Annotated in this window: 452 protein-coding genes, 4 tRNA genes and 1 pseudogene (1 of these 457 only partly in view); 260 read left to right on the top strand and 197 right to left on the bottom strand. The window is 28.7% G+C overall.

Annotation, left to right across the window (positions count from 1 at the left end):
- From BTO18_RS14060 to BTO18_RS14050, 3 genes are all read left to right on the top strand, one after another.
- On the top strand, window positions 1-106 hold the final stretch of the coding sequence (locus BTO18_RS14060; protein ID WP_105016831.1) for a carbonic anhydrase family protein. The gene continues 653 nt to the left of window position 1, outside the view; the window shows 106 of its 759 coding nt (coding positions 654-759); the start codon falls outside the window, past its left edge; it ends in the stop codon at window positions 104-106.
- Window positions 107-195: 89 nt separating this feature from the next.
- Window positions 196-1,404, top strand: coding sequence for a GTPase HflX (hflX, locus tag BTO18_RS14055; protein WP_105016830.1), 1,209 nt, complete (start codon window positions 196-198; stop codon window positions 1,402-1,404).
- Window positions 1,405-1,448: 44 nt separating this feature from the next.
- The gene (locus tag BTO18_RS14050) at window positions 1,449-2,243 is read left to right on the top strand and encodes a cation efflux transmembrane domain-containing protein (protein ID WP_170063279.1); all 795 of its coding nucleotides are present in this window, start codon (window positions 1,449-1,451) and stop codon (window positions 2,241-2,243) included.
- A gap of 12 nt (window positions 2,244-2,255) precedes the next feature.
- Here BTO18_RS14050 and BTO18_RS14045 read toward each other — a convergent pair whose 3' ends face one another.
- From BTO18_RS14045 to BTO18_RS14020, 6 genes are all read right to left on the bottom strand, one after another.
- Window positions 2,256-3,368 (bottom strand): CNNM domain-containing protein, encoded by a 1,113-nt coding sequence (locus BTO18_RS14045; protein ID WP_105016828.1) that lies wholly within the window; start codon window positions 3,366-3,368, stop codon window positions 2,256-2,258.
- A gap of 86 nt (window positions 3,369-3,454) precedes the next feature.
- Window positions 3,455-4,393, bottom strand: a complete 939-nt coding sequence (locus tag BTO18_RS14040; RefSeq protein ID WP_105016827.1) for a DUF3078 domain-containing protein — start codon at window positions 4,391-4,393, stop codon at window positions 3,455-3,457.
- Between the two features lie 64 nt (window positions 4,394-4,457).
- The gene (locus tag BTO18_RS14035; RefSeq protein WP_105016826.1) at window positions 4,458-5,312 is read right to left on the bottom strand and encodes a DUF3078 domain-containing protein; all 855 of its coding nucleotides are present in this window, start codon (window positions 5,310-5,312) and stop codon (window positions 4,458-4,460) included.
- 35 nt (window positions 5,313-5,347) lie between these two features.
- Window positions 5,348-5,857, bottom strand: coding sequence for a DUF2480 family protein (locus tag BTO18_RS14030; RefSeq protein WP_105017593.1), 510 nt, complete (start codon window positions 5,855-5,857; stop codon window positions 5,348-5,350).
- Window positions 5,858-5,967: 110 nt separating this feature from the next.
- Window positions 5,968-6,288 (bottom strand): DUF59 domain-containing protein, encoded by a 321-nt coding sequence (locus BTO18_RS14025; protein WP_105016825.1) that lies wholly within the window; start codon window positions 6,286-6,288, stop codon window positions 5,968-5,970.
- Between the two features lie 11 nt (window positions 6,289-6,299).
- Complete coding sequence (locus BTO18_RS14020) at window positions 6,300-6,725, bottom strand: SufE family protein (protein WP_105016824.1); 426 nt, start codon at window positions 6,723-6,725, stop codon at window positions 6,300-6,302.
- 129 nt (window positions 6,726-6,854) lie between these two features.
- Between BTO18_RS14020 and BTO18_RS14015 the strand changes: the two genes are divergently transcribed.
- From BTO18_RS14015 to BTO18_RS13985, 7 genes are all read left to right on the top strand, one after another.
- Window positions 6,855-7,781, top strand: a complete 927-nt coding sequence (locus tag BTO18_RS14015) for a PfkB family carbohydrate kinase (protein ID WP_105016823.1) — start codon at window positions 6,855-6,857, stop codon at window positions 7,779-7,781.
- A gap of 67 nt (window positions 7,782-7,848) precedes the next feature.
- Window positions 7,849-9,747, top strand: a complete 1,899-nt coding sequence (locus BTO18_RS14010) for an amidophosphoribosyltransferase (RefSeq protein ID WP_105016822.1) — start codon at window positions 7,849-7,851, stop codon at window positions 9,745-9,747.
- Window positions 9,748-9,886: 139 nt separating this feature from the next.
- On the top strand, window positions 9,887-11,809 hold the full coding sequence (locus BTO18_RS14005; protein WP_105016821.1) for an ATP-binding protein: 1,923 nt from the start codon (window positions 9,887-9,889) through the stop codon (window positions 11,807-11,809).
- Window positions 11,810-12,463, top strand: coding sequence for a response regulator (locus tag BTO18_RS14000; protein WP_105016820.1), 654 nt, complete (start codon window positions 11,810-11,812; stop codon window positions 12,461-12,463).
- 195 nt (window positions 12,464-12,658) lie between these two features.
- Complete coding sequence (locus BTO18_RS13995; protein WP_105016819.1) at window positions 12,659-13,198, top strand: hypothetical protein; 540 nt, start codon at window positions 12,659-12,661, stop codon at window positions 13,196-13,198.
- 78 nt (window positions 13,199-13,276) lie between these two features.
- Window positions 13,277-16,099 (top strand): ELWxxDGT repeat protein, encoded by a 2,823-nt coding sequence (locus tag BTO18_RS13990; RefSeq protein WP_105016818.1) that lies wholly within the window; start codon window positions 13,277-13,279, stop codon window positions 16,097-16,099.
- 5 nt (window positions 16,100-16,104) lie between these two features.
- On the top strand, window positions 16,105-16,707 hold the full coding sequence (locus tag BTO18_RS13985) for a hypothetical protein (protein ID WP_105016817.1): 603 nt from the start codon (window positions 16,105-16,107) through the stop codon (window positions 16,705-16,707).
- A 59-nt stretch (window positions 16,708-16,766) separates the two neighbouring features.
- On the opposite strand, the gene BTO18_RS13980 is transcribed toward BTO18_RS13985, so the two are convergent.
- From BTO18_RS13980 to fbp, 3 genes are all read right to left on the bottom strand, one after another.
- A complete protein-coding gene (locus BTO18_RS13980; RefSeq protein WP_105016816.1) occupies window positions 16,767-17,375 on the bottom strand; it encodes a superoxide dismutase in 609 nt (202 codons plus the stop codon).
- Between the two features lie 110 nt (window positions 17,376-17,485).
- Window positions 17,486-18,022 carry a hypothetical protein gene (locus BTO18_RS13975; RefSeq protein ID WP_105016815.1) on the bottom strand — a complete coding sequence of 179 codons (537 nt, stop codon included), beginning with the start codon at window positions 18,020-18,022 and terminating at the stop codon, window positions 17,486-17,488.
- A gap of 3 nt (window positions 18,023-18,025) precedes the next feature.
- On the bottom strand, window positions 18,026-19,036 hold the full coding sequence (gene fbp / locus BTO18_RS13970; RefSeq protein WP_105016814.1) for a class 1 fructose-bisphosphatase: 1,011 nt from the start codon (window positions 19,034-19,036) through the stop codon (window positions 18,026-18,028).
- A gap of 193 nt (window positions 19,037-19,229) precedes the next feature.
- On the opposite strand from fbp, the gene BTO18_RS13965 reads away from it, so the two are divergent.
- The 3 genes from BTO18_RS13965 to BTO18_RS13955 all read left to right on the top strand — a co-directional run bounded on the left by BTO18_RS13965 (window position 19,230) and on the right by BTO18_RS13955 (window position 22,955).
- Window positions 19,230-19,709, top strand: coding sequence for a GNAT family N-acetyltransferase (locus BTO18_RS13965; protein ID WP_105016813.1), 480 nt, complete (start codon window positions 19,230-19,232; stop codon window positions 19,707-19,709).
- Window positions 19,710-19,828: 119 nt separating this feature from the next.
- A complete protein-coding gene (locus BTO18_RS13960) occupies window positions 19,829-21,082 on the top strand; it encodes an aspartate kinase (RefSeq protein WP_105016812.1) in 1,254 nt (417 codons plus the stop codon).
- A gap of 58 nt (window positions 21,083-21,140) precedes the next feature.
- Entirely contained in the window at window positions 21,141-22,955 is a 1,815-nt protein-coding gene (locus BTO18_RS13955) for a GNAT family N-acyltransferase (RefSeq protein WP_105016811.1), read from the top strand.
- Here BTO18_RS13955 and BTO18_RS13950 read toward each other — a convergent pair.
- Window positions 22,952-23,815, bottom strand: coding sequence for a sigma-70 family RNA polymerase sigma factor (locus tag BTO18_RS13950; protein WP_105016810.1), 864 nt, complete (start codon window positions 23,813-23,815; stop codon window positions 22,952-22,954). The two genes, BTO18_RS13955 and BTO18_RS13950, sit on opposite strands and share 4 nt — an antisense overlap.
- Before the next feature lie 499 nt (window positions 23,816-24,314).
- Between BTO18_RS13950 and BTO18_RS13945 the strand changes: the two genes are divergently transcribed.
- Window positions 24,315-24,815, top strand: coding sequence for a hypothetical protein (locus tag BTO18_RS13945; RefSeq protein ID WP_105016809.1), 501 nt, complete (start codon window positions 24,315-24,317; stop codon window positions 24,813-24,815).
- A gap of 113 nt (window positions 24,816-24,928) precedes the next feature.
- Window positions 24,929-25,423, top strand: a complete 495-nt coding sequence (locus tag BTO18_RS13940) for a hypothetical protein (protein WP_105016808.1) — start codon at window positions 24,929-24,931, stop codon at window positions 25,421-25,423.
- Window positions 25,424-25,486: 63 nt separating this feature from the next.
- On the opposite strand, the gene BTO18_RS13935 is transcribed toward BTO18_RS13940, so the two are convergent.
- Complete coding sequence (locus tag BTO18_RS13935; RefSeq protein ID WP_105016807.1) at window positions 25,487-27,841, bottom strand: TonB-dependent receptor; 2,355 nt, start codon at window positions 27,839-27,841, stop codon at window positions 25,487-25,489.
- A gap of 448 nt (window positions 27,842-28,289) precedes the next feature.
- On the opposite strand from BTO18_RS13935, the gene BTO18_RS13930 reads away from it, so the two are divergent.
- Window positions 28,290-29,471: a BamA/TamA family outer membrane protein gene (locus tag BTO18_RS13930; protein WP_105016806.1), complete on the top strand. Its 1,182-nt coding sequence runs from the start codon at window positions 28,290-28,292 to the stop codon at window positions 29,469-29,471.
- A gap of 3 nt (window positions 29,472-29,474) precedes the next feature.
- Here BTO18_RS13930 and arfB read toward each other — a convergent pair whose 3' ends face one another.
- The 5 genes from arfB to BTO18_RS13905 all read right to left on the bottom strand — a co-directional run bounded on the left by arfB (window position 29,475) and on the right by BTO18_RS13905 (window position 32,913).
- Window positions 29,475-29,879, bottom strand: coding sequence for an alternative ribosome rescue aminoacyl-tRNA hydrolase ArfB (gene arfB / locus BTO18_RS13925; RefSeq protein WP_105016805.1), 405 nt, complete (start codon window positions 29,877-29,879; stop codon window positions 29,475-29,477).
- 73 nt (window positions 29,880-29,952) lie between these two features.
- On the bottom strand, window positions 29,953-30,609 hold the full coding sequence (locus tag BTO18_RS13920) for an AAA family ATPase (protein WP_105016804.1): 657 nt from the start codon (window positions 30,607-30,609) through the stop codon (window positions 29,953-29,955).
- Complete coding sequence (pnuC, locus tag BTO18_RS13915; RefSeq protein ID WP_105016803.1) at window positions 30,570-31,202, bottom strand: nicotinamide riboside transporter PnuC; 633 nt, start codon at window positions 31,200-31,202, stop codon at window positions 30,570-30,572. Before pnuC ends, BTO18_RS13920 begins: the two co-directional genes overlap by 40 nt.
- A gap of 46 nt (window positions 31,203-31,248) precedes the next feature.
- Entirely contained in the window at window positions 31,249-32,232 is a 984-nt protein-coding gene (locus BTO18_RS13910; protein ID WP_105016802.1) for a hypothetical protein, read from the bottom strand.
- Between the two features lie 54 nt (window positions 32,233-32,286).
- A complete protein-coding gene (locus BTO18_RS13905) occupies window positions 32,287-32,913 on the bottom strand; it encodes a 4'-phosphopantetheinyl transferase family protein (RefSeq protein ID WP_105016801.1) in 627 nt (208 codons plus the stop codon).
- A 63-nt stretch (window positions 32,914-32,976) separates the two neighbouring features.
- Here BTO18_RS13905 and ahcY point away from each other — a divergent pair, with 63 nt between their 5' ends.
- Window positions 32,977-34,290 (top strand): adenosylhomocysteinase, encoded by a 1,314-nt coding sequence (gene ahcY, locus BTO18_RS13900; RefSeq protein ID WP_105016800.1) that lies wholly within the window; start codon window positions 32,977-32,979, stop codon window positions 34,288-34,290.
- Between the two features lie 150 nt (window positions 34,291-34,440).
- Window positions 34,441-34,902 (top strand): DUF1569 domain-containing protein, encoded by a 462-nt coding sequence (locus BTO18_RS13895; protein WP_105016799.1) that lies wholly within the window; start codon window positions 34,441-34,443, stop codon window positions 34,900-34,902.
- Here the strand turns inward: BTO18_RS13895 and BTO18_RS13890 are convergent, their stop codons facing one another.
- A complete protein-coding gene (locus BTO18_RS13890) occupies window positions 34,903-35,670 on the bottom strand; it encodes a hypothetical protein (protein WP_105016798.1) in 768 nt (255 codons plus the stop codon).
- 118 nt (window positions 35,671-35,788) lie between these two features.
- Between BTO18_RS13890 and BTO18_RS13885 the strand changes: the two genes are divergently transcribed.
- Entirely contained in the window at window positions 35,789-36,121 is a 333-nt protein-coding gene (locus tag BTO18_RS13885; RefSeq protein ID WP_105016797.1) for an MGMT family protein, read from the top strand.
- A gap of 92 nt (window positions 36,122-36,213) precedes the next feature.
- Here BTO18_RS13885 and BTO18_RS13880 read toward each other — a convergent pair whose 3' ends face one another.
- On the bottom strand, window positions 36,214-37,584 hold the full coding sequence (locus BTO18_RS13880) for a Fic family protein (RefSeq protein WP_105016796.1): 1,371 nt from the start codon (window positions 37,582-37,584) through the stop codon (window positions 36,214-36,216).
- Between the two features lie 286 nt (window positions 37,585-37,870).
- Here BTO18_RS13880 and BTO18_RS13875 point away from each other — a divergent pair, with 286 nt between their 5' ends.
- From BTO18_RS13875 to BTO18_RS13800, 16 genes are all read left to right on the top strand, one after another.
- Window positions 37,871-39,040 carry an Mrp/NBP35 family ATP-binding protein gene (locus BTO18_RS13875; RefSeq protein WP_105016795.1) on the top strand — a complete coding sequence of 390 codons (1,170 nt, stop codon included), beginning with the start codon at window positions 37,871-37,873 and terminating at the stop codon, window positions 39,038-39,040.
- Window positions 39,015-39,251 (top strand): NifU family protein, encoded by a 237-nt coding sequence (locus BTO18_RS13870; RefSeq protein WP_105016794.1) that lies wholly within the window; start codon window positions 39,015-39,017, stop codon window positions 39,249-39,251. Before BTO18_RS13875 ends, BTO18_RS13870 begins: the two co-directional genes overlap by 26 nt.
- Before the next feature lie 189 nt (window positions 39,252-39,440).
- Entirely contained in the window at window positions 39,441-40,496 is a 1,056-nt protein-coding gene (locus tag BTO18_RS13865) for an NAD(P)/FAD-dependent oxidoreductase (RefSeq protein ID WP_105016793.1), read from the top strand.
- Between the two features lie 77 nt (window positions 40,497-40,573).
- The gene (locus tag BTO18_RS13860) at window positions 40,574-40,891 is read left to right on the top strand and encodes a hypothetical protein (protein ID WP_105016792.1); all 318 of its coding nucleotides are present in this window, start codon (window positions 40,574-40,576) and stop codon (window positions 40,889-40,891) included.
- A 138-nt stretch (window positions 40,892-41,029) separates the two neighbouring features.
- Window positions 41,030-41,233, top strand: a complete 204-nt coding sequence (locus tag BTO18_RS13855) for a hypothetical protein (protein ID WP_226789049.1) — start codon at window positions 41,030-41,032, stop codon at window positions 41,231-41,233.
- Between the two features lie 106 nt (window positions 41,234-41,339).
- Window positions 41,340-41,846: a ferritin gene (locus BTO18_RS13850; protein WP_105016790.1), complete on the top strand. Its 507-nt coding sequence runs from the start codon at window positions 41,340-41,342 to the stop codon at window positions 41,844-41,846.
- A gap of 283 nt (window positions 41,847-42,129) precedes the next feature.
- Complete coding sequence (locus tag BTO18_RS13845; protein WP_105016789.1) at window positions 42,130-43,287, top strand: homogentisate 1,2-dioxygenase; 1,158 nt, start codon at window positions 42,130-42,132, stop codon at window positions 43,285-43,287.
- Between the two features lie 104 nt (window positions 43,288-43,391).
- Complete coding sequence (locus tag BTO18_RS13840) at window positions 43,392-43,703, top strand: four helix bundle protein (protein ID WP_105017592.1); 312 nt, start codon at window positions 43,392-43,394, stop codon at window positions 43,701-43,703.
- Window positions 43,704-43,750: 47 nt separating this feature from the next.
- On the top strand, window positions 43,751-44,914 hold the full coding sequence (gene hppD / locus BTO18_RS13835) for a 4-hydroxyphenylpyruvate dioxygenase (protein ID WP_105016788.1): 1,164 nt from the start codon (window positions 43,751-43,753) through the stop codon (window positions 44,912-44,914).
- A 172-nt stretch (window positions 44,915-45,086) separates the two neighbouring features.
- Window positions 45,087-45,860 (top strand): hypothetical protein, encoded by a 774-nt coding sequence (locus BTO18_RS13830; protein ID WP_105016787.1) that lies wholly within the window; start codon window positions 45,087-45,089, stop codon window positions 45,858-45,860.
- A 137-nt stretch (window positions 45,861-45,997) separates the two neighbouring features.
- Window positions 45,998-46,915, top strand: a complete 918-nt coding sequence (locus BTO18_RS13825; protein WP_105016786.1) for a tryptophan 2,3-dioxygenase family protein — start codon at window positions 45,998-46,000, stop codon at window positions 46,913-46,915.
- Between the two features lie 100 nt (window positions 46,916-47,015).
- Window positions 47,016-47,783, top strand: coding sequence for a DUF3108 domain-containing protein (locus tag BTO18_RS13820; RefSeq protein ID WP_105016785.1), 768 nt, complete (start codon window positions 47,016-47,018; stop codon window positions 47,781-47,783).
- A gap of 100 nt (window positions 47,784-47,883) precedes the next feature.
- Window positions 47,884-49,155: a peptidoglycan DD-metalloendopeptidase family protein gene (locus tag BTO18_RS13815; protein ID WP_105016784.1), complete on the top strand. Its 1,272-nt coding sequence runs from the start codon at window positions 47,884-47,886 to the stop codon at window positions 49,153-49,155.
- A gap of 2 nt (window positions 49,156-49,157) precedes the next feature.
- A complete protein-coding gene (gene pgi, locus BTO18_RS13810; RefSeq protein ID WP_105016783.1) occupies window positions 49,158-50,723 on the top strand; it encodes a glucose-6-phosphate isomerase in 1,566 nt (521 codons plus the stop codon).
- 220 nt (window positions 50,724-50,943) lie between these two features.
- Complete coding sequence (locus tag BTO18_RS13805) at window positions 50,944-53,508, top strand: TonB-dependent receptor (protein WP_105016782.1); 2,565 nt, start codon at window positions 50,944-50,946, stop codon at window positions 53,506-53,508.
- Window positions 53,509-53,519: 11 nt separating this feature from the next.
- The gene (locus BTO18_RS13800) at window positions 53,520-55,178 is read left to right on the top strand and encodes a hypothetical protein (RefSeq protein ID WP_105016781.1); all 1,659 of its coding nucleotides are present in this window, start codon (window positions 53,520-53,522) and stop codon (window positions 55,176-55,178) included.
- A gap of 124 nt (window positions 55,179-55,302) precedes the next feature.
- Here the strand turns inward: BTO18_RS13800 and BTO18_RS13795 are convergent.
- From BTO18_RS13795 to mutS, 3 genes are all read right to left on the bottom strand, one after another.
- Window positions 55,303-55,388 (bottom strand) — tRNA-Leu (locus BTO18_RS13795).
- Between the two features lie 23 nt (window positions 55,389-55,411).
- Window positions 55,412-55,483, bottom strand: a tRNA-Gly gene (locus tag BTO18_RS13790).
- 106 nt (window positions 55,484-55,589) lie between these two features.
- Window positions 55,590-58,163 carry a DNA mismatch repair protein MutS gene (gene mutS / locus BTO18_RS13785; RefSeq protein WP_437438440.1) on the bottom strand — a complete coding sequence of 858 codons (2,574 nt, stop codon included), beginning with the start codon at window positions 58,161-58,163 and terminating at the stop codon, window positions 55,590-55,592.
- A 148-nt stretch (window positions 58,164-58,311) separates the two neighbouring features.
- On the opposite strand from mutS, the gene BTO18_RS13780 reads away from it, so the two are divergent.
- The 3 genes from BTO18_RS13780 to BTO18_RS13770 all read left to right on the top strand — a co-directional run bounded on the left by BTO18_RS13780 (window position 58,312) and on the right by BTO18_RS13770 (window position 61,675).
- On the top strand, window positions 58,312-58,848 hold the full coding sequence (locus BTO18_RS13780; protein WP_105016779.1) for an RNA methyltransferase: 537 nt from the start codon (window positions 58,312-58,314) through the stop codon (window positions 58,846-58,848).
- 225 nt (window positions 58,849-59,073) lie between these two features.
- Window positions 59,074-61,008 (top strand): tetratricopeptide repeat-containing sensor histidine kinase, encoded by a 1,935-nt coding sequence (locus tag BTO18_RS13775; RefSeq protein WP_146106941.1) that lies wholly within the window; start codon window positions 59,074-59,076, stop codon window positions 61,006-61,008.
- Window positions 60,998-61,675 (top strand): response regulator transcription factor, encoded by a 678-nt coding sequence (locus BTO18_RS13770; protein WP_105016777.1) that lies wholly within the window; start codon window positions 60,998-61,000, stop codon window positions 61,673-61,675. The genes BTO18_RS13775 and BTO18_RS13770 overlap by 11 nt, the downstream gene beginning before the upstream one ends.
- Window positions 61,676-61,881: 206 nt before the next feature.
- Here the strand turns inward: BTO18_RS13770 and mgtE are convergent, their stop codons facing one another.
- Both mgtE and rsmA read right to left on the bottom strand, forming a co-directional pair.
- On the bottom strand, window positions 61,882-63,231 hold the full coding sequence (gene mgtE, locus BTO18_RS13765) for a magnesium transporter (RefSeq protein WP_105016776.1): 1,350 nt from the start codon (window positions 63,229-63,231) through the stop codon (window positions 61,882-61,884).
- Window positions 63,221-64,024, bottom strand: a complete 804-nt coding sequence (gene rsmA, locus BTO18_RS13760) for a 16S rRNA (adenine(1518)-N(6)/adenine(1519)-N(6))-dimethyltransferase RsmA (protein ID WP_105016775.1) — start codon at window positions 64,022-64,024, stop codon at window positions 63,221-63,223. Before rsmA ends, mgtE begins: the two co-directional genes overlap by 11 nt.
- Before the next feature lie 84 nt (window positions 64,025-64,108).
- Here rsmA and BTO18_RS13755 point away from each other — a divergent pair, with 84 nt between their 5' ends.
- Window positions 64,109-64,945: a hypothetical protein gene (locus tag BTO18_RS13755; RefSeq protein WP_146106940.1), complete on the top strand. Its 837-nt coding sequence runs from the start codon at window positions 64,109-64,111 to the stop codon at window positions 64,943-64,945.
- Here the strand turns inward: BTO18_RS13755 and BTO18_RS13750 are convergent.
- The 3 genes from BTO18_RS13750 to BTO18_RS13740 all read right to left on the bottom strand — a co-directional run bounded on the left by BTO18_RS13750 (window position 64,935) and on the right by BTO18_RS13740 (window position 67,780).
- Window positions 64,935-65,537 (bottom strand): M23 family metallopeptidase, encoded by a 603-nt coding sequence (locus BTO18_RS13750; protein ID WP_105016773.1) that lies wholly within the window; start codon window positions 65,535-65,537, stop codon window positions 64,935-64,937. The genes BTO18_RS13755 and BTO18_RS13750 overlap by 11 nt on opposite strands.
- Window positions 65,538-65,867, bottom strand: coding sequence for a DUF4286 family protein (locus BTO18_RS13745; protein WP_105016772.1), 330 nt, complete (start codon window positions 65,865-65,867; stop codon window positions 65,538-65,540).
- A gap of 95 nt (window positions 65,868-65,962) precedes the next feature.
- Entirely contained in the window at window positions 65,963-67,780 is a 1,818-nt protein-coding gene (locus tag BTO18_RS13740) for a tetratricopeptide repeat protein (RefSeq protein ID WP_105016771.1), read from the bottom strand.
- Between the two features lie 125 nt (window positions 67,781-67,905).
- Between BTO18_RS13740 and BTO18_RS17700 the strand changes: the two genes are divergently transcribed.
- Window positions 67,906-68,049, top strand: a complete 144-nt coding sequence (locus tag BTO18_RS17700) for a hypothetical protein (protein ID WP_170063278.1) — start codon at window positions 67,906-67,908, stop codon at window positions 68,047-68,049.
- A 60-nt stretch (window positions 68,050-68,109) separates the two neighbouring features.
- On the opposite strand, the gene serS is transcribed toward BTO18_RS17700, so the two are convergent.
- Window positions 68,110-69,384 (bottom strand): serine--tRNA ligase, encoded by a 1,275-nt coding sequence (gene serS, locus BTO18_RS13735; RefSeq protein WP_105016770.1) that lies wholly within the window; start codon window positions 69,382-69,384, stop codon window positions 68,110-68,112.
- A 59-nt stretch (window positions 69,385-69,443) separates the two neighbouring features.
- Window positions 69,444-70,376, bottom strand: a complete 933-nt coding sequence (locus tag BTO18_RS13730) for a bifunctional riboflavin kinase/FAD synthetase (protein WP_105016769.1) — start codon at window positions 70,374-70,376, stop codon at window positions 69,444-69,446.
- A gap of 191 nt (window positions 70,377-70,567) precedes the next feature.
- On the opposite strand from BTO18_RS13730, the gene BTO18_RS13725 reads away from it, so the two are divergent.
- A complete protein-coding gene (locus BTO18_RS13725) occupies window positions 70,568-73,300 on the top strand; it encodes a TonB-dependent receptor (RefSeq protein ID WP_105016768.1) in 2,733 nt (910 codons plus the stop codon).
- A gap of 18 nt (window positions 73,301-73,318) precedes the next feature.
- A complete protein-coding gene (locus BTO18_RS13720; protein WP_105016767.1) occupies window positions 73,319-74,824 on the top strand; it encodes an SGNH/GDSL hydrolase family protein in 1,506 nt (501 codons plus the stop codon).
- Window positions 74,825-74,892: 68 nt separating this feature from the next.
- On the opposite strand, the gene BTO18_RS13715 is transcribed toward BTO18_RS13720, so the two are convergent.
- Window positions 74,893-76,107 carry an aminotransferase class V-fold PLP-dependent enzyme gene (locus BTO18_RS13715; protein WP_105016766.1) on the bottom strand — a complete coding sequence of 405 codons (1,215 nt, stop codon included), beginning with the start codon at window positions 76,105-76,107 and terminating at the stop codon, window positions 74,893-74,895.
- 98 nt (window positions 76,108-76,205) lie between these two features.
- Here BTO18_RS13715 and BTO18_RS13710 point away from each other — a divergent pair, with 98 nt between their 5' ends.
- Together BTO18_RS13710 and BTO18_RS13705 are read left to right on the top strand one after the other, a co-directional pair.
- A complete protein-coding gene (locus BTO18_RS13710; RefSeq protein ID WP_105016765.1) occupies window positions 76,206-77,525 on the top strand; it encodes a serine hydrolase domain-containing protein in 1,320 nt (439 codons plus the stop codon).
- A 458-nt stretch (window positions 77,526-77,983) separates the two neighbouring features.
- The gene (locus BTO18_RS13705) at window positions 77,984-78,946 is read left to right on the top strand and encodes a hypothetical protein (RefSeq protein WP_146106939.1); all 963 of its coding nucleotides are present in this window, start codon (window positions 77,984-77,986) and stop codon (window positions 78,944-78,946) included.
- 1 nt (window position 78,947) lies between these two features.
- On the opposite strand, the gene BTO18_RS13700 is transcribed toward BTO18_RS13705, so the two are convergent.
- The 12 genes from BTO18_RS13700 to BTO18_RS13645 form a co-directional block, all read right to left on the bottom strand.
- Window positions 78,948-79,151, bottom strand: a complete 204-nt coding sequence (locus BTO18_RS13700) for a hypothetical protein (RefSeq protein ID WP_105016763.1) — start codon at window positions 79,149-79,151, stop codon at window positions 78,948-78,950.
- An 86-nt stretch (window positions 79,152-79,237) separates the two neighbouring features.
- A complete protein-coding gene (gene sufD, locus BTO18_RS13695; RefSeq protein WP_105016762.1) occupies window positions 79,238-80,551 on the bottom strand; it encodes a Fe-S cluster assembly protein SufD in 1,314 nt (437 codons plus the stop codon).
- Window positions 80,552-80,571: 20 nt separating this feature from the next.
- Window positions 80,572-81,753, bottom strand: coding sequence for a DNA cytosine methyltransferase (locus BTO18_RS13690; protein WP_105016761.1), 1,182 nt, complete (start codon window positions 81,751-81,753; stop codon window positions 80,572-80,574).
- Window positions 81,754-81,823: 70 nt separating this feature from the next.
- Entirely contained in the window at window positions 81,824-82,573 is a 750-nt protein-coding gene (gene sufC, locus BTO18_RS13685; protein WP_105016760.1) for a Fe-S cluster assembly ATPase SufC, read from the bottom strand.
- A gap of 20 nt (window positions 82,574-82,593) precedes the next feature.
- Window positions 82,594-83,460: an N-acyl homoserine lactonase family protein gene (locus tag BTO18_RS13680; protein WP_105016759.1), complete on the bottom strand. Its 867-nt coding sequence runs from the start codon at window positions 83,458-83,460 to the stop codon at window positions 82,594-82,596.
- Between the two features lie 54 nt (window positions 83,461-83,514).
- Window positions 83,515-84,960 (bottom strand): Fe-S cluster assembly protein SufB, encoded by a 1,446-nt coding sequence (sufB, locus tag BTO18_RS13675; protein ID WP_105016758.1) that lies wholly within the window; start codon window positions 84,958-84,960, stop codon window positions 83,515-83,517.
- Window positions 84,961-84,999: 39 nt separating this feature from the next.
- The gene (locus tag BTO18_RS13670; RefSeq protein WP_105016757.1) at window positions 85,000-85,392 is read right to left on the bottom strand and encodes a four helix bundle protein; all 393 of its coding nucleotides are present in this window, start codon (window positions 85,390-85,392) and stop codon (window positions 85,000-85,002) included.
- Between the two features lie 39 nt (window positions 85,393-85,431).
- Entirely contained in the window at window positions 85,432-85,761 is a 330-nt protein-coding gene (locus tag BTO18_RS13665) for a HesB/IscA family protein (protein ID WP_105016756.1), read from the bottom strand.
- Between the two features lie 106 nt (window positions 85,762-85,867).
- Window positions 85,868-86,926: a cytochrome-c peroxidase gene (locus BTO18_RS13660; RefSeq protein WP_211295608.1), complete on the bottom strand. Its 1,059-nt coding sequence runs from the start codon at window positions 86,924-86,926 to the stop codon at window positions 85,868-85,870.
- 44 nt (window positions 86,927-86,970) lie between these two features.
- A complete protein-coding gene (locus BTO18_RS13655; protein ID WP_105016755.1) occupies window positions 86,971-87,732 on the bottom strand; it encodes an MbnP family protein in 762 nt (253 codons plus the stop codon).
- 4 nt (window positions 87,733-87,736) lie between these two features.
- Window positions 87,737-89,059 carry a hypothetical protein gene (locus tag BTO18_RS13650; RefSeq protein WP_105017590.1) on the bottom strand — a complete coding sequence of 441 codons (1,323 nt, stop codon included), beginning with the start codon at window positions 89,057-89,059 and terminating at the stop codon, window positions 87,737-87,739.
- A gap of 7 nt (window positions 89,060-89,066) precedes the next feature.
- A complete protein-coding gene (locus BTO18_RS13645) occupies window positions 89,067-90,503 on the bottom strand; it encodes a choice-of-anchor B family protein (RefSeq protein WP_105016754.1) in 1,437 nt (478 codons plus the stop codon).
- A gap of 109 nt (window positions 90,504-90,612) precedes the next feature.
- Between BTO18_RS13645 and thiL the strand changes: the two genes are divergently transcribed.
- Entirely contained in the window at window positions 90,613-91,662 is a 1,050-nt protein-coding gene (gene thiL, locus BTO18_RS13640) for a thiamine-phosphate kinase (protein ID WP_105016753.1), read from the top strand.
- Window positions 91,663-91,668: 6 nt separating this feature from the next.
- Here thiL and BTO18_RS13635 read toward each other — a convergent pair whose 3' ends face one another.
- From BTO18_RS13635 to BTO18_RS13615, 5 genes are all read right to left on the bottom strand, one after another.
- The gene (locus tag BTO18_RS13635) at window positions 91,669-92,553 is read right to left on the bottom strand and encodes a TolB family protein (RefSeq protein WP_105016752.1); all 885 of its coding nucleotides are present in this window, start codon (window positions 92,551-92,553) and stop codon (window positions 91,669-91,671) included.
- A gap of 105 nt (window positions 92,554-92,658) precedes the next feature.
- Complete coding sequence (locus BTO18_RS13630; protein ID WP_105016751.1) at window positions 92,659-93,552, bottom strand: Vgb family protein; 894 nt, start codon at window positions 93,550-93,552, stop codon at window positions 92,659-92,661.
- A gap of 82 nt (window positions 93,553-93,634) precedes the next feature.
- Window positions 93,635-94,762: a helix-turn-helix domain-containing protein gene (locus BTO18_RS13625; protein WP_105016750.1), complete on the bottom strand. Its 1,128-nt coding sequence runs from the start codon at window positions 94,760-94,762 to the stop codon at window positions 93,635-93,637.
- A gap of 76 nt (window positions 94,763-94,838) precedes the next feature.
- Entirely contained in the window at window positions 94,839-95,540 is a 702-nt protein-coding gene (locus BTO18_RS13620; protein ID WP_226789048.1) for a LytR/AlgR family response regulator transcription factor, read from the bottom strand.
- Entirely contained in the window at window positions 95,533-96,594 is a 1,062-nt protein-coding gene (locus BTO18_RS13615; RefSeq protein ID WP_105016748.1) for a sensor histidine kinase, read from the bottom strand. The genes BTO18_RS13620 and BTO18_RS13615 overlap by 8 nt, the downstream gene beginning before the upstream one ends.
- A 215-nt stretch (window positions 96,595-96,809) precedes the next feature.
- Here BTO18_RS13615 and BTO18_RS13610 point away from each other — a divergent pair, with 215 nt between their 5' ends.
- Window positions 96,810-97,421 carry a YceI family protein gene (locus BTO18_RS13610; protein WP_105016747.1) on the top strand — a complete coding sequence of 204 codons (612 nt, stop codon included), beginning with the start codon at window positions 96,810-96,812 and terminating at the stop codon, window positions 97,419-97,421.
- Window positions 97,422-97,423: 2 nt separating this feature from the next.
- Window positions 97,424-99,778: a TonB-dependent receptor gene (locus BTO18_RS13605; RefSeq protein WP_105016746.1), complete on the top strand. Its 2,355-nt coding sequence runs from the start codon at window positions 97,424-97,426 to the stop codon at window positions 99,776-99,778.
- 78 nt (window positions 99,779-99,856) lie between these two features.
- On the opposite strand, the gene BTO18_RS13600 is transcribed toward BTO18_RS13605, so the two are convergent.
- The 7 genes from BTO18_RS13600 to BTO18_RS13570 all read right to left on the bottom strand — a co-directional run bounded on the left by BTO18_RS13600 (window position 99,857) and on the right by BTO18_RS13570 (window position 108,814).
- On the bottom strand, window positions 99,857-102,229 hold the full coding sequence (locus BTO18_RS13600; protein WP_226789047.1) for a TonB-dependent receptor: 2,373 nt from the start codon (window positions 102,227-102,229) through the stop codon (window positions 99,857-99,859).
- Window positions 102,230-102,429: 200 nt separating this feature from the next.
- Window positions 102,430-103,200 (bottom strand): hypothetical protein, encoded by a 771-nt coding sequence (locus BTO18_RS13595; RefSeq protein WP_105016745.1) that lies wholly within the window; start codon window positions 103,198-103,200, stop codon window positions 102,430-102,432.
- A 12-nt stretch (window positions 103,201-103,212) separates the two neighbouring features.
- On the bottom strand, window positions 103,213-104,325 hold the full coding sequence (locus BTO18_RS13590; protein ID WP_105016744.1) for a helix-turn-helix domain-containing protein: 1,113 nt from the start codon (window positions 104,323-104,325) through the stop codon (window positions 103,213-103,215).
- Window position 104,326: 1 nt separating this feature from the next.
- On the bottom strand, window positions 104,327-105,445 hold the full coding sequence (locus BTO18_RS13585) for a helix-turn-helix domain-containing protein (RefSeq protein WP_105016743.1): 1,119 nt from the start codon (window positions 105,443-105,445) through the stop codon (window positions 104,327-104,329).
- 302 nt (window positions 105,446-105,747) lie between these two features.
- The gene (locus BTO18_RS13580; RefSeq protein WP_211295607.1) at window positions 105,748-107,052 is read right to left on the bottom strand and encodes a type II restriction enzyme; all 1,305 of its coding nucleotides are present in this window, start codon (window positions 107,050-107,052) and stop codon (window positions 105,748-105,750) included.
- A complete protein-coding gene (locus BTO18_RS13575; RefSeq protein ID WP_105016741.1) occupies window positions 107,021-107,854 on the bottom strand; it encodes a DNA adenine methylase in 834 nt (277 codons plus the stop codon). The genes BTO18_RS13580 and BTO18_RS13575 overlap by 32 nt, the downstream gene beginning before the upstream one ends.
- 159 nt (window positions 107,855-108,013) lie before the next feature.
- Window positions 108,014-108,814: an alpha/beta fold hydrolase gene (locus BTO18_RS13570; protein WP_367889236.1), complete on the bottom strand. Its 801-nt coding sequence runs from the start codon at window positions 108,812-108,814 to the stop codon at window positions 108,014-108,016.
- 20 nt (window positions 108,815-108,834) lie between these two features.
- Here BTO18_RS13570 and brnQ point away from each other — a divergent pair, with 20 nt between their 5' ends.
- The gene (brnQ, locus tag BTO18_RS13565; RefSeq protein WP_105017588.1) at window positions 108,835-110,115 is read left to right on the top strand and encodes a branched-chain amino acid transport system II carrier protein; all 1,281 of its coding nucleotides are present in this window, start codon (window positions 108,835-108,837) and stop codon (window positions 110,113-110,115) included.
- A 196-nt stretch (window positions 110,116-110,311) separates the two neighbouring features.
- Here brnQ and BTO18_RS13560 read toward each other — a convergent pair whose 3' ends face one another.
- Window positions 110,312-110,890 (bottom strand): Crp/Fnr family transcriptional regulator, encoded by a 579-nt coding sequence (locus BTO18_RS13560; RefSeq protein WP_105016739.1) that lies wholly within the window; start codon window positions 110,888-110,890, stop codon window positions 110,312-110,314.
- A 152-nt stretch (window positions 110,891-111,042) separates the two neighbouring features.
- Here BTO18_RS13560 and BTO18_RS13555 point away from each other — a divergent pair, with 152 nt between their 5' ends.
- From BTO18_RS13555 to BTO18_RS13545, 3 genes are all read left to right on the top strand, one after another.
- Window positions 111,043-111,882: a helix-turn-helix domain-containing protein gene (locus tag BTO18_RS13555; RefSeq protein WP_105016738.1), complete on the top strand. Its 840-nt coding sequence runs from the start codon at window positions 111,043-111,045 to the stop codon at window positions 111,880-111,882.
- Between the two features lie 322 nt (window positions 111,883-112,204).
- Window positions 112,205-112,753, top strand: a complete 549-nt coding sequence (locus BTO18_RS13550; protein ID WP_105016737.1) for a carboxymuconolactone decarboxylase family protein — start codon at window positions 112,205-112,207, stop codon at window positions 112,751-112,753.
- 27 nt (window positions 112,754-112,780) lie between these two features.
- A complete protein-coding gene (locus tag BTO18_RS13545) occupies window positions 112,781-113,164 on the top strand; it encodes a plastocyanin/azurin family copper-binding protein (RefSeq protein ID WP_105016736.1) in 384 nt (127 codons plus the stop codon).
- A gap of 314 nt (window positions 113,165-113,478) precedes the next feature.
- On the opposite strand, the gene BTO18_RS13540 is transcribed toward BTO18_RS13545, so the two are convergent.
- Window positions 113,479-114,042: a YceI family protein gene (locus BTO18_RS13540; protein ID WP_146106938.1), complete on the bottom strand. Its 564-nt coding sequence runs from the start codon at window positions 114,040-114,042 to the stop codon at window positions 113,479-113,481.
- Between the two features lie 124 nt (window positions 114,043-114,166).
- On the opposite strand from BTO18_RS13540, the gene BTO18_RS13535 reads away from it, so the two are divergent.
- On the top strand, window positions 114,167-115,030 hold the full coding sequence (locus tag BTO18_RS13535) for a winged helix-turn-helix domain-containing protein (protein WP_105016734.1): 864 nt from the start codon (window positions 114,167-114,169) through the stop codon (window positions 115,028-115,030).
- A 4-nt stretch (window positions 115,031-115,034) separates the two neighbouring features.
- Here BTO18_RS13535 and BTO18_RS13530 read toward each other — a convergent pair whose 3' ends face one another.
- The 3 genes from BTO18_RS13530 to BTO18_RS13520 form a co-directional block, all read right to left on the bottom strand.
- Window positions 115,035-115,604, bottom strand: a complete 570-nt coding sequence (locus BTO18_RS13530) for a hypothetical protein (protein WP_105016733.1) — start codon at window positions 115,602-115,604, stop codon at window positions 115,035-115,037.
- A gap of 116 nt (window positions 115,605-115,720) precedes the next feature.
- Complete coding sequence (locus BTO18_RS13525; RefSeq protein WP_105016732.1) at window positions 115,721-115,915, bottom strand: hypothetical protein; 195 nt, start codon at window positions 115,913-115,915, stop codon at window positions 115,721-115,723.
- Window positions 115,916-116,096: 181 nt separating this feature from the next.
- Window positions 116,097-116,972, bottom strand: a complete 876-nt coding sequence (locus BTO18_RS13520; protein ID WP_105016731.1) for a helix-turn-helix domain-containing protein — start codon at window positions 116,970-116,972, stop codon at window positions 116,097-116,099.
- A 92-nt stretch (window positions 116,973-117,064) separates the two neighbouring features.
- Here BTO18_RS13520 and BTO18_RS13515 point away from each other — a divergent pair, with 92 nt between their 5' ends.
- Window positions 117,065-117,847 carry an alpha/beta fold hydrolase gene (locus BTO18_RS13515; protein ID WP_105016730.1) on the top strand — a complete coding sequence of 261 codons (783 nt, stop codon included), beginning with the start codon at window positions 117,065-117,067 and terminating at the stop codon, window positions 117,845-117,847.
- A 46-nt stretch (window positions 117,848-117,893) separates the two neighbouring features.
- Here BTO18_RS13515 and BTO18_RS13510 read toward each other — a convergent pair whose 3' ends face one another.
- The 6 genes from BTO18_RS13510 to BTO18_RS13490 all read right to left on the bottom strand — a co-directional run bounded on the left by BTO18_RS13510 (window position 117,894) and on the right by BTO18_RS13490 (window position 128,434).
- Window positions 117,894-119,354: a DUF4403 family protein gene (locus tag BTO18_RS13510; RefSeq protein ID WP_105016729.1), complete on the bottom strand. Its 1,461-nt coding sequence runs from the start codon at window positions 119,352-119,354 to the stop codon at window positions 117,894-117,896.
- A 78-nt stretch (window positions 119,355-119,432) separates the two neighbouring features.
- On the bottom strand, window positions 119,433-120,725 hold the full coding sequence (locus tag BTO18_RS13505; protein WP_105016728.1) for an aminopeptidase P family protein: 1,293 nt from the start codon (window positions 120,723-120,725) through the stop codon (window positions 119,433-119,435).
- A 56-nt stretch (window positions 120,726-120,781) separates the two neighbouring features.
- The gene (locus BTO18_RS13500; RefSeq protein WP_105016727.1) at window positions 120,782-122,098 is read right to left on the bottom strand and encodes a DEAD/DEAH box helicase; all 1,317 of its coding nucleotides are present in this window, start codon (window positions 122,096-122,098) and stop codon (window positions 120,782-120,784) included.
- Window positions 122,099-122,307: 209 nt separating this feature from the next.
- The gene (locus BTO18_RS17500; RefSeq protein ID WP_226789046.1) at window positions 122,308-122,445 is read right to left on the bottom strand and encodes a transposase; all 138 of its coding nucleotides are present in this window, start codon (window positions 122,443-122,445) and stop codon (window positions 122,308-122,310) included.
- Window positions 122,446-123,300: 855 nt separating this feature from the next.
- Window positions 123,301-125,520 carry a beta-helix domain-containing protein gene (locus BTO18_RS17880; RefSeq protein ID WP_211295606.1) on the bottom strand — a complete coding sequence of 740 codons (2,220 nt, stop codon included), beginning with the start codon at window positions 125,518-125,520 and terminating at the stop codon, window positions 123,301-123,303.
- Window positions 125,521-125,617: 97 nt separating this feature from the next.
- Window positions 125,618-128,434, bottom strand: coding sequence for a TonB-dependent receptor (locus BTO18_RS13490; RefSeq protein ID WP_105016726.1), 2,817 nt, complete (start codon window positions 128,432-128,434; stop codon window positions 125,618-125,620).
- Between the two features lie 239 nt (window positions 128,435-128,673).
- Between BTO18_RS13490 and BTO18_RS13485 the strand changes: the two genes are divergently transcribed.
- Window positions 128,674-130,917 carry an inorganic phosphate transporter gene (locus BTO18_RS13485; protein WP_105016725.1) on the top strand — a complete coding sequence of 748 codons (2,244 nt, stop codon included), beginning with the start codon at window positions 128,674-128,676 and terminating at the stop codon, window positions 130,915-130,917.
- A gap of 22 nt (window positions 130,918-130,939) precedes the next feature.
- On the opposite strand, the gene BTO18_RS13480 is transcribed toward BTO18_RS13485, so the two are convergent.
- The 3 genes from BTO18_RS13480 to uvrC form a co-directional block, all read right to left on the bottom strand.
- Window positions 130,940-133,141: a patatin-like phospholipase family protein gene (locus BTO18_RS13480; protein WP_105016724.1), complete on the bottom strand. Its 2,202-nt coding sequence runs from the start codon at window positions 133,139-133,141 to the stop codon at window positions 130,940-130,942.
- 4 nt (window positions 133,142-133,145) lie between these two features.
- Window positions 133,146-133,829 (bottom strand): Abi family protein, encoded by a 684-nt coding sequence (locus tag BTO18_RS13475; protein ID WP_105016723.1) that lies wholly within the window; start codon window positions 133,827-133,829, stop codon window positions 133,146-133,148.
- Window positions 133,830-133,932: 103 nt separating this feature from the next.
- On the bottom strand, window positions 133,933-135,732 hold the full coding sequence (gene uvrC, locus BTO18_RS13470) for an excinuclease ABC subunit UvrC (RefSeq protein WP_105016722.1): 1,800 nt from the start codon (window positions 135,730-135,732) through the stop codon (window positions 133,933-133,935).
- 351 nt (window positions 135,733-136,083) lie between these two features.
- Here uvrC and BTO18_RS13465 point away from each other — a divergent pair, with 351 nt between their 5' ends.
- From BTO18_RS13465 to BTO18_RS17695, 5 genes are all read left to right on the top strand, one after another.
- Complete coding sequence (locus BTO18_RS13465) at window positions 136,084-136,641, top strand: hypothetical protein (RefSeq protein WP_105016721.1); 558 nt, start codon at window positions 136,084-136,086, stop codon at window positions 136,639-136,641.
- 83 nt (window positions 136,642-136,724) lie between these two features.
- A complete protein-coding gene (locus BTO18_RS13460) occupies window positions 136,725-137,480 on the top strand; it encodes a LytR/AlgR family response regulator transcription factor (protein ID WP_170063277.1) in 756 nt (251 codons plus the stop codon).
- A gap of 347 nt (window positions 137,481-137,827) precedes the next feature.
- Entirely contained in the window at window positions 137,828-139,459 is a 1,632-nt protein-coding gene (locus BTO18_RS13455; protein ID WP_105016719.1) for a tetratricopeptide repeat protein, read from the top strand.
- A 203-nt stretch (window positions 139,460-139,662) separates the two neighbouring features.
- Window positions 139,663-142,029, top strand: a complete 2,367-nt coding sequence (locus tag BTO18_RS13450) for a T9SS type A sorting domain-containing protein (protein WP_170063276.1) — start codon at window positions 139,663-139,665, stop codon at window positions 142,027-142,029.
- A gap of 23 nt (window positions 142,030-142,052) precedes the next feature.
- Window positions 142,053-142,229 carry a hypothetical protein gene (locus tag BTO18_RS17695; protein ID WP_170063275.1) on the top strand — a complete coding sequence of 59 codons (177 nt, stop codon included), beginning with the start codon at window positions 142,053-142,055 and terminating at the stop codon, window positions 142,227-142,229.
- 36 nt (window positions 142,230-142,265) lie between these two features.
- Here BTO18_RS17695 and BTO18_RS13445 read toward each other — a convergent pair whose 3' ends face one another.
- From BTO18_RS13445 to BTO18_RS13430, 4 genes are read right to left on the bottom strand one after another with little or no spacing between them, the layout of a single operon-like run.
- Window positions 142,266-142,862: a DUF4230 domain-containing protein gene (locus BTO18_RS13445; protein WP_105016717.1), complete on the bottom strand. Its 597-nt coding sequence runs from the start codon at window positions 142,860-142,862 to the stop codon at window positions 142,266-142,268.
- A 49-nt stretch (window positions 142,863-142,911) separates the two neighbouring features.
- Window positions 142,912-143,553 carry a lipoprotein signal peptidase gene (locus BTO18_RS13440; protein ID WP_105016716.1) on the bottom strand — a complete coding sequence of 214 codons (642 nt, stop codon included), beginning with the start codon at window positions 143,551-143,553 and terminating at the stop codon, window positions 142,912-142,914.
- A gap of 46 nt (window positions 143,554-143,599) precedes the next feature.
- Window positions 143,600-144,304 (bottom strand): LytR/AlgR family response regulator transcription factor, encoded by a 705-nt coding sequence (locus BTO18_RS13435; protein WP_105016715.1) that lies wholly within the window; start codon window positions 144,302-144,304, stop codon window positions 143,600-143,602.
- On the bottom strand, window positions 144,301-145,278 hold the full coding sequence (locus tag BTO18_RS13430) for a sensor histidine kinase (protein ID WP_105016714.1): 978 nt from the start codon (window positions 145,276-145,278) through the stop codon (window positions 144,301-144,303). Before BTO18_RS13430 ends, BTO18_RS13435 begins: the two co-directional genes overlap by 4 nt.
- A gap of 215 nt (window positions 145,279-145,493) precedes the next feature.
- On the opposite strand from BTO18_RS13430, the gene BTO18_RS13425 reads away from it, so the two are divergent.
- The 3 genes from BTO18_RS13425 (at window position 145,494) to BTO18_RS13415 (ending at window position 148,047) form a co-directional block, all read left to right on the top strand.
- Entirely contained in the window at window positions 145,494-146,819 is a 1,326-nt protein-coding gene (locus tag BTO18_RS13425; protein ID WP_105016713.1) for a serine hydrolase domain-containing protein, read from the top strand.
- A gap of 263 nt (window positions 146,820-147,082) precedes the next feature.
- Complete coding sequence (locus BTO18_RS13420; RefSeq protein WP_105016712.1) at window positions 147,083-147,595, top strand: Panacea domain-containing protein; 513 nt, start codon at window positions 147,083-147,085, stop codon at window positions 147,593-147,595.
- A gap of 2 nt (window positions 147,596-147,597) precedes the next feature.
- Complete coding sequence (locus BTO18_RS13415) at window positions 147,598-148,047, top strand: hypothetical protein (protein WP_105016711.1); 450 nt, start codon at window positions 147,598-147,600, stop codon at window positions 148,045-148,047.
- 14 nt (window positions 148,048-148,061) lie between these two features.
- On the opposite strand, the gene BTO18_RS13410 is transcribed toward BTO18_RS13415, so the two are convergent.
- Both BTO18_RS13410 and BTO18_RS13405 read right to left on the bottom strand, forming a co-directional pair.
- Window positions 148,062-148,529: a hypothetical protein gene (locus BTO18_RS13410; RefSeq protein WP_105016710.1), complete on the bottom strand. Its 468-nt coding sequence runs from the start codon at window positions 148,527-148,529 to the stop codon at window positions 148,062-148,064.
- Window positions 148,529-149,986: a DUF4932 domain-containing protein gene (locus tag BTO18_RS13405; RefSeq protein ID WP_105016709.1), complete on the bottom strand. Its 1,458-nt coding sequence runs from the start codon at window positions 149,984-149,986 to the stop codon at window positions 148,529-148,531. Before BTO18_RS13405 ends, BTO18_RS13410 begins: the two co-directional genes overlap by 1 nt.
- A gap of 260 nt (window positions 149,987-150,246) precedes the next feature.
- Between BTO18_RS13405 and BTO18_RS13400 the strand changes: the two genes are divergently transcribed.
- The 16 genes from BTO18_RS13400 to BTO18_RS13330 all read left to right on the top strand — a co-directional run bounded on the left by BTO18_RS13400 (window position 150,247) and on the right by BTO18_RS13330 (window position 169,259).
- Window positions 150,247-150,630, top strand: coding sequence for a hypothetical protein (locus BTO18_RS13400; RefSeq protein ID WP_105016708.1), 384 nt, complete (start codon window positions 150,247-150,249; stop codon window positions 150,628-150,630).
- Window positions 150,631-150,634: 4 nt separating this feature from the next.
- Window positions 150,635-151,498 (top strand): ABC transporter ATP-binding protein, encoded by an 864-nt coding sequence (locus tag BTO18_RS13395; protein ID WP_105016707.1) that lies wholly within the window; start codon window positions 150,635-150,637, stop codon window positions 151,496-151,498.
- A 215-nt stretch (window positions 151,499-151,713) separates the two neighbouring features.
- Window positions 151,714-153,261, top strand: a complete 1,548-nt coding sequence (locus BTO18_RS13390) for a hypothetical protein (protein ID WP_105016706.1) — start codon at window positions 151,714-151,716, stop codon at window positions 153,259-153,261.
- A gap of 4 nt (window positions 153,262-153,265) precedes the next feature.
- Entirely contained in the window at window positions 153,266-155,029 is a 1,764-nt protein-coding gene (locus tag BTO18_RS13385; RefSeq protein WP_105016705.1) for an AraC family transcriptional regulator, read from the top strand.
- 149 nt (window positions 155,030-155,178) lie between these two features.
- On the top strand, window positions 155,179-158,190 hold the full coding sequence (locus BTO18_RS13380) for a DUF8693 domain-containing protein (protein ID WP_105016704.1): 3,012 nt from the start codon (window positions 155,179-155,181) through the stop codon (window positions 158,188-158,190).
- A 23-nt stretch (window positions 158,191-158,213) separates the two neighbouring features.
- On the top strand, window positions 158,214-158,378 hold the full coding sequence (locus BTO18_RS17690; RefSeq protein WP_170063274.1) for a hypothetical protein: 165 nt from the start codon (window positions 158,214-158,216) through the stop codon (window positions 158,376-158,378).
- 351 nt (window positions 158,379-158,729) lie between these two features.
- Window positions 158,730-160,025, top strand: coding sequence for a hypothetical protein (locus BTO18_RS13375; RefSeq protein ID WP_105016703.1), 1,296 nt, complete (start codon window positions 158,730-158,732; stop codon window positions 160,023-160,025).
- Between the two features lie 6 nt (window positions 160,026-160,031).
- On the top strand, window positions 160,032-160,901 hold the full coding sequence (locus BTO18_RS13370; RefSeq protein WP_105016702.1) for a steryl acetyl hydrolase: 870 nt from the start codon (window positions 160,032-160,034) through the stop codon (window positions 160,899-160,901).
- A gap of 1 nt (window position 160,902) precedes the next feature.
- Window positions 160,903-162,294 carry an alpha/beta hydrolase gene (locus tag BTO18_RS13365; protein WP_105016701.1) on the top strand — a complete coding sequence of 464 codons (1,392 nt, stop codon included), beginning with the start codon at window positions 160,903-160,905 and terminating at the stop codon, window positions 162,292-162,294.
- 36 nt (window positions 162,295-162,330) lie between these two features.
- Window positions 162,331-163,830: a serine hydrolase gene (locus BTO18_RS13360; RefSeq protein WP_105016700.1), complete on the top strand. Its 1,500-nt coding sequence runs from the start codon at window positions 162,331-162,333 to the stop codon at window positions 163,828-163,830.
- Window positions 163,830-164,753, top strand: a complete 924-nt coding sequence (locus tag BTO18_RS13355) for an NAD(P)-dependent alcohol dehydrogenase (RefSeq protein WP_105016699.1) — start codon at window positions 163,830-163,832, stop codon at window positions 164,751-164,753. Before BTO18_RS13360 ends, BTO18_RS13355 begins: the two co-directional genes overlap by 1 nt.
- 5 nt (window positions 164,754-164,758) lie before the next feature.
- The gene (locus BTO18_RS13350; RefSeq protein WP_105016698.1) at window positions 164,759-165,856 is read left to right on the top strand and encodes a glycoside hydrolase family 3 N-terminal domain-containing protein; all 1,098 of its coding nucleotides are present in this window, start codon (window positions 164,759-164,761) and stop codon (window positions 165,854-165,856) included.
- 6 nt (window positions 165,857-165,862) lie between these two features.
- Complete coding sequence (locus tag BTO18_RS13345; protein ID WP_105016697.1) at window positions 165,863-166,474, top strand: DUF6624 domain-containing protein; 612 nt, start codon at window positions 165,863-165,865, stop codon at window positions 166,472-166,474.
- Between the two features lie 3 nt (window positions 166,475-166,477).
- On the top strand, window positions 166,478-167,968 hold the full coding sequence (locus BTO18_RS13340; protein WP_105016696.1) for a serine hydrolase domain-containing protein: 1,491 nt from the start codon (window positions 166,478-166,480) through the stop codon (window positions 167,966-167,968).
- Window positions 167,969-167,973: 5 nt separating this feature from the next.
- Complete coding sequence (locus BTO18_RS13335) at window positions 167,974-168,729, top strand: T9SS type A sorting domain-containing protein (protein WP_105016695.1); 756 nt, start codon at window positions 167,974-167,976, stop codon at window positions 168,727-168,729.
- Window positions 168,726-169,259, top strand: a complete 534-nt coding sequence (locus tag BTO18_RS13330) for a DinB family protein (RefSeq protein ID WP_105016694.1) — start codon at window positions 168,726-168,728, stop codon at window positions 169,257-169,259. Before BTO18_RS13335 ends, BTO18_RS13330 begins: the two co-directional genes overlap by 4 nt.
- A gap of 7 nt (window positions 169,260-169,266) precedes the next feature.
- Here BTO18_RS13330 and BTO18_RS13325 read toward each other — a convergent pair whose 3' ends face one another.
- The 4 genes from BTO18_RS13325 to BTO18_RS13310 form a co-directional block, all read right to left on the bottom strand.
- A complete protein-coding gene (locus tag BTO18_RS13325) occupies window positions 169,267-169,917 on the bottom strand; it encodes a hypothetical protein (protein ID WP_105016693.1) in 651 nt (216 codons plus the stop codon).
- Window positions 169,918-169,964: 47 nt separating this feature from the next.
- Entirely contained in the window at window positions 169,965-170,342 is a 378-nt protein-coding gene (locus tag BTO18_RS13320; protein ID WP_105016692.1) for a TraR/DksA family transcriptional regulator, read from the bottom strand.
- Between the two features lie 4 nt (window positions 170,343-170,346).
- The gene (gene ileS / locus BTO18_RS13315; protein ID WP_105016691.1) at window positions 170,347-173,847 is read right to left on the bottom strand and encodes an isoleucine--tRNA ligase; all 3,501 of its coding nucleotides are present in this window, start codon (window positions 173,845-173,847) and stop codon (window positions 170,347-170,349) included.
- Between the two features lie 79 nt (window positions 173,848-173,926).
- Window positions 173,927-174,691 (bottom strand): TerB family tellurite resistance protein, encoded by a 765-nt coding sequence (locus BTO18_RS13310; protein WP_105017587.1) that lies wholly within the window; start codon window positions 174,689-174,691, stop codon window positions 173,927-173,929.
- Window positions 174,692-174,815: 124 nt separating this feature from the next.
- On the opposite strand from BTO18_RS13310, the gene BTO18_RS13305 reads away from it, so the two are divergent.
- The 4 genes from BTO18_RS13305 to BTO18_RS13285 all read left to right on the top strand — a co-directional run bounded on the left by BTO18_RS13305 (window position 174,816) and on the right by BTO18_RS13285 (window position 177,089).
- Window positions 174,816-175,190, top strand: a complete 375-nt coding sequence (locus BTO18_RS13305) for a hypothetical protein (RefSeq protein ID WP_105016690.1) — start codon at window positions 174,816-174,818, stop codon at window positions 175,188-175,190.
- Window positions 175,191-175,296: 106 nt separating this feature from the next.
- The gene (locus BTO18_RS13300; protein WP_105016689.1) at window positions 175,297-175,707 is read left to right on the top strand and encodes a BrxA/BrxB family bacilliredoxin; all 411 of its coding nucleotides are present in this window, start codon (window positions 175,297-175,299) and stop codon (window positions 175,705-175,707) included.
- An 89-nt stretch (window positions 175,708-175,796) separates the two neighbouring features.
- Complete coding sequence (locus BTO18_RS13295; RefSeq protein ID WP_105016688.1) at window positions 175,797-176,036, top strand: hypothetical protein; 240 nt, start codon at window positions 175,797-175,799, stop codon at window positions 176,034-176,036.
- A gap of 393 nt (window positions 176,037-176,429) precedes the next feature.
- Window positions 176,430-177,089, top strand: coding sequence for an HD domain-containing protein (locus tag BTO18_RS13285; protein WP_105016686.1), 660 nt, complete (start codon window positions 176,430-176,432; stop codon window positions 177,087-177,089).
- Between the two features lie 4 nt (window positions 177,090-177,093).
- Here BTO18_RS13285 and BTO18_RS17685 read toward each other — a convergent pair whose 3' ends face one another.
- Together BTO18_RS17685 and BTO18_RS13280 are read right to left on the bottom strand one after the other, a co-directional pair.
- On the bottom strand, window positions 177,094-177,267 hold the full coding sequence (locus tag BTO18_RS17685; RefSeq protein ID WP_170063273.1) for a hypothetical protein: 174 nt from the start codon (window positions 177,265-177,267) through the stop codon (window positions 177,094-177,096).
- A 2-nt stretch (window positions 177,268-177,269) separates the two neighbouring features.
- On the bottom strand, window positions 177,270-178,142 hold the full coding sequence (locus BTO18_RS13280; protein WP_105016685.1) for an AraC family transcriptional regulator: 873 nt from the start codon (window positions 178,140-178,142) through the stop codon (window positions 177,270-177,272).
- Window positions 178,143-178,321: 179 nt separating this feature from the next.
- On the opposite strand from BTO18_RS13280, the gene BTO18_RS18150 reads away from it, so the two are divergent.
- Both BTO18_RS18150 and BTO18_RS13275 read left to right on the top strand, forming a co-directional pair.
- Window positions 178,322-178,447, top strand: coding sequence for a hypothetical protein (locus tag BTO18_RS18150; RefSeq protein ID WP_262904405.1), 126 nt, complete (start codon window positions 178,322-178,324; stop codon window positions 178,445-178,447).
- Between the two features lie 11 nt (window positions 178,448-178,458).
- Window positions 178,459-179,043 carry a hypothetical protein gene (locus tag BTO18_RS13275; protein WP_105016684.1) on the top strand — a complete coding sequence of 195 codons (585 nt, stop codon included), beginning with the start codon at window positions 178,459-178,461 and terminating at the stop codon, window positions 179,041-179,043.
- A gap of 81 nt (window positions 179,044-179,124) precedes the next feature.
- Here BTO18_RS13275 and BTO18_RS13270 read toward each other — a convergent pair whose 3' ends face one another.
- From BTO18_RS13270 to BTO18_RS13255, 4 genes are read right to left on the bottom strand one after another with little or no spacing between them, the layout of a single operon-like run.
- Complete coding sequence (locus BTO18_RS13270; RefSeq protein WP_105016683.1) at window positions 179,125-179,907, bottom strand: enoyl-CoA hydratase/isomerase family protein; 783 nt, start codon at window positions 179,905-179,907, stop codon at window positions 179,125-179,127.
- 51 nt (window positions 179,908-179,958) lie between these two features.
- Complete coding sequence (locus BTO18_RS13265; protein ID WP_105016682.1) at window positions 179,959-181,368, bottom strand: ATP-binding protein; 1,410 nt, start codon at window positions 181,366-181,368, stop codon at window positions 179,959-179,961.
- A 52-nt stretch (window positions 181,369-181,420) separates the two neighbouring features.
- Window positions 181,421-181,885 carry a hypothetical protein gene (locus BTO18_RS13260; RefSeq protein WP_105016681.1) on the bottom strand — a complete coding sequence of 155 codons (465 nt, stop codon included), beginning with the start codon at window positions 181,883-181,885 and terminating at the stop codon, window positions 181,421-181,423.
- 48 nt (window positions 181,886-181,933) lie between these two features.
- Window positions 181,934-183,265, bottom strand: a complete 1,332-nt coding sequence (locus tag BTO18_RS13255) for an MATE family efflux transporter (protein WP_105016680.1) — start codon at window positions 183,263-183,265, stop codon at window positions 181,934-181,936.
- Between the two features lie 92 nt (window positions 183,266-183,357).
- Between BTO18_RS13255 and BTO18_RS13250 the strand changes: the two genes are divergently transcribed.
- The gene (locus BTO18_RS13250; protein ID WP_105016679.1) at window positions 183,358-184,149 is read left to right on the top strand and encodes a universal stress protein; all 792 of its coding nucleotides are present in this window, start codon (window positions 183,358-183,360) and stop codon (window positions 184,147-184,149) included.
- 8 nt (window positions 184,150-184,157) lie between these two features.
- Here BTO18_RS13250 and BTO18_RS13245 read toward each other — a convergent pair whose 3' ends face one another.
- Together BTO18_RS13245 and BTO18_RS13240 are read right to left on the bottom strand one after the other, a co-directional pair.
- On the bottom strand, window positions 184,158-184,388 hold the full coding sequence (locus tag BTO18_RS13245; RefSeq protein ID WP_105016678.1) for a hypothetical protein: 231 nt from the start codon (window positions 184,386-184,388) through the stop codon (window positions 184,158-184,160).
- Between the two features lie 19 nt (window positions 184,389-184,407).
- Entirely contained in the window at window positions 184,408-187,146 is a 2,739-nt protein-coding gene (locus BTO18_RS13240) for a PD-(D/E)XK nuclease family protein (protein WP_105017586.1), read from the bottom strand.
- 77 nt (window positions 187,147-187,223) lie between these two features.
- On the opposite strand from BTO18_RS13240, the gene BTO18_RS13235 reads away from it, so the two are divergent.
- Window positions 187,224-188,006 (top strand): amidohydrolase, encoded by a 783-nt coding sequence (locus tag BTO18_RS13235; RefSeq protein ID WP_105016677.1) that lies wholly within the window; start codon window positions 187,224-187,226, stop codon window positions 188,004-188,006.
- A gap of 252 nt (window positions 188,007-188,258) precedes the next feature.
- Here BTO18_RS13235 and BTO18_RS13230 read toward each other — a convergent pair whose 3' ends face one another.
- The 5 genes from BTO18_RS13230 to BTO18_RS13210 form a co-directional block, all read right to left on the bottom strand.
- Window positions 188,259-189,242, bottom strand: coding sequence for an acyl-ACP desaturase (locus BTO18_RS13230; protein WP_105016676.1), 984 nt, complete (start codon window positions 189,240-189,242; stop codon window positions 188,259-188,261).
- Window positions 189,243-189,246: 4 nt separating this feature from the next.
- On the bottom strand, window positions 189,247-189,975 hold the full coding sequence (locus tag BTO18_RS13225; RefSeq protein ID WP_105016675.1) for a lysophospholipid acyltransferase family protein: 729 nt from the start codon (window positions 189,973-189,975) through the stop codon (window positions 189,247-189,249).
- Window positions 189,975-190,400, bottom strand: coding sequence for a hypothetical protein (locus tag BTO18_RS13220; protein WP_105017585.1), 426 nt, complete (start codon window positions 190,398-190,400; stop codon window positions 189,975-189,977). The genes BTO18_RS13225 and BTO18_RS13220 overlap by 1 nt, the downstream gene beginning before the upstream one ends.
- 97 nt (window positions 190,401-190,497) lie before the next feature.
- Window positions 190,498-191,166 (bottom strand): bifunctional 4-hydroxy-2-oxoglutarate aldolase/2-dehydro-3-deoxy-phosphogluconate aldolase, encoded by a 669-nt coding sequence (locus BTO18_RS13215; RefSeq protein ID WP_105016674.1) that lies wholly within the window; start codon window positions 191,164-191,166, stop codon window positions 190,498-190,500.
- A gap of 90 nt (window positions 191,167-191,256) precedes the next feature.
- Entirely contained in the window at window positions 191,257-192,303 is a 1,047-nt protein-coding gene (locus BTO18_RS13210; protein WP_105016673.1) for a sugar kinase, read from the bottom strand.
- Window positions 192,304-192,453: 150 nt separating this feature from the next.
- On the opposite strand from BTO18_RS13210, the gene BTO18_RS13205 reads away from it, so the two are divergent.
- Window positions 192,454-193,488 (top strand): LacI family DNA-binding transcriptional regulator, encoded by a 1,035-nt coding sequence (locus BTO18_RS13205; protein WP_105016672.1) that lies wholly within the window; start codon window positions 192,454-192,456, stop codon window positions 193,486-193,488.
- A 202-nt stretch (window positions 193,489-193,690) separates the two neighbouring features.
- Here BTO18_RS13205 and BTO18_RS13200 read toward each other — a convergent pair whose 3' ends face one another.
- The 10 genes from BTO18_RS13200 to pdxA all read right to left on the bottom strand — a co-directional run bounded on the left by BTO18_RS13200 (window position 193,691) and on the right by pdxA (window position 200,716).
- On the bottom strand, window positions 193,691-194,392 hold the full coding sequence (locus BTO18_RS13200) for a LytR/AlgR family response regulator transcription factor (protein ID WP_105016671.1): 702 nt from the start codon (window positions 194,390-194,392) through the stop codon (window positions 193,691-193,693).
- Window positions 194,393-194,412: 20 nt separating this feature from the next.
- Window positions 194,413-194,724 carry a histidine kinase gene (locus BTO18_RS13195; RefSeq protein ID WP_105016670.1) on the bottom strand — a complete coding sequence of 104 codons (312 nt, stop codon included), beginning with the start codon at window positions 194,722-194,724 and terminating at the stop codon, window positions 194,413-194,415.
- A 15-nt stretch (window positions 194,725-194,739) separates the two neighbouring features.
- Window positions 194,740-195,141: a response regulator gene (locus BTO18_RS13190; protein ID WP_105016669.1), complete on the bottom strand. Its 402-nt coding sequence runs from the start codon at window positions 195,139-195,141 to the stop codon at window positions 194,740-194,742.
- A 118-nt stretch (window positions 195,142-195,259) separates the two neighbouring features.
- The gene (locus tag BTO18_RS13185; protein WP_105016668.1) at window positions 195,260-195,709 is read right to left on the bottom strand and encodes an Lrp/AsnC ligand binding domain-containing protein; all 450 of its coding nucleotides are present in this window, start codon (window positions 195,707-195,709) and stop codon (window positions 195,260-195,262) included.
- Between the two features lie 88 nt (window positions 195,710-195,797).
- Window positions 195,798-197,138, bottom strand: coding sequence for an acetyl-CoA carboxylase biotin carboxylase subunit (gene accC / locus BTO18_RS13180; RefSeq protein ID WP_105016667.1), 1,341 nt, complete (start codon window positions 197,136-197,138; stop codon window positions 195,798-195,800).
- Window positions 197,139-197,218: 80 nt separating this feature from the next.
- Window positions 197,219-197,701: an acetyl-CoA carboxylase biotin carboxyl carrier protein gene (gene accB / locus BTO18_RS13175; RefSeq protein ID WP_105016666.1), complete on the bottom strand. Its 483-nt coding sequence runs from the start codon at window positions 197,699-197,701 to the stop codon at window positions 197,219-197,221.
- Between the two features lie 25 nt (window positions 197,702-197,726).
- Window positions 197,727-198,722: a beta-ketoacyl-ACP synthase III gene (locus BTO18_RS13170; protein ID WP_105016665.1), complete on the bottom strand. Its 996-nt coding sequence runs from the start codon at window positions 198,720-198,722 to the stop codon at window positions 197,727-197,729.
- 154 nt (window positions 198,723-198,876) lie between these two features.
- Entirely contained in the window at window positions 198,877-199,071 is a 195-nt protein-coding gene (gene rpmF, locus BTO18_RS13165) for a 50S ribosomal protein L32 (protein WP_068361688.1), read from the bottom strand.
- Window position 199,072: 1 nt separating this feature from the next.
- A complete protein-coding gene (locus BTO18_RS13160) occupies window positions 199,073-199,609 on the bottom strand; it encodes a YceD family protein (RefSeq protein WP_105016664.1) in 537 nt (178 codons plus the stop codon).
- Between the two features lie 72 nt (window positions 199,610-199,681).
- The gene (gene pdxA / locus BTO18_RS13155) at window positions 199,682-200,716 is read right to left on the bottom strand and encodes a 4-hydroxythreonine-4-phosphate dehydrogenase PdxA (RefSeq protein WP_105016663.1); all 1,035 of its coding nucleotides are present in this window, start codon (window positions 200,714-200,716) and stop codon (window positions 199,682-199,684) included.
- A gap of 57 nt (window positions 200,717-200,773) precedes the next feature.
- Here pdxA and BTO18_RS13150 point away from each other — a divergent pair, with 57 nt between their 5' ends.
- Window positions 200,774-201,358, top strand: a complete 585-nt coding sequence (locus tag BTO18_RS13150; protein WP_105016662.1) for a riboflavin synthase — start codon at window positions 200,774-200,776, stop codon at window positions 201,356-201,358.
- Window positions 201,359-201,466: 108 nt separating this feature from the next.
- On the opposite strand, the gene BTO18_RS13145 is transcribed toward BTO18_RS13150, so the two are convergent.
- Window positions 201,467-202,609, bottom strand: a complete 1,143-nt coding sequence (locus tag BTO18_RS13145) for a DNA polymerase III subunit (protein ID WP_105016661.1) — start codon at window positions 202,607-202,609, stop codon at window positions 201,467-201,469.
- Between the two features lie 62 nt (window positions 202,610-202,671).
- On the opposite strand from BTO18_RS13145, the gene BTO18_RS13140 reads away from it, so the two are divergent.
- From BTO18_RS13140 to BTO18_RS13125, 4 genes are all read left to right on the top strand, one after another.
- A complete protein-coding gene (locus BTO18_RS13140) occupies window positions 202,672-203,463 on the top strand; it encodes a TspO-related membrane protein (RefSeq protein ID WP_226789044.1) in 792 nt (263 codons plus the stop codon).
- Window positions 203,464-203,550: 87 nt separating this feature from the next.
- Entirely contained in the window at window positions 203,551-204,738 is a 1,188-nt protein-coding gene (locus BTO18_RS13135) for a phosphoglycerate kinase (protein ID WP_105016659.1), read from the top strand.
- Window positions 204,739-204,849: 111 nt separating this feature from the next.
- The gene (locus BTO18_RS13130) at window positions 204,850-205,890 is read left to right on the top strand and encodes an aldo/keto reductase (protein WP_105016658.1); all 1,041 of its coding nucleotides are present in this window, start codon (window positions 204,850-204,852) and stop codon (window positions 205,888-205,890) included.
- Between the two features lie 46 nt (window positions 205,891-205,936).
- Entirely contained in the window at window positions 205,937-207,037 is a 1,101-nt protein-coding gene (locus BTO18_RS13125) for a DUF695 domain-containing protein (RefSeq protein WP_105016657.1), read from the top strand.
- Window positions 207,038-207,184: 147 nt separating this feature from the next.
- Here BTO18_RS13125 and BTO18_RS13120 read toward each other — a convergent pair whose 3' ends face one another.
- Window positions 207,185-207,766 (bottom strand): acyltransferase, encoded by a 582-nt coding sequence (locus BTO18_RS13120; RefSeq protein ID WP_105016656.1) that lies wholly within the window; start codon window positions 207,764-207,766, stop codon window positions 207,185-207,187.
- Between the two features lie 101 nt (window positions 207,767-207,867).
- Window positions 207,868-208,608, bottom strand: a complete 741-nt coding sequence (locus tag BTO18_RS13115; protein ID WP_105016655.1) for an energy transducer TonB — start codon at window positions 208,606-208,608, stop codon at window positions 207,868-207,870.
- Between the two features lie 109 nt (window positions 208,609-208,717).
- Between BTO18_RS13115 and BTO18_RS13110 the strand changes: the two genes are divergently transcribed.
- Window positions 208,718-209,191, top strand: a complete 474-nt coding sequence (locus BTO18_RS13110; RefSeq protein WP_105016654.1) for a hypothetical protein — start codon at window positions 208,718-208,720, stop codon at window positions 209,189-209,191.
- Between the two features lie 93 nt (window positions 209,192-209,284).
- Here the strand turns inward: BTO18_RS13110 and BTO18_RS13105 are convergent, their stop codons facing one another.
- The 5 genes from BTO18_RS13105 to BTO18_RS13085 all read right to left on the bottom strand — a co-directional run bounded on the left by BTO18_RS13105 (window position 209,285) and on the right by BTO18_RS13085 (window position 219,708).
- Window positions 209,285-210,004 (bottom strand): hypothetical protein, encoded by a 720-nt coding sequence (locus BTO18_RS13105; protein WP_105016653.1) that lies wholly within the window; start codon window positions 210,002-210,004, stop codon window positions 209,285-209,287.
- 8 nt (window positions 210,005-210,012) lie between these two features.
- Window positions 210,013-213,087, bottom strand: coding sequence for a T9SS type A sorting domain-containing protein (locus BTO18_RS13100; RefSeq protein WP_105016652.1), 3,075 nt, complete (start codon window positions 213,085-213,087; stop codon window positions 210,013-210,015).
- A gap of 227 nt (window positions 213,088-213,314) precedes the next feature.
- The gene (locus BTO18_RS13095; RefSeq protein ID WP_105016651.1) at window positions 213,315-215,354 is read right to left on the bottom strand and encodes a T9SS type A sorting domain-containing protein; all 2,040 of its coding nucleotides are present in this window, start codon (window positions 215,352-215,354) and stop codon (window positions 213,315-213,317) included.
- Between the two features lie 270 nt (window positions 215,355-215,624).
- Window positions 215,625-218,327, bottom strand: coding sequence for a leucine-rich repeat protein (locus tag BTO18_RS13090; protein WP_105016650.1), 2,703 nt, complete (start codon window positions 218,325-218,327; stop codon window positions 215,625-215,627).
- 10 nt (window positions 218,328-218,337) lie between these two features.
- Window positions 218,338-219,708, bottom strand: coding sequence for a hypothetical protein (locus tag BTO18_RS13085; RefSeq protein ID WP_146106936.1), 1,371 nt, complete (start codon window positions 219,706-219,708; stop codon window positions 218,338-218,340).
- 233 nt (window positions 219,709-219,941) lie between these two features.
- Here BTO18_RS13085 and BTO18_RS13080 point away from each other — a divergent pair, with 233 nt between their 5' ends.
- From BTO18_RS13080 to BTO18_RS13065, 4 genes are read left to right on the top strand one after another with little or no spacing between them, the layout of a single operon-like run.
- Window positions 219,942-220,676, top strand: coding sequence for a LytR/AlgR family response regulator transcription factor (locus tag BTO18_RS13080; protein ID WP_105016648.1), 735 nt, complete (start codon window positions 219,942-219,944; stop codon window positions 220,674-220,676).
- A 20-nt stretch (window positions 220,677-220,696) separates the two neighbouring features.
- Window positions 220,697-222,616 carry a tetratricopeptide repeat protein gene (locus tag BTO18_RS13075; RefSeq protein ID WP_105016647.1) on the top strand — a complete coding sequence of 640 codons (1,920 nt, stop codon included), beginning with the start codon at window positions 220,697-220,699 and terminating at the stop codon, window positions 222,614-222,616.
- A gap of 4 nt (window positions 222,617-222,620) precedes the next feature.
- Window positions 222,621-224,072 (top strand): sensor histidine kinase, encoded by a 1,452-nt coding sequence (locus BTO18_RS13070; RefSeq protein ID WP_105016646.1) that lies wholly within the window; start codon window positions 222,621-222,623, stop codon window positions 224,070-224,072.
- Between the two features lie 33 nt (window positions 224,073-224,105).
- A complete protein-coding gene (locus tag BTO18_RS13065; protein ID WP_105016645.1) occupies window positions 224,106-225,587 on the top strand; it encodes a histidine kinase in 1,482 nt (493 codons plus the stop codon).
- Here the strand turns inward: BTO18_RS13065 and BTO18_RS13060 are convergent.
- Window positions 225,579-226,148 (bottom strand): DUF3109 family protein, encoded by a 570-nt coding sequence (locus BTO18_RS13060; RefSeq protein ID WP_105016644.1) that lies wholly within the window; start codon window positions 226,146-226,148, stop codon window positions 225,579-225,581. The two genes, BTO18_RS13065 and BTO18_RS13060, sit on opposite strands and share 9 nt — an antisense overlap.
- A gap of 90 nt (window positions 226,149-226,238) precedes the next feature.
- Between BTO18_RS13060 and BTO18_RS13055 the strand changes: the two genes are divergently transcribed.
- Entirely contained in the window at window positions 226,239-226,823 is a 585-nt protein-coding gene (locus tag BTO18_RS13055; RefSeq protein WP_105016643.1) for a MarC family protein, read from the top strand.
- A gap of 1 nt (window position 226,824) precedes the next feature.
- Window positions 226,825-227,430, top strand: coding sequence for an FAD-dependent oxidoreductase (locus BTO18_RS13050; protein ID WP_105017584.1), 606 nt, complete (start codon window positions 226,825-226,827; stop codon window positions 227,428-227,430).
- A 61-nt stretch (window positions 227,431-227,491) separates the two neighbouring features.
- Here the strand turns inward: BTO18_RS13050 and glmS are convergent, their stop codons facing one another.
- Genes glmS through BTO18_RS13035 form a run of 3 tightly spaced genes read right to left on the bottom strand, consistent with a single transcriptional unit; the run spans window position 227,492 to window position 231,767 of the window.
- Window positions 227,492-229,348: a glutamine--fructose-6-phosphate transaminase (isomerizing) gene (gene glmS / locus BTO18_RS13045; protein WP_105016642.1), complete on the bottom strand. Its 1,857-nt coding sequence runs from the start codon at window positions 229,346-229,348 to the stop codon at window positions 227,492-227,494.
- A 21-nt stretch (window positions 229,349-229,369) separates the two neighbouring features.
- Window positions 229,370-230,947 carry a DUF4270 domain-containing protein gene (locus BTO18_RS13040; protein WP_226789042.1) on the bottom strand — a complete coding sequence of 526 codons (1,578 nt, stop codon included), beginning with the start codon at window positions 230,945-230,947 and terminating at the stop codon, window positions 229,370-229,372.
- Window positions 230,948-230,957: 10 nt separating this feature from the next.
- The gene (locus BTO18_RS13035; protein WP_105016641.1) at window positions 230,958-231,767 is read right to left on the bottom strand and encodes a glycogen/starch synthase; all 810 of its coding nucleotides are present in this window, start codon (window positions 231,765-231,767) and stop codon (window positions 230,958-230,960) included.
- A 98-nt stretch (window positions 231,768-231,865) separates the two neighbouring features.
- On the opposite strand from BTO18_RS13035, the gene panC reads away from it, so the two are divergent.
- The 4 genes from panC to radA all read left to right on the top strand — a co-directional run bounded on the left by panC (window position 231,866) and on the right by radA (window position 235,605).
- Window positions 231,866-232,717: a pantoate--beta-alanine ligase gene (panC, locus tag BTO18_RS13030; RefSeq protein ID WP_105016640.1), complete on the top strand. Its 852-nt coding sequence runs from the start codon at window positions 231,866-231,868 to the stop codon at window positions 232,715-232,717.
- A gap of 24 nt (window positions 232,718-232,741) precedes the next feature.
- Window positions 232,742-233,092, top strand: coding sequence for an aspartate 1-decarboxylase (panD, locus tag BTO18_RS13025; RefSeq protein ID WP_105016639.1), 351 nt, complete (start codon window positions 232,742-232,744; stop codon window positions 233,090-233,092).
- 2 nt (window positions 233,093-233,094) lie between these two features.
- A complete protein-coding gene (locus tag BTO18_RS13020) occupies window positions 233,095-234,039 on the top strand; it encodes a lysylphosphatidylglycerol synthase transmembrane domain-containing protein (protein WP_105016638.1) in 945 nt (314 codons plus the stop codon).
- Between the two features lie 204 nt (window positions 234,040-234,243).
- Complete coding sequence (gene radA, locus BTO18_RS13015; RefSeq protein ID WP_105016637.1) at window positions 234,244-235,605, top strand: DNA repair protein RadA; 1,362 nt, start codon at window positions 234,244-234,246, stop codon at window positions 235,603-235,605.
- On the opposite strand, the gene BTO18_RS13010 is transcribed toward radA, so the two are convergent.
- From BTO18_RS13010 to BTO18_RS18190, 3 genes are all read right to left on the bottom strand, one after another.
- Complete coding sequence (locus BTO18_RS13010) at window positions 235,602-236,096, bottom strand: DUF4145 domain-containing protein (RefSeq protein ID WP_105016636.1); 495 nt, start codon at window positions 236,094-236,096, stop codon at window positions 235,602-235,604. The two genes, radA and BTO18_RS13010, sit on opposite strands and share 4 nt — an antisense overlap.
- Window positions 236,097-236,252: 156 nt before the next feature.
- Window positions 236,253-236,999, bottom strand: coding sequence for a uroporphyrinogen-III synthase (locus BTO18_RS13005; protein WP_105016635.1), 747 nt, complete (start codon window positions 236,997-236,999; stop codon window positions 236,253-236,255).
- Between the two features lie 16 nt (window positions 237,000-237,015).
- Window positions 237,016-237,681, bottom strand: coding sequence for a DUF4271 domain-containing protein (locus BTO18_RS18190; RefSeq protein WP_170063272.1), 666 nt, complete (start codon window positions 237,679-237,681; stop codon window positions 237,016-237,018).
- 54 nt (window positions 237,682-237,735) lie between these two features.
- On the opposite strand from BTO18_RS18190, the gene BTO18_RS12995 reads away from it, so the two are divergent.
- The 3 genes from BTO18_RS12995 to BTO18_RS12985 are packed head-to-tail and all read left to right on the top strand — an operon-like array spanning window position 237,736 to window position 240,271.
- On the top strand, window positions 237,736-238,458 hold the full coding sequence (locus BTO18_RS12995; protein ID WP_105016633.1) for a polyprenol monophosphomannose synthase: 723 nt from the start codon (window positions 237,736-237,738) through the stop codon (window positions 238,456-238,458).
- 6 nt (window positions 238,459-238,464) lie between these two features.
- A complete protein-coding gene (locus tag BTO18_RS12990; RefSeq protein WP_211295635.1) occupies window positions 238,465-239,802 on the top strand; it encodes a dihydroorotase in 1,338 nt (445 codons plus the stop codon).
- A gap of 1 nt (window position 239,803) precedes the next feature.
- Window positions 239,804-240,271, top strand: coding sequence for a DUF4296 domain-containing protein (locus tag BTO18_RS12985; protein ID WP_105016631.1), 468 nt, complete (start codon window positions 239,804-239,806; stop codon window positions 240,269-240,271).
- Here the strand turns inward: BTO18_RS12985 and BTO18_RS12980 are convergent.
- A complete protein-coding gene (locus tag BTO18_RS12980) occupies window positions 240,261-241,265 on the bottom strand; it encodes an NAD-dependent epimerase/dehydratase family protein (protein ID WP_105016630.1) in 1,005 nt (334 codons plus the stop codon). The two genes, BTO18_RS12985 and BTO18_RS12980, sit on opposite strands and share 11 nt — an antisense overlap.
- 180 nt (window positions 241,266-241,445) lie before the next feature.
- Between BTO18_RS12980 and tyrS the strand changes: the two genes are divergently transcribed.
- Both tyrS and BTO18_RS12970 read left to right on the top strand, forming a co-directional pair.
- Window positions 241,446-242,738 carry a tyrosine--tRNA ligase gene (gene tyrS, locus BTO18_RS12975; protein ID WP_105016629.1) on the top strand — a complete coding sequence of 431 codons (1,293 nt, stop codon included), beginning with the start codon at window positions 241,446-241,448 and terminating at the stop codon, window positions 242,736-242,738.
- Between the two features lie 21 nt (window positions 242,739-242,759).
- A complete protein-coding gene (locus tag BTO18_RS12970; RefSeq protein WP_105016628.1) occupies window positions 242,760-243,422 on the top strand; it encodes a hypothetical protein in 663 nt (220 codons plus the stop codon).
- Window positions 243,423-243,430: 8 nt separating this feature from the next.
- Here the strand turns inward: BTO18_RS12970 and BTO18_RS12965 are convergent, their stop codons facing one another.
- The 4 genes from BTO18_RS12965 to BTO18_RS12950 form a co-directional block, all read right to left on the bottom strand.
- A complete protein-coding gene (locus tag BTO18_RS12965; RefSeq protein WP_105016627.1) occupies window positions 243,431-243,841 on the bottom strand; it encodes a DUF3052 domain-containing protein in 411 nt (136 codons plus the stop codon).
- Window positions 243,842-243,962: 121 nt separating this feature from the next.
- Complete coding sequence (locus BTO18_RS12960; protein ID WP_105016626.1) at window positions 243,963-244,400, bottom strand: YHS domain-containing (seleno)protein; 438 nt, start codon at window positions 244,398-244,400, stop codon at window positions 243,963-243,965.
- A 51-nt stretch (window positions 244,401-244,451) separates the two neighbouring features.
- A complete protein-coding gene (gene mscL / locus BTO18_RS12955) occupies window positions 244,452-244,907 on the bottom strand; it encodes a large conductance mechanosensitive channel protein MscL (RefSeq protein ID WP_105016625.1) in 456 nt (151 codons plus the stop codon).
- Between the two features lie 52 nt (window positions 244,908-244,959).
- On the bottom strand, window positions 244,960-245,934 hold the full coding sequence (locus BTO18_RS12950; RefSeq protein WP_105016624.1) for a LuxE/PaaK family acyltransferase: 975 nt from the start codon (window positions 245,932-245,934) through the stop codon (window positions 244,960-244,962).
- Between the two features lie 77 nt (window positions 245,935-246,011).
- Between BTO18_RS12950 and BTO18_RS12945 the strand changes: the two genes are divergently transcribed.
- The 8 genes from BTO18_RS12945 to BTO18_RS12910 all read left to right on the top strand — a co-directional run bounded on the left by BTO18_RS12945 (window position 246,012) and on the right by BTO18_RS12910 (window position 250,567).
- Window positions 246,012-246,371, top strand: coding sequence for a DUF6970 domain-containing protein (locus BTO18_RS12945; protein ID WP_105016623.1), 360 nt, complete (start codon window positions 246,012-246,014; stop codon window positions 246,369-246,371).
- Window positions 246,359-246,790, top strand: coding sequence for a hypothetical protein (locus BTO18_RS12940; RefSeq protein WP_105016622.1), 432 nt, complete (start codon window positions 246,359-246,361; stop codon window positions 246,788-246,790). Before BTO18_RS12945 ends, BTO18_RS12940 begins: the two co-directional genes overlap by 13 nt.
- A 2-nt stretch (window positions 246,791-246,792) precedes the next feature.
- On the top strand, window positions 246,793-247,137 hold the full coding sequence (locus BTO18_RS12935; RefSeq protein ID WP_105016621.1) for a DUF4377 domain-containing protein: 345 nt from the start codon (window positions 246,793-246,795) through the stop codon (window positions 247,135-247,137).
- 13 nt (window positions 247,138-247,150) lie between these two features.
- A complete protein-coding gene (locus BTO18_RS12930; RefSeq protein WP_105016620.1) occupies window positions 247,151-247,840 on the top strand; it encodes a hypothetical protein in 690 nt (229 codons plus the stop codon).
- 4 nt (window positions 247,841-247,844) lie between these two features.
- On the top strand, window positions 247,845-248,249 hold the full coding sequence (locus BTO18_RS12925; RefSeq protein WP_226789041.1) for a hypothetical protein: 405 nt from the start codon (window positions 247,845-247,847) through the stop codon (window positions 248,247-248,249).
- Window positions 248,245-248,790, top strand: coding sequence for an RNA polymerase sigma factor (locus BTO18_RS12920; RefSeq protein WP_317197602.1), 546 nt, complete (start codon window positions 248,245-248,247; stop codon window positions 248,788-248,790). The genes BTO18_RS12925 and BTO18_RS12920 overlap by 5 nt, the downstream gene beginning before the upstream one ends.
- A complete protein-coding gene (locus BTO18_RS12915) occupies window positions 248,790-250,076 on the top strand; it encodes an outer membrane beta-barrel protein (protein WP_105016617.1) in 1,287 nt (428 codons plus the stop codon). Before BTO18_RS12920 ends, BTO18_RS12915 begins: the two co-directional genes overlap by 1 nt.
- Before the next feature lie 143 nt (window positions 250,077-250,219).
- Complete coding sequence (locus BTO18_RS12910) at window positions 250,220-250,567, top strand: hypothetical protein (protein ID WP_226789040.1); 348 nt, start codon at window positions 250,220-250,222, stop codon at window positions 250,565-250,567.
- Here BTO18_RS12910 and BTO18_RS12905 read toward each other — a convergent pair.
- A complete protein-coding gene (locus BTO18_RS12905; protein ID WP_105016616.1) occupies window positions 250,555-251,622 on the bottom strand; it encodes an isoaspartyl peptidase/L-asparaginase family protein in 1,068 nt (355 codons plus the stop codon). The genes BTO18_RS12910 and BTO18_RS12905 overlap by 13 nt on opposite strands.
- A 109-nt stretch (window positions 251,623-251,731) precedes the next feature.
- On the opposite strand from BTO18_RS12905, the gene amaB reads away from it, so the two are divergent.
- The 3 genes from amaB to BTO18_RS12890 all read left to right on the top strand — a co-directional run bounded on the left by amaB (window position 251,732) and on the right by BTO18_RS12890 (window position 256,121).
- Complete coding sequence (amaB, locus tag BTO18_RS12900; RefSeq protein WP_105016615.1) at window positions 251,732-253,273, top strand: L-piperidine-6-carboxylate dehydrogenase; 1,542 nt, start codon at window positions 251,732-251,734, stop codon at window positions 253,271-253,273.
- 166 nt (window positions 253,274-253,439) lie between these two features.
- Complete coding sequence (locus BTO18_RS12895) at window positions 253,440-253,901, top strand: (2Fe-2S)-binding protein (protein ID WP_105016614.1); 462 nt, start codon at window positions 253,440-253,442, stop codon at window positions 253,899-253,901.
- 18 nt (window positions 253,902-253,919) lie between these two features.
- The gene (locus tag BTO18_RS12890) at window positions 253,920-256,121 is read left to right on the top strand and encodes a xanthine dehydrogenase family protein molybdopterin-binding subunit (RefSeq protein WP_105016613.1); all 2,202 of its coding nucleotides are present in this window, start codon (window positions 253,920-253,922) and stop codon (window positions 256,119-256,121) included.
- A gap of 2 nt (window positions 256,122-256,123) precedes the next feature.
- On the opposite strand, the gene BTO18_RS12885 is transcribed toward BTO18_RS12890, so the two are convergent.
- From BTO18_RS12885 to BTO18_RS12855, 7 genes are read right to left on the bottom strand one after another with little or no spacing between them, the layout of a single operon-like run.
- Window positions 256,124-257,263 carry a cytochrome-c peroxidase gene (locus tag BTO18_RS12885; RefSeq protein ID WP_105016612.1) on the bottom strand — a complete coding sequence of 380 codons (1,140 nt, stop codon included), beginning with the start codon at window positions 257,261-257,263 and terminating at the stop codon, window positions 256,124-256,126.
- Window positions 257,264-257,293: 30 nt separating this feature from the next.
- Window positions 257,294-257,935, bottom strand: a complete 642-nt coding sequence (locus BTO18_RS12880; protein WP_105016611.1) for a hypothetical protein — start codon at window positions 257,933-257,935, stop codon at window positions 257,294-257,296.
- A 2-nt stretch (window positions 257,936-257,937) separates the two neighbouring features.
- Window positions 257,938-259,407, bottom strand: coding sequence for a hypothetical protein (locus tag BTO18_RS12875; protein WP_105016610.1), 1,470 nt, complete (start codon window positions 259,405-259,407; stop codon window positions 257,938-257,940).
- Window positions 259,394-260,851, bottom strand: a complete 1,458-nt coding sequence (locus BTO18_RS12870; RefSeq protein ID WP_170063271.1) for a RagB/SusD family nutrient uptake outer membrane protein — start codon at window positions 260,849-260,851, stop codon at window positions 259,394-259,396. Before BTO18_RS12870 ends, BTO18_RS12875 begins: the two co-directional genes overlap by 14 nt.
- A 4-nt stretch (window positions 260,852-260,855) precedes the next feature.
- Entirely contained in the window at window positions 260,856-263,864 is a 3,009-nt protein-coding gene (locus BTO18_RS12865; protein WP_105016608.1) for a SusC/RagA family TonB-linked outer membrane protein, read from the bottom strand.
- 27 nt (window positions 263,865-263,891) lie between these two features.
- Window positions 263,892-264,503, bottom strand: a complete 612-nt coding sequence (locus tag BTO18_RS12860) for a hypothetical protein (protein ID WP_105016607.1) — start codon at window positions 264,501-264,503, stop codon at window positions 263,892-263,894.
- Window positions 264,504-264,544: 41 nt separating this feature from the next.
- The gene (locus BTO18_RS12855; protein WP_105016606.1) at window positions 264,545-266,047 is read right to left on the bottom strand and encodes a T9SS type A sorting domain-containing protein; all 1,503 of its coding nucleotides are present in this window, start codon (window positions 266,045-266,047) and stop codon (window positions 264,545-264,547) included.
- 125 nt (window positions 266,048-266,172) lie between these two features.
- On the opposite strand from BTO18_RS12855, the gene BTO18_RS12850 reads away from it, so the two are divergent.
- The 9 genes from BTO18_RS12850 (at window position 266,173) to BTO18_RS12810 (ending at window position 273,386) form a co-directional block, all read left to right on the top strand.
- On the top strand, window positions 266,173-267,360 hold the full coding sequence (locus BTO18_RS12850; protein WP_105016605.1) for a helix-turn-helix domain-containing protein: 1,188 nt from the start codon (window positions 266,173-266,175) through the stop codon (window positions 267,358-267,360).
- A gap of 106 nt (window positions 267,361-267,466) precedes the next feature.
- Complete coding sequence (locus tag BTO18_RS12845) at window positions 267,467-267,967, top strand: DoxX family protein (RefSeq protein WP_105016604.1); 501 nt, start codon at window positions 267,467-267,469, stop codon at window positions 267,965-267,967.
- A 10-nt stretch (window positions 267,968-267,977) separates the two neighbouring features.
- Window positions 267,978-268,466 carry a hypothetical protein gene (locus BTO18_RS12840; RefSeq protein WP_146106935.1) on the top strand — a complete coding sequence of 163 codons (489 nt, stop codon included), beginning with the start codon at window positions 267,978-267,980 and terminating at the stop codon, window positions 268,464-268,466.
- Window positions 268,467-268,476: 10 nt separating this feature from the next.
- Window positions 268,477-268,860, top strand: coding sequence for a hypothetical protein (locus BTO18_RS12835; protein WP_146106934.1), 384 nt, complete (start codon window positions 268,477-268,479; stop codon window positions 268,858-268,860).
- Between the two features lie 6 nt (window positions 268,861-268,866).
- Window positions 268,867-269,745 carry a GIN domain-containing protein gene (locus tag BTO18_RS12830; RefSeq protein WP_105016601.1) on the top strand — a complete coding sequence of 293 codons (879 nt, stop codon included), beginning with the start codon at window positions 268,867-268,869 and terminating at the stop codon, window positions 269,743-269,745.
- Window positions 269,746-269,772: 27 nt separating this feature from the next.
- Complete coding sequence (locus tag BTO18_RS12825; protein WP_105016600.1) at window positions 269,773-270,333, top strand: hypothetical protein; 561 nt, start codon at window positions 269,773-269,775, stop codon at window positions 270,331-270,333.
- A 30-nt stretch (window positions 270,334-270,363) separates the two neighbouring features.
- Window positions 270,364-271,149, top strand: a complete 786-nt coding sequence (locus BTO18_RS12820; protein ID WP_105016599.1) for a LytTR family DNA-binding domain-containing protein — start codon at window positions 270,364-270,366, stop codon at window positions 271,147-271,149.
- A gap of 93 nt (window positions 271,150-271,242) precedes the next feature.
- The gene (locus tag BTO18_RS12815; RefSeq protein WP_105016598.1) at window positions 271,243-271,935 is read left to right on the top strand and encodes a hypothetical protein; all 693 of its coding nucleotides are present in this window, start codon (window positions 271,243-271,245) and stop codon (window positions 271,933-271,935) included.
- Window positions 271,932-273,386 carry a serine hydrolase domain-containing protein gene (locus BTO18_RS12810; protein ID WP_105016597.1) on the top strand — a complete coding sequence of 485 codons (1,455 nt, stop codon included), beginning with the start codon at window positions 271,932-271,934 and terminating at the stop codon, window positions 273,384-273,386. Before BTO18_RS12815 ends, BTO18_RS12810 begins: the two co-directional genes overlap by 4 nt.
- 26 nt (window positions 273,387-273,412) lie before the next feature.
- Here the strand turns inward: BTO18_RS12810 and dinB are convergent, their stop codons facing one another.
- From dinB to gdhA, 5 genes are all read right to left on the bottom strand, one after another.
- A complete protein-coding gene (gene dinB, locus BTO18_RS12805) occupies window positions 273,413-274,495 on the bottom strand; it encodes a DNA polymerase IV (protein ID WP_105016596.1) in 1,083 nt (360 codons plus the stop codon).
- Between the two features lie 103 nt (window positions 274,496-274,598).
- Complete coding sequence (locus BTO18_RS12800) at window positions 274,599-275,438, bottom strand: alpha/beta hydrolase family protein (protein ID WP_105016595.1); 840 nt, start codon at window positions 275,436-275,438, stop codon at window positions 274,599-274,601.
- Between the two features lie 9 nt (window positions 275,439-275,447).
- The gene (locus BTO18_RS12795) at window positions 275,448-275,813 is read right to left on the bottom strand and encodes a LysE family transporter (protein ID WP_244905151.1); all 366 of its coding nucleotides are present in this window, start codon (window positions 275,811-275,813) and stop codon (window positions 275,448-275,450) included.
- 288 nt (window positions 275,814-276,101) lie between these two features.
- Entirely contained in the window at window positions 276,102-276,725 is a 624-nt protein-coding gene (locus BTO18_RS12790) for a LysE family translocator (RefSeq protein WP_105016593.1), read from the bottom strand.
- Window positions 276,726-276,810: 85 nt separating this feature from the next.
- Entirely contained in the window at window positions 276,811-278,166 is a 1,356-nt protein-coding gene (gene gdhA / locus BTO18_RS12785) for an NADP-specific glutamate dehydrogenase (RefSeq protein ID WP_262904404.1), read from the bottom strand.
- 196 nt (window positions 278,167-278,362) lie between these two features.
- On the opposite strand from gdhA, the gene pheS reads away from it, so the two are divergent.
- Genes pheS through BTO18_RS12770 form a run of 3 tightly spaced genes read left to right on the top strand, consistent with a single transcriptional unit; the run spans window position 278,363 to window position 280,557 of the window.
- Window positions 278,363-279,382 carry a phenylalanine--tRNA ligase subunit alpha gene (gene pheS, locus BTO18_RS12780; protein WP_105016592.1) on the top strand — a complete coding sequence of 340 codons (1,020 nt, stop codon included), beginning with the start codon at window positions 278,363-278,365 and terminating at the stop codon, window positions 279,380-279,382.
- Between the two features lie 57 nt (window positions 279,383-279,439).
- Window positions 279,440-280,150, top strand: a complete 711-nt coding sequence (locus BTO18_RS12775; protein WP_146106933.1) for a L,D-transpeptidase family protein — start codon at window positions 279,440-279,442, stop codon at window positions 280,148-280,150.
- 11 nt (window positions 280,151-280,161) lie between these two features.
- Complete coding sequence (locus BTO18_RS12770) at window positions 280,162-280,557, top strand: hypothetical protein (RefSeq protein ID WP_105017579.1); 396 nt, start codon at window positions 280,162-280,164, stop codon at window positions 280,555-280,557.
- A 95-nt stretch (window positions 280,558-280,652) separates the two neighbouring features.
- On the opposite strand, the gene BTO18_RS12765 is transcribed toward BTO18_RS12770, so the two are convergent.
- From BTO18_RS12765 to BTO18_RS12755, 3 genes are all read right to left on the bottom strand, one after another.
- Complete coding sequence (locus BTO18_RS12765) at window positions 280,653-282,866, bottom strand: DUF5916 domain-containing protein (protein ID WP_105016591.1); 2,214 nt, start codon at window positions 282,864-282,866, stop codon at window positions 280,653-280,655.
- Window positions 282,867-283,014: 148 nt separating this feature from the next.
- On the bottom strand, window positions 283,015-283,317 hold the full coding sequence (locus BTO18_RS12760) for a hypothetical protein (protein ID WP_146106932.1): 303 nt from the start codon (window positions 283,315-283,317) through the stop codon (window positions 283,015-283,017).
- A 56-nt stretch (window positions 283,318-283,373) separates the two neighbouring features.
- Window positions 283,374-284,849, bottom strand: coding sequence for a Na+/H+ antiporter NhaC family protein (locus BTO18_RS12755; protein WP_105016589.1), 1,476 nt, complete (start codon window positions 284,847-284,849; stop codon window positions 283,374-283,376).
- 100 nt (window positions 284,850-284,949) lie between these two features.
- Between BTO18_RS12755 and BTO18_RS12750 the strand changes: the two genes are divergently transcribed.
- The 4 genes from BTO18_RS12750 to BTO18_RS12735 are packed head-to-tail and all read left to right on the top strand — an operon-like array spanning window position 284,950 to window position 288,806.
- A complete protein-coding gene (locus tag BTO18_RS12750) occupies window positions 284,950-286,161 on the top strand; it encodes a carboxypeptidase-like regulatory domain-containing protein (RefSeq protein ID WP_105016588.1) in 1,212 nt (403 codons plus the stop codon).
- Window positions 286,162-286,215: 54 nt separating this feature from the next.
- Window positions 286,216-286,758 (top strand): pyridoxamine 5'-phosphate oxidase family protein, encoded by a 543-nt coding sequence (locus BTO18_RS12745; RefSeq protein WP_105016587.1) that lies wholly within the window; start codon window positions 286,216-286,218, stop codon window positions 286,756-286,758.
- A gap of 4 nt (window positions 286,759-286,762) precedes the next feature.
- On the top strand, window positions 286,763-287,158 hold the full coding sequence (locus BTO18_RS12740) for a VOC family protein (protein WP_105016586.1): 396 nt from the start codon (window positions 286,763-286,765) through the stop codon (window positions 287,156-287,158).
- 1 nt (window position 287,159) lies between these two features.
- Window positions 287,160-288,806: a glycerol-3-phosphate dehydrogenase/oxidase gene (locus BTO18_RS12735; protein ID WP_105016585.1), complete on the top strand. Its 1,647-nt coding sequence runs from the start codon at window positions 287,160-287,162 to the stop codon at window positions 288,804-288,806.
- Between the two features lie 386 nt (window positions 288,807-289,192).
- Here the strand turns inward: BTO18_RS12735 and BTO18_RS12730 are convergent, their stop codons facing one another.
- Both BTO18_RS12730 and BTO18_RS12725 read right to left on the bottom strand, forming a co-directional pair.
- Window positions 289,193-289,834, bottom strand: a complete 642-nt coding sequence (locus BTO18_RS12730; RefSeq protein WP_105016584.1) for a CPBP family intramembrane glutamic endopeptidase — start codon at window positions 289,832-289,834, stop codon at window positions 289,193-289,195.
- 8 nt (window positions 289,835-289,842) lie between these two features.
- Window positions 289,843-290,547 (bottom strand): TIGR04283 family arsenosugar biosynthesis glycosyltransferase, encoded by a 705-nt coding sequence (locus BTO18_RS12725; RefSeq protein ID WP_105016583.1) that lies wholly within the window; start codon window positions 290,545-290,547, stop codon window positions 289,843-289,845.
- A gap of 22 nt (window positions 290,548-290,569) precedes the next feature.
- Here BTO18_RS12725 and BTO18_RS12720 point away from each other — a divergent pair, with 22 nt between their 5' ends.
- Window positions 290,570-291,334: a DUF547 domain-containing protein gene (locus BTO18_RS12720; RefSeq protein WP_105016582.1), complete on the top strand. Its 765-nt coding sequence runs from the start codon at window positions 290,570-290,572 to the stop codon at window positions 291,332-291,334.
- A 49-nt stretch (window positions 291,335-291,383) separates the two neighbouring features.
- Here BTO18_RS12720 and BTO18_RS12715 read toward each other — a convergent pair whose 3' ends face one another.
- From BTO18_RS12715 to BTO18_RS12700, 4 genes are read right to left on the bottom strand one after another with little or no spacing between them, the layout of a single operon-like run.
- The gene (locus BTO18_RS12715; protein WP_105017578.1) at window positions 291,384-292,658 is read right to left on the bottom strand and encodes an MFS transporter; all 1,275 of its coding nucleotides are present in this window, start codon (window positions 292,656-292,658) and stop codon (window positions 291,384-291,386) included.
- A 4-nt stretch (window positions 292,659-292,662) separates the two neighbouring features.
- Entirely contained in the window at window positions 292,663-293,502 is an 840-nt protein-coding gene (locus tag BTO18_RS12710) for an alpha/beta hydrolase (RefSeq protein ID WP_226789038.1), read from the bottom strand.
- Between the two features lie 27 nt (window positions 293,503-293,529).
- Window positions 293,530-294,189, bottom strand: coding sequence for a hypothetical protein (locus BTO18_RS12705; protein ID WP_105016580.1), 660 nt, complete (start codon window positions 294,187-294,189; stop codon window positions 293,530-293,532).
- A gap of 43 nt (window positions 294,190-294,232) precedes the next feature.
- Window positions 294,233-295,225, bottom strand: a complete 993-nt coding sequence (locus BTO18_RS12700; RefSeq protein WP_105016579.1) for an NAD(P)H-dependent glycerol-3-phosphate dehydrogenase — start codon at window positions 295,223-295,225, stop codon at window positions 294,233-294,235.
- A gap of 103 nt (window positions 295,226-295,328) precedes the next feature.
- Between BTO18_RS12700 and dut the strand changes: the two genes are divergently transcribed.
- Complete coding sequence (dut, locus tag BTO18_RS12695; protein WP_105016578.1) at window positions 295,329-295,760, top strand: dUTP diphosphatase; 432 nt, start codon at window positions 295,329-295,331, stop codon at window positions 295,758-295,760.
- A 17-nt stretch (window positions 295,761-295,777) separates the two neighbouring features.
- Window positions 295,778-295,930 carry a PspC domain-containing protein gene (locus tag BTO18_RS12690; RefSeq protein ID WP_105016577.1) on the top strand — a complete coding sequence of 51 codons (153 nt, stop codon included), beginning with the start codon at window positions 295,778-295,780 and terminating at the stop codon, window positions 295,928-295,930.
- 60 nt (window positions 295,931-295,990) lie between these two features.
- Here BTO18_RS12690 and recA read toward each other — a convergent pair whose 3' ends face one another.
- Window positions 295,991-296,998 (bottom strand): recombinase RecA, encoded by a 1,008-nt coding sequence (recA, locus tag BTO18_RS12685; protein WP_105016576.1) that lies wholly within the window; start codon window positions 296,996-296,998, stop codon window positions 295,991-295,993.
- A gap of 106 nt (window positions 296,999-297,104) precedes the next feature.
- On the opposite strand from recA, the gene BTO18_RS12680 reads away from it, so the two are divergent.
- From BTO18_RS12680 to BTO18_RS12670, 3 genes are read left to right on the top strand one after another with little or no spacing between them, the layout of a single operon-like run.
- The gene (locus tag BTO18_RS12680) at window positions 297,105-297,896 is read left to right on the top strand and encodes an aldose 1-epimerase (protein WP_105016575.1); all 792 of its coding nucleotides are present in this window, start codon (window positions 297,105-297,107) and stop codon (window positions 297,894-297,896) included.
- A 16-nt stretch (window positions 297,897-297,912) separates the two neighbouring features.
- Window positions 297,913-298,680 carry a serine aminopeptidase domain-containing protein gene (locus BTO18_RS12675; protein WP_105016574.1) on the top strand — a complete coding sequence of 256 codons (768 nt, stop codon included), beginning with the start codon at window positions 297,913-297,915 and terminating at the stop codon, window positions 298,678-298,680.
- A gap of 15 nt (window positions 298,681-298,695) precedes the next feature.
- Entirely contained in the window at window positions 298,696-299,265 is a 570-nt protein-coding gene (locus BTO18_RS12670) for a pseudouridine synthase (protein ID WP_437438439.1), read from the top strand.
- Here BTO18_RS12670 and BTO18_RS12665 read toward each other — a convergent pair.
- The 4 genes from BTO18_RS12665 to BTO18_RS12650 all read right to left on the bottom strand — a co-directional run bounded on the left by BTO18_RS12665 (window position 299,262) and on the right by BTO18_RS12650 (window position 302,080).
- The gene (locus tag BTO18_RS12665) at window positions 299,262-299,702 is read right to left on the bottom strand and encodes a GNAT family N-acetyltransferase (protein WP_105016573.1); all 441 of its coding nucleotides are present in this window, start codon (window positions 299,700-299,702) and stop codon (window positions 299,262-299,264) included. The two genes, BTO18_RS12670 and BTO18_RS12665, sit on opposite strands and share 4 nt — an antisense overlap.
- Window positions 299,703-299,794: 92 nt before the next feature.
- Complete coding sequence (gene rpiB / locus BTO18_RS12660; RefSeq protein ID WP_105016572.1) at window positions 299,795-300,223, bottom strand: ribose 5-phosphate isomerase B; 429 nt, start codon at window positions 300,221-300,223, stop codon at window positions 299,795-299,797.
- Window positions 300,224-300,920: 697 nt separating this feature from the next.
- On the bottom strand, window positions 300,921-301,100 hold the full coding sequence (locus BTO18_RS12655) for a hypothetical protein (protein WP_105016571.1): 180 nt from the start codon (window positions 301,098-301,100) through the stop codon (window positions 300,921-300,923).
- Between the two features lie 71 nt (window positions 301,101-301,171).
- A complete protein-coding gene (locus BTO18_RS12650; protein WP_105016570.1) occupies window positions 301,172-302,080 on the bottom strand; it encodes a diacylglycerol/lipid kinase family protein in 909 nt (302 codons plus the stop codon).
- Window positions 302,081-302,194: 114 nt separating this feature from the next.
- Here BTO18_RS12650 and BTO18_RS12645 point away from each other — a divergent pair, with 114 nt between their 5' ends.
- From BTO18_RS12645 to tatA, 4 genes are all read left to right on the top strand, one after another.
- Window positions 302,195-304,477 carry a ribonuclease R family protein gene (locus BTO18_RS12645; protein ID WP_105016569.1) on the top strand — a complete coding sequence of 761 codons (2,283 nt, stop codon included), beginning with the start codon at window positions 302,195-302,197 and terminating at the stop codon, window positions 304,475-304,477.
- Window positions 304,478-304,572: 95 nt separating this feature from the next.
- Window positions 304,573-304,905, top strand: coding sequence for a YbjQ family protein (locus BTO18_RS12640; protein WP_105016568.1), 333 nt, complete (start codon window positions 304,573-304,575; stop codon window positions 304,903-304,905).
- 105 nt (window positions 304,906-305,010) lie between these two features.
- Entirely contained in the window at window positions 305,011-305,700 is a 690-nt protein-coding gene (locus BTO18_RS12635; RefSeq protein WP_105016567.1) for a head GIN domain-containing protein, read from the top strand.
- A 40-nt stretch (window positions 305,701-305,740) separates the two neighbouring features.
- A complete protein-coding gene (gene tatA, locus BTO18_RS12630; RefSeq protein WP_105016566.1) occupies window positions 305,741-305,929 on the top strand; it encodes a twin-arginine translocase TatA/TatE family subunit in 189 nt (62 codons plus the stop codon).
- Window positions 305,930-306,176: 247 nt separating this feature from the next.
- On the opposite strand, the gene BTO18_RS12625 is transcribed toward tatA, so the two are convergent.
- The 5 genes from BTO18_RS12625 to BTO18_RS12605 form a co-directional block, all read right to left on the bottom strand.
- Window positions 306,177-307,064: a LytTR family DNA-binding domain-containing protein gene (locus tag BTO18_RS12625; protein ID WP_105016565.1), complete on the bottom strand. Its 888-nt coding sequence runs from the start codon at window positions 307,062-307,064 to the stop codon at window positions 306,177-306,179.
- A gap of 49 nt (window positions 307,065-307,113) precedes the next feature.
- The gene (locus BTO18_RS12620; protein WP_105016564.1) at window positions 307,114-308,040 is read right to left on the bottom strand and encodes an SPFH domain-containing protein; all 927 of its coding nucleotides are present in this window, start codon (window positions 308,038-308,040) and stop codon (window positions 307,114-307,116) included.
- 137 nt (window positions 308,041-308,177) lie between these two features.
- The gene (locus BTO18_RS12615) at window positions 308,178-308,723 is read right to left on the bottom strand and encodes a hypothetical protein (protein WP_105016563.1); all 546 of its coding nucleotides are present in this window, start codon (window positions 308,721-308,723) and stop codon (window positions 308,178-308,180) included.
- 2 nt (window positions 308,724-308,725) lie between these two features.
- Window positions 308,726-310,273: a glutamate--tRNA ligase gene (gltX, locus tag BTO18_RS12610; RefSeq protein ID WP_105016562.1), complete on the bottom strand. Its 1,548-nt coding sequence runs from the start codon at window positions 310,271-310,273 to the stop codon at window positions 308,726-308,728.
- A gap of 100 nt (window positions 310,274-310,373) precedes the next feature.
- Window positions 310,374-311,216 carry a hypothetical protein gene (locus BTO18_RS12605; RefSeq protein WP_105016561.1) on the bottom strand — a complete coding sequence of 281 codons (843 nt, stop codon included), beginning with the start codon at window positions 311,214-311,216 and terminating at the stop codon, window positions 310,374-310,376.
- A 112-nt stretch (window positions 311,217-311,328) separates the two neighbouring features.
- Between BTO18_RS12605 and BTO18_RS12600 the strand changes: the two genes are divergently transcribed.
- From BTO18_RS12600 to BTO18_RS12585, 4 genes are read left to right on the top strand one after another with little or no spacing between them, the layout of a single operon-like run.
- Entirely contained in the window at window positions 311,329-314,715 is a 3,387-nt protein-coding gene (locus tag BTO18_RS12600; protein ID WP_105016560.1) for a DUF4175 family protein, read from the top strand.
- Between the two features lie 3 nt (window positions 314,716-314,718).
- A complete protein-coding gene (gene ybeY, locus BTO18_RS12595) occupies window positions 314,719-315,132 on the top strand; it encodes an rRNA maturation RNase YbeY (RefSeq protein WP_105016559.1) in 414 nt (137 codons plus the stop codon).
- Window positions 315,133-315,177: 45 nt separating this feature from the next.
- Complete coding sequence (mnmG, locus tag BTO18_RS12590) at window positions 315,178-317,055, top strand: tRNA uridine-5-carboxymethylaminomethyl(34) synthesis enzyme MnmG (RefSeq protein WP_105016558.1); 1,878 nt, start codon at window positions 315,178-315,180, stop codon at window positions 317,053-317,055.
- Between the two features lie 35 nt (window positions 317,056-317,090).
- Window positions 317,091-317,948 (top strand): class I SAM-dependent methyltransferase, encoded by an 858-nt coding sequence (locus tag BTO18_RS12585; RefSeq protein WP_105016557.1) that lies wholly within the window; start codon window positions 317,091-317,093, stop codon window positions 317,946-317,948.
- Between the two features lie 144 nt (window positions 317,949-318,092).
- On the opposite strand, the gene BTO18_RS12580 is transcribed toward BTO18_RS12585, so the two are convergent.
- The 8 genes from BTO18_RS12580 to panB form a co-directional block, all read right to left on the bottom strand.
- Window positions 318,093-318,491, bottom strand: coding sequence for a DoxX family protein (locus tag BTO18_RS12580; RefSeq protein ID WP_105016556.1), 399 nt, complete (start codon window positions 318,489-318,491; stop codon window positions 318,093-318,095).
- 387 nt (window positions 318,492-318,878) lie between these two features.
- A complete protein-coding gene (locus BTO18_RS12575) occupies window positions 318,879-319,265 on the bottom strand; it encodes a VOC family protein (RefSeq protein WP_105016555.1) in 387 nt (128 codons plus the stop codon).
- A gap of 1 nt (window position 319,266) precedes the next feature.
- The gene (locus BTO18_RS12570) at window positions 319,267-319,725 is read right to left on the bottom strand and encodes a DUF1801 domain-containing protein (protein ID WP_105016554.1); all 459 of its coding nucleotides are present in this window, start codon (window positions 319,723-319,725) and stop codon (window positions 319,267-319,269) included.
- Between the two features lie 5 nt (window positions 319,726-319,730).
- Window positions 319,731-320,195 (bottom strand): DUF4199 domain-containing protein, encoded by a 465-nt coding sequence (locus BTO18_RS12565; RefSeq protein ID WP_105016553.1) that lies wholly within the window; start codon window positions 320,193-320,195, stop codon window positions 319,731-319,733.
- Between the two features lie 104 nt (window positions 320,196-320,299).
- The gene (locus tag BTO18_RS18145; protein ID WP_105016552.1) at window positions 320,300-320,710 is read right to left on the bottom strand and encodes a response regulator transcription factor; all 411 of its coding nucleotides are present in this window, start codon (window positions 320,708-320,710) and stop codon (window positions 320,300-320,302) included.
- 9 nt (window positions 320,711-320,719) lie between these two features.
- Complete coding sequence (locus BTO18_RS12555) at window positions 320,720-321,658, bottom strand: 2-hydroxyacid dehydrogenase (protein ID WP_105016551.1); 939 nt, start codon at window positions 321,656-321,658, stop codon at window positions 320,720-320,722.
- A 9-nt stretch (window positions 321,659-321,667) separates the two neighbouring features.
- Window positions 321,668-322,021 carry a four helix bundle protein gene (locus BTO18_RS12550; protein WP_105016550.1) on the bottom strand — a complete coding sequence of 118 codons (354 nt, stop codon included), beginning with the start codon at window positions 322,019-322,021 and terminating at the stop codon, window positions 321,668-321,670.
- A gap of 40 nt (window positions 322,022-322,061) precedes the next feature.
- Entirely contained in the window at window positions 322,062-322,880 is an 819-nt protein-coding gene (panB, locus tag BTO18_RS12545; protein WP_105016549.1) for a 3-methyl-2-oxobutanoate hydroxymethyltransferase, read from the bottom strand.
- Window positions 322,881-323,017: 137 nt separating this feature from the next.
- Between panB and BTO18_RS12540 the strand changes: the two genes are divergently transcribed.
- The 4 genes from BTO18_RS12540 to BTO18_RS12525 all read left to right on the top strand — a co-directional run bounded on the left by BTO18_RS12540 (window position 323,018) and on the right by BTO18_RS12525 (window position 325,131).
- Window positions 323,018-323,497, top strand: coding sequence for a nuclear transport factor 2 family protein (locus BTO18_RS12540; RefSeq protein WP_105016548.1), 480 nt, complete (start codon window positions 323,018-323,020; stop codon window positions 323,495-323,497).
- A gap of 28 nt (window positions 323,498-323,525) precedes the next feature.
- Entirely contained in the window at window positions 323,526-324,092 is a 567-nt protein-coding gene (locus BTO18_RS12535) for a sigma-70 family RNA polymerase sigma factor (RefSeq protein WP_105016547.1), read from the top strand.
- 3 nt (window positions 324,093-324,095) lie between these two features.
- Window positions 324,096-324,359 (top strand): hypothetical protein, encoded by a 264-nt coding sequence (locus tag BTO18_RS12530; protein WP_105016546.1) that lies wholly within the window; start codon window positions 324,096-324,098, stop codon window positions 324,357-324,359.
- Between the two features lie 127 nt (window positions 324,360-324,486).
- Window positions 324,487-325,131 carry an O-methyltransferase gene (locus tag BTO18_RS12525; protein ID WP_105016545.1) on the top strand — a complete coding sequence of 215 codons (645 nt, stop codon included), beginning with the start codon at window positions 324,487-324,489 and terminating at the stop codon, window positions 325,129-325,131.
- Window position 325,132: 1 nt separating this feature from the next.
- Here BTO18_RS12525 and BTO18_RS12520 read toward each other — a convergent pair whose 3' ends face one another.
- Complete coding sequence (locus BTO18_RS12520) at window positions 325,133-325,420, bottom strand: Sec-independent protein translocase subunit TatA/TatB (protein ID WP_105016544.1); 288 nt, start codon at window positions 325,418-325,420, stop codon at window positions 325,133-325,135.
- A 274-nt stretch (window positions 325,421-325,694) separates the two neighbouring features.
- On the opposite strand from BTO18_RS12520, the gene BTO18_RS12515 reads away from it, so the two are divergent.
- A complete protein-coding gene (locus BTO18_RS12515; RefSeq protein WP_105016543.1) occupies window positions 325,695-326,189 on the top strand; it encodes a hypothetical protein in 495 nt (164 codons plus the stop codon).
- Between the two features lie 80 nt (window positions 326,190-326,269).
- Here BTO18_RS12515 and trmB read toward each other — a convergent pair whose 3' ends face one another.
- A complete protein-coding gene (gene trmB / locus BTO18_RS12510) occupies window positions 326,270-326,944 on the bottom strand; it encodes a tRNA (guanosine(46)-N7)-methyltransferase TrmB (RefSeq protein ID WP_105016542.1) in 675 nt (224 codons plus the stop codon).
- A gap of 14 nt (window positions 326,945-326,958) precedes the next feature.
- Window positions 326,959-327,180, bottom strand: coding sequence for a DUF6341 family protein (locus tag BTO18_RS12505; protein WP_105016541.1), 222 nt, complete (start codon window positions 327,178-327,180; stop codon window positions 326,959-326,961).
- Between the two features lie 41 nt (window positions 327,181-327,221).
- Here BTO18_RS12505 and BTO18_RS12500 point away from each other — a divergent pair, with 41 nt between their 5' ends.
- Entirely contained in the window at window positions 327,222-328,151 is a 930-nt protein-coding gene (locus BTO18_RS12500) for a DUF6427 family protein (protein WP_105016540.1), read from the top strand.
- Here BTO18_RS12500 and upp read toward each other — a convergent pair.
- The gene (gene upp, locus BTO18_RS12495; protein WP_105016539.1) at window positions 328,146-328,799 is read right to left on the bottom strand and encodes a uracil phosphoribosyltransferase; all 654 of its coding nucleotides are present in this window, start codon (window positions 328,797-328,799) and stop codon (window positions 328,146-328,148) included. The two genes, BTO18_RS12500 and upp, sit on opposite strands and share 6 nt — an antisense overlap.
- 200 nt (window positions 328,800-328,999) lie before the next feature.
- On the opposite strand from upp, the gene BTO18_RS12490 reads away from it, so the two are divergent.
- The 8 genes from BTO18_RS12490 (at window position 329,000) to BTO18_RS12455 (ending at window position 335,075) form a co-directional block, all read left to right on the top strand.
- Window positions 329,000-329,347 carry an EamA family transporter gene (locus BTO18_RS12490; RefSeq protein ID WP_105016538.1) on the top strand — a complete coding sequence of 116 codons (348 nt, stop codon included), beginning with the start codon at window positions 329,000-329,002 and terminating at the stop codon, window positions 329,345-329,347.
- A 34-nt stretch (window positions 329,348-329,381) separates the two neighbouring features.
- A complete protein-coding gene (locus tag BTO18_RS12485; protein ID WP_226789036.1) occupies window positions 329,382-330,248 on the top strand; it encodes a YicC/YloC family endoribonuclease in 867 nt (288 codons plus the stop codon).
- The gene (gene gmk, locus BTO18_RS12480) at window positions 330,249-330,851 is read left to right on the top strand and encodes a guanylate kinase (protein WP_105016536.1); all 603 of its coding nucleotides are present in this window, start codon (window positions 330,249-330,251) and stop codon (window positions 330,849-330,851) included. It abuts the gene before it with no gap.
- Between the two features lie 80 nt (window positions 330,852-330,931).
- Complete coding sequence (nadD, locus tag BTO18_RS12475) at window positions 330,932-331,516, top strand: nicotinate (nicotinamide) nucleotide adenylyltransferase (RefSeq protein WP_105016535.1); 585 nt, start codon at window positions 330,932-330,934, stop codon at window positions 331,514-331,516.
- A gap of 44 nt (window positions 331,517-331,560) precedes the next feature.
- On the top strand, window positions 331,561-332,427 hold the full coding sequence (locus BTO18_RS12470; protein WP_105016534.1) for a M23 family metallopeptidase: 867 nt from the start codon (window positions 331,561-331,563) through the stop codon (window positions 332,425-332,427).
- The gene (locus tag BTO18_RS12465) at window positions 332,427-333,923 is read left to right on the top strand and encodes a GH3 auxin-responsive promoter family protein (RefSeq protein WP_105016533.1); all 1,497 of its coding nucleotides are present in this window, start codon (window positions 332,427-332,429) and stop codon (window positions 333,921-333,923) included. Before BTO18_RS12470 ends, BTO18_RS12465 begins: the two co-directional genes overlap by 1 nt.
- Window positions 333,924-334,015: 92 nt before the next feature.
- Window positions 334,016-334,465, top strand: coding sequence for a 6-pyruvoyl trahydropterin synthase family protein (locus tag BTO18_RS12460; RefSeq protein WP_105016532.1), 450 nt, complete (start codon window positions 334,016-334,018; stop codon window positions 334,463-334,465).
- 76 nt (window positions 334,466-334,541) lie between these two features.
- Complete coding sequence (locus BTO18_RS12455) at window positions 334,542-335,075, top strand: hypothetical protein (protein ID WP_105016531.1); 534 nt, start codon at window positions 334,542-334,544, stop codon at window positions 335,073-335,075.
- Window positions 335,076-335,085: 10 nt separating this feature from the next.
- Here BTO18_RS12455 and pth read toward each other — a convergent pair whose 3' ends face one another.
- The 3 genes from pth to BTO18_RS12440 form a co-directional block, all read right to left on the bottom strand.
- A complete protein-coding gene (gene pth, locus BTO18_RS12450) occupies window positions 335,086-335,652 on the bottom strand; it encodes an aminoacyl-tRNA hydrolase (protein WP_211295605.1) in 567 nt (188 codons plus the stop codon).
- Window positions 335,653-335,836: 184 nt separating this feature from the next.
- The gene (locus BTO18_RS12445) at window positions 335,837-336,430 is read right to left on the bottom strand and encodes a 50S ribosomal protein L25/general stress protein Ctc (RefSeq protein WP_105016529.1); all 594 of its coding nucleotides are present in this window, start codon (window positions 336,428-336,430) and stop codon (window positions 335,837-335,839) included.
- Window positions 336,431-336,448: 18 nt separating this feature from the next.
- Window positions 336,449-337,390, bottom strand: coding sequence for a ribose-phosphate pyrophosphokinase (locus BTO18_RS12440; protein ID WP_105016528.1), 942 nt, complete (start codon window positions 337,388-337,390; stop codon window positions 336,449-336,451).
- Between the two features lie 126 nt (window positions 337,391-337,516).
- Here BTO18_RS12440 and BTO18_RS12435 point away from each other — a divergent pair.
- The 16 genes from BTO18_RS12435 (at window position 337,517) to BTO18_RS12360 (ending at window position 352,330) form a co-directional block, all read left to right on the top strand.
- Window positions 337,517-337,598, top strand: a tRNA-Leu gene (locus BTO18_RS12435).
- Between the two features lie 51 nt (window positions 337,599-337,649).
- Entirely contained in the window at window positions 337,650-338,231 is a 582-nt protein-coding gene (locus BTO18_RS12430; protein ID WP_105016527.1) for a HupE/UreJ family protein, read from the top strand.
- 46 nt (window positions 338,232-338,277) lie between these two features.
- Complete coding sequence (locus tag BTO18_RS12425; protein WP_105016526.1) at window positions 338,278-338,706, top strand: deoxycytidylate deaminase; 429 nt, start codon at window positions 338,278-338,280, stop codon at window positions 338,704-338,706.
- On the top strand, window positions 338,699-340,270 hold the full coding sequence (locus BTO18_RS12420; RefSeq protein ID WP_105017576.1) for a S41 family peptidase: 1,572 nt from the start codon (window positions 338,699-338,701) through the stop codon (window positions 340,268-340,270). Before BTO18_RS12425 ends, BTO18_RS12420 begins: the two co-directional genes overlap by 8 nt.
- A gap of 15 nt (window positions 340,271-340,285) precedes the next feature.
- Window positions 340,286-341,065 (top strand): UDP-2,3-diacylglucosamine diphosphatase, encoded by a 780-nt coding sequence (locus BTO18_RS12415; protein WP_105016525.1) that lies wholly within the window; start codon window positions 340,286-340,288, stop codon window positions 341,063-341,065.
- Window positions 341,066-341,167: 102 nt separating this feature from the next.
- A complete protein-coding gene (locus tag BTO18_RS12410; protein WP_105016524.1) occupies window positions 341,168-342,157 on the top strand; it encodes an AAA family ATPase in 990 nt (329 codons plus the stop codon).
- A gap of 62 nt (window positions 342,158-342,219) precedes the next feature.
- Window positions 342,220-343,089, top strand: coding sequence for a DUF58 domain-containing protein (locus tag BTO18_RS12405; RefSeq protein WP_105016523.1), 870 nt, complete (start codon window positions 342,220-342,222; stop codon window positions 343,087-343,089).
- A 79-nt stretch (window positions 343,090-343,168) separates the two neighbouring features.
- Window positions 343,169-344,167 carry a hypothetical protein gene (locus BTO18_RS12400; protein WP_211295604.1) on the top strand — a complete coding sequence of 333 codons (999 nt, stop codon included), beginning with the start codon at window positions 343,169-343,171 and terminating at the stop codon, window positions 344,165-344,167.
- Window positions 344,154-345,161, top strand: coding sequence for a vWA domain-containing protein (locus BTO18_RS12395; RefSeq protein WP_105017574.1), 1,008 nt, complete (start codon window positions 344,154-344,156; stop codon window positions 345,159-345,161). Before BTO18_RS12400 ends, BTO18_RS12395 begins: the two co-directional genes overlap by 14 nt.
- Before the next feature lie 36 nt (window positions 345,162-345,197).
- Window positions 345,198-346,244 carry a vWA domain-containing protein gene (locus tag BTO18_RS12390; RefSeq protein ID WP_146106931.1) on the top strand — a complete coding sequence of 349 codons (1,047 nt, stop codon included), beginning with the start codon at window positions 345,198-345,200 and terminating at the stop codon, window positions 346,242-346,244.
- A gap of 5 nt (window positions 346,245-346,249) precedes the next feature.
- The gene (locus tag BTO18_RS12385; RefSeq protein WP_105016522.1) at window positions 346,250-347,089 is read left to right on the top strand and encodes a tetratricopeptide repeat protein; all 840 of its coding nucleotides are present in this window, start codon (window positions 346,250-346,252) and stop codon (window positions 347,087-347,089) included.
- Between the two features lie 25 nt (window positions 347,090-347,114).
- The gene (locus tag BTO18_RS12380) at window positions 347,115-348,884 is read left to right on the top strand and encodes a BatD family protein (RefSeq protein ID WP_105016521.1); all 1,770 of its coding nucleotides are present in this window, start codon (window positions 347,115-347,117) and stop codon (window positions 348,882-348,884) included.
- A gap of 1 nt (window position 348,885) precedes the next feature.
- On the top strand, window positions 348,886-349,644 hold the full coding sequence (locus BTO18_RS12375) for a tetratricopeptide repeat protein (RefSeq protein WP_105016520.1): 759 nt from the start codon (window positions 348,886-348,888) through the stop codon (window positions 349,642-349,644).
- A gap of 64 nt (window positions 349,645-349,708) precedes the next feature.
- Window positions 349,709-350,011, top strand: a complete 303-nt coding sequence (locus BTO18_RS12370; protein ID WP_105016519.1) for a hypothetical protein — start codon at window positions 349,709-349,711, stop codon at window positions 350,009-350,011.
- 87 nt (window positions 350,012-350,098) lie between these two features.
- Window positions 350,099-351,676 carry a SulP family inorganic anion transporter gene (locus tag BTO18_RS12365; RefSeq protein WP_105016518.1) on the top strand — a complete coding sequence of 526 codons (1,578 nt, stop codon included), beginning with the start codon at window positions 350,099-350,101 and terminating at the stop codon, window positions 351,674-351,676.
- A 24-nt stretch (window positions 351,677-351,700) separates the two neighbouring features.
- Window positions 351,701-352,330, top strand: coding sequence for a carbonic anhydrase family protein (locus BTO18_RS12360; protein ID WP_105016517.1), 630 nt, complete (start codon window positions 351,701-351,703; stop codon window positions 352,328-352,330).
- A 30-nt stretch (window positions 352,331-352,360) separates the two neighbouring features.
- On the opposite strand, the gene BTO18_RS12355 is transcribed toward BTO18_RS12360, so the two are convergent.
- The gene (locus tag BTO18_RS12355) at window positions 352,361-352,891 is read right to left on the bottom strand and encodes a CvpA family protein (protein ID WP_105016516.1); all 531 of its coding nucleotides are present in this window, start codon (window positions 352,889-352,891) and stop codon (window positions 352,361-352,363) included.
- 84 nt (window positions 352,892-352,975) lie between these two features.
- Between BTO18_RS12355 and BTO18_RS12350 the strand changes: the two genes are divergently transcribed.
- From BTO18_RS12350 to BTO18_RS12335, 4 genes are all read left to right on the top strand, one after another.
- Window positions 352,976-353,332, top strand: a complete 357-nt coding sequence (locus BTO18_RS12350; protein WP_105016515.1) for a hypothetical protein — start codon at window positions 352,976-352,978, stop codon at window positions 353,330-353,332.
- A 72-nt stretch (window positions 353,333-353,404) separates the two neighbouring features.
- On the top strand, window positions 353,405-353,725 hold the full coding sequence (locus BTO18_RS12345) for a helix-turn-helix domain-containing protein (protein WP_105016514.1): 321 nt from the start codon (window positions 353,405-353,407) through the stop codon (window positions 353,723-353,725).
- A 5-nt stretch (window positions 353,726-353,730) separates the two neighbouring features.
- Window positions 353,731-354,774, top strand: coding sequence for a DNA cytosine methyltransferase (locus BTO18_RS12340; RefSeq protein WP_105017572.1), 1,044 nt, complete (start codon window positions 353,731-353,733; stop codon window positions 354,772-354,774).
- A 3-nt stretch (window positions 354,775-354,777) separates the two neighbouring features.
- Entirely contained in the window at window positions 354,778-355,740 is a 963-nt protein-coding gene (locus tag BTO18_RS12335; RefSeq protein WP_105016513.1) for a HaeIII family restriction endonuclease, read from the top strand.
- Between the two features lie 82 nt (window positions 355,741-355,822).
- Here BTO18_RS12335 and BTO18_RS12330 read toward each other — a convergent pair whose 3' ends face one another.
- Complete coding sequence (locus tag BTO18_RS12330; protein ID WP_105016512.1) at window positions 355,823-356,617, bottom strand: SDR family oxidoreductase; 795 nt, start codon at window positions 356,615-356,617, stop codon at window positions 355,823-355,825.
- A gap of 102 nt (window positions 356,618-356,719) precedes the next feature.
- On the opposite strand from BTO18_RS12330, the gene BTO18_RS12325 reads away from it, so the two are divergent.
- Together BTO18_RS12325 and BTO18_RS12320 are read left to right on the top strand one after the other, a co-directional pair.
- On the top strand, window positions 356,720-358,090 hold the full coding sequence (locus BTO18_RS12325) for a TlpA family protein disulfide reductase (RefSeq protein ID WP_105016511.1): 1,371 nt from the start codon (window positions 356,720-356,722) through the stop codon (window positions 358,088-358,090).
- Window positions 358,091-358,113: 23 nt separating this feature from the next.
- The gene (locus BTO18_RS12320; protein WP_146106930.1) at window positions 358,114-358,716 is read left to right on the top strand and encodes a hypothetical protein; all 603 of its coding nucleotides are present in this window, start codon (window positions 358,114-358,116) and stop codon (window positions 358,714-358,716) included.
- Window positions 358,717-358,744: 28 nt separating this feature from the next.
- Here BTO18_RS12320 and BTO18_RS12315 read toward each other — a convergent pair whose 3' ends face one another.
- Window positions 358,745-359,104, bottom strand: a complete 360-nt coding sequence (locus BTO18_RS12315) for a YraN family protein (RefSeq protein ID WP_105017571.1) — start codon at window positions 359,102-359,104, stop codon at window positions 358,745-358,747.
- A gap of 74 nt (window positions 359,105-359,178) precedes the next feature.
- On the opposite strand from BTO18_RS12315, the gene BTO18_RS12310 reads away from it, so the two are divergent.
- The 6 genes from BTO18_RS12310 to BTO18_RS12285 all read left to right on the top strand — a co-directional run bounded on the left by BTO18_RS12310 (window position 359,179) and on the right by BTO18_RS12285 (window position 367,124).
- Window positions 359,179-359,829, top strand: a complete 651-nt coding sequence (locus BTO18_RS12310; RefSeq protein ID WP_105016509.1) for a hypothetical protein — start codon at window positions 359,179-359,181, stop codon at window positions 359,827-359,829.
- 100 nt (window positions 359,830-359,929) lie between these two features.
- The gene (locus tag BTO18_RS12305; protein ID WP_226789035.1) at window positions 359,930-360,280 is read left to right on the top strand and encodes a hypothetical protein; all 351 of its coding nucleotides are present in this window, start codon (window positions 359,930-359,932) and stop codon (window positions 360,278-360,280) included.
- 95 nt (window positions 360,281-360,375) lie between these two features.
- Window positions 360,376-364,098, top strand: a complete 3,723-nt coding sequence (locus BTO18_RS12300) for a glycosyl hydrolase (protein ID WP_105016508.1) — start codon at window positions 360,376-360,378, stop codon at window positions 364,096-364,098.
- Between the two features lie 67 nt (window positions 364,099-364,165).
- Window positions 364,166-365,278 (top strand): helix-turn-helix domain-containing protein, encoded by a 1,113-nt coding sequence (locus BTO18_RS12295; RefSeq protein WP_105016507.1) that lies wholly within the window; start codon window positions 364,166-364,168, stop codon window positions 365,276-365,278.
- A 95-nt stretch (window positions 365,279-365,373) separates the two neighbouring features.
- A complete protein-coding gene (locus BTO18_RS12290; protein ID WP_105016506.1) occupies window positions 365,374-366,744 on the top strand; it encodes a serine hydrolase domain-containing protein in 1,371 nt (456 codons plus the stop codon).
- A 26-nt stretch (window positions 366,745-366,770) separates the two neighbouring features.
- On the top strand, window positions 366,771-367,124 hold the full coding sequence (locus BTO18_RS12285) for a hypothetical protein (protein ID WP_105016505.1): 354 nt from the start codon (window positions 366,771-366,773) through the stop codon (window positions 367,122-367,124).
- Here BTO18_RS12285 and BTO18_RS12280 read toward each other — a convergent pair.
- Window positions 367,114-368,109, bottom strand: coding sequence for a S66 peptidase family protein (locus tag BTO18_RS12280; protein WP_226789034.1), 996 nt, complete (start codon window positions 368,107-368,109; stop codon window positions 367,114-367,116). The genes BTO18_RS12285 and BTO18_RS12280 overlap by 11 nt on opposite strands.
- A 3-nt stretch (window positions 368,110-368,112) precedes the next feature.
- Window positions 368,113-368,727: a hypothetical protein gene (locus BTO18_RS12275; protein WP_105017570.1), complete on the bottom strand. Its 615-nt coding sequence runs from the start codon at window positions 368,725-368,727 to the stop codon at window positions 368,113-368,115.
- Between the two features lie 101 nt (window positions 368,728-368,828).
- On the opposite strand from BTO18_RS12275, the gene metG reads away from it, so the two are divergent.
- The 17 genes from metG (at window position 368,829) to BTO18_RS12190 (ending at window position 384,298) form a co-directional block, all read left to right on the top strand.
- Window positions 368,829-370,904: a methionine--tRNA ligase gene (metG, locus tag BTO18_RS12270; RefSeq protein WP_105016503.1), complete on the top strand. Its 2,076-nt coding sequence runs from the start codon at window positions 368,829-368,831 to the stop codon at window positions 370,902-370,904.
- Window positions 370,905-370,917: 13 nt separating this feature from the next.
- Entirely contained in the window at window positions 370,918-372,339 is a 1,422-nt protein-coding gene (locus tag BTO18_RS12265; RefSeq protein ID WP_105016502.1) for a hypothetical protein, read from the top strand.
- Window positions 372,340-373,242: a histone deacetylase family protein gene (locus BTO18_RS12260; RefSeq protein ID WP_105016501.1), complete on the top strand. Its 903-nt coding sequence runs from the start codon at window positions 372,340-372,342 to the stop codon at window positions 373,240-373,242. It abuts the gene before it with no gap.
- Between the two features lie 477 nt (window positions 373,243-373,719).
- Complete coding sequence (locus BTO18_RS12255; protein WP_105016500.1) at window positions 373,720-374,178, top strand: lipocalin family protein; 459 nt, start codon at window positions 373,720-373,722, stop codon at window positions 374,176-374,178.
- A 6-nt stretch (window positions 374,179-374,184) separates the two neighbouring features.
- Window positions 374,185-374,889: a YiaD family glycine zipper/OmpA-like lipoprotein gene (locus BTO18_RS12250; RefSeq protein ID WP_105016499.1), complete on the top strand. Its 705-nt coding sequence runs from the start codon at window positions 374,185-374,187 to the stop codon at window positions 374,887-374,889.
- A 201-nt stretch (window positions 374,890-375,090) separates the two neighbouring features.
- Window positions 375,091-375,540 (top strand): GNAT family N-acetyltransferase, encoded by a 450-nt coding sequence (locus BTO18_RS12245; RefSeq protein WP_211295603.1) that lies wholly within the window; start codon window positions 375,091-375,093, stop codon window positions 375,538-375,540.
- Window positions 375,541-376,650 (top strand): NAD(P)/FAD-dependent oxidoreductase, encoded by a 1,110-nt coding sequence (locus BTO18_RS12240; RefSeq protein ID WP_105016497.1) that lies wholly within the window; start codon window positions 375,541-375,543, stop codon window positions 376,648-376,650. It begins immediately after the preceding gene.
- Window positions 376,650-377,780 (top strand): NAD(P)/FAD-dependent oxidoreductase, encoded by a 1,131-nt coding sequence (locus BTO18_RS12235; protein ID WP_105016496.1) that lies wholly within the window; start codon window positions 376,650-376,652, stop codon window positions 377,778-377,780. Before BTO18_RS12240 ends, BTO18_RS12235 begins: the two co-directional genes overlap by 1 nt.
- Entirely contained in the window at window positions 377,780-378,490 is a 711-nt protein-coding gene (locus BTO18_RS12230; RefSeq protein ID WP_105016495.1) for a methyltransferase domain-containing protein, read from the top strand. The genes BTO18_RS12235 and BTO18_RS12230 overlap by 1 nt, the downstream gene beginning before the upstream one ends.
- Window positions 378,491-379,543, top strand: a complete 1,053-nt coding sequence (locus BTO18_RS12225; protein WP_105016494.1) for a type III polyketide synthase — start codon at window positions 378,491-378,493, stop codon at window positions 379,541-379,543.
- A 77-nt stretch (window positions 379,544-379,620) separates the two neighbouring features.
- The gene (locus BTO18_RS12220; RefSeq protein WP_105016493.1) at window positions 379,621-380,322 is read left to right on the top strand and encodes a hypothetical protein; all 702 of its coding nucleotides are present in this window, start codon (window positions 379,621-379,623) and stop codon (window positions 380,320-380,322) included.
- 83 nt (window positions 380,323-380,405) lie between these two features.
- Complete coding sequence (locus BTO18_RS12215) at window positions 380,406-380,855, top strand: 3-hydroxyacyl-ACP dehydratase FabZ family protein (RefSeq protein WP_105016492.1); 450 nt, start codon at window positions 380,406-380,408, stop codon at window positions 380,853-380,855.
- On the top strand, window positions 380,848-382,122 hold the full coding sequence (locus BTO18_RS12210) for a beta-ketoacyl-[acyl-carrier-protein] synthase family protein (protein ID WP_105016491.1): 1,275 nt from the start codon (window positions 380,848-380,850) through the stop codon (window positions 382,120-382,122). Before BTO18_RS12215 ends, BTO18_RS12210 begins: the two co-directional genes overlap by 8 nt.
- Complete coding sequence (locus BTO18_RS12205; protein WP_105016490.1) at window positions 382,123-382,374, top strand: acyl carrier protein; 252 nt, start codon at window positions 382,123-382,125, stop codon at window positions 382,372-382,374.
- The gene (locus tag BTO18_RS12200) at window positions 382,367-382,948 is read left to right on the top strand and encodes a 4'-phosphopantetheinyl transferase family protein (RefSeq protein WP_105016489.1); all 582 of its coding nucleotides are present in this window, start codon (window positions 382,367-382,369) and stop codon (window positions 382,946-382,948) included. The genes BTO18_RS12205 and BTO18_RS12200 overlap by 8 nt, the downstream gene beginning before the upstream one ends.
- On the top strand, window positions 382,938-383,387 hold the full coding sequence (locus BTO18_RS12195) for a 3-oxoacyl-ACP synthase (protein ID WP_105016488.1): 450 nt from the start codon (window positions 382,938-382,940) through the stop codon (window positions 383,385-383,387). The genes BTO18_RS12200 and BTO18_RS12195 overlap by 11 nt, the downstream gene beginning before the upstream one ends.
- A 35-nt stretch (window positions 383,388-383,422) precedes the next feature.
- Window positions 383,423-384,298, top strand: coding sequence for an AraC family transcriptional regulator (locus BTO18_RS12190; RefSeq protein ID WP_105016487.1), 876 nt, complete (start codon window positions 383,423-383,425; stop codon window positions 384,296-384,298).
- A 161-nt stretch (window positions 384,299-384,459) separates the two neighbouring features.
- Here the strand turns inward: BTO18_RS12190 and BTO18_RS12185 are convergent, their stop codons facing one another.
- The 4 genes from BTO18_RS12185 to BTO18_RS12170 form a co-directional block, all read right to left on the bottom strand.
- The gene (locus tag BTO18_RS12185) at window positions 384,460-385,413 is read right to left on the bottom strand and encodes an ABC transporter ATP-binding protein (RefSeq protein WP_105017569.1); all 954 of its coding nucleotides are present in this window, start codon (window positions 385,411-385,413) and stop codon (window positions 384,460-384,462) included.
- A 5-nt stretch (window positions 385,414-385,418) separates the two neighbouring features.
- Window positions 385,419-385,901 (bottom strand): ABC transporter ATPase, encoded by a 483-nt coding sequence (locus tag BTO18_RS12180; RefSeq protein WP_105016486.1) that lies wholly within the window; start codon window positions 385,899-385,901, stop codon window positions 385,419-385,421.
- A gap of 92 nt (window positions 385,902-385,993) precedes the next feature.
- The gene (locus BTO18_RS12175) at window positions 385,994-386,605 is read right to left on the bottom strand and encodes a thioredoxin family protein (protein ID WP_105016485.1); all 612 of its coding nucleotides are present in this window, start codon (window positions 386,603-386,605) and stop codon (window positions 385,994-385,996) included.
- Window positions 386,606-386,653: 48 nt separating this feature from the next.
- Window positions 386,654-387,613 (bottom strand): NAD-dependent epimerase/dehydratase family protein, encoded by a 960-nt coding sequence (locus BTO18_RS12170; RefSeq protein WP_105016484.1) that lies wholly within the window; start codon window positions 387,611-387,613, stop codon window positions 386,654-386,656.
- Between the two features lie 173 nt (window positions 387,614-387,786).
- Here BTO18_RS12170 and BTO18_RS12165 point away from each other — a divergent pair, with 173 nt between their 5' ends.
- On the top strand, window positions 387,787-388,437 hold the full coding sequence (locus BTO18_RS12165) for a hypothetical protein (RefSeq protein WP_146106929.1): 651 nt from the start codon (window positions 387,787-387,789) through the stop codon (window positions 388,435-388,437).
- Window positions 388,434-388,952: a nuclear transport factor 2 family protein gene (locus tag BTO18_RS12160; protein WP_105016482.1), complete on the top strand. Its 519-nt coding sequence runs from the start codon at window positions 388,434-388,436 to the stop codon at window positions 388,950-388,952. The genes BTO18_RS12165 and BTO18_RS12160 overlap by 4 nt, the downstream gene beginning before the upstream one ends.
- Here the strand turns inward: BTO18_RS12160 and BTO18_RS12155 are convergent.
- From BTO18_RS12155 to BTO18_RS12120, 8 genes are all read right to left on the bottom strand, one after another.
- On the bottom strand, window positions 388,949-389,419 hold the full coding sequence (locus tag BTO18_RS12155; protein WP_105016481.1) for a regulatory protein RecX: 471 nt from the start codon (window positions 389,417-389,419) through the stop codon (window positions 388,949-388,951). The two genes, BTO18_RS12160 and BTO18_RS12155, sit on opposite strands and share 4 nt — an antisense overlap.
- A 27-nt stretch (window positions 389,420-389,446) precedes the next feature.
- The gene (locus BTO18_RS12150) at window positions 389,447-389,941 is read right to left on the bottom strand and encodes a hypothetical protein (protein WP_105016480.1); all 495 of its coding nucleotides are present in this window, start codon (window positions 389,939-389,941) and stop codon (window positions 389,447-389,449) included.
- A gap of 4 nt (window positions 389,942-389,945) precedes the next feature.
- On the bottom strand, window positions 389,946-390,245 hold the full coding sequence (locus tag BTO18_RS12145; protein ID WP_105016479.1) for a type II toxin-antitoxin system RelE/ParE family toxin: 300 nt from the start codon (window positions 390,243-390,245) through the stop codon (window positions 389,946-389,948).
- Window positions 390,238-390,489, bottom strand: coding sequence for a type II toxin-antitoxin system ParD family antitoxin (locus tag BTO18_RS12140; protein WP_105016478.1), 252 nt, complete (start codon window positions 390,487-390,489; stop codon window positions 390,238-390,240). The genes BTO18_RS12145 and BTO18_RS12140 overlap by 8 nt, the downstream gene beginning before the upstream one ends.
- 136 nt (window positions 390,490-390,625) lie before the next feature.
- Window positions 390,626-394,123 (bottom strand): efflux RND transporter permease subunit, encoded by a 3,498-nt coding sequence (locus BTO18_RS12135; protein ID WP_105016477.1) that lies wholly within the window; start codon window positions 394,121-394,123, stop codon window positions 390,626-390,628.
- 4 nt (window positions 394,124-394,127) lie between these two features.
- A complete protein-coding gene (locus BTO18_RS12130; protein ID WP_105016476.1) occupies window positions 394,128-395,297 on the bottom strand; it encodes an efflux RND transporter periplasmic adaptor subunit in 1,170 nt (389 codons plus the stop codon).
- Window positions 395,298-395,308: 11 nt separating this feature from the next.
- The gene (locus tag BTO18_RS12125; protein ID WP_105016475.1) at window positions 395,309-396,640 is read right to left on the bottom strand and encodes a TolC family protein; all 1,332 of its coding nucleotides are present in this window, start codon (window positions 396,638-396,640) and stop codon (window positions 395,309-395,311) included.
- A 3-nt stretch (window positions 396,641-396,643) separates the two neighbouring features.
- Window positions 396,644-397,246 (bottom strand): TetR/AcrR family transcriptional regulator, encoded by a 603-nt coding sequence (locus BTO18_RS12120; RefSeq protein ID WP_105016474.1) that lies wholly within the window; start codon window positions 397,244-397,246, stop codon window positions 396,644-396,646.
- Window positions 397,247-397,374: 128 nt separating this feature from the next.
- On the opposite strand from BTO18_RS12120, the gene BTO18_RS12115 reads away from it, so the two are divergent.
- The gene (locus BTO18_RS12115) at window positions 397,375-398,346 is read left to right on the top strand and encodes a polyprenyl synthetase family protein (RefSeq protein ID WP_105017568.1); all 972 of its coding nucleotides are present in this window, start codon (window positions 397,375-397,377) and stop codon (window positions 398,344-398,346) included.
- A gap of 60 nt (window positions 398,347-398,406) precedes the next feature.
- Window positions 398,407-398,480, top strand: a tRNA-Ile gene (locus BTO18_RS12110).
- 782 nt (window positions 398,481-399,262) lie between these two features.
- On the opposite strand, the gene BTO18_RS12105 is transcribed toward BTO18_RS12110, so the two are convergent.
- The 6 genes from BTO18_RS12105 to BTO18_RS17680 form a co-directional block, all read right to left on the bottom strand.
- Window positions 399,263-402,190 (bottom strand): M16 family metallopeptidase, encoded by a 2,928-nt coding sequence (locus tag BTO18_RS12105; RefSeq protein WP_170063270.1) that lies wholly within the window; start codon window positions 402,188-402,190, stop codon window positions 399,263-399,265.
- Window positions 402,191-402,286: 96 nt separating this feature from the next.
- Window positions 402,287-403,990: a gluzincin family metallopeptidase gene (locus tag BTO18_RS12100; protein ID WP_146106928.1), complete on the bottom strand. Its 1,704-nt coding sequence runs from the start codon at window positions 403,988-403,990 to the stop codon at window positions 402,287-402,289.
- Window positions 403,991-404,003: 13 nt separating this feature from the next.
- A complete protein-coding gene (locus tag BTO18_RS12095; protein ID WP_105016471.1) occupies window positions 404,004-404,981 on the bottom strand; it encodes a WD40 repeat domain-containing protein in 978 nt (325 codons plus the stop codon).
- Window positions 404,968-405,462, bottom strand: a complete 495-nt coding sequence (locus tag BTO18_RS12090) for a hypothetical protein (protein WP_105016470.1) — start codon at window positions 405,460-405,462, stop codon at window positions 404,968-404,970. The genes BTO18_RS12095 and BTO18_RS12090 overlap by 14 nt, the downstream gene beginning before the upstream one ends.
- A gap of 13 nt (window positions 405,463-405,475) precedes the next feature.
- Window positions 405,476-405,829 (bottom strand): LytTR family transcriptional regulator DNA-binding domain-containing protein, encoded by a 354-nt coding sequence (locus BTO18_RS12085; protein WP_105016469.1) that lies wholly within the window; start codon window positions 405,827-405,829, stop codon window positions 405,476-405,478.
- Between the two features lie 176 nt (window positions 405,830-406,005).
- Window positions 406,006-406,431 (bottom strand): helix-turn-helix domain-containing protein, encoded by a 426-nt coding sequence (locus tag BTO18_RS17680; RefSeq protein ID WP_211295602.1) that lies wholly within the window; start codon window positions 406,429-406,431, stop codon window positions 406,006-406,008.
- 1,242 nt (window positions 406,432-407,673) lie between these two features.
- Between BTO18_RS17680 and BTO18_RS12075 the strand changes: the two genes are divergently transcribed.
- From BTO18_RS12075 to BTO18_RS12055, 5 genes are all read left to right on the top strand, one after another.
- Window positions 407,674-408,300: a hypothetical protein gene (locus tag BTO18_RS12075; protein WP_105016467.1), complete on the top strand. Its 627-nt coding sequence runs from the start codon at window positions 407,674-407,676 to the stop codon at window positions 408,298-408,300.
- Between the two features lie 134 nt (window positions 408,301-408,434).
- On the top strand, window positions 408,435-409,409 hold the full coding sequence (locus BTO18_RS12070) for a DUF5694 domain-containing protein (protein WP_146106926.1): 975 nt from the start codon (window positions 408,435-408,437) through the stop codon (window positions 409,407-409,409).
- A gap of 41 nt (window positions 409,410-409,450) precedes the next feature.
- Window positions 409,451-410,752: an amidohydrolase family protein gene (locus BTO18_RS12065; protein WP_105016465.1), complete on the top strand. Its 1,302-nt coding sequence runs from the start codon at window positions 409,451-409,453 to the stop codon at window positions 410,750-410,752.
- A gap of 17 nt (window positions 410,753-410,769) precedes the next feature.
- Window positions 410,770-411,867: an alpha/beta fold hydrolase gene (locus BTO18_RS12060; protein WP_105016464.1), complete on the top strand. Its 1,098-nt coding sequence runs from the start codon at window positions 410,770-410,772 to the stop codon at window positions 411,865-411,867.
- A gap of 1 nt (window position 411,868) precedes the next feature.
- Window positions 411,869-412,870 carry a hypothetical protein gene (locus BTO18_RS12055; RefSeq protein WP_105016463.1) on the top strand — a complete coding sequence of 334 codons (1,002 nt, stop codon included), beginning with the start codon at window positions 411,869-411,871 and terminating at the stop codon, window positions 412,868-412,870.
- A gap of 21 nt (window positions 412,871-412,891) precedes the next feature.
- On the opposite strand, the gene BTO18_RS12050 is transcribed toward BTO18_RS12055, so the two are convergent.
- On the bottom strand, window positions 412,892-413,260 hold the full coding sequence (locus tag BTO18_RS12050) for a DUF1801 domain-containing protein (protein WP_105016462.1): 369 nt from the start codon (window positions 413,258-413,260) through the stop codon (window positions 412,892-412,894).
- A gap of 167 nt (window positions 413,261-413,427) precedes the next feature.
- Here BTO18_RS12050 and BTO18_RS12045 point away from each other — a divergent pair, with 167 nt between their 5' ends.
- The 7 genes and pseudogenes from BTO18_RS12045 to BTO18_RS18185 all read left to right on the top strand — a co-directional run.
- Window positions 413,428-414,570: a TlpA family protein disulfide reductase gene (locus tag BTO18_RS12045; protein ID WP_105016461.1), complete on the top strand. Its 1,143-nt coding sequence runs from the start codon at window positions 413,428-413,430 to the stop codon at window positions 414,568-414,570.
- A gap of 51 nt (window positions 414,571-414,621) precedes the next feature.
- Entirely contained in the window at window positions 414,622-416,607 is a 1,986-nt protein-coding gene (locus BTO18_RS12040) for a protein-disulfide reductase DsbD family protein (RefSeq protein ID WP_105016460.1), read from the top strand.
- Window positions 416,608-416,927: 320 nt separating this feature from the next.
- Entirely contained in the window at window positions 416,928-417,278 is a 351-nt protein-coding gene (locus BTO18_RS17875; RefSeq protein ID WP_105016459.1) for a hypothetical protein, read from the top strand.
- 105 nt (window positions 417,279-417,383) lie between these two features.
- Window positions 417,384-418,133 carry an aspartate/glutamate racemase family protein gene (locus BTO18_RS12030; protein WP_105016458.1) on the top strand — a complete coding sequence of 250 codons (750 nt, stop codon included), beginning with the start codon at window positions 417,384-417,386 and terminating at the stop codon, window positions 418,131-418,133.
- Between the two features lie 46 nt (window positions 418,134-418,179).
- On the top strand, window positions 418,180-419,268 hold the full coding sequence (locus tag BTO18_RS12025) for a sensor histidine kinase (RefSeq protein ID WP_105016457.1): 1,089 nt from the start codon (window positions 418,180-418,182) through the stop codon (window positions 419,266-419,268).
- Complete coding sequence (locus BTO18_RS12020; protein WP_105016456.1) at window positions 419,261-419,989, top strand: LytR/AlgR family response regulator transcription factor; 729 nt, start codon at window positions 419,261-419,263, stop codon at window positions 419,987-419,989. The genes BTO18_RS12025 and BTO18_RS12020 overlap by 8 nt, the downstream gene beginning before the upstream one ends.
- 101 nt (window positions 419,990-420,090) lie before the next feature.
- Window positions 420,091-420,237, top strand: a pseudogene (locus BTO18_RS18185) (IS1 family transposase); the annotation flags it as partial.
- 435 nt (window positions 420,238-420,672) lie between these two features.
- On the opposite strand, the gene BTO18_RS12010 reads toward BTO18_RS18185, so the two are convergent.
- Both BTO18_RS12010 and BTO18_RS12005 read right to left on the bottom strand, forming a co-directional pair.
- A complete protein-coding gene (locus BTO18_RS12010) occupies window positions 420,673-422,748 on the bottom strand; it encodes a M13 family metallopeptidase (protein ID WP_105016455.1) in 2,076 nt (691 codons plus the stop codon).
- 65 nt (window positions 422,749-422,813) lie between these two features.
- Window positions 422,814-424,973, bottom strand: a complete 2,160-nt coding sequence (locus BTO18_RS12005; protein ID WP_105016454.1) for a prolyl oligopeptidase family serine peptidase — start codon at window positions 424,971-424,973, stop codon at window positions 422,814-422,816.
- A gap of 110 nt (window positions 424,974-425,083) precedes the next feature.
- Between BTO18_RS12005 and trxA the strand changes: the two genes are divergently transcribed.
- The 26 genes from trxA to BTO18_RS11885 all read left to right on the top strand — a co-directional run bounded on the left by trxA (window position 425,084) and on the right by BTO18_RS11885 (window position 444,732).
- Window positions 425,084-425,506: a thioredoxin gene (gene trxA, locus BTO18_RS12000; protein WP_317197601.1), complete on the top strand. Its 423-nt coding sequence runs from the start codon at window positions 425,084-425,086 to the stop codon at window positions 425,504-425,506.
- A 206-nt stretch (window positions 425,507-425,712) separates the two neighbouring features.
- The gene (locus BTO18_RS11995; protein WP_105016452.1) at window positions 425,713-426,051 is read left to right on the top strand and encodes a PadR family transcriptional regulator; all 339 of its coding nucleotides are present in this window, start codon (window positions 425,713-425,715) and stop codon (window positions 426,049-426,051) included.
- A gap of 1 nt (window position 426,052) precedes the next feature.
- Complete coding sequence (locus tag BTO18_RS11990; RefSeq protein WP_105016451.1) at window positions 426,053-426,709, top strand: hypothetical protein; 657 nt, start codon at window positions 426,053-426,055, stop codon at window positions 426,707-426,709.
- 4 nt (window positions 426,710-426,713) lie between these two features.
- Window positions 426,714-426,875, top strand: coding sequence for a hypothetical protein (locus tag BTO18_RS17675; protein ID WP_170063268.1), 162 nt, complete (start codon window positions 426,714-426,716; stop codon window positions 426,873-426,875).
- A gap of 23 nt (window positions 426,876-426,898) precedes the next feature.
- Window positions 426,899-427,360 carry a hypothetical protein gene (locus BTO18_RS11985; RefSeq protein WP_105016450.1) on the top strand — a complete coding sequence of 154 codons (462 nt, stop codon included), beginning with the start codon at window positions 426,899-426,901 and terminating at the stop codon, window positions 427,358-427,360.
- Window positions 427,361-427,362: 2 nt separating this feature from the next.
- Entirely contained in the window at window positions 427,363-428,037 is a 675-nt protein-coding gene (locus tag BTO18_RS11980; RefSeq protein ID WP_105016449.1) for a hypothetical protein, read from the top strand.
- A complete protein-coding gene (locus BTO18_RS11975; protein ID WP_226789031.1) occupies window positions 428,034-428,498 on the top strand; it encodes a hypothetical protein in 465 nt (154 codons plus the stop codon). Before BTO18_RS11980 ends, BTO18_RS11975 begins: the two co-directional genes overlap by 4 nt.
- 5 nt (window positions 428,499-428,503) lie before the next feature.
- Window positions 428,504-428,740 carry a hypothetical protein gene (locus BTO18_RS18050; protein WP_226789030.1) on the top strand — a complete coding sequence of 79 codons (237 nt, stop codon included), beginning with the start codon at window positions 428,504-428,506 and terminating at the stop codon, window positions 428,738-428,740.
- Between the two features lie 47 nt (window positions 428,741-428,787).
- The gene (locus BTO18_RS11970) at window positions 428,788-430,254 is read left to right on the top strand and encodes a DUF5687 family protein (RefSeq protein WP_105016448.1); all 1,467 of its coding nucleotides are present in this window, start codon (window positions 428,788-428,790) and stop codon (window positions 430,252-430,254) included.
- Between the two features lie 7 nt (window positions 430,255-430,261).
- Window positions 430,262-430,957, top strand: a complete 696-nt coding sequence (locus tag BTO18_RS11965; RefSeq protein ID WP_105016447.1) for an ABC transporter ATP-binding protein — start codon at window positions 430,262-430,264, stop codon at window positions 430,955-430,957.
- Between the two features lie 121 nt (window positions 430,958-431,078).
- Window positions 431,079-433,298 (top strand): type IX secretion system periplasmic lipoprotein PorW/SprE, encoded by a 2,220-nt coding sequence (gene porW, locus BTO18_RS11960; protein ID WP_105016446.1) that lies wholly within the window; start codon window positions 431,079-431,081, stop codon window positions 433,296-433,298.
- A 34-nt stretch (window positions 433,299-433,332) separates the two neighbouring features.
- Complete coding sequence (locus BTO18_RS11955; RefSeq protein WP_105016445.1) at window positions 433,333-433,743, top strand: bactofilin family protein; 411 nt, start codon at window positions 433,333-433,335, stop codon at window positions 433,741-433,743.
- Window positions 433,670-433,924 (top strand): AtpZ/AtpI family protein, encoded by a 255-nt coding sequence (locus BTO18_RS11950; protein WP_105016444.1) that lies wholly within the window; start codon window positions 433,670-433,672, stop codon window positions 433,922-433,924. The genes BTO18_RS11955 and BTO18_RS11950 overlap by 74 nt, the downstream gene beginning before the upstream one ends.
- Window positions 433,917-434,306, top strand: a complete 390-nt coding sequence (locus tag BTO18_RS18045; protein WP_105016443.1) for a DUF6168 family protein — start codon at window positions 433,917-433,919, stop codon at window positions 434,304-434,306. The genes BTO18_RS11950 and BTO18_RS18045 overlap by 8 nt, the downstream gene beginning before the upstream one ends.
- A gap of 80 nt (window positions 434,307-434,386) precedes the next feature.
- Window positions 434,387-435,520 carry a F0F1 ATP synthase subunit A gene (atpB, locus tag BTO18_RS11940; RefSeq protein ID WP_105016442.1) on the top strand — a complete coding sequence of 378 codons (1,134 nt, stop codon included), beginning with the start codon at window positions 434,387-434,389 and terminating at the stop codon, window positions 435,518-435,520.
- Between the two features lie 35 nt (window positions 435,521-435,555).
- Window positions 435,556-435,747 (top strand): ATP synthase F0 subunit C, encoded by a 192-nt coding sequence (gene atpE, locus BTO18_RS11935; protein ID WP_105016441.1) that lies wholly within the window; start codon window positions 435,556-435,558, stop codon window positions 435,745-435,747.
- A gap of 98 nt (window positions 435,748-435,845) precedes the next feature.
- The gene (locus BTO18_RS11930) at window positions 435,846-436,346 is read left to right on the top strand and encodes a F0F1 ATP synthase subunit B (RefSeq protein ID WP_105016440.1); all 501 of its coding nucleotides are present in this window, start codon (window positions 435,846-435,848) and stop codon (window positions 436,344-436,346) included.
- Window positions 436,347-436,351: 5 nt separating this feature from the next.
- Window positions 436,352-436,909, top strand: coding sequence for an ATP synthase F1 subunit delta (gene atpH / locus BTO18_RS11925; RefSeq protein WP_105016439.1), 558 nt, complete (start codon window positions 436,352-436,354; stop codon window positions 436,907-436,909).
- Window positions 436,910-437,008: 99 nt separating this feature from the next.
- Window positions 437,009-438,586, top strand: a complete 1,578-nt coding sequence (gene atpA, locus BTO18_RS11920; RefSeq protein ID WP_105016438.1) for a F0F1 ATP synthase subunit alpha — start codon at window positions 437,009-437,011, stop codon at window positions 438,584-438,586.
- A 67-nt stretch (window positions 438,587-438,653) separates the two neighbouring features.
- The gene (atpG, locus tag BTO18_RS11915; protein WP_105016437.1) at window positions 438,654-439,520 is read left to right on the top strand and encodes an ATP synthase F1 subunit gamma; all 867 of its coding nucleotides are present in this window, start codon (window positions 438,654-438,656) and stop codon (window positions 439,518-439,520) included.
- A gap of 144 nt (window positions 439,521-439,664) precedes the next feature.
- The gene (locus tag BTO18_RS11910) at window positions 439,665-440,120 is read left to right on the top strand and encodes a hypothetical protein (protein WP_146106925.1); all 456 of its coding nucleotides are present in this window, start codon (window positions 439,665-439,667) and stop codon (window positions 440,118-440,120) included.
- Between the two features lie 111 nt (window positions 440,121-440,231).
- Complete coding sequence (locus BTO18_RS11905; RefSeq protein WP_105016435.1) at window positions 440,232-441,164, top strand: hypothetical protein; 933 nt, start codon at window positions 440,232-440,234, stop codon at window positions 441,162-441,164.
- 171 nt (window positions 441,165-441,335) lie between these two features.
- Entirely contained in the window at window positions 441,336-442,088 is a 753-nt protein-coding gene (locus tag BTO18_RS11900; RefSeq protein WP_105016434.1) for an SDR family NAD(P)-dependent oxidoreductase, read from the top strand.
- Window positions 442,088-442,951, top strand: coding sequence for an aldo/keto reductase (locus BTO18_RS11895; protein WP_105016433.1), 864 nt, complete (start codon window positions 442,088-442,090; stop codon window positions 442,949-442,951). The genes BTO18_RS11900 and BTO18_RS11895 overlap by 1 nt, the downstream gene beginning before the upstream one ends.
- A 1-nt stretch (window position 442,952) precedes the next feature.
- Window positions 442,953-443,588: an HD domain-containing protein gene (locus BTO18_RS11890; protein WP_226789029.1), complete on the top strand. Its 636-nt coding sequence runs from the start codon at window positions 442,953-442,955 to the stop codon at window positions 443,586-443,588.
- Between the two features lies 1 nt (window position 443,589).
- Window positions 443,590-444,732 (top strand): ATP-binding protein, encoded by a 1,143-nt coding sequence (locus tag BTO18_RS11885; protein ID WP_105016432.1) that lies wholly within the window; start codon window positions 443,590-443,592, stop codon window positions 444,730-444,732.
- Here the strand turns inward: BTO18_RS11885 and BTO18_RS11880 are convergent.
- Together BTO18_RS11880 and BTO18_RS11875 are read right to left on the bottom strand one after the other, a co-directional pair.
- Window positions 444,729-444,998 (bottom strand): hypothetical protein, encoded by a 270-nt coding sequence (locus BTO18_RS11880; RefSeq protein WP_105016431.1) that lies wholly within the window; start codon window positions 444,996-444,998, stop codon window positions 444,729-444,731. The genes BTO18_RS11885 and BTO18_RS11880 overlap by 4 nt on opposite strands.
- Window positions 444,995-445,768, bottom strand: a complete 774-nt coding sequence (locus tag BTO18_RS11875) for a DUF1295 domain-containing protein (protein ID WP_105016430.1) — start codon at window positions 445,766-445,768, stop codon at window positions 444,995-444,997. The genes BTO18_RS11880 and BTO18_RS11875 overlap by 4 nt, the downstream gene beginning before the upstream one ends.
- 160 nt (window positions 445,769-445,928) lie before the next feature.
- Here BTO18_RS11875 and BTO18_RS11870 point away from each other — a divergent pair, with 160 nt between their 5' ends.
- Genes BTO18_RS11870 through BTO18_RS11860 form a run of 3 tightly spaced genes read left to right on the top strand, consistent with a single transcriptional unit; the run spans window position 445,929 to window position 448,099 of the window.
- Window positions 445,929-446,471 carry an RNA polymerase sigma factor gene (locus BTO18_RS11870; protein WP_105016429.1) on the top strand — a complete coding sequence of 181 codons (543 nt, stop codon included), beginning with the start codon at window positions 445,929-445,931 and terminating at the stop codon, window positions 446,469-446,471.
- Window positions 446,461-446,985, top strand: a complete 525-nt coding sequence (locus tag BTO18_RS11865; protein WP_105016428.1) for a hypothetical protein — start codon at window positions 446,461-446,463, stop codon at window positions 446,983-446,985. The genes BTO18_RS11870 and BTO18_RS11865 overlap by 11 nt, the downstream gene beginning before the upstream one ends.
- The gene (locus BTO18_RS11860) at window positions 446,966-448,099 is read left to right on the top strand and encodes a hypothetical protein (protein WP_105016427.1); all 1,134 of its coding nucleotides are present in this window, start codon (window positions 446,966-446,968) and stop codon (window positions 448,097-448,099) included. Before BTO18_RS11865 ends, BTO18_RS11860 begins: the two co-directional genes overlap by 20 nt.
- A 291-nt stretch (window positions 448,100-448,390) precedes the next feature.
- Here BTO18_RS11860 and BTO18_RS11855 read toward each other — a convergent pair whose 3' ends face one another.
- A complete protein-coding gene (locus BTO18_RS11855; RefSeq protein WP_105016426.1) occupies window positions 448,391-449,092 on the bottom strand; it encodes a LytR/AlgR family response regulator transcription factor in 702 nt (233 codons plus the stop codon).
- On the bottom strand, window positions 449,089-450,024 hold the full coding sequence (locus BTO18_RS11850; protein ID WP_105016425.1) for a sensor histidine kinase: 936 nt from the start codon (window positions 450,022-450,024) through the stop codon (window positions 449,089-449,091). The genes BTO18_RS11855 and BTO18_RS11850 overlap by 4 nt, the downstream gene beginning before the upstream one ends.
- Before the next feature lie 209 nt (window positions 450,025-450,233).
- Between BTO18_RS11850 and BTO18_RS11845 the strand changes: the two genes are divergently transcribed.
- From BTO18_RS11845 to BTO18_RS11815, 7 genes are all read left to right on the top strand, one after another.
- Window positions 450,234-451,127: an ABC transporter ATP-binding protein gene (locus BTO18_RS11845; RefSeq protein ID WP_105016424.1), complete on the top strand. Its 894-nt coding sequence runs from the start codon at window positions 450,234-450,236 to the stop codon at window positions 451,125-451,127.
- Entirely contained in the window at window positions 451,117-454,686 is a 3,570-nt protein-coding gene (locus tag BTO18_RS11840) for a M1 family aminopeptidase (protein WP_105016423.1), read from the top strand. Before BTO18_RS11845 ends, BTO18_RS11840 begins: the two co-directional genes overlap by 11 nt.
- A 148-nt stretch (window positions 454,687-454,834) precedes the next feature.
- Complete coding sequence (locus tag BTO18_RS11835) at window positions 454,835-456,601, top strand: AraC family transcriptional regulator (RefSeq protein ID WP_170063267.1); 1,767 nt, start codon at window positions 454,835-454,837, stop codon at window positions 456,599-456,601.
- A 104-nt stretch (window positions 456,602-456,705) separates the two neighbouring features.
- Window positions 456,706-458,250, top strand: a complete 1,545-nt coding sequence (locus BTO18_RS11830) for an amidohydrolase family protein (RefSeq protein WP_105016421.1) — start codon at window positions 456,706-456,708, stop codon at window positions 458,248-458,250.
- A gap of 49 nt (window positions 458,251-458,299) precedes the next feature.
- Entirely contained in the window at window positions 458,300-459,298 is a 999-nt protein-coding gene (locus tag BTO18_RS11825; RefSeq protein WP_105016420.1) for a hypothetical protein, read from the top strand.
- 194 nt (window positions 459,299-459,492) lie between these two features.
- The gene (locus tag BTO18_RS11820) at window positions 459,493-460,143 is read left to right on the top strand and encodes a DUF6090 family protein (RefSeq protein WP_105016419.1); all 651 of its coding nucleotides are present in this window, start codon (window positions 459,493-459,495) and stop codon (window positions 460,141-460,143) included.
- A 159-nt stretch (window positions 460,144-460,302) separates the two neighbouring features.
- The gene (locus BTO18_RS11815; RefSeq protein ID WP_105016418.1) at window positions 460,303-461,340 is read left to right on the top strand and encodes a hypothetical protein; all 1,038 of its coding nucleotides are present in this window, start codon (window positions 460,303-460,305) and stop codon (window positions 461,338-461,340) included.
- Window positions 461,341-461,373 lie beyond the last annotated feature (33 nt).

Raw genomic sequence — 461,373 nt, 5'->3', positions numbered from 1 at the left:
CATTAGAAAAAGATCACCAAAAATGGCAAGTTTAGAAGACGATGGAAAAATAAAAATTGTAGCTGCAGTGTATAATATGGCTACAGGAAAAGTAGAATTTATATAATATTATTATTTGAATTAGTTTGGTTGATTGATTTAGTTGGCATCAAAAGATTGTTTTTGGTGTCAACTTTCTTTTTACCTTTGTTACTTATGATAGATGCAAAAGAAGCCATTTCAGAAAAAGTTGTGTTGATAGGTATTATTACCCAACAACAAGATGAAACAAAATCTGAAGAATATTTAGACGAACTCGATTTTTTAACCAAAACAGCAGGTGGAGTTCCTGTAAAACGTTTTGTTCAAAAATTAGAAAGACCAAATCCTAAAACTTTTTTAGGAGCAGGTAAGTTAGATGAAGTTAAAGATTATATACACTCTAATAAAGTAGGCACAGCTATTTTTGATGATGAATTATCTCCTGCACAATTACGAAATATAGAGAAAATTCTAGATTGTAAAATTTTAGATAGAACTAATCTAATCCTTGATATTTTTGCACAAAGAGCGCAAACCAGTTCTGCAAAAACGCAAGTAGAACTAGCTCAAAGTGAATATTTATTACCACGTTTAACGCGTCTTTGGACACACCTTGATAAGCAAAAAGGAGGAATTGGAATGCGTGGACCAGGAGAAACTGAAATAGAAACAGACAGACGTATTATTCGCGATAAAATAGCAGTTCTCAAAAAACGATTGAAAACCATTGATAAACAAATGGCAGTTCAAAGAAAGAATCGTGGTAAAATGGTAAGAGTAGCTTTGGTTGGTTACACCAATGTTGGAAAATCTACCTTAATGAACGTAATTAGTAAAAGTGATGTTTTTGCAGAAAATAAATTGTTTGCAACTTTAGATACTACAGTACGTAAAGTGGTAATTAAGAACATACCTTTTTTAATGACAGATACTGTTGGTTTTATTCGAAAATTACCAACACAATTAGTAGAATCTTTTAAATCTACTTTAGATGAAGTTCGTGAAGCAGATTTATTATTGCATGTTGTTGATATTTCTCATCCTAATTTTGAAGACCATATCACATCTGTAAATTCTATTTTAGATGATATTAATTGTGTAGATAAACCTACTGTAATGGTTTTTAATAAGATTGATGCTTACGAATACGAAACTATAGATGATGATGATTTAGTTACTGAAAAAGGGAAAGAACATTATACATTACAAGATTGGAAAAAAACTTGGATGAGTAATAATGACGTTGAATCGATTTTTATATCAGCATTAAATAAGGAAAATTTAGAAGAATTTAAGGACAAAACTTACGAAGAAGTTAAGAAAATACATATTCAACGTTTTCCTTATAATGACTTTTTGTATTATGAATATAAGGAGGAGTAAATTTTAAGAATATTTAGTTTTAATACAGAAAACTATATAACAGAGTGAACAAGACAATTTTTGAAATTACGAAAATGGATTGTCCTTCAGAGGAAAATCTTATCCGATTAAAATTGGATGGAATTTCAAACATTGCAAATTTAGACTTTGATATTCCAAATAGAAAATTGACTATTTTTCATAAAGGAGAAATTGCCCAAATTGAAAATTCGATTGTCGAACTAAATTTAGGAAGTAAGAAAATCTCAACTGAAAAAACCAACCAGACTAATTTTAAAGAAAATAATAATCAGAAAAAAATACTTTGGACAGTTCTTGTAATTAATTTTGCTTTTTTTATTATCGAAATAACAACAGGTTTTATTTCAAAATCTATGGGTCTTGTTGCAGATAGTTTGGATATGCTTGCAGATAGTTTTGTTTATGGAATTAGTTTGTTTGCTGTTGGTGGAACTTTAATTAAGAAAAAACGTATAGCAAAAATTGCTGGGTATTTTCAAATCGTACTTGCAATTATTGGATTTATAGAAGTTTTAAGACGTTTTTTCGGAGACGAAAAACTTCCTGATTTTTCAACAATGATTATCATTTCAATTTTTGCACTTATCGCAAATGGAATTTGTCTTTATATTTTGCAAAAGTCAAAAAGTAAAGAAGAGGCACACATAAAGGCAAGTATGATTTTTACCTCAAATGACGTAATTATCAATTTAGGAGTAATAATTGCAGGAATTTTAGTAAATTATTTAAGTTCTAATAAACCAGATTTAATTATTGGAACAATAGTTTTTATGCTAGTAATTCAAGGAGCATTTCGAATATTAAATTTGAGTAAATAGAAGGTTTAATAACTATTCATTCCCATCCTCAATAATTCCCATTTTTTTTGCACGAGTTTCCCAAGATTTTCTAGCTAATGCTTGTAGGTCTGCAACATTATCAGTCTCATCCATAATTTCTAAACCTAATAAAGTTTCAATTACATCTTCTTGAGATACTAAACCACTTACAGAACCATATTCATCTACAACTAAAGCTATGTGTTCTTTTTCTTTGATTAATTTATCAAACAAATCTGGTATCGATAATTCTCTATTCGTAATTAAAATATCTCTTCTAATAGAAGCCAAAGTTTCTTTACCTTTTCCATTGATAATAGCTTCTAATAAATTATCTTTTAAAAAATAACCCGTAATTTCATCAGGATTTTCTTTAAAAACAGGAATTCTAGAAAAACGTAATTTTTTATGACCATCATAAAAAGATTGAATGGTTTGACTTTCGTCTGCAGTTTCTAAAACCGTTCTTGGTGTCATTACATCATTAACTTTTATCTCTTTAAAACCCAATAAATTTCTAATAACTTTACTTTCATTTTTCTTAAAAACACCTTCTTTTTCAGCCATATCTGCCATCACTAAAAACCCTTCTCTACTTAAAACACTTCCATGACCTTTACCTCCAATTAGTTTCGTCGTTAATTGTAAAATCCATAAAATACCTGTGTATTTTAATGGAAAAATCATCACTTTTAAGGCTTTTGCTGTAAAATTTGCTAATCCTTTCCAGTATGTAGCACCAATTGTTTTAGGTATAATTTCTGAAGCTACTAAAATCAAAATTGTCATAATTGTAGAAACAACTCCAACCATAACATCTTCTGTAAACTCAATACCAAAAACGCTTCTGGTAGTAGATCCATATAACTCTGCATAAGCTACTTTTGCTTGTACACCCACTAAAATTGCACCTACAGTATGTGCAATTGTATTGATAGTTAAAATAGCAATTAAAGGTTTATCTACATCCTTTTTTAGTGTTTCTAATTCTGCTGCATAGCTTTCTCCATCACTCTTTTTTAAATTGATAAAAGTTGGGGTAATACTTAAAAGCACTGCTTCTAAAATAGAGCAAAGAAATGAAAAGAAAATTGAAATAGTTGCGTATATAATTAGTAATGTCATCCAAAGGAATTTAGAATACAAAAGTAACTAAAATATAAAACCTCAAGAAGTTCTTGAGGTTTTATAAATATGATTTTTAAAATTATTTAGAAAGCATAGCTTAAACCAAATAACCAATACGTTTGCAGTTTGTTATCTATACTATCAAATGTTGGAGTTGTTAATGGAACTGGTAAAGCAGAATTTACGAGAATTGCATTATTTAAAGCTTCTTGTCTATTATTACGTAAACCAAACTCAAACCCTAAACCAATTCCTTTCCATAACGTATAGCCAAAAGAGTTGGTCCATGTCCAGTTAGATAAGTTAGAACTTTCATAACTTTGAAATAATGACAAATTAGATTTTACACTTAATTTATTGTATTTTTTAGTATAATCTGCTACAACTTTTGCTCCAAGAGAAGAATCAAAAACAGTATTACCACTACTAAATACAAAGTTATAGTTTCCTGGATGTATTACAACTACTAAGTTGTTTGTAGGTGTCCAAGTTAAACCTGCACCTAAATCTAAATAACCAGGATCATTAAAATTATCTATAAAAGTAGTTCTATATTCTAGTAAACCAGACACAGCCCATTTTTTATTTAATCTTCTACCATATAAAGAGCTAATATTAAATACATCTGTAGCTGTATCAAAGCCTTCATCTCCAGTTACATTTTTATCATCTAGCTTAACCCAACCAAGATTAATGTTCATAGAGTTTCTCCAGAAAAATTTATCTTCTATTAAATTAGCAAAAGCATTTACTGTAATTCCAATGTTTCCTGCATTTGCATCTGGAGCATTTCTTGCATACCAGTTATTAAAACCTGATAGACTCATACCTACTGTACCAAAAGCACCTTTTCTCCAACCAGGAAGTGCGTCTATTTTACCTTGTATAGCATTTGCTTTAGCCTGTAATTTAGAAATTGAATCTTTTTTAGAAGCCAATTCTTTTTTTAATTCTTCTGCAGTCTGTCCATTTACAGAAAAGTTAATCCCTACCAATAAAAGTAAGATTGTTAATTTTTTCATTTTTAATTGATTTTTTTATTTCGACGTGCAAAAATACACTTTTATTGTTTAGACCAAAAAAAGATTAATAAGTCACTTTTTCATGAAAGGTATAATTTACTCCCAATCCAAAAAGTTGTCTAAATTGTATTCTTGACGAGGAATTATCATCTATAATAGTATGAAACGTGGTGTGCATTTTTATATACTTGTTTACTTTAAAGCGAATATTGGTTTGGTAATCTACATCAATATTACCAAGATTAGCTAAATAATCAGTATATAGATTTAAAATATTTTCCATTTCAATATTCTCCATCAAATTAAATTTGTAGTACCCAGAAAAGTTGAATCCAATACCAAAAGCGGTGTTTCTACCTTCTTCTACACCAAATTTACCTGAAAAAAAATCATTTACAAAAGTATATCTAGCATTTGCAGGTGCAATATTAAAATTTAAGTTGTCAGATTTTTTCCAAAGCATACCAGGACCAAAAGTTAAATATGCAGGTGATAAAAATTCGGATACTAAAACTCTTGGCTCTACTTTGTAATTATATCCTTTTGTGTATTGGGTTCTGAAATTTACAATAAATGATAAAAACCAATATTTAGTGGTTTTATAACCTAATAGAGAATTAATTTCAAGTCTATCATCTGTTTTTCTATATCCTTTATCTTCTATATAACTTAAACCGTAACTTGTAATTAATCTTGTATCCCAGTTAACATTGTTTTTTTTATAATTAAAATCATAATTAATATTAATGTTACCAGCAACAGTGTTTTCACCACCAGAAGCCCAATTAGAAAATGATGATTGATTAAAAATAAAAGCAAATCTTCCATTTATTTTCCATTTTGGAAGTGGTTCTTTCTTTTTCTGTGATTGTAAGCTAATTGCAAATAGAATGAAAAAGATGTAAAAAATTCTTTTCATAACAAAACTCTATTTATAATATATATCTAATAACATTATTTTTTTGACTTGTATAATGGTACAGTTGAGCAGGCCTCACCAAACATGATACTTTTAACAATAGGCTGTAATTTTTCTATTAAAAAAGCAAAAGCAGAGTTTGGGATAGGTTTATCTGCACAACCTTTTAAAATAACTGGCTTGTTGGTAAAGTCTTTAAAATCTAAAAATGAAATCAACTCTTGGTAAATTACAGTTTCTAATAATTCTAAATTACCAATAACAACTTTATTTGCGTAAGGTGTTAATTCTGATGCAACTAACATAAATGCCCAAGAAGGTATAATAGCATCAACAGAACAAGTTACTGCCACAAAATTATCTTTGTATTGAGACCAATCATGGTTTTTTACATGATTTCTAAAGTCAGTTTCTTTTAAAATCAATTCTTGAAACAACCAATCTTTAATATCAAATAAAACACGTTTTCCTTCAGGATATATTTCTTCTAAATCAAAGGTTTTTAGTTTGCTGTTTGCTACTCTGTTTATAATTTCTTCTGCCATTTTTTTATTTAGTATCAAAGTTGAGATTTCTCAATCGCTTAAAAAAGCTCATTTCGAAATGACAGTTGTTATTTTTTACTGAAAACAGCAACTGCCAACTGAAAACTTTTTTAAAGCATCCCTAATTCTAGTTTTGCTTCTTCACTCATCATATCTTGTGTCCAAGTTGGGTCAAAAGTAATTTCTACTTCACAATCATTTATTTGCTTTAGTGTTTTTACTTTGTCTTCAACTTCTACAGGTAACGTTTCTGCTACTGGACAGTTTGGAGAAGTTAAGGTCATTAATATTTTTGCATTGTTTTCATCAGAAACAAAAACATCATAAATTAAACCCAATTCGTAGATATCTACAGGAATTTCTGGATCATAGATGGTTTTTAAAACTCTTATAATTTTATCTCCAATCTCTTCTAATTCTTTATCTGTCATTTTTAAATGTCTTAATTTGTCATTCGAGTTTGCTGTGCAATTGCATACATTTTTATCTGTTTAACCATAGAAACTAATCCATTTGCTCTTGTTGGAGATAAATGTTCTTTTAACCCAATTTTATCTATAAAATTAGTTTCAGCAGTTAAAATATCTGCTGGTTTTTGATTTGAATATACACGCAATAAAAGAGCAACTATTCCCTTTGTTAAAATAGCATCACTGTCTGCTGTATAACTTATTTTATCTTCATTTAATTCTGAAAACAACCACACTTTAGATTGGCATCCTTTAATTAAATTTTCTTCTAGTTTATATTGCTCATCTATCATTGGCAAAGATTTACCCAATTCTATGATGTATTCATAACGTTCCATCCAATCATCAAACATAGAAAACTCGTCAATAATTTCTTCTTGTATTTCTTTGATAGTCATTTTTTAAACTTATTTTTGTGGCTTTGTATAAAACACCATTTTAACAAGTGGCAAAAATACGATAAAAGCAAGTAAATAGAGTTAATTAACTAACAAATTCCTTCCTTTTAGGAAGGTTAGAATAGTAAAATGAGTAAATTATTAGCAGTTGGTACAGTAGCTTTTGATGCAATTGAAACTCCTTTTGGAAAAACCGATAAAATTCTTGGTGGTTCTGGAACTTTTGTGGGTTTAGCAGCAAGTCAATTTGGAATAGATACAGGAGTTGTTTCTGTTGTTGGTGGAGATTTTCCTCAAGACTATTTAAATATGATGAACACCAAAGGCATCAACACAGATGGTATTGAAATTATTAAAGAAGGAAAAACTTTTTTCTGGAGTGGTAAATATCATAATGATATGAACTCTAGAGATACCTTAATTACTGAGTTGAATGTATTAGAAAATTTTAAGCCAGTTGTGCCAGAAGCTTTTAAAAATGCAGGTATTGTAATGTTAGGAAACTTACATCCTTTAGTGCAAGCATCTGTTTTAGATCAAATGACAGAAAGACCAAAGTTGGTAGTTTTAGACACAATGAATTTCTGGATGGATATTTCTCTAAACGAGTTGCATGATGTTTTAAAAAGAGTAGATGTAATTACGATTAATGATGAAGAAGCTCGTCAGCTTTCTGGTGAATATTCTTTGGTAAATGCTGCCAAAAAAATCCATACTATGGGACCCAAATATGTTGTAATTAAAAAAGGAGAACATGGAGCATTGTTATTTAATGATGGTAAAATGTTTTTTGCCCCAGCTTTACCTTTAGCAGAGGTTTTTGATCCAACAGGTGCAGGAGATACTTTTGCTGGAGGTTTCTGTGGCTATTTGGCAAAAACAGAAGATATCTCTTTTGAGAATATGAAAAATGCAATTATTTATGGTTCTAATTTAGCATCCTTTTGTGTAGAGAAATTTGGAACAGAACGAATGCAAGAGCTTACAAGTGATGAAGTGAAAAATCGCTTGCAAGCATTTAAAGAATTAACACAATTCGATATTGAATTATCATAACTAAAAATCCGCGCCTAAAAACGCGGATTTTTTTATACATTTTAAAAACAAAAACGATTATATACAAATGAGTGATGCTATTAAACACGAATGTGGAATTGCACTTGTTCGCTTAAAAAAACCACTACAATTTTATAAAGACAAATACGGTTCTGCTTTTTATGGAATAAATAAAATGTACTTGTTGATGGAAAAACAACACAATCGAGGACAAGATGGTGCTGGTTTTGCAAGTGTAAAGTTTAATGTTGAACCTGGCACACGTTATGTAAGTAGAATTCGTTCAAACCAATCGCAACCTATACAAGATATTTTTGCTCAAATTAATGAAAGAATAAATGGTGTTTTTGAGGTAAAACCAGAAAAAAAAGAAGATGTAAAATGGCAAGAAGAAAATATGCCCTACATTGGAAACTTATTTCTTGGGCATGTACGTTATGGAACTTTTGGGAAAAATAGTATAGAAAGTGTGCATCCTTTTTTGCGACAAAGTAACTGGAAACACAAAAATCTTATTGTAGCTGGTAATTTTAATATGACTAATTCTAACCAAATGCTACAAGAATTAGTTGAGCTAGGTCAGCATCCAAAAGAGTTTACAGATACTGTAACTGTAATGGAAAAAATTGGTCATTTTTTAGAAGATGAAGTTGCAAAACTCTACCAACAAGCCAAGAAAAAAGGATTCAATAAAAGAGATGCATCACCCTTTATTGAAGAAAATTTAAGCTTAAAAAAAATACTAAAAAGATCATCTAAAAATTGGGATGGTGGCTATGCAATGGCTGGTTTAGTAGGTCATGGAGATGCTTTTGTGTTAAGAGATCCTAATGGAATTAGACCTACATTTTTTTACGAAGATGACGAAGTTGTAGTTGTAGCTTCAGAAAGACCTGTAATTCAAACTGTATTTAATGTTACCATAGATAAAGTTAAAGAATTAAAAAGAGGGCATGCTCTAATCATTAAAAAAAGTGGAGCTGTTTCAATAAAAAAAGTAAATGAACCTCAAGAAAAAAAAGCATGCTCTTTTGAGCGTATTTATTTTTCTAGAGGAAGTGATGCTAGTATTTATGAAGAACGTAAAAATTTAGGGAAATATGTATTTCCTAAAATTTTAAAATCTATAAATTCTGATGTTTCAAATACTGTTTTTTCCTTTATTCCAAACACAGCTGAAACCTCTTTTTATGGAATGACAGAAGCTGCTGAAGATTTATTAAATCAACAAAAAACAGCAAAAATCCTTGCTGGAGGCACAAAATTATCAGCACAAAGAGTTACAGAAATTTTATCAGAAAGACCACGTTTTGAAAAAATAGCCATAAAAGATGCAAAATTAAGAACTTTTATAGCTGATGATAATTCACGAGACGATTTAGTAGAACACGTTTACGATATTACATATGGTGTTGTAAAACCTACAGATAATCTGGTAATTATAGATGATAGTATTGTACGCGGAACCACACTTAAAAAGAGTATAATCAGGATTTTAGATAGATTAAACCCTAAAAAAATAGTAGTAGTTTCTTCTGCCCCACAAATTAGATATCCAGATTGTTATGGAATTGATATGGCTAGAATTGAAGCTTTTATCGCTTTTAAAGCTGCTTTAGAATTATTAAAAGAAACAAATCAATATTATATTGTAGATGAGGTTTATAAAAAATGTAAAGCACAACAAACCAAAGATGATACTGAAATTGTAAACTACGTTAAAGACATTTACAGTCCGTTTACAGCAGAACAAATTTCTACTAAAATTGCGCAAATGTTAAAAACTGAAGATATAAAAGCTGATGTTGAAGTAATTTATCAATCTATAGAAGGTTTGCACAAAGCTTGCCCAGATAATTTAGGCGATTGGTATTTTACAGGAAACTATCCTACTCCTGGAGGAATGCGTGTGGTAAATAAAGCTTTTATCAATTTTTATGAAGGCAATAACGAAAGAGCATATTAATTTAAAAAACTAACATTTACTTTAAAAATAGACTTTTATATAAAAGTCTATTTTTTTATTGATTACTGATTATGAATTTATTAGCTTAAAATTTTTATAAAAAACTATTTTTTTTCATATTTGTTAAAACTACCTAACTATGAAAAAATTATTCTTCTTACTCTTATTTTTATTTGTAATTTCTACTAGCTTTTCTCAAAATAATAAAGAAAAGATATTAAATTTAAAAAGTCAATTACTTAAAACTGACGATGATTCTTTAAAAGCAAAAATTTATGGAGATTTAACCTGGTATTATAAAGAGTTTTCAATCGATTCTTCTCTAAAGTACGGAAATAAAGGACTAGACTTACTAAAAATAATAGATTTAAAACCACTGTTAGCTCAACAGTATAGTGATTTAGCTGGTGTTTATTTGATAAAAGGAGATACCAAGTTAAGTGAAGAGTACTATAAGAAAGCTTCTTCAATTCGTAAAGATTTGAAAGACACTTTAGGTGTGGCTAAAATTAATGCCAATTTAATGGCATTCTATATTAAATTTAATCAACCAGATTCTGCAATGATTTATGGGTTAAATGCTGTTAAAATTTTTGAACAAAAAGGAATTCTAAATTACTCAAACATCATTAAAAGTAATCTTGCTTCTTTAAACAAAGACTTAAGAAATTATCAAAAAGCATTAAACTATAATTTTGAAATATTAGATTATGCTTTAGAAATAAAAGATGAAAAACTTACTGGAAATCTATATAATAATATAGCTTCTATATATAGGTTACAAAAAAAATTTAAAAAATCTATACAATATTACAAACGTGCAATTGAGCTTACCAAAAAAAATGAAAACTTCAGAACATTAAGCATTGCTTTAAATGGTTTGGCTAGAATTTATTTTAAAAATAATGAGGTAAATAAAGCTATAGAAACTTCAAATGAAGCATTGAAATATAAATCATTTTTAAACTCTGAAGTAGAAATTGCAGGTCTAAATTATTTATTAGGAGAGCAGTATTTTGAACTATCTCAATTAAAAAAATCGAAGGCATATTTATTACGTGCACTACCCTATTTTGAGAAAAATATAGATAAACAAAAAGTAGCTGAAATTTACTATTTTTTATCAATCATTTACGGTGTACAAGGAAATAAGAAAAAAGCTATACAATATAAAGTTAAGAAAGATAGTCTGTCAGACTCCTATTTTAATGAAAAAAATAGTAAAGAATTGGTAGAGTTAGAAGTAAAATATCAAACAGAAAAAAAGGAAAATCAGCTATTACAAACCAGAACAGAAAAAGCAGAAACAGAGCTTTCTCTAGCAAAAACAAAGATTTGGGCTTATATTTTATTTGGAGGATTAGCAATATCAATAGTACTATTTTTCGCAATTTCTCAACGAAGAAAACGAAAAAACCAAGAAGCAATAGTTGCTGAAAAAGAGAAAGGTTTTAAAGCGATTATTGATGCCCAAGAAGAAGAACGTAATAAAATAGCTAGAGAATTACATGATGGAGTTGTACAACAAATTGGTAGTGTAATCTTAAAGTCGAGAAATTTATTTTCTAAACAAAATTTAACTGAAAATGAAGATACAAAAGAAGTTTTAGAAAGTTTAGAAAACTCGAACAAAGATTTAAGAAATATTTCGCATCAAATGATGCCAAGAGCATTAAAAGAGTTGGGTATTATACCTGCTTTAAATGATTTACTTGAAGGTAGTTTAAAGTTATCTAACATTACATACAGTTTAGAGCATTATAATATTGATGAACGCCTACCAGAAAAAATTGAAGTAACCATATATAGAATTACTCAAGAACTTATCAATAATATAATAAAACATAGCAAAGCAAGTGAAGTTAGTGTGCAATTATTTAATTCAAATAATACTGCCATTTTAATCGTAGAAGATAATGGTGTTGGTTTTTCATCCAAAGAGGATAAAAAAGGAATTGGCTTACTCAACATAACTAGTAGATTAGACATGGTAAATGGTAATGTTAATTTTGAACCAAGCCCTAAAAGTGGTACTTTAGTAACTATTAAAATTCCACTATAAATGCCTATTAAAATACTTATTGCTGATGACCATCCTTTAATAGCAGAAGGTATAAAAAATACTTTTCAAAATCAGATAGATTTTAAAGTGGTTGCAATTGTCGAAAACGGAAAAGCAGTTTTAGAATATTTAGAACAACATTCAGTAGATGTTGTTTTACTTGATATTAACATGCCAATTATGGATGGTATAGAATGTGCAACACACATTACAAGAAATTATAATGACGTAAACGTTGCAATGTTATCTATGCATCAAGAATCGTCAATTATTAAAAAATTAATAGAAATCGGTGTAAAAGGCTATATGCTAAAAACCATACCTTCAGATGAGTTGCTACTTGCTGTAAAAAAAATAAATAGCGGTAAAGAGTATTTTAATGCAGATGTTACAAAAGCTTTACTTTCTGATGATAAACCAAATACTTTACGTCAGTTCTCGAAAAAATCACCTTTATTAGATGATTTAACTACAAGAGAAAAAGAAATTATAAAATACCTTTCTCAAGGGTTTACCAATACTCAAATAGGAGAAAAACTATTCATTAGTCCAAGAACTGTTGATACTCATAGAACAAATATTATGCGTAAAATTGATGTTCATAATGTAGCTTCTTTAATACGTTTTGCTTTTCAAAACGGACTTACTTCTTAAAATTACGGTAAAACCCGTAGTTGATTACGTAAATTACTCTATTTACATTGCCTCTTTTCAAAACTACTTTTGGAGTGTTAATTCATCACATCCTAAAAAAATAGAAAATATTTTACAAACAGTATCTCTTTCACATTTGTTTTTAGGATGAATTAACAAAAGAAAGGATACTGTTTTTTTATAAAAATAACAACCATGAAAAAAGTAGTTCTAGTAATGCTATTAGTAGCTCCAATGTTAGCTGTAGCACAAATTAAAGGTAAAAACTCTAAAGATCCTTACACTTCTAAAAAAGGAAAAGAGTATAAAAAAGGAGATGTCATAAAATTAGCAACTCCTAGTAATGATGAAAAATATGCTTTTGTATATAAATTCAAATCTAGTTTGTCTTTTGGTAATATAATGAAGACAGTTAAAAATGTAAACGACGTTGCTAACTTAAATGTAAAAAGTACAGAAGGCATAAAAAATGCCATTAATACAACAAAAAATTTAGCCAATAATGAATTGATTGACAGTTCAATTGCCTCACTTCAAAACAAAGTAGTATCAGAAAAATACATCACTGAAAATGCATTTGATAAAAAATATTCTGGTAAAGGATATACAATTAAAAATTTCAAAATTTTTGAAGATAAAGAAACAGGTACAAAAATAGTACATGCAATTGCAAAAGGTAAAGGTGGGAAAATTGCCATATTAATAGATGCAGCTGAAGAAAAAGGCGAAATCTAAAATCAATCTCTTGATTTGGTTTTGAAGTGTAAAAGCTTCAGAATCAAATCTTTTTAATTCATCCTAAAAATAGAAATTATGAAAAAATTATTACTAATTCTATCTATAATTACATCTTTAAATAATTATGCACAAGCAACTCTTGTAAAAGATATTAATCTTGGAAACGGCTCTAGTAACCCAAGTGCAAAAATTGTTTTTAAAAATGAAGTTTACTTTGCTGCAAATAATGGCATAAATGGCACAGAGCTTTGGAAAACAGATGGTACTGAAGCAGGTACTGTTCTTGTAAAAGATATATATGCAGGTATAGAAACAGGTATAAAAAACTTTAAAGCTTTAGCCACTACAGATTTTCTATACTTTTTTGCAGTAGAAGACAGCAAACAATACTTATACAAAACTGATGGTACAGCAACAGGAACTGAAAAGGTAAAAGAATTTTCATCGGTCAATGAAATGTATGATGAAATAAATGGTAAAATCATTTTTTCTGCTGAAAATTCACTCTGGGCTTCAGATGGTACAGCAGCAGGAACTGAAAAAATAGCAACATATACCATATTTGGTGCAGATAGATTTGTTAAAAACGGAAATGAAATTTATTTTTCTGCAGAAGCTTCATCTTCGATAGGAAAAGAATTATACAAAACTGATGGCACAGTAGCTGGAACAGTTTTGGTGAAAAATATTAGATCTGGTTCATCAGATTCATTCCCAAATCAATTTACTGTATTAAATGGAGTAGTATATTTTTCTGCTAATAATGGTTCTTCTGGTACAGAATTATGGACAACAGATGGTACTAGTTCAGGTACAATAATGGTAAAAGATATTAACCCTGGTTCTGGTAGTACTTTTGCTTACAACAGTAGTTTAAAAAATTTGAATAACGAGCTTTTTTTTATCTACGATAATGGTTTATGGAAATCTGATGGTACAGATGCTGGAACATTAGCTGTAAAAGGAGATTTAGGAATTATAAAAACACTTTTTATTGTAAATAATAGTGTTTTAGTTATCGCTTATAATGCTACAACACAAAAACAAGTTATTTGGGTTTCTGATGGCACAGAAGCAGGTACCACAAATTTTAACCCAAATTATAGAGAATTTGCTCATAATAGTGAATACGGAATAGTTGGTAATAACTTGTATTTTCAAGGAAATACAGTTACAGAAGGTTATGAACTATGGAAAACAGATGGTACAGAGGCTGGCACATTTTTGGTAAAAGATGTTCATCCACAAGGTGATGATAACAATATAGAAAACATTGTAGATTTAAATGGAAAAGCTGTTTTTACAGGTTCTGATGGTAATTGGTTAGGCAAAGAACTTTGGATTTCTGATGGTACAGAAACTGGCACGTATATGCTAAAAGACATCAACAAACTTGGTAATAATTCATCTTCTCCTTCTAATCATTTTCAGTTTGGAACCAAAATTTTATTTTCTGCAGATAATGGAGAATATGGAAGAGAACCTTGGGTTTTAGAAAATGGAACTGCAACACTTTTAAAAGACATCAATGTTGGTGCACTATATAGCAACCCATCTAACTTTATAGAACTTAATGGGCTAGTATATTTTTATGCAACATCAGCAGAAAAAGGAAAAGAATTATGGAAAACAGATGGTACTGAAGCAGGAACTGTTTTGGTAAAAGATATTAATCCAAATGCTGGGAGTGGAATATCTTCAAACTATTTAATTACCTTAAATGGTAAATTATATTTCTATGCTTATGATGCTGTAAATGGTTCTGAATTGTGGGAGAGTGATGGTACAGAAACAGGTACAGTTTTAGTAAAAGATATAAATACTGGAGCTGCAAGTAGTATAAGAAGTGGAGAGTTATATGTTTTTAAAAGTAAAATTTATTTTAATGCTACAGACAGTAGTAATGATTATGAATTATGGTCTTCTGATGGAACTGAAGCTGGTACAAGTTTGTTTTATGAAGCCAATTCCTCTTCTAGTGGAAGCCCAGATAATTTTATTGAATTTAAAGATGGTTTACACTTTAGAGCAAATTCTTCATCAGGAAGTAGAATGTTTAGAACTGATGGAACTAATACCTTTTCTGTAACAGATAAAGGATATAACAATATGACTGTATCAGGTGAGTATCTATATTTTGTATCTACTTATAGCAATGGAGGAGAACTTTGGGCAACCCAAAGTGGAGTTTCACCTTACCAAGTAAAAGATATTAGACCAGGTTCTGGAGGAAGTAAAGGAAGTTTTCCTTCACTTTTAACAGATCATAAAGGAGTGCTGTATTTTGTTGCAAATGATGGTACAAATGGAACAGAACTTTGGAAATCTGATGGAACAAATTCTGGAACTGTTTTAGTAAAAAATATTGGTTCTGGAAGTGATAGTGCCTACATGACACAACTTATAAGTTTTGGAGATAAATTAGTTTTCGGTTCTGGAGAGTCTAGTAGTTCTCAAGAGGTTTGGGTATCTGATGGCACAGAGAATGGTACAAAAATTCTACAAGAAATAAATCCATCTACAGAACAATTTAACAGTGGTAGCAGACCTCAAAGCTTTTTCGTAAGCAATAATATTTTATACTTTTCTGCAAATAACGGTACAGTTGGTAATGAATTATTTATGCTAGAAGAAGCTGCATTATCAACAAATAATCAAACTTTAAGTGAATTGGTAGAAGTTATTATTTATCCGAATCCAACATTAGATATCTTAAATATTAAAGTTGATAATAAACAAATACAAGCAATAAGTATATTTAATTTATTAGGCAAAGAAGTTTTAAAATTAAAAAATATAGATAAAGAAATTAATATCTCACAACTTTCTAAAGGAATGTATATTCTTCAAATAAAAACAGATAAGAACACTTTTATTAAAAAAATCATTAAAAATTAATCATTATGAAAAATTTAAAATTTTTACCATTTATTACTTTGATAACCCTATTATTAATTTCTTGTGAAAGTAATAATTCAACAGAAGAAATGATGGATGATCCATCAAATATAATTGCCAAGAATAGTTTATCAACAGATACAAGCTCAGGCAATTTAAACTATTATTCATTTACATCATACTCGCTTTCTAATGGTATTGTTTATGACTTTGTTATCGCAGAAAAAAAACCAACTGCACAGAGTACAAATTTAGGAACTTATGTAAGATTGTTTATTAAAGAATTGCCAACACAAAACAAATCATTTGTGCATAGACCGGATGCAGATTTTAATATAGAAAATGATGAATATTTTTTCAACAATGCAAGAATAGGAGATTCAGGCAGTCAAGAATGGTATAGCCCATTTATAAATTCTAGACCAACTTCAGATTTAAAAGTTACTATTGAAAACGGAGTTGCTACTTTTACAAGTGTAGATGCTGAATTGTCAGATAATTTTGTTAGTCCTATAAGCTCAACTAAAAAGTTTACTGTAAGTTTTTCTATAAATTTAAGTGAATTAACAGGAGCATCTGTAACTACTTTTACTGATTTAGCTAATTAAAACAATAATAAAAAAAGCATCCAGTAGGATGCTTTTTTTATTATTCAGTTTACAAAAACTTATTTTGCTTCAGCATAACGTCTTTCAACTTCATTCCAGTTAATTACTTTAAAGAAAGCATCGATATAATCTGGTCTTCTATTTTGGTAGTTTAAATAATATGCATGTTCCCAAACATCTAATCCTAAAATAGGTGTACCTCCACAAGTAACACCTGGCATTAATGGATTATCTTGGTTTGGTGTAGAACAAACCTCTACTTTACCTCCTGGATGAACACATAACCAAGCCCAACCTGAACCAAATTGAGTTGCAGCAGCTTTAGAAAAAGCATCAATAAAAGCATCTTTAGAACCAAATTCAGCTTCGATAGCATCTTTTAAATCACCTGATAAATAACCTCTGTCATTTGGGTTCATCACTGTCCAAAATAAAGAGTGATTGTAAAAACCACCACCATTATTTCTTACAGCACCATTGCTCATATCTAAATTAGCTAAAATATCTTCAATAGATTTTCCTTCTAAATCAGTACCTGCAATTGCAGCATTTAATTTTGTGGTATATCCATTATGATGTTTTCCATGGTGTATTTCCATAGTTTTAGCATCAATATGTGGCACTAAAGCATCGTGTGCATATCCTAATTCTGGTAATTCAAAAGCCATAATTTTATTTTTTAAAGTTTACATTAATTTTTGTTTAACAAATTTAAAGATTAATTAAGCGTTTTACAACATATTAGCGTTTTGTTAACTTATGAAACCATAGGCAAAAATTATCTATCGATTTTTAAATATTCTTTAAAAAAGGTAACATACCATTTTAAGTCATTTTTTAGATATTGTTCAGTATCTTCTATCTGAAAAATTAAATGATTTTTATTTTTATTATCCAAAATAAATAATCTGCCTTCATATTCATCTTTTTCCTCAAAAATATCAAAGTATATCTGTTCAATGTTTTGATTACTCAAGGTAATTTTATCAATTTTTAATTGATGATTATGTAAGATTTTTGTTTTTCGATTAGATTTATTTCTAACAACCATTTTCTTTAAATGAAATAACGCAGTTCCTAGAAAGAAAAGAATTCCAAAAATTATTTTAATAAAATTATTTCGAACCAGATTAACATCTAAAAGCAACATATAAACTAAAACAAGCCCACCAAATACTGGTAGAAGAATTAGTCCAAAAAAAGTTACAAAGTCAAATTTAGATTTACCAATTATAGTTTTTTGTCCTTCTTTAGAAAAAGAAATTTTATTTCTTTTAAGTTTTGCAAATAGTAATCTTAAAGTTTTTTCTTCCAAAATTTATTCCCCAAAAGTTTGCATAAACTCTGTTACTTTTTTTACCATATTTTTACTTCCACAAACAAAAGGTACACGTTCATGCAATTCAGTTGGCTCAATTTCCATAATTCTTTTAGTTCCATCTGTAGCCAAACCACCAGCTTGTTCTGCTAAAAAAGCCATTGGACTACATTCATAAAGCAAACGTAATTTTCCTTTCGGATTTTTAGACCCTTTAGGATACATATAAATGCCACCTTTAATCATATTTCTATGGAAGTCAGAAACTAAAGAACCTATATATCTACTTGTATATGGTCTGTCTCCTTCTTCTGCTTGGCAGTATTTTATATACATTTTAATTCCTGCAGGGAAATCTAAATAATTCCCTTCATTTACAGAGTAAATATTTCCATTCTCTGGAAATTTCATATTTGGATGCGATAAATACCAACTACCTAAAGCTGGGTTCATCGTAAAACCATTTACACCATTTCCTGTTGTATAAACCAACATTGTAGATGTCCCGTAAACAATATAACCAGCAGCTACTTGCTTATCTCCAGATTGTAAAAAATCTTTCAATTCTACTGGAGTTCCCACAGGTGTAACTCTCCTAAAAATAGAAAAAATTGTACCAACAGAAACATTTACATCAATATTAGAAGAACCATCTAAAGGATCCATTAATATTACATATTTATTCTGATGTTTATTGTCTTGACTATTAATAATAATAAAATCGTCCTCTTCTTCACTTGCAATACCGCAAACAATATTTCTGTTGGTTATGGTTTTAATAAATACATCGTTGGCATAAACATCAAGTTTTTGTTGGTCTTCTCCTTGTATGTTCGTGTCTCCAGCAGCTCCTGTAATATCAACTAAACCAGCTTTATTTACTTCGTGATTTACAACTTTACCTGCTAATCTAATAGAGTTTAATAATCTTGATAATTCTCCAGAAGAATATTTAAAATCATTTTGGTTTTCGATAATAAATTCGCCTAGAGTTTGATTTTTTCCTGCCATTTTTTAGGTTGATTAATATTTATGGCAACAAATATCTAATTTTTTTAACAAATCATTATCCTTTAATATCGGTTTTATAACAACTAATCGTAAAATTTGTTTTAATTTTTAAACAAATCAAAAATAAGTGTTGAAAATATCCAAATATTTCTAGTCGATTACGAATCAACTATCTTTGAAAAAAATTAAAAACATGAGTTTTACAATTCGAAAAGGTAAAAAAGCAGACATGCAAGCTGTATTAAATTTAATTACAGAATTGGCAGTTTTTGAAAAAGAACCAGATGCAGTAGAAATTACTGTTAATGATTTGCTAAATGATGGTTTTTCTGAACATCCAAAATTCAAAATATTTGTAGCTGAAGAAGATGAGAAAATAATCGGAATTGCTCTTTTTTATGAAAGATATTCTACTTGGAAAGGTAGAACAATTCATTTAGAAGATTTAATTGTAACTAAAAATCGACAAAAAATTGGTGCAGGAAAAGCACTATATTCTGCAGTTTTACAATATGCTCACAATAATAATTTTAATAGAGTTGCTTGGGAAGTTATAGATTGGAACAAAAATGCAATCGATTTTTATAAAAGTACAGGAGCTACATACTTAAATGACTGGTCTGTAGTACAAATGAATAAAGAAAATTTAGCAAAATTTATAGAAAACAATTAATCTCATTGTCATTTCGAGTGAATTTTGATGAAAGGAAAAAATTATATCGAGAAATCTCAAAAATAATCAATATGTATTTTATAGGTTTTGATACCTTACAAGATGAAAATTAAAAAAAAATGAAGATTTTTAAATTTGGAGGAGCATCTGTAAAAGATGCAGAAAGTATAAAAAATGTAGCTTCTATTATTAAAAATGAAGGAGCAAAAGATACGCTTGTAGTAATTTCTGCAATGGGTAAAATGACGAATGCTTTTGAAGATGTAGTTGATGCCTACTATAACAAAGAAGATAGTTTACCAGAAAAATTAAATTTTATAGAAGAATATCATAAAAATATTTTGAGTTCTCTATTTGATAAAAGTGATGAAATCTATGAAAAAGTAAATGTTCTTTTTGGTGAGTTGGGATGGTTTTTGGCAAGAAATACATCCAAAAGATATAACTATGTTTATGACCAAATTATTTGTTTTGGAGAATTATTATCAACAAAAATTGTAAGTGCATATTTAGAAAAAATTGGGCAAGAAAATGTTTGGTTTGATGCCAGAAATCATATAAAAACAGATAGTAATTATAGAGATGCAAAAGTAGATTGGAAATTAACTCAAGAGTTGATTACAGAAAAAATTGATACTAGTAAAATTAATATTACTCAAGGTTTTATTGCTGCAAATGATACAGAAAATACGACAACATTAGGTAGAGAAGGTTCAGATTATACAGCAGGTATTTTTGCATATTGTTTAGATGCAGAAAGTGTAACTATTTGGAAAGATGTAGATGGGGTTTTAAACGCAGACCCAAGAGCTTTTAAAGACACTACTTTACTAGAGCAAATCTCATACGAAGAAGCTATAGAAATGGCTTTTTATGGAGCATCTGTAATACATCCAAAAACACTACAACCTCTTGAAAGAAAAGAAATTCCACTTTTGGTTCGATCTTTTGTGAATCCTAAAGAAACAGGCACAAAAGTTACTAAAGGAACAAGATTGGTGCCTTATATTCCTTGTTTTATTGTGAAGAAAAATCAGATATTGGTGTCAATTTCTGCATTGGATTTTTCTTTTATGGTAGAAAATAATATCAGTTTTATTTTTCAAAAACTTCATGATTATCAGTTAAAAGTTAATCTAATTCAAAATTCTGCAATTAGTTTTTCTGTTTGTATTGATAATAAATTTAATAAGTTTGATGCCTTTTATGACGAGTTAAAAACTCAATTTAAAATTGATGTACAGAAACAGGTTGACTTATACACTATTCGCCATTTTGATGATAATGCAATAAATCTCATCAATCAAAAAGGAGAATCCTTACTAACACAGGTAAATAAAGAGACCTCACAAATTGTTGTTAATCCTAATTAACCTAAAAAGTTTGTTTTATTTTTTTTACTATGTTTGCAGTTATCACTTACGATAATTTATGGCATTAGTAACATCAAAAGAAATTTCACAAGTACTTGGTTTAGAGAAACTTGGGTTTCTTGGAACATTTATTGGATGGCTTCTTATTAAAGTTTTACGAATTTCTGCACTAAACAGAATTTACAATAGAAACAAAAAAAAGTCTGATGTAGATTTTTTAAATGGTGTTTTAAACGATTGTAATATTAAGTTTGAAATACCAGAAGAAGATCTTAAAAGAATTCCTAAAACAGGTTCATTTATTACTGTTTCTAATCATCCTTTAGGTGGTGTAGATGGGATTTTATTGTTAAAATTATTGCTAGAGAAAAGAACAGATTACAAAATTATTGCTAACTTTTTGCTGCACAGAATAGAGCCTCTAAAGCCCTATGTAATGCCTGTAAATCCTTTTGAATCTAGAAAAGATGCAAAATCTAGTGTAGCTGGTATAAAAAATGCGTTACTTCATTTAAAAGAAGGAAAACCTTTAGGTATTTTTCCTGCTGGGGAAGTCTCTACATACAAAGATGGTAAACTTAAAGTAGATAAACCTTGGGAAGAAGGTGCTGTTCGTTTAATTAAAAAAGCTGAAGTACCTGTAATTCCTATTTATTTTCATGCAAAAAATAGTCGTTTATTCTATCTGTTATCTAAAATCAGTGATACATTAAGAACTGCTAAATTACCATCAGAAGTAATTTCTCAAGAAGGAAAAGTCATAAAGGTAAGAATTGGAAAACCTATTTCTGTAAAAGATCAAAAAGAGTATAAAGAAGTGCCTTCTTTCTATGAATTTATTAGGAAGAAAACTTATATGCTAGCTAATCCTTTTGAGAAAACGAGTAAGATTTTATCAACAGAAAAAATAAAAATAAAAAAACCTGCTAAAAAAATTACAGCTCAAAGAAGCCTAGATTCTTTTATAAAAGAGGTAGATGCTTTAAGAGATAATAAAGGTAGGTTATTAGAAAGTAAAAATTATGAAGTCTTTTTTGCCAATGCAAAACAGATTCCTAATTTGTTACATGAAATTGGTAGATTACGTGAAATTACATTTAGAGATGTAGGTGAAGGCACAAATAAATCAATAGATTTAGATAAATATGATAAGTACTATTATCATATGTTTTTATGGGATAGAGAAGCTAATTGTTTGGCTGGTGCTTACAGAATGGGATTAGGAAAAGAGATTTATAAAAAGTATGGTATTAATGGTTTTTATGTACAAACACTATTTAGAATAGAGCCAGAGTTACATCAAATGATGGAAAACACCATAGAAATGGGACGTGCTTTTATTATTGGTGAATATCAACAAAAACCTATGCCATTATTCTTACTCTGGAAAGGAATTGTGCATGTAACTTTACGTTATCCAGAGCATAAATATTTAATGGGTGGTGTATCTATAAGTAATCAGTTTTCAGAGTTTTCAAAATCTTTAATGATAGAGTTTATGAAATCTCATTATTACGATCCTTATATAGCACAATACATTCAACCCAAAAAAGAGTTTAAGGTAAAGTTAAAAGATGCTGACAAAGATTTTGTTTTTGATGCTACAAAAGCAGATATGCAAAAGTTTGATAAAATTATTGATGAAATTGAACCAGGAGCATTGAGAATTCCTGTCCTTATCAAAAAATATGTAAAACAAAATGCAAGATTAGTAGCTTTTAACGTTGACCCAAAATTTAACAATGCTGTAGATGGTTTAATGTATATTAAAGTATCTGATATTCCTGAAAGTACTGTAAAACCAGTAATGGAAGAATATTTGGCAGAGTTTGAACGTAAAGCTACTGAAGCACAAAAAACACAAAGTAACTAGCCTAAATAATAACGTAATACTTGAGTTCTAGATTTAGATTTTAATCTCTTAATGGCTCTTTGTTTTACTTGTCTTACACGTTCTCTTGTTAAATCGAAAGTTTTACCTATTTCAGCCAAATTAGAAGGTGAATGTTGCCCCAAACCAAAAAACATTTTAATGACTTTAGCCTCTTTATGAGAAAGTGTATCTAAAGCCCTATCAATTTCTGTGGTTAAAGATTGTTGTATTAAGTTTCTATCTGGTTTTGGAGATTCATCAGCTTGTAAAACGTTGTATAAATTAGAATCTTTACCTTCTCTAAAAGGAGCATCCATAGATAAATGCCTGCCAGAATTTTTCATTGATTGAGCTACATCTCTAACTGTAGTATCTAATTCGTTTGCTATTTCTACATAAGTAGGTATTCTTTCATTCTTTTGTTCTAACCTAGAATATACTTTGTTAATTTTACTAATACTACCAATTTTATTCAAAGGTAAGCGTACAATTCTAGATTGTTCTGCCAGAGCTTGTAATATTGATTGACGAATCCACCAAACAGCATAAGAAATAAACTTAAAACCTCTGGTTTCATCAAAGCGTTTAGCAGCTTTTACTAAACCCAAATTACCTTCATTAATTAAATCTGATAATTTTAATCCTTGATTTTGATATTGTTTAGCAACAGAAACAACAAAACGCAAATTCGCTTTTACCAATTTATCTAAAGCTCTTTGGCTACCTTCTTTAATTTTTACAGCAAGTTCAACTTCTTCATCTGCAGTAATTAAATCAATTTTACTAACCTCTTGAAAATATTTTTCGAGTGACTTTGTATCTCTATTGGTAACTTGTTTTGTTATTTTAAGTTGTCTCATGTAGTTTCTTTTTAATTAAATAAATTGTATTTTTTCTTAATTTTTAAATATTACTTTCATTATATTTCACAATATTTGTGTTTGGTTTTGTTTGTTACAAATAAGAAACATACTTTTGATTTGCATCAATATTTTAAATACATAAAACAGCTGTGCGTTTTTATGTTTTATATTTGCGATTTAGAATAAATGAAAATTTAGCAGTAAGCTAGAAAACGAGAAAATTAGATGACTGTGTTATATTTGTATAAGAGTAAAATACTTTTGAAGATATAATTTGATAAACAGTCGAAATTTTCATGTGATGCTAAATTACGAAAAATTAGTCAATTCTGCTAAAAAACAAACGTTTTTATGCTTTTTTTAATTAAAAATGATAAAAAAAGAGCATTTTTTGTAATTTTAGGAATTGACAATTCAACGATTAATATTAAAAAAGTTTTACATTTCTTTTACTTTTGATAATTGGAAATAGAAGAAATAAAAACAGAAAAAAAATATGAAATTAACAAAAAAAATGACTACACTTTTTATGGTGATAGCTCTATTGTTAAGTTCATGTGGTTCTAAAAGTGAACGAAAAAAGAAAGTTTTTCAAAACAATCCTAACCTTTTTTTAATTTCTTATGATAATGGAAAAGAGGAAATTTTAAGAAAAGATAGTAAAGGTACTTATTCGTTTGATAATTGGAACGCTTTTAATGTATTAAATACAGAGTTGTATCAAATTGAAGATTTAAAATTTAAAACTTCAAAAACACGTATCAATAATTTAGAAAGATTTGTTAATAATTTGCGTACAACTATGCCTAATTGGTTAAGTAACATTAATGTTATTCAAGATATTGAAGATGTTCAAGAAAAATATCAGAAACTCTTAACTGAAAAGAACAATTCAACAAAAGAAGTAAGAGATAATTGGCAGGCACTAATTGCTGAATTTATCCAACTTCGTCAAAGTATAGAAACAGTTGTTCAGACCTATACTCAAGGTCAATAATTTCTTTATAAAACCTGATTCATCATTTACTCCAAAAGAGCAAAGAATCAAATTGTATGCGTTAAAAAGAACGCTACAATGCTTTTATCTTTGTATCGTAAAGTAAAACAATTATGAAATATATAAAGAATATAAAATTAGTATTAATATCATTTTTTTTAATGTTAGGTGCTTGTAATTCTAAAGAGGAAAAGAAACAAGCCTATGCTCAAAATCCTAATATCTATATGGTTGAGTTAGAAGATGGAGAAACAATAATGCTTAAAAAAGATTATTATGATACGTTTTCTTTCGAAAACTGGAATAATTTTAATGTAGCCAATACAAGATTATTACAAATAGAAGAAAATGATTACAAGACTTCTATAAATCGTTTGGTAAACTTAAAACCTTTTATTAGAAATTTATCAGAAACAGCACCTGAATGGTTAAAAACAGAAGAAGTACTTGAAGATATAAATGATGTTGAAAAAGAATACAAAGAACTATTGAAAGAAATTGATGGTTCTACTAAAGAAGTGAGGGAAAATTGTAAAGAGTTAAATGAAGAATTCGATGAATTAAGAGAAAACATCAATGAAATCGTAGAAGATTATACTAATAGTTAATATAAAAAAATGATTTAGAAAAGAAAAACGCTGTTCCAAAATATTGAAACAGCGTTTTTTACATTAAAATCGTAAAGTTGCACCAATTAAAAAGTTTCTTGTGGCTTGTGGATAAAAACCAGCATAATCACCAGTTGTAGTTCCTCCATTTCCATTAGAAAAATCGAAAGTTCCATAATAACCTCTATCTACATATTCTTCGCTAAAAATGTTATTTACTAATGCTGTTAAAGTAATAGATTTGAATATTTTTTTCGGATTTATTTGATAAACTACATTCAAATCACTTGTAAAAAAACCTTCTAGAACATCAGCTTCTGAAACAGCACTGTCTAAATTACTCATAAATTGTTCGCCTACATATTTAGATAAAAATGAGATTTGAATATTTTCTTTAGGCTGATAAGTAAAAATGTTACCAGCTACAATATTTGGAGAAAAAGACAGATTTGTAGTGCCTAAATTTTGTACACTTCCATTTAAAGACCTTGTAAAATTTCTATTTTTATTAGTACTCAAAGCAAGGTTTGGCCTTACAGAAAACTTTTCAGATAATGTAATATCTGCATCTATTTCAATTCCAAGTCTATAACTATCTTTAGAGTTTATTCTAATTGGTGCTCCTACATCATCTAAATCACCTCTTAAAACCAATTGATTGTCATAACTCATATAATAAATATTGGTGTTTAGTTTTACATTTTCAGATTTTAGTCTCCAACCAAACTCATAATCAAAAAGTGTTTCATGAGCAACAGGATTTTTAGTTACATTACTACTTTCAAAATCGTTTCTATTAGGTTCTCTGTTTGCTACTGCAAAAGAGGCATATAAATTATTATTTTGATTGATAGCATAAGTTAATCCTAGTTTAGGATTAAAAAAATCAAAATTTGTATCCACATCAATCGCATCTCTATCAGAAGTAATTCCTTTTGTTTGATAAGATACAAAACGACCTTGTAAATCTACATATCCAGATAGTTTTTCAGAAATATCGAAGTTAGCTTTTGCAAAAATTGAGAAGTCATTTTTAGTAGCATCAGAAAAATAATAACGATCTCTAATGTTTACATTAGGTGCTAAATCTTCTCCCCAAATTACTTCTCCAAAATGATCTCCTGTATAATTAGAATACGAGATTCCAGTAATCAAATTGATTTTATCCGTTTTGTAATTTGCATTAAAATTAAATACATAAAAATCGTTGTCTAACCAACGTCTTACAATTACATCTGTACCATCAACAATTAAATTATTAAAATCTGCAGCAGTTTCATTTTCTTTAAATTGTTCAAAAAAACCTGCTCCTTTTGTATAGTTTAAACCAAGATTTGTAGACCAATTGTCTGTCCATTTTTCATTCCAGTGTAACTGATAGTGATCTTGTTTGTAATCATCCACTTCATTTTCATACGTGTATGGATTTTGTCTTCTATCTTGTTCTAATTCAGTAGCTGTAAGCCCAAACCAAGATTGGTATGTTCTTTCTGTTCCACCAAAAGTAATGGCTTTTATCAGTGTGTTTTCATCAGTATAAGTTCCTTGTAGAAAGTACGATTTTAAATCTGCAAACGCTCTATCTACATAACCATCAGAATAAATATTAGACAAACGTCCTGCAATTTCAAAATGCTCATTCAATTTTCCAGTACTAAATTTTACAGTATGTTTTCTTGTACCAAAAGAACCAAAAGAATTAGCTATTTCTCCAAATGCTTCTTCTGAAACAGCATCTGTTAAAATGTTTAAACTTGCCCCAAAAGCTCCAGAACCATTGGTTGATGTTCCAACTCCTCTTTGTAACTGCAGATTTTCTGTTGATGATGCAAAATCACCTAAATTTACCCAAAAAGTTCCTTGGCTTTCTGCATCATTATAAGGAATTCCGTTTATAGTTACATTAATTCTCTCGCTATTAGAACCACGCACATTCATGTAGGTGTACCCCACTCCTGCTCCTGCATCTGATGAAGAAACCACGTTTGGCAAGTAATTCATAAGAATAGGAATGTCTTGCCCTAAATTACGTTTTGCTATTTCTTTTTTTGATAAATTAGAAAACGTAACAGGAATATCTGCATTTACTCGAACTGCAGAAACTAAAACCTCATCTAAAATAGTTTGATTTGGTTTTAAAACAACTGTAATTTCTTCATTATTATTTAATGAAATTACTTTCGTTTCATTTTTGTAACCTAAAAAAGAAAACTGAACTGTATAAGTTCCTTTTTTTAGATTGATGCTAAATTCGCCATCAAAATTAGTAGAAGTTCCTCTTCTAGTTTCTTTAACTAAAATACTTGCACTTGGCAAAGGTTCATTGTTTTCATCTACTACTTTTCCTGAAAGTGTAAATTGTTGGGCGTTTACAAGCATGCTTGCAAACAAGAATAAAAAAATGGATATTTTTTTCATTTTAAAAAATTTTAAAACGAATAAAAAGAGGTAATTATTCTTGTAATTAATATTGAATAATTATTGATGTCATTACGAGTGTAAACGAAGTAATCTCTATATTTAAAGAGATTGCCACAGTAATTTTTCAAATTACTTCGCAATGACATTAAAATCCCTAAACAGCATTACCTGTTCTAGGTTCATTGGGTATGATCTCAGCCGAATTTCAGTTGGCAGTTTACAGTTGGCAGTTTACAGTGAAACACTGAATACTGAATACTGAATACTGAATACTGATAACAGCACCCCTTTATGAGAACAGCACAAAATTAAGTTGGTTTTTTTTACTGTGAAATAGAAAAGTGATTTTTTTTATAAAATCTACTTATTACAATTAACCAAAATTTGATATGAGTTAATTTTTAGACCAAATACCTAATATATTTACAAAAATATAATACCAATCATGAAAAATTATACTTTAATAACTTCAATCTGTTCTGCTTTTATCTTGTTATTTTCTATTTCTACTAACTCACAAGAAAAAGAAAATGAAAGTGGTTTAGATAAATTTGTTGAGTTTTTTACCTTTTATCCTAATAAAAAGAAAGCAGCAAAAGATTCAACTTTATATGAATCTAAAATTATTACTGCACCAATAATTAGTTATTCTCCAGAAACAAACTTTGGTTTTGGAGTAGGAGCAAAATATTTATTTAAATTTAAAGGAAGTGGAGAAGAAACAAGAACCTCTAACATGCCAGTTTCTTTACTTTATACTTTAAATAACCAATTTTTTGTGTATTCTGGTTTTGAGATTTTTACAAATCAAGAGAAATGGGTAATTTCTGGGAATATCAGATTTCAAAACTACCCAAGATATTATTATGGAATAGGAAGAAATACCCCAGAAACAAACGAAGAAATTTATGATTCATTTCAATTTTTAATTGAACCCATTCTTATGAAAAGAATGTTTGCAAGATACTTATTTATTGGAGGTGGTTTTAGATATAATAAAATTTATGACACAACTGTAAAGCCAAATGGTTTATTAGATACAAACAGACCAACTGGTTTCGATGGCTCTACTTCTACAGGTTTAGAATTTGCTTTATTGTATGATAGTAGAGATAATATTTTAAATGCATCTAAAGGTTGGTATTTTGAATTTACAAGAGGTTTTTACAACACATCTTTAGGTGGTACACATGATTTTGATTTAACAAGATTTGATTTACGCCATTATTTAAGCATATCAGAAAACAATAATGACGTTATAGCATTCCAAGCAATTGGGCATTTTGCTAATGGAGATGTTCCATTATCTGAATTAGCACTTTTTGGAAATGAACAAATGATGCGTGGTTATATAGAAGGTAGATATATTGAAGAGAATTTACTAGCAACTCAAGTAGAATACAGAAAAACATTTAAAGACAGTCGTTTTGGAATGGTAGCTTTTGTTGGTACAGGAGATGTTTTTAACAAAACTACAGATCTTAAATTAAGCGATTTAAAATTAAATTTTGGAGTAGGTCTTCGATTTATGTTAGATAAGAAAGAAAAGTTGAATTTAAGAGTAGATTATGGAGCTGGAAACGAATCTGATGGAAACTTCTACGTAAATATTGCTGAAGCTTTTTAAAAATTATTCAAGTTTTGGTCTTTTTCTTAAGGCTTTTTTAACAGAAGTTCTCTGTTTATTTTCGAGCCTTTTTTTAATTGCTGCTTTAGATGGTTTTGTTTTTTTTCTTTTTTTAGGTCTAATTAGATTTGTTTTAATCAGCTCTAAAAAACGTTTTATTGCAATGTCTTTATTTCTATGTTGAGAACGAGTTTCATCACAAAAAATGATTAATAAATTATCATTTGTCAATTTTGATGCTAATTTAGATTTTAAAAGTTCTTTTTCTCTTTTTGAAAGAGATTGGGAATTTGCTAAATCAAAAGTTAATTCTATTTTAGAGGAAACTTTATTTACATGTTGACCTCCAGCACCAGAACTTCTAATGGCTTTAAAATGTAATTCTTTTAAGATATTTTCTGTATTCATTTTGCTTAAAAATAAAGAGTAGATAAAAAAATGAATAGATGAGCGTCTTTTGTTTATCCTCTTTTTTTATTTATCAATAATCATAAGAATGCCCAAAATCTCCATTTTGATGTAAAAAATGCATATCTAAATCTATTAAACTATCTGAAAATGAATGAAGATTTTCTTTATCCTCAATAATCTTATCTATAGCTTCTGTGGCTTTTTGCAAACGGGTTTCTTTGTCTCCTTTTAATAAAAGATATGGTTTGTTATTTTCTTTTAGAGCTTTTTCGAAAGCGTTAAACATTTCTAAACGTTGTTTAGGTCTGTCTCTTAAATCATCAGCTTCCCAAGGAGTATCTATGTAGGTTAATAAATACAAATCGTACTGATTTTTTTTAGCAGCTTCATTTAACTGTGGTTCTACAAAACCACCATAAAATTCTTCTGAATACACTTTGGTTTCTAATAAATCTGTATCACAAATTAAAACTTTATCTGCTTTTTGGGCAAGTTTATTTTCTAGATTCATTTGCCCAAAAGCAATAGGTAAAATATCTTTTTGCTCACAAGTTTTACGCTCATTATTCCACTTTTCTTGTAAATACTCACGTGCAAATTCTGGAGCCCAAACTGTGTTGTAATGATTGGCTAATTGACGAGAAAGTGTTGTTTTACCAGTAGATTCTGGACCAAACAAAACGATTTTTACAATGTTAATGGGTTCTTGTATAAGTGTTTTTTCCATGCTAAATAACCAAAAATGGCAATAAAAGTGAATCCTAGATATTGAAAACTTGTGAATGTAAATCCTTTATAGAAGTATAAAGGTACAGAAATGATGTTTCCTAAAATCCAAAACAACCAATTTTCTATTTTTCGTTTTGCCATCAACCACATACCAACAAAGAAAACAGCTGTAGTAAAAGTATCTGCATAAGCAACCCAAGAAGTCCATTTATCAAAATAATTGTAAACTAAATAAACAAAAATTAAAGTTGCAATAAATATAAAAACAGATGTCTTTTTTTCTTTTTCTGATGTTCTAGAAATTGGTGTTACATGCGTTTCATCTACTTTACGTGTCCAAATATACCAACCATAAATGCTCATTATAAAATAATATCCATTTATCATCATATCTCCTAAAAGTTCCCATTTAAAGAGTAAATACACAAAAATAGAAGTACTAATCATACCTGTAGGGAACACCCAGATTTTATTTTGTTTAGAAAACCAAACAGAGAGAAAACCAAAAACTACTGCAATGATTTCTAAAGTGATGTGTAAAGTAGAGTAGTCTTTGTATTGTCCAAAAAGGAAATCAAAAATTTCTGACATTTAATAATGTAATTATTTTTAAATGTCAAAAGTAAGAAGTAAAAAGTTAGTTGATTAATAATTCTTGTAACTTTTTGTTGGTGGTTTTCTTCATTTTTAAAATTATATCAGAATTATTCAACTTTTTATTGAGTGGAATTTTATCATAAAAAATGCCTCCTCCTTTTTCTCCAATAACAGTTATCCATGTTTTACCACTAATAGGTATTTCTTCAAATTTTAAATTATTTTTTAAACGAGAATTATAAATAAATGACTTCAATTCTTTATAAGTAATGTAAAAATTAAAGCCTAAAAATTGATTTCTTATATCTATTAGATTAAAGTTTAATGTAGTATCTACATCAACTATTTTATCAATATTAATCCATCCAAAATCACTATTCCTTAACAGAAAATATTTAGGATATTTAGATTTAATAAAAGAATTGTAATTCTTAAATTTTGACAATTTTTCATTTAATTTACTATAAAACTCTATAGAATCTTTTTTTATAAAAGTTGACATCCAAATACCACCACCTTTGTATATCGGAAAAATAGTATCTACCTCTTTCAACATTTCCCACTTTATAAATTCAGTAGAAGTTTTTTGAGTTTTAAAAACATTATTGTTTTTTAATTTACCTTTAGGTGGATAAACAGATAAAACTTTATCTTTTTTTAAATTAATTTCTTCCTCATTAGATTTAAAAGAAATATATAAAACACCATTAGTTTCTAAAAGCTCATTTTTAGTAGTAACAGTATTTATATTTCTATATAAGATTTCTTTAAAATCATATAATTCAATTAATTCTAAAGTAATTTTGTCATTTTTAGAAATATCGAAATCTTCTCTATTGAAATTAATTTTTGTTCCATTTTTCCCTTCAATTAATTTAAATGACAATGTATCTAAATCAAAAATTTGGGTTTTTTCAAATTGAAATTCTTTGAAATGATTTTTTGAAATAAAGATAGATTTTTCATCTTTTTGGCAACTAGAAATTATTATTAGAGTTATTAATAGTAAGTAAATGTTTTTCATAGTTGATATATTTTAGTATGACAAAAAATACATTATCAATTAACATACCAAAAGCTAGTATGCAAATACACAAGTAAACCCTTCAAACTCTAAAAATTCGATGTTGTAAAAAGTTGTTTCTCCATTAAATCGAATTTCGCCAGTCGTTTTTTTATCAGCAAAGCGAAAATCATTAATATAAATATGATGCAAGAACAAAAGTTTTTTCTTTCCGTAGATTTTATACAAACTCTCTTTTGCTGCCCAAACAATGGTGAGTTTGCTAATTTTTGCATCAACATTAGCAATCGTATTGTATTCTTGAATTGGCGTGAATTTATGTGCAATTTTCAAAATCTTCTCACGCTGCTTTTCAATATCAATTCCAACAGGCAAATCATCAGAAATTATAATTGCGGTAAACGTAAAAGAATGTGTAATAGAAATGAATTTACCATCCTCTAAATGCGGTTTTCCAAATTCATCATAAATCAAATCAAAATCTGAATAGTCAGCTATTTTTAGCAAATGCCTTATACTTAAAAATCCTTTTTGATGAATTTCAGACTTCATCGAATTTAATCGAGTTTCACTCTTTTCAGAAAGCAAAATTCCAGATTTTAATTTATCAATAGTTTCTTCAATCTTCCAAATCAATACTTTAGTAGTAGAACTAACAGTTAAAGTTTTATAAAGTGCCATAGGTTTTCAAAAAGGATGTTGTATCTTTGCCATCGCAAAATTTAGACAATAAATATACATAATATGAGCACAAAAACAGCTTACGTACCATTTAAAGTTAAAGATATTTCTTTAGCAGATTGGGGAAGAAAAGAAATTGAATTGGCAGAAGCAGAAATGCCAGGATTAATGGCATTAAGAGAAGAATATGGAGAGTCTCAACCATTAAAAGGTGCAAGAATTGCAGGATGTTTGCATATGACAATCCAAACTGCAGTTTTAATAGAAACTTTACAAGCTTTAGGTGCAGAAGTTACTTGGAGTTCTTGTAATATTTTCTCAACACAAGATCAAGCTGCTGCTGCAATTGCTGCTGCAGGAACTCCAGTTTATGCTTGGAAAGGAATGAACGAAGAAGAATTTGATTGGTGTATAGAGCAAACTTTATTTTTTGGTGAAGATAGAAAACCATTAAACATGATTTTAGATGATGGTGGAGATTTAACCAATATGGTGTTAGATCAATATCCAGAATTAGCTGAAGGTATCAATGGGTTATCAGAAGAAACTACAACTGGAGTGCATAGATTATATGAGCGTGTTAAAAATGGAACTTTACCAATGCCAGCAATCAATATTAATGATTCTGTTACAAAATCAAAATTTGATAACAAATATGGTTGTAAAGAATCTGCTGTTGATGCAATTCGTAGAGCAACTGATATTATGTTAGCAGGTAAAAGAGTTGTGGTTTGTGGTTATGGAGATGTTGGTAAAGGTACAGCTGCCTCTTTTAAAGGTGCAGGTTCTATTGTAACTGTTACAGAAATCGACCCTATTTGTGCGTTACAAGCAGCTATGGATGGTTTTGAAGTGAAAAAACTAGAAACTGTTATGGGTAATGCAGATATCATTATTACAACTACAGGAAATAAAGATATTGTAAAAGCGGAGCATTTTAAAGGTGTAAAAGACAAAACGATTATCTGTAATATTGGACATTTTGACAACGAATTAGACATTGCTTGGTTGAACGAAAATTATGGCAATACTAAAGTAGAAATCAAACCTCAAGTAGATAAATATACAATTGATGGTAAAGATATTATCATTCTTGCTGAAGGTCGTTTGGTAAACTTGGGTTGTGCAACTGGGCATCCTAGTTTTGTAATGAGTAACTCATTTACAAACCAAACTTTAGCTCAAATTGAGCTTTGGAATAATGCAGATGCTTATGAAAACAAAGTATATATGTTACCTAAACATTTAGATGAAAAAGTAGCAAAATTACACTTGGCCAAAATTGGTGTAGAGTTGACAGAATTGCGTCAAGACCAAGCTGAATATATTGGTGTTACTCAAGAAGGTCCTTATAAACCTGAGCACTATAGATACTAAAAACAGTTTTTAGTTGTTTGTTGTTAGTTATTAATAGCAACTTAAATTTAAAAGCTAAATGTCATTTCGACCTTGTGGAGAAATCTCATAAAACTCTAAAATCCTTACATTAATTTGTAGGGATTTTTATATATTAGAAAAAATTAAAGGATGAATATTGTTTCTTTAGAACACAAATTAAACGAGATAGAAAGTTACATTACTCAATTTGAAAAATCAAAACTAAAAATATCAAAAGCAACAGTTGGCTGGCACTTAGACCATAGTTTAAAAGTAATTAATGGTGTAATTACTACTATGAAAACTTCTGATGTTGGCTCTTATAAAGATAATTTTAGTTTTCTTGGAAAAGTATTTTTTACAATAGGTCACTTCCCAAAAGGAAAAGCAAAAGCACCAAAAAGAGTACTACCTCCAAAGATTATTTTAAAAGAAGATATTATAAATCAACTTGTAATAGCTAAAAAGAATATACAAGATATATCTAGTTTGAATGAAAACGCTTACTTTAAACATCCTATATTTGGTAATATAAATAAAGTAAGAGTTGTTCGGTTTTTAGAAACTCATACCAATCATCATTTAAAAATTATTAAGAGTATTTTAAAATAGTTATTTATCAACTTTAAAACCGGTTACTAATAATCTTTTAGCACCTTTTAAACCACATTTTTGGTAATTATTATAGGCTTTTGCAGCTCGTTCTCTAATTTGTAAGTCAGTCTCGTTTTTAATCCAACCATCAATTGCCCATTTTAAGGTATAGGCTTCAGGAGCCATTAACCCAGTTGTCCAAACTAAAGGGTTTGCCTTTGTTTTTTTAATATAAGGTTTAAAATAGTTTTTACTAATACAAGCTAAAATAATGACATCTCTTCTAGTAGTATTTTTAGGTATAAAATTTCCTTTTACAGAAAACTCCATTAATCCATCATGACCAACATAACTTAACAATTTTACATCACCACCAAACTTTAGAGTTATATTATCATGTTTTATAGTTTCAGAATTGTGCCCAGCAGAAGCTTCTAAAAAATCAATTGTTGTATTCTTTATATATTTTCCATCATAAGCATCAGCCAAAAGATAAATATTAGAAGTTTTATGTTTAAACAAAACTCTTTCTAAAATTTTAGGATTTTTACTTTTAATTTTTTTAATAAAAGTCCAATCATTACTTCTTTTAAAGTGGGTTTTCACTCCATATAAAGCACCCCAATATAAATTTGTTTTTGGGTTTTGTCCATTGCCTAACTTTTTTGGCACTGGTACAATACCTTGATTGATATTATCACATAAAGCTACAAAAACATGAATGGTTTTTTGCGAATAAAGAGTTAAACCCAGTATTAAAAAAATAAATACAATAAGTTTTTTCATAAAAATAAAACACATAAAAAGAAACTTTATTTTTTTGGAGTTTAATTTTTTTAATGAAGTGATTAAAAAAAGATTAATTTTACTTAAGTAAGGATTAATAATTTATATCTACTTTTTTATGACTAAAAACGATAATTTTTTTGATAAAGTATATGATGTTGCTCGTCAAATTCCTTTTGGTAGAGTAACCAGCTATGGAGCAATTGCTACGTATTTAGGTTCAGCAAGATCTGCAAGAATGGTAGGTTGGGCCATGAACAATTCAGGTAATCAACAACCAGAAGTTCCTGCACACAGAGTGGTAAATAAAAAAGGCCTACTTACTGGCAAACATCATTTTGATGGAACCAACTTAATGCAACAATTATTAGAGAGTGAGGGTATAAAAGTCATTGACAATCAAATTCAAGATTTAGATACTGTTTTTTGGAATCCTATGAATGAGTTATAACTTGTCATTCTGAATGAAATGAAGAATCTTTAACGTATTCTGTTTGTCACCTTGAGCGCAGTCGAAAGGTCTTTTCAGTATCTCATCAATCTTTACAAAAAAGTTTCATCAAATGTATCTCCTTTCCAATAATTATAACTTTTTTTATTGATCGCAACTTTCTTTAAAAAACCTCTTTCTACCAATTCTTCAATATCAGTTCTTGCAGTTTGATTGGTTACAGCGTACGTATTTTCAATCTCTTTTACTGTAAAAGATTTTGTAGCGTTTTTTTCTAATTTGTACAATATTTCTGCCTGTCTCTCATTAATTTCTGGCTGTTGCAAAAATTTTAAAAGTTTTACCTCTTCTTTTTTCTTTTTTGCAACATATTTCTTTAAGTCTTCAAAAGCTTTTAATAATACTTTTACTTGATAATGAATAAAATAAGTAACATCCATATCATCAATTTCAGTATAGATGTAAGCTTTTTCATATTGTACTTTTGTTTGCATAATTACTCTAGAAATGGATAAATATTCCGTTAACCAATACCCATTTTTTAATAAATACCAATAAAAAATAGCTCTTGCAGTTCGTCCATTTCCATCTACAAAAGGATGAATATAGCCAATCAAAAAATGTAAAATACTTGCTTTTACTATAGGATGAATAAAATCTTCTTTTGGATTATTATTAAAAAACTCTACAAAAGAATCCATTAAACCTTCAAGTTCTTCAAAATTTGGAGGAGTGTGTACTATTTCTCCTGTAATTTCATTGACAACGTTAATTTCATTGTTAGTTCTAAAACCACCTACAAATTCATTTTCTAAAGTATTTTCGGTAACTAGTTTATGTAGTTCAAATAATTTTTCAGTTGAAATATCTTCGTCTTTCTGTTCACTAATAAATTGAATCGTTTTATAATTATTCAATATCATCTGTTCAGAATGCGTTTTGGGCTTTTTATTTTTACGCAACATTTCTTTCGCTTTTATACGTGTTGTTGTTGCACCTTCAATTTTTGATGAAAAAAAAGCTTCTTCCATCAACGCATTCTTTAAATATTGTTGTTTTTCTAATTCTGATAAAAGTTGTTCTTTTTGTAAACCTGCTCCAAAGTTAAAATCTAAATAATGAAGTTTTTGTCGTAGATAATTATTTTCATTGTAGTAGTATCTTATATAATTTTGATTTGAACTAAATAAATATTTCCTTATTCTAGTGAATTTTCTGGATGCTTTAGTGGCTATCCAAAGTAATTCGTTATTCATAAATTTGTCAAGAATTTTACTCTTTACTGCTCTTTTGAAATCATCTATATTTTTATGATTAAGGTATTTTATTTTATCCCAATAAAGATATTCTTCTTCTATTTTTGTGATTACTTCCTGCCCTGTATATAAAATATCATTCAAATAAGCATAATCTAAACCTACAAACTCTCTTTCGATATCAATTTCTGGCGCTTTCTCAATCATAATTCAAAATATTTCCTAATTTTTGAAAAATTTACAAATAATTACAAATATACAATTTATTCAATTATTTCCTAATTTTTGAAAAATTTACAAATAATCACACATTTTACCTTCAAGAATATCATTTTTTCAACTATAATACTGAACTATCAAACCATAAACAAACACAATTTTTTAGGTTTATTTTATAACTTGTAAGCTGTATCTTTGCAATGTAGATTAAATAAAAATAAGGTTTAGAGATTTAGTAATCTAACGTCTAAAATCTAGAGTTTAAAGACTAAATATGAGTTTTAAAAAACAAGATATATACCAAGCATTAGAAACAATTACTGCACCAGGAGAAGGCAAAAGTTTAATTGAAAATAATAATGTTAAAAATGTAGTCATTTTTGGCAACGAAGTTAATGTAGACGTTACTATTAGTAACCCAACATTACAAGCCAAAAAGAAAATTGAAGCAGAAATTACCAAAGCCATCAAGACCAATGTTGATGAAAATATTGAGGTAAAAATCAACTTAAAAGTAGAGAAACCTGCTCCAAAAGAAGATCCGAACTTAATTCGCGGTAAAGAAATTCCGAATATTAAAAATATTATTGCAGTAGCTTCTGGTAAAGGTGGTGTAGGTAAATCTACAGTAACCTCTAACTTGGCGGTTTCTTTGGCAAAAATGGGCTTTAGTGTAGGTGTTTTAGATGCCGATATTTATGGGCCATCGCAACATATTATGTTTGATGTTGCAAAAGAAAAACCACTTTCTGTAAATGTAGATGGGCGTTCTAAAATGAAACCAATCGAAAATTATGGTGTAAAATTATTGTCTTTAGGTTTTTTCACAAACCCAGATCAAGCTGTAATTTGGCGTGGACCAATGGCTAGTAAAGCTTTAAAACAGTTAATTTTTGACGGAGCTTGGGGAGAATTAGATTTCCTATTAATAGATTTACCTCCAGGTACTGGAGATGTGCATTTATCAATAGTACAAGCATTACCAATTAATGGTGCAGTTGTAGTTTCAACTCCTCAAAACATTGCATTGGCAGATGCCAAAAAAGGAGTAGCAATGTTTCAACAAGACAGCATAAAAGTGCCAGTTTTAGGAATAGTTGAAAATATGGCGTACTTTACACCAGAAGAATTGCCAAATAATAAATATTATATTTTTGGACAAGATGGTGCTAAAAATTTAGCACAAGATATCGATACCAAATTTTTAGGAGAAATACCATTAGTACAAAGCATTCGTGAAGCAGGAGATGTTGGGCATCCAGTAGCTTTACAAAATGGAACTGTTTTGGAGAAAGCTTTTGAAGATATTACCAAAGAAATGGTAGCCCAATTATTAAAAAGAAATGCAAACTTACCACCTACTGAAGTTGTTAGAATTACAACAATGAGTGGATGTAGTGCAGTAAAAAAAGTAAATTATGACAACAGAAGAAACTTTAAATAATGTTGAAAAAGCTTTAGACGAAATTCGTCCTTTTTTAATGAGCGATGGTGGTAACATCAAATTACTTTCTATCGAAAATGATATTGTAAAAGTGCAATTAGAAGGTGCGTGTACGGGTTGTTCTGTAAACCAAATGACCTTAAAAAATGGAGTAGAAGCTACCATTAAAAAGTACGCACCGCAAATAGAGGAGGTTATTAATGTTGCTTAAATAAACACTATTTTGGGCGTTACTTTATGCAGCAAGCAAGCTGCATTAAAGTCAGGCTTTCAGCACTCGCTTTTTTTACTTGAAAAAAGTAAAAAAGAGCTCAAACAAATGCTTCAATCCTTAACGCACTCATCAACATAAAAAAACCTCACAAGCATAAAAACTTGTGAGGTTTTAAAAAATATAAAAATGATTACTACAGACATCTTAATTATTGGTGCAGGACCAACAGGATTATTTACCGTTTTTGAGGCAGGTTTATTAAAATTACGTTGTCATTTAATAGATGCCTTACCACAAGCAGGTGGCCAATGTTCTGAAATTTATCCAAAGAAACCGATTTACGATATTCCTGCCTATCCAGAAATTTTAGCTGGCGATTTAACAGATAAACTGATGGAACAAATTAAACAATTTGAACCTGGTTTTACCTTGGGAGAAAGAGCTGATACTATAGAAAAACAGGAGGATGGAACATTCATTGTTACAACCAATAAAGGCACAAAGCATCAAGCTCCAATTGTGGCTATTGCAGGAGGTTTAGGTTCTTTTGAACCAAGAAAACCACCAATTACAAACATTGCCAATTTTGAAGACAAAGGTGTAGAATATATTATTCGCAATCCAGAATTTTACAGGAATAAAAAAGTTGTCATTTCTGGTGGTGGAGATTCTGCTTTAGATTGGTCTATTTTCTTAACAGATATAGCGTCATCTGTAACCTTAATTCATAGAAGAAACGAATTTAGAGGCGCTTTAGATTCTGTTGATAAAGTTCAGGAATTAAAAGATGCTGAAAAAATAACTTTAATCACTCCAGCAGAAGTAAAAGGAATTATAGGTACTGATAAAGTAGAAGGTGTTTCAGTAGTAAAAAAAGGTGAAGACCCTTTTACAATTAAAACAGATCATTTTATTCCACTTTTTGGTTTATCACCTAAACTAGGGCCAATTGCAAACTGGGGATTAGAGATTGAAAAAAATGCGATTAAAGTAAACAACGCTTTAGATTATCAAACCAACATTCCAGGAATTTATGCTATTGGTGATGTAAACACCTATCCAGGAAAATTAAAACTAATTTTATGTGGTTTTCACGAAGCAACTTTAATGTGCCAAAGTGCTTACAAACGCATTCATCCTGATAAAAAATATGTGATGAAATATACTACAGTTGGTGGTGTAGAAGGTTTTGATGGAACAAAAAAAGAAGCACCAAAAGCGGTTATTAAAAAGATTGAGTAACTTACATATGTCATTGCGAGTTTACGAAGCAATCCATTCATCAAAATAATTTATGTATTTTAGATAAAAATTAAACTATGATACCACAAAATATTCTTCCACATTATCCTTTTTTTGACAGATCCTTATCTGCTTATGATTTATTAATGTTTGGTTTAGGTTCATTTGTAATAATCTCAATTCTACTTTTTTACTACAACAGAATCCTAAAAAGTAATCAACTAAAAAGCGAATTACAAAATCCAATTTACCAATCAAGAGATATTTTATTACAATCAAATTCACAATCAATAAACTTTGTAATCCCAGAAAAAACAACGTCAACTTGGGTAAAAGTATTTGTTTTCATTTTGATATTTATTTTTACATTCACACCATTTAGCGATTTTTTATAAAATCAAATATTTTATTTTTATTTATTCTAAATAAATACTTACTTTTGCAACGTGAGTGTTTTTGCAGACATACAATTTAATATTCAATTACAAAAAGTTACATTTTGTAATTATCAATTAACTATTGATGACAAAAAAATGAAACTCTCTTTTCCTCAATTATTACAATTACGAAATAAAATAAATGAGCTTACTACTGCAGAAAATTTAGAAAATATTATTCAAAATGAAAATTTTGTGTTGTTATTCATTGCAGATAGAAAAGATCTTGTGTTTCTAGAAGTTCCAAAATTACTAGACTTAAAAGAAGAAATTTCACTTTGCTTTTATAGTTATCTCTAATAGTACTATAACGAATCCTCTTTTATTTAGATTATCTTTAAATTTCTTTTCAGCCATAGATATAACCTTTAATTGATGTATTTTTGTATAATATATATTTATAATTATGAAAACAGCAATAAGAAGACAAATGACAATTCATCCAGAAGTTATGGATGTTTTAAATGAACAAATAGCATTAGAAATGCATGCGTCTGCCTCTTATTTAGCAATGGCTTCTTGGTGTGATCAAAGAGAGTTACTAAATAGCAAAGCTTTTTTTTACAAACAAGCTGAAGAAGAAAGAGAGCATGGAATGAAGATTTTCAACTTTGTAAATGATGCAGGTGGAGCAGCAATTTCTCCAGCAATTCCAGAAGTAAATAACGATTTTGAAGGTTTAAGAGAAATCTATGAAAAATCTTTAGACCAAGAAATTCACGTTACACAATCTATTTATAAATGCTTTAAGCAAGCAAGAAATGTTGATGATTTTGCATCGGAAGTTTTTTTACAATGGTTTGTAAACGAGCAAGTTGAGGAAGAAGATACTGTAAGAAGTATTTTGGATGTTTTTGAATTAATGGGAGATATGCCATTAAAAATGATAGACGAAAGATTACCAACAGAATAATTCAGATTCTCATTAAAACTATAAAACCGAAACAAAATTGTTTCGGTTTTTTCATGCTTTAAAATCAAATTAATAAATCTCCTGCTCTTTTTGTATCTTTGTGTAAACTACGAAATCGATTGAAATGTTTTTAGACTTACTTTCGCATCTTAAATTTCTAATAAAGCGTAATCCAGAATGAGGCTTCGTTCTGTCATTCCTGCGTAGGCAGGAGTCTCAATTTAGAAAAGAACAATTATTAACAAGATTTCTGTTTTTACAGAATTGACAAATTAATAAAATTATGCCTTTTTATCATAAATTAGGAGAAATTCCACCAAAAAGACACACACAATTTCGTAAAAAAGATGGCAGTTTGTATTACGAACAATTATTTGGTACTATTGGTTTCGACGGAATGTCTACCAACAGTTATCACGAGCACAGACCAACTATGGTCAAAAAAATTGGGAAACAATATTCAGTAAAACCAAAAATTGCCAAAGCTAATAATATTCAATCTTATCGTTTCAAAGGTTTTCAAGTAAAACCAGAAAATGATTATTTACAAAGTAGAAAAATAGTACTAACAAATTCTGACTGTAATATCATTTTAGCAGCACCAAAACAATCTACAAAAGAATACTTTTATAAAAACACAGATGCAGATGAAGTAATTTTTATCCACAAAGGAACAGGGAAATTAAGAACGCATTTAGGAAACATCGATTTTAAATACGGAGATTATTTAGTAATTCCACGTGGAATTATTTACAAATTAGATTTTGATGATGACAATAACAGATTGTTTATTGTAGAATCGTATTCGCCTGTTTATACACCAAAACGTTATAGAAATTGGTTTGGTCAATTATTAGAACATTCACCATTTTGTGAACGAGATTTAAGAAGACCACAAGAATTAGAAACTTATAATGAGTTGGGAGATTTTTTAATCAAAGTAAAAAAGCAAGGAGAAATTATTGAAATGACATACGCTTCACATCCTTTTGATGTGGTAGGTTATGATGGATACAATTTTCCGTATGCATTTTCCATTCATGATTTCGAACCCATTACAGGTCGTATTCATCAACCACCACCTGTGCATCAAACTTTCGAAACCAATGCCTTTGTAATTTGCAGTTTTGTGCCTCGTTTGTACGATTATCATCCGAATTCAATTCCTGCACCATACAATCACAGTAATATTGATTCTGATGAGGTTTTGTATTACGTAGATGGCGATTTTATGAGCAGAAACGATATAGACCAAGGGCATATTTCTTTGCATCCAGCAGGAATTCCTCATGGGCCACATCCAGGAGCAACAGAGAGAAGTATTGGGCACACAAAAACTGAAGAGTTAGCAGTTATGGTAGATACTTTTAAGCCTTTACAAGTTACAGAAGAAGCAATGAAAATTGCCGATGAAGAATATTATAAATCGTGGCTTGAGTAGACAGAAAAAAGAATCAAGAAGCAAGAAAAGAGAGAAAATAAGACATAATAAAGAGATTGGAGAAGAGAAAAAGACATAACTACAAGAATTTGAAAATTTGACAAATTGGAATTGAAATTGTAGATGATGTTTATTCTTTAATTGAAAAGTTTCCAAAAGATGAAAGATTTGGATTAATTTCTCAAATTAGTAGATGTTCTGTTTCTATTCCAAGTAACATAGCAGAAGGTTCATCTAGGTCAGATAAATCTTTTTCTCATTTTATTGATATTGCTTTAGGTTCTTCTTTCGAACTCGAAACACAATTAACTATTGCATTTAAAAGAAATTATATAAATAAAGAACAATTAACAAAGATTGAATTTAAGATTCAAGAATTTCAAAAGATGACAATGGGCTTTCAAAACAAGCTATAAAAAGTCTTTATTCTTGACTCTCTTTTCTTTCTTCTATATAGCAAGAAATGAGTAAAAAAGAAATAAAATCAGTAAATTACGGTTTAGAAAAAATATTTGAAGGAGCACAAGATTTCCTTCCATTATTAGGTACAGATTATGTAGAATTTTATGTAGGTAATGCAAAACAAGCAGCCCATTTCTACAAAACAGCTTTCGGATTTCAATCGCACGCATATCGTGGATTAGAAACTGGTGCAAAAGATTCAGTAAGTTATGTGTTAACACAAGACAAAATTAAGTTGATGTTAACCACTCCATTAAACAGTAAATCACCAATAAATGATCATATTGTTAAACATGGAGATGGTGTAAAAGTTATTGCACTTTGGGTAGAAGATGCAAGAAAAGCGTATAAAGAAACAACCTCAAGAGGAGCAAAATCTTATATGGAACCAACAGTAGAAAAAGACGAGTTTGGTGAAGTGGTTAGAGCAGGAATCTATACTTATGGAGAAACTGTACATATGTTTGTAGAGCGTAAAAACTACAATGGTGCTTTTTTACCAGGATTTCAAAAATGGGAGTCAGATTATAATCCGCCAACAGCAGGATTAAAATATATAGATCATATGGTGGGTAATGTAGGTTGGAATCAAATGGATATTTGGGTAAAATGGTATGAGGATGTTATGGGTTTTGAAAACTTTTTATCTTTTGATGATAAACAAATTCATACAGAATATTCAGCATTAATGAGTAAAGTAATGTCTAATGGAAATGGACGAATCAAATTCCCAATAAACGAACCTGCAGAAGGAAAAAAGCGTTCACAAATTGAAGAATATTTAGATTTTTACGAAGGTGCAGGAGTGCAACATATTGCAGTAGCTACAGACGATATTATAAAAACAGTTTCTCAATTGCGTTCTAATGGAGTAGAATTTTTATCAATTCCACCAGAAGAATATTACAGAGCAGTTCCAGGAAGATTAGAAGAACATAGCCACGAATTAAAAGAAGATATCGAAAAATTAAAAGCACTAGGAATTATGATAGATGCTGATGAAGAAGGATATTTACTGCAAATTTTTACAAAACCAGTAGAAGACAGACCAACTTTGTTTTTTGAAATCATTCAAAGAATGGGAGCAAAAGGTTTTGGAGCAGGCAACTTTAAAGCATTATTTGAATCTATAGAAAGAGAACAAGCGAAAAGAGGAACGTTGTAAAAAGTTGGCAGTTTTTTAGTAGCAGTTAGCAGTATATTCTTCAAGGCTTTTAAAAACTTGCAGGTATCTATCAAATATTGAACAAACCTTTCAGTTTTTTTAAAGACTGAAAGGTTTTATCTATTCAGCAAAACTGTTTTATCTTTGTATATTCATTGTTACTTACCATTAGATGAAATCCATAATTAAATTAACATTCATACTGATTTTGATTTTTAATTGTACCAAAGAGAATAAAACTAAACCTAAAATTGATTTGACAAAAAAAGTCAAATACGGAGCTATAATTTCTGAATATCTTGAATCTAAAAAGTATGAACCAACTCTGATTTTTAATAATCCATATAACACGAATAAAAAATCTACTATTAAACTCGCTGATAATGAAATCAATTGGTCGGAGAAAGATAACGCGCTCGAAATTATAATTAATGGAACTGAAATAAATACGTCAAAAAAAGTTACTCTGAATTATAATTGGGGGAAAAGTGTTGACAGCGTCAATTTTGCAAATAACGTAAGACAAATCAAATATTACGAATCTGATTCTCTTCTGGGTTTTGTACTTACCAATGAACCTTGTACTGGATTAGGTTGCAGTTCAAATTATCAATTGATTTATGACTTGAAAACAAAAAGGGAAAGTTATTTTGGAAGATTTCGAACGGGTTTTGAATTTGAATTGTATGATTTCAATCAAGATTCAAAAATTGATTTTTTAAGTAAAACTTTTTATGGTAGAAATGAACAGATGATTGATACTACAGAATTTATAATGTATAGTCAAACTAAAAATGGTAATTTCCAAGAATTTAGAACTGAAGAACAAAATAGATTTACTTTCAAACATATTTATCCGCAGATTTACCCTGAACGAGATAAAGACTCACTAAAAGAGGAATTTGTAGAAAATTGGATTGAAAAAATAAATAATAACGGTAGGTAAAAATGTATAACCGCAATTACGGCGGATTCGACTATATCCAAATTCACTTTGAATTGCGAGCGTCAGTACTTAATCAAAAAACAGTAACTTTAAACCCGTAACTGACGGTTACACGAAACTGATACATCAACCAAAAAATGAAAAGAGAAGAAATTCTAAAAGCCATAGAAGAAAAGTACGAAAAACTAGGTGTTCCAGTAGATGCGATGCTAGAGGGTTTGTTGCATAGCACACCAATCACGTATTGGGATTATATTCAAACTGATGCACTTTTAGGTTTGCAAACACCAAGAACAACACAACCAGATGAAATGGTATTTATCATGTATCATCAAGTAAACGAATTGTTGTTTAAAATGATTTTATGGGAAATAGATCAAGTAGCAAAATCTACAGAAATCTCTGCTGATAAGTTTTCAATGCATTTGGGCAGAATAAGCAGATATTTTGATATGCTTTGCAGTTCGTTTTCAGTAATGGCAGATGGTATGGAAAAAAAACAATATTTAAAATTTAGAAACACCTTAACACCTGCAAGTGGTTTTCAGTCAGCACAGTATCGAAAAATTGAGTTTGCCTCCACAGAATTAATCAATTTAATAGATGCACGTTATAGAGAAACTATTGATAGAAATTCTTCATTTAAAAATGCCTATAATCATTTGTATTGGCAAGCAGCAGGAAAAAATTACACGACAGGTCAGAAATCTACCTTATTAAATCTTTTCGAGAAAAAATATATGGGAGATTTTATCGATTTTATGGAAGATTATAATGATATCAACCTTTCTTTAAAATTTAAACAATTACCAAAAGAAGTACAAGAAAATCCAGAATTAATAAAAGCAATGCGTCATTATGATTATACTGTAAATGTAAAATGGGTTATGGCTCATTATAATGCTGCAGCTAAATATATTGGAGGAGATGATTCTGACTTAAAAGCAACAGGAGGTAGTAATTGGCGAAAATATATGCATCCAAAATACCAACGACGAATCTTTTATCCTTATCTATGGACTGAAGAAGAGTTAAAAAACTGGGGAACTTTTTAACATTAAAAAAGTTAAAAAATTACCAATAAAAATTTAGTTTATCGCTTTTTTTACTTTTGGAACAGTAATTGTCATTCGTTTTTCATAAGTTTGATTTTTTATGAAAAAGTATCTCTTCTATTTATTAATAATATTCTCATCTTCATTAATTTGTCAAGAGAAAAAACCTGCATTTCAAAACGGAGAATGGTTAAGGTATAAAATGAGTTACAGTGGTTTTTTAAGGGCTGGTTCAGCAATATTAGAAGTTCACGAAAAAGAATATCAAGGTAAAAAAGTTTTTTATACCAAAGGAACAGGTTGGACATCTGGTATGATAAAATGGTTTTTTGAAGTTGACGATTTGTACGAGTCTTTCTTTGATAAAGAAACTCTAAAACCTTATTTATTCAAAAGAAAAATAAATGAAGGTGGTTATAAAAAACACAGAATAACTAGTTTTAATCATAAATATAAAACAGCTTACGTTCAAGATTTTACTCAACAAAAAGATACCTCAATTACTATTGGTAATATACAAGACATGCTTTCTTCATTTTACTATTTAAGAAACCAAGATGTTTCAAAATTAAAAAAAGGAGATGAAATAAAACTAGACATGTTTATTGATGCTCAAACATACCCTTTTAAACTTCGTTTTTTAGGCAAAGAAACTTTAAAAACTAAATTTGGTAAAGTAAGAACGTTATTATTTAGACCTATAGTTCAATCTGGTAGAGTTTTTAAAGCTCAAGAAAGCGTTACTATTTGGATTACAGATGATGCAAATAAAATACCTATAAAGATGAAAGCTTCATTAGCAGTTGGTTCTTTACGAGCTGAATTAGAAGCTTATAAAGGGCTAGCAAATACTTTTCAGAAACTTTAGATAATTTTAACGAAACCGTTTTATTAACTTCTGTTTTTAGGGTTAAAATAAATCAATTTTATTTGTACTTTTGAGATTGATTCAAATTAGCATAACTTCATTGAAAAAAGCACTAATTTTATTGGTATTAATTCTATCATTTTCTTCATGTAAAAAGGAAAATAAAAACCAATCTTTACCACAAAAAATAGAAGAAAAAAAGCCAGAAATTAGATTTGGATATAATTTAGACAATTACAAAATAATTCAAGATACTATTAAAAGTGGAGAAAGTTTTGGTGTAATTTTAGACAGACATCATGTTATGTATCCTAAAATTAATCAAATTGCTTCTATTGTAAAAGATACTTTTGATGTTAGAAGAGTTAGAGCTGGTAAGCCATATACAATTTTAGCCAGTAAAGATTCTATTGAAAAAGCACAAGTTTTTATTTATAAACATGATAAAATTAATGCCACAATTTTAGATTTTAAAGATTCTATAATAAAGGCAAAACGCTATAAAAAACCTATTAAAATTATCGAAAAAAAAGTAGAAGGTATTGTAAATACAAACTTCACTTTTTCTATGGATAGTTTAGGGTTAAAACCAAACTTAACTTTTAATGTTGCTGATATTTATGCATGGACATTAGATTTTTACAAACTTCAAAAAGGAGATTCTTTTAAATTAATATATGAAGAAAAATATATAGACGATAGTACTTTTGCAGGTTATGGAAAAATTAAATCAGCCGTATTTAAACATAAAGGAAAGAATCTATATGCTTTCAGATATGTAGCAGATTCAATTTTAAATATTCCTGAATATTATGATGAAGAAGCAAATATGCTTCGTAGTCAATTTTTAAAATCGCCCATAAAATTTCAATATAGAATATCTTCGAGATATAATTTAAGAAGAAGAATTGCTTTCTATGGCAATAGAATAAGACCCCATAAAGGTACTGATTTTGCTGCCAGAGTTGGTACTCCTATTATTGCTACTGCAAGTGGAACAGTTACTGAATCTAAAAGAAGAGGAGGCAATGGAAACTATGTGAAAATTAAACATAATAACACATATTCTACACAATACTTGCACATGAAAAGGCGAAAAGTAAAACGAGGAGATTATGTGAAACAAGGAGATATAATAGGTACTGTTGGAATGACTGGTAATACAAGTGGACCCCATGTTTGCTATCGTTTCTGGAAATATGGAAAGCAAGTAGATCCATTAAGAGAAAAGTTACCAGCAGCAAAACCGATGAAAAAAAGTGTTAAACCCAAATATTTTGAATTTATAAAAACTCTAAAATATCAATTAGATTATAATCAAATACCCATAGAAGAACCAGAAGAAATTTCTGAAACTATTGCAAAAAATTAACAATGGCTTTACAAAACATCAACCCTACTACTACTAAATCTTGGCAAGAACTATCAAATCATTTTAATGAAATTAAAGATATTAACATTAAAGATTTGTGTAAAGAATCTAAAAGAAAAGAAGATTTTTCGATTCAGTTTAATGATTTATTAGTTGATTTTTCTAAACATAGAATTACCAAAGAAACAATCAGTTTATTAGTAAACTTGGCCAAAGAAGTAGGACTAAAAGAGGCTATTGAAAGTCAATTTTCAGGAGAAATAATTAATGTTACTGAAGGCAGAGCTGTGCTTCATACAGCATTGAGAAGTTCTACTGATGATTCTATTTTAATTGATGGTAAGGATATAAAACCAAAGATTCAAAAAGCATTAAGAAAAATAAAAAGCTTTAGTAATAAAGTTATCTCTGGTAAATGGAAAGGCTATACAGGAAAATCGATTACTGACGTCGTAAATATTGGAATTGGAGGTTCAGATCTTGGCCCTGATATGGTTGTAGAATCTTTAAAATTCTATAAAAATCAACTAAATACACATTTCGTTTCTAATGTTGATGGTGATCATGTTTCTGAAGTCATCAGAAACTTAAATCCAGAAACTACATTATTTGTAATCGTTTCAAAAACATTCACTACTCAAGAAACCATTTCTAATGCAGAAACTATTAAAAATTGGTTTTTAAAATCGGCAACTATTTTTGATATTCCAAAACATTTTGTTGCAGTTTCTACAAATTTAGAAGCAGTAGATAGTTTTGGTATTGATAAAAACAATGTTTTCCCAATGTGGAATTGGGTTGGTGGTCGTTTTTCTTTATGGTCTGCAGTTGGTTTATCAATTTCTCTATCTGTTGGGTTTGACAACTACAAAGCACTATTAGAAGGTGCTGAAGAAATGGACATTCATTTTAGAAATGAAGATTTCGAAAATAATATTCCTGTAGTTTTAGCTTTAATTAGCATTTGGTATAATAATTTTTACCAAGCAGAAACAGAAGCAGTTTTACCTTATTCCCAATACCTGTCTAAACTTCCTTCTTATTTACAACAAGCAATTATGGAAAGTAATGGGAAAGGTGTAGATAGAAATGGGCATAAAATAGATTATCAAACAGGCACAATCGTTTGGGGTAGTACAGGTACAAATATGCAACACGCTTTTATGCAATTAGTACATCAAGGAACTAAATTAATTCCAGCAGATTTTATTGGGTATAAAGAATCCCTTCATGGTTTAACAGATCACCATAAAAAATTAATGGCAAATTATTATGGGCAAATGGATGCTTTGGCCTTTGGTAAAACAAAAGAAGAAGTTCATCTAGAATTAAAAGTTTCTGGTAATCAAGATAAAATAAACCAATTACTACCTTTTAAAGTTTTTGAAGGAAACAGACCAAGCAATGCTATTCTTTTTGATAAACTCACACCAAATTCATTAGGTAAATTAATTGCTCTTTACGAACATAAAATCTTTACTCAAGGCATTTTATGGAATATCTATAGTTATGATCAATTTGGAGTTGAATTAGGTAAAGAACTAGCTAAAAAACTTTTAAATAAATAAAAGATAAACTTCTTTTTTAAAAACACATCAAAATCTTAACAAAAAACTCTTGTTTTGTTAACAACTTTGTTGATATATAAGCACTTGATATTCAGTAAAAAATTCATTTTTTTTTACATTTGTTTATCTTAATTTTTTGTTAAACCTTAACCTTAAATTAACATACCAAACAGGTAAAAGCAAGATTTTTGCCAAACATTAAATAACTTAAAATTAAACAATGAAAAATTTTAAAAACTTATTATTTGTAGCTTTATTTTTTATGACAGCTACAGTTTTAGGACAAACTAAAATTACTGGAACAATAGTTGATGATGCCAATCAACCTTTACCTGGAGCTAGTATTTTAGAAAAAGGAACCACTAATGGAATTGATACAGATTTTAATGGTAAGTTTACTTTAAATACTAAATCTGATTCAGGTGTTTTAGTGATTTCTTTTATTGGTTTTAAAACGAAAGAGATTGCTTTTTCATCTACAAAAACTAATTTAGGTAATATTAGATTGGAAGAAGATGCGGTTTTAGATGAAGTTCTAATTATAGCTTCTGTAGCAATAGATAGAAAAACACCTGTTGCTGTATCTAATGTTAAAAAAGCAGATATCCAATTAAAATTAGGTAATCAAGAATTTCCAGAAATACTAAAATCTACACCAGGTGTTTTTGTAACTAGAAATGGTGGTGGTTTTGGTGATGGTGAAATTACAATGCGTGGTTTTAATTCAGAAAACGTTGCTGTAATGATTAACGGTATCCCTGTTAACGATATGGAAAATGGTAGAGTATTTTGGTCTAACTGGGCTGGTTTAGGAAGCGTAACTTCGCTTGTACAAACACAAAGAGGTTTAGGAGCTGCTAAAATTGCAGTACCTTCTATTGGTGGTACTATAAATACAATAACAGAATCAACAGACGCACAAAAAGGAGGTTTTTTTGGTTTTGATGTTGGTAATGACGGTTATACTAGGTATGGAGCTAAAGTATCAACTGGTTTATTAGATAATGGGTTTGCAGCTACAGTTTATGCAGATACAACTACTGGAGATGCAACTTATGCTGATGGTACAAATTTTACAGCTATATCTTATTTTTTAAATTTGTCTTACAGAATAAACGATATGCATAAATTATCCTTTAATGTTTTTGGAGCAAAACAACGTCATGGACAACGCCAAAACAGGTCTTTATTAAGTGAGTATAGATTAAGTGAAAGAGGAAGTCGTTACAACCCAGATTGGGGATACAAGAATGGACAAATTACCAATATAGAAGATAACTTCTACCATAAACCATTAGCGTCATTAAATCATTACTGGCAAATAGATGATGTAAGCTCTCTTTCAACCTCTATTTATGGCTCTACTGGAACTGGTGGTGGTGGTGGAACAGCTGGTGCTGAACAAAGTAAATTTACAGACAACAGCTATAGAATAGGTAATTTTGGCCCTGTAGATTTAGATAGAATAGTTGATGAAAATATTGCAAGCGGTACTAATGGTGCTACAGCAATATTAAGAGCTAGTAGAAACGATCATGTATGGGTTGGCGCTTTGAGTGTATATAACACAGAATTAACAGAAGATATTGATTTAAATGTCGGTTTGGATTATCGTTGGTATGTAGGAGAACACTTTCAAGAAGTTACAGATTTATTAGGAGGACAATATTTTTTAGACGTTAGAAATGGTGCTCCAGCAAACGTTAACAGGTCTTTAAGTGAAAGTGAAACTCAAGTTGGTGATAAAATTAATTATCATGATAAAGGATACCATCAATGGATTGGAGGTTTTGCACAAGCTGAATATGATAAAGATGATATTTCTGCTTTTGTAGCAATAAACTACAATAATAGTAGATACAAAAGAGAAGATTTTTTTAATAAGCTAGATAGTGATCCAGAACAATTAACTGATGCTCAAAGTTATAATGGTTTTGGTGGTAAGTTAGGTGCCAATTATCGTATAGACGATGTACAAAATGTATTTTTTAACGTTGGGTATTTTGAAAGAGTGCCTTTTTTAGATGATGTTTGGTTGAACTTTAGTAATGACGATTTAAACGTTGGTTTAGAAAATCAAAAAATAACTAGTTTTGAATTAGGTTATGGATTACGTTCAGAAAAATTTTCAGCGAATTTTAATTTATATCACACTATTTGGAAAAACAGAACTGAAACTGCAAGTCAAGGAAGAGGGGTAGATCTAATAACTGCTAATATTAATGGTTTAGAAGCCCTTCACCAAGGGTTAGAATTTGATTTTGAATATCGTCCATTTGATTACTTAAGAGTAACTGGTATGGTTTCTGTAGGAGATTGGAGATGGAATAATAATGTAACTGATGTTCCTTTCTTTGACATTGACAGAAATCCTACTGGAAGAACAACTGATATTTATTTAAAGGGTATCCCTACTGGTCGTTCTGCACAAACTACTAGTGCACTTGGTGTTCGATTTGATTTATCTAGTGAAACATCATTAAGTTTTGATGTAAACTATTATGATAGATACTTTGCTGATTTTAATTTACAAGCTAGAGATGAAGAATCTTCATTAAATGTAAAACCATGGGAAGTACCAAGCTATTTCTTATCTGATATTGTTTTTAGACACGGTTTTAAAATAGGCGATTTAGATGCTTCAATAACTGGTAGGGTAAATAACTTGTTTAATGAGGAATTTATAAACAGAGCAGACGATGGTATAGATAGTAATGCTTCCACAGCACAAGTATTTTTAGGTCAAGGAAGAACATTTAGTATAAGTACAAGAATTAACTTTTAAATATAAATAAAATGAAAAAAATAATTTATTTACTAATAATTACTGCTTCAGTATTTATTTCATGTAATTCTTTAGATGAGGTTAATGCTGAAATAGATGCAATAATAGATGCAGAAACAATTAATGATGGTGATGTAGAAGATTTAGTGATAACACTAACTGAAGATAACTACTCATCAATAGGATTAAGTAATTTTTACTTCTCAACAGAAGATGAAGCTAAAGAAAAAATACCAGCCTTTTTAACAGCTACTTACCCAAGATTGGGTGTAGATTTTGATGCAAATGGTGTTATTGTATCTGCTTCATCAGCAGTAGTTACATATAATCTTTATAACCCTATAAGTAATATTGAGAGAAAATCTTATACTTTAACAGATGCAGACTATACAGCTATAAACCTAACAGCTTTAAATGGTAATAACGATATCAATACTTTTTTTAATGCTAAATTCCCAAATGAAGTTAAAGGAACTATTTATGATTTAACATATTTGTCAGATCCTATTGTTACAGAATATACACTAACTAATGATGATTATGATTTTGTTGGTAATGGCCGTTTCAATAATTTTGATATTAGAACAGGAAGAGCTGAAGAAACTATTGAAGCTAGGAGATTAAAAATTCAAACAATTTTATTGAATAATTTTCCTGATGCAAACATTGATGATAAATATAAGGTAGCATACAAAGCTTTTAATGATAATTTTCAAACTGTAGATTTAGAAATGTTCGTTCAATTAGAAGAAAACCCTACTGATGCATCTAAAACAACCGAATATACTTTGCAAGATGCAGATTATGCTCTTATTGGTAACGGAACTTTCAATAATTTTGATATTAGAGATGGCAGTGCTGAAGCAGATGTAGAAGTTAGAAGAGGAAAAATTGAGACAATTTTACTTAATAATTATCCAAATGCAGCCAGTGGAGATTTCTTCATAATTACATATGATACATTTGCTGGTGGTAGTTCAAGACCAGTTTTAAAAATGATTCTTCAGTTTGATGGTACTAATTATAATATTTTTGATGTAAAAGTATTTGCGTTGTACACATTTGCTCCAGAACCAATAACAAATAAATTTGTATTAACTGATGAATGGGCAGCTCCTATTACATTTACAGCAGAAGAATATGGTATAATGGGTGGTAGTAGTCGTTTTGCTAATTTTAGTGGATCTGTTGAAGATGCTGAACGTAGAATTAAAATTTACTTCAAAACAACTTTATTCCCTTTTGCAGCAGAAGGAGATTTCAAAGCAGTTCAATATAATAATTTTAATGGAGGAGTTTCTACTATTAATACAAACTTTATGTTTGATGGTAGTGATTGGAATTCGATTTCTGAAAGTAATGAAATTTCACTACAATTTGGGCATGATGGAACAACTTGGGTACCAGATAATACTATTAAATATACTTTAACTAATGCAGATTTTGAATTAGTTGGTAATGGACGATTTAATAATTTTGATGTTAGAGCAGGTGCAGATGAAGAAACTATTGAAGCTCGTTTAGCTAAAATAAATACTATTTTATTAAATAATTTTCCACAGTACGGATTAGATCAAAAGTTCTCTGTTTCTTATGCTGTTTGGGAACCAGGTGATAATGTTTATACAATGAATGTTATTAATGATGGTACTAAATATATTTTACAATAAATAATTTAATTATTTATTACAATAAAAAGGGTAACAATTATTATAGTTGTTGCCCTTTTTTGTTAAGATTAAATCAGTAAAGTTACTTCACAAAAAAACCGTAACAACTAAATTACGGTTTTTGTACTGAAGATGGGACTTGAACCCATACGAGCATTACTGCTCACTGGATTTTAAGTCCAGCGTGTCTACCAATTCCACCACTTCAGCATTGGTATGTTTTATGGAAATAGAGCGAAAGACGGGATTTGAACCCGCGACCCTCACCTTGGCAAGGTGATGCTCTACCCCTGAGCTACTTTCGCAGTCTTTTTAAAGAACTTTCTCAAAAGTGATTTTGAGAGGTGCAAATATAATAAGTTTTGTGTACTTGACAAATACTTTTAAATAATTAATCCTAAAAATTTAAAATTAATTTTTAATCAGCATTCGTTTAATTTCATTCAATTTCATTAAAGCTTCGATTGGGGTAAGTGTATCAATATTTGTAGCTAAAATTTCTTCACGAATATTTTCTAACAAAGGGTCATCCAATTTAAAAAAACTTAATTGTAAATCTTCATGTTGTGTCTGTTTTAAAACATCTTTTACTTCATAATCTTTATTGTTTTCTTCTAGTTTTTTTAGAATTTTATTTGCTCTATGAATCACCATGTTTGGCATTCCTGCTAATTTTGCAACGTGAATTCCAAAACTGTGGTTAGAGCCACCAGAAACCAATTTACGCAAGAAAATAATATTGTCTTCCAGTTCTTTTACAGACACATTAAAGTTTTTAATGCGCTCAAAAGTGGTTGTCATTTCATTGAGTTCGTGATAATGTGTGGCAAACAACGTTTTTGCTTTAGATGGATGTTCGTGCAAAAATTCAGAGATTGCCCAAGCAATCGAAATTCCATCATAAGTTGAAGTTCCACGTCCAATTTCATCTAACAGCACCAAACTACGTTCAGAAATATTATTTAAAATAGAAGCTGTTTCGTTCATTTCTACCATAAAAGTAGATTCGCCCATAGAAATATTATCACTTGCACCAACTCTTGTAAAAATCTTATCTACTATACCTATTTTAGCGTTTTGTGCTGGTACATAACTTCCCATTTGCGCTAACAAAACTATAAGCGCAGTTTGTCTTAAAATGGCAGATTTACCAGACATATTGGGTCCAGTAATCATAATAATTTGTTGCTGATTTCTGTTTAAAACAACATCATTTGCAATATAGGTTTGATCTATAGGAAGTTGTTTTTCAATAACAGGATGACGTCCGTTTTTGATGTCTAAATCTGTGCTTTCATCCATAATTGGACACACATAATTATTATCAACAGCTATAACAGAAAATGATAGTAAACAATCAATTTTTGCAATAATTTGTGCATTTTCTTGAACAATATCAACAAACTGAATGATATATTGCAATAATTTAGAAAAAATTTCTTGTTCTAATTTGGCAATTTTTTCTTCAGCTCCAAGAATTTTGGTTTCGTATTCTTTCAGTTCTTCAGTAATGTATCTTTCAGCAGAAACCAAGGTTTGTTTTCTGATCCATTGTTCAGGAACTTTATCTTTATGTGTATTTCTAACTTCAATATAATACCCAAAAACGTTATTGAAAGCGATTTTTAGACTTGTAATTCCTGTGGCTTCAGTTTCGCGAGCCAACATATCATCTAAATACTGTTTTCCAGAGTTAGAAATCGCACGCAAATCATCTAATTCTTGATGTACATTATTGGCAATTGCATTTCCTTTGTTGATGTTTACTGGAGCATTATCAAATAAAGTTTCAGAAATTTTATCAATTAAAACCTCACAAGAATGGAGTTGTTTTCCTAAATTTTGAACAGCTTTATTTTTACTTTTTTCTGATGCTGATTTTATAGGTAAAATAGCTTTTAAAGAATCTTTTAACAACACAATTTCTCTAGGTGAAGCTTTACCTGTTGCTACTTTAGAAATGAGTCTTTCTAAATCTGAAATTTGTTTAAGTTGATAAGTTACAGTTTTAGAAAAATCATTAGAATTGATAAAAAATTTAACTAGTTCGTGACGATTTTTTATCTCCTCAATATTCTTTAAAGGTAATGCCAACCAACGTTTTAAAAGTCTTCCACCCATAGGTGAAATGGTTTTATCAATAACATCTAAAAGCGTTACTGCATTTACAGAATTCGGATTGTACAACTCTAAATTTCGGACTGTAAACCTGTCCATCCAAACATAATTGTCTTCTGCAATTCTGCTAATTTGCTGAATGTGTTTTAGCTGATTGTGCTGCGTTTCTGATAAATAATACAACACTGTTCCAGCAGCAATAATTCCGTTTTTTACATCTTGAATTCCAAAACCTTTTAAGCTTTTAACCTCAAAATGATTGTGTAAAGTTTCGTTTGCATATTCTTTTTGAAAAACCCAATCATCTAAATAAAAAGTATAATATCTGTTTTCAAAAAGCTCTAAAAATTGTTGCTTGTTTTGTTTCTGAACCAAAACTTCACTCGGATTAAAATTTTGCAACAATTTGTCTATGTATTCTGCATTTCCTTGTGCAACCAAATACTCGCCTGTAGAAACATCTAAAAATGAAATTCCGAGTTGTTTTTTATCAAAATGAACAGCAGCTAAAAAGTTGTTGGTTTTGCTTTGTAAAACTTCGTCATTTAAAGAAACTCCTGGTGTAACCAATTCTGTAACACCTCGTTTTACAATGGTTTTGGTCATTTTTGGGTCTTCTAACTGATCGCAAATTGCTACACGCATTCCAGCTTTTACCAATTTTGGTAAATAGGTGTTTAAAGAATGATGTGGAAAACCAGCCAAGGCTGTTTCCGAGTCTGAACCTGCACCTCTTTTTGTTAATGTAATTCCTAAAACTTGTGCTGCTTTTTTAGCGTCTTCCCCAAAAGTTTCGTAGAAATCTCCCACACGAAAAAGCAACATTGCATCAGGATATTTAGTCTTGATGGCATTGTATTGTTTCATTAAAGGAGTTACCTTTTTCGCCTTTGATTTTGCCAAGTTTTTAGAAATTTTCAGTTAGTTTTGCGAAGTTACAAAAAGTAGGCAGTATTCAGTATTCAGTATTCAGTTTTTTACTGCTAACTGCATACTGCTAACTGAAAACTGAATTATGAGAAAACTTAAAAATAACGAGCTAGGTAGAATTTCGGTTGATGAATTTAAAGCCACAAAAAAAACACCTATAATTGTAGTTTTAGACAACATTAGAAGCTTGAATAATATTGGTTCTGTTTTTAGAACTAGTGATGCTTTTTTGATAGAAAAAATCTACTTGTGTGGCATTTCTGCAACTCCACCAAATAAAGATATTCATAAAACAGCTTTGGGTGCAACAGAATCTGTGGAGTGGGAATATGCTGAAGATACTTTGACTTTAGTTGAAAAACTAAAAACAGAAAATGTAAAAGTTTTAGCTATTGAGCAAGCAGAAAATTCTACTAAACTTGATATTTTTTATCCAGAGAAAAACACAAAATATGCAATTGTGATGGGAAATGAAGTAAAAGGCGTACAACAAGAAGTTGTTAATGTTTCTGATTTGTGTATTGAAATTCCGCAATTGGGTACCAAACATTCTTTAAATATTTCTGTGACTACAGGTGTTGTTATTTGGGATTTGTTTCAAAAAATGCATCAAAATGATTGATTTTTCATTATAAATCATTATTTTTAAAATATTAACCATTAAAAATTAAAAAAATGAAAGAAGAAATTTATTTAGATGAGTATGCTAAAAGTTTAAATCCTGGAGATGGAGAGCTTGATGGTGGTGGAGAAGATGAAGGTGGAGATGGAGAAGATGTGGATTAGTAAAGAGTCAATTGCATCAAAATAACAACTTAACGCCTTGGTAAATCAAGGTGTTTTTTATATGAAAAAAATAATTTTTATTTTACTATTTATTATTAACCAAAGCTTTTCTTTTGGACAAGATGACAGTATACCTAATTTATTAAAGGCATATAAACAAACTAAAGATTCTACACTTATTCAAAAAGCTCTACGAATAGCTAATAAAAAAAAGAATGATTCATTAATACGAGAGGTAAATATTGTCTACGGTATAGAAAGTTATCGTAAAAATGATTTAAAAAATCTTAAAAAAAGTGAAATTAACTTATTAAGAAATTATAAAAGGTTTTATGATTCTTTATCTCTTGCCAAATATTATCATTATAAAGCATTAAATTTTAGAAAAAGATATGTAACAGATAGTTGTTTTTATTATTATCATAAATCTAAAAATATTTCAATTCTTTTAAAAGACTCTTTAGCTGTTGGTAGAAGATTATTATCTATGGCTAGAATTCAAGAGCGTGAGAAAGATTATCTTGGGAGTGAAATTACTTCTATTAAAGCTCTACGTTATTTAGAACCTATAAAACCTAATCGTTATGTTTCATATTGCTATAATAATTTAGGTTTAATTCTTTCTAAAATGGGTAGATATAATAACGCAAGGCAAAACTATCTAAAATCATACAAAATAGGATACTTAAATAATGATTTAAAATTATTAAATGTTTATATTGATTACCATAATAATACTGCTTCAACCTATCAGCTAGAAAAATTTTATGAGAAATCTAATGAATATTATTTAAAAATAATTAAAGATAGTATAAAGAAAAAAAGTCCTACTAGATTTTATAATGGAATAGAAAATATAGCTTATAATAACTTTAAAATAGGTAAATATAATGAAGCTCTAAAAGGATTTTTAAAAACATATAATTATAGAAAAAGTATTAATGATACAAGAAGATTAACAACATCTTATTCTATTCTTGCTGAATATTATTTGAGTCAAAAAAACTACAAAAAAGCAAAGAATTATGCATTAATGGGAGTAAGAACTGCAAAAAAAACCAACTATACAAAACGAATTTTAGAAAACTACAACTATCTCTCAAAAATTGAAAAAGGAGAAAAAGGGAAATCTTACTTAAGAAAAATTATTAAGCTAAACGATAGTATACTAACAAGTGAAAGAAACTTAAAAGATCAATTTGCAAAAATTATCTATGAAACTGAAAAAAAGGAATTAGAAAATAATTCTTTAAAAGCCGAGAATGAAAAAAAAGAGTTACAATTAGAAAAAGAACAGCAACAAAAAGTTATAGGTTGGCTAGTAGCCTCTGGGTTTTTATTGATATTAGCATTTGGATATGTAATTGTAACTAATAGAAGAAAAAAATTATTGTTTGAATCTAAATTAAAACAAGTGGAAGCTCGCGAAAAAGAACGTCAACAAATTGCTAAATCTTTACATGATGAAGTTGCTGGAGATATTAGGGTTTTGCATAAAAAGTTAGCTCAAAATAACTTGATTGAAGAATCTAAAGAATTAGATAGAGTAAAAGAAAATGTAAGAAATTTATCTCACCAATTAAGTAGTGTTTCTTTTGATGAAGTTTCGTTTAAAGATCAAATTGTTAATTTAATGTCAGACTATTTTGATGCTAATTTTAGTATCAAAGTTCATGGAATTAATACTGTAAACTGGGCAACCATTAATAAATCTATCAAAAGAACTTTATTTTTATCGATTAGAGAGAGTATCCAAAATGCTGAAAAATATGCAAATGCTAAAATTGTTATTTTAGATTTTACAGAGACTAAAAAAGAAATCATATTAAAAATTAAAGATGATGGAATTGGTTTTGACCTAAAAAAACAAAAAAGTGGTATAGGGTTAAAAAACATGAAAGAGAGAATTGAAGATATAAGTGGTATTTTTATGATTGAAAGCGAAGAAAATAAAGGAACAACATTAATAATTAGAATTCCCAAAAATGGAAAGTAAAGTAAGAATTTTAGTAGTTGATGATCATCAGTTGGTAATTCAAGGAATTTTATGCTCTTTGAAAGAAGTTGGTGATTTTGATATAGTTACTGCAAATGATTGTGATAAAGCTTTTCAACTTATAAAAAACAGTCTAAAAACAAACCCTTTTCAGCTTTTATTTACAGATTTAAGCTTTGATAATACCACTGAAGATTCTTTAATTGATGGTGGAGAAGAACTGATTAAAGCCATTAAAAATAATGAATTTAATCTTAAAATTGCTGTGATTACTGGGCATACAGAAACAAATAGAGTATATAATGTTATCAGTAATTTAAACCCTAATGCGTATCTATTAAAGAGTAAGTGCGATGCTACTGAAATTGGATTTGCAGTAAAAAAAATGTTGGCAAATGAATTTTATTATACGCATGAAATTCATCAAAAAATAATGCGTAGAAATATCATTCAAATTCAAATGGATGACGTTGCTATTCAAATTTTGAAAGAACTACCCAATCATGCAAAAATTTCTAATCTTGTAGGAGTCATTAAAAAAACAGATGGAACTTTACTAAAGTTACGTTCCATAGAAGCTAAATTAAGTAATTTAAGAGCAGATTTAAATGCGAATAATAACACAGATTTGGTTTTAAAAGCTAAAGAATTAGGTATTATCGATTAGTTTTTATCTTTTTGCGGAAATCCACATTTTATCTTTCGGTTTTTTACATTATTAAACCTAGAACAGTCTTTACTTTTGATATATAATTTTTCTGAAAAAGAAGAAGTAAGAAGAAAAAGTAGGGAAAAATTGCTATGAAAAGAATTTGATGTCCCCCACACAATTATATGAAGAGACCTTTTTGATAAAAAATCAGAAAGGTTTTTTTATATCCCTAAAATCATTTTAGCGATTAAGAAGTAAATCAAAATTCCAAAAATATCATTAGAAGTTGTAATAAAAGGTCCAGTTGCTATTGCAGGATCAATACCTCTTTTGTTTAGAAATAAAGGTACAAAAGTGCCTATTAAACCAGCTACAATAATTACTGCTACAAGCGAAGTAGAAATTGCTAATGCTGTATCAATTTTACCTTCATAAGCCCAGACAAAGAAAAAAAGGAATAGAGCTAAAATAATTCCATTTAAAGCTGCCAAAAGCATTTCTTTTAACAACCTGCTATTAATACTCCCTTTTACATCATCATTTGCTAAACCTTGCACTATAATAGCTGAAGATTGAACACCTACGTTACCTGCCATTGCTGCAATTAGAGGTGTAAAAAAGAATAATGATGCATATTTAGTAAAAACACCTTGAAAGCCTTCCATAATAATAAATGCTCCTATACCACCAACTAAACCCAGAAAAAGCCATGGTAAACGAGCTCTGGTTAATTGTAAAATACTATCATCAGAATCTACATCTTGTGTTAAACCTGCTGCTAATTGATAATCTCTTTCAGCTTCATCTTTTAATACGTCAACGATGTCATCAATAGTAATTCTACCTAAAAGCACTTTATTATCATCTACAACTGGTATAGCTTCTAAATCATATTTCGCCATAATTTTCGCAACTTCTTCATCATCTTCATTTACATTTACAGAATCTACTTTCGATTTTAAAATATCTGCAATCTGTTGATCTGATTTTGCAATGATTAAATCTTTTAAAGACAACCTACCAACTAACTTATCTTCTTTGTCAACCACGTAAATAGAATGTACTCTTGTAACGTCTTTTGCCTGACCTCTAATTCTTCGCATGCAACCAGCTACTGTCCAAGTTTCATAAACTTTTACCAATTCTTTTGCCATTAATGCACCAGCAGTATTTTCATCATAAGATAAAAGCTCTTTGATATCAGCAGCTAGCTCATCATCTTCTAATGCATTAATTACACGTTTTTGACGTTCATCAGAAAGTTCACCAATAATGTCTGCAGCATCATCAGTATCCATTTCTTCAATTTCTTCTGCAATTTCTTTAGCTGATAAATTTTCAAGAATTTTTTCACGAATATCAACTTCTAACTCTGTAAGAATTTCTGATGTTTTTTCACTATCTAAAAGCTTAATGATGTAAATGGCTTCCTCGAAATTTACTTCGTCTAAAACCTCTGCAACATCTGCAAAGTGTACTTCTTTAAACAATGTAGTAATGGCACTTTCATTGTTAGTACTAATAAGCTCGGTAAGATTTTCTAGAAATTCATTTGTGATTTCAAATGCCATGTTTTATGAGTTTTTGCGTGAGTGAAATAAACTCCAAAACCGATAATTGTTCTGGTCTTTTCGCAAAGATAGGGTCTTCTTTTAAAGTATCCGAAAGTTTGAATGATTTTAAACTAGAACGCAACATTTTTCTACGTTGATTAAATGCTGTTTTTACAACTCTAAAAAATATCTTTTCGTCTACAGGAAGTGTATAATTTTCTTTTCTGATACATCTTATTACTCCTGAATCTACTTTTGGTGGTGGACTAAAAACATTTGGTGGCACAGTAAAAAGATACTCAACATCGTAAAAAGCTTGTGTTAATACTGATAAAATTCCATAGACTTTAGAACCTTTTTTTTCAGCAATTCTCATGGCTACTTCTTTTTGGAACATTCCTGAAAGTTCTGGTACAACTCCCCTATTCTCAATGGCCTTAAATACAATTTGACTAGAAATGTTATAAGGAAAATTACCAATAATAGCTACCTGTTCTTTTTTAAAAAGTGATGTTATATCTTGTTTTAAAAAATCACCCTCAATAATTTCAAATTTTTCTGATGAAGTATTAATGCTGATTTGCTCTTTTTTAAAGTTATCATTCAAATACATAACAGACTCTACATCTAACTCTAAAACTGTAACTTTTAATTTCTTTTTAAGCAAATATTTGGTTAAAACACCCATTCCTGGACCAATCTCCAAAACATTATTGTATCCTTTTTCAGTTAAAGTATCTGCAATTTTTTTTGCTATGCTTTCATCATTTAAAAAATGCTGACCTAGGTATTTTTTTGCTTTTACAGACACTGCTCTAATTTTATACTATTTTAACAAATATACAGTTAAAATCGGCATAATTATTGGTGATTACAGAAATTTAAATCAACCAAAATGTATAAAAATTTACTAATTTTTAGTGTATGTATTGTTATGCTTTCTTTTCAAGGGTTTTCTCAAAATGGAAAATTGAATAACGCAAAAGAAAGTCTAAAAACCACCTCTTCTACAACTAATTCTTCTTCTAGCAAAAGAAGTTCTAAAAGTTCATCTAATGACGATGATTCTTTTTTTGGTTCTCTTATAGCTGAACTATTTATAAAATTATTCTCTTACACAGCTTATGGAGTAGCTATTGAATCTCCCTTTGAATATGATAGTAGTATGCATTCTGCAGAGATTGCCAATTATCCTTATGAAACCAAAGATTATGGAAATTTTATTTATACAGATTCTACAAATTATAAGATAATTAGGCTAGATATTTATAATCGTTTTTTGCTAGAAAACAAAGATTTGTTTGGCAATAATTTAGGGTTAGATTTTCGTTTTCTAAAACGATTCTCTTTAAACGCTGATTTTACAAGTTTTTCTGAAAATGTAAGTGGTAAAAGAGATAATTTTACCATGTATTCTGCAATTTTAAAGTATCATAGAATTAGAACACAACGTTTTGATGCTTGGTTTGGTTTAGGAGCTACTCATGTAGCAAATAGTGTTAATGAAACTGGTTTTACTTTTGGTGTTGGAGGCGAATGGTTTATAAAAAAACCAATAAGCTTATTATTTTCTCATCAAACAACTAGCATAAATGCTGAAAGAGTTAATAACACTAAATTGCTTTTAAAATACCATATAAAGCATTACAGAATTTCTACTGGATATGAGCATTATAGACTAGGAGTGTCTAAAATTAATACTTTTTCTTTAGGGATTGAGGTTAGTTTTTAAGAGTTCTATGTTCTTTAATAAACTTTGTTGGGTCTAGATAACCATCAAATTCTTTAGAATATCCAGCACCTAAAGGTAAATCAACTTTATCTCGTATTTCTAGATGAAGATGAGCATAGTACAGACCATTTACATTACCTATTGTTCCTATTTTTTCTCCTTTTTTAACCCATACTTTATTTTTGACTAAAATAGTGTCACAATGAGCATACAAAGATTCAACAGTTTTTTTATTAGATAGATAATGTACTATTCTTATCACGTTTCCCCAACCACCTTTATAGTTTTTAGTTTGAGAAACGTATCCATTAGCTATTGCATAAATTGGGTCTCCTAAATCAGAATTACCACCTTTTACTGAATTCCAATCGTCTCCTAAATGATAATTTTCTTGAAATTTTTGAGCATTGTAATATCCTTTACCATTGGGTTTTCCTACAGGGAAATCAAAAGATTTCGCTATATAATTTTCATTTATTTTAAATGTATCTTTAGATACTATTGTAGTAGGTTTAAATTCTTTTTTAACTTGCTTTTGGCTTGAGTTTTTACATCCAAAGATTATCAAAAAAAGAATAAAGGCTCTGTGCATTTAATTACTCACATTTGTAGGATAAAACTCTTTTATTAATCGTAATTCTGTTCTAAAAGCTAGCATTTTATCTCCGAATTTTTTTACACCTTTAATACGTAGTTTATCTGCATCTTCTTTATAATACAACTCAATATCTTCTCTAGTGTTTGCAGTGTATTGTACAGAATAGGTCTTACCTCCCATTTCTTCATTCACCAAAACTTCTGTAAATTTTGCTGATAAAAATTTACCTGTATTTAAAACATCTAGAATATGTGTTTCCATCCAAGTTAGCCATTCATTATGAATAGTTTCATCTACATTTATTGTTACGTTGTATATGTACATTCTTTTTTGTTTTTGGTTGATGTTTTTTAGTTGCTGGTAAGTATTCGTTTTTGATCTTCGTTAAGAACCATAAACCAATAAATACAAACTAGAAACTAAATAGTATCTCCTCTTAATTTTCTATACTTTTTTCGAGCATCAACCAAATAAATACTTGAAGGATGTTCAAAAACAATTTTTTGATAGTACTCTTTGGCTTTTTCAATATCATTTAGATGAATATTGTAGGTTTCTGCAATTAAATAATATACATCATCTGTTAAAAAACCTTGATTATCTGCAGCAATAATCTTTTCTAAACTACTAATCGCTTCTAAATATTTTGCTTGTTTTATGAAAAGTTTTGCTTGCAAATACAAAACATCATCATAAATAACCTCACCAGGTTTTGCTCCGTTAAAAAATTCATTTTTACTTTGATTTTTTGGAGATAATAAGTTTTCTAACTCTTGTAAAGCTGTTGCGTTTTTATTTTGATAAGCTAATAATTCTGCTTTTGCAAATTGTTTAAGACCTGATGGAATTGAATCTACAGGCTCATTATCAGTGATTTTTAAGAATAAATTTACTGCATCATTTGCAATTAATTGTGTTGTAGAACCTTTTAATACTTTAGCTTGTGCTTTTGCCCAATCAAAATCACCTTTAAAATAACTAGTTTGTGCTACTTTAAAACGTGCTTCTTGTGCCAATTCAGAGCCTTTTAATTGTGTTTGAATTTGAGAAAAATAAATCAGAGCCTTGTTAAATTTACCTCTAAAAACTAAAACATCTCCTAATTTTAGCTTGATTCTTCCTTTATCAAATTTTGATGTCGTAAAACTCAAAGCTTCTTCTAAAACTGTAGTTGCTTTTTGAGGTTCATTTTTGGTAAATGTTAAAAAATCTGCATATTCAACTTGAAGTTTAATAGTCTGTTTATTTTTACCAAACTCCTTAAAAAGAGTATTAAAAATAACTTCTGTTTCAGGATTTCTGGTAGCTACAGCAATTTTTGCTAAATACCAATTTGCATCAATTTTTTCATCTTTTAAAATTGATTCTTTATCAATAAAATCGAAACAAGATTTAGACGTTTCATAATCTTTATTATCGAAAGCATTTTTGCCCAAACTAAAAATATCAGATAAACCTGTAGGATTTCTTTGGTACAAAGCTTTCTCTTGTATCAACGCTTTTTTATAATCTTTTTGTTGTGCAAATAACCAACTTAATAAGATATTCCATTCGTTTTTTGGATTGCTTATCGACTTTCTTAATAAGGTTTTTCTAAATAAAATATTAGTTTCATTTTCTGCATCATCTGTAATGTATTTGCTAGCATATCGTTGAATTAGATTTAAATATTGAGCATTTTTATCAATCAAATTAATGTACGATTCAAACATCAATTTAAAATCTCCTTTTTCACCATAAATCTGTGCTATTTGAAAATTATAATTAGAACTTTCATTTAGCTGCATTGTTTTTTCATAAGCATTTATAGCATAATCTAGTAAACTGTAATTTTTAAATAAACGCCCAATTAAGCCTCCATAAGCAGCATTGTTTTCTAAAGAGTTTAATGCTTTATCATAATTTATTTTTGCTAATTCTTTGAGTTGTTGTTTATCAAAATTATGCCCTAGAAGCACATACAAAAATCCTTGTGTTGGGTTTTTCTTTATTTTTTCTTTTAATAAATTTTCGGCAACCAAAAATTTATCTGTTTCTTGATAACAAGTAATTAACCTTGTTAAATATGTGGTATTAAAGTTACTTTTACCATACAACTTCTTATATATTTGAGTTGCTTTTTCATATTCACCTTGCCTAAAATAGGTTTCTGCCAAAAAAAAATCATTTTGATCTTTTTGCTGCCCGTAAGAAAAACTGTTAGCAACGATTAAAAAAAGGAGTACTATTTGCTTCATACCAATTCAAAGATAATCAACATAAATGTTAAAATTCTATTAAACCCATCTTATTTTTAGATGCTTTTTGTAACGTTTTGGCACGAAACTTGTCTATAGTATAAATAACCAATCAAAACGAGATTATGAAAGATCTAACTAACAAATACGAAAATGCAAAACAAAACTCGATTGAGTTTATGCAAAATGGTCAAATAAGTGCTTATTTAAATTCACTTTTAGAGATGAATAAATATAAAAGATTAATGGTTGCTGTTGTAGCAAATTAAATTAGTTTACAGTCAGTTTTTGACTGAATACTGCCAACTGCATTACTGCCACTATAAAATCTAATTAATCACATCAAAACCAGTATAAGGAATCAAGACTTCCGGAACTTGAATTCCATCTTCAGTTTGATAATTCTCTAAAATTCCAGCCAAAACACGTGGTAAAGCCAAAGAGCTTCCATTAAGCGTGTGTGCCAATTCACTTTTACCTTCCTTATTTTTAAATCGTAGTTTTAACCTATTTGCTTGAAACGTTTCAAAGTTTGATGCAGAACTAATTTCTAACCACCTATCTTGAGCAGTTGAAAACAACTCAAAATCAAAAGTTAAAGCTGCTGTAAAACCAGTATCTCCACCACACAAACGTAGAATTCTGTAAGGTAACTTCAGCTCTCTTAATATATTTTTGATGTGTTCAACCATGCCATCTAAAGCTTGGTAAGAATTATCTGGGTGTTCTATTCTAACAATTTCTACTTTATCAAATTGATGCAATCTGTTTAAACCTCTAACATGTGCACCATAAGAACCAGCTTCTCTTCTAAAGCAAGGTGTATAGCCAGTTACACAAATAGGAAACTCTGTTTCTTGCATTAAATTACCACGAAACATATTTGTAATAGGTACTTCTGCAGTTGGTATTAAATACAAATCGTCTTCTGTAACATAATACATTTGCCCTTCTTTATCTGGTAATTGCCCAGTACCAAAACCAGAAGCTTCGTTTACTAAATGTGGTACTTGTACTTCTTGGTAGCCTGCAGCAGTATTTTTATCTAAAAAATAATTGATTAAAGCACGTTGTAATCTCGCTCCTTTTCCTTTATATACAGGAAAACCAGCACCAGAAATTTTTGCACCTAAATCAAAATCGATGATGTCGTATTTTTTTGCTAATTCCCAATGAGGAAGTGCATTTTTGCCTAAATCAGGAATTTTTCCTTCTTTAAAAACCTCTTCATTATCTTCTTCTGATGTACCAGCTTTTACAGATGTATGAGGCACATTCGGAATTTGATATAACAAATCTTGTAACTCATTAGCAAAATCATTTAGTTTTTCTGATAGTTCTTTAGAACTTTCTTTTAGCTGCTTTGTTTTTTCTTTCAACAAAGTTGCTTTTTGTGCTTGCCCACTTTTATATAAAACTCCAATCTCTTTAGATAACTTATTAGATTCTGCTAAAGTATTATCAAGCTCAACTTGCGTTGCTCTTCTGTTTTCGTCAGCAGTTAAAACTTGTTTAATAATGGTCTCAGCATTTGCAAAATTACGTTTTGCTAAACCCTCTAAAACAGCTGTAGTGTTTTCTCTAATATAGTGTACTTGTAACATTTTTTGGATGTTTTATAAGGCACAAAGATACACGAAGATATAGAAACTAACAATCTAGTTTAAGGATTGTTTTTAATATAATCTCTAGCAATTTTTTCATCATTTTTTAGTTGATGAATTAGCTCTTCAATTGAAGCAAATTTTTGTTCATCTCGTAAAAAATACATAAGCTCAATCGTTAAGTTTTGATTGTATAAATCTTGATTAAAGTCAAAAAAATGTACCTCTATTGTTTGATGATTTCCATCAACAGTAGGTCTGTTACCTATATTCATCATTCCAAAAACATTAATATTATCAATTTTAGATTGAACTACATATACTCCAGTTTTTGGAATTAACTTATAGCTTTCTTTTACATCAATATTAGCTGTTGGGTATCCTATTTTACCACCTAGTTTTTTTCCATTTACAACAGCTCCATTCAACATAAAATAATATCCTAAATAATCGTTTGCTGTTTTTAGATTCCCTGTATGTAAAGCTCTCCTGATTTTTGTTGAGCTTACAGATACATCATCTATATCTTGAGCAGGAATTTCCTCGACAGTAAAATCATATAAGTGGCTATATTCTGTAAGTTGTGTAATATTTCCTTCTCTGTTTTTACCAAAATGATGATCGTAACCAATAATTAATTTTGAAATATTAAGCTGATTTACTAAAATATCTCTAACAAATTCTAGAGCAGTAGTTCTCGAAAATTCTTTACTAAAAGGATGAATTATCAAATAATCTAATCCTATTTTTTCTAATAAATTAGCACGTTCTCCAATAGTATTGATTAACTCTAAAGAAGCATCCTTTTGCAATACCATTCTTGGGTGAGGAAAAAATGTCAATAAAACAGATTTTTTATTGGCTTTTTGGGCTTCTAATACCAATTTTTCTATAATTTTTTGATGTCCAAAATGAACGCCATCAAAAGTACCAATAGTAACAAAAGTTTTCTCTTTTGAAGAAAATTTAGAAATGTTATTTACAATATCCAAAGGTTAAATATAATTGAATTACAAATGTACAATAAGTAGGTTGTAAAATATAATCTATTACACCTGTTTTAATATGATTATAACACAATTAAATTCCTCTTTTTTTGCCAAAATGATAAATTAACAAATCAATTATTCAGAAATTCAAAAAAAATTGTATTTTGCGTATTAGTTAACAAATAATTCAAATTATGATAAAAAAAATTTTACTTGTTGCATTTATAGCTTTCGGTAGTTTAGCAATGGTGGCACAAACCACTGTTACTGGTACAGTTAAAGATGCAAAAACAGGAGATTTACTCCCTGGAGCAAACATTAAGATTTCCAACAAAGCAGTGGGAACTAACACTGATTTTGATGGAAACTTTGTTCTTAAAGTTGAGGATAATCCGCCTTTTACACTAGAAATCTCGATGTTAGGATTTCAAACAGAAAAAGTTCAGATTATAAAAAACAATCAAAAAATTGAAGTTTCTTTAAAAGAGAATGAAACTTCTTTAGATGAAATTGTAGTATCTGCTTCTAGAACTCCAGAACGTATAATGGAGTCACCAGTTACAGTTGAAAGAATGGACACGAGAGCCATCAAAAACACTTCTTCACCTTCTTTTTATGACGGTTTAGAAAATCTGAAAGGTGTAGACATAAATACGAGTAGTTTAACATTTAAATCGGTTAACACTCGTGGTTTCGCAACATTTGCAAACACACGTTTTATGCAATTGGTAGATGGTATGGATAACTCTTCACCAGCATTAAACTTTGCTTTAGGAAACTTACTTGGTATGTCTGAATTAGATGTAAAAACAGTTGAACTATTACCAGGTGCATCTTCTGCGTTATATGGTGCAAATGCCTTTAATGGTATTATGTTTATGACTAGTAAAAGCCCTTTTGATCACCAAGGAATTAGTGTTGCATTAAAAGGAGGTATTACAAGCCAAGAAGCTGCTGGAAATAATGAATTTACTAATTTTAATATTAGAATGGCACATGCTTTTTCTGACAAATTTGCTGCAAAAGCTACTTTAGAATATTTAAAAGGTACTGAATGGTTTGCTACAGATTACAGAAGTGTTGATGATGATGGAAACTATATTCCAGGGGAAAGAGACCCTGATAATCCAAGACCAACTGATGACCCAAACTATAATGGTGTTAATGTACATGGAGATATTGCTTCTCTTAATTTAGGAGGTTCTATCGGAACTGTAAGTAGAACAGGTTATAATGAGGTTGATTTAATGGATTATGATGCAAAAAGTGTAAAATTTGGAGCATCCTTAAATTATAGACCTTTTGGAGATGATCGTTTAGAAATTATTTGGAATTCTAAATTTGGAACTGGTAACACAATTTATCAAGGAGGGCAAAGATATAGCATCAAAAACTTTTTTATGGAACAACATAAATTAGAAATTAGAGGTAAAAATTTCTTTGTTAGGGGTTATACAACTGCTGAAGACGCAGGGGATTCTTACAATTCTTTATTTGCTGCTTTAAATATCAATAGAACTTGGAGTTCAGATGCAAATTGGTTTGGTGAATATGCTGCAGCTTATTTGGGAGGTGTTCCTGGAGTTACAGCTAGTAATCATGTAGCTGCAAGAACATTTGCTGATAGGAATAGGTTAAATCCTGGTACTCCAGAATTTCAGAAAGCTTTTAATGATGTTATTATAAATCCTGACTTAAAAACTGGGGCAAAGTTTAGAGATCAAACAAAATTATATCATGTAGATGCAAATTATAACTTACGAGACCATATAGACTTTGCTGAAATACAAATAGGAGGTTCTTATAGATTGTATTCTTTAAATTCTTTTGGAAATATATTCACAGATGCTGATGGACCAATTGATTATAATGAATATGGTGTTTACACACAACTACAGAAAAAATTTTTAGATGATCGTTTAAAGTTAACTGCATCTGCTAGATATGATAAAGCTCAAAATTTTAATGGTAATGTTTCTCCAAGAGTATCTTTAGCCTATGCAGCTGGTGAAGATAAAAATCAAAATTTTAGAGCTTCTTTTCAAACTGGTTTTAGAAACCCTACAACACAAGATCAATATATTGGTTTAGATGTAGGATCTTCAATTCTTGTTGGTTCAGCCCCAGATAATCTAGATAGGTTTTCAACAGTAGTTACTGGTGGAAATGGTATTGATTACACAATTACAGGTAGAGATGCCTATGAAAGATCTTATTCTGAATTTTCAATCAAAAATGGTAACCCAACTAGAGCAATTGCAACACTTGTACAACCTGAAAAAGTTACTGCTTATGAAGTTGGGTATAGAGGTTTACAAACTATTGGTGACTCAAGGTTTACCATTGATTTAAGTGTATACTATAACTCTTATGAAGATTTTATTTCTAATAAAAACGTAAGAGTTGCATTAGATAAAAACCTAACAGGTACTGCCCTAGAAACAGCTTTAAAAACTAGAGGTAGTTATGCAGATTTACAGATATATACCAATTCACCTTCTGATATAAGTTCTTATGGAGCTACTTTAGGAGTGAATACAAAGATTTTTGAAAATTATAGTTTAGGTGTTAATTATACTTATGCTAAATTCGATTTTGACAATACTACAGATCCAGATTTTGAGGCGGGTTTCAACACTCCAGAACATAAAATAAAAGTGCAATTTGGGAATCCAAATGTATTCAAAAACTTTGGGTTTAATGTTAACTTTAGATGGCAAACTGAATTTGAATGGGAATCATCTTTTGTTGATGGTGTAATTGACGAAAGAACTGTCATAGATGCACAAGTAAACTACAGAGTACCTTCAATTAAATCTGTATTTAAATTAGGTGGTTCTAACTTAACAGGACAAGAGTATTTGAGTGCTCCTGGAGTTGGTGCAATTGGTTCTCAATATTACCTTTCTTGGACAATTAATAACTAATAAAAAATTAAATAATTTATGAAAAATTATAAATATATAGCCTTGTTTCTTTTATCAATAGGAGGTTTTATGTCTTGTGATGTAAACAACGAATTAGACCCTATTACAGAAGAGGCTGAACCTGTGGTTCAATTAAATACTAACGGATTAGATTTCTCTAAATATGTAGCTATTGGGGCATCATTTACATCTGGTTTTACTGATGGTGCTTTATTTATTAAAGCTCAAGAAAATTCATTCCCAAGCATATTAGCTTCAAAGTTTGGAACTAGTTTTGCATCTCCATTAATGAATGATAATATTGGTGGTTTTGTTTTAGGAAGCACTGTTGTGCAACCACCTAGGTTTTATTTTAATGGTGCTGGTCCTGCTAGGCTAAATGCTGTACCTACTACACAAGTTACTGCAAGAGCTTCTGGAACTTCATTTAACAATTACGGTATTCCTGGAGCTAAAAGTTTCCACCTAACGTTTCCTGGCTACGCAACTTTAAACCCATATTTTGGCAGAATGGCTTCTGCACCTAATGCAACAGTTATGGGAGATGCTTTAACCCAAGCACCAACATTCTTTACTTTATCAGAGATTGGTGGGAATGATGTTTTAGGTTTTGCACTTTCTGGAGGAGCAGGTGTTGATCAAACAGGAAATTTAAACCCTGCTACTTATGGTTCTAATGATATTACTGACCCTAATGTTTTTGCTCAAGTTTTTTCTGGAATGGTTACAGCATTAACAACTAATGGAGCAAAAGGAGTTGTAGCTAATGTACCTTACATTACTTCTTTGGCTAACTTTACAACTGTTCCTTTTAATTCAATTCCAATGGATGCTGCTACTGCTGCTCAAGTAAATGCTGGTTATGCACCATATAATGGTGGTTTACAACAAGCTTTAGCTGCTTTAGCTGGTACAGGTTTATTAACACAAGCAGAAGTTGATAGGAGAACAATAAACTTTACTGCTGGGCAAAATGCAGTTGTAATTATAGATGAAGATTTAACTGATTTAGGAGCAATTAATCCTGCTTTTGCAGCTTTACCAAAATACAGACAAGCTACTGCTGATGATTTACTTTTATTAGCTAGTTCAAGTTTTTTAGGTACAACTGTTGGTGGTAATCCTGCATTAATAAATGGTGTTTCTGTTCCACTTGCAGACATGTGGGTTTTAACACCAGAAGAGCAAACAGCTATTAAAACAGCTACAGATGCGTATAATACCACTATTCAACAAGTTGCTTCTGCTAACCCAAATATAACTATGGTAGATTTTAAAACTGTTTTACAAACTGCTTCTACAACAGGTATTATGTTTGATGGTAATTTAATGACTACTGGATTAGTAACTGGAGGTTTAATAAGTTTAGATGGTGTACATTTAACTGGTAGAGGTTATGCACTAATGGCTAATGAAATTTTAGGTGCTATTGATACTGAATTTGGTTCAAACTTCTCTGTAGCTACTGATGGTTTAGCTAAAGCAGAAAACTATCCTACAAATTATAATCCTTCTTTAAGATAAGGAATTTTAAATTTCAAACAAAAAAGGTTGAGAATAATTCTCAACCTTTTTTGTTTGAAAATGTATTCTTAAGAAAGCATCATTTGCGCCCTTTTAACTCCTTTTACTAAAACATCAATTTCTTCTTTGGTATTATAAAATGAAAAAGAAGCTCTTATGGTTCCTGGAATTTGATAAAAGTCCATAATTGGTTGTGCACAATGATGACCCGTTCTAACAGCTACACCTAATTTATCTAAAATAGCACCAATATCATAAGGATGTATATTTCCTACATTAAAAGAGATTACTGCAGTTTTATCTTTAGAAGTTCCAAATATTTTTAAATCCTCTATTTTAAGTAATTCTTGAGTTCCATATTCTAAAAGCTCATTCTCGTAATCGGCTATAGTATCAAAGCCAATAGAATTCATATAATCAATGGCAGCTCCAAATGCAATTCCTCCACAAATATTAGGAGTTCCTGCTTCAAATTTATGGGGCAAACCTGCATAAGTTGTTTTTTCAAAGGAAACAGTAGCAATCATTTCTCCTCCACCTTGATATGGAGGTAATTTTTCTAACCATTCTTGCTTACCATACAACATTCCTTGTCCTGTTGGGCCACATAATTTATGTGCAGAAGCCACATAAAAATCAACATTTAAAGCTTGTACATCTGGTTTAATATGAGGCGTAGCTTGTGCACCATCAATTAAAACAGCAGCATTTACTTTATGAGCTGCATCAATAATTTCTTCTATTGGGTTTATAGTTCCTAAAGCATTAGAAACATGATTACAGAACACTAATTTTGTATTTTCATTTAAAAGTTGATGGTAAGTATCCATATCTAATGTTCCATCCAATTGCATTGGAATTACCTTTAAAACGGCGTTTGTTTTTTCGCACAACATTTGCCAAGGCACAATATTAGAATGATGTTCTAAAGCAGAAACAATAATTTCATCTCCTTCTTGCAAAAGTGATGCAAAACCTGAAGCAACCATATTAATACTATGTGTTGTGCCAGAAGTAAATATAATTTCGTAAGCTTCTTTTGCGTTAAAATGTTGTTGAATTTTAATACGAGCTTCTTCGTATTTATCTGTAGCTTCTTGACTTAAAGTATGTACACCTCTGTGAATATTAGCATTGTAATTCGTGTAATAATCAACAATAGCATCAATAACCACTTGTGGTGTTTGGGAGGTAGCTGCATTATCAAAATAAACCAAAGATTTTCCGTGAACATTTCTCTTCAGAATTGGGAAATCTTTGCGAATTTTATCAACATTAAACATAGAAATCGATTTAAAACACAAAGATAAACCTTGATTTTTGAAACTGATAAAAAAGACAATATGATTTTCTTATTTTTACATAACTAAACTATTTCGAAATGAAAATTTTTAAAAGAGTCCTCATATTACTGCTGATTGTAATTACAGTTATTATGATCGTAAATTATCCAAAATTGAACATTCTTTCTGGATATTCTGCAAAAAATACGGCATCCTCCGTTTTTGTAGCCAATAGATCTTTAGCGTTTACAGATAAAACTGACAATAATTTTGCTCCTGTTAATTTAGCTGATGATGAGGTAAATCTAAATACAAAAACAGCAACTTCATCTGCATTTGGATTATTAACTAGAAAAGCTATTTATAGAAAGGGTTTAGGTACGGTTTTAACACTTTCAAAAGAGGATGAAAATGCAAAGTATTTGGTACCTGATAGAGTGTTAGCTCCTAATAACATTACTCCTTATCCTTATGGAAATGGAAAACAAAAAGATACCCTTTTTACTAATATTGAATACACCAAATTAAATAAAACTGTTGCTTCTGTATTTGGGAGAAACCAATCTAGAGCAGTTTTGGTTATATATAAAGATAAAATTATAGCTGAAAAATATGCCAAAGGATTTAATAAGCATTCTAAAATATTAGGATGGTCTATGACCAAAAGTGTATTAAGTACTGTTTTTGGTATAATGGAATATCAAGGAAAATTGAAAGTAACTGATAAAGCACCAATTACTTCTTGGCAGAAAGATGAACGTAAAAACATTACCATTCATAATTTATTACAAATGAATTCTGGTTTAGAATGGGATGAAAACTACGATGAAATTTCTGATGCAACTACAATGTTATTTTTAGAAAGAGATATGACCAAAATACAAGAAAATAAACCATTAGTAGGCAAAATAAACAGTTCTTGGAATTACTCTTCTGGAACTTCTAATTTATTATCAGGGATCGTAAGAAGTCAGTTTTCTACTCATCAACAATATTTAGATTATTGGTATTCTGATTTAATTGATAGAATTGGGATGAACTCTATGATTTTAGAAGCAGATTTGGCAGGTAATTATGTGGCTTCTTCTTATGCTTGGGCTACTCCAAGAGATTGGGGCAAATTTGGTTTGTTATACCTACATAAAGGTAATTGGAATGGTGATCAAATTTTTGCTAAAGATTGGGTTGATTATGTTACAAAACCTGCACCTTCTTCTGAAAATAGTTATGGTGCACAATTTTGGTTAAATGCAAATGGGCGACTAAAAGATGTTCCAAAAAACATGTACTTTGCTGATGGTTATCAAGGTCAACGTGTATATATTTTACCAGACCAAGACTTGGTAGTTGTAAGAATGGGCTTATCTTGGATGGATGAAAATACTTTTTTGAGTGGTATTATTTCATCAATTGAATAAAATAACCAATTCTTCCTGTAACAAATAAGGTATTTTTCTTTCTAATATAGAAATCTGCTATCAGTTTCAAGAAAATGGTTTCTAAAAAAATCCTATATAAAAACAGACGGAATACAATGAAAATTTCAAAAAAGGAATTATTTATTGGAAGCCTCATGGGTTTATTTACGACAATAATTTTTTACTCTTTTATAAAATTAATTGGTAAATCTTTACTTGTTTTTGATGCTATACTTCATAAATATGAATTAATAATCTTAAATGAAAATGAGCAATTCTATTATAATTTTTTTATTGCTTTCATTTCATTGAATTTTTCTTTTTCAATTATTTTTGAATTTTTAATTAATAAACCTAAAAGATTTCTAAGCAAATACAATTATAAAAAGAAGAATATTTTAAACCTTCAAAGAGTTTCAAACTGGTTTTTTATAAATTGGTTTTTTAGAATTTCATTTATGTTTGGAATTTTAGCATTAAGTTTTGATACAAAAGATTTTTTCCCAGAAATAACATATATATTTTATTTAATTATAATTGTTTTTTTAGGGCAAATGTGGATGTCTTTTAAGTCTTTTTTATCAAAAAATAAATTAAAAAGTTTTATATTATTTATAACACTTACTCTATTATTTGCTTTTACTATTTCTAAAATTGAAGTTATTAATAATGAATCTATAGATAAATCTATTTTATCTAAAAATTTCTTATATAAGTATAATATACAAAGAGTAACTTCAAATTCTTTTACAAAAATACCTGATTATAAACCTTTTTTCTTTGATATTTACGTTACAAAAAATAAACTAATTACTAATAGTGATGTCAGAGATTCAATTATAAAGACAAGGTCACTAAAAGAGCAGATATTAGATTTTCAATCTAATTTTTCTAGCCTTTACCATCCATATTTATCTTATATTCTACATATTGATAAAAATACCAGTATGCTAGATGTTAAAAACCTACATAATAATTTAAAAGAATTAAAAGCTAGAAAAATTTATTATTCTTTAAAAGACAAGAATATTCCTTTTTATTTCTCTACAAATAAAGCTTTCGGTTTTATTCTAAAAAATTCTATAATTGGCAATACAAATCGTAAACTTATTAAAATCAAAATCTTAAACAAGATAAAAGTTCGTTTTGAGAATAACACTATATCTATGAGAAAGCTAAAAGAATTAATTGAACAAAAAATACTCAATGAGGGTATTTCTCCCTTCGTTCTTTTATTTAATGAGCATACTAGCTTTGAAAGCTATTTTAAAGTTTTATCACTTACAAGAGATATTGTTAATAAATTTCGAAATGATTATGCAGAAAAAAGTTATAATACCTCTTACCAATCTTTATCAAAAGAACTTAAAACCTCTGTTAGGGATAAATATTATTGGAAATTTGTTAATATAATGAATTAAATTATTCTTTACCTTTTATCAAACTTAAAACAACAGCTACAATTCCTAAACCAATTGTTATATATGCATTTGTGTTATCTTGAGCTTCTATCAAATCTAAATCTCCAATAGAGACTTGAGTCTCTGGGATTACCAATATATAAATTCCGTAAGCTAAAAGGATAATTCCTACTATTAACAGTACTATTTTTATTGTTTTATTCATAATAAGCTGATTTAAAATTTAACACAAAACTATAGTATAATAAAATTTATGTTTAACGCAATCAAAATATACTTTAACTGATATACTTATAAATCAAAACCAATATTAACACCCAATTTTTGAGCAATTAATTTTGTAATTCTAGACTTTACTTCAGGAATTTTTACACTCTCTAAAACTGTATTTGCAAAAGCAAACATTAATAAAGCTTTTCCTTCTTTTTGAGGAATTCCTCGTTGTTGCATATAAAATAAAGCATCATCATCTAACTGACCAATAGTACAACCATGAGAACATTTTACATCATCAGCGAAAATTTCTAGTTGAGGTTTGGCATTAACAGTAGCTTTATCACTCACCAAAACGTTATTATTTTGTTGATAAGCATTTGTTTTTTGAGCTTCTTTATTTACAATTACTTTTCCGTTGAAAACTCCTGTAGAACGCTCATCATAAATTCCTTTATAATCTTGATGCGATTCACAATTTGGCTCTATATGATGCACCAAAGTATGATGATCTACATGTTGTTTTCCTTCTAAAATGGTAATTCCTTTTAAAATAGAATCCATATGTTCTCCATTTTGATAGAAATTTAAATTGTTTCTAGTAATATTTCCACCAAAAGAAAATGTATGTACAGAAACAACGCTGTTCGATTTTTGATCTATATACGTATTATCAACCAAAGAAGCATTTAAATTATCATTTTGAATTTTATAACAATCTACAGTCGAGCTTTTTGCAGCAAAAATTTCTGTAACTGCATTGGTTAACACAGCGTTAGATGTTAAACTTTGATGACGTTCTGTAATCTGAACATGCGAATTTTCTTCAACCACAATTAAGTTTCTTGGCTGAATCATTGTTGCAGCTTCAGAACCTGTAGTAAAATTGATGATTTGAATCGGCTTTTGAACTTCAATATTTTTCGGAATATGAATGTAAGCACCTTCTGCAGCAAAAGCCGTATTTAGACTTGTTAAATTGTCTTGTTTAGCAACTTTATTAAAATAGTTTTCAATTACAGCTTTGTACTTTGGCTTATTTAAAGCGGATGACATTAAGCAAACATCAAAATTTTCGTGTGTAGTTGCCGATAAAAAAGAACTGTATTTTCCATCGATAAAAACTACTTTATACGTATCAATATCATGTATAAAATACTTTTTTACATCTGCTAATTCTACTGCTTTTTCACGATCTGGAAAAATGCTAAAATCATTTTTTAAAATACTATTTAAAGAAGTGTATTTCCAAGCTTCTAACTTTTTGGTTGGGAAACCTAGCTTTTCAAAATTCTCAAAAGCTTTGGTTCTTATGTCGTGAATATCAGAATTGGTGTCCACTTTATCTTCAAAAGCTACATAAGATGATACTATTTTATCTTTCATTTCCATGATAGAACTATTTTTTAATTTTAAATGATTTCTGGTTGATGAAAAACGTCAGCATTTATTGCTTTACTTTCATCAACAACATTCCCTTTCTCTAAAACTCTTTTTAATGTTAATGCAATTTCGTAAGCCAATAAAGGCGGAACTGCATTCCCTATTTGTTGGTATTGGCTTAATCCTTTTTCCCAACTCATTTTAGTTCGCATTCCTTTGAACTCAAAATCATCTGGAAAAGACTGCAATCTTGCACCTTCTCTTGCTGTAAAATTTCTATCCAATTTTGGATGAATAAAATTACTTTGAAACGATGCTGCAATGGTTGGTGCAGGCTTATCTCCATGCAAACGTTGGTTATTCTGGCTAAATTTTACCGTTGATTTTTTTCCAGGATTGCCTCTTTGCACAGCTCCATGAGTTTCCCAAACATCTAACAAACCTTGCCCATTTTTTATGGCTTTAAAACGATTTATTAAACGCTGTGTGTGTCTCATTGCAACATGATTCTTTACATTATTAGAGTTTTTTCGCATAAACTCTTGGTATCCATTTTTTACTTTTTTTGTGTATTGCTGTATTGGTTTTCCTTCTGATGCATGAATGGTTGGCAAATCAGAAATCGCTTCATTTACAGTAATTTCTTTTTCGTATTTCTTTTTTGGGAATTCAGGCAAAACTTTCAAATCTTTACGAATTCCTATAACAATTACTCTTTGTCTAGCTTGTGGAACTCCAAAATCTGAAGCTTTTAAAACTTCGTATTTTACTTCGTATCCATATTCTCCTGCATTTTCAAATTCAGCTATAATTTGTTTTATTACTTGCCCAGATTTCATAGAAAGTAATCCTTTTACGTTTTCCATCACAAACGATTTTGGATTGTACCAATCAATTACTTTTACAAACTCATAAAACAATTTATTTCTAGGATCATCTGCAACTTTATTTCTTTTTTTATTAGCTAAACTAAAACCTTGGCAAGGTGGTCCACCAATAACAACATCTATTTCTTTGTTGATGTGCTTATCAAAATCTTCTTTTTTGATGTCTGATAAATCTCCACAAATAAATGGCGTTTCAGGAAAATTAGCAGTGAATGTTTTCTCGCAATTCTCATCAATATCTGATGCTAAAACCGCATTGAAACCAGCCCATTTAAAACCTAATGAAACACCTCCACAACCAGAAAAAAGATCTATTGTATTCAATTTTTCAGTTTTCAGAATGCAGTTACCAGTTTACAGTTTTGAAAACTGAATACTGTGACTGCAAACTAATTTATACAAGTTCTTGCTTAATCCAATCGTAACCCTTTGCTTCTAATTCTAAAGCCAAAGAAGCATCACCAGTTTTTACAATTTTTCCATCGTGTAAAACGTGTACAAAATCAGGAACAATATAATCTAACAAACGTTGATAATGTGTAATTACAATTACTGCGTTATCTTTTGATTTTAATTTATTTACTCCGTTTGCAACAATACGCAACGCATCAATATCTAAACCAGAATCTGTTTCATCTAAAATGGCTAATTTTGGCTCTAACATTGCCATTTGAAAGATTTCATTACGTTTCTTTTCTCCTCCAGAAAAACCTTCGTTTAGAGAACGAGATAAAAACTTTCTGTCAATCTCCAACAATTCAGATTTCTCACGAATTTTCTTCAACATATCTTTTGCAGGCATATCTTCTAAACCTTTTGCCTTACGAGTTTCGTTGATTGCTGTCTTGATAAAATTGGTTACAGAAACTCCTGGTATTTCCACTGGATATTGAAATGATAAGAAAACACCATTATGAGCTCTTTCTTCAGGAGCTAATTCGCTTATATCTTCTCCATTTAATTCTATAGTTCCGTCAGTTACTTCATATTCTTCCTTGCCAGCAACTATATTTGCCAACGTACTTTTTCCAGCACCATTTGGTCCCATAATTGCGTGAACTTCACCTGCATTTACTTCTAAATTCAACCCTTTAATGATTGATTTTTCATCGATTGTAGCGTGTAAATTGTTAATTTTTAACATCGTTTTTTAAGCTATTTGCTTTAAGCTTTTGGCTTTAAGCTGTTTAATAATTTTTCTAATTTTTGATAATCTAATGGAGAGTGCTGTATGATAACTGTTGCATTCTTCTCTTTTGCAAAGGCTTCAAACTTATCCATACTTTCTAGAGTTTGTTTTACATCATAATTAAATGAGGGTACACCTTTATTTTCTCTATTTTCTTCAAAGTGATATAAATCTCCTGTTAACAAAACTGGTTTTTCTAGCCCAGCAACTTCAACATATAACACTTGATGCCCTATTGTGTGACCTGGCATGTATTTGATAACTACAGTTCCATCTCCAAAAACATCATAATCGCCATTTATTTTTTGAACTTTAGTCAGCATTGCAACAGCTGGGTTCTTTACTTTTACTGAATCTCCAGCAACAGCATTATATTCATTTTCTTGAATTAATAAAGTGGCATCTTTCATATAATTTGCATGTCCTGTGTGATCAAAATGAGAATGAGACATTGCAAAATATTTAAAATCTTCAATTTTAAAATCAATCGATTTTAATTGATTTACTAAAGAATCTGGTCTTTGAATAGTATAAACTCCACTTGGATCTGTATAAGGTTTAGGAATTACCATTTGTTCTGGTAAACCTGCATCCCACATTAAATTTCCTTTAGGATGAGAAATTACATAATATGCATCTGTAAATTGCTTTGATTGCCCAGTGTAAGTAGTATCTTGAGAAAAAACCTCTAATTTATTTACTAAAATAGAACCACCAACCAATTGATATAATTTTACATTTGATTTTTCAATTTTATTCTGAACTAAGTTTTTTACTCTTTCTCTATGATGTTTACAGCTTATAACGCTAATCGCGAGAAATAAAAATAGTATTTTTTTCATTTGATTGTTTAAAATCCTGCAAGGTCTTTTTTTGACCTTGTAGGTATTACATGTTTATCCTACAGAACCTTCCAAACTAATTTCCAATAATTTTTGTGCTTCTACAGCAAATTCCATTGGAAGCTTGTTCAAAACCTCTTTACTAAATCCATTTACAATTAAAGCAATTGCTTTTTCAGTATCAATTCCACGTTGATTACAGTAAAACAATTGGTCTTCTCCTATTTTACTTGTGGTTGCTTCATGTTCTATTTGTGCGGATTTGTTTTTGGTTTCTATGTATGGAAACGTATGTGCTCCACATGCATTACCCATCAATAAAGAATCACATTGAGAGAAATTTCGTGCATTTTCTGCTCGAGAATTAATCTGTACTAATCCTCTATAAGAATTTTGAGATTGCCCTGCAGAAATTCCTTTAGAAATGATGGTTGATTTGGTGTTTTTACCCAAATGTATCATTTTTGTTCCTGTATCTGCTTGCTGGAAATGATTGGTTACTGCAATTGAATAAAATTCACCAACAGAATTATTTCCTTTTAAAATACAAGAAGGATATTTCCAAGTTACAGCAGAACCTGTTTCTACTTGCGTCCAAGAAATTTTGGCATTGGTTTCGCATAAACCTCTTTTGGTTACAAAGTTGAAAACACCACCTTTGCCTTCTGCATCTCCAGGAAACCAGTTTTGTACAGTAGAATATTTGATTTCTGCATCATCCATAGCAATTAACTCTACAACAGCTGCATGCAATTGATTTTCATCTCTTTGTGGAGCTGTACAACCTTCTAAATAAGAAACATAACTACCTTTGTCTGCAACAACTAATGTTCTTTCAAACTGACCAGTTCCTCCTTCATTAATTCTAAAATAGGTTGATAATTCCATTGGACATCTTACTCCTTTTGGAATGTAACAGAAAGATCCATCAGAAAAAACAGCCGAATTTAATGCTGCATAAAAATTATCTGAAGTAGGTACAACTGTACCTAAATACTTTTTTACCAGTTCTGGATGTTCTTGAATTGCCTCTGAAATTGGCATAAAAATAATGCCTTTTTCAGCTAACGTTTTTTTAAATGTTGTGGCAACAGAAACAGAATCCATTACAATATCTACAGCAACGTTTGCAAGTTTCTTTTGCTCATCTATAGAAATTCCTAATTTTTTAAACGTTTCTAATAAATCTGGATCTACCTCATCTAAAGAATTTAATTTTGGTTTCTTTTTTGGTGCAGAATAATACGCAATTTCTTGAAAATCTGGTTTAGGATACGTTACATTTGCCCATTCTGGCTCTTCCATTTGTTGCCAAACACGAAAAGCTTCCAAACGCCATTCAGTCATCCATTCTGGTTCGTTTTTCTTTTTAGAAATTGCACGAACAACATCTTCATTTAGTCCTTTTGCAAAGGTTTCACTTTCTATATCTGTATAAAAACCATATTCGTATTCTTTGGTTTTTAATTCCTCTTCTAATTGTTCTTCTGTATACTTCATAAATTCAAAGTTCTTTGTTTAAAATTCAAAGTTGGCTTGCTAACTTTTGTATTTGCTTCCTTTGAAATCACTTTTTTTCAAATAATTAATAAAACCACCAATCATTTTACTTAAAACAAGTGCTTGTTCTTTTAATTTAATAAATTCATTTTCATTCACATAGTTCCTATCTAAAACTCGATATAATTGAGATCTTGTTTCACCACAAGATGCTTTTGCTATTGATAAAAATTGAATGAATTCTTTGTTTCCATTTCTTTCAAATCCTTCTGCAATATTATCCATTACTGAACCAGAAGAACCATCTATTTGACTATATAATTTGTAATCTTTTCTTAATTCTGAATTATTGGCTAATGTATTAATGTCATTACAAAGAATTCTAGAAAGTTTCCAAATTTCTAAATCTTCGAATTTTGTAACGGTTGCCATAACTTTAAATCTTAAACTTTTAAATTTTGAATTCTTTTTCTATAAAGAAAAAGACTCTCCACACCCACAAGTTCTATTGGCATTAGGATTGTTAAACACAAAACCTTTTCCATTTAAACCTCCTGAATATTCTAAAGTTGTCCCTACTAAATATAAAAAGCTTTTTTTATCTACGATAAGCTTTACATCATTTTCTTCAAAAATTTTATCGTTTTCTTGTTGGGTTTTATCAAAAGTTAAATCATAAGATAAACCTGAACAACCACCACTTTTTACACCAACTCTCACATAGTCTTTAGCCGCGTCAAAGCCATCTTCAGTCATTAACTCAATGACTTTTTTCTTTGCTGTGTCTGATACTTTTATCATAATTTTAAATAGATTAAATCTAAAGTGTTGGCAAAGATACTATTTAAGTTAAACAAAAGAGATAAATTTTCATTAACAAGTGCTATGAAATCATTAGTTTTATTGATTATTCTTGAAAATCAGGATTGTTCACAAAATCATCATCAGAAAGCGTTAAAAGAAAGGCTTTTAAGTCTGCTTTATCTTTTGCAGATAAACCTACTCCACCTTGATTTACTTTTTTCATTAATGGATCAATAGTTGATGAAGGTTTTAAACCTTCTGAATAATGATTGATAACCTCTTCTATTGTTACAAAACGACCATCATGCATATAAGGTGCTGTAAATTTTAAATTTCTTATGGATGGTGATTTGAATTTTCCATTATCTGCAGGATCTCCAGTAACTGCTCCCAAACCTAAATCAGAAAAAGAGGCATCTAACCCATTGTTATGAAATTGATTGTCTGTCCAAAGTGGATTATTATCACTTCCATGACAATGAAAACAATCTCCTCTTGCTTCATCCATAAAAATATTAAAACCATTTTGTTCTTCTGGTGTTAAAGTGGCTTCTCCTAATAAGTATTGATCAAATTTTGAGTTTCCAGAAATTAAGGTACGTTCAAATTGTGCTAATGCTTTTGTAACTAAAGTTGAATCTATATTTGAAGTGCCAAATGCTTGTAAAAATAAAGTTGGATATTCAGAGTGATTTTGTAACTTTTTAGCAACATTTTTCCAGTCAGAGTGAAGCTCAATAGGATTTAAAACTGGTTCTAAAGCTTGATTTTCTAGACTGAAATCTTTTCCATCCCAGGCGAATTTTTCATCAAAATTCCAAGCCAAATTAAAGAGTGGCATTGCATTTCTAATACCTTGTTTTCCATCAATTCCTGAACTGAATTGTAAATTATCTGTAAATGCTTTTTGCGGATTGTGGCAACTAGCACAAGATTGAGTTCCATCACCAGAAAGTATTTTATCAAAAAATAATTTTTTACCTAGTGCAACCCCTTCTTGTGTAAGCGGATTATTTGCAGGTACAATTTGATTAATTAATTTTTCTTTAAAAAGCTGTGGTATTTTTAGTTCATAGACAACAGGCGTGTAATTTTCTTCTTCTTTGGATGTGCAATTCATCAAAAGAAAAAAAGAGAAAGTATAAAGCCAAGCTTGTTTCATTTTTGAGGTTTCTCCATAAAGTTAAGATGAAAACACGAATTTTATTAATTAATATCACCTAAAGAAAAAACTGTCTTCCCATTTGCACTCATTAGTTTTTGTGCTTCAAAATTGGGCATTAGCACAGTATTTAGTTGATTTAAATCCCATGTATGAGGATTTCTAAACCATTCAGCAATATTTACTTTTACAGTTATTTCTGAATTACTAATAAAACTTAATGTACCTAAATCAACTTCAAAAGATGTGTCTTCGTAAACCAAGTTATTAGGGTCTGACCTGTCTACAGCTCTAATTGCATGGTAATTAAAGTTTGCATCTTGATTGTTATTGTCTTTATACTTGCCATCAAACTGCATATAATGATATCCACCACCCAACATTGATGGTACATTAAAATTAACTGTATTCAAATCTTGATAAGCTCCATCAATATTATCATCATCTTTAAAACCGAAACGAAATTTTAATTGATAGCTGCCAGGTACTATTTTTTCTGAAAGTTGTAAAGTAAAATTATCGTCTTTTTCTAAATCTATTAAGGTATAGTCGCTAAACGTAAAAGTTTCATTATCGTTTATTAAATATATATTAGAAAGTAAATAACGTAAACGTTCAATTTTTAAAAAATCTCCATTTTTAGTTTCAAATTTAAAAGTATCTAAATCTGATGCAGTTAAGGGTGAGGCAAGCCAAAAGTGTTCAAATTGTAATGAAACTGATATTTTTTCTACTTCAACATCATCAGTTGAGTTACATTCTATAAGCAAGAATGATAAGCAAATTAGTAGTAGTATTTTTTTCATTTTTCTATTTTAATTTTATAAGTAAGGCATCTGAAAAACCCTTGTTTACATTTATTTCTTGATCTGAACTCCAAGATTCTCCTACAATAATTGCTCCATTCTGAAACTCAACTATGCTATTAGCCTCTTCTAATTCACTGCCTCCAATACTTTTTTGCCATTCTAAAGTACCCTCGTTATTTATTTTAATGACCCAAACATCTTTATTGCCTTTATTTTCTGTTACATCTGTATCTGCACTTCTTGAGCTACCTACTATTAAAAAACCTCCATTAGAAAAAGGAATTATTTTTTTAGCACCTTCAAAAGAAGACCCCCCAAAATTCTTCTCCCACAATAATTTACCATCAACATCAATTTTAATAACCCAAATATCTGATGAGCCATTATTTTTACTAATGTCTTTATCTAAACTTCTTGAGTTACCGACTATCAAAAACGCATCTTCAGGTGTTTTACTTATTGCATAAGCTTCATCAATTTCAGAACCCCCAAAGTTCTTTTCCCAAAGCAAGGTGCCAGAGTTATCTACTTTAACAACCCAGTAATCGTAAGTGCCTAAATTATTAGAAATGTTTGTATCTGCACTATCACTAAAACCTGTTAATATATAATTTCCATTATCAGTTTCAGCAATGTCTAATAGGGTATCTGTAAACAATCCCCCATAATATTTAGACCATAGTTTATTACCATTTATGTCTATTTTTATTAACCAATAATCGCCACCTGCATGTTTATTAGCTACTTTAGAATTACCTTGCCCTCCAGAAGCTGTTACATCTAAAGAGCCTCCTAAAAGAATAGAATTATCTGAAACTTGTTTTATAACAAAGGCTTGGTCTGAACCAGAAAACCCAAAGTTTTTTTCCCAGATTAAATTGCCATTTTCATCGATTTTTACAACCCAAAAATCATAATTGCCTTCGTTATTTGTAACATCAACATCATTACTTCTGCTAAAACCTGATATTATAAAAGAACCATCATTGAGTTCAATAATATCTCTAGCTCTATCGTCATTTGAGCCTCCAAACGTTTTGTTCCAAACTAAATTATTACTATTATCAAACTTTAGTACCCAATAATCATAACTATCATTAGTTTTTTCTTTGATATCAAAATCTGAACTTTGAGAATGACCAACTGCAATATAACCACCATCAAAAGTACTTTTTACAGAAAGGAATGCATCATTCTTTGAACCTCCAAAAGTTTTGATAGTTTCAATTTGAAGCGTTTTATTATATGTATTTTGATATACACTTTCTTTTGAGCAAGAACTTGCAACAAATACTAAAATAATGTAAATAATGCTATTTTTCAAAAGATTACTACTGTTTTTTGAGTATAAATAAGCCTTTTTCAATATCACTAATTACAATTTTACCACTATTAAAAAATGGATATACATTCCAAACTCCATTAAAAGCAGGGTTATCATCTTCTGGATACGTATCAAAATAACCTGTTTCTGTCATTGTTTTAGAAGCAATATTAGAAATATCGTGAAAACGGACTCCTGCTCTATAATTAGCTAAATAAAAAGTGTTCCCTTTTACATAACCATTATGGTCTATAGCTTCTGTGGGGCCAGAATATTCAAATAATAGTTGTGGGTTGTCTAAATCTTGTAAATCAAAAATTAAAATTCTCGTTTTAGCCACTTTACCATCAGTTTCATCTAGCTCATCACCTACTATAAAGTAACGCTGATTTTCTGTGAACCAACCTTGGTGTGTATAACTATCATTTGCATAAGTAATTTTTGCAATACTTGTAGGGTTTGATTTATTTGTTACATTAGATATAACAACTTCATTTGCTCCAAAACGCTCACCATTACTACCTATCAATATTTCTTGACCAGAGTAATCAGTATCTGGGCCATTATACATTACCACTTGTGCATCATGAGAATAACCACCAGCTGCATATCCACCAGCTGCAATTGGGTTTTTAGGATCTCTAATATCAATAAAAAATGGACCCCCACTAAATTGATTTGAGCCGACAACATATGCAAAACCAGAATCTTCATTAATTACGATATTATGAGCATTACCAAAAGCGGTAAAGTCTTTATCTGATGCAAATGTTTCTGGTGGATTAGCCACATTTCTTAATTGTGTTAAATCAAAAACTTGCATGCCATGGTTTGAAGCTTCACTCACAATAAAAGCATGATTTTTATATACTTTTACATCTCTCCAATCACTATCTACTGTTCTTGTGGGCAGTTTTCCTAAATATACTGGATTATCAGTGTCAGAAATATCGACAAAAACAGTACCGTCTTTTACACACATCACCACGTATTCTTTATTAGTGGTTGGGTCTGTCCAACCCCAAGAATCGTTTGCTTCTTCAGAGGCAAAAGTTGACATTGGTAAATGAAGTAACAAATCGTAATCTTTACAAGGAAACTGACCTGCAAAACCTTCATTACAAACTACTTTGTTTGAAAGTGTAGTATCACAAATATCTCCAACTCCATCACCATCAGTATCTTTTTGATCTGGATTTGCAGTTTGTGGGCAATTATCTACATTATCTGCAACACCATCATTATCTGAATCTATAAAATCATCACAGGCATCACCAACTCCATCATTATCAACATCTTCTTGATTTGGATTTGCAGTTTCTGGGCAGTTATCTACTGAATTCTCAATTCCATCATTATCTATATCTGTATTTACTTCTTCTTTAGAGCAACCAAAAACAAGTAGTGCAAAAATAAAAACAAAAGTAAAATGTGTAAACTTCATCTGATTTGAATTTAGTTTACTAAATTACTGAATAAATTGTAACTATTTTTGTTAAAACCAACTTTGTAAATTATATTGTTATAACTATCGAAGTCTTTATCTTTGCAGTATGTTAGAAGATAAAAACCAAAGTAAAACATCATTAGCAGAACTTGGCGAGTTTGGCTTAATAAATCATATTACAAAATATTTTAAGGTTGAACACAAATCAACAGTTAAAGCAGTTGGAGATGATGCTGCAGTTTTAGATGCTTCTGAACTGCAAACTCTAGTTACAACAGATTTATTGATAGAAGGCGTTCATTTTGACTTGAGCTATATGCCTTTGAAACATTTAGGGTACAAAGCTGTTATGGTAAATTTATCTGATGTGTATGCAATGAACGGAAAAGCTGAACAAATTACAGTTTCTATAGCTGTTTCTAACAGATTTCCATTAGAAGCTATTGAAGAATTGTATGCTGGTATTCAATTGGCTTGTGATACTTATAAAGTAGATTTAGTTGGTGGAGATACTACTTCTTCTACCAAAGGAATGTTGATTTCTGTAACTGCCATTGGTAAAGCTGATAAAGAAGATATTGTATATAGAAGTGGAGCAAAAGAAACAGATTTAATTGTGGTTTCTGGAGATTTAGGTGCTGCTTATCTAGGATTACAAGTTTTAGAAAGAGAAAAACAAGTTTTTAAAGTTGATCCAAATAATCAACCTGATTTAGACAATTACACCTATTTAATTGAACGCCAGTTAAAACCAGAAGCACGTAAAGATATTTCTGGTTTGTTAAAAGAGTTGGAAGTAAAACCAACCTCTATGATTGATATTTCTGATGGATTATCTTCAGAGCTTTTTCACATTTGTACACAAAGTAAAGTGGGTTGTAAAATTTATGAGGATAAATTACCTTTAGATCCGCAAGTAATTTCTACTTGCGAGGAATTCGAGTTAGATTCTACAATGGTTGCTTTAAGTGGAGGAGAAGATTACGAATTGTTGTTTACAGTTCCTATTTCTGATTTTGATAAAGTAAAAGCTAATCCGAATTTTTCTATTATTGGACATATTACAGCAGAAAACCAAGGTTTACAATTAATTACAAGAGCAAACCAAGAAATTGAATTGAAGGCTCAAGGTTGGAATGGTTTGAAAAATAATTAACAGACGCTATTTTAAAATTTTTGAACTTACCCATTTCAGTTTTCCATTATTTGAATAAAACAAGAATTTTCCATCTGCAGATAATGATGGCGCAAAATCTTGATTTGTGATATTAATTTTAGTTCCTAAACTTTTAGGTCTTGTCCAGTTATTGTTTTTATCTTTTTTACTAAAATATAAACTACTATTGCCTTTTTTATTTATTGAAAAAATGATAACACTTTCATCAGGAAAAATGTAAGGATCAAATTCGTACTTGTCTGTACTAATTGGGTTACCTACGTTTTTGGGTTTAGAGAATTTATTTTTACCCAAAATTTTAGCAGTATAAATATCAAAAGAACCATTTCCACCTTTTCTGTTTGAAGAGAAAAAAACATTTCCTTTGTCTGAAATGGAAAAGAAATATTCGTTAGAATCATCAGAATTTATTGGTTGTGGAAGAGGTTTTGGTTCTAACCAATCATTATTTTTACGGTCACTAACCCAAATATTCCAATCTAATTTTTTGTCATTTTTATGGGTAGGTCTTTTTGAAATAAAATATATGCTATTTCTATCTTTGGTTAAAAATGGATCTGCATCACTATACTTCAGACTTGAAAAAGAAGCAATTTTTGGCTTACTCCATTTGTTATTTTCCTTTTTTGAAAAGTAAATATTTTCTTTATTATTAATTGTTGTGAAATAAATTTCATCACAACTTTTTATTTCAACGTTAAATTTAAAACTTCCGTTTAAATCTAATATTTTTGGGTTAAAAGTCTGTGGAGTAAAATCGGGTTTTGGTAAGTTAAAATAATTACACTTACTTTTTTGAGCGTTAATTTGAAAACAGAATAAAATAATTATTGAGATAAAAACAAGGTTTTTATAAGAATGTAATTTCATTTTAAATTAGTAGATTTTATTAGTATTAACACTTGGTCTTTGGTCTTTAAACACATTAAATACAATTTGTAGTATTAATCTGCTTTTTATTTGAACTCATTTTAGCTACAACTGAATTTTTCGAATGCCTCCTTTTGCTCCATATTCAGAAATGTAGAGAATTTTGTTCTTTTTATCACTTGTAATTCCATTTGGGTAATTAAATGATGCTTCTTTTAGCAAACCACCTTTTGTTTCTGGTTTTCCATTTCCTGCAAATACTTCTACTTTTCCATCCAAAGAAATTTTAAAGATTTTACTTACTGCAATTCCTGTTGCATAAATAGTATCATCAAGCACAGTTAAATGTCCAATTCCCCAACCTTGAATTACAATATCTTTTAATTCAGCTATTTTGCTAATGGTTCCTTTTGGGTTTATAGAGAATATTTTTGCTGTTGCAAAATTGGCTACAATTAAATTTCCTTTCGAATCAAAATCGATTCCAGCAGTTCCTATCAATTCATCATCTTTTACAAAAACACTAACTTTTCCTTTTTTATCAATGGTATAAATTTCTGGAGAGTTGTAATTTGTTAAATAGATAATGCCATTTTTATCGGTTTTCATTCCAATTGGCCAGCCTTTAACTTCTGCAAATTTGGTTTGATTTCCTTTTTTATCAACCTTTAAAATAATGCTTCGTTTTGTGTTATTATCATTGTTGATGTATAAATTTCCATCTGCATCTTTTACAGTTCCTATTGGTCCAGAAAGATTGGTAATGGAATCTAATAACTTGCCATTTGGAGCTACTTTATAAAGTCGTTTTCCACTTCCTCCAGTCTTTGCAAAAACTCCATATTCAGAAATATAGAGGCTACCATCTTTATCTACGTTTAGAAAACCATTTGCAGGAAAATCAGATAATAATGTTTCTACTTTGGGTTGATTATTTTGTGAAAATGTGTAATTTGATATGAATAATATCAATATAATACTCTGTATAATTTTTCTCATTTTAGATTGATTTGATTCTGAAATCGAAATATAAAATGAATAATTTCTACAAGAGTTCGTTTGTATCAATTGAAACAAAAAACTAACCTTTTAGCTTCAGTTTTTTGATATAATTAACAGGAGTTGTATTTGTAATCAACTTAAATGCTTTGTAAAATGTAGATTTAGAATTGAAACCAACATCTAAAGAAATGGCTGAAATTGTGTGTTTTTCTGCATCACCTTTTTTAATTCTTTCTATAAATTCATCAACTCTATAACTATTTATAAATTCATAAAAATTAGTGTTGTAACTGTTGTTAATGAGCCAAGACAAATCGTTATTAGAAATTTCTAATTCGTTTGCCAAATCACCCAAAGATAAATTAGTTTTATGATAAATTTTATCCTTTTTAAGTAATTTTTCTATTTCGTTTTTTAATGCTAGAATTCTTTCTTCTGTAAGTCTTTTTTGTGGTACTTTTTTAATTTCAGATTTTATAGCAACCTTAAAAATTTCTGGTTGTGATAACACATAAAAACCTATGATATAAATAAAAATAGGTATAGAAATCCAAACCATATCATAATTGAATATTTTGGAATAATAACCTAATATATAAGCAGAAATAAATCCGAGAATCCAAGCCAATATGCTAAACACATAAGCTCCTAAAAAATATTTAGAAAACGAAACAATATTTTGATTAAATGAGATTTCTTTTGATGCTGACAAACGATATTTCTTTAAAATAGAATAGCTTTTATAAACAAAAAAACTGTTGGTAATAATACCTAACAATTCAATAAAAAAGTAGAATTTATTGAATTTACCTGTAGTAACTTTTTCATAATAAACATCATTATTCATACTAAATGTATAAAATGCATAAATACAATAAATAATTGCTGGTATAAAATACCAAATCTTCATTTTCGGTTTTTTATCATCTCTAAATAAAAGTGATTTTAAAAAAAGCAACACTAATGGTCCAAAAATAAAAACAGTTCCATCTACACTAGTTCCAATTCTAAAGAGTAAAATATCTTTGTAGAATCGCAAGAAAAACAAGCGTCCTAAAAGCATTACTACTGCTAATATTAGTATAAACGCAAGAGTTCTATTCGCCTTATTATTCTGTTTTTTTACAAATAATAGTGTAGTAGAAATAAACAATCCAATACTGATACCAAATAGTAAAACAAAGTCTAAAACACTCTCAAAAATCATTATTTAAATTTAAAGACAAATCTACTTTAAAGGTAAGAATTATAAGTTTGAATCTGTACAAGTGTACTTTTTTTAATTAAATAGCATTTAAAAAAGGAATCATATTTTCTTTGTAACTGTTTCCAATAGGAATTTCAATATTACCAACTTCAATATCATTTTTAGTAAACGCAGTTATTTTTTCGCTATTTACAATATAAGATCTGTGAATTCTGATAAAGCGTTTGTCAATTTTTTTCTCGAAAGAAGAAATACTTTCTTTTATCATTAAAGTATCTTCTTTAAAATGAATTTTTATATAATCTTTAAAACTCTCTAAATAAATAATTTTATCAAAATCTACTTTAATTTGTTTTTTAGCTTTATTTACAAAAACGTAATTGTTTTTTTTAATGTTTTTTATATTTGAGAAGTTACAATCAGTATTTTTAGTTTTTAAGAATTTTTGAATCGCAGCAAAAAAGCGTTCAAAGAAAATAGGTTTTAGTAAATAGTCTAAAGCATCTAATTCGTAACTATCTAATGCATAATCTCTATAAGCTGTTGTAAATATTACTTTAGGTTTATTTGCTAAATTTTTTATAAAAGTGGTCCCTTTTAAAACAGGCATTTCTATATCTAAAAAAAGTAAATCTACTTTTTCTGTAGTTAAAATAGTGCCTGCTTCAATTGCATTAGCGCAAGAAGCTATCAATTTAAAATTGGGTAGTTTTTCAAGATAACTTTCTATAAGTTCTCTTGCTAAAGGTTCATCATCTACAATTACACAGTTATACATTATCTAGTTTTAAATTGGCAGAAAACCAGTTGGTATTATTTTCTATAATTAAATTATAAGCTCTAGGATATAATAATTCTAACTGTTTTTTAATATTTTCTAATCCTATAGATTCTTTATTTGATACTATATTTATATTTGTTGGCTTGCTGTTTTCTATTGAAAAAACAAGGTGTGTTTTTTCTTTTGTTATTCTGATATTTATTTTTGCTTTATCAATCTCATTAACAACACCATGTTTAAAGGCGTTTTCTACAAATGTCAACAACAATAAAGGAGCAACTTTTTCTTCTCCAGTAATATTCTTTTCAAAGGTGATGTTTACCCGATTTGTATATCTTATTTTTTCTAAAGAAAGGTAATTTTCTATCAGCTCAATTTCTTTTTTTAAAGGAACAAAATCATCATTACATCTATATAAAATATAATCTAATATTTCTGAAAGTTTTTGAATAACTTTTGGTGCATCATCAGATTTTTTTAAAGCTAAAACATACAAATTGTTTAAAGTATTGAATAAAAAATGAGGATTTAATTGATTTTTTAAAGCAGTTAATTCAGCTATTTTTTTCTGCTCATTTAAATGTAATACGTTTTGTTTTTCTACCAACAATTTAAAAATCAACAATAATAATGTTGGATATAAAAGATATAAACTTTTTACAATAAACTCGCTATAATTAGTTAGCCTTCCAAAAAAAGAAGTATCATTAAAACGTTTTATATAATTCTGATACGTTTTGGGAAAAGTTGGTTCGAAATAATTCATATAAATTAAAGTACAAACCACATAGAACATCAATAAAACTCCAACAAAGGATATTATAAAAGCATTTTTTTTCTTTTGATATAAGAGATTCGGAATTAAGAATTCTAAAATAATAAAAGCCATTGTAATTTGCAAACCAGATCTTATTACATAAGTAATTATCAATTCTTCTGAAGTTGTATAGTACCAGCTAGAAGTTGATGCAGAAAACAGAAAAATTAATATCCAGAATATAAGATATTTAAGTTTTGAATTTTTTAAAAATGTTCGGATATTTTGCACCATTTTTTTGTAAAAAATAAAGATACGATTCTAAAAGGGGTATTTATAAAATAAAGTATAAATACTAATAAAGTGATGTCTAACAAGCATTAAACGACTACAAAACAACTCATCAACTACTTTCTTCTGTTTGGCATTGGGTAATTTACATCTGTCTGCATCACATAAAACAAGTAAAAACGATATCTACTTTGGCTAAATAATTTAAAAAACAAAAGATGATATCAATTAAAAAACAAACAATTATTTTTAATAAAACTACAATATTAGTTTTGTTATTCGCTTTACACTCATTGCTAATCGTTTCTCAAAAATCGAATTGGAAAATAGATACTAATCATACAAAAATTGGCTTTGAAATAACCTATTTTAAAATTGGAAATATTAAAGGTGTTTTTGATAAATATTCGGGTTCTTTTATACAAGAAGATGGTAAAATTTCTTCTGTAACTATTACTATTGAAACAAATTCTATAAATACAAATCAATCCAATAGAGATAAGCACTTAATATCAAAAGATTTTTTTGATGCAACCCAACACCCAAACATAACATTTGTAAGTACTAATATTCGTAAAACAGGAGAAAAAGAGTATGAAATAGAAGGCAATTTTACAATGACAGGCATAACAAAAAGTATTGTTTTAAAGGCGATTGATAAAGGTACATTTATACACCCAAGATTTAAAAATAATAACAAATTTCTTACAATTACTGGTGTAATTAAAAGAGAAGAATTTAATGTTGGCACAAATTATCCACCAGCAAAATTTGCTTTAGGACAAGATGTAAAACTTACTGCAGAAGTAAATTTAGTTGAAGAAAAATAAATATGAAAAACACTTTAATTTTATTAATTCTAATTGTTTTTTCTTCTTCTTTAATTGCACAGAAAGGAACTGTATCAGGTAAAATTTTAGATAAAGAAACCAAAGAAGCAATATCATATGCAAACATCATTATAAAATCTTCTGACAAAATAGTTTCTGGCGGAATTACTGATAATAATGGAAGGTTCAAAATTTCAAAAATTGAATTAAATACGTATACTCTTGAGGTTCAATTTATAGGTTTTAAAACATTTTCTAAAACAATAGCGTTTACTAAAAATAAAACCAAAATTGATTTAGGAACTATTCTTTTAGAAGAAGATGCTACTTCTCTAGATGCTGTGGCAATTACAGTAGAACGTTCTACAATTATGCAAAAAGTTGATAGAAAAGTTATAACTATTGGTAAAGATTTAACCACAGTTGGTGCTTCTGCAAGTGATATTATGACAAATATACCTTCTGTAAGTATTAATCAAGATGGAGATATTTCTTTACGAGGAAATGAAAATGTTAGAATTCTTATTGATGGAAAACCAACCAATTTATCATCAAGAGAATTGTTACAACAAATACCAGCAACTTCTTTAAAAACGATTGAGTTAATCACAAATCCGTCAGCAAAGTACAATCCTGAAGGAATGAGTGGAATTATAAATTTTATCTTAAAAAAAGATGCGAATTTAGGTTTTAACGGTTCGTTTAATACTGGTTTTACTTACGGAGAAAGAGCGAGATACAACAACTCCATCAACCTAAATTATAGAAGAGGTAAAATAAATTTTTATGGAAATTATGGGAATAATTTTGGCAAAAGTCTATCTTTTGGAAAAGTTACTAGAACAATTGAAAAAACTTCACAAACCACAGATAATGTTAACGATAATACTTCTCATTTAGTAAAACTAGGATTTGATTATTTTATCAACGATAAAAATACATTCTCTTTTTACACCAATCAAAATTTTGTAAATAATAATATTGATGGTAATAGAGGTATTCTCTTTTTTAACAATCCTGCTGATAATTTTAATCAAATTGATATTACCAATACAGAAAATACCAATGCTAGTTACAATTTTGATTTTAAACACGATTTTAATAAAGAAAAACACAGTATTGAGCTAGAGGTAGATTACAACACTTTAGATAGTGAAAATACTTATGATTTTATTTTTTCAGGGAATAGACCTTCTATAGATTATACAGAATTAATTGCCAACAAGAGAACAAACACAACTATTAATTTAGACTATACAAATCCAATTTCAGACAATACAACTCTAGAATTAGGTTTAGAAACTAGAATTAGAAAAACCGATAATATTTATGAAACTGGAAACCCAAATTTTAACAACTCTGCATTTTCTTATGATAGAGAAATCTATTCTTTTTATGCAACTATAAGTCAGTTTTGGCATAAATGGCAATACAATTTTGGTGTACGATTAGAAGATTATAATGTGGCTGCAAATTTTTTTGAAAACGGAGAAGCTCCTTTTTTCTTCACAGATAAATTGTTTAACATATTTCCTTCAGGATTTTTAAAATATGTGCCCAGTGAAACTAGTAAAAACTCATATCAATTTAGTTTTAGTAGAAGAATAGACAGACCTTCTTTAAACCAAATAAACCCAATTAGACTTTTAAACACCCCTCAAATTATTATCACTGGTAATCCAAGTTTAGTGCCTCAATTTACAAACTCGATAGAATTAAATTATACCAGAAAAATTAATAAAGGCAATATTACTTTTGGTGGTTTTTACAGACAAATTTCTGATGAAATTAATAGAAGAGGATTTTTTGACACCAATAATCCTAATTTATTAATCATTGATTATGATAATTTTGATGATAATAATGCTTACGGTTTAGAACTTTCTGCTTCCTACAAACCCTTAAATTGGTGGACAATTAACAGTAGTTTTGATGTGTATTCTAGAGAACAAAAGGGTGTTATAGAAAACGAAAGTGTGTCTGTAAATAATACTTTATTAAATGCAAAAATTAACCAAAGTTTTAAAGCGAGTAAAAACTTAACCTTTCAATTGTTTGCTTTATATACTGGAAAACAAAAAGTTTTACAATATGAATTGAAAGAAAACTACTTTGTAAATGCAGGAGCTAGATATAATTTTGCTAAAGGAAAAGGAACATTAAGTGTTAATTTTAACGATATTTTTAGAACGCAACGTTTTGCTTTTGAGGCATACAGAACCATTATACAAACAGGAGAATTTCGAAGAGATTCTAGATCTGTTTTTGTAGGACTTTCTTATTTATTTGGCGGAAAAAACAAAAATTTAAAACGCAAAAAAAGAGATACAAACGTAAAAGCAGATAAGTTTTTATAATAATTATTTGAATAATAAAGAATCTGCCATAAACCCTTTAAAATGAATTTAAAGGGTTTTTGTTTTAGGAAGTCGCAATTAATTACTCCTTCTTTGCTCATCATCATTACTAAAACCTCTATTTTTTACGTTTACTTTTTTGTTACCAAAATCGTAAGAAAGTGAAATTCTAAAGTTTCTAGAACTTTCATTCTGACTGTAATTTTGCGGAATTCCATTTACGCTAGAAACGTAATCCCTTAAACTTGCTGTATTTAAAACATCATTAAATGATAAAGACATTTTTATGTTGTTTTTAAATTGATGCTGTAATGCGAAAGATAAATCTACCATTTCTCCCATACTAAATAAACCTCTGTTGTGTTGAGAACTATACCAAGAATTTACTTGTAGTTTCGTGTTTTCACTCAAAGAAAATGTATTGTTTGATGTTACATACAACTGCAATCCGTTTTTTGGATTTGTACCAATATCTTTGGTGAATTTTGTAACATAACCTAACAAATTAACGCTATTTTGACTTTTAAACCAAGAAACTTTGTTGTAAGAAAAGCTTTCTGTAAACGTATATCTATATGTTTTAAAATAGTTTTCTCTTGTAACTATTTGATCTTGATTTTGTGCATCTGTATTAAAAACAACACTATAACCATCATTCGTAATGTTTAAAGAAAAACTGGTGCTTAAATTATTTTTATATAAGTGAGAAACTTCAAAATTATCTGAAAAAGAAGGCTGTAAAAACGGATTTCCAACACTATAACTATTATCATTTATATAAAAACGAAACGGATTTAAATCTCTAAAATTAGGTCTGTTAATTCTCTTACCATAAGCAAAATTAAAGTTATTATTGTCATTTTTTGCGTAAGAAAAATATAAACTAGGGAATAATTTGCTGTAATTATTCTTGTTTTCTGTATTTATTTCTGCATTAATCCCTGTGGTTTTGGTATCTTCAAAACGCAAGCCAAATTGCATCGTTAATTTATCATTTAGTTTTGTGTTTCCAGAAAAATAAGCTGCCAAAACGTTTTCTTTATATTCAAAAGCGTTTGATCTGTTTGGGTCTAAAATAGGATTTCCAGAAAGTGTATCAAAATACAAAACATCACTTACAGAGTTTGTAAAACTAGCCTTAACACCATAAGAAAGATTTACTTTTTCTATTGGATAATCTAAATCTATCTGCGTACTAAAGTTGTCAATTTTTTGATTTGCAATATTTAAAGCTGCAGAGCTAATACCTTGTGATACTCCAGAATTATTAAATTGTTCTGTATTAAAATCTAAAGTATTATTAGAGTTGAACGTAAAATAATCTGCATCAAAAGAAATATTTTTACCTGAATCATCTAATTTAGAAATAATGTGAAAATTTACTGAATGATTTTGGCTATCTCTATGATTATCTGCTTCATTTTGCAAACTTCTTTCCAAATTATTATTGCTGTCAAAAATAGTTGAAGTTGTCATAGAATTGATATTTGGGTTGGTTTGGTTTCCTAAATATTGTACACCGAAAGTAGTTTTATCAGAAATTGCATAGTCTATTAAAAAACGTCCTGAAAATTGATCTCTACCCATTTTACCAATCAAATCTATTTCCCAAAAATTATTAGGATACTCAATTGCTATTCCTTCTAAATTTTCTAATGCTCCTTTTGTTGCATTTATACTTGTTGATAAAGAAAATTTGCCTTTATTGTAGAAAAAATTATTGTTTAAAGTGGTAAAATTATATCGATTTTGATTGTAAGAAACAGTAGTAGCATTTCTCCAAGAATCTTGAATTCCTTTCTTTAAAATAATGTTAATCAATCCTCCATTTCCTGCAGCATCGTATTTTGCTGGCGGATTTGTAATTACTTCAATTTTTATGATATCACTTGCAGAAAATCCACTTAAAAAACTCATTAATTCGTCACCTGCTAAAGGAGATAATCTACCATTTATCATTACTTGTGTTGCTCCTTTTCCCAAAATAGACAAAGTATTATTCTGCATTTGAATACCTGGAGCAACTCTTAAAACATCAACTCCATTTCCGCCAACTGCAGCAATACTTTTTGCTACATTAAAAACAAATCGATCTATTTTTCTTTCAATAACTCTTTTTTCTGTTTTTACTACAATTTCATCTAAAGCTTGTGCATTTTCTTTGAGAATTAGTATTCCTAAATTGATGTTTTTATCAACAATAATTGTTTTTGATAACATTTGATATCCTAAAAAACTAATTTCTAAAGTATATGTTCCTTTTACTGTTTTTAGCTCAAAAGTTCCTTCATCTGTTGTGGTAGTTCCTGCAACTATTTTTTGAGTTCCATCTTTTAAAATCACATTTGCAAAAGGGATAACATCTATGTTGTCTGATACTTTTCCTGTTATGGTTTGTGCAGCTAAAATTCCTGAAAATAAGAGTGCAATTAAAATTTGTAAAGTTTTCATTTTTGTATTCATTTTTTTTGTTTTTACCATTTTAAGAATGTTTTAAAACGGTTGTTTTGTTTTGATGATACAAATGTGCAATTGAAAACCATTTTGTGCGACCGAAAGCACAAAGTCGAACCATTTTCTAAAAAAGAAATCAGTTCGACTTTGTTTTACAAACGTTCGACTTTACGTTAAATGATTGATTTTAAGTTATTTTAATTGTTTAAAACAACTTCTAACAAATATATTAAATTGGTAATATCACTTTTAAAAGATGGATATTCTTTTTTGTGAAGTTGTGTTGCTACACCAAGATATTGAATGAGTATGTTTTCAAACTGTCTAGATTTTAGTAAATTTTTATTACTTGTAACAGTCTTGGAATTCTTAATTTCTAGATAACTTTCAGACAGGTTTATATTATCAAAAATAGTTTTTAAAGAACCGTTAACTTCTATAAAATTGTTAGCTTTATCTAAAGATTCATGCACAACATTTTCTTGAAACTTAAACGTCTCTAATTTTCTATTCCAAGCACGTAATAAGCTTCTTAAACTATCATTTTTTACATTTTTTAAACTACTTGAAGAAGTAAATTCAGCAAAAGCTGCATTTTCATAATTTACTTCAATAGCTCTAGTAATTGGTAAGAAAAGTAATTCAGATAAATAGGTTTCATTAAACTCTTTTTCTAACGTGTTTGAGTTAGACAGATTTATTAAATCTCTAATATTTTCTATAAGTTCTCCAAGTGTCTCTTGTTCTTTTTCAAGAATCTCTAAATTATTTTGTAATTCTTCTTTTAGTACTTTAAAATGATTCTTCTGTATTTCTATACGATCAGAAATATCTTTTTTATTATTAATATATAGTGCAATTAAAATACCAATTACTACTAATAAGATTTCTCCAAAAGCATATAATACATATTTACTAAAACCACTTTTAGTAATTGTACGAAATCTAATTTTTCTAAAAATTTTCATTTTTATATCTTTTTAAGCTGTTTTTCTATATTGAGTTGGCGTTAAACCTGTGTGCTTTTTAAAAGCTGTATTAAAAGAAGATTTTGAATTAAATCCAACATCATATAAAATTTCAAGAACTGTAAATTCTTTTTTCTCTGGGTTTTTTAGGATTTTTTTGGCTTCTTCTATTCTAAATTCGTTTATAAAATCAAAAAAATGTTTCTCTAAATGTTGATTAATTAAAACTGATAAATCTCTTGGATTCATTTTAATTTTTTCTGCTAAATTTCTAATAGTTAATGATGGATTTAAATATGGCTTTTCTGTTTTCATAAATAAAATAATAGCATCAATTTCTTCTCTATTGATATTGTTTTTAGCAGCTACATTTAAATCTGTAATCAATTTTATATTAGAATTTACGCCGCTAAATAAATTAGGATTTCTCAATGCCTTTAAAACATACCAACATGCAAAACTTAAAACAGCAATACTCATTCCGATTTGTGCAATTTGAAAATTGTTTTGCTTTCCAAAGAACTTTAAACTATTCTTAATAATGGCAACACCATATAGAAAACTCATAAATAACAACAATTGAAACAGCCATTTGTAAGTTTTAATATTATTATTAGAATAATTTTCCAAAAATATTTTTTTTGCTCTTTTCAAAACAATAAATCCAAGAACAATGTAAATAATGGATTGTAAATGCAATGAAATATGAATGTAAATAATTTCATAAAGCGAATTAAAATTTTTGTAAAGTGCTATTTTTTCATCTGTACTACTCAAATAAAATCTTGGAATCATCACAAAATTGGCAGCAAAAAAAGGGATTGTATGCCATAAATGTTTTTTTTGTATTCTAAAATCAGAATAGCAAACAGATAAAATATATAAGAAAAATGTAGGAAGCGTTAAGTGTGTAAATTGATCTTTAGCAACTAAAAAATTATTTGGTTTTTCAAAGAAAATTTGAAGAAAAAAACCACTAAATTCAAATGCATTTAATATTAAAAAAATAGCAAAAAGAATATTACTTATTTTGTTTTTTGAGCTAACGCTTAATATAAATATAGCCAAAAGCACAGTTACAAAAGTGGATAACAAGCCAATAATTACATATATATTAAAATCCATTTTAAGCTTTTTTTCTAAATTGAGTTGGTGTTAAACCTGTGTGCTTTTTAAAAGCAGTATTAAAAGAAGATTTAGAATTAAAACCAACTTCATATAAAATTTCGAGAATCGTAAATGCCTTTTTCTTTGGATTCTTTAATATTGATTTTGCTTCTTCAATTCTATATTCATTTACAAAATCAAAAAAATGTTGATTTAAATGCTGATTTATTAAAACAGACAAGTCTCTAGAATTCATTTCAATTGCTGAAGCTAATTTTCTAATGGTTAAACTTGGATTTAAGAAAGGTTTTTCATCATTCATAAATTGTTCTAAAACTATTAATTGAGAACTATGTTCTAAATTTTCTTTTGATCTTTTTATTTCTTTTGATGTTTTTAAATCAACACGTATTCCTTTAAATAGTTTTGGTGAATTCACCGCTTTTAAAAATATCCAACAAATTAAACCAATTCCAAAAATTAAGACGATTGTTCTTAAACTATTGGTAGTTTCTAAACTCAAATGCAAACGAGCATAATTTTTAATCCAAGTTAATGCTTGACCAATAAATAATAAAATTGCTAATTGTTTTAGCCAAACATAATTTTTAAAAGCACTTTTTTCTGTAAAATTTTCTAGCAATAGTTTTTTATACCTTCTTATGTAGTAGATTTCTGCAATTAAATACCCAAGGGATAGTGCATCTCCAAGATAATCTAAAAACTTAATTTCTAAATGCGAATTGTAATTTTCATAAAATAATTTCTTTGCTTCTTCATCTACAAAAAAGAAATTTGGCATTAAAATAAGTATGGTAATTATCCATGGTAATAAATGGATTAAATGTTTCCATTTTAGTTTAAAATCCGTATAAATTATAGAAAGAATATATAAAAATAATAGTGGGTTTTTAAATGCAGAAACACTATTTCTTAACATGTCAAAACCTAAAGGTAATGTTATAAATTCAGTGTAAAAAAATACACTAATATCTATAGCAGTAATAATCAAAAAAGCTGCTAAAAGTTGATTTGGCAGTTTTTTTTCTCTTTTAACCGTTAATAAAAAACTAGAAAAAAGTAAAAATAAAATTACAATCAGTAACGCTAAAAAAGGAATTATAGACTCGTAATTCATAAATCGAAGATACTTAAAAATTACTTTAGCAAGATTTTATAAATTCTTCTATTCTTAATTTATTTTAAGGGATATAAGAGTTACAAATAATTACAAAAGCCAACCAAGAAATTGAATTAAAATCCCAAGGCTAGAATTCTTTAAAGAAGTAATTTAGAAGTTTCGTTTAACGGTATTGTATATGAAAAGTAGCGGATTTTATGCACGGACTTTTCGGTTTATAACATACTTTTAATTAATTGACTATTTTTGTGTTAAGCACTAAAACCGCTATTTTTTATATATGTTGTTAGGGCACGTTTTTATTCCTCAATCTGGTCGATAATCCAATTTATCCAACTCGAAATTGTAGATGCTCTTCTGTGAAATGTAACGTCAGAATTGATATTATACAAGTCAGATGTTTTCATTATTTCGACAATTGCGTTTATGCTTGGTTGTTCAGAATTTTCAAAATATGATTTAATTACTCGATTAAAAACTCGATGAGATAGAATAAGTTTAAAAAACTCTATTTGTCTGTCTGTAATGTTTAAACTAAAAATACGTTTGCCTAAATCCGTTAAAAAGTAATTTACTTCTCCGTTTTCTCTTGATTTATCGATCAGTCCTAAATATCTTCCTGCGTCTGTATAATAATTAGTTTGTCTAACGTCAAAATCATAGTTTACAGTTAAATATTCACGTGTTAAAGAACCATTTTCGTTTAGCAATTCACAAAGGTTAATTACTCTATCAAACGAGTCAGCTTGTGGAAAAGGAACTTCTAATTCCGCTGTTATTGGTGTTTCGTTTGCAATTTTTTGAATTAATTCCAAGTTTATTGCTCCATCACGAATTACATATCTTTTCTCACTTTTTAATTTTAGCGAATTATAATGATTTGGATCTTCAAAAACGTATTCTCGAAAGTGGAAAATACCATTAGAATAAGTTAGAAAAATTGGTTTTATTTCTTTGGCTATTTTGTTATTCCACAATTTGTATGGATAATACATTTGCCTAATCAAAAAGTCTTTTGAAATTGAGTTTTTTGCCTCAATTAAACTTAATGAATTAACTCCTTCATAACCACCATCTATTTCTATCTGACTGTTATTTACAACAATGTTTAAATTAGATTTTAGTGTTTTGATATTAAAATCAAAACTTGATGAACTCATTCGACCACTGACAGTTGGTTTTATTTCTTCATCTTGCACAAAATCTTCTATAATTCCCGTAACAAAAGCACAGTTTAAAGCTGTCGATTCGCTTGTAATATTATCGTGTTTAATACTTTCTAAATAATTTGGAAAGTCAATTTTAATTGGTGTTGGATCTTTGCTCTCAAAATCTTTGAAAGTCTCAAAGTCTGAAATTACATAGCTACCTCTTGAAATTGGTAATATTGAAAGTTCATTTTCTGCAAAAATTTCTGGTAGTTGTGATCGGAAATCAAATTTTGTCATTAAACGAGCTTCTCGAAACTCATTAATTTGTGTAGAATTAATTTCGAAAGCACCATTTTTTAAAACATTTTCCGAGATTTTATATTTTGCAAATAGCTTATTCCAAGCAATGTCGTTTTTTGTATCACTCATAATTTCTAATAAGTACTTCGTCAACTTCTCCACGTTTTGAAGCGTCTGAATTAATTGCTCTGTTTGCTTTTACAAATGTTATGTCGTATTTACAATAAAGATCTAAAATTAGTTGAGTTGCGGAATTTGAAACTAAAAATTTAACTCCTTGTTTGTCGAGTTTATCACACAAATCTCTTAATCTAACTTGGTCGAACATATTAAAACCGCCCTGAACGTAACCTGTAAAGTTTGAACTTTTTGAAACTGGGTCATAAGGTGGATCAAAATATACAAATGCTCCTTTTCTAATATTTTTTACTGCATTTTCAAAGTCACCATTAATAATCGTAATGTCGTTTGCATTAAAATATTTACTAACTGCTCTAATTGTTACGTCATTGACAATATTTGGATTTTTATATTTTCCAAATGGCGAGTTAAATTCTCCCGAATTATTAACTCTGTATAAACCATTGTAACAAGTTTTGTTTAAGAAAATAACTCTTGAAGCTTTTTTTACATCTGAAAGTTCGTCAAAACCTTCTCGACGATCTAATGCTCTGATACTGTAAAAATATTCAGATTCGTTAACGTGAGTTTTTAAATCTTCAATTAATTCTTCTGGTTGATTTTTTATAACATTGTAGGTATTTACAAGTTCAGAATTGAAGTCATTTACAATTGCTTTCTTTGGCTGAATTTCAAATAATACTGCTCCTCCGCCAACAAAAGGCTCGTAATAAGTCGAATATTTTTTTGGCAATAACTCATTAATAGCTGGCATTAATTGTCTTTTTCCGCCAACCCATTTTAGGAATGGTGCTATTAATTTATTTTTTTTCATTCGGTTGTTTTGTCGAGATCTACAAAGTAACGAAATTGAACGGACTTTTTTTAAGAAGAACGGACTTTTTTCAAATGTGCCCTAATATGTTTTGGATATGCAACGTTTTAATGTTTTATATCCAAAGTTAAACGAAGTTCGTGTTTTAAAGTTTATAATCTATAAAAAACCTTTTATTGTATATATAAGTTCTTCCCTATTCTCTATATGGCTCATATGGCCATTATGAAAAAGTGTAATCTCTGAACTTGTTTTTTCAGCTTCTTTAATTAAGTCTTTATAACCTAAGACAGGATCTTTTTTACCAGCAATAATTAGTTTTTTAAAATTGTTGTCTGCTAATATATGATTTCTATTTGGACGAATTCTCATACCTTCTTGTGCAGCAATATAACCTTGTAAAGAAGTTTGCAAAGCTTCATTTAAGGCAAATTGTATTTCCTCTTTAAAAAAGGTTCTACTTTGCTTACCAAACAAATTGATAAAAGACATTCTTACCATATTTGTAAAATTATTTTGAACCATTTTATTAGCTCTTTCTCGTCTATATTTTAGTTCATCATCATCAGCATTAGAAGTAGAATTCATCAAACACAATCCTTTTATTTTCAGTGGATTTTTTTCAGCAAAAGCCAAAGCTACATAACCACCTAAAGAATGCCCAACCAAAATACATTTTCTAATTTTTAAATACTTTAAAACAGCTTCTATTGTTTCTGCAAATAATTCCATAGAATGCACATAACCTAAACAATCTGATTTTCCATGTCCTAATAAATCAATTGTGATTATTCTATTTTTTTTAGAAAGTTCAGGAGTAATTTTATCCCACATTGTAGAGTTTTCTAAAAACCCATGAACTAATACAATTGTAGCTCCTTTTCCAACATCTGAAAAAGATACTTTTGCATTTTTAAAAGTGATTGAGTTTAGCATCACACAAAAATATGTATATTTCAAGAATAAAAATCTACCAAAAGATGAACAAAACAAAAGAAATTTGGATAGGAGGTTTTGCTCTATTCTCGCTCTTTTTTGGAGCAGGGAACTTAATTTTACCTCCAACTTTAGGTGCAAAAGCAGGTTTAGATTGGTGGATTGTAGTGTTCGGTTTTGTACTAACTGCAGTTACTATACCCATATTAGCAATTTTTGCACATGCTAAATTGCAGGGTACTTTATACGATTTTGGTAAAAAAGTATCTCCAACATTTAGTACTATCTATTGTTTTCTAATTTATATCATCGCTATCGCAATTCCATCACCTAGAACAGCTGCTGTAACTCATGAAATGACAGTGCAACCTTTTTTTGAAACTACTACACTTTTAACCAGTATTATATATTTTGTTTTGGTGTTCATTTTTGTAATTAATAGATCTAGAGTTATAGGTTTAATTGGTAAATTTTTAACTCCAATTATCGTTTTTATCTTACTAATAATTATTGGTATTGCTATTTTTAATGCTCCAGAGACTATTAACACTACAACTTTTATTACCCCATTTGTAGATGGTATTTTAGAAGGATACCAAACCTTTGATGCTATTGGAGGTGTAGTTGTAGGTGCAGTAATTATTATTTCTTTAAATTATAGTAGTCATACTACTTTCGAAGAAAGAAGAAACCTAATTAGAAAAGCAGGTTTAATTGCAGGTACAGGATTATTATTAATTTATGGAGGTCTAATTTTAAGTGGTACTTTATTTTCATCAACTTTTGCAAAAGATGCATCTAGAACAGAAGTTTTAACGGAATTAAGTGTACAAACTTTAGGGAATTTAGGTACTACTTTTTTAAGTGTTTTGGTTGCTTTAGCTTGTTTTACAACAGCTGTAGGTATTGTAACTGGTACAGCAGATTATATTAAAGGTGTATGTAAAAATTCACAAAAAGCATACATTGTTACTGCTGCATTAGCTTCTATAATCGGAATTATAGTTGGGAGTTATCAAGTAGATTTTATCATTACATTAGCTGTACCTTCTTTAATGTTTTTGTACCCAATAACTATTGTATTAATTTTACTAAATATTGTTTCTGATAAATTTGCATCAAAACTAGTATTTAGAGCTGTTGTTTTGGTAACTTTTATTTTTAGTATTCCAGATTTTTTAGGGTTTGTTATTCCCAGAGAAAGTTTAACTGGTATTAAAAGTATTATTCCACTTGCAGAATATAGTTTAGGTTGGGTGTTACCAGCTTTATTGGTTTTTGGTATTTTGAATTTTAATCAGTTTATAAAGGATACTAAAAATTAAGTTATATAATTTTAAAATAACAAAAAAGCGTAAACCTATGCTTACGCTTTAATGCACATTATATATGCTTAAAAAATTGGGGGTATATATAAATTATAGCAAAGATTAATTATAAGTAATAGTTAATCAAAATGTTAAAACAAATTTAACATTATTAACTACAAATAAAATTGACCTATGATAATAAATTGGTCTTTTAGGAAGTTGATTTACGAATTCTACTCAAACTTTCATTTGTAATACCTAAATAAGATGCAATATGGTAATTCTTTATACGTTGTTCTATTTCTGGATAGTTAGTTATAAATTTCACATACCTTTCCTTTGCTGACAACGATAAATAATTAATAATTCTTTTTTGAAAATGCGCGAAAGCTTTTTCTAATTTACTTCTAAAAAAGTTCTCTACAGATATCATTGTAGAACATAAAATTTCCATATCATTTCTAGAGAGTTTATAAATAACAGCATCTTGCAAGCACTCAATGCTCATTACTGATTTTTCGGAAGTAAAGAATGATGTATAGTCACTAATCCACCAATCTTTTATAGCAAATTGAGTAGTGTTATCTTTTCCTTTACTATTTATAAAATAAGATCTTAAACAACCACTTAAAACATAAAATTGATTATCTACATATATGTTCGGGTTTAAAAGAATATCTCCCTTTTTTAATTCAATTCTTTCAAATTTATCATTCGCAAATTGAATCTCTTTTTTTGATAGAGAATAGTTTTTAAAGATTATAGACGCAATTGAAACTTCGTTTTTCATTTAACCAGTTTAACCAATAAATTAGGTAAGTAACTCGTTATAAATATACTAAAAAAGAAATGATTAATTTTTAAAGCTATTTTTTTTGATAGAAATTAGAGATTGTATAATTTTAAAAATAAACTCGACCAAACATAAAATAAAACAAAAAAATGGCAGTTCAAGATATTATAAAATACACTTATAAAGATATTTTTTCTGTAAGTACAGTTCAGTTTAAAAAAGCTTGTAAAATTGATCATTCTGTACAACAAAATGCCTATTCTATTTATTGGATAAAGGAAGGAAAAGGAATCTACAATATTGATTTTGAACAATATAATTTTGAGGATAATATTTTATTTTTTTTATCGCCAGGACAAGTTTTTACAGTAGATTCTGAAGAAATAAAAACTGCTTATAAAATTACTTTTGTAAGAGATTTCTACTGTATTCAAACACATGATAAGGAAGTGGCTTGTAATGGAATTTTATTCAACAATATTTATGAAACTCCGTTTGTAAAACCTTGTGAGAAAGACACTAAAAAACTTAATTTTATTTTAGAAAGTTTAATTGATGAGTTTCAACAAGAAGAAACTGCACAGTATGATATGCTACAATCTTATCTAAAACAATTTATGATTTTTGCTGTGCGTGTACAAAAAGAAAACCATATAATTAAAGAAAATACAGAAACACGTTTATTTAAAGATTTTAGCACATTAGTTGAGCAGAATTTTAGAAAAATGCATGCTGTAACAGATTATGCAAACAGATTAGGAGTTTCGCCAAAATCTATCAGTAAACATTTTCAAAAACTGGGTACTAAAACTCCATCAGATTTTATAAAAAATAGAATTTTATTAGAAGCCAAACGTTTATTAATTTACACAGATAAAACTGTAAAAGAAATCGCGTTTGAACTTGGTTTTAATGATCCTGCATATTTTACACGCTTCTTTACAAAAGGCATTTCAAAATCACCTCTTCAATTTAAAAAAGAGTTTTAAAAGATTACAAAATCAATATAAAACCTCAATTACTTAATTGTTTTTGAGGTTTTTTTATGCACTTTTTTATGTAATCCAAACCAAAGGAACTTTTGTCCATTTTTAAAGGTTGATGTTGGTTGCATCTTTGTACCAGAATTAAAAAACAATCAGAAATTATGAAAACAATAGAACAAACACATTGCCCAAACTGCTGGGGATTTCAAACGTATGAATACCAAACAGAAGAACAAGAAGTTTGCGAAAGCAATCAAATATAGAAAATAAGTAAAATTAATAATAACAAAAACAGATGTTGAACTAAATTCAACACAAAGTAATTATGAGCACATTTAATGTACCCACAAAAAACGAAGTATCAGAAAACAATCAAGCAATTTTTAATCAACTAGAAAAAGGTTTAGGTTTTGTACCTAACTTATATGCCTCTTTTGCACATAGTAAAACTGCATTAGGTAACTTTTTAGCTTTTGGCAACTCAAAGACAAGTTTTTCTGCAAAAGAAAAAGAGGTCATAAATTTAGCAGTAAGTCAAGTAAATGAGTGTATATACTGTTTGTCTGCACACACTGCAATAGGAAAAATGAATGGTTTTTCTGAAGATCAAATTTTAGAATTAAGAACTGGCAATGCTCCTTTTAATGAAAAGTTAGATGCTTTAGCAAAATTTGCAAGAAGTGTAGCTATAAATAGAGGTGCTGCAACTGAAGAAGTAATCGAAGATTTCTATAGTGTGGGCTATACAAAAGGAAGTTTAGCTGACGCTATTTTATTAATTGGTGAAATTACCATCACAAATTATTTTCACAGAACAACAGAAGTTCCTGTAGATTTTCCAGTAGCACAACCATTAGTATTAACAACAATTTAAATAATAATAAAATTAAAGACAGAAATCATGAAAAAAATAATCGCAATTTTAGTAGTAGTAATAGGTTTCGCATTTAACACAAATGCACAAGACAAAATGATGAAAAAAGAAAATGTAAAAACAGTTTCTTTAGAACAAACAAAAGGTGAGTTTACACAAAAGCAAATTACTTTATCTGAAGGAACCTATATTTTTGAAATCTCAAATAATAATGTTGGTAAAAACGTGGGTTTCGTATTGCAACCAAAAGGTAAAAATGGTCAAGAAAACCATATTAAAGAAGCTTATGTAAAAGCTTTGGTAAAAAATAATACAAAGCAAATTTCAAATGAAGTTACACTAAAAAAAGGGACTTATACCTATTTCTGTCCTTTAAATAAAACACCAGAATACACATTAATAGTAGAATAAATTAAGGTTTTTAAGGTTTAAAAAGCGAGCAAATGCTCGCTTTTTTTATTTACAATTGGTTTTTTTCTTTCTATTTCCCATACATAAGTATATGTCCAGAAAAAAGAATGTTCTGGATTACTTCAACCTTTTGGAGGAAATCTAACTTCTGCTATTCCTTTATAATTAATTTTTTTTGCAAATCTTATAGGGAAAGTAAATACTTCTTTCCCTTAAATGCTATCTAATTTTATTAAATTTTTAGGTTCAGTTTCTTATCCGAAACAAACAATTGAGCAAAATAAAAATAATAGGATTATTGCTTTTTTCATCAATTAAATTTTTACAGAAACTTCAAAACCAATCCCATCAGAAATGGCACCATCTTTAAATTTACTTGTATAATTTACATTCCATTCTCTCCTATTAATTTTAAATCTAGTTTTCATTTTTTTATTTTTATAGTCAAATTCTGCATAAAAATTAATGGGTTTAGTAATTCCTTTTAAGGTTAAATTTGCTTCAATTCTGGCATTATTAGAATTAGAATACTCAACCTTTGTAAAGATTAATTTAGCTAAAGGATATTTAGAAACATCAAAAAAATCGGGATCTTTTAAATGATCTATTAAGTTGTCTTTTCCTTCTTGTTCCTTAATATCTGAATTTGTCATAGAATTCATATCTATTACAAATTCGCCACCAGTAATAGACTGTCCTGTTTTTATTAAGTATCCTTCTTTAAAATTGATATATCCATCATGTCCACCAAAAAAGAAAGTGAGTTCTCCAATCCATTTTATAGTGCTTTTTTGAATATTAATATTTAATTTTTCTTGTGATGAAATGGTAATGTTTGCTAGCAAAACTGTAATAATACATAAGACGATTTTTTTCATGTTTTTAGTTTTAAATGAATTTTCTATAAAACTATTTTGAGTACTTGAAAAAAGTGTCAAAAAAATGTAAAAGAAGTGTCAACAGTTGTAAAATCTAATAAAATTGTTAGTTATTTGTATCAATATGAATAAAAAAGAAGTTTTTTTTGGAATTGTATTATTGTTTTTCGCTTTTACTTTATGGAGTTTTTATCCTCAAAAAAATGATACAAACGATTTTTCTGAAAGAGTAAAAATAGCTTTAAGAGAAGTAGGTAATCAATTATTGTTAAGTGAAGGCGATTCTACTTCTTTAATTCTTCCTGTAAAAAGAATATTAGAAAATAAATTTGAAATTTCTTTTGAAAACAAACTTGGTTTTGAACCTGACCAATTAGTGAATTTTTTAAAAGTTTCTGTGAACAAATCATCACTTTCTAAAAATTATAGAGTTGAAGTTTTGCAGTGCTTTGATAACGAAGTTGCATATAGTTATGAAATAAATATTGATGAGGAAAAGACATTAATACCTTGCTCAGGAAGATTTTTACCAAAAAAATGTTATTTAATTCAAGTTCATTTTTTAGATAGTAGAGCTTTAAAAAACAAGACACTCTATTATATTTTTATCCCTTTAATTTTAGTTTTTTTTTACTGGCAATCTTTTATAAAGAAAAAGAAAAAATATCTAGAAAATAAGAATTTACAGAAACATAAAACTTTAGGAAGTTTTATGTTTTATCCAGAACAGAATAAACTGGTAAAAAAAGCTAAAGAAATTGCATTATCTAAAAAAGAATGTGAGTTACTAGAAATTTTTATTACAAATGCAAACAAAGTTGTAAAAAGAGAGGAGCTTACCAAAAGAGTTTGGGAAAATAATGGTGTAATTGTAGGCAGAAGTTTAGATACTTATATTTCTAAATTACGAAAGAAACTTAAAGAAGACAGCTCAATTAAGCTGATAAATATTCATGGTGTAGGTTATAAATTAGAAATAAAAGAATAGGTTATTATTTTCTAATAGTTATCATTTTAATTTTTGTTGATGGATTAATTTTAGATTCATCAATTTGGTAAGAATTAAAAAAAACACCTTCTAATAAAAAGTGATAATCGCCTGCCATTAAAGTAGTTCTACCTTCAATTTCACTACCATGAGTTTCACTGTTTGGGTAGTTTTCTTTCACTTCTTCAAAAGTACTTCCAACTCCTATGCCTTTGTCAGTTTTGTATTTTGGCGATGTTATTTCTATTTTATTAATTGATTTTTTATCAAAAGAATTTATATAAACAAAACCAATTTTTTCGTCATCTTTATTAAGTAAATTAAACCTTTTAAAAATTTCTTTTCCGTTTTTGTTGTCAATTTTTTCTAATCTTTTTGAGTGAGATTTATAAGAATCGCCAACTTTAACGCCATCAACTTCTACTTCTGTAATTAGATATTTGGCATCAATTTCGAAATCAACATAAGAAGTGTTATCATAATTACTTGCTAATTGATTTGATGTTTTCTTTTGGTTTTTACAAGATGTAAAACTTGCTAGGGTTAATAGCATAATTAAAATCCAATTCCTCATAATCTCTTCATTTTTAATTTAATACATATCAAAATTAAAGAACTAAAAAGAAAAATCTCTTAAATATGTGTTAATGCAGTATGTATTTAACTTACCTTTATATACAACTCTTAATATCATGTTAAAAAAGAAGAACAAACATCCGTTTTAGTAGGTAAATTAGCTCGTTCTCCAAAACCTGGTAATCCATCAGCTACTCCTAAATTATGCTGTATGTATTTACCTGTATTAATATAGGCTATTGGCTCTTTTTCTCCAGTTTCAATGCTCTTTAGTAATTCCTTTACTTTCTGTTTATTAGAAATTTCCATTTTCTCTATTTTATTTATTCTATTACTTGTTTTATTTACAGTTTTACAGCTTTGTAAAAAATGATTGTAAACACAATTAAAATTATGATTCTTTTCATTTAATAATGATTTAATTCGTGATGCAAAGCTGCAAGAATATATGGTTATGAAAAAGGTAATAAACGGAAAAAAGATGATACTTTTACTCCTTATTATGTTTTTCTCTAAACGCTAATGGAGTAGTGTTTAAGTTTTTTTTAAAGAACTTAATAAAATTTGTAGGTTCCTGAAAACCTAGTGAATATGAAATTTCCTTACTATTATTAGTAGTGTGTACAAGTAATCTTTTTGCCTCTAAAATAATTCTATCATTAATGATTCTTTTAGGACTTCTCCCTAATATTGTAGAAGTCGAAGCATTTAATTTTTTAGGAGTAATATGCAATTGACTACAATAAAAATCAACTTTTTTGTGAGTAATAAAATTAGCTTCTAACAACTCTTTAAATTGCATTGTATACTCTAGGTTTTGATTTTTATCAAACTCATTAAAATTTAAACTTTTCTTTACTCTTTCTGCTTGTAATAAGAAATTATATAAGTAGTTTTTTAAAATAGTATTTTGAATATTATCTTTAGATATAGATAATTCTGATTTGATCTGGTTAAAAATCTGCAGAAAAGTATATTTAGATTCTTCAATCTCTACTTTAGAAATCGATTGTAAATCATTAAAAAGAATATTTGTTTTTAAGTATTTAGTGTCTTGTTGAGTTTTACAAAAAAAATCATCAGTAAATAAAATAGCTTTACCTTTAACATACTTCTTTTTATCAAAACGCTGTACACTATTTTTAGGAACAAAAAGTAATGTATTATCTTTCTCTATCTCAATGAGTTTAAAATCAATCCAATGTGTTGTTCCTCCTTTTTGGAACCATAAAACATGATAAAATTCTGCTCTATGAGGTTTTATCATATCATTATAAAAATTTCTATAAAAATAACTGAAATCGAGAATTTCTAACTCTTGAGGCAGTCCTTCTTTAAAATCATATTTTTTAATAATTTCAGTCACTAATGTATAGTATGCTTTTACAGTTTTGAAATATACTTAAATCATTCTCAAAATAAAAGCTGTATTTTTGCGTTTTTAATATTTTGTAGAGCTTGTTAAATTACTATAAATATCCTAATAATACTTCAAAAGAATGGGTAACCTTTGTACATGGTGCAGGAGGCAGCAGTTCTATATGGTACAAGCAAATTCGCGATTTTAAAAAACATTTCAACGTCCTTATTTTAGATTTACGAGGTCATGGAAACAGCAAGCCAAAGTTAAAAGATACTTTTAACCCCAAATATACTTTTGACTCAATTACTAACGATATAGTTGAAGTAGTTGAACATCTAAAAATCAAAAAATCACATTTTATTGGCATTTCTTTAGGTACAATTTTAATTAGAAATTTAGCTGAAAAACGCCCAGAATTAGTACAAAGTATGATTATGGGTGGTGCAATTATTAAACTTAATTTTCGCTCTCAAGTATTAATGAGGTTAGGTGTTATTTTTAAATCTGTTGTACCTTATATGTTATTATACAAGTTTTTTGCTTTTATAATTATGCCAAGAAAAAACCATAAAAAATCGAGACTACTTTTTGTAAATGAAGCTAAAAAATTGTATCAAAAAGAATTTTTAAGATGGTTTAAGCTTACATCAGAAATTAATCCATTATTACGTTTTTTTAGAGCAAAAGATATTAAAATTCCTACGCTTTATATTATGGGAGCTGAAGACCATTTGTTTTTACCTTCTATAAAAAGCATTGTTGCCAAACATATAACTTCTTCCTTATATATAGTTGATAATTGTGGGCATGTGGTAAATGTTGAACAACCAGAAGCCTTTAATAATCAAACGATTGGATTTATTCATTCTTTAGTATAAAATAACACGCAAAAACACATAGTTTTTACGTGCTATTAATATGTAGCTATTCTATTTTAATAGGAGATGTTTTAAGAATACCATCCGCAGTAATTAATAAAATCATTTTTTCTTTACCAATATTAAAACCTTCAAAATTAAGTGACTTTAGAGCTCCTTTTATAGTTAATTTATCGAGAATTATTTCTTTTATTTCTTCATTTATAAGTTTTTTGTAGTTCTCTAAATCACCTGCAATTTCTACTTTAGATTCATCCAATATTTTTTCCATATAAAATTTATCTGCTAACCAAGGAACAGCTTTATCAATTAAAATGCTGTTGGTATTCGATGTAAACTTTAAATCTTTTAGACGAACAACTTTTGTAATCGAGTCATATTCTGGAAATAAATTAAACCATAACTCACCTTTTACCCTTTTTTTGAATAATCCCTTGATTTTGCCTTTAAAATCAATTCCTATAGCTATAGTTTGGGCATCTACATTTTTACTTCCATAAATAAATATTTTATTAACTTTTACTTTATGTTTTTTATTTTTAGAAAAATAGGTCTTACCAGCAATCTTTTCGTTGATTTCTTTTTCAAGTTTATCAAAAGATATTGAAGTTGGGAGATAAATATTAAAATTCCCATCTTTTAATTGATCTACAGTTAGGTTTGGTTGTGGATCTTTATAGATTTTTGGTGCGTCTTTGTATGCTAACTTTAATTTAGATGAAAGCCCCACTTTAATATTAAAAGAATTACTATTAGAACTAATGTTATTAAAATAAAGCCCTGTAGGTTTTGTTTCTAACCAAGCATTTTCTTGAAGATTAATAGGTTTGCCTAATTTGGTCCAATATTTTTCTACTTCTTTTTTAATATTTACTTTGTTTACTTCAGCTTTTAAGAGATTATTTAGATTAGGAATTGCCTTATTAATAGCCTTTTTTAGTTCAGGTTTTACTAGACTTTTTACGCTAATAGTTATTTTAGGGTTTCCAAATATTGGTCCAACAATGTTTCCTAATAAAGGTATTTTTATTACTGCTTGGTGTAAAGATGCATTTAAATCTGTAGCTACATCAAAACTGTAATCTGGTTTAAGTTTTAAATCTACGTCTAAATATACAGTTGCTCTAGCTGTACCTCTACCTGTTTTGGTTACGTAGGCAAAGAAAATTTTTTTTCTTTTAGCACCATAAACATCTACTTTGATAGGTATTGCAAAACGCAATTTACTTCCTGAAACAGTAAATGATATTGGGCTATTTCTGTATAAACGAACATCACTTCTATAAAAACCTCCAATACCATTTTTTTGATGATAAACTAATCCTTTTGGGATTTTAGTATTTAAAAGATTTTGTATTTCTTTGATTGAGAAATTAAAGGGAAGAGTAATAAAAGAGTTTTTATACTCAACTTTTTTAATTGTTCCTTTACTTGGTTTTTCAGGGTAAATCTTTTTTGCACAACTAGTAAGCAATACAATAGTTAGAATTAAGATAATTTTCTTCATAATTAAAAGTTTTAGAACTCAAAATTATTTGAAAAAAACACTAATAAATATCCCTACAAATAGTGATATTTATTATAATCATGAATTCATCAACTCCTCTATTTCTTCAGCTTCTATAGGTATATTTTGCATTAAATTAAAAGGCTCTCCTTTTTCTTTGATAACCACATCATCCTCTAAACGAATGCCAAAACCTTCATCAGGTATATAAATCCCTGGCTCAACTGTAAACACCATATTTGCTTGCATAGGCTCATGTAATAAACCATAATCATGAGTATCTAAACCAATATGATGACTTGTACCATGCATAAAATATTTTTTGTAAGCTGGCCATTTAGGGTCTTCATTTTGCACATCAGCCTTGTCTAATAAACCTAGTTTTAGCAATTCAGAAGTCATAATTTTACCAACTTCTACATGATATTCTTTCCATAAGGTACCTGGAACTAATAATTTTGTTGCTTCTTTTTTTACATGGTTTACAGCATTGTAAACAGCTTTTTGTCTATCAGTGAACTTTCCATTTACAGGAATTGTTCTACTCAAATCACTTTTATAATTTGCATATTCTGCAGCAATATCAAACAAAATTAAATCACCATCTTTACATTGTTGATTATTTTCTATATAATGCAATACGTTTGCATTATTACCGCTTGCAATAATTGGAGTATAAGCAAATCCTTTAGATCTGTTTCTTAAAAATTCATGCATTAATTCTGCTTCAATTTCATACTCCCAAACATTGGGTTTTACAAAGTCTAAAATTCTTCTAAAACCTTTTTCTGTAATATTACATGCATGTTGCATTAAATCCAATTCAATTTGCTCTTTTACAGAACGTAGACGTTGCAAAATAGGATTACTTTTAGCCACATTATGTGCAGGATATTTTGCCAATAACCATTTTGTAAATCGACCTTCACGTGTTTCTGTTTCTACTGAAGCCCTATAATGTTCATTAGTATTGATGTAAAAAGTATCTGCATAAGTAATCATTTCAAACAATACTTTTTCTAAATCTTGTAACCAATAAATTGTTTTTACACCACTTGTTTTTGTAGCAGCTTTTTTGGTTAGTTTTTCACCCTCCCAAACTGCTATATGCTCATTAGTTTCTCTAACAAAAAGCACTTCACGTAATTCCTCATTTGGGCAATCAGGAAACAATAGTAAAACACTTTCTTCTTGATCTACACCAGATAAATAAAAGATATCTCTATGTTGCTCAAAAGACATAGTACTATCTGCGCTAATAGGATAAATATCGTTAGAATTGAAAACGGCAATACTTTTCGGCTTCATTTGAGCCATAAAGTTTTTACGATTTTTGATAAAAAGTTTAGAATCTATTGGATGATATTTCATGCTAAAAATAATTTTAAAATCAAAGGTAGCAATAATATTATCAACAAAAAAGAGGCTTAAAAACGCTTCTTTTTAGCAGTACCTCTTCTTTGTTTCCCAGAAGTATTATTTTGATTATTTCCTTTAAAATGAGGCTTCCTTTTAGGTTTTTTCTTTTTTGAATCACTAGAATTTGCTGGTTTTTTCTTTTTACCAAAAGATCCCTTACTTTGGGTAGCTGCTCTTTTTGCAGAAGCAGTATCTGTAGGTTCAAATCCTTTTACAATTGTAGATTCTAATTTCTCATTCAGTAATTTTTCAATTTCTTTTTGATATTCAGTCTCTTCACTACACACTAAAGAGATTGCTTCTCCTTCAGCTCCTGCTCTTCCTGTTCTACCAATTCTATGCACATAATCTTCAGGTACATTTGGCAATTCGTAATTGATAACATGAGGTAATAAAGGAATATCTAAACCACGTGCAGCAATATCTGTAGCTACCAAAATTCTAATGGTGTTTTCCTTAAAATTTTTTAACGCTTTTGTTCTTGCACCTTGACTTTTATTTCCATGAATTGCAGCAGCTGAAATTTTTGATTTTATCAACTTATCAGTTAATCTATTTGCACCATGTTTGGTTCTTGTAAAGATTAAAACTTGATTCCAATTGTTATCTTTTATCAATTGAATGGTAAACTCTGTTTTTCTTTTTTTATCAACCTTAAAAACTTTATGAGTTACTTTTTTAGCAGTGGAATTTTGAGGAGCAGTTTCTACAGATATAGGATTTCTCAAAATACCAGAAGCTAACTTTTTAATATCATTAGAAAAAGTTGCCGAAAACATCAAATTTTGACGTTTAACAGGCATAAAACTAATAATTTTGTTAATGTCTCTAACAAAACCCATATCTAACATTCGATCAGCTTCATCTAAAATAAAAACATCAATCCTTTTAAAAGAAACTGCTTTTTGTTCATGTAAATCTAATAATCTACCTGGAGTTGCTACTAAAAAATCTACACCTTTTCTTAATGTTGCTATTTGTGATGCTGGTTTTACACCACCAAAAATTACTGCAGATTTTATATTTACATACTTACTATATTCTCTTACGTTTTCATGTACTTGAGCCGCTAATTCTCTAGTTGGTGTTAAGACTAAAGCTCTTAAAGGTCTATATTTTGGATGCTTGGTTTCTGATAAATATTGTAAAATAGGTAAGGTAAAACCTGCTGTTTTTCCTGTTCCTGTTTGTGCAGAAGCTAAAATATCTTTCCCTTTTAAAATATGTGGAATTGCTTTTTTTTGAATTGGAGAAGGTTCAGTATATCCTTTTTCTGCAATAGCTTTTAAGAAAGGATCTGATAAACCTAGGTCTTTAAATGACATGTGTTTGTTTTAAGAAAAAACAGAAGTATGTTTTTAGATAAGTACAAATGTACATTCTTTAATTTAAGAAAAATGTAAATTTGATATGAATAAAAAAAGATTGTCTAAAAAGTAATTTTTAGGCGATTTCCTTTTTCATTTTTTTAGTTTGTTGTTTTGATTGTGATTTTTTTGTTAAAAAGTCCAATTTTAAGAAAGTAAAAGCGATTTTATATCGCTAAACTGAACTTATTCAAGTTGTATACCATTGCAATTTGTCCTATTTCTACATTTACTTTATCAATTCCTCTTAAAATAAAGTTTTTAAAGTTCATATTGTGTTTTATACATCCAAAGACAGCTACCACGTCCCAGCAACGTTATTTTCTTTTAGCAATACCTTGCTCACTGATTAATAGTGTTCTATGATGCAATCGTTTTTATTTATTACAATGACTTATCAACGGGCATCCCTTGCAATTTTTAGCTTGATATCAATGAATTTCTTTTTCAAAATCATTTTTTGTTTTCTTTTTATAAACACTAATGTTAGTCATCGCTTATCAGATAAAACAGTAATAAGTGTCTGTTTCTTTTATGATAGTATAACTGATCTAGACGAAATAGGTTCATTTTTCCCTTCTTCTTATCTAATTGTTCTTTATGGAAGTAATTACATTTTACAAAAGCAGTAATATTTTTATTCTCAAAATCAGTATAGTTTTCTATATGATTATCAACGTAGTCTTTTAGTTTGGGGGTTATCAGCTATTATTTGCGCTAGTATGTAATTGGTTAGATATTGATTGATCGTAGAAGCTTGTATATTATAGGTGGGTTTTAGTTGTCTATTCTGCACATAATCCTCCTTCATTTACATAAAAGTAGCATAATATCTATTTTACGTGAAGAATACAGATTACATAAATAAGCATAAATGATAATTTTGAGCAACATTCAAGGATGATAACTGAAGTCCCTCCTCTTTTGTAGCTTTGCTCTAGACTACTTATATCTAAATAATCTACAATCGTGTTTACAATACGAACTGGATGATTAACAGAAGTTAAATCATCATAACTGGGTGGTAAAAGACTTAACTAATTTTGCTAATAGACCTTAAAGACTACTTTTTTGCTCATTCTCTAAATCTAAAGTAAGAATTAAAAAAAACAAAAAAAGACTGCCTTTTTAGACAGCCTTTTTACTATATATTTTCTTATCTATAAACCTCTTGTCCAACCAGTAGCCCAAGATGGAGCAGCAGCACCATTCCCTGCACCAGTTGCAGTTGCTTCAGTAACAAATGTAGATCCTTTAGCACCTGTGTAATTAGTTATTTGAAAACCAGAAGCTTTACTAGCAAACTCAACAGTAGTCATTGTTAAATCTCCAGCTTCTATTCTTACAGCTGCTTCAGCATCTGTAGATTTTACATTAATACCTAAATCAACATTACTTGTGTAAAAGTTATCAATGGTAAATGCACCACCACCTTCTTTGTAATATAACGCTCCTTCAGTTACTGGTCCTACAACCGTAATATTTTTTAAAGTAGCGTTCGTTACAGGAGTTGCATTACCATTATCGCCATTGTTAGAACCTTCTATACCTGCTTTAGCACCACCAGAAATATACCAGAATTCTCCTGTACCTGCCCATCCATCAGCAAAATCGATAGAATCATCACCAGAATTAGTAGAAACTAACCATTTACCATTTACAGTTCCTCCAAAAAATTCAATACCATCATCTCCTCCTTCAAAAGATTGAACATACTCGAAAGTAGTACCAGAACCAACACCAAATAAAGAAACTCCATTAAACTCTTTAGAGCTATTAAAAGTAGCACCTGTGTATTCAACTCTTAAATAACGAATAGAACCTGAATTATCATTAGAAACTGAACCTCCATAAGTTAAATCTGCAACTTCGGAAGTAGCAACTGAACCAACATTTGTTGGTGCTTTACCACAAATTACTAAACCACCCCAATCTGAAGCAGCAGGGTTTGTAGCACCAGAAGTCATAACTACTGGGTTATTAGCCTCACCTTCTACAAAAATTTGACCACCTTGTGCAACAGCAATGTAAGATGCTGTTCCACCAGTAGCTTTAATAGTTGTACCAGCAGGAATTGTTAATTTACCACCATCTTTTACTACAAAAGAACTAGTTAATAAATACTCAATATCTTTGTTTAAAGTGATGTCTCCTGTAACTTCACCAGCTAAGTTTTCTGTAGTTACTCCAGAATTACTTAAACCTCTTGTCCAACCAGCAGCCCAATCAGGAGCAGCAGCACCTTTACCAGCTCCAGTTGCAATACCTTGTATTAAAAATGATTGGTTTAAGCCTGCATAATTTGTTACTGAAAAACCAGAAATGTTATTAGCAAACTGAACATTTGTCATCGTTAAATCTCCAGCTTCTATTCTAGCAGCTGCTTCAGCATCTGTATCTTTTACAAATACACCTAAATCTGTACCTGCAATGTAAAAGTTATCGATATTAACTGTACCACCACCTTCTTTGTAATATAAAGCACCTTCTGTTACAGGTCCTACAACAGTTATGTTTTTTAAAGTAGCCTTTGTAACTGGAGTAGCGTTTCCATTGTCTCCATTGTTAGAACCCTCTATACCAGCTTTAGCTCCACCAGAAATATACCAATATTCTCCTGTACCAGCCCAACCATCTGCATAATCAACTGAATCGTCACCAGAATTTGTTGAAACTAAATATTTACCATTAACAGTACCACCAAAAAATTCGATGCCATCATCTCCACCTTCATACGACTGAACATATTCTACTGTTGTGCCAGAACCAACACCAAATAAAGAAAGTCCGTTAAATTCTTTAGAACTGTTGAATGTAGCTCCTGTATATTCTAACCTTAAGTAACGAATAGAACCAGAATTATCATTAGAAACTGAACCTCCGTAAGTTAAATCAGCAACTTCAGAAGTTGCAGTTGCACCAACGTTAGTTGGAGCTTTACCACAAATTACTAATCCACCCCAATCAGCAGGAGCAGGGTTTGCAGAAGCAGACGTCATTACTACTGGATTGTCTTTATTACCATCAATAAAAATTTTACCTCCTTGAGCAACTGCAATGTATGATGCAGTACCCCCAGAAGCTTCTATTTTTGTACCAGCTGGTATTCTTAAAACACCACCATCTCTTACTACGTAAGCAGCAGTTAAATCATAAGTAATTGAAGCATCTAAAGTAACATCTGTAGTGATATCTCCAGATAATTTATTGTTAGCTGTACAAGGTTGACATGAAGAACCTCCACAATCTACTCCTGTTTCATCTCCATTTTGAATTCCATCTGAACATGATGCAGTTATAACAGGATCATCACTACCACATGATACTACAAACGTGAAACTAGTTAATACTATTAAAATTGATAAAATTTGTTTTTTCATTTTTGTTTTAATTTATTTTTTCAACTCCTCAAAATTAGGTTTGATTGCGTTAATTAAACGTTTCTGTAAACTTATGCTTAAGTTACCCTTGTGTTAACTAAAAGTTATAGCTTAACGATAAATTAAAGTCTACACCTAAATTAAATGAAGTAACCAGAACATCTTGAACTTCTTGAGTTCTTTTTACTGTTGGATTTAGAATATTGTTTACTTTTAAGCCTAAACCAATATTTTTATTTGCATTATATTTAAAAATAAAGTCTAATGTTGGGATACCAGAATCTACAATATCACCTCTACCTAATTCTGTAGCTAAAGCAAATATTCTATCAGAAAAATAATTGAAAGCTACTGTTGACTGTATACTTTTATCTTTCTTAAATTCTTTTAAAAATGAAATATCTGCATTTAATAATAAATCTGATGCTCCTGTTAAAGAACTTTCAGCAAAAGAAAAATCAACACTTAAAGGAAAACCTGCAGCTGTAGTTTCGGTAAATACTTTATTAGCATCTAAATCTTGGTTGGTTTGCAAGTATGAAATGTTTAAACCTACAGAGAGTTTTGTTTTTAAAGTATTTTCTTCTGTTTCAACTTCACTTTCAATAATGTTTTTTCTAGCTTCTAATTCTATACCATATGCTGTAGCCAAATCACCAGAATTTACCCAACTCACATCATTTGAAGCGGAGTTAATTGTGATTTTATTGATTGGATCATTAATAAATCTGCCAAATAACCCTACTGATATTATTTCATCAGATTTAGGAAAGAAATCCCATTTAAAATCTAAATTATAATTGGTGGAAGTATATAGAGCTGGGTTACCAAGTGTTGTTAATGTAGGTGTTTCATCGTATTGAAATGGAGCTCTTTCTTTAAATTGTGGTAAGGTATAGGTTTTACTGGCAGCAAATTTTAAATTATTTTTTTCATCAAGTTCGTACTTTAATGATATTGATGGTAGTATTTCTAATTGATCTAATTCGCTTGAACCTTGCTGTAATGAAGTGTCAAAACTTAAAGATTGATTAATCTGTTCGAATCTAATACCAACTACAGCTGTAAATTTTTCAGAAAATTTATATTCTCCATTAACAAAACCAGCATGGATTGTTTGGTCACCCCCATAAGATTGTGGTCTTAATACATCTATACTAGTCCCTAAACCACCTCTAAACGTTCTAATATCAAATAAACCAGCATTAAAATTAGCTTGATTAAAGTAACTATCTAAATTGTAAATATCATTAATTAGAGGTTGAGGAACTGCACTTGAACCTCTATTACGTATGGCAAAATTAAATTGTGTAGCATTAAAATCTACGTTTTTAAATCTTCCATTGTAGCCTAAAGTTACTTTTCCTAAATAGTCTTCATCTTCGTTTTTATCAAATTTATAAGAAACTGAAGCATTTGCTGCTAATTCTTCTTCTTCTAAATCTTGAAAAAATCTATGATTATCTGATTGATTTAAAGTTTCTTTAAAAGATTTTGGTCCATTAGGCACATTCCAATCATCTGGAGTTAAGATTACTTGACGTCTGTTAGGAATATCATTTGCTACAAAATTGTATGCTCCACCCCAGTTTACTTCTATATTCTCATTAATTTTATGATCTCCTAAAAGTTGATGAACAAACAAGGATGTTCTTTCAAATAATGCTCTTTGAACAAATGCACCTCCATTTGGAGCATAATCAAATATATCTACACTACCAAAATACTCTTCTTGGGTTTGATTTGTAGTATTAATCATCAAGGCATTGTATCTAAATTCATTGGATTTGTGCTTTAATAAAATATTACCCATAGCAGTAAAATTTGTTTGATAGATGTAAGATGTGTAATCATAATCTCTTCTAGCAACTGCACCTGTATTAACACTACCTCTATTTACCCCTTCTCTAAAGTTATAATCATTATTAAAAGAAGCTACTCCAAAAAAGCTCAATTTAGTGTCTTCTCCTAGCTCATAAGAATCTCCACCTTTAATAGATAAACTCAAATTTATTGGTGTATTAGCTTCTTCTCTATCCCAACTTGTACCAAAATTATAATTGTTTAATGGAAAGTTTGGAATACCTACATCATAAAAACCAGTGTAATTAGGACCATCATTTAAGTAAAAAGTGTTTTGACTTATAGCTTCTGAATTTACTGCTGAACCAAAACCTATTTCTAAAAAGCCTTGACCTTTATACTTTTTTGATGATATATCTATATTAGCTCCACTAAAATCTCCATAATTTTTAGTATTAAATGTTTTATCTATCGATATAAATTCAATAATATCAGTAGAGAAAATACCTAAATCAATATTTTTATTGGTAGGGTTATTAGATGGTAATGGTAACCCATTTAAAGTAGTTGTGTTATACCTGTCTCCTAAACCTCTTACAAAGACACTACCTGAACCTTGTTGTTTGGAAATACCTGTAGTTTTAGTTAAAGCAGTTGCAGCATCACTTACTCCTTTTTTTATCAATTCTTGTTGACCTATTTTTTGATCTATGGTTACCGCTTTTTTTTGTTGCAGTAATAAAGCAGATTCTTTTTCTCTACTAGTAGTAGTTTTCACAACAACTTGATCTAAAGCAACACCTTCTTCAGCAGACATTAATTGATTTATAGTAATTGTTTCACCTGCCTTAATTGCAAATGGTTTTTCAATTGATTTATATCCTAAAAAACTAAAAACGATAACATGGCTCCCAGCAGGAACTTTTAATGAATATTTACCATCAAAATCGGTTGTAGATCCTATAGTAGTTCCTTTAATAATTACATTTGCGAATGGTAATGGCTCATTCCCTGCTTCTTTATCAGTTAAAATACCTTTAACTGTTGCATTGTTTTGAGCTATTGAAATTTGACCTAAAGCCAAAAATAAAATAAATAGAATTTTCTTCATTTCTATGACATTAATTATTTTGCAAAAGTCTATTACTTTTGTAAAGTCTTTGTTAGTTAAGAATTATACTTGTGTTAATAACCTGTTAAGTTAATGTTACCTGATTTGAGTAAATCTAATTTATATTTGAATCTCTTTGGAAAACTATCTGTGAGATTAATGTTTTATATCATAACATTTAGATAACATTATCAATTTATGGAGTAATTAAATTTGTTTCTTTGTAAAAAATTTAAAAAATGGGAGATCCTTATGTGTTAATGCTTGTTGCATTAGCTGTTCTAGCCATAGTAGATTTAGTAGTTGGTGTTAGTAATGATGCTGTAAACTTTTTAAATTCTGCAATAGGTTCTAAAGCAATTTCTGTAAGAAACATTATGATTATTGCTAGTGTTGGTGTTTTCTTTGGTGCTGTTTCTTCTAGTGGAATGATGGAAGTTGCCAGAAAAGGAATCTTTAATCCTAGTATGTTTATGTTTCAAGATGTTATGTTCATATTCATGGCAGTAATGATAACAGATATATTGCTTTTAGATGTTTTTAACTCATTAGGAATGCCTACTTCTACAACAGTTTCTATTGTTTTTGAGTTATTAGGTTCTGCTGTAGTTATTGCATTGATAAAAATCTCTCAAAATGATAACGAGACATTTTCTGCAATTTGGAACTACATTAACTACAATACTGCTTCAGATATAATATTAGGTATTTTACTCTCTGTTGTTGTAGCCTTTACTGTGGGTGCTATTGTACAATATTTTTCAAGATTAATTTATTCATTCAACTTTGAATCTAGGCCTGCTTATATCAACTCTTTATTTGGGGGTTTTGCTATAACTGCAATAACCTATTTTATTATTATTAAAGGTTTGAAAGGAACTCAATTTTATGGAAGTATAGAAGATTATTTAGAAGGAAATACATTAGAAATTGTAGCTTTTAGTTTTGTTATCTGGACTTTAATTTCTCATTTTTTAACAAAAGTATTGAAACTTGATATTTTAGTTATTATAATTGGGGTTGGTACTTTCTCTTTAGCCATGGCTTTTGCTGGTAATGATTTAGTAAACTTTATTGGTGTGCCAATTGCAGCACTAAATTCTTATGAAGCTTGGAGTATATCTAATATTGCTCCTGATGCTTTTTCTATGGGTAGTTTAGCTAAAAAAGTACCTTCAAATATTTGGTTACTTTTATTGGCTGGTGCAATTATGGTAATTACTTTATGGACATCTTCTAAAGCAAAGTCTGTAATCGAAACAGGTATTAACTTATCTAGACAAGGAGAGGGTCATGAGAAATTTCAACCAAATAATGTATCTAGAATTGTAGTTCGTTTTTCGATGTTTTTAAATGCTGGAATTAATTATATTATCCCTAAAAACACGCAGACTTATATCAATTCAAAATTTGAAAAACCCGTTGTAAAATTACCAAAAGACAAAACATTTGAAATGCCTGCTTTTGATCTTGTTAGAGCTTCTGTTAACTTAATTATGGCTAGTGTTTTAATTTCTATTGCTACTTCAATGAAATTACCTTTGTCAACTACTTATGTAACATTTATGGTGGCTATGGGTACTTCTTTAGCTGATAGAGCTTGGGGACGTGAAAGTGCTGTATATAGAGTTGCAGGAGTATTAAACGTAATTGGTGGTTGGTTTTTAACAGCAATTATTGCTTTTGTAGCTGCTGGTATTGTAGCGTATTTAATTAGTTGGCATATTGCTATGATTCCTGTTTTATTAGTAGTAGTTGCCTTTCTAATTACTAGAAACTCAATTGCTCATAGAAAGAAAACAAATGAAATTAAAAGAAAAACGTACATTGAAAGATCTGAATCTATCACTATAAATGGTGTAATTGAAGAAAGTGCAGATCATATTTCTGGTGTTGCAAGTAGAATTAATAAATTATACACGAATGTTGTTAATGATTTAGCAAATCATGATTTAAATAAGCTGCGTAAAACAGATAAACATGTTGCAAAATTAAATGATGAAATAGACGATTTAAAAGATAATGTTTTCTATTTTATTAAATCTTTAGATGAAACTTCTGTACAAGCCAGTAAGTTTTATATTTTAGTATTAGGTTATTTACAAGATTCTGCACAATCTATAAGTTATATTTCTAGAGCAAGTTTTAAGCACGTAAACAACAATCATAAAAATTTAAAAAAGGGACAGCTTAAAGATTTAAAGGAAATTAATAATCAACTTAATGAAATTCTAGAAAATATCAGTGCTATTTTTAAATCGAGAAATTTTGAAGATTTAAATTCTATTTTAATGCAAAAAAGAGATTTATTAACCAAAGTAACAGCTTCTATAGAAAAGCAAGTAGCTAGAATTAGAACTGATGAAAGTAGCCCAAAAAATACTACTTTATACTTTAGTATTCTTTTGGAAAGTAAAGATTTATTGAAAGCACTAACTAGTCTTTTAGAAACATACGAAGAGTTTTATTTGAGTACTAAATAGTAAACTGAAAAAAGATTCTGTATTAGAACCAAAAACCTAAATTAAATAACCAATAACTTCTTTTTGTATCTGGAGACCAACTATATTTTAATTCAATTGGCCCTAAAAAAGAATCGTAACTGTACCCTAAAGCATAACCAGAACGTATATCTTTAAACAATTCTATATCTTTAAATACATTATTGTCTATACGTGCATAATTGGCAATAAAACTTGCATAATTTTTTTCGGTAATAGCATATCTTAAAGTTAATTCTGATTTTATAAACGATTTAGCAGACAAATCAGAAAATTCATATCCATATAAAGAAATAAATGTATTAATATAGTTTTGGTTATAACCTCCTAAATAATAATCAAAAACTGTTGAGTTAGGGTTATCTAATGTAAAACCTGCTTGATTTGTATTTTGAAATGTTAATTTATCCCAAAAAGTAGTTGCAAAGCCCAAAGTACCTGTTGCTTGAGAAAATCTTCTAAAGTTATTTTGATAATCTGATGAAGACAAGTACCATTTAAAACTTAAATCTGCGAAATAACCTTTCGTTACAAAGTATTTTTTATCATAAGTATCTAGTTTTAAATACCCAAAAAGGCTATAATAATTACTTCTATCAATAATTGTTTTTTCATTGTTGCTAGTAACAACAGTTTCTGTAGAAATATTAAGGTGTTTATGTTCTGCTCCTAAACCCAATGCAAATTTTCTGTTAAACGTTGTCTGTATAAAAAATTGATTGGTAATGTCTGTATAATTCAAGTTGATACTACTAATATTTGGTAACTGAAAAGTTGCTAAACTAAACTTTGCATTATCTCTAAAGTGATTATACCTAGACCTAAAACCATAACTGATATAAAAACCATTATCAACAAAATAGTTGAGATTATATCTTAAATTATCACCTAAAATAATATCTAGAGAAAGTAAGTCGTTTTCAATAAGTAAGTGTTTATGACTATAATTTGCTAATATGCCAGATTTATACAAAAAATCGTAATGAGCTCCTAAACTTATTGATGCATTTTCTTTAGATTCTGTTAATGAAAAACTTAATTCATAACCATCATCTTTATTCTTTTTTAATTTATAATCTATTCTATCATAATTCTTTGTGGCTGATAGTAAATTTATTTTTTTTGATATCTCATACCTGCTAACACTATCTCCTTCTTTAATATTTAATTTACCTAATACAAAAGCCCTAGTATAGAAGTTAGAACCTTTTAAATCAATTTTAGAAATATATCTTTTAGAAGTATTTATTTTTAATGATTTTCTTTTCTTTTTTGAATGTTGTTTTTTTGATATCTCTTCAAAAATTTTGGTGTATTTTTTTGCTTCTATCTCTCCTTTTTCTAAAATTTTATCTTTTTTATCAAAATCAACTACATTAAATTCGAAGATATCTGGATGCACATAAACATCTAGTTTCTCTTTTTCTTTTTCACTTTTATTGTACATTTGATAACTCACAATCTGATTTAATATAGCTATTGCAGAAGTTAACTTTTCCTTTTCAAACAATCTACCTTCTACATCAACTCCAATTATAATATCCACACCTTTAGATTTCATTATACTTACAGGGAAATTATTAGCTACACCACCATCAACTAAAAGTTTACCATCACAAAAAACAGGATTTAAAAGTGTTGGGAATGAACTACTTGCTCTTAAGGCTATAGGTAAAAAGCCTTTTTCTAGTAATACTTCTCCCCCAGTTTCTACATCTGTAGCTATACAAAAAAATGGAATTGGTAATTTGGAAAAATCATCGATATCTTCTGTTGAATCTAATAATTCGCAAAGTAAATTTAAGACGCTTTGCCCTCTAGAGATACCTTTTGGTAACCCCACCTTTCCTTTACTTACAGGGAGTGCAATCTTCGTCTTTTCTCCATGTTCTTTTTCAAAAAATGTTGATGTACTTCTTGGTAGTTGGTCTCTTAAAATTTTTATAAAATCTGTTTCTTTTACAATTTTCTCTATTTTTAAGCCTGAATAACCTGCAGCATATAAACCGCCAATTATGGCTCCCATACTTGTACCACCAATATAATCTAACTGAATACCAGCTTTATCTATCTCTTTTAAAATAGCTATATGTGCAAATCCTTTTGCACCACCTCCACTTAAAACCAAACCAATTTTTGGTTGTTTTTGTTGTGAAAAACTAACCATAGAAATTAAGAATATAAAAAAAAGTAATTTGTTTTTCATTCTCTTAAAGATTATCTAACCTATCACAAACTTTATTAATATGGTCTAATCCATATAAAAAGTCAGATTCATCTATATTCATCCATTGAAATAATTGAAGAATTATAGTGTAATGTTGTCTAGCATAAAGTGAGCTTTTAATTGGCTGAGTTTGATTAAAACAGATTGGCTCATGATGAGCAATTCTATTTCTAAAATTATTAATTTTTTTCAATTCATTAAAAACATAGTTCTGATTATATTGGGTTGTTGGAGTACTTATTGGTTTTGAAGGGAATATTCTTAACATTATTCTGTGAGTTGCATTGAATTGATATCTAGCAAACATAAACCTCCAAAAACCAAAACCTAACTCTGCAACTAATTTATTATGTGTATAAGAATTTCCTAGCTTTGCAATAGCATCGTCAATACTCTTTTTTGTTTGCCAACAATTTCCGTTATCAAAAATTCCATTTAACTGGACTCCATCTTTTAACCAATTAGTTCCTAAATGTGATATACATTGCTTATCAATTTTATTTCTCAATGCAATCTCAAAACAACTAATTATTGTAAAAAACTCTTGAGATAATTTTAGGTTAAGACGATACAAAGTCATCGCTTTCTTAGTATTGTTATTACAAGCAAGAAAATATCTATTCATTCTAGCTGAAGATAATATTTCCTTAAACTTATTATATTGCATTTATTAGTTATTTTGTCAAAATAAATATAATCATTACTTTTGTGTTATCTTATTCCCAATAGTCCCTGATTTTTCAAACTGTTGGGTTCCGTTTTTTATAATATTACTTTTCTTTTTTCGGATGATAAAACTGATACACTTTCATAGCTCTTGCATTACCAATAACTTCTTTTAAACTGTCTAAAGAAGCTTCTTTAACACGTTTTGCGGATTTAAATTTACGCAATAAATTGGTAATGGTTTTATCACCAATATCAGGTATCAATTCCAACTCACTTTGTATAGCACTTTTACTACGTTTGTTTCTATGAAAGGTAATTCCAAATCTATGAGCTTCGTTTCTTAAAAACTGTGTAATTTTTAAAGTTTCCGATTTTTTATCTAAATATAAAGGTATTGGATCATCTGGATAATAAATTTCTTCCAAACGTTTTGCAATACCAATTATTGCTATTCTACCTCTTAAACCTAAAGTTTCTAAAGCTTTTACACCTGATGATAATTGTCCTTTTCCTCCATCAACAATAATTAGTTGTGGCAAAGATTCGCCTTCTGCTAGCAAACGTTTGTATCTTCTAAAAACAACTTCTTCCATAGATGCAAAATCATCTGGACCTTCAACCGTTTTTATATTGTAATGTCTGTATTCCTTTTTACTAGGTTTTCCATTTCTAAAAACTACACAGGCAGCCACAGGGTTTGTACCTTGAATATTAGAATTATCAAAACATTCTATGTGTCTTGGTTCCTCTTTTAGACGCAAATCTACTTTCATTTGTGCCATTATTCTGTTTACGTGTCTGTCTGGATCAACAATTTTTATCTGTTTGAATTGCTCCATTCTGTAATATTTTGCATTACGTTCAGAAAGCTCTACAATACGTTTTTTATCACCCAGTTTTGGGATGGTAACTTTTATATTTTCGCCAACATCAACAGAAAAAGGAACATAAATTTCTGGCGATTGTGAGTTAAAACGTTGTCTAATTTCTACAATAAACAATTCTAATAGTTCTTGATTTGTTTCATCTAACTTTTTCTTTATTTCTGTGGTATGCGATTGAATTATTAATCCGTTAGAAAGCTTTAAAAAATTTGCATATCCATGAGTGTTATCACTTATAATAGAAAAAACATCAACATTATTTATAGATGGGTTAACCACTGTACTTTTTGCTTGGTAATTACTTAATCTATCAAGTTTTTCTTTTATTTTTTGAGCCTTTTCAAACTCCATTTTAGAAGCAAAATCTAGCATTAAAGTATTTAATCTCTCTAAACTTTCTTTAAAATTTCCTTTAATAATGTTTTTAATTTCCTTGATAGAATTATTATAATGAGTTTCAGTTTCTAAACCTTCACAGGGTCCTAAACAATTGCCTAAATGATATTCTAAACACACTTTGTATTTACCTGCGTTTATTTTTTCTTGACTTAAATCGTACTTACATGTTCTAATAGTATATAGCTCTTTGATTAAATCTAATAAAATTTTTACTGTTTTTACAGAGGTAAAAGGACCAAAATACTCAGAACCATCTTTAATAACTCTACGTGTTAAAAATACTCTTGGAAAACGTTCTTTTTTAATACACAGCCAGGGATAACTTTTATCGTCTTTTAGCAATACATTGTACTTGGGCTTGTATTTTTTAATGAGATTATTTTCTAATAAAAGTGCATCTGTTTCTGTCTTAACAACAATATGTTTAATGCTAATAATATTTTTAACAAGCACTCGTGTTTTACCACTATCGTGTGTTTTTGTGAAGTAAGAACTGACTCTTTTCTTTAAATTTTTAGCTTTACCAACATAAATTATTTTGTCTTCAGCATCAAAATATTGATAAACTCCAGGTGAATTTGGCAAGGTTTTTATTTGAAGTTCTAAAGATGGAGTCATGCTCAAAAATACATCTTTTTACGAGCTTCTTGAAGAAAACACTTCAAATAAAATTTTCTGTCTAAATAAAGAACTCAAACAAAATTCTAAATTGGCTTATTCTTAAAATTAGCATCAATAATTAAATTTCTAAATCAACTAAATGAAATATTTAAGGTTAAAAATTTCAAAGATTTTATCAGTTTACAAATTCTTGAAAAATTATGTATTTATGATGGGGCTAATTGATGTAATAATACACCACAAAAAATATGAATTAACCACAAAAACATAGGTTTATTTGTTTTTAGCAAGCAAGTTCTAACTTTGAAATTTATATTGTAATACTTTAGAAAAATAAAATGTTTTAATATGAAAATCTACAAACAAAAAGTTGCTTTTATTAAGTACATAACTATATTAATTATTGCTACTTTTCTAACATTTTTCTTTCATGAAATGAGTCATTGGATAGCTTATGAATTATTAGGGTATGATGCTAGTTTTACCTTAAATGGAGCTGGTGTAAAAGATGCTTCAAAAAAATTATCAAAAACTGAACAGATAATAACAAGTGCTTCTGGGCCAATATTTACCATTATCCAAGCTATAGTATTTTATTTAATTCTTAAAAAAAGAAATAACATTTTATTATATCCATTTCTATTTTTACCCTTTGTTATGAGACTTGGTGCAGCTTGGGCTAATCAATTTCAGCCAAATGATGAAGGTAGAATTAGCTTAAATTTAAATCTAAACTTATATACTATTTCTTCAATTGTAGTGATTTTTCTTTTCTTTTTAATTTTTAAAATTTCGAAATACAATAAGTTTTCACTATTTTTAAATGTTATTACATTTGTAATTTCATGTATTCTAATGCTAGGTATTGCCTATTTTGATGCTAAATATAAACTTCGATTTATATAAAATAAATCTACGTGTTTTTAAAAAATTCATTTTCCTATACTCGCACTCTAAAATTTCATCTTCTTATAGGAGTCTTACTGGGTTTGTTTGTCTTATTTATTATTTTCTTTTTAAAACCTTTTGATACTGGTACTTCTACTCTTGCATTTAAAGAATTTTATTTTCTAGTTTATGGAGTTATCACTTTTTTTAGTTATTTAATTTTTCACTTTGTTTCTTCTTTCTATTACAGTAAAGTAAAAATTTGGAGAATTTTTGAGGAAATTATACTTTGCTTATTATTTGTTATTGCATCCATTATAATTTCTTTCTACTACACTGAAATTTTTATCAATAATAAACCTGAAAGAGTAACCAATACAAACTATTTTTTCAATTGGTTTAAAATTGTTTTTTTAGGTTTTGGTTTTTTATTATTCTTTTCTGCTGTTTTTTTAAGGAGAGCAATTATTAGACCGAAAGTTGACAATAATATACCCAAAATTACAATTAATGACCATGTGAAAAAAGTTAGAATCTTTGGAAGTTTAAAAAAGAGTTCTTTTTTAATTGATTTATCAAATCTTGCATACATAAAATCTGAAAATAACTATGTTACTATTTTCTATTTTGAGGAAGATATTCTTAAAGAAAAACTATTCAGATGTACGCTTACAAACATAAAAAAACAACTTCCTTATTTTTTAAAAGTACATCGTTCTTATATAATAAACCCTGCGTTTATCATCTCTTTAAAGGGTAATAAACAAAATGCGAGATTATATTTAAAAAATGTAGCGTTTGTAATACCAGTTTCAGCTCCTTTTTTTGAAGTTGTCTATAAAAAATTGAAAATATAACTATAGATTTGATTTAAGTTATAGTAATTGTAAAACTACTATAACACCAAAAAGTAAGTTTTTATATAGAGTATATTTATATCTAAAAAGTATTTTTAGTAGATAATGTTTTAAAAAAGTTAGCTTTTGTATTATCTACAACTTCTCAACCATACAAGGCAGATAATTGGTAAATTTTAGAAATCTCTTTATTATATTTCACGAAGAGTTGATTTTCTATACGATGCTTTGCAAGGATTCTATAAAAAATTTAAGAATATTTTATAGATCTCATTAAATCATTTCGATTAAATAAATATATTCCAGAATATTTATTTAATTTTAAAATCAAAATTTATATAAAAATTATGTTACAGTTTTTTAAACTTAACAAGTTTGTTCTTCTAATCTTCTTATTACTTACATCTTCTTTTCACGCTCAAAACGAAATAGATAGCCTTAAAAGTCTTTTACCCAAATCTAAAGGAATTCAAAAAATAGATGTATTAAATAGCCTTGCAAGTTATTTATTAACTGTAAAACCCAATGAGTCAAAAGAACTATTAAACCAGTCATCTATTTTATCTAAAAGTTTACAATACCCAAAAGGAGATGTTAATAGAATGTTGGTTTATGCCACTTACTATTCTAAAAAAAACAAATTGCACAAAACAGATAGTCTTCTTAAAATGGCTATAAAGATTTCTGAGAAAAATAATTTTCAAAAGGAATTGGCAAATATTCAGCTCGCCTATGGGGTAATGAAATTAAGAGAAGGGAGATATGCAGAAGCTATTGAAATACACTTTGAAGGACTTTCTTATGCTAAAAAATTAGATAATAAAGATTTAATAATTAATCATATACAAAATATTGGATTAATTAAACAAAGAATGGGTGAACTAAAGGAAGCTAATAAATATTTTATAGAAGCGTTACAAATAGCCAAACAAAATAAGCTTGCATATAGATCTGGTCAAATATACCTTAACCTTGGTGTTTTAGAATACAAAAAAAACAATCTTGGCCTTTCCATAGATTTTAATAAAAAGGCATACAATATTTTACAATCTACAGGAGATCTTACAGAAACAGCTAGAGCGTTGAACAATCTTGGCTTTGCTTATAATCTTATTGGTAAATCTGATAAAGCAATAAGTTACTACAATAAATCATTAAAGTTGAGAATGATTTCAGGAGATAGTTTAGGACAAGCAAGGGTTTTGCTAAATCAATCTAAAATATTTAAAAAGAAAAATCAACTCCAAGAGGCAATAGGATTAGCAAATCAATCAATAGAAATATTAAAAAATCTCGATAATTTAATCATACTGAAAGATGCATATACACTTGTATACAAACTCTATGAAGAGGTTAAGCTGTATGACAAAGCTTTAATTTCCTACAGAAATTATGTTGCAATAAAAGACACATTAAATTTTAGAGCTAATGTTAACAAAATAAAAGAATTAACTTCTAAATATGAGTTTTCTGAGCTAAAAAAAAGAAATCAATTAAATAGACAAAAGCTAAAAAAAAGAAATCAAGATTTAATTATAGCTCTATTGATTTTAATACTAATCACTTTTGTTTTTCTCATTAATAGATATCAATTTAAAAAGAAGTTAAAGATTAGTCAAAATGAATTAAAAAAAGCATTAAATAATGATACTGCTGACTCAAAGAAAAATATGAATGAGATTATAGAAAACCTCAAAAATGTCATTATTGATAAAAAAGATTGGTTATCGTTCATCTTTTATTTTGATATACTGTACCCAAATTTTTTTAAAAATCTATCTAATAATTATAAGGACTTAAATTTTACAATTAATGAACAAAGACTTATCTCTCTTATAAAGATAAAACTTACTACAAAAGAAATTGCTAGTATTCTTTCGATCTCTCCTGCTAGTGTTTTAAAATCCAAAACAAGACTAAAGGATAAGCTTGATTTTGATTCTATCAAAACCATGGACAAGTTCATAAGAAATTTATAAGAAGATATAATTGATTCTAACGTGAGTTAATAATTATAAAAAAGACTCATGTCATGGTTTTGTCTACTTTTTGTCAGGGTATTGTAGCTATGAAATAGTTTTTTTAAATCTCATTCTTCTATAGTTTTACAGAATATATTTAAACTAATTTATTTTTAATAACTAAATACATCAAGTTTATGATTATTTTAAAGCTTAAAAGATTGAAAATCTTAATTACACTATTTTTATACTTTATATCCCATTGGTCGTCAGGACAGAGTACTTATTCTACTAATTTTGAAGATGGTAGTAAAACAGGTACATACACTACTGGTAATGACGTCTTAAGTGGTATTACTTGGACACTACAAGAATCTCTAATAGGTACTGATGCAGCCAATGATCGATTCAACGGACTGAAGTCATTGCGCTTGAGATATAGAACAAATGGTACTCCAGGGATAGCTACTATGAATTCGGATGTGACTGGTATTGAGACGATATCATTTAAATATGCTCGTTTTGGAACTGATACAGATCCACCTGTAATTAAAGTAGAGTACAGTACAAATTCAGGATCCACCTGGATACAGGCTGGATCTGACATCGATACAGATGGTGTTACTACACTTACAGATTGGAGTCATACGATAAACGTTGTGGGTAGTGTAAGAATTAGGCTAAGAACTGTTAATGGCACCAATGGTCGTAGAGCTAACATTGATGATTTGGCATTTACATCGACAGCAGATACAACACCACCAGTATTTGAAAACAGCACACCATCTTCATCTTCTCTAACTCATACAAGCTTTACTTTAGGCACAGATATAGACGAAGCAGGAACAATTTATTATGTACTTTTAGCTGATGGCGCTACTGCTCCTTCATCTGCTCAAGTAAAGGCAGGAACTGATGGTAATGATGCTTCAGGAATAACTTCAGCAAGTCAACTTGTTAACTCTGGTGGATTTACGCATGATTTTAATATTTCTAGTCTTTCAGCAGGTTCTTCTTACGATATTTATGTCGTTGCAGAAGATGATGAAGGAAGTCCAAACTTACAAGCCTCCCCTACACTGTTAGAAGTCACAACCACTTCTACACTTACTTGGGATGGTAGTTCTAGTAATGATTGGGCAACAGCTGCCAATTGGACACCAGCAACCATTCCTGGCTCTGGAACTGATGTTACCATTCCTTCAGGTTTAACAAACTATCCTACTGCATCTGGTGCTGTAACAGTAAATACTGTAACCATGGCATCTGGTACTTCTTTAATTGCTAACTCTACATTTGCTGGAGCTGTAACTTATAATAGAACTGTTCAGTTTGTTTCTGGTAATTTAAAAGGATGGTATTTAATGGCTTCTCCTGTTTCTGGTGAAACCTATGACAATGATTACGTAACTGCCAATAATATCGCTGCTAATGGAACAAATAGAGGTATTGCTTCTTATAACACAAGTGGTGACTCTTGGTTGTATTTGCAACAAAATAGTTCTGGAACTTTTAATAATGGTCAAGGGTATTCTATCAAAAGAACTAGTAATGGAGATGTTGGTTTTACAGGAACTTTAAATACAAATAATGCTGGAGTAGATGTGGTATTATCTAATAGTTTAAATCGTTTTAACTTATTAGGAAATCCTTATACTTCTTACATTAGTAGTGCTACTTTCTTAAATAACGAAAGTGCTATTTCTGAAACCAAAACACTTTGGGTTTTTAATCAAACATTAGGGGTTAATGGAGAATATGAAGTGAAAGATATTAGTGATGCTATGATAATTGCTCCTGCTCAAGGGTTTTTTGTAAGAGCAAATACTGCTGGTGGTACTTTTAACTTTGCTGAAGCCAATCAATCTCACAACAGTTCTGATACGTTTCAAAAAAGTGTAAGTAATTTGGTAATAAAATTATGGATCAATGACGGTACTATTAAAAACTACGCTAGAGTTAAATACTTACCTAATGCCTCAAAAGGTTTTGATGTTGGTTTTGATGGGGAATTATTTAGTGGTGCTGCAAATACTTTTGCTGTTTATTCTCATCTACTTGAAAATAATCAAGAGAAAAAATATCAACTACAATCTTTACCTAACTCAAATTATGAAAACATGGTAATCCCTATAGGGGTTATAGCTAATTCTGGTAAAGAAATTACTTTTTCTACTGAAACTTTAAATTTACCTGCGGGTTTAAAAGTGTATATAGAAGATAGAGAAACGAATACATTTACTCGTTTAGATGAAGCTAATAGTAACTATAAAATTACTTTAAATACTACCTTGAGTGGTATTGGTCGTTTCTACTTACATACTAGAAGCTCTGCTTTAAGTACAAATGATATTACTTTAGAAGGAGTTAGTATTTATTCTAATAATAATACACTGCGTATTACTGGAATGAATAGTGAGAATGCCAAAGTTAAAATCTATTCTGTTTTGGGAAAAAAAGTTTTAGAGAGTTCTTTTTCTTCAAAAGGGGTTTCTGACATTAATTTACCAAAGTTAAATACTGGGGTTTATATTGTTCAGTTAACTTCTGAAAAAGGAAAAATAAACAAAAAAATAGTACTAGAATAATAGCTTTAAAATACAGATATATCATGAAAAATAATAATAAAAAACAAGATACTCATCAAAATATTACTCGTAAAGAAGCTATTAATAAAATAGGAAACTATGGTAAATATGCAGCATTAACTGCTCTTGGAACTTACATAATTCTAAACCCTAAAAAAGCTCAAGCTCAAAGCCCTGAAGCGCCTGGAACTGGGTTTTAATAAAAAACAAAAAAAGCGAGGCTAAACCTCGCTTTTTTATTCTATAAAATTATTTAAAAATTGAGTTTCTGTAGCATCTACAACTTCCCAACCATAAAGAGCCGATAATTGGTAAATTTTAGAAATCTCCTCAAAAAAACGAGTCTTAGCTTCTTTTTTTAGATTGATAACTGCTGTAGTTTCTTTAATTTTCTGAATACTTTTTTGTTGTATTTGATTCAAATCTTCTTTAGAAAATGAGTTAAACTGACTTTGTTGTAAATCGAAGTATTTTACATCTGGAGCGATAGAAACTTCTTCATCTGGAATATTGTTGATGTAAATTTTCTTTTCTAAAGAGTCTACTTGAATTTCTAACTTTGATAAATCGTACCCTACTTCAACTTTTGCATTTACAGTTACAATTGCTTTTTTATCAAAAGAAACCACATCATAAAAGTATTTTTTTGAGTCTTTATAATTGTAAACTTCAGAAAAACTAGCACTAGAAACTACCAATTTACTCAAATTATCTACTGCATTTAAAACAACTTGAGTTTCTTCTTTTTTAACAATGTTATTTTCTTTTTGATACCAAAATTTGGCAATAAAGAAACCCAGTAAAAAAACAAGAATATATCTAGATACTCGCATAATATTAAGTCTATAAAATAGAAGACTTTAGAAAGTTAGTGAAAATTCTCTAAACTTCTTCTGAAATTGCAGTTTCTTGTTCTTTTTTCTTTTCTTCTTTTGGGAAAGCTTGATTGCTGAAAAAGAATAATAGTACTACACCAATTGAAATAAAAGAATCTGCTGGATTAAAGATATATTGAAAAAATGTAAACGGATCTCCACCAACAAAAGGAATCCAATTTGGTAAGTTTCCACTCCAAATAGGGAAATAAAACATATCTACTACTTTACCAAAAAACAACTTACCTGTTGTAGTTTCTGGGAAAATAGTGGCAACACTATGAGCAGGATGATTAAAAATAACTCCATAAAAAACAGAGTCTATAATATTACCTACTGCTCCTGAAAATATCAATGAAATAGCAATAATAACAGCATTGTGAACTTTACGTTTAATGGTACCAGCTAACCAATAAACTATAGCTATTACAGCAACTATTCTAAATAAAGTTAAAAAAAGTTTACCAGCATTACCCCCAAATTCAATACCCATTGCCATTCCATTATTTTCGGTAAAATGAATTCTAAACCAATCGAAAACTACAACTTCTTCGCCCAATACAAAGTGAGTTTTCACATAGATTTTTATAACTTGGTCTAAAATTAATGCGATTATAATAGTAAGAATTGCAATATTCTTTTTTGACATATTTTTAATTTATTCGTGCAAAAATAAGAATATTATTAAGAATAGATTAACTATTATCTAATCTGTCTAAAAGTTCCTTTTTGTAAGATTTTCCTACAGGGATTTTTGTGTCATTATTGAGAATAACTTGGTTTCCATCAATCATTTTTAAATGATTAAAATTAATGAGATATGATTTGTGAATTCTGATAAAATCTTTGGATAATTTCTTTAAAAAATCAGATAAAGTTTGTGGAGTGAGTATCATTTTATCAGCAAAAATCTTTACATAATTTCCATAAGCTTCTGCATGATAAATTTCATCAAAATTTAGTTTAATAATTTTTTTATCACTCTTAACAAAAATACTTTTTACAGTTTCTTCTTGTTTATTGATAACTACTGTTTCTGAAACCATGTTTTTTGATACTTTTTGAACGGCCTGCATAAAACGTTCTAAAGAAAATGGTTTTACCAAATAATCAGTTACTGCCAATTCAAAACCTTCTAAAGCAAACTCTGGATATGCAGTTGTGATAATTACATTAGGGCTTTTTTGCAAAGTTTTTAATAAACTTAAGCCTGAAAGTTTTGGCATATTAATGTCTAGAAACAAAATATCGACTTGTTTTTCTTGGAGAACTTCTAAAACTTCAAATGCGTTTTTACAAGAAGCTACTAAATTCAAATATGGAAATGCATCAATATAATTTTCTAAAATTTGACGTGCAATTGGCTCATCATCAGCAATAATACATTTTAGGTTTTTCATACTTCTAGAGTTAAATTTACACAATATAAATCATCTGTTTTATCAATTTTTAACTGATATTTATCAGTATATAATAACTCTAACCTTTTTTTTGCATTTACCAAACCAATGCCACTTTTTCCTTTTTCTAAATTGTGATGTTGTTCATCTATTATATCAATTGTATTTTTACAAGTAAATTTAATTTTGTCATTTTCTTCTGATATGTTTACGAGAACTTTACTCTGTTCATTTTCTAAATTCCCTAGGTGTTTAAATGCATTTTCCACAAAAACTATAAATAACATTGGTGCTATTTTTAAGTTTGAAAAATTACCAGAAGCTTTAAAATTGATATCGGTTTTATCTTCTAACCTAATTTTTTCTAAAGAAATATAGTTTTTTAAATACGTGATTTCTTTTTCCATAGGTACTAAAACTGCTGCAGTTTCATATAAACTATAACGTAATAAATCTGATAATTTTAACATTAAATCAGGTAATTTATCCGACTTAATTACAGACAAGCCATACAAATTATTCAACGTGTTGAATAAAAAGTGCGGATTTAATTGTGCTTTCAATAACTTTAATTCTGCTTCCTTTTCTTGTTGTCTTCTTACAAAACTATCTTTTGCCAATTTTGTCGCTGTTCCAAAAACGAGCGTTAAAATTACTCCTCCAAAAATGTTGGGTAGCATTCTTAATTCAAACCTTTCAAAAAAATCACTCAAAAAAAAGACACCTAAAAAGGTAAAAAAACTAATATTTAATAGGCTTAAAAAAACACCAAATTGTATTTTCTTTTTAAAAAAATATGGTAAAATTTTAAGATTTTGAATATACGTTAAAGGCATTATAAAAGCGATAAAAAATAAGGCCACAATTAACCTATTTTCTGCCTGAATGATAATCATAAAAATGAGTAAAATAAAAATCCATACAAATAAGTTTTGTACTATCTTATTATCTATCCATTTATCTAGTTTCGACATTTTTCTCGTTTTAAAAGATGTTTCAAAAATACAGTTTCATACTCAAAACTTATTTTTTTAGTGATAACTGCTCCTCTTTTTGGTCTAAACATTCGTTTTTTAATGATAATAGTATTTCTGTAAGCTTATCATTAAAGTAAAAGTGTTCATCATTCTTTTTTTTACAAGCTTAAAATCATCTCCACTTTTGTGGTATAAATTTTAAAATAATAAAAATGAAAACTTTACAACAACTTATGCTACTTGCTTTTTTTCTAATTCAAACAGTATTAGGATTTAGCCAAAATAACAATTTAGAAATTTTATCAAAAAAATACGATACTTCTATAAAAGAGCAAAATAAAGGTATTGCAATTCTGATTAAAAAAGATAATCAAATTAGTAATTTGAGTTTAGGAAAATTCAATCTAAATGAAAATAGTGTCTTTAATATAGGAAGTGCATCAAAAACAATGACTGCTATATTGGTTTTACAAGAACTTGAAAAAGGAAAAATTGGCTTAAATGATAGTATTGGGAAATTTTTAAGTCCTATTAAAAATGTAGCCAATTCTCTTACAATATCTCAATTATTAGCTCACGAAAGTGGTTTGGATGAAGTAATTGGCAAAAATATTGTTGATTTATTTTATGCAAAAAATGATTCGATATATAATGTTAATTTACTAAATCAAGTTGAAAAAAATAATCCTGAGCAAATAGGTAAATTCAATTATTGCAACACCAATTATTTTTTATTGGGAAAAATTCTTGAAAAAATAACAGACCAAAGTTATTTTGATTTGGTTAGAGAACGTGTAATTGAGCCACTTCATTTAAAAAATACCTATGCTTATGTTCATAAAAACTTACCAAATTTAGCTACTCCATATCATAATAATAAAGACGTTTCTAAACATTTAAATTATAAGTTCTTTGCAAATATTGCTTATGCTGCAGGTAGTGTTGCCTCTACTCTATCTGATATGGAAGTATTTTACACATCACTTTTTGAAACAGAAAAACTACTTCAAAAAGAAACTTTGGAGTTAATGTTATCTTCTGGAAATGAAACTTATGGTTTAGGCATTTTTAAGTTCGATAAAGAAAACCAAACTTCTTTTGGCCATGGAGAAAACAATATTGGTTATGCTTTTAGAAATCAATATAATCCTGAAACAAAAAACTTGTTTTTAGTGTTTTCTAACAATATTTCTATTCCTTCAAGAAATTCCTTGACAAAAGATTTATTAAATTATTTAGACAATAAACCTATAAACGATTTTGAAAAAGTTGATTTTGAAAAGTTTAAAAAATATACTGGAACCTACTTACTAAAGGAGGCTAATTTACAATTAAAAATTGTTGCTGAAGGTACTAAAATGTTTATTGTAGTTGATGCCCAAGGCATAAAAAGTGAACTTGCGCAAAAAAATGAAAACTCACTTTCTGATAAAGTTGTTGGTGTTATTTTATCAAAAATTGATGGAACTACTGAACGTCTAAAATTCAAGCAAAATGGATTTGAAACTACCATTAGTAAAATTGAAATCAATAGATAAAAAACTAGTTGAGTTTTATATCTATTGCTTTTAATTCAAGTAATGGATATTTTTTTTAATCATTCTAATTTAAATTAGAAATATTTATATATGAAAAGAAAGTAACTACATATATTCTCTTTTGATTAAAGCTATTTTATTGTGTAAACTAACAAATAAATTTTGGCATAAATTTAGCTGTTTTTTACACACTTTGTTGGCTGTAGTTATTTTTTTGTAACTTTGTGCAGTTCATTTACTTAAATGGATACCTTTAAATACATATGAGAGACTTTAATTTACATAGAGAAAAAGCTGTTAATAGCCTTTTGTTTGTAATAAACAATCTTGAAAAAGCAGATACTCACAAAACTTATAAAATTCTTTATTTCGCTGACCAGAAACACTTATTAAAGTATGGAAGACCTATTTTTGGAGATACTTACGTTAAAATGGAATTTGGTCCAGTTCCTTCATTTGTCAAAAATGTTGTCGATGAGAATATCCAAGGATTAGAAGAGGTTGTAGCAAAGTACAATAGGTATTTTGTTAAATCTTTGGTTGAGCCTAATTTAGAATGTTTATCTGAAAGTGATATTGAGTGTTTAAGCGAATCAATTCAAGAAAATAAAGATTTAGATTTTAAAGCTCTAACAAAGAAATCTCATGACTATGCATATAATAAAGCTATATGGAATATTAATTATATAGATATGGCAAAAGCTTTAGGTGCAGACGAAAGTCTGCTCAAATTTATTAGTATGCAAAAAGCTAATGATAATTTAGAGTTGATTTAACAATGAGTTTAGGGGATTTCTTTCCAGATGATTTAAAAAATCAATTTGCTAAAAGAAATATAGATTTAGGTAGTGCAATTTTAATTCAGATTCCTAATTTCACAGTTAATTATGACAAATACATTATTGTAGTTTCAAAGAATAATTCAGATGATTTTTTAGCTTATGTTGTCATTAATTCTGAAACAAATACAAATGTTGCATATAATTCTTATTTGAAGTCACTACACGTAAAAATTGATAAAGAAAATCATTCTTTTCTTGACAGAGATAGTTTCGTAGATTGTTCTAAATTAAGAGAGTTTCTAATTAAAGATGTCATAGATTTTTTGGCAGAAAATCCAGAGAGAGCTATCGGTAATGTAAGTCCTGATGTTTTAAGATTAATTCATATTACTCTCTCTACAGCTACAACTATAGAACCTTTTATGAAGAGGAAGTTTGGTTTTTAATCACAACCAACTATTCATTCTTTTGCTATCTTATAAATCAAATTCTTATATTTTTTAATATCCTGTTTAAATTTCTTTTGAATAATTATCCATAATAGAATACCAATTAACAAAAGTATACCTCCAAAAATAATTTTAGATTGATTATTGCTTACTTCAGATACAATACTAATTATAACAAAAGCACCTAAAACTATATGAGCGTATAATATAAGTTTTATTAAAAAATGCTGTGCAAAAACAATTTTAATCTTTGTATTACTATTATCTTTCGATTTTATCAGTTTCCCTTTTACCACAGTCCAATTATGGTAAGCAATATACCAACCATATTTAACTCGTTTACGGATTTTAAAAGTGATTTGTTCATCATTTTCAATACTAGTTTTTAAAACAAACCCTTTTAAAGAATCAAAATTTGAATGAAATTTATTATTAATTTCTGCGGTACTTTTTTCTGAAATAAAATTCCATTTTTCCATTATTTTTCGGGGTTTTCATTAGTAATCTTAAAATATTTAGCACTTTTTATCAATACGCCTTTTTTACTTATAAGTGGATGTTTAGTTCCCCACCAATTAAACTGCAAATAATAAGGCACAAGTTTGTTATTCAAACTCATTTCAAATTCTACTGATGTTCCGTTTGTTGACCATTTCAAATTATTATCAATAGCGTTTAAATCAATAAAAGCTTTAGAAAACTTTCTATCTTGCAGTTTCACTGTTATTGTATCTGATTTTTTCATAGGTTCAGAAAATGAAATATTAATTTTTGTTTTTTCTGATAAGTTTGTTATTAGAACATCTTTTGGTGAAATTATTTCTGGTTTTGATAAATTCTTTTGAACTTCAGAAGTCCATTCTAACATTTTAGGATATAAATCTTTTATAGTTTCATCTTCCTTCTTTGTGTTGTAGAACATTAAAAGTTGTTGTGTAAATAAACGAGAATATTCAAAACCTCTACTATCATTTTGAAAACTCCAATATAACCCTACTTCATCAGCAAGATTTGGAAAATGCTTTTGTAAAAAAATATCATAAATTCCCCAAGTCATATATTCATTAAACACTCCAAAACCACCATTTTCATTATAACCACTTTTATTATCCCATAATTTAGCATCAAAATTTTTGTTTACTAATTCTTTAAATTTATCAGTAGTTGGGTTCACATAACCATGATCCATTTCAGTAAAAAGACTGTGTATAGAAGTTGCAATATTTTGTTTATTTATTGAAATTGTATCAGACAAAACATAATCAGGAATTGTTATAAAATCAGCAACAGTAAGTGAATCAATATTTCTATGGCAATTCATTCTATACACAAAAGGAGAAAGAACAACATTGTATTTATTATCTATGGAATATTGCTCACCAAACTCCTCAATCAAGAATTCTCTCATTTCATTCAAGTATTGTGTTTTCTCATACTTATCAGAAACAGCAGTATAATAAGCTTTATTTTGTTTAAAAAAATCTCTGAACTTCGATTTTTTTACAAAATCATTTATTAGATCTAAATGATTATCAAAAGGTTGAAATCCTTTATTGGTATAAAAATTAATCTTTCTTTTTAGTTGATTATTTTCGTCAAATTCAAACGCATAAGAATCTGTTCTAAAACTTAAATAATCTTCCCATTTTTTTCTAGAATAGTTTACAGAATCTAATAAAGAGTGATTCATTACAGGTTTAAAGTACTTCATAACTTTATTATAGTAATCAAAGTCTTTTCTAACTTCTCCCACATCAATTTTTCCATATTGAGTGAGTGCCAAAATAATATTAGCGAGTTCATAAGTTTCTGGGTATTGAACACTTATTATTTTATCTGACGCTATACTTTCTTGTTCTGAGCTTTTGCAGGAAGAAATAAAAAATATTAGCAAAAAAGAATAGATAACAATTTTAAAAGATTGATTTAATTTCATTTTGATAATGTATTTATTAACGATTTATCTATCTAATAACTTCTATAAACGATCGTAAATTCTATATAAAAGTAAGTTTTAAGTGAGAAAAGTCCATCTTTTAATGATAAAAGGCATTCTAATGCTTGTAAACAACTTCATTTTTATGATAACCTTGTTTTTGAAGGTACATCATCAAAGTAACTTCATTTATCATTCTTTTTTTTTTAAACATTATTTCTATAAGACTTTTGGGGTATAAACTTTAAAACAATAACATTATGAAAACTTTAAAATCACTTACAATTTTAGCTTTATTATTAGTTCAAACAGTAGTTTTTGGACAAACTAAAAACACAGAAACTATTCAAAAAAAGGAGAGTAAATCAAAAAAAATTAATACTAAAAATCTAAAAAAGTTTATAGGTACTTATGAGTTAACAGAAGCCAACTTTACATTAGATATTATTCAAGAAGAAGGAAAAATGTATATCGTTACTGAATTCTCTAAAGACGAACTTTTATTAAAAGACGAAAATACCTTACACGAATTTACAAGAGGCGTTGATTTGCAATTGATTGAGGGTAATAAAAATGCTTTAAAATTTACTCAAAATGGTTATGAAACTACCATAGAAAGAGTAAAACCAAAAGCTAAAAAATAATAGTATGCATTTAGAGATTCAAAATGTATCTAAAAAATACAGCAAAGATAAATATGGATTGAAAAATTTTTCAATCCATATTGAAAAAGGAATTCTAGGCTTGTTAGGTGCAAATGGTGCAGGAAAATCTACACTTTTAAAAATGATTGCTACTGTAAGTAAACCAAGTTTAGGAAACATCACTTTAAACAAAAATAACATTGTAAAAGATGCCAATTATATGCGACAGCAATTGGGTTTTTTACCTCAAGATTTTGGAGTGTATCCTAATTTGAATGCTTACGAATTTTTAGAATATATGGCTGCAATGAAAGGAATTGGAGGTAAAAATTTAAGAGCCAAAATACAGCAACTTTTAGAAGGTTTAAACTTAATTGAAAATGCAAAAAAACCTATTGGCACGTATTCTGGAGGAATGAAACAAAGAGTTGGTATTGCACAAACATTGTTAAACAACCCAAAAATTGTGTTGTTTGATGAACCTACAGTGGGTTTAGACCCAGAAGAAAGAGTACGTTTTAGAAACTTAATTTCAGATTTGGCTAACGATTGTATTGTTATTTTATCATCGCACATTGTGTCTGATATTGATACTATTGCTGACAAAGTTGCCATAATGAAAAGTGGAAAATTGATTGAATATGGCAATCAGAATCATATTATAAATCAAGTTGCTGATACCGTTTTTGAAACTATAATTGATTCCAATCAAATTTCAAATTTTAAAGAAAAGCACCTTGTGGTTAGCACATCAAGAATTAATGGGAAACTAAAAATTAGATATGTTTCTCAAAATCCTGTTCAAAATTCTATAACACAAAAAGCAACTTTAGAAGATGCTTATTTGTATCTCAATTCAATAATCTAAACTTTAGATTTCTCAATTTTGCTTTGCTTCATTCGAAATGACAGAGAACTTATAAATAAATCAAAATAATACAAATTAAACTCATAATCAAAATGAAAAAATCCACACGAAATTTACTAATCGCTGCTTCAATTTCTATGTTAATTCTACTAACAATTGCTATATTTTTTGCTGATAAAATCCAAATAGGAATCACACATTTTTAAACCTTACTTATGAAATCATTTTTAACAATCATAAAACTAGATTATTTACAACGTACTAGAAATTACAATTTTCTAATTACATTATGTGCTAGTTTGGCAATTGCCTATACGTTTGTTCCTGAACCTAATGCAAATTACTCCACAATTAGAATTAGCGATTATATTGGATTTTACAATTCAGCCTGGTTTGGTTATGTAACTGCGATTATGAGTAGTATTTTTCTATCATTAATTGGGTTTTATTTGGTAAATAGTGGCGTTAAAAATGATATTGAAACCAAAGTTGGACAGATGATTGCATCTACCCAAACTACTAACTTTGCCTATTTAATTTCAAAAACGATTGGCAATTTTTTATTGCTACTCACAATTGTATGCATCATTTTTATAATGAGTATTGTACTCTTCTTTTTATATAATGATGGTTACCCTTTTCAAATAGTCGATTTTATAAAACCTTATCTCATTATTACAGTGCCAGCAATGTTTTTCGTGGCAAGTTTGGCTGTTTTTTTTGAAGTTATTCTGGCTAAATATCAAGTATTACAAAATGTAGTCTTCTTCTTTTTATTCTGTGCTTTAATAGCCTTTACACCAAAAAATAAAGATGAATTTGCTTTCGATGCTTTTGGAAGTAAAATTGTAATGTATCAATTAGAAGACACAGTTAGAACGCTTACCAATACTGATAAAACAACAAGTATGAGTATTGGTTATGTTTTAGGAAATACCAAAAAAGCGAACAAGTTTGAGTTTAATGGAGTTCAATTTTCATCACTATTTTTAATCAGTAGATTTTTTTGGATTCTAATCAGTTTTGGTTTGGTTTTTTTGTCCTCAAAAGTATTTCATCGCTTTTCTATAAACAAGAAAGTAAAATCAATAAAAAAACTAAAAATTATAGATTCTAAAATAGGATTTAAGGAGATTAATTTATCAACTTTAATAGAAGCAAAAACGAATTATTCTATTTTTTCATTAATAAAAACCGAGTTTTTGTTATTAGTTAGAAAAGGTAAAAAATGGTTGTGGTTTGTAAATATTTCTGGAATGATTTTATTAGGGTTTCTATCTTTAGAGATGGCTCACAAAATTGTATTACCTATTTTATGGTTTTTGCAAGTACACAGAATTTCTGACATCGCTACAAAAGAAAAAAGTTATAATATGCATCTTTTTGCGTCATCATCTTACAAGCCTATTCAGCGAATTTTTGCATCAAAAATAATCGCATCTCTTTTATTGATGTTTATAATTTCATTACCCTTAATTTTGAAATATAGTATTAATTTTGAAATTTTAAATGCTGGATTTATTGTACTTGGTTTTGTATTTTTAACTTTTTCATCAATCTTATTGGGGCAAATAACCAAGGGCAAAAAACTATTTGAAGTTACTTTCTTTTTGGTGACTTATGCAAATATTAATGAGATTCCGTTCTTTGATTATTTTGGTGCTATTAAAAATGATTTAGGGAATATTTATACTATTTTAATAATTATTCTGTTACTTTTGGGGACAACAATTTTCCTGAAAAGGAAGTCTGTACAGAAGTAAACGAATGAAAAAAATCTTTTTAGCTTTAGTATTATTGCTGGCTGTTAGTAGCACTTTTTCTCAAATCAATTTAGAAAAGTTTACAGATTCTGTAAAAAAAATACCCGTAGATAAATTTATAACATTATCTACTAGTTATCTTTTTAAAACAGAATATGAATCCCAAATGAAAATTCTTTCTGATGTGATTTTAAAAAAAATAGCGGATAAAAAACTTAATGAAAATCAGCTTATTTATGCCTACAGAGTTTTGTATTTAAATTATTATCATAATAATGAATTTGAAGAAACGATTAAATATGGCAAATTATCAGAAATAGCCAGTAAAAAGTTGAATTCTCATCACTTTGAATGCCTAGCCAATATTATTTTAGGACAGTCTTATTTTGAGCTAGGAGATTATGATGTATCCATAAACTATCACATAAAAGCGCTTAAAATTGCTACAGCACAAAATATTATAAATTTAAAAATTGCAACCAAAGCAAATATTGGTAAATTTAAATTAGCTTGTAATGATTTTAATGGTGCTATTGAAATTTTAGAAAAAAGTATAGAAGAAACTGAAGACAACAAAACTGCTTATTTAAAAGGTTTTTACCCTGAAACGTATAGTGATTTAACATTGGCTTATGTTAAAACTAACAATCTAAAAAAGGCTAAAGAGTGTAATATAATAGGTAAAAAGTATGCTAAAAAGTTCAACTATTATTTAAATGTGAATTTAATGAATGAGGCAATTATAGAAATGCATAAAAAAAACTATGATAAGGCTCTTAAAATAATTGACAGCACAAATAGTATAGTAGAAAGAACTCACGATAAGTTTAATTTTGTAGCGACTCAACATTTGAATAAAGGAAAAATTTATTTTTATAAAAAAGAGTATACAAATGCACTTAAAGAATTATTAACTCTTGAAAAATTAGAGAATACAAAAAGAATTAATAATTTAAATTTCCAAGAAGGTTTCTCGCTTATTGCTAAAACATATGCTGCTTTAAATAAGAATGATTTTGCTTTAAAATATTATAAAAAAGCATTAGCTACTTTTACTGAAACTCAAAAAAAGAAAGTGGAACTAATTTCTAAAATCACTGATAAATATGATGAAAATCAGATAAATCAAATTTTGAAAAATAAGAATTTATTAGCAACAGAATTTATTCATAAAAAACACTCGATAATTGAAAAGGAGATACAAAAATTAAATTCAGAAAAACAAGAAAAAAATATTTTTATATTGATTATAGTTGCCGTTTTTCTTCTTCTAATAACCACCTTTGGATTTGTAACTTTTAAATCAAGAAAAAAAAATAAACAAAAAGTAGAACAACTTCTAGCTAGAATTTCAGAAAAAGAGACAACTTTCAAAAAAAATGTAAAAACCAATACAGAATTAAACTTAAAAGATTCAGAAATTGAACGAATTCTCAACAATTTAAAAGATCTTGAAAAAAACCAATTTTATTTAAATACAAATTGTACAGCTGCTAATCTTTCTAAAAAATTAAAGACAAATACAACCTATTTATCAAAAATTATCAATCATCATTATCAAAAAAGTTTTACGAATTACATAAATGATTTGAGAATAGATTATGTTTTAAACCGCTTAAAGAAAGATAAACTTTTTAGACGTTATTCTATCCAATCTATAGCTAATGAAATCGGTTTTAAAAGCAGAGAATCTTTTAACAAGGTATTTAAAAAAGAAACTGGTATTCTTCCTTCTTATTTTATAAAAGAACTCAATAAAAATTCCTAATTCTACCAATAAATAGATTCTTTTTTTTGCAAAGCATCTATGCCTAATTTTATAAAATTAGGCATAGATGCTTTATAAATATAGGCATTAACACTTTTCTAGAATAACATAATTATTGGTTATTTACGTAGATCAATAATTTTTTGTAGATGAAAAAAAAATACATTATTCAATTAGCTGCCTTACTTATTTTTAATATTTCTTTTGCTCAAGTAGGAACCAGTTTTTCTGAACCTACTGGTACATCAGTTAGTTGGACTGACTCTAACAAAAGTACTCATCAGTTATCAAACGACCCATCAAGACCAGCAGTAGAATATACATTTGGTTCTAATGGAATGTCTGAATTAGGATTTACTTCAAAATTCATTTCTACTAGACAACCAGGTTCTAGTTCTGCAAATGCAGGTATTTCAAATGATAATATTGGTGTCGTGACTGGATCGTTTTTTTCTTCTGAAACTGGATTTACTATAGGTTCAGGGAATGTTTATACAATTGAAGATCCTGATGGAACAATTCAAATTGAATTTGACGAGGTTGATCTTTCAGGCACTAGCGCTCCAGTTTTATCCTTTAAGTATGGTTTTAGAGGTGCAACTTATGAACAATCTACTTCAGGAAATGATCGTTTTTTTGTAGGTATAAGAGTGAATGGAAGTTCATCAATAATTACTCTTTTAGACACTGATGGAGGAGGAACTTTAGGTGGAGGCAATTTAACTGGAAATGACTTAAATGATGGTGCTAATAAAGTAATTGTTGGTTCAGAGCAAACATTTAGTGTAAACTTATCTGCATATATAGGCAATAGAGTAACACTGGTTATAGAACTGGACACAGATGCTGATTCAGAAGATTTTGCTTTTGATGATATACAATTTTCTCAAGGCTCAAGAGTACTTCCCAATCAGGCTCCAACAATTACTACTTCAGCTGCTAGTTCAATAACTTCTTTATCAGCAAATCTTGCTGGTAATGTAACTAATGATGGTGGACAATCTGTAACTGAAAGAGGTATTGTATATGCTCTAACTACTACTAACAATAATCCAGAAATTAATGGAACTGGAGTTACTAAAGTAGTAATAGGAACTGGCACTGGTGTTTTTAACCAAACTATTAACGGTTTAGCTAATAGTTCTACATATTCTTTTAAAGCTTATGCTATAAATTCTGTAGGTACGAGTTATGGAAATGTTCAATCCTTTACAACCTTAAATATAGCTCCAACTATTAGTACTTCAGCTGCTAGTTCTGTTACTGGTTCATCAGCAAATCTTGCTGGTAATGTAACTAATAATGGTGGAGAATCTGTAACTGAAAGAGGTGTTGTATATGCTTTAACAGCTACTAACAATAACCCAGAAATAAATGGAACTGGAGTCTTTAAAGTTGTCAATGGTTCCGGAACAGGTATCTTTAATCAATCTGTTACAGGATTAACACTTAACTCACAATACTCTTTTAAAGCGTATGCTACCAATACTGTTGGAACAGGTTATGGGGCTACAGAAACATTTACTACTTTGGCAAATGATACGAATACTTTGACAACAAATGGTAATTGGTCTACAGCCAGCAATTGGTCTTTAAATAGAATACCCATAAGCACAGATAATATTCAGATAAATACAGGTAGCACAGTAAACCTTGATGTTTCAGCTTCTGTAAATAATATTAATATAAATATGGGTGGTACTCTAAATATTTTATCAGCAAACGCTCTAACATTAAATGGAGACCTTACTCAAAATGGAATCTTTAATATTTTATCTAGTGCAACAAATAACGGTTCGTTAATTATAAATGGAACGTCTTCTGGTAATGTTAATTATTTAAGATATGTTACTACGAATTGGCATTTAATTAGCTCACCAGTAGTTGGCCAAGTGGTTAGTGGATTTGTTGGGCAAGTAAACACAAGTGGCAATAAATATGCTATTGCACCTTACCTTAACAATACAACCTCTTTGTTACGTTGGAATTACTTTACAGATAATACTGGATTAAATAATGTAAATACTGCAGGTAATTTTACCACAGCAAAAGGTTATACTGTTCAAAAAAGCACGATTAGTGGTACTCTTACCTTCTCTGGAGCTTTACATCTTACCAATCAACCTATTGCCATTACAGATGGTGGAGATGACCCAAATGGAAATCGATGGAACCTAATTGGAAATCCTTATACATCTAGTATCAATGGAAATAATGCAGCAAATGCTATGCATAATTTTTTAAAAGTCAATATTGATTCTGGTAGTTTAGACCCATCTAGATCTGGCTTATATTTATGGAATGGATCTGCTCCTTACGAAATTAAATCTATAGACGATGCTGCTTTTTACATAGCTCCTGGCCAAGCATTTTTTGTTCATGCACCTAATAATGGAGGAACTTCTGCTTCATTTACAAGAGCTATGCAAACGCATCAAACAGGAAATATTTTCTTGAAAAGTTCTTCTAATTACCCAGAATTGATACTAAAACTTTCTGACAGTAAAAATACAGCAACTGCTAAAGTTAGATACATTCAAAACAAAACTACAGGTCTAGATGTAGGTTCTGATATTGGAACGTTTACTGGAGAAAATTCTCAATTTAATATTTTTACCCATTTAGTAAAGGATAGTAAAGGTATCGACTTTGCAATACAAGCATTACCAAACACCAACTACGAAAATATGATAGTACCTATAGGTATTAACGCTGAATATGGAAAAGAGATTCAATTTTCAATACATACCACAAATTTGCCCACTAATTTAAAAGTATATTTAGAAGACAAAAAAAATAACACCTTTACTAGGTTAGATCAGGAAAATACATTTTATCAAATTAATTTAGAACAAAATGAAAAAGGAATTGGAAGATTTTATTTGCACACAAATCATAGTTCGTTAAATATTGAAAATGAGGTAAACTTTAAAAATATAGTTATACATAAATTAAATGCATCTACTGTACGAATTTCAGGATTATCAAACCAAAAAATAGACGTATCTATTTACAATACAATTGGTAAGCTAGTGCATACAACTTATTTTATCTTAAAAAACTTAAAAGATATTAACCTCCCAAATATATCAAAAGGAGTCTATATTATTAAACTAGAAGCTAAACTTGGTAGTATCAGCAAAAAAATAATAATTGAGTAGTTCCTAACCTTAAGAAAACAAAAATGAAAAGTAACCATAACACAAATAAAATTACTCGTAAACAAGCTTTGAAAAAAGTAGGCAACTATAGTAAGTTTGTTACGCTTACTGCACTTGGTACATATATGATTTTAAACCCTCAAAAAGCTCAAGCTTCTAGTCCAGAAGCTCCAGGATCTGGTTTTTAAAAAATATTAACATACCTTAAAGAAATAAAAATACCATTTGAAAGAACTGCTATGCTTTGATAAATTCTAATTTTTTAATGTACTAAAAAAGCCAACTTATACATCTAAAAAAGGTGTAGAGAAATTACTAATAGCATATTTAAAAAGGAAATTAATATTGTTTCAGCCTATCCACAAAAAAAATTAAGTGCAGTATTAACGCTAACGCCCAAATTTATTTTGTAATTACTATTCTTATTTGTCTTTTTGAAATATTAAAGAGTTCGATTGTGTCCAAATTTATAAATTTTAGCATACTATTCTTTCTAGAACAACTTATTTATTGGTAATTGGATATTGAATTCAATATGTATGGAAACTACGAAAATAAAAGCGCCAAAAAAGATCTGGAGTCCTTTAAAAAAAATATCATTTAGATTCTTTTTCAGCTACTTCTCACTCTTTATTATATTTCAAAATAACACAACATATCCATTTTACAAACATGTAGAAGAATTATTTAACAAAGTACTTTACAAAATAATTCCTACAATTGGAGAAACTATTTTAGGGATAAGCTACACCATTAGAACTGGTCCAAATGGAAGTGGAGATACCACCTATGACTATGTTTTACTGTTTACCATCTTTATCATTTCTATTTTAGCTTGTATCATTTGGTCTTTACTAGATAGAAAAAGGAAACATTACAAAAAAATGTATTATTGGCTCACTGTTGCTATTCGTTTCTACATTGGTTTGATGTTGATTAATTACGGAATGTGGAAGCTTATTAAACTGCAGTTTGGTTATCCAAGTATGCAAACGCTAACACAGACTTTTGGAGAATCAAGCCCAATGCGTTTGGCATGGACATTTTTAGGTTTTTCTAAAGGATATAATATTTTTATGGGGCTTGCAGAAGTTGCAGCAGTATTTTTATTATTTAGAAGAACACTAGCATTTGGTTTAATTATTACTCTAGCAACTACTGCAAATGTAATGGCTGTAAATTATTTTTATGATGTTCCTGTAAAAATAACATCCACCCATTTAGTAATGATGACATTATTTTTGCTAGCCTATAATTTCAAAGAATTATGTGATTTTTTCTTTTTCAAAAAGCCAGTAAAATTAAGTATTATAGCAAAACCTAAAGTCGCAAAAATTCCTAAAATAATATTCTTGGTCTTAAAAATTTTGATTATTGTAAATATTGGATTTGGTTTTTATTCTACAAAACAATACCAAGACAGGTCTTTAGAAGGCGTAAATGATACAAGGATAAAAGGGTTTTATGAAGTAAAATCTTTTGTAGTAAATAAAGACACTATTTCTAGAGAAAGTAGAAGCGGAATTAAAAAATGGAAATATTTATTCTTAAAGTATAAAAGATTTGCTATGGTAAAAGACTATAATAACAAAGGTAAATGGTATAAATTAAAAGTAGATAGTTTACAAAATAAATTCACATTAGAAGATTATAGAGATTCTTTAAAAAAATATGATTTAAGATTTGAAAAAAAAGATAGTATTTTTCATATAAGAGGTAACTTTCAAAAAGATACACTATCTATTAAGCTTATTAGAACTGAAGAATTTAGAAAGAAGTTTTTATTAACTAATAGAGGTTTTCATTGGATAAACGAACGACCTCTAAATAGATAAAATATTATGTATCGTTTTTTATCTATTTTATTTATTTTTCTTTTAACATGTCAAAAACCCAAAACAAATACAGACAATTTTGAACTCTTTAAAGTCAAAAATTCCGAAGGACTTCTGATTGTATTTCCAGGTGGAGGAAGCACATCAAAAGAAACCAAAATAGAATTTAAAATTCTTAAAAAAGCAATACAAAATAAAGTTTCTGTGTTGTTAATGGATTTCAATCGTCATTTATGGATTGATGAAAATGATGCTAAAAAACTGGAGAAAAGTATAAATAAAATTGTAGAAGAAAGTAATTTAAATGTTGATAATATTTTTATTGGAGGCATGTCTATTGGAGGTACAGTTGCGCTTTCGTTATCAAATTATTTAGCAAAAACAAACTCAAAACTAGATCCAAAAGGAGTTTTTGTTGTAGATTCTCCTATTGATTTGTATGGGTTGTATCAAAGCTCAAAAAAAGATCTTTTAAGAAAAGATTTTTCTGAAGAAAGGTTAGCAGAACCTAAATGGATTATCAATTATTTTGAAGAAGAATTCAGCAAAGATTCTTTGTTAATCAATATTCAAAAATATGCCCCCATTACTTTAGAAACCAAAAACACTACAAATATTGATGCGCTAAAATTTAAAAAAATTCGCTTTTACACAGAACCTGACACCTTATGGTACAAAACCAATAGGCAAACTGATTTTGAGAGTACAAATGCCTATTTGCTTCAAAAAACAGTAGCTCTTTTAGAATCAAAAGGCTGGAAAAAAGCCACCTTAATTCAAACTAAAAACAGAGGTTTTAGAGCAAATGGAGAAAGAAATCCACACAGTTGGTCCATTGTAAATGTTGATGAATTAATTAAATGGATGTTAAACTAATATGAAATATAAAATAGCACTATTTGCACTGTTAATTAGTCAAATCAACTTTGGTCAAATTACAAAAACAGAAACACAAAAGATTAGAAAATTTTCAATTATAAAAATGAAATCTTCTTCTTTTGGTAATCAAGAAAGAACCTTAAAAATAGCTTTACCAGAAAATTACGATGCCAAAAAAAAGTATCCTGTAATTTATACTTTAGATGGGTATTCTCTTTTTGAACCTACATTAAATTATGTAGACGTTTTGAGTAAAACAAATGATAAAGATGTAGAAAATTCTGGAGAAAACGTAATCCCTCAGTGCATCATTGTAAGTATTATTCATACAAATAGAGGTTTTGAAACTGAACCCAATTTTAATGGAATGGAGTATTTGGAGGGTCCAGAAAAGCTGAAAAATTTTTTAATTTCTGAAGTCTATCCTTATATAAATTCTACTTACAATACTTCTGGTTTTAATGCTATTATTGGTCATTCTAACACTTCACATTTTGTGACTTCTTTATTATTTCAAGAGAAAAATCCGTTTAAAAATATTATTGCATTATCATTGGTGGAAAGTGTTCCAAATTACAATGAAATTATAATAAAAAAATTAAAATCTGCTTTTAATGTCAGTTATTTTTTAGGTTATGGAGTAAGAGATAACCAGTTTAGTAAAATGGCCAAACAAATACAATCTAGTGTATCTAAAGATAATATTGAAGTTAAAAAATACAATGCCAATCATGCAGATTTACCCACTACAGCCTTGTTAGATGGTATAAAATTTCTTTTTAGAGCATATAAAAAATTTGATGATTTTACTGAAATTTCAAAACAAGAAAACTTCAGTCCAACATCTTATTTTAATAATTATCAGCAAAAAATGAAACAGATTTATGGCATCAATACCACCATAAATGCTGATGATTTTGATTACTTACTTGTTGAAACCATAAATAGTAAAAACAAAAAAGCCTTTGAAAAGCTTGTGAAATTTGATGAAAAAAGAAATAATTTAACTTACATGCCAATTGTGATGTTTCATGACAGAAAAGATTTGGGTGATGTAATAGAAGCAAAAAAAATAGCCTATGAGATGTTGGAGAGTAAAGACTTTCAGGTATACCGTTTTTTATTAGGACAATTAGATAATTTTAGTAACTTTTTTATCAATGATTTAGAATCTGCAGAAGAAGCCATTTCTTTTTTAGAGCAAGGAAAAAAGAACTTCAAAAAATATCGATTAGAATTTAGTTATTTTATTGCAAAAACTGCAATAGAAACTAACACTACTTTAAAAAAGGGAATAAAAAACTTAAAATATTGTGTCAAAAATTACAAAAAAAATAGATATTTTTCTCAAAAAGAATTGGAGCTTTTATCAAAAAAAATAAAAAGTTAGTTCTAGTTTTTATTTAATAAAATAAACATATAAATAATGAAGTCTATAACTCAATGCTTTACAATTTACCTGCTTTTCATTTCGTTTTTTAGCTGTAAAAAAAATGAAATACAGTCTACTAATTCTAAAGTTGAAAAATACAAGGATTTTGTAGCTAAAATGCATCAAAAAGGTTTTACAACTGGCAACATTTTAGTTTACGAAAACGAGAAAATTATTTTTCAAAGTGCAAATGGTTTACGTTCTATAGACCCTGTAGATTCTTTAACATTAGATTCTCAATTTAGATTGGCTTCAATCAGTAAACAGTTTACAGGCATTTCTATAGCAAAACTGAAAATTGCTGGTAAAATAACCTACAACCAGAAAGTAAACACCATATTAAAAGATTTTCTATACGATAATATTACCATTAAACATCTACTCCATCATACTTCTGGTTTAGCTGATTATGAAGCAATTATTGAAGAAAATTTTGAACCCAAAGATTCTGAAAAAAGATACATTTTAGGAAATAACGAAATCTTGGAGGTATATTATAAAGTGAATCCAAAACTAAATTTTGAACCAGGTGAACAATGGGAATATTCCAATACAGGTTATATGGTTTTAGCTTCAATTGTAGAAAAAGTTTCTGGTAAACATTTCAGTATTTTTTTAAAGGAAAACATCTTTGACCCTTTAGAAATGAATAATTCTACACTCTATAATTATCAGGAAAAAAGAGACCCAAATATGCCAAATCGTGTTTTTGGGTATAGTACAGCTTTCAATCAAAAGGACTTATATTTATATGATTATGATATAGTAAATGATGTAAGAGGTGATGGAGGTATCTATTCTACTTTACACGATTTATACAAATGGAATTTAGCAATATCAAACTATAAAGTACTTCCAAAAAAAGAACTAAAAGAAGCTTGGTCTTGGGGTTCTTTAAATGATGGAACCAAAACTAGATATGGTTTTGGTTTTAAATTTTTAAAAGACAAAAAAATGCCTAAAACTGTTTTTCACGCTGGTGAGTGGGTTGCTTTTGGTACTTTTTTACTCAATGAATACGAAACAAAAAGCGGTTACATTGTACTTACCAACAACAACACCCCAAATCATATTGCAATTACAGATGCCATTGATAGTATTAGAGCAGACAAGCCTTACAGTTTACCTAAAAAATCAATTGCAGAGAGTTTTGCTGGTTTAATGTATTCAGAAAATTTAGCAAAAGCAATGCAATTTTTAGATAACAATAAAAATGATAGCGAACATTATTTTATTGATGAAAATCATTTGAATTATTTAGGAAGTGTATTAGCAAGAAATAAAAATATAGATGAAGCTTTAACAGTTTTTAAATTAAATATCGAACGATTTCCAAATTCTGCAAATGTTTATGATAGTTATGGAGAAGCTCTACTGATAAAAGGAGACTCTTTATCAGCATTAAAATACTTTAAAACTGCCTATAAAATGGATAAAAGTTTTGAAAATACAAGAAGGACAATCTTAAAAATAGAAAAAGCACTAAAAAACTAATGAAAGCTGTTATATATGAAAAATATGGTAAGCCAAATGTTTTAAAATTAACTAATATAAAAAAACCAATACCAAAAGATAATGAAGTATTAGTTAAAGTTGTAGCAACATCTGTAACAGCTGCAGATGTTAGATTAAGAGCTTCAGACTTCCCAGCTTTATTTTGGTTACCAGCAAGAATTATTTTTGGATTATTTAAACCTAACAAGAAAATTTTAGGACACGAATTCTCTGGAATTATAGAAGAAAAAGGCAAAAACGTAACAAAATTTAATATTGATGATGCCGTTTTTGGAACAACAACTATGCTTAAATCTGGAGCTTATGCTGAATACCTTTGTGTGCCAGAAACTTGGAAACATGGAGTAATGGCTTTAAAACCAAAAAGCATATCTTTTAAACATGCTACATGCTTACCAATTGGAGGAATGACAGCTCTTTTTTTATTAGAAAAAGCAACTATTTCTAAAAATAAAAAAATACTTATTTATGGTGCATCAGGTAGTGTAGGTAGTTATGCTGTGCAACTTGCTAAACATTTTGAAACATCTGCAACAGGCGTTTGCAGTTCAAAAAATATGGAAATGGTTAAAAACCTTGGTGCAGATAACCTTTTAGATTATAATCAACAAGATTATGCTACTTTGGATGAAAAATATGACATTGTTTTTGATGCTGTTGGAAAAACTACGAAATCAAAAGCTAAAAAAGTGCTAAAGAAAGCTGGTGTTTTTGTATCTGTAAAAATGATGACAAAAGAAAAAAATGAATATCTTTTAAAACTCGCTGATTTGACAAAAAATGGAAAATTAATTCCGTTTATAGACAAAGTTTATCCTCTTGAGAATATCGTAAAAGCTCACAAATATGTTGATACAGGAAGAAAAAGAGGAAATGTAATCATCGAAATAAACAAAAAATAAACATATTGAATTCAAGAAATAAAGTACTTATAATTTTACTCTTATTATTATCTATCAGTAATTTTAGTCAACAATTAAAGCTAACAGATTTCTACAAATACAATCCAGCTTTAGAACATAAAGTAGATAAAATATTTAACAGCTTAAATGATACTGAAAAAGTTGCACAAATGATTGTAACTTCTGCTGGAGAATTAGGAAAACCTGAAAGTATAGTTTTCAAACTTGCACAAGAAAATAAAATAGGTGGTGTTGTTTTTCTCAAAGGAACTTCTGAAAACCACGAAAAAATGATTGATAGCTTAAATACCATTAGCAAATCTAAAAATCAACTGCCATTATTATTTTCTATTGATGCAGAACCTAGTTTGTATAATGGTAGATTGCAAGGCACAAAACCTCTAATGAATACTATTGATATCAAAACTGAAAAACAATCAGATTCAATTGCAATAATTATCAATAATAAACTTTTAGAAATTGGTTTTCATCAAAATTTTGCGCCTGTTGTAGACATCAGTCCAGAAAATGAAGCGATTAAAGACAGAAGCTTTGGCAGTGATAAAAATAAAGTTATCCAATTAAGTAATCAATTTATAAAAACTACTCAAAATCAAGGAATTGTTGCTACAGCAAAACATTTTCCAGGTCATGGTTTGGTAAAAGGAGATACGCATAAAAAATCGGTTTATATAGATGGAGCATTGCAGGAATTAGAGATGTATCCTCCTTTAATTAATGACGGAGTTTTATCGATTATGATTGCACACATTACCATACAGAATAATGAAAAATATGGCACAAATGGTTTGCCTGCAAGTTGTTCAAGAAAAATAGTTACTACTCTTTTAAAAGAAGAATTGGGTTTTAAAGGATTAATTATTACTGATGCTTTAAATATTATGAAAGCAGTAACAATTATTAAAAACGCACCACTTTTAGCCTCTAAAGCAGGAAATGATATGTTGTTAATGCCTATTGATGAAAGCGAAACGATTACTTCTATTCTTGATGAAATGGAAAAAGATTCAGCTTATAAAACTCAAGTTTATGAGTCTGTGAAAAAAATTATTCGATTTAAAATTTTATTAAACCTAATTTAATTCTTTATGAAAAAAATATTTTTCCTCTTTACAGTTTTAATAACTAATTATGGATTTTCACAAGCTAAAAACATTGATTCTTTACAAATAGAAAACTTAAAAAAAGAACTTCATCAAATTAAAATTGAAGATCAAACCTTACGATTTTTATTACCAGATGTAACCAAAAGATTTGGTAATAAGTCTGATGAATCAAAATATATTTGGTCTTTAATTCACAAACAAGATAGTATTTGTGAAGCAAAAGTTATATCAATTTTAAAAAAACATGGTTGGTTAGGCAAGAGCATAATTGGTGAGGATGCGAATCAAACTTTATGGTTGGTTGTTCAACATGCGCAACTAAAAAATCAAGAAAAATACATATCACTTTTAAAAAAATCTGTTGACAAAGGCGAATCTAAACCTTGGCATTATGCTTTTTTAAAAGACAGGATTTTAATGAGAAATGGCAAAAAACAAATTTACGGAACACAAGCTTTCTGGGATAAAAAACTAGGTAAAATGAAAATTTATCCAATTAAAAATCCTAAAAATGTAAATGAAAAAAGAAAAAAGTTAGGTTTAGGAACTGTTGAAGAACATGCTAAACAGAATGGATATATTTTAAATGACTAAAAAATGAAAAAAATAGTACTTATTTTAATACTAATTATTAGCTGTAAGTCAAAAAAAGAAGCTGAAATAAAGCCTTTTCAACAATTGTCTTCTTTAGTAGATAATTATGCTGAAAACACTTTACAAAAAGAAAATATCAACTCAATTGCATTAGCTATTTATAGAAATGGAGAAGTATATTATAATTTTTATGGCGAACTTGATAAAGGAAAGAAAAATACACCTAACAATAATACTTTGTATGAAATAGCATCCATAACCAAAGTGTTTACAGGTTCTTTAGCAGCAAAAGCTGTTTTAGAAAATAAGATTCGTTTAGAGGATGATATTAGAAAATATTTAGAAGGTGATTACTCTAATTTAGAGTTTGAAAACATACCAATTACTATTAGCAACCTGTTGACACACTCACTTGGTTTTAAAACAAAACACCCTAAAAGATTTTCTGATATTAATGATAAAATTGCTGAAGGCTACTATAAAGATAAAGAAATAGACTATAATTTTAATGACTTTTTAGATGATTTAAAATTGATGAAATTAGATAAAAAACCTGGTACTTATTTTGAGTATAATAATGTAGGTTCTGAATTGATGGCTTATATTTTGCAAAAAGTATATCAAAAAAAATACAAGGAAATTGTGTACTCTTTTCTGAAAGAATTGGAGATGAACAACACTTATTTAATAGATTTTGACAAACACAAGCATTTTTTAGCAAACGGGTATGATGAACAAAATAAATTGGCTCCTTATTACAAAAATCCTTTATTAGGTGGTGCAGGTGGAATGATTAGTACATTACCAGATTTAATAAAGTTGCTAAAATTTCAACTAGAAAGTAAAAACCCTTTAATAAAAGAAGCCACGAGAGTTTTGTTTAAAGATGAAGAAGGCACACAAATGGGGTATTTATGGCAAGATTTAGGTACAGCCAAAGAAGAAGGTTTTTATTATTCTAAAACTGGAAATTCAATCGGAATTCATAGTGGAATTTTAATTTGTCCAGACAGTAATTATGGACAAATTATGATTGTCAATAATAATTCTGATGCTGCTAGTAATGATTATTTTAATTTATTTTACACCATAGAAACTGATTTGATAAAATTCCCAAAAATCAATTTAAAATCTTATATAAAACCAAAACTTTTGGTTGATAAAAAGGCAGCTAAAAAAGAGTTCAATCAGTTAAAAATTAATGAAAACAAATACTTTAATACCAATTTTATCTTTAATTTAAATGCAATAGGTTATGAGCTTTTAAAAGAAAATAAAATTAAAAAAGCCATTGAAGTTTTTCAATTTGCTATTTCAGAAAATCCAAAAAATGCAAACTTGCATGATAGTTTAGGGCAAGCCTATTTTGAAAATAAAGACTTTGAAAAATCTAAAAAAAGTTATTTAAAGTCTTTAAAATTGAATCCTAAAAATGAAAATGCAGAAAAGTATTTGAAGAAAATAAATCATATTTTAAATGTTAATTCTAAATAAAATTTATGAAAAATAAAATCATCTTTTTACTATTTATTTTAAGTTATACTGTTTACTCTCAAAATTGTAATATAGGAAATGAGACTGCAACAGGACAATTTACTACTGCAAGTATTAGTAGTAATGTATTAGTTGGCATAAAGGTTAATCTAACAGAAGAAGGTACATTAAGGTCTTTAAATGTAATAGGTAATATTGCTGGTTCAGGAATTAAAATGGCACTTTATGATGATAATTCTGGTGTACCAAATGACTTAATAACTTCAACTAGTGCAAATACTCTTAAAAATGGTATAAATTCTTTTGTAGTAACTCCAAAACTCTTGCCTGCAGGAGATTATTGGATTATGGCTATCTATGAAACTAAAGGAAATAACACCAAAGTTAATTTTTCTGCAAGTGGAAATACTGCTTATTTTAAAAATATAGATTATAATGATGATTTACCAAACAATGCTTCTGACTTTAGTTCGTTTACTGGGCAAGATTATTTATATTATTTAGGAGTTGATTGTGGAAATACCTTATCTAATCAAAATTTTAAATTTAAAAAAGTTGTATTATATCCAAATCCAAGTAATGAATATATTCAGGTTTTGAATTTAGATAAAAAAGCTAATTTTTCTATTATAAATTTGAAAGGACAAGAAATATTAAAGGGAAATATTAAAGATGAAAAGATAAGTATAAAAAACTTGAAACCTGGATTATATTTTATCAAAATTGACAATAAAAAAAACTTGAAATTTATAAAAACATGAAATATTTAATTGCTCTTTTTATGTTTGTATTATTTGCTTCAAACCTAACCGCTCAAAAAAATCCTTTTATCAAAGAGTATTTGGAGAGATTAGAAAATTCAAGAAAATATACATTACTAGTAGCAAAAAAAATGCCTAAAGAAAAATATAATTTTAAAGCTTCAGAAGGGTCATTAAGTTTTGCTCAAAATTTATTACATATTGGGTATGCTATGGATTGGCATAGCCAATCACTTTTAGGAGATAGAAAAGCTAGAACTTGGCAAACAGATACAGTTTTTAAAGTAGCTAATAAATCTAAAAAACAGATGATTACTCTAATAGATGAAACTTTTAATGAAGCTATCAAACTAATTTCAAAATTTGAAATAAAAAAACTAGATGAAAGATTAGATTACTTTGGTTTAAGTAGAACTAAAAGACAAATTTTAATGTTACTTGCAGATCATATTACACATCATAGAGGTCAAATGTTAGTGTATTTAAGATTGAATGATATTGTACCTCCTAGATATGTTTTATTTCAATAAGAACTATTTATTTATAAGAATTTTTCAAAATAACATTCCCTTTTACAGTTGTAACTTCTAATTTATTAAATGTTTTTTTTGGTGTTTTTTTATATTTTCTTTTATAGAGAACACCATTAACTTCAATCTTACCTTGGTTAGAATTTACATCTATTTTTATGTTATTGATATTTGCATAAACATTACCTGAATAAAGTTTAACTATTATTTTGTGTTGTATTTTATTTAGTTTAATAATTCCGTTATCTATGTAAACTGATAATTTATTATTTATACTTTTTGAGGTAACATCAACATTTTCTCCAAAAATATTTATGCTTATTCCTTTTGGTACTTTTATAACTGCATCAGCTCTTTGCAACCTTTTGGTAATAAATTTTCTAAATATAACTTCTCTTGTTTCTGTTCCAGATAGCTCAAATTTTATAGTTACCTGTCTATTTACGGTATCAACTTTTATCAATTGGTCATCATAGTTTTCTGCATATAAAATAACCTCAACAAATTCGTTATTTGAATTTTCAATACTCAAGTGATCTAAACCAGAAGTATCAATGGTAACCACATTAAGTTTTGACTGAAACTGTTTCAGGATTTTTTTCTGTGAAACACAGAAAAAAGTAGTGAATAAAAAAAATATGTAGATAGTTTGTTTCATAAAAAAAGCTTCTGTAAAAGAAGCTTTAATTTGTGTTAGTTATAAATTTATTGTTTACGTTTAGCTTCAATGCTTAAAGTTGCATGAGGTACTAATTTTAATCGCTCTTTCTGAATCAATTTACCAGTAACTCTACAAACGCCATAAGTGCCATTTTCTATACGCAATAGAGCGTTTTTTAAATCTCTAATAAATTTTTCTTGACGAATTGCCAACTGAACATTTTTCTCTTTATTCATTACTTCAGAACCTTCGTCAAAAGATTTAAAAGATGGTGATGTATCATCTGTACCATTATTTGCATCATTTTTATAAGCACTTCTTAATAAAGCTAAATCTTCTTCAGCTCTAGCTATTTTCTTATCAATAATTTCCTTGAATTCTTGTAAGTCTTCTTCTGTGTATTTTACTTTTACATCTGACATTTTCCTACATTTTTTCTATTAATATTCTACTTTTTATGGCATCAAATTCAATTTCTGTCCCATTATTTAATTCATCCACAAAAACCAATTCTTTGGTTAATGTTTCACTCATAATGTAGTCTTTATTATCAGTGATAGATTGTTGTAGGTTTTGATAGTTTAAGACCGTTAATTTAATTTTATCTGTTACCTCTAAACCACTGTCTTTACGAGTATTTTGAATTCTGTTTACCAACTCTCTAGCAACACCTTCTTTACGTAAATCGTCTGTTAAAGTAACATCTAAAGCTACAGTTAATCCGCCTTCATTTGCAACCAACCAACCTTCTATATCTTTTGATGATATTTCTACATCTTCGAGCCCTAAATTAATATTTTTTCCATTAATTTCAACAGCAATGTTTTTATCTTTTTCTATTTTGTTGATATCTTCTTGCGTAAAATTTTTAATTTCTGATGCTACAAAACGCATATCTTTCCCAAATTTTGGACCTAAAGCTTTAAAATTAGGTTTAATTTGCTTGATTAAAATATCTGAAGCATCATCTAAAATTTGAATTTCTTTGATATTTACTTCGTGCTTTATCAAATCTGCAACTGCTAAAATCTCTTCCTTTTGCTGATTGCTATCAACAGGGATCATAATTTTCTGTAATGGCTGACGTACTTTAATTTTTTCTTTGGCTCTTAACGATAATACTAAAGAAGAAATTGTCTGTGCATTTTCCATTTTACGCTCTAAAGATTTATCTACAAAACTATCATCAAAAACAGGAAAATCTGATAAATGAATACTTTCTGAAGTTTCTTTGTGGGTTACAGAATTTAAATCTTGATACAATCTGTCCATAAAAAATGGTGCAATCGGACTTGCCAATTTTGCAATCGTTGTCATACAAGTGTATAACGTTTGGTATGCAGAAATTTTATCGGTTTCATAAGTGCCTTTCCAAAAACGTCTTCTACTTAAACGCACATACCAATTACTTAAATAATCTTGTGTAAAATCGGATATTGCTCTTGCAGCTCTGGTTGGCTCATATTCAGCATAGAATTTATCAACTTTATTGATTAACGTATGTAATTCTGATAAAATCCATCTGTCTAATTCTGGTCTTTCATTTTGAGGAATATCTGCTTCTGCATAGGCAAAACCATCAATATTTGTGTATAAAGAAAAGAACGAATACGTGTTATAAAGTGTTCCAAAAAACTTACGTTTTACCTCTTCAATTCCTTCTAAATCGAACTTTAAATTGTCCCAAGGATTTGCGTTAGAAATCATATACCAACGTGTGGCATCTGCTCCATATTTACCTAAAGTTTCAAAAGGATCTGCTGCATTTCCTAAACGTTTAGACATTTTCTGTCCGTTTTTGTCTAAAACTAATCCGTTAGAAACTACGTTTTTATAGGCTACAGAATCGAAAACCATAGTTGCAATTGCATGTAAAGTATAGAACCAACCACGAGTTTGATCTACGCCTTCAGCAATAAAATCTGCTGGAAAAGATTCGTTTCCATCAACTTTGTTTTTATTTTCAAACGGATAATGCCATTGTGCGTAAGGCATAGAACCTGAATCGAACCAAACATCAATTAAATCTGACTCACGTTTCATTGGTTTTCCTGATGCTGAAACTAAAGTAATTTCATCAACAATATTTTTATGTAAATCTATTTTGGCATAGTTTTCATCTGACATATTTCCAACTTCAAAATCAGCAAAAATATCTGCTTCTAAAACTCCAGCTTCCACAGCTTTTGCCATTTCTTCTTTTAACTCTGCAACAGAACCAATACAAATTTCTTCTTTACCATCTTCTGTTCTCCAAATTGGTAATGGAATTCCCCAATAACGAGAACGCGATAAATTCCAATCGTTTGCATTTGCCAACCAATTTCCAAAACGTCCAGTTCCTGTAGATTCTGGTTTCCAGTTGATGGTTTTATTTAGCTCATGCATTCTGTCTTTTACATCGGTTACTTTGATGAACCAAGAATCTAATGGATAATATAAAATTGGTTTATCTGTTCGCCAACAATTTGGGTAACTGTGCTTGTATTTCTCAACTTTAAAAGCTTTATTTTCATTTTTTAATTTCAGTCCTAGTCTTTCATCAACAGATAAATATTTATCTTGATTTTTAAGAACGTCAACCATTTTTTCTTGTTGATTTTTTAATTCAACTTCAAAATCTTCTTCATTTAAATATTCTGATTTTACATATTCGCCTGCAAAACCATAGACTTCATCTTTAATTTCTTTTCTAAATTTACCTTGTAAATCTACTAAAGGCACTAAATTATCGTTTTCGTCTTTTACTAATAATGGTGGAATTTCTGGGCTTGCTTGTTTGGCAACCAAAGCATCATCTGCTCCAAAAGTGGGTGCAGTATGTACAATTCCTGTACCATCTTCTGTAGTTACAAAATCGCCAGCAATTACTCTAAAAGCATCTTGTTTATTCTCAAAATCTAAATTGAAGTCTAATAATTGTTCGTATTTGATACCTACTAAATCTGCTCCTTTAAATTCATTAATAATTAGCCACTCTTTGGGTTTTGAACCTTTAAAAAGTATATCTGAATCCTTATGCTCTTTTAAAGTCACTTTTCTGCCCACTTCAACTTTTCCATTGTATGGGTCTACAAAATGTTTATGAAATAAATCTTTTGCAAGAATAACCTTATTAACAATAAGTTTATAAGGATTCATTGCTTCAACTAATATATAATCTATTTTTGAGCCAACAGTTAATGCTGTATTACTTGGCAAGGTCCAAGGAGTAGTTGTCCACGCTAAAAAATAAATATCACCTAAATCTTGTAAAAAATCTGGCAACGTTTTATTTATCGCTTTAAACTGTGCAACAACTGTTGTATCTGTTACGTCTTGATAGGTTCCTGGTTGATTTAATTCGTGAGAACTTAAACCTGTACCTGCTTTTGGTGAATATGGCTGAATTGTATAGCCTTTGTAAATTAATTCTTTGTTATAAATCTGCTTTAGTAACCACCAAACAGATTCCATATATTTTGGTTCGTAGGTAATGTATGGATCATCCATATCTACCCAATATCCCATTTTTTCGGTTAAATCGTTCCAAATGTCTGTGTAACGCATCACAGCTTTTCTACATGCTGCATTGTAATCTTCTACCGAAATTTTCTTACCAATGTCTTCTTTTGTAATCCCTAATTCTTTCTCAACACCTAATTCTATTGGCAAACCATGCGTATCCCAACCCGCTTTTCGCTTTACTTGATACCCTTTCATGGTTTTATATCTAGGAAAAATATCTTTAATAGCTCTAGCTAAAACGTGGTGCACTCCTGGAAGTCCGTTTGCAGAAGGTGGCCCTTCAAAAAACACATAAGGTTCTGCACCTTCTCTTGTAGAAACACTTTTTTCAAAAATGCTATTTTCTTGCCAATAATTAAGAATTTCTTCTGCTACTTTTGGTAAGTCAAGTCCTTTATATTCAGGAAATTTCGCTTTCATTTTATCTCTTTTCTGATAAGGATGCGAATTTATGAATTTTCTTTAAATTAATACATATAGGTTGTGAGTAATATACACTTTACAATCCTCTTTCATTCTTAATCTTCTCATAAGCATCTTGAATGCTTTGAAACTTTTCTTTTGCTCCTTTTAGATGTTCATCTCCCAAATCTCTTAATTTATCTGGATGGTATTTTTTAACCATTTTTCTATATGCCGTTTTTACTTCATCATTAGATACAGATTTGTCTATTTCTAAAATCTTATATGCATTCCCAGATTCATCATAAAACATAGCTTTTATAGATTCAAAATCATATTGGTTAATGTATAAATAGCCAGCTATTTTTTTTATCTCATCAACTTCATTTTTTGACACAAATTCATCAGCTTTTGCAATTCCAAATAAAAAATGTAACAATTGTAAACGAGATGCATGAGACATATGCTCTCTAATTTGAATACATACTTGACGTGCAGAAACCTCTTTTTTTACTATTGCTTTAAAAAGTTTAAAAGCATTATTCGCTCTTTCTTTTCCATACATACTCAAAAATTGAGAACGTACAAAATTAAGCTCTCGCTGATCTACTTTACCATCAGATTTAATTACAATAGAAGCCAAAACTAGCAAACTCATTTCAAAATCTCCTGATTGTGTATTAGAGTGTGTTTTAGTTGTTCTCCTTGGTTTACCTCTATCATAGTCTATTTGTTCTTGCTTAAAACCTTCAATTTCAAACTTATCAACAAAACTACCTAATGCAAAGCCAATTGCTGCTCCTATTGGTCCTCCTAAAGTAAAACCCAAACCTGCTCCTAACCACTTGGTAAAACTTCCCATAAAATTTATAAATTTATCTCCAAATATAAACAATCATTAAGTTGTGTTGATTTTTTAGTTCGAAAAAATATTTTCTTACGCAACCATATCTGTAGAATATCATCTACTAAAAAAGATAACATTTATGAAATCAAAAAAACTTATTGCACTTTTTACGTATTTAATAGTTTTTATTGGCTGTAAAGAACAAAACAATGATATTATCTGTACTCTTGAATTTGTATATGGTTTAAACATTACTTTAATTGATGCTGAAACTTCTAAACCCATAGAAGGAAATGTAAAGGTTGTTATTAAAGATGGTAATTATGAAGAGGTTTTACAAGGTGTTGAGTCTGGTATTCCATTTTTTGGTGCTGGAGAAAGATCTGGAACGTATACCATAACAATAACATCGAATAACTACAAAACTTTTGTAAGCAACCCAATAGTTGTAACTGCTAATGAATGCCACGTAATAACAGTAACCAAAACATTTAATTTAGAGCGTAAAATTTAGAATTATTATTCTTTATAGTACTATCTAAATTGTTGTTGATTTGTTATTTATAGTTAGCTGTAATTTAATTAAATTTGCAATATTAAAAATCTAAATATTTAGAATTATGTATCCAGAAGAATTAGTAAAACCGATGCGTAACCAGTTAATTGACGCTGGTTTTGATGCATTATATACCGCAAATGATGTTGATAAGGCTTTAGCCAAAGAAGGAACAACTTTAGTAATGGTAAATTCTGTTTGTGGTTGTGCAGCAGGTACTGCAAGACCTGGTGCTATAGCATCTTTAGGTGCAGATAAAACACCTGATAATTTAACAACAGTTTTTGCTGGTGTAGAAAGAGAATCTACGCAAAAAGCTCGTGAATATATGATTCCTTTTCCACCTTCATCACCTGCAATTGCACTGTTTAAAGATGGTAATTTGGTACACATGCTAGAGCGTCATCATATAGAAGGTAGATCTGCACAAATGATAGCACAGAATTTAGCTGCTGCTTACGAAGAGCATTGCTAAAGAAAAGATATAAGAATTTTTAAATTCAAGAAACAAGATAAAAACCATACAAATTGTGTGGTTTTTGTATTTTTATAAAAACTATAATTATGCCTTCAATATTATCAACTTATACCAAAGAAGAACTTTTAAAGAAACTAAAAAAGCAAAAGAAAATGACTTTTGTACAAGGTTTTTTGGTATTTTTAATGATTATCGTTGCTATTTTTTCTACTATTGAAGAGGGAGTCTCTTATTTAACCTTTTTACCTCTATTTTTTATACCTATGCTTTTTGTGATGTTAAATGAGGTGAAAAAAATAAAAAAAGAATTAGATTCAAGAAGATAATATGTTGAAAAATATATCTATCAAAACTATTTTTTTAATTGATGCAGTTGGTGCTTTATTATCAACCTTTATTTTAGGATTAGTTTTGGTAAAGTTCAACAACTTCTTTAAATTACCAAACAATATTCTCCTTACTTTTTTTTGTATAGCATTTATGCTAGGGGTTTATTCATTTACTTGCTTTTTTACCATCACTAAAAATCATAATTTTTTTCTTAAAATTATTGCATATTTAAATATCAGTTATTGTTTGTTTACTCTTGTTTTATGTTTAATTTATTTTGATAAGCTTACATTCTTTGAAAAAATCTATTTCTTTGTAGAAATCATTGTTATTTTAATACTAGCTTTATGGGAATTGAGAATTGCAAAAAAATTTAATTTATACCAAAAATGAATCAAGAAAAACTAATAACAAATACTATCGAATTTGTAAAAGAAGAGCTTAAAGATGCAGAAGGTGGACACGATTGGTTTCATGTAGAGCGTGTTTTTAGAAATTCTTTAGCAATTGCCAAAGAAGAAAATGTAAATATTCTTGTAGTTTCATTGGCGGCTTTACTACATGATATTGCTGATCCTAAATTTTATAATGGAAATGAAAAAATTGGTCCAAAAAAAGCTAAAAAATTTCTAATTAAACAAAAAGTACCTAAAGAAATTGGGAAACATGTAGTGAAAATCATCAAGCATATTTCTTTTAAAAATACCTTTCAAAAAAATAAAAAACAATTTTCTTCTATAGAATTAAAAGTTGTACAAGATGCTGATAGATTAGACGCTATTGGAGCTATTGGTATTGCTCGTTGTTTTAATTATGGTGGATTTAAAAATAGACCCTTGTATGACCCTGAAATTAAACCAAATCTAAATATGACTAAAGAAGAATATAAATCTTCTACTGCACCAACAATTAATCATTTTTACGAAAAATTATTACTTCTAAAAGAGAGAATGAATACTGAAACAGGGCAACGAATCGCTACTGATAGACATTTATTTATGGAAAATTACCTTAATCAATTTTACGATGAGTGGAATGGTGTTTTGTAAATTTTTAATTTTCCATAGCTACTTCTAGAGCAGTAATTTTATACTCTAAAATAGATAATTCCTCACCTTTTTCTATAATTTGTTCTATCGTTAAATTATTACTTGTGTTGATGTGATCGACTATTTCTTTACTCTTAAAATTATAGTATTCTAGTGCTTTATTAATTTTATCATCCATAATTATTGTATTAAATCTTTAATTTCATTTCTATATTTTGATGCACTTTTACCTACAAATTCCTTGAATAGCTTATTGAAATGAGAAAAATTATTAAACCCACACTCAAAGCTTACATCTGTAATACTCATATTACTTTCAGATAATAATTTAGTGGCATGTACAACTCTATACTCATTTACTAATTTTGTAAATGTTTTGCCAGTTGATTTTTTAAAATATCTACAAAAAGCTGGCACTGTCATACTTACCAAATTAGCTACTTCATCTAAACTAATGTGTTCTTTAAAATTCTCATTAATATGCTTATAAATAACTTCTATTTTATCACTATCTTGATGTATCGCTTCGAAGGCATAACCATCAGCATTTAATAGAGTATAGTCATCTGTTTCTGCTAAATCGTTTAATATTTGTACAAAAGATGTTATTCTTTCTACACCTTCAAGTTCTATTAATCTCTGAATTTTAGCTCCAATCCTCTTTTTTATTTCAATATTAAATCTTATCCCTTTTTTTGCTCGCTCAAAAAGTGCATTAATAGCAGTCATTTCAGGAATCTTAAAAAACTCTTTTCCTAAAAAATCTGGTTTAAACTGAATTAAGGTTTCAGAACCATTGGTAGTTAAACGATCTAAATAACCCACATGTGGTAAATTTGAGCCTATTAATACTAATTGACTATTGTTAAAATAGCTTATATGATTTCCAATATGTCTTTTCCCTTTTCCTTTATTTACATATACAATTTCTATCTCTGGATGAAAGTGCCAAAAAGGTGTATTCGTTTTTAAAAACTCTTTGTGGTTTTTTACTAATAAGGAAGTACCAAAGTTTGGAGTAATTTTTTCTAACGTTGGTTTTTTATTCATCATGTCACAAAAGTACAACTCAAAAGATTCAAATTCTACATAGAATTAACAATATTGTATTCTATTTTAACTTTACATTAAATTAACAATCGTAAAGTTGTTAATTTAGTATACAAACATACCAATTTTGTTGTTTTCGACTAGCTTCTTCAGTAATAACTTTGCAGTATAAATTTAAAACTATGGTAAATAGAGAAAACATTTTATTAATAATAGTAATTATAGCTTTTGCAATTTTAGCTATTGCACAAATTGCCGCAATTATTTATTTGTTGGCAACCAATAAGAAAGAAGAATATATTAATTAAACCTAAATATTATGAAAACAATGAAAAGAAAAATATTAATAGTAGTTTTTATGCTGACAGCAATGTTTAACTACGCAAACAGATTAAATGAAACTTTATCAAACTTGAATATAGAAAAAGTAAGGGTCGAATTCAAAAATGTAAAAAAGGGAGATTTTTTAACCATAAAGAATGAAGATGGTATAACACTTCATTCGGAAACTATTTCTAAAGAAGGAGTTATAAACAAAGTATTTGATTTTTCTAATTTAACAGAAGGCAACTATGTTTTTGAGCTTGAAAAAGATTTTGAAATTAAAATAAAATCTTTTAAAGTAGAGGATGGTAAAGTAATATTTAACAAAGATTCAGAACAAGTAATTTTTAAACCAGTAGTAAGAAGCAAAAGTGAGTTATTACTTATATCTAAAATTTCTTTTGATAAAAAACCGCTACAAATCGTATTATTCTTTGAGGGGGAAAAAATTTATTCTGAAACTGCAAAAAGTACCACTATTTTAAACAGAGTTTATAAGCTAGATGCAGATAAAAAAGGAAATTACAAGGTAATTATTTACAATAATGGTAGAAGTTATACCAAAAGATTCAAAATTTAAAAAATTGTTTATTAGTTAATTGTTGAGTTTATATAAATTAAACTCAAAGAAAACGAGCCAAAATTGGCTCGTTTTCAGTTTTTAATTATTTGGAAAATTAGGTTTTCTTTTTTCTAAAAAAGCAGTTGTACCCTCTTTAAAATCTTCTGTGCCAAAACAATTACCAAATTCTTCAATTTCAATATCAAAACCATTTATTCCGTCTTCAAAATTTGCATTTACTGCTGTAATAGCTGCTGTAATAGCAACTAAAGAATTTCTCATAATTTTACTGGCAATTTTTTCGGCTAATGGTATTAATTCTTCTTGAGAAGTAACATGATTTACCAAACCCCAATCTTTAGCTTCATCTGCAGAAATCATGCCTGCTGTCATAATCATTTCCATAGCTTTTCCTTTACCCACCAATTGTGGTAAACGTTGTGTGCCTCCATAACCAGGAATTACACCTAAAGAAACTTCTGGTAAACCCATTTTTGCATTATCAGATGCAACTCTAAAATGACAAGCCATTGCCAATTCTAAACCTCCACCCAAAGCAAAACCGTTCACGGCTGCAATAACTGGAGTTGATAAATTCTCAACTAAATTGAATAACATCTCTTGTCCTTTTCTAGCTAAACTACCACCTTCATTTACAGAAAAATGAGCAAATTCAGAAATATCTGCACCAGCTACAAAGGCTTTTTCTCCTGCACCTGTTAAAATGATTACTTTTATATTACTATCTTCTTCTAAAGTTTGAAATACATTTGATAAATCCTCAATAGTTTCCTTATTTAAGGCATTTAATTTTTTAGGTCTGTTTATAGTAATACTTGCAAGACCTTTATTTTGAGAAACTAAAATATTGTTGAATTTCATTTTTATTGATATTAATACCTTTCGATTATTCTAAAGGTAATGGTTATTATATTATTCTTTAGGCAAAATTACAGTAAAAATTGTGCCTTCACCAACTCTTGAACTAAATGAAATAGTACCATCATAAGCTTCAATTATATTTTTTATCATAGGTAAACCTAATCCCATTCCACTTGATTTTGTCGTAAATTTAGGTTCAAAAATTAAATCTTTTACTTCATCAGAAATCCCTTTTCCATTATCAGAAACCATAATTTTAATATTTTTAGTATCTGATAAAACTTTTACTTCTATTTGTGGTTTCTCTTCTTTTTCTGATGCTTGTAAAGCATTTTTTACCAAATTCGTTACAATTCTAACTAATTGTGTTTTGTCTAGGTTGGCGAATAACTCTTCTTCTTGGGGTTTATATGTAATAAAATCTTCATAGAAAATATCTAATGCTAATTTTACAACACTAATCACCTCAATTTTTTCTCTTTTTTGTGATGGCATTTTAGCAAAATCTGAAAAAGCGGATGCAATAGAACTCATTACATCTATTTGTTGAATTAAGGTTTGGCTATATTCTGCTAATTTCTCTTTGATATTCTCATCTTCTGGGTTAAACTTTCGTTCAAAACTTTGTACAGACAAACGCATTGGTGTTAACGGATTTTTAATTTCATGCGCCACTTGTTTTGCCATTTCTCTCCAAGCTTGTTCTCGCTCACTTTTTGCTAGTTTCACAGCACTTTCTTCAAGCTGATCTATCATGTTATTATAGGCATCAACCAATACTTCTATCTCTGAGCTTGCAGAACCTAAAATAATTTTTTCATTACGCTCATTTAGCTTCGTTTGTTGCATTCTATCTGAAATAGTTTTGATAGATTTTGTAATATAACTTGATAAAAAATAGGCAAAAATAATAGCGATAATAAACATGATAATGTAAACTAAGCTTAATCTATAAATAAACTCTTCTAGTTCGTCTTCGATCTCTGTATTATCTTGAGTAAACTGAAGTTCTAAAATACCAATTCGTTTAAATTTAGGATCGTTTATATACGTATAAGAAATTTGATAACCCATACCATCTTTCACGATAGGAATTAATATTCTATGACTAGAACTTTGTGCAAGTTCATTGAGAATTTCATAACTTAAAGGCGGTATATTTTTATCTTCAAAAGCATTAACTTTAGAAGATGCTAATAAATTACCATGCAAATCGAAAATAGAAATATTTAACTTGTTTATTGATGAAATTTCATAAATTCGTTCTTGAAATATTTTTGTTAAATTTTCTGTATTAACAGGATATGTTGTTTTGTTGGTTAGTTCAAGTTCAATGGTTTTTATAGTGGTTGCTTCTTTTCTTTCAAAACGTTGAATATTATAATCTTTAGTTTGCTCATCATATTGATAAATTGTAACCACCAGTATTAAAATTGATGCCAATAACACCAACAGTGTCATTGATAAAAAGATGCGTATTCGTAAAGAAATTTTCTTATAATTAAACAATTTGCTAGTCTATTTTTATACGTTTTGTTTTCATGGTTAAAAAGTCATCAAACTTACCATCATTATCCCAATCAAATTTACTTTCTCCTAAAAAACCTTCTTGAGTTTTGGTAATGTGATAACCAACTTTCATATTTCTATTATTATAAAAAAACTCAACAAAAAGAGAATCGTTTTTTACAGACCAAGTACCATCAGAATCAGAAATTTTTTCGCCTTTTCTATTTACAAACCAAGCATTAAACGTACCATCTTTGTTGTATTTAGATTGTGCTATAAGTTCTGGATTATTATCAAATTTGTCTTCATAAACATTTAAAGAATCTGTGTTCTCATAAGTTGGCATTTCTAATTTTAAATAAATGGTTTGCCAAGAGTCTGCCATATATTCTTTGAGTGATTTTTCTTTAGAACAACCAACAATAAGCATTCCAAAACAGCAATACATAAAAATATTTTTGAGTTTCATAAATTGTCTTTAGTAAAAATTTACATCACAATATAATTAATATTCTTGTTAAGAATTTATTAAAGGTAAAAACTTACTTCTAAACTTAAAAATTAATGGTAAGCCTCTTGCTAAAATCCAAAGAGTAAAAGCTATCCAAATGGCTACCAATTTATAGTCTAAATAATCGAATACTAACAATGTTGGGATAAAAACAAATGCTGTAGAAAGGATTAATAAGTTTCGTAAATACTTCATAAAACCCATTCCTTTAAACATTCCATCAAAAATAAATGTTAATGCACTTATTGGCTGTGTGAGTAAAACTATCCAAAAAACATGATTAAACGCTACTAAAACATTTTTTTCTTGGGTAAAAATCTCTCCTATGTAATTATAAAATAGAAAACCAAAACTCGCAATTAAAACTCCAGTTACAATCCCATATTTTGTTAGTTTATTGCTTAATTTAAGTAAGGTTTTATAATCTTTTGCTCCTAGTAATTTTCCTGCTAAAATATTACCTGCACTAGAGTAGCCATCAATCATAAAAGCACCTAACAACCAAATATTAATACCAATTGTATAAGCTGCAATGTATTCCTTTCCATAATCTGTAGCGTAAGCTGTTGCAAAATATAAAGCTGTATTTAATGCAATAGTTCTGATAAATAAATTACCAATCATACCCAATAATTTTGGAATTTCTGAATGAAAAGGCAAACTAATTTTTAACGAAATACTTGTCTTTTTAATCAATAAAATCAAAGAAATTACAGCCATAGATATCTGTGCAAAAACACTTGCATAAGCAGCACCTTCAATATTCATTGCAGGGATAAAGCCTTCAATACCATAAACTAAAATAATATCTAAAACAATGTTTAACAAAGCTCCAACAATAGCAATAATCATTGGGTAAAACGTGTTTTGCAAACCTCTAAAAACCCCAAAAACTGCAAATACGAAAAGTGAAAATGGAAAGCCGAAAATTCTGATTTCAAAATAAGATATACAATAGTTTAAAACTTCTCCAGATGCATTGTAAAATTGAAATATTTCTTTGGCAAAAGGGTAAGAAATAGCCAAAACGAATAAGCTACCTAAAACTACAATTGTAATAGCTTGTATGGGTAATCCTTTTATTTCATCAATTTTATTAGCTCCTAAATATTGAGAAACTATAGATGATATTGCACTTCTAATTTGTCCAAAAACCCAAATTAGCATAGATATAAATGCACCAACAATACCTACAGCAGCAAGGCTTTCTGTTGCATTATTATCTATATTACCAATAATTGCAGTATCTGTAATAGATAATAAAGGTTCTGCAATACCTGCTATTAATGCAGGTATTGCTAATTTGTTAATTCTTTTAAAACTTATATCTGTCTTCAAGAAAAAATTTTTGCAAAGGTACATATCTAAAAATGAGTTTTCTCTTTTACTGTTTGAAAAATGAGTAACTTTGCAACATTAAATTTTAAGTTATGCAACACATTTTAGTACCTATAGGATCTACAGAAAACGCTAAAAATACATTACAATATGCTATTGATTTTGCTGCTGAAGTAAACGCAAAAGTATTTGTTTTTAGGGCATATAGTTCTCAATCGAAAGCAGGGACTATGATTAATATTGATGCCATTATTGAACGTGAAACTAATTTGTATTTACGAACAATGGTAAATGCAGTTGATAGAAAAAACGTTGAGGTAAAACTAATTTCTGCCAAAGGTTCTGCTGTTGACAGTGTACTTGCTGTAGATGAAGAATTAGGTATAGATTTGATTATTGTAGGTGCTAAAAGCAACTCGATAAAAGAAGAAATTTTTCTAGGAAGAACAGCAGGTAGTTTAGTAAAACAAACAGATTTACCTGTATTAACTGTACCAGAAGAATATCAGTTTTCTAAAATAAATAGTATTTTAATGGCATTTAAGTCTGGAATGATAAAAAGTAAAACTGCTTTAAAACCACTACAACATCTTGTTAAGAAATTTAATTCTAATGTAAATTTGTTGCTGGTAAAAACACCAGAATATACTGAAGAAGATTTAATTATTCACGAAAACTTGAAAACACTACAAACTACTTTAACTGTTACAGAAAACAGAACTACTTTTCAAGGGGTTTTAGAACATTTTCAAACTCATAATCCTGATATGCTTTGTGTTTTTAGACGTAAAAGAGGCTTCTTTCAAAAAATTTGGGAGAAAAACACAATTCTAAAAGAAGAATTTCATACTACAGTTCCTTTATTAATTTTAAAAGGGGAATAATTTAGTTTTTATTTTTGAGGTGTAAATGATAAAACTTCAAGAGAAAAATCTAAACCGCTTACACAAAAAACTTGTTCAGAATAATATGATATTGAATTATAGTTAAAATCAGTAACTATTTCTGCTAAAGGAACAAATACAAAAATCAAAATAAGGAAAATAGACATTAATTTAACGCTGTTAGACTCCTTATCAGTTTCTGAATAATGTATTATAAGTTGATCAAAGTTATTTTCCATTAATCAAAGGTAATTAAAATTAATACTTCAAATCAGCAGGTTCTATAAAAGGAATATTTATATCAAAAATTTCAGTGATATAAATCTTTACTTTTTCTATAAACTCTTCTAATTTCTCTTCTGTAATGTCTAATTCTTTTTTTCTATAATTTGATGAAAAATTAACCCCTAAAAACCTACTATTCAGATTTTTAAATGAATAAATTCCTGCTTGAATAGGTTTGGAAAAATCAAATTTTTTGTCTTTTGTATAACAATAAACATACAGTAAAACTTGAATTGCTTTTAAGTGTTTTTCATCACGTAAATTCTCAAAATCTGGTACTCTTAAATTACCACTAGTTACTGTACCAGTTTTGTAATCTATAATTCGTAAAACACCATTCAATTCATCAACTCTATCTACTTGCCCATGCAACTTTATAGGGAAACCTAAACCATTAACTATAATTTCTGTAGTTAACGTTTCTTCTGTTGCTATTATCTTTAATTGATTATTTTTATCAGCAACCAATTCTCTTTCCTTATTTAAAAAATTAATTACAAATCTATTGGCTACTTCAAAAATTAAACGATTTTTTCCTGTAGAAATATCTCCATTTTTAAATTCTTCTTTAAAATATTTAATTACTAATTTTTTAGTCTGTTTTTTCATCTCATCAATATGAGCTACAGTCAAAAATTTGTTAATAATAGGTGTGTACAATTCATCTAATGTTTCATGAACTACAGTTCCTAGAGTATTGTATGCAACTGTTTCTTCTACATCATCAAATTCTTTTAATTTTAAAACTTTTTGTTTGTAAAAAGCAATAGGATTATGAAGATAATTAGTTAAAGCTGATGGTGAGATCCCTTTTTTTGCTAGTATTTTTAAAGCGTCTAAAGTAGAATTGTCTTTTTCAATTTCTTTTAACTCTATTTTTTCTGTCACTACTTTTGGAGAAACAATTTTATGTACAATATCATCTCTCATCATTTCTAGTTGGCTCACAAATCTGCTTTTTTCTCCACTTCCAAAAGCATCATGTTCAGTATTATATACAATAAAAACGTTTTTAGCTCTTTGTAGTAATCTAAAAAAGTGATAAGAAAAAATAGCATCTTTTTCTCTATAAGTGGGTAACCCAAATTCGACTTTAACATCAAAAGGAATAAATGAATTTTGTTGTGAATTTGCAGGTAAAATACCTTCGTTAGTAGAAACCAAAATAATGGTTTCAAAATCTAGAACTCTTGTTTCTAGCATTCCCATTAATTGTAAACCTTTTAAAGGTTCTCCTTGAAAAGATAGATTTTCAGAGGCAACCAACTGTTTAAAAAACAAGGCTAATGTTTTTAAATCAGGAAAATATTGATACCTTTCTTCAAAAGATTTTAGCTGATTAAAAATTTTATAAAATCGGAACAAATGTTCTTTTTCTAAAGCATCTACATTATCTTTTAAAAGATTAATAATATTTAAAATTCTTTCAATAAAATTACCTACAGTTTTTAACGGATTAAATAAAGTTATAAAAACCTCTTTTACTGAATTTTCAGTAGTTTCAAATAATTTTTTAATATTATTATTATTAATAAATGTTTGATTTTTTGCTGCAATTTCTTTTGAAAATCTTGAAATATTTGGCACCAAACTTAATATAGATTGATGTTTTAAAAAACGGATAATATCTTTATAGTAAAACTCATTTTTAGCTACTTTTTGTAATTTTTCCTGTGAATTGAATAGCTGAAAAATAGCTAATAGTAGGTTTGTAATTGGTACGTCTTTTAAAGGATAACCCATAGTTACATTTACAGCACTACAGTTTTTAGGTAAGGAGTTTAATGTGATTGGCAACAAGGCTTCATCTGCTAAAATTAAAGCTGTATCTCTAAAATTGGTTACCTTTTCTAAAACTTCTGCAACATATTTTACTTGCGTTACATTTTTTGAAGCTCCTATAACTTCGATATTTTTAGATTCTGAAAAAGAATTTGAAATTGTTTTTAAAGGTTTTTTCTCGTAATATTTCCAGTCTTTTTGATATTTTCTGATAAATTTACCTGCTTGATGATTGCTCTTAAAAAAAACTGTATCAATATCCCAATAAACTTCACTATTCCCTAATTCTAGTACTTTTTGGAACAAAAATTCTTCTGCCTTATTCAGTGCATTAAAACCAATAAAAAAGAATTTTTTATGACTATTTTTATCTAAAAAATCATCTATTTTTTTGCATGACTGTCTATATAACAATCCTTGATAACCTGTATTTTTATCTACTAAAAATTTGTAAAAAGCATTGTAATATTCATTCATTTTTTCTAAAAAATCATAATGATTTTTCATTAATTCAGTTTCTTTAAACTCGCCTTTTACAGACCATTTTCGCAAACGTTGAATATCTCTCAAATACACAAAAATATCTTTTGTATTTACCAAATGTTGGTCAATTTCATTGAAATCTTGTAGTACAGTTATTGCCCAAGAGCTAAAAACATCAAAAGTAACAGGGCTTTTTTCTATGCTTTTATAAACTCCATAAAAATGAAATAATAATTGAAGATTGTCAGCTTTATGGAAACCAGAAACTTGATGAATAAACTCCTCAATATTTAAAATTTCTGGTAAAAAGCCAACATCAATCTTGTCTTTACAGGTTTGCTTTACAAAGACTTTTGCTCTTTGCGATGGTAAAATAAAAACTACATCTTTGAAAGAAGTTGTGTTTTTTAGAATATCATCTACTGTTTCAGAAATAAAAGATTGTATCAATTTTTTTATTTGAATTTGGTTTTCTAAATTACAAAAACTTACTTTTATAGTGCCATAATTTTATATTTTTTTAGATGAAAAATGAATTGAACGTAGTTGGTATTCAGGCTGATTTGTTTTGGGAAAATCCGAAGAAAAATTTAGTGTTTTTTGAAAATGAAATTGCAAAATTATCTAGTGAAACTGATCTAGTCGTTTTGCCAGAAATGTTTACTACTGGTTTTACTATGAGTCCAAAAAATATAGCAGAATCATTAGATGGAGCTTCAGTAAAGTGGATGAAAACTATTGCTAAAAAATACGATTTGGCAATCACAGGAAGTTTAATCATCAAACATAAAAATAATTATCATAATCGCTTACTTTTTGTACATCCTTCAGGAGAAATAGAAACTTATGATAAAAGGCATTCTTTTACGTTAGCTGGAGAAAATAAAGTGTATACTTCTGGAAAAGAAAAATTAATTGTAGATTTTAAAGGCTGGAAAATTTGCCCACTAATTTGTTATGATTTACGTTTTCCTGTTTGGGCGAGAAATACTGAAGATTACGATCTTTTAATTTATATGGCAAATTGGCCTGTAGCTAGAGTTAAAGCTTGGGATACACTTTTAAAAGCACGTGCCATTGAAAACATGAGCTATGTAATTGGAGTAAATAGAACAGGCAGTGATGCTAATAACTATAAATATTCTGGTAATTCTTTAATTATAGATTATTTAGGTAATGAAATCTCTAATTTACCGAAAAATCAAGTTGGAATTATATCCGCTTTTATTAATAGAGAAAAGCAGGACAACATTCGTGAAAAACTAGGTTTTTTGAATGATAGAGATTCTTTTTCAATTGATTTTTAGTAAAAAACCCTCAAAGCCTATATAAACTTACGAGGATTATTTATTAACTAACTTGAATTCGACTTAAAAAATATTGTTAATTAGTTAGATAAGAATTTTGTTATATGAGATTGTTGTCATTTCGACTGAAATGGAGAAATCTTATACTAAATTTGAGATTTCTCAACTCCATTATGTTTCGTTCGAAATGACAATAATCTAATTGTCAATTAAATAATCTATAATAATTAGAAAAGTTATATCGAACTCACGTTAACTAGGTTGTAACATCCATTTGAACTTAAATTCAGTATCTGGTATTTTTATTCTTTCAGTAATTCTATACATTCTATCTGGAAGATTCATTAAAAAATCTCGTGCTTTTTCAGCTTCTGGTGTTAAATTTAATATCTTATCAATCTCCCACATTGAGTTCATTTTCTTTAAAATATCAACATAATCAAAACCTGTGTAAACACCTATTCTTTGTGCTACTGTAGAAAAATCGTCAAATAAACTTCCTTTTGCACCAAAAGATTCTCTTAAATGCATGGCAGGCATTACAATTTTATGTTTCATCATGTGTTGAAAAGCCAACATCATTTCACTTGCATCAATCTTAAAAATTTCTTTTACAAAATGTGCATACGCTTGGTGATGACGCATTTCATCACCAGCGATAATTTTAGACATTTTTGCCAAAGCTTTATGTCCCTTTTTTCGAGCAATTTTAGCTACATTGTTGTGAGAAATATAGGTTGCCAATTCCTGAAACGTAGTATATACAAAGTTTTTGTATGGATCTGTTGAAGTACCAATATCAAAACCATCTGCGATTAAATGTTGTGTAGAAATCTCAACTTCACGCATATTAACTCTACCTGATAAATACAAGTATTTGTTTAATACATCTCCATGCCTGTTTTCTTCTGCTGTCCAAGTTCTTACCCATTTTGCCCAACTATTGTCTGGATCTTGAGAAACACCATCTAAATCTAAAAGCCAAGATTCATAGGTTGGTAAAGCTTCTTCTGTAATGGTATCGCCTACTAAAACTACCCAAAAATCATCATGTAAATCTTTAGATAATTCTCTAATTTCTTCTACTTCTGAAATGAATGAGTTTTCTTGAGAGTTTGGCAAAAAATCTGTAGGTTGCCATATTTTTTCAGCTGGTATTAAATATCTATTTACGAAGTCTTGCATACTTTTTTCTAAAGTTAACATCACTTCTTTTCTTACATTTTTTATCGACATAAATTTATTTGATATGCTCCTTAATTATTGATTCTGTTTTTTCTAATAATTCATCAAAAGGCATAGAATCAATTTTTAAAGGTTTGTGAGTAGTAATTGTAATAGGACTACCTATTCCTAGTGGAAATTTTCCATATTTAAATACTTTCCAAGAATTATTAATGGTTAAAGGTACTACATAACCATCTTTATTATATTTAGTAATAACTTTTAAGCCATTAGTGGCAAATTTTTTTGGTGCTCCTGTTCTACTTCTTGTACCTTCAGGAAAAATAATGGCTCCCCATTTATTTTTATTGATTCTTTTTGAAAAATCAACAAGTGCACTAATTGCTTGTTTTGGGTCTTTTCTATTAATGAGTGCTGCACCTCCATGTCTTAAATTGTAAGAAACACTTGGAATCCCTTTCCCTAATTCAATTTTTGCAACAAATTTTGGATGATGTTTTCTAAAAAACCAACCAATTGGTGGAATATCAAAAGTACTTTGATGATTAGAAACAAAAATTAAAGAAGTGTTTTCTGGTAAATCATATTCATTTTTACAGTAGATAGGAACACCTATAAATAACATAGATTTTACCAAGAAGAAATTTAAAATCGCTACAACTTTTGCATGTGCTTTATACCCAAATAGATTTAAACTTAACCATTGTAATGGATGAAAGATAACTAATAGTAAAATAAATACTACTGCAAAAATTGGAGATAATATATAACTAATAATTTTCATTAACTAAACCAATTGTTCCATGGAATTCTAGAAAGAATAAGAAATAAACCTAAACCATAAAAAATAACAAACATTTTAAACTTACCAGCATCTGTAGTTTTCTTTTTATGTTTAGACCAACCAATAGTAATTAATACGATAGCAAAAATCATTGTTATTGGATGCTCAACTGCTAATAGTCGAGTTGCTTTATCTGCCATAACTTCTGATGCATTACTTTTTAAACCTTTATACCAAGGAGACATAAAATACCATGCTAAACCTATAAGTAGTTGAATGTGAGTAACAATTAACGTAAATAATCCGATTCTTAAATCTTTATTAGTAAATTGTTTTTTTTGAGTAAGCCCTATTATTGCATTTACAACTGCAAAAATTAGTATTAACAATACTAAATACGCCCAATATGAATGAATTTCTTTCATGAAGTTTGTTTTATTTAATGGTAAAGTTACAATAATATCTAAAAAAAACTCCAACATTTCTGATGGAGTTTCTCCGTTTTAAATAATCAAATAATAACTAGCTCTTTAAATTTTTAATGATGTTTAAAGCTTCTCTAGTTTTACTTTCAATTTTATCATAGTCAAAATTTCCATCAGCATCTTTTGCCATTAATTTTGAGCCCATTCCAACACAAGTTACACCTGCATTAAACCAACCTGTTAAATTTTCTTTTGTTGGTGCAACACCACCTGTTGGCATTATACTTGTCCAAGGTTGAGGCCCTTTAACACCTTTTACAAATTGAGGACCATAAATATCGCCAGGAAATAACTTTACAATTTCACATCCTAATTCTTCTGCTCTTGCTATTTCTGTTAAAGTTCCACAACCAGGAGACCATAAAACTTTTCTTCTGTTACAAGCAATTGCAATATCTTCTCTTAAAACTGGAGTTACAATAAAGTTTGCACCTAAAGCCATGAATAATGAAGCTGCTGCTGCATCAGTTACAGAACCTACACCCATTACCATTCCTGGTAATTCTTTGATTGCATATTTTGTTAATTCTCCAAAAATTTCATGAGCAAAATCACCTCTAGCTGTAAACTCTAATAAACGAGCTCCACCATCATAACATGCTTTTAAAACTTTTTTACTTACTTCTATATCACTATGAAAAAATAAAGGAACCATTCCTGTATCTTTCATTACTTGTGCTACTTCTATTCTTGAATATTGTGCCATCTTAAAAAATATGTATTTATTTGATTGTGTATTTGTTTATCTGTAAAATTGAATAAAACAACTTAACAGATAAACGAATAAACACTTGTATTATCTAGCTACTCTACCAGAAGCATCACCTCCCATTAATTTTTCTACTTCAGATACAGTTACCAAGTTGGCATCACCTTTAATTGTATGTTTTAAACAAGATGCAGCAACTGCAAAGTCTAATGCGTTTTGATCATCTTCTGGATATTTTAACAATCCATAGATTAATCCTCCCATAAAAGAATCTCCACCACCAACTCTATCTACAATATCAGTAATCTGATATTGGCGAGTTTCGTACATTTTTTCTCCATCATATAAAACTCCTGCCCATGTATTGTGAGAAGCAGAAATAGAACCTCTTAATGTTGTAATTACTTTTTTAGCTCTTGGAAATTTTTCCATCATTTGCTTACAAACAGATAAGAATGCTTCAGCTTTTACATCATGACCATGTTTGTGCACATCTAATCCTTCTGGATGAATTCCAAAATGTTTTTCTGCATCTTCTTCATTTCCTAAAACTACATCACAGTAAGATGTTAATTCTGTCATTACTTTTTCTCTGTGAGCATCATCACAATATTTCCAAAGTTTAGCTCTATAATTTAAATCTGTAGAAATAGTAACGCCTTTGGAACTTGCAGCTTTTACAGCTTCTAAACATACATCTGCAGCTCCTTGAGAAATTGCTGGAGTGATACCTGTCCAATGAAACCATTCTACACCATCAAAAACAGCATCCCAATCAATCATTCCAGACTCGATTTCTGCAATTGCAGAATGTGCTCTATCATAAACTACTTTAGAGCCTCTAGATACTGCACCTGTTTCTAAAAAATAAATTCCTAACCTGTCTCCACCCCAAACTATTTTGTTAACATTAACACCTCTTTTACGCATTTCCATCATTGCACACTGCCCAATATCATTCTTTGGTAAACGCGTTACAAAATCTACATCAACTCCATAATTAGCTAAAGAAACTGCTACATTAGATTCTCCACCACCATAAATTACATCAAAATTATTTGCTTGCGAAAACCTTAAAAATCCTTGAGGAGCTAATCTTAACATGATTTCTCCGAAAGTTACTACTTTACCCATTTTTACTCTAAATTTTAAGTTTATAATTAATTGGTTAAACGTTTAACCAATGTTTCAAAATAAAATCAAAACCTATATTCAACTATTTGTTTTGATTATTCTAATTCAAACTGTATCTTTGTTTAAACGATTAAGCAAAGATATAAAAATTTGGCAAAAAAAAACAAAACTACTATAAAAGATATTGCAAATGTGCTAAATATATCTGGTGCTGCTGTTTCTAAAGCGTTGCATAACGACTCTAGGATTAGTGAAAAAACTAAAAAAGCAGTAAGACAAGTTGCTAAAAACTTAAATTATCAACCAAACCATTTGGCAAGTGCTTTAAGAAGTGGTAAAAGTAAATTGGTTGGGGTTATTGTACCTAGAACCAATAGTAATTTTTTTGCAGCTACCATTCATAATATAGAAGAGGTTTTAAATGAAGAAGGCTATAACATCATCATTACACAATCTAACGAATCTTATAAAAAAGAATGTGCCAATATTGATACACTTTTGTTTACTCAAGTTGATGGAATTATAGCATCAATGGCAAATGAAACTGTAGATCTAAATCATTTTGAAAAAATTAAAGCGGCTGGTATTCCATTAATCACTTTTGATAGAGGTGAGAATGATTTGAATGTAGATTATATTGGTATTGATGATTACGATAGCAGTCATGTAATTGTGAATCATCTTGTAGAACAAGGATGTAAAAGAATTGCACATATTAGTGGTTTTAAACGAACTAGAATTTATAATAATAGAATTAGAGGATATATTGACGCTTTACAAAAACATAATTTACCTTTAGAAAATGAGCTTCTACTTGAAAGTGATTTATCAACAGAAGATGGTAGAAAAAAAATGCAACAATTATTAAATTTAAAAAACAGACCAGATGCTGTTTATGTTGCTGGAGATTATGCTGCTCTTGGAGCTTTACAGATTTTAAATGAAAAGAAAATTAAAGTACCTCAAGAAATTGCATTAGTTGGTTTTGGTGATGAACCTTTTGCAAATATGGTAACTCCAAAAATAACAAGTGTAAATCAACATTCTTATAAGATTGGTAGAATTGCTGCTGAAACTTTTTTAGGGTATTCTAAAAAAACTAAAATTGAGCAGTCTTTGAATAAAATAATTTTAGATGCAAAACTAATTGTAAGAGAATCTTCTTTAAAAAATTATAATTTATAAAAATCTGATATTGTGATTTTTAAACAAAAAAAGAGCTGATTAAAATCAGCTCTATGTTTTTACAATTTATAAATCCCCCAACTTATAATTGATATCTACACAAATATAAAAATCAATTTACAAAACTTTAACAATCTTCGGTAATTGGGTTTTTTCTGTGGTTGAATGGTAGAAAAGTATCGTTTAATAGAATTAAATAATGTTAAAGTAAATTTAATTTCTTCATTAACTCTCCTTTATTAGATCTACTAACTGGTACAACATCTTTATTAACTAGCACAGTATTATCTTCTATATCAATAATTTCTGAAGTATTAATAATAAAAGATCTGTGTACTTTAAAAAATAAATGTGTTGGTAGTTTATCTTGAATTTTCTTTAACGTAGAATGAACTATATAGTTCTTTTCTTTAGTTTTTATATTGATATAATCACCTTTTGCTTCAATTAAAAATATACTTGGTATGTGTACTTTTACTAGTCTTCTATCAACATTTACATAAATATGTTCTGGTGTCTCTTTTTTTTCTATAATAGATTCTTCAACATTATTAGAAATAGAAAAGAGCTTATCTAGTGATTTATCAAATCTTTCTTTGTTGATTGGTTTTACAAGGTAATCTACTACACTTTTATACTCAAATGCCTCTAATGCTAAATTCTTATCAGAAGTTGTTAATACAATTTTAGGTGGATTCTTTAGTGTTTTGATAAAATCAAAGCCAGAAAATGTGGGCATGTGTATATCTAAATATACCATATCTACTGTATTGCTATTCAAGAATTTAATAGCTTCAATTGCTGAAGAAAATTCATCAATAACATTTATTTTTCCTGAATTTAAACATAACTGTCTTGTAATCAGCCTAGCAGTTGCGTCATCATCAATTATAATACAATCCATTCTACAAATAAAAAAAATTACTAGTATAAATATACATGAATTTTGTTTAAAATTTTAATAAAATCATCATGTAATTCAGTATTTCCTTTTCTTAATTGTTTTTCGAAGTTTGTAGCTAATTTTAATCCTTCTTTAAGACCTAGTAAACTTATTTTATGTTTAATTTTATGAACATCTTTGGATGCTTCTTTGTAATTTTTATTTGAGAAATTTAATGTAAAATCTTCAACTTCTTTAGGATATTCTTTTCTCATAATATCTAAAATACTGTTCTGAAAAGATTCATCTTCACCAGCAATTTCTTTAATAAAGGATAAATTTGGTTCTTCCATGATATTATAATTCTATTAGGTAACTATTGTATTTCTCCAAGTTTCTAATACAGTAATTAAATTTTTTGCATAATCTTTATAACTTGTAGGTTTACCATAAAAACCAAACGCTCCTAATTTTAAAATCTGCTTAAAATCTTTTGCTCTTTTAGATGTTGACATTATTATAAATGGAATATTTTTGAACTTTATATTACTTTTTAATTCAGATAAAAATTGAATTCCGTTCATCTTTGGCATATTTAAATCTGAAACTATCAAGTCAAATGTATTTTCAGAATTAAGGATTTTTAATGCATTTTCACCATTATCAGCTTCAAATATTATGCTTTTAAGTTTAATTTCTTTACAAACTTTCTTAAACTTTATTCTTTGCAATTCATCATCATCTACTAGCAAAATTGATAGAGGTTTCATAATTGAGGTTTTATTCCACCTTAAAACTCTTAAAAAAATGCTGTCTAATTTTATTTATTTGATAAATTGTTTACAAATATCCTTAAAAGGTAATTTTTAGTAGTTAAGTTGTTTTTAATTAAATAGTTATCTGTCTATCAATTTGTTGATCTAATGAAATAAAAGTTTCTGTTCTCGAAACTCCCTTTATATTTTGTATGTCTTTATTTAATAAATACATTAAATCTTCATTATTTTTACAAAGTATCTTTATAAAAATCGCATAATTACCAGTTGTGTAATGGCTTTCTATGACTTCTGGTATCTCTTTTAATCTTTTAATTGCAGATGAATATTGACTAGAAGAATCTAAAAAAACACCTACATAGGCAGTAGTTGTATAGCCCAAAGCTTTAGGGTTAATTACCATTTTGTAACCATCTATGAGTTTCGATTTTTCTAATTTTCGTAATCTTTGGTGTATTGCAGCTCCAGAAATACCAACTTCTCTTGCAATACTCAATACAGGTGTTCTTGCATCTTTTACTAATCTTCTAATTATAATTTTATCAATTCCGTCAATTTTCATTTTAAAAATTTAGTATAAATATAAAAAAATAGAGAATACAAAACATGTATTCTCTATTTATATTCAAGATTATAATTACTATTGCAATTTATGCTTTCATTTCAAAATCTTCCATAAATTTTGTTGTGTAATTACCTGATATATAATCTGGATGATCCATCAATTGTCTATGGAAAGGAATTGTGGTTTTAATACCTTCTATTACAAATTCATCTAAAGCACGTCTCATTTTATTGATTGCTTCTTCTCTAGTTTGAGCAGTAACAATTAATTTGGCTATCATAGAATCGTAATTTGGCGGAATCATATAACCAGCGTAAACGTGTGTGTCCATCCTTACTCCATGACCTCCAGGAGAATGGAAAGTAGTCACTTTACCAGGTGCAGGTCTAAAATTATTATGAGGATCTTCTGCATTAATTCTACACTCTATAGAATGTAATTGTGGATAATAATTTTTCCCAGAAATTGGCACACCTGCAGCAACTAAAATTTGCTCACGAATTAAATCATAATTAACTACTTCTTCTGTAATAGGATGCTCTACTTGAATACGAGTATTCATTTCCATAAAATAGAAATTTCTGTGTTTATCTACCAAAAATTCTACAGTACCTGCACCTTCATATTTTATAAATTCTGCTGCTTTTACTGCAGCATTACCCATATTTTCTCTCAACTCATCTGTCATAAAAGGAGAAGGTGTTTCTTCTGTTAACTTTTGATGACGTCTTTGCACTGAACAATCTCTCTCTGATAAATGACAAGCTTTCCCAAAAGAATCACCTACAATTTGAATTTCGATATGTCTTGGCTCTTCTATAAGTTTTTCCATATACATATCATCATTACCAAAAGCGGCTTTAGATTCTTGTCTTGCAGAATCCCAAGCTTCTTTTAAATCTTCTGGTTTCCAAACAGCACGCATTCCTTTACCTCCACCACCTGCAGAAGCTTTTAGCATTACAGGATATCCTGTTTCTATAGCTAGTTTTTTACACTCCTCAAAATCTTCAATAACACCTTCTGAACCTGGTACACAAGGTACACCTGCAGCTTTCATTGTAGCTTTGGCATTTGCCTTATCTCCCATTTGGTCTATCATTTTACCAGTGGCTCCAATAAACTTGATATTGTGCTCTTCACATAAATTAGAGAATTTAGCGTTTTCAGATAAAAATCCATATCCTGGATGAATAGCATCTGCATTTGTAATTTCTGCTGCTGCAATAATATTAGACATTTTTAAATAAGACTCACTACTTGGAGCTGGTCCTATACAAACGGCTTCATCTGCAAAGCGAACATGTAAGCTTTCTTCATCTGCTTTAGAGTAAACTGCTACTGTTTTGATACCCATTTCTTTACAGGTTCTAATAACACGTAAAGCAATTTCACCTCTGTTGGCTATTAATATTTTTTTAAACATAAGTAAGAGTTTTGGGTTATGTGTTTTAGACTATTTAAGACAGGAACTAATCCTTAATTTAAATAGAGCTTAAACTCTTTTTAAGATGGATCAACTAAAAATAAAGGTTGATCAAATTCAACTGGAGAAGAATCATCTACTAAAACTTTAACGATTGTACCAGAAACTTCAGACTCAATTTCATTAAACAACTTCATTGCTTCAATAACACAAACAGTATCACCAGCACTAATACTTGTACCAACTTCTACAAAGTTTGGTTTATCTGGAGCTGGTTTTCTATAAAAAGTACCAATAATTGGAGATTTTACTGTGACGTAATTAGATTCATCACTAGCTTCAGATTTTACTGGTTCAGTAGTTTCTGTTATTGGTTGTGCTGCTACTGGAGCAGGAGCAGTTTGAGGCATACTCGCCATTGGTGCTGCTTGTACAATTGTGGTTTCTGTTTTAGCAGAACCTGTTCTAATGGTAATTTTTACATCTTCCATTTCTAACTTTACCTCGCTTGCGCCAGATTTAGCTACAAATTTTATAAGATTTTGAATCTCTTTAATATCCATACTTCTTATTGTTTAGTTATTAATTTTATGAATTATATGCCCATTTTAAGTAAATAGCTCCCCAAGTGAAACCACCACCAAAAGCAGCAAAAATTAAGTTATCTCCTTTCTTTAATTGATTTTCATAGTCTGCTAATAGAAGTGGTAATGTAGCTGATGTTGTATTACCATATTTATGAATATTCATCATAACCTTTTCTGGGCCTACACCAACTCTATTCGCAGTTGCTTCTATTATCCTTTTGTTAGCTTGATGTGGCACTAACCATTGAATATCTTCTTCTTTCAGATTATTTCTAGTTAGCATTTTTTCTGAAACATCTGCCATGTTTGAAACTGCATATTTAAATACAGTTCTACCTTCTTGATATACATAATGTTTATTAGCTTTTACAGTTTCTAGTGAAGGTGGCATTATCGAACCACCAGCTTCAATTCTTAAGAAATCTCTTCCTACTCCATCACTTCTTAAAAACTCATCTTGTAGACCAAAACCTTCTGTATTAGGCTCAAATAAAGCAGCTCCTGCTCCATCTCCAAAAATAATACAAGTAGCTCTGTCATTGTAATCAATAATAGAAGACATTTTATCAGCACCTATTAGTAAAACTTTTTTATATCTCCCAGACTCAATATAGCTTGAAGCTGTTGACATTCCATATAAAAAACTAGAACATGCAGCCTGTAAATCGTAAGAGAAAGCATTTATAGCTCCAATTTGAGAAGCAACATATGCAGCTGTTGCTGCAACTGGCAAATCTGGTGTTGCAGTTGCAACAATTACCATATCAATTTCTTCTGGACTAATATTGCTTTTCTGAATTAAATCTTCAGCAGCTTTTATGGCCATAAACGAAGTACCTAGTCCTTCTCCTTTTAAAATTCTTCTTTCTTTTATCCCTGTTCTTGAAGTAATCCACTCATCATTAGTATCAACATAAGATTCTAACTCTTTATTAGTAAGAACATAGTCAGGAACATATTTTCCAACTGCTGAAATTGCTGCAGTAATTTTTGTCATAATTATGATTTATTTCTAAACATTAGAATGTTCAAAAGTAGTGAAAATTATTTCACTTATTCCCCAAAAAAACACCAAAAGGACACTATTTTAACCTAAAAACGCAGAAAAACCCTCAAAAATGAGGGTTTTTCACTATTTATTTAATGAATTTTTACGCTTCTGCTGCTGCAGATTCTAAAACAACTTGACCTCTGTAATATAATTTACCTTCATGCCAATGTGCTCTATGATATAAATGAGCTTCTCCTGTTGTTGGGTCTGTAGCTATTTGTTGCGCAGACGCTTTATAATGCGTTCTCCTTTTATCTCTTCTAGTTTTAGATATTTTTCTTTTAGGATGTGCCATTTTATGTCTTTTTTTCTGTTATTAAATTCTTTAATTTATCCCATCTAGGATCTGTAGTTGCTACAGTTTTTTCTTTTTTTATTTCTAATTCTTTTAACTTGTTTAAGGCTTCAGATTCCATTGTACCATCCAAAACTTTTGGATGCACTCTTTTGTTAGGAACTGCCAAAACAATCATTTCGTAAATAAATTGTGCTACATTAAATTCATAAGCTTCATGAGGTAAAATTAAAATCTCCTCATTATCATCGTTAAATTCTGGTCCAAACTTTACCACCAATGACATTTCTGAATCCATTTCTTGATGATATAACTCATTACTTACATCACAAGGTACTTCTACTGTACCTTCTGTGATAAAATTAAGCTCGAATAATGTGCTTTTTTTTACAAAATGTAAAGAAACTTTAATTGATGAACTCGTAAATTCATCGTAATTAAATGCTTCAAAGAACTTATTATCAATTGTATAATCAAACTGGTGTTTTCCTTCTTTTAATCCTACAAATTGGATATTGTAATCTTTCAATTCTCTCATAATCAAACATCATTTGAGCGTGCAAAGATACAAAAAAATGTATTTCTGCAATATTTTTATCAAAAAAAGTAATTATTTAACAACCAGTGGTTTTTCTGTTAGTCCCTTGTATTCACTTCTTGATTTAAAAACTTGAAGTGCTGTAAACAAAGCCTCCTTAAATGATGATGGATTTGCCACATTTTTACCTGCAATATCATAACCTGTTCCATGATCTGGAGAAGTTCTAATATGTCCTAGTCCTGCTGTAAAATTGACACCTTTACCAAAAGATAATGCTTTAAAAGGTGCTAAACCTTGATCGTGATAAGTTGCTAAAACGCCATCAAACTGTTTGTAGGTTTCTGAACCAAAAAAGCCATCTGCTGCATAAGGTCCAAAAACTAGTTTTCCTGTTTCCTTGATTTCATTTATTGTAGGTTTTATGATTGCATCATCCTCTTTGCCAATAACACCATTATCTCCACAATGTGGATTCAATCCTAAAACTGCAATCTTTGGTTTATTAATTCCAAAATCTTGTTTTAAAGATTTATGCATTGTATCTACCTTACTTTTTATCAATTCTGGAGTAATGGAATTCGCAACATCAGCAATAGGAATATGACCCGTAATTAAGCCAATTCGAAATTCATCTGTCATTAAAATCATTAAACTTTTTCCTTCCAAATTGGCTTCTAAATACTCTGTATGGCCTGGAAATTTAAAATCTTCAGATTGAATGTTTTCTTTGTTGATTGGTGCAGTCAACAAGACATCAACTTTATTTTCTTTTAAATGTTTTACTGCAGATGCTAACGACTTTGCTGCGTAATTTCCAGATTCTTTAGTCGCTTTTCCTAGCTCTATCTTTACATCTTCTTTCCAAATGTTTAAAACATTTATTTTATTAGGATTCACTTGATTTATAGAAGTAATTCCATGGACAGGAGTTTCTATTTTTAATGCTTTTTTATGATAAGAAATCGCTTTTGTAGCGCCAAATAACACTGATGTACAAAAATCTAACATTCTCTTATCTTGGAATGTTTTTAAAATTACTTCAATACCAATTCCATTTAAATCTCCAATTGAAATTCCAACAATTATTTTATCCGTTTTCTCCATCCTTATCTTGTATTATCCGTATTTTTGTGATAACAAAAGTAACTAATTTTTAACGATATGTTTACAGGAATTATAGAAACACTTGGAGTGGTCACTAAAGTAGAAAAAGAGCAAGAAAATGTTCATTTAACTATTAAAAGTGATATTACAAACGAACTTAAAATAGACCAAAGTGTGGCTCATAATGGCGTTTGTTTAACTGTTGTGGCTATCAATAAAGATGAATATACTGTTACTGCCATTAAAGAAACTTTAGATAAAACCAATATTGGAAAACTAAAAAAAGATACGCTTGTTAATTTGGAACGTGCTATGAAACTAGGTGACAGATTGGATGGACATATTGTACAAGGTCATGTAGATGAAACTGGAGTTTGTAAAAACATTGAAGACGAAAATGGAAGTACAGTCTATACTTTTGAATACAATTCTGACAAAAACAATGTTACCATAGAAAAAGGTTCTATTACTATAAATGGAGTAAGTTTAACCGTTATTAATTCTACAAAAAGTGGGTTTTCTGTGGCTATTATTCCTTATACTTGGGAGAACACTACTTTTAAAACTTTACAACTTGATGATACTGTGAATCTTGAATTTGATGTGATTGGGAAATATGTGGCTCGTTTGACGAATTTGTAGTTTTTACTTTACAAGTATAACCATACAGTTTGTCTTGCTGATAGCATCTCACGCAATTATTCTCAAGGATTCTTTCAGAATGACAAATATTGTGGAGAAAATTAAGTGTTAAACCTTCGCTTCTTTCTTATGCAAAAATCGCGTCAATTTCATAGAAAGATCTAATAAAATGATTTTTGCATTTCCATTTCTTTCAATATGATACATTGCTTCACTAATTTCTTTTTCGATTTCTAGGATATTTCCTGAATGTACAAAAGGTGCGAATTTAGCAATATTAAAACCGGATTTTGTTTTCATAAAAACCAACTGATCAGACTTGTAGTTTAATAAAAGTGCTTGCCTAAAAAACTGCAAACAGTAGTTTAAAAATCGTTTTTGAGTTTCACGACCAGTTTTTGCAATCGCTTCAGACCATCCAATTAATTCTTGCACAACAGCTGCATTTCCTTTGGCTCTAAACGCAGTTCTAACCCAAGTTACAAACCATTCTTCAAAAACCAAATCATTACCATCGTTTTGTAATAAATGAATAGCCTTGTTAAAATTACCTTCAGCTTGTTGCGAAATTTTGGAAGCTTCATTATCATCAACTTGATGATTTACAACCAAAGTATTAGCAATGTCTTGTTCTGATAAAGCTGGAAAATGCAACGCTTGACAACGAGATTTAATCGTGTTTATAATTTGTTCTTCATTTTCTGTTATCAGCAGAAAAACAGTTTTTTGAGGAGGTTCTTCTATCAATTTTAATAATTTATTAGCTGCAGCAATATTCATTTTTTCTGCCATCCAAATTATCATCACTTTAAAGCCACCTTCGTAACTTTTTAGTTTCAATTTTTTTACGATGTCTTCTGCTTCATCAACCCCAATTAAACCTTGTTTATTTTCAACGCCAATATGTTGTAGCCAATTGAACAAACTTCCATAAGGTTGCGTTGCTATAAATTCACGCCAATCTTCTAAAAATAAATTGCTTACAGCATGTTTTTTTACAGAATCGTTTGTAGTTACAGGAAATGCAAAATGCAAATCTGGATGCTGTAACTTGTTACACTTTAGGTTACAAGCATCTACATTATCGGAAAAATTACACAACAAAAACTGTGCATACGCAATTGCCATTGGCAAAGTTCCACAACCCTCTTTACCTACAAATAATTGCGCGTGCGGAATTCTGCCATTTTCAGCAGATTTTATCAAATGTTTTTTGATATGTTCTTGACCTATAATTTGGTTGAAAAGCATAAGCAAATATATGATTTTAGAACCTTTTTACTTTATATTTTGTATTTTTAATGAATCCATAAATGAAGAAATCAAATATGAAAAAAGCACTTCAAATTTTAAACGGAATTGCATTCGTATCAACTGTTTTTATCAATTACTTATCCAATACAGGAGCTATGAATAACAGAACTATTGGTAGTTTGTCAGATTCAATTCGTTCACTTTTTACACCAGCAGGTTATGCATTTTCTATTTGGGGATTAATTTATCTGTTCCTTTTCGGGTTTGTAATTTACCAAGGAAGAAGCTTATTTTTAAAGGTTAAAAATGATGATTTCGTAGAAAAAGTTGGTTTTTGGTTTATTATTTCTTGTGTTGCAAATAGTGCTTGGGTTTTTGCTTGGATTTATGAATATACAGGTATTTCTTGCATTTTTATATTTCTATTACTTGCTTCAATTTTAAAAATTATTATCAATAATAAAATGCAAATTCAAGCTGTGAAAACATCAAAATTATTACTTATAAGTCTACCTTTTGTAATTTATGGAGGTTGGGTTACTGTGGCTAGTGTTGCAAATGTTTCTTCTTATTTGGTTAAAATAAATTGGGAGGGATTTGGAGTTTCAGCAGAAATCTGGACAATTATTATGATTGTAATCGCAACTTTAATTAATTTAATGATGCTATCTAAACGCAAATTGTACGCCTTTGCTTTGGCTGGTGCTTGGGCTTTAACTGCAATTGGCGTTGCAAATAAAGAGAATTATTCCACTGTTTCTACTGTTGCATTAGGAGCTGCTGTCTTGTTGGTTTTAGCCACTTTAATTATCAAAATAAAAAATTCAACCTCAAAAAATACATCAACATAAAACTATCGAAAACGATAACTTAACTTTTCAATTTTCAATTATAAAAACCGTAAATAAAAAAGTATTTTTGTTGAAAATACAATCAAAATGAAAACATTAAACGATTTTAATTTCGAAAATAAAAAAGCAATAATTCGTGTAGATTTTAACGTGCCTTTAAACGATAAATTTGAAGTTACTGATACTACCAGAATTCAGGCTGCAAAATCAACTATTATTAAGGTTTTAGAAGATGGAGGAAGTTGCGTATTAATGTCTCATTTAGGTCGTCCAAAAGGAAAACAAGATGAATTTTCTTTACGTCATATTGTAAAATCTGTTATCGATATTATAGGTTGTAATGTAAAATTTATTGATGATTGTGTAGGTACTAAAGTAGAAGAAGCTGTTGCGAATTTAGATGCTGGAGAAATTTTATTATTAGAAAACCTTCGTTTTTATGATGAAGAGAAAAAAGGGGACATTGCCTTTGCTGAAAAACTATCAAAATTAGGAGATATTTACGTAAACGATGCATTTGGAACTGCTCACAGAGCTCACGCATCAACCACCATTATTGCCCAATTTTTTGAAAATAACAAATGTTTTGGTAATTTATTAGCTAGAGAAATTGAAAGTATTGATAAAGTTTTAAACAACTCTGAAAAACCAGTTTTAGCCATTTTAGGTGGTGCAAAAGTATCTTCAAAAATTACGGTAATTGAAAATATTTTAGACAAAGTAGATCATTTAATTATTGGTGGTGGAATGACATTTACATTTGTAAAAGCACAAGGAGGTTCTGTTGGAGATTCAATTTGTGAAGATGATAAAATGGAATTGGCTCTAGATATTTTAAAACAAGCAAAGGAAAAAGGAGTGGAAGTTCATATTCCTGTTGATGTTATTGCTGCTGATGATTTTAGCAATGATGCAAATACTAAAGTTTTAGATGTAACCCAAATTCCTGATGGATGGCAAGGTTTAGATGCTGGTCCAAAATCTTTAGCAATTTTTGATGAAGTGGTTAACAAATCTAAAACTATTTTATGGAATGGTCCTTTAGGTGTTTTTGAAATGGAATCTTTTGCAAAAGGAACCATTGCTCTTGGGCATTCTATTGATAACGCAACCAAAAACGGAGCATTTTCTTTAGTTGGTGGTGGAGATTCTGTTGCTGCTGTAAAGCAATTTGGTTTTGCAGATAAAGTAAGTTATGTTTCTACTGGTGGTGGAGCCATGTTAGAAATGCTAGAAGGAAAAGCTTTACCAGGAATTGAAGCGATTTTAAAGTAAGATTTCTTAAAAAATATGTTAAAAAAGTTCTCAAAATTTGAGAACTTTTTTTGTGCTTCAAAATAAAACTTAAATAAGCCCTATTTTTGCAACTCTTTTAATTTATTTTTAATGAAATACACAACTTTACCAAATACAGATAACAAAGTTTCTAAAATATGTTTAGGAACTATGACTTGGGGAAATCAAAATACAGAAGCTGATGGCCACGAACAAATGGACTATGCATTAGAGGCTGGTGTAAACTTTTTTGATACAGCTGAATTGTATTCAGTACCTGCAACTCCTGAAACTTATGGAGCTACAGAAAAAATTATAGGAACTTGGTTCAAAAAAACTGGAAACAGAGATAAAGTAGTTTTAGCTTCTAAAATTGCTGGTGGTGGAGACTATACAGCCCATATTAGAAAAGGTGGTTTAAATAAAGAAAATATAATTGATGCCATTCATAAAAGCTTAAAACGTTTGCAAACAGATTATATTGATTTATATCAATTGCACTGGCCTAATAGAGGTGTAAATGTTTTTGGAGTTCGAGATTTTCCAACTCAAACAGCAGATCAAGAAGCAGAAAATCATTTTGAAATTCTAGAAACTTTACAAGATTTTATAAAACAAGGAAAAATAAAACACATTGGCTTATCTAACGAAACTCCTTGGGGAACTATGAAATATATGCAAACTGCAGAAGCTCATAATTTACCAAAGCCTGTTACCATTCAAAATTCGTATTCTATAATTCATAGAGGTTATGAAATTGGAATGAGTGAAGTTTCTATGCGTGAAAACATAGGTTTATTAGCATATTCTCCTTTAGCACAAGGTGTTTTATCTGGTAAATATTTAAATGGAAATTCGCCTGAAGGTTCTAGAGGAAACCTTTTCCCAAGATTTATTGCACGTTATATGGGAGATGGTTCTTTAGAAGCTGTAAAAAGATATGAAGCAATCGCAAAAAAAAACGGAATTACATTAACTGAAATGTCTTTGGCATTTGTAAATCAATTACCTTTTGTAACTAGTAATATTATTGGAGCTACAAAAATGAGTCAGTTAAAAGAAAATATAAATTCTATAAATGTGGATTTATCTGATGAGATTTTAAAAGAAATTGAAGGGGTACATACTGCTATTCCTAATCCTGCTCCATAAAGATGCCACTTTAATTCCCAAAAGGGGAAAATAACACTCTTAAATTATGAATATTTTTAAATCATTTTTCAATAAAAAAGAAGAAAAACCAATTCTATCATATCAAGATTTTTGGGATTGGTTTCTAATCAATGAAAAACAATTTTATAAAATTGTAAACAAGAATGATAGTAATTATATCTCCAAGAATTTCTTTGATAAAATTGCTCCAAAACTAAATCAATTAAAAGAAGGAATATGGTATTTAACAGGAATGTTAGATGATAATACTGCTGATTTAATTTTAACTGCGAATGGGAATATTCAAATTTTTTACATTATTGAAGAATTAATTGCTACTGCTCCAAAAATTAAAGGTTGGAAATTTAGAGCTCATAAACCAGAACACAACATCGAAAATATCGGGATTAACATGGCTGGATATTCTTTTACTAGTAAAAACATCTTTTTCTATTCTAATGATTTACAAGATTATCCTGATGAAATTGATATTACAATAGTTCACGAAGATTATAATGAAGAAAATAAATCTGATATTATAAATGGTTGTTATTTATTTATAGACCATTATTTAGGAGAGTTAAACTCTTTAACACTTATAGACAATATAGATTTCAAAAATAAGAGTGATGCTGATAAAGAATTGATTCCTATTGAAAAATTAAAGCCTTTTATTATTTGGAGAGAAAAGGAATTCGTTGAAAAATATGAAGGTGCAAGAAGAGAAACTGAAAGTGATTCTTATGCTAGTTTGGAAGCAACACTCCAAAGTGGAAATAAGTTAATAGCAGTTATTAATACTGATTTACTTGAATGGGATGCAAAAGCTTCTCATCCTTGGGTTTTAAGGTTTGAAATAAAATATAATGGAGAAAATAATAATGGTTTTCCTGATGAAGAAACTTATCAACTTTTAAATAAAATTGAAGATGAGATCAATAGTGAGTTAAAAGATTTTGAAGGTTATTTAAATATTGGTAGAGAAACTGCTAACGGTTTAAGAGAAGTCTATATTACTTGTAAAGAATTTAGAAAACCTTGTAAAATTGCTGATAAAATAATCACTAAATATTCGGGAAAAATTGAAATTGGATATGAAATCTTTAAGGACAAATATTGGCGCTTTTTTGATAAGTTTAGAAGTTAAAAATAACTTTTATTTTAATAATTCAAAACCTCATCTTTACAGATAATTTTATTTCTATAAACTTATTCCATTAAAATAGTAATCCTAAATTTTCTTTTACTTCTAAAGTTAAGTTTTTTCTGAGTATTTTTTCTTTTAAAAACTCATTTATTGATTTATTCTTCGCTGTTCCACTTTACCGTTTTTCAACTCATATCTATCCCCACTTTCTTTACAAGTAGCTAAACCATTTTCATCAAAATGCAAACGATGTCCATATTCTGAAACCCAACCAATTTGTTTTGACGGATTGCCTACAACCAAAGCATAAGCAGGAATTTCTTTCGTAACAACTGCACCTGCTCCAATAAAAGCATATTCGCCAATATCATTACCACAAACAATAGTTGCATTTGCACCTATACTTGCCCCTTTCTTAACAATTGTTTTTAAATATTCATTTTTTCTATTTACTGCACTTCTAGGGTTTATAACATTCGTAAACACCATAGATGGCCCTAAAAAAACATCATCTTCGCAAACTACACCTGTGTAAATAGAAACATTGTTTTGAACTTTTACATTATTGCCTAAAACAACATCTGGAGAAACTACTACATTCTGACCAAGATTACATCTTTCGCCTATTTTACAATTAGACATAACATGACTAAAATGCCAGATTTTTGTTCCTTTATAAATTTTACAATTATCGTCTATTACTGCAGTTTCATGAGCAAAATAATCCATTTTAGTATTTATTTTAAATGTTGATTCTATTGTGACAAATGTAATAAATAAAAAGCCCAACTTAAAAGTTAGGCTTTGATTTTAAAGATTGGGAATAGTAATTAATCAACCCTAAAAGTTATGGGTAGAGTATATCTAACTTTTACAGGTTTGTTTCTTTGTTTACCTGGTGTAAAATGAGGTAATTTATTTATCATTTTATCTGTTTCTTTCTTTAACTTTGGATGAGGAGCTCTAATTTTAACATCAACAACATTTCCTTTGGCATCAATAATAAATTCAGTACTAATTCTATATTTCCCGGAATTTAACCCTAATTCATTTGCTAGATTTAAATCAAAATTACGCTGTACAAAACGTTTCATTTTTTTATCAAAACATATTTTATTTTCTTCTTTTGATAAACCTTCACATCCTTTAAAGACAGGTGCATTTTCTATTCTGATAAAGTCAACCTCATCTTCTGGTTTTATATCATACCCTTCGTCTACTTCAATAATATCTTCTGGATCTATTTCTACGATATCTTCACTTGGGTCATCAATAACTGTTTCAATAATATCATTATCTCCTTTTACAACTTCATCAGGAATAAAAGGCTGCTGTTGAGGTACTTCTGGTGTTGGCTCATTTTTAGGTTCTTTAATCACAATTACATCTTGATCTGGTTCAATAAATATCCTTTCTGGAATATCTTCATCTAAAATTGCTAATTGTTTTTGTAATGTTTCGTGCTCTAGAGTGATGTAAACGATAAAGAGTACTAATACAAGTCCTAACTGGGTAAAAATGGTTGAGAACTTTTCTAATTGTTTGGTTGGTAGTTTTTTTGAATTGTTCATAATTAGAAAGTTTTAAATTGTTAAAACTTTGTTAAACCAAAGAACGTGCCAAAACTTACATTCTAAATTATTTAACTATTTTTGATAAAAAGTGATATTAGATCTGTTTATGAGAAAAATTGCTAGAATTATTGCTATAGTTATATCTATACTACTTTTTATAAGTGCAACTTTTTCTGTAAGCTCTCTTTATGATTTGTATTCTAGAAATGTTATTAATCAATTAAATATAGAAAGCTCTATCCTCTTTGGTTTTTTAGTATTGTGTAGCCTGTTGTTTAACTTGAGTAAAGTTATTTCAACAAAATATTACAATAAATTTATGCATAATTTTTTGAGATATACAGATTTAGCTTTTGTATTATTATCTATTATTTTCATTCTTTATGGTATTTCAAAATTTATTAAAAGAGTTATTGAAAATACTGCAAAATCTAAAGATTACCTAATTTTTTTAGTGGTTCTTGTAATAATTGCTTTCTGCGTTTATATGTTATTAGATAATTTTAAATATCAAAAAGAAGTAACAAAAAGAAAGTTTATTAAAAGGCAATCTGCCATTAATGAAATTGGTAAGAACTAAAAACAGCATCAAAAAAATTGATGCTGTTATACAATTAGAATTATTAACCTAAAAATCTAATTATTGTGTTTTTTCTTTTTCAAAAATTTTTAATTACCAAGTATATGTTTGATTAGTATTATAATCTGTATATGAACCTGAACCACTAGCAGTCCACTCATATAAGGCTGCTAAAAATGTACCTTCATAAACTTTCATTGTGCCAGAATTATCTGTATTAGATTCCATTACTAACCTGTAACCATCAGTACTCATTTCAATTTTTACTGAATTTGATTTAACCCACCATTTAATTGTAGATATAATTTGACCACCATCAAATAAATTCATTTCTGCATAGCTACCATCTTTTAATTGATAACCATCTATATATTTACCAGTAAAATTGCTAGAAACTATACTATATTCAAAGGTATATCTATATGAAGTCTCTGAAATTATATATGTAACACTTACTCTGTTTGCAGACCAAGTATATGTTTTTGTATTTAAAAAATTAGATTTTGCAGAAACTTTTATGTTTGACCTTGATGATACTGCATTTGCTGGTACAGTAAATAGAGCTGCAAATGAACTTCCCAATGTTTTTAAAGATTGAAACTGTAAATTAGCTTCTTGTGCATATTGATTGTTCGAACTTGATAAACCTGATGGTACAGATAATTTTTGAATGTCTTTTACAAAATCTTGCATTACTACTTCAGACAATTCTAGTCCTTCATCAATATCTTCATTATTGTTACTACAAGATGATAATGATATTGTAATAACTAATACTACTAAAGTTAAAAATTTTACTGTTCTTGTTTTCATAATTTAATTTATTTAATAATTAATTTTTTAGAAGCTACTGTATCACTAATTTTTGTTTTAATAATGTAAATTCCTGTTGAGAATCTAGATACATCAACCGTTAATTTTTGTTTATTTTCTGTATTGATTGTTGCTACTTTTTTTCCTAAAAGATTAAATATTTCTAACTTCTGAATAGTGTTTTCACTAGATATTGTTACTAAACTTGAAGTGGGGTTTGGGTATGCATTAAAACCTACTTCTAATTCTGAAATAGCTTCTTTATTAATGTTTAAAACAGCATTTTCTAATTTAAATAATTCCCTACCAAAACTTGCAGAACTTGCAGCAAAATACAATGTGTTTCCTAAAACTGTTAAGCTAGATGGGTCTGCTCCATATTTAAATCCGAAAGCATCTTCTCCTAGATAAAAATCTTCTACCATTTCTGTACCAGCAACAGTACCATTAGATTTCCATAATTCTGTTCCATTAATACTATCATCTAAAGAGAGATATACAATATCACCTGCTGCTACCATTTCTTTAATAAATGAAATGTTAGATAATAGTTCTTCAGTACCAGCTTCAGAACCATCAGTTATCCATAAAGAGGTTGCATTGTTTTTATTTACAGAAAAGTAATACTTACCATTTACAACTTCTGTAGCATTATTTATTGCTGCAAAACCACCAAAATTACCTGCTTGAAAGTCTTTAAATTCTGATGCAGTTGTACCATCATAAACCCATAATTTTCTGGCTTCATTTGTATTTTGTGTTGAGAAAAACATCTTATTATCTATAATAAAAGGGTTTCTTACAAAGTTGTTAGAACTAAATGCAAATTTAGTATTTGCTTGTGTACCATCTGTAGTCCAAAAATAAACACCTGCCAAAGAAGAATCATAAGCTGTAAAGTACAGTTTGCTGTTATATACTGTAAAATATGCAGGGTGATTAAAGTTTGTAAAAGAAAACTCTTTTAACATAACTGTACCCGCTTCTGTACCATCTGTTTTCCAAAGTGTTTTTTTATACTGTCTATTTATAAAACCTTGTTCTAAAACAGTCATAAAATATACTTCGTTATTAAATTCAAAAAAATCTTGAGGAGTACTGTTTCCTGAACCAGTATTTATATCTTTAACCAGTTTAGTAGTCGATTCAGAACCTTTAGAAACCCACAATTCTTTTCCATTTGTACCATCATTAGCAGCAAAAAACAGAGCTCCTAAATTTTCAGCATGAAAAAAGTCTGTTATGCCAGAATTATTACCATCATTTGGATTAATCTTCTTCACAAATTCAATTGCATCTCCACTTGCAGTAGTATAAAAAATACCATAATCTTTACTAAAATCTGATGAAGAAAAATAGAGTTTCCCATTAAATTCTGTCATTGCTGTTGGGTTAATTACAGATTTATTACCTTCTACAACTTTAGTTGTACTTGCTGCAGTACCATCTGTAACAAATAGTCTTGAATTAGAAAAAGAAGTACTATCTGCTTTAAAAAACAACTTACCTAAACCAACAGATAATTCTAGTGGTGTACTACTACTTGGAGCATCTTCTATGTTTTTTACTTGTGAAGTCCCTAGTGCTGTTCCATCTGTTTTCCAGATTTCGAAACCGTTGTTTCCATTGCTTCCGTTAAATAATAAATTCCCATTTATTACAACAGCATCATCTAAATATGCTCCCCAACCAATACCTGGGTTATTGTCATTTAAAATAGTTGTTCCTGCTGATGAACCATCAGTTATCCAAAGTTCTCTGTTGGTATTCGTGTTAAAAGCCTCAAAAATTATTTTGTTGTTCAGTAATACTAAACCACCAAATAAGCCTTTTCCATTTTCAATAGAATTATTAGTATTAACATTTTTAACCATTATTGTACCAGCTTCTGTACCATTAGATTTCCATAATTCTACACCATCTGTACCATTATTTGCTTCAAAATAAATTTCATTATTTAAAATTACTGGTTCAACATTAGAAAATTGACTAAAACTTGAATCTGCTCCTGAATTTATATCTTTTACCAAAACTGAACCTGCTTCTGTACCATCTGTTTTCCATAATTCGTGACCTAATGCTGGTGTACTCAAAATCATAACTGTTGTTGTAGCATCTAAATTTTTGAATCCAACAAAATCTGTAGAATTCATATCTCCAGAAAAATCTTTAACTAAAACTGTACCTGCATTTGTGCCATCAGATTTCCATAATTCAGTTCCATTTATACCATCATCTGCAGTAAATAATAAGTTATTATTATTTATAGTGAGATTATTAATACCTGAACCTAAATTACCTGTTTTAATATCTTTAATTAATACAGTCCCAGAATCTGTACCATCTGTTTTCCATAACTCTTCTCCTTCTGCATCTGTTGTTGCTAAAAAGAAAATCTCATTGTTAAAAAGCATAAAATTTCTTGGAGAACTCCCTGTTGCTCCATTAATTATTTTAACAGAAGTTGTACCAGAATCTGTACCATCTGTTTTCCATAATTGATCTCCATTTACATTATCTGTTGCAGTAAAAAACAACTCGTTTTTATAAATGATAAAATCTCTAGCAAAATTAACTTTTGAGGTTACTTTAATAGTACCTGCTTCTGTACCATCTGTCTTCCAAATTTGAGAACCATTAATACCATCGTCTGCAGTAAAATAAAGTTCATTTTTATAAATAATAAAATTTTCTGGAGTTGACCCAAAGCTATTATTAATATCTTTAAGAATTGATGTACCTGCTAAAGTGCCATCTGTTTTATATAACTCTGCTCCTGTATCTGCATTTTCAATAACAAAATATAAATTGTTTTTAAATACTATTGAAGTGTCAAAAACATTAAAAATTTCATTAATGTTTGTTCCAATATTTACTGTATTTGCCCCTGTACCATCAGTAGCCCAAACTTCTTGAGTGTTATTAGTATTAGCAATAAAAACTGCAAAACTACCTCCGTCTAGAAAATTATAAGGATAGGAATCACTGTCTGTTGTGAGTAAATCTTTTACTAAAGTTATTTGAGCATTTGTTGTTATAACAGCAAATAATAAACATAAAATTGATAGCGTAATTTTTTTCATTTCTTTTTTTATTTTTTTTATTAATAGTTTTCTTGAACTTTTATCTTTCTAAAGAAGATAGACTAGTTCTTTTTACAAATATTGAATAAAAGGAAGGTTTAATGATACAGGTTTGTATGGATGGTAATCATTTTTGTGTATTTGGTTTTTTTAGTAATATTTCTAAATAAGTACAGCTGTTTTTTATAAAAACAGCTGTACTTAAATATTAGTTTATCCTAAAAAGCTTATTTGATAATCAATTTTTTTGAGACAATTTTATCTTCAATTTTTACTTTTAAGATATATATACCTTGTGACATTTGAGTAGTGCTTAATGTAGTTTTTGTGGTATTTTTCACTTTTTCTGATAATACTTTTTTACCTAAAAGATTATAAACTTCTACAGAATTTATTACATCATTATTAAGGGTAATAATGTTTACATGAGATGATGTTGGGTTGGGGAAAAGTTTTAATTTTGGTTCTAAAATAGTTGTATTTTGTACAGATAACACACTGCTTTCACTTGCTTTTATTGTAAAAATTCCTGAATTTAGATTTTGTGTGCTCTTTCCTGATGCCTCTTCTACCCAAATTTTAAGATAAAATGTTTCGCCTACTAAAAGGTTCTTTAAAGAAATACTGCTACCACAAGTTAGTGGAGCATTTGCTTGACAAGATGAATAGACTGCAAATTTTAAATTGCCAATTGGAGTTGTACCTTCTATACTAAACTCGCCTGTTTCTGGTACAACAACTGTATACCAAACATCTGCAATTACATTACCTACTGCACAAAATGGTGTATTGTTTGCAGATCCACTATTTACATCTCCTGAAGTGGGTTGGTTATAAATTAAAGGAATTGCTTTAGCACAATCATCATTTGCAGGAGCACAATCTAAATTATATATAGCTGATGCATCCTTTTGTGTCCAATTGGTATTACTAAAGTTTACATCATCAACTTCTACACATTCTAAATTTGGATTTCCTGCTATACTAAATTGAGTAATTTTGGTGTTATTTCCATTTTTTAGCATTAAATCTTCCAATAAATTATCATCAGCATCAAACCAAAAAAGCGCAGTATTTTCTCTGACATCTAAATATTTCAATTGATTATCATTGGCAATAAATGCTTGTAATTTTTTATTCGATTGTAAATTGATATCAGTCAACTGATTTTTATAGAGAGATAATGTTTCTAAATCTTTTAACTCACTTACATTAATGAAGCTCAAATTATTTTCTCCTGCATCTATATTTTTCAATTTTAAATTATTTCCTAAATTTAGATTTGATAGTTGATTATTTGCGATAAACAAAATTTCTAAATCTGTATTCTTACTTAAATCTATTTGTGAGATTGTATTATTTTTTGCATTCAGTTCTACTAGTGCTGCAAAATCTTGAATTCCTGTAATATCAGCTATGTTTTTAGATTCTATATTTAGTTCTGTAAGCGTTTCTATTTTGTTTGTTAATACCAAACCATCATCTGCAACTCCATTTCCAAGATTTATAGACTCTAAATACGCCTCGAAATTGGCATCTGGAATTGCTGTAGTTTCTGGACAATCAACATAAAAATTGGTTTGAGCATCTATAGAAAATGATTTGGATGTAAAGTAAGCTACATTCAATACTTCTATACACGTTAAATTAGGATTGTTCGTTGTATTTAATGTTGATATTATTGGGTTTGCAGTGTTTTTAATATCTAATGATTGTAGAGCGTTATTATTTCCTTCAAAAATTAATAATTGGGGTTGATTGCTAAAATCCAATTCTTTTATTTGGTTATCTTTTACATCTATTACTGCTAATTTTGTATTTGAATTAGTATTCAATTCTGTTAATTGATTGTCTTCTAATTCCAATCTTTCTAAATCTACAAGTAAACTTATATCCAAACTTGCTAGCTTGTTATTTCTAGCTTCAAAGGTTTTAAGTTTTGTGTTTTTTGAAAGGTTTATAGTTGTAAATTGATTAAAATCTACAATTAAAGTTTCTAATAACTCATTTTTACTCAGATCAATATCACTTAATCCATTGTCTGTAATACTTAAAAAAGTTAAACTTGTAAAATACTCTAAACCAGAAGTATTTGTTATGTTTTTTGAATCAATATTTAATGAAGTTGCCACTTCTAGTAATTTTCGATCTACATAAGTATCTCCAACTATTCCATTTCCTAGATTTAAAGACTCTAAATGAGCTTCGAAATTGGCATCAGGAATAACCACTAAATCAGGACAACTTGTTTTAAATTCAGATTGCATGTCTCTTTGTCCCCAATTATTATTACTATACGTTTCGTTATCAACTTGAATACAAGTTAAATTTGGATTTGCAAATGCTGAAAAATCTGAATTTCGGATATTGATATTGTTTCCATTTTTAACATCTAATACAATTAAAGCATTATCATTACATACTATTCTAGATAATACTTCATTTTTGGATAAATCTAAATTGGTAATCGAGTTTTGTTCACAAACTAAAGTTGTTAATGCAGTGTTTTTATCAACATTAAGTGCTGTTAATTGATTTCAACTGCAAAGCAACTGTTGTAAAGCAATATTGTTATCTACATTTAAAACTGTTATTTGATTATGACTACAATCTAATGATGTGAGTTTAGCATTATTAGAAACATCTATTTCAGAGATTTGATTGTCAAAACACCATAATATTTCCAAGTCTGGCAACATAGAAACATCTAAACTTTGGAGTTCACTATTATCTATATATAGTTCCTTTAATTTAATATTTGTTCTGAAATCAATAGTGGAGATTGTATTGTTCCTAAAATTTATAGATTCTAGATTTATATTTTTACTAAAATTTAAACTTGTAATTTGATTATCTCCAAGATTGATACTTTTTAAATTGATGTTTTTAGAAATATCTACTGTTGTTAACGTATTTTGACTGATAAGTAATGATTCTAAAACTGTGTTGTTCTCTAAATTTATTTCTGAAATAGAATTGTTGGTAGCATTTAATGTTTTTAATGATAAAAATGCTTCAATACCTGTTAAATCACTAATATTTTTACTTCTAATGTCTAAAATTGGTTCATCTATAATATCTTTTCTAAACACTTGTCCATTTAGTGTATTGTCAGTATCTATCCCTTCATCTATTAAATGTTGTTCAAAATTTGCATCTGGTATATCAACAACATCTAAACCTTCATTTCTAAAAATTACATTATCTATATAACCATCATTATTTGAACCATTAACTCGTATCGAAAATAATTTTATTCTTATTTTTCTTGTTCCAACAGGTGCAACTCTGGTATCTTCAAACTGAAACCAAGTTGTATTTTCAGAACGTCCTGTATCATAAGTAACTAAAACATTGTCCTGATTATCTCTATACTCTACAACTGCTTGAGATTTATCAAAAGGAGAGCTATTAAATGATTTTAGATGAACACTAAAATAAAATTTTTGAATCCCTGAATCTATATTTCCACTAAAAGAAGATACATCTATGTCTTGATATAATTCTGCTGATGCATTTGCACCTGCAAAAAAGATAGCATCTCCATCTTGTGCAGTTGTAGTACTCAAACCTGTCCAGTTTCCTGAAACTTGTGTCCAACCATTGTCTAAAATTGGTGTAATTTCTGCACTACCATTTATCACTAAATTATCATTTGGCACAAAAGTATCTTCTGTTATTGTTTCAAAATCCATCCAAACTGGAGCAGCACTATACAAAGAGGTAGTATTATTTGGAACATTTAACGCTACTTTATCAATTTCTACGTCTTCAAAAATATTTGCATTTACACTCAATGGATTTGCCCATTTTACAGAAACACTTTCCAAATTTTCACAACCTTTAAATGTAAAATTACCCAAGTTTGTAATGTTTCCTTCTAAATGAACATTTCTCAAATTTGTACAACCTTCAAATACAGAATTGCTAAAATTTGCTACATTTAATGGTAATGAAATAGTTCTTAAACTAGTGCAGTTTCTAAAAACTTGACCTTGAAATGTTACCAAATTTTCAGGGAAAGAAATTCTTTTAAGATTTGTACAACCATCAAAAGCATTATTGTTTATTGATGTTATGTTGTCTGGTAATACAATGTCTTCTAATGATGTACAGCTACCAAATAAAAATGATGGAATTCGAGTAACTCCATCTGGAATATTTACATCTTTTAAACTGCTACAATATCTAAATGTACTACTTCCAATGCTTGTTAAAGAGCTTGGTAGCTGTATGCTTTGTAAACTTGTACATGCTTCAAAAGCCCCATTTGTAATAGCTGTATAATGATCTGGAATAGTAACACTTCTTAAATTAGAACAACCTTTTAAAAAAGTTTGAGGGACTACAGATAGATGATCTGGAAACGTAAAACTAGTTAAATTTTTACAATTTTGTAAGACTCCAGAGTTAATGGTAGTTATATGTTCTGGAATAGTAAAACTGGTAAAACCTGTATTTCTAAACACTCCAGTAGTTAAAAAAGTAACTTTTGTTGGAATGTTAATACTTGCTAGTTTTGTACAGTTTTCAAAAGAACTTACTCCAATAGAACTTACTGATTCTGGCAATACAATAGATGTTAATTCTGAACAACCTAAAAAAGCATAATTGTCAATTCTTGTTAAAGATTCTGGAAGTACTATATTTTTTATAGCAGTACCTTCAAACGTATTACTACCTGTTCTTATTATACCATTTGGTAAAGTAATATTTGTAAGAGATGAACAATATTGAAATGTATTATTGCCTATACTAGTTACAGAATTTGGTATTACAATCCTTTTTAAATTAGTAGCTTCTTTAAATGCAAGGCTTCCAATATTGTTTAGAGTATTTGGTAAATTTAAAGTTTCAATTTTTGTCTCTGAAAAAGCTAGAACACCTATATCTTGTAAAGTGTTAGAAAGGGTAACCATTGCTAAATTTGAACAATCTGTAAAAGCACTTTCTTCTATAGAAACAATTGTATTTGGCATAACAATTGAAGTTAAACTTGAACATCTTAAAAAAGCAGATTTGGCAAGTTTGGTGAGCGTATATTCTAAATTATCATTTGGATTAATTATTTTTTCAGAAAGAGTTAAATCTCCAGAAAAACAATTATTTGCAGCTACCTCTACTTCTAAATTTTCAGTATCTGTAATAGTATAAGTAATGTTATTGACAGTAAAATTTTGTGCTTTTATATTCCCCACAGAAATTATAAAAGCGAATAATAGTAGTAATTTTGTTTTCATAGTATTTTTTTTAAAATCCCATTTTTCTGTATTCTGATGTATTTATGGTCATGCTCTTATCAGAAACTTTGGTTACTTTTATTGTATAGTTTTCACCTTGATGTGTAGAATTTAGTTCTAAAACAAAACCAGAAAAATAGGGGTTGTTCATTTTCATACCCAACATTGGGAGTTGTTTATTTTGAATAGGGAAATCTTTAGAAACCCAAAAAATAGAGTTCCCTTTTGAGTTTGAGTAGTTGTAGTCTACTCTATATTCATGGCATATGTAACCTAAAATATTTTTAGTATTTCCTGTTTTCTTGTAGTCAAAATCTCCATCTTGTGGTAATTTATCTGTCATATTAAACTGACTCCCCATTTGTTCTAATGAAGAAGATCTTTTCATTTTCATGCCAGCAACATCCATAAAAGCTGTAGAAGATTTTGGTGTCATTACCATTACAACCTTACCTTCTGCTCCCATTTCTTTTGATGCAACTGAAATACCATATATATCTGGATATTTACCTAGTAAAAACTCCATTGGAAAAGTTTCTCCTCTATTGTCTGTAAATTCTAGCTCAATACTTTTATTAAAAGTAAATGAGCTAGGAATATTTATAGTTGGGGAGAGTTTACTTTTTATATATGTTTTATCTGCTTCTGTTAAATCATTATTCTGTTCTTTCCTCTCTATTTGTTTAAATTCTTTGGTAATAGTATATTTTGGAGATGTTGTAGTAATCATTCCATTTATGGTAGCAGGTGTATCATTTTCTGCTAATTCGCTTTTATTGTAATCGCTTAATTTTACATTGGCAGAAAAATTTACAGAAACATTTTGGTCTTTATTAAAAGTTACTGTGGCTGTTCCGCTTTTTACTTGAATATCTTGTGGAGCATGAACTTGCCCTCTTCTATATTCATATTTGCCTTTTACTAAAGCATTGTAAGAAAGTTTTAAAGTGGCTTCTTCAGGAATTTTAAAGGTTTTGTTTTGAAGTGCATTTATGTCATCAACATTTTTTATTTTTAAAATATAACCATCAAAAACATCAGCATCAGAAGTTCTCCAAAAACCAGTTATAGATACTTTATCGCCTTGTTTTTCAACACCTGTTTGCCCTAAATCATTAACACTAAACATACCATAAAGAGCAGAATGACTTATAGATGCTGAACCATAAGATTTTAATCGATTGTCTTTTTTTACTTTTTTCTTTTTACCATTCAAAGTACTATCAATTACTTTGTCAGTTTCTTTATCTATTTTTTCTTCGACTTTTTGCTCTACTTTCTTTTCTAGTTTCTTTTTTAGTTTTTTCCAAAATTGAGCATTGGTTGAGTTACTTAAACCTATAAGGCATACACACAATAAAAAAGGTTTTACTAGCTTCATAATATTTTTTTTGGGTTCTTCAATCACAAATATTTGAGAAAAAAGACATCAAAAAAACAAAGAGTGTATAGTTGGTGTAGTTTATTGTACAATCAGTTTGGCTAATTTTTATTGTTGCTGTTTACCAATTATGTAGTAATCTTTGCCATTTTTCTTAAAAAACCATCAATTTGCACAACAAAATCAATCAATTAGAAATTATATGTTAATTTTGATAAAATTGACTAGAACTTATGATTAAAGCTGTAATTATAGATGATGAACCAAAAGCCATTCAAGGGCTAACTTGGGAATTATCTAATTTTGAAGATGAATTAGAAGTAGTTGCTAAATTTACAGAACCAGAAAAAGCCATTCCTTATTTAAAATCATCTAAAATAGATTGTCTTTTTTTAGATATAGAAATGCCAACTATGGATGGCTTTCAATTTTTAGAGAAACTAGAACATAAAGATTTTGCTGTTGTTATTACAACAGCTTATAACGAATATGCTATTACAGCTCTAAAAAAAGAGGCTATAGATTATTTATTAAAACCTATAGATACTGATGATTTGGCAGATACTATTGCTAAAATTAAAAAACATAGTGCAAAAGGTTTTACTACAGAAAAATTTGAGGATATATTATTGAAATTTAATAATAAACTAAATCATAAAAAAATTACTATAAATACTGATGGTAAATTGGTTTTTTTAGAGCCAAAAGATATTTTTTATGTTGAATCTGATGGTAATTACTCTACACTTTATTTATCTGACAAGAAGAAAATTGTAGTAACAAAAAAGTTAAAAGATATTAATGAGTTATTGCCTAAAGATCATTTCTTTAGAATACACAATTCATATATCATTAACCTAAATAAAATTAAAGAGTTTTTAAAATCTGATGGCTATGTAGTACTTGAAAATAATGCTAAAATTCCTGTTTCAAGACAAAGAAAGTCAGAGTTTTTAGAAAAATTATAATTACAAAATACCATATTAAAATGAGGTTTTTTATTCTTTTACTCGCCTTTTCTATGCCATTTTTAGCAAGTGCTCAAAAGAAAAAACCTGATTTTAATACCCAAATAGACAGTATTTTAAAAACAAAACCTAAAAACTACAAAGGCATAAATTCATATTTAAGACCCTTTAGAAGAGATACTTCTAAACTTAAAATTTTAGCAAAAAGATTTGAAGAAAAAAAATATTTAGATGGCAAAGCTTATGTAGAAAACCTGCTTGGTATTCAATATAGAAACTATTCTATGTACCAAAAAGCTATTGCCACTCATAAATTTGCTTTAGAAACTGCAAAAAGAGCTAAAAGTATTGAGTTTGAAGTTTTTGCTCTAAACATGCTTGGTGTAGATTATAGAAAAACAGACGCTAATAGAACAGCATTAGATTACAATCAAGAAGCTTTAGCTTTAGCAGATAGTGTAGAAAAGCCTGGTCTAGGTTTATTAAGAAGTACAGCTGTTTCTTTAAACAGTATGGGTAATATATACCTTCTCTTAAAACAATACGATTTAGCTATTGAACGTTTTAAAAAATCGCAAGAGATTGAAAGAAGTATCAATAATGAATTAGGGTTAGCTATTAACTATCAAAATATTGGTTATGCAAAAGATGCACAAGGTAAAACTAAAGAAGCTTTAAGTTATTTTCAAAAATCTATTACTATTAACAACAAAATTAATAATACGTATGGTAAAATAATTTGTAACAGTAGTATTGCCAATATTTACGTAAAACAAAATAAACCAGAAGAAGCTATTAAACTTTTAAATGCTAATTATAATGATGTAATAAAGGTTGGAAATCGAGAATTTTTATCTTATCACTTTTTAAATTTAGGTTGGGCGCAATCTAAACTTAAGCATTTTACAGAAGCAGAAAAAAACTTAAAAAAAGGACTCGAAATCGCAAAAAAATACGAGTTTGCTTCTTCTCTATCTTATGCCTATAGCCACTTATCAGAATTATATCAAAATAAAAAAGATTTTAAAAAAGCCTATGAATATTATAAATTATCAGATGAGTTTGATAATAAAGTTTCTAATGAGAGAAATATTCAATATGTAAATGATTTAATCATTAAATACGATAGCGAGCGACAAAATAATCAAATTAAAAGTTTAGCAAAACAAAATAAAATAGCTCAACTACAGCTTACAGAAAATAGAAATATTTGGATAATAATTGTGGTTTCATTTCTGCTGTTAATTGCTATTTTATACTTTTTGTACAGACAACGTTTATTAGAGAAACAGAAGCGAATTTTAACATTAGAACAAGATGTTTTACGTACACAAATGAACCCTCATTTTATCTTTAATGCATTAAACTCTATTAAACATTATATTATAAATAATGAGCAGAAAAATGCAGTTCATTATTTAAATAAATTCTCAAAATTAGTTCGTAAAATCCTTGAATCTTCAACTTTAAAAGAAGTTTCTTTAGAAGAAGAATTAGAAACTATGGACTTATATATGAATATTGAAAATATTCGTTTTTCTAATGAAATTAAGTACTCTATTAATGTTGATGAAAGCCTTGATTTAAAGAATATAAAAGTACCTCCATTGGTATTACAACCTTTTTTAGAAAATGCGTTATGGCATGGTTTATCTTCTAAAAAAGGAGATAAGAAAATTGAACTTTCTGTTTTTAAACCCTCTTCTAGCTTTATCCAGATTGATATTGAAGATAATGGAATTGGTCGTAAAGCATCTGCAAAGATTAAATCTAATAAAGTTATTAATAGAAAATCTATTGGAATTGAACTTACTAAAGAACGATTAAATAATTTTATAAAAGACTTCCAAAACCCATTTAGCTTAATTTTTGATGATTTATTTGATGACGATAAAAAACCAAAAGGAACCAAAGTAGCTTTACGAATTCCTATAACATAAGTCTATGGAGCTGTTTTTTCAAGATTTTTCTTCTTGGCTTCAAGGCATGCTTTTTATCTTAATTGCCTATCATACAATTTCATATTTTTTTACAAAAGATAAAAGTTTTGTAATTTATGCATCGTACTTGTTTTTAGTAACTGTTTATTTGATTCCTCGAACATCGAACGAAAGTTCGAATTATATTTCTCAAGAACTTGATAGTTTATTTATCGATTTCAACTGGATTATTCAAATCTGGTATTGGATGTTGTATTCTTGGTTTTCGATACATTTTTTAAATTTAACCACAAAAAATAAAAAACTAGCAAAACAAATAGAACTTTATATTTTATTTACCACTTTAATAAGTTCTATCTTCTTTTTAGTTGATTTATTTCTTTTTGAAGGGGTTTATATGCCTAAATTTTTCACATTAATTTTTACTCCTGTTTCATTAATCATCATTTCATTTTTCTTAAAGGTTATTTATCAATTTAAAGACAAGGTAAATAAATTTTTTGTTGTTGGTTTAGTTTTCTTTTTAGGTTTCTCTATACTTTCTTTAGGACTTTCTATTGCTAAAAAATTCACTTTTGGTTTTATTAGACCAATAGACTTTTTTATGATTGGGGTAATGCTAGAAGCCATTACAATATCAATTGGGTTAGGTTATAAGTATCACGTTTACAGACAAGAAAGAAATAATTATAACAAATTATTAATTGATGAACTTCAGAAAAATGATGTTTTAAAAGATCAATTGAACGAAAAACTTTCAGAAAAAATAGAAAGTCATAGAATTGCTGAATTGGAAGCTTTGTATGAAAAGCAAATTAACGAGTTACAATTAACAAGTTTGTTGAGTCAAATGAATCCTCATTTTATCTTTAATGCACTAAACTCTATAAAGCTATATGTAATAAATAATGACTCTAAAATTGCTGCTTATTATTTGAATAAGTTTTCTAAACTTATTAGAAAAATTTTAGAAGCATCTACAACTAAAAACATCTCTCTACAAGAAGAATTAGAAACTATGGATTTATACATGACCATAGAAAATATACGTTTTTCTAATGAAATTGATTTTAGTATCGAGGTTGATGAAAACCTAGATTTAGATTCAATTTTTGTACCTCCTTTAATTTTACAACCTTTTTTAGAAAATGCGATTTGGCATGGTTTATCCTCTAAAAAACAGGATAAAAAAATTATAATTTCAATAAATAAAACTAATGTTAACTACTTACAAATCTTAATAGAGGATAATGGAATTGGTAGAAAAGCTGCTGCAAAAATAAAATCAGAAAAAGTAATTTATCGAAAATCGTTAGGAATCCAACTAACCAAAGATAGATTATCTAACTTCGTTAAAAATTATCAAAACAATTACGAAATAAAATATGTAGATTTAGAAAATAAAGATGATAACTCTTTAGGAACACAAGTAATTATAAAAATACCTTTACAGTAAACTATACTATAAATCTTTGAGAAAAAGATAAAAATGAAAACACTATTTATAAATACAATCTCTAAAGTGCTTTCTAACTCACCTCATGAAAATGGAATACTATTATTTGTTTTAGGCATAATTTTTATATTAACTATTTATCACTTTCTACTATATTTTCAGCATAAAAGTAAAACTTATATTTATTATGCTACGTATACATTTTTGCTTTTTATAGCTTATTTTACTTTTACTAAAAATGATTATCTAGATTTTATTACTTTACCAGTTAAAAGTTTTTTCTCTCTTACTCACGAATTTTGGGTTTGGCTCTATAATATTGCCTACTACTTCTTTGTTTTTCGCTTTTTAAATTTTGATACGCATCATATAAAACAAACTAAATATGTAAAATACACTTTATATTTCTTATTAGCTTTGGGTTTAGTAAGTTTTATCTCAACATTAATAACTGGTGATAAATCCACTTTAGAAAATTTATACCTAACTATATATGTACCTTTAATTACTGGGTTAACTTTATACTGTTTTTACCTTGTTTATAAAACTCCAGAAAAAACCAAAAACTATATTTTAATTGGTTCTTTTGTTCTCTTTTCTTCTTCAATTTTAACAATATTAATCATAGAATTTCAGCTTTTAACAAACAATAGTGAAATAGGGTTTCTAATATTTTATCTAGGAATAGTTTTAGAAAACATCTTCTTTTCGTTGGGAGTAGGTTTGCGACAAAAAGAAATTATTTCTGAAAGGAATGATGCACAAAACAAGTTAATACTAAAGTTCAAAGAAACAGAAACCTTAAAAGAAGAAGTAAATCTACAACTGAAAGAAAAAATTAATGCTTTAAGTGAAAAAATTGCACTTAAAGAAGAGGTTGAAGATTTAAAATTAACGGCATTAAGAAGTCAAATGAATCCTCATTTTATCTTTAATGCACTCAACTCAATAAAGCTCTATATTATAAATAATGAAAAGAAAAATGCCACTTATTACTTAAACAAATTCTCTAAATTGATGCGTAAAATCTTGGAAGCATCATCGTCTAAAGAAACTTCTTTAAACGATGAGTTAGAAACTATGGATCTGTATATGACCATAGAAAATATTCGCTTTTCAAATTTGATTGAGTATGAAGTTTTATGTAATCTTGAAGATTTAAATAACATAAAAATTCCTCCATTAATTTTACAACCTTTTCTAGAAAATTCCCTTTGGCATGGGTTATCATCCAAAAAAGGAAGTAAAAAAATTAGCGTTTTAGTACAAAAAATAGATAAACGTTTTGTTGAAATAAGTATTACAGATAATGGAATAGGTAGAAAAGCTGCAGCTAAAATTAAAGCTGAAAAATCTATCAACAGAAAATCTGTTGGAATTAATTTAACAAGTGAAAGATTAAGAAATTTTGTAAAAAACTATAAAAATAATTATTCAATTGATTATGAAGATTTGCTAGATGAGCATTATCAAATTATTGGTACCAAAGTATCTTTAAAAATACCTCTATTTTGAATAGTTTTCAGCTACTTTTTCTAATTCACTATACCAATTTTCTCCAAATTTTCTTATTAAAGCCTGCTTTACAAATTTATAAATTGGTACTTGCAATTCCTTACCTAATGTGCAAGCATCATCACAAATCTCCCATTTATGATAATTTACAGCAGCAAACTCACTATACTCTTTTACTCTTATTGGGTATAAGTGACAAGATATGGGCTTTTTCCAGCTAATTTCTCCTTGATTATATGCTTCTTCAATTCCACAAAGTGCAGTTTTTTTATCATCAAAAATAACGTAAGCACAATCTTTACCATTTATTAAAGGTGTCTCTAATTCGTCCCATTCACTTTTTGTCCAAGTGCCTACTTTTTCAATAACTTCAATGCCTTCCTTTCTTAAAAAAGGTTTTACTTTAGGATAAATTTCTTCAAGAATTTTGGTTCCCTCTTTATCTAAAGGAGCACCTGCTTCACCATCTACACAACAAGCACCTTTGCAAGCGGAGAGATTGCAAATAAAGTCTTTTTCTATAATATCTTCAGAGACTATGGTTTTTCCTAATTGAAACATTTGGCAAAAATAACACTATTTTTTTCTGGTTTTTTTGAAAATGATAAAATTAGTTGACTAATTTTGCAGAAAATTTAATCAATCAAAAAAATGGATTTTAACTTTAAAGAAATTCTAACAGCTTTTATGGTTTTATTTGCTGTTATCGATATTATAGGTAACATTCCCATCATTATAGATTTACGCAAAAAAGTAGGACATATTCAATCAGAAAAAGCTTCTTTGATTGCTGGTCTAATCATGATTTTATTCCTTTTTGTTGGGCAGAGCTTATTAAGTTTAATAGGTATAGATGTAAATTCTTTTGCGGTTGCTGGGGCATTTGTACTATTTTTTATTGCTTTAGAAATGGTATTGGGTATCACTTTGTATAAAGATGATAGCAGTAACGCTTCTCTAACAGCAGCTGTTTTTCCATTAGCATTCCCACTAATAGCTGGTCCTGGAAGTTTAACAACCTTACTTTCTTTAAGGGCAGAATTTGCCATTGAAAATATTATTATAGCTGTAGTGTTGAATGTAATTTTCCTATATATTGTATTAAAAACCTCTACAAAAATAGAGCGTTTATTAGGTGCAGGAGGTATTCAAATAGTTCGTAAAGTTTTTGGAGTAATTTTATTAGCAATTTCTGTAAAGCTATTTGCTCAAAATATTAAAATGTTATTTATTTAAAATGGTTTTTGATGCTTTAATTATTGGTGGTGGTGTTTCTGGGATGCAATGTGCTTTAGTATTAGGTTCAGCTAAAAACAAACCTTTTGCGATGCATAAAAATATTGGAATCATACTACATCAAAGAGCTTCTCACCTAGAAAATGCATTGTTTAACAATGTACTAGGTTTATCTCCCAAAACACTTGGAAAAGATATTCTAAATGAAGGGAAAAATCAGTTAAATGAGTTATACCCTCATGTAAATCAAATAGAAAAAGAAAAAGTTTTACAGGTAAAAGAGGCAGAAAACTTTTTTATTGTTGAAACGAATAAAAATACTTACAATGCAAAAAACGTGATTTTAGCTTTAAATTATGCAAAATCTTTTACAATTAAAGGTCTTGAAAATTACTTAATTCCTCATAAGAAATCGAATCCTAAAAAAGATAGAATTCAAATCCAAAATAAAGATCATTATATAAAAAAAGGATTGTATTGTTGTGGAACAATTGCTGGTCATCGAAGTCAGTTTGCAATAGCTGCTGGCAGTGGAGCCTCTGTAGCTACAGATATTCTTACACTTTGGAATCGTGGAGAACATGCTAAAGTACATGACAAAATATAAAATAAAACCAGCTAATCGCTGGTTTTATGTTTTTATTATAAAAAGTAAATAAAAGTAAATGCTACTCTACAGTTACTGATTTTGCTAAATTTCTAGGTTGATCTACATTCTTATTTAACATTACAGCTATATGATAAGATAATAGTTGAAATGGTATAGTTGTTAATAAAGGTGTTAAAGCTTCTTCAGTATCTGGAATTTCTATTACATGGTCTGCAATTTCTTTAACAGTGGTATCACCTTCAGTTACTACTGCTATAATTTTACCTGCTCTAGATTTTATTTCTTGAATATTGCTTACTACCTTTTCATAATGACCTCTGTTGGTTGCTATTACGAAAATTGGCATATTCTCATCAATTAATGCAATAGGACCATGTTTCATTTCTGCTGCTGGGTAACCTTCTGCATGAATATATGATATCTCCTTAAGCTTTAAAGCTCCTTCTAAAGCTACTGGAAAATTAAAACCTCTACCTAGATACAAACAGTTTTTTGCATCTTTATAAACAGCTGAAATTTGCTTAACGTGTTCATCAATATTAAGCAATTCTTCAACCTGTTTAGGTATTAGTTGCATTTTCTTTAAGTAGTTTTTAAAAGTATGATCCGCTAAAGAACCATTTGCTTTACCAAGTTTAAGAGCTATTAAGGTTAATACCGTAATTTGAGTGGTAAATGCTTTCGTAGAAGCTACGCCAATTTCTGGACCAGCATGTGTGTAAGCACCTGCATGTGTTTCTCTTGCAATAGAAGATCCAACAACATTACAAATACCATAAACAAAAGCTCCTTTAGATTTTGCTAGTTTAATTGCTGCTAAAGTATCAGCGGTTTCACCAGATTGAGAAATAGCAATAACAATATCTTTATTAGTTATTATAGGGTTTCTATATCTAAATTCTGAAGCATATTCAACCTCTACAGGTATCCTAGCCATGTCTTCAAAAAGATATTCACCCACTAAACCTGCATGCCAAGATGTACCACAAGCAACTATAATTATTCTATTTGCATTTAGAAACTTATCTAAATTTAACTCTATACTAGACATTTTAATAATGTTATCTTCTGCTAGCATTCTTCCTCTAAACGTATCAGTTATTGCTTTTGGTTGCTCATGAATTTCTTTTAACATAAAATGTTCATAACCTCCTTTTTCAATTTGGTCTAAACTCATTTGTAGTTTTTGTATAATGGGGTCTACAAGAGAATCATCATGTATTTTGCGAACTTTTACTCCTTTTCCTATCTTTATAATAGCCATTTCTTCATCTTCTAAATAAATAGCATCTTTAGTGAACTCAACAAAAGGCGAAGCATCAGAAGCTACAAAAAACTCTTTCTCATCTTTACCAACACCTATTGCAATTGGACTACCTAAACGTGCAACTATTATTTCATTAGGTTTTGTTTTATCAAAAACAGCAATAGCATAAGCTCCAACAACATTTGTTAAGGCTAATTGTACAGCTTTACCAAGCTTACATCCTTCAGTTTTTTTAACCTCTTCTATTAGGTTAATTAAAACTTCAGTATCAGTATCACTTTTAAGAGAATATCCTCGAGAAATCAACTCCTTTTTTATAGTATCATAGTTTTCAATAATACCATTATGTACAATAACTAAATCTCCTGATTGAGAATAATGAGGATGAGAATTCACATCATTAGGAACACCATGGGTAGCCCATCTTGTATGACCCATTCCAATATTACCTACTTTTCTTTCTTCTTCTTTATTAGTTATAGCCTCTAAATCTGAAACTTTACCTTTAGTTTTAGTCAGTTGAATATTGCTACCATCATAAATCATTATTCCTGCACTATCATAGCCTCTATATTCGAGTCTCTTTAAACCATTTACTACTATAGGATAAGCTTCTCTAGGTCCTATATATGCTGATATTCCACACATAACGATTAATTTTAGGTTAGTTTATTTTTTTTTTGAATATGATATCTTTAAAACTGCTTTTTTATTCACATCAGATGTAGAATTATTGAACAGTGTTATAGCTTTTGGGTTCCAACTAAAGTTTCTAAAAATTGTATCACTAGCAAAAGCAGGAACGTCAGTTGAATTAAATACTTTTAGTTTTAAATCTGGTGAAAAATTAGAATTACTATTTAATAAATCAGAAATATAATCAGTAATATTAAATGTATATTTTTCAACTTTTCCATTATTTCTTTCAAGTAAGCCACCTATTCCTCCAGATGAAGCTTCACTTACTGCATCCTTAATTTGACTATTTATTGTTTTCTGATTTTCTTGATAACTTTTATACAAATACAATCTTTCTGGAACATGAGTAGTATCTTTGGTATCATTAATATATAGTGTTAAAGTGGCATCATTAATAAGCCAGTTTTTAGTTCTAATTTCTTCAATTTTATCTGCTATTCCATTTGCATTTAAATCAGCTCCAAAAAGATTTATTTTTGCTTCACTACCTGCTGTACCTTGAACAATAATTTGATCATCTGTGGGATAAGTTTTATCATCCATATTAAAGGTATTTACACGAAAACCAGATAAAGGAAAGCTATCATTTTTATAGATGGTATCTAAAACAATAGAACCAGATTTTAAAACAGTGTTTGTATAATAAATTTCTAAAGATGGATTTAGAGTAGTTAGTGAATTATTAAAGTTGAAAGAGATTAAAGAACCTTGATTACCTGTAGCTTCTAGAATAAGCCCTCTAAAATAATTATTAAAAGATGCTTGTGATGAAAACTCACTTGATTCATATTTGTCAAGAAATAATTCTTTAATTTTTTCTTCATTCAAAGGTATTCTTGCAAACGGAACAGATATATTACTATTGTTAATAGTTATTTTTAAAGTATCTTTTGTAGCTATTCTATCATCAAAAAGTCTCCTCTTTATTTCTAAAATAGTATCATTCCTATTTGGTATGAACTGAAAATTTTGAGAACTATTAAGTGCATTGCCATCTTTTTGAAATACATGATTAGAGAAGAAACTGTTGATTTTTGTAGGGTCTGAAGGGTTAAAATTATTAATGAAAGTATTTGATCTGAATATATTAAGATTAAACGCTTTTGTAGCATCTCCAAAAACTGAATCAATTTTAAACTCTGTATCAGTAGAATTTTCTAATGACACTTGGTAAGGTATTTTAATGAAAACAGTATCTATTTTAGTAACCACAGTAGTATCAGAACCAAAACTTTCATCTATAACTTTAAGACCTGTGGTAATTGCTAATTGAGAAACGATTGATGCTTCTAATTTCTCATACTCTGATGGGTTGTAAACTCCCAATAAATACTGCCCTAAAGCTCTGGAGATATTATCTGATTGAACTTTTTCTAACGGACTATTTTCAACAAGTATATCAACAGAAATGGAATTAGTATCAAATTTGGTATTACTGATTACTTCAGACCCTATGTTGGTAAAATCTTCTTCACAAGATAGTACCATTGTTGTTAATATGATAGCAAAAACAACGTAAGCAAATTTATTATATATGTTTTTTTTCACTTTACAAAAATTATTCTTCTGATAATAAATCAGCGTAGAAGTTTAAATAAGAATCTCTTAAATTTTCAATTTGATGCTCTAAAAATGGTGTTTCATTCTCCTGAATAAATGAAGTTATTTCTTCTGAAAGAGATTCACTTCCATAAATTACTGCATCAGAATTTTCTATTGCACTTTTTAAGATATTTGTATAGTTTGGTGTTTGTAATGTTGATAATTTTTGTGATTTTCCTAAATCAAATTTAATTTTCTCTGTTAAATCAGTATTAAGTTCACCTTCAAAACCATTTTCATAGATAGAAGTTACTATTTTACTGTCTGTAAACAATGGTTCTTCTTTGTAGAACTCTCTCAAATATAGAGGCAATAAAGACGCCATCCATCCATGAATATGTATAATATCTGGAGCCCAGTTTAACTTTTTTACAGTTTCTATAACGCCTTTTGCAAAGAAGATTGCTCTCTCATCATTATCTGAAAATAACTGATCATCTTCATCTGTAAATACTGCTTTTCTTTTAAAATATTCTTCATTATCAATAAAATAAACTTGCATTCTTTCTTTTGGAATGGAGGCTACTTTAATAATTAAAGGCATATCAACATCATTTACAACTAAATTCATTCCTGATAAACGAATTACTTCATGCAGTTGATGTCTCCTTTCATTAATTACACCAAATCTTGGCATAAATATTCTTGTTTGTACCCCTTTAGAATGAGCGTTTTTGGCTGAATTAAATGCCGTAGAAGAAAGTTCTGTTTCTGGTAAATAAGGAACAACTTCAGACGACACAAATAATATTCTCTTGTCCTTCATTAAATCAAACTCTTTTTATGAGATTGGCAAAACTACAAATTTTTATGCTAATATCCTGTTAAAATGGTAAGTTTGCAAACATTTTACATTAATCTAACATGGAAATTTTCACCAAAAAACAACCTTTAAAAGTAACTTTATCTAAACTTAAAGCTCAAAATAAAACCATTGGTTTTGTTCCTACTATGGGTGCTTTGCATAAAGGTCACCTATCATTAATAAAAAAAGCGAGTCAAAAAAATGATATAGTTGTCACTAGTATTTTTGTAAATCCTACTCAATTTGACAAAAAAGAAGACCTTATCAATTACCCGAAAACATTAGAGAATGACATTAATTTATTAAAAAATATAAATTGTGATATCCTTTTTAACCCTACTGTTGATGAAATTTATACTGATGCCATTATTTCAGAAAAGTTCGATTTTGATGGTTTAGAACATCAAATGGAAGGGAAATTTAGAGAAGGGCATTTTAATGGAGTTGGTACTATCGTAAAAATGCTTTTTAAAATAATTGAACCTGATAAGGCTTATTTTGGTGAGAAAGATTTTCAGCAGTTACAAATCATCAAAAAATTGGTAAAAAAACAGCATTTAAATGTTAAAATTAAAGGACGACCTATTTTCAGAGAAGATGATGGTTTGGCTATGAGTTCTAGAAATGTAAGATTAACATCAGAACACAGAGAAGCCTCTCCATTTATTTATAAAACTTTAAAAAAAGCTCAAAAAAAATTTAGAAAAGAAAATGCTTCAAATGTTATAAAATGGGTAGAAAATCAGTTTAAAAAACAAACTTTATTAGAGCTAGAGTATTTTACTATTGCTGATGAAAAAACATTAAAAGCCATAGAAAACAAAGAATCTAGCAAAAAATATCGTGCTTTCATAGCAGTTTTTGCAGGAAAAATCAGATTAATTGATAACATTTCATTAAAAATTTCATAATCAAAAAAATAGTATTTTTGCTAAATGTTAGTACAAGTTGTAAAATCTAAAATCCATCGTGTAAAAGTTACAGGTGCTGATTTAAATTATATAGGAAGCATAACCATAGATGAAGATTTAATGGATGCAGCAGGAATTATTGAAGGCGAACGTGTTCAAATTGTGAATAACAATAATGGTCATCGTTTAGAAACGTACGCAATTCCTGGTCCAAGAGGAAGTGGAGAAGTTACCTTAAATGGTGCAGCTTCTAGATTAGTTGCTGTTGGTGATGTTTTAATATTGATTGTTTATGCATTTATGGAATTAGAAGAGGCTAAAAAGTTCAAACCACAATTGGTTTTCCCTAACGAAAAAGACAATACACTTACCTAATTTTGGATATTAAAAAAGTTTTGAAAACGATTCTTCCTTTTGCTTTAGGAGGATTTTTAGTTTGGTATTCTTTATCTGATATAGATATCCCAAATTTATTAAATCAATTTAAATCTGCTAATTATTGGTGGATAACTTTAAGTCTTTTTTTTGGTATTTTAAGTCATATTTCTAGAGCTTACAGATGGAGTTTTATGTTAGAGCCTTTAGGATATAAACCTAAATTAGTAAATAATATTCTAGCTGTTTTAGTTGGTTATTTAGTAAACTACACTATTCCTAGAGCTGGAGAAGCATCTAGAGCATTAGTTTTAAAAAATTATGAAAACGTCCCTTTCGAAAAGGGTTTTGGGAGCATAGTTGCAGAAAGAATTGCTGATGTAATTATGCTTCTGTTAATACTTACTGTTACACTTTTCCTTCAATTCGATTTTATATATGAATTGCTCACAAAACTAGTAGACCCTTCAAAAATTATCTATGTATTATTTGGTTTACTTGCTTTTTTTATTTTTTTTACTCTATACATAAAAAAGGCAAAATCTGGTTTTGCTCTTAAAATTAAAACTTTTTTGATTGGGCTATTGGAGGGTGTTTCAAGCATTTTAAAAATGGAAAAGAAATGGGCATTTATCTTCCATACTTTTTTTATTTGGATAATGTACATTTTAATGTTTTGGGTAGTTACATTTGCAATTGAAGGTTTAAATGTGCCTTTAGGCGCAATTTTAGTAGGTTTTATTGCAGGTGCATTTAGCATTGCGATTGTACCTGGAGGTATTGGTTCTTATCCACTTGCAGTTGCAAAAGCCTTTGTTTTATTTGGTATTGCAGAAGCACCTAGCGAAGCTTTTGGTTGGATTATGTGGACAGCACAAACAGCAATGATTATCGTTTTTGGAGGACTTGCTTTTTTACTGCTTCCTGTTGTAAATAAAAATAAATAGTTTTTGGCGTTACTTTTTCCTAAAAGCATTCAAGACCAAGTTTCGCTTTCATTACTCGCTTTTTTTGTGAAAAATAAAGAATAGCTCAAAAACATCATTCAATCACTAACGCAATTATTTGCGAACTTTTAGATTGATTTATTGTAAAGTTTCGTTTATAAACTTTGTAACTTTACAACTTTCAAACCTTGTACATAAATAAAAATGGGGAAGACCAAAACAACTTTTTTCTGTCAAAATTGTGGAACACAACATGCAAAATGGGTTGGGCAATGTGGTGCTTGTAAAGAATGGAATACCATTGTAGAAGAAGTAATTCAAAAAGAAGAAAAACGCATTTGGAAACAAAGTACAACTGCAAAACAAACTGTAAATAAGCCTTTAAAAATTGCTGATATTGTTCTAAACCCAGAAGAAAGAGTTGTTACTAATAATAACGAATTAGACACTGTTTTAGGTGGTGGTTTGGTAAAAGGTTCTGTAACACTTTTGGGTGGTGAACCAGGAATTGGAAAATCAACACTATTATTACAGGTTGCTTTAAATATCAGCCAAAAAGTGTTGTATGTTTCTGGTGAAGAAAGCCAATCTCAAATAAAAATGAGAGCAGAACGTTTGGAAGCAAACAATTCTAATTGCTTAATTTTAACAGAAACTAGCACACAACAAATCTTTAAAAATATAGAAGAAACAGAACCCGAAGTTTTGGTAATAGATTCCATACAGACTTTACACACTAATTCTATAGAGGCTTCTCCAGGAAGTATTTCTCAAATTAGAGAAACTAGTGCAGAATTGATAAAATTTGCGAAAGAAACTGCAACTCCAGTTTTGTTAATAGGGCACATCAACAAAGAAGGAAATATTGCTGGACCAAAAATTCTAGAACATATGGTTGATGTTGTTCTACAATTTGAAGGCGATAGAAATCATACCTACAGAATTTTACGAAGTCAGAAAAACAGATTTGGTTCTACATCAGAATTGGGTATTTATGAAATGTTATCAAATGGTTTGAGAGAAATATCAAATCCGTCAGAAATTTTAATTTCTAAAAAAGATGCAGATTTAAGTGGAACAGCAATTGCATCAACTTTAGAAGGCATAAGACCTTTAATGATAGAAATTCAAGCCTTGGTTTCTACAGCAGTTTATGGAACTCCACAACGTTCTACAACAGGTTATAACCTAAAAAGACTAAATATGATTTTAGCAGTTCTCGAAAAAAGAGCAGGTTTTAAATTGGGTGCAAAAGATGTTTTTTTAAACATTACTGGAGGCATAAATGTAGATGATCCAGCAATTGATTTAACTGTGGTTGCTGCCATTTTATCAAGCAATCAAGATATAGCAATCAATCCAAATGTATGTTTTGCTGCAGAAGTGGGTTTGGCTGGAGAAATAAGACCTGTTTCTAAAATAGACCAACGCATTTTGGAAGCAGAAAAGTTAGGTTATAAAAGTTTTGTCGCTTCAAAATATAATAAGATTTCCTCAAAAAATCATTCAATTAAGCTCATTTTAGTTGGTAAAATTGAAGAAGCTTTTGCTACTTTGTTTGCTTAATTATTCTCATCTCGTTTCTTTATATTATTAGCAATAATTTTTATTTTAGAGATTATGCCAATACCAATCATAAAAGACGAAGCTGTAAGATAACCATCAACTTTAACATTAATCTCATGACCTTCTTTATTTCTAATCTCTCTAATACCGTGAATAAAATGATAATCTTCTGTACTAATTATTTTTTCATCTTTAGCTTTCTCAATAAGCTTATAAAAATTTAATTTGCCCTTATAAATTTTCTTTAACAAATTTTCAATAATTTTAGCTAACGAAAATAATGCTTTTGGTTTTTCGTCTATCTCAATAAGGGAAGAAATACTGATTAATTCTTCTGCGATATCGTTATCAAATTTGTCAAAATCAGAAATCAATTTATTTAAATCATCTTTTATATCTTTTGGTAAGTCTTCTTTAGACTCTACAGTTCTTTTTAATTCAGAATTTAAGGTATTTAGTTTATTATTTTGTTGTTTTGTTACATTTAACAATGCAATATTTTGATTAATTAGATTATTATTCTGATTATTTAATCCTAAAATTTTATTATTATCTTTTATTTTAGATAAACATTAAAATCAAAAAAACCAAGCAGAAATGCTTGGTTTTTTTGATTTTATAAAACTCTGAACCGAATTCAAAATGAATTACTTCTTATTAACCTCTTTAATATATCTCTCTAAAGCCATTGTCATAGAAGGTGTTTCTGGTGCTGGTGCTTTAATATCGCACTTTAAACCTGCTTCTGTAACAGCTTTTATGGTAGAGTTCCCAAAAGCTGCAATTCTTGTGTTTTTTTGTTTAAAGTTTGGGAAGTTTTTAAATAAAGATTCAATTCCTGAAGGACTAAAGAAAACCAATACGTCATAAAAAACATTTTCTAAATCAGACAAATCGCTTACCACTGTTCTATACAAATCTGCTCTTGTCCAAGTAACACCTAACTTGTTTAATTCAGTAGGAATTAATGGCTTTAGTTTATCAGAAGATGGTAATAAAAACTTTTCAGTTTTATGCTTCTTAATCAATTTTGTTAATTCAGGAAATGTTCTGTTACCAACATAAATTTTACGCTTTCTATACACCACGTATTTCTGCAAATAGTAAGCTACAGCTTCTGATTGACAGAAATATTTCATAGAATCTGGTACTTTAAAACGCATTTCTTCAGCAACTCTAAAAAAATGATCTACAGCATTTCTACTTGTTAAAATGATTGCTGTAAAGTTGGATAAATCAATTTTTTGAGCTCTAACTTCTTTTACAGGAATACCTTCTACATGTATAAATGATCTAAAATCAATTTTCACTTTCTGTTTATCAGATAAATCAAAATACGGAGAAGTTTCTGTTTTAGGAGCTGGTTGAGAAACCAATATTGTCTTCACTTTCATACGCTTTGTTTTGTATTTAAAACATCAATTTAAACAATAATAATAGCGGTGCTATTTCAAGGGTGCAAATGTATAAAATAAAATAAAACAACTCGCTAAAAATCAGGTTTTTATTTTTAGTAACAATAAACACAAAACGAAACAATAAGAAAAACAAAGTAAAATAAAGTAAGTAATATTCACTTAAATTACCATATTCATAAAATATATAGAATATATAAAGGATTAAAGAGAGTGTGTAAAAAGATTCTAACTTGGTTACTAAAAAAAAAGCAACTTTATTTTGTATCGAAAAAACAGCAGCAATAACTCTTTCAAAGATTATTTTTAATACTAAAAAAAGAAAAATAACCAAAAAAGAAGAGGAAAAACCTTGAAGCGAACTATTAAAAGAGTTCATTTTAAACATTAAATTATATCCAATTAAAGAAAAAACAGCTACAGAAAAGATAAAAATTAGAACATGAAAACTGTTCATTGAATTTAACTTAATAGTATCTGTTTCTTCAATGCTACTCCAGTTAGAAAATCCATAAAAAACACGTTTTATTTTTTTTGCATTAATTATTTTTAGTAAAAAAATTATTGCAAAAAGAGCAAATAGTATTAAGGTAACCCAATCATTAAAATATGTTATTTTTTCTACTGCTTGCAACTCGAATTCATTTATTAAGATTAACACAAAATTAGTAATTAAAAAATGTATATTTGTTTTCTTTCTACTGAAAATTAATTTATGTCAGACGCTTTAGTAATTATCCCCACTTACAATGAAAAAGAGAATATTGAAGCTATTATTAGAGCTGTTTTTAATCAAAAAAAAGCGTTTCACATTTTAATAGTTGATGATAATTCTCCTGATGGAACTGCTACTATTGTAGAAGAATTAATGAGCGAATTTCCCAATTACCTTTTTATTGAAAAGCGAAAAGGTAAAAACGGTTTAGGCACTGCATATATTCATGGATTTAAATGGGCTTTGGCTAGGAAATACGAGTATATTATTGAAATGGATGCTGATTTTTCTCACAATCCCAAAGATTTAATTCGTTTATATAAAGCTTGTAATTCTGGTGAAGGTGATGTTTCTGTAGGCTCAAGATATGTAAATAATCAAGTAAATGTAGTAAATTGGGACATTAAGCGATTATTACTTTCTTATTTTGCCTCTAGATATGTACGTTTTGTTACCAACATTCCTGTTTTTGATACTACAGCAGGTTTTGTTTGCTGGAAAAGTAAAGTACTCGAAACCATTAATCTAGATAAAATTAAATTTGTAGGCTATGCGTTTCAAATAGAAATGAAATTTAAAGCTTGGAAACATAAATTTAAAATAAAAGAAGTCTCTGTTGTTTTTACTGATAGAGATTTAGGAGCTTCTAAAATGAGTGGAAATATAGTTTCTGAAGCACTTTTTGGAGTGATAAAAATGCGTTTAAAAGGATTGCCAAAATAAAGAATGATGAAATCTTATTTGATAAAAGGAGCTACAATTGTAAACGAGAATATAACCTTTACAGGTGATGTTTTGATAGAAAATGAAATTATAAAAGAAGTTTCATCAAAAATAAATATCGCTAATCATGTTGAGGTAATTGATGCTAAAGGCAAATATTTAATTCCTGGTTTTATAGACGATCAAGTACACTTTAGAGAACCAGGTTTAACGCACAAAGCAAATATTGCTACTGAAAGTAGAGCAGCTGTTGCTGGTGGAATTACTACTTTTATTGAGCAACCTAATACAGTACCACAAGCTACTACTCAAAAATTATTGGAAGATAAGTTTGAAATTGCTTCCAAAACATCTTACGTAAATTATTCTTTTATGTTTGGTGGTACAAATACCAATTTAGATGAACTGCTAAAAACAAATCCAAAAAAAGTAGCAGGTATCAAATTGTTTTTAGGTTCTTCAACTGGTAATATGTTAGTAGATGATGTTGAGGTTTTAGAAAAGATTTTTTCATCAACAAAAATGATAATTTCTGTACATTGTGAAGATGAAGCTACTATAAGAAAAAACACTTCAGAATTTAAAGAAAAGTTTGGTGATGATATTCCAATAAAATATCATCCAATAATTAGAAGTGAAGAAGCTTGTTATATTTCTTCATCAAAAGCTATTGAATTAGCAAAAAAAACAGGAGCTCGGTTGCATATTTTCCATGTTTCTACAGCTAAAGAAACAGAACTTTTTAGAAATGATATTCCTCTTGAAGAAAAACAAATTACTGCTGAAGTTTGTGTTCATCATTTATGGTTTAATGAAAATGATTATGAGGAAAAAGGAACTTTTATTAAATGGAATCCTGCAGTAAAAACTGAAAAAGACAGATTAGGTTTATGGGAAGCTTTATTAGATGATAGAATTGATGTGTTAGCCACAGACCATGCACCACACACTTTAGAAGAAAAAAGCAATGTCTATACAAAAGCACCAAGTGGTGGCCCATTAGTACAACATGCAGTTATTGCAATTTTAGAAAAAGTGAAAGAAGGTATTATTCCTATAGAAAAGGCAGTTGAAAAAATGAGTCATAACCCTGCAAAATTGTTTCAAATAGAAAAAAGAGGATTTGTTAAAGAGGGTTATTATGCTGATTTAGTGTTAATTGATACTGATAAACCACAAACAGTAACTAGAGATAATGTACTTTATAAATGTGGATGGTCTCCTTTTGAAGGTACTACTTTCTCATCTACAATAACCCATACTTTTGTAAATGGTAACTTAATTTATAATAATGGTGTTTTTAATGATGATATAAAAGGAAAACGTTTAACTTTTAACCGTTAAAATGAAAAAAGGATTTTACTTTTTAAGCATTCTATTAATCTGCTCTTGTACCAGTAACACAATTCTAAAAGCTCCTGAAGATTTAATACCAAAAGATACGATGCGTATTTTATTACAAGATATGCAAATTGCTACTTCTAGTCAATTTTTTAAAAATAACAATCTAGAGAAAAATGTAAATTACATGGCTTTTGTGTTCGATAAATACAAAATAGATAGCGTTCGTTTTAAAGCCAGCAATTTGTACTATATGTCTAGAATAGATGAATACAAAGAAATTCTTGAAAATTCTAAAAAAGGGCTAGAAACCCTAAAAAAATATTATGAAGACATTAGAAACAAACAAGATTCATTACGAAGAGATTCTATTAAAAAATTAAAGAGTAAAAAACTTAATATAGACAGTCTTCATAAAATTATAGATAAAAACCTTAAAACATTAGATACTGTTGCAAAACCTAATCTTTAGGGTAGTTTTTACAGACTCTCTCAATTGATTTTTCGATAGATTCAAACCCGTATTTTAATTCTTTTTGAATTTTCTTTGAAGAATATTTAGAAACAGTATGTGCACTTCTAGCAGAATATTTGCTTAATAATGGTGCTTTCCTCGTTATTTTTGATAAAAGCCAAGCAATTCTCCAAAAAATAGCAGTTTGCCAAGATTTTATTTTTTTTGACGGTCTTTTTTTACCAAAAGCATCCGCAATTAAAAAGAAAATATCTTTGAATGATTTATTTTCTGAAACCAAAATAAAACGTTCATTTTTAATTTCAGATTGCATCAATTCAATCATTGGTTTTACAACATCTTGCACAGCAACAAAACCAGTAATTCCTTCTGTATAATATTTAAAACCAGTATAGACTTGACTGAATAATCTTCCAGAACCAGAATTCCAAAAACCACTCCCTAAAATTACCCCAGGATTCACAATAATAACATTTACTCCTTCTTGGCTGGCTCTCCAAACTTCCATTTCTGCACCAAATTTTGTGATAGAATAACCACTATTATCTAACTCTTTATTCCATTCGCAATCTTCATCAATTATTTCACTACCAACTTTAGCATCACCAACAGCAGCAATTGAACTTACAAAACAAAGTTTCTCAATTTTAGCATCAATAGCTAGGTTGACAACTATTGCTGTTCCATGAATATTAACTTTTCGCATTTCTATGTAATCTTTTGAATTAAAAGAAATAAATGCAGCACAATGATATACATATTTTACCCCTTCAAAAGCAGGAATCATAGCAGGGACTTGAGTAATGTCAGCCAAAAACCACTCAATTTTATCAAATAAAGTAGCATCAGAAGTATAAAAAGAAAAAACTTGTTTTACCTTGTCTAAAGAAGATTGTATTCTATAAATAGCTCTAATTTTATCATTCTGTAAGGTTAAATGATACAATAAATGAGAACCTACTAAACCAGTACCTCCAGTAACTAAAATCATACTGCTAATTTATGATTTTTTGGTTGATAAGTTTATCTTTGTTGCTTTTTAAAACTAATTTATTTTTTGAAAATATCTTGTCATTTCGACTGAAATGGAGAAATCTATAAAGTATTTGAGATTTTTCGACTCCGCTCAAAATGACATTTATAATTTATATAATCTTATCGAGTTTATACAATGAAGAATTTTATTGAAGAATTACAATGGAGAGGAATGCTACATGACAGCATGCCAGGAACTGAAGAACATCTTTTAGAAGAAATGCGAAGTGCTTATGTTGGTTTTGACCCAACTGCAGATTCTTTACATATTGGTAATTTAGTGCCAATTATGTTATTAGCTCATTATCAAAGATGTGGACACAGACCCATTGCTTTAGTTGGTGGTGCAACTGGTATGATTGGTGATCCTTCAGGTAAATCTTCTGAACGTAATCTATTGGATGAAAAAACTTTACGTCATAATCAAAAATGTGTTAAAGCCCAATTAGGTCATTTTTTAGACTTCACTTCAGATGCTGATAATGCTGCAATTTTAGTAAATAATTACGATTGGATGAAAGATATTTCTTTCCTAGAATTTATTAGAGATGTTGGTAAACACATTACCGTAAATTACATGATGGCTAAAGATTCTGTAAAAAACAGAATTGGGGCTGAATCTAAAGAAGGTATGTCTTTTACAGAGTTTACCTATCAAATGGTGCAAGGTTATGATTTTTTACATTTATTTAGAGAAAATGCAACCACAATTCAAATGGGTGGTTCTGATCAATGGGGAAATATTACAACTGGTACTGAATTAATTAGAAGAATTGGTGGTGGAAAAGGATATGCCATTACTTGCCCATTAATTACAAAATCTGATGGATCAAAATTTGGGAAATCTGAAGGAGGCAATGTTTGGTTAGATGCTAAAAGAACCTCTGCTTACAAGTTTTACCAATATTGGTTAAATACGTCTGATGAAGATGCAGAAAAGTATATCAAAATATTTACTTTTTTAGATAGAGAAACTATTGATGCTTTGGTTGTTGAACACAAAGAGGCACCACATACACGAATTTTACAAAAACGTTTAGGAGAAGAAGTAACTGTTTTGGTTCATGGAAAAGAAGAATACGAAAAAGCAATTGCAGCTTCTAATATTTTGTTTGGAAAATCTACTGCTGACGATTTAAAATCGTTAGATGAACAAACATTTTTAGATGTTTTTGACGGAGTTCCTCAAGCTACAATTTCTACTGATGAATTTTCTGAAGGATTAGATATGATTGGAGCATTATCTGCAAAAACAAACTTTCTAAAATCAAATGGAGACGCACGTAGAGCCTTAAAAGAAAACGCTATTTCTGTAAACAAAGAAAAAGTAAAAGATGATTTTGTAATTACTGATGATGATTTAATCGCCAATAAATACGTGCTTTTACAACGTGGTAAAAAGAGTTATTTTTTGTTGATTGTTGAGTAAATTTTATAAGATAAGCATTCTATGAAATTAAAAAACATACACATAGAAGATATTGAAGATGTAATTGTAAAAATTGAAAAATCATTTCAGATTCAATTTGAAAATAATGAACTAAAAGAGGTTAAAACTTTTGGAGATTTATGTTATGCTTTTAAAATGAAAATCGATTTAAAAAATAGTGATGACTGTACATCTCAACAAGCTTTTTATAAACTTCGAAAAGCTATTTCTGAAACAACAATAATAAATAAAGATCAAATTAATCAAGATATAAATCTAGAAACTTTATTCCCAAAAAAAAGAAGAAGAAGGAATATAAAAAAACTAGAAAAAAATTTAGGTTTTCAATTATCTATTCTTTCTCCAAAACAATCTACAATTAATGGAATTTCCTGTTTATTTTTTGTGTTTTTCATTACACTTTTCTTTTCTTGGAAGATTGGAGTTTTAGGAATTATAATAGCTTTATTTTCATTTGTATTTGCTTATAAAACTGCAAATACTTTAAACGTGAAAACTATAAAGGATTTAATTTATAAAACTAAAAAAGAAAATTACTTAAACGCGAGAAGAAATAAAAAAACATTTAACAAAAAAGAAATTGACACAATAATAATTGATTTATTTTCTGATTATTTAGATTTAGATAAAAAGCTACTCACAAAAGATGCAGAGTTATATTAATTTGATATTTACCTATCCTCAATTCTATACACAAATTTGTGTGCACTCCAATCATCATCTATAGCCGAGACTTTTACATCCACTAAATCATTACTTAAGCCATAGTTTCTAACAAACTCTTTATCTATTTCTGATGATAGTTTTGAAGATTTTTTTGGCCAACTAATCCATAAAATTCCATTCTTTTTTAATGTTGGTTTTGATTTTTTAAAAGCCTTTGTTACTTCATCTTCAGTAGTACCAAAAATATGAATAAAGTCTAACGTTTCTTTTGGCTGATTATCATCAGAAATAATGACACCATTAGGAAAATCTAGAAAGAAAGCTAAATAGTTTTTTGGCAAATTATATACTTGAATTAAAAAGTTTTCTTTAATACCCAGTTTTTTTGATAATGGTGTTTTTGAATATCGAGCCATAAAAAGTACTATTACGAATTCTTAAATATAAGATTTTATAAAAAAGAAACTGCCTGAAAAAATAACATTTCTTTTCAGACAGTTCTCCTTGTTGTCCCCCAACAACAATAATCAATAAAAGCTATTGATGTATTTTAATCCAATTTTTATCAGCTTCGTTTTTTAATTTTTCTGCTCCTTCTTTCGTCCATAACTCTAACGTATTTGTTCCCCAAGAATTGTAAAACAAATACAATTTTCCTTCTCTAATCTCGAAAGTTTTAGGGTCTATAGAAACTTTTTTGCCTTTTTTGCCAATGGCATAAGCACAATAACCTCCATATTGTGGAATATATTTTTTAGGATTTTTAGTAAAAGTTTCTAGGTTTTCTTGAGATGTAAATTTGTATTTAACTCCTTCAAATTCAGTTTTAAATTTCTTATCTCCTTTTAGTGCTTTATTGCTAAAATAAGCTACAACATCATAGCCTTCTGCTATGTATCCTTTTTTTGTATTATAATCTTGAGCGTAAAAAGTAGTAGTTACTATTACTAATAAAATTGTTATAAATTTTTTCATCGATTTTGTTTTTACTTTGGTCGATGAAATTCTTAAATATTACAGAAGCGACTACTTTTTTGAGAGAAGTTTCTCTAAATATTCATTTTGTTTTTCTAAAAGCTCATTGGTTTTATTCATCAACTCAATATTTTTTGGTGTAGAAACCGTATTGTTTTTAGGGTCTTCAGCTTTTTTCTTCATAGAATTCATCACTTTTACCACCAAGAAAACTGTAAAAGCAATTACTAAAAAATCAACTCCTGCTTCAATTAATTTACCATAACCAATGGCTATTTCTTCAACTTTAGGCTTTCCATCTGCAGAAATAGCTTCTTGGAGAATAATTTTTTTATTTTCCCAATTTGATCCACTTGTCATTATAGATAAAGGTGGCATTAAAATCTCTTTCACTAATATATTTACAACTTTGTTAAAAGCTGTACCTACAATTACACCAATAGCAATATCAATCATATTGCCTTTTACAGCAAAATCTTTAAATTCTTGTAATAATTTAAATTTCATCTTCAAATCTTTTTTTAGTCTTTGTTCTATTTTCTTTATTCTCTCTTCTAATCTACAAAACCATCAGATTACAACCTCTTATATCAGAATTGTCAAAACGTCCAATAATCTCAAAAGTATTATTTTTATGCACTTTTCCTAAATCTTGTGTAGCAATGAAGCTACAAGAATTATAATTTGCTAAATCAATTACATTAATTCCACCATTTTTTTCTTTTGGTAAAATAGTTAAAGCATCTTCTGTATCTCTGGTTAGAATTTTCATCCAAGGTGGAGTTTCAAAAACACCATTTCCTTTTGAATAGGCTTGACTTAACAATTCTGTCATACCATATTCTGAATGAATTTGATTGACTCCAAATCCGTTTTGTAAAATTTTATGCAACTCTTCTCTAACCAACTCTTTTCTTCTGCCTTTCATTCCTCCTGTTTCCATAACTATGGTGTTTTTTAGGTTAAATTGTTGTTTTTCAACTAAATCCAACAACGCAAAAGAAACTCCTATGAGTAATACTTTTTGGTTTTCATGCTCTAGTTTTACAAGTTTTTCAGCAAGTTCATCCAAATTATTCAAATAAAATCCGCTATCAGAATTATTCGTTTTTTGGATGAGATCATCCACCATAAAAACCAAAGAAGATCCTTTTCTCTCTAAGTAATTGGGCAACAAAGCCAATACTACATAGTCTTGTATATTGCCATAAAAATGAGAAAATCCTTTTAAATAACTATCTTTATAAAGGTTGATATCTGTAACAAAGTGTTTGCTAGTAGTGCTTCCTGTTGTACCAGAACTTGTAAAAACTTCGTCAACCTCATCTATTGAAGAAACAATTTTTCTACTTTTAAAAAACTGAATTGGTAAAAACGGAATATCTTCAATAGTAGAAATATCTGATGGATGTTTGTACAATAAATCACAAAAAGAACGATAAACACGATTTCTTTTAAACTGATAATCAAATACTTGTAGAGCTGTTTTTGTGAAGTCAGTATTAGATTCTATGTTAAAAATTTGTTTTCTCATAAATTTTAACAAAAATACTATTATTAAACGCAACCTTTTTAGAATTTTTACATCTTAAAAATAAAAAGTGATAACTTATGAAGACATTTTTGATGTTTTTTTCTGTTATTTTTCTAACATCTTGTCCTGCAAATACGGCTTTCATAGAATCAGATTGTAATGTGGAAGTACCTATTGAAGATTTGGCTTGGTTAAAAGAAATAAAAACTAGTTTTGAACAAAGTACATCTGTTTCAAAAAAGAAAATTATTCAGTATGACTATAAGAATGAAACTGTTTTTTTAATAAACAGTTGTGATGATTGTTCGGATAATTTAGTAACAGTTTATAACTGTGATAAAGAAGTTATATGTGAATTTGGTGGAATAGCAGGGTTAAATACTTGTTCTGATTTTGAAAAAGAAGCTATAAACGAAAAAATATTATGGGAAAATTGAACTTGAAAAATCTTTTAATTCTGATAGCATCCGTTTTTTTATTCATTTCTTGTGATGAGAAAGACGATGCTATTATTTCAGAAGATGAATCAGTTATTATAAATAATGACCTTTATAAAGAAACCTTAACAAACAATTATACAATTACAGATGTAAAATTAAATGAAAACACACTTACTATTAAAATAAGCAGTAGTGGTTGTGATGGAAACTCTTGGAAAGCTCTTTTAGTTGACGCAAATGAGATTTTAGAATCAAATCCTGTTCAAAGAAATATAAAGTTATCTTTTAATAACAAAGAAGCTTGTTTAGCTGTATTTGAAAAAGAATTTACGTTTGATATATCAATTTTAAAAAAGGGTTTTTCTGAAGTCAATTTGAATTTAGAAGGTTGGAATTCTCAAATAAATTATAAATAAAGATGAAGAAATTATTTACTGTTTTTTTAATTTGCCTTACAACAATGTCTTGTGATGATGATAACACTTTGGCATCACAAAAAACAATAACTGTAGCATCAAAAACAGTAGATTGTATAGGTTTTGTTTCTCAAAAATGTTTATTAATAAAAGATAAGAATCAACAAGATTGGAACTATTTTTATGATACTATTACTGGGTTTACTTATGAAGAAGGTTTTGAATATGAAATAATAATAGCTCAAAGAGAAATTGAAAACCCTCCACAAGATGCATCTTCAATTGAAACAACCTTGGTCTCTATTACCTCAAAAATTAAAAAAACATCAGAAAATTTACCCAACTAAACATCAGAAAACTATGAAATTTAAAATTCACTTACTTTTAGCTCTTGTTCTTCTTATATCATCTTGCGAAAATAATGATGTAAGCATAGATCAAGATAATTTATTACTTGGTAATTGGGTAGCACCTATTTATGATGGAGAAACTACAACTTTTGAAAGAAGTGGTTCTCTACCAGATGAAGCCTATGGAATCTCATTTAAGCAAGATGGTTCTTTTTTAGAAAGAACATCTGGCTTCTGTGGTACGCCTCCTTTAACTTTTTTTAATGTTGAAGGTAATTTTGAACTAAATGAAAGTCTAGTTCAAATTAGTACAAATTCTTACCCTAGTTTTTTTCAATGGAGAATTGTAGAACTTTCTGAAAAAAAACTAATTGTAAAAAGAGAACTTTCTGAACAAGAAAAAGAACACAGAGCTTTAATGGATTTATTTAGTGAAATAGAAAATATGGCATACATAACTTGCAATAATAGTAATGATTGGGCTTTTACTGCTTATGGATCAAAAGCCTGTGGAGGTCCTCAAGGCTATATTCCATATTCTAAAAATATAAACACAACCTTGTTTTTCGAAAAAATTGAAGCTTATACAAAAGCGGAAAAAGAATTTAATATTAAATGGGGGATTATATCTAATTGTGCTATTGTAAATCCTCCTAAAAGTGTAACTTGTAACAATAGATTTCCTATCTTAAATTATTAAAATTATGAAAAAAGTATTATTATTTATTTTTGGTTTACTCTTATTTTATGCATGTTCAGTAGATAATGATCAACCTAACTTCAGATACGAACTTTTAACCGTAGACGACTATATAGTGCCTACTTCTTTTACTTTTGGACAGCAAGATACCATTAAGGTAAAGTACTCATTAACAAATGGTTGCTATTCTTTTGATAATATTTATTACCAATATCAAGATACTGCAAGAATAGTTGCTGTTAGAGCATTTGTTATGTTAGATGAGACTTGTACAGATGTGGTTACTGAAGGTATATTTGACTTAATAGTTACTCCAATTCAAAGACAAGATTATCTGTTTAAATTTTGGAAAGGAACAGATAGTAATGGAGAAAATATTTTTGAAGAAGTTGTAGTGCCAGTAAATTAAAAACATCAAGCATAAAGAACTTATACAAAAATGTTGTGAGCAAAATTTAGAAGCTCAATCTAAAGTTTATCAACTTTTTGCTGATAAGCTTTTTGCTGTTTGTTTAAAATATTCTAGAAATTATCAAGATGCAGAAGATAATTTACAAGATAGTTTTTTAATAATTTTCAGTAAAATTCAACAATATAAATTCAAGGGTTCTTTTGAAGGATGGTTAAAGCGGATAACAATACATACTACTATTCAAAAATATAGAAATAAAATGCCTTTAGAGTTAGTTGGTGAGGTTCCTAATAATGCAGATGAAGATATAAATATCGATGATTTCTCTTTTAGTATAGATGTGTTGTTAGAGTGTATTCAAAAATTACCTGACAGATATCGTTTGGTTTTCAACTTATATGTTTTAGATGAGTATTCTCATAAAGAAATTGCTGAATTATTAAATATTTCTGAAGGTACATCAAAATCTAACTTATCTAGAGCTAGAAAAATAGTTAGACAAAAATTAGAAAATTATAAAGAAAGAAATAGCAATTAATGGATAGTAAAAAAATAGATAAATTATTTCAACAACTCAATAATTTGGAGGTTACTCCAAATGAGAAAGTATGGAACAATATCGAAGGAAACCTAAAAAAGAAGAAACGTAAAGTTTTCCCTTTTTGGTGGTTTTCGGGTTCAGTTGCTGCTATCTTGATTCTTAGTTTATTATTTTTTCCTTCTAGTGATAGTGAGGTTATTACAAATAAAAACACCAATGAACTTATCATAACAAAAACACCTGAAAAAGAAAAGATTAATAATAATTTGATTGATGGTAAAAACGAGCATATTAATTCTCAACGAAAAGAAAAAAATAATATCCTTATTTCAAAAAAAGAGGAAAATAGTGTAGAGAAAGAAAATTTACCAATTGTTAAAGAGCAAAATAGTATTAATTTTTCTAAAAAAAATTATGCTAACTATATAATGCTAAATCAAATTGATTTTCAAATACATGCTAAATCATTAAAAAGTGATGAATTACTATTGTTTCCTAAATTATTAGCTCAAAAAACCGATAATAATAATATTGATTTTAATTCAGTTATTGAAAAAAAGGAAGATAGTAAACCAAAAAATAATAAAAATTGGTCAATTGCACCTGTTTTTGCAGTATTACAGTCTAATTCTTTTACAGAATCTTCTCCTATTGACACCAATTTAGCAAATTCTACAAAAGGAGAAAACAGTTATTCTTATGGTGTTCAAATAGCGTATCAAATTAATGAAAAATGGACGATTCAATCTGGAGTACATTTACAAGAGATGAGGTACTCAAATAATGGTGTAGCTGTATTTATATCAAATCGAAACTCATCAAGTACTGTTAATTTTACAGATGGAAACTCTACTTCTTTTGATGAGACCTTTATACAAAACTTAAGCCTAGATTCAAACTCTATAAGTAATGCTATTGGCTCTGGAAGTACTTTAACTCAAAATTTTGGTTATATAGAGATTCCTCTTGAAGTAAAATATAATTTTTTTAATAAAAAAAGATTTTCTTCTCATTTAGTAACTGGTTTTAGCTCACTTTTTTTGAATGCAAATGATATAAATCTTACTTCTCAAAGCCTTAATAGAAAAGGGGAATCTAACAATCTTAATACTATTAATTTTAGTGGTAATTTAGGTTTAGATTTCAATTACCTATTTAATCAAAACTGGTCTTTACATTTAAACCCTATGCTTAAAGTACAGTTAAACACATTTGATGCTAATTCTAATGGTTTTGCTCCTTATAATATTGGCGTTTATACTGGCATTAGATATCAATTTTAAGAATCCTTTTAACGATTATAGCATACCATTTACCGAAATTAATATAGCATAACTTAAAAACAATCTTACCTTCGTATAACTTTTTTGATTTTTGTTTATAGTTTCCTTGATAATTGCTTGAAAAATTAAATTTTATGAGTTACATGATGAAACTTTTTGAAACTACATACAGGACTTTTAGTGGAACAAAAACCATATTAGAAATTCCTAAAAGAAAATCTTCTCAATACATTGTTTACGAAGATAATCTGCCTAAATATTATGTAGATTTATATGATTTGTCTATTGAATCAAATTCGATGATGAATAGTTTAGTTTTATGTGCAAAAAGGTCTATGACTGAAACATTAAAACTAATCAATAAAAAGAATAATATCAATCTTTCTGTAATCAAGATTTCTAAATTAGGTCTTTACAAAAAAAAGAAATCTAAAAAAGTAGAAGTAGATTTAAAGCCTCTTCCAGAAAAATGGCTTTCTTATTCTTTATAAATTTTTACATCTAATTCACCCTTATCATTCATAGAAGCTCTGTACATTCCAGCTGTATTAAACTCGTAAGATATATTGCCATTTTTATCTAGAGCAACTACACCTCCTGTTCCTCCAAGTTTAGTAAGCTTGTTTTGTATTACATCTTTAGTGGCTTCTTTTAAGGTTTTTTGTTGATATTCCATTTGTGCAGAAATATCATAAGCAACTTGGCTTCTTATAAAATACTCACCCCAACCTGTAGAAGAAACTCCACAAGTTTTGTTATTGGCATACGTTCCTGAACCAATAATTGGTGCATCACCAATTCTTCCCCATCTTTTATTTGTCATTCCTCCTGTTGATGTTCCTGCAGCAATATTTCCATGTTTATCTAAAGCTACACAACCTACTGTGCCAAATTTTGCATTTTTAATGTCAGCATCATAAAAAGCAGCTTTTTTATCATCATGATCTAGCTCTGTTTTAGCTCTATCTTTAATTCTTTGTAAGGATTTAAAACGTCTTTCTGTATAAAAATAACTAGGATCAACAATCTCCAATCCTTTTTCTTTCGCAAAGGTTGATGCACCTTCACCAGAAAGCATCACATGATCAGAATCTGTCATCACTTTTATAGCCAATTCTATGGGGCTTTTTACATTCTTTACGCCTGCAACTGCTCCCGCATTTAATGTTTTTCCATCCATAAAAGAAGCATCTAATTCATTGGTTTCTTCATGAGTAAAAACGGCACCTTTACCTGCATTAAATAATGGAGATTCTTCCATAACTTGAATCGTTTTCATTACAGCTTCTTGGCTTGTACCTCCATTTTTAAGAATAGTATGTCCAACTTTTATAGCTTCACTTAATTTTGCTTCATAAGCAGCCTCTTTTTCTGGAGTCATATTTTTCTTTAAAATAGTACCTGCTCCTCCATGGATAATAATTGCAAAATCATTTACTTTTTTGTTTTGTAGTTTGGTAATATTTGTATCAGAATTTTGATTTGAGTTTGTGTTACAACCAAAAAAAAGTAAAGATGATACTAATGCAATCGCTAAATTTTTCATTTTTTGTTTAATTTTAAACAATAAACATTGTTTTTGTTAATTTTATATATGTCTTAATTTATTTGTAAATTCGTTCTTCGAATGTAAACAACAAAAACTAGACTACAAAATGACCGATTTTGGAATAGGTAAAGCATTAAAAGAATTAGGCTTACAAGAAACAAACGAAGGAACATCTACTGGAAATCAAAATTTTTCTTCTGGAAAAATAATTGAAAGCTATTCTCCTGTTGATGGTAAGTTAATTGGTAAAGTTAAAACAACAACAAAAGCAGATTATGAAAAAGTGATGCAAGCTGCAACAGAAGCTTTTAAAACTTGGAGAACAAAACCTGCTCCATTAAGAGGCGAGATTGTACGTCAGTTTGGAGAAAAATTACGTGAGAAAAAAGAAGCGTTGGGAAAATTGGTTTCTTATGAAATGGGAAAAAGCTATCAAGAAGGATTAGGAGAAGTGCAAGAAATGATAGATATCTGTGACTTTGCTGTGGGTTTATCTCGTCAATTACATGGGTTAACCATGCATAGTGAAAGACCAAGACATAGAATGTATGAGCAATACCATCCTTTAGGAATTGTAGGTATTATTTCTGCATTTAACTTTCCAGTTGCTGTATGGTCTTGGAACACAGCTTTGGCTTGGATTTGTGGTGATGTTTGTGTTTGGAAACCTAGTGAAAAAACACCTATGTGTGGTGTGGCTTGTCAAAATATTATCGCAGAAGTTTTAGCAGAAAATAATTTGCCTGAAGGTATTTCTTGTTTAATCAATGGAGATTATAAAGTTGGTGAATTTATGACCAAAGACACAAGAATTCCATTAGTATCAGCAACAGGCTCTACAAGAATGGGTAAAATTGTTGCTAAAGAAGTTGCTGGCAGGTTAGGAAAATCTTTATTAGAATTGGGTGGAAATAATGCAATTATTGTTACTCAAGATTCTGATTTAAAAATGACAGTAATCGGTGCTGTTTTTGGAGCAGTAGGTACTTGTGGACAAAGATGTACTTCTACAAGAAGATTAATTATACACGAATCTATTTATGACAAAGTTAAAAATGCTATTGTAGACGCTTATAAACAATTACGAATCGGAAATCCTTTAGATGAAAACAATCATGTTGGTCCATTAATTGATACAGATGCAGTTGCTATGTATAATAAAGCTCTTGAAAAAGTAGTTGCAGAAGGTGGAAAAATAATTGTTGAAGGTGGAGTCTTATCAGGTGATGGTTATGAATCTGGTTGTTATGTAAAACCAGCAATAGCGGAAGCTAACAACAATTTTGAAATTGTGCAACATGAAACGTTTGCACCTGTTTTATACTTATTAAAATATTCTGGTGATGTTACGAATGCTATTGAAATTCAGAATAACGTTGCTCAAGGTTTATCATCAGCAATTATGACCAATAATTTAAGAGAAGCAGAAGCTTTCTTGTCTGTTGCTGGTTCTGATTGTGGAATTGCCAATGTGAATATTGGTACTTCTGGTGCAGAAATTGGTGGTGCTTTTGGAGGTGAAAAAGAAACTGGTGGTGGTCGTGAATCTGGCTCTGATGCTTGGAAAATTTACATGCGTAGGCAAACCAATACCATAAACTATACAACAGATTTACCTTTAGCACAAGGTATCAAATTTGATTTGTAGACACGTATCCAAATTATAAGAAAAGCTAACTTAAAATAAGTTAGCTTTTTCTCTTTACAGCATAGTTATTAACTTAATTACTGTTAAAATAAACTCAATTTTTACTATCAATTTTATCCAATAAGTATTTTTTGTAACTTACAAGTTCAATTCAAAAACTACTTCAATGCCAAACTACACACTACACATTAACGGACAAGAAAAATCTGTTACAGCAGATGCAGACACTCCATTATTATGGATTTTAAGAGATGAATTAAATATGGTAGGTACAAAGTTTGGTTGTGGAATTGCACAATGTGGAGCTTGTACAGTACATATTGATGGAGTAGCTACAAAAAGTTGCCAAATGCAAGTTTCTATTTTAGATGATGTAAAAATAACCACTATAGAAGGTTTGTCTGATGATGGTAAACATCCTGTACAAGAAGCATGGAAAGAAATTGATGTTCCACAATGTGGATATTGTCAATCAGGACAAATAATGACGGCATCAGCTTTTCTAGCAGAAAATAAAAATCCTACAACAGAGGAAATTAGAGAAGCTATGCATGGTAATATTTGCAGATGTGCCTCTTACAACAGAATTGAAAAAGCAGTGAAAATAGCAGCCGAAAAATTATCATAATCCATAAAAACTGTAAAAATGAAATCTCAAATAAACACGAATTTTAGTAGAAGAAATTTCTTAAAAACATCAGTTTTAGCAAGTGGTGGAATGTTAATAGGCTTCAATTTTTTAACAGCTTGTAAAGCTGAAGCAAAAATGCCAGTAGATATTGCTAGCTTAAACTTCAACGATTTTAATGCATTTATTAAAATTTCTGATGAAGGGTATGTTACTATTTTTTCTCCAAACCCAGAAATTGGTCAAGGTGTAAAAACATCAATGCCAATGATTATTGCTGAAGAATTAGATGTTGAATGGGATAAAGTGAATGTAGCACAAGCCCCATTAGATACCAAAAAATACTCAAGACAAGTAGCAGGAGGTAGCCAATCTATTCGTCAAGGATGGGAAGCATTAAGACAAACAGGAGCCACAGCAAAACAAATGCTAATTAACGCTGCTGCTGTTAAATGGAATGTAGATGCATCTACATGTACAGCTTCAAAAGGAGTAATAACAAATGTAAATGGAGATACATTGGGTTATGGAGATGTGGTTAAAGAAGCAGCTGGTTTAGAAGTGCCAGAAAACGTAAAATTAAAAGATGTAAAAGATTTTACAATAATTGGTAAGGACGTAATTAATGTAGATATAGATAAAATCATCACAGGTAAACCTTTGTTTGGTTTAGATTATAAATCTGAAGGGATGGTTTATGCTTCTGTTGTAAGACCTCCATCATTTGGTAAAAAACTAAAATCATTTGATGCCACTAAAGCAAAACAAGTTAATGGAGTCCTAGACGTAATTCGTTTTGGAGAAAAACTTAAAGCAATAGAAAAACAAGCTAGCGGTTTTACAAGAATTACAGATAAAGTTGCAGTAATAGCCACAAATACTTGGGCTGCAATGAAAGGTAAAAAAGCTTTAATTATTGAATGGGAAGATGAGAAATTAGAATCTACACAAGATCATGATAAAAATTTAACTGATATTTTAGATGGTAAAAATTTTAATACGAGAAGAGAAGATGGTAATGTAAAAAAAGCTTTTGCCTCTGCAGATAAAGTAATAGAAAGAACCTATCATTCACCTTTTTTACCTCATAATTGTATGGAACCTATGAATTTTTATGCTGATGTTACTGCAGATAAAATTCATTTAGTAGGACCAACACAAACTCCACAATGGGCAGCTGGTTTAATAGCTGCAGCTTACAAGGTTAAACCAGAACAGATAAATATAGAAATGACCAGAATGGGTGGTGGTTTTGGTAGAAGATTGTATAATGATTTTTTACTAGAAGCTACAGAAGTTTCTAGCGTTATAAAAAAACCTGTAAAGGTGGTTTTTTCTAGAGAAGATGATATGACTGCTGGTACGTATAGACCAGCAATAAAATATAGAATTAAAGCTGCTTTAAAGGATGGAAAAGTAACAGGTTATCATCTAAAAGAAGCTGCTATTAATAGTAATATGTATGGATTAATACCAAACTTTTTCCCTGCAGGATGTATTCCTAATTATAAAGTAGATACAGGTAATTACAAAAGTAATATTACAACAGGTGCTTGGAGAGCTCCTTATACCAATTTTTTAGCTTTTGCAGAACAAAGCTTTTTTAGTGAACTTGCTCAAGAATTGAATATAGATCATACTGATTTGATATTAGAACTGCTACAAAACGTAAAAGGAACTTCTGATAAAAGAATTCAGTATTCTGGACAACGAATGGAAGATACTATTAAATTAGTAAAGCAAAAAGCAAATTGGGGTAACGCTTCTAATGGAGTTTATCAGGGTTTTGCTGCTTACTACAGTCACAATACACATGTTGCAGAAGTTGCAGAAGTAGTTTTAAAAGATGGGTATCCAATTATTAAAAAAGTAACTGCTGTTGTAGACTGTGGAATTTTAGTAAACCCAACAGGTGCAAAAAATCAAGTTGAAGGTGGAGTTTTAGATGGAATTGGACACGCAATGTATTCTGATTTTTCTTTTAAAGATGGAAAACCAGATTTTAAAAACTTTGATAAATATCGCTTAATAAGAATGCAAGAAACTCCAAAAGTAGATGTTCATTTTGTACAAAATGATAAAAAACCAACAGGTTTAGGAGAGCCAGGTTTACCACCAGCAGGTGGTGCTATAGCTAATGCTATACATGCAGCTCTAGGAAAACGCCTCTATAGCCAACCTTTTGTTAATGAGTTAAAGAAAAGTTCTGTTTTAGGTTAGGGTTATTCTTTAGGTATTACCTTTAAATTAACTCTTTGTGTTCTTGTAGATAGTGTTTCTAAAAATGCTATTACTGCTTTAATTTCTGGTCTTGTAAGATTTAGTTTTTGTAATAATGGAGAAGTTGTAGGAATTAAAGAATCTCTACCTATACCCAAATATTTCTTTTGAATAGGAGAAGGATTTCCTAGATTGTAAAATTCGACAACATCCAAAAGTGATGGAAAATGTCCATGATGCATCCAAGGTCCAGTTTTAGAAATCTCTCTTAATGTTGATGTTTTAAATCTTCCTAAATCTTCTTTTACGCCTGTAACATTATAGCGTCCAAAATCCTCATCTTTTGTACCAAATAAAGTTTGTCCATCATTATGAAATTGATTATCAGAAAAATAAGGTGTGTTATGACAATTAATGCATCTTGCTTTTGTTCTAAATAAATGTAAGCCTAAAACCTCTTGATCTGTAAATACTTCTTTTTTTCCTTTTATAAAGCGATCAAATTTACTACCTCTACTTACTATTGTTCTTTCGTAAGTTGCAATAGCTTTTAAAATTCTATCTAAATTTATTTCATTATCTCCAAATGCTTTTTCAAACATTGGTTTATAGCCTTTTACTTTGCTTATTCTTTCTACAGCTATATTTTTATCAGTATTCATTTCTTTAGGATCTGATATTGGAAATGAAGCTTGATGCTCTAAACTATTTGCTCTTCCATCCCAAAAAAGCGTATGTGCAAAAGCCACATTTTTAATGGTCATAGAATTTCGTCCATTATTTTGTCTATTATGCCCTAAACTTCTAGTTATGTTATCTGTCCAAGCCAATTCTGGATTATGACAACTTGCACAAGCAATTTGTCCTGTTTTTGATAAACGTCCATCAAAAAATAATGCTTTACCCAAGTTTTTTTTAGCTGCAGAAAATGGATTACTTTCTGGATATTTTACTTTGGGTAAAATGCCAATATCTTGAAAAGTACTTTTATCAACCAAAGAATCTAGTTCTGGAGCAGGCCATTTAGAAGTGTCTGTTTGCGCATAAACCTCTCTTAAATAAGAAATATCTGTGTACTTATTTTCTTGTTTTTTGCAAGAAAAAATGACACCTAGTAATATTAAAAGATATTTTAATTTCATTTTTTTAATTAATTTAACTTTACAAAAGAATTAATGCTTTTTATGTTTTTTTTTAAATGCTTTTTTACGAATAGGGTTTTCAAGTAAGGCAAAATTTAAAAGCTTATTTGTATTTGGAAAAGTATCTAATTGGTAGCTGTTTTCTTTTTTCATTCGTTTTTTTAAATCATCAATAAAATTTAGTCTTCTTTTTTCTTTATTTGTGTCATCAACTAAAAATTCTTTAAATCTGTAAGGATGTGTAAATCCAAAATTTCTACCAATTTTCTCACATTCTTTTTCTGATAACCAAATGTGATATGCAAAACGTAACCAAGTGTATCCAATTCTTATTTTGGCAATTCTTGATGCATCTTCATCATCAAGTTCATAAGCTAAAACAACACTTAGAGAATCTCTATATTTTCTTATTCTAGGTCTTATAAATTTATATTTTTCAACTGCTGTATCAAAGAGTTCTTTAGAAATTGAAATATTAAAATTACTATCTAAATGCTTATAGTTTCTACTTAAAAAATCAATTTTAGATAAGCTATCAATTTTTAATTTCTTTCGTTCCCAAAAAAAAGCTAACTCTTCTTTGGACATTTTTTGTAAATCTTGATGATTTTTGTTTTGAGCAAACCCATAAATAGATATGAATAGAGCTAAAATGAACACTTTATTTTTCATCTTTAAAGTTCTATAGGCTTTTTACAATTTTGAGTAATTGGATCTGGATCTGGATGAATTCTTTGGTTATATATCTTATATCTGTCTGTTCTTGTACCTCCAAATAAAGCTGTATTAAATGATTTGAATTCTAGATTTATTTCAATTAATCCAGCAGATATTTCTTTATATGTTCCATTTCCAGAAATTGAAATAATATAGCTATTACCATTTCTACCCTGAATTTGTAAATCATTTTCTATTACTTTTACAAAACCTTCAGTTTTGCTTGTTCCATTTAAAGGGAAAAATTCTAATGCTTCTGGAATGTTAAATCCAGGAGAGTTTGCGCTATCTGTAGATTCATTTGTAAACCATCTTTTTAAATTAAAAGGATTTGTTGTTCTTCCAGCGTTAGGCGAATCAAATCCAATTCTAAATGCATGATGATAAATGTCGTCTGTAGGATCAGATGTTCCTTTATCATCAAATAAAACCGCATTTGGATGGTTCTCGTTTACTATAACAGGGAAGGTAAAAGCAAAAAAGGAACCCCAATCACAACTATCGTCAGCATTAGCATCAAACCAATGTTCTGCATAAGTTCTATAAAAAGGATCTGAAAGATTGTAAAAATTAGACGCTGTAAACACTGTATTATCTCTATCAACAACAATTCCTTTTTTGATGTTCGTTGTTTTCAGACCATTTACAGTATAATTATTTAAGCTATTTAATTCTAATTTTGTTTGAAATTCAAGTTCATCTATTTTAATATTTTCGTCTACGATAAATTCATAACTGATTTGATTACTGCTCGTTATCGGTAGTTTATTTAAAATATACCTAAAATCGCTAGATGTTTCTGAAAGTAAATCTACATTTATAATTTCAGATTGAATAAATCCTTGAGGAAAATCAATATTAATTGTAACTTTTTCATTTAGGTTTCCAATAATCTCAAAATTATTTGGAGGAGCTATTTTATAGTTTAAGTTTAATTCTTCGAAATTAATAGTCAATTTATTATTTGGCAGAATCGTATTTGGCATCCCAATATTAACATCTGTGTCTGATGTTTTGGTAAGTTCAAAAATCATTTCAGGATTTTTACTCATATCCCATCTTTCAGTAAATTTTACAAAAATGGTATCTACCTTTTTATTTTTACTAAAAGTTAATTTATTTTGTGGTGTAATTTCTACACCTGTAATGTTTGAAATTGTAGTTGAGAAATCTACTTCTACTATATTTTCTTTAAGAGAGGTGAGTACTACTGGTATTTTAAGGGTTTTAATATTGTTTTTTGTATACCTCTCTCTTGGCACAATAGCACCATCTATTTCTGGGAATTCCAAAATATCATTATTAATATTTACCAAAAGAAAAAAACGTACAAAACTACCATTTTCATTTGTAAAAATTTTAGATTCTTCTTCTGAACAAGCCAAAAGAAGCATTATTATAAAAAATAAGAATTTAGTAGCCTTCATTTTGCTTGATATTTTGATTTAACTGAATGCTATTAAAAGGTATAGGTAATATGAAAAAATCTGAAGGGTAACTTAAATTGCATGTCACAGAAACACATCCTAAATTACGCTCTACATCTTTTTTATAACGAATGATATCAAACAACAAATGCCCTTCAAAAGCCAATTCTCTTCTGCGTTCCAAAAATATTTCTTCTAACAGGTTATTTGTGTTTTGTAAAGCAGGTAAATTTGCTCTTTCTTTTATAATATTCAAATCTGATAATGCTAAAGCTGTATTATTTAATCTAGCATTTGCCTCTGATCGTATTAAATACATTTCTGATAACCTTATAAATAACGTACCTGCATCATCTTGAAACTTCTTTGTAAAATAATAATTTTGTGGACTTATTATGCCGTTAATATTGGTAGAAATTGCTTCTTCTAAAAACATATTTCTTCTAATATCTTGATTGTTATAAAGGCTTAATAAATCTCCTGAAGCTACATTTCTCGCAAACAAATTGGTAGTTGTACTTGCACCAACAAAAATAAAGTAAGCAGAAATAGATGAGCTTACAGATCCATCAGAATTTCTTGGTGCCGTAAATTCAAAAATGGTTTCACTTACAGGGTCAATAGGTTTTTCCCATTCAGAAATATAGTTAGTGGTATTTAATAACGTTACTCCTGAACTTGTGATTACTTCACTAGCAAGTGCTTTGGATTTCTCCCAATCATTCATCTGCAGTGCAATTCTAGCATATAACGCTTTTGTAGAGATAGAAGAAAAATAGGATGTTTTAACAGCTGGCAGTAATTGTTGATTTTCATATAAAGATAGTGCTTCATCTAAATCTGCCTTAATTAGATTATAGGTATTAGCCATTGTTTCTCTGGCTGGAAAATCTACACCAGCTAATAAAGTTGAAGTGTTATAAATTACTCCTAAATGAGAAGCATCTGCAGTAAAATTATAATTTTGAGCAAAAACAATACTTACTTGATAATGAGCTAAAGCTCTAATCGTTAATAATTCTGCTCTTAACTGATTTAATTCAGACGACGTTAAAAAATCAAAACCTGTCATTCTTTCTATGATAATATTGGTCTCATTAATTATTTTGTACCAATCGTCATAATAACTTTCAAAGTTTAAATCTTGTTCATTAGCATTGAAGTTATACGTTCTATCAATAATAGAAGGTATTTGAACTGTTAACTCGTTTCCAAATGGTGTAAATGTAATATTACCTCCAAGTGCATCTGCATAGGTAGAAAAAGGCCCTGAAAAAACACCTTCTATATCTCTATAAATACCATTATAAGCTTCTAAAACTCCGTTTTTAGTAGATAGTTGTTGGTCTATAGATACTTGTCTATTTGGTTCTTGTTCTAAAAAATCGTCACATGAAATTAGAAGTACTAAAAGTGTTATGATATGTAAATATTCTTTTTTCAATTTTCTAAAAATTTGCATTTACTCCCAGAGAAATTGTTCGCATTTCTGGGTAAGGACTTCTAAATTCTGCTACACCATTTTTACCTTCAGGACTTTTACTCATAAACCAATAATGTAAGTTTGTTCCATTTAAAAATAAACTTAATGATTTTATTTTTGATTTTGTGTTTTCTAATGGTAATTTATAACTCAAATTAATAGCTCTCAATTTGATATGAGAAGCATCAAATAAGTATTTAGTTGAGTTAGAAATAATTCTGTTATTTTTAGAAATAGTAGGATTTACAGCATTATCGCCAATATTTTGCCAAGCATCTGTAAATACATTTACACTTATATTTCTATTAAACAAAACATTATAGTTGTCGAATAGATTTCTATCTACTAGCATATCTTGCCCAAAAGCATAAGATAACATAATATTCATTGTAAAATTTTTATAAGTAATTGAATTTCGTAACCCTCCAAAGAAGTCAGGTTGCGAATCGCCTATAGGTACCCAATCTGAATTATCTAAATTTGCTGCTACATAAGAAGCGTCAAAAGTGTTTCCTTCTACATTGAATAACTCTCTACCTGTTGCAGGGTCTATCCCAATAAAATTAAAACCCCAAATAGCAGACGTAGGAAAACCAATTCTTTGTGCTCTTGCATTTTCTGCTGATGAAAATTCTGAACCTAGGCCTACTAAATTTGTGACTTTATTTCTAATTTTTGAATAATTAAAATTAGTTGACCAACTAAAATCTTTATTAGTAAGCCATTTCGCACTTAAAGAAATCTCAATGCCTTGATTGTACATTTCTGCTCCATTAATCTGTACTGAATTAAAACCAAGTTCTGGAATTACATCTCTAGAGGTAATAATATCTTTTATATTGTCTCTAAAAAACTCTATAGTTGTAGAAAATTTATTCAAGAAGCTAAAATCTATACCTACATTAAATTTTATGTTTCTTTCCCAACTTAAATTTGGGTTTGGAGGAGTTGTAGGGTTTGCAAAATTATAACCATTATATCCATTTTGATTAACATCAATATTGTATAAACCCAAAGCTCTGTAAGAACCAATTCTAGAGTTCCCTGTAGAGCCAAAACTTGAACGCAATTTAAGTAGATTAATATTTTCTGATTTAAAGAAGGATTCATTATTAATTACCCAAGCTGCACCTAAACCTCCATTTAAAGCAGTATTTTTATCGCTTCCAAAAGCAGAACTTTGGTCTATTCTAAAATTGGCTAACAGATAATATTTCTTTTTAAAATTGTAATTAACTTGAGAAAAAATAGATCTACCTGTATTGATGTCGCTATCTGCTTGGTAATCTTGATCTGAAGCTGATGTAATAGGTTGTGGAATACTAAAATTCACAAAACCATCTCCTTTTGCATACTCAAACTCTGTTTTTTGTTTTCTTAATTCTATTCCTAAAAGTGCATCAAATGTATGGTTTTTATTAAATTGTTTGTCATAACTTACTGTACTACTCCAGTTCCATCTATTACTTTTACGTTCTCTCAACATTCTTCTACCAAACTCTCCACTATTGAAAATACCAGAACCATTATCTCCAGAAAAAAAACGATCTTCATTTTTATCTGAAAAATCAATCCCAAAGAGAGTACTAAATTTTAGGTCTTTATTAAGCTCATAATTTAGAGAGATACTACTTACGAAAGATCTTGTTTCAGCTTCGTTTTTATTTTGATTAGCAACAGCTAAAGGGTTTCCATACGTAGCAAAAAAAGTATAATCTCCATTAGCGTCAAAAACAGGAATTGTTGGGTCTAAAGCAAAGTTGTATAAAGTATTTGGACTATTTTTTGTTACAATTGATGGAGAAAAACGAATTCGAGCATAGAATTTATCTTTTCTGTAATCTAGACCTAAACTTCCATTTAAACGTTTGAAATCATTATTTACTTGTGCTTCATTATTTACTTGATAACCTATATTTGCTCTATATTTCCAGTTTTTATTTCCACCAGAAATTCCAAAATTATAATTGGTATAAGTGCCAACTCCATTTAACAATTCTTGCCAATTTGTATTTACGCCATTCCAAGCTTGCACGTTGTTAAAATCACCGTTATTAAAGTTAAAAATATTCTTTACAGTATTGTATTGCTCTCCATTTAAATATTTGAATTGATTAATTGGACTACTGATACCTGTCTGTACTGAAGCATTGTATTGTAGTTTTCCGTTTTTACCAGATTTGGTTGTGATAATAATTACACCATTTGCAGCATCAGCTCCATATAACCCTACAGCAGCAGCATCTTTTAAAATATTGAAGCTTTCAATATCTTGTATGCCAATTTTAGCAAGTGGATTTAAGATGTTTTCTGATAAATTTCCAGAACCTACATCAAAAAAATTATTACCATCTAAACCGGTTTCTTCAGATAAAATAACTCCATCAACAATAATTAAAGGTTGTGTAGATGTACCAACAAGGCTATTATTTAAAGGTGTTAACGAACCCTGACCTCTAATATTGATTTTAATTTCTTCTCCTAATTGATTGTTAGATTCTATGTAAACACCTGCAACCTGACCTTCAAGCAGTTGATCAAAAGAGGTAGCTACTTGTTCAGGCACAATATCTTTTGTTTTAATGTTTTCTATACTCCCAACAATATCTTGTTTTAGTTTTTTGGTACCATAAGAAGAGGTAACAATAATTTCGTCTAAATTTGCAACATCTTCTTCTAATTTAATAACAAAGTAAGATGTAGTACCTAGTTTTATTTCTTTTGATTTAAAACCAATAAAATTAACCACTAAAATTATATCTTCAATTTTAGTTTTTGTTTTGATTTTATAAGAGAATTTTCCATTAAAATTGGTAACAGCTCCTTTTCTTGTTCCTTTTATTAAGATTGATGCATTGGGTAAGGGTTCGTTTGTTTTTGCATCTAATACAATACCAGTAATATTTCTTTCTTCTTGGGCAAAAGAAAAAAAGTGAATTGAAATAATGATAAGAAATAATAATTGTTTCTTCACGAGTTTATAAGCTAATCTTGTACTTTGCTAATGCTTGTGTTTATTTTTTGCTTTTCTGTAATTTTTAAAATCTTGTATTCTTTGAGGGCTTGTTTTAAAAGTGAATTTTAAAAATCTTTTATTTGGAAAAATGTCAATAGTATCTTTAACAGCCAGAGGTAATTTATTTTTTAGTGTAGTTAAAATAGCTCGTTTTTTTGCATCTCTTTTAGCATCATCTATCAAAAATTCATAAAAACGATAAGGTTTTGTAAAACCTAATTCGTTTCCCAGTTTTTTTGCTGTTAACTCATTTTCCCAAATATAATACCCTATTTTTTTCCATTGATAGGTAATTCTACTGCCAGCAATTCTAGATCCATGAAAACTTTTTAACTCATACGTTAAAATAACAGAAAGAGAGTCTCTGTACGTTTTAATTCTTTTTGGGTAATAATTGTATTTTTTTACAGCCTTATTAAAAGTTGTGCTATCTATTTTGATTTTAAAGTTACTATCTAAATATTGATATTTCTTTTTTAGAAAATCAATCTTAACAAAGCTGTCTATTTCTTTTTTACTCTTTGCTCTCGCTTTTAGTAGGTCAGCTCTATTTTTTTTTGTTTGCGAAAATGACACTGCAAAAACCTGCAGTGCCATTATAAATATTAATAGTTTTGTTTTTTTGATAATCATAAAAATTATTCGACAACTATTTTTTGAGTTTTAGTTATAGTTTCACTAGACAACTTTAGTAAATACACACCAGAATTTAAGGAATGTTTAATTGTATTGTCTACTAAATCTCCTTTTAATACTGAACGTCCACTCAAATCTGAAATATCAAAAGCTATTTTAGAGCTTAAATTGTGTGAGATGTTTATCGTGTTTTTTGAAGGGTTTGGGTAAATAGAAACTCCATCAAAATTTACTTTTTCTATAGATAATGTTGCTGGGTCTAAAGTGTATAATTCATTTCCTGTGGTTCCATCATCACCTTCAAAATATAATTTATTGTTATAAACTACCACTTCATCTATATCTTTAATTGTATTGGTAATCAATTGGGTAGTTACACCATCAGTTCTATATAAGTGTCCTGAAGTTGTAGTAGCTTCTTCTCCTCTATAATATACATAACCATCATATATTGCATAATCTGATGGATCGTGGTTTTGAGAGTTTCCTGTAAAATTTGTAATATTTGTAAGTGCATCTGTAGTTGGGTTATACACAAATAAATTATCTCCTCCACTATCACCATTCGAATCATCTGCAACATCTCCTTCAAATAATATTTTACCATCAAAAGCAAATAATTCTCTAGTACCTTTAAGAATATCTGCTGCTGCAATTGCTACTGTTCCATTTTCGGTTCCATCAGTTTTCCAGAGTTTATCCATAGCTTCAAAATACAATTCATTTCCTATTACAGTAAAATTGCTTATACCTGAATTATTTGGGTCATAATCAGTAGGGTTTGATCCAGATTCTAAAGTTGCACCTGGGTTTATATCTTTTATTAATTGAAAATTACCTGTACCAGGATCAAAGCTATAAAGCTCAAGACCAACATTGTTTTGAGCAGCAGTTTGATCTGTTAAGGAGTTTGTATTGTCAGAAGTTAATGACATGTATAAATAGAACTTTCCATTAAAAAGTGTATAATTTGCACCTAAAATGTTTTCTGCTCCAGTACCTGCAACTCTCATAGCTGTTGTTCCATCAAATTGATATAAACCATTAGAATCTGAAGTGTTGATGTAATAAATAATATCATTAAATAAAATAGAATTAAATATAAATCCATCACCTGTTGCAGTTGTGTTAGCTGCTGTACCATCAGAAGAGAATAAAACGTTACCTGCACCAGTTTCATTAGCAGAAAAATACATTTTTCCTTTATATTCAAAGAAAAATGCAGGAGAAGAACTACTAGAACCAGTTCTTAAATCTTTTAATAAAACAGTTCCATTTTCTGTACCATCAGTAACCCAAAGTTCTTTTCCTAAATCTGCATTTCCTGGCGAGTTAGAACCGCTAGAATCGTCTGCAGCAAAATATAATTTCCCATCAAAAACAAAAAGGTTTGCTGGGCTAGAACTTGAAGTTCCTGAATCGTTAATTTCTTTTAGCTTAGTTACTTGAGCAGTTAGAGAAAATGATAGGAATAATATTCCTGTTAAAAGTAGTTTTTTTATCATAATAAGAGTTTTTTGCGTTCATGGTGCAATATAAAAAAAAGAAGTTTTAGGATGTGTGTGTTATGTGATTTTTATAGATTATTGATTTTTATTGTTAATATTTCAATAATTTCTATATTTGACTTATGTTTTTTTTATTTTCCTCTTTCCCAGATTTTAACATATACGGTACACCTTTATTAATTTTAGTAGTTCAGGGACTAATTTTTGTAGGATTGTTGTTTGGGAGATACATCAAAAAAAAGAATATTTCTGATTTATTATTAGCTATAATTTTATTGATTGTTTGCTACCAACAAACTTGCTATACTGTTGGTTTTATGGGATGGTATAATGTATTTCGAAACACAAAAATCAATTATTTCTTAATACCAATGGGATTAGCAATTGCCCCATTAATTTACTTTTATGTAAAAGCAATTACGACTTCTAATTATACATTTATTAAAAAAGATTGGTTACATTTTATTCCTGCAATTTCTCTTATTTTATTTCGATTCAGTATTTATTTTTATGACAGTTTGCAACCCGGTTTTCATGATACTCAAAATGGAATTCTAAAACTTTCTGTTGATGAGCCAATTGTGCAACCACTTTTAGTTTTTGTAAGTTTTGCACAAATGCTATTGTATTTAGCATTTACTTTTCAACTTTTTTATAATTATAGAAAACGTATTAAAGAATATTTTTCGAATACTTATAAGTTAGAATTAAATTGGATTTTGAGTTTTCTTATCGCTTTTACAGCTTTATTTTTGTACAGTTCTTTGCAAGATATTATTGGAAGTTTAATTATAGATTTGAATTATACTCAACGTTGGTGGTTAAATATTTTTATGGCGCTTGTGGTTTTGTTTGTTGGGATAAAAGGCTATTTTACAGATACAACAAAACTAAATAAAATCTCTTTTAGCTTTTCTCCTAATCCAGAAAGTATTCCAGAAATACAGAAGGATAAAAAAGAAAAAGTTGCAAATACTGATATTAAAAAGGTTGCAAATTTTATGAAATCTGAAAAACCATATCTAAATCCTGACCTAAATTTATCAGATTTAGCAAAAGATTTGAAAATGAGTCGTGCTGAATTAAGTCAAATCATAAATTCTGGTTTCAACAAAAATTTTAATGATTTTATTAATGAATATCGGGTAAACACCTTTAAAGACAAATTAGAAGCTGGTGAACATAAACAACTATCTTTGCTAGGTATAGCTTACGATTGTGGTTTTAATAGCAAAGCTACTTTTAATCGTGTTTTTAAGAAAATTACGCATTCTTCTCCATCAGAATTTTTGAACTCTCAAGCAAAATAAGACGTCTCAAATCGTATGTAAGACCTTATAATACATTGTAAGTCGTGTAAAATTGAGATTTGTTCCAACTTTGTCTCATCAAATTAACAGAACAAATATCTCATTTATGAAAACTCGTATTATAAACATTTCTAAATTCATTATTACTCCTGTAACTCAAAAAAGTTGGTTTGCAGATCTACTATTTACTATACCAAGGTTTGTATGTGGAATGTTATTAACGGTAAGTTTTGGATCAGACAAATTTGGATTGCCTTGGTCTTCTACTGCTAATTTAGGCTTCTTTGAAGTTGCAGCTTGGTTTCCAAAAGATGTGGCTGAATATGGTGGAATTTTTGCGTTATTCCCATTTTTCTTTGCTTGGTCTGGTGCTTTTGCTGAAGCTGTTGGAGGCTTATTGTTAGCCATAGGTTTTAAAACAAGAATTGCATCTTTCTTAATTATGTGTACAATGTTAGTAGCTATTTTTCTGCAAAAATGGAACCAAGGAATGTGGTCTATGTTACCAGCAATGGGCTTTTTATGGGTATCAATTTATCATTTGTATTTAGGTTCTGGACGCTTTGGAATCGATTATCTCATCTCAAAAAAAATCAATAAACAATAAATCAAAAATTATGAAAACAATTATAACACTACTAATAAGTCTTTCTGTTTTATTAAACTTAAAGGCACAGGATACCATAACAATTTCTGATTTTGAAGTGCTAAACAATTCAAATTGGAAAGGAACTTTAATGTATAAAAATTATAGTGATGAAAAGGAAGTTACTTTAGAAACCACGATGAAAATCACGTTAAAAAGTAATAAAGTTATTAATGAAATTAAATTTCCTAAAGAACCGAAAGCAAACTCTAAAAGCAGCATAAAAATCAGAAAAAATGGAACTTATTTTGGTAATGAAAAGATTATATCAAAAGAAATATTAGCAGATGGTTTTACAAAAATAATCACTTATTATAAAGGAAAAGACAATAACAAAAAAGCAAAAATGTACAAAACTTACCTATTTAATAGTAATTCATTTTCGATTACAAAACTGGTTGAATATTTAGATTCTGGAGAAAAAATCATCAGAAACAAACAAACTTATAAACGCATTTAATACTAGAACCATGAAAAAATTAATACTATTATTTACACTAATACTTGTACTCTTTACAAGCTGTGTGCAAGAAGAATTTGAAAAGAAAGTAACTTTTATAGTAGACACAAATGGTATTGAAAATATTACTTCTTTAGGAATTAGAGGAAACTTTTTACCAAATCAATGGCGAGAAACTGTGCCTTTAAAAGATGATGATAATGATGGTGTTTATGAAATCACTTTTAATGAAAAAACAGCTGTGTATGGCATTAGCTTTAAGTTTGTACAGAATGGATTTGACTATGAACTAAAAAATGAAGAAAACAGGCAAATTGTATTTGAATACAAACCAGAAACCATTGTTTATAAAACAAAATTTAATAACTCAAAATCAGAAATCACAAGAAAATAACACATTATGAAAAAAATCATCATTATTGCTTTATTGGTAAGCTCATCAATAATTGCACAAACAAAAGGAAATGAAACCATTGAAACTAGAAGTTTTTCAATTGATAATCTTACTAATTTACACATCAGTTTGTATGCAAAAATTACAATTGATCAATCTTTAAAAGAAGGAATGACAATTACTACTGATGCAAATTTATTTGATAAAATTGAAACGTCTGTTGAAGATGGAAAATTAGATTTAAATCAAAAAGAATGGATTCAACCTTCCAAAAAAATGGTTATTACTATTAGTGCACCAAATTTAAAACGTATTGAAAAAGGAACGCACGAAACCTTAATTCTTAAAAACTTAAATGCTGAATATCTAAACTTAATGGCTCATTTAGGAAAAATTGTAGCTTCTGGTAACGTAGAACAATTGAATTTAGGTATCGAAAACGGAACAATTGATGCCTCTAAAACCATTGCAGAAAATGTACGAGTTAACATTTGGGGTTATGGAAAAGCAAAAGTATTTGCAGAGAATGAAATTTATTCTATTATTAAAAATGATGGGAGATTAGAATTGGTAAACACACCTGAAAGTTTAAAAGGTGACACTAAAAAAGCTCTTAAAAAAAATAAAAAACTAGCAAAAAATAATATCAGTTGGATTAGCTTTAAAATCAAGAATAATTCTTGGAATAGAAATAACTTTTTTGTGGTTGGTCCCAAGCAAAATGGCAGTAAATTCAGTTATGGGTTTCCTATGATGCCTGGTGCAAAAAGAAATGAAAAATGGAGTATTGGTTCAAAAATATACAAGGTAAATAAGCTAGGTTTAAGAAAATTATTGGTAGAAATTAAAGCAGAAGACGAAGGAAAAGTAGTTGATTTATTCTAATATAACTTTAAAAATAAAATATAAATAATGAAAAAAATAGTTACACTTATTAAAAAAATCAACACCAATTTGCTAGTTGCCTCTAGTGCTGTTTTCATCAGTTTTTGTGCACTTTTTATCTCTGTACAAGAAATGAAAATTATGAGAGTGCAACAAAAAGCAAGTATGTATCCTTATTTAACTTTAGGTTGGGTGTATAATAGCGAGGGTTTTGGTGTTGAACTTAAAAATAGTGGAAATGGTTTGGCCAAAATAAACTCTTATAAAGTGTTTAATGATAGTGTATATTTTAAAGAGTGGTTGCAAGTAATTAAAACCTATATGCCAGAATCTAATGAAATTGGTTACGGAAATATTACAACTGCTGGGAATATCAGAAATTTAATGATTAGCCCTAATGAAACCAAAAAACTGATTTTTATCAATTGGAATGATGAAACAAGAATGTTGCACTCTCGTTTAGAAAATTTAGAAATAAGTGTTTCTTACGAATCTTTATTAGACGAACATTGGATTATTAAGGATGGTATTCCTGTTGAAATTGAATCAAAAAATAAAATTAAGATAGTTGAAGAATTTGGAATTTAGTTTCATAATTTTTAAAAAAATCAGCTTTAGATGTTAAATCAGCCATATCCAGTTCATAAGAACTTAAAAGTTCATTTTTTAATTGCTGTGTTTTTATCCTTTTGGATATTTATCTTTTTATTTTTTGCAGAACCTTTTAAAATTGATCGTTTTTCAACTATTAAAAAGTTGTGGGCGTTGCCAATTTATGGACTTATACAATGCATATGCTATTGCATACCTTTATGGTATCAGAAAAAAGTTTTGAAAAATAATTCTTATTGGAAATTAAAAAACGAAATCTTTTTCTTTCTTTTAGTGAGTGGTTTGGCTATTGTACTCAATTATATATTTTATCGTTTTTTTGTTACAGCACATGTAAATACATATTCTTTTTTTGAGCAAGTAACTATACAACTTTTACCTGCATTATCTTTTGTTTTACCTATTCTTATATTGAGTAGATGTGTTTTAGGAAAATTATCTGAAAATCAAGATAAAACACCAAAATTTATACTTAAAGGTAAGGCTAAAAATGATTTTTTGAAACTAAACTTTCAAGAGCTTCTCTTTATAAAGTCTTCTGACAATTATGTTGAAGTTTATTATTTAGATTTTCAAGAGCCTAGCAAAAAAATAATAAGAGTAAAACTATCTGATATAGAAAAACAATATCCAATTCTTTTAAAAACACACAGATCTTATTTGATAAACCCTATTTATTTTAAAAGTTTCGAAAATAAAAACAACAAACTTTTTATTATGTTAAACAAAGGTTTTTCTATTCCAGTTTCAAGAAGTAGGGTTAGCAAGGTAAAACAAGAACTTACTTTTTAAACATTTACAGTTTACCACATATTTAGACCTTTTACCACATTTTTATTTTTTAATTGCTAGTAATAAAGAGAACTATTATTTTTCGAATAAAAAATGAAATTAAAAATTACTTGGCAATATAGTCTTGCTTTTTTAAGTCTGCTTTTTTTATTGCACGAAGCTCATGAAATTATTCACACATCTATTGGAAGAATTATATGTGGTTGTTGGGGAATAAGAGACTTTAATCTTTGGGCTTTATGTACTGGTTGTGCTTCAGATAATCCAATATCAATTTTTTCTACAATAGCAGGCCCTTTTTTTACTTATATAGTTTTATGGTATGGGACTAAATTATTAATAAAAGAAGATTTGGATAAAAAAACACTTGGATTTACATTAATCTTTGCTTCTATGCCATTTGCGAGAATTTTAACAGCTACACTTAATTCAGGAGATGAGGTTAATGCATTGACTAAACTAACTAATCAACCAATATTAAGTTGGGTTATTTCATTAATAATAATTTTGCTTATATGTTATATTCCATTGAAAAAAGCATATGAATTTATCAATAATAAATACAAACTCCTATGGTTCTTAAGCTTTCTGGTTTTACCTGTCATTTTTGATATACTTGTGGTTTTGGTTATAATGAATGGTTTATTAAAAAACGGAATTCTAAATGAATATTGGATTTTGGGCTCACCAAAACTCGTCTCTTTTTGGACATTATCAATTCTAATTTTAACAATACTCACTTATAAATATATCAATCAATTAACTAATCAAAACACCAAAAAATGAATCGAATTTTCTTAAAAATATTAATTATTTGTACCTCCCTTGTCATAGCTTCTTGTTCAAAAGATTTGACAAAAAATGAAAAACATAATGAATTTGAGAACCATTTAATCCCATCAATTCAAGTAAAAAATGAACTTCGTTTTTATAATATAAATAATAGAATGCAGTATTATGATGTTCCTGGTTTAGCTATTGCAATTATAAAAAAAGGAGAAATTATCTTTTCTAAAGGGTATGGTTTTGCTCAATTAAAAGATAGTGTAAAAGTAAATAATAACACTGTTTTTCAGGCTGGTTCTCTTTCAAAATCAATAACAGCAGTTACAGTAATGAGGTTAGTAGAAAAAGGGATTTTAGATTTAGATACCAATATTGATGAATATTTAAAAACTTGGAAATTTCCTAAAAGTAAATATAGAAATGAAAAACCAATTACCTTAAGAAACCTATTAAGCCACACAGCTGGTGTAAAAAATAATAATCATTTTGGTTTTGCAGAAAATGAAAAATTTCCAACTATAAATGAACTTTTAAACGGCTATAAAAACTACAAAAGAATAAGTATGGATACAATTCCTGGAGCTAGATATAAATATTCTAATACGGGTTATGCTGTTCTAGAAAAAATTATTGAAGATGTTACCAAAAAATCGTTTCAACAAGTTGTAAGTGAAAAGGTTTTTATTCCTTTTGGGATGACAAATAGTAGTGGAGTAACAAGAACTTTTGATAAGGAAGATAAACAAACGAGTTATGCATTTAACAATGAAGGAAAACGATATAAAGAATATTGGTTTAACGCAGCCAACAAAGCAAGTGGTGGAATTTGGACTTCTGCTGAAGATTTGGCTAGATTTATAATTAAATTTCAAAAAATCTTAAAAGGTAAAAATAGTTTTATTTCTAGTGAACTGGCAAATAAAATGTTGGTTCCTGTTAAGGCAAAATATGGATTAGGTTTTGATATAAAGCTAGTAAAAGATTCTACCATTTTTTACCATACAGGGAAAAACAGAGGCTTTACAAATATTATGATGGGCATGCAAGATACCAGCAATGGAATTGTAGTTTTAACAAATGCTGATAATGGAGGGTATCTTTTTATGGAAATTGTAAGAGGAGTTTCTGAATTAAATAACTGGAACTTTTCCAAACCAAAAGTGCTCGAAACCATAACAGTTTCAAAAGAAACTTTAGAAACTTATAAGGGTGTTTATAAAGCTACAATTGATGGAGATATTTATTCTTTAGAAATAGAATTGGAAGGAAAACATTTAAAATTGATAGATTTAGATCAAGAAGATGTTACTTATCCTTTAAGAGCAGTAACCAAAACAAAATTTAGAGATATTAATGATGGAGAAAAAGTAGATTTTATTACGAATGATAAAGGAGAAATTATGCTTTTATGGGATGAAACTTTCAAGTTTGAAAAACAAAATGTAAACTAAAGAAAACTATAAAATTGTTTAAATCATCAAAAATCAAACTTCAGTTGCACCCAAACAGGTTCTTTTTTTATGGTATTTAAATTTCCAAAAGAAATTCCGAGCAAACGTACAGAGTTCTTAAGTTTTTTTTGATATAAAAGTTCTTTTACAATTGGAAAAAAATCTTGCTTTTTAAAAATAAATCTGCTTATTGTCTTGCTTCTTGTTTGCTGTGTAAAATCAGAATATTTAATTTTTAAAGTAATCGTTTTCCCTTTTGTCTTTGATTTTTCCATACGTCTTTCAATTTCATCAGCAATATCATTAAGTTTATCTAACATAAAAACTTCCGAAGAAATATTTTCTCTAAACGTTCTTTCTGCACCTACAGATTTTCGAATTCTATTTGGTTTTACAGCACTATTATGAATTCCACGAACAATATTATAATAATGTGTTCCTGATTTTCCAAATAAAGAAACCAACTCTTCTAATGATTTTTGCTTTAAATCATTCCCCACAAAAATGCCTAAATTGTACATTTTAGCAGCAGTTACTTTTCCCACACCATAAAATTTGTTTACTGGTAGTTCTTCCAAAAATTGAATAACCTCATCTGGATGAACGGTTTTTTGTCCATTAGGCTTATTGATATCAGAAGCTACTTTTGCAATAAATTTGTTGATGGAAATACCTGCAGAAGCTCTCAAACCTGTTTCATCATAAATGCGTTGTCTTATTTCTTTTGCAATATCATTTGCAGACGGATTTCCTTTTTTGTTTTCAGTAACATCTAAATAAGCTTCATCCAAAGAAAGAGGTTCAACTAAATCTGTATACTCAAAGAAAATATCTCTAATCTTTGAGGAAAGTTCTTTGTATCGTGCAAAATCAGATTTCACAAAAATAATATGAGGACATTTTTGTTTCGCCAACACATTACTCATTGCCGATTTTACTCCGTATTTTCGAGCTTCATAACTTGCTGCAGAAACAACCCCTCTATCTCCTCCACTTCCTACTGCAATGGCTTTACCTCGCAATTCAGGATTGTCTAATTGTGCTACAGAAGCATAATATGCATCCATATCTACATGAATAATTTTACGAAAAGGAGGCTGGAGTTCCATTTTTCGAATTTACGAAAAGTTGTTATTTGTCTTTGCAAGTTTACGAAGCAATCTCGTTTAAAAAATACAGATTACTTCAATCGTTTCTCATTCGTAATGACATTTATCCCAAAAAATCAACACAAGTTACAACAACCTCATCCATTTCTTTTGATAACATTTCTTGCTGCCAAGGATGAGAAACATTAAAAACATGATTCGCATTTTTAATAATTTTATATTCGCTTTCAGGATTCCATTTTTTAAGATTTTCAGCTTCATTGATGAATACTGAAGTATCATCATCTCCGTGAATTATTAAATGTGGAATTTCTAAATTCTCTGTAGCTTTTTGAATATTTAAACGTTCTTTATTTTGTTTAAAATCTTCATAAAATTGAATAAAATGAGGCATATTTTGTTTGGTTCGTCCATTTGCTACATACTTAACCCCGTTTTTTTTCCATTGTTCTAAATCGCCAATAGTTGATGATCTTTTACCAAAATCACAAACTCCAGCTAACGTAATTACTTTTTTTACTCTTATATCTTCATTCGATTTTAACAATACAATTCCTCCTGCTCTACTGTGTCCTATTAAAAAGATTTTATTAGTATTAGCCTCATTTTTAAAATCAGAGTTTGTAGAAATCCAATTCATAACAGACTCCAGATCATCTAATTCTTTAGTGTAATTGTTATTTCCAAAAGCTTCTAAATCCGGAAAATCTATAGGTTGCTCAACTGTACCCCCATTATGAGAAAAGTTGAATTTGATGAAGAAAAAATCAGCATTTGCAAATGCTTTTGCCATTAAATTCCAAGCACCCCAATCTTTAAAGCCTTTGTATCCGTGACAAAAAATAACCACTTTTTTAGGTTGATGATTTTCTTTGTAAAAGACATCAGTTATAATTGGTTTTTGATGTTTTCCATCAACTATTATATTTTTAAGAATTTTCATTTATAGAATTTATACTACAAATTTAAGGAAAGTAAATAAAGCAAAACCAGCTGTAATAAAACATAAAATTAGATTGATATTTTGGGTCATATTTCCTGTTTTCTGTTGGATTTTTACTGCATATTTTCCATATAAATATAGAATATAAAATGTGCCAAGTACTGCACCAATAACAAAAAGTAAAATTGAAGTGGTTTCGAAGTTCATCAACTTAAAACCCATTAAAAAAGCTGTTACCCCACAGAAAAATGGAATTGCAAACATATTAAAGGTAGATAATATGATTCCTGTAAAAAAAGCATTCTTTGTCTTTTTTGTGAATTTTAGTTGTTTCTTTTCTTTGGTGTTTTTTTGAAAAAAATAGATTGATAATATTAATAAAACTACTATCCCTAGTTTTTCTAAAAATGATAGAAATTCAGGGTTTCTACTAATGTAATCTGTTAGGTAAATAGATAGCTTACTTGAATTAAAACAATCAATGAAACACCTAAACTAAATTTTGTAAACTCTCTTCTATTAGTATCCAATCGTATTTTTAACGCTGTCATGTTCAACACGCTTGGTGGCGTATATCCTAAAAAGGCAAAAAGAAATCCAAAGAAAAAAAGTGAAAACATTCTATTATCTTATAACAATTCTGTCGTAAAATTTTTAAAATGATTACTTATAAAACAAATGAATTAAGTTTCCAATAGCTACAACTCCTGTTAAGCAACCTAAAATAAAATCCATTTTAGAAGCGATATATGTAAGTTTATGTTCAATTCTTTTAGCAACAATTGCATAGATAGCATATAATGTAAATGATCCCATTGTAGAACCAATAGAAAAGTAAAGGGCGTTTATATACGAATATTCAAAATATTCCATTCCTATTAAAATAGAGATAAATGTAAAATAAAAGGGAATAGCCATCATATTTAATAATGACATTGTAATTCCGTGTAAATAAGCTTTCGATTTTGGAATTTCTACATCTTTTTTTTGCTCTTTTGATGAAAAATGTAATCTAAAAAAGTTTATAGAAAGTAAGAGAAGAATTGCTGTACCAATTTTCTGAATTAAAGTAATATATTCTGAATTTTCCATCAAAATACTAGCTAAATATGCTCCAATATTTGCTTGAAAAAACAATATTGTTGCATAACCACCAATTAAATAGTAAGCCGGTTTTTTTCCGTTTCTTAAACTAAACTTTACAACTGTTAAGTTTAAAAAACTAGGAGTTATGCTTCCTAAAGAAGCGATGATAAAACCTGAAAATAGACAAATTAAAAAGTTCATAATATTATTATTCTTGGCAAAGAAACAAAGAAACGCGTCAATTTCTTGACGCGTTCCCTTTTAATACTATAACTATTGATTTTTTTTAAATAATTCCTTGAGCTAACATAGCATCAGCAACTTTAACAAAACCTGCAATATTTGCACCCCTTACGTAATCTATCGAACCATCTTCTTGTTTTCCATACTCAACACAAGAATCGTGAATATCTTCCATGATATCTTTTAACCTTCTATCTACTTCTTCTCTAGACCAAGAAATTCTTAATGAATTTTGCGACATTTCTAGGCCAGAAGTTGCAACACCACCTGCATTACTTGCTTTTCCTGGCGCAAATAAAATTTTTGCATTTTGAAAAGCGTGCATTGCATCTGGCGTAGATGGCATATTTGCTCCTTCAGAAACACACATACAACCATTATCTATTAATGTTTTTGCTTCTTCTCCATTCAACTCATTTTGAGTAGCACAAGGCAAAGCAATGTCACATTTTACAGACCAAGGTCTTTCTCCTTTAAAGTATTTACCTGATGGATATTTATCTACATACTCACTAATTCTACCTCTTCTATTATTCTTCAAATCCATTACGAATTCAAGTTTTTCGGTATCAATACCCTCTTCATCATAAATATAACCTCCAGAATCTGATAGAGTTAATACTTTTGCACCTAATTCAATAGCTTTTTCAGCAGCAAATTGTGCTACATTTCCAGATCCAGAAATTACTACAGTTTTCCCTTCAAAAGAATCGTCTTTAGTTTTTAGCATATTTTCAGCAAAATACACTGTTCCATAACCTGTTGCTTCAGGTCTAATTAAAGAACCTCCCCAAGATTGCCCTTTTCCTGTTAGTACACCAGTAAAAGTGTTTTGTAGTTTTTTGTACATTCCAAACATAAAGCCAATTTCTCTTGCACCAACACCAATATCTCCAGCAGGTACATCTGTATTATGACCAATATGTCTAAACAACTCAGTCATAAAAGCATGGCAAAAACGCATAATCTCATTGTCTGATTTTCCTTTTGGGTCAAAATCAGAACCTCCTTTTCCACCACCCATAGGCAATGTTGTTAAAGAGTTTTTAAAGACTTGTTCAAAAGCTAAAAACTTTAAAATACTTGCATTTACAGATTTATGAAAACGCAAACCTCCTTTGTATGGTCCAATTGCAGAATTCATTTGAACTCTATAGCCTCTATTTACTTGAATTTCTCCATCGTCATCAACCCAAGAAACACGAAAAGAAATTAATCTTTCTGGCTCTACCATCCTTAAAAGGATATTTTTTCCATGATAAATATCATTTTGAATGATATAAGGGATTACATTTTCTGCTACTTCTTGTACAGCCTGTAAAAATTCTGGTTCATGTCCATTTCTTTGTTTAACCAAGTCCATAAAACCATCAATTTTTGATTTGATATTTTCCTCCATAATTTTTTATGAGATTAATAAAATTTTAACGCAACAAAGATAGTTAATTTTCAATATGATAAAATAAAAAAGTTTTCTTAAAAATTATTCAATGTATTGATTTCAATCGATTTCGCTTCCTATTGTTGTTTTCTTATAAAATACAATCTAAAACTCTTTAAAAAAGTTTAAATTTGTACTCTAATTTTATTTTAAAATGTTAGATAAAGTAAAGGAATTGATTGGTGAAGTAGATGCTTTTAAAGCCACAACAAAAGATGAGGTTGAAGCATTCAGAATTAAATATTTAGGTAGCAAAGGCTTACTAAAAGACTTATTTTCTGAATTTAAAAATGTTGATGCTGAATTACGTAAAGATTTTGGGCAAGCACTAAACAATTTAAAAAAATCTGCTGAAGAAAAAGTTACTGTATTAAATGATGCTTTAGAAAACGCTGTTGAAGAAAAAGGAGTTTATGGCGATTTAACTAGGCCTTCTGAACCCATAGAATTAGGTTCACGTCATCCAATTTCATTGGTAAAAAATCAAATTATTGAAGTTTTTAATAGAATTGGTTTTACGGTTTCTGATGGGCCTGAAATTGAAGACGATTGGCATAATTTTACTGCTTTAAATTTACCTGAATATCATCCTGCAAGAGACATGCAAGACACGTTCTTTATTGAGCAAAATCCAGATATTCTATTACGTACACACACTTCTTCTGTGCAAGTACGTTATATGGAAAAAAATGAGCCGCCAATAAGAACAATTTCTCCAGGAAGAGTTTTTAGAAACGAAGATATTTCTGCTAGAGCACATTGTATTTTTCATCAAGTCGAAGGTTTATATATAGATACTGACGTTTCTTTTGCAGATTTAAAACAAACCCTTTTATACTTTACAAAAGAGATGTTTGGGAAGTCTAAAATTCGTTTACGCCCTTCTTATTTCCCATTTACAGAACCAAGTGCAGAAGTAGATATTTACTGGGGATTAGAAACTGAAACCGATTATAGAATTACAAAAGGTACTGGTTGGTTAGAGATTATGGGTTGTGGTATGGTAGATCCTAATGTTTTGAAAAACTGTAATATAGACCCTACAAAATATTCTGGTTACGCTTTTGGAATGGGTATAGAGCGTATTGCAATGTTGTTATATCAAATTCCTGATATCAGAATGTTTTATGAGAATGACAAACGATTTTTAGAGCAGTTTAAATCTGTTATTTAAAAAATCCATCCTAACCTTTCAAAAGGGAAGGAATTCCAATCTTTGTGGTAAAAGAGTATGAACAAGAAATTTGTTTTTTTTGGAATAATATTATTAATTTTAATATTCTGTTTCCTTAAATATGGGCGTAAAATTTATTCCCCTATTGTAACAAAAATAAAAGGTAAAGAGACTGTAAACTCGATTGTAAAAAAATACAATTCTTCAGTTAATGAAAGAATAATGCCTTATTTGTCAAGAGTTGGATTAGATACTTATCCTGAAAAAATAGTTTTATTAATTTTTAAAGAAGAGCAAAAATTAGAACTTTTGGGACAAAAAAATGATATTTTTCAAAAAGTTAAAACGTACGGTTTTACTAGTTTTAGTGGAACTATTGGACCAAAATTAAAAGAAGGGGATAAACAAATTCCTGAAGGCATTTATAAAATCGAATTTCTAAACCCAAATAGCTCTTATCACCTTTCTTTAAAAGTAAATTACCCAAACAAGTTTGATAAAAAGAAAGCTAAAGAAACTGGAAGAACAAATTTAGGTAGTGATATTTTTATTCACGGAAAAAAAGTAACTGTTGGCTGTATTCCTGTTGGAGATGAAGCTATTGAAGAAATTTTTATTCTTTCAAAATTTGCTTTCAATCAAGAAATAAAAGTAATTATCGCTCCAAGAGATTTTAGAAAAAATAATGTTTTCCCAAATATTAAAAACATTTCTTGGGAGAAAGAGTTATATCAAAATATATTCGAAGAATTAAAGAAGTATCAATAAATTCAGCAAAAGTGAAAAAAGACATCAAAATACCAGAAGTTACAAACGTAGAAATGGCTGTAGTTTATGAGTATAATGCTATTTATAAAACTGATGATTGGAATGTTTATATCATCAACAATAAAGAGATAGGTTTAGAAATGATGGTCATTGTTTCACAAGGTTTTTCTAAAACAAAAACCACTTCTTTACTGCGTAAAAAATTAGAAAAACTACCTGCCAATTCATTTGCTAAAATTGAATTGATTCAACCTGAATTATTCAAATTAAACAACCGTTTTCAAGTTACTTTTTTTACAGGAAACACCTTGTTTGAAAAAACATTTATTTTTGAAGCAAATTCTGTTAAAGAAGGTGCTTTGCGAATGATTCCTGAAATTAAAAAACGTGGGGTTTTGGCAAAATAACATAATTTTCAAATTGTAATTTCATAATTGTCTTCTACAATTTCAACCTTATGGACAAATCTTCTTTTATTTATTCTCAAATACACTCTACTTTGTTAAAATTGTTTTAAAAAGGTAATTTTACTAATAAATTGTCTATTCTGAATTCTTGGGTTAAACTGATCTTCATCTATATCATTAAACACCAAATAAATAAAAGACAAAGGTTGATATTCCCAGCTCAATCTTAAATTCAAACGTCCTTGCTTATCAAAACTATTAAATTGATAAAAACTATTGAATTGTAATCTAGGATTTAATGCCAATCTTAAATTAGCTGAATATAAATCTGTCTTTAAATCTTCTTTTTGAATACCAAGACTTTTAATATTATTATGTTCGTAATTTGCTGATAAAGATATATTTGGTAATGGTGCATATCGTAAATTACCTGTAAAAGTATTTCGATTTCCGTTATAAAAACTACCAAAATCAAACCTTGTTCCTCCTGAAAGTTTTTTAGATTGATCTGTATTGTATCGTAATAAATAGCGTGTATAACTGTAATTATCTTCTTCTATATTTATCCCTAAAGGAGAAAAATTAAAATTGATATTTTGCCAAGTTGGAGTAAATGAGGCTTCAAAAAAACTATTGTCCTTAAACCACATAAAAATTGGAAAAATATACAAATTTGCTTGTTGAAAGTTTCCAAAATCTTTTAAATCGTGATAATAATTTAAGAAAACTCCTGGATCCCATCTTCTAATAAAAGGTAGTTTTTTTGGTCTTAAGATAGCATAACCTCCTGGACTGTGATACATCACATCTTTCTGAAATACAAACCCCATATCTGGAGCATAAGTATCACTTACAAAAGAATTTACATAACCCATATAATAATCATTGGTACGTTTGCCTGTAAAAATTCGTCCTGAATATCCTAATCCATTAGTCTCACTATCTATTGATGTTGATAATAAATACGAAACTGAAACTTCTGGTGTTGGTCTTATAAAACCATCAACAGTAATGGTTGTATTATTTTTATTTTTGATGTTTAATGGATTAAAACTATCATCTATTCTATGCGTAATCATAGCTCCAAAATTATTTTCTTTACCATAGTTTTGCGTATATCTTGCCACTCCAAAAGTGCTTCCTCCAGCTTCGTCTGTAGCTCCTTGCCTTACTGCTAGAGCACCAATAGTTCTGTTTTCATCTCTTTGTGTATATCTTGTACCAAAATCTAAAGGTGCAGGTTGTGCATTAAAGCTATTGTCTAAACCAATAGTTCTGCTAAAAAAAGGCTTTATTTGAAAGTTGGAGCTTCCTGCCCAAATTCCTGAATTTTCCAGAAAAAACTGTCTTCTTTCTGGGAAGAAAATATTAAATCGTTCTAAATTATTAACAGCTCTGTCTACATCTGCTTGTGCAAAATCTGTATTAATGGTAACATCTACTACTGTTTTAGGGTTGATGACCCATTTTACATCTCCCCCTATTTTTGGTTCACTAATTTTATTTGTAGTGCTATTTCCAACTTTTGTATCATCATATTGATACAAAGCATAAGGTTCTACTCTAATATTTGCTGATGGAGGAGGCAATTCTAAACCTGTTAATTTTGCAGCATACACCATTCTGTTTTGAGAAAATGATTGCGGAATTGCAGGAAAAACTGTTTTTTCAAAGTCTTTTCTTGCCAACCTGTAAAATGTAATTCCCCAAGAAATTGGTTTACCTTTTTGAGGTTTATCATAACGTATGGATTTGAACGGAATTGCAAATTCTGCATAATAGCCTTGATTAGTTCTTGTAGTTCTTACATTCCAAAGAGCATTCCAATTGGTATCTCTATTTCTATCATTAAAACTCTGTAAATCTAATTGATTTCCAAAGGGAGTTGTTTGAAAAGAAACAGCATATTGCTTGGTGTTTTGTGCATCAATTTGAATACCAAAAACATCGTTTTCTGTTGTACTGAAATCTCTCCTTAAATCTTGAATTCGAACTCCTTTTTTACCTAAAGAGTCTTTTGCAAAAACCCCAATATAAAGGTTTTTATCATCAAACAGAATACGTACTTCTGTTGGGTTTTTAATATTTCCTCCTTGTACTGGTTCAACTCTAAAAAATTGTGTAATTACTTTTGCATTTTGCCAATCAGATTCGTCTAATTTTCCATCAATTATAATTTTATTATTGGTTTTAGTTGCTTGTATTTCAACTGGATTTTCTGGTGGAGGAAAATTATCAGTTTCTTTTTTTTGTGCATAAATGCATATTGAAAAAGAAAAAAACAATATTTGAATATATTTTTTCTTCATTTTATAAACTTTAAAAAATAATTTTTGAGTGTATTTTTTTATAAGATTTTAAAGTTTATCAAATAAAAAAATAACGAAAGTTTATCTGTTAATTAAACAGATACTTTACTTTGTATTGAACCTTATCTAGATTTATACTCGAAAAAAACTATAAAGTAGGTGGTGGTTTATTAAAAAAGAAAAAAAGGTGATTTTTTCTTACAAAAGGATTTTTGTAACTTAAAGTAATTGTTTTTGAAGTATAAAACTCTTTTGCTGGTTCATTATTATAAGAACTTTTTGCGTAGTCAAAAGTTTGTGTTTTATTAGCATCAACAATTAAAATACATTGCTCACAATTGTCTAAATTATCGTGAGAAAATGAATGAGAAAGAGAATGAGCAACTCCTATCTTAAAAAAAAGAAAGATAAATAAAAGGAAAACACTTTTTATTTTGGTCAACTGACTCACAAATCAAATCTATAAAAAAGATTCTTAATGTTATGTTAACTTTTTAGTTAAGGTTTTTAACCTAAAAACCCAATAACCAAATACAAAATCACAGTAATTACACCTCCAAACAAAGCATAAGGCAATTGTGTCTTCACATGATCTATATGATCACTTGCAGAAGCCATAGAAGAAATAATAGATGTATCTGAAATTGGCGAACAATGATCGCCGAAAATTCCACCACCTAAAGTTGCAGCAACCACTATAGTAATATCTGCTCCATGAATATTTGCCATAGGTACAGAAATTGCCAACATAATTGCAAAGGTTCCCCAAGAAGTTCCTGTAGAAAACGCAATAAAAGAACTGATAATAAAAACAACTGCTGGTAACAATTCTGGAGACAACCACTCTTTAGTAGCATTTGCCACATACACACCCGTTTCTAATTCTTTACAAGCATCGCCAATAGCAAAAGCTAACAACATTAATAAAGCCAAAGGCATTAGCTCACTTATTCCTTTTAAAGTTAAATTTACGGCTTCTTTTGGTTTTAAAATTCCTTGGACGAAATACATAGTTATTGCCACTAAAATTGCTGTAAGTACTGCATATAAAACAGATGATGAACCAGAACCTTCTCCAATAGCTTGTTGCATATGATCTAAAGTAGATGTTGATGTTTTTACAGCATTCCAACCTGTATATATTAAATTGATTGGCATCATTAAAACCATTACCAAAAGTGGCACAATCATATTATAGGCTTTTGCTTGTATACCTTCTTTTGGTGGAAAGGAAGTTACGGCATCAGAAACCATTGGCTTTGAACCCTCATTCATTAAAGCACCTGTTTCTTTGGTTCTAATTTCTGCTTTTTTCATCAAGCCAAAATCTTTTTTTGATAAGATGATAAAGAACAAAATTCCAATAGCCAATAAAGGGTAAAAATTGTATTTGATAGATGCTATCATCACAGAAAATGGCTTATCAATTCCTTGTGTTAACAATAATCCCATTATAAACGCTCCCCAAGCATTAAAAGGAATTAATATGGATGATGGAGCAGAACTAGAATCTGCGATGTAAGCCAGCTTTTCTCTTGGAATTTTTAATTTATCAAAAATTGGTCTGTATAAAGTACCCACAGTTAAAGAAGAAATACTAGTTTCCACAAACAATAAAAGACCAGTAAAAGTGGCTAAAAGTTGCACCATTACTCTACTGTATCCTGTTTTTTTATCTTCTAGTTTTACCAACCTTTTATTGATGATATTGATAAAACCTTCAACTCCCTTTGAATATTGAATGAAAATCAACAAAGCACCCACTAATGCACTAAACATTATGGTTCTTGTATTCCCTTTCGATTGAAAAACATTAACCATTCCTTCTATCATTGCTAATGTGCCTTCCAATGGATTCCAGCCTTTGATAATCAACCAAGAAAACCAAATTCCAAATAACAAAGCAATATACACTTGCTTGGTTCTTAACGCTAAAATGATGGCAATAATTGGTGGTATTACTGATAGAAATCCGTATTCCATAAAAAAGATTTTTATTTGGGTTAAAGGTAATAATTAGTGTTTGTTAAAAAAACATCTAAAAGATTAAGTAACATTATATTTGTTGAATCGTTTAAAAATTATGGATAATTTTATTAAAAAGTACATCACACTTATTTTTATATTGGTTTCAATTGTAAACTTTTCTCAAAATAAAACTAAAATTTCTGGTCGTGTTTTAGACCTTGAAACTTCTAAACCAATTTCTTATGCTTCCATTTATTTAACATCAGAATCTATAGGTACAACAACAAATAATGATGGTTTTTTCACTTTTTATATCCCAAATAAGAAGCAAAAAAATAGCATAACTATTTCTATGATTGGGTATTTATCAATCAGTAAAAAAGTTAATTCTTTTGCTAAAAATGAAACCATATACCTTTCTTCAAAAACAACAGATTTAGAAGAAGTTGTAATAAGAGCTACCAAAAAGAAACAACTTACAGCAAAAGAAATTGTTAGAAAAGCGTACAAGGAGATATATAATAATTACCCTACAAAACCTTATATTTTAGAAGGTTATGTTAGAGATTTACAAAAAGAAGAAGATAAATATGTTGAGTATTTAGAATGTGCCACTAAATTTCTATACCAAGGATATAAAACCAAAAGAGAGCCATTAGTAGAAATATTAGGTGTAAAAACAAATTATTTAGGAGATAAACATCCTTGGAATAAAAATTCTGAACGTAAAAATTCGATTATAGATTTGGTGGAAGACGATTTAATTCGTTTTGATTATGGACCAATTAAAGGGAAAAACGGATGGAAATACATACTCGAAAATATATTACCCTATAAAAATAGACTTGTATATAAAATAACAGGAATTGACAAACCTTTTCAAACCAGCACACTTTTTATTGATACAAAAACTTTTGCTTTTGTAAGAATAGAATTGATAAGAAAAGCGAAAAAAAACAGGTCTTGGAAAAGAAGGTTCTCTAATCGAGCGTTGCAAGTATATTATAATTTAGTTATTGAGTATCAAGAAATAGATGATAAAATGTATCTAAAATATCAGAAAGAAGAAGATACTTGGAGAATTTTTAAAGGTTTAGAATCCAATAAAGTTTTATTTACAAAATATCCTAAAAAAGAGCTTTTTATTAATAAAGTAGTTATTGATAATGTAGAAAACTATCCCTTTAAAAGAAATATGGATATTAGCTCTAGTATTGAAAATCAAGCTGAAAAATTTAATCCTGATTTTTGGGAATCTTACAATATCCCTAAACAAACAGAAAGTGAAAGTAAAATAATTTCTGAATTAAGAAGTAGGGCAAAATAATAGTTAATATAAAATGATATTTTGTAAATTGTGAATTCTATTATTTTACTCTAAATGTCAAAATTTTATACAAAAATCACCTCAAGACTTCAAAAATTTATTGAAGCGCAAAAAATATTCTTTGTAGCAACTGCTCCTAATTCTGGTCGTATAAATTTATCACCAAAAGGAATGGATTCTTTTAAAGTGATGAGTGAAAACCGTGTTTTATGGTTAAACGTTACAGGGAGTGGAAACGAAACTGCTGCACATTTGTTAGAAAATAAACGCATTACCATTATGTTTTGTTCCTTTGAGAAAGTGCCAAATATTTTGCGTTTGTATGGCACAGGAAAAGAAATAAAACCAAATGACGGAGATTGGAATGAAGTAATTTCTTTGTTTCCAGAAACACCTGGAACGCGTCAAATATTTGATATTATTGTTGAATCTGCACAAACTTCTTGTGGAATGTCTATTCCTTTTTTTGAATACAAAGGAGAACGAAATGACTTAAATGATTGGGCAACAAAACAAGGAAAAGTAGGTATTGAAAATTACTGGGAAACTAGAAATCAACAAAGTATTGACGGTTTGCCAACAGACATTTTAAAATAAAAAAATGAAATTTGCATACACTATTTTATATGTAGAAAATGTTTCTAAAACAATTGAGTTTTATGAAAAAGCATTCGGCTTTTCCAAAAAATTTATAACTCCAGAGAATGATTATGGTGAGTTACTGTCTGGAGAAACAACTATCGCTTTTGCTTCTATTAAACTTGGTAAATCAAACTTTAAAAAAGGTTTTAAAAAATCATCAATAATTAAAAAACCTTTTGGTGTAGAATTAGCATTTACATCAGAAAATATTGAAGCTGATTTTCAAAAAGCAATCCAAAATGGAGCAACTGAATTTGAACCTTTAACTGAAAAACCTTGGGGACAAAAAGTAGGTTATGTAAGAGATCTTAACGGTTTTTTAATCGAAATTTGTACACCAATCAAAACTGTATAAGATGAATAATTTTTCATATTTAAATAGAAAAAATATTACCAAAGAATTAAAAGAAACTGAATTCGATTTGCTTATTATTGGTGGAGGAATTACAGGCGCAGGAATTGCTTTAGATGCAGCATCAAGAGGAATGAAAGTAGCTTTAATCGAAAAAAATGATTTTGCATCTGGTACTTCTAGTAAATCAACAAAGCTAATTCATGGAGGCTTACGATACTTAAAACAATTCGATTTTTGGTTGGTAAAAGAAGTAGGTACAGAACGTGCAATTGTACACAAGTTAGCACCACATTTAGTAGTTCCAGAAAAAATGATTTTACCTCTTATTGAAGGTGGAACCTATGGTTCTTGGTTAACCTCAATTGGCTTAAAAGTTTATGATATTTTAGCTTCTGTAGAAGGAGAAGATAAACGAAAAATGCTAAATAAAGAAGAAGCTTTACAGAAAGAACCTTTATTACCAGAAAGTATTTTAAATGGTGCTGGATATTATGCAGAATATAGAACTGATGATGCTCGTTTAACTATTGAAGTTTTAAAAACAGCTTTAGCTTATGATGCTAATATTCTAAATTATACAGAAGGTACAGAATTTATTTACGAAAAAAATAGAGTTGTTGGCGCAAAAGTGAAGGACACTATTTCTAATGATGAATTTGCTATAAAAGCAAAATATGTTGTGAATGCTTGTGGCCCTTGGGTAGATGAATTACGTCAAATTAATCACTCTAAAATTGGCAAGCGATTGCATTTAACTAAAGGTGTGCATTTAGTTGTTGCTCACGAAAAATTACCCGTAAAACAATCGGTTTATTTTGATATTCCAGATGGAAGAATGATGTTTGCCATTCCTCGTGGAAGAGTTACTTATTTTGGCACCACAGACACCAATTATCAACAAGATAAAGACAATGTAAATACGAATTTGGTTGATGCAACGTATTTAATATCAGCAGTTAATAATATGTTTCCTGATATTACCATTTCTTTAGATGATGTACAATCATCTTGGGCTGGTTTGCGACCTTTAATTCACGAAGAAGGAAAATCTGCAAGTGAATTATCTCGTAAAGATGAAATTTTTGTATCAGATACAGAATTGATTTCTATTGCTGGTGGTAAATTAACTGGCTACAGAAAAATGGCTGAACGCATCGTAGATTTGGTAGGTAAAAAATACGAACGTAGATTTAATAAATCTTTTAAAGAAATTAAAACCAAAGAAATTGTACTTTCTGGTGGAACTTTTACAAATTATTCAGAAGTAAAAAGTTATACAGATGCCATTCAAAATAGAATTGCAGAAGTAGATTTTGATAAAAGAGATGCTGAATATTTAGTACATAATTATGGAAAACAAACAGACATTATCTTGCAAAAATTTGACGATTTAATGCATGACAATATGCAAGAAAAAATGATAAAAGCAGAAGTTTGGTTTGCCATAAATTATGAAATGGCTTGCAACCCAACTGACTTTTTTATGCGCAGAACAGGACGCCTTTTCTTTGATGCAAACAGCGTAACTAAATTTGAAAAATTTGTATTAAATGAATTTCAAACTGCTTTTTCTTGGGATGATGCTACTGCTAAAAAACAGCAAGAAGAATTAGCATATCATTTAAAAATGGCGACAACTTTTGAGTAATAAAAGTGTCACGAATTCATGAACTATATTTTATTATCTCATTTCCTGCAAGGTCTTTTTTTGACCTTGTAAGTATCTATTAACGTAAGTTCGATATAACTTTTTTATTTATAAATGTTATTTTATTGAAAATTAACCGACTGTCATTTCAAACATTGCTTAAATCAAAATATATTTTAATTGAAAGTATCTTACAAAATAAGAGTGTAGTTGAGAAATCTCATATCTATATTAAGATTTCTCCATAAAGTCAAATGATATTTGTATTAAATAATAAAAATTATAACTTACTAATAAACAATAGATATTAAGTTGAGCTAACTATATTATTAATTATACTGGCAAATACCTACAAGGTTTTTGAAAACTTGAAGAATAAGAAATCTTTAAACAGGAAACATAAATAGTTCTCCATAACCAACTGTGTACAACCAAACTCCATATAAAGAATGTTCAAGAATGATTAACAAAGTAGATTTCGATTTTAAATAGGTAGTTGTAAACAACAAACTACCAATAAATGTAAACGAAAGCACAATCCAACTTTGAAACCAAATATGTGCAAAAGAGAATAAAATTGCGTTTATTAAAATAAATACATTTTTATTTTTTATCAATTCTTGATAGCGTTTTACAAAAAAATTTCTATAAATTAACTCTTGTGGAATTACAGAAAAAAGAATATAAACTCCGCTAAATTTTAGCCATAAAATGGGCTTATTTAGCATTACATCAAACAAAGCTTCCTTATCTTGAATATATAAAACTAAAGTGGTTAAAAGTGCAATAATCAGAAAACGGATACTTATATGTTTTAGGGCATTTTTATATCGTTTTTTATCAACTTTAATTTTAGAAAATTTTCCTACAAATATGGATATTAAAACGATATACAGAACTCCTAATAAAAGATAAATCACTTTATAAAGTATTGGAATTTCTATTAATAAAACAATTGGAGTTACAATAAATAGTAGCCCTATTTCTAGTAGTTTTATGTTTCTATTATGCTGTAAAACTCCCTTCATTCTATTAATTATAAAGATTCTCTTAACAGTGATTTATACGTTTTTCTCAATTTTTTTGGATGCACTCCTAACTTATATTTCAAAAATACATAGCCATTAATCAAATTGACTTTTAACCAAGAATTATTATCGTATTTTCTGGCACTTACAGTTGCTTTAGATTGTATTATTTTAAACGGAATATTTTGTTTCCTGATTCTATCCATCATTTCAAAATCTTCCATAATGCAGAATTCTTCGTTAAAACCATTAAATTTTGTAAAAGTTTCTTTTGTAAAAAAATGACACTGATCTCCACCTCCTGCAAATAAGCCGTCTTTAGTAGTAAACTGACTATTAAAATTTAATAATGTTGATTTTTTATCAAATTGATATGCAAAAAACCCAAACTGATTGCCTTCTGAAATCGCTTTTAAAACTTGATTATAAAAATCATTTGGTAAAATTACATCTGCGTGTAAAAATAAAAATATATCTCCTTTTGCTTTACTCGCTCCGAAATTCATTTGTGATGCTCTTCCTTTTTTATCACTTATAAAAATGGTAACTTTATCAAAATTCTTACAAACCTCTGGGCTTTTATCAGAACTTTCAGGAGAAATAGAAACGATAACTTCTATGGGATATTTGTTAGTTTGTTCGCATAAAAACGACAACCTTTTTGTAAGGTTTTCTTGCTCATTATAAACAGGAATAATAATACTTAATAGCATACTTAAATTTACGTAATTTTATATGAAACAGTTTTTAATCGCATTATTTTTCTTATCAACATTACAAATTAGTTCACAAAATAAGATAATTTATAGTGATGTTGCACAAGATTTACTGCAAAATATTATAGACAAAAAATCTTATGATAAAGAAGTACAAATTTTATCAGAAAGTACCTTAACTGATTTGGTTGATGAACTACAAACCGATCAACAAAAAATAGCATTTTGGGTAAATATTTACAATGCTTTTATTCAAATTTCATTGACAGAAAACCCAAGTGAATACAAAAATAGAGGTGCTTTTTTTGGACAAGAACGTGTTAAAATTGCTGGTGAATTGTTGTCTTTTGATGATATTGAGCATGGAATTATTAGAAAATCTCGCATGAAAATTAGTTTAGGCTATTTAAGAAAGTGGTTCAGGCCAAAATGGGAGCGTAAATTACGAATTGATGGTAAAATTGATTGGAGAATTCATTTTGCGTTGAATTGTGGTGCAAAAAGCTGTCCTCCAGTAGCTGTATATTCTGCTGAAAACTTGGATAAGGAATTCGATTTTATGACAACTGAATATTTAAAAGAGCAAACTACATTTGATACAGCAACAAAAACTGCAAAAACGGTTGCTTTAATGTCTTGGTTTCGTGGAGATTTTGGAGGAAAATCTGGTGCTTGTAAGATTTTAAAAAAGTATAGAATTGTACCTAAAGAACCCAAAAAATTAAATTTTAAATCTTATGACTGGACATTATTACTGGGTAATTTTAGAACGATTCCTGATTAAAAAAATGAGATATCTCGACTTTACTTGAAATGACAGTTAAATTCAATTTTTAGCTAATTACGTCTTTTTCATTCTCTTCAATATCTTCAGTTAAATCTAAATTTCTAATAGTTGGGCTTACAATTGCTGTAGTTGCTACTGTTAAAATCGTCATTGTTCCTCCAAAAACCACAGCTGCAACAGGGCCAACTAATTTTGCTGCTAGTCCACTTTCAAAAGCACCTAATTCGTTAGAAGAACCTACAAACATTGAGTTTACAGAAGATACTCTTCCACGCATATCATCTGGTGTTTTTAACTGTAAAATGGTTTGTCTTATCACCATAGATATTCCGTCTGCAGCTCCACTTACAAACAAAGCTAATAAACTTACCCAGAAAATAGATGAAAGTCCGAAAGCGATAATGCTTAACCCAAAAATAAAAACAGAAATCAACATTTTTTTACCTGTATTTCTGTTGATAGGAATGTAAGTTGTCAATAACATTGTTACAATACTTCCAATAGAAATAGATGCATTTAATAGCCCAAAACCTTCTGGTCCAACTTTTAAAATATCTTGTGCAAAAACAGATAAAATAGCCACAGTTCCTCCAAACAAAACTGCAATCATATCTAGAGTTAAAGCTCCTAAAATGGCTTTATTTTGAAAAACAAATTTTACACCAGCTTTTAAACTTTCAGTAACAGGTTCTCCTATTTTTTTGTTTAAAATTGGTTTCTTTTTGATGAAAAAAGTAAAGATTAAAGATAATATCACTAAAACAAAAACAAGTAATAGAGTATTATCTACGTCTATCCAACTGATAAAGAAACCTCCACAAAGTGCACCAGAAACAGATGCGGTTTTCCAAGTACTTGTACTCCAGGTTGCAGCATTATGATATATTTTTTTAGGAACTAAAAGTGCTACTAAAGAGAAAATTGTTGGTCCAAAAAAAGAGCGTAAAAATCCCCCAAAAAAGACCAAAGCGTAAATTCCGTATAAAACTGAATTTGTTTGCCAATTATCAACAATAAAATCTGTTGTTAAAAAATAGAGTCCTAAACTAATCAAAGAAAATGCTGCTGTGCATAAAGCTAATAAATTTCTTTTCTCTTTTTGATCTACAATGTGTCCTGCAAAAAGTGCCATAGAAAAAGCAGGAATAATTTCCATCAAACCAATAATTCCTAAAGAAAGTGGATCTTTTGTTATGGAATATACTTGCCATTCAATTACAATAAATTGCATAGACCAACCAAAAACCAATAAAAAACGAACAAATAAAAAAATATTGAATTCTCTTATTCGTAAAGCTGCATAAGGATCGATCTTTACCATAAATTTATTCAATTTCTATTATTGGATTTTTATTTAAAAACCCAATAGACTGCAAAAAACTGTCTGATTTTGAAAGTGTTTCTTTATAATATTTAAAAAATCTGTAATTGAAGAAACCGTGTTTTTGATCCTTAAATAAATGTAAATCGCATCTACTTTTTACTTTATCCATTACCAATTTGTAATATTTAACAGTTTCCACAGGAATTAAAGCATCATTAGTTCCTAAAAATAAAATAGTTGGTGGTGCACCTTTCTTGATATTATGCAATGGAGAAAAGTTTTTGTACTCATTTTTAATTCGTTGGTAACCATAACCTCCTGGTCCATTGTCTATCACAGGATTAAAAAGTACGAGTGCATTGGGTTTACAACTTATTTCTAGATTATCTTGTTTTTCATTATAAGCATCAATTAATGCTGTTGCTGCAGCTAAATGTCCTCCTGCAGAACCACCTGCACCAACAATTTTTGTAGGGTCAATATTAAATTTTTGTGCATTTTTTCTAACAAATCGAATAGCAGATTTTGCATCTTTTAAAGATTCAAAAGGAGTTGTTTTCTGTCTTTTTTCAACTCTATAATCTACCAGAAAACAAACCATTCCTCTTTTTACAAAATAATCTGCTTGTGGTTTAAAATGATATACAGAACCTCCATTCCACCCTCCACCAAAAAAAAATACAATTGCTGGGTATTTAGTTGAAGTGTTCATGTTTTTTGGTTTATGAACTTCCATATACAGTTTTATAGAGTCTATTTGTTTGTATAGTATTTTCTCTTGAGCATAAGAAAAGGTGCTTGTAAGAATAAACAACAGTAAAGCGTATTTTTTAAGTTTCATAAACATATTTTTAGTATTGTTGTGATGTTAACTCAATTTCATATCCATTAAAATAGCAAAAGTTTCATTGATATCTTTTTCTTTAACTACAATTGTCATTTCGTTTGTAGTAGAAATAATTTCTTGTAAAGGAATATCTGCCCAAGCTAATTGTTTTAATATAAAATAATAAATACCAGATTGTTCTAAATTCTCTTCAGGCAGTTTTATGGTAATTGAGGCCAACTCTAACATACTGTGCGTTAGCGTTTCTTGTTCAAAAATATCTTCAACAAAAGGTCTTAAGTTTTTACTAGTAACAATATTGGTTTCGAAAATACCTTGAGAAACTGTTAAAAAATAATCAGAATTTTCAGATGATTTTGTCAATACTTTTGCAATTTCTCTTAATAATGATGGTGTGTTTTTAAAAGTAAAATCGCATAAGTCTGACCTTACAATAACATCGCCTAAATCTAATGCAAGCTTTTTTATATTTTTTCGAATTCGTAGTTCGCTTGCAGGTGAGAGTCTGTTTATGGCCATCATTACAGCACCAACTTTAACTTCTTTTTTTAAAACTGAAGATACTTCTGGTAAAATTATTCGAGCTAGAGAAGAAACATTTATTAATTTTTCGTGTAAAGCTTCTTCTATGAAAGGTGTTTTTCTGATAGTACTTTCTACAACTTGTTGTATTGTTTTCATTATAAAAGTTTAAAATTATAATTAATTGTTCAAAATTAAACAATTAATCTAACTTATCTGTCAACTTTTTAAATTCTTTTTTAGGGTTTCTATTTTCATATAAAATAGTGTATACAGTATCAATAATTGGGGTTTTACCACCTTTATCCTGTCTAATTTTAAACGCGCTTTTAGTAGCATAATATCCTTCAGCAATCATACTCATTTCATGTTGTGCTGATTTTACAGTGTAGCCCTTACCAATCATATTGCCAAACATTCTATTTCTACTAAAAGTTGAATACCCTGTAACAAGTAAATCACCCAAATAAGCTGAGTTATTGATGTTACGCTTCATTTTATGCACTTTCTTTATAAAACGTTTCATTTCTCGAATGGCATTGCTCATTAATACTGATTGAAAATTATCTCCATAACCTAAACCGTGTGCTATTCCTGCAGCAACAGCATAAATATTCTTTAACATTGCTGCATATTCTGTACCAATAATGTCATCAGAAATCTTAACTTTTATATACCAACTTTTTAAAGCATCAGCCATATTTTTTGCTTTTTCTTCATCTTTACAAGCAATTGTTAAATACGATAGACGTTCCATTGCAACCTCTTCTGCATGACATGGTCCTGTTATTACACCAATATTTTCAAGAGAAATATTATACTCTTTGTTAAAATGTTCACCAATAATCAATCCTGTTTCTGGTACAATTCCTTTAATTGCAGAAAAAATAGTTTTGTCTTTTAAAGAGGTGTTTAACTTTGCTAATTCTGCTGTTAAAAATGCTGATGGTATTGCAAAGATTAAAACATCGTAATTATTAATAATATCATTAAGGTTTGATGATAAATCTAGTTTTTTTGAGTCTAATTCTGCCGAACTTAAGTATTTTGGGTTTTGATTATTTTGTTTAATATGCTCTATTACATATTCGTTTCTCATATACCAGCCAACTGTATCTAAATTTTCAAGTAACATTTTTACAATAGCTGTTGCCCAACTTCCACCACCAAAAACTGCAATTTTCTGTTTCTCCATTGTATTTTATTATTTAAACTTCAAAAGTAAGAAAAGTATTAACTATTGATAAAAACTTGCTTGATTTATTATATTTGTTCTGTTTGAAAATTTAGATAAGATAATGAACGTACAAATCATTAATAAATCGAAACACGCTACCCCTAGTTACGAAACTGAAGGTGCAGCAGGAATGGATTTAAGAGCAAATATTGAATCAGCAGTCATTTTAAAACCTCTAGAAAGAGCTATTGTAAAAACAGGTTTATTTATAGCTTTACCTGTTGGTTTTGAAGCTCAAGTAAGACCAAGAAGTGGTTTGGCTGCTAAAAAAGGAATAACTGTTTTAAACAGTCCTGGAACTGTAGATGCAGATTATCGTGGAGAAATTGGTGTTATTTTAGTCAATTTATCAAACGAAGATTTTATAATTAATGATGGTGAACGTATTGCACAATTAGTTATTGCAAAACACGAACGTGTTAATTGGAAAGAAGTTGAAGTTTTAAGTGAAACAGAACGTGGTTCTGGAGGTTTTGGAAGTACTGGTGTTTAATCAAAAATTAAAAAATTATGCTATTAGGTGTTTGTGAATGGTTAGCAACTAAAACAAGTTTTACTGCTAAAAATATTAGAATTTTCTTTGTATTATTGGTTTTATTAGCAGGTACAGGGGTTGCACTTTATTTAATTCTGTGGTTGGTAAAAGTTTTTTCTGGAGAATAAAAAACTGCTACAGATTGATTACTTCTGTAGCAGTTTAATAATAGTTAGAACTTTTAATACTTAATCTTGGTTTTCAATAGCCTCTTTTATTTTATTTTCTAACTCATCCATTAATTCTGGATTATCTTTTATTAATCCTTTTACAGAATCTCTACCTTGGCCTAATTTTGTTTCTCCATAACTAAACCAAGAACCACTTTTCTTGATAATGCCTAGTTCTACACCAATATCTAAAACTTCTCCAACTTTAGAAATTCCTTGCCCATACATAATATCAAATTCTGCAATTTGAAATGGTGGTGCTACTTTATTTTTTACAACTTTAACTTTGGTGCTGTTTCCAATAACTCTATCTCCGTCTTTAATTTGCGTTCTTCTTCTAATATCTAAACGAACAGAAGCATAAAATTTTAAAGCATTACCTCCTGTCGTTGTTTCTGGATTGCCAAACATTACTCCAATTTTTTCACGTAATTGGTTAATAAAAATTACTGTACAATTCGTTTTAGAAATTGTACCTGTTAATTTACGTAACGCTTGAGACATTAAACGTGCATGAAGACCCATTTTAGAATCTCCCATTTCACCTTCAATTTCTGATTTTGGTGTTAATGCAGCAACAGAATCAATCACAACAATATCAATTGCACCAGATCTAATTAAATTATCAGCAATTTCTAACGCTTGCTCTCCATGATCTGGTTGAGAAATGATTAAATTATCAACATCTACACCTAAATTCTCTGCATAAAACTTATCAAAAGCGTGCTCTGCATCAATAAAAGCTGCAATACCACCTGCTTTTTGAGCTTCTGCAATTGCATGGATGGTTAAGGTTGTTTTACCAGAAGATTCTGGACCATAAATTTCGATAACTCTACCTCTTGGATAACCACCAACTCCTAAAGCTAAATCTAAACCTAAAGACCCAGAAGAAATAGCATCTACATCTTCAGTAACTACGTCTCCTAATTTCATCACAGAACCTTTACCATACGTTTTATCTAACTTATCTAGAGTAAGTTGTAAAGCTTTTAGTTTTGCTGCTTTCTCTTTATCTGCTGCCATAAATCTTTCTAAATCTTTTTTTTATTCGGTTGCACAAGTTACGAAAAACTACTATTATATTCCTAATATTTTAGTTTCATTTTTATAGTATTTTTACAAAAAAATTATGAGTTATAAAACTACTTTAAAAAATAAGAAATCTACTATTTCTATTAAAAATGGAGAGTTAACAAGCTTTACTCATAATAATTTAGAATATATTCATCAAAAAGGAAATAAAGGATGGCGAAAATCTGATGATGAGATGTTTCCTGTTATTGGTCCTACTTCTAAAAATAACTTTAGAGTACACACTAAAAATGGAGATGCTGTTCAAGATCAACATGGTTTATTGCGCGAATTGGATTATGATTTGATTTCTTACAATAAAATCAGTGCAAACTATATCAAAAGTTATAAAAAGAATACTCTTATTAAAAACAGTAAGTTTCCTGAAAAATCTTCTGAAGAATTTTTACATTGGCCTTTTAATTTTTCTTTCGAAAAGAAATTTTTATTACAAGAAAATATTTTAAAAATTGATTTTATTATTAATTCTGAAGAAAATATGCCTTTTATGTTAGGTTATCATCCTGCTTTTTTATTGTCTAATACTGGTAAAGAAACCTTTACTGCAAATAATAAAACATACAGCTTAATTGATGTTTATAAGGCTGGTTCTAATGCATTTCCTATTTTAGATTCTGATAAAATCATATTAAAAAATATTGATAAAAATAATTTAGAAATCTCTACTGAAGGCTTTAATAATTTTATGCTTTGGACAGAGGTAGATAATATGGTTTGTATAGAGCCAATTACGCAATATACTTCTTACACAAACCAGAAATTCTCTGAAGAAAATATGAGTATATCAAAAGGAAAAAATACATTTTCTATTACTATAAAAATACGATAAACCAAAATTATATAAGATGACAAAATACACTCTAATTTTTAGCTTATTAATACTATTTTCTTGTAAAAATAAACCTGCTGATAAACCGAATTTGGCTGTAGAAAATCAAATTTCAAAAAAGAAAACAATCACTTTTCCTTCTAAAGATGGTTTACCAATTACTGCAGATATTTATAATTCTAAAAATACATTTATTAGTATTTTACTGTGCCATCAAGCTGGTTACAGTAAAGGAGAATACATAGATACTGCTGTTCAATTAACAAAATTAGGATATTCTGTAATGGCAATTGATCAACGTTCTGGAAACGCAGTTAATAATATAAAAAATAGAACGAAACTAGCTGCTAGTAAAAAAGGGTTAGGAGTTACTTATTTAGATGCAAAGCAAGATATTGAAGCTGCTATAGATTATATCTACAAACAAAATGAAGGTAGAAAAATTTTATTAGTTGGTAGTTCTTACTCTGCTTCTTTAGCACTTTTAATTGGCGTAAATAATTCAAAAATTAAAGCAGTTGCTGCATTTAGTCCTGGTGAATATTTTAAAGGTATTGATATTAATAAAAGTATCAGTACTTATAAAAAACCTGTTTTTGTAACTTCTTCTTTAAATGAAAGTGAAAGTGTTAAAACTTTAATTGATAAAATAGATTCTAATTTTTCAACTCATTTTATACCAAAAGTAAAAGGAATTCACGGTTCTAGAGCACTTTGGAAAACTACAGAAGGTTATGAAACCTATTGGTCTTCTTTTAATAGTTTTTTAACTTCTGTAAAATAAAAATGTTTTAATTTGATTGATAAACATAAACATTTTATACTTCATAAACCTTGGGGATATTTATCGCAATTTATTAATAATCAAACCAAAAGAAAGAAAAAACTACTAGGAGAATTGTATAATTTTCCTGAAGGAACTATGGCAATTGGGCGTTTAGATTATGCTTCTGAAGGCTTATTATTTTTAACTACTGATGGTAAAGTTTCTGAAGAAGTTAGAAGTAATAAATATGAGAAAGAATATTATGTTCAAGTAGATGGAATTATTACCCATGAAGCTATAGAAAAACTAAAAAAAGGTGTTGAAATTGGTTTTGAAGGTAAAAAATACATTACTAAACCCTGTAAAGCTTTTCTAATTGATGATCCTAACTTTCCATTAAGAAGTCAAAAAATTCGTGATGATAGACATGGCCCAACAAGTTGGATTTCTATCATAATTAAAGAAGGTAAATTTAGACAAGTACGAAAAATGACAGCAGGTGTTGGTTTTCCTACTTTGCGTTTAATTCGTGTTCGTATTGGAGAAATTAAGTTAAATAGTTTAAAAGTTGGTGAAGTTCTTAAGGTTGATGGTTTTAATTAACCTTTATCCATTCTAATATGAGGAATTCCATCTTCTAGATACTCCTCTCCTACTTTATTAAATCCAAGAGAATTGTAAAATTTTGTCAAATATACTTGTGCTGAAATTGTAATCTTTTCTGTTTTAAACTCATTTTCAACTGCTTTTATTGAAGCTTCCATTAAATCTACTCCATAACCAGAGCTTCGCTCATTTTTTGCAACCACTACTCTACCAATACTAGCATTTTTAAAATAATCTCCTGATTTAAAAATTCTGGTATAAGCCACAATTTTATCATCTTTAATACCAAATACATGCAATGCTTTTTGATCTTTAAAATCTAAATCTTGATACACGCAATCTTGCTCTACCACAAAAACTTCAGAACGTAATTGAAGTATTTGATACAATTCTGTGGTGTTTAATTCTTGGAAAGATTTCGTTATAAATTCCATAAAAAATAATAGATAATCGTCATTACAAACAAAGTGAAGTAATCTTTTAATTTATAAAGAGATTGCTTCGTAAACTTGCAATGACTTAATGATTAACAAGAAATTTTATCAATTCTATTTTGATGCCTACCACCTTCAAATTCTGTAGTTAAAAAAACATCTACGAAACCAATTGCTTGTTGTAAAGACACAAAACGTGCAGGAATTGTAAGTACGTTAGCATTATTATGTTGTCTTGTTAATTCAACCAATTCTTTATTCCAACATAAAGCTGCCCTAATTCCTTGGTGTTTGTTTGCTGTCATTTGTGCTCCATTTCCTGATCCACACAAAATAATTCCGAGTGCTGCTTTGCCAGACTCTACAGCATCTGCTGTTGGATGAATAGCATCAGGATAATCCATAGAATCATTTGTATCTGTTCCAAAATTTAGGACTTTGAAACCTTTATTTTCTAAATGTTTTATAATTTTGAACTTATATTCAGTTCCTGCGTGATCATTACCTATGGCAATTGTCATAATTTTATAATTTTATATACTGTCTTTACTAGGAAGAATTGTGAAGTAATCTTTTTTATAAACGAGCAGATTGCTTCATTTCATTCGCAATGACATAGTTACAGCAACAAAAATATAGAAAATACCAGTTATCAACAGTTATAAACAATCAAAATTTATCAATTTTTAATAACTAGTTATTAGTAAAGCTTTTAGGTGTTTTAAGCTAATGTTAAGAACTTATCATTAAAAACTCGAAACTTTTTTTGGTGATTCTAATAATTATTACAATACAATGAGTTCTATGAGATATGCAAATTTTATTATACCTTTTTGATAAAAGTTTATCAACATAAAATTTACAATTTGTTTACATGAATTGATTGGTTAATTATCAATAAAAATAAGTGAATAGCTGTTTATAACTTTTGTTAATAATTCAAAAATATAATTGATTTTTAAGGTTTTAAAAATTGATAAGTTGTGAATGGTTTTTAATAAGTGATATTTAAAAATAAAAAATAAAAAATTTACTGTAGCTATTCACATACTATTATAAACATCATTGTTTTTTAAAATTTTATAAAAGAAAAATAATTATAATATAGAATGTTGATAAGTGTATTAACGAAAAAAAAATAGGATTGAATTTTAGTTTGATTAATTCAATTTATATAAAATTAATATGTGATAAGAATTTTTAAATAAGTAAGATTTTTTAGACTGTCTTTGTTTTCTTTTCAGCTCTTAACAAATAAGTAGTATCTTTTTGAACCTCAACAGTTTCTTTAGGAATATCAGTTTTATTCAAAGAAGTATTTACCGTTTTTACTGTTAAATAAATTCCGATAATGAAGATAAATGCGAATAAAGCGATAATTTTACGTAGATTTTTCATCCTAAAAAGTTGATTCTCTTATTATAAAGACGTAGTATTTAAGAAAACGTTACATTTTTTTTAAGAAAATTTTAAGAAATTACAAATTGAAGTGCTTTTTCAATAATATTTACAGTTATTTTTCCTGATCCAATCAATTCTCCATCTGCTTGAATAAAAGGTTTTGAGTTTTGCGGAATTACAGTTATTTCTTTTGTTTTATAAGTTGCTACTTTTTTATGATGTACTATTTTACCAGTATATAATTTTGGTAAATTATAGATTACTTCTAAAAATCTTAAATTTTTAATGATTGTAATATCAAAAAATCCATCAGAAGGGTTAATATCTTTTGTAAACTGCATTCCACCTCCAGAAAATTTACAGATTCCAATAATTGTCATTAAACATTTTTCTTCTATTTTTTTATCATCAAAAATAATTTTAAAAATTGTTTTTTTATAGAATAACAAACCATAAATTCCTGCTATTAAATAAGAAATAGCTCCAAACCTTTTAAGTGAATGTAATTTCTTAACAACATAACCATCATAACCTAAACCAGCCACATTATTAAAATATGTAGTTTTGTTATCATTAGTTTTTAAAACACCAATATCTTGTAAAATTGTTTTTTTTCTATAGATGATTTCAATAGCTTTTTCAATAGAATTAGGAATATTATACATTTTTATCCAATCATTTCCAGTACCTAAAGGAATTACTCCTATAGTTATATCCGAAGTTTTTACGTATATTTGCATCATTATTCCGTTAACTACATTGTGTAGTGTACCATCTCCACCAACAGAAATAATATTTCTAAAACCTTGTTGAATTGCAGCTTGTACCAACTCAATTTCATGTTTAGAAAACTGTGTAACAGTAAAAGAATAGTCTATATTCTTAAGTTTTAAGTATTGCTGAATTTCCTTCCATTGTTTAGAAAAATTCCGATTTCCAGAAGTAGGGTTAGCAATAATAAACCAAGAATTAGACATAAATAAAAATTAATAAAAAAAGCCAATTTACAATAATCAATTGATAACCATTTTTTAATAACATTCAAATGAAATAATTGTACTTTGGTAGTATATAAATAGAAGTAAAAATACATGACAAGAAAGAAAAAAAAGATATTTAAAAAGAAAGGAAAAATAGTAAAAGATTTAACGAGAAATATTTTTAAAATATTAAATGAAGACAGTAGTAAACATTATAATTATAAACAAATTGCTGGAAAAATGGGAATTTCTGATACTGATGGAAAAACCCAAATCTTAAAAAAATTAGCAGAATTGACTGCAAATAAAAAAATTAAAGAAATAGACAGAGGAAAATTTCAAATAAATGAAGATCGTAAATATTCTGTAGGTACTTTAGATATTACCTCTAATGGAAATGGATATTTTATTTCTAATGATTATGAAGATGATATTTTTATACCAAATGTAAATCTTGGTAAAGGTTTGCATGGAGATATGGTTAAAGCTTATGTGTATAAAAAAAGACGTTCCAATAAATTAGAAGCTGATGTTGTAGAAGTTTTAGAACGTGCAAAAACTGAATTTGTTGGTGTACTCCAAAAAAATAAAAATTTTGGCTTTGTATTACCAGACTCTAATAAAATGTATGCAGATATCTTTATATCAGAAAATAAGATGAATGGTGCAGAACATGGAGATAAAGTACAGGCAACAATTATAGATTGGCCAGAGAAATCTAAAAATCCTTTTGGTAAAATAACCAAAGTTTTAGGTAAACCAGGAGATCATAACACAGAAATGCATTCCATTTTATTAGAGTATGATTTGCCTTATGAATTTCCTGCAGAAGTAGAAAAAGAAGCAGAAAGTTTACCAATTGAAATTACAAAAGAAGAAATTGCCAAGCGTAGAGATATGAGAGGCGATTTAACCTTTACTATAGATCCAAAAGATGCAAAAGATTTTGATGATGCATTATCCTATAAAAAATTAGAAAATGGGAATTATGAAATAGGAATTCATATTGCAGATGTTTCTCATTATTTAGAAAAAGATACCATTTTAGATGCAGAAGCTTATGACAGAGCAACCTCTGTGTATTTGGTAGACAGAGTTGTGCCAATGCTACCAGAAATGCTTTCAAATGGAGTATGTTCTTTACGTCCAAATGAAGAGAAATTAACGTTTTCTGCAGTTTTTGAAATAAATAAAAAAGCACAAATTATAAACCAATGGTTTGGTAGAACAGTTACCTATTCAGACCAACGTTTTGCCTATGAAGAAGCACAGTTTCTTATAGAAGCGAATCAAGAATCAAGAGACAAGAATCAAGATAAAAACAAATCTAAATCTTTCATTTCTAGTGAAGTAGAGAAATCTCAATCTCTAAAATGTACAGTTCCTGCTGATGTTTCTATTACAGACAAATCTTATAAAGTTACTCCAGAAATTGTAGAAGCTACCTTGCAATTAGATAAACTCGCAAAAATTCTTCGTAAAAAACGAATGAAACAAGGTGCCATTTCTTTTGATAGAGTAGAAGTGAAGTTCAATTTAGATGAGGAAGCAAATCCTATTGGTGTTTTCTTCAAAACTTCTAAAGATGCCAATAAATTGATTGAAGAATTTATGTTATTAGCCAATAGAAAAGTGGCTGAATTTATTGGAAAAGCAAAAGGAGGGAAGCCATCCAACAAAACCTTTATTTATAGAGTGCATGATGAGCCAGATGTAGAAAAATTGGCTTCTTTAGAGAATATTATTGGTAAATTTGGGTATAAAATTGATACAAGAACCAAAGAAACTACTTCAGATTCTTTAAATCAATTGTTAAGTGATGTACATGGTAAAGCAGAATCTAATATGATTGAGACTTTAACCATTAGAACCATGTCTAAAGCTGTATATACAACACATAATATTGGTCATTATGGATTAGCTTTTGATTATTACAGCCATTTTACAAGCCCAATTAGACGTTATCCAGATGTAATGACCCATAGATTACTCCAACACTATTTAGATGGTGGAAATAGCGCAAAACAAGAAGTTTTTGAAGAAAAATGTAAACATTCTTCTAAACGTGAAGAATTAGCCAGTAAAGCAGAACGTGATTCAATCAAATATATGCAGGTTAAATATATGCAAGATCACAAAGATGAAGTTTTTGAAGGTGTAATTACAGGTGTTACAGAATGGGGAATTTATGTAGAAATTACCAAAAATAAATGTGAAGGAATGGTTAGAATTAGAGATATAAAAAGCGATTATTATATTTTTGATGAAGAGCAATATGCAGTTGTTGGGCAATCTACCAAACAAATGTATCAGTTAGGAGATGATGTACAAGTGCAAGTAAAAAAGACAGATTTAGAACGCAAACATTTAGATTTTAATTTAATTGAAGAGTAAATGTCATTACGAATGAGGAACGAATGAAGTAATCTGTTTATTTATAAAGAGATTACTTCGTAAACTCGTAATGACTAAACTAAAAGAATTAAACAATGATTTTAACAACCACAAACAACATCGAAAACTTTAAAATAGCAGATTATTTAGGAATTGTAACTGGTACAGCTTACGACTCTAGTTATTCTTCAAATGGAAAAAAAATGTCATTTACAGATATGTTTAGTATGGCTAAATACTATGAAAAATATACTTTAGCATTAGAAACTATTAAAGAAAAGGCATTTCAAAATTTAAAAGATAATGCTATTAAATTAGGTGCTAATGCTGTGGTAGGCATTCAGTTAGATGTAGAACCTTTAGCTAATTCTGCTACACTTTTAGTCTCTATAACTGGAACAGCTGTAAAAGTTGGTGAAATATCATAGTAATTTTTATAAATTAGTTTTACATATTTGCCACAATAAAAAACAAAAAAAGTCTTTATAATGGTATACTTATTGATTTTAGGTTATTAATCAAACTATAAAATAATGAAAAAATTACTAAATATATTTTTATTTCTAATAGTAGTTTCTTGCTTTTCTCAAACAAAAATTACTAAAAATTTAGGAGATTTCTCCATTTTAAAAGTTTATAATGGCATAGAAGTAGAACTCATAAAAGCAGATGAACAGAAACTTGAAATTACTGGAAAGAAGTCTGAAAAAGTAAAAATAAAAAATGTAAATAATACGTTGAAAATTTCCTTACCTTTTTCTCTAAAACCAGATAATAATTCAGCAAATGGCGAAATAATTATTAAATTATATTACAAAAATAACATAGCTGTTATTGATGCTAATGAAGGTTCACTAATAACTGGTGAAGAGATAAAACAAGATAAATTAGAAGTAAATGCTCAAGAAAGAGCTTTTATAAATTTAATTGTAAAGACAAAACATTTAAAAGTAAGAACTTCTTCTGGTGGTACTATAAAGTTGGCAGGTTCAACAAAAAATCAGAATGTAGATGTAGATTTGTATGGAACTTATAATGGCTTTGATTTAAAAGCTACTACCAACTCTACTGTTAAAGCTGGTACAGGAGCAAAAGCAGAAGTTTTTGCGGGTGAAACCCTAAAAGCTAAAGTAAGTTTTGGAGGTTCAATATTTTATAAAGGAAGTCCAGAAATAATAAAAGATAAAAAAGTAATAGGAGGTATTATTCAAAAAAGAGATTAATAAATTCCTTTTTGTATCTTTGTATTATAAATAAACAAAAATGATTAGTCAGCATATATATTTAGCAGTTCCAGGAGGTTATTCAATAATTTTAATTGTAGTAGTTGTATTATTATTATTTGGAGGTAAAAAAATACCTGAATTAATGAGAGGTTTAGGTGGTGGAATTAAAGAATTTAAAAAAGCATCAAAAGATGAATCTAATGATAAGATAGAAGAAAAAAGCTAACTTCTATTTTATTTTATAAATAATAAAAACTCTATTTCAATTTGAAATAGAGTTTTTTTGTTAAAAATAAAATTCCCCAACTTTATTCTGGGTAAATATACAATCGAAAAAATTTCAAATAAAAATTAAGTTACGAAAAGGAAGGTTTTAAAGCCTTTTGTTACGAAAAGGAAGGTAATTTTTGTTTTAATGACAAATTTGTATAGGTTTTGTTGTGTATTTAAACCTTTTTAATCTAAAAATACTCTTATTGCTTTAATAAATCTGTGATTGAAGTTTTACTAAAACTTCTAGATACAGGAATATTAAATGATATTAAATCTGATTGTAACAAGTACCCTCTTGCATTACCACTTACTTTAGTTATATAGTTAGTATTAATAATATAAGATTTATGACATCTAACAATATTACTGTATTTTTTTAAGTGTTCTACAGTCTTATTAAGTGTTATTCTTAACACTTTTTCTTCTAGCTCATTATTATTATTTTTTATAAAAAAACTAGTATAATTTCCTTGTGAAGTAATATAAATTAAGTCATTAATTATGAACTCAAGTTCTTCATTCTTATTTTTAGATTTTATATGAACAGTTTCATTAATTTCTACAATTTCAATTTTTTTATTGACACTATTTTTTTGAGCATTAATTTCTTTTGCTTTATACTCTCTTTTTTCTCGTAATATTTTTTCATTCAAATAAAGACCAAATAAAATAGGAAAAGTACCTACCAAAAAAGAATAGTATATAAAAGTTAGGTAACTAATGTGTGGTATCCCTTTATTTAATTTAAATAAATAACCATTATACCATAAAATAGATCCTAAAGATAGAATAACAATAAATATTAAAACAATATTCCTTCCAATTGTCCAATTATCTTCGTTAAAATAGTTTTTAAATAAAAGAGGAAGAACATTAAGAATAGTAAAATTACCAACAAATGTGATGATGCCTATACTTAAAGTATATACAAAAATATAATTTTTAAATGTTGATAACGTAAAGGGTTGAAAAAGATAAAGGAATAAGAAAACAAGAAACCCAAAAACTAAACTTAATTTAAATTTAAATTTAATTGATGGGTTAAAATAGTAAGGTTTTTGTAACCAATTATTTAGTGACTTTAGCATGCAAAATATTTTTTTACGTAAAATAAAAAAATCATTTTTAACAGACTAATTATTTTTCATTCTTATTTTTTTTAGATTGTTTCATAGCTTCACCAATTTGATTACTAGCAGTAAAACTTGCTACCATATCATTTAGCATTTGACTACCAGCTTGTGGTGAATTAGGTAGTAAAATTAAGTTACTATTTGTTTCTTGTCCTATAGATTGTAAAGTATCATAATGCTGTGTTACCACAATTAGAGCTGAAGCTTCTTGGCTATTAATACCAACTTTATTTAATACTTCTACAGATTCTTCTAAACCACGCGCAATTTCACGTCTTTGATCTGCGATACCTTGTCCTTGTAAACGCTTGCTTTCTGCTTCTGCTTTTGCACGTTCTACAATTAAAATACGCTGAGCATCTCCTTCAAATTGTGCAGCTGTTTTTTCTCTATCAGCAGCATTAATTCTATTCATTGCCGCTTTTACTTGTGCATCAGGATCGATATCTGTTACTAACGTTTTAATAATATCATAACCATAATCTGTCATATATTCTTGAAGTTCTCTTTTTACAGCGATTGCAATATCATCCTTTTTTACAAAAACATCATCCAACTTCATTTTTGGTACTTCTGCTCTTACTACATCAAATACAAACGATGTAATTTGATCATGTGGATAATCTAATTTGTAAAAAGCATCATACACCTTTTCTCTGATTACTTTATACTGAACAGAAACTTTTAATTTAACAAAAACATCATCTAAAGTCTTCGTTTCAATAATTACATCTAATTGTTGAATTTTTAAAGTGAGTTTACCTGCAATTCTATCTACCAAAGGTATTTTCATCTGCAAACCTGAATGGCGAATGCTTTGAAATTTTCCAAAACGTTCAATTACAGCTGCTGTTTGTTGTTTTACAACAAAAAATGCAGCAAATAAAATAACAACAGATATAACAATAATCAAAATATAAAAAGGTGGCATAATAATATTTTTTAAAGTGAATAAAAGTTTTATGTAAATATACAGAAAACAACAATTATAAATATGACGCTTTTTATTGAGAATGTTACGTTTTTAACGAAAAAAATCCTGATACTAAATGTATCAGGATTCATTTTTTATTTTTCTACTTCTTCTTTAGGGAAAACTTTATACAATTTTCTATTGTATTTAATCCATTTTTTATATTGTTTTTCTGATAGTAATCCCTTTAATTTTTTGTCCAATTTTAAATCTTCAATTTTTAAACTTTCAGATATTGGCTTCAAATTTTTTGTCATAGTTTCATTTACTCTTTTTTGATCTGATAAATCACCAGTTTTTCTAGCATTTCTCTGAAAATTTTCAACCATTTCTTTGGTGGTTTTTAGAGTAAAACTGTTAATCCTTCTCAAATCTTTTATCTTTTTATTATACACAGTAAGTGTTTTAGAAAAAGCTTTACCAACATCAGAAGACAATTTTATTTTTGATTTTTTTGCTGCTTTTTCTATATCATAAACAACAATACCAAGATATTTTTCTACTTCATAATTAGGTTCTGGTGGTTTTTGTTGAGTTTGAGGCATTTGTCTTTGACGTTGACCTCTCATTCCTTGATTACCAAACTGGCTTTGTGCTATAAAGCTTGTAAAAACAAAAAGTAAAAAGATATATTTTTTCATAATTAGATTTTTTCAATTGCGTTTTCGATTCTTTTTATAGTTTCTTCTTTGCCAATCATTGCAATAATATCAAACAAATGAGGCCCAGCTAATTTACCAACCAAACTTAAACGTAAAGGTTGCATTACTTTACCAAAACCAATTTCCTTGCCAGAAATCCATTTTTTGATAATTTTTTCTGTATTTATTGATGAAAAATCCTCAATTTCTGAAATTACAACAATTAACTCTTGCATTAATTCAGGAGTTCCTTCTTTCCAGTTTTTCTTTGTATTTTTTGCATCATATTCAGTTGGGGCTTCAAAAAAGAAAGATGACAATTCCCATAAATCTTCAACAAAAACAGCTCTTTCTTTTACAGATGCAACTACTTTTTGTACATAAGATTTATCAGAAACAGATTGCTTCATTTCATTCGTAATGACAATTCCTTTTTCATTTAAAATTGGGATAAACAATTCAGTCAAAACTTCATCAGATTTTGTCTGCATATACTGTTGTTGAAACCACTTTGTTTTATCTGGATTAAATTTTGCACCAGATTTAGAAACACGTTTCAAATCAAACTCTTTAATCAATTCATCCAAAGAAAATAGTTCTTGTTCAGTACCAGGATTCCAACCTAAAAAAGCCAACATATTTATAAAAGCATCAGCAAAATAACCATCCTCTCTGTATCCACGTGAAACCTCATCTGTTTTTTCATTAGTATAGGCTAAAGGAAATACTGGGAAACCTAATTTATCTCCATCTCTTTTGCTTAACTTTCCTTTACCAAAAGGTTTTAAAATTAAGGGTAAATGAGCAAATTTTGGAGCTTTCCAATCAAAAGCTCTGTATAATAAAGAATGCAGTGGAAGTGAAGGCAACCATTCTTCTCCACGAATTACATGGCTAATTTCCATTAAATGATCATCTACAATATTTGCTAAATGATAGGTTGGCATTCCATCACTTTTAAATAAAATTTTATCATCTAAAGTGTTGGTCTCAATTTTTATTGTTCCACGAATTTCATCCTTTAAAATTAAAGTTTCATCTTGTGGTGTTTTAAAACGGATTACATAGTTTTCTCCAGCATTAATTCTATTGTGAACTTCATCATCAGTTAAAACTAAAGAATTTACCAAACGTCCTTTTTCACGATTGTGCCAATTATAGATAAAGGTTTTTCCTTCAGCTTCGTGTTGTTTTCTATGTGCATCAAGTTGTTCAGAAGTATCAAATGCATAATATGCCCATCCTTTATCTAAAAGGATATTTGCATATTTTTGATACAAATCTTTACGTTCAGATTGTCTGTAAGGTCCAAAACCACCATCTTTTTCTGGACCTTCATCAAAAGGAATAGTACACCAATTAAGAGCATCTATAATATATTGTTCTGCATTGGCCACATAACGTGTTTGGTCTGTGTCTTCTATTCTTAAAATAAAAGTACCCTTGTGTTTTTTAGCAAATAAATAATTATATAAAGCTGTTCTAACACCTCCAATATGCAAAGGTCCTGTAGGACTTGGTGCAAAACGAACACGAACATTAGATTCCATTTTTCTATTGATTTTTAGAAATGCAAAGATACTTTACTATAATCATAAAAAAAAGCCTTTAAAAAAGGCTTTTACAATAGCATTAATATGTTAGATAAAATTAAAACTTACGATAAACCCCAAATGTTAAAGCTGCTTGCTTAGCGACATTATTCCCAAAAAAAGCACCACCAAAACCAGCTGTAATTCCAAAATTATCTGTAAATTCTCCTATTCCTTTAAAACCAAAAGAACCATATTCTTGATCGTTTACGTATAAACTTGTTATGTTTTGTTGAACAGGTAAAGCCACATTACCATTTTCAAGAGATTTTGAAATATCTAAAAAACCTATTAACCAGATTTTTTTACCAAGTTTTCTACCAATTTCACCACCAATTTTAAAGTTAGAGCTGTAATCATTGGTTCTAATATCTGCACCAACAAAACCTTGAATATATGTTTTTCCAAATCCTCTACCAGCTAAAAAAAGTGGCGTAAAAGACCAAGCATCATAACCCGTTCTAATTCCTGAAACTGCATCTAAAGAACTTGTATTTGCTTCTATAGAAAACTGCCCAGAAAGCACCCAGTTTTTATTGTAAAAATTGTGCTTTAAGCCTAAAGAGATATTTCCCAAAGCATTTGTATTATAATCTTTTCCACAATCTCCTGAACAATCAATTCTAGGGTCTTCAAAATCGCTAACAGAAATTAATTTTAAAGGAAGGTTTACCAATAAAGAAGTTTTATCAGACAAACCATATTCACCAAAAATTTGTAGGGTATTATCGGAATAAGTTCCAAAAAGATTTTGATCTGTATCACTAAAAATTGCATCGTAATTAGGAATAGTTGTAAACGAAAGCTGTGTATATGCTTTCCCTTTTTTTTGTGTCCAAGGGCTTTGAGAAAATACACTTATTGATAGTGATAAAAATAGAAGTTTGGTAAAATTTTTCATTTTTTTGATATTTATAAAACGTTAGTAGTTGTATTTTATAAATACTTACAAATCGATTTAACAATTATTTTATTGATGATATTCTCAAAAGCTGTATTTTTATTTGTTGATTATGAGCGAGTTTAAAAACATAGAGCAAAAATTACATCAGTTTACAAGAAAATATTATACAAATGAGCTTATAAAAGGTACCATTTTATTCTTTTCATTAGGGTTTCTGTATTTCTTTTTTACCTTATTTTTAGAGTATTTTTTATGGTTGAAACCTACTGCAAGAACTATTTTATTTTGGTTATTTATTGCTGTTGAGGTTTTTCTGTTGATAAAATTCATAGCAATCCCTATTTTTAAGTTGATAGGATTCAGAAAAGGAATTTCACTAGAAGAGTCATCAAAAATTATAGGAAATCATTTTCCAGAAGTAGAAGATAAACTCTTGAATGTTTTGCAACTAAAAGAAAATGCAAGCCAATCTGATTTAATTTTGGCAAGTATCAACCAAAAATCAGCAGCATTACAACCCATTCCTTTTGTAAAAGCAATAGATTTTAAACAAAACAAGAAGTACTTAAAATATGCAATTGTGCCTATTTTAATTTATGTAATTAGTTTATTTACAGTTAGTAATGGCTCACTTACTCAAAGTTTAGAACGTGTTGTAAATCATAGAACTGCTTATAATCCTCCTGCACCTTTTGCATTTTCTTTAGAGAATACAAGTTTACAAGTTATTCAAGGAAAACCAATTACAATTACATTAAAAACAGTTGGAGAAGTGATTCCAAATGAAGCTAAAATCATTTTTGACAACCAACAATATTATCTTCAAAATAATGGAAATGCTTCTTTTTCATACACATTTTCTGATGTTCAAAAACCAATCAATTTTTATGTAGAAGCAAATGGTGTTCAGTCTCAAGATTATCAAATTGATGTAATTGGCACACCAACTATCAATAACATTTCTTTGGAGTTAAAATATCCAAGATATTTAAGAAGAAAGAATGAGAAGATTCAGAATTCTGGAAATTTAACAGTTCCTGAAGGCACAAATATTACTTGGAATGTAAAAACTACTCAAACTGATACTGTTTCATTTATCAATACCAATAAAAGAGAAAATTTTACAAATATTGATACTAATACTTTTGAATATAAAAAACGAATTAGAAAAGCATTGAATTATCAGATTTCGTCATCAAATGAAAATCTACAAGATTATGAGAATTTACAGTTTTCTGTGGATGTTGTAAAAGATGAATATCCATTAATTTCTGTGAGTTCAAATATTGATAGCATTTCACGTGGAACAGCACAATTTGCAGGTCAAATTTCTGATGATTATGGATTACGAAAGTTACAATTGGTATATTATGATGAAGATCAGCCAGAACAAAAGCAACGTTTTGATATTCAAATAAGTAAGCAAAATATTCAAACCTTTTTCTATCAATTTCCTGATGGATTGAATCTAAAAAAAGGAACTAATTACGAAATATATTTTCAAGTATTTGATAATGATGGAGTTAATGGAAATAAAAGTGCAAAAAGTAAAGTTTTTAATTACAGACAAAAAACTGAAGATGAAGTAGAAGAGGAGTTACTAAAAGAACAAAGAAATACAATTAATGATTTAGAAAATTCCATCCAAAAACAAAAAAAGCAACAAGAGCAGTTAGAGAATATTCAGCAAGATTTACAGAATAAGAAGAGCATCAATTGGAATGATAAAAAGAAGGTAGAAAGTTTTATAAAGCGTCAAGAACAATACAAAAAAATGATGCAAAGACAAACTGATAAATTGCAAGAAAATTTAGATGAAAAAGAAGAGAAAGACAAATCACTTCAAGAGAAAAAAGAAGATTTAAAAGAACGCATTAAGGAGCTTAAAAAGTTAGAAAAACAGCAAAAATTGTTGGATGAAATCCAGAAAATGGCAGATAAACTAAACAAAGAAGATTTAGTGAAAAAAGCCAAAGAATTAGCACAACAAAACAAACAGCAACAGCGTAGTTTAGAGAAAACTTTAGAAATGGTAAAACGTTTTTATGTAGAGCAAAAAACGATGCAAATTGCCAATAAAATTGATGAATTATCAAAAAAACAAGCAGATTTAGAAAAGAGTGAAGAAAATACTTTAGAAGCGCAAAAAGAAATTAAAAAGGAGTTTGATGACATCAAAAAAGAGTTAGAAGAACTAGATAAAGATAATGAGCAGTTAAAAGAACCAATGGAATTGCCAGATGTTGAAGATGAAAAAGAAGATATAGATAAAGAACTAAACAAATCAGAAGAAAGTTTAGAAAATCAAAACCAAAAAGAAGCAAAAAACAGTCAACAAAAATCATCAAAAAAGATGAAAGAAATGAGTGCGAAAATGCAAAAATCGATGATGGATATGCAAGGAGAGTCTATGGAAGAAAATATGGAAGACTTGCGTAAAATTCTCGAAAACTTGGTTATTTTCTCTTTCCAACAAGAACAGTTGATGAATAAATTCTCTGAAACATCAACCACACATCCAGATTTTGGAAAGGACTTAAAAAAGCAAAATCAGATTAAAACCTACTTTGAACACATAGATGATAGTTTGTATGTTTTGGCAATGCGTGTTCCAAAAATATCATCAAAAATTCAAGATGATTTATCTACTGCTCATTATAATTTAGATCAATCTTTATATAATTTTTCTGAAAATAGATTTAATAACGGAATTTCGAATCAACGTTATGTAATGACTGCAACCAACAATTTAGCAGATTATTTGAGTAATATTTTAAACAATATGAAAAATAGTATGTCTATGAGTATGGGAAAAGGAAAGAAAGGAAAAAGCCAAGGTTTTAGTTTACCAGATTTGATTAAAAAGCAGGAAGGTTTATCTAAAAAGATGAAAGATGGTATGAAGAAAGGTCAAAAACCAGGACAAGGAAAAGAAGGGAACAAACCAGATTCACAAGGAAAATCAGGAGAAAAAGGAGAGAAAGGAAACAGTGGTAAAGATGGCAAAGGAAGTAAATCTGGAGAAAATGGCAAAAATAATGGAGAAGGAGAAGGGAACTCTAATGATGATTTAGATGGCGAATTGTATGAAATTTTCAAACAACAAAGTCAATTAAGGCAACAGTTACAAAATGCCATAAAAGAAAGTGAAAACGGAAAACCTGGAGGAAATGGAAATGCTAAAAAAGCATTAAAAACAATGGAAGAGTTAGAGAATGAAATTCTTGAAAAAGGGTTTAATGGAGCTACATTTCAAAAAATGCAAAACTTAAATTACGAATTATTAAAGTTAGAAAAAGCTGCTTTAGAACAAGGAAAGGATAAAAAACGAAAGTCAACCTCTAATCAAAAAGAACAACAACGTAATAAAGCAAAAGCAATACAATTCAAAAAGCAGTTTTACAATCAAATAGAGATATTAAACAGACAATCCTTACCTTTGCAGCAAAATTATAAAAAGAAGGTCAGAGCGTACTTTTCTGATCAAAAGAAATAATCAATGATAACGTTTAATTACGAAACTGAATTTGCTCTAAAAGAAGAAAAATCTTCAGAGATTTGGATTGAAAAAGTAGCAACAAAAAAAGGTTTTGAAGTTGGAGAAATCAATTATATTTTTTGTGATGACGCCTATTTACATAAATTAAATGTTGAATTTTTACAACATGATACATTAACTGATATTATCAGTTTTGATAATTCTCTGGGAAAATTATTAAATGGAGATATTTTTATTTCTGTGGAAAGAGTAGGAGACAATGCTAAAGATTTTAAGGTTTCTTTTGAAGAAGAGTTGCATAGAGTAATGATTCATGGAGTTTTACATTATATGGGTTTAAAAGATAAAACTGATGATGAAAAACTAGCAATGAGAAATGCGGAAAACGAAGCTTTATTAATTTTAACTAATTGATAATTAAATAAATAAGATAAAAGTTTCACGTGGAACTATAATATAATGAGTTTATTTTCAACAACATATGATGTAATTGTAGTAGGTGGAGGTCATGCAGGAAGTGAGGCAGCAGCAGCAGCAGCAAATATGGGTGTACACACTTTATTGATTACAATGAATTTGCAAAACATTGCACAAATGAGTTGTAATCCTGCAATGGGTGGAATTGCAAAAGGACAAATAATAAGAGAAATTGATGCATTAGGAGGTTATAGTGGAATTGTAACTGATAAGACAGCAATTCAGTTTAAAATGCTGAACAAATCTAAAGGGCCTGCAATGTGGAGTCCAAGAGCACAGTCTGACAGAATGCAATTTGCTGAATGTTGGAGAATAATGTTAGAGCAAACTGAAAATTTAGATTTTTATCAAGATTCTGTTACTGGTTTATTGTTTGATGAAAATAAAATTATTGGTGTAAAAACAGCTCTAGGTTTATCTGTAAAAGCAAAAACTGTTGTAATCACAGCTGGTACTTTTTTAAATGGACTGATTCATATAGGTGATAAAAGTTTTGGAGGTGGTAGAGCAGGTGAAGGAGCTTCCAAAGGAATTACTGAAGATTTAGTTGCGAAAGGTTTTGAGGCTGGAAGAATGAAAACAGGAACACCTCCAAGAGTGGATGGAAGATCTTTGGATTATTCTAAAATGACAGAACAACCAGGAGATGAAAACACAGAGAAATTCTCTTATTTACCTATTACAAAAAACTTAACAAAACAACGTTCTTGTTGGTTGACGTATACAAATCAAAAAGTACATAATTTGCTACGTGAAGGTTTTGATAGGTCTCCAATGTTTAATGGTAGAATTAAATCTACAGGACCAAGATATTGCCCATCAGTAGAAGACAAAGTTGATCGTTTTGCAACCAAAGAAAGACATCAAATTTTTGTTGAACCAGAAGGTTGGACAACTTGTGAAATGTATGTAAATGGGTTTTCTACATCGCTTCCAGAAGATATTCAAGATAAAGCCATAAGAGCTATAGAAGGTTTTGAAAACGTAAAGTTTTTTAGATATGGTTATGCAATCGAGTACGATTATTTTCCACCAACACAATTGACACATTCTTTAGAAACAAAGTTGATAGAAAACTTGTTTTTTGCAGGTCAAATTAATGGAACAACAGGATATGAAGAAGCAGGAGCTCAAGGTTTAATGGCTGGTGTAAATGCTGCTTTAAAAGTTCAAGAAAAAGAACCTTTTATTTTAAAAAGAAATGAAGCTTATATAGGTGTTTTAATAGATGATTTAATCACAAAAGGTACAGAAGAACCTTATAGAATGTTTACCTCTAGAGCAGAATACAGAACTTTATTAAGGCAAGATAATGCAGATTTAAGGTTAACTGAAAAAGCTTTTAAACTTGGTTTGGCTTCTCAAGAAAGAATGGATTGTGTTTTAGAAAAGCAAAGAAAAACAGATTTGTTGATTCAGTTTTTAGAAAAAACTAGTGTTAAACAAGATGAGATAAATCCTGTTTTAGAAGGGAAGAATTTGGCTTTGGTAAATCAATCTATGAAGCTGTTTAAAATTGCTGCAAGACCACAATTAAGTTTTGAAGATTTTGCAACCATTAAAAAATTAAGTGAATTTATTGAGGAAAATAATATCGATAAAGAGATTATTGAACAAGCAGAAATACACCTTAAATATTCGGGTTATATAGCTAAAGAAAAGAGTAATGCTGATAAGTTAAACAGATTGGAAAATGTAAAAATTCCATCAGCTTTTAATTATCAAAAAGTAAAATCTTTATCTTATGAAGCAAGAGAAAAGTTAAGTAAAATTCAACCAACTTCAATTTCACAAGCCAGTAGAATTAGTGGTGTTTCTCCAAGTGATATTTCTGTTTTGTTGGTTTATATGGGTAGATAAACTTATGATGTTCCTCGTGGAACAATTTAATATTTATGTCAAAAAAAATCGGCTTTTATAAAAATTTAGAACCTTATTTAAAGTGTAAAGATTATACAGTTTCAGGTGAAGAGTATCAAGTGATGTTTAATAATGAATTTGATATGTTGGTAACAGTTCCAGTTCCAAAAAATTTAGCTGATTATTATAAAAGTTCAGCTTATATTTCACATACAGATTCTAAAAAATCATTGTTTGATAAAGTATATCAAACTGTAAAAAACATCACTTTAAAAAGAAAATTAAAACTAATCAATTCTTTTAACACCGATTCAAAAAACATTTTAGATGTTGGAGCAGGAACAGGAGATTTTTTAAAAGTATGTAAAAACAATTCTTGGAATGTTTTTGGAACAGAACCAGATGCTGGAGCAAGAAATATTGCAGCAAGAAAAGGAATTATTTTGCAAGAAGATTTATCAAAAATTGCAAATCAAAAATTTGACGTCATTACACTTTGGCACGTTTTAGAACACGTAGAAAACTTACAAGAATACATACCAACTTTAAATAATTTACTATCTGATACTGGAAAATTAATTATTGCTGTACCTAATTATAAAAGTGATGATGCAATTTATTATGGTAAGTTTTGGGCAGCTTTTGATGTGCCAAGACATTTGTGGCATTTTTCTCAAACTTCAATTTCTAAATTATTTGCAGAAGTAAATATGAATGTTGAAAAAACACTCCCAATGAAATTTGATGCTTATTATGTTTCTTTATTAAGTGAGAAGTATAAATCAGGAAAAATGAAACCTCTTGCTGCTTTTTTTAGAGGTTTTCAATCCAATATGAATGCAAAATCAACAAAGGAGTATTCTTCTTTAATTTATGTGCTTCAAAAGACATAAAAAACGATTTTAGAAAGTGTATTTTTAGTTTTTATCATGTCAATATAGAAATACATTATCAAAAAAAGAAAAGAGCTTAAAAAGCAAATTTTAGACCTTTTAACTATAAGTATTAGTTATTAAAAACTAAAAATATGATAGTTTTTAGCTATTTAGTAAGTAAACGCCCCAAAGCGTAATTATAAAATAGACAGCTAAACTCATTGCTCCTGCATAATCTTTTGCCAAACGTTGTCCGATTAATAAAAAAATTAAAACAACTGCACAAAGCTCTGTTCCTAATAAAGCTATTTCCTTTACTCCAGATGTGTATAATTGATAAACACCAAACAACATTAAAAACCCAGCAACAATCTCTAAAACTAAAATGATGCCGAGTAAAAGAGGTACACTATTTTTTAAAGGAGAGTTTTTAAAATGATCAGAGATAAACGATACATTTCCTTTCCAGTCTATCAGTTTGTCAATTCCAGATTGTAAGAATGTTACAATTAAAAAAAGGAGTACTAAAACTTCTGTAGGGTAATTAGATAATAATTTCATTTTTTAGTAATTATTTATTAAACAAACGTTGAAAAAAACTTTTAGACTTTTCTTTAACTTCCTTAATTTCATGTTTTGCATTTTCTGCTAAATCAGCAAGATGTTCTGCAGTTTCACTAGCAAATTCGCTGGCATTTTCTTTTACTTCATCAAAAGTACTTTTGGCTTCAGTGGTAAATTCATTTGCTTTTTCTTTAGCTTTATTAGAAAACTCCTCCGTTTTCTGTTTTACTCTTTCTAGATTTTCATCGGAAAGTGCCTCATCAACCTTTTCTTTACAAAATCTAAAGCATCTTTTGTATCATCAACAAATTCAGTAGTTTTTTCTTTTACACTATCGATAATATCTTTTTTCCTTTTTTATTATTTCTGTTTTCCATAATTGTATTATTTAAAGGCACTATCTATTGGCTCCCATAATTCAATTTTATTACCTTCATTGTCTAAAATCCAGCCAAATTTACCATATTCAAACTCTTGCATTTCACCAACAATAGTAACTCCTTCTTTTTTTAATTCTGTTAACAATTCAACTAGGTTTTCAACTCTATAATTAAACATAAAGTCTTTTTTAGAAGGCTCAAAATAATCTGTTTTTTTTGCAAAAGGACTCCATTGTGTAGAGCAATCATTTCCGTCTTTGTCTTTCCACCAAAAAGTACATCCCCAATCATCAGTATTAAAGCCTAAATGTTTTTTATACCAGTCTTTTGATGCTTTTGGGTCATCACTCTTAAAAAACAAACCACCAATTCCTGTAACTCTTTTTTTCATTTTATTTCTTTTTTAAGACTGTTTCATAAGTGTTAATCCATTCATTTACAGACACTTTTCTAACTAATTCAGCAATTAATTCGTAAGGTATTTCTTCTAGTTTTTTAAAACGGATACAGCTTTTACCCATATCTAGTTTTCGTTTACAGTATTTTGGATATTCAGAAACAAACCAATTGTGTAGCTCTTGGTTTGCGTAAATACCTGAATGATAAAAGTTTACAGAATTTTTTTGCGAAGCAAAACTCATAAAAGGCAAAGGTTCTTTAGGGTTACAATGATAACCATCTGGATAAACAGAATGAGGCACAAAATAGCTAATAAAGCTGTATTGCATTCCTTCTTCAAAGCCTTCTGGTAAATTATCTTTGATGGTTTTTCTTAACTTATTTAGGGTTTCCTTACGTTCTTCAGGAACTTGATTTATGTATTCTTCAGGCGAATTAGCTTTGTACTGCATAAATTTTATTTTTTACGTTGTAAGATGATTCCAGAAATTAAAGAAATTATAAACCCTAGTATTGTTACTAAAACTAGCATAAATAATGCTGCTGTTGTGCTTGTCATTTTTACAATTTCATGCTCTTTACCTTGGTCTATTAATTTTTGTTCATAATTTACAAAAAAAGAGGGATTTATAAATTTTGTATAAACAAAATCTGCAACTGCAATTCCTAGCCCAACTAAAACTGCAATTAAAAGCCCTATTTGAATTGCTTTTCCAAATGATATAAAACCATTATTTTCTTTATCTCTATAATGTTTTATCCCAAAGAAAATAAAAGAGAGTGATAGAAATATAGAAACATAACCTAATATTTCATTGGTTGAGTAATCTAAATTATCTATTCCAAAAAACAGATGAATAGAAAATATAACAAACCCAACAATTAAACCATAAGAACCAAATTTTAAAACTGTACTTTTCATTTCTGTAAAAATTTAAATTATTTCATCGAAATTAGAAAATGGGTAAAAAACATCAGTCATACTAAAGTACCAAAATGGATATTTAATACTTAAATGTACTAATTTTAAATGATTTGGAAAGATTTTGCAATCTGAACAGCTTCTGTTCTTCTTTTTGCATTCAATTTTACGAGAAGATTAGAAACGTGTGTTTTTATGGTACTTTCAGACAAAAACAAGGTATCAGCAATTTCTCTGTTAGACAAACCTTCTGCTATTTTTTGTAAAACTTCATACTCTCTTTTGCTAATTTCAAGTGATTCAATTTTTTTGTAATCTATTTCAATTGGCAATAAACCTGGCTTTTGTAGACTCTTTTTATGGATGAAAATCCCCACAAAAAAGAAAACAATCGCTATTACAGCAATAACAATTTCTGTCTGTAAATTATTAGAAACTAAAGCATACTTACTCAACTGAAAAAGCAATAAAATTGCTAGAATTAGTAAACTAAAAACAAGAACTGTTTTTTTCATTGCAGCAATTTAGCAAAATTTTTCTTTGATTTTGTTTACAATAGTTTGTGCTAACTTTTCTTTACTTTCTATAGTCCAACCAGCAACATGAGGTGATAAAATAACATTTTCTGCATCAATTAAATACTGGAAAGCTTTAGGCATTTTGCCATCAGAAAAAAGATTTTCAAAAGATGATTTTTCATATTCTAAAACATCTAAACCAGCACCTAAAATTTTACCTGTTTTTAGGGAATCAACTAAATCTTTAGTTACAATTGATGTTCCACGTGCAGTATTTATCAACCAAAAACTCTTTTTGAAGTTATTGATAAAATCAGCATTTATCATTTTTTTTGTAAGTTCAGTTTGTGGTGTATGTAAACTCAAAACGTCTGCTTTTTCCTGCAATTCTTGCAGAGAAACTTGTTTGCAATTTTCATCTCCGACACTAGATTTTATATCATAACATAGAACGTCAACATCAAAACCTCGTAGTTTTTTTGCGAAAGATTTTCCCATATTTCCATAACCAATTAAACCGACTGTTTTTCCATCGAGTTCAATTCCTCTGTTTTCTTCACGCAACCATTTTCCATTGCTAACTTCTTTATCAGCTTTGTTCAGTTTGTTGAAAAGCGATAACAACATTCCTAAAGAATGCTCACCAACAGCATTTCTATTGCCTTCAGGAGCTGCAATTAATTCGATATTTTTTGATGCTGCATACTCACAATCTATATTTTCTAAACCAGCACCAACTCTTCCAATAAATTTAAGGTTTGTAGCTTTGTCTAAAAAATGTTTATCAATTTTAAAACGACTTCTAATGATAAAACCATCATACAAATGAATTTTAGCTTCGACCTGTTCTTTTGATGAGCTATAATCTTCGTCATTTTGGAAACCTAAATCGTTAAGTTGATTAATAAGTAATTCGTGATTTGTATTTAGGTGGAGTATTTTCAAAATAGATTGTTAGATTGTTAGAGAGGAGCTGAATCTTGACATCATTTTAATAATTTGATGTAGAGTGTTATTTAGTTTTTCTAACTCTAGTTTATTAATTAACTCTAAATCAAAAGAAAGTAACAATTGGGTTTCAATTTCATAGCAAGAACCAAGAGAAATCATTAAAAAACGATTAAAATCTTTGTTAGATTTTCTTGAAGCTCCTTCAGCTATATTTGAAGGAATAGATACACTTGCTCTTCTTAATTGAGATACTAATCCAAATTTTTCAGATTCAGGAAATTTATTCGTTATCTTATAAACATCCTTGCAAAATGTTCTACTTAATTGCCAAAATTTTAAATCTTTAAATCTATGCATAATTTAATTGTCTAAAAATCCAATAATCAAGAAATCTGAACTAATACTGCTCTTTATCACTAGGGAAATCTCCAGACTTTACATCATCAACATAACTTTTAAAAGCACCAGTCATATCTGCATATAAATCTAAATATCTACGTAAAAAACGAGGGTGAAATTCATGCGTCATTCCAACCATATCATGGGTAACTAAAACTTGTCCATCAACACCATTTCCTGCTCCAATTCCGATGATAGGAATTGTTAATGCTTCTGCTACTTTTTGAGCTAATTTAGCAGGTACTTTTTCTAAAACAATAGCAAAACAACCAATTCTTTCTAACATTAAAGCGTCTTCCATTAACTTTTCAGCTTCTTCCTCTTCTTTGGCTCTAACTGTATATGTACCGAATTTATAAATGGATTGTGGAGTTAATCCTAAATGACCCATTACAGGAATTCCTGCATTTAAAATTCGTTTGATAGACTCTTTAACTTCTTTTCCACCTTCTAATTTTATAGAATGTCCTCCACTCTCTTTCATAATTCTTATGGCAGAACGCAATGCTTCTTTTGGGTCAGATTGATAACTACCAAAAGGCAAATCTACTACAACCAAACAACGCTCAATTGCTCTAACTACAGAACTTGCATGATAAATCATCTGATCTAAAGTAATAGGCAAAGTAGTTTCATGACCAGCCATTACATTCGATGCTGAATCACCAACAAGCAGAACATCTAAACCAGCACTGTCTAATATTTTAGCCATAGTATAATCGTAAGCAGTTAACATGGAAATTTTTTCTCCATTTGCTTTCATTTCTACTAAAGATTTTACGGTAATTCTTTTGTACTGTTTTTTTGCTACAGACATATTTTTGATTTTTAGACTTTGGTAAAAGTAAGAAATAAAAGCAAATCAAAAACGAGTTAATATTTCGTTAATCTTAAAAGATAGATAAGATTAGTTTTATTTTTTAGTTAGTTTTATCATCATAAAATCAATCAATTATGCCAAAAATAATCTTATTTATAACTGCCTGTGTCTTCTCTTTAGGTATTGTTGGGCAAGAAAAAAATGAAGAAAAAGCAATAAAAAAAGTTATAGAAGTATTTTTTGAAGGACTCCACAAAGGAGATAGCACATTAATGAAAAGTACCTTGCACAATAATATTAAAATACAAACAACATACACCAATAAAAAAGGAGAAAAATATTTAAAAACCAATACCAAAAGTAAATTATTAACAGGAGTAGCTACTAAAAAACCTGAAAATATGTATCAGGAAAAATTACTTTCTTATGATATTAAAGTTGATGGTAATTTAGCGTCAGTTTGGACGCCTTATGAATTCTATTTGAATGGTAATTTTAGTCATTGTGGAGCAAACTCATTTCAGTTATTTAATAATAATGGAAAATGGGAAATCATTTATTTAGTTGATATGAGAAGAAGAGAAAATTGCGATGCTTTAAAAAAGAAAAATTAGCATTATATTTGATTTTTCGTAAGTAAAAATGACTCAAAATAAAACTTTGTTAAACCCAGATAAATGGATTGATAGTTATGCAGATTATCTTTTTAATTATGCTGTAGCTAGAGTTAATAATAGTGATTTAGCAAAAGATTTAGTACAAGAAACTTTTTTTGCAGGTTTAAAATCAGCAAAAAACTTTCAAGGCAAATCTACAGAGAGAACTTGGTTAATATCTATTTTAAAAAGAAAAGTTATAGATCATTATAGAAAAATAAACTCTAAAAAAGGGCAAGCTGAAGTTAGAATGAATTTTTATACAGATGGTGAAAACGAAGGAAATTGGCTTGAAGAAAGAGTGCCTCAAAGTTGGGACAATGCTTCTGAAAAAAATATAGAAAACGAAGAATTAAGAAGTCAAATAGAAATATGTATTGACAATTTGCCAGAAAAATATGCTATGGTTTTTCGAATGAAAACCATTCAAGAATTTGAAACTGAAGAAATTTGTAAGGAGTTAGATATTACATCGTCAAATTTATGGGTTATTATCCACAGAGCTAGAACACAATTAAGAAAGTGTATGGAAGATAACTGGTTTAACAATTAGAAGATGTTTAAAAAATTAAAAATAACATGTGATGAAGCTACTACTATATGTGATAAAAATCAATATGGAGAAGCTACCTTACTAGAAAAGATAAAATTAAATATTCATTTTATACGTTGCAAGATTTGTTTTAAATATACCAAGCAAAACATGACCTTAACAAAGATTTACAAAGGGCATGCAAAAAGCTGTAAAGAATTAAAACACTGTTTATCAGATACTGATAAAGAAGTATTAAAAGAAAAACTAAATAGTTTTAAAGTATAAAAGTTTTGTGGTGTAAAAGTCACAATTTTTGATTTTTTGTTAGATTGAAACGGGATTTATAGAAATATAGATTCCGTTTTTTGTATTTTTGGCATCAATCTATACATATAAAAAATAAAGATTTACTATGGATTTTTTGCCAGAAAACATTGATAATTATGTACTAGAACATTCTCAAAAAGAGCCCAGAATATTACAAGAGTTGAGTAAAGAAACTTGGCAAAAGGTTTTAAACCCAAGAATGTTGAGTGGTGCATATCAAGGTAGAGTTTTATCTATGATTTCGAAATTACATCAACCAAAAAAAATTTTAGAAATAGGTACTTATACAGGGTATTCTGCTTTAAGCCTCGCAGAAGGGCTTCATACAGAAGGACAAATCATCACAATTGATAAAAATGAAGAACTAGAAACATTGCAAAATAAGTATTTTGAAAAATCAGGTTATAGAGAGAGAATAATTCAGTTAGTAGGTGATGCAACCAAAATAATACCAACATTAACAAGTAAATTTGATTTGGTTTTTATAGATGCAGATAAATCAAATTATATTAATTATTTTCATTTAATTATTCATAAAATGAATCTTGGAGGAATTATTTTATCTGACAATGTATTATGGAGTGGTAAAGTTGTTGAAAAACTAAACTCTAAAGATGAGGATACTAAAGTGTTGATAGAATACAACAGGTTATTAAATTCAGATGATAGGGTTGAAACAGTTTTACTTCCCATAAGAGATGGATTAACAATTAGTAGAGTTGTAAAGTAGTTTAGAATTGTCTTTTGATGGGACCAGTAAAATCATCTATATCATCTTTTACTTTGTTTAATTCTTTTTTAATGTCTTTAGATACCTCGTTGTCTAAATTATTTTCTTTAGCACTTTCATTAATCTCTTTCTTAATATCGTTAGTAGCGTCTTTAATTTGACGCATTCCTTTTCCTAAACCACGAGCAACATCTGGTATTTTATCAGCACCAAAAACCATAACTACTATAATTAGTATTACCAAAATTTCTGGAGCACCAATATTAAAAAGTAAAAAGTGTGATAACATATTAGTACAAATATAACTTTAAAATTAGAGATTTATCACAAAATTGAAGCTAAAAAATTCTTTTTTGATCTCTAAAAATTAGGCTAAAATTACTTTTTTAGATAAAAATGAAAAGTTTTTAAAAGAAATCAACAAAATATAAAACATTGAAAAACAGGTTTTTATATTGTAATTGTATTAATTAAAAGTTAATTTTTTACATATAAACTTGACTTGTAGTATAAAATGCTCTACATTTGTTGCATAATATTAACCCTAAAATATTACCCCTAGTATGAAACCCCTTAAAAACTTTACAGCATTAGCTGTAATCCTCATTGGTATTTTCTCATTTTCAAAAGTAGAAAATAAAAAAACAAACACAACTTTAGATTTAAGCAAAGTAAATGTAACTGAATCACTTTCAAAATTACAATTTGATAGTAGGTCTTCGGATTATCTTTTTTATGTAGATACAGATATCATAAAGAAAATAAGAGGAGCTAGTACAATTAATGCAAAGGTCTATATTGTAGAAAAAGCTTCAGGCAAAAAAAACCTATTAGCTAGTGAAAATTTACAGGTATTAAATTATTCAGGTGCAGTATCTGTTTACGAACATGATAATATAGATAACTATAAGTCTATTGTATTATCTAATGGAGACGAGTTCTTAAAAACAAATACAAAAGCTCCTTTTAGTTTAAGCAACCTATTAAAGTACGAATCTATATACAGAAGTTATATAAGTTCTACTAACGATTTATTAGATTTAGAGAGATCTATCTAATACTATTAGTTTTTTACCCCTAAAAAACCTAAATGCAATTTTGCTTTAGGTTTTTTCTACTGTCTAGTAAGTTATATAAACTACTTTGTATTTAGCTTAAACTTAATATAAGTTATAGGTTTATTTTTTTGCAGATATTGTTTTTCATAGAAAGTTTGAATACTCGTTACTTCTTCTGAAGCACCATGGTTATGATATACATTATGATTGGCATAGAGTATTTCATGGCCTTCACCATGCAGTAAACCCAAAGTGTAACCATGCATAAATTCTGAATCAGTTTTTAGATTTACAACGCCATTATCACATAAGATAGATGCATATTTTTTAAGAAAATGAGTATTCGTCATTCTATGTTTGGTGCGTTTGTATTTTATTTGAGGATCTGGAAAGGTTATCCAAATTTGAGATACTTCTTTCGAAGCAAAAATAAAATCTACTAACTCTATTTGTGTTCTTATAAAAGCAACATTAGTTAGGTTTTCTTCTGTAGCAGTTTTAGCACCTCTCCAAAAACGAGCTCCTTTAATATCAATACCTATATAATTTCTATTAGGATTTTTTTGTGCTAAAGCAACTGTATATTCTCCTTTTCCACAACCAAGCTCAACAATAATTGGGTTGGTATTACCAAAAAAAGAATGCCATTTTCCTTTGTAAGAAAAGTTGTTTACAACTTCATCTCTTGTAGGCTGAATGACATTTGCAAACGTTTCATTTTCCTGAAAACGTTTTAATTTATTTTTACTTCCCAATTCAGTAAGGGTTATTAAGCTCTATCTTCTGTACCTTCGTCTAAAAACTTTTTAGATTCTTTCATCCAATATGCAAATAAAACTAAAAGTACTACTAAAAATAACCAATTTACAATATTCGAAGTCCACCACCCAAAATCTGCGGTTGCAATTTGTAAGCGTAACCATTTAAAAGGTAAGAATAAAACATCAGTAAATAAACTACCTATCCATCTAAAAATATTGCTTGCTATCATAACTTAATTATCTTTACACTACAAAAATAATAAAAGAAATAATGTTAGCCAATTTTTTAGATAAATCTAAACCTATAATTTTTATTGGACTTCTCATTTTCTTTGGTATTAATTTTTGTATTGTTACTTATTTTACCTTTTTTAAAGAAATATTTGTAGTTTCTGCATTCACAGAAGTTCTTCTTTTTTTACTTCTACTTTTGAGTTCCTTTTTCTTTTATAATTTTATTAGAACTAAAAATAAATTAACATTAGATAATTCTTATGGCTATTTTGTTTTTACACTCTTCGTTATTTGCCTTTTAAGAGATTTATTCGATGTAAAAAAACTGTCAATTTTTTTAATTTATATACTTTTTTTAAGAAAAATATATAGTTTAAGAAGTCAAAAGAATGTTTTGCAAAAACTTTTTGATTGTGGATTTTGGTTTGGTATTCTTTTTATTTTGGAGCCAGAAACAATTATTTTTTTACCACTAATATATTTAGGTATTTATCTTCATCAAAAAATTACATTTCATACACTTTTTGCACCTATCATAGGTTTTTTAACACCTGTCATTATTTATTTTACGTATTTGTTTTGGTTTGATAATACTGAAACCTTATTAAATAAAATGGTTTTTTCAGTCCATTTAGATGCTCCGTTTTTTTTACAAGAAAAATACAATTGGTTCTTTAATTTTATTTTAGCTATTAGTCTTTTAGCTATATCTATAAAATCTATAAAAACGTTCACAATTAATAACACTTTTAGAAAAAACTGGATTTTAATAATCACAAATTTTGTATTAGCAATACTAATTTTATTATTCACAGATAATAAAACAGGCTATTTTATGATTTTTATATTATTTCCAGCTTCAATTATTATAGCAAACGGTATGGAAATGATTAAAAAAAAACTATTAAGAAATATTATTTTATACTTGTTTTTAGTAGTGAGTATTTATTTTAGTTTTTTTCTATAATTTTTCACCAAAAGCCAAATCACCAGCATCACCTAAACCAGGCACTATATAACCCTTTTTATTTAAAGTATTATCTATAGCAGCAATCCATAAATGTGTGTTTTTAGGAAATTTATCTTTAATAAAATCAATACCATCTTTTGCACCAATTACAGCAATAATATGTATTTCTTTTGGGTTGCCATATTTTTTAATAGCTTCATAAACTGCAACTAAAGATTGCCCAGTAGCTAGCATTGGATCTGCTAGCAGTAATGTTTTATTTTTAATTTCTGGTGCTGCAAAATATTCTACCACAATTTCAAAAGTTTCATCATTATTTGGGTGATGTCTGTATGCAGAGATAAATGCATTTTCTGCATCATCAAAATAATTTAATAAACCTTGATGTAGAGGTAAGCCAGCTCTTAAGATAGAACACAAAACAACATCATTGTAAGATAAGTTTACTTTCTTTTTACCAAGAGGAGTTTCTACATAAACAGAAGAGTAAGATAGTTTTTTACTCAATTCATAACCTAAAACTTCTCCTATCCTTTCAATATTTCTACGAAATCGCATGGAGTCTTTCTGAATTTTCGCATCTCTTATTTCTGAAATAAATTTATTTAAAATAGAGTTTTCTTCTCCTAGATGATGTACTTGCATTGTAAAATTTTGTCATAAATGTAATCAATACTGTAAAATTTGTATATTTAAAAATTAAAAATTTTAATTGATAAGCTTAATTAGAGTAAATCAACTAAAAGTCAATCAACCAAAATAAGAGAGTTTCAAATATTTTTTTGAAACTCTTTTTTGTGCTTATTTCTAAAAAACACCAACTTTCCCCTTTTCTTAAAGATAGTATGAAAACAAGAACTTTAGCTTTAATTGCTTTATTTTTTATTTTGCCTTTTGGTATTTTTGAGTTTAATGAGATTAACTGGACTTCAATGCCCACTAATATTTATTTAAAAGTAGGGTTTGTAATCGTATTTACCACTTGTGTTACCTACCTTTTTAATTTATTTGGACTATCAAAATTAAAGCCAACAACAGTAGGAGTTTTTATATATCTACAACCAGTAATAGCCTCTATTTATGCATTAATTACAGGTAGCGATTCTTTAAATTCAATTAAAATTTTTGCTACAATAATCATCTTTTTAGGAGTGTATTTAGTTACTAAACAGGTTGATAAATCAATCAAATAAAACTTATCTTTGTGGCTCATTTAAAAAAGTTTGTATGATTCAATCCATGACTGGTTATGGAAAATCTGTTCTACAATTACCAACTAAAAAGGTAACCATAGAAATAAAGTCTTTAAACAGTAAAAATTTAGATCTAAATGTTCGTATTCCTTCTTATTACAAAGAAAAAGAACTATCTGTTAGAAAAAAACTCGCAAAATCCTTGGTAAGAGGCAAGGTAGATTTTTCTATTTATATAGAAATGACTGCTGATGAAACCTCTACAACTGTAAATAAAACAGTAGTTAAAAACTATGTAGAACAATTAAGAAATACTCTTTTTATAGGTTCAGAAGATGATGTTGAATTACTAAAAATGGCGGTTACTATGCCAGATGCTCTTAAAACTGAACGTGAAGAACTAGATGAAGAAGAGTGGAATACAATTGATGCATCTATAGATATTGCTATACAAGAAATCGTTGCTTATAGAACAGACGAAGCAAAATCGCTAGAAGTTGATTTTAAAGAGCGAATCAAAAACATTAAAAAGTTTTTAGAAGAGGTAATATCTTTAGATTCTGATAGAATAGAACACGTTAAATTACGTTTGCAAAAAGCTATTGCTGATTTGCAAGTAGATGTTGATGAAAACCGTTTTGAACAAGAATTGATTTACTATCTAGAAAAATTAGATATTAACGAAGAAAAAGTACGTTTAGAAAATCATTTAGAGTACTTTTTAGAAACATTAGCTACTCCAGATTCGAATGGTAAAAAACTAGGGTTTATTGTGCAAGAAATGGGTAGAGAAATTAATACCACAGGTTCTAAAGCAAATTTTACACCCATTCAAAAAGCAGTAATTCAAATGAAAAATGAATTAGAACAAATTAAAGAACAAATTTTAAACGTTTTATAAATGTCTGATTTCAAAGGAAAACTATTTGTATTTTCTGCTCCATCAGGATCAGGTAAAACAACCATTGTACGTCATTTACTAAATCAAGAAAAACTTAATTTAGCATTTTCAATTTCTGCTACTTCCAGAGCTCCAAGAGGTAAAGAAAAAGATGGTGAAGACTATTATTTTATTTCTCTAAAAGAATTTAAAAATAATATTAAAGGTGATAAGTTTTTGGAGTGGGAAGAAGTATATAGAGATAATTTTTACGGTACTTTAAAAACTGAAGTTGAGCGTATTTGGGCACAAAAAAAGCATGTGATTTTTGATATTGATGTTGTTGGTGGTCTTCGAATAAAAAAGAAATTTCCAGAAGAGACATTAGCTGTTTTTGTAAAACCACCAAGTGTTGATGAGCTAAAAATAAGACTAAAAAAACGTTCTACTGAAAATGAAGATAAGATTAATATGCGTATTGCAAAAGCATCTGTAGAATTAGCAACTGCACCTCAATTTGATAAAATTATTAAAAATTACGATTTAGAGGTTGCTTTAAAAGAAGCTGAAGAATTGGTAAGTGATTTTTTGGAGTTAAAAGAAAGAAGAAAGAAAATAAAATAGAGAGAAAAGAAGAAAGAAAAAATAGAGATGAGAAAGAAGTCTCTTTTCTTTACTCTTTTTTTCTAATATCTTTTTAAAAGATGAGTAAAATCGGTTTATATTTTGGCACATTCAACCCAGTTCACGTTGGGCATTTAATCATAGCAAATTATATGGTTGAAAATTCAGATTTAGATGAAATTTGGATGGTGGTAACCCCTCATAACCCCTTTAAAAAGAAAAGTTCATTATTAGAAAACCATCATCGTTTTGAATTGGTTTACAGAGCTACTGAAAATTACCCCAAAATTAAACCATCAGACATTGAGTTTAAGTTACCTCAACCCAATTATACAGTACATACTTTAGCTCATATTTCAGATAAATATTCAGATAAAGAGTTTTGTTTAATTATGGGAGAAGACAATTTAAAAAGCTTTCATAAATGGAAAAATTATGAAACAATTTTAGAGCATCATCACATTTATGTATATCCAAGAATTGCTGAAGGAGTTGTAGAACATCAATTTAAAAACAACCCAAAAATTCACAAAGTTGATGCTCCTATTGTGCAAATTTCATCAACCTCGATCAGAAAAGGAATAAGAGAAGGTAAAAACATACAGCCCATGCTTACTAAAGAAGTTTGGCAATATATAGATGAAATGAATTTCTATAAAAAATAGTTTCTTTATTTTTACGTTATAATTAAGGCATAAAATAGGTTTTTTTGGAAGACAACAAAAAAGAAAAAAGAAAGTTAAAACAAAAACTAACAGATAAATACAGGTTGGTTGTTCTAAATGAAGATACTTTTGAGGAACGATTTTCTTTAAAACTATCTCGTTTAAACGTGTTTGTTTTAGGTGGCGTACTTTCCTTTTTGTTGATTTTAATAACTACTTTTATCATCACTTTTACACCAATAAAAGAATATATTCCAGGTTATTCTTCTACTAATCTTAAAATAAAAGCTGCAAAACTTGCTTTTCAAACAGACTCATTAAAAAGAAAGTTAGATATTTTACACAATTTTACAAAAGGGTTACAGCCCATTTTAACAGGAGAAATTGAGCCAGATAGAATAGATTCTCTAGAATTAGAAGCTGGTAAAATTGTAATAAATGATAGTTTACTAAACGCAACAAAAGCAGATTCACTATTTAGAGAAAAAATTGAAAGTGAAGATCGTTTCCCTATTATTAGTAATGCAGAAAGTAAAATTAAAATAGTATTTTTTGCACCTTTAAAAGGTACTATTTCTCAAGAGTTTGATCCAAGAAGTAAACATTTAGCTGTTGATATTGTTACTAAAAAGAACGAGCCTGTAAAAGCAGCAGCAGATGGTACTGTAATTTTTTCTGGTTGGACATCAGAAACAGGTTATGTTATTATTTTAAAACATGCGTATAACTATGTAACTGTTTATAAGCATAATGGTAGTTTATTAAAACAACAAGGAGATTTGGTGAAATCTGGAGAAGTTATTGCTACAGTTGGTTCTACAGGAGAGTTAACTACGGGTCCGCATTTACATTTTGAACTTTGGAGTGATGGTTATGCAGTAAACCCAACAAATTTGATTGATTTTAAATAATGAGCCTAAAATCATTTTTTGCAATTCCGTTTGCCAAAATCGCCACAAAAAAGGTGTACAAATGGGCAAATAAACCATATAAAACTCAAGATAAAGTTTTTAAAAATCTTATAAAAAAAGCAAAAAATACAGCTTTTGGTAAAGACCATAATTTTGAAAATATCAATAATTATGATGATTTTAAAAAACACGTTAAAGTTTCAGACTATGAAGGTTTACGACCTTATGTAGATAGAATTGTAGCAGGCGAATCTGATGTTTTATGGACAGGAAAACCGCTCTATTTTGCAAAAACTTCTGGGACTACTTCTGGTGCTAAATATATTCCTATTACAAAAGAATCTATGCCAACACATATAAAAGCAGCCAGAAATGCATTGCTGTTTTACATAGTTGAAAAAAACGATGCTAGTTTTGTGGATGGTAAAATGATTTTTTTACAAGGAAGCCCAATTTTGAGTGATAAAAATGGAGTAAAATTAGGACGATTAAGTGGTATTGTTGCACATTACGTTCCTCAATATTTACTAAAAAATAGACTCCCAAGTTGGGAAACCAACTGTATTGAAGATTGGGATACTAAAGTAAATGCAATTGTTGAGGAAACCATTAATGAAGATATGACTGTAATTAGCGGAATCCCTTCTTGGGTGCAAATGTATTTTGAAAAACTTATTGAAAAAACAGGTAAAACCATTTCAGAATTGTTTCCTAAATTTAACTTCTTTATTTATGGTGGTGTAAATTTTGAACCTTATAAAAATAAATTTGAAAGCTTAATTGGTAAAAAAATTGATTATATAGAACTGTATCCTGCTTCAGAAGGCTTTATCGCTTATCAAGATTCACAAACAGAAAAAGGAATGCTTTTGCAGCTTAACTCTGGTATTTTCTATGAATTTATTCCTGCCATTGAATTTTTTAATGAAAACCCTACAAGAATATCAATAAAAGATGTAAAAATTGGGGTCAATTATGTCATCATTTTAAACACAACTGCTGGTTTGTGGGGTTATAATATTGGTGATACTGTAGAATTTACATCAACAAAACCCTATAGAATTAAAGTTACTGGTAGAATTAAACATTTTATATCCGCCTTTGGCGAACACGTTATTGGTAAAGAAGTAGAAAAGGCTTTAAATGATGCTATACAAGGCACAAACATTAATATTAGTGAGTTTACTGTGGCTCCACAAGTAAATCCAAAAAGTGGTTTACCTTATCATGAATGGTTTATAGAATTTGAAAACGAACCTAAAAACCTAGCAGATTTTGAAGAAAAAGTTGATGCTTCTATGCAGTCTCAAAACATTTATTATTTCGATTTAATTGAAGGGAAAGTGTTACGTTCGTTAATCATCAGAAAAGTAAAAAAAGGAGGTTTTCATGAATACATGAAATCTATAGGAAAATTTGGTGGGCAAAATAAAATTCCTCAATTGTCTGATAACAGAAAAATTGCAAATGTATTAGAGAATTACTTAATAGATTAAAAGGATAAAATAGGTTGTGATTATTTGTTTTTATTATTAGCAATAATTTTAGTAATAGTCTATTTTTACAACAAATTTAGAAACAGACATTAATGAGTACAATTAGAATAACAAAGCAGTTTACTTTTGAAGCAGGGCATGCATTATATGGTTATGATGGTAAATGTAAAAATTTACATGGTCATTCTTATAAATTATTTGTAACTGTTTCTGGAGTACCAATTTCAGATGAAAAAAATGTAAAATATGGAATGGTCATAGATTTTGGTGACTTAAAAAAAATTGTTAATGAGGAGATTGTAGATATTTTTGACCACGCAACTGTGTTTAACAAAAATACACCACATTTAGAATTAGCACAAGAATTAATAGATAGAGAGCATCACGTGCTATTGGTAGATTATCAACCGACAACTGAAATGATGGTTATAGATTTTGCTAAAAAAATTAAAACTCGTTTACCAGAGAATATAAAACTTCAGGCAATAAAGCTTCAAGAAACTGAAACTAGTTTTGCAGAATGGTATGCAAGTGAAAACTAGAGTTTTCACAGAAAACTAACAGATTAAAGCAATAAAATAGCCTTTTAAGAGTTATATTTGTCAAAAATTTATTCTTATGAAATTCTCAAAAATTTTACTTATTGCAATTTTTACTATTTCTTTAATTGGTTGTGGTAGTGATAATAGTGAACCACCTTTTTTGTTATCTAATGCTAATTTAGCAGGTACATATAATATTGGTTCATTAACTGCTCAAGAAAAGGAAGATGCTAAAGCACAGTCAGGCTCTGTTGTTAATTTAAGCACAACTAATGTAGTAGGTGATATATTTCAATTAGATTTTGTTTTAAATGCTAATGGAAATTATACTGCTAAAGGATCATATTCGATAACATCAACAATAAATGATGCTAATGGAGGTTCTACTGAAGAAAAGGAAATTATAAATGTAGATGCTTCTGGAAGTTACCAATTAAATACCACATCTAATACGATTAGTTTTAACCCAACTACTGGAGATTTTATTGAAGGCTCTTTTACAATAACAACCTTTAATGAAACTAGTATTACTTTAACTCAAGATGAAATAGATGATGATGGTAGTTTTATCTACACAACAAAAGTGACTGTAATGTTTACTAGAAATTAAATAAATTCTTTTACTTACCATTAAAAGTATTCATAGTATTCGCTAAACCAGCTGTACCAAAAGAAGTTATAACTTTAGATGAAGTAGGTAAACGCTCAATAAGTTTACCTTCTTCTTCTTTATTCCATTCTCCTAAAACATAATCTACTTGCCTTCCTTTAGAGTAATTACTCCCTACTCCAAATCGAAATCGAGGATATTTAGTAGTACCTAATTTTTCTTGAATATCTTTTAAGCCATTATGGCCACCATCACTTCCTTTTGCTTTAACTCTTATTGTTCCAAAATCGATGTTTAAATCATCTGTAACAACCAAAATGTTATCAATAAGTACATTTTCTTTTTGCATCCAATATTTAACCGCTTTTCCACTTAAATTCATAAATGTATTTGGTTTTAAGAGGATAAAAGTTCTTCCTTTAAAACGAAAACTAGCAATATCTCCAAGCTTTTCAGTTTCAAAAGAAGTATTGTGTTCAGACGCTACTTCATCAAGAATCTTAAAACCGATATTATGACGTGTATTTTCGTATTTATCACCAATATTTCCTAAACCAACAATTAAAAACTTTTTCATTAGATTTTCTTTTGCTTCTACTTTTATGTTAAATAATTTATAAAATAGATTTTTGAGTATCATAGCTCAAAAATAATAAGAAATATATTATATAATTTTTAATACACATTTAAATAGATTCAGATTAAATAAAAAAGCGTTACAAAAAAATTTGTAACGCTTTTTTAAAGTATATTTTCAAAACTTATTCTGCAGCAGCTTCTGTTGCTTCTTCCTCTTCAACTTCAGCAGTTGCGTTACGAGATGTTCTTACTTGAACAACAACAGTATTATCTGGGTGCATAAATGTATAATCATCATTTTTTAATGACGTTACAAATAATTTATTACCTATTTTTAATTTAGAAATATCAGCAGTTACAAAATCAGGTAAATTTGCAGGTACTGCTTTTATTTTTAATTTACGATTAGTAAAACGTAAAGACCCACCATTTAATACACCAGGTGAAGTACCTGTTAATTTTACAGGAATATTCATTGTAACTTCTTTATCGTCAAATAGTTGATAAAAGTCTACGTGTAAAATTTTATCAGTTACTGGGTGAAACTGAATATCTTGCAAAATAGCTGGTACTTTTTGCCCATCAACATCAATAGATGCAGTATATACGTTTGGAGTATATACCAAGTTTTTAAACGCTTTTTCTTCTGCTGAAAAGTGTATTGGCTTGTCTCCTCCGTATATAACGCAAGGAACCATTCCAGCATTACGTAAGGCTTTAGTAGCTACTTTGCCTACGCTTTCTCTTTTTGATCCTTTAATTGTAATTGATTTCATTACTTTTTATTTAATTATTTACATTAAAAATTGTCCACTAATTGAGGTATTGTCTTGCACTTTATGCATAACATCCGCAAATAAGGGCGCGCAAGATACTACTTTTATTTTAGAAGTCTCTTTTTTTAACGGAATAGTATCTGAAACAATTAATTCTGTTAATGCAGATTCTTCTATTTTCTCATAAGCACCACCAGATAAAATAGGATGTGTACAAATTGCACGTACACTTAAGGCTCCTCTTTCTTTCATTAAATTTGCTGCATGAGCTAGTGTTCCTCCAGTATCAATCATATCATCAACGAGTACTACATTTTTTCCTTTTACATCTCCAATCAGTTCCATGTGTCCAATTACATTTGCTTTTTTTCGTTGTTTATAGCAAATTACTACATCAGAAAGCAAATGTTTAGAGTAAGCATAAGCTCTTTTAGAACCTCCCATATCTGGAGAAGCAATAGTTAAATTGTCTAGATTTAAACTTTTAATATAGGGTAGAAAGATAGTTGAAGCAAATAAATGATCTACAGGTTTTTCGAAAAAACCTTGAATTTGATCTGCATGCAAATCCATTGTCATAATTCTTGTAGCACCAGCAGATTCTAATAGTTTCGCTACCAGTTTAGCTCCAATAGCTACTCTAGGTTTATCTTTTCTATCTTGTCTAGCCCATCCAAAATAGGGCATAACTGCTGTAATGTGTCTTGCTGATGCTCTTTTTGCGGCATCACACATTAGCAACATTTCCATCAAATTGTCTGCATTCGGAAATGTAGATCCTATAATAAAAACACGTCTTCCTCTAACAGATTCTTCGAATGCAGGTTGAAATTCGCCATCACTAAAATAAGTGGTAATTACGTTTCCTAATTCTGTGTTGTATTCTTTTGCAATATTCTCGGCTAAAACTGTACTCTGTCTGCAACCAAAAAGTTTTGGTGCAAGTTGACTAGTTGTCATGAAATAATGTTTTTGTTGTGTTGTTGTATATCTACAAAAGTAGAAATTAATTATCGAGTTTGAAATTAATTTTTTCACTTTAAAACTAAAAATATTTAGTAAGTTTGCAATCCAAAATATTGTCAAGCTCAAGTGGCGGAATTGGTAGACGCGCTGGATTCAAAATCCAGTTTCTTCGGAAGTGTGGGTTCGATTCCCACCTTGAGTACAAAACCGGAACAATATGTTTCGGTTTTTTAATTTAAATTCAACCTTTCAAATGAACGATTTTAAATTATATTTTAAAATGGGTTTACACCATGTTTTAGATTTTTCAGCTTACGATCATATAATTTTTTTAGTAGTATTAGCAGTTGTATTTAGTGTAAAACAATGGAAAAAAGTATTATGGCTAGTTACTCTTTTTACACTTGGGCATTCATTAACACTGGCCTTGTCTGCTTATGGAGTCTTAAAAATAAGAGTTGATATTATTGAGTTTTTAATTCCTGTAACTATTTTTATTACAGGTGTAATTAACATTATTAATACAAAAAACAATAGCGAACAAAAAGATAGTGTTAATTTAGTTTTTGCCTTGTTTTTTGGTTTAATTCATGGTCTTGGCTTTTCGAATTACTTTAGAATGATGATTGGTCAAGAAGAAGATAAACTTTTACCTTTAGTTGAATTTGCTATTGGTATAGAAGTTGCTCAAATAATTATTGTACTTGGTATTTTAGCATTGGGTTATGTTTTGCAAGAGCTTGTAAAAGTTAAGAAAAATAGCTGGGTTATCGTCTGTTCATCAATTGTAATTTTAATATCACTTAAAATGATGTTTGAAAGAGTTTTTTGGTAAATAATTAACTTCTATTTTAGCGGAATCTTTTTACATTCGTTTTTCGATGACAGAAAAAAAACAATTAAAATACGATAAAGCTTATCTAAAAATGGCTCGTGAATGGGGTAAACTATCACATTGTAAAAGAAAGCAAGTAGGTGCTTTAATTGTAAAAGATAGAATGATAATTTCTGATGGTTTTAATGGCACACCAACAGGGTTTGATAATTGTTGCGAGAATGAAGATGGAGCTACAAAATGGGAAGTTTTGCATGCTGAAGCCAATGCAATTTTAAAAGTGGCAGCTTCTACACAATCTTGCAAAGATGCAACGTTATATATTACGTTATCACCTTGTACAGATTGCAGTAAATTAATTCATCAATCTGGTATTAAAAGAGTGGTGTACGCAAACCCCTATAAAGATTTATCTGGTCTAAACTTTTTAGAAAAAGCCGGTGTAGAAATAAATTATTTACCTTATGATGAATAAAAACAATCTTCCTATATATTTCTCTTTAGCTGTAGTGCTTGGTATTTTAATAGGTACTTTTTTTAGTGGTGGCTCTTCAGAAATATTATCATTAAATCAAAACTCATCACAAGAGAAGAAAATAAAAAAACTTATCAATTTTATTGAGAGAGATTATGTAGATGATGTTAATACAGATCAACTTTTAGATGGAGCTATCAAAGAAATGTTAGGCAAATTAGACCCACATTCAGTATATATTCCAAAAGAAAACTTACAAGCAGTAACAGAAAGTATGCAGGGTAATTTTGTTGGCATTGGGGTTCAATTTAGAATGATAAATGACTCAATTACAGTAATTCAACCTATAAAGGGAGGACCAAGTATAAAAGCAGGTATAAAGGCAGGTGATAGAATTTTAGTTGCTGATAAAGACACTTTACATGGTAAAGAGATGTATAGTGGTAAAGTACCAAAATACCTTAAAGGAAAACCAAATACGAAAGTAAACCTTCAAGTCTATAGAAAAAGTAATGACTCACTTTTTACGGTCAATTTAACTAGAGGAAAAGTAAACATAAAAAGTGTTGATTTAGCTTATATGATTAATGATTCTATAGGGTATATTAAATTAGACAGGTTTGCAAGAAACACCTATAGAGAATTTAAAAAATCGCTTACAGATTTAAAAGAAAAAGGAATGACAAACCTTGTGTTAGATTTAAGAGGAAATGGTGGAGGTTTTGTAGATATTGCAAATAGAATAATGGATGAATTTTTAGAGAAAGATAAACTTATGGTCTTTACTAAAAGTAATGATGATGAAATTCAAGAATATTTTTCAACATCTATTGGCAGTTTTGAAGAAGGAGATTTATATGTTTTAATTGATGAAAATTCAGCTTCAGCTTCAGAGATTGTTGCAGGTGCAATGCAAGATAATGACAAGGGTACAATCGTTGGTCGTAGATCTTTTGGTAAAGGTTTGGTACAAGAAGAAATGGATTTAGGTGATGGTTCTGCTGTACGTTTAACAACAGCTCGTTATTATACACCTTCAGGTCGTTCAATACAGAAGCCATATTCCAAAAACGGCAAAAAGAGCTATTATAAAGATTATCAGAAGAGAGTTTCTAGTGGAGAATTATTGAATAAAGATAGTATTAGAGTAAATGATTCTCTAAAATTCACAACTCCAAAAGGAAAAGTCGTTTACGGAGGTGGAGGTATTATTCCTGATGTTTTTGTAGCAATAGACACTACTTCTTTTATGACAAATTTCTACTTTAATACCATTAATAACTATGCGTTTGATTATGTAGATGCAAATAGGAAAAAACTAGAAAAATGGACAATTGATACCTTTATTGACGATTTTGATACAGATGATAAAATTTTTGAGGCCTATTTATCTAAAATAAAAGATAGAGCTAAACCATCGTTCAAAACTAGAAAAAGTGTAAAACGTTATTTAAAAGCATCTATTGCCAATGTTCTTTTTGGCGATGTTGGTTTTTACAGAATTATTCATCAAGAAGACAAAATGCTACAAAAAGTGTTAGAGTTGGAAAGTAAAGAGGAATAGCTTTTCTTTGCAACAATGATTTCTATTATAACTTCAGAAAACAAAAAAGTTTATTTTGCATCAGATCAGCATTTAGGAGCACCAACTCCAAAAGCTAGCTTACCTCGTGAAAAAAAGTTCGTAGCTTGGTTAGATGAAGTGAAAAAAGATGCAGAAGCCATTTTTTTATTAGGTGATTTATTTGATTTTTGGTTTGAGTATAAAACAGTTGTACCAAAAGGATTTGTTCGTGTTTTAGGAAAGTTAGCAGAAATCAAAGATTCAGGTATTCCTATCTATTTTTTTGTAGGCAACCACGATTTATGGATGACAGATTATTTTAAAAAAGAACTAAACATACCTGTTTATCACAAACCACAAGAATTTCTTATCAACAATAAAAAATTTTTTATAGGTCATGGAGATGGTTTAGGGCCTGGAGATAAAGGCTATAAACGCATGAAAAAAGTATTTACTTTTCCTTTATTCAAATGGCTTTTTAAATGGTTGCATCCAGATTTAGGAGTAAAATTAGGGCAGTATATGTCTGTAAAGAACAAATTAATTTCTGGTGATGAAGATGCAAAGTTTCTAGGCGAAGAAAACGAATGGTTAGTGCAGTATTGCAAAAAGAAACTCGCTCAAAAACACTACGATTATTTCGTTTTTGGTCACAGACACTTACCTTTAGAAATAGACTTACCACAAAAGAGCAAATATATTAATCTAGGAGATTGGATACAGTATTTTACTTACGGTGTTTTTGATGTTGACAATTTACAATTGTTAAAATACGAGAAAAACCTTATTAAATAAGGAGAAAAACACAAAAACCTTTAACCTTGTTTTAACAAAATAATTTTGTTAAAATTGTAGCTTTGTTTTTACTAAAAATTAAACACATAATTATTAAATATAATGGATGTAGATGTTAGAGCTATTAATGAGAAAATAGAAAGAGAAAGTGCTTTTATAGATATTCTTACTCTAGAAATGAATAAGGTTATTGTTGGTCAAAAACAAATGATAGAAAGCCTTTTGATTGGTTTATTAGGCAATGGCCATATTTTACTAGAAGGTGTACCTGGTTTAGCGAAAACTTTAGCTATTAACACTTTATCAAAAGCAGTACAAGGTAGTTTTAGTAGAGTGCAGTTTACTCCAGATTTATTACCAGCAGATGTTGTTGGAACCATGATTTACAACATGCAAAAAAATAGTTTTGAGATTAAAAAAGGACCAATTTTTGCCAATTTCGTTTTAGCTGATGAAATTAATAGAGCACCAGCTAAAGTACAGTCTGCTTTATTAGAAGCAATGCAAGAGCGTCAAATTACCATTGGTGATACCACTTTTAAATTAGATGAACCATTTTTAGTAATGGCAACTCAAAACCCTGTAGAACAAGAAGGTACATACCCATTGCCAGAAGCACAAGTAGATCGTTTTATGTTAAAAGTAGTGATAGATTATCCACGGTTACAAGATGAGCAGGTTATTATGCGTCAAAATTTATCTGGTGGTTTTTCTAAAGTAAATCCAGTTATTTCTGTGGCACAAATTATTCAAGCAAGAGAATCTGTTAATGAAGTGTATATGGATGAAAAGATAGAAAAATATATTCTTGATATCATATTTGCTACACGTTATCCAGAAAAATATAACTTACCAAACTTAAAAGATTTAATTAGCTTTGGAGCTTCTCCAAGAGGAAGTATCAATTTGGCAAAAGCTGCTAAATGCTATGCTTTTATTAAAAGAAGAGGCTATGTAATTCCAGAAGATGTAAGAGCAGTTGTTACAGATGTTTTACGTCACAGAATAGGAATTACCTACGAAGCTGAAGCAGAAAATGTAACTTCTGTTGACATTATCAACTCAATTATTAATGAAGTAGAAGTACCTTAAAATAGCTCTAAGCATTTAGCAATTAGCCAACAGCGAAAAGCAAAAAGCCAACAGCTTAAACAATGGATACCAAAGAAATACTCAAAAAAGTTCGTAAAATAGAGATTAAGACAAGACGTTTGTCTGATCATATTTTTGGAGGTGAATATCATTCATCATTCAAAGGACGAGGTATGACTTTTTCTGAAGTTCGTCAGTATCAATTTGGAGACGATGTTAGAGCCATAGATTGGAATGTTACAGCACGTTATAACGAACCTTATGTTAAGGTTTTTGAAGAAGAACGTGAGTTAACCATGATGTTAATGGTAGATGTTTCTGGTTCAGAATTTTTTGGAACATCTAATCAATTTAAAAAAGATACCATTACAGAAATTTCAGCAACATTAGCCTTTTCTGCAACCCAAAACAACGATAAAGTTGGTCTTATTTTATTTTCTGATGATGTAGAGTTATTTATTCCTCCTAAAAAAGGGAAAAGCCATGTTTTAAGAATTATTAGAGAACTCATTGAGTTTACTCCAAAAAGTAAAAAAACCAATATTTCTGAAGCACTTAAATTTTTGTCGAGTGTAATGAAAAAAAGAGCAATTGTATTTCTATTATCCGATTTTATGGATGATAACTATGAAAAAACATTAAAAATTGCAGGTAAAAAGCATGATTTAACAGGTATAAGAGTTTATGACAAGCATGATGAAGAAATACCAAATTTAGGAATGGTGCCAATGTTAGATTCAGAAACAGGAGCTGTACAGTTGGTAAATACATCATCAAAAAAAGTAAGACATAATTATAGAAAAAATGCTCATAGACTTTCAGATTATTACTTGAATATGTTTAAAAGAAGTGGTTCAGGTACAATAAACACTAGAGTTGATGAAAGCTACGTAAAAAAATTATTAGGTTATTTTAAACATAAAGGAAGATAGAAATAAAGCCAACTAAATTTTCCAAAAGCTAAAAAATACTCATACTTAAAATTAATTGTGTGTAAACAAATTTAAAGAATTGAAAAAAGGTAATATACATAGAAAGTTAGAAGAAAATTTCAAAGAAGCACAGGCTAAATGCTCTCTTTCCTTTGTAAAAGGAGTTAGAGAGATAGGCTTTTTCTGTTTTTTCTTTTTATCTTTTTCTGTTTTTTCACAAAACCCTGTGGTTAAAGCTCAAATTGAAACTTCTCAAATTAGAATAGGAGAACAAATTGAGTTAAAAATTTCTGTAAAAGAAACTAAAAATGTTATCATTCCTAAACTAAAATTAAAAGGTTTAGAAGTTGTTGACTCTCTAAAGTTAGATACGTTAAGAACAGGGTTAGTTCAAAAATATATTATCACTGGTTTTGATAGTGGTTCTTATTACATTCCACAACAACAAATCTTTGTTAGAAATCAAGCGTATTTAACAGATTCTTTATTGGTCAATGTAGCTACAGTAGCTGTAGATACTACTAAAATCAAAAAATTCCCTATAAAATCTATTAAAAAAGAACCATTAGTTTTCGACGATTATAAAATCTACATTTATTTGGCATTGGTAATTTTAGTTATCATCGGTTTTTGGATTTACTACTTTGTCATTAGAAAAAGAAAGCATAAAGAAGACGAACCAACATATAGAGTTTTACCTCCTTATGAAGAAGCAATGTATAAGTTGAATGAGTTAGATGAAAAGAAACTCTGGCAAAATAACAAGGTAAAAGAATATTATAGTGAACTTACAGATATTATAAGAGGCTACATAGAACGTGAGTTAAAAATACCAGCATTAGAAAAAACTACGGATGAAATTTTAGAGGTAATTAAAGATTGTCATACAGCAAATACAATTACTACAGATAAACAAACCATTCAAAAGCTAAAAGCATTGTTACAAGAAGCAGATTTAGTAAAATTTGCAAAATCGAAACCTTTAGCCCCAGAAATAGAAGAGGATAGAAAAGATTCTGAAGAAGTGATTCATAATTTAAAACCAAAACCTGTTAGTAAAGATGATGAACTGGAGTAATGTTGAATTTCAAAATCCTGAATTCTTTTGGTTACTTATAGTAATTCCATTGTTGGCACTTTGGTTTTTCTTTAAAAGGAAAAAAGATGCAGCTGTTTTAACTGTGCCTAGCATTAAGGGGTTTACCACAAAATCGTCTTTCGTATCAAAATTAAAACCACTTTTATATTTGTTAAGGCTATTAGCTTTAGCAGCAGTTATTGTTGCTTTAGCAAGACCCAGAAATGTATCTGTAAGCAAAAGAACTAAAACCAATAGAGGTATAGATATTGTTATGGCAATTGATGTTTCTGCAAGTATGTTGGCTAGAGATTTAAGACCTAATAGATTAGAAGCCCTAAAAAAAGTGGCTGTAAATTTTGTAAATAGAAGACCTAATGATAGAATAGGTATTGTAGTTTATGCAGGTGAGAGTTTTACAAAAACTCCAATAACTAGTGATAAGTTGATTGTAAAAAGATCAATATCAGAATTGCAATGGGGTCAATTAAAAGGTGGCACTGCAATTGGTATGGGTTTAGGCTCTGGTGTTAATAGACTAAAAGAAAGTAAAGCCAAAAGCAAAGTAATTATTTTATTAACAGATGGTGTAAATAATTCAGGGAATATTGACCCAAGAACAGCCACAGAACTAGCAAAAGAACTTGGCATTAAAGTATACACAATTGGTATTGGAACAAACGGAATGGCTGATTTTCCATGGAGTAAAGACCCAAGAACTGGGCAATTGAACTTTAGAAAGCAACAGGTTGAGATTGATGAAAAGTTATTGAAAGAAATAGCATCAGAAACCAATGGTCGTTATTTTAGAGCAACTGATAATGAAAAATTAAAAGCTATTTATGATGAAATAGATAAGCTAGAAAAAACGAAAATAGAAGATTTTAAATACTATAATTATAAAGAAATGTATAGACCTTTAGTGTTTTTAGCTTTAGGGTTATTAATATTTGAGTTTTTATTACGTAACACAATATTTAAAAGTTTTATTTAAAAATCCCTTCTCTTTTGGGAAGGTTAGAATGGGCTTATGTATAAATTAGAAGAACCAACATATTTTATTTTACTTGCAATTGTTCCAGCAATGATTGTTGTTTTCTTGTTGGTTTTATGGTGGAAAAAAAGAACTCAACGCAAATTTGCCAATCAAGAATTACTACAAAAATTAGCACCAAATACATCAACTTTTAAATCTACGTTAAAGTTGATAATGTTACTATTAGCAGTTTCTTTTTTAGTTATTTCTCTGGTAAATCCTAAAATGGGATCGAAATTAAAAACAGTAAAAAGAGAAGGTGTAGATATTGTTTTTGCTTTGGATGTTTCCAGAAGTATGTTAGCAGAAGATATTGCTCCAAATAGATTAGAAAAAGGGAAACAAATCATATCAAAAATTATTGATAAGTTGGGTTCAGATAGAGTTGGAGTTATCATTTACGCAGGTAATTCATATCCTCTTTTACCAATAACAACAGATCATGCAGCAGCAAACATGTTTTTGCAAAATGCAGGACCAGATATGGTTTCTAGCCAAGGTACAGCAATTAATGAAGCGTTAGAATTAGCAAAAAGATATTATAATAATGATGAACAAACCAATCGTTTCTTAATCATCATTTCAGATGGTGAAGATCATCAAGAAGAAACCAAACAAGTGGCACAAAATTTGTCTAATGATGGTATAAAAGTTTATACTATTGGTGTTGGTACAGAAAAAGGAGGACCAATACCCATGCGTTTAAATGGTTCTATGATTGGTTACAAAAAAGACAGAAAAGGAGAAACTGTCATTACTAAAAGGAATCCAGAAGTATTACAAAATATTGCAGATATTGCAAATGGTAAATATATAGATGGTAATTTTACTGAAAATCCAGTAAAAGAGGTAGCTGAAATTATTGCAAATGCACAAAAAAGTGAATTTGAAACAAAACAATTTTCAGATTATAAAGATCAATTTCAGTGGTTTTTAGGAATTGGAATATTCTTTTTATTATTAGATGTTTTCTTCTTTGAAAAGAAAACTAAATGGTTAAGAAAAGTTGATTTATTTAACGAAGAAAAAACAAAAAAATAAGATTTATGAAAAATTTAAAATATATAATACTGCTTTTTGCTGTTGTTTTTTCATCTAAAGAAATAGTAGCACAAAAAGACTCGATCGCCTTACAACGTAAAGCCAGAAAAATGGTGAGACAAGGTAATCAGTTATATGAACAAAAACAATTTACAGATGCGTCTGTGGCTTACCAAAAGGCGTTGAGTAATAACTCAGCTTACGATAAGGCAAGTTATAATTTAGGGAATGCATTATATCAAAACCAAAATTTTAAAGAGGCAATACCATCTTACGAATTAACAGCAAAAACTGCTACAGATAAGTTTACCAAAGCAGAAGCATATCATAACCTTGGTAATGCAATGATGGAAACCAAAAACTATCAAGGTGCAGTAGATGCTTATAAAAGTTCATTAAGAAACAATCCTACAGACGATGAAACTCGTTATAATTTGGCAGTAGCACAAAAGATGCTAGACAAACAAAACAAACAGAATAAAGACAACAAGGATAATAAAGACAAGAAAGACGATAAGAATAAGAAAGATAAAAAAGATAAAGACGACAAAAATAAAGACAAGGATAAGAAGAAAGATGGTGATGACAAGGATAAAAAAGATGATAAAAAGGACGAGAAAGATAAAGATGGTAAAGGAGACAAAGACCAGAAAAAGAATCAAGATCCTAAAAAAGACGATAAAAAAGATAAAAAACAAAAGTCTAAACCACGACAAGGACAAATGTCTCCTCAACAAATTAAGCAGTTGTTAGAAAGTTTAAATAACGAGGAAAAGAAAACACAGAAGAAAATGAATGCCAAAAAAGCAAAAGGCAGAAAAGTAAAACAAGAAAAAGACTGGTAATCCTTAAATTTAGGATAAGAAGAAGATGAAGTTAAAAATTTTCATATCGTTATTTGTTAGTTTACTATCACTAACTCTTTTAGCACAAGATACAGAGTTAAAAGTTAAAGTAAGTAAAAATAAGTTGGGGTTAAATCAACGATTGCGAATAGAATTTTCTATCAATAAACAAGGTGCAGATGATTTTACCCCTCCAAAATTTAAAGACTTTAGAGTTATTGCTGGGCCAAGTCAATCAGTAAGTCAATCTTGGATAAATGGAAAAGTTAGTTTTTCAAAATCCTACTCATTTATCTTAAAACCTAAAAGAAAAGGAGAGTTAATTATTGGTGCAGCTAGCATAGAATTAAATGGTGCAACAATTAATTCTAGAATGACTAAAATTAGAGTTTTAGACCCAGTTGAAGTTCCACAAAACCCCAATGATCCAGACTATATTGCCCAACAAAATATTCATTTAGTAGCAGAGGTTTCAAAATCTAGACCCTATGTTGGTGAAGGTATTTATGTAGAATATAGATTATATGTTAGCGAAAATGTTAGTGTTTACGATACTTCTGTTACAGAAGCACCACAATATAATGGCTTTTGGAATCAAGAGATTAAAATCAATGGTTTTCCTGTAAAAATGGGAAAATATAATGGTGAAGATTATAGATATATTGTATTACAAAAAGCATTGCTAATCCCTACAAAAACAGGTAAGTTAGAAATTGATCCCATGAAAATGGACATTGTAATTGGTGTACCTACAGGAAGAGCAGATTTCTTTGGAAATGTGATTACAAAAAATGTTAGAAAAGAATTTTCATCAGCCAAAAAGGTAATAAGACCAAAAGACCTTCCTTTAGAAGGCAAGCCAGAGAGCTTTACAGGTGCAGTTGGTGATTTTAACTTTGCAGTTTCTTTAAGCAAAGATATTTTAAGATCTAATGAGTCATCACAAATAAAAGTTGCAGTAACTGGAAAAGGGAATTTAAAATTATTTGAGTTACCAGTAGTAGAAACACCTGCTGAATTAGAAAAATATCAACCAGAAAGAAAAGAAAGAGTTAGAGTTACTACTAGGGGTTTGTCTGGTTCAGTTTCAGATTTATATACTGTAGTACCACAATATAAAGGCAAGTATAAAATACCAAGCGTTTCTTTTTCTTATTTTAACCCAAAAACAAAAACATATAATACGCTTAATTCTGAAGATTTTTATGTTGATGTTATTGAAGGGAAAGAGTTGATAAAAAACAATACTGCCAACAATACTTCAGTAAATAAAAAGGATGTTGTAGTTACAGGTAAAAACTTTAGGTACATTCAAACCAAAAGCATTTTTGCTAAAGCAGAAACAAGTACATTTTTTAAATCAAATTTATTTTATTTACTACTATTATTACCATTATTATTAATACCTATAGGCATTTTAATAGCTAAAAGTAACGAGAAAAGAAATAGTGATGTAGTTGGTATCAGATTACGAAAAGCAGAGAAATTGGCTAAAAAATATTTATCTGAAGCCCAAAAGCAATTAGGTAAAAAAGAAGCTTTTTACGAAGCTCTAGAACGTGCTTTACATAATTATTTAAAAGCTAAATTAGGCATAGAAACTTCTGATATTAGTAAGGAAAAAATTACTCAAATTTTAGAACAGAAAAATGTTGAACAGCAAAATATAACTCAATTTATTGATGTACTAAAAGCATCAGATTTTGCACGTTATACGCCTATAACAGATACAGAGATGAAGCAAGAGTTTGAGAGAGCTAAAAAAGTTATTGTTCAATTAGATAAGCAGTTGTAAGATGAAAAATATTCTATTTTTATTGTTGATTCTTGCCAATACTATTGTAGCACAAACTACAGAAGAATTATTTTCTTCAGCTAATGAGTTGTACAAAACAGAAAAGTTTGAAGAGGCAATAAAGACTTATAAGCAAATAGAAAAACAAGGTAACATTTCTTCAGAATTATTCTACAATTTAGGCAATGCTTATTACAAGATAAACAAAGTTGGTCCCTCTATTTATTATTATGAAAAATCTTTAAAACTAGATCCTCTAAATGAAGATGCTAAAAACAATTTAGTATTTGCAAAAAGATTGGCATTAGATAATATTGAAGAATTACCAAAAAGTGTTTTTCAAAAATTGAACGTAAACTTTCTGCAAAAAATCTCTTATAATCAATGGGCAATAGTTGTTGTTGGGTTTTCTATATTAGGCAGTTTATTGTTTTTACTATTTTATTTTTCATTATCACCATCTAAAAAACGTTTTTATTTTGTAACAAGTATCTTAAGTTTTTTACTCTTAATAGTTTCATTTATAATTACCTATAATCAATACAATTTCCATCAGAATAATAAAGAAGCTATAGTATTTGCAGAAGAAACAGAAATTAGAAATGCACCAACACTAAATTCTGAAAAAGTGTTTACGTTACATGAAGGCACAAAAGTTATTGTTCTAGACAATGTTGATGATTGGAGAAAGATAAAAATAGCAGATGGAAAAGTGGGTTGGATTGTAGCTAACGAAATAAAACTGTTAAATGATTTTTAATCTTAAATAATAATAATTTAAATTCTGTTTTATTATATTGCGATTTCCTAAATAAACAGAACCTTTGAGAGTAAAAATCGCAATTTTCTTTTCTTTATTATTTGTAAACTTAATAATTGCTCCTGCCATTGTTTCTTTAGTAGACAAAAATCAAGAGATTAGTATTCTTTTTGACGCTAGCGAAGAAGAGGAAAAAAAAGGTGAAGAATCCGCAAAAGATTTAGAGATTAAATTACAATCATCAGATGTAGCAAGTTCTGTTATTAAACAAGAAATGTTTAGAAAGAAGAATGTAAGATTTCAGTCTAAAAAATACAACTCTACGTATTCTAAAATAAATACACCTCCACCAGAATTGAAACTCTAAATCAATTCAAACTTTTTAACCAAATCAATTTATCAATCAATTAAAAATCAATCTAAAAAACTTTTTTTAGATACAATAAATTTATACATGTTTAAATATATTAAAAACGACTTACCTGCAAGTATTGTGGTGTTTTTTGTGGCTTTACCTTTGTGTTTAGGTATAGCACTTGCAAGTGGAGCACCTTTATTTTCTGGCTTAATTGCTGGTATTATTGGTGGTATTGTAGTAGGAGCCTTGTCTGGCTCTAAAATAGGCGTTAGTGGGCCAGCAGCAGGTTTAGCTGCTATAGTTTTAACAGCAATCGGAACTCTTGGAGGTTATGAAAACTTTTTAGTTGCTGTTGTTTTAGGTGGTGTTATCCAACTTATTTTTGGTTTTTTAAAAGCAGGAATTATTGGATATTATTTTCCATCATCAGTAATAAAAGGGATGTTAACTGGTATTGGAATCATTATTATTCTAAAACAAATCCCACACTTTTTTGGCTATGATGCTGATCCTGAAGGAGATTTTGCCTTCTTTCAAGTTGATGGAGAAAATACTTTTTCAGAGTTATTAAATACTGTAAATAATATCAGTTTAGGCTCAACTATTGTAGGTATTGTAGGTTTAGGAATTTTAATCTTATGGAACAATGTACTTTCCAAAAAAGGAAGAATATTCCAATTAATTCAAGGACCATTAGTTGCAGTTGTTTTTGGAATTGTGTATTTTTTTATTGCTGGTTCAGATTCAAAATACGGTATAAGTTCAGAACATTTAGTGAGTGTTCCTGTGCCAGAAAATATGAGTTCTTTTCTGGCTCAATTTAGTTTTCCAAATTTTGCGGCTATTACCAATCCAGAAATTTGGGTAGTTGGGTTTACAATTGCTTTAGTAGCCAGTTTAGAAACCTTATTATGTGTTGAAGCCACAGATAAGTTAGATCCTCATAAAAATGTAACTCCTACAAATAGGGAATTATTAGCACAAGGAACAGGAAATATTTTATCGGGTTTAATAGGTGGTTTGCCAGTAACACAAGTTATTGTAAGAAGTTCTGCAAACATTCAATCTGGAGGTAGAACAAAAATGTCTGCGATTATTCATGGCTTTTTTTTACTGATATCTGTAATTTTGATACCTACATTGTTAAATAAAATACCTTTATCTGTTTTGGCTGCAATACTTTTAGTTGTAGGATATAAACTAGCAAAACCAGCATTATTTAAAAAGATGTATAACTTGGGGTGGAAACAATTTTTACCTTTTACTGTTGCTGTTGTAGGTATTGTATTTACAGATTTATTAGTAGGTATAGGTTTAGGTTTAGCAGTTGGTATCGTTGTTATTTTAATTAAGAGTTTCCAAAACTCTCACTTTTTACACAAAGAGGGTGAAGATGTAGATGATGGAAAAATAAAAATGACTTTGGCAGAAGAGGTAACATTCTTTAACAAAGGTGCAATTTTAAAAGAGTTAGACAACTTACCTAAAGATAGTTTTCTTGAATTAGATGTTAGAAAAACGACTTATTTAGATAACGATATTATAGAAATATTAGATGATTTTGCCTTTAAAGCAAAAGAAAGAAATATCAATATAAAACTTGTTTCAGAAAGAGGAATTATTGAAAATCCAGATAGTTTTACAGAATTTTTTAAATTAAAAAAAGCAAATTAAATCAATCAATAAAAAATATAGAGAATGAGAAATAAAGCAATAGACAAAGAAGCTCAAGATCAATTATCTCCTAATGATGTTTTAAACGATTTGTTAGCAGGTAACGAACGTTTTACGAATAATAATTTAGCAGAAGTTGCTCATTTAGATTTAGTAGCAGAAACTACAACTGGGCAATACCCAAAAGCTGTAATTTTATCATGTATAGATTCTAGAGTGCCAGTTGAGCAAGTTTTTGACCAAGCAATAGGCGATATTTTTGTTGCTAGAGTAGCTGGTAATTTTGAAAATACTGACATTTTAGGAAGTTTAGAATACTCATGTGCTGTAGCAGGTAGTAAACTAGTTTTAGTATTAGGTCATGAAAGTTGTGGTGCTGTAAAAGCAGCTTGTGATGGTGTAGAATTAGGAAACATTACAGAAATGTTGTCTAAAATAATGCCAGCTGTAAAAAAATCATCTGGAGAAGTTGAAGGTGAAAAGAACTCAACAAATAAAAATTTTGTTGCCAAAACTGTTGCCAATAATGTATTATTAACTATGGATAGAATACGTGAACGAAGCCCGATTTTAGCTGACCTAGAAGATCTAGGAGATATTAAAATTGTTGGTGGAGTTTATTCCTTAAGTTCTGGAAAAGTGAATATGTTGTAAAAAATTAAGCCGAGATTTATTCTCGGTTTTTTATTTATACTTACCAGGAATAGTAATTTCTTGAGTACCATCTTTCCCTTTTTTTACCATTGCTGGAAATATTGTAGGTGCAATTTCTTTAACAGGTGTATATAGCATAGACTCTTTAAACGTTTCCTTTTTTATTAAAGGCACAGTATTATTAAACTTCTCAAAAAGAATAAAAACAACACTTAAAATAAGAGCCGTTTTTAAAGCACCAAAAAGACCACCTAAAAATTTATTAATTAAACCTAGTGAAGTAATATCAGCAATTTTAGTCATTACTTTTCCTAGTACAACAATTAAAATTACAACAATTAAAAAAGTAAAAGCAAAGCCAACAATTTGATTGGTTTGGTGAGACCAATCTGCAGGTGATTGATTTAAAAACTCTACAAGATGATAAGAGTAATTTACAGCAACATAAACTCCTACAACAATAGCTATAAGACCTGCAATTTCTGCAAAGAGCCCTTTCATTATTCCTCTAACAAAAGATAAAATTAAGAGTATTGCTATAATAATATCCAGATAATTCATCAATCTTAAATTTATATCAAAACTACATCTTTTTTTAGAAATTGAAAATTTGGGATTGTATCTTTACTTTTTATTATGATAAATATGACAAAAACAGATAATTTAAAAGAAAAGTGGTTGTTTTTAGTTGATAAACTTACCAAAGATTTTTCTGACGGAGATGAGTTAAATGTAGATGGAATTATCTATTTAATTGGCGTACAAGAATTAGGGCAAGGACATCGTAAATTCAAAAAAGACGAGAAAGTAAACTTAATGCATATAGCTATTTGTAAGTTGCTAGAACCTTATGGATATTATGAATTCGACTTTTTTGATGATGATGGTTGGCCACATTACAAAGTAGTTACAGAATTACCAAACTTAAAAGGTGGTGAGCAAACTGTTTTAATGAAAGAAGCTATTGTTACTTATTTTGAAGCGTTAGATTATTTTGAATAATCATAACTTTAAAAATAAAAAAACTTTTTTTACAAATAAAATAATTAAATTTGTCGAAAATTGACAAGTCTAATGAAAACTACTTTTGGAGAATATATTCGTTTATTAAGACATAATAAGGAATTGACTTTAACTCAACTTGCAGCCAAACTGAATCTAGATTCAGCTAATTTGAGCAAGATAGAGAATGGAAAACGAGATTTTGATGAAAAACGTTTACCAAAACTTGCAAAAATATTCAAACTTAATCTTATTGAATTGAGAAATGAATATGTTACTGATCAATTGGCAAAACATATTTATGAAACAAACTGTACCAAACAACTTTTACAAGTTGCTGAAGAAAAAGCAGCATATAGAAGAAAATTAAACAAATCATTTCAAACTAAATGAAAAACATGAATGTAGTATCATTTTTTGCAGGAGCAGGTGGATTGGATTTAGGATTTGAAAAAGCAGGATTTAATATTCTTTGGGCAAACGAATATGATAAAGATATTTGGGAAACTTATGAGAAAAATCATAAAAAAACTATACTAGACAGACGAAGTATTGTAAATATAAAATCTGATGAAGTTCCAGATTGTGATGGAATTATTGGGGGTCCACCTTGCCAAAGTTGGAGTGAAGCAGGTTCATTACGTGGAATAAACGATAAAAGAGGACAATTATTCTATGATTTTATACGAATATTGGATGCTAAAAGACCGAAATTCTTTCTTGCTGAAAATGTAAGTGGAATGTTATTGGAAAGACACAAAGAAGCTTTAAAAAATATTAAAATAATGTTTAAAAATGCTGGATATAAATTGTCTTTTAAATTATTAAATGCGTCAGATTTTAATGTTCCACAAGATAGGAAACGAGTATTTTTTGTTGGTATACGAGAAGATTTAGATTTTGAATTTCAGTTTCCAAAACCATTTAACCAAAAAGTTACACTTGAACAAGCAATAGCAGATTTAAAAAATAATGTAGTTTCTGCAAAAGATGGAAATAAGACAAACAAAGAAAATTGTAAAATTCCAAATCACGAATATATGATCGGCGGTTTCTCATCGATGTTTATGTCAAGAAATAGAGTAAGAAGTTGGGATGAACAATCTTTTACAATTCAAGCAGGAGGAAGACATGCACCTCTTCATCCGCAAGCACCAAAGATGAAATTCATTGATCAAAATGTTCGTGTTTTTGTTCCGGGTAAAGAAGATTTATATCGCAGATTAAGTGTTAGAGAATGCGCAAGAATTCAGACATTTCCAAATGACTTTACATTTCATTATAATAATATTTCAGCTGGATATAAAATGATTGGAAATGCAGTTCCTGTGAATCTTGCAAAACATATTGCCATAAGTATTAAGTCTCAAATTGAGAATGCAGAAAATGAACCAAAACAAGTTACAAAGAAAAAATTGGAATTAGAAAATACACTTTCATAATTTATGGCAAGTCAAACGATTAACGGCAAGGCATTTGAATATGCATTGCTATTCGAATTTTATGAACGTTTAAAGACAATAACTAGCGTTTCTATAACTGAAAACGAACCTTATAAAACAGCTAAAGGCTTTTTCGATGGTTTTAGTGAGCCAGAGCAAGACACTTTTAGAATTACAGCAAGTGCCTCAATAAATTTTCTAATTGACATTGAACCGAGATTATCGAATGGAATTAGCAAAGACGATATTTTAGTTTTGGAATTGGTTAGTGATCAAGCTGGACAAACCGGAGATGTTCGTGATGTTTTGATAATTCGTTCTCTACAAAAATGGGAAATTGGAGTTTCAGCAAAGAATAATCATCGAGCAGTTAAACATTCAAGATTATCAAATAAAATCAATTTTGGAGAAAAATGGTTAGGTGTTTCTTGTTCAGACAATTACTTTAAGGAAGTTAACCAGATTTTTAAGATGCTTGCAGATTTGAGAGAAAAGGACAAAACCACCAAGTGGACTTCGATTGAAAATATGCACCAAGTAGTTTATATTCCTATTTTAAACGCTTTTCGTAAAGAATTGCTTCGTTTGGATAAAAACAATCCAAACATTGTAGCAGAAAATTTGGTACAATATTTAATTGGAAATAAAGATTTTTACAAAGTAATTAAAGGTAAAAAGAAAGTAGAGATTCAGGCTTACAATTTACACGGAACTTTAAATTTGCCATTTGAAAAAGTGAAACCAAAAGCTAAAATTCCAAAATTAAAATTCCCATCAAGATTAATTGAAGTCGTGTATCAAAAAAACTCGACTACTACATTATTGGTTGCTTTAAATGAAGGCTGGCAAATTTCTTTTAGAATTCATAATGCAAGTTCAAGAGTTGAACCTTCTTTAAAATTTGATATAAATTTAGTAAGTGCACCACATACTTTATTTACAAACCACATATTTGTGAATAGATAAAGTTATAAGTATTTAAAATATGTTTTTACTAACATATTTATAAAAGTTGCTAGAGAATGTATTTTTAAATACAATTAGCTAGTTAAGTAACACTCAACTTGCGAATCATTATAGATAAAATTTTAGGAAAAAATCGTTTCATAAAAACAGCTAATTTCTCTTTAGCACCAGCAATATAAACCTCTTCTCTCTTCTTTTTAATGGCTTTTACCATCAATATTGCAAAACGTTCTGGCTGAATTCCGTTTTCTGTAGCTACATCCATTTTTTGTTGTGGAGTTCCATCACCAGTCAATGCATTTTTAGAAACGTTTGTATTTACAAAACCTGGACAAACCAATGTAACAGAAATATTGTTTTGATGATTTTCTGCTCGTAAACTATCAAAAAAACCATATAAAGCGTGTTTACTTGCTGCATAACTAGATCGCAGAGGAGTACCAATTTTACCAACAATACTTGTGGTGGTTACAAAATGACCACTTTTATTTTTGATAAAATGAGGTAGAATAGCTTTGGTTAAGGCAACTGTACCTAAATAATTAATATCCATAATTCGCTTATCAACAGTAATAGTAGTATCTTTTACTAAAGAACGTTGACTAATTCCACCATTATTTACAAGTATATGAACCTTACCAAACGCAGCAATAGCTTCAGCAACTTTAGACTCTAAATTGTTGTAATCTTCTAAATCTAGAGCAATAATTTTAACCAAATCAGGGTTTTTACACTCCTGTTTTACAAGTTTTAAAGTTTCTTCTTTTCTTGAGGATAAAATCAAGCTAGCATTTTGATGAGAAAGTTCAATTGCAAGTGCTTTTCCTATTCCAGAAGAAGCACCAGTTATCCAAATTATTTTATTAGAAAAAGGCATTCATACATATTTTAACGTTACAATATACCTATTTTACTACAGAAAAAGTATATTTGGTACACTTCTTGAAAACTATTTGTACAAGTAAAAACTGAATTTATCATGGTAAAAAAACTATTTATATTTTTCTTTTTTATAGCTTCAATATCGTATGCACAACATACTGTTAGTGGAGTTATGAGCCCTAAAATAGATACTGACTGGTTAATTCTGTATAAAATTGAAGGTACAAAGCAGGTGTTTATAAACAACACTTCACTAAAAAAAGATTCTGTTTTTATAGGTAAAGAAAAACAAGCAGTAAGTTCTTTTAATATTCAATTGCCAGCTTCAGCAAAACCAGGAACTTATAGAGCTACCTATAGGTTAGAGGGTTCTGGTTTTGTAGATTTTTATTACAATAATGAAGACGTGTCTTTTGTTTTTAATCCTGATTATCCACAACAATCTATAGCATTTTCAGAATCATCAGAGAATAAATTGTATAGCAACTATATTTCTGAAATATCTAAAGCCCAACAACAATTAGATTCCATTCAGGTAGCTGTTTTACAAACTCCAAATTTAGACTTAAAAGAGAAATACAAAAAGGCATACAACAACGTAAATAACATACAGAGCAAGTATGAGGAAGCATCAAAAAATAAATACGTAGCTCCTTTTATAAAAGCAAGTTTACGATCAAATCCACCAGAAATACTAACTTCTGTTGAAACTTATTTATCAAAAATGAAGAATACTTTTTTTGATAAAATTGATTTTTCAAACAAAACATTAATTAACTCATCATTTATCACAAACAGAATTTTAGATTATGTATTATATATTAATTATTCTGATGATAAAATACAGCAAGACAAGTTGCACAAAGAAGCAATTGATACAGTGTTATCAAAAATAAAAAGTCAGCCTTATAAGAGAGATATTATACAATTTTTGATTGAACAATTTGAAAGCTCTAAAAACTTAACAATTATCGATTATTTGTTTGAAGAACATTATAACAGACTTCCTTTTTCTTTACAAGACAGTAAGTTTAAATCTGAAAAACAAGCGTTATTTGCTACAGAAATAGGTAGAATAGCTCCTGATTTTTCATGGCAAGAAAATGGTAGAAATTTTAAATTATCAACGTTAAATGATGCAAACACCTATGTTTTGGTATTTTGGAGTACAAGTTGCTCTCATTGTTTGCGAGAAATTCCACAGTTGCATACTTATATGAAAACTAAACCTAACATGAAAGTAATTGCTTTCTCTTTAGAAAAAGAAGCTTTTGTTTGGGAAACGTATAAAAAGAATAATTTATATGGATGGCATAATGTATTGGGTTTAAATAAGTGGGAAAATAAAACTGCAAGAACTTATCAAGTGTATTTTACACCTACATATTTGGTTTTAGATAGCAACAAAAAAATTATTGGAAAACCTAATGAATTTAAAGATGTAAAAGCATTTTTAGATAAGATTTAAAATCTATTAATCATTAAATATAAGTGAAAACAAGTCTAAAAATATTTAAGAAACCAACAGTGTTTTCAGTTTTAGGATTTCTACTCATTTTGATTGGACTACCAGTTGGAATAAATGGATTAACTTTAAAAGGAGGAGGTAGTTTAGGTGGTGCAATTATTTTATTTGGAGTTTTTATTGTTTTTTTAGTTGTTATTTTAGATAGGATAATTGCAAAAAAAGTAAGCTTAAAAAAAATAAATAGAATAGAGATTATAATGTTAATTTTAGGAATAACCTTTTATTCATTTAACGGAAGAGAAATAATCATTGACCTTACTGAAAAGAAAACAAACTATTTTATTCTAATTGAAAATAATGGTAAATTAAATAATTCGGAAATGAGTTTTTCATTTCCTTTTGATAAAAAAATTAAGTATCAGAATAATATTGCTGTTATAAACTCAATCTCTGAAAATTATCAAAGAATTGATTTAGAAAGTCCCGATTATTGGAATTCTCAACGAATGCAACCTTGGGAAATGAGTGGTTTTAAAGTAAGGTTTTATTCTAATGGAGATAATCGCTTAAGTGAAAAAGAAATCGATTCTATAATAGAAAAAGAGTTGAAAGTTTTAAATAATTGAATTATTATGATTGATATAGTTTAGCTTATCAAAAATGTAAAAAAGCATCTTTTAAATGCTCAATTTTAGTCCCTTTTTTATTGATAATAATAGCAATGATATCAAAACGAACCTCTACATCTAAATCTCTTTCCACTACATAATTATCAATTGCAGAAATCAATAATTTTATTTTTTTAGGATTTACAAATTCTTCAGGATTTCCAAAATAGTCAGAAGTTCTTGTTTTTACTTCAACAGCAGCTAAAATATCATCTTTTAGAGCAATAATATCTACTTCAGCTTTTAAATATCGGTAGTTTTTTTCAAGAATTTTATAACCATTTTTTATTAAAAAATCGATGGCTAATTGTTCTCCTTTTTTACCAAGTTCGTTGTGTGTTGCCATTTTAAGTGCAATTTTAGGCAACTAAATTAGATAGTTTTAATTGATTTTGTAACTTTATAAAGAAAAAACAGATTATGTCTAATAGAAAAACACGTTTTAAAACCTATTTAATTGAAATTTCTGTTGTAGTTTTTGGTATTTTAATGGCTTTTCAATTAAATGAATGCAGTTCTGATAATAAACAGCAAAAACTAATACAATCACATTTAGATTATTTAAAGGAAGAAACACAAATAAATCAAATAAACTTAAAATATGCTTTAATAAGTGCTGAAAAGAATCTAAAAAAAATCGATACAATTTTTACCTTATTAGATGGGAAAACAGATTTAAAAAACATTAACAGGTTATCTTTTGAAATACTGAATGCTGGGTATTTATATGTTAGAAAAAATGCTTATAACTCTTTAATTAATTCAGGGGATATTCGTTTTATAGGTTCTTTTGATAGAAAAAAAGATATCATAAATATGTATGAATATTATTCTTGGACGCAATCTATGGATGATGGGAATAGAAACTCTTTTTTAACTGATTTCTTTCCATATGTAAAAAAGAATTTTGATTTGGTTGGTGGGAGTATCCAAGATGAGAAAGTTTATTTTTCAAAAGAATTTAGCAATTATTTATCAACTTATAGACATACGCTTAAATTAAAAATTGATAAGTTTAAACAATGTAAAAAAGAAATAGGAAAATTCTTAAAAACCTTTGAATCTAAATAGTATAATTAATGAATTTCCCTTTTAACTTTAATGAAAAAAGCGGTTTACTTTTAATTTTCTTTTTCCACGGAGTTGTGTTCTCTATCGTTTTATTTAGACGTTGGATAATAGTTGGGACAAAGCCAGTTCAATTTTGGCTACCAAAGATGGCTATTTAATTATTGGATCTACAAGTTCTTATGGAAAAGGGAATTACGATATGTATATTATTAAGACCAATAAAAAAGGAAAGAAAATTTGGCAAAATACCTATGGTAATTTTTACAATGAGTATGGTTATTCCGCAAAAATCACCAAACAGGGTTACCTAATAAAAGGCACGAAGCAAGATTGTCCAAACAATACAGATATTAATAGAAAATGTACTTCTAATGTTTGGTTTGTTTCTATTGATAAAAACGGCAAAGAAATTTCCAATCGCTTGTTAGAACAAGTAAATAGCAAATCTTAAATTCTGTTAAACTTTGTTTTGTTGTGTTTGTGTATTGTTACTAAATTCTTTACAAATGTTTTAATGATGTAATTTTACATAATTAAATATTTAGCATGATTATTACACCAAAAACTCTTTTAAAGTTTGTTTTTTTTCTAACGGTTGCAATGACTTCTTTTTCTGTAGATGCTCAAATTGCTGTTGGTAATGGTAGCTATACCAATACTTTTCCTGGAGTTGATGCTGCAAACAGAAATAACTTTCCTTCTGGCACACCACAAGTGTCTGGAGTAGCAGCAACTAAACCAGTACCTACAAACGATTGGTGGTCAAAACTAATTAAAGACAATCATGCAGATAATTTATTCAATTATCCATTAACAATGAATACCAACAATAATGGTTTAATAATGACTTATATACCTTGGGGTGTTATTGGCGATTTATATTCAATTGAAGTTGGATTAACAGGATTAACAACAAATAAAACTACAGTTTCAGATTTTTCGGATTGGACAGTTACTATGAATTGGAATGATGGTAATAATGAATTCGAAGCTACTTCTGGTATAGGTATGCCCTTTGTATATTTTACTAAAAATAGTTCTTCATCAGCATCTATAAAAGTATTAGCTGGTACAGCTACTATTTCTAATGAAATGTTAATTGTGGAAAATGCAAAAAATGGTAGTGATTATGTTGCTTATGCACCATCTGGAAGTACATGGATTCAAAATGGAAATATTTATACATCAACTTTAAATGGTAAAGATTATTGGTCAGTAGCTATGTTACCTCAAAGCACTACTAACGTAAGTACTGTTGCCAATCAATATAAAAAATATGCTTACGTTTTTCCAAAAAACACAGAAGCTAATTGGTCTTTTAATGAAACTACGTCAAAAGTAACCACTGTTTTTACAGTTACCACTGACGCAAAAGAAGGCACAGAAACCAACATATTACAAGGGTTGTTACCTCATCAATGGGCAAATTTAGCATCTGGTTCTACAACACCAAATGGCACAAGTTATAGCAATGTTAGAGGTGAAATAAAAATGTTAGATGGTAACACCTTTGCTGTAGAACACACATTTAAAGGTATTTTACCAACCTTACCAAATTTACCTCATTATAGTAATTCTTTTAAGCCCAATGAATTAAATGATAAAATTCAGTTAATAGAAGGTGATGGTTTAGCAACTTGGACAGATTCGTATAACGAAGGACAAGTAATGAATCGATTAATACAAACTGCACGAATTGCAGACCAAACAGGAAATATTGTTGCCAGAGACAAAATGATTGCCACTATTAAAGAACGTTTAGAAGATTGGTTGTCTTACGAAAATGGTGAAGTTGCTTTTCTTTTTTATTACAATAACGATTGGACAACCACTATTGGTTATCCTGCTGGTCATGGACAAGATAGCAATATAAACGATCATCATTTTCATTGGGGATACTTTATACATGCAGCTGCTTTTATGGAGCAATTTGATCCTGGTTGGGCTACAAAATGGGCACCAATGGTAAATTTATTAATTAGAGATGCAGCATCACCAAATAGAAATGACTATATGTTTCCATATTTACGAAATTTCAGTCCTTATGCAGGGCATAGTTGGGCTAATGGTTTTGCCTCTTTTCCTCAAGGAAATGACCAAGAATCTACCTCTGAAAGTATGCAGTTTGCATCGTCTTTAATTCATTGGGGAACTATTACCAATAATAACGAAATTAGAGATTTAGGGATTTATATTTACACCACAGAACAATCTGCTATCGAAGAATATTGGTTTGATATGTATGATAGAAATTTCCAAGCAAATCAACAATACAGTTTGGTTTCTCGTGTTTGGGGAAATTCTTATGATAATGGAACGTTTTGGACTTCAGATATTACAGCTTCTTATGTCATAGAATTATATCCTATGCATGGAGGTTCTCTGTATTTAGGACAGAATACTAATTATGTGCAAACCATTTGGAATGAGCTAAAACAGAACACAGGAATTCTAAATCCAAATGATACCAATCCTAATTTGTGGCATGATACTATTTGGAAATACCTATCATTACTAGATCCAGATGAAGCTATTAATCTGTATAATGGAAACCCTGATAGAAATCTAAAGTTTGGTATTTCTGATGCGCAAACCTATCATTGGTTGCATGCTATGAAAGCTTTAGGAAAGTTAGATGCTACAATTACTGCAGATTATCCTATTGCAGCTGTTTTTAATGATAATGGTACTAAAACTTATGTAGCACACAACTATACAAATACGCAAAAGATAGTTACATTTTCTGATGGTTATCAACTCACAGTTCCTGCAAATCAAATGGCTACAAGTAGAGATATTGCTATTACTGGAACTTTAGCATCAGATAAAAGTGAATATCAACAGAATGCTACAGCAAACTTAACTTTGAACACAACTGGTTCTGGAATTACAAAAGCGGAATTTTATAGCAATGGAACTTTGTTAGGTGAAGATACAACTGCACCTTATAATTATGACGTAACAAATTTACAATTTGGTATTTATGGTTTGCATGCCAAAATGTATACAGCTTCTGGAAGTGTAATTTCTAACGTGATTAACATCCAAGTTGGAGAACAAAGACCTTATAATGATGTTGTTCATGCAATTCCAGGGACAATTGAAGCTGGTCATTATGATGAGTTTCAAGGAGGTGTAGGCCAGAATATTTCTTATTTTGATACTTCTGTAAATAACGAAGGAGATTTTAGAACTAGCGAATATGTAGATGCAGTAACTGTGAACAATGAAGGTGCAACTGTAGGTTGGATTGCTGGTGGTGAGTGGTTAGAGTATACCATTGATGTACAAAATTCTGGTTGTTACGAATTATCTATGAGATATGCTTCAGGTAATACTGCTGGAGGTGGCCCAATCAGTTTTGAGATTGATGGAACAAAAGTTACTGAAAATATTGTTTTCTCATCAACAGGTGGTTGGAATACTTGGCAAACCAAAACAGCAAATATTAATCTAACACAAGGCACTCATGTGCTTAAATTAACAGCTGATAATGGCGAAGTTAATCTAGGGAAAATGCAATTTACTTTTAGTGGTGCAACTTGTCCAGTAGCACAACAAATGAGTTTACCTTTCGATTTTGAAACCTCTCCAATAACATCAGATTTTAATAATTTTGATGGTGGAACAGCAACAGTTATAAATGCCAATAATGGAAACACAAGCTCAAAAATGGCAAAAATTATAAGAGATGGAGGACAACCTTGGGCTGGTTCTTATATTAATTTATCTAACCCTTTAGATTTTTCTAGCAATAAATACATCACCTTAAAAGTATGGACTGAAGCTCCTGTTGGCACCTCAATGCAAATAAAATTAGAAAGGCAAAATAGTGGAGGTTCTTTTGAGTTGGCAACACCAACTACAGTTTCAGGTGCTTGGGAAACTTTACACTGGGATTTCTCTCAAGTTGGGGCATCTACCTTCGATAAACTAATTTTTATGCTCGATATTGGTAATGTTGGTAATGGCTCTAACACTTCAACTTTTTATTTTGATGATGTGCAACTATCCAATACATTAAGTAGTCTTGTTTTTTCGATTGATGATGCTCGTATTTTTCCAAATCCTGTGAAAAACAGATTGTCAATTCAGTCTGATAAAAATGAAATCCAAAAAGTCGAAATTTATTCTGTTTTAGGAAAAAAACTGAAAGAAATACATCAAGATTTTTTAACTATAAATGTTGATGATTTATCTAGTGGATTTTATCTGCTAAAGGTTTATGCAGATAATGAGAGTTTTACTACAAAAATTTTAAAAGAGTAAATAAACTTTTTTTAATTAAATTTTTGATTGTAATTTTACTTGCAGCCTTTGGATACGCTAATAGTTAATGCTTTCATTTAAACAATTTCTAAACATTATAATTCTATTAGGAGCCATTCAAGGTTTTATCACCTCTTTTTTATTATTTCGAATAAAATTGAACACTAAAGCCAATACATTATTGGCTTGGATAATTCTTTTTATTTCATTGGCGTGTTTTAATCTGTATTTTATAGAAGCAATAACCTTAAACACTACTTTTTGGGTAATTATTGGTGCTGTTTTACCATTGGTAATTATTATGCCAATAGGACCGTTAATTTATTTTTATGTAAAAGCCACATTAAATACAAATACTGCAGTAAACAAAGGAAATAGAAAACATTTTTATTCAGTTATTTTAGACCTATTTCCATATATACTTTCTCTTTTCCTAATAATTTGTAGCATTTTAGGACTTTTAGAATCCAATACGTTTGATTGGAATAATTTTATTTATCAATACAACAAGTATGTTGATATTCCTAGATGGATTTCCTTAACAGCATATATTATTATCACTTTAAAAATGATAGCCAGATTTAAAGTTCAAAATAGAAATAAGGAAGTTTACAATTGGGTAAGACAATTTACAATGGGATTTCTAATTTTTTCCATCATTTGGTTGCTGCATTTAATTCCTTATATAATTCCATATTTTTCAAATAAATTATTGGGTGCTGTTGGATGGTATCCTGTATATATGCCATTAATTGTTTTAATTTATTGGTTGGGTATTAACGGATATATCATCAGTTTTAAACATTTTAAAACAGCTAAAAAAGATAAAAACTTATCCAACAAAATTATAGTTGATACTTCTAAAGCTTTAGAAAATGCAATGCTAATTGATGAACTATTTCTAAACCCAAATCTTAAATTAAATGATGTTGTAAAACACACCAAAATTTCTCAAAAAATTATTTCAGAAGTACTCAATCAGCATTTAGGAAAATCTTTTAATGAATATGTAAATGGTTTTAGAGTCGAAGCTTTTAAAAAAAGATTATTAGAAAATAAAGACAAAAATTTAACCATAACAGGTATAGCTTTTGAATGTGGTTTTAACTCTCAGGCTACTTTTCAAAGAACATTTAAATCGATGACAAATATGACTCCAAAAGAGTTTCAGCAACAATAGATTTTAGATTTAAATAACACTCAAATCTAGATTTGAATAGATTTAAGTATTTGTATTTAGTTTATTTGCCATTGTTAAACAATAATAGTTACACAATGAAAAAAATAGGCTTCATAATATTTCTTACTTTTTTTAGCTCACAATCCATTTTAGGTCAACAAACAAACAGCTTAAATAAGATTGATGATTTTCTAAAAGAAGAATATCCAAAGAATGAACCTGGAGCAGTTGTTTTAGTTGCTAAAAAAGGTGAAATTATTTTCAATAAAGCTTATGGTTTAGCGTCTATAAAGCCAAAAAGAAAATTGAAAACAAATATGGTTTTTCAATTGGCTTCTATGAGTAAACAGTTTGTTTCTGCTGCTATTTTACAATTAGTAGAACAAGGTAAAATGAAATTGTCAGATTCTATTCAAAAATTTGTGCCTTATTATCCTTCTAAAAAACATATAATTACAATTCATCATTTGTTATCACAAACCTCTGGAATTCCTAATTATTTTGATGTAGATGATAACGAATTTTATTTGTTAGCCAAAGAACATACACCAAAAGAATTGATTAATTATTATAAAGACAGACCATTATTATTTAAACCAGGTTCAAAATGGGCATATAGCAATTCTAATTATCCGTTATTGGGTGCAGCTTTAGAAAAAGTAACAGGTTTATCCTTAAAGGAATATTTAAAAACCTACATTTTTGAGCCTTTACAAATGCATTCTACAGGACTTTGGTATACAAGTAATACAAAAAAGAAAAATATTGTTACAGGGTATAATAGTAAAAGAGGAATTTTATTTCCTGCACCAAAAATGGTGGGTTCAGCTTTATACGCTCCTGGAGGAATTGTAGCTACCACAAAAGATTTATTTCTATGGAATGAAGCACTAAAAAGGAAAACAATTATTAGTAAATATGTTGTTGAACAATTAATTACAGAGAAAAAAACAGACGATGGAAAAGGAACTGGCTATGGTTATGGCTTCTTTTCAAGGAATTTACAAGGCAGTAAAACCATTCAACATGGAGGTAATTTATTTGGTTTTACAACTAATGGAATGTATTTGCCAAATGAAGATATTTATGTGTGTATTTTAGCGAATACCAAGTTTGATAGAGTCAATAAAATTTCTGATTATATAGCAAGTACTTTGATGAATAATCCAATTGAAATTTTCACAAAAAAGGAAATTTCAGCAGAAAAATTAAGAGAATATATAGGTATTTACGAACTCCAAGGAGAGCTAGAAAGAGTTTTTGAAATAAAATTATTTGATAATCGTTTGGTGTTGAGTGACCCTAAAAATCCTGAAGCAGACGCTTTTTTAACACCTTCAGAAAAAGATGTTTTTATATTTAAAGCAGTAAGTGTGGCTTTCAAGTTTTTTAGAAATGATAAAAATGAAATTATAGGATATACCGTAAAACAAGGAGAAAATTATACGTTTAAAAAAGTGAAATAGTTATTTTTTGGTTATTTTTAAAGCAAATGGAAAAAGATACTTTATTAAAATATTTAAAGTTTTTAAAAACTGAATGTTTAAGACATCAAAAAGATAAAATTATTACTGATGATGAAATAAATCAATTAAAAATTGAAGTACAAAATTTTATAAATAGAATAGATAAAAGTTCATTTTCTAAAGAAATTAAGCTTGAAATTTCTAAAATTGATTTTAATTTAAATGAAGAAAATCATAATCATTCAAAATTCAAAGTTTTTAAAGTTATAGGTGGCTTTCAGGGTAAAGAATTCAAAGAACAAGAAAATCGAAAACAACGATTTTTAAAACTTTATAACGATTTAGATACCTCTTTATTCAAAATCAAAACTATTCTTTAAAAACAACTTTTAACTGCTCACTGCTACTGTCTACTGCCAACTCAACTCTTCTTCCAAAAATTATTGCTCGATTATCAGCCTCATGACCTGCTGGAAAATTAAAAAAAACAGGAATACCTTGTGGAATGGCATCTAAAATGAGTTGCTCTATAGAACTACCCCATTTTGTAGAATTCTTTTTGATTAAGCTCATATCACCTACAACAACTCCTTTTACTTTGGTAAAATAACCAGCCCTTTTTAAGCTTTGTAGCATTCTGTCTATGGAATACTTATACTCGCCAATTTCTTCAATAAATAGTATTTTATTCTCTGTGTTTAATTGACTTTCAGAACCCAACATCGAAGCCAAAATTGCTAAATTTCCTCCAATCAATTGCCCTTCAATTTTGTTAGTATCAAAAGTTCTATTATATGTTGATGAAGGAATAGTATAACTCAAATTTTCACCAAAAAGCGCTTTCTTAAATGACGAAATTGTTTCTTCTATTTCCTCTGGCTTTTCTTCTAAACTAGTAGCCATCATAGCATGTAAAGTCTCAAAACCTAAATTATGAATGTGATTATGAAACGAAGTAATATCAGAATAGCCAATAATCCACTTTGGGTTTTGTTGAAATTTTGAAAAATCAAGTTTATCTAAAATTCTAACTGAACCATAACCACCTCTTGCTGCCCAAATGGCTTTGATATTTTTGTTGTCTAATGCTCTTTGAAAATCTTCATAACGTTCGTCATCAGAACCCGCAAAATGATTCCCATTATTAAACATATTTTTACCTAAAACTACTTGTAATCCCCAACTTTCTGCTAATTGTTTAGCTTGCAGAATAACTGCTTTTCTACTTGGTTTTAGAATTCCTGCTGGTGCAAGAATTGCAATAGTATCTCCAGCTTTTAAATAAGCAGGAGTTATTAATTTTTCTTGTGCTTTTATTGATGAGAAAATCATCAAGAATAAAACTGTAACTATTATATACTTCATTATTTAATACTTTTTATGCCAACCTAAACCAATCGTAATACCTAAACCAATATAAGATCTTTTAGCAAGATTTACATATAGTTTTAATCCTTGTGCACGTCCAAAACTTGTGGGTTTCCCAACAGGAATTAAGCCAAATAAAACTCTATATCTTTCTTTTTTTGAATGAAACCAATGAATTCCAAATTCTAATGGAAAACCAACAAAGTTATATTCTGTAACTACAACATCTTGTTTTGTTTTCTTATAATTGCTGTAAGAAATTCCACCTGCAAAATGGTAAGCTAAATCATTTTTAATAAATCTTTTTCCATAAAGTAAAGAATACTCTCTTGTTAATTTTTGATCTATATTCGTAGGAATAATTCCGAAAATTACATCCACATTTTCAATGCGAGAGGTTTCAAAAAACCTAAATTTAAGTAGATTTTTCTTTACTTGATAATTTAAACTTAAACCTCCTGACAATCCATTAGTAACTCCAAAAGAATATCTAACATTTAAGTCTATAAAAACAATAGTATTTGTTTTTACCTTTAAAGAATCTTGTTTTTCTTGAGCTTTTATTGATGAAAAAAACATCAGTAAAAAGAAAAAAAGGAGTTTGTTTTTTAGCATTCTTTTTTTCTTAAAAGTAAGTATTTTCAATTACTACACAAAATTCCTTTTTTGTACTTTTGCACTTTCAAAAACGATACCAAAAAATACGAGAAAAGCTTATGAGTGCTCCAAAAAGATATACAATTACAGCAGCTTTGCCATACACAAATGGACCAATTCATATTGGGCATTTAGCAGGTGTTTATGTTCCAGCAGATATTTATGCACGTTATTTAAGAGGAATTGGTAAAGATGTGGCGTACATCTGTGGTTCTGATGAGCATGGAGTGGCTATACCAATGAGAGCAAAAAAAGAAGGAGTTTCTCCACAAGATATTATTGATAAGTATCATACTATTATTAAAAATTCTTTTTCAGAATTTGGAATTTCGTTTGATAATTATTCTAGAACTTCAGCTAAAATTCATCACGAAACAGCATCAGAATTTTTTACAAAATTGTATAATGATGGTGAGTTTATAGAAGAAGTGACTGCACAGTTATATGATGCAGAAGCCAATCAGTTTTTAGCAGACAGGTTTGTGGTTGGAACGTGCCCAAAATGCGGTTTTGAAGAAAGTTATGGTGATCAATGTGAAAACTGTGGAACAAGTCATAATGCTACAGATTTAATCAACCCAAAATCTGCAATTACAGGAAATATACCCACTGTAAAAGAAACCAAACACTGGTTTTTACCTTTAGATAAGCATGAAGTTTTTTTACGAGAATGGATTTTAGAAGGGCATAAAAAAGACTGGAAACCCAATGTTTACGGACAAGTAAAAAGTTGGGTAGAAGATGGTCTGCGTCCAAGAGCTGTAACCAGAGATTTAGATTGGGGGATTCCTTTACCAGTTGAAGGTGCAGAAGGAAAAGTATTATATGTTTGGTTTGATGCGCCTATTGGCTATATTTCATCGACTAAAGAATGGGCAGCAAGAGAAGGTAAAAATTGGGAAGATTACTGGAAAAAAGACGATACTAAACTAGTTCATTTTATAGGGAAAGACAATATTGTTTTTCACTGTATTATTTTTCCAAGTATGTTAAAAGCACATGGCAATTATATTTTACCAGAAAATGTACCAGCCAATGAGTTTTTAAATTTAGAAGGCAACAAATTATCAACGTCCAAAAATTGGGCAGTTTGGTTGCACGAATATTTAGAGGAGTTTCCAAATCAGCAAGATGTTTTGCGTTATACACTAACTGCAAATGCACCAGAAAGTAAAGACAACGATTTTACTTGGAAAGATTTTCAAACAAAAAACAACAGTGAATTGGTTGCTATTTTTGGGAACTTTATCAATAGAGTTGTGGTCTTAACTAATAAATATTATGCAGGGCAAGTACCACTTGCAGGAGATTATTCAGAAGTAGATGAAGACGTTTTAGCTGCTGTAAAAGAATTTCCAAATAGTATTGGAAAATCTATAGAAAGGTATAGATTTAGAGAAGCTTCTCAAGAATTGATGAATTTAGCAAGATTGGGTAACAAGTATTTGGCAGATGAAGAACCTTGGAAAGTAATTAAAGTAGATGAAGAACGTACAAAAACAATTATGTATGTTGCCTTACAAATTGCAACTGCATTAGCTGTAGTTTCTGAACCATTTTTGCCTTTTACTTCAACTAAATTAAGTAATATTTTAAATCTAAATGTCATTCCGAGTGAAACGAAGGAATCTCTAACATGGAAAGATGTAACTCAAAAAGATATTTTAATTCCAACAAATCATCAAATTAATAAAGCAGAACTATTATTTTCTAAAATTGAAGACAAAACTATTGAGGCTCAATTGCAAAAATTAGAAGCAACAAAATTAGCTAATGAGCAAGAAAACAAAGTGGTAGAACCTCAAAAAGAAACTATAAAGTTTGATGATTTTACAAAACTAGACATCAGAATAGGAACTATTTTAGAAGCAGAAAAAGTGGCAAAAACAAAGAAGCTTTTAAAACTAAAGGTTGATGTTGGTATTGATGTAAGAACCATAGTTTCTGGAATTACAGAAAGTTTTGCTCCAGAAGAGATAATTGGGCAACAAGTTTCTGTTTTGGTAAATCTAGCACCAAGAAAAATTAGAGGAGTAGAAAGCCAAGGAATGATTTTAATGACTGACACTCCTGATGGGAAGTTGGCTTTTGTTGAGCCTGAAAAGAAAGTTAAAAATGGGCAAGCTGTTAGTTAATAAATAAAAAAATATGAAAAAGATATTCGGAACATTAATTATACTTTTCTTTAGTATACAGGTTTTTTCTCAACAAACATTATTATCATTTAAAAATGATTTAAAAACAACGTCTTCTAATATAAAAGATGTTATACCTATTGTAAATGAAAAAAATGGGGAAATTGTTTATATTTTGGCTGATGCAAAGAATGTTTATGCTTACAAAATAAATTCAAAATTTGAAGTTGTAGATAGATTAACTTCTGAAGAAAAAAGTAGAAAATTTAAAATTTTAATTGGGTATGATATTGATGTAAATGACGATTACACTATTTTTCTTACAAACAAGAAGAAAGAAAAATTTTTAATTGTTAGATTTTCTTTCGAAAGTAAACAAGTAATATCAAAGGAGTTTGATATTGAGAATACAGAATCTTTTGTACAAACTACAACAATCAATAATCAATTTTATTTACTCTGTTCATCCAAGCAAAAGAATGAATTATATGCTTATACCTTTAAAGACTTTAATAAAAAAAAGAATATTATTAGTACAGATAAATTGGTTTTTTTAGATAAATTAAAGAAAAGAAAAACAGCCAATAAAATGCTTATTTTTTCTGGCGAAATAAGAAAATTTGAAGAAAATATACCTAATACAATTGAAATAACTTCGAGTAAATATAAAATGTATGAGAGGGGACATGAAGTAGTTTTTTCTTTTAATACAGATGATTCTTTTACACAGCTTTTAATTATTGATTTAATAAACTTTAAAGCTTCAACAAAATATTTTAAAAACCCATTAAATAAAATAAAAAATACTTCCAAAAAAGGAAATTCCTACTTAAATGGTGATAATCTTTTTACTTTTTCTGTATCTAAAAAAGAATTTTCATTAAAAATATTTAATTTTTCTTCAGAAGAAGAAATTAAAACTTATTCTGCTGTAAAAGAAGGTGTAATTTCTTTTAAAAATACTCCAATTATTCAAGAAGGTGGGATATATAATAATTATAGAGAGCTAGAGAAAACCAAAAAGTTTCTACGTAAAATTTATGCAGGAAATATTGGTGTATCTGTAAAAAAATACAATAAATTTTACCATGTTACTCTTGGAGGATATGTCGTACAAAGATCTAATGCAGGGATGATGATGCCTTTTGGAGGATTACCAATAGCTTCTATTGGTAGTGCTACCATTTTTTTCAACCCTGCTCAAATAGCATTTAATTCATTTGGTAATAATAAAGCAACCCGAATCGAGTGTTTATTTGATGAAGAATTTAATCACAAAAAAGGAGAAATACCAGAAAATGCATTTGATAAAATGCAAGATTTTGTATCCGATAGTGATAAAGGAGGTACAGTTTTTAAATATAAAGATTTTTATATCAAAACTGAATATCGATCATTTTCTAAAGATTTGGTATTTAAGAAGTTTAAAGATTAAATGCTCAAAATAGCACATCATCCAATCTACAATCATCCGTTAAAATCTGGGCATCGTTTTCCAATGATTAAATACGATTTGTTACCTCAACAATTGTTATATGAAGGAACTTGTTCTGTAGAAAACTTTTTTGAGCCTGAAATACCAAATAATAAACACTTTTTTACGGTTCACGAACCAGACTATTTTTTTGATTTACTTAATATTACTTTAAACCAAAAAACAGCAAGAAAAATTGGGTTTCCATTATCAGAACGTTTAATTGAACGTGAAATGATTATTGCAGATGGTACCATGAAAGCATCAGAATTTGCTTTAAAAAATGGAATTGCTATGAACATAGCTGGTGGAACTCATCATGCATTTTCTGATAGAGGAGAAGCTTTTTGCATGTTAAATGACCAAGCAATTGGTGCAAAATATTTACAAAACAAGAATCTTGTTAATAAAGTTTTAATAGTAGATTTAGACGTACATCAAGGCAATGGAACTGCAGAAATTTTTCAAAATGATAACTCTGTATTTACATTTTCGATGCATGGAAAAAGCAATTATCCGTTTGTAAAAGAAAAATCAGATTTAGATATTGCATTAGAAGACAATACAAAAAATGATGCATATTTATCCATTTTAAAAGAAACTTTACCCAAACTCATTCATCAAGAAAAACCAGATTTTATTTATTATTTATGTGGAGTTGATGTAATTGAAACTGATAAATTAGGTAAACTTTCTTTAACTATTGAAGGTTGTAAAGAAAGAGATCGTTATATTTTACAAACCTGTTTTGACCAGAAAATTCCAATAATGTGTTCTATGGGAGGTGGCTACTCTAAAGATGTCAATATTGTTGTAGATGCACATGCAAATACGTTTAGATTAGCTCAAGAGATTTATTTTTAAACAATAACAAAAAAATTAAAGACTACCAATTTTTAAAATATGCCTGTTATAGAATCTTATTCTTTTGGAGACTATAATGATATAAATAGCTTCTCAAATTAAACAATACAGAAGTTTTAGATGGATTATCTATCAATAAAATTGACTATAAACTTGTTTATTGAAGATTTTACTGCTAACGGAAATTTTTATCCTTAAAAGAAAGAACAATCAAACTTAAGTAATCTATTTTAGATTTAACTATAAAATTTAAGAGTTTATAGGTTTTATAAAACCATTTATCGAAAAGATAAAAGGTAAATTTATTTAAAATTTATCTTTACAAATCTAACAAAAAATCATTAGTACCCCCAAACTATTTTTACCTGATTTGCCAAAACCATACTATTTGATTTTGGCAAATTTTTATAGTATTATTTTAACCCTATAAGTTGGTTTTTCTTTTCATAAATTCCTTTCTTTGTATAAAATAAAATCATGAAAAAAATACTATTTTTACTCATATCAATAACAATGCTCTCTTGTGGAGTGTCAAAAAACATTAAAACTAAAGAAAAAGTAATTAAAGGAAATTGGACTCTAAATAAAATTACGTACAGCAAAACAGGATCGTATAATGTTACTTTGTTTAAAGATCAAAAAGCAGGATGTTTTGTTGGTAGTAGTTGGAAATTTGTTCCTAATAACAATTCAGGAACTTATGTATTTAAAGAAGCAAACTGTTCAGCAGATGAAAGAGAGTTTATATTTGTAATTCAAGAAGTTGATGAAATTTCTGGCTATTATGATTTTCTTCTTAAGCCAAAAAAGAACGAAAGTAATATTGGTTTTAGGGTAAAACTTAAGAATCTTTCTGAAGATAGAATGCTTTGGCAACAAACCATTAGAGTAGATGGAGAACCCTTTATAATAAATATGAATTTTATAAAACAATAAATAATTATGAAAAGTAAAAACTTAAGTATCGTATTAATCTTTACAATTCTTGTATCTCTAACTTCTTGTGAAGCGACTAAAAACGCCAATAATAAACAAAAAGGAGCAGTAATTGGAGCTGCTGGTGGTGCTATTATTGGAGCTATTATAGGTAACAATGTTGGTAATGGAAAGAACAGTGAGTTAGGAGCAGTAATTGGTGGTGTTTTAGGTGGTACAGCTGGTGTTTTAATTGGTAAGAGAATGGATGAGCAAGCTAAAAAAATTGAGGAAGAAATACCTGGAGCTGAAGTAGAAAGAGTAGATAATGGTATTGTTGTTACTTTTGATGAAAATAGTGGTGTATATTTTGATACAAATAAGGCAAATATCAATAATAAATCAAAGCAAACTTTAGACAAATTAGCTAAAGTTTTTATAGAGTTTTCAGATACTAAAATTCTAGTTGTTGGGCATACAGATAATACAGGAAAAGAGGCTTATAATCTAGCATTATCTGAAAAAAGAGCAAAATCGGTTAAAAATTATTTAGTGAGTGATGGTATTGCAAGCTCTCGTTTCGAAACACTTTGGTATGGAGAGACACAACCAAAATATGATAATACAACTGCTGAAGGAAGAGCAAAAAATAGACGTGTAAATGTTGCTATTGTTCCTGATGAAAAAATGAAAGAGGAAGCAAAAAAACAAGCAAATCAAGTTAAAGGATAAGAAATTAACCTTTTAGATATAAGAAAAACACCTGTAAAACTTTACTTTTCAGGTGTTTTTATTTTTCAATATGTTTGATATATTACTTTTTTACAAATCAATTAAGTTCTAAATTCATATAAAAATTTCAGAACCAATAGCTGTATATTTATATTGTCTAACATTTTTTATATTTACTAATTAACGATTCAATTATTCATTGTGACCCATATTGTAAGAACAAATTCAGACAATCAAGATTTCATTAAATTGGTAAAACAATTGGATGCATATCTCAAAATAACGGATGGTGATGAACACGATTTTTACAATCAGTTTAATAATATTGACGTGTTAAATCATGTTATTGTAATTTACCAAAATCATATAGCAGTAGGTTGTGGTGCTATTAAAAAATTTGATGATTCTGCTATGGAAGTAAAAAGGATGTTCGTAGCAGAAAGCTATAGAAATAAAGGAATTGCCCAGTATATTTTGAAAGAATTAGAAGTTTGGACAAAAGAGTTAGAATATAAAAAATGTGTTTTAGAAACAGGAAAAAAACAAATAGAAGCTGTAAATTTTTACAAAAAATGTCAGTATAAAATCATCCCAAATTATGGGCAATATGTTGGAATGGAGAACAGTATTTGTTTTGAAAAAATAGTATAAATGAACTATAGTTATTGGGAATTAAAAGAATGGTTTTCAAAAATTGATTTTACAATTATTGGTAGTGGAATTGTAGGCTTAAGTTGTGCAATAACATTAAAAGAGACATATCCAAAAGCTAAAATTATTGTTTTGGAAAAAGGAATGTTACCTCAAGGAGCATCAACAAAAAATGCAGGTTTTGCTTGTTTTGGAAGTTTATCTGAAATCATTTACGATTTACAATCCCATACAGAAGAAGAGGTTTACACTTTAGTAAAAAAGCGTTGGGAGGGTTTACAATTATTACGAAAAAATTTAGGAGACAAAGACATAGATTTTCAAGAAAATAGAGGTTTTGAATTATGTGAATCGAAAAGTTTTTATGAGAAATGTATCACAAAGAAAGATACTATAAATCTTTTACTAAAACCAATCTTTAAAGCAAATATTTTTTCTGAAACAGATAATATTTTTAATTTCAAAAAAGTATATTCAAAATACATTACAAATAATTTTGAAGGGCAAATAGATACTGGGAAAATGACTACTCAATTATTGAGGAAAACTCAAAAATTAGGAATTAAAATCATTAACAATATTAAGTTAGAGAGTTATCAAGATAATAACACTAAAATTCATTTAAAAACCAATAGATTAGATTTTTATACAAATAAATTGTTAATTACTACAAATGGTTTTTCTAGAGAACTTCTTATAGAAAAAGTAACACCTGCAAGAGCTCAAGTATTAATTACAAAACCTATAAAAAATTTAGAAATTAAAGGAACTTTTCATTTGGATAAAGGCTATTACTATTTTAGAAATATAGACAATAGAATTTTGTTTGGTGGAGGCAGAAATTTAGACTTTAAGACAGAAGAAACTACTGAATTTGGACAAACAGAAATCATTCAAAATGAGTTAGAGAGAATATTGAAAGAAATTATTTTACCCAACCAACAATTTGAAATTGAACATAGATGGAGTGGAATTATGGGTGTAGGAAATCAGAAGAAAGCTATTATAAAACAAATTTCTAATAATGTATTTTGTGGAGTTCGTTTAGGAGGAATGGGAATAGCAATTGGATATTTAGTAGGGAAAGAATTAGCAGAATTACTAGATTAATGAAAACAAAAACCCCAAATTTTGATGTTATTATTATTGGAGGTGGTTTAGCAGGTTTGTGCAATGCTATTCATCTATCAAAATTTGGCAAAAAAGTATTGTTGGTAGAAAAAAACAGCTATCCAAAACACAAAGTTTGTGGAGAATATATTTCTAATGAAGTGATTCCTTATTTAAAATATTTAGACTTTAACCCTTTTGATTTTGGTGCAGTACAGATTAAAAATTTTCAACTTTCTACTACAAATAGTAAACTCTTTTCGTCAAAATTACCTTTAGGAGGTTTTGGAATATCTAGGCACACTTTAGATTACCAACTCTCAAAAAAGGCAATAGCCAATGGAGTTGCTATACTTAAAGATGCTGTAATAAACATCAATTTTAAAATTGATGTTTTTACAATTATAACAAAACAGAATAAGGTTTTTACCTCTAAAATAGCAATTGGCTCATTTGGAAAAAGGTCAACTCTAGATGTTGAGCTTAATCGAAAATTTATCAAAAAAAAATCACCTTATTTAGGTGTAAAAATTCATGTAAAAGGTACTTTTCCAAAAGATTTAGTAGCACTTCATAACTTTAAAGGTGGATATTGTGGTGTTTCTAAAGTAGAAAATGATGCTATTAATTTATGTTATATCACAAATTATTTATCATTTAAAAAATATAAAAGTATAGAAGATTTTCAAAAGAGTATTGTTTTTAAGAATAAGTTTTTAAATGAGATTTTTAAAAACTCAAAACCAATTTGGGATAAACCTCTATCTATAAGCCAAATTTCTTTTGATACTAAAGAGCTGGTTAATAATCATATTATTTTTTCTGGTGATGCAGCAGGTATGATTCATCCACTGTGTGGAAATGGAATGAGTATGGCTATTCAATCTGCACAAATAGTAGCACCATTAATTATTGATTTTTTAGAGAAAAAAATCGACAGAAATCAATTAGAAAAAAGCTATATTTCAAAATGGAATAAACAATTTAAATGGAGGTTAAAAGTAGGGCATTTTATTGCAGCTTTGTTTAGAAAGGATTGGATCTCAAACCTGTTATTGAATGTAGTTCAAAAACTTCCTTTTTTATTGCCAATTGTCATCAAACAAACCCATGGAAAACCCATAGATTAATGAATTTTATAGTTAGCACAAAACAAAGAACAGACAAAGAAGAAATCATGGACGATTTTTCTATTGGTGGTGATTTATTGCGTGATACTTTAGATAAATTAGAAAATATAAATCGCTGGTTAGGAGGTAATAGAGTAACTTTAAAAGGCTTAAAATCGATTCTTAAAAACCACCCCAAAGAACAAGAAGTTACCATTATTGACATTGGCTGTGGGCATGGAGATATTTTAAGAGATATTGCCAAATTTGGCAGAAAAAACAACTATACATTTAAGTTGATTGGAGTAGATGCAAACCCAACAGCAATTCAGTATGCAAATGAATTGTCTGTAGATTATACTGAATTGAGTTTTAAAACGGAAGATATTTTTTCTGATGAATTTCAAAAACGCGAATTTGATGTTGTTTTGGCCACGTTGTTTTTACATCATTTTAAAGAACCAGAATTGATTTCTTTTTTAAGAAATACGATAAAGAAAGCTAAAATAGGAGTGGTTGTTAACGATTTACATAGACATAAATTAGCTTATTATCTGTTTATGTTATTGTCAATTTTTATAAAAAATAAGATGATTATTGAAGATGGTTTAACATCAGTTTTAAGAGGATTTAAACGACAAGATTTAGAGAGAATTTCAAATAAAATTAATAAAAAATCACAAATATCATGGAAATGGGCATTCCGTTTTTTATGGATAATTAAAAAATAAATGGCAGTAAAAATAATATCAGTAGCCAAGCAATTACCAAAATACTATAGAGAAACAAAAGACATTATTCCTTTTGTAAAACTTTGGATGCAAGATCAAGAATCTCGTTTTCAAAGAAAAGTTGTTAAACTTTTTGAAGGTGCAGGAGTAGATAAACGCTATTCTATAATGAATCCAGAAGAGGTGTTTACAGCAACTTCATTTGAAGATAAAAACAATATTTATAAGAGAGAAATAGTGCAATTGGCTGAACAATCACTATTAAAATCTCTAGAAAAAGCCAATTTAAACCCCAAAGATTTAGACTATATTATTACTGTGAGTTGTACAGGTATAATGATTCCTTCTGTAGATGCGTATTTAATTAATTCATTAGGCATGAAACAAGATATTGTTCGCTTGCCAGTTACAGAAATGGGTTGTGCAGCTGGTGTTTCAGGAATAATTTATGCGAAGAATTTTTTAAAAGCGAATCCAAATAAAAGAGCAGCAGTAGTTGCAGTAGAAGCCCCAACAGCAACTTTTCAATTAAATGATTTTTCTATGACAAACATAGTAAGTGCTGCGATTTTTGGTGATGGTGCTTCTAGTGTAATTCTATCTTCTTTTAAGGATGATGAAGGGCCAACAATTATAGATGAAGAAATGTATCACTTTTTTGATGCCACACACATGATGGGTTTCAATTTAGTAAATACTGGATTACAAATGATATTAGACAAAGAAGTACCTAAAAAAATTTCTGATCATTTTCCAAATATTATTCACCCATTTTTAGAAAAAAATAATTTAAGAATAGAAGATATAGATCATTTAATTTTTCATCCTGGAGGTAAAAAAATTGTACAAACAGTAGAAGATTTATTTGGTAAATTAGGCAAAAATATAAATGATACTAAAGAAGTTTTAAGATTGTTTGGAAACATGTCAAGTGCAACAGTTTTATATGTTTTAGAACGATTTATGGATAGAAACCCACAAAAAGGAGAACGTGGAATTATGTTAAGTTTTGGACCAGGTTTTTCAGCACAAAGAATTTTGTTAGAATGGTGACAGTTTATTATAATTACTAAAGTTTTTTTAGCATTTCAATGAAAAAAACACAAATAAAAGTTTAAGAAAAGTTAAAAATGAAATCAAAATTACCATTAATCAACCTTACCCTTTTACTAGGTATTATAGCTTATCTCGTTTTTACAAGTACAAAAAAGGATATTGTAAAGTTCAAAGAAATTGAAGCTCAAAGATTAAGTATTGTTGGTTCAGATAACAACTTATATATGTCTATAAGTAATCCTGAACAACAAGCTCTAGCCACAACCCATGGAGTTCCACATTATCCAGACACAAAAAGAGATTTACCAGGAATTATCTTTTTTAATAGAGTTGGAGATGAAGTTGGAGGTATTTATTATGATGGTACAGATAAAGAAAACTTTGCAGGAATAACTTTTGATCAGCAGAAAAACGATCAAATAATGGCAATTATGAAAGATGAGTATCTTGAAAAAGGAGAATGGAAACGTTGGTATGGTATGTTTTTTAGAGAACGTTCAGATTCTATAAGGGTAGAAAAATTAGTTGAAGCTTTCCAAGCTAAAACAAAAGAATACTCAAAAACTCAAAAAGATTCTGCCTATTTAAGTTTCAAAAAATATATAGACTCTGAAATAAATGTGTACAGAATGTTTTTAGGAAGAGAAGAAAATAAAAAGACTGGGCTCTTTTTATATGATTCTAAAGGGAGAGAAAGAATTAAGATTTATATAGATGAGTTTGATAATGCAAGATTTGAAATTTTAGATAAAAAAGGTAAAATCTTAAAACCTTAAAATGAAAGAATTTCGACATAAAAACGAATGGATATTTGTTTTGGAGGTTCAAGAGGTTTAGTTCAAAAGGAAAATTTAAGCTAATGAAAACAAAAAAAATCATATCACTTTTACCCTATCAAAAACCATTTTTGTTTGTTGATAAAATTTCTGAAATCTCTGAAAATGGTGTTTCAGGGATTTATACATATCAGAAAGATGCCTATTTTTATAAAGGACACTTTAAAGGAAACCCAATTACTCCAGGTGTAATTCTTACAGAAACTATGGCACAAATTGGGGTTGTTTGTTTTGGGATTTACTTATTAAAAGAAAAAATTTCATCAGAAAATAAACTACAAATTGCATTAACTTCTCATCAAGTAGATTTTTTTTTACCTGTCTTACCTAATGAAAAAGTTACTGTAGTTTCAGAAAAAGTCTATTTTAGATTTAACAAATTAAAATGTAAAGTCAAAATGATGAATTTGAAAAACGAATTGGTTTGTAGAGGCGAAATTTCAGGAATGATAATCACTAAAGATAATGAATAGAGTTGTTATTACAGGTCTAGGAGTTGTAGCACCAAATGGAGTAGGTTTGCAAGAATTTACAGATGCTATACAGAAAGGTAAATCAGGTATTACATTCCATCAAGAATTAAAAGAAAAAGGGTTTTCTTGTTGTATAGGTGGAATTCCAAAAATTTCTGAAGAAAAAATTGCCCAATATTTAACACCTTTACAATTAAGAGGCTTTAACAGTACTTCTATTTTATACGGTTGTATCTCAGGAGTTGATGCTTGGAAAGATGCAGGTTTTTCTGTTGACGAAAACTCTATTTTAGATTATGATGCAGGTATTATTTTTGGAACTGGAACCTCTGGAATCGAAAAATTTAGAGAATCAATTTATAAAATTGATGATAATAAAGTAAGACGTTTAGGAAGTACTTCTGTAGTGCAAACTATGGCTAGTGGAATATCTGCATATTTAGGAGGAATTTTAGGTGTTGGCAATCAAATAACAACGAATTCTTCAGCCTGTACAACTGGTACAGAAGCTTTGCTTTTAGGGTTTGAAAGAATTAAAACTGGCAAAGCAAAACGAATGTTAGTAGGTAGTTCTAGTGATAGCAGTTTGTATTCTTGGGGAGGTTTTGATGCGATGCGAGTGATGACTTATAAGCACAATGAATCTCCAGAAAAAGGCTCAAGACCAATGAGTGCGTCTGCTTCTGGCTTTGTACCAGGAAGTGGAGCAGCAGCTTTGGTTTTAGAATCTCTAGAAAGTGCTTTAGAAAGAAAAGCAACGATTTATGCAGAAGTTTTAGGAGGTAATATAAATTCTGGAGGGCAAAGAAATGGAGGTTCCTTAACAGCTCCAAATGCAGAAGCTGTTCAAAGATGTATAAAAGATGCTTTGGTAGATGCAAAGATTTCTGCTGATAAAATTGATGCTATTAATGGCCATTTAACAGCCACATCTAAAGATGCTTTAGAGATTAGAAATTGGACAATAGCATTGAATAGAAAAGGAGAAAACTTCCCTTTAATTAATTCTTTGAAATCGCAAATTGGACATTGTTTAGCAGCTTCTGGAGCAATTGAATCTGTTGCTACTGTTTTGCAAATTAAAGATCAACTTGTATTCCCAAATATTAATTGCGATGATATTCATCCAGAAATATCAGAACTCATTCATAAAGATAAGATTCCACAAAAATTAATAAAAAAAGAAATCAACTTTCTTGCAAAAGCTAGTTTTGGTTTTGGAGATGTGAATGCTTGTGTTATATTTAAAAAATATTTAGATAATTAAATGACAAAAGAACAACTTTTAGAAAAACTAACTGCAATTGTAAAACCTTATGTTCAAAACGAAGAAGGTTTTAAAAATCTTAACGAAGAAACAGATTTTATAAATGATTTAGAAATAAATTCTGCAAATTTAGTAGATATTATTTTAGATGTTGAAGATGAGTTTGATATAGAAATTGATAACGATTCTATGGAAAATATGTTAACAGTAAAAGCCACTATACAGATTATTCAAAATAAAATGAATGCTTAATATTGGAAATGATATTATAGACCTACAATTAGCAAAAACAGAAAGTGATTGGCAAAGGATTGGCTTTCTAGAAAAACAGTTTACTGAAAAAGAACAGAAAGAAATTTATAATTCAGAAAATCCTTTTTTAAAGGTTTGGTTATTTTGGTCTATGAAAGAAGCTGCATATAAATGCTACACTCAAAAAGTAAAAAAGCGTTTTTTTGCTCCACAAAAGTTTGAATGTTTACTTACCAAAGAAGATGAAGGTGTTGTAACTTTTCAAAACACAAACTTCTATACAACTACTTTTTTTGATGCATCTTATATACACACAATTGCAGAAGATAAATTAATTAAAGGAGGTCATAAAATTCGCGTTTTTTTAGGAGTTGGATCTCCAAATAACCTCGATAAAGACATAACAAAACGATTACAAGAAAATACAGGGATTTTATCATCAGAAATTGAAAAAAGGAAAATCCAAATTGGAGTACCACAATTTTATCATCATCATAAATTTCTAACAAATTCTTGTTCTATTTCGCATCATGGAAATTATGGAGCATATGCATTTATTATAAATGGAAATTAAAAAAGAATTACTACATAAATGCAAAGAGTTTGTAGATAACCGTTTAAAAACTGTTCAAGAGACAATTTCATCCCATCAAAAAGCATTACAATCAGAAACCAAAAGTTCTGCTGGAGACAAGCATGAAACTGGACGAGCTATGTTACAATTAGAGATGGAAAAAGCCAGTCAGCAGCTTTCTAACATTTATCAAATGAAAGAAACACTAGCAAAAATTAATGTTTCAAAAACTTCTAATATTGCACATTTAGGAAGTATAATAGAAACCAATGTTGCCAACTATTTTCTCTCAATTTCTGCTGGGCAACTTGTAGTTGCAAAGAAGATGTATTTTGCTGTTTCTGTTTCATCTCCTATTGGAAAGTTATTGCTTGGGAAAAGAGAAAATGCTAAGATTTTCTTTAATCAAAAAGCAGTTGTGATAAATTCTATTAATTAATTTGTATTTTAGCGTAGATGTAATTCCCCCAAAAAATGCTAAATGTTTCTTTAAGTAGTGCTTATGAAATAAATTCTCAAGGATTAAACTTTAAAATTACTAGACTTGAAGATTTATTAAAATTAAAAGAAAAAGATGTAATAAATTCTAATCATTCTATAGATTATTATACATTAATTTTTATTACTGCAGATATAGGAAGACATTCTATAGATTACAATGATTACTATTATTCAAGAGGTACGATTCTATCTATTAGAAAAAATCAAATTCAAAAATTTTACAATAATAAGAATGCAAGAGGATTTTCACTTTTTTTCAGAGAAGAGTTTCTGAATAGTTATCTTAATGAAACTGAAATTAGAAAAACCATTCAGGCATTTAATGAAATGCTAACATCACCAAAAACGCAATTAAACGATGAACAATTTTCTAATATCTTACTTTTAATAACTAAAATAGAAGAAGAAGTTTTAACTATTTCAGATGATTACAGTAATAAAATTATTAGAAGTTTAGTACATGTTTTAATTACTGCTATTTATAGAATAAAATCTGAAGGACATAATAAAGTTCAGTTAAGTAAGTATCTGAAAGAGTTTATTAAATTTCAAAACCTATTAGAAAATAACTATACTACCACTAAAAAAGTAGGTGATTACTCCAAAAAGCTCGGATTTTCCTCAAAAAAATTAAATACTGTAGTACAATTTGTTACTCACAAATCTGCAAAAAAGTTTATAGATGAGGTAATAATTATTAAAGTAAAAAAGAATCTTTTACACACAAGTTTATCTATAAAAGAAATAGCTTTTAAGCTTGGGTTTCGAGATCCTGCTAATCTTTATAAGTATTTTAAAAAGCATACAAATTATACTCCAGAAGCTTATAGAAAAAGATTTAAGACTTAAATATTTCCCATTTTTACAGTTTAAAATCGAATATTTTCCTTTTTTGAAGTCTTTTACGTATTAAATTTGTAGAAAACGCTTTTAGTTTTTAAAGATTAAAAAATTATACTCCCCCAGCTTTCTCTATTTAAATATAGGGGTTTTAAGAGAAAGTTTATAATTTAATCACCTTGATTTTTACAATCTAGGTGATTTTTTATTGCTATAGAAACCATGGTCTTTTGTGCGATTAAACTATAATGATTAAAAAAAATCTTTTGCCCTTCAAAATTCCCTTCAACCAACCAATAAGACCCTTTAAAGAAAGAATTGGTAACGAAAACTTCTAAACTTGAAGCTTTTACCACCTCTATTTGATGAGGATATACTAATAAATTTTCTCCATCAATACTAATTTCATTAACATCATCAAATAATGCAGCTACATATTTTTCTTTAGGTTTACTGTAAATTGTTTTAGGATTATCATTTATTAAAATATGATTCTCTTTAATAACCATTAACTTATCAGCAAAAGATAGGGCATCATTTTTATCGTGTGTAGCCACAATACAAGCAATATTTTTTTCTTTTAAATAGCTAAATATATTACGTCGTAAGCTATTTTTTTTAAAATTATCTATTTGACTAAAAGGCTCATCTAGTAGAATAAGCTCGGGTTTTTTAGCTAGTGCTCTAGCTATTGCGACTCTTTGTTTTTGACCACCACTTAAGTTTTTAACCTTTACATTAGCAAAAGATTTCATTTCTATCACTTGCAATAATTCTTGAGTGCGTTGTTCGCTCTCTTCTGGATAAAAACGAGATAAAAACTTTTTTATATTTTCTGATACAGAAATATAGGGCATCAAATCAAAATGTTGTGCTACATATTTAAATTTTTCAAAACCAGGAACTAAATTAAATTCAGGCCCTAAAACTTGATGCTTATCCCAAAAAATTTCACCTTTTTGTAAATCTAACAAACCGTAAATTGCTTTTAATAAAGTTGATTTTCCACAGCCACTTTCACCCATTACACATAAGTGTTCTCCTTTTTTTAATGAAAAATCAAAATCATTTAATACAATGTTATTTTTAGAATACCCAAAAGTGATGTTATTTACTAGAAGCATAAAAGTTATAAAAAACGATTGTACCAACTCTCTTCAATTGGTGTTTCCCAAAAATTTTTAAAGTCGTAATTATTAGAAATTAAATTATCGAAAATGATTGTTTTACCAGTAACAGCTTTGCTTTTTAATAATTTTTTAAAATCTTTTAATTCTTTGTATTGAACATACTCACCTTGTTTAAAGCAAACATTCATTTTATCTAAAAGAGCTATATTATATTTTTCTTGAAGCGTTAAAATAAAAGAAACAGAAGTATCGATATCAGAATTTATTAATGCTGATGTTGAATCATCAGCCACTAAAACAATAAATCGATTATATAACAGTTGGTATGATGCTTTAAAGTTTTCATCATCATTTTTCCAATTTTCAACAAATTCTTTGATACTTTGTTCTAGCTCTTCAATTTCTGTTGTATAAAATTTTCTACTTGAAGGATAAACCCAAACTTTAGCTTCATCAGAAATTGAGGAATAATCAACGTACATTATACTTAATATTTTTGCAAAGATACGCAAACAAAAAATCGCAAACTAGAACTCTAATTTGCGATTTTTTAAAAGAATAGTATCTTTACTTTTTAGGCCTTTTGTAACTGTGTTTTATGTATCATTTCTACAAAATCACTTTGTACACTTTGCCCTTTGTCTTTATTATACCAAACCTGTAAATCTTGTTTAAATTGAGCATCTAAAGTACCGTTTTCTTTTTTATACTCTAACACCATTTTTGCAGCAGTTTTTGGTCTTGGTCCCCAAATAAATAACACTTCATTATCTTTATTTAATGCAATTAATTTTGGGATAGATCTACCTCCATTAGTTAAAAATAAATCCATCAATTCTAAATGCTCATCTCGTAAAACCAATTTTAAATTGATATTTTTATTTAGTTCAGTCATTTTGTGAATAACAGGTAAGTTTTGTGCTGCATCTCCACACCAACCTTCTGTTAAAACCAACCATGTTTGTGGCTCATCAATTAGGTTAAATGCATTAGTAGTTTCATCAGAAATTTTGATGGTTTTGTCTAAACGCTTCATTCTTCTATCATTTAACAAACTATAATTTGTTAATTCTTCAGATTGATTTGAACCTGTAGATTTATCTTCTGCCAATAAATTTTTTACTAGTTCTTTATATTCAAAATAACTATATGCGTTTTCTAAACTTTTTTCGATAATCGCTTTCATAATTGATGGTTTTCAATTTAGTGTTTTAGACGAAAAATAATTGATAACTTACAGAGATTTACTGTACTGCTTTTCAAGATTCTTAATAATATCTGCTGTCATTGATTTTAAATCAAACTGATGTTGCCAATTCCAATCTTCTCTTGCTTGAGAATCATCAATAGATTGTGGCCAACTATCTGCAATTTGTTGTCTAAAATCGGGCTTGTAGGTAATTTTAAAATCTGGAATATGTTTTTGAATTTCTAAAGCAATTTCTTTTGGAGTAAAATCGATTGCTGATAAATTGTAGCTATTTCTAATTTTAATATCTTTTGGTTTTACTTGCATTAATTGTATGGTTGCATTAACAGCATCATCCATATACATCATTGGTAAACGAGTGTTTTCGCTTAAAAAACATTCGTATTTCTTATCTTCTAATGCTTTAAAATAAATGTCGACAGCATAATCTGTAGTGCCTCCTCCAGGTTTTGTTTTCCAAGAAATAATACCTGGGTAACGTAAACTTCTTACATCAACTCCAAATTTTTGATGATAGTAATCACACCAAAATTCTCCAGCAACCTTACTAATTCCGTAAACTGTAGAAGGTTCCATTACCGTTTTTTGAGGTGTATTTTCTTTTGGTGTAGTTGGTCCAAAAACAGCAATAGAACTTGGCCAATAAATTTGATTTATGTGTTTTTCTTTTGCTAAATCTAACACTGCTAGCAAAGAATTCATATTTAAATTCCATGCTTTTTGAGGATGATTTTCTGCAGTCGCAGATAGCATAGCAGCTAATAAATATATTTGAGTGATGCTGTATTTTTGTACAATAGCTAAAATTTGCTTTTTATTAGTAGCATCAACAATTTCAAAAGGACCAGAAGCCATCATCTCTTTATTTCCTTCTCTTATATCTGAAGCAATAACATGTTCATTTCCATAAACTGAACGTAATTTTTGAGTAAGTTCAGTGCCAATTTGTCCACTTGCTCCTAAAACTAAAATTTGTGTACTCATTGAATCAAATTGAATATTTATCAATAACAAAGGTACTTAATTTAAGTATTCTCAATATAAATAATTTTAATTATTTATTTGATATTTTAACATCGTTTTATCACTAAAAAATTAACAAATATGAAATACAACCCTTTCTACAAAATATGTACTTTTACTTAAAATTTATTTTTGTGAAACGTATTCTTACTTTTTTTCTTTTTCTTTTACTATTTTCTTGTAATAAAAAACAACAGAATAGTGTTGTTTTAAGTGAAGAAAAACCAGAAATGAGTATTATAGTAAATCATAACTTTTCTGTAAAAGTTAAACCCATATTTGAGCAAGAAATAGCTACTTGGAAAGAATTAAAAATCCTCGATTCTTTTTTAGAAAGGTTTACAAAAGCATCTCCTAATGAGGCATTAAGTAATGCCATTGAACTAGAAAATTTGATAAAAAATGTAAAAGATTCTGTAAAACCAAAACTATTTGATACGCCTTCTTTTAAGGCTAGAGTTAATATTTTACATAACGAAAGCTTACGATTATCAGACATGATTAATATACCCTCAATAAAAGCTAAAGAGGTAAACGAACAAACAGGTAAAATAGTAAAAGCCTATGATGCTTTAATCTCTAAAATAAACAGTGTTTTATCTAAAAAAGCTTTTGAAGATGCCATAGTAATTGACGCTGTTTTTATTGGGTTAGACTCTACAAAAATTGATAGTATTTCTAAAAAAACAATAGAGTTAAACAGAAAGGAAAAGTATGATGAAAAATTTGTTAAAAAGAATGTAAGAAGCACATTGCCAAAAAAATCAAAACTTAAAAATCAATGAGAAATTTTCTAATCTTTTTTTTGTTTTTATTTGTGATAATCTCTTGTAATACTCGAGAGGTTATTTCAATTGAAAAACAAGAAACCATAAAACAAAATGTAAACAGCTTTATGGATGATTGGCATTTGGCAGCAACAGAAGCCAATTATGGTGATTATTTTGGAAAAATGGATAGTATCTCTGTATTTATTGGAACTGATGCTACAGAAAATTGGACAAAAAAAGCGTTTTCAAATTTTAGCAAACCTTATTTTGATAAAGGAAAAGCATGGGATTTTAAAGTATTAGAACGTAATATTTATGTAAATAATTTAGGTAATTTTGTTTGGTTTGATGAACTTTTAACTACTTGGATGGGAACTTGCAGAGGTTCTGGAGTTTTACAAAAAAATGATAATACTTGGAAAATAAAGCACTATGTACTCTCTGTATCTATACCAAATGATGATATAAAAATGGTTATAAAAGCAAAAAGAAAAAGTGATTCTATCTTTTTAAAGAATTTCTATAATTAAACAACGATTTCATTTACTGTTTTGTAAATAAGGTCACTCTCAAAACCTTTACGCATTAAAAAGCCAATTAGTTTTTGTTTTCTTTTATAAATATTTGATTCAGAAATTACAGCATTTCTATTTTCGGTAATTCTATAAATAGTTTCTAAATATTCTTTTTCTTCTATTTCTTTGAGAGCAGTTTTAATGTTGTAAGTAGAGATTTCCTTGAATTTTAATTCTCTAATAATTCGTTGTTTCCCCCAGTTTTTTATTCTGAATTTTCCTCTAGCAAAGCTTTTAGCAAAGCGTTCTTCATTTAAGAAATTATTTTTTAGTAAGCTTAATAAAATTTGTTCTTTAGCTTCAGGAATTAGATTGTATTCTCTCATTTTTTGCTCTACTTCTTTATGACATCTATCTTGATATACGCAATATTGCTCTATTTTGCGTTTGATTTCATCAACTGTGTAAACTTTGTTTTGCATTTAGTGGGTTTATGAGAATATTGCTATTTAACACCCACAATAAAGTTCTATTTGAGTTTTCTTTTCTTTTTCGATGATTTTATAATAACAACCTGGAATTTGTTCTTTAGGTTCAAATTTTGAATTATTTTCTTTCCAAATATATTGTTCTTCTTCAGCTTTATCTACTTCATAGATGTTTTCAATCCATTTCATTAATTCAACTCGTTTTATTTTTGGAATTTCTAGATTAATCATAATTCCACCAGATTCTTTACATTTAGATACAGCATATTGAATTCCGTTTTTAAACTTTTGCGAATAAGCACAAATTTTAGATTTATCCCATTCATAATATTTTATGTCATATTTTTTAGAAGTTGTTTTATAATTATTTGTCAAATAATGATAAATAATTTCACTTTCTACTTCTGTTGAATTTTGCTTTTTTAACTTTAAAATATTTGGTTGAGTAAGTTTAAAATTTTGGCTAAAAGTTAAACTAGATATTAACAGTACAATGAGTAAAAGTTGTTGTCTCATAATTTTATTTATTCAGTCTATTCTTTAAATTCATTCTTTCGTGAAGAACTCTTGTGATTTCAATATAATTTTGATTCGTAATTCTGTAAAATATAATGTGTTTTTGGACTTTTAACCCAAAAAGTTGTTTAGTGACACCAACATAATTTTTTCCTAAATTAGGTTTATCCGCTATTTTTTGACAGCTTGAAATTAACATTTCATAGTATTTTGTGGCTTGTTTTTCTGACCAAACATCAAATGTATATTCCCAAATTTTTGATAAATCTTCAACAGCCTTATTGGTTAGTTTGTATCTAGCCATTCAATCTTTTATTTGCTTTCAAAGACTGAAGATGTTTTACAGGATCAAAATCATGAGCAATATCACTGTCAATTCCTTCCTGAATCGCTTTTTTCAAAGCAACTACTTTATTTTCCTCTTCTTCCAGAAGTCGTAAACCTGCACGAATTACTTCACTCACATTTTTAAAACGCCCTTTTTGTATACTTTCTTGAACAAATTCGTCAAAATAGTTCCCAAGTGATATTGATGTATTTTTATTCATAATTTTATACAGTTTTATCAAATATACCAATAATTGGTAAAGTATTCAAAAATGAAGCCTTTTGGTAAGTTTTAAAATACAAAAAAGGCTGAAATCATTACAATTACAACCTTTTTCTAGTTAACAAATATTGTTTTTAAGCAGCTATTTCTTGAATGCTATTTTTACCTTTCAATTTCATTTTAAAACGAGTAACCAAGTAGAATAAAATAGGCACAACAATTAAGGTTAAGAATGTTGCTATAATTAAACCATAAATAACAGTTTTTGCTAAAGGTCCCCAGAAAATTACATTATCTCCACCAATATAAATATTAGCATTAAAATCGCTTAAAAGAGTAAAAAAGTTTATATTGAAACCTATTGCTAAAGGAATTAGTCCTAAAATGGTTGTAATTGCTGTTAATAAAACAGGACGTAGACGTGCTTTACCACCTTTAATAATTGCGTTTTTTAAAGATTGTGTATCCACATATTTATCTTCATCAACATTATTTTCTTCCTTTTTTCTATCAATTAATAATTGGGTATAATCGAGTAAAACCACACCATTATTTACTACAATTCCTGCAAGTGCAATAATACCCATCATTGTCATCATAATCACAAAAGGAGCACCTGTTGCAACTAATCCTCCAAAAACACCAATCAAACTTAAAAAGATAGCTATCATTATAATACCAGGTTTAGAAACCGAGTTAAATTGGAAAATTAAAATGAAGAAAATTAATGCCAAACCAATAAAGAAAGCACTCATTAAAAATGCCATTTGCTTGTTTTGCTCTTCAATTTGGCCTGTATAATCAATTTTAACCCCTTTAGGTAATGCTGTAAAAGATTCCATTTCTTTCTGAACTTGTGTTACTATTGCAGCTGCATCAGTAAAACCAGGAGCCAAAGCAGAATATACTGTAACTACTCTTTTTACATCTTTGTGCTTAATAGCACTAAAACCAGAGGTATTTGTTTTTGAAGCCACTGCAGAAACAGGAATGTTTCTAACTTGCCCTGAAGCTTGATCTCTAAATGTCATTTTTTGATTAAAAATAGCATTAGAATTATATCTATTTTCTTCATTAAAACGAACGTAAATATCGTAATCTTCTCCATCGTTTTTATAAATACCAGCTTTTGCACCAAACACAGCATTTCGTAATTGTTGCCCAACTTGCCCAGTAGAAACCCCTAGTTCTCCAGCTTTTTTACGATCAACTTTTACCAACATAGAAGGTTTAGATTTGTTCACATCAATCTTTAATTGATCAATACCACCTATACTTTTTGTATTGATATAATCTCGCATTTTTTCTGCGGTTTCTATCAACTCTGCATAATCATTTCCTTCTAGTTCTATATTTATTGGATAACCTTGTGGAGGTCCATTTGCATCTTTTTCTACAGAGATAGAAACTCCAGGGTAAATACCTTGTAAAGCTTCTTGTACTTTCTTTTGCAGGTCTTTAGATTCTGCTCCTCTTCTATATTTATACTCACGCATAGAGGCTGTAATTTTACCTCTGTGTGGCATATCTGCAGCAGAACCACCATCAGTTTGTGGGTTACCTGCACCTGCACCAACTTGAGAAACTGCACTTTCTACCAAGAAGTTATAGCCATCATCAACATATTCTGGAGCATTTAAAATTTTATACACTCTGTTTTCTATATCTAGAGTAATAGCATTGGTTTTTTCAATAGCAGTTCCTTGTGGGTATTCTATATAAACAATAATTTGATTGGGTTCATTATCAGGAAAAAACTCAATTTTTGTTCTTTGACTTGCTACTGAAGCTCCAAAACCACCAAATGCTAGAAATAACAAAACAAATGTTGAAATGGTGATTACTATTGGTCTCCAACCTCTTAAAGCAATCGTCAATAATCTTTCATAAAAACGTTCCCATTTTGGTAAAATAACGTTTTGAAATCCGTTAGCCATTGGTCGTAAAGCATATCTGTATAACCAAAAACTAATTGCCGAAAATATCATTAATGTGCCTAATGCTCTAAAAGAACCACCAAAAATTAATACTAAAATTCCAACAACTGCAAGTATAGATGTAATTGTGATAATTCTTTTTAAAGGCATATTTTTATCTTCAATACTCATAAATTGAGATACCATTACAGAGTTGAAGAAAATTGCCACAAAAAGTGACGAACCTAAAACCACTGAAAGCGTTATTGGAAAATATTTCATAAACTGCCCCATAACTCCAGGCCATAATCCTAAAGGAACAAAGGCTGCAACTGTTGTTAAAGTAGAGATGATAATTGGGAAAGCAATTTCACCAATTCCTTTTTTGGTTGCAGCAATGCTATTTAAGCCTTCTTCTTCCATTAATCTGTAGGCATTTTCTACAACAACAATTCCATTATCAACCAACATTCCTAGACCCATAATTAGTCCAAAAAGAATCATTGTGTTCATAGTATATCCAAATAAACTTAAAATCATTAAAGACATAAACATTGACATGGGTATAGCAAAACCAACAAATAATGCGTTTTTAAATCCAAGGAAAAACATTAAAACAATAACCACTAATATTACACCAAAAATGATGTTGTTTACTAAATCATCTACTTGCCCAATAGTTTTTGAAGACTGATCGTTAGCAATCGTAACTTTTAGGTTTGCAGGAAATATATTTTCTCTAGCATCTTTAACAATTTCTTGAATTTTATCGGCAGCAATTACCATGTTTTTGCCTGAACGTTTTTTAACATCGAGCATTACAACAGCCTCTCCTTTTTTTGTTTCAGCACTAAATTCTCTTGCATAAGTGGTCTTTTCTTTGTCCTTAAAAGTTACATCAGCAATATCTTTTAAGTAAATTGAATTCCCTTTTTCTGATTTTACAACAAAATCTTCCAGTTGGTTTGGTTTATCTATTTCACCTACTATTCTAATTGTTCTTCTTTGTCCGCTAGCTTTTAAATTACCAGCAGAAAGCGTCATATTTCCATTACTTATAGAGGTGATAATGTCGTTAAAACTTACTTGAGCTGCCATCATTTTATAAATGTCAACAGCAACTTCTACTTCTTTCTCTTGAGCACCTCTAATGTCTACTTTTTTGATTTGAGATAAATCTTCAATTTCATCTTGTAAATACTCTCCATATTCTTTTAATTTATCTACTGTGTAATCTCCAGAAATATTGATATTTAAAATGGGCATCTCTTCAGACATGCTCAAATCAAAGATATTAGGTTCTACTTTTGCACCATTAAAAGTTGGCCAATCTTCGCTAGAGGATTCAGTATCAACCTGATCTTTTACTTTTTGTTTGGCAGCATCAACAGTCATACCTTCATCAAACTCAACAATAATCATTGAGTAATCTTCTTGAGAAGTTGAGGTAATTTCTACAACACCACTTACAGTTTTTAGTTTATCTTCTAAAGGATCTGTAATTAGTTTTTCTACATCTTCTCCTGTATTTCCTGGATAAATAGTACTAATGTAAATTTTAGTTTCCTTAATTTCAGGAAAATTTTCTCTAGGCATATTAAAAAATGCAGAGATACCTAATGCTAAAATCAATAGCATTAATACGTACATTGTTGTTTTATTGTTTATTGCCCAAGAAGAGAGTATAAAATCTTTATCTACTTTTTTATTAGCCATTAGTTTAGATTTTAGAAGTTAAAATTTCTACTTCTTGTTTATCTTTTACACTTCTTGCACCTTCTTTTACTACTTCTAATCCTTTAGATAAACCTGATAAAACCTCAATAACATCTCCTTGTGTTTTACCAGTTTTAATGAATGCTTTCTCTGCTGTTCCTATTTTATTGTTGATGTTCTTTACCACAAAAACATATTGTTCTCCTTTTGCATTCTCTGATATAATGCTTTGTGGAATTAAGATTGCAGATTCGTTTGAATAATCGTTAATTTTTAGTTTAGCAGTTAAGTTTGGTTTTATATTACCATCTTTATTTGGTACTAAAACTTCAATCTTAAAAGTTCTATTTGCTGGGTTGATAAAATTACCTGCTTGCCTAATTGTAGATTGCATCTTCTTACCCAAAATAGGAAATTCAACTTCTACATTTTTTCCTTTATTTACTGATGTAATATAGCTTTCTGGTACATCAGTTTCTATATACATGTTACCTAAATTCACAATTCTAAAAACACCCATACCTGGAGAAACAAGATTACCTTGTTCTATAATGATATCATCTATAACACCAGAAAAAGGTGCAGTAATATTTGTTTTTGCTAGTGTTTTTTCTAATTGAGTAACTGCATTTTTCTGTGCTTCATAATTTGCTTTAGCTTGTAAAAATTGAATTTCAGAACCTATTTTTTGATCCCAAACTCTTTTTTGACGTTCATACGTAGTTTTTGCTAATTCAGCTTGTACTTTTAGTTGTGCTAATTGATTAGATAGACCATTATCATCTATTTTTGCCAAAGCTTGCCCTTTTCTAACTGATTGCCCCTCTTTTACGTAAATGGCAGTTAAAATACCATTCATTTCTGGAGAAATTATAACATTTTTCTTAGTTTGTACATTTCCTTGTAATTCTAAATAGTGGTTAAAATTTTCTTCTTTAACACTAAAAGTAGAAACTTGAGGCACTTTTTTATTGGTGTCTAATTTGGCAATCTCATCATTCAGTTTTTTAATTTGATTTGAGATTTCAGTTTGCTTTGCATTTAATTCATCTTTTTTTGCTCGTATTTGTGATAAATCTTGTGTAGCGATAACAGCATCTAAAGATTGTTGTTTTTTATCTCCACAAGAAGATAAAATTAAGGTTCCTAGTAATAATATATATATATTTCTCATTGCTGATTTGGTTATTTTATTGGAATATTTAATGCGTTTTCTAATGTTGCTTTTTTAGCAATGATGTTTAACATTGCTTGTATGTAGCTATTTTGTTGTGTGTATAATTGATTTTGTGCTTGAAGCAAATCGAAACTTGTAGTAATTCCTTCGTCGAATTTTATTTGCTGTTTTTTTTCAATTCTTTCAGCAAGATTTAGATTTTTTTGAGCAGTTTCGTAATTATCTATACTTAATTGATAATCACTTTTTGCACTTTGAGCAGCTAAACTTAATTTTTGTTTTGTTTCTTCTAAACGAATATCAGCAGTTTCTAAATCAATTTTTGTTTGAGCTATTTTAGCTTTTCTACCAAAACTGCTAAAAATAGGTACATTTAAACTTACGCCCAATAATGATGATTGAAACCATCTTTGATTACTATCAAAAAAAGAGAAATTATTTGAAAAAGCTTGTGTTCCATAATTAATAAAAGCACTTAAACTTGGTAAATTTTTACTCTTTTCAAGTTGCATCATCAAGCGTTTTGTTTCTCTATCATTTTCAGCAATTTTAAAATCGATATGATTATCGAGATTAAAATCTATTACTAATAAATCTAAATCGGTATTGGCTAGCACTAAAGACTCTAAAGTATCAGATAATATTAATTTAGTATCAATAGGGTTACCTAAAGCAATATTTAGCATTTTGTAAGCAATTACTTTTAATCTTTCAGTAGCTCTTATGTTACTCTCAATGTTTCCTTTAATAATCTCAAATTGTTCTACGTCTTCTTGCTCTGCTAATCCATTTTCATAACCAACTCTAGCACCTTTAAGAATTCTATCATTAACAGTATTATTTCTTTTTAAAATTTCGATACTTTTTTCAGCAACCAAAATATTACCATAAGCATTAATAACTGCTTCTCTAGTTAGTAATTCTGTTTTTTCTTTAGCTTGTTCAGATATCTTTAAAAAAGTTTTAGAAGCTTGTAAACCAACTAAATAAGAGCCATCAAAAAGTAATTGAGACAATGTAAAAGATGCATTTATATTTTGTTTAGTGCCAAAAATAAACTCTTCATCTACTCCATCACCATTAATATCTGCAACACTTATGGGTTGTTTTAAAAAGTTTTGATAATCTACAGCTCCATTAATTTGAGGTAACCCAATTGTGGTAGTTTCCCAAACTGTTTCTTTGGCTACTTTAATATCATTTTGAGCAGCTTTTGTATTATAACTATTCTCTAGTGCATATTTTATAGCATCATTTAAAGAAAGTTCTATCGTTTTTTCTTGTGCTTTTAATGATATTGTAAAAGCTAAAAAAGAAATGATGTAAATATATTTCTTCATTTATTATTGGTTATTATTTAATTGTTTTTCTAGTTGTTGTATGCCTTTTTCTGTACAAATACCTCTTAAATGATACTCATAATAATAATTCATTAAAGTTTTCATTGAGTAATTTTTAAGTGGAAACATGTCTTTATCTTTAATGCCTATAAGACCATTAAAATAAATACGCGAAATGAACTCAACATCTATATTATCTCTATAAATGCTTAACTCAATTCCGTATTTTAGGTTTTCTATAACACAATCTTGCATTACTTCAAATTGTTTTTGTTTAAGTGATGCATAAATTTTTGGATAGTATTTCTGTAGCTGATATTGAGGAGAAGATTTTTCATCTTTTAAGTGCGTCATAACAAATTGTTTGATGTCAAAAAGCTCATCAATAGGGTTTTCTTTTAGAGCACATATTTTATCAATTCCATTTGAAATAATATTGAAAGTATAATCGGTTACTGCGTCTACTAAATCAGTCTTATTCTTAAAATACTTATAAATTGTTTTTTTAGAAACACCTAAAGAATTGGCAATTTCATCCATAGTTACGCTCTTAAACCCAAGGTTTAAAAACAATTCATTTGATTTTTCAATAATTTTTTCTCTCATAAATATTGTACAAAAATACAATAGGAAACTTTAGAAACAAAAATAGTTTCCAAAGTTTTAATGATTTTTTAACATTTCATTTAAAAAGTAAAATTTCTTTACATTATTTTTACATAAAATTTAGAGATTTGGATATTTTACATTATCAACAAGAGTTTTTACAATACTTAACGTCTAAAAACTGGATTCAAGAACCAAAAAATCTTTACGAACCCGTAGATTATATTTTACAAATAGGAGGAAAGAGGATTAGACCTGTATTAACGTTAATGGCAGCAGATATTTTTTCGAATGATTTTAAAAAAGCCCTACCAGCTGCATTATCAATAGAAGTATTTCATAATTTTACTTTGGTGCATGATGATATTATGGATGATGCTCCTTTACGAAGAGGTAAAGCAACAGTTCATGAAAAGTGGGATATTAATACAGGAATACTTTCTGGTGATGCTATGTTGATTTTAGCTTATCAATATTTTGAGAATTATGAGGCAAAAATATTTCAGAAATTAGCAAAACTATTCAGTAAAACAGCTTTAGAAGTTTGTGATGGGCAACAATTAGATGTTGATTTTGAAACCAGAAATGATGTTACTATTGAAGAATATATTAATATGATTTGTTTAAAAACATCAGTATTAGTTGCAGCAGCTCTTAAAATGGGAGCTATTGTAGCAGAAACTAATGAAGAAAATGCAAACCTGATTTATGATTTCGGATTAAATTTAGGTCTTGCATTTCAATTACAAGATGATTATTTAGACACTTTTGGTGATTCAGAAACTTTTGGAAAACAAATTGGAGGCGATATCATAGAGAATAAAAAAACCTTTTTGTATTTAAAAACTCTTAAAGTGGCAGATACTGAAACCGTTAATAAGCTTAAGTATTATTATAGAAAAAAATTAAAAGAGAATACACTTAAAATCATAGATGTAACTCGAATTTTTAAGATGAATAATATTCCTTTTTTAATTACAAAAGAAATTGAAGATTATACTCAAAAAGCCTTTGATACATTATCAAAAATGGATATTTCTAATGAGAATAAACAGAAACTGAAAGCTTTTGGTATGTGGTTAATGAAACGAACTGTATAATTATTAAAAAAAGTTTGCATTTAAGTTAAAATTAATCTTAAATTTGCACCCACTTTTATGGGTCCTATAGCTCAGTTGGTTAGAGCACCTGACTCATAATCAGGTGGTCCATGGTTCGAGTCCATGTGGGACCACTTTTAAAACTCCATAAATCCTTGAATATCATATAGATACTCAAGGATTTTTTAGTTTGAGCTCAAGTATATGCTCAATGTGATTTTGTAAAGCCTTACCACCAATGACTTTGCGGGATTTTAAGTATTTTCAAAAATAAATTTAAAATGATTTTGTGATTTAGCTCAACTAAAGGTTGGTCAGCTTCATTTAATTAGCAACCCTTTTATCTAAAGAGCTTGACAAAGTTTCCATTTTCGTCAAACTTAAGTTTTGTCTATATTTGGTTGCAAAGAAACTTTTAGTAGTCTCACAGTAGTCCAATTTATGAGGATTAGAGTAAATTATCTTTTTAAATTGTTATGAATTCATTTGTTAATTCGTCTAAATAAGTTAGTTTAATTTTTAAAGATTTAACAAAATCAATCTCTTTAGCTTTAGGCTTTGTACCAATTACAATTTCTAAGGTAGCGTCTTCATTGTTAAAATATTTATACTCTAATAATTGCCCAATAGCTATTCTAATGGAGTATTTTGTCCCTATAGTACTATTTTTGGTTTTTTAGTGACATGAGCTTATGACAAATAGAAATGCTAATAAATAAAAGTGCTTCATAAATTTTAGTTGATATATGTACTAACGAAAGTAACATTTTACAATTTTCAGAAACTACTTTAATAAAAAAACTAGTCTCAAATTGACTTTTTGCGACTAAATAGACTTATTGCTTTTGAGTATTAATTAAGAAAGTAAAACTACCTAATAAGAGAAAATCCACTAATAAATATAATATCAAATCTTTTAGTATCTAAAAATTTCACTGGTAGTTAATTCTACTACTTTTCCAAATTTTGAAAGTTCATTTATATCTATTTTATTTTTATCAGCTACAATTAGAATGGATTTTGGATTATTTCTTAATGTATTGTAATACTCTATCAAATCTTTTAGTGTAATGGATTTAATTGTATTATACTTGTATTCATTTATATCGTTAGTAATTTCTTTTTCCTTGAGGTCTAAATATGTCCAGAATATACTTGGCCCGTTAGTTCTTGAGGCTTCAAATCGTTTAAGTAAATCTACTTTTGTAATATTAAAATCTGCTTCATTGAATGGTAAGTTGTTTAAATATTCAAAAATAGCATTAAGGGTATTTGGCAGTTTTTCTACTTGAGTTGCAGCAATAGCGGCTACATGATCGTAGTCCTTTTTTGATGTTGCTTCATCAATGTATGCATAACCACTATAAAATAGCGCTCTTTTTTCCCTAATTTCTTTCTCAAATGTATTAGATAAATACCAATTTAAGAGGTTATTTAAAGGTAAATTCTCTTTTTTGAATTTATTGGTTCTGGATACAAAGGAAATATTTGCTTGTTTTAAGCCGTCTTTATGAACTAGGTAAACCAAGTTTTTGGTTGGGACCTTTACTTTATCATCTTTATTGATCTTTATATTCTTTGAAGAAGTAAAATTGTCTAAATCTTTTTTCAGCAAAGACTCTAATGCTGTTATATTATCTCCATAATAAAATACGTCAAGTTTGTAGCCTACTATATCTTTAAAAGTTTTTATGAGCTCCTCCTCCTCTAAATTTAATATATCATCACTTTTTAAGGTTTTATATTCTAAATATTTTTTAGAATATAGAGCATAATTCCTTAAATTATAATTAATAAATCTTAAATCATTTTTATTTTGAATTCTTTGTTTGTTTGTACCTTGGATGAATTCCTTGAATACGTTTTTGTCAGATTTAATACCTAAAAGAATGTGGCTGGCTAATTCTATACCTTTAGATAAATTTTCTTCTATTCCAGATATTGAAATATAAACTTTCTTAGCATTTACTGAAAAGTTAATTTTTAAACCATTTTTAAATAGTTCATTACTTAGGGTAGTTTTTGAAAATTCTTTAGTACCTAATTTTTTAATATAATCAATAGCTAATGGAAGTTTTCTTATATTTTTAGAACCTACATTATATATAAAATGCAACTCAAAGTTTGAGTTTTTCTTGTTTTCAACGTGAAATAAATCTATGTCATTTTTTAAGTTCTTTTTTGTGATATATTTATTAAAATCTAAAAATTCAGGCACAATTTTTTCAGCCTGTATGGCTTCTATATTGTTTGCAAAGTCAGATTTTTTGTCACCGTTTTCAAATAAAGGTGTAATGGTTTGTTTTTCAACTTTTGCTGCAGGTTTTGATTTTCCTTTATGTTTGTACAACACAACATAGTTGTTATAAAATTTATTGGCAAAATCAATAATATCATGTTTTGTGATTTTTTGTATTTCTGTTATATATGATATCCGATCTTCCCACTTTCTATCTTGAATGTAGTCTGTAAAAATGACACTTGCTAATGATCTTGAAGTTGCAATGTCCTTATTCGCATCTATTTTCATTCGATTTACGATTGCATCTAATAACCAATCTTCAAAATCACCATTTTTAATTTTATCTATTTGGTCAATTAATAAATTCTCAACTTCTTTTAATGTTTGGTTTTGTTTTGGATAGCCGTCTAAAAGATGAATTCCGTAATCTCTATTTTTAATAATGTACGATTTAGCATCTTTTACACGTTGTTTAGATTTTAATTCAGTATCAAAAAAACCAGCACTTCCATTTGCTAACATTAAATCGATGATTGTTACATATTTTTCATCAATAGAATTTGCATCCTTGTATCTAAATGCTATATAAACTGAGGCATCATTTTCATCCGTAAATTCTAGCTTTCTAATATCATTTATATCATCTTCTATTGGAAGCTTTGGTCTTTCAAGTTTTTTAGGTTTTAATTGCCCTAAAGTTTTATCAATCAATAGTATGGTGTTGTCAAAGTCTAGATCACCTACTAAAGTAATAGACATGTTGTTTGGTACATAGTACTTGTTGAAATATTCCTTAATAGCTTTAATAGAGGGATTTCTTAAATGTTCTGATGTACCTATAACTCTCTGCTGACCATAAGGATGCTTTTCAAATATCTTTTCCGTAATCGCATAATATTTTTTTTCCCAAATGTCATCCATCTCCTTATTGAATTCCTCGTATACTATTTGTAATTCACTATTGAATGACCTTGGCACCATATGGCTAAACCTTTCTGCTTCAAGATTTAGAAATTTCTCCATAGCTGTAGCAGGTACTAAACTGGTATATATTGTATGATCAACATTAGTAATTCCATTTGGTATTACTACACCTAATTGTTTTAATAAATTTCTATACTCTAACCCTGATGAAATTTTTGATGCTTCGAATGAAAGACTATCAATTTTTTTATAAATACTTTTTTTCTCGGAAGAATTTTTAGCAAGTTTTTTCTGTTCGAATAACTCTTCTATTTGCTTTAGTATTTTACTCTCATTTTCCCAATCAAGAGCACCTATTTTACTATTTCCATTAAACATGATATGTTCTAAGTAATGCGCTAAACCAGTATTGTCAGCAGGCTCAAAAGCTGAACCAGCTTTAACAGATATGATGGAATACACTCGAGGTTCATCAAAATTTTGAGCCAAATACACTTTAAGTCCGTTGTTGAGGGTATAATGACGTGTACTAGTCGGATCATTTGTTACTATTTCATACTGATAACCATTTTTATCTGTTTTTTTTACAGTTCTATACTTCTCATTTTCTTGCGCATAGTTCATAAATGACATTAACATAAAAATGACAATTAAGACTTTTGTAAATCGATTTTTCATGTTTACAGGTTTTAACTTGTTAATTATTTTTTTTGAGAAAGTGATAAATCTTTTTTGAAGAGTAATCATAGTCATTAGTTTATATTGCTTTGTTAATTAGTCTATAATTCTTTTTGCCCTTTTACTCTTGGGATATTTTTTCAAGTAAGACATAGCGAGCTCGTTAGCAACTTGCGTATGTCCAGCTCTTTTTAAAGCACGTATGTAATTAAGCTGAATGGCTGGATGAGAACTATTCCACATAGGAACAGCACCTTTTGGATCTAAATTAAAAGAAAGAGGTTCAGAATTGCTTATACCTTTAACTATTTCTTTTTTACTATTACCTTGGGTTTTATGCAGATAGACATTACCACTTTTGTCTTCAACTTCAATTTCAATAGGATAATCAACACTTCCTCGTTTTACAATACTAAATGAATATTCCCATCCATTGTTTTTATTAAGTTTTTTGATATTTTTTAGTTCATATTCAATAATAGCATTATCATTATTCCATTGTTTCATAAAGTGTTTTACAAAAGGGTGTCCATTTTGTGTACAGTAATCGATAAAATTTTGTGTAGATAGTTGTTTGCCTTGATACTTTTTTAAGATGTCTTTTTGAATATTTAGAAAATTCTTAAAACCTATTTCCCTTGATATTAAGTACATGCCAACAGAAGCCTTTCCATGAGAAATATTACTATTGTAATCAAAATTTAGTTTTTTATACTGTTCTGCTGGTAAACCTACTTGCTGTTCAACATTAGAAAGATACGTTTCTAAATACCTCTCCATCATACCTGCTCTATAGGCTCCAGAATTCCAAGTGTCTTCTAATGATAATTTATATGCTTCAGATAAATAAAGATGATCTATCCAGATACCGCTAGACAACATTAATGGACTTAACCCATCTGATTTTACATGATACCCCCAATAATAGTGCCCTAATTCATGAGACGTGATCCATTGTAAAAAAGAAGTATCTAAATTTCCTTGATGTATGTAAAACACATTTTCTGTAGGAAAGCCTCCTTGCCATTTTTTGTGCCCTATTACTATACCTACATGCTTTAATGGGAAAAAACCATATACAGACTCATACCATGCTATAATATTACTTGCAGTTTGTGCAACATTTGAAAAAACATCTGTTAAGTCTTTTGGGCAGAAATAAAAAATTTCAGTTTTATTTGTTTTAATAGAATTTACTACGAAATCCCACCCTGCATTTAATGCAAAATAGCGAATATCTTCTACTTTAAAAGCAGATGTTTTTTGTGATTTTTTACGGACAGTATTTGTTTTATATCCTGAAGTAAGAATAGCAAGTTTTTTAGGATAAGTGAGTTTAACTTCAAAATTTTTGTAATAATTTCTATCACCATTTATATAAATATCAGGATACCAGGAATTGTCAGAAGAAGAAGAGGGAAAAAGAATATATCCAAATGATTTTCTCCAATCGAATATATCATTTAAATTGAATTCATAAGTAATGGTAATATTATCGTTATTACGAACGTTATAAAGTTCTATTTTAGAATTTTTAACTTTCTTACTAGTATTTACAGCATTGACTTTTATACTCGAAATCTTAATGATTGGATTTCCTAAACTATCTTTACCGCCAGAAAAAGGAAATACGTAAAGTGAATCACTTTCTATACCTTTAGCTATAAAACTCATTTCTGCCTTTAGATACAAATTGTCATCTATTAATCCTTTAATCTTAATGACCGAGTTTTGTCCGAAAGAATATAGTGTAAATATTAAGTTTAGAATTAAGATTAAGTAAATTTTCTTCTTTGACATTGTATGCTTAGTATTAATCTAGATTCCAAAATTTAATTTTACCCTTTAAATCAACCGAAACCATTTGTTTTTGGTTATCTGCGATGTCTAAAGCACTTATTGTTCCATTATGTGTGTACCATTCGTCTATTAGTCTGCCGTCTGTTTTATTCCAAACTCTTATGGATTGATCTAAACTAGAAGTGTAAATTTTACTTTTACCAAATAGTGCATCTGTAAGTTTTAGATGGTATGGGTCGTGTAATGTATCTCCATTTTGAAATTTATAGATGTAGTAAGGATGCTTTCTCTTATAAATAATTGAATCGCTTTCTAAACCAAATATTTGAAACTCATTAAAATTTAGTAATAATAAATCTCCATTGTCATCAATATCTGTGAGTTTACCATCCACACTGTATTCTTTTTCTATTTTTCTATTATTTATATTCCATTTGACATATTTATTCGATTTTTGAAAATATAATGCCCCAAACTTATCTGAATGTCGAATGTAGCTTTTAGCTAGCGCCTTAGTTAAATCAAGCTTTTGATAACCGTTATTTAAATCCCAGATATAGTTATTGCCTTTAGTATCAAATCCTAATAAATAGGAATCATCATTAGATAATTTTATTGAGTTTATCCAAGCATTTTTATTAGTTTTTAACTGTTTACTAATTAAACCAGAAGAGACATCTATAATTAATACACCTGAATTTAATGTACTTGCAATCACAGCATTCTTACTCTTTAAAAATTGAAGGCTATAAACTTCATCATTGAGTTGTATAACTAACTTCTCATCATCCTGATTTTTTATTCTTTTAGAAATTCTTCCTGAATAGGTTGATACTAAAACAGTATCTTTTTCAGAATAAAAAACAACATCTGTATAAGAGAGCGTATTGATCCCCGTAAGATTTTGATCACTTAAGTTATGATTATCATTGCAACCTAATAGAACAACAAATAATATAACAAATAGTAGTGTTATTCTATTCTTTTTCATCTGTCCTAATTTTTAATGCTTTGTTATTCTTAATAAAGTCCATGTAGATATCTTCATCCCCCACTGCGAGACTAATTTTATTACCATTTCTTCCCCATATTTGCATAGCACCACCTCCTAGAGGGTCTGCTATAAATAGCGCATTTTGTTGTGTTTTAGAATCAAGTGTCAAAAAAACGTTTCCATAACTATTGTCAGTTACGTATCCACCTCTCTCTTGTCCTTCAGAATCGTATAACATAATTCCAGAAATAGATGCATTTTCACCACGAGAAATTCTATAACCATGAATTGTTGGGTCTGGTAATGGTGAACCAATAATAACTCTTTCAACACCAGAAGAGCCAACTACAACTAGGCCTCTTACTTTAATAATTTCATTAGAAAAATCTGGTTTAGTTAGTTTATTATTAAGTAAAGCAAAACACAAGCCTAATGTTATTAGTAGGTTTAATGCCAAAAGTATTCGAGATAATTTCATATTAGTTTATTTATTATTCATTCAAAAATTCTCTTAAGCATTTTGAGCGCTCATGACTTAAATAGATAGGTTTATGAAATTCTGGAATTAATTGAATTTCTAATTGCCCGGGTTTGTATGGAGTGAGCTTTGAAATCGAGTCCGCATTTAGTAAAAGTTGTCTGTTTACTCTTACAAAATCGTTTGGATTAATTTGCTTTTGGAGTTCATTTAAAGACTCATCTAAAGGATAAGAATTGCCATCTATAGTTCTAGCGAAAACAATTTCATCCCTAAAAAAATAGGCGATATTTTCAATTTTTATAGGTATTAGACTTTTACCAAATCTAAATAAAAATCGGGTTTTGTATTCCTTTAATTTAAACATTTTTTAAATGATTTATTAATAACGTTTTACTTAAAAAAACAACCTTTTGCATTTTTAAGTAATAATGTTGAAATGTACAGAGAAGAATGCTTAAATGATAGCTATAGCCAACAAAGTTTGTCTCACTTTTCAAAAATGAAACAAGGTAATTTTCACATAGTACGTATAGTTACTATTTAAATAGATTTCTTGATTTTTTCGAGATATTCTGTTGGTGTCATACCAACTTCTCTTTTAAAATTTCTATAAAAAGCAGCTTTAGATTGAAAACCAGATTCTAGTGCTATACCAATTATATCAAAATTTTTGGCTTCTTTGGACAATAATTTACTTTTAAATTCTTTTACTTTTAAAGAATTCAAAAATTGTTTAAACCCAGTACAGTTGTACTCTCTTTTTAAGAATAAATTCAACGTATGATACTTTAAATTTTCATTAATAAGTGTTTCTTTTATATCGTAATCAGCTTCAAGAAATTTCTTTTGACTTATTAAGTCTCTGATTATTTCTTGCATTTTCCTATCATCTGCAATGGAATATAATTCATTTTTAATTTTAGCCCCTAAAAAGTATTTCTTCAAACTATCTAATTCTAATATCATAAATAACAGGATACAAAAATCACCTATCAAGGTAACACACATAAACACATTAGGATTAATCCCTCTTGCGTTTTTATAATCTAATATCAAATTATTTAAGTTTAGTATTAAAGGGGTTAATAAAATGAGTGCCAGAGAAATATAATAACCTGAAATTAAATAAGTAGTATACCTATATCTTTTAAACTTCTTTTTAATGACTTTATCTTTAAGTTTATTTAATAATTGAAAACACTTAATTATAAAAAATGTTATCAATATTAAACATGTAAACAAGAAAATATAACTAATGAAAAGAGGCATACTTTGTTTAGCCATAAAATTCTTTAGTATCATATAGGATAAAACAATTAATGAAGGTACTAGTATAACATAATAAGGTTTGCTTTTAGTTTTTAGAGATACAATCTTTGACGTGCATTTTTGTAAATAAATATAGAATAATGGGAGTACAAGTACTTGTCTATAATCAGCAAAAAGTAAATTTCCTATAAAGGTATCAATGAAACTATAGTCATTGTATGGGTAGAAATACGAAGTGAATAATATAAAACAGATTAACGCTAATTCTAAAGTTTTTCCTTTGATAGAATGAAGTATTCCTAAAATCAAAAAGAGTAGCTTAGGGCCAAACAATAATCCTGCTAAAAAAGAATTTTCTGTCAATTTCAAAAGAGTTTTTAACATTAAAAAATATCTAGCTTGAGCCTAAAATGAAGCAGCTACAAAAAAGACTCATTTTAAAAATTAAAATTAATTACAAATACAAGTAAAATAAGATCCTATCAGTTAAATTTTTGGTTAAGTAATCATTTACTTGGTTAAATTAAAATCCGAAAATAATCTACATCAATTTTTTCAGCAAATAAAATAAGTCGAGTGGCCTTTTTTAAAAGATGAGTCGTCCTTTTTAGAGATAAACTGAAATAACAAGTCTCTACTATCAAGGACTAACTTAAACTCAAAATGTTACATTAGGATAATATAGTACTCACATTTTCTTGACCAGATAATTTTGGATTATAGTGAAATATAAAAAGACTTCACACACCCTACTGACTTTATAAATTAAATATTTGAGTTTGTCTATGTAATATCTGAGTTGATGATTAAAGCTTATTGAGTATTGACTAAAAAAAAATATATTTGAGTATACCACATAAATTACTGTACAGAAGTAAAATATTAGTAAAAGACAAATTAAGATGTGTGTAAAATAGTTATTGTAAGAATCTAGATTTTATGAAACCTAAATTATTAAACATACAATTTTATTTATTCAAAGGAATTATCATTTGGTCAATAATAACATCTCTTTTTACATGGTTACCATTGGTGAGAATTATTGGTAAACCTGATAAGTATTATTGGGGTATATTAAACGTTTCTGGTGAAGGCGCAAATGGTCCTTATTGGATTTTTGTTTTAGGACTTACTTTAGCAGTTTCTCTTTTGTATTCTGCTTTCAGAGTCAAAGCAAGAATTTACTCTTACATAACGATATTATTGTGGCACTTATTAGTCCTTTACTTGGTTGTAATGGGGTTTTTACAATCAAAAGACACAACCATTCAAGGACAAGGATTGCATTGGGAATTTCCGATATGGATACTTGTATTAACAGCACTTTTATCAATAGTATGTATTGTAGCGTGGATTAGATTAGAAATTAAAAATGGCATACATTTCAAAATCAACACTTGGCAAAAACAGAATTCAAAAATGCTAATAATCTCTGGTTTTTTACTTTTTTTAGCTATCTACCTATTTAGTGTAGGTGATAATTATAACTGGATTACTTCAAGCGCTATTATAGTCACAATTATTCAATGGATTTTTCTCGTAGAATCTTTTAAGCCCATTCTTTAGAACTTATATGTTTATGTGTTGGATTAAAGCTTCTCTAATGACTTTTGATGTTTGAATAATTTAAGTTGGTGATTAAACTTTATGTAATCAAAACACAACTATATAGTTTTACTATTAATTTATTTATGAAAATTATGAAATATCTTATTGTGCTTTCCCTAACTATATTATTTGTTTTTAGCGCACGAGCCCAAGAAAACAAATCAATAATTAAAGCCACTCAAACTGAAAAATCAACTGTAAGATCTAAACAACTAGGCAAATCGACGATTAAAGCCACTCAATCAGGTGAATCTACTATAAGAGCTAATGAAAAACAGAGAACGAAAGTAAAAGGGCATCAAAGTAATAAACCAATTAAAACACTTTTAATTGGCGTCTCTCACTGGGCAAACTATGGACAAAAAGGAAATGATGTAGTACAAACTAATGAACCTGATATTTTGTCGAATCAGTACCAAAAGGAGCTCGAAGAAATTGCATCCAAAATCAAAAAATTTAATCCAGATAAGATATTCGTAGAAAGAGTAATAGACTATCAACCTAAATTGGATTCACTTTATCAGTTGTATAAAACAAGTAATTGGGGCGATAATAAACGAAATGAAATTTATCAATTAGGTTTTCGCATCGCAAAATCATTGAACCATAAGAGAGTTTACGGAGTTGATTTTCATGGAACTCAATTCCCTTTTGATAGTATTGTAAAAGTGATTCAGCAAGAAAATCAAATGGGTTTGATGAATGAAATACAAATTAAACTTCAACATTTTGCAAAGCAATACAACAAGTTAGTAGCTGAGAAGAAATCCTTGAAAGAGATACTTATTTTTTTAAATACTAAAGAAAATAAAAAGGCAAATTTAAGCCTGTATTTATCAAGTATGTCTAAAGTAGGAAAATTAGACAATAATATTGGAATTTTTACTGCTTCTGAATGGCTTCGCAGAAATCTAAACATGTATGGCTTTATCTTAAAATATATAGAGCCAAAAGATGAACGAATCATGGTTTTACTTGGTGCTGGTCATATTGCAGCTATAGAAAATATGATGGATTATAATTCTGGACTAGAAATAATCAAATTAAATGAATTAATTGATGATTAATTAAAAACCACAATAACAATAGATACAACTAACTAAAATTTATGAAATATTTTACTCTATATATTTTATTTATTGGTTTTACTCTTAATACCCAAAACACCCTTTTAAAAGCAAACTATCATTATGATAGTGATAAAGGGGAATTTGGGGGTTATATTGAGGTTTTAGTCCAACAAAATAAAATTAAAGCTATTGGAAACAAGTTGAGTTATGATGCAAGCAAAACAAAGGTTATAGATTTAGGTGAAGCCACATTATTACCAGGACTAATTGATGCGCACACGCATGTATTGATAGAAGAAGAGTTACACCCAAATTACTTTGGTTTTGGTGAAACAGTAGCTAAAAATGTTATTACTAAAAGTGATGCTTATAGAGCATTAGAAGGAGCTTCAAGAGCAAAATCATATTTGCATGAAGGTTTTACAACAATTAGAGATTTGGGTAATTCAGGCTTATATGCTGATGTAGATTTACGTAACGCTATTGATAATGAGTTAATAGTAGGATCCAGAATGTTTGTCTCTGGTCCAGGAATTGCAGCAACAGGCGGACAAGCATATGGATTATCGTTTTCATATAGTAAAGACATAGCTCATAAAGACTATCAAATTATTAATGACAAACAAGAAGCCATTGCAGCCGTTAGAGATCATGTGCTTATGCGTGTAGATCTTATTAAAGTTCATGCAGATAATATTCCAAACAAAACAACTTTAAGTTTAGAAGAACTTGCAGTAATTGTACAAGAGGCAAAACGACATGATAAAAAAGTAACAGCACACGCTATAACAGATAGAGCTATCTGGAATGCCGCAAAAGCAGGTGTATGTAGTATTGAACATGCTTATATAATGAGAGATAGTACTTTAAACTTTATAAAACAAAAAGGTATAACACTTATTCCTACATATTCTAATAAGGAAATATCCAATGAAATGTTTTTAAAAAGCGGAATGAGCGATTCTACTCGTAGAAAAGGAATAATAGAAAGAAGTGCCAAAAGACAACAAAGTAGCCTTATGAAACTTTACAAGAGCAACGTGAAATTAGCATTTGGTTCAGATTTTTATTCCAAAATATCACATTCAAGAGGAGAAAGTGCTAAAAAATCTATGTATGCGTGGTTAGAAGCAGGTATTCCTCTAGAAAAAGTATTACAATATGCAACAAAAAATGCTGCATTTCTTGTTAACACACCAAGAAACAAATTTGGTGTTTTAAAAGAAAAATATACTGCAGATATTATAGCTGTAAAAGGTGATTTAAGTAAAGATTCGAAACTACTAGAGCAATGCAAGTTTGTTATGAAAAATGGGAAGGTTATTCCTCTAAATAATTAATAGGTAAAATTTATTTGATGAAGAGATCTATTCGCAAATTAAAGATATTGATTTATTTAACAATACCGTTTCAAGTACTGTTATCTCAAAATCTAAAAAAGGAAACTGTTTTAGATAATGTTATTTACATAGAAGACAGTATTTACAATAGTATACCATCACTTCCTCGATTATGCGATAATATTACTTCATTGAATAAGAGTCATGTAGACATCGGTGGCACAAAATTGTACACTGAAATTGAAGGTGAAGGAATTCCAATTATTTTAATTAATGGTGGTCCTGGAGGTACACATCATTATTTTCACCCATGGTTTTCTAAACTTAAAGAAAGACATAAGATAATTTATTACGATCAACGCGGTACCGGACTTTCAGATTTTAATCCAGAATCTGGTTATACCATAAAACAAGCTGTTGAAGATTTAGAGAGACTTCGCATAAAGCTAAAAATATCAAAATGGATCGTTTTTGGTTACTCTTACGGCGGGGCGTTAGCACAGTATTATGCAATTAAATATCCGGAAAATATTCTTGCATTACTCTTGTGCAGTTCGCATCCTGTATTTAAAAGCGAAAAATTTAAAAGTCAGCAACAAAAATATATAAGTACGCAGGAAAAAGAAAGAATGGATGCTATTACTCAAAAAGCTCTTGAAGACAAGCGAAACGGTAAACTTAATGTACAAGCATATTTATACAATGTCGCACTAAATGGTGATTGGAAACGCCAAAACTTTTATAAGCCTACAAAAGAGGAAATGATAAGAAGTGTTCTGTATGAATGGACTAATGATAGAAGTTTTAATAGAGATGTAAGCAAAAGTATGAGGCATTTAGATTTTAGAGGTGCATTTAAAAACTGCCCTATTCCTACATTAATTTTTGAAGGAAAACAAGACTTAACTTGGGGAGATAAAAAGCCAGAAGTATTTAAGGCAAACCATCCTAATGCAAAGTATGCATATTTTAAAAATTCTGGACATAAAATCTTTAAAGATGAGCCTAAAAAATTTAACAGAACGTTACTCAACTTTACTAGGAAAAACAAAGCTTCAACAGCAAAGTCTATAAAAAAATGGAAAGAAACTACTAATAAATATATACAAGAATGAGGTGCTTTTCACTCTAATAATAGCCATATTATCATTAAGCAGTTGCTCCAAGCAAACAAAATCAATTGATGAGATTTTAAATTCAGATTTTGAAATAAAACAAATATCTAGAGGAAATAATAACCCTAAAATTAGTCTTGCAAAAGATAGTATACATATTTTTTTAACGGCTTTACACTACAAAATACCTGTTCAAAAAATAGCAAGTAAACTTAATTGGAACGATAAATTAACTAAAGAGAACATTGACGCATTAACAAAGAATGGATTAATTAAAAATGATGATGGAATACTGATTCCTAAATTGGGTATTTTAACATTAGAGCGAGGCAAACTATTAAACGAGAAGTGTAAGGCTATATCGCAAGAAATAGCAAATGGTATCGAAAGTCAACTTCTAGAAATAAAAAAATTACACAATAAAACCACCGCTTCAAAATCTTACAGTTTCCAAGATTTATCGCTTTTCTATATAAGTAATGTGTTGTTAGATAATGTGCAAATAGCTAATGTAGAAAGAGATTTTTTAAAGGAACAACGTCCGTTAAGAAATGGTAGTAGGTATTATTTATCCATTCAAGAAAAAGAAAAAAATAGCAAGTTTGAGTCTTTTGGTATTTATGGAAATCAAATACTAGTTAGCAATGATTCTATTGTTGTAGCTGCTTATGGTAATACAAGAAACGATTTAAATGTAGGATGGAAAGACTATAAAAATAAGTTAGTTCATTCATTTAGTAAAAACGATTTTAACATAATTGTCAATGAAATGCCTAAATTATTCTTAACAGATCTCATTAAAATATTAAACAAGCATAAAAGATATTTTGAAGAAGTATACAAAGAACTAAATTTCAATGAAGAAGTGTCTTTTGAAGAATTTTTTATTTGGTGGTATCATATTATTTATACACAAACAACAGACATTCTTATAGAACTTAATATAATTGAAAAACCAGCATCTGATAATGGCTTAATTTATTATGAATTAATATTGAAATAGATATAATTATTACGCAGTACTCTATTTTCTTTTAGATTTATATGGTTTTGTTTCATCTAACAATATTGCTTCGTTTAAGATTTCTCTAAACGCATTTAATGGAATATCCTTTATATTAGAAACCATAATGCCTTTTAATTGTTTTCTTCCATTACTTTTTAGAAGCCCTTGATTATTTGATAGCTCATTCCCCCTCATGAAAGTAACTTCCACTAGTTTATTTTTCAAAGGTTTTAAATAACAAATCCAACTATTCTTATAATAACAGGGATTTTTATAAGTTATTTTATCATTTAAGTCATAATCATTTATAAGCATATGGTGGAAAAATAACATTATTGCTCTTTGAGTACCATCAGACTGATAAATCAAACTTTCAACTTCTGTCATACTATTCTATTTATTTTTAAATCACGTTAGATTTTCATAAAACAAAACTCTAGAAAGGTTTTTTAGGTCAGTTCATCAGTTTATAGGGTTAATTCAACTGTTTCTAAATCAATAAAGATATTATACTTTTCATATTTACAGTGTTAAATATTTTAAAATCAGTACTTATGAAAAAAATAGTAATTATATGCTTAACGATTTTTGCCTATGGATGCAATAATAACGAGATACCTAAAAATGCCACAGAGCTATTAGCATTAAACATTGAAAAAACTTCAAATGGTGATCAATGGAACAATGTAAATTTAACTGTTAAAGAGTTAAAAAGAGTTACTAAAATTAGCGGGAATTTAGTAGCTGATATTGACTATAAACAATACTATAAATTTCCATATCATCAAAGAAATGATCTCTTTAACAAAGGAAAACTAAGCTCGACAGAATTTTACTCACCAGAAAAAAATATTATTATCAACTACAATGAGAATAGTAAGGGCTTTACAGATATAGCAAGCAAACCAATTTACAAATCCCCTGTTTTTGAGCTTAAAAACGATGTGAAAAACCTGGTGCTCTCAGATACATTAATCGGTTTTGAAAATTTTTATAAATTAACAGATACGGTTAATCATAGCGTATACTTATTTAATAAAGTTAATACTCTATTAGTTTCTAAAGAAACCAAAACAGGTTATGGTTGGCAAACCGAAACTTTTGAAGATTACGAAAATATTGATGGTTATATGATTGCAAAAAAAATAACCAGATCTATACCAGAGTCTGCATATTTACGGGAAGATGTAATTTCTAAAATAGAAATTAATAAAAATGTAGCAGACAATACTTTTCATATTGATGATTCAGATAGAAGAATTGTTTTAAATAAGGAGATCCCAGACTTCAATTTTCAAGATTTTGATAATTCTAACCTTACCATAACAAAAGAGAGCTTAAAAGGTAAGACTGTTCTTTTAGACTTCTGGGCAACATGGTGCGGGCCATGTGTAAAGGAAATACCAAATATTGAAATATTACACAATAAGTATAAAGACAAAGGTTTTGAAGTAGTTAGTATTTCTTTAGATAAAAATGATGAACTCGTAAAATCATTTAGGAAGAATAGATACAGTCTTCCCTGGAAGAATACAATTTTAACAGAAGGTTTCAAAGCTTCTCAAGCTATAAAAATGGAAGTAAGTTCATTGCCAAAAGTTATACTGTTTGATAAAGAAGGTAAAATTATTGCTATCGATGAAGATGCAAAAGCAGAAAAATTAGAAGCTAAATTAAACGCTGTTTTTAACTTTTAAAAATACTCACCCTTTTCAATTAAAAATCATCCACAACTTAAAAATAAAGATATGTTTAATAGATGTTTAATAAGCCTAGTATTAATGTTTACTGGGGTTATCCATTCAGCAAATTCACAAATTCTGGAACCTGTTAAATGGATATCAGAGGTTGAAAAAGTCTCTGATGCAGATTACAATATTACCTTCAAGGCTATTGTTGCTGAAGGATGGTACATATATTCTCAAAAATCAAGCGATAATTTTATACCAAAAACAATTTTTAAATTTAATAACCAAGAGCAAAACTATAAATTAAATGGTATCACTATTGAGCCTAATAAAGAACCTATTTTTGATAAAATTTTTAAACAAAATGTAGTAAAATTTAAGGGTGAAGTTCTGTTTAAACAGAAGATAACTACACTAAACTCTAACACAAAACAAATAAAAGTTTTTGTAGAATATCAAACTTGTGATAATACCAAGTGTGTTCCAGGAGATTTCGTGTTTGATTTATCATTAGATGGTTCAACAATAGAATCTAAAGAAATAGCTATTGATGAGAAAAGTAAAAAACTATCCGATGAGCTAGAGCTTAACATTACAGGCTGGAATAAATATAAGAAGCATACTGTTGAAGAAAAAAGCAACCTCAGTATTTTCTTTTTAGGTTTTTTAGGAGGACTCATAGCATTACTAACACCTTGTGTTTTTCCAATGATTCCTTTAACTGTGTCTTTTTTTACAAAAAGTTCAAGTAATTCTAAAAAAGGATTGTTTAACTCTTTGCTCTATGGTTTTTTTATATTCATTATTTATACTTTACTAAGTGTTCCATTTCATTTATTAGACTCTTTAGACCCTGGAATTTTAAATAATATCTCTACTAATGTGACCTTAAATCTATTATTTTTTGTGATTTTTGTTGTATTTGCATTCTCTTTTTTTGGTTATTATGAGTTAACCCTACCACATTCTTGGAGTGCTAAAATGGATCATAAAGCAGATAAAATAGGTGGTTTTATAGGTGTCTTTTTTATGGCATTAACTCTGACTATAGTGTCATTTTCATGTACAGGCCCAATTCTGGGAACTCTTTTAGGAAGTTCTTTAACGGCAGACGGTGGTACAATTCAATTAACAATGGGAATGAGTGGTTTTGGACTGGCATTAGCATTACCTTTTACATTATTTGCTATGTTTCCAAAATGGCTAAAATCGTTACCTAAATCTGGAGGTTGGTTACAAACAGTAAAAGTTGTTTTAGGCTTTATAGAATTGGCCCTAGCTCTCAAGTTTCTATCAAATGCAGATTTAGTTGAACATTGGGGATTATTAAAACGAGAGGTTTTTATTGGACTTTGGATAATTGTTGGAATAGGTTTAATGCTATATTTATTTTGGAAAATCAAGTTTCCTCATGATAACTATACAAAAAAACTAAGCAACGGTAGAATTTTCACTGGTATTGTAGTTATAGTATTTGTAATTTATTTAATTCCAGGATTAACAAACACAAAATATGCCAACCTAAAACTTTTAAGTGGTTTTCCACCGCCAATATTTTATACTCTATACGATAAGACATCTGAATACCCTCTTAATTTAAATTGTTATAAAGACTTAAACGAAGGTATTACAGTCGCTAAAGCAGAAAATAAACCAATTTTATTAGACTTCACAGGGTGGACTTGTGTTAACTGTAGAAAGATGGAAGAACAAGTTTGGAGTAAATCAAAAATTTATAAAATCTTAAAGCAAGATTACATTATTATTTCACTTTATGTTGATGACAATCAGAAAGAACTTCCTAAAGATTCTCAGTTTAACTATTTAAGAGCAAATGGCACTGTAAAAAATATTAAAACCTATGGTGATAAGTGGACAGCTTTACAAACTACCAACTTTCATAATAATTCACAGCCTTTTTATGCATTATTAAATACTAATATGGAACTATTAAATACAACCAGTGCTTACGAACCTAATTCAGAATACTATTATCTATGGCTGAAAACTGGTCTTAATAACTTTAAGGAGTATATATTAAAGTAACCAGAAACTGTTTTTTTAGTTACATTATTAAAATTGAAAAGTCAATTTATGCTCTGTTATAAATAGAAATATGCCTCATATCTTATTTCATATAGAAATTATTTAACTCTACTGTAAAATAATTGAAACTCAACAAATAACCTATATATTTCACCCCTTTACTTTGACTAATTTTTTAAATTTAATCGTGTTATCTAGTAATCTTTATAAAAAAAGAGAGCAATCTAAATATCGAACTTAACTTAAACACGAGTAATGTAGTTTTAGAATTATTCTATTTGAAAATGTGTCAGTTGAAAATGGAATAATAAAAGTAAAATATGGTGATAATTGAAAACATTAAAAAACAGAAGATTTTTAAAATGCTTTATATTTTTACAAAGCTAATAATGGGATTCGCATTTATAATATCTGGCATTAGAAAATTACCTGAAGTACAATTCACAATTTTATCAAGCACAGACAATCCAGTAGGAGCCTATTTTTATGCTATGGAGCAGACAGGATTTTACTGGAATTTCATTGGCTACTTCCAAATTTTGATTGGTATTTTAATATGGTTCAATAGGACAACAGTAGCTTCGGCTGTATTAATGATGCCTGTGACTATTAACATATTTCTAATATCGATTGCATTAAATATGAGAGGGACACCTGTTATAACAGTCTAATAGTTTTAGCAAATATATTTCTGTTATTATGGAATTATAGAAATTATAAAACAGTATTTCAGAAACCAATGACTTAAGAAAATTATTGTTCAAACATAATTAATAATGGTATCAAAAAAAATCGGTATTTGTGCGCATAGTTACGAAGGAGGCTCTTTATGTTTTATAACTGCTTGTAGAGAAGGTGCAAAATTAATGGGATCGCATATGCATCCAAATATTTTATTAAGTGCTATCCCTATGGGATTAAGCATGAATGCGTGGGAGCCTAACAGTTACTCGGAAATTGGCAAGTATTTAAAAAATGAAGTTAATCAAATAGCAAATGGTGGTGAAGATTACTTTCTGTGTCCAGATAATACTGCCCATATAGTTTTAGAACAAATAATTAGAGAACTTCCAATACCTGGGCTGCATATTGCTGAAGTTGTATGCCAAGAGATATTAAAAAACAAATGGAAGAACGTTGGACTTTTAGGAACTAAATGGACAATGAACGGAACTATATATGCAAATATCTTACAGAAAAAAAATATTGCTATTAATACACCAGATGAACCTACAAAACAAAAAATTAACGATTCCATATTTAACGAGCTGTGTCAGGGTGTTTTTAATACTAAAACGACTGAACTATTTATTGAAGCAATAAATGACTTAAAAAAGAGAGGTGCTGAATGTGTAATATTAGGATGCACAGAAATACCATTGATAATAAACACCAATAACTCACCCCTTCTTATTTTAGATTCAACCAGATTACATGCAAAATATGCTGTTAGATTAGCTTTAAGTGAAGTTCCAATACCAAAAAAAGGATGGGTAAGAGAATTTTACGAAAAAACACTGGAATAAAATGTAATTAAATGAATCCTGATTTTTTAAAAATAAATTTACTTTTTTGAATGCAATATTGGTACATAAAAGCCTAAATAAAAAGGCTTTCGGAATTTCTAGAATTGAATGTTTTGCTTTTGCTCTGTTTTATATAGTTAGCTCTCTAGTATACTATTTTACAATATGGATTACAAATCAAGCCTATACGAACTACTCAACTCCTTTCTGGAATTTTTCGAATTATATTTCATCAAGTGGAGTAGACTATTTATTAAAAATGTTATTTACTATTCCTATATGGGTACTCATATTCCGTATATTTCTAAATATTCCCTCTTCAAAGAAGATTCTTTTTCATTTAGTATTATTTCCATTATTTATCGTCAGTCATAAATTTTTATACTACAAAATATCTCAATATTTGGGGTGGGGTAGATTATCTGGCTTCTTAGAAATTTGGGATTACTACATCTCTAGCCTTTTTTACATACTTCAGTTTAGTTTTTTTCATGCATATGATTACTATCATCAAAATAATAAACAACTCTTATTAGCTTCAGATTTAAAAGAGAGCAAATTAAAAAGTGAGTTGTCTGCACTGAAAGCTCAATTAAATCCACATTTTTTATTCAATGTTTTTAATACGATTAACGCTTCTCTACCAAAGAATCAGGATAATACAAGATTACTGATTACAAAACTCGCTAGTTTATTTAGATACCAAACCAAAGCATCAAAAGAAGATTTTGTTCCACTCAAAGATGAGATTACATTTATAAAAGACTACTTAAGTTTAGAAAAAGAAAGATTTGGTGAACGATTAAGTGTTGAAATATCTGTTGATTATAAAATTGAAAATACATTGATTCCACCTATGCTAATACAACCAATAGTCGAAAATTCAATAAAGCATGGAATTTCTGATTTAATAGAAGGCGGTACTATTAGCATAAAAATTTCTAAAGAAAAAGACTTCATTAAGTTTGAAATTTCTGATACCGGTAAAGGTATTGAAAACAAGTCAAACATATTTGGCATTGGTGTTGGGTTAACAAACACAAAATTACGCCTAGAAAAAATGTATCAATCAGATCTGATAGTCGCAGATAATCATCCAAGAGGAACACTTATAAAATTTTCAATTAATGTATAATGTAGTAATTGTAGATGATGAAAAGTCTAGCAGACAATTAATTAGAGAATACCTAATTGATTATAATCAGTTCAATATTGTGGCAGAAGCTAAAAATGGTTTAGAAGCTGTCAAATTAATATCAGATTTTAAGCCAGATTTAGTGTTTTTAGATATTCAAATGCCTGGTTTGACAGGCTTTGAAGTTTTATCTAAATTAAATGAAATTCCACAAATTATCTTTTCCACAGCTTACGATCAATACGCACTAAAAGCATTCGATATACATGCACTAGATTACTTACTTAAACCTTACACAAAAGAACGGTTTGATAAAGCTTTACAGAGAGTTACAAATAATAATAATAGCAATAATATGCTAAATCTCATGAATAATATTACCTCAGAAAGTGATACTTTTTTAGAGCATATTTTAATCCAAAAGAATAACAAACTTGTATCTGTTGCAGTAAAAGAAATTACTTGGATTGAAGCCTATGGAGATTATTCAAAACTCTATTCTAATACAGAAATTTATGTAAGTAATTTAGGAATAACAACGTTACAAGCGAAACTCTTGCCATCATTATTTGTTAGAGTTCATCGATCTTCAATTATAAATATCACACAAATACTGGAGATAGAAAAACACGATAAAACCTATACCATAAGAATGAAAAATAAGGACATTGTTAGGGTTAGTAAAACTTATGTAAGTGAAATAAAAAGATTGATTTTTTAATAAGACAGTGTAGCAAGTATGAAAAAGCTTCTAACAATAATAATCCGTTCAATTCTTTTATTTAGTTGTAAAAAAGAAACAAAAAAAAATCATATCCCGGAAAACAATACAACACTAGAAAAGAGAATATTACAATTATCAAAAAGTATAATTTAACCTTACGAACTCATTTAGAAAGACTATCTAGAGAAACTATCTGTTTCAGAAAATACTTTGATGTGTTAGAAGCTCCTTCAAAGAAATATTAGTGGCTTTTAAGACTTTTACAACTTAGTTCGTAAGATAGTCTGATTATATTATGATTTTATGAATTTAGTAATGATAGATTAGTAAGTGGAATTTCTAAAATATTAGCTGTTATTGTTAAATCTATTTTCTAGGATTATTTTTTTTTCAAATTTTTCAACCTCTTTTCATTCATTTCATTTGAATTTTCCACAGCTAACAAAAAGCAGCAATCTTTAACAAAAAGAATAATTTCTTGATAACTATTTTAAATTGATGCTCAAACCTTTATGGTCTATATTGCTAAATAATAATATTCTTGAAAAAAAATTAACTGAAACTTCTGTAATACTACATAATATACTCTATAGTAATCTAATAGTTTTAGAACATATGGGACCACAAAAAAAGCATCAAAGTAAAACTTTGATGCTTTTTTTATTTCTTTGGTTAGTATATTACCAAATACGAACTCTTTCTTCTGGTTTTAAATACATTTTATCACCTTCTTTTACATTAAAAGCAGTGTAGAAAGCATCTACGTTTTTAAGAGGCATATATGCTCTGTACATTCCTGGAGAATGAGTATTTGTCATAATTAAGTTTTTTAAAGCTTCATCGCGCATTTTGGTTCTCCAAATGGTTCCCCATGAAAGGAAAAAACGTTGTTCTGGAGTATAACCATCAATTTTATCTGGTCTTCCATTTTTATCTAAAAAGATTTGCAAACCTTCGTAAGCAGCTTGCACACCACCTAAATCTCCAATATTTTCTCCTAAAGTATAAGCTCCATTCAAATGCATACTATCAATAGCAATAATATCAGAATATTGTTTTACCAATTTATCTCCAACAGTTTTAAATTCTTTTGAGTCCTCTTCTGTCCACCAGTTTTTTAAGTTTCCATCTCCATCAAAACGTGCTCCAGAATCATCAAAACTATGTGAAATTTCGTGACCAATTACTGCTCCAATTCCACCATAATTCACAGCTTCATCTGCTTTATAGTTGTAAAAAGGAGGTTGTAAAATAGCTGCTGGAAAAACGATTTCATTATTTACAGGATTAAAGTAAGCATTTACAGTTTGTGGAGACATACCCCATTCTGTTCTATCTACTTCTTTACCTAGTTTATCCATATTTTTATTATAGTTCCATTTTGATACATTTATAGCATTTTCAAAATAAGAACCACCATCTTTTAAACCTTTTACTTGCAATTCAGAATAGTCTTTCCAAACATCTGGATACGCAATTTTGACTGTTAATTTATGTAGTTTTTCTAAAGCTTTTTTCTTAGTAACTTCTGTCATCCAAGGCAATTGTGCAATTCTTTTTTCGAAGCCAAGCATTACATTGTCAATCATTTCTTCAGCTTTTTTCTTTGCTTCTGGTGGAAACATTTTCTCTACATATAATTTTCCTAAAGCTTCTCCAATTGCACCATTTAAGTTTCCTAAAGCACGCTCATCTCTAGCACGTTGCTTTTTTGCACCACGCATTTCTTTAGCATAAAATTCCCAGTTTGCAGTTTCTAAATCCGTAGAAAGTAAACTTAAAGAACTGTTGATTGTGTTCCAACGTAATAATAATTTGATGTCATCCACAGAACGCTTTTCAAAAACTTTGCTCATCGCCTTAAAATATCCAGGATCTGTTACAATAACTCTATCTAAATCTGCAACTCCAATACCTTCTAAATGTGCTTTCCAATCAATAGCAGGCGCTAATTTTGTAAGCTCTTCCACAGACATTGGATTGTACATTTTGCGAGTATCTCTTCTTTCTTCTTTAGTCATCATTGGTGCTGCTAAACTTTTCTCAAAAGCAACAATAGTAGCTGCATTTTTTTTTGCAGTTGCTACATCATCTCCAAATTCTTGAAACATTTTTGCTACAAATTCTTCATATTTTGCTAGTTTATCAGCCACTTTAGCATCCACATAATAGTCTCTAGACATTCCTAAACCTCCAGCACCTAAATATCCTGCATATTGGCTACTGTTTTTTAAATCGTTGTAAACACCAAAACCATAAAAACCTCCTCCTCCATAAGGAGCCATTTTTGTAATGTAGTTTTCTACATCTTTTTTAGTTATAATTTCATCAACTTTAGATAAATATGGCATTACAGGAGCTTTTCCTTGCTTATTTCTAGCAACAGTGTCCATAATCGTTTGATAATAGTTTACTGCTTTTTCTTGATCAGAATCAATTTCATTTCCTTGAGCATCTTTTACTTTTGGGAAATCTCTTTCTTCAATAGCTTGATTTAAAATTTCTAAAACATCAGCATCTGTTTTTTTACGCAATTGATTAAAACCACCCCAAGAAGTTTGATCATCAGGGATTTCGGTTTTATCTACCCAACTTCCATTTACGTGTCTAAAAAAATCATCCTGTGGTTTTACAGTTTTGTCCATATTTTCTAAAACGATTCCTGCAACCTTTTCTTCTGATTTTTCTTCCTTACAAGCCACAAGTGCAAGTGATGCTACTGCTGTTGTAAAAAATACTTTTTTAATTGTTTTCATTGTTCTTATTTGATTATTTACTTGAATTATTAATTAGTGACAATATTGAGATAATGTTACAACAATTAACTTTTTATTTTACTTTTTGGTGGATTTGGTAATTCATCAAAACCCATATTGAATAAGGTAAATCCAAAAATATCTGCATATTGCTCAATGGTTTTTGCAACAGGTGTTCCTGCTCCATGACCAGCATTGGTTTCAATTCTTATTAAAGTTGGATTGTCTCCAATTTGTTTATCTTGCAATTCAGCAGCAAATTTAAAGCTGTGCGCAGGCACAACTCTATCATCATGATCTCCTGTAGTTACTAAAGTTGCTGGATATTTTACTCCTTCTTTTACATTATGTACAGGACTATATTCTTTTAAATACTCAAACATTTCTTTACTGTCATTTGCTGTTCCATAATCGTAAGCCCAACCTGCACCTGCAGTAAATGTGTGGTAACGTAACATATCTAAAACCCCAACTGCTGGTAATGCTACTTTCATCAATTCTGGTCTTTGTGTCATTGTAGCTCCTACTAAAAGACCTCCATTAGAACCACCTCTAATTGCCAAATATTCTGATGAAGTATAGTTGTTTTCGATTAAATATTCTGCTGCTGCAATAAAATCATCAAAAACATTTTGCTTCTGCATTTGTGTTCCTGCATCATGCCATTTTTTTCCATATTCTCCTCCACCTCTCAAATTTGGCACAGCGTAAACACCACCTTGTTCCATCCAAACCGCATTTGAAATACTAAAAGAGGGTGTTAAACTGATATTAAAACCTCCATAACCATATAAAATTGTTGGGTTTTTCCCATTCAATTCTACTCCTTTTTTATGTGTGATAATCATTGGCACTTTTGTACCATCTTTTGAAGTATAAAAAACTTGTTTACTCGTAAAACTATTTTGATTAAAATCGATTGATGGTTTCCAATACGATTTATACTCGCCAGTTTTTGGATTGAATTTGTATAAAGAACCTGGAGTACTATAATTGGTAAAACTGAAATACAATTCCTCATCATCCGTTTTTCCACCAAATCCTCCTGCAGAACCAACTCCTGGTAATTTTACTTCTCTAACCAATTTCCCATCAAAATCATATTGTTTTACTTTTGAAACTGCATCAACCATATACGTTGCAAAGAAATAGCCTGCACCTGTTGATGGACTCAATACATTTTCTGTTTCTGGAATAAAATCTTTCCAATTTTCTGGAGTTGGATTTTTTACATCTACAGTAACCACTTTTTGATTTGGTGCATTTAAGTTGGTTTGTAAAAACAGTTTATCTCCTTTATTATCAACTACATAAGAATCGCTTTTTACATCATCTAAAATAGTAACTAACCTGCTGTTTGGTTTTGATAAATCTTTGATAAATAGTTTATTTCCTGATGTAGAAACTGAAGCTGTAATTACTAAAAATCGATTGTCTTCTGTTAAATAACCTCCTACATATCTGTGTTTTTCTGATGGAATTCCACCAAAAATAATTTTATCATTTTTCTGTGGTGTTCCTAATTTATGATAATACAATTTGTGTTGGTCTGTTTTTGCTGATAGCTCACTTCCTTTTGGCTTATCGTAAGAAGAATAGTAGAAACCCTCATTTTTGTACCAAGAAATTCCAGAGAATTTTACATCAACCAATGTATCTTCTTTAATGGTTTTAGCTTCAGCATCCATGACAATTATTTTTCTCCAATCAGAACCACCTTCTGAAATTGCGTAGGCCGCAGTTTTGCCATCTTTAGAAAAACTCAATGACCCTAATGAAGTTGTGCCATCATCAGAAAATGTATTTGGGTCTAAAAAAACTTCTGCATCATCATCGCCTTTTTTTCTGTACACCACATATTGATTCTGTAACCCATCGTTTTTATAGAAATATGTATAATCTCCTTCTATAAAAGGACGACCTACTTTTTCATAATTCCATAATTCTGATAAACGAGATTTTAGTTGTTCTCTATATGGAATTTTACTTAAATAATCGAAAGTAACTTCGTTTTCTGCTTTTACCCAAGCTTCTGTTTCTTTGCTTCTGTCATCTTCTAACCATCTGTAATTGTCTGTAACAGCAGTTCCAAAAATAGTATCAACAACTGGATTTTTTGTAGTTTCTGGGTATTTCAAATCTATTTTATTTTGTTTGATTTCTTCCTTGCAAGCGACTAAAATACTGCTTGCTATAAGAATTGTAATGATAAATTTAGTTTTCATCTTGTAGTTTGAATTTTGAATCCTTCAAAATTAGAAGTTATTTAACATATTATCAGTTATTTAACAATTTTTAACTTTTCAAAGTTAGTATTCATAGTGATATGTAATTTATCCTATATAAAAACGACTATTTCTACAGAATAACTAAAGAGTCTAATACAAATAGAATGACAGAAAACTTAACAAGAGAAACTTTTTTAGAAAAAGTTTTTAATTACACAAAAAATAAAGATTGGAAATTTGAAGGAAAAAGACCAGCATTAATCGATTTTTATGCAGATTGGTGTGGTCCATGCAAAATGTTAGCTCCTATTTTAGAACAACTTTCTAAAGAATATGGAGATAAAATTGACATTTATAAAATAGATACAGAAGCAGAACAAGAGTTGTCTGCAGCTTTTGGGATAAGAAGTATACCTTCTATGTTATTTTGTCCAACAGAAGGAGAACCCCAAATGGCAAATGGAGCCTTACCAAAAGCAGATTTAGAGCGTATTATTGCTGATGTTTTGAAGGTAAAAAAGCCATTTTAGTTTCCCAAAAGGTAAAACACTTGTAGAATAATACTCTTTAAAAATCCTAAAACTAAAATTTTAGGATTTTTTTATGAATCAAAATCTATACATAATTTTTATATGCATAAGAAAATTATGTATATTTGAATCGTATTTTGATGATTTTATAAAATCAGCCAAACAATTACACTTTTAAACAAATTTATAGTTACAAATCAATAAAAATGGGAAATCAGAAATTATATAAAGGCTCCTTACAAACTATTATTTTAAAACTATTAGAGAGTAATGATAAAATGTATGGTTATGAAATTACACAAAAAGTAAAAGAGTTAACTAAAGGAGAATTAAACATCACAGAAGGAGCTCTATACCCTGCATTACATAAACTAGAAGCTGATGGTTTGTTAGATGTTGAGGTTGCTAAAGTTGGGAATAGATTACGTAAGTATTACAAACTCACAGAGAACGGAACTAAAGAAACAGCAAACAAATTACTAGAAATGCAAGAGTTTTTAAAAACAATGCAACATTTGGTAAATCCTAAATTTAGTTTGGAGTAATATGGAAAAGAAATATGAAATAACAGAAAAGCAACAAGCTTTTTTAGAAGATTATATCAAAAGAAAAAAACGTTTTTCAAATCCAGAAGATTTAAATGAATTAATAGATCATTTAGTCACTGATTTTGAGCATACAGGAAATGGAAATATTTCTAAATATTTAGCTGATAACTCAAGTTTTATTTTCAACTTTCAAGGAAGTTCGAAAAATTTAGAAACTAGTATTCATTGGAAATATCAGAGAGAATTATGGCAGATTTTTTTACGATTTTTTTACAAATTGAAATATTTACCATATACATTTTTTACAATTTTTTGCCTGTATAACTTTTTTTTTCATTTGCACTTACAACCTAAAACTTTAGGGTTTATTATTATATCTATTTTAGTAATTCTTATGATAATAAGTTTTGTATTAACGTATCATAAAAGTAAAAGAATACGAAAATTAACCTCATTTAAACATTTGTTTAATGTGATGAGTTTGCCAAATTTAACATTATATGCATTTACTTCACTTGCTGACTTTTTTAAGGAAAATAAGTTATTATTTTTAATTTATGCATTAATAGCTTTTGGACTCTATATTTCTGGAATTTTGTTGATAAAAAATAAAAGGAAACAAATTTTAGAAAAGCATAAACACTTACTAAATTAATGTTATGGAAATTACAAAAGAGCAAATACAACAAGTAGAAAATTATCTTGATAAAAAAGGACTACATTATGTTGATGTTCGTCTAGAAATTTTAGATCATATTATTTTAGATATTGAGGCTGAAATGAATCAAGAAACAAATTTTAATGATGCCTTTTATCTGTAAAACAAAAAAAATGGAGCTTACAGTTGGTAGAAACTTCAAGTTTTTTATTTGGTGTTGGTTATATGGCTCCAAAAATAATTATTCAAAAAGCAAAAAAAATCTACGGTAAATATTATGTATTGCTCATGCTTTCTTATTTTTTGCCTTTCGTTCTTTTTACGAGTTTAGATTTTGTGATAAAAAATCCTACTGAAAGTAGCTATTTTTTATTTTTTAAAATTTTTATTATTGTATTATTGGCAGTATTTGTGTTTTTGTTTTTAAAAAAACCAAACAAGACAAAAACAACCTTTGGTTTTATTTTAAAGACACTTAACTTAGATGCTTTAATAGGTTTATTAGTTATTTTATTACTTTCAAGTAACCTAAAAGAACTAAATGGAATGACAGTTGGTATGTATTTCGCTTTTGTTTCATCTACTTTTATTTATTATCACTTTTACAGAAAACATTTAGCAACAATTGCAAAGTACAAAACCATTTAATTATGGAACTAACAAAAGAACAAATTCAACAAATAGAAAATCGATTGAAGAAAAGTGGTTTAACCTATTGGGATATTAGGGTTGAGATTTTAGATCATTTAGTTTCTGAAATTGAGGCAAAAATAGCTAAAGGAGAATCGTATAATAATGCTGTAGAAAATGCTTACTTCAAATTAAATTTAAATGGAAATTTAGAATCTCTAAATAAAAGGCGACTATTTGTTATTAATAAAATTGTGAGAAAACAATATTTTACTAAAATTTTAAAGTTACTCACAACTTTAAAATCATTATTTGCTATAGCTTCATTTGTATTTGCTTACTATTTAGTTTTTACAAATTCGAACTTACAAATTTTTAAAATTGTTACGTTTACCTTGATTAGCTGTCCAGTAATTTTAGGAGTTGTTTTATATCTAAAAGAATTTTATCAGAAAAATAGTTCAGGGTATCTTATATATGGAAGTTTTTATATCTTTTTTGCTATTCTTTTGCTTAATGTTGTCATTCAATTTATTAAACCAGATGGAATAATTCCTGTTTCAAAAGAAATACAATTATGGATTTGGTTTGTGGTTACTTGTATCAATTCCTTATCGAGTTTTGCTGGGTTTTTAGTTTATCTAAACTATAGTAAAAGGATAAAAGTAATAGAACTTAATTTGAAGTCATTATGAAACTAACATCAATTCAAATAAAAGCTTTATATAAATTTACAAAAAAACACTACGTATATCATTATGATGTACAAACAGAATTGGTAGATCATTTAGCCAATGATATTGAAGAAATCTGGGCAGAAAACTCAAAAATTTCTTTTGAACAAGCAAGAGATAAATCATTTAAAAAGTTTGGCATTTTTGGTTTTATGGATGTTATAGAAGCCAAACAAAAACAAATGAACAAGCGTTATTGGAAAATTATCTGGCGGTTTACAAAAGAATGGTTTACTCTGCCAAAAGCAATAACTACTACATTGGTTTTTTTAGGTTTTTATTTGCTATTTCAAATTCCGTTTTCAGAGTTTTTTATATTAAGTGCTTTATTTATTATTGCAATTTTTGAATGTATAAATGCTTATAAATTACGAAAACAAGAAAGGCTAAAGAAAAAAGCGAAGAGAAGATTTTTCTTTTAGAGGCTATGATTGATACAACTAAAAACGGTTTTACAGGTTTGGTTTTTATCAACATTTTCAACTTTTATAATTTAACAAGATTTGATATTACTTCTTTAGCAACTCATTGGCTCATATTAATTTGTTTGATTGTTACATTTTTGTGTATTCTTTTTTATGTTTCAAATTACGTTATTCCACAAAAAGCTACAGAATTATTGCAAGAAACCTATCCAGAATATAAATTAGTAAAAAATTTGTAACATTAATAGATAATTAACTACATATACACAACTAAACCAAGTAATTTATGATTTCACATTTTTTAAATTTAGAATGGAAACAATTTTTTCGTTCAGCTTCATTTAGTAAAAGTATAGGCGCAAAAATTCTTGTCGGCTTTTTTGGTTTATACTTTGCTGTTTGTTTTCTATTTATTGGAATAGGAGGTTTTTATATTATTAAAAAACAATTTCCAGATCAAGATCCACTAGTATTGGTTAATTCATTTTTAATGTACGCTATAGTTGGTGATTTGATTTTTAGATATATCATGCAGAAATTACCTGTAATGAATATTAAACCACTTTTAATTTTACCAATTCAAAAAAGTAAAATTGTACATTTTATTTTAGCAAAATCATCGCTCTCTTTTTTCAATATTATGGGTTTGTTTTTTTACATTCCTTTTTCAGTAGTTTTAATAAAAGAAGGCTATGACTTTGTAGGTGTTTTAGGTTGGTTAACTGCCATGATTTTACTTACGCAATCAGCTAATTTTTTCAATTTTTTAGTAAATAAAAATAATGCAGTTTTTGGGGGCTTATTAACCCTTTTAATTCTGGGGTATTTGGTACAACATTTCAATTGGTTCGATTTGCCAGGCTTTATTGGTCAAGGCTTTGATGCCATTTACCAAACTCCAATATTGGCGCTTATATTTTTGGTGGTTCTGATTGGTTTATATTTTACAAACTACACACAGCTACGAAACGAAATTTATTTAGATGCAATCATATCAGAAAAGACAAAAGAAGTAAATTCTGCAGATTTATCATTTGCAGACAGATTAGGAGATGTAGCACCTTTTATTAAGAATGATTTACGCTTAATGTGGAGAAATAAACGCACAAAATCAGGTATTTGGATGCTTGCAATAGGGTTGTTGTATGGTTTGTTTTTTTACCCAAACCCAGTTTATGCAGACATGGAATTTATGTATGTTTTGGTGGGAATTTTCTCTACAGGAACATTATTAATCAATTTTGGGCAATTTATTCCTGCTTGGGATAGCAGTTATTACAAAATGCTGATGAGTCAGAATTTTAAATACGAACGTTATTTAAAATCAAAATTTACAATTATGACAATAAGTGTTGTTGCTCTTTTTGTTCTAGGAATTCCTTATGTTTATTTTGGTTGGAAAGTATTGTTAGTTCACTTTGCTGCAATGATTTATAATATTGGTGTAAACTCTCATGTAATTATGTATGGAGGAACGTTTAACAGAAAAAAAATAAATTTAGATGAAAAGGCAGCTTTTAATTTTCAAGGTACAGGAGCAGTACAATGGATAATTGGTTTTCCTTTAATGTTATTACCAATGGCAATTTTTGGATTGATAAACTGGTTGGTAAGTTTTGAAATTGCAACATTAACATTAGCAATTTTAGGATTTATTGGTATAGCCTTACACAAAAAAATTATGGCTACTATCACAAAAAAATACATTGCAAATAAATATGTAATGATTCACGCATTTAATCAAGAAAATTAAAAATACAATGATACAAACTACGCAACTTTCAAAAAAATACGGAAAAGCAGAAGTATTAAATATAGAATCTTTAGAAATCCCAACAGGACAAAGTTTTGGTTTGGTAGGTAATAATGGTGCAGGTAAGACCACCTATTTTAATATCCTATTAGATTTAATAAGACCCACTACAGGAGCAATTGTAAATCATGATATACAAGTAAATACAAGTGAAGATTGGAAATCTTTCACAGGTTCTTTTATTGACGAATCATTTTTAATCGGGTATCTAACTCCAGATGAATATTTCGAGTTTATAGGTGATTTAAGAGGAATGAATAAAGCAGATGTAAAATCATTTTTAGGGCAATTTGATGAATTTTTTAATGATGAAATCATAGGGAAGAAAAAATATTTAAGAGATTTAAGTAAAGGAAATCAGAAAAAAGCAGGAATTGTAGCAGCAATGATGGGCAATCCACAAGTGGTAATTTTAGATGAACCATTTGCTAATTTAGATCCAACAACACAAATTAGATTAAAGAAAATCATTAAAGAACTTACAGAAAATAGAGAAATCACTGTTTTAATTTCTAGTCATGATTTAACACACGTAACAGAAGTTTGCGAAAGAATTGTGGTTTTAGATAAAGGAGTTGTTGTTAAAGACATAGAAACTTCAGCAGAAACTTTAAAAGAATTGGAAAGCTATTTTTCGGTTTAAAAGTACAGTTTTTATTTAATTACTATTTTTACACTCTTGTTTATACTATTTTCTATAGAAAATAGTTTTAAATAAGAGTTTTTAGTTTTGTAAAACAAATATTTAATTTAGATTTACCAGTGTGAAAATCACTTATAAGATACCTTTATTACTCACAATTTTTGGGTTCATATATGCATGTGGCCCCAAAAAAGACTCTATTATCAGGAGAAATTACCAAGCATTAACTACTAAATATAATGTATTATTTAATGGTAAGGAAGCTTTTAGAAAAGGTATAGAAAACATCAACACCAATTATAAAGATGATTGGTTTCAAAGATTGCCAATAGAACCTATTGTTTTTGAAGAGGATAAAATTGCTGTCCCAAAATTCAACTCTGGTCCTGGAGCAGGTTTTGGAGGAAATAATAATGATGACAAGAAAGAGCTCACTACTTTTGATAAAGCAGAAGAAAAAGCAGTAAAAGCCATACAAAAGCATGGTATGAACATTAATGGTATTGAACGTAATAGACAAATAGACAATGCTTATTTACTTTTAGGAAAATCACGTTATTATCAACAAAGGTTTATACCTGCAATAGAAGCTTTTAATTATGTTATTGCAAGTTATCCTGGTGCAGACTTAATTAATGAAACCAAAGTTTGGAGAGCTAAAGCTAACATCAGAAATGATAATGAAGAAAGGGCTATAGAGTCTATGAAACTTCTGCTTATTGTTAAAGATACTTTAGAGAGAGATTTGCCAGAGAAAATAAAAGAACAAGGTTACACAGCTTTAGCAATGGCATATATAAAGAGTGATAGTTTACAAAAAGCAAAAGAAAGCTTGAGTTTTGCAACTAGAACGCTTAAAAATAAGGAACAAGGAGCGAGAAATCTTTTTATTTTAGGGCAAATGTATGCAGCAGAAAATAAAAAAGATTCTGCAAGTATGGTGTTTAAAAAATTGATAGATTTTAAAAAAGCACCATATAAATATAAAATACACGCAAATATAGAGTTAGCAAAAAACTCGCCAAATGATTCAACATCAACTATAGTTTTAAAAACATTAGATAAGTTGATTAAAAATAGAGATAACAGACCTTATTTAGATGAGCTATATTATCAAAAAGCAGTTTTGTTACTAAAAAATGATAGTATTGATTTAGCTATTGAAAACTACAACAAGTCGTTAAGAGCAAAAAATGCAGGCGATAAACAAAAAACATTTACTTACGAAAAACTAGGAAACCTATCATTTAAAGACTCAAAATACATTAATGCAAGTGCTTATTATGATAGCGTAATGCAAATTTCTAAAGACAGTTTAGATTTAAGAATAAGACGTGTTAAAAGAAAGCATAAAAATTTAGCATCATTAATAAAATTTGAAGAAACTGTTACTGTAAATGATAGTATTATAAAAATTGCATCATTATCTAAAGAAGATCAAAAGCAGTTTTTTGAAGATTATATTAGCAAAATAAAAAAGGCAGATGAAGATGCTGCTCAATTACGATTAAATCAACTAGCATTTGGTAACTCTAATGCAGGTTTATTATCAGGAGGTAAAGGCAAATGGTATTTTTATAATGCACAATCGTTAAATTTTGGTAAAACTGAATTTCAAAAAGTTTGGGGAACTAGAAAATTAGAAGACAATTGGCGTTGGTCAGAAAAAGCTACAATTGGCAACAATACAAAAGATTCCGCAAAAGTATCTAAAGTGAATGTAAGGTATAATTTGGATACTTATTTAAGTGGAATACCAACAGAAAAAGAAGCAATAGATAGCCTAAAAACATCTAGAAACGATGCACTATATGAATTAGGGTTGATTTATAAAGAGCAGTTTAAAAATCTAAATTTAGCAAAGAAAAGGTTAGAAAGAGTTGCAAAATTGCAACCAAAAAAAGAACTTATCTTACCTATAAACTGGCATTTATATCAAATCTATACAACCCAACAAGATTTAGATAAAGCAAATACCTATAAAAATGTAATCTTAACTCAATATCCAGATACAAAATTTGCACAGGTAATTTTAAATCCTTCAAAAAAAATAAAAGAAGATGAAGTTAAGATTGATGAAGTTGAAACTACCTACAAAGAAATGTACTATTTGTATAAAGACAATAAATATGCAGAAGTTATTTCTTCTATAAATGAGTTTACACCAACAATAGTAAACTCTAATTTATTACCTAAATTCGAACTTCTAAAAGCCTATGCTATTGGAAAAAATGAAAATAAAGAAGCTTATGTAAAAGCTTTAGAGTATGTTTCTGTAAATTATGGAAGTACAGAAGAAGGTAAAAAAGCCAAAGCAATTTTAGGTAAACTAACAAATTAAATAAAGTAAGCAGTCTAGAAGAAAATCAACAAGAATGGAAAGAAATGTGATTGCAAAAAATACAACCATTGTAGGTGAAATAAAATCTGAAGGTGATTTTAGAATTGATGGCACTCTAGAAGGTGATTTAAAAACTAAAGGTAAAGTTATTATTGGTTCAGGAGGAACTGTAAAAGGGAATATTTATTCATCTACAGCAGATATTGAGGGCAGATTTGATGGTAAACTACAAGTAGAAAAAACATTAATTGTAAAAGCAATTGCAGATATTTCTGGAGAGGTCATAGTAGGTAAATTATCAATTGAGCCAGGAGCAACCTTTAATGCCTCTTGCGAAATGAAAGTTGTAAAAAAAGAAGTTGTACAAGTAGATGATAAAAAAGGAGAATCAAAAAGTAAACAAAACTCCAAAAAGCAAGAACAGCAAAAAAAAACCTTTAAATAAAGCCATTCAACTTTCTGGTGCAGGTTTGCAAATGGGGTTAACTATTTATCTGGGTTCTTTGTTGGGTAAATGGCTAGATACTCAGTTTCAAACATCATATTTAAAAGAAACAGTAACATTATTCGCCATCTTTTTAGCTATGTATTCATTAATAAAACAAGCCAATAAAATTAATGATTAAGCAACTTATTTTATATTCCGCTATTTTTTTACTGTTATATTTGGTAGGTTATCACATTCACAATAACTACCTGGTAAATAATACTATTAATTTTCCTTTTTCTATTAAGAAAGTATACCTATTTCATCTTGGTTTTTCACTCTTAATCTGTGTAAATTTTACATTACTTTCTACTGTTGATAAAATTTTTCAACAACTTGGTTTTATATATTTAGTAACATTAGTTCTTAAATTAGTGCTATTTTGCATAATCTTTTATAAATCAATAATTAATCAAGAAAATTTAGCATTAACAGCAAGAATTTCGCTTCTAATTCCTACAATTATTTTTTTATTAACAGAAGTGATTTTTGTAGCCAAAATTTTGAATAAAAAAGGATAAATAATAATTACTTAAAAAAGGTTTGTAGTTTTGAATTATTGATTTACTTTTGCACCGAATTTAGAAAGCGTATTTTTACAATGAAGATTGCACAAAAAACAATCAAATTTCTAGCAATAATAGCAGTATCATTTTTTACAATTAGTGGTTTTGCTTCTAGTACAGATAAAAAACAAGATAACCAAAATGATGGAGGTCGCGTAAATACGAAGGAAGAAGTCAAAGAATATATTCAGCATCACTTAAAAGATTCCCACGATTTTAACCTTTGGTCTTATACAAATGATGCAGGAGAAAGAGTTCATGTTAGTTTTCCATTACCTGTTATATTATGGTCGAGTAAAGGGTTAATAACCTTTATGTCTTCAGAATTTCATCACAATGATGATGGACATGTAATTGTTGAGAAAAATGGATTAAAATTTGCTAAAATCCATTCTAAAATCTATGAGTTAGATAATGGTGCTACAACTGTTTCTTTTGATGAAACTCATCATGCAACCAATGGGCATAAAGTAATAGATTTATCGATAACAAAAAGTGTATTTGGTATATTAATGATAGGTTTGTTAATGCTATTCTGGTTTTCAGGTTTAGCTAAACAATATAAAACTAGAAAAGTACCAATAGGTTTTGGTAGAATTTTAGAACCTTTGGTTTTATATGTTCGTGATGAAATTGCTCGTCCAAATATTGGAGATAAGCATTATAGAAGATTTACAGGATATTTATTAACGGTGTTTTTCTTTATTTGGGTTTTAAACTTATTTGGTTTAACTCCATTAGGGTTTAACGTAACAGGTCAAATTGCAGTAACAGCATGTTTAGCAATATTTACTTTATTCGTTTATACTTTTAGTGCAAATAAAGATTATTGGGGTCATGTTCTATGGATGCCAGGTATTCCTGTTTTTGTTAAACCTATTTTAGCAATCATAGAAATAGCAGGACATTTTTTAATTAAACCATTTTCATTATTAGTTCGTTTATTTGCTAATATAACTGCAGGTCACGTCGTGTTAATGAGTTTAATAGCAATAATGTTTACACTTAAAAAAGAATTAGGAGTTGTTGGTGCAACAGGTTTATCTTTTGCGCTTTCATTTTTGATAATATTAATTGAGGTTTTAGTGGCCTTTTTACAGGCATATATCTTTACAATGCTTTCAGCTTTGTTTATTGGTATGGCAGTAGAAGAACACGAACATCATTAATAAAATTTGTTTAATTTAATATAAATACAATTATTATGTACAATTTAATTGGAGCAGGATTAGTAGTTATTGGTGGTGGAATTGGACTAGGTCAGATTGGTGGTAAAGCAGTAGAAGGTATTGCTCGTCAACCAGAAGCTAGTGGTAAAATTCAAACAGCGATGATTATTGTTGCAGCACTTTTAGAAGGGTTAGCATTTGGTGCATTGATCTTAGGACAAGGTTAATATCCAAAAAAACAAAAAAGAACAGGATTTCTGTAACGGTTGGTTACAGAACCTGTTTTTAATTAAACAAAAGAAAATAATTTAAATATTATAAGATAATGGAAGCATTATTAGAAGATTTTTCGCCAGGTTTATTTATAATTTCAACTATTTTACTGCTTATATTAATAGCTCTAATGGTTAAATTTGCATGGAAACCAATTTTAAATTCTTTAGAAGAAAGAGAATCTGGTATACAAGATGCTTTAGCAGCTGCAGAAAATGCTCGTAAAGAAATGCAAAACTTACAGGCTGACAATGAAAGGCTAGTAAAAGAAGCAAGAGCAGAAAGAGATGTAATGATGAAAGATGCTAGAGATATTAGAGATAAAATGATAGCTGATGCAAAAGAAGATGCAAAAGAAGTAACTACCAAGTTAATTGAGAATGCACAAGCTTCAATTCAACAAGAAAAACAAGCAGCTTTAGCCGAATTGAAAAAGAATGTTGCTGAATTGTCTATTGGTATTGCAGAATCTGTTATTAAAAGAGAATTGTCTTCTAAAAAAGAACAACTTAAGTTAGTTGAAGAAACTTTAAAAGACGTTACTTTAAATTAAAAAGTATGAAAGACGCAAGAGCAGCATTACGTTATGCAAAATCAATTTTAAATCTTGCTATAGATTCTAAAGAAGAATCTGAAGTAAATAACGACATGCAGTTAATCGCTTCTATAATAGCAGAAAATCATGAGTTTGGTGTTGTTTTGAAAAGCCCTGTTATTAAATCTGCTGATAAAATGAATGTTTTAAAAGCAATGTTTTCTAAAAAAGTAAACAATATTTCTTTAGGTCTTTTTAATTTATTGCAAGAAAACAAACGAATTTCAATGTTAGAATCTATTGCAAAGCAATATACTATCATTTTTGATTTTTATAAGAATACACAAGTAGCAAAAGTTACAACAGCTGTTCCAATTTCTGCAACAATAGAAAAACAAGTATTAGCTAAAATCGTAGAGTTAACAGGAGAAAAAGCAAATCTAGAAAATGAAGTAAATCCTAATATTTTAGGAGGTTTTATTTTAAGAGTTGGAGATATTCAGTATGATGCTAGTATTTCTAATCATTTAAATGAATTGAAAAAGGAATTTGACAACAGTCATTATATTCCAAAAATATAATTAGCTATTTGCTTTTGGCTACAAGTCATTAGTAATAGCAAAAGTAAATTAAAAGTAAGTAGCTACAAGCCAAAGCTAGCAGCTAAAAACTAAAATAAGATGGCAAGTATTAAACCAGCTGAAGTATCAGCAATTTTAAAAGAACAGTTAACAAACTTTGAAGCTCAAGCTTCATTAAGCGAGGTAGGTACAGTATTACAAGTGGGTGATGGTATTGCTCGTGTTTACGGTTTATCTAATGTACAATATGGAGAGTTAGTAGAATTTGAAAATGGACTAGAAGGTATCGTTTTAAATTTAGAGGAAGATAATGCTGGTGTTGTATTATTAGGTCCATCAACTTCTATAAAAGAAGGTTCCACTGTAAAAAGAACTGAAAGAATTGCTTCTTTAAGAGCAGGTGAAGGTATTGTAGGTAGAGTTGTAGACACGTTAGGAAGTCCTATTGATGGTAAAGGGCCAATTAAAGGAGATACTTACGAAATGCCTTTAGAGCGTAGAGCTCCTGGGGTAATTTATAGAGAGCCAGTAACAGAGCCATTACAAACTGGTATCAAATCTATTGACGCAATGATCCCTGTTGGTAGAGGTCAACGTGAGTTGATTATTGGAGATCGCCAAACAGGTAAATCTACAGTTGCTATCGATACAATTTTAAATCAAAAAGAATTTTATGATGCTGGGAACCCAGTATATTGTATATATGTAGCCATTGGTCAAAAAGCTTCTACAGTTGCAGCAATTGCAAACATGTTAGAAGAAAGAGGTGCTTTAGCATACACTACAATTGTAGCAGCAAACGCATCAGATCCTGCAGCAATGCAGGTTTATGCACCATTTGCTGGAGCAGCAATTGGAGAGTATTTTAGAGATTCAGGAAGACCAGCTTTAATTGTTTTTGATGATTTATCAAAGCAGGCAGTTGCATATCGTGAAATTTCTTTATTATTAAGAAGACCTCCAGGACGTGAGGCATATCCAGGTGATGTATTTTACTTACATTCAAGATTATTAGAAAGAGCTGCAAAAGTAATCAATGACGATAAAATTGCTAGTGAAATGAACGATTTACCAGATTCTTTAAAAGGAATTGTAAAAGGTGGAGGTTCTTTAACAGCATTACCAATTATTGAAACTCAAGCAGGTGATGTATCAGCATATATTCCAACAAACGTAATTTCGATTACAGATGGACAGATTTTCTTGGATGGAGATTTATTCAATTCAGGTGTAAGACCAGCAATTAACGTAGGTATTTCAGTATCAAGAGTTGGAGGTAATGCACAGATTAAGTCTATGAAAAAAGTATCTGGTACTTTAAAATTAGATCAAGCACAATTTAGAGAATTAGAAGCATTTGCAAAGTTTGGATCTGATTTAGATGCAGCTACAATGAATGTAATTTCTAAAGGACAACGTAATGTTGAAATCTTAAAGCAAGCACAAAACGATCCTTTTACAGTAGAAGATCAAGTAGCGATTATCTATGCAGGTTCTAAAAACTTGTTAAAAGATGTTCCTGTAAATCAAGTTAAAAAATTCGAAAGAGATTATATAGACTATTTAAATGCAAAACATAGAGATATGTTAGATGTTTTAAAATCTGGAAAATTAACAGATGAAGCTACTTCTACATTAGAAGCTGCTGCTAAAGAAATAGCAAAACAATTTGCATAATAGACGTTAGCTTTTAACTTTTAGACATTAGAACTAAAACTAAAGACTAATAACTAACAACTAGACAATGGCAAACTTAAAAGAAATACGTAACAGAATTACCTCAATTAAATCTACAATGCAGATTACTTCTGCAATGAAGATGGTATCTGCTGCAAAGTTGAAAAAAGCTCAAGATGCTATTATAGCAATGAGGCCATATTCATCTAAATTAACTGAATTATTACAAAACTTAAGTGCTACTTTAGATAGTGATACTGGAGGTGCATATTCAGAACAAAGAGAGGTTTCTAAAGTATTATTGGTAGTAGTTACTTCAAATAGAGGTTTGTGTGGTGGTTTTAATTCATCTATAACTAAAGAAACTATTAAAAATATTAAATTTAACTATTCAGAAGCTACAGTAGATTTATTTGCAATAGGTAAAAAAGGAGCAGATATTCTTAGTAAAGAATATAATTTAATCGAAACTAGAAATGACATCTACGATGATTTATCATTTGATAATGTTGCTGCAGTTGCAGAAAAATTGATGAATTTATTTGCAGAAGGTACTTATGATAAAGTAGAAATTATCTACAATCAATTTAAAAATGCAGCTACTCAATTACCACAGGTAGAGCAATTTTTACCAATTAAACCAATTGAAGGTGGAGATGCATCAGCTGTTAATTCTGATTATATTTTTGAACCATCAAAAGTAGAAATTGTAGAAGCTTTAATACCTAAATCTTTAAAGACTCAATTGTATAAAGCTATTAGAGATAGCTTTGCTTCAGAACATGGTGCACGAATGACAGCAATGCATAAAGCAACTGATAATGCACAAGAATTAAGAGACGAGTTATTATTAACTTACAACAAAGCACGTCAGGCTGCAATTACTAATGAAATTTTAGAGATTGTTGGTGGAGCTGAAGCATTGAATAATTAAACGAAGCGTTGGTGGAGTTAAATTTTCAAAGAAATAAGTATTAAATAATTAGACAAAACTTAATATTGATATTGAAAGCGAACCAAAAAGGTTCGCTTTTTTATTTTGGCATATTAATTGGAAAGAAACCCAATAAAAACCATAATGAAACAGTTTTATAGAATATCTATGTTAACCCTGACTTTCATTTTTTTATCCTCTTGTGTATCTATTAAATTTGAAGATGTTACTCCTTTTCAAATTTATTCTAGCAATTATTATATATCAAAAGATAGAAAGGAAACAAAAATATACGTTAGTTATAGCTCAAAAGACAAGATAGATTTTAAGAATATTTACTTTTTGAATCAAAAATCTAAGTTGACCAAAAGAACAATAGCAGGTAAAACTTATATTTTTGCTAGTTTTCCAACTTACTTTAAAAGAGATATAATATTGGACAATAATTCAACTAAAGAATTCAGTAATTCCATTCCAAACTCCAAAAAAACTCCTTTCAAATTACAAGAAAAAGAGATAGTTATCAATTACAAAGAAGCTGGAAAAATAAAATATCATAAAATTTTATCAATAAAAAAAGTAGAAGAGAAGATATTTTAATTGAACATTAAAACAATAACAATAAGCAAGTTAACTCATTTGTTTTAAGATAAATTATTTTTTGGCACACAATTTGAATATCTATAAACATAACCATAAAACAGAAAGCTTATGAAGACGCTAAAACTACTTTTCACTATTATTATTACAGGAGCATTATTGGGTTCTTGTAGCACAATTAATAATGATCCTTTTGTAGAATATCAGCCAACTTTAGAAGAAGTTGTTTCTGGTTACGATTTGTGGTACGTAGATTATCACAGAACTACAGGTACAGGAGATGTACCTTATGTATCTAGAGCATTTACACTTTCATTTATCAATGGTATTTTATATGCAAATAACAATATTGTAGATATTGGTAGAACAGGAAATGGCTTGGGAATTGACGTGGGTAACTACAATACATTTAATGGTGTTTTAGAAACCAATCATGATATTGATGGAGCAAATGATTTTGAAGTTACAGTATTATCGAATAATGAAATAGAATTATACAATTTTAGACAGAATGTAAGTTATTATTTGATTGGATATAATGTTAATAATTTTGATTACGATAAATTATTCTATGAGAATATAGAATACTTCTTACAAGAGTATGTTGCTTGGGAAAAAGTTGATGCTATAAGTGGAACTCCTAATGCATTTGATGATGAAAACTACTTGCAGTTTACTCCAGAAAATTTAACAACATTTTACAGCTCGCATGATGCTTTTGGCACAAATGTTGACAATATTAATTGGGATTATGTAGGTGGATATGAAGTATTTGATGTAAACGGTTTTGAAGATCTTAAAATTTTAACATTGAATTATGATGGTGGAGATATAGAAGAATTTGAATTGAGCGTTGTTAATGATGGTAGAGTTAGTTTATATCATATAAATTCAGATACAACGTACGATTTTTCTGGAAGAGGGTTTTTACAATATCTAAAAAGTGAAAAGAATGTTAAACTAGCCAAAGATATTGTAAGGAATAACAACAGAAAACGTACTAAAGTAATAAGAAAAACAAAAGACAGAAGAAATTTAAAATAAAGTTTGGTTAGTTGATTTTTGGTTGGTTATTTCTTAAAATAACCAATTGAAAGAGAAACCACCCTGAAGAGGGTGGTTTTTTCTTTGTTTATAATTGATGAAAAACACATCAATTAAAAATAGATAAATACTTCTAGTTTTTATAATTTTAAACACAAATCATTAAGTTTTATGAAGACAGTATTTATTACAGGAGCTACATCCGGAATTGGTAAAGCAACAGCAGAATTGTTTGCAAAAAATAAGTTCAAACTGATTCTTTGTGGACGTAGAAAAGAGCGTTTAAATCAGTTACAAAAAGAGTTGTTAAAACTCACAGAAGTAACAACATTACAATTTGATGTAAGAGATAAATATGATGTTGCAGAGCAAATTAATAATCTTCCAGAAGATTTTAAAAATATAGATATCTTAATCAATAACGCAGGCAATGCACATGGTTTAGCCACAATTCAAGATGGAAGTATTGATGATTGGGATGCAATGTTAGACATTAATGTAAAAGGATTATTGTATGTTACAAAAGCGATTATTCCTAAAATGATAGAGAATAATGATGGTTTTATAGTGAATATTGGCTCTACAGCAGGCAAAGAAGTGTATCGAAATGGAAATGTATATTGTGCATCAAAGTTTGCTGTAAACGCTTTAAATAAGTCTATGCGATTAGATTTGAATGAATACAATATTAGAGTAGCTGGTATTCATCCAGGTTTGGTAGAAACCGAATTTTCTGATGTTCGTTTTAAAGGAGATACTGAAAGAGCCAAAACCGTTTATAAAGGTTATAAAGCTTTGCAGGCTGATGATATTGCAGACATCATACATTTTGTAGTTACAAGACCTTATCATGTAAATATTGAAGATCTAGTAGTCTATCCAACTGCACAAGCAAGTGCAACAATTATTAATAAAAATATATAATGCCAAAGTCAGAAATTATAATAGGCTGTATGTCTTGGGGAAAATGGGGAAAGCAGTTTTCTACCAAAGAACAAGTTGATATGATTCAATTTTGTGTACAAAATGGAAACTCTTCTTTTGATCACGCAGATTTATATGGAGATTACTCAACAGAAGCCGAGTTTGGAAAAGCATTTTTAGAAAGTAAAGTAGAACGAGAAAAAATTCAGCTGATTTCTAAATCTGGAATTCAAAATCCAGGAGAAACTAGAAACAATAAAGTAAAACACTATAATTATTCAAAAGAATATATAATTTGGAGTGCAGAGCAATCTTTAAAAAATTTAAAAACAGAGTATCTGGATACATTTTTATTACATAGACCAAGTCCTTTAATGAATCCATACGAAATTGCAGATGCTATTTTAGAATTGCAAGAACAACAAAAAATTATAAATTTTGGAGTGTCTAATTTTACTCCTTTTCAAGTAGATTTAATTGCAGATAAAATTCCTGTTACAGTAAATCAAGTTGAGTTTTCTTTGAGCCAGACTTCTGCAATGGAAAATGGGAGTTTAGACCAGATGCTACAAAACAAAATACAACCTATGTGTTGGAGTCCACTAGGTACTATTTTTAGAGAAGAAAATGAGAAAACAGAAAGAATTAAAACTGTGCTAGAAAAGTTTTCACAGAAATATTCAGTTTCTGAAGATGTACTTTTATTAGCTTGGATTTTAAAACACCCAGCAAAAATCTCTCCTGTAATAGGAACTACTAATAAAAAACGAATTTTAAATGCAAACAAAGCACTTTCTATAGATTTAGATTTAGAAGATTGGTTTGAGTTATTACAGGCAAGTAAAGGAAGAGAGGTAGATTAGAATGTCAATAGAGAATTTACATAAAAGCTGGGTTCAATTATCAGAAAAATATTTTAAAAATGATGCTGAAATAGCTTTTTTATGGAATAAAATTAAAAATAACTATTCTTCAAAAAATAGATATTATCATAATTTGATGCATATAGCATCAATGCTAGAAAAAGCATCAGAAAATAAAAATGAAATCCATAATTATGATGAATTACGCTTTGCAATTTGGTTTCATGATATTATTTATACATCTACATCAAAAAGGAATGAAGAAAAAAGTGCTGATTTTGCAAAGTCTGCCTTAAAAAATATTGTAAAACAAAAAATTGATGTCAAGATTATTTATCAATTGATAATTTCCACAAAAAAGCATCAAATTATTTTAAATAATAATTTTGATAATGCCTTTTTATTAGATTTTGATCTATCAATTCTTGGGCAGGAATGGAAAATCTATGAAAATTATATTCAAAATATTAGAAAAGAGTATAAAATTTATCCTGATTTTTTATACAATCCTGCAAGAAAAAAGGTTTTATTGAGTTTTTTGAATAGAGAAAAATTATACTTTACAAATAAATACCAAGATTTGTTTGAAGAAAAAGCAAGACAAAACTTGACCAAAGAAATAGAGTTATTAAGTTAAGATGATAAATAAAAGACTTTTAATCAAAAATCTATTATCTCATAACGATGAGAATAGTTTCTATGATAAAAAGCAAAAGTTATCATTGATTTCTAAAGAAGGTAAAGCAAAGTTTTTAAAACATATCTGTGCGCTATCTAATTCAAATCCAGAAAATAATTCTTACATCGTTATTGGAGTTGAAGACACAGAAAATAAAATAATTGGTGTCGATTTTTTTGATGATAGCAAAATTCAAAATTTAGTAAATGCGTATTTAAAGAATCCTCCTAAAATTCAATATGAAAACGTAGCTTTTCCGAGATTATCAAGACATAAAGTTGTTGGTTTAGTGACTATTTATCCTAATCATAAAATTTCGTCACTTTTAAAACATGCTTGGAAATATAGAAAGAATACTATTTTCTATAGAAGAGGAAGCAATTCAATGCCTTTTTTAGGAGAAAATTTTGAGTTAAGAAATGCTAATAAAATCCTTGTTGAGGCTATTGAAACAAATGCTAGGAATAATATAGAACTTACTTTAGATGGGGTTTTTGATTTCATCAACAACCATAGAAACGAATATAATCCGCAATACAAAGTTTTTAATGAGCAATTTGTGTTGTGTTGGGCAGGTCAACAAAAAATTATTAATCAACAAGAATTTTATTCTAGAGTTGATATTGAGCTAATAAATGAACAAGTTCGTTTGTTTTATTCAATATTAGATGATGTTCAGATTAGTTATAATCACAAATCTTTTATTATCACAGAATATATTTCTCTTGGAACAGATAATAACGAAAAATACTATCCTCTAGAGAAAACAATTATCAACTTTAAAGATAATGGTAAACATGATATTGTTACTGAATTTTTGTTTCAGCCTCCAAAATACGATGCAAATTTAATACATCATATTTATATGAGCTCTAATGAAATTATTTCTAAAATTGAAGCAAAAGAGCAATTGTCTAATATTGAAAATGAATATGTTTTTAATTTACCTACAAATTATTTACTGTGTTATCTACATGGATTTTTAGATGCAGTAGAGCAGTTAAAAAAGGCAAAAAACTATATTAAAAGTTTAGACGATAAAACCACTTATGTTACATATAAAGAAGCAATGAGAGTTATTCGTAAGGTGAAATACAGTTAGGTAAAGTACAAATACAAAACAAACAGAACACCATAAACTCCCAAGTAAAAACGATAAAAATTTCGTTGTTTTAAATACTCTATATTATCTGGATATAAATTTCCAAAAAGACCTTTAAACTCTTTAATAAACAAAGGTTTTATATTGATGAGCCAACTATCTGTTTTATATACAATTTTTCTGAATTTACTTCTGTAAATCCCCATTGGAAAACTCCAAATTAAGAACAAAATAAACCAGATATTTTCTTTGATATAAGCTATCATTTTTTAGGAAACCAAGGTATAAATGCATTCGTATTTTTGATATAATCTTGATATTTTGGTTTGGTGTTTTTTAGAGTTCTTTCTAACATGGCTACTCCTGAAACTTTAATAATTAACAAGGTCATAATAACAGCCCCAACAATCTGCCAGTAACCACCTGCAGCAATACTAAATAAGGCATAAGACCACCAAACAGCTGAATCTCCAAAATAATTAGGATGCCTTGTATATTTCCAGAAACCTGTATTTAAAACTTTGCCTCTATTTTCTGGATTTTTCTTGAATTGATACAATTGATAATCTCCACCAGCTTCAAAGCTAAACCCAATGATCCAAAGTAAAATTGCAATGTAATCTAGCCAAAATAAATCCCCAGAAGTTTCACTGAAATGTACCCCTAGATAAGGCAAAGAAACCAATAAAATTAAAGTACCTTGTAATAAAAATACTTGGAAATAAGAAAACCACCAATAACGTTCTGCACCATAATCTTTTCTGAATTGTTGGTACCTATAATCTTCTCCTTTTCCAATATTTCTAATGGCTAAATAAATAGTTAAACGAAGTCCCCAAATAGAAACTAAAGCTAATAATAGCCAATTTCTTGGATTGATTTCTTCTAAACTATAAATGTAAAAAGCGTTTACTACTACAAAACCAAATCCCCAAAAAATATCAACAATACTTACATTTTTTATAGCTACGCTTAATAACCAGAGTAAGGTTACTAAAACCCAAATGATAAGCGATACTTGTAAGAAAAGTGTCATTACTTTTTGTATTATATAACGAAATTACTTGTTTTTTAATCAGAAAGTCAATGAGTTATAAATTTTTCACAAAAAAATAACTTTTATTGTGCTTTTTAGGTCAAATTTTGAAACCTTTCCACAATCATATCGTTTTTAAAAACAGAACCAACCTACAGAAATGTCTAAAGAGATTCATTTTTTAGTAATAGAAAGCAAAAAAGGCAATCAAAAAGCACAGATGAATTTGTACGATTTATATTGTGATGCAATGTTTGTAATTTCTTGTAGATATATTAAAAACAGAGAAGAAGTAAAAGACGCCATGCAAGAAGGATTCTTAAAGGCTTTTTTGAATTTAGAAAATTATAAAAGTGGAACTAATTTTAGTGCTTGGTTAAAGACAATTATCATTAATACTTGTATTGATATTTTGAAAAAAAGAAAGTTAGAAACCGTTTCTTTAGAGAATTATCCTTTAGAACCATCCAATGATGAAAATTGGAATTTTAATATAAACATCACCAAAGAAACGATTTTAGAAACGATTGAAAGTCTGCCAATAAAATATCAATTGGTAATTAAATTGTATTTGTTAGAGGGCTATGATCATCAAGAAATATCAGAAATTTTAAACATTCCTATAAAAACATCAAGAACACAATTGAGAAGAGCAAAATTGTTGTTAAAAGACAAATTAAAAACAAAGAAATATGGAACATGATATTAGAGATTTATTCAGGGAGAATAATGATGCTAACATAGAAATTCCTAAAAATCATAGAGCTGAATTTCTAGATAAATTAAAATATCAGCATAAAAAACAAAACGGTTTTCAAAGAAAAAGTATGTTTAAAATAGCTGCTTCAATAGCAATTATTTTGGTTTGTTCTGTCTACTATTTCTATGTAAATAATCAAGTTGAAAAAACTCCTTTACAAATTCAAGTAGCAGCAATTGAAAAAGAGTATTTAATCAATATTGATAAGGAATGGGAGCAATTTATTGAAGTGGCAGAAGATTCTGTATTAGTAAATAAGTATAAAATTAAGATGCATGATTTTGATAAAGATTATCAAAAAATCACTAAAGAATTACAAAAATCACCTAATAACATATATATGCTTGAAGCTTTAATAAACAATTTACAAAGACGTTTGGAATTGATAAAAAATATTAAGGAACATATTAAAGAGTTAAACCAAAAAAACACCAGTAATGAAACCATATATTTATAGTATTTTATTTTTTTTAAGTATTCAAATTTCTGTTGCACAAACCAAGGAAGTCATTTTAAAAAAGAGCTATAAAGTTGATGAAAACACCATTTTTGAACTTGATTTAGATAATGTAGCTATTGTTTTTGAAGAATCTTTTGATGATAAAATTCATTTTAATTATTATATGGAGTTTATAAATTATTCAGATAGAAAAATAAAAGATTTGTTAGGTGAAGTTAATGTGAAAGTTGATAGAAATAATAATAATCTAAAATTAGGTGTAAAAAACTCAATGCTTATTGGAGTAAATAGAAAAACACTTTTTTCTATGGATTCATTAAAATCTGCAATAAAAGAATCTATGATTTTTTATAGAAATAGAAAATTTTTATATAAGAGTAAAGATTCACTTCTAAAACAAATAAGAACTAGTGTAGGAAATGATTTACAAGATTACTTATTTAAAAATAAGAAGAAATATGAAAATGAGGAGTTTATAAAAAATCAAAAAAAAATCAAAAAAACCTTTATAATAAAGCTACCAAACTATATCAGAATGAACTTTAAAGTTTTGCATTCTGATATTACTTTCAACTATGACATTAAAGAGAGAGTTATTTTTAATTCTTTTAGAACTCGTTTAAAATTTAAAAAATTGATATCTAGAGAAAATAAGTTTCAATTGATAAATGGTTTTCTTTATACTGAAGAAATTGCAGGAGGTTTTTATAAGTTAAAAGGAGTTCATCCATTTAGAGTTGGTTCAATTTCAAATTCTATAATTGATTTGGAAACTTCAAAAATGGAGGTGGGTGAGATTAAAAAGAACACATCTATTAAAGATTTTAGCAGTAAAGTTTTGTTTTACAATTTTAATGAAGATTTTAAAAACTTCTCTTTTGAAGGAGATTATTCAAAAATCTATTTATACAAAGTCAAAAAAGCAAACTATACAATGGATGTTTTTGGCTACAATACAGTTTTAAAAATGGATAATAACACAACTACTTTTGGAGATTCTAAAGATAAAAAACTCACAAAAATACTTCAGAAAAAACAAAAAGAACACATAAAACCCAGTGGGAATGTTGCTATTGAATTAAAAAATGGAATTATAAATTTAATAGACTAAAAATAAAAAATTTATAAAATTAAATAGCAAAACATGTAAGTACAAATTCAAGTTAAATATCTTTAGAAAGCACCTCTATTATAAACAATAATAGTAAATCAATAACTATTTTTAAGAATAAGACTGATAAAAAAATAAACTTTCAAATTAGTAATTGGAGGTATGAAATTTTTGTAGACATTCTTCTTTAGGTAACACATAAAATTGTAATTTCTTGACCTTTATTTTAAAAATGATTATTTACACAATTTAATTCAAAATTCTTTTTATCTGATTTAAAATATAATTTAATTAAAAGTTTAGAACCTTCTTCAAATTCAATTTATAAGTCTGTCCAATAGGAATATATTTTTCAGATACCAAAATTCGATTTCCTTCAATGGATTTTATCTTACTTTTTGAAACAATAAATGATTTATGAACTCTAATGAAGTTATTGGAATTTAGTAATCTCTCAAAGTTTGATATTTTTTCGTGGGTTATCATATTTTCTGATTCCATAATTACTTTACTATAGCTTCCAATAGATTCTATATATAATATCTCATCCAATTTTACTTGAATATGCTTTTTATCGCCTTTTATAAAAATACTCACATTTTCTTCTTTTGAAACATTTTTTATGATTGTTTCTATTTTTGGTTTGTTATTTTGGATTTTAAAAATTGCTTGCGTAAAACGCTCAAAACTAAAAGGTTTTAAAAGATAATCTATAACATTTAATTCATATCCTTCTAATGCAAATTCTTCATAAGCAGAGGTTATAATTACAGCAGGCGGATTTTTTAATAATTTTAAAAAATCAAGACCTTTCATTTTTGGCATATTTATATCTAAAAACATCAAGTCTATTGGGTTAGATTGTAAATACTCCATAGCTTCCATTGCATTGTAGCAGTTGGTTTGCAGCTCTAAATGTGAAAAATCTTTAGCGAAAGATTGAATAATCTTGTGAGCAATTGGCTCATCATCTATAATTATATAACGAATCATTGGTTTAAATATAAAGATAATTCTGCTCTAAATATATTACTATGTTTTGAAGTGTTAAAATCGTGAGAATTTGGATATAGTAATTGTAATCGTCTTTTTAAATTCTCTAATCCAATACCTTTTGAGGTTTCAGTATCGTCAAAATTATTTTCAATTACAAAGTTTAAAATATTGCTATGAGATGCAATATTTATGTGGATAAATGCATCTTTTTCTAGCTTTTCAGCTCCATGTTTAAATGCATTTTCTAATAAATTAATAAGTAATAAAGGAGCTATTTTAAGGTTTGGTTGCTTGTTATTAATCTCAAATTTTAAATCTAACTTATTATGGTGTCTTATAGTATGTAGGTCTATGTAATTTTTTAAAAAACTAATTTCTTTTTCTAAATTTACGTTGTCTTTTTTACCATCATAAATGGTATAGCGCATCATTTCTGATAATTTTAAAATAGTTTTTGGGGTTTCTTCTGATTTTTCAATTGCTAATCCATAGAGATTATTTAATGTATTAAAGAAAAAATGCGGATTAATTTGAGAACGTAATAAAGACAATTCTGAATTTAATTTTTCGTTCTTTAACTCACGTATAGTTTTAATCTTTTCATAAACCCAAGAAAAAATGACATAACTAATTACTATAAATAAAAATGCCATTAAAATGATAGGTAAACTACGCATTGCATCATTAATTGTAAATTGAATAATAGCAACAATCAATAAAGTGATTAAGAAAAATGGTTTTTCATACCTGATAATAAACAAGTCTTTGTTAAAATAGTTTGTCATTTTAGTAACAACAAAAAATGAGAGATAACCTACACTTAATATAATTGAAATTACATTTGGACTTAAAACAATCAAACCAAAACCTATCACTATTAAAGAGATAATAAAAACCAACAGATAAATATATTTACTTGTATTTTTCATACTTCAAAGAACGTAAAATTGCGTAAGTTTTACATTGTTATTTTAACGAACAGGTTCTTTTTTGAATCAAACAACCTTTTTTTTGATTCAAATATATTTTCTTTTTAAAACACTATTATTTAAGAGGTAAATACTGTGGTTTGTTAAATAAGTTTTATTGTATCGCATCTAAAAAATAAGTTTGTGTCATAATCATTAAACCAAAAATTATGAACACACTCGAAATTAACAATGTATCTAAAATTTATGCAAATGGAACAAAAGCACTAAATGGTGTTTCTTTAAAAATATCTAATGGAATGTATGGTTTGCTAGGTCCAAATGGTGCAGGAAAATCATCTTTAATGAGAACCATTGCTGGTTTGCAAACCACTAGTTCTGGAAATGTTATTTTTAATGGAAATGATATTAGTAAAGAACCCTCAAAAATTAGACAATATTTGGGCTATTTACCCCAAGAGTTTGGAGTTTATCCAAGAATGTCTGCTTTAGATTTATTGAATCATATAGCTGTTTTAAAAGGCGTATTAAATAAAAAAGCAAGGCAAGCACAGATTGAGGCATTACTTATAAAAACAAATTTATTTGAACACAGAAAAAAAGCGGTAAGTAACTTTTCTGGAGGAATGCGAAGACGTTTTGGAATTGCTCAAGCACTGTTAGGAAACCCTAAAATAATTATGGTAGATGAACCAACTGCTGGTTTAGATCCTGAAGAACGTAATCGGTTTTTAGATGTACTTTCTGAAGTTTCTTCTTCAGTTATTGTATTACTATCAACACATATTGTAGAAGATATTAGAGTGCTTTGTTCTAATATGGCAATTCTGTACAATGGACAAATTGTAAAGCAAGGAAGCCCTGAAAACTTAATACAAGATTTACAAGGCAAAATTTGGAAAAAACCTGTACCTAAAAGTGATTTAGCTGTATTAAAAAATAAGCACAATGTAATATCAACCAGACTTTTAGGAGGCAAAACAAGCGCTTATGTTTTTTCTGAACAACAATTAACTACTGATTTTGAAGCTGTACCTACAGATTTAGAACACGTTTACTTTCATATTTTAAAAACTTCTAAAACTAATAATTATGCTGCTTAAATTAATTAGTTTCGAATTGAAGTTTCATTTTAAACAAGCTTCGTATCTTTTATTTACCATCCTATTTTTATTTTCTGGCATTTATTTAGGCATTCAAGAAGGTGCAATTAATCCAGAGAATAAATATAATATTCATTTGTTTAGCAGTTTGATCAGTTTAGCTGTTGTTTTTTTGATTGTATTTCAAACAGCTTACACTGTTTTAAGAGATAAAGCAAATAATGCTACACAATTGATACATACAACTTCCGTGAGCAAATTTCAGTTTTTATGTAGTCGTTTTTTAGGGATTTTTATGTCTAGTTCTTTTTCTACATTATTATACGTATTAGGTCTTTTTATTTCAATAGTAATAGATCCTTTTCAGATTTATAATGATGTAAATTCTGATTTTATTAACTTTTTTTGGCCTTGGCTCATTATTATTTTACCCAATGTATTTATTCTTACAGCATTACTTTTTACAGTTGCACTACTTACCAAAAAAACACCATTAATTTTTTTCTCTGGAATCTTAATCTTCATTTTATTTTGGGTAAATAACTTTTACATAGGATCGCCTTTTACTGGAGGAAAATTAGTTGTTGCTGAACAAACAATAAAAAAAGTAGCACTTTTTGATATTTTAGGATTGTGTAGTTCTTATGAGCAAACTCAATTTTGGTCGCCTTTACAAAAGACCAAACAATTGGTTAAATTTTCTGGCACTTTAGCTTTAAATAGAATTATTTGGTTGAGTTTTGGTTTACTGTTATTAATTATAAATTATTGGTCTTTTTCCTTTAGGTTATCACAAAAAAACAAATCGAAAAGCAAAAAAAGTATTTTTTCAATATTGAAAAAAAAGCGACAGAATACCATTGAACACACTGAATATCAACCTGTATTTGTTGTGAAAAAATCATTCAAAGCACGATTTAAAGAATTTATTCATTTAGTTTTTATCGATTTTAAAAGCACCATTTTTAGCAAAACATTTTTATTGTTATGTATGGTTTGGATAGGAATGTTACTTGCTGCTATTTTGCATAATATTAGTGGACAAGATGTTTATGGAAATATACTGCCAACTACAGGTTTATTAGCAGGTCTAATTTTAGAACCATTAGCACATATTGGATTATTTTTAATCGTTTTTTATGCAGGAGAATTGGTTTGGAAATCAAGACAGCATCATTTTAATGAAATATTAGACGCAGTTCCTACACAAAATAATATTTTGCTGTTTAGCAAATATGCAGCACTATTTTTATTACCAATTTTTATTATTTTTTTAGCGATAATAACAGCTTTATCAATTCAAATTGCTTTTGGTTATCATAATATAGATGTAAAATTATACATCAGTATTTTTTATTTTGGAGGGAGTTCACTGTTTATATATGGAGTTTTATCGCTTTTTATCCAGCAATTAGTGAGTAACAAATATCTAGGGATGCTGTTCAGTTTAGTTTGTATTTATGGATTAGGATATGCTTTACCATCAATAGGTGTTCAGCATCCTTTAGCAAGTATTTTACAATTACCAAAAATAGGCGAGGGTTATTCTGAATTCATTGGTTATGGTCAACTCACAAACTTTTTTAATTGGATGAACTTTCTATGGATAAGTGCTACTCTAATCATATTATTAATTAGCTTTAAGATTTACAAACGTACATCAGAAAATAGGTTTAAAAATCAATTTAAATTAATATTCTTTAATTGGAGAAAATCGCAACGTTTTGCATTGTTAGTTTTAGTTGGGTTTGTTTGCATATCTTCTATTATTATCGATGTAAAATCGACACCAAAAAGTTTTACTGATGATATGACTTTTCGTGAAAACTATGAGAAAAATTATTCAAAATATAAAGAACATTTAACACCAATAATTACGAGTGTAAAAACAAAAGTTCTATTAGAACCAAAAAACTTAACATATACAGTTGATGGTAATTATACTATATTTAACAACACTAATAAAGCCATTGACACAGTATTGATAACTGTTAGGGAAAAATTAGATGAATTTTCTATAAAAGGTGCAAAAATTATACAAGAAGATATTGCTTTAGCAGATGTAAAATTATTGGTTTTTAAACCTATTTTATTACCTAACGAAAGCAGGCAAATGAATTTTAAAACATATAAAGTTATTGGCGATTTCGAATTACAAAAGGATATGATTTCTAATGGAACTTATTTAAGAAACAGCACATTTGAACCAAGATTTGGTTATCAAAAAGTTTTAGAAATTGTGCATAAAGGAGAACGTAAAAAAAGAGGACTGCCTATTAAAGATAAAAAAGAAAATACTAAAGATTATATGTTCGAAAACACATCTCGACCAAAACAAGATTTTGAAACTTGGGTTACAACAGATAAAGGACAAATTCCTATAGCACCAGGAAAGTTAATAGATACTTTTTCTACTGATAATACAGTAACATATCATTATAAATCTCAAATAAAAACAGATAATAATTTATCTTATTTTTCATCTAACTACAAAAAGGTTGTTGAAAATTACAAGGGAATTTCAATAGAAGTTTATCATTTGCCAAAACATAATACAAATGTGGATGAAATTATAAAAGCTACAAAAGCTACGCTAGATTATGGAAATGCAAATTTTGGGAGCTATCCATTTGATCATTTACGAATTGCAGAAGTGCCTTTACATTGGAAATTTGGTGGACACGCTTTGCCAGGAACTATTGCTTTTCAAGAACGCTTTTTTACACAAGACACTTCTAATGCTACAAAAGGGATTAACCAATTGTCTAGAGTAGTTATTCACGAAATTGGACATCAATGGTTTGGACATAAAATGTCTCCTGCATCTGGAAAAGGTGGCAATATGCTAACTGAAACTATGGCAAATTATATGGAAGCTCAAGTGTTAGAAAAAATGTATGGTAAAACAATGGTTAGAAGATTATCTAATTTTGGAAGAAGACGTTATTTCAATTTCAGATCTTCAGCATCAATTGAAGAACCATCACTTCATTTGGTAGAAAATGAAACCTATGTTGCTTATAGAAAAGGGTTTGTAGTAATGCAATCTTTAAAAGAATTAATTGGAGAAAAAATCTTAAATGCCTCTTTACAAGAACTTTTAGAAGCTCATCAAGAAGAAGAATCTGCAAAATCTATAGATTTTATAAACATACTCCTGTCTAAAGTAGATATAGAAAAACAAAATCTGATTAACGACTGGTTTAAAAAACGAATAGATTATGATTTGAATTTAAAGAATGTAAAATATACTCAATCAAATAATAATAAGTATAAACTAACAGTTCATATTGAGGCGAATCGTTATGAAACAAATCTAAAAGGAGAAAAAAGTAAAATTAATACTAACGAAAATTTTACTATTGGTTTTTATGATAAACATCCTGATTATAGAAATGCCAAACCAATATTTAAAACAATTAGACTAGAAAAAGGAGAAAATACGATCGTTTTTAACCTCAAAAATTTACCAAATTACGTAGTTTTAGATCCTTTAGTTACTAGATTAGATGAAGATATTTCTAATAACATTTTTGAGATTGAAAATGATAAATTATAAAAACCACTTACTATTTAATCTCTTTTTCAAAATTAAAAAGTTGAAAAGAGGTTTTTTATTGATACTTTTTTTGTGTTGTTTATTTTTATTTACCAATGTATACAGCCAAAATTATGATGCTCAAAATATAACTTTCAATGAACAAAAAGTGAAAATTGATAGCATTTTAAAATTATGCAATTTTGAAGATTTTGAAAGTCATCCTTCAGTTTTGAAGTTATCAGATTTAGGGATTGAACTATCCATAAAAAATAATGACACGTTATCTATAATACAGTTTAACCTTATTAAATCTAGAATTTATAAATCTTATGGAAAAACAAAAAAGGCTCTAGAAAAATCAAATGAGGCATTATTGTTAAGCAAAAAAATAGGTAATAGTTTTGGTCTTAAAAGAAGCTATTCTATTCTTGGGAGCGTACATCAAGGTATGGGTAATTATGATTTAGCACGCTCAATGTATAATAAGTCATTAAATGTAAGTGACTCAATTAATGATATTTGGGCTACTTGGTTTGCTTTAAACAATATTGCTACTTCATATCAAAGACAAGGTTTTTATCAGAAATCCTTACCATTGTTAGATTCAATAATTTCTAACCCATATTTAAAAGATTATTTAAAAATCCAAACTATTGCAAATAAAGCAATAGCATTTAATAATTTAGGGAAACCAGCTGAAGCCTTAAAACTTTTTTTAAAAGTGAAAGATTTTGCTAATAGCAAAGAAGATTTTAGAAAGGTTGCAAAAGTAGATCATCATATTGGTTATTTATTAGAAAAAAATAGTTTATATAATGATGCGATTAGATATTATGAATCTGCTCAAAATTACTTTTCATCAATCAAAAATAAAGAGCAAGCAGACTATTTGAATTTAAGTTTAGCCAATTTAAATTTTAAAATAGGGTATTTAAACAAAGCAAAAAATCTTTATGAAAAAGTTTTTAAATCTTTTACTGAAAATAGAATCAAAAGAGTAGGATACGCAGAAATTGGTTTAGGCAATGTTGCTTTCGAAAAAGATAATTATCAAAAAGCAAGGCAGTATTATAATGATGCATTACAATCATTTAAAAAAGAAAATAATGCGAAAGGAATTCCGACAGCAAAACTAAAGCTTGCCGAAATTTCTTTTCAGAAAAAAGACTACAAAACTTCTTTAGAATTCGCAGAAGAATCATTATCTGAATTTAAAGTACTCAAGCTAAATGACGAACTTATTGAAACTTATAACTTATTATCAAAATTGTATGGTATTCTTGGTAATAAATCTCTTTTAGAAGAAAATAGTAAAGAACTAAATATTTTAATAGCAGCCACTAAAGGTCCTGAAATAATAGCTTCAACATCTAAATATTTAATTCAAGATGTGCTTAATACTAATGAGAAAGATAATGCTCAAATTTCTTTAGATATACAAAAATATAACTCTATTACTTTAGTTGTATTTTTACTATTCTTAATTTTTAGTATCATTGTAATTCTACTTTTTTATCAAAAAAAGCGTTCACAATATTCTTCAACAAAAGAAAAAAATGTTGAGAGAACCATTAATTTGAAAGAGCAAGAGGCTAAATTTCTAATTGATAAGCTAAATGTTATAATAGACGAAGAACAACTCTATGTTAAACCTGATATTACATTAACAGATTTATCAAAGGCTATAAAAACTACTGATAAAAAACTTTCGGAACTACTAAATTATTACCTAAACACTAATTTTTATAATTATATCAATTCTAAAAGGATTGAATTGTTTATGAAAAAAATTGATGATAATGAGTATGAAGCTTATTCAATTTTTGGACTTGCACAACAATGTGGTTTTAAATCGAAGACTAGTTTTTATCGTAATTTTAAGAAAGAAAAAGGATTCTCACCCAAAGACTATATTCATAATTTATCAAAATAAGTATCAATGCTTCTAGTGGTACTTCTAAAAATCTAGCTATTGATAAAACTAAACTAATTTTATAGATTATTAGAGCAATAGAATGCTAATAATAATCAAAGATTATGAGGTTAAAAAAAATAGCAAAGTATACAGTATTAATAATTTTACTCTTTCTAATCACAGGTTTCATATTGATGCAAAGAGATGGAAAAAAAATGTATGGTGGGCTTACAGAAAAGGTTAATATAAAACAGTTTAACCCTCAAAAAGGTTTAATTGCTATTAAAAATGTTTCTATTCTATCTGAAGATTGTAATAGTATGATTTCTAGGCAAACTGTATTAATAAATGATGAAAATATTATCAAAATAGGTGTAGATAGTCTAATTAATATCCCTAATAATAGTATAATTATTGATGGTTCAGGTAAATATCTTATTCCTGGTTTGGCTGATATGCATGTGCATTTCTTTCAAAGCTCTAACGATCTTTTACTATACATTGCTAATGGTATTACACAAGTTAGAGAGCTTATTGGAGATGAAAATCATTTAAAATGGCGTGATGAAATTAAAAAAGGAGAACGAATAGGCCCAAATATGTTTGTTGCTTCTCCAAGACTTGGGAGTTTTGATAGAGTTGAAGGTTGGTTTATGTCTTGGTCTCAAGGTTATGAAAATATTAGTAATGCTTCTGAAGCAGAGAAAAAAGTAAAGGAATTCTATAAACTTGGTTATGATGGATTAAAAGTATACAGCCAATTAAATAAAGAAAGTTATTTAGCCATTACAAAATTTGCTAAAGAACTAGAAATGCCAGTTTTTGGACATATACCTTGGGATGTAGAATTCTCGGATATTTGGCAAAATGGACAAAGTAGCATTGCTCATTTTGAGGAACTAATGAATGCAATCAGTAGAGAGTTTAATGCTGATAGAATGATTGGAAGTTATAAAGGAAAAGAAGAAGAGTTTTTAAAATTTGTAGAAAAAAGAAGTGAAAGTTTAGCAAAAGATTTAATTGATAATAATGTTTATGTAACCTCTACACTATGGCTTACAGAAAGTTTTTATCGTCAAAGGTATGAGTTAAATAAAATTTTAACAGAAGTAGAATTAGAATATCAAAACCCTGGAATTAGTGAATGGGTTTCTTATGTACCTCAAGGATTGGGATGGTTGCCAGAAGTTAATCGATATAAAATAGATGCAAAAATGACTGCATCAGAAATAGAAGATGACAAGATATTTTGGCAAACTTATGGTAAAGCTTGTGGAATAATAGCCAATGTTTTATCTAAAAAAGGAGTAAAAATTATGTCTGGCACAGATGCTAATTTACCTGCAGCTGTTCCTGGATTTTCATTGCATAGTGAGTTACAAAGTCTAAATGATGCAGGAATGTCAATCTCACAGGTATTAAATTCTGCAACAAATACTCCTGCAAACTGGCTAAAAAATAATTCTGGAAAAATTAAAGTTGGTTATAAAGCTGACCTAGTATTGCTTGATAAAAATCCTTTAATAGACATAAGAAATACAAAGAAAATTAATGCTGTTTTGGTTAACGGATTATTGTATAATCGTGTTTTATTAGATGAAATTTTATCTGAAGTAAAAAAGGCTAATAATACTAGTAGAACTATTAATATTGAGTCGTTTAATTAAAATATCATTTTATCCTTTATCAAATTAATTACTTAAAGAAGTTAAAAATATGAAATACGCATACTTAACAATATTATTTTCAATTTGTTGTAACATATTATTTAGTCAAGAATTATCAGATATTGAGAAAAAATATGATTTTGTAGAAGTATGGGGATTAAAAAATCAATCTAAAAAAGATTTTTTAACAGAAATAATGTCTTATCCAGAAGGGATTTGTCAACAATCTTTAGTGAAAATGGGAATAAAAGAAGGTAATAAAATACCAATCGCTTTCTCTAATAAAATACTTATAACTTTAAGAGATATTCCTAAATATACTTCTAAAGGTAAGATTTTTATGATTAGTGAAAATAAACTAAATCAATGGAAGGAATTTAGAGGTAAATTCAATAAACTTGGTTTTTATGAAAGGCAACAAATATCTGCATTTAAGAACTTATCATTAACTAAAAATTTATCAGTAATAGATAGTTTGTTTAAAAGTTTAGATGCTGAATATAAAAGTTATGGTATTAATTTAGATAAAGCAAAAATTAAAGAATCTTTGATAGTATATAAAAGGTATGTCAATCAATTCTCTAAACAAGATGTTTTATCTGCTCTCTACAATGCAGATGTTACAGATTCAATTCAGGAATCTGCTATATTTCTTGCAGGGAATTATCTTAAAAATAAAAATGATTTATTAGACTTCTTGCCATTATTATTAAAAAAGAATAGCGGAGTACAACCTTTAATAACAGTGTTTTGCAATAATTACAGTGGAAATATTAACTGGAATAAAAACATAGAATTAATATCAAAACTTGTAAATAACCCAAATCCATTTCAAAGTTTATTAGTACTTAAGATATTAGATAAGACAGGTTTTTCAAAAGAGAGTATGAAATCACTTTTGTCTTATGAAATGCAAACAATGAAAGACATATTAAAATCAAAGTTTTTACCAAAAGAACAAATATATTTTCTCATAACTTTTTTAAATAAATATTCAGATTTCCCAATAGAAACTGACAGGAAAGCCTTATTGAAAAAAATAAATTAAGCTATTTTATGAAAAAAAATAAAACCATTCGACTTACAATTATTCTGATTACAGTGGTATATCTAATACTTTTAATTTTCAACTATAGAAATTTTACAGAAAAATTAGGATTTATACCTAATGTTTTCGCTGTTACTCTAATAATATTTAGTGTTTATTATTATAAGAAAGTATAATCGACTGTATAATATGATATGAGTAGAATCAAAAAAATATTTAAGTTATTAATAACAATAGTAAAAGAAATTGTTTTTGTTGTTGTAGGAATATTAATTGCTTTAGCAATTAATAACTGGATAGACAATATCAATGTTTTGCAGAAAGAATTAAGTATTTTAAATGAATTAAAAAATGATCTCAATCACAATATAAAAAACACTAAATCTGGCATTGATATAAATGCTAGAACTCAAAAAAGCTGTAAAGTTATTTTAGAATTTTTTGAAAAAAAATTGTCTCATTCAGAAACTTTAGCCACATATTTTAGTAATTTTTATTATTTCTGGAATCCAGATTTTGCCTATGGGTCTTATGAAAATCTTAAAATTAAAGGGGTAGATTTTATCACTAATTCTAAACTAAAAAGTGAAATTGTAGATATGTTTGAAATAAAATTAGAAATTTTAGATAAAGAAATTTTTAATAGAGACAATCGCTTTTATTCAGCTATTACTTTACCAACTGTATTAAAATATTTTTATAAAGATTGGAATAATTCTAAAACTAAATCAATATCAAAACCTTCTAACTACAGTAAAATGATGAAGGATAGCATATTTTATGCTATGTGTATATCTCTATATCAAAGCAAAAAATTCACAATAATTAATACTAAAAATTTATAATGGAGGCTAAAGAATTAATAAAAATAATTGAACAAGAAACAAGTGAACTACAAACAAAAATATAATTTTTAAAAAAGTGTTTGTCAAAATTACTTCTTTTAATATTAAAAAAGTTAACTCAAATTTTATAAAAATAGTTTAATAAATATCTTAACAATAATGTATTATATAGAAATTAAAAAATCAGCTACTAACATATTCTTCTTGTTTGTTTTATTGAACTTCTCATTTTTAACTTCTCAAAATAATCAGGCAAATCTGAACAAAAAAAATCTAGTAGAATCTTTTGGCTTTGAAGAGTATGTACTAGCTATAAATAATGACTCAATCCATTATTATCTATATAAGAAAAAATCACATACCATCAATAATGTAATTTTATTTATTCAAGGTAGTGATCCAAGTCCGCAGTTTTCATACAGTAAAAGTAAAAATGGCTATTTAAAGTATAATAATTTTATAAAAAATGATTATAAAAATATCCCAGATAACTATGGATATATTGTAGTAGAAAAAACAGGTTTTGAGAGACTTATTGATGAAAATAATATTAAAGTCCCTAAAATTTATCATCAAAAAAATAGTTTACAACATAGGGTAAATAGAATAAATAACGTTATTAATTCATTATACAAAAAGTATCAGCTCACCAAAATTGTAGTTTATGGACATTCTGAAGGTGCTCCTGTTGCTGCAAAACTAGCTACCATTAATACTAAAATAACCCATTTAGGTTTTTGGGCAGGTAATGCCTTACCAGATTTTTTTGACACCATACTAGATATTAGAAAATCTTACCAAATGAAAGAAATTTCTATTGAAGAATCTGACAGTAGTATCAATGAAGTCATTAATTATTTTTCCAATATTATTACTAAAGATTCTCTTAATACTGATGTTGATGATTTTGGCTATACTAACAAACGTTGGTTTAGTTATTCTGAACCTCCAATTAATAATCTATTAAAGTTAGATATACCTATTTATGTACAAGTAGCATCAAAAGACGAAAATGCTCCAATAGAAAGTACATATTTAATTCCTTTAGAATTTGCGCGTTTAGGAAAAAAGAATTTGAATTTTAATATCTGTAGCGGTTGTAATCATAGTTTTAAAATTATAGGAGAAAATAATGAGATTATTAATAAATGGGAGAAGATTTTTAAAGGTTTTATGAGTTGGGTAAATAGTAATTAATAATAACACCAAGATTAATTAATCTTGGTGTTA

The sequence above is a fragment of the Polaribacter porphyrae genome (assembly GCF_002954685.1).
Lineage (GTDB): Bacteria > Bacteroidota > Bacteroidia > Flavobacteriales > Flavobacteriaceae > Polaribacter > Polaribacter porphyrae.
The sequence above is the reverse complement of the archived record's forward strand: the minus strand, read 5'-3'. Positions and strand labels throughout refer to the sequence as shown.

Excerpts from the sequence above, each read along its gene's own strand:
- BTO18_RS13330 (WP_105016694.1), top strand. The coding sequence starts at position 168,726 with ATGAAATATTTAATTGCTCTTTTTATGTTTGTATTATTTGCTTCAAAC.
- BTO18_RS13940 (WP_105016808.1), top strand. The coding sequence starts at position 24,929 with ATGAAATATATAAAGAATATAAAATTAGTATTAATATCATTTTTTTTA.
- BTO18_RS13425 (WP_105016713.1), top strand. The coding sequence starts at position 145,494 with ATGAAAACTTTACAACAACTTATGCTACTTGCTTTTTTTCTAATTCAA.
- atpE (WP_105016441.1), top strand. The coding sequence starts at position 435,556 with ATGTACAATTTAATTGGAGCAGGATTAGTAGTTATTGGTGGTGGAATT.
- BTO18_RS13110 (WP_105016654.1), top strand. The coding sequence starts at position 208,718 with ATGAGAAAAATTGCTAGAATTATTGCTATAGTTATATCTATACTACTT.
- BTO18_RS13325 (WP_105016693.1), bottom strand. The coding sequence starts at position 169,917 with ATGAAACAAACTATCTACATATTTTTTTTATTCACTACTTTTTTCTGT.
- BTO18_RS11965 (WP_105016447.1), top strand. The coding sequence starts at position 430,262 with ATGATACAAACTACGCAACTTTCAAAAAAATACGGAAAAGCAGAAGTA.
- BTO18_RS12390 (WP_146106931.1), top strand. The coding sequence starts at position 345,198 with ATGTATAAATTAGAAGAACCAACATATTTTATTTTACTTGCAATTGTT.
- BTO18_RS13805 (WP_105016782.1), top strand. The coding sequence starts at position 50,944 with ATGAAAAATTTTAAAAACTTATTATTTGTAGCTTTATTTTTTATGACA.
- BTO18_RS12980 (WP_105016630.1), bottom strand. The coding sequence starts at position 241,265 with ATGATTTTAGTTACTGGAGGTACTGGTTTAGTAGGTTCTCATTTATTG.
- BTO18_RS12455 (WP_105016531.1), top strand. The coding sequence starts at position 334,542 with ATGAAATTCTCAAAAATTTTACTTATTGCAATTTTTACTATTTCTTTA.
- BTO18_RS13430 (WP_105016714.1), bottom strand. The coding sequence starts at position 145,278 with ATGTCGAAACTAGATAAATGGATAGATAATAAGATAGTACAAAACTTA.
- BTO18_RS13910 (WP_105016802.1), bottom strand. The coding sequence starts at position 32,232 with ATGAAAAACATTTACTTACTATTAATAACTCTAATAATAATTTCTAGT.
- BTO18_RS17685 (WP_170063273.1), bottom strand. The coding sequence starts at position 177,267 with ATGGATGATAAAATTAATAAAGCACTAGAATACTATAATTTTAAGAGT.
- BTO18_RS12570 (WP_105016554.1), bottom strand. The coding sequence starts at position 319,725 with ATGCAGTACAAAGCTAATTCGCCTGAAGAATACATAAATCAAGTTCCT.
- BTO18_RS12875 (WP_105016610.1), bottom strand. The coding sequence starts at position 259,407 with ATGAAGGCTACTAAATTCTTATTTTTTATAATAATGCTTCTTTTGGCT.
- BTO18_RS17700 (WP_170063278.1), top strand. The coding sequence starts at position 67,906 with ATGAAAGATCTAACTAACAAATACGAAAATGCAAAACAAAACTCGATT.
- BTO18_RS12775 (WP_146106933.1), top strand. The coding sequence starts at position 279,440 with ATGAACAAGAAATTTGTTTTTTTTGGAATAATATTATTAATTTTAATA.
- BTO18_RS11910 (WP_146106925.1), top strand. The coding sequence starts at position 439,665 with ATGAAACAGTTTTATAGAATATCTATGTTAACCCTGACTTTCATTTTT.
- BTO18_RS12605 (WP_105016561.1), bottom strand. The coding sequence starts at position 311,216 with ATGAAAAATTTTACCAAACTTCTATTTTTATCACTATCAATAAGTGTA.
- BTO18_RS13870 (WP_105016794.1), top strand. The coding sequence starts at position 39,015 with ATGACAACAGAAGAAACTTTAAATAATGTTGAAAAAGCTTTAGACGAA.
- BTO18_RS13065 (WP_105016645.1), top strand. The coding sequence starts at position 224,106 with ATGAAAACACTATTTATAAATACAATCTCTAAAGTGCTTTCTAACTCA.
- BTO18_RS12925 (WP_226789041.1), top strand. The coding sequence starts at position 247,845 with ATGAAAAAAGTATTATTATTTATTTTTGGTTTACTCTTATTTTATGCA.
- BTO18_RS12190 (WP_105016487.1), top strand. The coding sequence starts at position 383,423 with ATGCTAAATGTTTCTTTAAGTAGTGCTTATGAAATAAATTCTCAAGGA.
- BTO18_RS12615 (WP_105016563.1), bottom strand. The coding sequence starts at position 308,723 with ATGAAAAAATATATCTTTTTACTTTTTGTTTTTACAAGCTTTATAGCA.
- rpiB (WP_105016572.1), bottom strand. The coding sequence starts at position 300,223 with ATGACAATTGCCATAGGTAATGATCACGCAGGAACTGAATATAAGTTC.
- BTO18_RS12100 (WP_146106928.1), bottom strand. The coding sequence starts at position 403,990 with ATGTCAAAGAAGAAAATTTACTTAATCTTAATTCTAAACTTAATATTT.
- BTO18_RS11845 (WP_105016424.1), top strand. The coding sequence starts at position 450,234 with ATGAACACACTCGAAATTAACAATGTATCTAAAATTTATGCAAATGGA.
- BTO18_RS12105 (WP_170063270.1), bottom strand. The coding sequence starts at position 402,190 with ATGAAAAATCGATTTACAAAAGTCTTAATTGTCATTTTTATGTTAATG.
- gltX (WP_105016562.1), bottom strand. The coding sequence starts at position 310,273 with ATGGAATCTAATGTTCGTGTTCGTTTTGCACCAAGTCCTACAGGACCT.
- BTO18_RS12125 (WP_105016475.1), bottom strand. The coding sequence starts at position 396,640 with ATGAAGAAATATATTTACATCATTTCTTTTTTAGCTTTTACAATATCA.
- BTO18_RS13780 (WP_105016779.1), top strand. The coding sequence starts at position 58,312 with ATGAGAAAACTTAAAAATAACGAGCTAGGTAGAATTTCGGTTGATGAA.
- BTO18_RS13575 (WP_105016741.1), bottom strand. The coding sequence starts at position 107,854 with ATGAAAAAAAATAAATTAATAGCACCATTCCTAAAATGGGTTGGCGGA.
- BTO18_RS12195 (WP_105016488.1), top strand. The coding sequence starts at position 382,938 with ATGGAAATTAAAAAAGAATTACTACATAAATGCAAAGAGTTTGTAGAT.
- BTO18_RS13500 (WP_105016727.1), bottom strand. The coding sequence starts at position 122,098 with ATGTCATTTAAAGACCTAGGTTTATCAGATCCTTTCTTAAAAGCTATT.
- BTO18_RS13220 (WP_105017585.1), bottom strand. The coding sequence starts at position 190,400 with ATGAAAGAAATTCATTCATATTGGGCGTATTTAGTATTGTTAATACTA.
- BTO18_RS13725 (WP_105016768.1), top strand. The coding sequence starts at position 70,568 with ATGATAAAAAAAATTTTACTTGTTGCATTTATAGCTTTCGGTAGTTTA.
- BTO18_RS12395 (WP_105017574.1), top strand. The coding sequence starts at position 344,154 with ATGAACTGGAGTAATGTTGAATTTCAAAATCCTGAATTCTTTTGGTTA.
- BTO18_RS12790 (WP_105016593.1), bottom strand. The coding sequence starts at position 276,725 with ATGAACTTTTTAATTTGTCTATTTTCAGGTTTTATCATCGCTTCTTTA.
- dut (WP_105016578.1), top strand. The coding sequence starts at position 295,329 with ATGAACGTACAAATCATTAATAAATCGAAACACGCTACCCCTAGTTAC.
- BTO18_RS13105 (WP_105016653.1), bottom strand. The coding sequence starts at position 210,004 with ATGAAAACAAGAACAGTAAAATTTTTAACTTTAGTAGTATTAGTTATT.
- BTO18_RS13305 (WP_105016690.1), top strand. The coding sequence starts at position 174,816 with ATGAAATCAAAAAAACTTATTGCACTTTTTACGTATTTAATAGTTTTT.
- BTO18_RS12150 (WP_105016480.1), bottom strand. The coding sequence starts at position 389,941 with ATGAGACAACAACTTTTACTCATTGTACTGTTAATATCTAGTTTAACT.
- BTO18_RS13670 (WP_105016757.1), bottom strand. The coding sequence starts at position 85,392 with ATGGCAACCGTTACAAAATTCGAAGATTTAGAAATTTGGAAACTTTCT.
- BTO18_RS13770 (WP_105016777.1), top strand. The coding sequence starts at position 60,998 with ATGGAAAGTAAAGTAAGAATTTTAGTAGTTGATGATCATCAGTTGGTA.
- BTO18_RS13490 (WP_105016726.1), bottom strand. The coding sequence starts at position 128,434 with ATGAAGAAAATTCTATTTATTTTATTTTTGGCTTTAGGTCAAATTTCA.
- BTO18_RS12085 (WP_105016469.1), bottom strand. The coding sequence starts at position 405,829 with ATGTTTAAATTAAAGGAATACAAAACCCGATTTTTATTTAGATTTGGT.
- BTO18_RS11870 (WP_105016429.1), top strand. The coding sequence starts at position 445,929 with ATGTCTAAAGAGATTCATTTTTTAGTAATAGAAAGCAAAAAAGGCAAT.
- BTO18_RS13245 (WP_105016678.1), bottom strand. The coding sequence starts at position 184,388 with ATGGAAAATAACTTTGATCAACTTATAATACATTATTCAGAAACTGAT.
- BTO18_RS18145 (WP_105016552.1), bottom strand. The coding sequence starts at position 320,710 with ATGAAAAAAACAGTTCTTGTTTTTAGTTTACTAATTCTAGCAATTTTA.
- metG (WP_105016503.1), top strand. The coding sequence starts at position 368,829 with ATGAGTGCTCCAAAAAGATATACAATTACAGCAGCTTTGCCATACACA.
- BTO18_RS12960 (WP_105016626.1), bottom strand. The coding sequence starts at position 244,400 with ATGAAAAAATTTATAACAATTTTATTAGTAATAGTAACTACTACTTTT.
- BTO18_RS13365 (WP_105016701.1), top strand. The coding sequence starts at position 160,903 with ATGAAATATAAAATAGCACTATTTGCACTGTTAATTAGTCAAATCAAC.
- BTO18_RS13455 (WP_105016719.1), top strand. The coding sequence starts at position 137,828 with ATGTTACAGTTTTTTAAACTTAACAAGTTTGTTCTTCTAATCTTCTTA.
- BTO18_RS13230 (WP_105016676.1), bottom strand. The coding sequence starts at position 189,242 with ATGTCGATAAAAAATGTAAGAAAAGAAGTGATGTTAACTTTAGAAAAA.
- BTO18_RS13235 (WP_105016677.1), top strand. The coding sequence starts at position 187,224 with ATGAAAAATGAATTGAACGTAGTTGGTATTCAGGCTGATTTGTTTTGG.
- BTO18_RS12485 (WP_226789036.1), top strand. The coding sequence starts at position 329,382 with ATGATTCAATCCATGACTGGTTATGGAAAATCTGTTCTACAATTACCA.
- BTO18_RS12765 (WP_105016591.1), bottom strand. The coding sequence starts at position 282,866 with ATGAAGAAAAAATATATTCAAATATTGTTTTTTTCTTTTTCAATATGC.
- BTO18_RS12565 (WP_105016553.1), bottom strand. The coding sequence starts at position 320,195 with ATGAAAAGTACAGTTTTAAAATTTGGTTCTTATGGTTTAATTGTTGGG.
- BTO18_RS13070 (WP_105016646.1), top strand. The coding sequence starts at position 222,621 with ATGGAGCTGTTTTTTCAAGATTTTTCTTCTTGGCTTCAAGGCATGCTT.
- BTO18_RS12285 (WP_105016505.1), top strand. The coding sequence starts at position 366,771 with ATGGAAAAAGATACTTTATTAAAATATTTAAAGTTTTTAAAAACTGAA.
- BTO18_RS12815 (WP_105016598.1), top strand. The coding sequence starts at position 271,243 with ATGAAATTAAAAATTACTTGGCAATATAGTCTTGCTTTTTTAAGTCTG.
- BTO18_RS13655 (WP_105016755.1), bottom strand. The coding sequence starts at position 87,732 with ATGAAAAAAATACTACTACTAATTTGCTTATCATTCTTGCTTATAGAA.
- BTO18_RS12720 (WP_105016582.1), top strand. The coding sequence starts at position 290,570 with ATGAAACAGTTTTTAATCGCATTATTTTTCTTATCAACATTACAAATT.
- BTO18_RS12265 (WP_105016502.1), top strand. The coding sequence starts at position 370,918 with ATGAAAAAGATATTCGGAACATTAATTATACTTTTCTTTAGTATACAG.
- glmS (WP_105016642.1), bottom strand. The coding sequence starts at position 229,348 with ATGTGTGGAATATCAGCATATATAGGACCTAGAGAAGCTTATCCTATA.
- BTO18_RS12680 (WP_105016575.1), top strand. The coding sequence starts at position 297,105 with ATGAGTTATAAAACTACTTTAAAAAATAAGAAATCTACTATTTCTATT.
- BTO18_RS13265 (WP_105016682.1), bottom strand. The coding sequence starts at position 181,368 with ATGACACTGTTGGTGTTATTGGCATCAATTTTAATACTGGTGGTTACA.
- mutS (WP_437438440.1), bottom strand. The coding sequence starts at position 58,163 with ATGAAACAATACAATGCCATCAAGACTAAATATCCTGATGCAATGTTG.
- BTO18_RS12420 (WP_105017576.1), top strand. The coding sequence starts at position 338,699 with ATGAATAAAAACAATCTTCCTATATATTTCTCTTTAGCTGTAGTGCTT.
- BTO18_RS13445 (WP_105016717.1), bottom strand. The coding sequence starts at position 142,862 with ATGCGAGTATCTAGATATATTCTTGTTTTTTTACTGGGTTTCTTTATT.
- BTO18_RS11990 (WP_105016451.1), top strand. The coding sequence starts at position 426,053 with ATGGAAAAGAAATATGAAATAACAGAAAAGCAACAAGCTTTTTTAGAA.
- hppD (WP_105016788.1), top strand. The coding sequence starts at position 43,751 with ATGAGTAAAAAAGAAATAAAATCAGTAAATTACGGTTTAGAAAAAATA.
- BTO18_RS12235 (WP_105016496.1), top strand. The coding sequence starts at position 376,650 with ATGAAAACAAAAACCCCAAATTTTGATGTTATTATTATTGGAGGTGGT.
- BTO18_RS12950 (WP_105016624.1), bottom strand. The coding sequence starts at position 245,934 with ATGAGAAAACAAATTTTTAACATAGAATCTAATACTGACTTCACAAAA.
- BTO18_RS13800 (WP_105016781.1), top strand. The coding sequence starts at position 53,520 with ATGAAAAAAATAATTTATTTACTAATAATTACTGCTTCAGTATTTATT.
- pheS (WP_105016592.1), top strand. The coding sequence starts at position 278,363 with ATGTTAGATAAAGTAAAGGAATTGATTGGTGAAGTAGATGCTTTTAAA.
- BTO18_RS13990 (WP_105016818.1), top strand. The coding sequence starts at position 13,277 with ATGAAAAAATTATTACTAATTCTATCTATAATTACATCTTTAAATAAT.
- upp (WP_105016539.1), bottom strand. The coding sequence starts at position 328,799 with ATGCAAGTACATCATCTAGGAGAAGAAAACTCTATTTTAAATAAATTT.
- BTO18_RS12945 (WP_105016623.1), top strand. The coding sequence starts at position 246,012 with ATGAAGACATTTTTGATGTTTTTTTCTGTTATTTTTCTAACATCTTGT.
- BTO18_RS12145 (WP_105016479.1), bottom strand. The coding sequence starts at position 390,245 with ATGGCTAGATACAAACTAACCAATAAGGCTGTTGAAGATTTATCAAAA.
- BTO18_RS12500 (WP_105016540.1), top strand. The coding sequence starts at position 327,222 with ATGTTAGCCAATTTTTTAGATAAATCTAAACCTATAATTTTTATTGGA.
- BTO18_RS13945 (WP_105016809.1), top strand. The coding sequence starts at position 24,315 with ATGAAATTAACAAAAAAAATGACTACACTTTTTATGGTGATAGCTCTA.
- sufC (WP_105016760.1), bottom strand. The coding sequence starts at position 82,573 with ATGTTAAAAATTAACAATTTACACGCTACAATCGATGAAAAATCAATC.
- BTO18_RS13600 (WP_226789047.1), bottom strand. The coding sequence starts at position 102,229 with ATGAAAACTTTACAAATTTTAATTGCACTCTTATTTTCAGGAATTTTA.
- pdxA (WP_105016663.1), bottom strand. The coding sequence starts at position 200,716 with ATGGAGAAAACGGATAAAATAATTGTTGGAATTTCAATTGGAGATTTA.
- BTO18_RS13465 (WP_105016721.1), top strand. The coding sequence starts at position 136,084 with ATGAAAATCTACAAACAAAAAGTTGCTTTTATTAAGTACATAACTATA.
- BTO18_RS13150 (WP_105016662.1), top strand. The coding sequence starts at position 200,774 with ATGTTTACAGGAATTATAGAAACACTTGGAGTGGTCACTAAAGTAGAA.
- BTO18_RS13340 (WP_105016696.1), top strand. The coding sequence starts at position 166,478 with ATGAAAAAAATAGTACTTATTTTAATACTAATTATTAGCTGTAAGTCA.
- BTO18_RS11855 (WP_105016426.1), bottom strand. The coding sequence starts at position 449,092 with ATGATTCGTTATATAATTATAGATGATGAGCCAATTGCTCACAAGATT.
- BTO18_RS12835 (WP_146106934.1), top strand. The coding sequence starts at position 268,477 with ATGAAAAAATTAATACTATTATTTACACTAATACTTGTACTCTTTACA.
- atpB (WP_105016442.1), top strand. The coding sequence starts at position 434,387 with ATGAAGATTGCACAAAAAACAATCAAATTTCTAGCAATAATAGCAGTA.
- BTO18_RS13830 (WP_105016787.1), top strand. The coding sequence starts at position 45,087 with ATGAAATCCATAATTAAATTAACATTCATACTGATTTTGATTTTTAAT.
- BTO18_RS11850 (WP_105016425.1), bottom strand. The coding sequence starts at position 450,024 with ATGAAAAATACAAGTAAATATATTTATCTGTTGGTTTTTATTATCTCT.
- BTO18_RS12295 (WP_105016507.1), top strand. The coding sequence starts at position 364,166 with ATGCTTTCATTTAAACAATTTCTAAACATTATAATTCTATTAGGAGCC.
- BTO18_RS12120 (WP_105016474.1), bottom strand. The coding sequence starts at position 397,246 with ATGAGAGAAAAAATTATTGAAAAATCAAATGAATTGTTTTTAAACCTT.
- brnQ (WP_105017588.1), top strand. The coding sequence starts at position 108,835 with ATGAACAAAACAAAAGAAATTTGGATAGGAGGTTTTGCTCTATTCTCG.
- BTO18_RS13035 (WP_105016641.1), bottom strand. The coding sequence starts at position 231,767 with ATGAAGGACAAGAGAATATTATTTGTGTCGTCTGAAGTTGTTCCTTAT.
- BTO18_RS12890 (WP_105016613.1), top strand. The coding sequence starts at position 253,920 with ATGAAATCTCAAATAAACACGAATTTTAGTAGAAGAAATTTCTTAAAA.
- uvrC (WP_105016722.1), bottom strand. The coding sequence starts at position 135,732 with ATGACTCCATCTTTAGAACTTCAAATAAAAACCTTGCCAAATTCACCT.
- BTO18_RS13345 (WP_105016697.1), top strand. The coding sequence starts at position 165,863 with ATGAAAAAAATATTTTTCCTCTTTACAGTTTTAATAACTAATTATGGA.
- BTO18_RS12710 (WP_226789038.1), bottom strand. The coding sequence starts at position 293,502 with ATGAAACTTAAAAAATACGCTTTACTGTTGTTTATTCTTACAAGCACC.
- BTO18_RS12810 (WP_105016597.1), top strand. The coding sequence starts at position 271,932 with ATGAATCGAATTTTCTTAAAAATATTAATTATTTGTACCTCCCTTGTC.
- BTO18_RS13370 (WP_105016702.1), top strand. The coding sequence starts at position 160,032 with ATGTATCGTTTTTTATCTATTTTATTTATTTTTCTTTTAACATGTCAA.
- BTO18_RS13100 (WP_105016652.1), bottom strand. The coding sequence starts at position 213,087 with ATGAAAAAAATTACGCTATCAATTTTATGTTTATTATTTGCTGTTATA.
- BTO18_RS13965 (WP_105016813.1), top strand. The coding sequence starts at position 19,230 with ATGAGTTTTACAATTCGAAAAGGTAAAAAAGCAGACATGCAAGCTGTA.
- serS (WP_105016770.1), bottom strand. The coding sequence starts at position 69,384 with ATGTTACAAGTACACTATATTAGAGAAAACACTACAGCTGTTTTAGAG.
- BTO18_RS13050 (WP_105017584.1), top strand. The coding sequence starts at position 226,825 with ATGGTTTTTGATGCTTTAATTATTGGTGGTGGTGTTTCTGGGATGCAA.
- BTO18_RS13740 (WP_105016771.1), bottom strand. The coding sequence starts at position 67,780 with ATGAAGCAAATAGTACTCCTTTTTTTAATCGTTGCTAACAGTTTTTCT.
- accB (WP_105016666.1), bottom strand. The coding sequence starts at position 197,701 with ATGGATATTAAAGAGATTCAAAATCTTATAAAATTTGTAGCTAAATCT.
- BTO18_RS12620 (WP_105016564.1), bottom strand. The coding sequence starts at position 308,040 with ATGCCACCTTTTTATATTTTGATTATTGTTATATCTGTTGTTATTTTA.
- BTO18_RS13320 (WP_105016692.1), bottom strand. The coding sequence starts at position 170,342 with ATGTCAGATGTAAAAGTAAAATACACAGAAGAAGACTTACAAGAATTC.
- sufD (WP_105016762.1), bottom strand. The coding sequence starts at position 80,551 with ATGGAAATGAAAGATAAAATAGTATCATCTTATGTAGCTTTTGAAGAT.
- BTO18_RS13405 (WP_105016709.1), bottom strand. The coding sequence starts at position 149,986 with ATGAAATTAAATCAATCTTTTAAAATTGTTATCTATTCTTTTTTGCTA.
- BTO18_RS12095 (WP_105016471.1), bottom strand. The coding sequence starts at position 404,981 with ATGAAAAAGAATAGAATAACACTACTATTTGTTATATTATTTGTTGTT.
- atpA (WP_105016438.1), top strand. The coding sequence starts at position 437,009 with ATGGCAAGTATTAAACCAGCTGAAGTATCAGCAATTTTAAAAGAACAG.
- BTO18_RS11905 (WP_105016435.1), top strand. The coding sequence starts at position 440,232 with ATGAAGACGCTAAAACTACTTTTCACTATTATTATTACAGGAGCATTA.
- BTO18_RS12360 (WP_105016517.1), top strand. The coding sequence starts at position 351,701 with ATGAGAAATAAAGCAATAGACAAAGAAGCTCAAGATCAATTATCTCCT.
- BTO18_RS12030 (WP_105016458.1), top strand. The coding sequence starts at position 417,384 with ATGGTATCAAAAAAAATCGGTATTTGTGCGCATAGTTACGAAGGAGGC.
- atpG (WP_105016437.1), top strand. The coding sequence starts at position 438,654 with ATGGCAAACTTAAAAGAAATACGTAACAGAATTACCTCAATTAAATCT.
- BTO18_RS13415 (WP_105016711.1), top strand. The coding sequence starts at position 147,598 with ATGAGTTTAGGGGATTTCTTTCCAGATGATTTAAAAAATCAATTTGCT.
- BTO18_RS12735 (WP_105016585.1), top strand. The coding sequence starts at position 287,160 with ATGAATAATTTTTCATATTTAAATAGAAAAAATATTACCAAAGAATTA.
- BTO18_RS12625 (WP_105016565.1), bottom strand. The coding sequence starts at position 307,064 with ATGCTAAAGTCACTAAATAATTGGTTACAAAAACCTTACTATTTTAAC.
- BTO18_RS12750 (WP_105016588.1), top strand. The coding sequence starts at position 284,950 with ATGGATAATTTTATTAAAAAGTACATCACACTTATTTTTATATTGGTT.
- BTO18_RS12375 (WP_105016520.1), top strand. The coding sequence starts at position 348,886 with ATGAAAAATATTCTATTTTTATTGTTGATTCTTGCCAATACTATTGTA.
- radA (WP_105016637.1), top strand. The coding sequence starts at position 234,244 with ATGGGGAAGACCAAAACAACTTTTTTCTGTCAAAATTGTGGAACACAA.
- BTO18_RS12635 (WP_105016567.1), top strand. The coding sequence starts at position 305,011 with ATGAAAAAATTACTAAATATATTTTTATTTCTAATAGTAGTTTCTTGC.
- BTO18_RS13270 (WP_105016683.1), bottom strand. The coding sequence starts at position 179,907 with ATGAAATTCAACAATATTTTAGTTTCTCAAAATAAAGGTCTTGCAAGT.
- BTO18_RS13140 (WP_226789044.1), top strand. The coding sequence starts at position 202,672 with ATGAAGAAATCAAATATGAAAAAAGCACTTCAAATTTTAAACGGAATT.
- BTO18_RS12965 (WP_105016627.1), bottom strand. The coding sequence starts at position 243,841 with ATGGCTCGATATTCAAAAACACCATTATCAAAAAAACTGGGTATTAAA.
- BTO18_RS13665 (WP_105016756.1), bottom strand. The coding sequence starts at position 85,761 with ATGATAAAAGTATCAGACACAGCAAAGAAAAAAGTCATTGAGTTAATG.
- BTO18_RS12885 (WP_105016612.1), bottom strand. The coding sequence starts at position 257,263 with ATGAAATTAAAATATCTTTTAATATTACTAGGTGTCATTTTTTCTTGC.
- BTO18_RS12430 (WP_105016527.1), top strand. The coding sequence starts at position 337,650 with ATGAACGATTTTAAATTATATTTTAAAATGGGTTTACACCATGTTTTA.
- BTO18_RS13825 (WP_105016786.1), top strand. The coding sequence starts at position 45,998 with ATGAAAAGAGAAGAAATTCTAAAAGCCATAGAAGAAAAGTACGAAAAA.
- BTO18_RS13935 (WP_105016807.1), bottom strand. The coding sequence starts at position 27,841 with ATGAAAAAAATATCCATTTTTTTATTCTTGTTTGCAAGCATGCTTGTA.
- BTO18_RS12535 (WP_105016547.1), top strand. The coding sequence starts at position 323,526 with ATGACTCAAAATAAAACTTTGTTAAACCCAGATAAATGGATTGATAGT.
- BTO18_RS11815 (WP_105016418.1), top strand. The coding sequence starts at position 460,303 with ATGTATTATATAGAAATTAAAAAATCAGCTACTAACATATTCTTCTTG.
- BTO18_RS13540 (WP_146106938.1), bottom strand. The coding sequence starts at position 114,042 with ATGAAAAAAATCGTCTTATGTATTATTACAGTTTTGCTAGCAAACATT.
- BTO18_RS17690 (WP_170063274.1), top strand. The coding sequence starts at position 158,214 with ATGAAAAGTAACCATAACACAAATAAAATTACTCGTAAACAAGCTTTG.
- BTO18_RS13625 (WP_105016750.1), bottom strand. The coding sequence starts at position 94,762 with ATGATTTTTGAGAGTGTTTTAGACTTTGTTTTACTATTTGGTATCAGT.
- BTO18_RS12575 (WP_105016555.1), bottom strand. The coding sequence starts at position 319,265 with ATGAAAAAAAGAGTTACAGGAATTGGTGGTTTGTTTTTTAAGAGTGAT.
- BTO18_RS13295 (WP_105016688.1), top strand. The coding sequence starts at position 175,797 with ATGCCTTCAATATTATCAACTTATACCAAAGAAGAACTTTTAAAGAAA.
- BTO18_RS13630 (WP_105016751.1), bottom strand. The coding sequence starts at position 93,552 with ATGAGAAAAATTATACAGAGTATTATATTGATATTATTCATATCAAAT.
- BTO18_RS12530 (WP_105016546.1), top strand. The coding sequence starts at position 324,096 with ATGTTTAAAAAATTAAAAATAACATGTGATGAAGCTACTACTATATGT.
- BTO18_RS13535 (WP_105016734.1), top strand. The coding sequence starts at position 114,167 with ATGAATAAAAAAGAAGTTTTTTTTGGAATTGTATTATTGTTTTTCGCT.
- BTO18_RS12580 (WP_105016556.1), bottom strand. The coding sequence starts at position 318,491 with ATGAAATTATTATCTAATTACCCTACAGAAGTTTTAGTACTCCTTTTT.
- BTO18_RS17680 (WP_211295602.1), bottom strand. The coding sequence starts at position 406,431 with ATGATATTAGAATTAGATAGTTTGAAGAAATACTTTTTAGGGGCTAAA.
- BTO18_RS12325 (WP_105016511.1), top strand. The coding sequence starts at position 356,720 with ATGGTAAAAAAACTATTTATATTTTTCTTTTTTATAGCTTCAATATCG.
- BTO18_RS11860 (WP_105016427.1), top strand. The coding sequence starts at position 446,966 with ATGAAACCATATATTTATAGTATTTTATTTTTTTTAAGTATTCAAATT.
- BTO18_RS13710 (WP_105016765.1), top strand. The coding sequence starts at position 76,206 with ATGAAAATTTTTAAAAGAGTCCTCATATTACTGCTGATTGTAATTACA.
- BTO18_RS11840 (WP_105016423.1), top strand. The coding sequence starts at position 451,117 with ATGCTGCTTAAATTAATTAGTTTCGAATTGAAGTTTCATTTTAAACAA.
- amaB (WP_105016615.1), top strand. The coding sequence starts at position 251,732 with ATGACCGATTTTGGAATAGGTAAAGCATTAAAAGAATTAGGCTTACAA.
- BTO18_RS12935 (WP_105016621.1), top strand. The coding sequence starts at position 246,793 with ATGAAGAAATTATTTACTGTTTTTTTAATTTGCCTTACAACAATGTCT.
- BTO18_RS13590 (WP_105016744.1), bottom strand. The coding sequence starts at position 104,325 with ATGGATTTTAATATATATGTAATTATTGGCTTGTTATCCACTTTTGTA.
- BTO18_RS13905 (WP_105016801.1), bottom strand. The coding sequence starts at position 32,913 with ATGGCACTTTATAAAACTTTAACTGTTAGTTCTACTACTAAAGTATTG.
- BTO18_RS12940 (WP_105016622.1), top strand. The coding sequence starts at position 246,359 with ATGGGAAAATTGAACTTGAAAAATCTTTTAATTCTGATAGCATCCGTT.
- BTO18_RS13880 (WP_105016796.1), bottom strand. The coding sequence starts at position 37,584 with ATGATTGAGAAAGCGCCAGAAATTGATATCGAAAGAGAGTTTGTAGGT.
- BTO18_RS12230 (WP_105016495.1), top strand. The coding sequence starts at position 377,780 with ATGAATTTTATAGTTAGCACAAAACAAAGAACAGACAAAGAAGAAATC.
- BTO18_RS12990 (WP_211295635.1), top strand. The coding sequence starts at position 238,465 with ATGAAATCTTATTTGATAAAAGGAGCTACAATTGTAAACGAGAATATA.
- BTO18_RS12200 (WP_105016489.1), top strand. The coding sequence starts at position 382,367 with ATGCTTAATATTGGAAATGATATTATAGACCTACAATTAGCAAAAACA.
- BTO18_RS13095 (WP_105016651.1), bottom strand. The coding sequence starts at position 215,354 with ATGCAATCTGAATTTAAAACAAGTTGTCCTGATTTAGTGGTTATTCCT.
- BTO18_RS13550 (WP_105016737.1), top strand. The coding sequence starts at position 112,205 with ATGAGCACATTTAATGTACCCACAAAAAACGAAGTATCAGAAAACAAT.
- BTO18_RS12460 (WP_105016532.1), top strand. The coding sequence starts at position 334,016 with ATGAGTACAATTAGAATAACAAAGCAGTTTACTTTTGAAGCAGGGCAT.
- BTO18_RS14015 (WP_105016823.1), top strand. The coding sequence starts at position 6,855 with ATGAGTAAATTATTAGCAGTTGGTACAGTAGCTTTTGATGCAATTGAA.
- BTO18_RS12385 (WP_105016522.1), top strand. The coding sequence starts at position 346,250 with ATGAAAAATTTAAAATATATAATACTGCTTTTTGCTGTTGTTTTTTCA.
- BTO18_RS13115 (WP_105016655.1), bottom strand. The coding sequence starts at position 208,608 with ATGAACAATTCAAAAAAACTACCAACCAAACAATTAGAAAAGTTCTCA.
- BTO18_RS11830 (WP_105016421.1), top strand. The coding sequence starts at position 456,706 with ATGAGGTTAAAAAAAATAGCAAAGTATACAGTATTAATAATTTTACTC.
- BTO18_RS12365 (WP_105016518.1), top strand. The coding sequence starts at position 350,099 with ATGTTTAAATATATTAAAAACGACTTACCTGCAAGTATTGTGGTGTTT.
- BTO18_RS13875 (WP_105016795.1), top strand. The coding sequence starts at position 37,871 with ATGAGTTTTAAAAAACAAGATATATACCAAGCATTAGAAACAATTACT.
- BTO18_RS13705 (WP_146106939.1), top strand. The coding sequence starts at position 77,984 with ATGTTTGGAATTTTAGCATTAAGTTTTGATACAAAAGATTTTTTCCCA.
- BTO18_RS13185 (WP_105016668.1), bottom strand. The coding sequence starts at position 195,709 with ATGAAAATTGACGGAATTGATAAAATTATAATTAGAAGATTAGTAAAA.
- BTO18_RS11970 (WP_105016448.1), top strand. The coding sequence starts at position 428,788 with ATGATTTCACATTTTTTAAATTTAGAATGGAAACAATTTTTTCGTTCA.
- BTO18_RS12650 (WP_105016570.1), bottom strand. The coding sequence starts at position 302,080 with ATGTCTAATTCTTGGTTTATTATTGCTAACCCTACTTCTGGAAATCGG.
- BTO18_RS12210 (WP_105016491.1), top strand. The coding sequence starts at position 380,848 with ATGAATAGAGTTGTTATTACAGGTCTAGGAGTTGTAGCACCAAATGGA.
- BTO18_RS12540 (WP_105016548.1), top strand. The coding sequence starts at position 323,018 with ATGCCAAAAATAATCTTATTTATAACTGCCTGTGTCTTCTCTTTAGGT.
- BTO18_RS13390 (WP_105016706.1), top strand. The coding sequence starts at position 151,714 with ATGAAATCATTTTTAACAATCATAAAACTAGATTATTTACAACGTACT.
- pnuC (WP_105016803.1), bottom strand. The coding sequence starts at position 31,202 with ATGTCAGAAATTTTTGATTTCCTTTTTGGACAATACAAAGACTACTCT.
- BTO18_RS13380 (WP_105016704.1), top strand. The coding sequence starts at position 155,179 with ATGAAAAAAAAATACATTATTCAATTAGCTGCCTTACTTATTTTTAAT.
- BTO18_RS13085 (WP_146106936.1), bottom strand. The coding sequence starts at position 219,708 with ATGAAGCTAGTAAAACCTTTTTTATTGTGTGTATGCCTTATAGGTTTA.
- BTO18_RS12445 (WP_105016529.1), bottom strand. The coding sequence starts at position 336,430 with ATGAAATCAATTACAATTAAAGGATCAAAAAGAGAAAGCGTAGGCAAA.
- BTO18_RS13190 (WP_105016669.1), bottom strand. The coding sequence starts at position 195,141 with ATGAAACCTCTATCAATTTTGCTAGTAGATGATGATGAATTGCAAAGA.
- BTO18_RS12440 (WP_105016528.1), bottom strand. The coding sequence starts at position 337,390 with ATGACAACTAGTCAACTTGCACCAAAACTTTTTGGTTGCAGACAGAGT.
- BTO18_RS12155 (WP_105016481.1), bottom strand. The coding sequence starts at position 389,419 with ATGCAAAACAAAGTTTACACAGTTGATGAAATCAAACGCAAAATAGAG.
- BTO18_RS12005 (WP_105016454.1), bottom strand. The coding sequence starts at position 424,973 with ATGAAAACTAAATTTATCATTACAATTCTTATAGCAAGCAGTATTTTA.
- BTO18_RS12220 (WP_105016493.1), top strand. The coding sequence starts at position 379,621 with ATGAAATCAAAATTACCATTAATCAACCTTACCCTTTTACTAGGTATT.
- BTO18_RS12290 (WP_105016506.1), top strand. The coding sequence starts at position 365,374 with ATGAAAAAAATAGGCTTCATAATATTTCTTACTTTTTTTAGCTCACAA.
- BTO18_RS12335 (WP_105016513.1), top strand. The coding sequence starts at position 354,778 with ATGGCAAGTCAAACGATTAACGGCAAGGCATTTGAATATGCATTGCTA.
- BTO18_RS12880 (WP_105016611.1), bottom strand. The coding sequence starts at position 257,935 with ATGAAAAATAAAGTGTTCATTTTAGCTCTATTCATATCTATTTATGGG.
- BTO18_RS13950 (WP_105016810.1), bottom strand. The coding sequence starts at position 23,815 with ATGAGACAACTTAAAATAACAAAACAAGTTACCAATAGAGATACAAAG.
- BTO18_RS11950 (WP_105016444.1), top strand. The coding sequence starts at position 433,670 with ATGATAAAAAAGGAGAATCAAAAAGTAAACAAAACTCCAAAAAGCAAG.
- BTO18_RS13130 (WP_105016658.1), top strand. The coding sequence starts at position 204,850 with ATGAAATACACAACTTTACCAAATACAGATAACAAAGTTTCTAAAATA.
- BTO18_RS18050 (WP_226789030.1), top strand. The coding sequence starts at position 428,504 with ATGATTGATACAACTAAAAACGGTTTTACAGGTTTGGTTTTTATCAAC.
- BTO18_RS13585 (WP_105016743.1), bottom strand. The coding sequence starts at position 105,445 with ATGAATTACGAGTCTATAATTCCTTTTTTAGCGTTACTGATTGTAATT.
- BTO18_RS14035 (WP_105016826.1), bottom strand. The coding sequence starts at position 5,312 with ATGAAAAGAATTTTTTACATCTTTTTCATTCTATTTGCAATTAGCTTA.
- BTO18_RS12850 (WP_105016605.1), top strand. The coding sequence starts at position 266,173 with ATGTTTTTTTTATTTTCCTCTTTCCCAGATTTTAACATATACGGTACA.
- BTO18_RS13615 (WP_105016748.1), bottom strand. The coding sequence starts at position 96,594 with ATGGTGCAAAATATCCGAACATTTTTAAAAAATTCAAAACTTAAATAT.
- BTO18_RS12905 (WP_105016616.1), bottom strand. The coding sequence starts at position 251,622 with ATGAAAAATTTAGCGATTGCATTAGTATCATCTTTACTTTTTTTTGGT.
- BTO18_RS12275 (WP_105017570.1), bottom strand. The coding sequence starts at position 368,727 with ATGCTAAAAAACAAACTCCTTTTTTTCTTTTTACTGATGTTTTTTTCA.
- BTO18_RS12550 (WP_105016550.1), bottom strand. The coding sequence starts at position 322,021 with ATGCATAGATTTAAAGATTTAAAATTTTGGCAATTAAGTAGAACATTT.
- BTO18_RS18150 (WP_262904405.1), top strand. The coding sequence starts at position 178,322 with ATGGTAAATAGAGAAAACATTTTATTAATAATAGTAATTATAGCTTTT.
- BTO18_RS12170 (WP_105016484.1), bottom strand. The coding sequence starts at position 387,613 with ATGAGTACACAAATTTTAGTTTTAGGAGCAAGTGGACAAATTGGCACT.
- BTO18_RS13075 (WP_105016647.1), top strand. The coding sequence starts at position 220,697 with ATGAGGTTTTTTATTCTTTTACTCGCCTTTTCTATGCCATTTTTAGCA.
- BTO18_RS12240 (WP_105016497.1), top strand. The coding sequence starts at position 375,541 with ATGAACTATAGTTATTGGGAATTAAAAGAATGGTTTTCAAAAATTGAT.
- mscL (WP_105016625.1), bottom strand. The coding sequence starts at position 244,907 with ATGAAATTTAAATTATTACAAGAATTTAAAGATTTTGCTGTAAAAGGC.
- BTO18_RS12860 (WP_105016607.1), bottom strand. The coding sequence starts at position 264,503 with ATGGCACTGCAGGTTTTTGCAGTGTCATTTTCGCAAACAAAAAAAAAT.
- BTO18_RS17695 (WP_170063275.1), top strand. The coding sequence starts at position 142,053 with ATGAAAAATAATAATAAAAAACAAGATACTCATCAAAATATTACTCGT.
- BTO18_RS12505 (WP_105016541.1), bottom strand. The coding sequence starts at position 327,180 with ATGATAGCAAGCAATATTTTTAGATGGATAGGTAGTTTATTTACTGAT.
- BTO18_RS13480 (WP_105016724.1), bottom strand. The coding sequence starts at position 133,141 with ATGAAAAACAAATTACTTTTTTTTATATTCTTAATTTCTATGGTTAGT.
- BTO18_RS18045 (WP_105016443.1), top strand. The coding sequence starts at position 433,917 with ATGATTAAGCAACTTATTTTATATTCCGCTATTTTTTTACTGTTATAT.
- BTO18_RS12715 (WP_105017578.1), bottom strand. The coding sequence starts at position 292,658 with ATGGTAAAGATCGATCCTTATGCAGCTTTACGAATAAGAGAATTCAAT.
- BTO18_RS13985 (WP_105016817.1), top strand. The coding sequence starts at position 16,105 with ATGAAAAATTTAAAATTTTTACCATTTATTACTTTGATAACCCTATTA.
- BTO18_RS13510 (WP_105016729.1), bottom strand. The coding sequence starts at position 119,354 with ATGAAGAAAATTATCTTAATTCTAACTATTGTATTGCTTACTAGTTGT.
- BTO18_RS13275 (WP_105016684.1), top strand. The coding sequence starts at position 178,459 with ATGAAAACAATGAAAAGAAAAATATTAATAGTAGTTTTTATGCTGACA.
- BTO18_RS13285 (WP_105016686.1), top strand. The coding sequence starts at position 176,430 with ATGAATCAAGAAAAACTAATAACAAATACTATCGAATTTGTAAAAGAA.
- BTO18_RS11875 (WP_105016430.1), bottom strand. The coding sequence starts at position 445,768 with ATGACACTTTTCTTACAAGTATCGCTTATCATTTGGGTTTTAGTAACC.
- accC (WP_105016667.1), bottom strand. The coding sequence starts at position 197,138 with ATGTTTAAAAAAATATTAATAGCCAACAGAGGTGAAATTGCTTTACGT.
- BTO18_RS12300 (WP_105016508.1), top strand. The coding sequence starts at position 360,376 with ATGATTATTACACCAAAAACTCTTTTAAAGTTTGTTTTTTTTCTAACG.
- BTO18_RS12060 (WP_105016464.1), top strand. The coding sequence starts at position 410,770 with ATGAAGAGATCTATTCGCAAATTAAAGATATTGATTTATTTAACAATA.
- BTO18_RS13060 (WP_105016644.1), bottom strand. The coding sequence starts at position 226,148 with ATGTTTCAATTAGGAAAAACCATAGTCTCTGAAGATATTATAGAAAAA.
- BTO18_RS17675 (WP_170063268.1), top strand. The coding sequence starts at position 426,714 with ATGGAAATTACAAAAGAGCAAATACAACAAGTAGAAAATTATCTTGAT.
- BTO18_RS11955 (WP_105016445.1), top strand. The coding sequence starts at position 433,333 with ATGGAAAGAAATGTGATTGCAAAAAATACAACCATTGTAGGTGAAATA.
- BTO18_RS12515 (WP_105016543.1), top strand. The coding sequence starts at position 325,695 with ATGAAACCCCTTAAAAACTTTACAGCATTAGCTGTAATCCTCATTGGT.
- BTO18_RS11820 (WP_105016419.1), top strand. The coding sequence starts at position 459,493 with ATGAGTAGAATCAAAAAAATATTTAAGTTATTAATAACAATAGTAAAA.
- BTO18_RS14020 (WP_105016824.1), bottom strand. The coding sequence starts at position 6,725 with ATGACTATCAAAGAAATACAAGAAGAAATTATTGACGAGTTTTCTATG.
- panB (WP_105016549.1), bottom strand. The coding sequence starts at position 322,880 with ATGTCTGTAGCAAAAAAACAGTACAAAAGAATTACCGTAAAATCTTTA.
- BTO18_RS12985 (WP_105016631.1), top strand. The coding sequence starts at position 239,804 with ATGAAAAAAGGATTTTACTTTTTAAGCATTCTATTAATCTGCTCTTGT.
- BTO18_RS12930 (WP_105016620.1), top strand. The coding sequence starts at position 247,151 with ATGAAATTTAAAATTCACTTACTTTTAGCTCTTGTTCTTCTTATATCA.
- BTO18_RS12415 (WP_105016525.1), top strand. The coding sequence starts at position 340,286 with ATGATTTCTATTATAACTTCAGAAAACAAAAAAGTTTATTTTGCATCA.
- BTO18_RS13395 (WP_105016707.1), top strand. The coding sequence starts at position 150,635 with ATGCATTTAGAGATTCAAAATGTATCTAAAAAATACAGCAAAGATAAA.
- BTO18_RS12910 (WP_226789040.1), top strand. The coding sequence starts at position 250,220 with ATGATGAAACTTTTTGAAACTACATACAGGACTTTTAGTGGAACAAAA.
- BTO18_RS12250 (WP_105016499.1), top strand. The coding sequence starts at position 374,185 with ATGAAAAGTAAAAACTTAAGTATCGTATTAATCTTTACAATTCTTGTA.
- BTO18_RS12840 (WP_146106935.1), top strand. The coding sequence starts at position 267,978 with ATGAAAACAATTATAACACTACTAATAAGTCTTTCTGTTTTATTAAAC.
- BTO18_RS13435 (WP_105016715.1), bottom strand. The coding sequence starts at position 144,304 with ATGAAAAACCTAAAATGTATTATTGCTGATGATGAGCCAATTGCACGT.
- BTO18_RS12855 (WP_105016606.1), bottom strand. The coding sequence starts at position 266,047 with ATGATAAAAAAACTACTTTTAACAGGAATATTATTCCTATCATTTTCT.
- BTO18_RS12185 (WP_105017569.1), bottom strand. The coding sequence starts at position 385,413 with ATGCTTCTAGTAAATAACATCACTTTTGGGTATTCTAAAAATAACATT.
- BTO18_RS12970 (WP_105016628.1), top strand. The coding sequence starts at position 242,760 with ATGAAATTAAAAAACATACACATAGAAGATATTGAAGATGTAATTGTA.
- BTO18_RS13420 (WP_105016712.1), top strand. The coding sequence starts at position 147,083 with ATGAGAGACTTTAATTTACATAGAGAAAAAGCTGTTAATAGCCTTTTG.
- BTO18_RS13125 (WP_105016657.1), top strand. The coding sequence starts at position 205,937 with ATGAATATTTTTAAATCATTTTTCAATAAAAAAGAAGAAAAACCAATT.
- BTO18_RS13210 (WP_105016673.1), bottom strand. The coding sequence starts at position 192,303 with ATGGGTAAAGTAGTAACTTTCGGAGAAATCATGTTAAGATTAGCTCCT.
- BTO18_RS13955 (WP_105016811.1), top strand. The coding sequence starts at position 21,141 with ATGGCATTAGTAACATCAAAAGAAATTTCACAAGTACTTGGTTTAGAG.
- BTO18_RS12280 (WP_226789034.1), bottom strand. The coding sequence starts at position 368,109 with ATGAAGTATATAATAGTTACAGTTTTATTCTTGATGATTTTCTCATCA.
- BTO18_RS13845 (WP_105016789.1), top strand. The coding sequence starts at position 42,130 with ATGCCTTTTTATCATAAATTAGGAGAAATTCCACCAAAAAGACACACA.
- BTO18_RS12700 (WP_105016579.1), bottom strand. The coding sequence starts at position 295,225 with ATGGAGAAACAGAAAATTGCAGTTTTTGGTGGTGGAAGTTGGGCAACA.
- BTO18_RS13610 (WP_105016747.1), top strand. The coding sequence starts at position 96,810 with ATGATATCAATTAAAAAACAAACAATTATTTTTAATAAAACTACAATA.
- BTO18_RS12020 (WP_105016456.1), top strand. The coding sequence starts at position 419,261 with ATGTATAATGTAGTAATTGTAGATGATGAAAAGTCTAGCAGACAATTA.
- thiL (WP_105016753.1), top strand. The coding sequence starts at position 90,613 with ATGTTAGAAGATAAAAACCAAAGTAAAACATCATTAGCAGAACTTGGC.
- BTO18_RS13605 (WP_105016746.1), top strand. The coding sequence starts at position 97,424 with ATGAAAAACACTTTAATTTTATTAATTCTAATTGTTTTTTCTTCTTCT.
- panD (WP_105016639.1), top strand. The coding sequence starts at position 232,742 with ATGTTAGTACAAGTTGTAAAATCTAAAATCCATCGTGTAAAAGTTACA.
- BTO18_RS12350 (WP_105016515.1), top strand. The coding sequence starts at position 352,976 with ATGACAAAAACAGATAATTTAAAAGAAAAGTGGTTGTTTTTAGTTGAT.
- dinB (WP_105016596.1), bottom strand. The coding sequence starts at position 274,495 with ATGGAACTCCAGCCTCCTTTTCGTAAAATTATTCATGTAGATATGGAT.
- BTO18_RS13005 (WP_105016635.1), bottom strand. The coding sequence starts at position 236,999 with ATGAAAGTGAAGACAATATTGGTTTCTCAACCAGCTCCTAAAACAGAA.
- BTO18_RS12490 (WP_105016538.1), top strand. The coding sequence starts at position 329,000 with ATGAAAACAAGAACTTTAGCTTTAATTGCTTTATTTTTTATTTTGCCT.
- BTO18_RS13960 (WP_105016812.1), top strand. The coding sequence starts at position 19,829 with ATGAAGATTTTTAAATTTGGAGGAGCATCTGTAAAAGATGCAGAAAGT.
- BTO18_RS11890 (WP_226789029.1), top strand. The coding sequence starts at position 442,953 with ATGTCAATAGAGAATTTACATAAAAGCTGGGTTCAATTATCAGAAAAA.
- BTO18_RS12600 (WP_105016560.1), top strand. The coding sequence starts at position 311,329 with ATGAGCGAGTTTAAAAACATAGAGCAAAAATTACATCAGTTTACAAGA.
- BTO18_RS12525 (WP_105016545.1), top strand. The coding sequence starts at position 324,487 with ATGGATTTTTTGCCAGAAAACATTGATAATTATGTACTAGAACATTCT.
- BTO18_RS13385 (WP_105016705.1), top strand. The coding sequence starts at position 153,266 with ATGAAAAAAATCTTTTTAGCTTTAGTATTATTGCTGGCTGTTAGTAGC.
- BTO18_RS13215 (WP_105016674.1), bottom strand. The coding sequence starts at position 191,166 with ATGGCACAATATTCAAGAATAGAAGTAGCACAAGTAATGAAAGATACA.
- BTO18_RS14010 (WP_105016822.1), top strand. The coding sequence starts at position 7,849 with ATGAGTGATGCTATTAAACACGAATGTGGAATTGCACTTGTTCGCTTA.
- gmk (WP_105016536.1), top strand. The coding sequence starts at position 330,249 with ATGTCTGATTTCAAAGGAAAACTATTTGTATTTTCTGCTCCATCAGGA.
- BTO18_RS13545 (WP_105016736.1), top strand. The coding sequence starts at position 112,781 with ATGAAAAAAATAATCGCAATTTTAGTAGTAGTAATAGGTTTCGCATTT.
- BTO18_RS13890 (WP_105016798.1), bottom strand. The coding sequence starts at position 35,670 with ATGAAAAAACTTATTGTATTTATTTTTTTAATACTGGGTTTAACTCTT.
- BTO18_RS13145 (WP_105016661.1), bottom strand. The coding sequence starts at position 202,609 with ATGCTTTTCAACCAAATTATAGGTCAAGAACATATCAAAAAACATTTG.
- BTO18_RS13745 (WP_105016772.1), bottom strand. The coding sequence starts at position 65,867 with ATGTACATATACAACGTAACAATAAATGTAGATGAAACTATTCATAAT.
- BTO18_RS13595 (WP_105016745.1), bottom strand. The coding sequence starts at position 103,200 with ATGAAAATTTTTAGAAAAATTAGATTTCGTACAATTACTAAAAGTGGT.
- rpmF (WP_068361688.1), bottom strand. The coding sequence starts at position 199,071 with ATGGCACATCCTAAAAGAAAAATATCTAAAACTAGAAGAGATAAAAGG.
- arfB (WP_105016805.1), bottom strand. The coding sequence starts at position 29,879 with ATGAATACAGAAAATATCTTAAAAGAATTACATTTTAAAGCCATTAGA.
- BTO18_RS12915 (WP_105016617.1), top strand. The coding sequence starts at position 248,790 with ATGGATAGTAAAAAAATAGATAAATTATTTCAACAACTCAATAATTTG.
- sufB (WP_105016758.1), bottom strand. The coding sequence starts at position 84,960 with ATGAAGTATACAGAAGAACAATTAGAAGAGGAATTAAAAACCAAAGAA.
- BTO18_RS12655 (WP_105016571.1), bottom strand. The coding sequence starts at position 301,100 with ATGAAAAATCTACGTAAAATTATCGCTTTATTCGCATTTATCTTCATT.
- BTO18_RS12075 (WP_105016467.1), top strand. The coding sequence starts at position 407,674 with ATGAAACCTAAATTATTAAACATACAATTTTATTTATTCAAAGGAATT.
- BTO18_RS13820 (WP_105016785.1), top strand. The coding sequence starts at position 47,016 with ATGAAAAAGTATCTCTTCTATTTATTAATAATATTCTCATCTTCATTA.
- BTO18_RS11865 (WP_105016428.1), top strand. The coding sequence starts at position 446,461 with ATGGAACATGATATTAGAGATTTATTCAGGGAGAATAATGATGCTAAC.
- ybeY (WP_105016559.1), top strand. The coding sequence starts at position 314,719 with ATGATAACGTTTAATTACGAAACTGAATTTGCTCTAAAAGAAGAAAAA.
- BTO18_RS13635 (WP_105016752.1), bottom strand. The coding sequence starts at position 92,553 with ATGAAATTACATTCTTATAAAAACCTTGTTTTTATCTCAATAATTATT.
- BTO18_RS12140 (WP_105016478.1), bottom strand. The coding sequence starts at position 390,489 with ATGAATAAAAATACATCAATATCACTTGGGAACTATTTTGACGAATTT.
- BTO18_RS13195 (WP_105016670.1), bottom strand. The coding sequence starts at position 194,724 with ATGGAAGAACCAAATTTATCCTTTATTAAAGAAATTGCTGGTGAAGAT.
- BTO18_RS12995 (WP_105016633.1), top strand. The coding sequence starts at position 237,736 with ATGTCAGACGCTTTAGTAATTATCCCCACTTACAATGAAAAAGAGAAT.
- BTO18_RS14000 (WP_105016820.1), top strand. The coding sequence starts at position 11,810 with ATGCCTATTAAAATACTTATTGCTGATGACCATCCTTTAATAGCAGAA.
- BTO18_RS12205 (WP_105016490.1), top strand. The coding sequence starts at position 382,123 with ATGACAAAAGAACAACTTTTAGAAAAACTAACTGCAATTGTAAAACCT.
- BTO18_RS12380 (WP_105016521.1), top strand. The coding sequence starts at position 347,115 with ATGAAGTTAAAAATTTTCATATCGTTATTTGTTAGTTTACTATCACTA.
- pgi (WP_105016783.1), top strand. The coding sequence starts at position 49,158 with ATGGCTTTACAAAACATCAACCCTACTACTACTAAATCTTGGCAAGAA.
- BTO18_RS12345 (WP_105016514.1), top strand. The coding sequence starts at position 353,405 with ATGAAAACTACTTTTGGAGAATATATTCGTTTATTAAGACATAATAAG.
- BTO18_RS11825 (WP_105016420.1), top strand. The coding sequence starts at position 458,300 with ATGAAATACGCATACTTAACAATATTATTTTCAATTTGTTGTAACATA.
- BTO18_RS13525 (WP_105016732.1), bottom strand. The coding sequence starts at position 115,915 with ATGGAAATTTCTAATAAACAGAAAGTAAAGGAATTACTAAAGAGCATT.
- BTO18_RS12830 (WP_105016601.1), top strand. The coding sequence starts at position 268,867 with ATGAAAAAAATCATCATTATTGCTTTATTGGTAAGCTCATCAATAATT.
- BTO18_RS12090 (WP_105016470.1), bottom strand. The coding sequence starts at position 405,462 with ATGAAATTATCTCGAATACTTTTGGCATTAAACCTACTAATAACATTA.
- BTO18_RS12315 (WP_105017571.1), bottom strand. The coding sequence starts at position 359,104 with ATGGCAACACACAACGAACTTGGTAAAAAAGGAGAACAATTAGCCATC.
- BTO18_RS13850 (WP_105016790.1), top strand. The coding sequence starts at position 41,340 with ATGAAAACAGCAATAAGAAGACAAATGACAATTCATCCAGAAGTTATG.
- BTO18_RS12645 (WP_105016569.1), top strand. The coding sequence starts at position 302,195 with ATGACAAGAAAGAAAAAAAAGATATTTAAAAAGAAAGGAAAAATAGTA.
- BTO18_RS13560 (WP_105016739.1), bottom strand. The coding sequence starts at position 110,890 with ATGAAAAACGAAGTTTCAATTGCGTCTATAATCTTTAAAAACTATTCT.
- BTO18_RS12675 (WP_105016574.1), top strand. The coding sequence starts at position 297,913 with ATGACAAAATACACTCTAATTTTTAGCTTATTAATACTATTTTCTTGT.
- BTO18_RS13410 (WP_105016710.1), bottom strand. The coding sequence starts at position 148,529 with ATGGAAAAATGGAATTTTATTTCAGAAAAAAGTACCGCAGAAATTAAT.
- BTO18_RS13090 (WP_105016650.1), bottom strand. The coding sequence starts at position 218,327 with ATGAAAACAAAATTACTACTATTATTCGCTTTTATAATTTCTGTGGGG.
- BTO18_RS12010 (WP_105016455.1), bottom strand. The coding sequence starts at position 422,748 with ATGAAAACAATTAAAAAAGTATTTTTTACAACAGCAGTAGCATCACTT.
- BTO18_RS13505 (WP_105016728.1), bottom strand. The coding sequence starts at position 120,725 with ATGAAATATCATCCAATAGATTCTAAACTTTTTATCAAAAATCGTAAA.
- BTO18_RS14005 (WP_105016821.1), top strand. The coding sequence starts at position 9,887 with ATGAAAAAATTATTCTTCTTACTCTTATTTTTATTTGTAATTTCTACT.
- BTO18_RS13680 (WP_105016759.1), bottom strand. The coding sequence starts at position 83,460 with ATGAAAAAAATACTATTTTTATTTCTCGCGATTAGCGTTATAAGCTGT.
- BTO18_RS12070 (WP_146106926.1), top strand. The coding sequence starts at position 408,435 with ATGAAATATCTTATTGTGCTTTCCCTAACTATATTATTTGTTTTTAGC.
- BTO18_RS12895 (WP_105016614.1), top strand. The coding sequence starts at position 253,440 with ATGCCAAACTACACACTACACATTAACGGACAAGAAAAATCTGTTACA.
- mnmG (WP_105016558.1), top strand. The coding sequence starts at position 315,178 with ATGAGTTTATTTTCAACAACATATGATGTAATTGTAGTAGGTGGAGGT.
- BTO18_RS13250 (WP_105016679.1), top strand. The coding sequence starts at position 183,358 with ATGCAACACATTTTAGTACCTATAGGATCTACAGAAAACGCTAAAAAT.
- BTO18_RS12665 (WP_105016573.1), bottom strand. The coding sequence starts at position 299,702 with ATGGAATTTATAACGAAATCTTTCCAAGAATTAAACACCACAGAATTG.
- BTO18_RS12845 (WP_105016604.1), top strand. The coding sequence starts at position 267,467 with ATGAAAACTCGTATTATAAACATTTCTAAATTCATTATTACTCCTGTA.
- BTO18_RS13260 (WP_105016681.1), bottom strand. The coding sequence starts at position 181,885 with ATGAAACTCAAAAATATTTTTATGTATTGCTGTTTTGGAATGCTTATT.
- BTO18_RS13980 (WP_105016816.1), bottom strand. The coding sequence starts at position 17,375 with ATGGCTTTTGAATTACCAGAATTAGGATATGCACACGATGCTTTAGTG.
- tatA (WP_105016566.1), top strand. The coding sequence starts at position 305,741 with ATGATTAGTCAGCATATATATTTAGCAGTTCCAGGAGGTTATTCAATA.
- atpH (WP_105016439.1), top strand. The coding sequence starts at position 436,352 with ATGAAAGACGCAAGAGCAGCATTACGTTATGCAAAATCAATTTTAAAT.
- BTO18_RS12690 (WP_105016577.1), top strand. The coding sequence starts at position 295,778 with ATGCTATTAGGTGTTTGTGAATGGTTAGCAACTAAAACAAGTTTTACT.
- ahcY (WP_105016800.1), top strand. The coding sequence starts at position 32,977 with ATGAGCACAAAAACAGCTTACGTACCATTTAAAGTTAAAGATATTTCT.
- BTO18_RS13620 (WP_226789048.1), bottom strand. The coding sequence starts at position 95,540 with ATGTATAACTGTGTAATTGTAGATGATGAACCTTTAGCAAGAGAACTT.
- BTO18_RS13865 (WP_105016793.1), top strand. The coding sequence starts at position 39,441 with ATGATTACTACAGACATCTTAATTATTGGTGCAGGACCAACAGGATTA.
- BTO18_RS12740 (WP_105016586.1), top strand. The coding sequence starts at position 286,763 with ATGAAATTTGCATACACTATTTTATATGTAGAAAATGTTTCTAAAACA.
- BTO18_RS12705 (WP_105016580.1), bottom strand. The coding sequence starts at position 294,189 with ATGAAAACAATACAACAAGTTGTAGAAAGTACTATCAGAAAAACACCT.
- hflX (WP_105016830.1), top strand. The coding sequence starts at position 196 with ATGATAGATGCAAAAGAAGCCATTTCAGAAAAAGTTGTGTTGATAGGT.
- BTO18_RS12045 (WP_105016461.1), top strand. The coding sequence starts at position 413,428 with ATGAAAAAAATAGTAATTATATGCTTAACGATTTTTGCCTATGGATGC.
- BTO18_RS13135 (WP_105016659.1), top strand. The coding sequence starts at position 203,551 with ATGAAAACATTAAACGATTTTAATTTCGAAAATAAAAAAGCAATAATT.
- BTO18_RS17875 (WP_105016459.1), top strand. The coding sequence starts at position 416,928 with ATGGTGATAATTGAAAACATTAAAAAACAGAAGATTTTTAAAATGCTT.
- BTO18_RS13280 (WP_105016685.1), bottom strand. The coding sequence starts at position 178,142 with ATGATGAATAAAAAACCAACGTTAGAAAAAATTACTCCAAACTTTGGT.
- BTO18_RS12410 (WP_105016524.1), top strand. The coding sequence starts at position 341,168 with ATGGATGTAGATGTTAGAGCTATTAATGAGAAAATAGAAAGAGAAAGT.
- BTO18_RS14025 (WP_105016825.1), bottom strand. The coding sequence starts at position 6,288 with ATGACAGATAAAGAATTAGAAGAGATTGGAGATAAAATTATAAGAGTT.
- BTO18_RS13160 (WP_105016664.1), bottom strand. The coding sequence starts at position 199,609 with ATGAGAGAATTGAAAGATTACAATATCCAATTTGTAGGATTAAAAGAA.
- BTO18_RS13860 (WP_105016792.1), top strand. The coding sequence starts at position 40,574 with ATGATACCACAAAATATTCTTCCACATTATCCTTTTTTTGACAGATCC.
- BTO18_RS11885 (WP_105016432.1), top strand. The coding sequence starts at position 443,590 with ATGATAAATAAAAGACTTTTAATCAAAAATCTATTATCTCATAACGAT.
- BTO18_RS12355 (WP_105016516.1), bottom strand. The coding sequence starts at position 352,891 with ATGAATTATCTGGATATTATTATAGCAATACTCTTAATTTTATCTTTT.
- BTO18_RS13375 (WP_105016703.1), top strand. The coding sequence starts at position 158,730 with ATGGAAACTACGAAAATAAAAGCGCCAAAAAAGATCTGGAGTCCTTTA.
- BTO18_RS12160 (WP_105016482.1), top strand. The coding sequence starts at position 388,434 with ATGAGAAATTTTCTAATCTTTTTTTTGTTTTTATTTGTGATAATCTCT.
- BTO18_RS13170 (WP_105016665.1), bottom strand. The coding sequence starts at position 198,722 with ATGACAAAAATTACTGCAGCAATTTCAGCAGTTGGAAAATATGTTCCT.
- BTO18_RS17880 (WP_211295606.1), bottom strand. The coding sequence starts at position 125,520 with ATGAAAAAACAAATTTTATCAATTTTAATAGTATTAACTAGTTTCACG.
- BTO18_RS13920 (WP_105016804.1), bottom strand. The coding sequence starts at position 30,609 with ATGGAAAAAACACTTATACAAGAACCCATTAACATTGTAAAAATCGTT.
- BTO18_RS13930 (WP_105016806.1), top strand. The coding sequence starts at position 28,290 with ATGAAAAATTATACTTTAATAACTTCAATCTGTTCTGCTTTTATCTTG.
- BTO18_RS12725 (WP_105016583.1), bottom strand. The coding sequence starts at position 290,547 with ATGCTATTAAGTATTATTATTCCTGTTTATAATGAGCAAGAAAACCTT.
- BTO18_RS13750 (WP_105016773.1), bottom strand. The coding sequence starts at position 65,537 with ATGCACAGAGCCTTTATTCTTTTTTTGATAATCTTTGGATGTAAAAAC.
- tyrS (WP_105016629.1), top strand. The coding sequence starts at position 241,446 with ATGAAGAATTTTATTGAAGAATTACAATGGAGAGGAATGCTACATGAC.
- BTO18_RS13200 (WP_105016671.1), bottom strand. The coding sequence starts at position 194,392 with ATGGATTGTATTATAATTGATGATGACGCAACTGCTAGGCTGATTACA.
- BTO18_RS13715 (WP_105016766.1), bottom strand. The coding sequence starts at position 76,107 with ATGTTTAATGTTGATAAAATTCGCAAAGATTTCCCAATTCTGAAGAGA.
- BTO18_RS13440 (WP_105016716.1), bottom strand. The coding sequence starts at position 143,553 with ATGTCAAAAAAGAATATTGCAATTCTTACTATTATAATCGCATTAATT.
- panC (WP_105016640.1), top strand. The coding sequence starts at position 231,866 with ATGGAAATTTTCACCAAAAAACAACCTTTAAAAGTAACTTTATCTAAA.
- BTO18_RS14040 (WP_105016827.1), bottom strand. The coding sequence starts at position 4,393 with ATGAAAAAATTAACAATCTTACTTTTATTGGTAGGGATTAACTTTTCT.
- BTO18_RS13660 (WP_211295608.1), bottom strand. The coding sequence starts at position 86,926 with ATGAAACAAGCTTGGCTTTATACTTTCTCTTTTTTTCTTTTGATGAAT.
- BTO18_RS12340 (WP_105017572.1), top strand. The coding sequence starts at position 353,731 with ATGAATGTAGTATCATTTTTTGCAGGAGCAGGTGGATTGGATTTAGGA.
- BTO18_RS12425 (WP_105016526.1), top strand. The coding sequence starts at position 338,278 with ATGACAGAAAAAAAACAATTAAAATACGATAAAGCTTATCTAAAAATG.
- BTO18_RS12730 (WP_105016584.1), bottom strand. The coding sequence starts at position 289,834 with ATGAAGGGAGTTTTACAGCATAATAGAAACATAAAACTACTAGAAATA.
- BTO18_RS11880 (WP_105016431.1), bottom strand. The coding sequence starts at position 444,998 with ATGATAGCTTATATCAAAGAAAATATCTGGTTTATTTTGTTCTTAATT.
- BTO18_RS12820 (WP_105016599.1), top strand. The coding sequence starts at position 270,364 with ATGTTAAATCAGCCATATCCAGTTCATAAGAACTTAAAAGTTCATTTT.
- BTO18_RS13855 (WP_226789049.1), top strand. The coding sequence starts at position 41,030 with ATGAAACTCTCTTTTCCTCAATTATTACAATTACGAAATAAAATAAAT.
- BTO18_RS13885 (WP_105016797.1), top strand. The coding sequence starts at position 35,789 with ATGACTAAAAACGATAATTTTTTTGATAAAGTATATGATGTTGCTCGT.
- BTO18_RS13055 (WP_105016643.1), top strand. The coding sequence starts at position 226,239 with ATGGATTTTAACTTTAAAGAAATTCTAACAGCTTTTATGGTTTTATTT.
- BTO18_RS13755 (WP_146106940.1), top strand. The coding sequence starts at position 64,109 with ATGTATAAAAATTTACTAATTTTTAGTGTATGTATTGTTATGCTTTCT.
- BTO18_RS12800 (WP_105016595.1), bottom strand. The coding sequence starts at position 275,438 with ATGAAAATTCTTAAAAATATAATAGTTGATGGAAAACATCAAAAACCA.
- BTO18_RS12040 (WP_105016460.1), top strand. The coding sequence starts at position 414,622 with ATGTTTAATAGATGTTTAATAAGCCTAGTATTAATGTTTACTGGGGTT.
- BTO18_RS12255 (WP_105016500.1), top strand. The coding sequence starts at position 373,720 with ATGAAAAAAATACTATTTTTACTCATATCAATAACAATGCTCTCTTGT.
- nadD (WP_105016535.1), top strand. The coding sequence starts at position 330,932 with ATGAGTAAAATCGGTTTATATTTTGGCACATTCAACCCAGTTCACGTT.
- BTO18_RS12180 (WP_105016486.1), bottom strand. The coding sequence starts at position 385,901 with ATGTACGTTGATTATTCCTCAATTTCTGATGAAGCTAAAGTTTGGGTT.
- recA (WP_105016576.1), bottom strand. The coding sequence starts at position 296,998 with ATGGCAGCAGATAAAGAGAAAGCAGCAAAACTAAAAGCTTTACAACTT.
- BTO18_RS12225 (WP_105016494.1), top strand. The coding sequence starts at position 378,491 with ATGGCAGTAAAAATAATATCAGTAGCCAAGCAATTACCAAAATACTAT.
- BTO18_RS13225 (WP_105016675.1), bottom strand. The coding sequence starts at position 189,975 with ATGAAAATTATTAGTTATATATTATCTCCAATTTTTGCAGTAGTATTT.
- BTO18_RS14030 (WP_105017593.1), bottom strand. The coding sequence starts at position 5,857 with ATGGCAGAAGAAATTATAAACAGAGTAGCAAACAGCAAACTAAAAACC.
- ileS (WP_105016691.1), bottom strand. The coding sequence starts at position 173,847 with ATGAAAGCGAAATTTCCTGAATATAAAGGACTTGACTTACCAAAAGTA.
- BTO18_RS13335 (WP_105016695.1), top strand. The coding sequence starts at position 167,974 with ATGAAAAATAAAATCATCTTTTTACTATTTATTTTAAGTTATACTGTT.
- BTO18_RS13360 (WP_105016700.1), top strand. The coding sequence starts at position 162,331 with ATGAAGTCTATAACTCAATGCTTTACAATTTACCTGCTTTTCATTTCG.
- BTO18_RS13530 (WP_105016733.1), bottom strand. The coding sequence starts at position 115,604 with ATGAGGAATTGGATTTTAATTATGCTATTAACCCTAGCAAGTTTTACA.
- BTO18_RS11975 (WP_226789031.1), top strand. The coding sequence starts at position 428,034 with ATGAAACTAACATCAATTCAAATAAAAGCTTTATATAAATTTACAAAA.
- BTO18_RS13720 (WP_105016767.1), top strand. The coding sequence starts at position 73,319 with ATGAAAAATTATAAATATATAGCCTTGTTTCTTTTATCAATAGGAGGT.
- fbp (WP_105016814.1), bottom strand. The coding sequence starts at position 19,036 with ATGGCAGGAAAAAATCAAACTCTAGGCGAATTTATTATCGAAAACCAA.
- BTO18_RS13700 (WP_105016763.1), bottom strand. The coding sequence starts at position 79,151 with ATGAATAAAACAATAAAAATAGTACTGTTAATAGTAGGAATTATCCTT.
- mgtE (WP_105016776.1), bottom strand. The coding sequence starts at position 63,231 with ATGGCATTTGAAATCACAAATGAATTTCTAGAAAATCTTACCGAGCTT.
- BTO18_RS12465 (WP_105016533.1), top strand. The coding sequence starts at position 332,427 with ATGAGCCTAAAATCATTTTTTGCAATTCCGTTTGCCAAAATCGCCACA.
- BTO18_RS13300 (WP_105016689.1), top strand. The coding sequence starts at position 175,297 with ATGTATCCAGAAGAATTAGTAAAACCGATGCGTAACCAGTTAATTGAC.
- BTO18_RS13485 (WP_105016725.1), top strand. The coding sequence starts at position 128,674 with ATGGGAGATCCTTATGTGTTAATGCTTGTTGCATTAGCTGTTCTAGCC.
- gdhA (WP_262904404.1), bottom strand. The coding sequence starts at position 278,166 with ATGGAGGAAAATATCAAATCAAAAATTGATGGTTTTATGGACTTGGTT.
- BTO18_RS12825 (WP_105016600.1), top strand. The coding sequence starts at position 269,773 with ATGAAAAAAATAGTTACACTTATTAAAAAAATCAACACCAATTTGCTA.
- BTO18_RS13355 (WP_105016699.1), top strand. The coding sequence starts at position 163,830 with ATGAAAGCTGTTATATATGAAAAATATGGTAAGCCAAATGTTTTAAAA.
- BTO18_RS12215 (WP_105016492.1), top strand. The coding sequence starts at position 380,406 with ATGAAAACAAAAAAAATCATATCACTTTTACCCTATCAAAAACCATTT.
- BTO18_RS11980 (WP_105016449.1), top strand. The coding sequence starts at position 427,363 with ATGGAACTAACAAAAGAACAAATTCAACAAATAGAAAATCGATTGAAG.
- BTO18_RS12175 (WP_105016485.1), bottom strand. The coding sequence starts at position 386,605 with ATGAAAGCGATTATCGAAAAAAGTTTAGAAAACGCATATAGTTATTTT.
- BTO18_RS13120 (WP_105016656.1), bottom strand. The coding sequence starts at position 207,766 with ATGGATTATTTTGCTCATGAAACTGCAGTAATAGACGATAATTGTAAA.
- BTO18_RS12520 (WP_105016544.1), bottom strand. The coding sequence starts at position 325,420 with ATGTTATCACACTTTTTACTTTTTAATATTGGTGCTCCAGAAATTTTG.
- BTO18_RS13645 (WP_105016754.1), bottom strand. The coding sequence starts at position 90,503 with ATGAAGTTTACACATTTTACTTTTGTTTTTATTTTTGCACTACTTGTT.
- BTO18_RS12405 (WP_105016523.1), top strand. The coding sequence starts at position 342,220 with ATGGATACCAAAGAAATACTCAAAAAAGTTCGTAAAATAGAGATTAAG.
- BTO18_RS12065 (WP_105016465.1), top strand. The coding sequence starts at position 409,451 with ATGAAATATTTTACTCTATATATTTTATTTATTGGTTTTACTCTTAAT.
- BTO18_RS11900 (WP_105016434.1), top strand. The coding sequence starts at position 441,336 with ATGAAGACAGTATTTATTACAGGAGCTACATCCGGAATTGGTAAAGCA.
- BTO18_RS13895 (WP_105016799.1), top strand. The coding sequence starts at position 34,441 with ATGAATATTGTTTCTTTAGAACACAAATTAAACGAGATAGAAAGTTAC.
- pth (WP_211295605.1), bottom strand. The coding sequence starts at position 335,652 with ATGAAAAAGTTTTTAATTGTTGGTTTAGGAAATATTGGTGATAAATAC.
- BTO18_RS11895 (WP_105016433.1), top strand. The coding sequence starts at position 442,088 with ATGCCAAAGTCAGAAATTATAATAGGCTGTATGTCTTGGGGAAAATGG.
- BTO18_RS12260 (WP_105016501.1), top strand. The coding sequence starts at position 372,340 with ATGCTCAAAATAGCACATCATCCAATCTACAATCATCCGTTAAAATCT.
- BTO18_RS12640 (WP_105016568.1), top strand. The coding sequence starts at position 304,573 with ATGATTTTAACAACCACAAACAACATCGAAAACTTTAAAATAGCAGAT.
- BTO18_RS12310 (WP_105016509.1), top strand. The coding sequence starts at position 359,179 with ATGTCTAATAGAAAAACACGTTTTAAAACCTATTTAATTGAAATTTCT.
- BTO18_RS13080 (WP_105016648.1), top strand. The coding sequence starts at position 219,942 with ATGATTAAAGCTGTAATTATAGATGATGAACCAAAAGCCATTCAAGGG.
- BTO18_RS12130 (WP_105016476.1), bottom strand. The coding sequence starts at position 395,297 with ATGAGAAATATATATATATTATTACTAGGAACCTTAATTTTATCTTCT.
- BTO18_RS13400 (WP_105016708.1), top strand. The coding sequence starts at position 150,247 with ATGAAAACTTTAAAATCACTTACAATTTTAGCTTTATTATTAGTTCAA.
- BTO18_RS13555 (WP_105016738.1), top strand. The coding sequence starts at position 111,043 with ATGGCAGTTCAAGATATTATAAAATACACTTATAAAGATATTTTTTCT.
- BTO18_RS12745 (WP_105016587.1), top strand. The coding sequence starts at position 286,216 with ATGTCAAAATTTTATACAAAAATCACCTCAAGACTTCAAAAATTTATT.
- BTO18_RS13475 (WP_105016723.1), bottom strand. The coding sequence starts at position 133,829 with ATGCAATATAATAAGTTTAAGGAAATATTATCTTCAGCTAGAATGAAT.
- BTO18_RS11995 (WP_105016452.1), top strand. The coding sequence starts at position 425,713 with ATGGGAAATCAGAAATTATATAAAGGCTCCTTACAAACTATTATTTTA.
- BTO18_RS13310 (WP_105017587.1), bottom strand. The coding sequence starts at position 174,691 with ATGGGAAGTTTTACCAAGTGGTTAGGAGCAGGTTTGGGTTTTACTTTA.
- BTO18_RS12135 (WP_105016477.1), bottom strand. The coding sequence starts at position 394,123 with ATGGCTAATAAAAAAGTAGATAAAGATTTTATACTCTCTTCTTGGGCA.
- BTO18_RS14045 (WP_105016828.1), bottom strand. The coding sequence starts at position 3,368 with ATGACATTACTAATTATATACGCAACTATTTCAATTTTCTTTTCATTT.
- BTO18_RS12050 (WP_105016462.1), bottom strand. The coding sequence starts at position 413,260 with ATGACAGAAGTTGAAAGTTTGATTTATCAGTCTGATGGTACTCAAAGA.
- BTO18_RS12755 (WP_105016589.1), bottom strand. The coding sequence starts at position 284,849 with ATGGAATACGGATTTCTATCAGTAATACCACCAATTATTGCCATCATT.
- BTO18_RS12330 (WP_105016512.1), bottom strand. The coding sequence starts at position 356,617 with ATGCCTTTTTCTAATAAAATAATTTGGATAACTGGTGCTTCTTCTGGA.
- BTO18_RS13775 (WP_146106941.1), top strand. The coding sequence starts at position 59,074 with ATGAAAAAAATAATTTTTATTTTACTATTTATTATTAACCAAAGCTTT.
- BTO18_RS13995 (WP_105016819.1), top strand. The coding sequence starts at position 12,659 with ATGAAAAAAGTAGTTCTAGTAATGCTATTAGTAGCTCCAATGTTAGCT.
- BTO18_RS11930 (WP_105016440.1), top strand. The coding sequence starts at position 435,846 with ATGGAAGCATTATTAGAAGATTTTTCGCCAGGTTTATTTATAATTTCA.
- BTO18_RS12585 (WP_105016557.1), top strand. The coding sequence starts at position 317,091 with ATGTCAAAAAAAATCGGCTTTTATAAAAATTTAGAACCTTATTTAAAG.